At 64.3% G+C, this 453,478-nt stretch carries 422 protein-coding genes and 3 pseudogenes (2 of these 425 running past the window's edge); 201 read left to right on the forward strand and 224 right to left on the reverse strand.

From position 1 onward, the window contains the following. The 7 genes from HV753_RS03620 to HV753_RS03650 all read left to right on the forward strand — a co-directional run. On the forward strand, positions 1–146 hold the final stretch of the coding sequence (locus HV753_RS03620; RefSeq protein ID WP_175173041.1) for a dipeptide ABC transporter ATP-binding protein. Its footprint begins 1,522 nt before the window's first position; the window shows 146 of its 1,668 coding nt (coding positions 1,523–1,668); its start codon lies beyond the left edge, outside the window; it ends in the stop codon at positions 144–146. A 13-nt stretch (positions 147–159) separates the two neighbouring features. After that, positions 160–1,011 carry an alpha/beta hydrolase family protein gene (locus HV753_RS03625; protein ID WP_175173042.1) on the forward strand — a complete coding sequence of 284 codons (852 nt, stop codon included), beginning with the start codon at positions 160–162 and terminating at the stop codon, positions 1,009–1,011. A gap of 23 nt (positions 1,012–1,034) precedes the next feature. Beyond that, positions 1,035–2,588 carry an ABC transporter substrate-binding protein gene (locus HV753_RS03630; RefSeq protein ID WP_175173043.1) on the forward strand — a complete coding sequence of 518 codons (1,554 nt, stop codon included), beginning with the start codon at positions 1,035–1,037 and terminating at the stop codon, positions 2,586–2,588. A 26-nt stretch (positions 2,589–2,614) separates the two neighbouring features. Next, entirely contained in the window at positions 2,615–4,051 is a 1,437-nt protein-coding gene (locus HV753_RS03635) for an amidase (protein WP_175173044.1), read from the forward strand. Positions 4,052–4,288: 237 nt separating this feature from the next. Next, entirely contained in the window at positions 4,289–5,416 is a 1,128-nt protein-coding gene (locus HV753_RS03640) for a metallophosphoesterase (RefSeq protein WP_175173045.1), read from the forward strand. Between the two features lie 30 nt (positions 5,417–5,446). After that, complete coding sequence (locus tag HV753_RS03645) at positions 5,447–6,913, forward strand: hypothetical protein (RefSeq protein WP_175173046.1); 1,467 nt, start codon at positions 5,447–5,449, stop codon at positions 6,911–6,913. 102 nt (positions 6,914–7,015) lie between these two features. Further along, entirely contained in the window at positions 7,016–7,870 is an 855-nt protein-coding gene (locus HV753_RS03650) for a ProQ/FinO family protein (protein WP_246288138.1), read from the forward strand. Between the two features lie 86 nt (positions 7,871–7,956). Here the strand turns inward: HV753_RS03650 and HV753_RS03655 are convergent, their stop codons facing one another. Beyond that, positions 7,957–8,553 (reverse strand): DUF4202 domain-containing protein, encoded by a 597-nt coding sequence (locus tag HV753_RS03655; RefSeq protein ID WP_175173047.1) that lies wholly within the window; start codon positions 8,551–8,553, stop codon positions 7,957–7,959. Positions 8,554–8,706: 153 nt separating this feature from the next. Here HV753_RS03655 and HV753_RS03660 point away from each other — a divergent pair, with 153 nt between their 5' ends. Next, positions 8,707–9,672 (forward strand): alpha/beta hydrolase fold domain-containing protein, encoded by a 966-nt coding sequence (locus tag HV753_RS03660; RefSeq protein ID WP_175173048.1) that lies wholly within the window; start codon positions 8,707–8,709, stop codon positions 9,670–9,672. Positions 9,673–9,738: 66 nt separating this feature from the next. Here the strand turns inward: HV753_RS03660 and HV753_RS03665 are convergent, their stop codons facing one another. After that, a complete protein-coding gene (locus HV753_RS03665) occupies positions 9,739–10,935 on the reverse strand; it encodes an oxidoreductase (RefSeq protein WP_175173049.1) in 1,197 nt (398 codons plus the stop codon). Beyond that, positions 10,932–11,333 carry a RidA family protein gene (locus HV753_RS03670; RefSeq protein ID WP_175173050.1) on the reverse strand — a complete coding sequence of 134 codons (402 nt, stop codon included), beginning with the start codon at positions 11,331–11,333 and terminating at the stop codon, positions 10,932–10,934. The genes HV753_RS03665 and HV753_RS03670 overlap by 4 nt, the downstream gene beginning before the upstream one ends. A 150-nt stretch (positions 11,334–11,483) precedes the next feature. Between HV753_RS03670 and HV753_RS03675 the strand changes: the two genes are divergently transcribed. Next, positions 11,484–12,383: a LysR substrate-binding domain-containing protein gene (locus HV753_RS03675; protein ID WP_175173051.1), complete on the forward strand. Its 900-nt coding sequence runs from the start codon at positions 11,484–11,486 to the stop codon at positions 12,381–12,383. A 20-nt stretch (positions 12,384–12,403) separates the two neighbouring features. Here HV753_RS03675 and HV753_RS03680 read toward each other — a convergent pair whose 3' ends face one another. Both HV753_RS03680 and HV753_RS03685 read right to left on the reverse strand, forming a co-directional pair. Further along, the gene (locus HV753_RS03680) at positions 12,404–12,985 is read right to left on the reverse strand and encodes a nucleotidyltransferase family protein (protein ID WP_175173052.1); all 582 of its coding nucleotides are present in this window, start codon (positions 12,983–12,985) and stop codon (positions 12,404–12,406) included. A gap of 121 nt (positions 12,986–13,106) precedes the next feature. After that, entirely contained in the window at positions 13,107–13,757 is a 651-nt protein-coding gene (locus tag HV753_RS03685) for a TetR/AcrR family transcriptional regulator (protein WP_175173053.1), read from the reverse strand. 280 nt (positions 13,758–14,037) lie between these two features. Between HV753_RS03685 and HV753_RS03690 the strand changes: the two genes are divergently transcribed. The 16 genes from HV753_RS03690 to HV753_RS03765 all read left to right on the forward strand — a co-directional run bounded on the left by HV753_RS03690 (position 14,038) and on the right by HV753_RS03765 (position 31,633). Beyond that, a complete protein-coding gene (locus HV753_RS03690) occupies positions 14,038–14,769 on the forward strand; it encodes a FadR/GntR family transcriptional regulator (protein ID WP_175173054.1) in 732 nt (243 codons plus the stop codon). A 218-nt stretch (positions 14,770–14,987) separates the two neighbouring features. Beyond that, positions 14,988–16,493 (forward strand): ABC transporter substrate-binding protein, encoded by a 1,506-nt coding sequence (locus HV753_RS03695; protein WP_175173055.1) that lies wholly within the window; start codon positions 14,988–14,990, stop codon positions 16,491–16,493. A gap of 102 nt (positions 16,494–16,595) precedes the next feature. Next, complete coding sequence (locus tag HV753_RS03700; RefSeq protein ID WP_175173056.1) at positions 16,596–17,513, forward strand: ABC transporter permease; 918 nt, start codon at positions 16,596–16,598, stop codon at positions 17,511–17,513. Continuing rightward, positions 17,510–18,379: an ABC transporter permease gene (locus HV753_RS03705; RefSeq protein WP_175173057.1), complete on the forward strand. Its 870-nt coding sequence runs from the start codon at positions 17,510–17,512 to the stop codon at positions 18,377–18,379. Before HV753_RS03700 ends, HV753_RS03705 begins: the two co-directional genes overlap by 4 nt. Positions 18,380–18,385: 6 nt before the next feature. Further along, the gene (locus HV753_RS03710) at positions 18,386–19,384 is read left to right on the forward strand and encodes an ABC transporter ATP-binding protein (protein ID WP_175173058.1); all 999 of its coding nucleotides are present in this window, start codon (positions 18,386–18,388) and stop codon (positions 19,382–19,384) included. After that, the gene (locus HV753_RS03715) at positions 19,381–20,193 is read left to right on the forward strand and encodes an ATP-binding cassette domain-containing protein (RefSeq protein ID WP_175173059.1); all 813 of its coding nucleotides are present in this window, start codon (positions 19,381–19,383) and stop codon (positions 20,191–20,193) included. The genes HV753_RS03710 and HV753_RS03715 overlap by 4 nt, the downstream gene beginning before the upstream one ends. Continuing rightward, the gene (locus tag HV753_RS03720; protein WP_175173060.1) at positions 20,190–21,326 is read left to right on the forward strand and encodes a lactonase family protein; all 1,137 of its coding nucleotides are present in this window, start codon (positions 20,190–20,192) and stop codon (positions 21,324–21,326) included. Before HV753_RS03715 ends, HV753_RS03720 begins: the two co-directional genes overlap by 4 nt. Before the next feature lie 70 nt (positions 21,327–21,396). After that, entirely contained in the window at positions 21,397–22,392 is a 996-nt protein-coding gene (locus HV753_RS03725) for a TRAP transporter substrate-binding protein (protein WP_175173061.1), read from the forward strand. Then, on the forward strand, positions 22,392–22,871 hold the full coding sequence (locus HV753_RS03730) for a TRAP transporter small permease (protein ID WP_175173062.1): 480 nt from the start codon (positions 22,392–22,394) through the stop codon (positions 22,869–22,871). Before HV753_RS03725 ends, HV753_RS03730 begins: the two co-directional genes overlap by 1 nt. Positions 22,872–22,881: 10 nt before the next feature. After that, positions 22,882–24,165 carry a TRAP transporter large permease gene (locus HV753_RS03735; protein ID WP_054426825.1) on the forward strand — a complete coding sequence of 428 codons (1,284 nt, stop codon included), beginning with the start codon at positions 22,882–22,884 and terminating at the stop codon, positions 24,163–24,165. Continuing rightward, positions 24,162–25,091 (forward strand): HpcH/HpaI aldolase/citrate lyase family protein, encoded by a 930-nt coding sequence (locus HV753_RS03740; RefSeq protein WP_175173063.1) that lies wholly within the window; start codon positions 24,162–24,164, stop codon positions 25,089–25,091. Before HV753_RS03735 ends, HV753_RS03740 begins: the two co-directional genes overlap by 4 nt. Then, positions 25,088–26,800 carry a thiamine pyrophosphate-binding protein gene (locus HV753_RS03745; protein ID WP_175173064.1) on the forward strand — a complete coding sequence of 571 codons (1,713 nt, stop codon included), beginning with the start codon at positions 25,088–25,090 and terminating at the stop codon, positions 26,798–26,800. Before HV753_RS03740 ends, HV753_RS03745 begins: the two co-directional genes overlap by 4 nt. 17 nt (positions 26,801–26,817) lie before the next feature. Beyond that, complete coding sequence (locus HV753_RS03750) at positions 26,818–28,068, forward strand: Zn-dependent hydrolase (protein ID WP_175173065.1); 1,251 nt, start codon at positions 26,818–26,820, stop codon at positions 28,066–28,068. Beyond that, positions 28,065–29,564 (forward strand): aldehyde dehydrogenase, encoded by a 1,500-nt coding sequence (locus HV753_RS03755; protein ID WP_175173066.1) that lies wholly within the window; start codon positions 28,065–28,067, stop codon positions 29,562–29,564. The genes HV753_RS03750 and HV753_RS03755 overlap by 4 nt, the downstream gene beginning before the upstream one ends. A 199-nt stretch (positions 29,565–29,763) precedes the next feature. Next, entirely contained in the window at positions 29,764–30,852 is a 1,089-nt protein-coding gene (locus HV753_RS03760; protein ID WP_246288139.1) for a Bug family tripartite tricarboxylate transporter substrate binding protein, read from the forward strand. A gap of 16 nt (positions 30,853–30,868) precedes the next feature. Next, complete coding sequence (locus tag HV753_RS03765; RefSeq protein ID WP_175173665.1) at positions 30,869–31,633, forward strand: class II aldolase/adducin family protein; 765 nt, start codon at positions 30,869–30,871, stop codon at positions 31,631–31,633. A 6-nt stretch (positions 31,634–31,639) separates the two neighbouring features. Here HV753_RS03765 and HV753_RS03770 read toward each other — a convergent pair whose 3' ends face one another. Beyond that, positions 31,640–33,331 carry a thiamine pyrophosphate-dependent enzyme gene (locus HV753_RS03770; RefSeq protein ID WP_175173067.1) on the reverse strand — a complete coding sequence of 564 codons (1,692 nt, stop codon included), beginning with the start codon at positions 33,329–33,331 and terminating at the stop codon, positions 31,640–31,642. A gap of 137 nt (positions 33,332–33,468) precedes the next feature. Between HV753_RS03770 and HV753_RS03775 the strand changes: the two genes are divergently transcribed. Further along, positions 33,469–34,413, forward strand: coding sequence for a LysR family transcriptional regulator (locus HV753_RS03775; protein ID WP_175173068.1), 945 nt, complete (start codon positions 33,469–33,471; stop codon positions 34,411–34,413). Between the two features lie 13 nt (positions 34,414–34,426). Here the strand turns inward: HV753_RS03775 and HV753_RS03780 are convergent, their stop codons facing one another. The 7 genes from HV753_RS03780 to HV753_RS03810 all read right to left on the reverse strand — a co-directional run bounded on the left by HV753_RS03780 (position 34,427) and on the right by HV753_RS03810 (position 44,161). Continuing rightward, the gene (locus tag HV753_RS03780) at positions 34,427–34,795 is read right to left on the reverse strand and encodes a type II toxin-antitoxin system RelE/ParE family toxin (RefSeq protein ID WP_246288140.1); all 369 of its coding nucleotides are present in this window, start codon (positions 34,793–34,795) and stop codon (positions 34,427–34,429) included. After that, positions 34,792–35,082: a type II toxin-antitoxin system ParD family antitoxin gene (locus tag HV753_RS03785; protein WP_175173069.1), complete on the reverse strand. Its 291-nt coding sequence runs from the start codon at positions 35,080–35,082 to the stop codon at positions 34,792–34,794. Before HV753_RS03785 ends, HV753_RS03780 begins: the two co-directional genes overlap by 4 nt. A gap of 105 nt (positions 35,083–35,187) precedes the next feature. Next, positions 35,188–36,336, reverse strand: a complete 1,149-nt coding sequence (locus HV753_RS03790) for a zinc-binding metallopeptidase family protein (RefSeq protein WP_175173070.1) — start codon at positions 36,334–36,336, stop codon at positions 35,188–35,190. Next, complete coding sequence (locus HV753_RS03795) at positions 36,333–37,295, reverse strand: transglutaminase family protein (RefSeq protein ID WP_175173071.1); 963 nt, start codon at positions 37,293–37,295, stop codon at positions 36,333–36,335. The genes HV753_RS03790 and HV753_RS03795 overlap by 4 nt, the downstream gene beginning before the upstream one ends. Positions 37,296–37,313: 18 nt before the next feature. Continuing rightward, entirely contained in the window at positions 37,314–39,893 is a 2,580-nt protein-coding gene (locus HV753_RS03800) for a circularly permuted type 2 ATP-grasp protein (RefSeq protein ID WP_175173072.1), read from the reverse strand. 49 nt (positions 39,894–39,942) lie between these two features. Continuing rightward, entirely contained in the window at positions 39,943–43,293 is a 3,351-nt protein-coding gene (locus HV753_RS03805; protein WP_175173073.1) for a transglutaminase family protein, read from the reverse strand. Positions 43,294–43,363: 70 nt separating this feature from the next. Beyond that, positions 43,364–44,161 carry a transglutaminase family protein gene (locus tag HV753_RS03810; protein ID WP_175173074.1) on the reverse strand — a complete coding sequence of 266 codons (798 nt, stop codon included), beginning with the start codon at positions 44,159–44,161 and terminating at the stop codon, positions 43,364–43,366. A gap of 479 nt (positions 44,162–44,640) precedes the next feature. On the opposite strand from HV753_RS03810, the gene HV753_RS03815 reads away from it, so the two are divergent. Genes HV753_RS03815 through HV753_RS03835 form a run of 5 tightly spaced genes read left to right on the forward strand, consistent with a single transcriptional unit; the run spans position 44,641 to position 49,532 of the window. After that, complete coding sequence (locus tag HV753_RS03815; protein WP_175173075.1) at positions 44,641–45,294, forward strand: hydrolase; 654 nt, start codon at positions 44,641–44,643, stop codon at positions 45,292–45,294. 13 nt (positions 45,295–45,307) lie between these two features. Continuing rightward, complete coding sequence (locus HV753_RS03820; protein ID WP_175173076.1) at positions 45,308–45,607, forward strand: XapX domain-containing protein; 300 nt, start codon at positions 45,308–45,310, stop codon at positions 45,605–45,607. Next, positions 45,600–47,507: an amidohydrolase gene (locus tag HV753_RS03825; RefSeq protein WP_175173077.1), complete on the forward strand. Its 1,908-nt coding sequence runs from the start codon at positions 45,600–45,602 to the stop codon at positions 47,505–47,507. Before HV753_RS03820 ends, HV753_RS03825 begins: the two co-directional genes overlap by 8 nt. After that, positions 47,504–47,914 carry a DoxX family protein gene (locus HV753_RS03830; protein WP_175173078.1) on the forward strand — a complete coding sequence of 137 codons (411 nt, stop codon included), beginning with the start codon at positions 47,504–47,506 and terminating at the stop codon, positions 47,912–47,914. The genes HV753_RS03825 and HV753_RS03830 overlap by 4 nt, the downstream gene beginning before the upstream one ends. Further along, a complete protein-coding gene (locus HV753_RS03835) occupies positions 47,901–49,532 on the forward strand; it encodes an MFS transporter (RefSeq protein WP_175173079.1) in 1,632 nt (543 codons plus the stop codon). The genes HV753_RS03830 and HV753_RS03835 overlap by 14 nt, the downstream gene beginning before the upstream one ends. Positions 49,533–49,552: 20 nt before the next feature. Here the strand turns inward: HV753_RS03835 and HV753_RS03840 are convergent, their stop codons facing one another. Continuing rightward, positions 49,553–50,665, reverse strand: a complete 1,113-nt coding sequence (locus tag HV753_RS03840) for a cyclic nucleotide-binding domain-containing protein (RefSeq protein ID WP_175173080.1) — start codon at positions 50,663–50,665, stop codon at positions 49,553–49,555. Positions 50,666–50,966: 301 nt separating this feature from the next. Here HV753_RS03840 and HV753_RS03845 point away from each other — a divergent pair, with 301 nt between their 5' ends. Both HV753_RS03845 and HV753_RS03850 read left to right on the forward strand, forming a co-directional pair. Next, a complete protein-coding gene (locus HV753_RS03845) occupies positions 50,967–51,866 on the forward strand; it encodes a helix-turn-helix domain-containing protein (RefSeq protein ID WP_175173081.1) in 900 nt (299 codons plus the stop codon). Positions 51,867–51,873: 7 nt separating this feature from the next. Beyond that, entirely contained in the window at positions 51,874–52,704 is an 831-nt protein-coding gene (locus HV753_RS03850) for a helix-turn-helix domain-containing protein (protein WP_175173082.1), read from the forward strand. A gap of 56 nt (positions 52,705–52,760) precedes the next feature. On the opposite strand, the gene HV753_RS03855 is transcribed toward HV753_RS03850, so the two are convergent. The 4 genes from HV753_RS03855 to garD form a co-directional block, all read right to left on the reverse strand. Continuing rightward, positions 52,761–53,105 carry a hypothetical protein gene (locus HV753_RS03855; protein WP_175173083.1) on the reverse strand — a complete coding sequence of 115 codons (345 nt, stop codon included), beginning with the start codon at positions 53,103–53,105 and terminating at the stop codon, positions 52,761–52,763. Positions 53,106–53,183: 78 nt separating this feature from the next. Next, complete coding sequence (locus HV753_RS03860; RefSeq protein ID WP_175173084.1) at positions 53,184–54,179, reverse strand: Bug family tripartite tricarboxylate transporter substrate binding protein; 996 nt, start codon at positions 54,177–54,179, stop codon at positions 53,184–53,186. Positions 54,180–54,252: 73 nt separating this feature from the next. Beyond that, positions 54,253–55,302 carry an SMP-30/gluconolactonase/LRE family protein gene (locus tag HV753_RS03865; protein WP_175173085.1) on the reverse strand — a complete coding sequence of 350 codons (1,050 nt, stop codon included), beginning with the start codon at positions 55,300–55,302 and terminating at the stop codon, positions 54,253–54,255. Between the two features lie 61 nt (positions 55,303–55,363). After that, on the reverse strand, positions 55,364–56,938 hold the full coding sequence (gene garD, locus HV753_RS03870; RefSeq protein ID WP_175173086.1) for a galactarate dehydratase: 1,575 nt from the start codon (positions 56,936–56,938) through the stop codon (positions 55,364–55,366). Positions 56,939–57,196: 258 nt separating this feature from the next. Here garD and kdgD (HV753_RS03875) point away from each other — a divergent pair, with 258 nt between their 5' ends. The 3 genes from kdgD (HV753_RS03875) (at position 57,197) to HV753_RS03885 (ending at position 60,549) form a co-directional block, all read left to right on the forward strand. Next, the gene (kdgD, locus tag HV753_RS03875; RefSeq protein ID WP_175173087.1) at positions 57,197–58,111 is read left to right on the forward strand and encodes a 5-dehydro-4-deoxyglucarate dehydratase; all 915 of its coding nucleotides are present in this window, start codon (positions 57,197–57,199) and stop codon (positions 58,109–58,111) included. Between the two features lie 72 nt (positions 58,112–58,183). Further along, complete coding sequence (locus HV753_RS03880; protein ID WP_175173088.1) at positions 58,184–59,767, forward strand: aldehyde dehydrogenase (NADP(+)); 1,584 nt, start codon at positions 58,184–58,186, stop codon at positions 59,765–59,767. A 158-nt stretch (positions 59,768–59,925) separates the two neighbouring features. Continuing rightward, complete coding sequence (locus HV753_RS03885; protein ID WP_246288141.1) at positions 59,926–60,549, forward strand: nucleotidyltransferase family protein; 624 nt, start codon at positions 59,926–59,928, stop codon at positions 60,547–60,549. Between the two features lies 1 nt (position 60,550). On the opposite strand, the gene HV753_RS03890 is transcribed toward HV753_RS03885, so the two are convergent. Together HV753_RS03890 and HV753_RS03895 are read right to left on the reverse strand one after the other, a co-directional pair. Continuing rightward, a complete protein-coding gene (locus HV753_RS03890; RefSeq protein WP_175173089.1) occupies positions 60,551–60,943 on the reverse strand; it encodes a GFA family protein in 393 nt (130 codons plus the stop codon). A 99-nt stretch (positions 60,944–61,042) separates the two neighbouring features. Then, positions 61,043–62,029 carry a Bug family tripartite tricarboxylate transporter substrate binding protein gene (locus HV753_RS03895; protein ID WP_175173090.1) on the reverse strand — a complete coding sequence of 329 codons (987 nt, stop codon included), beginning with the start codon at positions 62,027–62,029 and terminating at the stop codon, positions 61,043–61,045. Positions 62,030–62,319: 290 nt separating this feature from the next. Here HV753_RS03895 and kdgD (HV753_RS03900) point away from each other — a divergent pair, with 290 nt between their 5' ends. The 7 genes from kdgD (HV753_RS03900) to HV753_RS03930 all read left to right on the forward strand — a co-directional run bounded on the left by kdgD (HV753_RS03900) (position 62,320) and on the right by HV753_RS03930 (position 70,107). After that, positions 62,320–63,234, forward strand: coding sequence for a 5-dehydro-4-deoxyglucarate dehydratase (gene kdgD, locus HV753_RS03900; protein ID WP_175173091.1), 915 nt, complete (start codon positions 62,320–62,322; stop codon positions 63,232–63,234). A gap of 311 nt (positions 63,235–63,545) precedes the next feature. Beyond that, positions 63,546–64,259, forward strand: a complete 714-nt coding sequence (locus HV753_RS03905) for a FadR/GntR family transcriptional regulator (RefSeq protein ID WP_175173092.1) — start codon at positions 63,546–63,548, stop codon at positions 64,257–64,259. 438 nt (positions 64,260–64,697) lie between these two features. After that, a complete protein-coding gene (locus HV753_RS03910) occupies positions 64,698–65,714 on the forward strand; it encodes an amino acid ABC transporter substrate-binding protein (RefSeq protein ID WP_175173093.1) in 1,017 nt (338 codons plus the stop codon). A gap of 105 nt (positions 65,715–65,819) precedes the next feature. Then, positions 65,820–67,028, forward strand: coding sequence for an aminotransferase class I/II-fold pyridoxal phosphate-dependent enzyme (locus HV753_RS03915; RefSeq protein ID WP_175173094.1), 1,209 nt, complete (start codon positions 65,820–65,822; stop codon positions 67,026–67,028). Between the two features lie 3 nt (positions 67,029–67,031). Continuing rightward, positions 67,032–68,222 (forward strand): amino acid ABC transporter permease, encoded by a 1,191-nt coding sequence (locus HV753_RS03920; protein WP_175173095.1) that lies wholly within the window; start codon positions 67,032–67,034, stop codon positions 68,220–68,222. Position 68,223: 1 nt separating this feature from the next. After that, on the forward strand, positions 68,224–69,324 hold the full coding sequence (locus HV753_RS03925; RefSeq protein WP_175173096.1) for an amino acid ABC transporter permease: 1,101 nt from the start codon (positions 68,224–68,226) through the stop codon (positions 69,322–69,324). Positions 69,325–69,366: 42 nt separating this feature from the next. Continuing rightward, the gene (locus HV753_RS03930; protein ID WP_175173097.1) at positions 69,367–70,107 is read left to right on the forward strand and encodes an amino acid ABC transporter ATP-binding protein; all 741 of its coding nucleotides are present in this window, start codon (positions 69,367–69,369) and stop codon (positions 70,105–70,107) included. A 5-nt stretch (positions 70,108–70,112) separates the two neighbouring features. Here HV753_RS03930 and HV753_RS03935 read toward each other — a convergent pair whose 3' ends face one another. Together HV753_RS03935 and HV753_RS03940 are read right to left on the reverse strand one after the other, a co-directional pair. Further along, positions 70,113–71,210, reverse strand: a complete 1,098-nt coding sequence (locus tag HV753_RS03935; protein WP_175173098.1) for a porin — start codon at positions 71,208–71,210, stop codon at positions 70,113–70,115. Beyond that, the gene (locus tag HV753_RS03940; RefSeq protein WP_175173099.1) at positions 71,207–72,382 is read right to left on the reverse strand and encodes an acetyltransferase domain-containing protein; all 1,176 of its coding nucleotides are present in this window, start codon (positions 72,380–72,382) and stop codon (positions 71,207–71,209) included. The genes HV753_RS03935 and HV753_RS03940 overlap by 4 nt, the downstream gene beginning before the upstream one ends. Before the next feature lie 217 nt (positions 72,383–72,599). Between HV753_RS03940 and HV753_RS03945 the strand changes: the two genes are divergently transcribed. After that, positions 72,600–74,927 (forward strand): TonB-dependent receptor, encoded by a 2,328-nt coding sequence (locus HV753_RS03945; RefSeq protein ID WP_246288142.1) that lies wholly within the window; start codon positions 72,600–72,602, stop codon positions 74,925–74,927. A gap of 10 nt (positions 74,928–74,937) precedes the next feature. Here HV753_RS03945 and HV753_RS03950 read toward each other — a convergent pair whose 3' ends face one another. Both HV753_RS03950 and HV753_RS03955 read right to left on the reverse strand, forming a co-directional pair. Continuing rightward, positions 74,938–76,242, reverse strand: coding sequence for a sensor histidine kinase (locus HV753_RS03950; protein WP_175173100.1), 1,305 nt, complete (start codon positions 76,240–76,242; stop codon positions 74,938–74,940). Next, entirely contained in the window at positions 76,235–76,918 is a 684-nt protein-coding gene (locus HV753_RS03955; protein WP_175173101.1) for a response regulator transcription factor, read from the reverse strand. Before HV753_RS03955 ends, HV753_RS03950 begins: the two co-directional genes overlap by 8 nt. A gap of 209 nt (positions 76,919–77,127) precedes the next feature. Between HV753_RS03955 and HV753_RS03960 the strand changes: the two genes are divergently transcribed. The 5 genes from HV753_RS03960 to HV753_RS03980 are packed head-to-tail and all read left to right on the forward strand — an operon-like array spanning position 77,128 to position 81,619. Next, the gene (locus HV753_RS03960; RefSeq protein ID WP_175173102.1) at positions 77,128–78,279 is read left to right on the forward strand and encodes an ABC transporter substrate-binding protein; all 1,152 of its coding nucleotides are present in this window, start codon (positions 77,128–77,130) and stop codon (positions 78,277–78,279) included. Between the two features lie 6 nt (positions 78,280–78,285). Continuing rightward, positions 78,286–79,368, forward strand: coding sequence for a FecCD family ABC transporter permease (locus HV753_RS03965; protein ID WP_175173103.1), 1,083 nt, complete (start codon positions 78,286–78,288; stop codon positions 79,366–79,368). A gap of 32 nt (positions 79,369–79,400) precedes the next feature. After that, positions 79,401–79,859, forward strand: coding sequence for an azurin (azu, locus tag HV753_RS03970; protein ID WP_175173104.1), 459 nt, complete (start codon positions 79,401–79,403; stop codon positions 79,857–79,859). A gap of 2 nt (positions 79,860–79,861) precedes the next feature. Continuing rightward, on the forward strand, positions 79,862–80,644 hold the full coding sequence (locus HV753_RS03975; RefSeq protein WP_175173105.1) for an ABC transporter ATP-binding protein: 783 nt from the start codon (positions 79,862–79,864) through the stop codon (positions 80,642–80,644). 42 nt (positions 80,645–80,686) lie between these two features. Next, positions 80,687–81,619, forward strand: a complete 933-nt coding sequence (locus tag HV753_RS03980; protein WP_175173106.1) for a hypothetical protein — start codon at positions 80,687–80,689, stop codon at positions 81,617–81,619. A gap of 15 nt (positions 81,620–81,634) precedes the next feature. On the opposite strand, the gene ilvA is transcribed toward HV753_RS03980, so the two are convergent. Further along, positions 81,635–83,203, reverse strand: coding sequence for a threonine ammonia-lyase, biosynthetic (gene ilvA / locus HV753_RS03985; RefSeq protein WP_175173107.1), 1,569 nt, complete (start codon positions 83,201–83,203; stop codon positions 81,635–81,637). 518 nt (positions 83,204–83,721) lie between these two features. Here ilvA and HV753_RS03990 point away from each other — a divergent pair. Continuing rightward, positions 83,722–85,950 carry an NADP-dependent isocitrate dehydrogenase gene (locus HV753_RS03990; protein ID WP_175173108.1) on the forward strand — a complete coding sequence of 743 codons (2,229 nt, stop codon included), beginning with the start codon at positions 83,722–83,724 and terminating at the stop codon, positions 85,948–85,950. Between the two features lie 87 nt (positions 85,951–86,037). On the opposite strand, the gene HV753_RS03995 is transcribed toward HV753_RS03990, so the two are convergent. The 4 genes from HV753_RS03995 to HV753_RS04010 form a co-directional block, all read right to left on the reverse strand. Then, positions 86,038–86,682: a VTT domain-containing protein gene (locus HV753_RS03995; RefSeq protein WP_175173109.1), complete on the reverse strand. Its 645-nt coding sequence runs from the start codon at positions 86,680–86,682 to the stop codon at positions 86,038–86,040. A gap of 53 nt (positions 86,683–86,735) precedes the next feature. After that, positions 86,736–88,310 (reverse strand): ArnT family glycosyltransferase, encoded by a 1,575-nt coding sequence (locus HV753_RS04000; protein WP_175173669.1) that lies wholly within the window; start codon positions 88,308–88,310, stop codon positions 86,736–86,738. Between the two features lie 220 nt (positions 88,311–88,530). Beyond that, positions 88,531–89,331 (reverse strand): ABC transporter permease, encoded by an 801-nt coding sequence (locus HV753_RS04005; protein WP_175173110.1) that lies wholly within the window; start codon positions 89,329–89,331, stop codon positions 88,531–88,533. After that, positions 89,322–89,936: an ABC transporter ATP-binding protein gene (locus HV753_RS04010; RefSeq protein ID WP_175173111.1), complete on the reverse strand. Its 615-nt coding sequence runs from the start codon at positions 89,934–89,936 to the stop codon at positions 89,322–89,324. Before HV753_RS04010 ends, HV753_RS04005 begins: the two co-directional genes overlap by 10 nt. Before the next feature lie 241 nt (positions 89,937–90,177). Between HV753_RS04010 and HV753_RS04015 the strand changes: the two genes are divergently transcribed. The 3 genes from HV753_RS04015 to HV753_RS04025 are packed head-to-tail and all read left to right on the forward strand — an operon-like array spanning position 90,178 to position 95,945. Next, positions 90,178–91,290 (forward strand): efflux RND transporter periplasmic adaptor subunit, encoded by a 1,113-nt coding sequence (locus HV753_RS04015; protein WP_175173112.1) that lies wholly within the window; start codon positions 90,178–90,180, stop codon positions 91,288–91,290. A gap of 7 nt (positions 91,291–91,297) precedes the next feature. Next, positions 91,298–94,384: an efflux RND transporter permease subunit gene (locus HV753_RS04020; RefSeq protein ID WP_175173113.1), complete on the forward strand. Its 3,087-nt coding sequence runs from the start codon at positions 91,298–91,300 to the stop codon at positions 94,382–94,384. Between the two features lies 1 nt (position 94,385). Next, entirely contained in the window at positions 94,386–95,945 is a 1,560-nt protein-coding gene (locus HV753_RS04025) for an efflux transporter outer membrane subunit (RefSeq protein WP_175173114.1), read from the forward strand. Here HV753_RS04025 and HV753_RS04030 read toward each other — a convergent pair. The 4 genes from HV753_RS04030 to HV753_RS04045 all read right to left on the reverse strand — a co-directional run bounded on the left by HV753_RS04030 (position 95,878) and on the right by HV753_RS04045 (position 99,347). Beyond that, positions 95,878–96,795 carry a LysR substrate-binding domain-containing protein gene (locus HV753_RS04030; protein WP_175173115.1) on the reverse strand — a complete coding sequence of 306 codons (918 nt, stop codon included), beginning with the start codon at positions 96,793–96,795 and terminating at the stop codon, positions 95,878–95,880. The genes HV753_RS04025 and HV753_RS04030 overlap by 68 nt on opposite strands. Before the next feature lie 179 nt (positions 96,796–96,974). Beyond that, complete coding sequence (locus tag HV753_RS04035) at positions 96,975–97,727, reverse strand: amino acid ABC transporter ATP-binding protein (protein ID WP_175173670.1); 753 nt, start codon at positions 97,725–97,727, stop codon at positions 96,975–96,977. Between the two features lie 40 nt (positions 97,728–97,767). Continuing rightward, the gene (locus tag HV753_RS04040) at positions 97,768–98,421 is read right to left on the reverse strand and encodes an amino acid ABC transporter permease (protein ID WP_175173116.1); all 654 of its coding nucleotides are present in this window, start codon (positions 98,419–98,421) and stop codon (positions 97,768–97,770) included. A gap of 131 nt (positions 98,422–98,552) precedes the next feature. After that, a complete protein-coding gene (locus tag HV753_RS04045) occupies positions 98,553–99,347 on the reverse strand; it encodes an amino acid ABC transporter substrate-binding protein (RefSeq protein WP_175173117.1) in 795 nt (264 codons plus the stop codon). 188 nt (positions 99,348–99,535) lie between these two features. Here HV753_RS04045 and HV753_RS04050 point away from each other — a divergent pair, with 188 nt between their 5' ends. From HV753_RS04050 to HV753_RS04060, 3 genes are all read left to right on the forward strand, one after another. Then, complete coding sequence (locus HV753_RS04050) at positions 99,536–99,838, forward strand: ArsR/SmtB family transcription factor (RefSeq protein ID WP_175173118.1); 303 nt, start codon at positions 99,536–99,538, stop codon at positions 99,836–99,838. A gap of 63 nt (positions 99,839–99,901) precedes the next feature. Further along, a complete protein-coding gene (locus HV753_RS04055; RefSeq protein WP_175173119.1) occupies positions 99,902–100,891 on the forward strand; it encodes a zinc-dependent alcohol dehydrogenase family protein in 990 nt (329 codons plus the stop codon). A 140-nt stretch (positions 100,892–101,031) separates the two neighbouring features. Beyond that, entirely contained in the window at positions 101,032–101,862 is an 831-nt protein-coding gene (locus HV753_RS04060; RefSeq protein ID WP_175173120.1) for a TlpA disulfide reductase family protein, read from the forward strand. Here the strand turns inward: HV753_RS04060 and HV753_RS04065 are convergent. Genes HV753_RS04065 through HV753_RS04080 form a run of 4 tightly spaced genes read right to left on the reverse strand, consistent with a single transcriptional unit; the run spans position 101,855 to position 106,299 of the window. Beyond that, entirely contained in the window at positions 101,855–102,193 is a 339-nt protein-coding gene (locus tag HV753_RS04065; protein WP_175173121.1) for a PhlB family protein, read from the reverse strand. The genes HV753_RS04060 and HV753_RS04065 overlap by 8 nt on opposite strands. Further along, a complete protein-coding gene (locus HV753_RS04070; RefSeq protein WP_175173122.1) occupies positions 102,190–103,338 on the reverse strand; it encodes a thiolase family protein in 1,149 nt (382 codons plus the stop codon). Before HV753_RS04070 ends, HV753_RS04065 begins: the two co-directional genes overlap by 4 nt. Then, positions 103,335–104,648 (reverse strand): MFS transporter, encoded by a 1,314-nt coding sequence (locus tag HV753_RS04075; protein ID WP_175173123.1) that lies wholly within the window; start codon positions 104,646–104,648, stop codon positions 103,335–103,337. The genes HV753_RS04070 and HV753_RS04075 overlap by 4 nt, the downstream gene beginning before the upstream one ends. 37 nt (positions 104,649–104,685) lie before the next feature. Continuing rightward, the gene (locus HV753_RS04080) at positions 104,686–106,299 is read right to left on the reverse strand and encodes an ATP-dependent acyl-CoA ligase (RefSeq protein WP_281370969.1); all 1,614 of its coding nucleotides are present in this window, start codon (positions 106,297–106,299) and stop codon (positions 104,686–104,688) included. A 136-nt stretch (positions 106,300–106,435) separates the two neighbouring features. Between HV753_RS04080 and HV753_RS04085 the strand changes: the two genes are divergently transcribed. The 3 genes from HV753_RS04085 to HV753_RS04095 all read left to right on the forward strand — a co-directional run bounded on the left by HV753_RS04085 (position 106,436) and on the right by HV753_RS04095 (position 110,502). Next, positions 106,436–107,320 (forward strand): LysR family transcriptional regulator, encoded by an 885-nt coding sequence (locus HV753_RS04085; protein ID WP_175173671.1) that lies wholly within the window; start codon positions 106,436–106,438, stop codon positions 107,318–107,320. Positions 107,321–107,422: 102 nt separating this feature from the next. Next, complete coding sequence (locus tag HV753_RS04090) at positions 107,423–108,307, forward strand: MBL fold metallo-hydrolase (RefSeq protein WP_175173125.1); 885 nt, start codon at positions 107,423–107,425, stop codon at positions 108,305–108,307. Positions 108,308–108,417: 110 nt separating this feature from the next. Next, positions 108,418–110,502, forward strand: coding sequence for a TerD family protein (locus HV753_RS04095; protein WP_175173126.1), 2,085 nt, complete (start codon positions 108,418–108,420; stop codon positions 110,500–110,502). A gap of 9 nt (positions 110,503–110,511) precedes the next feature. On the opposite strand, the gene argC is transcribed toward HV753_RS04095, so the two are convergent. Next, entirely contained in the window at positions 110,512–111,444 is a 933-nt protein-coding gene (gene argC / locus HV753_RS04100) for an N-acetyl-gamma-glutamyl-phosphate reductase (RefSeq protein ID WP_175173127.1), read from the reverse strand. A gap of 128 nt (positions 111,445–111,572) precedes the next feature. Here argC and HV753_RS04105 point away from each other — a divergent pair, with 128 nt between their 5' ends. Next, the gene (locus tag HV753_RS04105) at positions 111,573–112,484 is read left to right on the forward strand and encodes a LysR family transcriptional regulator (RefSeq protein ID WP_175173128.1); all 912 of its coding nucleotides are present in this window, start codon (positions 111,573–111,575) and stop codon (positions 112,482–112,484) included. Positions 112,485–112,488: 4 nt separating this feature from the next. Here HV753_RS04105 and HV753_RS04110 read toward each other — a convergent pair whose 3' ends face one another. Then, the gene (locus HV753_RS04110) at positions 112,489–114,279 is read right to left on the reverse strand and encodes a chloride channel protein (protein ID WP_175173129.1); all 1,791 of its coding nucleotides are present in this window, start codon (positions 114,277–114,279) and stop codon (positions 112,489–112,491) included. A gap of 95 nt (positions 114,280–114,374) precedes the next feature. Here HV753_RS04110 and HV753_RS04115 point away from each other — a divergent pair, with 95 nt between their 5' ends. From HV753_RS04115 to HV753_RS04135, 5 genes are all read left to right on the forward strand, one after another. After that, a complete protein-coding gene (locus HV753_RS04115) occupies positions 114,375–114,821 on the forward strand; it encodes a MarR family winged helix-turn-helix transcriptional regulator (protein WP_175173130.1) in 447 nt (148 codons plus the stop codon). 91 nt (positions 114,822–114,912) lie between these two features. Then, the gene (locus HV753_RS04120) at positions 114,913–116,076 is read left to right on the forward strand and encodes an HPP family protein (protein WP_175173131.1); all 1,164 of its coding nucleotides are present in this window, start codon (positions 114,913–114,915) and stop codon (positions 116,074–116,076) included. 57 nt (positions 116,077–116,133) lie between these two features. Further along, positions 116,134–117,570, forward strand: coding sequence for a sensor histidine kinase (locus HV753_RS04125; RefSeq protein ID WP_175173132.1), 1,437 nt, complete (start codon positions 116,134–116,136; stop codon positions 117,568–117,570). Then, positions 117,567–118,211 carry a response regulator transcription factor gene (locus tag HV753_RS04130; RefSeq protein WP_175173133.1) on the forward strand — a complete coding sequence of 215 codons (645 nt, stop codon included), beginning with the start codon at positions 117,567–117,569 and terminating at the stop codon, positions 118,209–118,211. The genes HV753_RS04125 and HV753_RS04130 overlap by 4 nt, the downstream gene beginning before the upstream one ends. Before the next feature lie 99 nt (positions 118,212–118,310). After that, on the forward strand, positions 118,311–118,799 hold the full coding sequence (locus HV753_RS04135) for a GlcG/HbpS family heme-binding protein (RefSeq protein ID WP_175173134.1): 489 nt from the start codon (positions 118,311–118,313) through the stop codon (positions 118,797–118,799). Here HV753_RS04135 and HV753_RS04140 read toward each other — a convergent pair. The 3 genes from HV753_RS04140 to HV753_RS04150 form a co-directional block, all read right to left on the reverse strand. Continuing rightward, entirely contained in the window at positions 118,792–119,967 is a 1,176-nt protein-coding gene (locus tag HV753_RS04140) for a YeeE/YedE family protein (protein WP_246288143.1), read from the reverse strand. The genes HV753_RS04135 and HV753_RS04140 overlap by 8 nt on opposite strands. Beyond that, positions 119,968–120,894 carry a sulfurtransferase gene (locus tag HV753_RS04145; RefSeq protein ID WP_175173135.1) on the reverse strand — a complete coding sequence of 309 codons (927 nt, stop codon included), beginning with the start codon at positions 120,892–120,894 and terminating at the stop codon, positions 119,968–119,970. 169 nt (positions 120,895–121,063) lie between these two features. After that, positions 121,064–121,813: a hypothetical protein gene (locus tag HV753_RS04150; protein WP_175173136.1), complete on the reverse strand. Its 750-nt coding sequence runs from the start codon at positions 121,811–121,813 to the stop codon at positions 121,064–121,066. A 174-nt stretch (positions 121,814–121,987) separates the two neighbouring features. On the opposite strand from HV753_RS04150, the gene HV753_RS04155 reads away from it, so the two are divergent. Next, a complete protein-coding gene (locus tag HV753_RS04155; RefSeq protein ID WP_175173137.1) occupies positions 121,988–123,394 on the forward strand; it encodes a 3-deoxy-D-arabino-heptulosonate 7-phosphate synthase in 1,407 nt (468 codons plus the stop codon). Between the two features lie 23 nt (positions 123,395–123,417). Here the strand turns inward: HV753_RS04155 and HV753_RS04160 are convergent, their stop codons facing one another. The 17 genes from HV753_RS04160 to pcp all read right to left on the reverse strand — a co-directional run bounded on the left by HV753_RS04160 (position 123,418) and on the right by pcp (position 140,532). After that, on the reverse strand, positions 123,418–124,305 hold the full coding sequence (locus tag HV753_RS04160; protein ID WP_175173138.1) for an aldo/keto reductase family oxidoreductase: 888 nt from the start codon (positions 124,303–124,305) through the stop codon (positions 123,418–123,420). Positions 124,306–124,376: 71 nt separating this feature from the next. Then, complete coding sequence (locus HV753_RS04165; protein ID WP_175173139.1) at positions 124,377–126,584, reverse strand: rhodanese-like domain-containing protein; 2,208 nt, start codon at positions 126,582–126,584, stop codon at positions 124,377–124,379. A 111-nt stretch (positions 126,585–126,695) separates the two neighbouring features. After that, positions 126,696–127,625, reverse strand: coding sequence for a CysB family HTH-type transcriptional regulator (locus tag HV753_RS04170; protein ID WP_175173140.1), 930 nt, complete (start codon positions 127,623–127,625; stop codon positions 126,696–126,698). A 9-nt stretch (positions 127,626–127,634) separates the two neighbouring features. Beyond that, positions 127,635–127,985 carry a VOC family protein gene (locus HV753_RS04175; RefSeq protein WP_175173141.1) on the reverse strand — a complete coding sequence of 117 codons (351 nt, stop codon included), beginning with the start codon at positions 127,983–127,985 and terminating at the stop codon, positions 127,635–127,637. A gap of 122 nt (positions 127,986–128,107) precedes the next feature. Continuing rightward, a complete protein-coding gene (gene metC / locus HV753_RS04180) occupies positions 128,108–129,322 on the reverse strand; it encodes a cystathionine beta-lyase (protein ID WP_175173142.1) in 1,215 nt (404 codons plus the stop codon). Further along, positions 129,319–129,945, reverse strand: coding sequence for a cysteine dioxygenase family protein (locus HV753_RS04185; RefSeq protein ID WP_175173143.1), 627 nt, complete (start codon positions 129,943–129,945; stop codon positions 129,319–129,321). Before HV753_RS04185 ends, metC begins: the two co-directional genes overlap by 4 nt. 19 nt (positions 129,946–129,964) lie before the next feature. Continuing rightward, positions 129,965–130,795 carry an amino acid ABC transporter ATP-binding protein gene (locus HV753_RS04190; protein WP_175173144.1) on the reverse strand — a complete coding sequence of 277 codons (831 nt, stop codon included), beginning with the start codon at positions 130,793–130,795 and terminating at the stop codon, positions 129,965–129,967. Continuing rightward, positions 130,782–131,600 carry an amino acid ABC transporter permease gene (locus tag HV753_RS04195; RefSeq protein ID WP_175173145.1) on the reverse strand — a complete coding sequence of 273 codons (819 nt, stop codon included), beginning with the start codon at positions 131,598–131,600 and terminating at the stop codon, positions 130,782–130,784. Before HV753_RS04195 ends, HV753_RS04190 begins: the two co-directional genes overlap by 14 nt. Further along, the gene (locus HV753_RS04200; RefSeq protein ID WP_175173146.1) at positions 131,590–132,327 is read right to left on the reverse strand and encodes an amino acid ABC transporter permease; all 738 of its coding nucleotides are present in this window, start codon (positions 132,325–132,327) and stop codon (positions 131,590–131,592) included. Before HV753_RS04200 ends, HV753_RS04195 begins: the two co-directional genes overlap by 11 nt. Continuing rightward, positions 132,324–133,571, reverse strand: coding sequence for an aminotransferase class I/II-fold pyridoxal phosphate-dependent enzyme (locus tag HV753_RS04205; protein ID WP_175173147.1), 1,248 nt, complete (start codon positions 133,569–133,571; stop codon positions 132,324–132,326). Before HV753_RS04205 ends, HV753_RS04200 begins: the two co-directional genes overlap by 4 nt. After that, positions 133,568–134,992: an FAD-binding oxidoreductase gene (locus HV753_RS04210; protein WP_175173148.1), complete on the reverse strand. Its 1,425-nt coding sequence runs from the start codon at positions 134,990–134,992 to the stop codon at positions 133,568–133,570. Before HV753_RS04210 ends, HV753_RS04205 begins: the two co-directional genes overlap by 4 nt. Next, a complete protein-coding gene (locus HV753_RS04215; protein WP_175173673.1) occupies positions 134,989–135,876 on the reverse strand; it encodes a transporter substrate-binding domain-containing protein in 888 nt (295 codons plus the stop codon). The genes HV753_RS04210 and HV753_RS04215 overlap by 4 nt, the downstream gene beginning before the upstream one ends. 46 nt (positions 135,877–135,922) lie before the next feature. Next, entirely contained in the window at positions 135,923–136,759 is an 837-nt protein-coding gene (locus HV753_RS04220; RefSeq protein WP_175173149.1) for a transporter substrate-binding domain-containing protein, read from the reverse strand. Positions 136,760–136,911: 152 nt separating this feature from the next. Then, entirely contained in the window at positions 136,912–137,946 is a 1,035-nt protein-coding gene (locus HV753_RS04225) for a Bug family tripartite tricarboxylate transporter substrate binding protein (protein WP_175173150.1), read from the reverse strand. Beyond that, positions 137,943–138,872, reverse strand: a complete 930-nt coding sequence (locus HV753_RS04230) for a TauD/TfdA dioxygenase family protein (protein ID WP_175173151.1) — start codon at positions 138,870–138,872, stop codon at positions 137,943–137,945. Before HV753_RS04230 ends, HV753_RS04225 begins: the two co-directional genes overlap by 4 nt. A 97-nt stretch (positions 138,873–138,969) precedes the next feature. Next, entirely contained in the window at positions 138,970–139,869 is a 900-nt protein-coding gene (locus HV753_RS04235; RefSeq protein ID WP_175173152.1) for an alpha/beta fold hydrolase, read from the reverse strand. Between the two features lie 15 nt (positions 139,870–139,884). Next, the gene (pcp, locus tag HV753_RS04240; protein WP_175173153.1) at positions 139,885–140,532 is read right to left on the reverse strand and encodes a pyroglutamyl-peptidase I; all 648 of its coding nucleotides are present in this window, start codon (positions 140,530–140,532) and stop codon (positions 139,885–139,887) included. A gap of 91 nt (positions 140,533–140,623) precedes the next feature. Here pcp and HV753_RS04245 point away from each other — a divergent pair, with 91 nt between their 5' ends. Beyond that, entirely contained in the window at positions 140,624–141,550 is a 927-nt protein-coding gene (locus HV753_RS04245) for a LysR family transcriptional regulator (protein ID WP_175173154.1), read from the forward strand. 9 nt (positions 141,551–141,559) lie between these two features. Here the strand turns inward: HV753_RS04245 and HV753_RS04250 are convergent, their stop codons facing one another. Together HV753_RS04250 and HV753_RS04255 are read right to left on the reverse strand one after the other, a co-directional pair. Continuing rightward, positions 141,560–142,219 (reverse strand): hypothetical protein, encoded by a 660-nt coding sequence (locus HV753_RS04250; protein WP_175173155.1) that lies wholly within the window; start codon positions 142,217–142,219, stop codon positions 141,560–141,562. A 4-nt stretch (positions 142,220–142,223) separates the two neighbouring features. Further along, the gene (locus tag HV753_RS04255; protein WP_175173156.1) at positions 142,224–143,057 is read right to left on the reverse strand and encodes a hypothetical protein; all 834 of its coding nucleotides are present in this window, start codon (positions 143,055–143,057) and stop codon (positions 142,224–142,226) included. A gap of 236 nt (positions 143,058–143,293) precedes the next feature. Here HV753_RS04255 and HV753_RS04260 point away from each other — a divergent pair, with 236 nt between their 5' ends. The 4 genes from HV753_RS04260 to HV753_RS04275 all read left to right on the forward strand — a co-directional run bounded on the left by HV753_RS04260 (position 143,294) and on the right by HV753_RS04275 (position 148,481). Continuing rightward, a complete protein-coding gene (locus HV753_RS04260; RefSeq protein WP_175173157.1) occupies positions 143,294–143,809 on the forward strand; it encodes an RNA polymerase sigma factor in 516 nt (171 codons plus the stop codon). Between the two features lie 3 nt (positions 143,810–143,812). Beyond that, positions 143,813–144,727 (forward strand): FecR family protein, encoded by a 915-nt coding sequence (locus tag HV753_RS04265; protein ID WP_175173158.1) that lies wholly within the window; start codon positions 143,813–143,815, stop codon positions 144,725–144,727. Between the two features lie 142 nt (positions 144,728–144,869). Then, positions 144,870–147,338, forward strand: a complete 2,469-nt coding sequence (locus HV753_RS04270; protein WP_175173159.1) for a TonB-dependent siderophore receptor — start codon at positions 144,870–144,872, stop codon at positions 147,336–147,338. Between the two features lie 9 nt (positions 147,339–147,347). Continuing rightward, the gene (locus HV753_RS04275) at positions 147,348–148,481 is read left to right on the forward strand and encodes a PepSY-associated TM helix domain-containing protein (protein WP_175173160.1); all 1,134 of its coding nucleotides are present in this window, start codon (positions 147,348–147,350) and stop codon (positions 148,479–148,481) included. On the opposite strand, the gene HV753_RS04280 is transcribed toward HV753_RS04275, so the two are convergent. Continuing rightward, positions 148,432–149,652 carry an alpha-hydroxy acid oxidase gene (locus HV753_RS04280; protein WP_175173161.1) on the reverse strand — a complete coding sequence of 407 codons (1,221 nt, stop codon included), beginning with the start codon at positions 149,650–149,652 and terminating at the stop codon, positions 148,432–148,434. The two genes, HV753_RS04275 and HV753_RS04280, sit on opposite strands and share 50 nt — an antisense overlap. Positions 149,653–149,770: 118 nt before the next feature. On the opposite strand from HV753_RS04280, the gene HV753_RS04285 reads away from it, so the two are divergent. The 3 genes from HV753_RS04285 (at position 149,771) to HV753_RS04295 (ending at position 152,927) form a co-directional block, all read left to right on the forward strand. After that, entirely contained in the window at positions 149,771–150,670 is a 900-nt protein-coding gene (locus tag HV753_RS04285; protein ID WP_175173162.1) for a LysR family transcriptional regulator, read from the forward strand. A gap of 119 nt (positions 150,671–150,789) precedes the next feature. Further along, positions 150,790–151,842 (forward strand): hydroxyacid dehydrogenase, encoded by a 1,053-nt coding sequence (locus tag HV753_RS04290; RefSeq protein ID WP_175173163.1) that lies wholly within the window; start codon positions 150,790–150,792, stop codon positions 151,840–151,842. An 86-nt stretch (positions 151,843–151,928) separates the two neighbouring features. Next, on the forward strand, positions 151,929–152,927 hold the full coding sequence (locus HV753_RS04295; protein ID WP_175173164.1) for a tripartite tricarboxylate transporter substrate binding protein: 999 nt from the start codon (positions 151,929–151,931) through the stop codon (positions 152,925–152,927). Positions 152,928–152,951: 24 nt separating this feature from the next. Here HV753_RS04295 and HV753_RS04300 read toward each other — a convergent pair whose 3' ends face one another. After that, positions 152,952–153,785, reverse strand: a complete 834-nt coding sequence (locus tag HV753_RS04300) for a DUF4189 domain-containing protein (protein ID WP_175173165.1) — start codon at positions 153,783–153,785, stop codon at positions 152,952–152,954. Positions 153,786–154,076: 291 nt separating this feature from the next. Here HV753_RS04300 and HV753_RS04305 point away from each other — a divergent pair, with 291 nt between their 5' ends. Continuing rightward, positions 154,077–154,646: a hypothetical protein gene (locus tag HV753_RS04305; RefSeq protein WP_175173166.1), complete on the forward strand. Its 570-nt coding sequence runs from the start codon at positions 154,077–154,079 to the stop codon at positions 154,644–154,646. 9 nt (positions 154,647–154,655) lie between these two features. Here the strand turns inward: HV753_RS04305 and HV753_RS04310 are convergent, their stop codons facing one another. Then, positions 154,656–155,060 (reverse strand): RidA family protein, encoded by a 405-nt coding sequence (locus HV753_RS04310; protein WP_175173167.1) that lies wholly within the window; start codon positions 155,058–155,060, stop codon positions 154,656–154,658. A 143-nt stretch (positions 155,061–155,203) separates the two neighbouring features. Here HV753_RS04310 and HV753_RS04315 point away from each other — a divergent pair, with 143 nt between their 5' ends. Both HV753_RS04315 and HV753_RS04320 read left to right on the forward strand, forming a co-directional pair. After that, on the forward strand, positions 155,204–156,118 hold the full coding sequence (locus HV753_RS04315; protein ID WP_175173168.1) for a LysR family transcriptional regulator: 915 nt from the start codon (positions 155,204–155,206) through the stop codon (positions 156,116–156,118). A 205-nt stretch (positions 156,119–156,323) separates the two neighbouring features. After that, positions 156,324–157,886: an FAD-dependent monooxygenase gene (locus HV753_RS04320; protein ID WP_175173169.1), complete on the forward strand. Its 1,563-nt coding sequence runs from the start codon at positions 156,324–156,326 to the stop codon at positions 157,884–157,886. Positions 157,887–157,935: 49 nt separating this feature from the next. Here HV753_RS04320 and HV753_RS04325 read toward each other — a convergent pair whose 3' ends face one another. Next, on the reverse strand, positions 157,936–158,745 hold the full coding sequence (locus tag HV753_RS04325; protein WP_175173170.1) for a helix-turn-helix transcriptional regulator: 810 nt from the start codon (positions 158,743–158,745) through the stop codon (positions 157,936–157,938). A 158-nt stretch (positions 158,746–158,903) separates the two neighbouring features. Here HV753_RS04325 and HV753_RS04330 point away from each other — a divergent pair, with 158 nt between their 5' ends. The 10 genes from HV753_RS04330 to HV753_RS04375 all read left to right on the forward strand — a co-directional run bounded on the left by HV753_RS04330 (position 158,904) and on the right by HV753_RS04375 (position 169,106). Next, the gene (locus HV753_RS04330; protein ID WP_175173171.1) at positions 158,904–160,607 is read left to right on the forward strand and encodes an FAD-dependent oxidoreductase; all 1,704 of its coding nucleotides are present in this window, start codon (positions 158,904–158,906) and stop codon (positions 160,605–160,607) included. Beyond that, the gene (locus HV753_RS04335; RefSeq protein WP_175173172.1) at positions 160,582–160,788 is read left to right on the forward strand and encodes a DUF2783 domain-containing protein; all 207 of its coding nucleotides are present in this window, start codon (positions 160,582–160,584) and stop codon (positions 160,786–160,788) included. The genes HV753_RS04330 and HV753_RS04335 overlap by 26 nt, the downstream gene beginning before the upstream one ends. Before the next feature lie 17 nt (positions 160,789–160,805). After that, positions 160,806–161,411 (forward strand): VOC family protein, encoded by a 606-nt coding sequence (locus HV753_RS04340; protein ID WP_175173173.1) that lies wholly within the window; start codon positions 160,806–160,808, stop codon positions 161,409–161,411. A 37-nt stretch (positions 161,412–161,448) separates the two neighbouring features. Next, positions 161,449–162,408, forward strand: coding sequence for an MBL fold metallo-hydrolase (locus HV753_RS04345; RefSeq protein ID WP_175173174.1), 960 nt, complete (start codon positions 161,449–161,451; stop codon positions 162,406–162,408). Between the two features lie 61 nt (positions 162,409–162,469). Next, on the forward strand, positions 162,470–163,504 hold the full coding sequence (locus HV753_RS04350) for a fumarylacetoacetate hydrolase family protein (protein ID WP_175173175.1): 1,035 nt from the start codon (positions 162,470–162,472) through the stop codon (positions 163,502–163,504). Between the two features lie 14 nt (positions 163,505–163,518). After that, entirely contained in the window at positions 163,519–164,187 is a 669-nt protein-coding gene (maiA, locus tag HV753_RS04355) for a maleylacetoacetate isomerase (RefSeq protein ID WP_175173176.1), read from the forward strand. Positions 164,188–164,245: 58 nt separating this feature from the next. After that, complete coding sequence (locus tag HV753_RS04360; RefSeq protein WP_175173177.1) at positions 164,246–165,601, forward strand: MFS transporter; 1,356 nt, start codon at positions 164,246–164,248, stop codon at positions 165,599–165,601. A gap of 36 nt (positions 165,602–165,637) precedes the next feature. Next, the gene (locus HV753_RS04365; RefSeq protein WP_175173178.1) at positions 165,638–167,179 is read left to right on the forward strand and encodes a fumarate hydratase; all 1,542 of its coding nucleotides are present in this window, start codon (positions 165,638–165,640) and stop codon (positions 167,177–167,179) included. 162 nt (positions 167,180–167,341) lie between these two features. Further along, positions 167,342–167,956 carry an HD domain-containing protein gene (locus HV753_RS04370; RefSeq protein ID WP_175173179.1) on the forward strand — a complete coding sequence of 205 codons (615 nt, stop codon included), beginning with the start codon at positions 167,342–167,344 and terminating at the stop codon, positions 167,954–167,956. 145 nt (positions 167,957–168,101) lie between these two features. Next, a complete protein-coding gene (locus tag HV753_RS04375) occupies positions 168,102–169,106 on the forward strand; it encodes a tripartite tricarboxylate transporter substrate binding protein (RefSeq protein ID WP_175173180.1) in 1,005 nt (334 codons plus the stop codon). A gap of 124 nt (positions 169,107–169,230) precedes the next feature. Here the strand turns inward: HV753_RS04375 and HV753_RS04380 are convergent, their stop codons facing one another. From HV753_RS04380 to HV753_RS04390, 3 genes are all read right to left on the reverse strand, one after another. Beyond that, entirely contained in the window at positions 169,231–169,467 is a 237-nt protein-coding gene (locus HV753_RS04380) for a hypothetical protein (protein ID WP_175173181.1), read from the reverse strand. A gap of 113 nt (positions 169,468–169,580) precedes the next feature. Then, positions 169,581–170,228 (reverse strand): isochorismatase family protein, encoded by a 648-nt coding sequence (locus HV753_RS04385; RefSeq protein WP_175173182.1) that lies wholly within the window; start codon positions 170,226–170,228, stop codon positions 169,581–169,583. Between the two features lie 80 nt (positions 170,229–170,308). Next, positions 170,309–171,184 (reverse strand): pirin family protein, encoded by an 876-nt coding sequence (locus tag HV753_RS04390; RefSeq protein ID WP_175173183.1) that lies wholly within the window; start codon positions 171,182–171,184, stop codon positions 170,309–170,311. Between the two features lie 121 nt (positions 171,185–171,305). Here HV753_RS04390 and HV753_RS04395 point away from each other — a divergent pair, with 121 nt between their 5' ends. After that, positions 171,306–172,208, forward strand: a complete 903-nt coding sequence (locus HV753_RS04395) for a LysR substrate-binding domain-containing protein (RefSeq protein WP_175173674.1) — start codon at positions 171,306–171,308, stop codon at positions 172,206–172,208. 221 nt (positions 172,209–172,429) lie between these two features. After that, a complete protein-coding gene (locus HV753_RS04400) occupies positions 172,430–173,452 on the forward strand; it encodes a LysR family transcriptional regulator (RefSeq protein WP_175173184.1) in 1,023 nt (340 codons plus the stop codon). 29 nt (positions 173,453–173,481) lie between these two features. Here HV753_RS04400 and HV753_RS04405 read toward each other — a convergent pair whose 3' ends face one another. Together HV753_RS04405 and HV753_RS04410 are read right to left on the reverse strand one after the other, a co-directional pair. Continuing rightward, positions 173,482–174,408: a LysR family transcriptional regulator gene (locus tag HV753_RS04405; RefSeq protein WP_246288145.1), complete on the reverse strand. Its 927-nt coding sequence runs from the start codon at positions 174,406–174,408 to the stop codon at positions 173,482–173,484. Positions 174,409–174,453: 45 nt separating this feature from the next. Then, positions 174,454–175,023 (reverse strand): hypothetical protein, encoded by a 570-nt coding sequence (locus HV753_RS04410; protein ID WP_175173185.1) that lies wholly within the window; start codon positions 175,021–175,023, stop codon positions 174,454–174,456. On the opposite strand from HV753_RS04410, the gene HV753_RS04415 reads away from it, so the two are divergent. After that, the gene (locus HV753_RS04415) at positions 175,022–176,365 is read left to right on the forward strand and encodes an MFS transporter (RefSeq protein WP_175173186.1); all 1,344 of its coding nucleotides are present in this window, start codon (positions 175,022–175,024) and stop codon (positions 176,363–176,365) included. The two genes, HV753_RS04410 and HV753_RS04415, sit on opposite strands and share 2 nt — an antisense overlap. 2 nt (positions 176,366–176,367) lie before the next feature. On the opposite strand, the gene HV753_RS04420 is transcribed toward HV753_RS04415, so the two are convergent. Next, complete coding sequence (locus tag HV753_RS04420) at positions 176,368–177,168, reverse strand: SDR family NAD(P)-dependent oxidoreductase (RefSeq protein ID WP_175173187.1); 801 nt, start codon at positions 177,166–177,168, stop codon at positions 176,368–176,370. A 144-nt stretch (positions 177,169–177,312) separates the two neighbouring features. On the opposite strand from HV753_RS04420, the gene HV753_RS04425 reads away from it, so the two are divergent. The 4 genes from HV753_RS04425 (at position 177,313) to HV753_RS04440 (ending at position 181,217) form a co-directional block, all read left to right on the forward strand. Further along, on the forward strand, positions 177,313–178,251 hold the full coding sequence (locus tag HV753_RS04425; RefSeq protein WP_175173188.1) for a GlxA family transcriptional regulator: 939 nt from the start codon (positions 177,313–177,315) through the stop codon (positions 178,249–178,251). Between the two features lie 225 nt (positions 178,252–178,476). Beyond that, positions 178,477–179,382 carry a hypothetical protein gene (locus HV753_RS04430; protein WP_175173189.1) on the forward strand — a complete coding sequence of 302 codons (906 nt, stop codon included), beginning with the start codon at positions 178,477–178,479 and terminating at the stop codon, positions 179,380–179,382. 40 nt (positions 179,383–179,422) lie between these two features. Beyond that, positions 179,423–179,926, forward strand: a complete 504-nt coding sequence (locus HV753_RS04435; protein WP_175173190.1) for a hypothetical protein — start codon at positions 179,423–179,425, stop codon at positions 179,924–179,926. A 109-nt stretch (positions 179,927–180,035) separates the two neighbouring features. Continuing rightward, on the forward strand, positions 180,036–181,217 hold the full coding sequence (locus tag HV753_RS04440; protein ID WP_175173191.1) for a hypothetical protein: 1,182 nt from the start codon (positions 180,036–180,038) through the stop codon (positions 181,215–181,217). A gap of 15 nt (positions 181,218–181,232) precedes the next feature. On the opposite strand, the gene HV753_RS04445 is transcribed toward HV753_RS04440, so the two are convergent. From HV753_RS04445 to HV753_RS04455, 3 genes are read right to left on the reverse strand one after another with little or no spacing between them, the layout of a single operon-like run. Next, positions 181,233–181,913: a class I SAM-dependent methyltransferase gene (locus HV753_RS04445; protein WP_175173192.1), complete on the reverse strand. Its 681-nt coding sequence runs from the start codon at positions 181,911–181,913 to the stop codon at positions 181,233–181,235. A 33-nt stretch (positions 181,914–181,946) separates the two neighbouring features. Continuing rightward, positions 181,947–183,125 carry an FUSC family protein gene (locus HV753_RS04450; RefSeq protein WP_175173193.1) on the reverse strand — a complete coding sequence of 393 codons (1,179 nt, stop codon included), beginning with the start codon at positions 183,123–183,125 and terminating at the stop codon, positions 181,947–181,949. 53 nt (positions 183,126–183,178) lie between these two features. Then, positions 183,179–184,087, reverse strand: coding sequence for a LysR family transcriptional regulator (locus HV753_RS04455; protein ID WP_175173194.1), 909 nt, complete (start codon positions 184,085–184,087; stop codon positions 183,179–183,181). Between the two features lie 101 nt (positions 184,088–184,188). Between HV753_RS04455 and HV753_RS04460 the strand changes: the two genes are divergently transcribed. The 3 genes from HV753_RS04460 (at position 184,189) to glyA (ending at position 187,195) form a co-directional block, all read left to right on the forward strand. Next, positions 184,189–185,178, forward strand: a complete 990-nt coding sequence (locus HV753_RS04460; RefSeq protein ID WP_175173195.1) for an SLAC1 anion channel family protein — start codon at positions 184,189–184,191, stop codon at positions 185,176–185,178. An 11-nt stretch (positions 185,179–185,189) separates the two neighbouring features. Beyond that, positions 185,190–185,720 (forward strand): G/U mismatch-specific DNA glycosylase, encoded by a 531-nt coding sequence (gene mug, locus HV753_RS04465; protein ID WP_246288146.1) that lies wholly within the window; start codon positions 185,190–185,192, stop codon positions 185,718–185,720. A 179-nt stretch (positions 185,721–185,899) separates the two neighbouring features. Then, entirely contained in the window at positions 185,900–187,195 is a 1,296-nt protein-coding gene (gene glyA / locus HV753_RS04470; RefSeq protein ID WP_175173196.1) for a serine hydroxymethyltransferase, read from the forward strand. 12 nt (positions 187,196–187,207) lie between these two features. Here glyA and HV753_RS04475 read toward each other — a convergent pair whose 3' ends face one another. Next, a complete protein-coding gene (locus tag HV753_RS04475) occupies positions 187,208–188,098 on the reverse strand; it encodes a LysR family transcriptional regulator (protein ID WP_175173197.1) in 891 nt (296 codons plus the stop codon). Positions 188,099–188,205: 107 nt separating this feature from the next. Here HV753_RS04475 and HV753_RS04480 point away from each other — a divergent pair, with 107 nt between their 5' ends. Then, a complete protein-coding gene (locus HV753_RS04480) occupies positions 188,206–189,330 on the forward strand; it encodes a muconate/chloromuconate family cycloisomerase (protein WP_175173198.1) in 1,125 nt (374 codons plus the stop codon). An 84-nt stretch (positions 189,331–189,414) separates the two neighbouring features. Further along, positions 189,415–190,401, forward strand: coding sequence for a tripartite tricarboxylate transporter substrate binding protein (locus HV753_RS04485; protein WP_175173199.1), 987 nt, complete (start codon positions 189,415–189,417; stop codon positions 190,399–190,401). A gap of 31 nt (positions 190,402–190,432) precedes the next feature. On the opposite strand, the gene HV753_RS04490 is transcribed toward HV753_RS04485, so the two are convergent. Then, positions 190,433–191,158 carry a GntR family transcriptional regulator gene (locus tag HV753_RS04490; protein ID WP_175173677.1) on the reverse strand — a complete coding sequence of 242 codons (726 nt, stop codon included), beginning with the start codon at positions 191,156–191,158 and terminating at the stop codon, positions 190,433–190,435. 278 nt (positions 191,159–191,436) lie between these two features. On the opposite strand from HV753_RS04490, the gene HV753_RS04495 reads away from it, so the two are divergent. After that, positions 191,437–192,339, forward strand: coding sequence for a dihydrodipicolinate synthase family protein (locus tag HV753_RS04495; RefSeq protein ID WP_175173200.1), 903 nt, complete (start codon positions 191,437–191,439; stop codon positions 192,337–192,339). A gap of 23 nt (positions 192,340–192,362) precedes the next feature. Beyond that, the gene (locus HV753_RS04500) at positions 192,363–193,319 is read left to right on the forward strand and encodes a Bug family tripartite tricarboxylate transporter substrate binding protein (RefSeq protein ID WP_175173201.1); all 957 of its coding nucleotides are present in this window, start codon (positions 192,363–192,365) and stop codon (positions 193,317–193,319) included. Between the two features lie 42 nt (positions 193,320–193,361). Here HV753_RS04500 and HV753_RS04505 read toward each other — a convergent pair whose 3' ends face one another. The 3 genes from HV753_RS04505 to araD form a co-directional block, all read right to left on the reverse strand. Next, positions 193,362–194,351, reverse strand: coding sequence for a Bug family tripartite tricarboxylate transporter substrate binding protein (locus tag HV753_RS04505; protein ID WP_175173202.1), 990 nt, complete (start codon positions 194,349–194,351; stop codon positions 193,362–193,364). A gap of 59 nt (positions 194,352–194,410) precedes the next feature. Further along, positions 194,411–195,121 (reverse strand): ribonuclease activity regulator RraA, encoded by a 711-nt coding sequence (locus tag HV753_RS04510; protein WP_175173678.1) that lies wholly within the window; start codon positions 195,119–195,121, stop codon positions 194,411–194,413. A gap of 74 nt (positions 195,122–195,195) precedes the next feature. Further along, positions 195,196–196,926 carry an L-arabinonate dehydratase gene (gene araD, locus HV753_RS04515; RefSeq protein WP_175173203.1) on the reverse strand — a complete coding sequence of 577 codons (1,731 nt, stop codon included), beginning with the start codon at positions 196,924–196,926 and terminating at the stop codon, positions 195,196–195,198. 124 nt (positions 196,927–197,050) lie between these two features. Between araD and HV753_RS04520 the strand changes: the two genes are divergently transcribed. Next, complete coding sequence (locus tag HV753_RS04520; protein WP_175173204.1) at positions 197,051–197,740, forward strand: GntR family transcriptional regulator; 690 nt, start codon at positions 197,051–197,053, stop codon at positions 197,738–197,740. Positions 197,741–197,783: 43 nt separating this feature from the next. Here HV753_RS04520 and HV753_RS04525 read toward each other — a convergent pair whose 3' ends face one another. Next, positions 197,784–199,106: a hypothetical protein gene (locus HV753_RS04525; RefSeq protein WP_175173205.1), complete on the reverse strand. Its 1,323-nt coding sequence runs from the start codon at positions 199,104–199,106 to the stop codon at positions 197,784–197,786. A gap of 148 nt (positions 199,107–199,254) precedes the next feature. Between HV753_RS04525 and HV753_RS04530 the strand changes: the two genes are divergently transcribed. Then, on the forward strand, positions 199,255–199,824 hold the full coding sequence (locus tag HV753_RS04530; RefSeq protein ID WP_175173206.1) for a surface-adhesin E family protein: 570 nt from the start codon (positions 199,255–199,257) through the stop codon (positions 199,822–199,824). Positions 199,825–199,834: 10 nt separating this feature from the next. On the opposite strand, the gene HV753_RS04535 is transcribed toward HV753_RS04530, so the two are convergent. The 5 genes from HV753_RS04535 to HV753_RS04555 are packed head-to-tail and all read right to left on the reverse strand — an operon-like array spanning position 199,835 to position 204,385. Then, positions 199,835–200,686, reverse strand: coding sequence for an ABC transporter permease (locus tag HV753_RS04535; RefSeq protein WP_217481432.1), 852 nt, complete (start codon positions 200,684–200,686; stop codon positions 199,835–199,837). After that, the gene (locus HV753_RS04540; protein WP_175173207.1) at positions 200,683–201,873 is read right to left on the reverse strand and encodes an ABC transporter substrate-binding protein; all 1,191 of its coding nucleotides are present in this window, start codon (positions 201,871–201,873) and stop codon (positions 200,683–200,685) included. The genes HV753_RS04535 and HV753_RS04540 overlap by 4 nt, the downstream gene beginning before the upstream one ends. Positions 201,874–201,906: 33 nt before the next feature. Further along, entirely contained in the window at positions 201,907–202,704 is a 798-nt protein-coding gene (locus HV753_RS04545) for an ABC transporter ATP-binding protein (protein WP_175173208.1), read from the reverse strand. After that, positions 202,701–203,831: an acyl-CoA dehydrogenase family protein gene (locus HV753_RS04550; RefSeq protein WP_175173209.1), complete on the reverse strand. Its 1,131-nt coding sequence runs from the start codon at positions 203,829–203,831 to the stop codon at positions 202,701–202,703. Before HV753_RS04550 ends, HV753_RS04545 begins: the two co-directional genes overlap by 4 nt. After that, on the reverse strand, positions 203,831–204,385 hold the full coding sequence (locus tag HV753_RS04555) for a carboxymuconolactone decarboxylase family protein (RefSeq protein WP_175173210.1): 555 nt from the start codon (positions 204,383–204,385) through the stop codon (positions 203,831–203,833). Before HV753_RS04555 ends, HV753_RS04550 begins: the two co-directional genes overlap by 1 nt. 214 nt (positions 204,386–204,599) lie before the next feature. On the opposite strand from HV753_RS04555, the gene HV753_RS04560 reads away from it, so the two are divergent. Further along, positions 204,600–205,523, forward strand: a complete 924-nt coding sequence (locus HV753_RS04560; protein WP_246288147.1) for an AraC family transcriptional regulator — start codon at positions 204,600–204,602, stop codon at positions 205,521–205,523. A gap of 16 nt (positions 205,524–205,539) precedes the next feature. Here HV753_RS04560 and HV753_RS04565 read toward each other — a convergent pair whose 3' ends face one another. Genes HV753_RS04565 through HV753_RS04575 form a run of 3 tightly spaced genes read right to left on the reverse strand, consistent with a single transcriptional unit; the run spans position 205,540 to position 208,833 of the window. Next, positions 205,540–206,358 carry an alpha/beta hydrolase gene (locus tag HV753_RS04565; protein WP_246288148.1) on the reverse strand — a complete coding sequence of 273 codons (819 nt, stop codon included), beginning with the start codon at positions 206,356–206,358 and terminating at the stop codon, positions 205,540–205,542. Positions 206,359–206,362: 4 nt separating this feature from the next. Next, on the reverse strand, positions 206,363–207,658 hold the full coding sequence (locus tag HV753_RS04570) for an O-acetylhomoserine aminocarboxypropyltransferase/cysteine synthase family protein (RefSeq protein ID WP_175173212.1): 1,296 nt from the start codon (positions 207,656–207,658) through the stop codon (positions 206,363–206,365). 35 nt (positions 207,659–207,693) lie between these two features. Next, positions 207,694–208,833: an aminotransferase class V-fold PLP-dependent enzyme gene (locus tag HV753_RS04575; protein ID WP_175173213.1), complete on the reverse strand. Its 1,140-nt coding sequence runs from the start codon at positions 208,831–208,833 to the stop codon at positions 207,694–207,696. Between the two features lie 169 nt (positions 208,834–209,002). Between HV753_RS04575 and HV753_RS04580 the strand changes: the two genes are divergently transcribed. Next, a complete protein-coding gene (locus HV753_RS04580) occupies positions 209,003–210,025 on the forward strand; it encodes an amino acid ABC transporter substrate-binding protein (RefSeq protein WP_175173214.1) in 1,023 nt (340 codons plus the stop codon). Positions 210,026–210,084: 59 nt separating this feature from the next. Next, entirely contained in the window at positions 210,085–212,259 is a 2,175-nt protein-coding gene (locus HV753_RS04585; protein WP_246288149.1) for an ABC transporter permease subunit, read from the forward strand. A gap of 110 nt (positions 212,260–212,369) precedes the next feature. Here HV753_RS04585 and HV753_RS04590 read toward each other — a convergent pair whose 3' ends face one another. After that, positions 212,370–213,857 (reverse strand): DUF1254 domain-containing protein, encoded by a 1,488-nt coding sequence (locus tag HV753_RS04590; protein WP_175173215.1) that lies wholly within the window; start codon positions 213,855–213,857, stop codon positions 212,370–212,372. 75 nt (positions 213,858–213,932) lie between these two features. Beyond that, positions 213,933–215,396, reverse strand: coding sequence for a DUF1254 domain-containing protein (locus tag HV753_RS04595; RefSeq protein WP_246288150.1), 1,464 nt, complete (start codon positions 215,394–215,396; stop codon positions 213,933–213,935). A 127-nt stretch (positions 215,397–215,523) separates the two neighbouring features. Here HV753_RS04595 and HV753_RS04600 point away from each other — a divergent pair, with 127 nt between their 5' ends. Both HV753_RS04600 and HV753_RS04605 read left to right on the forward strand, forming a co-directional pair. Then, positions 215,524–216,450 (forward strand): helix-turn-helix domain-containing protein, encoded by a 927-nt coding sequence (locus tag HV753_RS04600; protein WP_175173217.1) that lies wholly within the window; start codon positions 215,524–215,526, stop codon positions 216,448–216,450. A gap of 143 nt (positions 216,451–216,593) precedes the next feature. Further along, a complete protein-coding gene (locus tag HV753_RS04605) occupies positions 216,594–217,094 on the forward strand; it encodes a hypothetical protein (RefSeq protein WP_175173218.1) in 501 nt (166 codons plus the stop codon). A gap of 108 nt (positions 217,095–217,202) precedes the next feature. On the opposite strand, the gene HV753_RS04610 is transcribed toward HV753_RS04605, so the two are convergent. From HV753_RS04610 to HV753_RS04640, 7 genes are all read right to left on the reverse strand, one after another. Continuing rightward, the gene (locus HV753_RS04610; protein ID WP_175173219.1) at positions 217,203–217,613 is read right to left on the reverse strand and encodes a Zn-ribbon domain-containing OB-fold protein; all 411 of its coding nucleotides are present in this window, start codon (positions 217,611–217,613) and stop codon (positions 217,203–217,205) included. 2 nt (positions 217,614–217,615) lie between these two features. Then, the gene (locus HV753_RS04615; protein WP_175173220.1) at positions 217,616–218,773 is read right to left on the reverse strand and encodes an acetyl-CoA acetyltransferase; all 1,158 of its coding nucleotides are present in this window, start codon (positions 218,771–218,773) and stop codon (positions 217,616–217,618) included. A gap of 37 nt (positions 218,774–218,810) precedes the next feature. Beyond that, positions 218,811–219,950 carry an acyl-CoA dehydrogenase family protein gene (locus HV753_RS04620; protein WP_175173221.1) on the reverse strand — a complete coding sequence of 380 codons (1,140 nt, stop codon included), beginning with the start codon at positions 219,948–219,950 and terminating at the stop codon, positions 218,811–218,813. A gap of 30 nt (positions 219,951–219,980) precedes the next feature. Further along, positions 219,981–221,510 carry an AMP-binding protein gene (locus HV753_RS04625; protein WP_175173222.1) on the reverse strand — a complete coding sequence of 510 codons (1,530 nt, stop codon included), beginning with the start codon at positions 221,508–221,510 and terminating at the stop codon, positions 219,981–219,983. A gap of 18 nt (positions 221,511–221,528) precedes the next feature. Further along, positions 221,529–222,389: a MaoC family dehydratase gene (locus HV753_RS04630; protein WP_175173223.1), complete on the reverse strand. Its 861-nt coding sequence runs from the start codon at positions 222,387–222,389 to the stop codon at positions 221,529–221,531. A gap of 55 nt (positions 222,390–222,444) precedes the next feature. Beyond that, the gene (locus HV753_RS04635) at positions 222,445–223,428 is read right to left on the reverse strand and encodes a Bug family tripartite tricarboxylate transporter substrate binding protein (RefSeq protein ID WP_175173224.1); all 984 of its coding nucleotides are present in this window, start codon (positions 223,426–223,428) and stop codon (positions 222,445–222,447) included. Between the two features lie 82 nt (positions 223,429–223,510). Then, on the reverse strand, positions 223,511–224,476 hold the full coding sequence (locus tag HV753_RS04640; RefSeq protein WP_175173225.1) for a tripartite tricarboxylate transporter substrate binding protein: 966 nt from the start codon (positions 224,474–224,476) through the stop codon (positions 223,511–223,513). 227 nt (positions 224,477–224,703) lie between these two features. Here HV753_RS04640 and fabG point away from each other — a divergent pair, with 227 nt between their 5' ends. The 8 genes from fabG to HV753_RS04680 all read left to right on the forward strand — a co-directional run bounded on the left by fabG (position 224,704) and on the right by HV753_RS04680 (position 233,710). Continuing rightward, the gene (gene fabG / locus HV753_RS04645; protein WP_175173226.1) at positions 224,704–225,456 is read left to right on the forward strand and encodes a 3-oxoacyl-ACP reductase FabG; all 753 of its coding nucleotides are present in this window, start codon (positions 224,704–224,706) and stop codon (positions 225,454–225,456) included. Between the two features lie 39 nt (positions 225,457–225,495). Further along, on the forward strand, positions 225,496–225,993 hold the full coding sequence (locus HV753_RS04650; RefSeq protein ID WP_175173227.1) for a MaoC/PaaZ C-terminal domain-containing protein: 498 nt from the start codon (positions 225,496–225,498) through the stop codon (positions 225,991–225,993). After that, complete coding sequence (locus HV753_RS04655; RefSeq protein ID WP_175173228.1) at positions 225,990–228,119, forward strand: acetate--CoA ligase family protein; 2,130 nt, start codon at positions 225,990–225,992, stop codon at positions 228,117–228,119. The genes HV753_RS04650 and HV753_RS04655 overlap by 4 nt, the downstream gene beginning before the upstream one ends. A gap of 42 nt (positions 228,120–228,161) precedes the next feature. Next, positions 228,162–229,316: an acyl-CoA dehydrogenase family protein gene (locus HV753_RS04660; RefSeq protein ID WP_175173229.1), complete on the forward strand. Its 1,155-nt coding sequence runs from the start codon at positions 228,162–228,164 to the stop codon at positions 229,314–229,316. A gap of 49 nt (positions 229,317–229,365) precedes the next feature. Further along, positions 229,366–230,103, forward strand: a complete 738-nt coding sequence (locus tag HV753_RS04665) for an IclR family transcriptional regulator (protein ID WP_175173230.1) — start codon at positions 229,366–229,368, stop codon at positions 230,101–230,103. 27 nt (positions 230,104–230,130) lie between these two features. Next, on the forward strand, positions 230,131–231,261 hold the full coding sequence (locus tag HV753_RS04670) for a CaiB/BaiF CoA transferase family protein (RefSeq protein WP_175173231.1): 1,131 nt from the start codon (positions 230,131–230,133) through the stop codon (positions 231,259–231,261). A 61-nt stretch (positions 231,262–231,322) separates the two neighbouring features. Next, positions 231,323–232,147: an enoyl-CoA hydratase/isomerase family protein gene (locus HV753_RS04675; RefSeq protein ID WP_175173232.1), complete on the forward strand. Its 825-nt coding sequence runs from the start codon at positions 231,323–231,325 to the stop codon at positions 232,145–232,147. Between the two features lie 6 nt (positions 232,148–232,153). After that, positions 232,154–233,710 carry a class I adenylate-forming enzyme family protein gene (locus HV753_RS04680; RefSeq protein ID WP_175173233.1) on the forward strand — a complete coding sequence of 519 codons (1,557 nt, stop codon included), beginning with the start codon at positions 232,154–232,156 and terminating at the stop codon, positions 233,708–233,710. 33 nt (positions 233,711–233,743) lie between these two features. On the opposite strand, the gene HV753_RS04685 is transcribed toward HV753_RS04680, so the two are convergent. Next, a complete protein-coding gene (locus tag HV753_RS04685) occupies positions 233,744–234,742 on the reverse strand; it encodes a hypothetical protein (RefSeq protein WP_175173234.1) in 999 nt (332 codons plus the stop codon). 61 nt (positions 234,743–234,803) lie between these two features. After that, complete coding sequence (locus HV753_RS04690; protein ID WP_175173235.1) at positions 234,804–235,094, reverse strand: hypothetical protein; 291 nt, start codon at positions 235,092–235,094, stop codon at positions 234,804–234,806. 139 nt (positions 235,095–235,233) lie between these two features. Between HV753_RS04690 and HV753_RS04695 the strand changes: the two genes are divergently transcribed. Next, positions 235,234–236,235: an alpha/beta hydrolase gene (locus HV753_RS04695; protein WP_246288151.1), complete on the forward strand. Its 1,002-nt coding sequence runs from the start codon at positions 235,234–235,236 to the stop codon at positions 236,233–236,235. 31 nt (positions 236,236–236,266) lie between these two features. Here HV753_RS04695 and HV753_RS04700 read toward each other — a convergent pair whose 3' ends face one another. The 21 genes from HV753_RS04700 to HV753_RS04795 form a co-directional block, all read right to left on the reverse strand. Then, a complete protein-coding gene (locus tag HV753_RS04700) occupies positions 236,267–236,650 on the reverse strand; it encodes a c-type cytochrome (protein WP_175173236.1) in 384 nt (127 codons plus the stop codon). A 210-nt stretch (positions 236,651–236,860) separates the two neighbouring features. Continuing rightward, a complete protein-coding gene (locus HV753_RS31205) occupies positions 236,861–237,112 on the reverse strand; it encodes a hypothetical protein (protein ID WP_246288152.1) in 252 nt (83 codons plus the stop codon). Between the two features lie 153 nt (positions 237,113–237,265). Then, positions 237,266–237,667 carry a DUF1801 domain-containing protein gene (locus tag HV753_RS04705; protein WP_175173237.1) on the reverse strand — a complete coding sequence of 134 codons (402 nt, stop codon included), beginning with the start codon at positions 237,665–237,667 and terminating at the stop codon, positions 237,266–237,268. A gap of 64 nt (positions 237,668–237,731) precedes the next feature. Then, positions 237,732–238,715, reverse strand: coding sequence for a LysR family transcriptional regulator (locus HV753_RS04710; protein ID WP_246288153.1), 984 nt, complete (start codon positions 238,713–238,715; stop codon positions 237,732–237,734). Between the two features lie 77 nt (positions 238,716–238,792). Beyond that, positions 238,793–239,812 (reverse strand): histone deacetylase family protein, encoded by a 1,020-nt coding sequence (locus HV753_RS04715; RefSeq protein ID WP_175173238.1) that lies wholly within the window; start codon positions 239,810–239,812, stop codon positions 238,793–238,795. After that, positions 239,809–241,143, reverse strand: a complete 1,335-nt coding sequence (locus HV753_RS04720) for an MFS transporter (protein WP_175173239.1) — start codon at positions 241,141–241,143, stop codon at positions 239,809–239,811. The genes HV753_RS04715 and HV753_RS04720 overlap by 4 nt, the downstream gene beginning before the upstream one ends. A gap of 142 nt (positions 241,144–241,285) precedes the next feature. Continuing rightward, positions 241,286–241,717, reverse strand: a complete 432-nt coding sequence (gene ubiT, locus HV753_RS04725; RefSeq protein WP_175173240.1) for a ubiquinone anaerobic biosynthesis accessory factor UbiT — start codon at positions 241,715–241,717, stop codon at positions 241,286–241,288. Then, positions 241,714–242,613 (reverse strand): U32 family peptidase, encoded by a 900-nt coding sequence (locus HV753_RS04730; RefSeq protein WP_175173241.1) that lies wholly within the window; start codon positions 242,611–242,613, stop codon positions 241,714–241,716. Before HV753_RS04730 ends, ubiT begins: the two co-directional genes overlap by 4 nt. Beyond that, positions 242,604–243,620 (reverse strand): ubiquinone anaerobic biosynthesis protein UbiU, encoded by a 1,017-nt coding sequence (gene ubiU / locus HV753_RS04735; RefSeq protein ID WP_175173242.1) that lies wholly within the window; start codon positions 243,618–243,620, stop codon positions 242,604–242,606. Before ubiU ends, HV753_RS04730 begins: the two co-directional genes overlap by 10 nt. Positions 243,621–243,703: 83 nt before the next feature. After that, positions 243,704–244,366: a response regulator gene (locus tag HV753_RS04740; RefSeq protein WP_175173243.1), complete on the reverse strand. Its 663-nt coding sequence runs from the start codon at positions 244,364–244,366 to the stop codon at positions 243,704–243,706. Positions 244,367–244,378: 12 nt separating this feature from the next. Beyond that, a complete protein-coding gene (locus HV753_RS04745; protein ID WP_175173244.1) occupies positions 244,379–246,316 on the reverse strand; it encodes a type IV pili methyl-accepting chemotaxis transducer N-terminal domain-containing protein in 1,938 nt (645 codons plus the stop codon). 46 nt (positions 246,317–246,362) lie between these two features. Then, the gene (gene mobB, locus HV753_RS04750) at positions 246,363–246,860 is read right to left on the reverse strand and encodes a molybdopterin-guanine dinucleotide biosynthesis protein B (protein ID WP_175173245.1); all 498 of its coding nucleotides are present in this window, start codon (positions 246,858–246,860) and stop codon (positions 246,363–246,365) included. After that, positions 246,857–247,516 (reverse strand): carbonic anhydrase, encoded by a 660-nt coding sequence (locus HV753_RS04755; RefSeq protein WP_175173246.1) that lies wholly within the window; start codon positions 247,514–247,516, stop codon positions 246,857–246,859. The genes mobB and HV753_RS04755 overlap by 4 nt, the downstream gene beginning before the upstream one ends. A gap of 1 nt (position 247,517) precedes the next feature. Further along, positions 247,518–248,516 carry a GTP 3',8-cyclase MoaA gene (moaA, locus tag HV753_RS04760; RefSeq protein WP_175173247.1) on the reverse strand — a complete coding sequence of 333 codons (999 nt, stop codon included), beginning with the start codon at positions 248,514–248,516 and terminating at the stop codon, positions 247,518–247,520. Then, positions 248,513–249,274: a peptidylprolyl isomerase gene (locus tag HV753_RS04765; RefSeq protein WP_175173248.1), complete on the reverse strand. Its 762-nt coding sequence runs from the start codon at positions 249,272–249,274 to the stop codon at positions 248,513–248,515. Before HV753_RS04765 ends, moaA begins: the two co-directional genes overlap by 4 nt. Before the next feature lie 22 nt (positions 249,275–249,296). Then, a complete protein-coding gene (narI, locus tag HV753_RS04770) occupies positions 249,297–249,980 on the reverse strand; it encodes a respiratory nitrate reductase subunit gamma (RefSeq protein WP_175173249.1) in 684 nt (227 codons plus the stop codon). 18 nt (positions 249,981–249,998) lie between these two features. Further along, positions 249,999–250,646: a nitrate reductase molybdenum cofactor assembly chaperone gene (gene narJ, locus HV753_RS04775; protein ID WP_175173250.1), complete on the reverse strand. Its 648-nt coding sequence runs from the start codon at positions 250,644–250,646 to the stop codon at positions 249,999–250,001. A gap of 15 nt (positions 250,647–250,661) precedes the next feature. Next, a complete protein-coding gene (gene narH, locus HV753_RS04780) occupies positions 250,662–252,230 on the reverse strand; it encodes a nitrate reductase subunit beta (RefSeq protein ID WP_175173251.1) in 1,569 nt (522 codons plus the stop codon). Then, on the reverse strand, positions 252,227–255,988 hold the full coding sequence (locus tag HV753_RS04785; protein ID WP_175173252.1) for a nitrate reductase subunit alpha: 3,762 nt from the start codon (positions 255,986–255,988) through the stop codon (positions 252,227–252,229). The genes narH and HV753_RS04785 overlap by 4 nt, the downstream gene beginning before the upstream one ends. Before the next feature lie 692 nt (positions 255,989–256,680). Then, a complete protein-coding gene (locus tag HV753_RS04790; protein ID WP_175173253.1) occupies positions 256,681–258,063 on the reverse strand; it encodes a NarK family nitrate/nitrite MFS transporter in 1,383 nt (460 codons plus the stop codon). Positions 258,064–258,105: 42 nt separating this feature from the next. Further along, complete coding sequence (locus HV753_RS04795; protein WP_175173684.1) at positions 258,106–259,344, reverse strand: MFS transporter; 1,239 nt, start codon at positions 259,342–259,344, stop codon at positions 258,106–258,108. A 248-nt stretch (positions 259,345–259,592) separates the two neighbouring features. Here HV753_RS04795 and HV753_RS04800 point away from each other — a divergent pair, with 248 nt between their 5' ends. Continuing rightward, a complete protein-coding gene (locus HV753_RS04800; RefSeq protein ID WP_175173254.1) occupies positions 259,593–260,837 on the forward strand; it encodes an NnrS family protein in 1,245 nt (414 codons plus the stop codon). Between the two features lie 18 nt (positions 260,838–260,855). Here the strand turns inward: HV753_RS04800 and HV753_RS04805 are convergent, their stop codons facing one another. Both HV753_RS04805 and HV753_RS04810 read right to left on the reverse strand, forming a co-directional pair. Further along, positions 260,856–261,809 (reverse strand): molecular chaperone DnaJ, encoded by a 954-nt coding sequence (locus HV753_RS04805; protein ID WP_175173255.1) that lies wholly within the window; start codon positions 261,807–261,809, stop codon positions 260,856–260,858. A 58-nt stretch (positions 261,810–261,867) separates the two neighbouring features. Beyond that, positions 261,868–263,043, reverse strand: a complete 1,176-nt coding sequence (locus HV753_RS04810; RefSeq protein WP_175173256.1) for a GGDEF domain-containing protein — start codon at positions 263,041–263,043, stop codon at positions 261,868–261,870. A gap of 174 nt (positions 263,044–263,217) precedes the next feature. On the opposite strand from HV753_RS04810, the gene HV753_RS04815 reads away from it, so the two are divergent. From HV753_RS04815 to HV753_RS04825, 3 genes are read left to right on the forward strand one after another with little or no spacing between them, the layout of a single operon-like run. Then, complete coding sequence (locus HV753_RS04815; RefSeq protein WP_175173257.1) at positions 263,218–264,387, forward strand: efflux RND transporter periplasmic adaptor subunit; 1,170 nt, start codon at positions 263,218–263,220, stop codon at positions 264,385–264,387. A 7-nt stretch (positions 264,388–264,394) separates the two neighbouring features. Beyond that, positions 264,395–267,478 carry a multidrug efflux RND transporter permease subunit gene (locus HV753_RS04820; RefSeq protein ID WP_175173258.1) on the forward strand — a complete coding sequence of 1,028 codons (3,084 nt, stop codon included), beginning with the start codon at positions 264,395–264,397 and terminating at the stop codon, positions 267,476–267,478. Next, positions 267,475–270,558: an efflux RND transporter permease subunit gene (locus HV753_RS04825; RefSeq protein WP_175173259.1), complete on the forward strand. Its 3,084-nt coding sequence runs from the start codon at positions 267,475–267,477 to the stop codon at positions 270,556–270,558. Before HV753_RS04820 ends, HV753_RS04825 begins: the two co-directional genes overlap by 4 nt. 15 nt (positions 270,559–270,573) lie before the next feature. On the opposite strand, the gene HV753_RS04830 is transcribed toward HV753_RS04825, so the two are convergent. Beyond that, entirely contained in the window at positions 270,574–271,482 is a 909-nt protein-coding gene (locus HV753_RS04830) for a LysR family transcriptional regulator (protein WP_175173260.1), read from the reverse strand. 111 nt (positions 271,483–271,593) lie between these two features. Here HV753_RS04830 and HV753_RS04835 point away from each other — a divergent pair, with 111 nt between their 5' ends. Beyond that, positions 271,594–273,006: a M20 family metallopeptidase gene (locus HV753_RS04835; protein ID WP_175173261.1), complete on the forward strand. Its 1,413-nt coding sequence runs from the start codon at positions 271,594–271,596 to the stop codon at positions 273,004–273,006. Positions 273,007–273,051: 45 nt separating this feature from the next. After that, positions 273,052–274,032, forward strand: coding sequence for a Bug family tripartite tricarboxylate transporter substrate binding protein (locus HV753_RS04840; RefSeq protein ID WP_175173262.1), 981 nt, complete (start codon positions 273,052–273,054; stop codon positions 274,030–274,032). A gap of 40 nt (positions 274,033–274,072) precedes the next feature. Here the strand turns inward: HV753_RS04840 and HV753_RS04845 are convergent, their stop codons facing one another. The 3 genes from HV753_RS04845 to HV753_RS04855 form a co-directional block, all read right to left on the reverse strand. Next, positions 274,073–276,472 (reverse strand): TonB-dependent siderophore receptor, encoded by a 2,400-nt coding sequence (locus HV753_RS04845; RefSeq protein ID WP_246288155.1) that lies wholly within the window; start codon positions 276,470–276,472, stop codon positions 274,073–274,075. A gap of 135 nt (positions 276,473–276,607) precedes the next feature. Continuing rightward, a complete protein-coding gene (locus tag HV753_RS04850) occupies positions 276,608–277,561 on the reverse strand; it encodes a FecR domain-containing protein (RefSeq protein WP_175173264.1) in 954 nt (317 codons plus the stop codon). A 3-nt stretch (positions 277,562–277,564) separates the two neighbouring features. Next, on the reverse strand, positions 277,565–278,092 hold the full coding sequence (locus HV753_RS04855; protein WP_175173265.1) for a sigma-70 family RNA polymerase sigma factor: 528 nt from the start codon (positions 278,090–278,092) through the stop codon (positions 277,565–277,567). 236 nt (positions 278,093–278,328) lie between these two features. On the opposite strand from HV753_RS04855, the gene HV753_RS04860 reads away from it, so the two are divergent. The 5 genes from HV753_RS04860 (at position 278,329) to HV753_RS04880 (ending at position 283,425) form a co-directional block, all read left to right on the forward strand. Next, positions 278,329–279,939, forward strand: coding sequence for a PepSY-associated TM helix domain-containing protein (locus HV753_RS04860; protein ID WP_175173685.1), 1,611 nt, complete (start codon positions 278,329–278,331; stop codon positions 279,937–279,939). After that, the gene (locus HV753_RS04865) at positions 279,936–280,286 is read left to right on the forward strand and encodes a DUF3325 domain-containing protein (RefSeq protein WP_175173266.1); all 351 of its coding nucleotides are present in this window, start codon (positions 279,936–279,938) and stop codon (positions 280,284–280,286) included. The genes HV753_RS04860 and HV753_RS04865 overlap by 4 nt, the downstream gene beginning before the upstream one ends. A gap of 146 nt (positions 280,287–280,432) precedes the next feature. Further along, positions 280,433–282,427, forward strand: a complete 1,995-nt coding sequence (locus HV753_RS04870; protein WP_175173267.1) for a ribonucleoside triphosphate reductase — start codon at positions 280,433–280,435, stop codon at positions 282,425–282,427. Between the two features lie 52 nt (positions 282,428–282,479). Continuing rightward, complete coding sequence (nrdD, locus tag HV753_RS04875; protein WP_175173268.1) at positions 282,480–282,665, forward strand: anaerobic ribonucleoside-triphosphate reductase; 186 nt, start codon at positions 282,480–282,482, stop codon at positions 282,663–282,665. Then, positions 282,631–283,425, forward strand: a complete 795-nt coding sequence (locus tag HV753_RS04880) for an anaerobic ribonucleoside-triphosphate reductase activating protein (protein WP_175173269.1) — start codon at positions 282,631–282,633, stop codon at positions 283,423–283,425. Before nrdD ends, HV753_RS04880 begins: the two co-directional genes overlap by 35 nt. On the opposite strand, the gene HV753_RS04885 is transcribed toward HV753_RS04880, so the two are convergent. Further along, a complete protein-coding gene (locus HV753_RS04885; RefSeq protein ID WP_175173270.1) occupies positions 283,422–284,855 on the reverse strand; it encodes an aminotransferase-like domain-containing protein in 1,434 nt (477 codons plus the stop codon). The two genes, HV753_RS04880 and HV753_RS04885, sit on opposite strands and share 4 nt — an antisense overlap. A 131-nt stretch (positions 284,856–284,986) precedes the next feature. Here HV753_RS04885 and HV753_RS04890 point away from each other — a divergent pair, with 131 nt between their 5' ends. The 3 genes from HV753_RS04890 (at position 284,987) to HV753_RS04900 (ending at position 288,240) form a co-directional block, all read left to right on the forward strand. Further along, positions 284,987–286,276 (forward strand): hydroxymethylglutaryl-CoA reductase, degradative, encoded by a 1,290-nt coding sequence (locus HV753_RS04890; protein ID WP_175173686.1) that lies wholly within the window; start codon positions 284,987–284,989, stop codon positions 286,274–286,276. An 87-nt stretch (positions 286,277–286,363) separates the two neighbouring features. Further along, a complete protein-coding gene (locus HV753_RS04895) occupies positions 286,364–286,855 on the forward strand; it encodes a hypothetical protein (RefSeq protein ID WP_175173271.1) in 492 nt (163 codons plus the stop codon). Next, a complete protein-coding gene (locus HV753_RS04900) occupies positions 286,852–288,240 on the forward strand; it encodes a tripartite tricarboxylate transporter permease (RefSeq protein ID WP_175173272.1) in 1,389 nt (462 codons plus the stop codon). The genes HV753_RS04895 and HV753_RS04900 overlap by 4 nt, the downstream gene beginning before the upstream one ends. 17 nt (positions 288,241–288,257) lie before the next feature. Here the strand turns inward: HV753_RS04900 and HV753_RS04905 are convergent, their stop codons facing one another. The 5 genes from HV753_RS04905 to HV753_RS04925 form a co-directional block, all read right to left on the reverse strand. Next, positions 288,258–289,157 (reverse strand): SMP-30/gluconolactonase/LRE family protein, encoded by a 900-nt coding sequence (locus HV753_RS04905; RefSeq protein ID WP_175173273.1) that lies wholly within the window; start codon positions 289,155–289,157, stop codon positions 288,258–288,260. An 11-nt stretch (positions 289,158–289,168) separates the two neighbouring features. Continuing rightward, positions 289,169–290,167, reverse strand: coding sequence for a Bug family tripartite tricarboxylate transporter substrate binding protein (locus HV753_RS04910; RefSeq protein ID WP_175173274.1), 999 nt, complete (start codon positions 290,165–290,167; stop codon positions 289,169–289,171). Between the two features lie 35 nt (positions 290,168–290,202). Then, the gene (locus HV753_RS04915) at positions 290,203–291,195 is read right to left on the reverse strand and encodes a Bug family tripartite tricarboxylate transporter substrate binding protein (protein ID WP_175173275.1); all 993 of its coding nucleotides are present in this window, start codon (positions 291,193–291,195) and stop codon (positions 290,203–290,205) included. Next, positions 291,192–292,397 (reverse strand): CaiB/BaiF CoA transferase family protein, encoded by a 1,206-nt coding sequence (locus tag HV753_RS04920; protein WP_175173276.1) that lies wholly within the window; start codon positions 292,395–292,397, stop codon positions 291,192–291,194. Before HV753_RS04920 ends, HV753_RS04915 begins: the two co-directional genes overlap by 4 nt. A 122-nt stretch (positions 292,398–292,519) precedes the next feature. Next, positions 292,520–293,458: a hydroxymethylglutaryl-CoA lyase gene (locus tag HV753_RS04925; RefSeq protein ID WP_175173277.1), complete on the reverse strand. Its 939-nt coding sequence runs from the start codon at positions 293,456–293,458 to the stop codon at positions 292,520–292,522. A gap of 196 nt (positions 293,459–293,654) precedes the next feature. On the opposite strand from HV753_RS04925, the gene HV753_RS04930 reads away from it, so the two are divergent. Continuing rightward, entirely contained in the window at positions 293,655–294,383 is a 729-nt protein-coding gene (locus tag HV753_RS04930; RefSeq protein WP_175173278.1) for an IclR family transcriptional regulator, read from the forward strand. Positions 294,384–294,484: 101 nt separating this feature from the next. Further along, a complete protein-coding gene (locus HV753_RS04935) occupies positions 294,485–295,642 on the forward strand; it encodes an NAD(P)H-dependent flavin oxidoreductase (RefSeq protein WP_175173279.1) in 1,158 nt (385 codons plus the stop codon). 9 nt (positions 295,643–295,651) lie between these two features. Here the strand turns inward: HV753_RS04935 and HV753_RS04940 are convergent, their stop codons facing one another. After that, a complete protein-coding gene (locus HV753_RS04940) occupies positions 295,652–297,124 on the reverse strand; it encodes a sensor histidine kinase (RefSeq protein ID WP_175173280.1) in 1,473 nt (490 codons plus the stop codon). After that, positions 297,121–297,849, reverse strand: coding sequence for a response regulator transcription factor (locus HV753_RS04945; RefSeq protein ID WP_175173281.1), 729 nt, complete (start codon positions 297,847–297,849; stop codon positions 297,121–297,123). The genes HV753_RS04940 and HV753_RS04945 overlap by 4 nt, the downstream gene beginning before the upstream one ends. Before the next feature lie 145 nt (positions 297,850–297,994). On the opposite strand from HV753_RS04945, the gene HV753_RS04950 reads away from it, so the two are divergent. From HV753_RS04950 to HV753_RS31360, 3 genes and pseudogenes are all read left to right on the forward strand, one after another. Next, positions 297,995–298,627, forward strand: coding sequence for a cytochrome b/b6 domain-containing protein (locus HV753_RS04950; protein WP_175173282.1), 633 nt, complete (start codon positions 297,995–297,997; stop codon positions 298,625–298,627). 10 nt (positions 298,628–298,637) lie between these two features. After that, positions 298,638–299,429 (forward strand): molybdopterin-dependent oxidoreductase, encoded by a 792-nt coding sequence (locus tag HV753_RS04955; protein ID WP_175173283.1) that lies wholly within the window; start codon positions 298,638–298,640, stop codon positions 299,427–299,429. Positions 299,430–299,470: 41 nt separating this feature from the next. After that, positions 299,471–299,530, forward strand: a pseudogene (locus HV753_RS31360) (pentapeptide MXKDX repeat protein); the annotation flags it as partial. Positions 299,531–299,641: 111 nt separating this feature from the next. Here the strand turns inward: HV753_RS31360 and HV753_RS31365 are convergent. Continuing rightward, positions 299,642–299,689, reverse strand: a pseudogene (locus HV753_RS31365) (hypothetical protein); the annotation flags it as partial. Between HV753_RS31365 and HV753_RS31370 the strand changes: the two are divergent. The 5 genes and pseudogenes from HV753_RS31370 to HV753_RS04980 form a co-directional block, all read left to right on the forward strand. Then, a pseudogene (locus HV753_RS31370) lies at positions 299,672–299,812 on the forward strand (pentapeptide MXKDX repeat protein); the annotation flags it as partial. The pseudogenes HV753_RS31365 and HV753_RS31370 overlap by 18 nt on opposite strands. A gap of 76 nt (positions 299,813–299,888) precedes the next feature. Next, positions 299,889–300,383 (forward strand): peptide-methionine (R)-S-oxide reductase MsrB, encoded by a 495-nt coding sequence (msrB, locus tag HV753_RS04965; protein WP_175173285.1) that lies wholly within the window; start codon positions 299,889–299,891, stop codon positions 300,381–300,383. A 27-nt stretch (positions 300,384–300,410) separates the two neighbouring features. After that, complete coding sequence (gene msrA / locus HV753_RS04970) at positions 300,411–301,103, forward strand: peptide-methionine (S)-S-oxide reductase MsrA (protein WP_175173286.1); 693 nt, start codon at positions 300,411–300,413, stop codon at positions 301,101–301,103. Positions 301,104–301,268: 165 nt separating this feature from the next. Then, positions 301,269–302,516 carry a GGDEF domain-containing protein gene (locus HV753_RS04975; RefSeq protein ID WP_175173287.1) on the forward strand — a complete coding sequence of 416 codons (1,248 nt, stop codon included), beginning with the start codon at positions 301,269–301,271 and terminating at the stop codon, positions 302,514–302,516. Positions 302,517–302,558: 42 nt separating this feature from the next. Beyond that, on the forward strand, positions 302,559–303,302 hold the full coding sequence (locus tag HV753_RS04980; protein ID WP_175173288.1) for an SDR family NAD(P)-dependent oxidoreductase: 744 nt from the start codon (positions 302,559–302,561) through the stop codon (positions 303,300–303,302). Positions 303,303–303,367: 65 nt separating this feature from the next. Here HV753_RS04980 and HV753_RS04985 read toward each other — a convergent pair whose 3' ends face one another. The 4 genes from HV753_RS04985 to HV753_RS05000 all read right to left on the reverse strand — a co-directional run bounded on the left by HV753_RS04985 (position 303,368) and on the right by HV753_RS05000 (position 306,609). After that, positions 303,368–303,496 (reverse strand): RpiB/LacA/LacB family sugar-phosphate isomerase, encoded by a 129-nt coding sequence (locus HV753_RS04985; protein ID WP_343056457.1) that lies wholly within the window; start codon positions 303,494–303,496, stop codon positions 303,368–303,370. A 115-nt stretch (positions 303,497–303,611) separates the two neighbouring features. Then, positions 303,612–304,451 carry a PDDEXK family nuclease gene (locus HV753_RS04990; protein ID WP_217481433.1) on the reverse strand — a complete coding sequence of 280 codons (840 nt, stop codon included), beginning with the start codon at positions 304,449–304,451 and terminating at the stop codon, positions 303,612–303,614. Positions 304,452–304,858: 407 nt separating this feature from the next. Beyond that, positions 304,859–305,866 (reverse strand): asparaginase, encoded by a 1,008-nt coding sequence (locus HV753_RS04995; protein WP_217481444.1) that lies wholly within the window; start codon positions 305,864–305,866, stop codon positions 304,859–304,861. 191 nt (positions 305,867–306,057) lie between these two features. Further along, positions 306,058–306,609: a Dps family protein gene (locus HV753_RS05000; protein ID WP_175173289.1), complete on the reverse strand. Its 552-nt coding sequence runs from the start codon at positions 306,607–306,609 to the stop codon at positions 306,058–306,060. 232 nt (positions 306,610–306,841) lie between these two features. Between HV753_RS05000 and HV753_RS05005 the strand changes: the two genes are divergently transcribed. Next, positions 306,842–308,017 carry an MFS transporter gene (locus HV753_RS05005; RefSeq protein ID WP_175173290.1) on the forward strand — a complete coding sequence of 392 codons (1,176 nt, stop codon included), beginning with the start codon at positions 306,842–306,844 and terminating at the stop codon, positions 308,015–308,017. Positions 308,018–308,610: 593 nt separating this feature from the next. Here HV753_RS05005 and HV753_RS05010 read toward each other — a convergent pair. Beyond that, positions 308,611–308,823, reverse strand: a complete 213-nt coding sequence (locus HV753_RS05010) for a YbdD/YjiX family protein (RefSeq protein WP_175173291.1) — start codon at positions 308,821–308,823, stop codon at positions 308,611–308,613. A gap of 18 nt (positions 308,824–308,841) precedes the next feature. Then, on the reverse strand, positions 308,842–310,923 hold the full coding sequence (locus HV753_RS05015; protein ID WP_175173292.1) for a carbon starvation CstA family protein: 2,082 nt from the start codon (positions 310,921–310,923) through the stop codon (positions 308,842–308,844). Positions 310,924–311,238: 315 nt separating this feature from the next. Between HV753_RS05015 and HV753_RS05020 the strand changes: the two genes are divergently transcribed. The 7 genes from HV753_RS05020 (at position 311,239) to pdxR (ending at position 318,589) form a co-directional block, all read left to right on the forward strand. After that, entirely contained in the window at positions 311,239–312,660 is a 1,422-nt protein-coding gene (locus tag HV753_RS05020; RefSeq protein WP_175173293.1) for a cache domain-containing protein, read from the forward strand. Beyond that, positions 312,657–313,313 (forward strand): response regulator, encoded by a 657-nt coding sequence (locus tag HV753_RS05025; RefSeq protein ID WP_175173294.1) that lies wholly within the window; start codon positions 312,657–312,659, stop codon positions 313,311–313,313. Before HV753_RS05020 ends, HV753_RS05025 begins: the two co-directional genes overlap by 4 nt. 111 nt (positions 313,314–313,424) lie before the next feature. Continuing rightward, complete coding sequence (folE, locus tag HV753_RS05030; RefSeq protein ID WP_217481434.1) at positions 313,425–313,970, forward strand: GTP cyclohydrolase I FolE; 546 nt, start codon at positions 313,425–313,427, stop codon at positions 313,968–313,970. A 214-nt stretch (positions 313,971–314,184) separates the two neighbouring features. After that, entirely contained in the window at positions 314,185–315,213 is a 1,029-nt protein-coding gene (tauA, locus tag HV753_RS05035) for a taurine ABC transporter substrate-binding protein (RefSeq protein WP_175173295.1), read from the forward strand. 30 nt (positions 315,214–315,243) lie between these two features. Further along, entirely contained in the window at positions 315,244–316,086 is an 843-nt protein-coding gene (locus HV753_RS05040; RefSeq protein ID WP_175173296.1) for a taurine ABC transporter ATP-binding protein, read from the forward strand. Next, on the forward strand, positions 316,079–316,906 hold the full coding sequence (locus tag HV753_RS05045) for an ABC transporter permease subunit (RefSeq protein WP_175173297.1): 828 nt from the start codon (positions 316,079–316,081) through the stop codon (positions 316,904–316,906). The genes HV753_RS05040 and HV753_RS05045 overlap by 8 nt, the downstream gene beginning before the upstream one ends. A 144-nt stretch (positions 316,907–317,050) precedes the next feature. Beyond that, the gene (gene pdxR, locus HV753_RS05050; protein ID WP_175173298.1) at positions 317,051–318,589 is read left to right on the forward strand and encodes a MocR-like pyridoxine biosynthesis transcription factor PdxR; all 1,539 of its coding nucleotides are present in this window, start codon (positions 317,051–317,053) and stop codon (positions 318,587–318,589) included. Between the two features lie 40 nt (positions 318,590–318,629). Here pdxR and HV753_RS05055 read toward each other — a convergent pair whose 3' ends face one another. The 11 genes from HV753_RS05055 to xsc form a co-directional block, all read right to left on the reverse strand. Next, positions 318,630–320,045: an NAD(P)/FAD-dependent oxidoreductase gene (locus tag HV753_RS05055; protein ID WP_175173299.1), complete on the reverse strand. Its 1,416-nt coding sequence runs from the start codon at positions 320,043–320,045 to the stop codon at positions 318,630–318,632. 87 nt (positions 320,046–320,132) lie between these two features. Beyond that, positions 320,133–320,525 (reverse strand): nuclear transport factor 2 family protein, encoded by a 393-nt coding sequence (locus HV753_RS05060; protein WP_175173300.1) that lies wholly within the window; start codon positions 320,523–320,525, stop codon positions 320,133–320,135. 110 nt (positions 320,526–320,635) lie between these two features. Then, positions 320,636–321,619 (reverse strand): CobW family GTP-binding protein, encoded by a 984-nt coding sequence (locus HV753_RS05065; protein WP_175173301.1) that lies wholly within the window; start codon positions 321,617–321,619, stop codon positions 320,636–320,638. Position 321,620: 1 nt separating this feature from the next. Next, positions 321,621–323,276, reverse strand: coding sequence for an amidohydrolase (locus HV753_RS05070; RefSeq protein WP_175173302.1), 1,656 nt, complete (start codon positions 323,274–323,276; stop codon positions 321,621–321,623). A 25-nt stretch (positions 323,277–323,301) separates the two neighbouring features. Next, on the reverse strand, positions 323,302–324,327 hold the full coding sequence (locus tag HV753_RS05075; RefSeq protein ID WP_175173303.1) for an ABC transporter ATP-binding protein: 1,026 nt from the start codon (positions 324,325–324,327) through the stop codon (positions 323,302–323,304). Next, complete coding sequence (locus HV753_RS05080; protein ID WP_175173304.1) at positions 324,324–325,322, reverse strand: ABC transporter ATP-binding protein; 999 nt, start codon at positions 325,320–325,322, stop codon at positions 324,324–324,326. Before HV753_RS05080 ends, HV753_RS05075 begins: the two co-directional genes overlap by 4 nt. After that, on the reverse strand, positions 325,319–326,221 hold the full coding sequence (locus HV753_RS05085; protein WP_175173305.1) for an ABC transporter permease: 903 nt from the start codon (positions 326,219–326,221) through the stop codon (positions 325,319–325,321). Before HV753_RS05085 ends, HV753_RS05080 begins: the two co-directional genes overlap by 4 nt. Further along, the gene (locus HV753_RS05090; RefSeq protein WP_175173306.1) at positions 326,218–327,186 is read right to left on the reverse strand and encodes an ABC transporter permease; all 969 of its coding nucleotides are present in this window, start codon (positions 327,184–327,186) and stop codon (positions 326,218–326,220) included. The genes HV753_RS05085 and HV753_RS05090 overlap by 4 nt, the downstream gene beginning before the upstream one ends. A 12-nt stretch (positions 327,187–327,198) precedes the next feature. Then, positions 327,199–328,776, reverse strand: coding sequence for an ABC transporter substrate-binding protein (locus HV753_RS05095; RefSeq protein WP_175173307.1), 1,578 nt, complete (start codon positions 328,774–328,776; stop codon positions 327,199–327,201). A 131-nt stretch (positions 328,777–328,907) separates the two neighbouring features. Beyond that, a complete protein-coding gene (locus HV753_RS05100) occupies positions 328,908–329,846 on the reverse strand; it encodes a bifunctional enoyl-CoA hydratase/phosphate acetyltransferase (RefSeq protein WP_175173308.1) in 939 nt (312 codons plus the stop codon). A 72-nt stretch (positions 329,847–329,918) separates the two neighbouring features. After that, positions 329,919–331,730, reverse strand: a complete 1,812-nt coding sequence (xsc, locus tag HV753_RS05105; protein WP_175173309.1) for a sulfoacetaldehyde acetyltransferase — start codon at positions 331,728–331,730, stop codon at positions 329,919–329,921. Positions 331,731–331,891: 161 nt separating this feature from the next. Between xsc and HV753_RS05110 the strand changes: the two genes are divergently transcribed. The 6 genes from HV753_RS05110 to HV753_RS05135 all read left to right on the forward strand — a co-directional run bounded on the left by HV753_RS05110 (position 331,892) and on the right by HV753_RS05135 (position 337,209). Next, positions 331,892–332,647, forward strand: coding sequence for an IclR family transcriptional regulator (locus HV753_RS05110; RefSeq protein ID WP_175173310.1), 756 nt, complete (start codon positions 331,892–331,894; stop codon positions 332,645–332,647). Positions 332,648–332,759: 112 nt separating this feature from the next. After that, positions 332,760–334,148, forward strand: coding sequence for an ATP-dependent RNA helicase DbpA (gene dbpA, locus HV753_RS05115; protein WP_175173311.1), 1,389 nt, complete (start codon positions 332,760–332,762; stop codon positions 334,146–334,148). A 203-nt stretch (positions 334,149–334,351) separates the two neighbouring features. Beyond that, entirely contained in the window at positions 334,352–334,759 is a 408-nt protein-coding gene (locus HV753_RS05120) for a DoxX family protein (protein WP_175173312.1), read from the forward strand. Between the two features lie 248 nt (positions 334,760–335,007). Continuing rightward, a complete protein-coding gene (locus tag HV753_RS05125) occupies positions 335,008–335,172 on the forward strand; it encodes a hypothetical protein (RefSeq protein WP_175173313.1) in 165 nt (54 codons plus the stop codon). A 30-nt stretch (positions 335,173–335,202) separates the two neighbouring features. Continuing rightward, positions 335,203–336,588: an adenylate cyclase gene (locus tag HV753_RS05130; protein WP_175173314.1), complete on the forward strand. Its 1,386-nt coding sequence runs from the start codon at positions 335,203–335,205 to the stop codon at positions 336,586–336,588. An 84-nt stretch (positions 336,589–336,672) separates the two neighbouring features. Continuing rightward, positions 336,673–337,209: a peroxiredoxin gene (locus HV753_RS05135; protein WP_175173315.1), complete on the forward strand. Its 537-nt coding sequence runs from the start codon at positions 336,673–336,675 to the stop codon at positions 337,207–337,209. A 51-nt stretch (positions 337,210–337,260) separates the two neighbouring features. On the opposite strand, the gene HV753_RS05140 is transcribed toward HV753_RS05135, so the two are convergent. Further along, positions 337,261–338,709, reverse strand: a complete 1,449-nt coding sequence (locus HV753_RS05140; protein ID WP_175173316.1) for a CoA transferase — start codon at positions 338,707–338,709, stop codon at positions 337,261–337,263. A gap of 270 nt (positions 338,710–338,979) precedes the next feature. On the opposite strand from HV753_RS05140, the gene phrB reads away from it, so the two are divergent. Continuing rightward, the gene (phrB, locus tag HV753_RS05145; protein WP_175173317.1) at positions 338,980–340,401 is read left to right on the forward strand and encodes a deoxyribodipyrimidine photo-lyase; all 1,422 of its coding nucleotides are present in this window, start codon (positions 338,980–338,982) and stop codon (positions 340,399–340,401) included. Positions 340,402–340,577: 176 nt separating this feature from the next. Further along, positions 340,578–342,263, forward strand: coding sequence for a methyl-accepting chemotaxis protein (locus HV753_RS05150; protein ID WP_175173318.1), 1,686 nt, complete (start codon positions 340,578–340,580; stop codon positions 342,261–342,263). A gap of 15 nt (positions 342,264–342,278) precedes the next feature. Here HV753_RS05150 and HV753_RS05155 read toward each other — a convergent pair whose 3' ends face one another. Next, complete coding sequence (locus HV753_RS05155) at positions 342,279–342,611, reverse strand: tetratricopeptide repeat protein (RefSeq protein ID WP_175173319.1); 333 nt, start codon at positions 342,609–342,611, stop codon at positions 342,279–342,281. Between the two features lie 205 nt (positions 342,612–342,816). Between HV753_RS05155 and HV753_RS05160 the strand changes: the two genes are divergently transcribed. From HV753_RS05160 to HV753_RS05170, 3 genes are all read left to right on the forward strand, one after another. Then, on the forward strand, positions 342,817–344,355 hold the full coding sequence (locus HV753_RS05160; RefSeq protein ID WP_175173320.1) for a DUF1800 domain-containing protein: 1,539 nt from the start codon (positions 342,817–342,819) through the stop codon (positions 344,353–344,355). An 8-nt stretch (positions 344,356–344,363) separates the two neighbouring features. Further along, a complete protein-coding gene (locus HV753_RS05165) occupies positions 344,364–345,560 on the forward strand; it encodes a DUF1501 domain-containing protein (protein WP_175173321.1) in 1,197 nt (398 codons plus the stop codon). 94 nt (positions 345,561–345,654) lie between these two features. Beyond that, complete coding sequence (locus tag HV753_RS05170) at positions 345,655–346,146, forward strand: glutathione peroxidase (protein WP_175173322.1); 492 nt, start codon at positions 345,655–345,657, stop codon at positions 346,144–346,146. A gap of 9 nt (positions 346,147–346,155) precedes the next feature. Here HV753_RS05170 and HV753_RS05175 read toward each other — a convergent pair whose 3' ends face one another. Then, positions 346,156–346,623 (reverse strand): Lrp/AsnC family transcriptional regulator, encoded by a 468-nt coding sequence (locus tag HV753_RS05175; RefSeq protein ID WP_054425764.1) that lies wholly within the window; start codon positions 346,621–346,623, stop codon positions 346,156–346,158. A 122-nt stretch (positions 346,624–346,745) separates the two neighbouring features. Here HV753_RS05175 and HV753_RS05180 point away from each other — a divergent pair, with 122 nt between their 5' ends. The 6 genes from HV753_RS05180 to HV753_RS05205 all read left to right on the forward strand — a co-directional run bounded on the left by HV753_RS05180 (position 346,746) and on the right by HV753_RS05205 (position 350,874). After that, positions 346,746–347,651: a DMT family transporter gene (locus HV753_RS05180; protein WP_175173323.1), complete on the forward strand. Its 906-nt coding sequence runs from the start codon at positions 346,746–346,748 to the stop codon at positions 347,649–347,651. A 129-nt stretch (positions 347,652–347,780) separates the two neighbouring features. After that, positions 347,781–348,470 carry a glutathione binding-like protein gene (locus tag HV753_RS05185; protein ID WP_175173324.1) on the forward strand — a complete coding sequence of 230 codons (690 nt, stop codon included), beginning with the start codon at positions 347,781–347,783 and terminating at the stop codon, positions 348,468–348,470. 18 nt (positions 348,471–348,488) lie between these two features. After that, positions 348,489–348,953 carry a GNAT family N-acetyltransferase gene (locus HV753_RS05190; RefSeq protein ID WP_175173325.1) on the forward strand — a complete coding sequence of 155 codons (465 nt, stop codon included), beginning with the start codon at positions 348,489–348,491 and terminating at the stop codon, positions 348,951–348,953. 30 nt (positions 348,954–348,983) lie between these two features. After that, positions 348,984–349,259, forward strand: a complete 276-nt coding sequence (gene lplB / locus HV753_RS05195; protein WP_175173326.1) for a lipoate-protein ligase small subunit — start codon at positions 348,984–348,986, stop codon at positions 349,257–349,259. Beyond that, positions 349,256–350,032: a lipoate--protein ligase family protein gene (locus tag HV753_RS05200; RefSeq protein ID WP_175173327.1), complete on the forward strand. Its 777-nt coding sequence runs from the start codon at positions 349,256–349,258 to the stop codon at positions 350,030–350,032. The genes lplB and HV753_RS05200 overlap by 4 nt, the downstream gene beginning before the upstream one ends. 32 nt (positions 350,033–350,064) lie before the next feature. Next, positions 350,065–350,874: an RsiV family protein gene (locus HV753_RS05205; protein ID WP_175173328.1), complete on the forward strand. Its 810-nt coding sequence runs from the start codon at positions 350,065–350,067 to the stop codon at positions 350,872–350,874. 298 nt (positions 350,875–351,172) lie between these two features. Here the strand turns inward: HV753_RS05205 and HV753_RS05210 are convergent, their stop codons facing one another. From HV753_RS05210 to gabT, 18 genes are all read right to left on the reverse strand, one after another. Continuing rightward, on the reverse strand, positions 351,173–352,285 hold the full coding sequence (locus HV753_RS05210; RefSeq protein ID WP_175173329.1) for a porin: 1,113 nt from the start codon (positions 352,283–352,285) through the stop codon (positions 351,173–351,175). Between the two features lie 316 nt (positions 352,286–352,601). Continuing rightward, on the reverse strand, positions 352,602–353,081 hold the full coding sequence (locus HV753_RS05215) for a thioesterase family protein (RefSeq protein WP_175173330.1): 480 nt from the start codon (positions 353,079–353,081) through the stop codon (positions 352,602–352,604). 104 nt (positions 353,082–353,185) lie between these two features. Beyond that, positions 353,186–354,475: a Glu/Leu/Phe/Val family dehydrogenase gene (locus HV753_RS05220; protein WP_175173331.1), complete on the reverse strand. Its 1,290-nt coding sequence runs from the start codon at positions 354,473–354,475 to the stop codon at positions 353,186–353,188. A 254-nt stretch (positions 354,476–354,729) separates the two neighbouring features. Next, positions 354,730–355,677 carry a formimidoylglutamase gene (gene hutG / locus HV753_RS05225; protein WP_175173332.1) on the reverse strand — a complete coding sequence of 316 codons (948 nt, stop codon included), beginning with the start codon at positions 355,675–355,677 and terminating at the stop codon, positions 354,730–354,732. Beyond that, positions 355,674–356,462 (reverse strand): amino acid ABC transporter ATP-binding protein, encoded by a 789-nt coding sequence (locus HV753_RS05230; RefSeq protein WP_281370964.1) that lies wholly within the window; start codon positions 356,460–356,462, stop codon positions 355,674–355,676. Before HV753_RS05230 ends, hutG begins: the two co-directional genes overlap by 4 nt. Beyond that, positions 356,459–357,127, reverse strand: coding sequence for an amino acid ABC transporter permease (locus HV753_RS05235; protein WP_175173333.1), 669 nt, complete (start codon positions 357,125–357,127; stop codon positions 356,459–356,461). Before HV753_RS05235 ends, HV753_RS05230 begins: the two co-directional genes overlap by 4 nt. Then, complete coding sequence (locus HV753_RS05240) at positions 357,124–357,867, reverse strand: transporter substrate-binding domain-containing protein (protein WP_175173334.1); 744 nt, start codon at positions 357,865–357,867, stop codon at positions 357,124–357,126. The genes HV753_RS05235 and HV753_RS05240 overlap by 4 nt, the downstream gene beginning before the upstream one ends. A gap of 145 nt (positions 357,868–358,012) precedes the next feature. Beyond that, complete coding sequence (locus HV753_RS05245; RefSeq protein WP_175173335.1) at positions 358,013–358,753, reverse strand: IclR family transcriptional regulator; 741 nt, start codon at positions 358,751–358,753, stop codon at positions 358,013–358,015. Positions 358,754–358,951: 198 nt separating this feature from the next. Continuing rightward, entirely contained in the window at positions 358,952–360,304 is a 1,353-nt protein-coding gene (locus tag HV753_RS05250; protein ID WP_175173336.1) for an amidase, read from the reverse strand. A gap of 50 nt (positions 360,305–360,354) precedes the next feature. Then, positions 360,355–361,086: an ABC transporter ATP-binding protein gene (locus HV753_RS05255; protein ID WP_175173337.1), complete on the reverse strand. Its 732-nt coding sequence runs from the start codon at positions 361,084–361,086 to the stop codon at positions 360,355–360,357. Continuing rightward, positions 361,083–361,844, reverse strand: coding sequence for an ABC transporter ATP-binding protein (locus HV753_RS05260; RefSeq protein WP_175173338.1), 762 nt, complete (start codon positions 361,842–361,844; stop codon positions 361,083–361,085). The genes HV753_RS05255 and HV753_RS05260 overlap by 4 nt, the downstream gene beginning before the upstream one ends. Then, a complete protein-coding gene (locus HV753_RS05265) occupies positions 361,841–362,743 on the reverse strand; it encodes a branched-chain amino acid ABC transporter permease (protein ID WP_217481435.1) in 903 nt (300 codons plus the stop codon). Before HV753_RS05265 ends, HV753_RS05260 begins: the two co-directional genes overlap by 4 nt. A 1-nt stretch (position 362,744) precedes the next feature. Then, the gene (locus tag HV753_RS05270; RefSeq protein ID WP_175173339.1) at positions 362,745–363,620 is read right to left on the reverse strand and encodes a branched-chain amino acid ABC transporter permease; all 876 of its coding nucleotides are present in this window, start codon (positions 363,618–363,620) and stop codon (positions 362,745–362,747) included. 24 nt (positions 363,621–363,644) lie between these two features. After that, positions 363,645–364,886, reverse strand: a complete 1,242-nt coding sequence (locus HV753_RS05275) for an ABC transporter substrate-binding protein (RefSeq protein ID WP_246288157.1) — start codon at positions 364,884–364,886, stop codon at positions 363,645–363,647. 119 nt (positions 364,887–365,005) lie between these two features. Then, positions 365,006–366,205: a CaiB/BaiF CoA transferase family protein gene (locus tag HV753_RS05280; protein ID WP_175173341.1), complete on the reverse strand. Its 1,200-nt coding sequence runs from the start codon at positions 366,203–366,205 to the stop codon at positions 365,006–365,008. Positions 366,206–366,233: 28 nt separating this feature from the next. Then, the gene (locus HV753_RS05285; protein WP_175173342.1) at positions 366,234–367,007 is read right to left on the reverse strand and encodes an enoyl-CoA hydratase/isomerase family protein; all 774 of its coding nucleotides are present in this window, start codon (positions 367,005–367,007) and stop codon (positions 366,234–366,236) included. Continuing rightward, the gene (locus tag HV753_RS05290; RefSeq protein WP_175173343.1) at positions 367,004–367,984 is read right to left on the reverse strand and encodes an aminopeptidase; all 981 of its coding nucleotides are present in this window, start codon (positions 367,982–367,984) and stop codon (positions 367,004–367,006) included. The genes HV753_RS05285 and HV753_RS05290 overlap by 4 nt, the downstream gene beginning before the upstream one ends. A 10-nt stretch (positions 367,985–367,994) precedes the next feature. Further along, complete coding sequence (gabT, locus tag HV753_RS05295) at positions 367,995–369,353, reverse strand: 4-aminobutyrate--2-oxoglutarate transaminase (RefSeq protein ID WP_175173344.1); 1,359 nt, start codon at positions 369,351–369,353, stop codon at positions 367,995–367,997. A gap of 165 nt (positions 369,354–369,518) precedes the next feature. Between gabT and HV753_RS05300 the strand changes: the two genes are divergently transcribed. Then, the gene (locus tag HV753_RS05300; RefSeq protein ID WP_175173345.1) at positions 369,519–370,217 is read left to right on the forward strand and encodes a GntR family transcriptional regulator; all 699 of its coding nucleotides are present in this window, start codon (positions 369,519–369,521) and stop codon (positions 370,215–370,217) included. Between the two features lie 51 nt (positions 370,218–370,268). Here HV753_RS05300 and HV753_RS05305 read toward each other — a convergent pair whose 3' ends face one another. From HV753_RS05305 to mltG, 5 genes are all read right to left on the reverse strand, one after another. Beyond that, positions 370,269–371,159 (reverse strand): ankyrin repeat domain-containing protein, encoded by an 891-nt coding sequence (locus tag HV753_RS05305; protein ID WP_175173346.1) that lies wholly within the window; start codon positions 371,157–371,159, stop codon positions 370,269–370,271. A 38-nt stretch (positions 371,160–371,197) separates the two neighbouring features. Continuing rightward, on the reverse strand, positions 371,198–371,968 hold the full coding sequence (locus HV753_RS05310; protein ID WP_175173347.1) for a TatD family hydrolase: 771 nt from the start codon (positions 371,966–371,968) through the stop codon (positions 371,198–371,200). Positions 371,969–372,037: 69 nt separating this feature from the next. Next, positions 372,038–373,087: a DNA polymerase III subunit delta' gene (gene holB / locus HV753_RS05315; RefSeq protein WP_175173348.1), complete on the reverse strand. Its 1,050-nt coding sequence runs from the start codon at positions 373,085–373,087 to the stop codon at positions 372,038–372,040. Next, positions 373,084–373,707, reverse strand: coding sequence for a dTMP kinase (tmk, locus tag HV753_RS05320; protein ID WP_175173349.1), 624 nt, complete (start codon positions 373,705–373,707; stop codon positions 373,084–373,086). The genes holB and tmk overlap by 4 nt, the downstream gene beginning before the upstream one ends. Further along, positions 373,704–374,852, reverse strand: coding sequence for an endolytic transglycosylase MltG (mltG, locus tag HV753_RS05325; RefSeq protein ID WP_175173350.1), 1,149 nt, complete (start codon positions 374,850–374,852; stop codon positions 373,704–373,706). The genes tmk and mltG overlap by 4 nt, the downstream gene beginning before the upstream one ends. A 153-nt stretch (positions 374,853–375,005) precedes the next feature. On the opposite strand from mltG, the gene ygfZ reads away from it, so the two are divergent. Further along, complete coding sequence (gene ygfZ / locus HV753_RS05330; RefSeq protein WP_175173351.1) at positions 375,006–376,004, forward strand: CAF17-like 4Fe-4S cluster assembly/insertion protein YgfZ; 999 nt, start codon at positions 375,006–375,008, stop codon at positions 376,002–376,004. A 33-nt stretch (positions 376,005–376,037) separates the two neighbouring features. Here ygfZ and HV753_RS05335 read toward each other — a convergent pair whose 3' ends face one another. The 7 genes from HV753_RS05335 to HV753_RS05365 form a co-directional block, all read right to left on the reverse strand. Further along, entirely contained in the window at positions 376,038–376,727 is a 690-nt protein-coding gene (locus tag HV753_RS05335; RefSeq protein WP_175173352.1) for a VIT1/CCC1 transporter family protein, read from the reverse strand. A gap of 75 nt (positions 376,728–376,802) precedes the next feature. Further along, positions 376,803–377,240: a PaaI family thioesterase gene (locus tag HV753_RS05340; protein ID WP_175173353.1), complete on the reverse strand. Its 438-nt coding sequence runs from the start codon at positions 377,238–377,240 to the stop codon at positions 376,803–376,805. A gap of 1 nt (position 377,241) precedes the next feature. After that, a complete protein-coding gene (gene mmsB / locus HV753_RS05345; protein ID WP_175173354.1) occupies positions 377,242–378,132 on the reverse strand; it encodes a 3-hydroxyisobutyrate dehydrogenase in 891 nt (296 codons plus the stop codon). 108 nt (positions 378,133–378,240) lie between these two features. After that, on the reverse strand, positions 378,241–379,416 hold the full coding sequence (locus tag HV753_RS05350; protein ID WP_175173355.1) for an enoyl-CoA hydratase/isomerase family protein: 1,176 nt from the start codon (positions 379,414–379,416) through the stop codon (positions 378,241–378,243). Continuing rightward, positions 379,413–380,567, reverse strand: a complete 1,155-nt coding sequence (locus tag HV753_RS05355; protein ID WP_175173356.1) for an acyl-CoA dehydrogenase family protein — start codon at positions 380,565–380,567, stop codon at positions 379,413–379,415. The genes HV753_RS05350 and HV753_RS05355 overlap by 4 nt, the downstream gene beginning before the upstream one ends. Before the next feature lie 211 nt (positions 380,568–380,778). Next, positions 380,779–381,126, reverse strand: coding sequence for an RnfH family protein (locus tag HV753_RS05360; protein ID WP_175173357.1), 348 nt, complete (start codon positions 381,124–381,126; stop codon positions 380,779–380,781). After that, a complete protein-coding gene (locus HV753_RS05365; RefSeq protein ID WP_169273489.1) occupies positions 381,116–381,550 on the reverse strand; it encodes a type II toxin-antitoxin system RatA family toxin in 435 nt (144 codons plus the stop codon). The genes HV753_RS05360 and HV753_RS05365 overlap by 11 nt, the downstream gene beginning before the upstream one ends. Before the next feature lie 116 nt (positions 381,551–381,666). Here HV753_RS05365 and smpB point away from each other — a divergent pair, with 116 nt between their 5' ends. After that, positions 381,667–382,140, forward strand: coding sequence for an SsrA-binding protein SmpB (smpB, locus tag HV753_RS05370; RefSeq protein WP_175173358.1), 474 nt, complete (start codon positions 381,667–381,669; stop codon positions 382,138–382,140). Position 382,141: 1 nt separating this feature from the next. Here smpB and HV753_RS05375 read toward each other — a convergent pair whose 3' ends face one another. The 3 genes from HV753_RS05375 to HV753_RS05385 form a co-directional block, all read right to left on the reverse strand. Beyond that, entirely contained in the window at positions 382,142–383,344 is a 1,203-nt protein-coding gene (locus HV753_RS05375; protein ID WP_175173359.1) for a GGDEF domain-containing protein, read from the reverse strand. A 25-nt stretch (positions 383,345–383,369) separates the two neighbouring features. After that, the gene (locus tag HV753_RS05380) at positions 383,370–384,296 is read right to left on the reverse strand and encodes an SPFH domain-containing protein (RefSeq protein WP_175173360.1); all 927 of its coding nucleotides are present in this window, start codon (positions 384,294–384,296) and stop codon (positions 383,370–383,372) included. A gap of 90 nt (positions 384,297–384,386) precedes the next feature. After that, positions 384,387–384,824 carry an NfeD family protein gene (locus HV753_RS05385; RefSeq protein WP_175173361.1) on the reverse strand — a complete coding sequence of 146 codons (438 nt, stop codon included), beginning with the start codon at positions 384,822–384,824 and terminating at the stop codon, positions 384,387–384,389. Positions 384,825–384,994: 170 nt separating this feature from the next. Here HV753_RS05385 and HV753_RS05390 point away from each other — a divergent pair, with 170 nt between their 5' ends. Continuing rightward, positions 384,995–385,732: a glutamine amidotransferase gene (locus HV753_RS05390; RefSeq protein ID WP_175173362.1), complete on the forward strand. Its 738-nt coding sequence runs from the start codon at positions 384,995–384,997 to the stop codon at positions 385,730–385,732. A gap of 99 nt (positions 385,733–385,831) precedes the next feature. After that, positions 385,832–386,680, forward strand: a complete 849-nt coding sequence (locus HV753_RS05395) for a bifunctional transcriptional activator/DNA repair enzyme AdaA (protein WP_175173363.1) — start codon at positions 385,832–385,834, stop codon at positions 386,678–386,680. A gap of 72 nt (positions 386,681–386,752) precedes the next feature. Here the strand turns inward: HV753_RS05395 and ppsA are convergent, their stop codons facing one another. Further along, positions 386,753–389,119, reverse strand: a complete 2,367-nt coding sequence (gene ppsA, locus HV753_RS05400) for a phosphoenolpyruvate synthase (protein ID WP_175173364.1) — start codon at positions 389,117–389,119, stop codon at positions 386,753–386,755. A gap of 179 nt (positions 389,120–389,298) precedes the next feature. Between ppsA and ppsR the strand changes: the two genes are divergently transcribed. Continuing rightward, entirely contained in the window at positions 389,299–390,126 is an 828-nt protein-coding gene (gene ppsR, locus HV753_RS05405; protein WP_175173365.1) for a posphoenolpyruvate synthetase regulatory kinase/phosphorylase PpsR, read from the forward strand. Between the two features lie 55 nt (positions 390,127–390,181). Here ppsR and HV753_RS05410 read toward each other — a convergent pair whose 3' ends face one another. The 19 genes from HV753_RS05410 to rpsB all read right to left on the reverse strand — a co-directional run bounded on the left by HV753_RS05410 (position 390,182) and on the right by rpsB (position 407,400). Next, complete coding sequence (locus HV753_RS05410) at positions 390,182–390,652, reverse strand: DUF2846 domain-containing protein (RefSeq protein WP_175173366.1); 471 nt, start codon at positions 390,650–390,652, stop codon at positions 390,182–390,184. Beyond that, positions 390,649–391,080, reverse strand: coding sequence for a hypothetical protein (locus HV753_RS05415; RefSeq protein ID WP_246288158.1), 432 nt, complete (start codon positions 391,078–391,080; stop codon positions 390,649–390,651). Before HV753_RS05415 ends, HV753_RS05410 begins: the two co-directional genes overlap by 4 nt. A gap of 68 nt (positions 391,081–391,148) precedes the next feature. After that, the gene (locus tag HV753_RS05420) at positions 391,149–391,604 is read right to left on the reverse strand and encodes a DUF2846 domain-containing protein (RefSeq protein WP_175173368.1); all 456 of its coding nucleotides are present in this window, start codon (positions 391,602–391,604) and stop codon (positions 391,149–391,151) included. A 110-nt stretch (positions 391,605–391,714) separates the two neighbouring features. Next, positions 391,715–392,500 (reverse strand): TrmH family RNA methyltransferase, encoded by a 786-nt coding sequence (locus HV753_RS05425; protein ID WP_175173369.1) that lies wholly within the window; start codon positions 392,498–392,500, stop codon positions 391,715–391,717. After that, positions 392,497–393,105: a ribonuclease HII gene (gene rnhB, locus HV753_RS05430; RefSeq protein WP_425485876.1), complete on the reverse strand. Its 609-nt coding sequence runs from the start codon at positions 393,103–393,105 to the stop codon at positions 392,497–392,499. The genes HV753_RS05425 and rnhB overlap by 4 nt, the downstream gene beginning before the upstream one ends. After that, entirely contained in the window at positions 393,092–394,288 is a 1,197-nt protein-coding gene (gene lpxB / locus HV753_RS05435) for a lipid-A-disaccharide synthase (RefSeq protein ID WP_175173370.1), read from the reverse strand. Before lpxB ends, rnhB begins: the two co-directional genes overlap by 14 nt. Beyond that, positions 394,285–395,079 (reverse strand): acyl-ACP--UDP-N-acetylglucosamine O-acyltransferase, encoded by a 795-nt coding sequence (gene lpxA / locus HV753_RS05440; protein ID WP_175173371.1) that lies wholly within the window; start codon positions 395,077–395,079, stop codon positions 394,285–394,287. Before lpxA ends, lpxB begins: the two co-directional genes overlap by 4 nt. Beyond that, positions 395,080–395,535, reverse strand: coding sequence for a 3-hydroxyacyl-ACP dehydratase FabZ (gene fabZ, locus HV753_RS05445; RefSeq protein ID WP_008167730.1), 456 nt, complete (start codon positions 395,533–395,535; stop codon positions 395,080–395,082). Between the two features lie 67 nt (positions 395,536–395,602). After that, positions 395,603–396,700 carry a UDP-3-O-(3-hydroxymyristoyl)glucosamine N-acyltransferase gene (lpxD, locus tag HV753_RS05450; RefSeq protein WP_175173372.1) on the reverse strand — a complete coding sequence of 366 codons (1,098 nt, stop codon included), beginning with the start codon at positions 396,698–396,700 and terminating at the stop codon, positions 395,603–395,605. A 17-nt stretch (positions 396,701–396,717) separates the two neighbouring features. Continuing rightward, positions 396,718–397,278 carry an OmpH/Skp family outer membrane protein gene (locus HV753_RS05455; protein WP_175173373.1) on the reverse strand — a complete coding sequence of 187 codons (561 nt, stop codon included), beginning with the start codon at positions 397,276–397,278 and terminating at the stop codon, positions 396,718–396,720. A gap of 109 nt (positions 397,279–397,387) precedes the next feature. Beyond that, positions 397,388–399,721: an outer membrane protein assembly factor BamA gene (gene bamA, locus HV753_RS05460; RefSeq protein ID WP_175173374.1), complete on the reverse strand. Its 2,334-nt coding sequence runs from the start codon at positions 399,719–399,721 to the stop codon at positions 397,388–397,390. 53 nt (positions 399,722–399,774) lie between these two features. Continuing rightward, positions 399,775–401,106, reverse strand: a complete 1,332-nt coding sequence (gene rseP, locus HV753_RS05465; RefSeq protein ID WP_175173375.1) for an RIP metalloprotease RseP — start codon at positions 401,104–401,106, stop codon at positions 399,775–399,777. Positions 401,107–401,155: 49 nt separating this feature from the next. After that, positions 401,156–402,355, reverse strand: a complete 1,200-nt coding sequence (locus tag HV753_RS05470; protein WP_175173376.1) for a 1-deoxy-D-xylulose-5-phosphate reductoisomerase — start codon at positions 402,353–402,355, stop codon at positions 401,156–401,158. Continuing rightward, positions 402,352–403,209, reverse strand: a complete 858-nt coding sequence (locus tag HV753_RS05475) for a phosphatidate cytidylyltransferase (protein ID WP_175173377.1) — start codon at positions 403,207–403,209, stop codon at positions 402,352–402,354. Before HV753_RS05475 ends, HV753_RS05470 begins: the two co-directional genes overlap by 4 nt. A 51-nt stretch (positions 403,210–403,260) precedes the next feature. Beyond that, positions 403,261–404,025 carry a polyprenyl diphosphate synthase gene (gene uppS, locus HV753_RS05480; protein ID WP_175173378.1) on the reverse strand — a complete coding sequence of 255 codons (765 nt, stop codon included), beginning with the start codon at positions 404,023–404,025 and terminating at the stop codon, positions 403,261–403,263. Positions 404,026–404,201: 176 nt separating this feature from the next. Further along, entirely contained in the window at positions 404,202–404,762 is a 561-nt protein-coding gene (gene frr / locus HV753_RS05485) for a ribosome recycling factor (protein ID WP_175173379.1), read from the reverse strand. A 15-nt stretch (positions 404,763–404,777) separates the two neighbouring features. Further along, positions 404,778–405,494 carry a UMP kinase gene (pyrH, locus tag HV753_RS05490; protein WP_006223440.1) on the reverse strand — a complete coding sequence of 239 codons (717 nt, stop codon included), beginning with the start codon at positions 405,492–405,494 and terminating at the stop codon, positions 404,778–404,780. 98 nt (positions 405,495–405,592) lie between these two features. Next, a complete protein-coding gene (gene tsf / locus HV753_RS05495; protein WP_175173380.1) occupies positions 405,593–406,471 on the reverse strand; it encodes a translation elongation factor Ts in 879 nt (292 codons plus the stop codon). 179 nt (positions 406,472–406,650) lie between these two features. After that, positions 406,651–407,400, reverse strand: coding sequence for a 30S ribosomal protein S2 (gene rpsB, locus HV753_RS05500; protein ID WP_175173381.1), 750 nt, complete (start codon positions 407,398–407,400; stop codon positions 406,651–406,653). A gap of 821 nt (positions 407,401–408,221) precedes the next feature. Here rpsB and map point away from each other — a divergent pair. The 5 genes from map (at position 408,222) to HV753_RS05525 (ending at position 413,522) form a co-directional block, all read left to right on the forward strand. Then, positions 408,222–409,043 (forward strand): type I methionyl aminopeptidase, encoded by an 822-nt coding sequence (gene map / locus HV753_RS05505; RefSeq protein ID WP_175173382.1) that lies wholly within the window; start codon positions 408,222–408,224, stop codon positions 409,041–409,043. A gap of 19 nt (positions 409,044–409,062) precedes the next feature. Beyond that, complete coding sequence (locus HV753_RS05510; protein ID WP_175173383.1) at positions 409,063–411,669, forward strand: [protein-PII] uridylyltransferase; 2,607 nt, start codon at positions 409,063–409,065, stop codon at positions 411,667–411,669. 80 nt (positions 411,670–411,749) lie between these two features. Continuing rightward, the gene (locus HV753_RS05515; protein WP_006223445.1) at positions 411,750–412,463 is read left to right on the forward strand and encodes a MarC family protein; all 714 of its coding nucleotides are present in this window, start codon (positions 411,750–411,752) and stop codon (positions 412,461–412,463) included. Positions 412,464–412,511: 48 nt separating this feature from the next. After that, the gene (locus HV753_RS05520) at positions 412,512–412,997 is read left to right on the forward strand and encodes a disulfide bond formation protein B (RefSeq protein ID WP_175173384.1); all 486 of its coding nucleotides are present in this window, start codon (positions 412,512–412,514) and stop codon (positions 412,995–412,997) included. Positions 412,998–413,000: 3 nt separating this feature from the next. Next, positions 413,001–413,522: a M48 metallopeptidase family protein gene (locus HV753_RS05525; RefSeq protein WP_175173385.1), complete on the forward strand. Its 522-nt coding sequence runs from the start codon at positions 413,001–413,003 to the stop codon at positions 413,520–413,522. 81 nt (positions 413,523–413,603) lie between these two features. On the opposite strand, the gene purF is transcribed toward HV753_RS05525, so the two are convergent. From purF to folC, 4 genes are all read right to left on the reverse strand, one after another. Next, positions 413,604–415,124, reverse strand: coding sequence for an amidophosphoribosyltransferase (gene purF / locus HV753_RS05530; RefSeq protein WP_175173386.1), 1,521 nt, complete (start codon positions 415,122–415,124; stop codon positions 413,604–413,606). A 30-nt stretch (positions 415,125–415,154) separates the two neighbouring features. After that, positions 415,155–415,643, reverse strand: coding sequence for a CvpA family protein (locus tag HV753_RS05535; RefSeq protein WP_046807457.1), 489 nt, complete (start codon positions 415,641–415,643; stop codon positions 415,155–415,157). Further along, entirely contained in the window at positions 415,643–416,458 is an 816-nt protein-coding gene (locus HV753_RS05540; RefSeq protein WP_175173387.1) for an SPOR domain-containing protein, read from the reverse strand. The genes HV753_RS05535 and HV753_RS05540 overlap by 1 nt, the downstream gene beginning before the upstream one ends. A 63-nt stretch (positions 416,459–416,521) precedes the next feature. Further along, positions 416,522–417,832 carry a bifunctional tetrahydrofolate synthase/dihydrofolate synthase gene (gene folC / locus HV753_RS05545; RefSeq protein WP_175173388.1) on the reverse strand — a complete coding sequence of 437 codons (1,311 nt, stop codon included), beginning with the start codon at positions 417,830–417,832 and terminating at the stop codon, positions 416,522–416,524. A gap of 164 nt (positions 417,833–417,996) precedes the next feature. On the opposite strand from folC, the gene HV753_RS05550 reads away from it, so the two are divergent. The 4 genes from HV753_RS05550 to HV753_RS05565 all read left to right on the forward strand — a co-directional run bounded on the left by HV753_RS05550 (position 417,997) and on the right by HV753_RS05565 (position 421,845). Next, entirely contained in the window at positions 417,997–418,413 is a 417-nt protein-coding gene (locus HV753_RS05550) for a cupin domain-containing protein (protein ID WP_175173389.1), read from the forward strand. Positions 418,414–418,475: 62 nt separating this feature from the next. After that, positions 418,476–419,447 carry a Bug family tripartite tricarboxylate transporter substrate binding protein gene (locus HV753_RS05555; protein ID WP_175173390.1) on the forward strand — a complete coding sequence of 324 codons (972 nt, stop codon included), beginning with the start codon at positions 418,476–418,478 and terminating at the stop codon, positions 419,445–419,447. Then, positions 419,444–420,679, forward strand: coding sequence for a CaiB/BaiF CoA transferase family protein (locus HV753_RS05560; RefSeq protein ID WP_175173391.1), 1,236 nt, complete (start codon positions 419,444–419,446; stop codon positions 420,677–420,679). The genes HV753_RS05555 and HV753_RS05560 overlap by 4 nt, the downstream gene beginning before the upstream one ends. Then, entirely contained in the window at positions 420,679–421,845 is a 1,167-nt protein-coding gene (locus HV753_RS05565; protein ID WP_175173392.1) for an acyl-CoA dehydrogenase family protein, read from the forward strand. Before HV753_RS05560 ends, HV753_RS05565 begins: the two co-directional genes overlap by 1 nt. Before the next feature lie 39 nt (positions 421,846–421,884). Here HV753_RS05565 and HV753_RS05570 read toward each other — a convergent pair whose 3' ends face one another. After that, positions 421,885–422,622 (reverse strand): IclR family transcriptional regulator, encoded by a 738-nt coding sequence (locus HV753_RS05570; RefSeq protein ID WP_175173393.1) that lies wholly within the window; start codon positions 422,620–422,622, stop codon positions 421,885–421,887. A 142-nt stretch (positions 422,623–422,764) separates the two neighbouring features. Between HV753_RS05570 and HV753_RS05575 the strand changes: the two genes are divergently transcribed. The 7 genes from HV753_RS05575 to HV753_RS05605 all read left to right on the forward strand — a co-directional run bounded on the left by HV753_RS05575 (position 422,765) and on the right by HV753_RS05605 (position 427,968). Next, entirely contained in the window at positions 422,765–423,142 is a 378-nt protein-coding gene (locus tag HV753_RS05575) for a flagellar protein FlaG (RefSeq protein ID WP_175173394.1), read from the forward strand. A 144-nt stretch (positions 423,143–423,286) separates the two neighbouring features. Further along, positions 423,287–424,669, forward strand: coding sequence for a flagellar filament capping protein FliD (gene fliD, locus HV753_RS05580; RefSeq protein ID WP_175173395.1), 1,383 nt, complete (start codon positions 423,287–423,289; stop codon positions 424,667–424,669). Between the two features lie 18 nt (positions 424,670–424,687). Beyond that, positions 424,688–425,116: a flagellar export chaperone FliS gene (fliS, locus tag HV753_RS05585; RefSeq protein WP_175173396.1), complete on the forward strand. Its 429-nt coding sequence runs from the start codon at positions 424,688–424,690 to the stop codon at positions 425,114–425,116. Positions 425,117–425,165: 49 nt separating this feature from the next. Beyond that, positions 425,166–425,519 carry a flagellar protein FliT gene (locus HV753_RS05590; RefSeq protein WP_175173397.1) on the forward strand — a complete coding sequence of 118 codons (354 nt, stop codon included), beginning with the start codon at positions 425,166–425,168 and terminating at the stop codon, positions 425,517–425,519. After that, a complete protein-coding gene (gene fliK / locus HV753_RS05595; RefSeq protein ID WP_175173398.1) occupies positions 425,516–426,823 on the forward strand; it encodes a flagellar hook-length control protein FliK in 1,308 nt (435 codons plus the stop codon). Before HV753_RS05590 ends, fliK begins: the two co-directional genes overlap by 4 nt. Further along, complete coding sequence (locus HV753_RS05600) at positions 426,823–427,140, forward strand: EscU/YscU/HrcU family type III secretion system export apparatus switch protein (RefSeq protein WP_175173399.1); 318 nt, start codon at positions 426,823–426,825, stop codon at positions 427,138–427,140. The genes fliK and HV753_RS05600 overlap by 1 nt, the downstream gene beginning before the upstream one ends. Before the next feature lie 27 nt (positions 427,141–427,167). Next, entirely contained in the window at positions 427,168–427,968 is an 801-nt protein-coding gene (locus HV753_RS05605) for a flagellar brake protein (RefSeq protein WP_175173693.1), read from the forward strand. Between the two features lie 49 nt (positions 427,969–428,017). Here the strand turns inward: HV753_RS05605 and fliE are convergent, their stop codons facing one another. Both fliE and HV753_RS05615 read right to left on the reverse strand, forming a co-directional pair. After that, positions 428,018–428,350 carry a flagellar hook-basal body complex protein FliE gene (gene fliE, locus HV753_RS05610; RefSeq protein WP_175173400.1) on the reverse strand — a complete coding sequence of 111 codons (333 nt, stop codon included), beginning with the start codon at positions 428,348–428,350 and terminating at the stop codon, positions 428,018–428,020. Between the two features lie 67 nt (positions 428,351–428,417). After that, positions 428,418–428,615: a hypothetical protein gene (locus tag HV753_RS05615; RefSeq protein WP_175173401.1), complete on the reverse strand. Its 198-nt coding sequence runs from the start codon at positions 428,613–428,615 to the stop codon at positions 428,418–428,420. A 66-nt stretch (positions 428,616–428,681) separates the two neighbouring features. On the opposite strand from HV753_RS05615, the gene fliF reads away from it, so the two are divergent. From fliF to fliR, 13 genes are all read left to right on the forward strand, one after another. Beyond that, a complete protein-coding gene (fliF, locus tag HV753_RS05620) occupies positions 428,682–430,349 on the forward strand; it encodes a flagellar basal-body MS-ring/collar protein FliF (protein ID WP_175173402.1) in 1,668 nt (555 codons plus the stop codon). Next, the gene (fliG, locus tag HV753_RS05625; protein ID WP_088588349.1) at positions 430,339–431,349 is read left to right on the forward strand and encodes a flagellar motor switch protein FliG; all 1,011 of its coding nucleotides are present in this window, start codon (positions 430,339–430,341) and stop codon (positions 431,347–431,349) included. Before fliF ends, fliG begins: the two co-directional genes overlap by 11 nt. Beyond that, the gene (gene fliH / locus HV753_RS05630; RefSeq protein WP_175173403.1) at positions 431,342–432,085 is read left to right on the forward strand and encodes a flagellar assembly protein FliH; all 744 of its coding nucleotides are present in this window, start codon (positions 431,342–431,344) and stop codon (positions 432,083–432,085) included. Before fliG ends, fliH begins: the two co-directional genes overlap by 8 nt. Positions 432,086–432,108: 23 nt before the next feature. Next, entirely contained in the window at positions 432,109–433,599 is a 1,491-nt protein-coding gene (gene fliI, locus HV753_RS05635; protein WP_175173694.1) for a flagellar protein export ATPase FliI, read from the forward strand. After that, on the forward strand, positions 433,592–434,041 hold the full coding sequence (fliJ, locus tag HV753_RS05640; protein WP_175173404.1) for a flagellar export protein FliJ: 450 nt from the start codon (positions 433,592–433,594) through the stop codon (positions 434,039–434,041). Before fliI ends, fliJ begins: the two co-directional genes overlap by 8 nt. A 24-nt stretch (positions 434,042–434,065) precedes the next feature. Further along, the gene (locus HV753_RS05645; protein WP_175173405.1) at positions 434,066–435,430 is read left to right on the forward strand and encodes a flagellar hook-length control protein FliK; all 1,365 of its coding nucleotides are present in this window, start codon (positions 434,066–434,068) and stop codon (positions 435,428–435,430) included. Between the two features lie 170 nt (positions 435,431–435,600). Further along, complete coding sequence (gene fliL / locus HV753_RS05650; protein ID WP_175173406.1) at positions 435,601–436,221, forward strand: flagellar basal body-associated protein FliL; 621 nt, start codon at positions 435,601–435,603, stop codon at positions 436,219–436,221. A 2-nt stretch (positions 436,222–436,223) separates the two neighbouring features. After that, complete coding sequence (gene fliM, locus HV753_RS05655; protein ID WP_175173407.1) at positions 436,224–437,231, forward strand: flagellar motor switch protein FliM; 1,008 nt, start codon at positions 436,224–436,226, stop codon at positions 437,229–437,231. Next, a complete protein-coding gene (gene fliN / locus HV753_RS05660; protein WP_175173408.1) occupies positions 437,224–437,772 on the forward strand; it encodes a flagellar motor switch protein FliN in 549 nt (182 codons plus the stop codon). The genes fliM and fliN overlap by 8 nt, the downstream gene beginning before the upstream one ends. A gap of 14 nt (positions 437,773–437,786) precedes the next feature. After that, positions 437,787–438,110 carry a flagellar biosynthetic protein FliO gene (gene fliO, locus HV753_RS05665; RefSeq protein ID WP_175173409.1) on the forward strand — a complete coding sequence of 108 codons (324 nt, stop codon included), beginning with the start codon at positions 437,787–437,789 and terminating at the stop codon, positions 438,108–438,110. Between the two features lie 28 nt (positions 438,111–438,138). Further along, a complete protein-coding gene (gene fliP, locus HV753_RS05670) occupies positions 438,139–438,930 on the forward strand; it encodes a flagellar type III secretion system pore protein FliP (protein WP_175173410.1) in 792 nt (263 codons plus the stop codon). A 19-nt stretch (positions 438,931–438,949) separates the two neighbouring features. Beyond that, positions 438,950–439,219 (forward strand): flagellar biosynthesis protein FliQ, encoded by a 270-nt coding sequence (fliQ, locus tag HV753_RS05675; RefSeq protein WP_006219058.1) that lies wholly within the window; start codon positions 438,950–438,952, stop codon positions 439,217–439,219. A 34-nt stretch (positions 439,220–439,253) separates the two neighbouring features. Then, on the forward strand, positions 439,254–440,042 hold the full coding sequence (fliR, locus tag HV753_RS05680; RefSeq protein WP_175173411.1) for a flagellar biosynthetic protein FliR: 789 nt from the start codon (positions 439,254–439,256) through the stop codon (positions 440,040–440,042). Between the two features lie 84 nt (positions 440,043–440,126). Here the strand turns inward: fliR and HV753_RS05685 are convergent, their stop codons facing one another. The 9 genes from HV753_RS05685 to HV753_RS05725 all read right to left on the reverse strand — a co-directional run. Beyond that, positions 440,127–441,722, reverse strand: coding sequence for a methyl-accepting chemotaxis protein (locus HV753_RS05685; RefSeq protein ID WP_175173412.1), 1,596 nt, complete (start codon positions 441,720–441,722; stop codon positions 440,127–440,129). 253 nt (positions 441,723–441,975) lie between these two features. Beyond that, positions 441,976–443,706 (reverse strand): methyl-accepting chemotaxis protein, encoded by a 1,731-nt coding sequence (locus HV753_RS05690; protein ID WP_175173413.1) that lies wholly within the window; start codon positions 443,704–443,706, stop codon positions 441,976–441,978. A 139-nt stretch (positions 443,707–443,845) separates the two neighbouring features. Continuing rightward, positions 443,846–444,313, reverse strand: coding sequence for a hypothetical protein (locus HV753_RS05695; protein ID WP_175173414.1), 468 nt, complete (start codon positions 444,311–444,313; stop codon positions 443,846–443,848). 29 nt (positions 444,314–444,342) lie between these two features. Further along, a complete protein-coding gene (locus tag HV753_RS05700) occupies positions 444,343–446,172 on the reverse strand; it encodes a methyl-accepting chemotaxis protein (RefSeq protein WP_175173415.1) in 1,830 nt (609 codons plus the stop codon). 108 nt (positions 446,173–446,280) lie between these two features. After that, complete coding sequence (locus HV753_RS05705) at positions 446,281–448,221, reverse strand: methyl-accepting chemotaxis protein (protein WP_175173416.1); 1,941 nt, start codon at positions 448,219–448,221, stop codon at positions 446,281–446,283. 139 nt (positions 448,222–448,360) lie between these two features. Then, entirely contained in the window at positions 448,361–449,605 is a 1,245-nt protein-coding gene (flgL, locus tag HV753_RS05710; RefSeq protein WP_175173417.1) for a flagellar hook-associated protein FlgL, read from the reverse strand. A gap of 47 nt (positions 449,606–449,652) precedes the next feature. Next, positions 449,653–451,326 (reverse strand): flagellar hook-associated protein FlgK, encoded by a 1,674-nt coding sequence (gene flgK / locus HV753_RS05715; RefSeq protein WP_175173418.1) that lies wholly within the window; start codon positions 451,324–451,326, stop codon positions 449,653–449,655. Positions 451,327–451,399: 73 nt separating this feature from the next. Beyond that, positions 451,400–452,377 carry a flagellar assembly peptidoglycan hydrolase FlgJ gene (flgJ, locus tag HV753_RS05720; RefSeq protein WP_175173419.1) on the reverse strand — a complete coding sequence of 326 codons (978 nt, stop codon included), beginning with the start codon at positions 452,375–452,377 and terminating at the stop codon, positions 451,400–451,402. A gap of 2 nt (positions 452,378–452,379) precedes the next feature. Next, a protein-coding gene (locus HV753_RS05725; RefSeq protein ID WP_175173420.1) for a flagellar basal body P-ring protein FlgI crosses the window boundary here: on the reverse strand, positions 452,380–453,478 show its 3' portion. The gene runs 38 nt beyond the window's last position; only the last 1,099 of its 1,137 coding nucleotides appear in the window; its start codon lies beyond the right edge, outside the window — the gene reads right to left on this strand; it ends in the stop codon at positions 452,380–452,382.

Genomic DNA, 453,478 nt, shown 5'->3' on the forward strand with positions numbered 1-453,478 from the left:
TTTTCGACCGTCCCCAAGAACCCTATACCCGCCAGTTGCTGGGCGCCATCCCCATGCTGGAAGCAACTGCCACCGGCGGCGTGCGCCTGAAATGGCGCAACGACGCCCAGGCCGACCAGGCGCTGGCCGCCGAATCCTTTTCCTAAGAGAGCCCCATCCATGTCCACGACTCCCCCGCGCCAGGGCCACGGCGTCAAGCTCAGCTTCTACGACTTCGGCGCCACGCCATTCTTCGCCAGCCAGTTCGACCAGCGCTTCAGCTATTGCCTGTATGTGCCGCCAGACTATGACGAGGCGGCCGCCAAGGCATACGACCTGGCCGTCATCGTGCACGGCACCGGCCGCACGGCCACGCAATACCGGGACCGCTTCGCCGACTTCGCTCAACGCAATGACTGCATCGTGCTGGCCCCCTTGTTCCCGGTCGGCATCATCGAACCGGGCGATCTGGCCAACTACAAGCGCATCCAGTTCCACGACATCCGCTACGACCACGTGCTGCTGTCCATGGTGGACGAAGTCATCGCCAAGTACCGCATCAACGGCAAGCGCTTCCTGCTGTACGGGTTCTCGGGCGGCGGCCAGTTCTGCCAGCGTTTCTTCATGCTGCACCCGGAACGCCTGCAAGCGGTATCCATTGGCGCGCCCGGCGTGGTGACGCTGCTGAACCAGGACTACGACTGGTGGGTCGGCGTGCGCGACGTGCCCGCCCGCTTCGGCAAGGCCATCGATATCGACGCCATGCGTCAGGTCGCGGTGCAGACCTTGGTGGGCACGGAAGACACCGCCACCTGGGAAATCACCATCCCGCGTGACAGCAAACTCTGGATGCCCGGCGCCGAATTGCAGGGCGACAACCGCATCCAGCGAATCGAGGCGCTGGCCCAGAGCTTCGAGGCCCATGGCATCAAGGTGCGCCGCGACACCGTGGCGGGGGTCGCCCACGAACCGTTCAAGGTCATCGAACCCGTGGAGGCCTTCTTCGAGGATTATCTGAAGTCCAAGCGCTAAGCCATTAAAAACAAGGGGAAAACATGAAACTCAAAGCCGTCTTTCAAGCCCTGCTGTTAAGCGGCATGCTGTCTGCCACAGCCCACGCCGCCGGCGACGCGCAAATGCTGCGCGTGGCGCTGCACGCTGACATTGCCAGCATCAATCCGGGGGTCAACCGTGACGCCAACGCCGACATGGTGCTGGCCCACGTCGTGGAAGGTCTGGTTGCCTATGGCGAAGACCTGAAGATCAAACCCGTGTTGGCGGAAAGCTGGCAGGTCAGCGACGACGGCAAGGTGTACGAGTTCAAGCTGCGGCCCAAGGTGCATTTCCATAACGGCGCGCTGCTGACCGCCGACAACGTGGTCTGGAACTTCAAGCGCTACCTGGACCCGAAGACCAACTTCCAGTGCGTCAACCGCTACAACGGCAAGATCGGCCCGGCCTTGCAGGACGTGCAGGCGGTTGACGCGCACACCGTGCGCTTCACGTTCGCCGCGCCCGCGCCCAATTTCCCCATGACCATGGCCACGATTCAGTGCACCCCCTGGATCCTGCACCCGGATTCCGTCAAGGCGGACGGCAGTTTCGCGGCGCCCATCGGCACTGGCCCCTATGCCTTTGGCAGCATGATGCAGGGCCGCCAACTGGATTTGAAACGCTTTGCGGATTACGACGCCCTGCCCGGCGCCCGCGATGGCTACGCGGGCAACAAGACGGCCACCATCCCCGTGCTGCGGTTCATGACGGTGCCGGATGCCAGCACTCGCAGCAACGGGCTGCTGTCCGGCGACCTGGACGTGGTTGACGGCATCGAGCCCGCCACCATGGAGACACTGCGCAAGCAAGGTATCCCCGTCCAGGTTCAACAGACGCCTGGCTGGCTGGTGATGCAGGTGCAGACCACCGCGCCGGCGCTGCAAGACGTGCGGATGCGCCAGGCCATCGCCCAGGCGCTCAGCCTGCCGGATTTGGCCGAAGCGTCGGGCGAAGGCCTGTACACCGCCAATCCGTCGGTGCTGGTGCCGCAAAGCCCCTATTACGACGAACGCAGCAAGACCTGGCCGACCTACGACCCTGCCGCCGCCCGCACCTTGCTGGCGCAGGCCGGCTACAAGGGGCAGCCGATCACGCTGCTGGTGGCCAACCGCCAAGAGCGCGTCCAGGCCGCCACGATCGTGCAAGCCATGTTGGCGGCATCCGGCATCAATGTGGAACTGAAGGTACGCGATTGGGCCTCGCAGCTGGACTTGTACGGGCGCGGCCAGTACGAACTGGCGATCTTCGGCTATTCCGCGCGCCTGGATCCGCTCTTGATGTACGAATCGCTGATTGGCGACAAGAAGGTCGAACCCACCCGCCAATGGGACGACCCCAAGGCCTCCGCCCTGCTCAAGCAAGTCGCAGTGGAACCCGATCTGGCCAAGCGCCGCGATCTCTTCAATCAGCTGCACGAACTGATGGCGCGCGACATCCCCATCATCGGCCTGTTCAACCTGCCCGTCGTGACCGCGCTGCGGCCGGTCGTGCAAGGCTACCAAGGCTGGCCGGCCGGCACGCACCGCTTCTGGGGCGTGACCAAGACCCAACCCTGACCTCCGACACGGCATTGCATCCCACCATGTCCTATTCTGATTCCGACTACCTCCAGTCCGACGCCACGGCGCTTGCCGCTGCCATCCGTGACGGCCAGCTCAGCCCGGCCGAAGCGGTGGCCCACGCCTTTGCCGCCATCGACCGCGTCAACCCGCAACTGAACGCCGTCATCCTGACGCTGCGAGACCAGGCCGACGAACAGCTGCGCCACTTGCCCGCCGACGCCCCGCTGCGCGGGGTGCCGGTGCTGCTGAAGGACGACTGCCCCACTTACGCCGGCGTGCCGATGTCCTACGGCTGCCGTGCCGCCCGTGGCCATGTGTCCACGCAAGACCACGAAATCGTGCGCCGCTACAAGGCGGCCGGCATGGTGATCGTGGGCGTGACGAATCTGCCGGAATTCTCCGGCAACATCGCCACGTCGCCCACGCTGCACGGCCCCACGCTGAACCCGTGGGACGCCAATCGAACCATCGGCGGGTCATCCGGAGGCGCGGCCGCCGCCGTGGCCGCCCGCATGGTGCCGGTGGCCTACGGCAACGACGGCGCAGGATCAATCCGCATCCCGGCGTCTTGCGGCGGCCTGTTTGGCCTGCGGGCCTCGCGCGGGCGCACGCCTTGCGGGCCCGTATCCAGTGAAAACTGGGGCGGGCTGGTCAGCCACCATGCCTTGACGCGCTCGGTTCGGGATTCGGCCTTGCTGCTGGACTTGACCGACTCCCCCGAACCCGGCGCGCTCTATGCCGCGCCTGCCAAATCGGGTCCGTATGTCCAGGCGGCGTCCCGCCAGCCCCGGGCATTGCGCATCGGCGTCATCAGCCAGCCCGGCATGGGCTTGCGCCTGGACGATGACGTGGCCGCCGCCTTGGACAGCGCGGCGGCGCTCTGCCGCCAACTGGGGCATCGCGCCGAGCCCATCGCCTTCAACTTCGACGAAACCGCCCTGGCAGATGCCTACGTGCGCATCATCGCCGCCTATACGGCGCTGGAAGTGGACGCCCTGGCCGCCGACACCGGTCGCCCGCCCGATGCCGACGGCTTTGAACCCGTCAACCTGGGCCTGGCGGAGTTTGGCCGCAGCCTGTCCGCCCCGGCCCTGCTGGCCGCGCGCAACACGGCCAACAGTGTTGCCCGCAGCCTGGGCCGGCTGTTCGCGGATGTCGACGTCATCCTGACGCCCGTCATGCCCACACAGCCGCCGCCGATGACGGCGCTGGACGTGCGCGGACCAGACTGGCGCGCCTTCGCGGACGAATTCATGCGCGGCACCGTGTTCACCCGGCCGGCCAATGCCGCCGGCATCCCCGCAATGAGCGTGCCGCTGTTCCAGACTGCAACCGGCCTGCCCATCGGCATCCAGTTCATGGCGCCTTATGGCGACGAAACCACCCTGTTTGAACTGGCAGGCCAACTGGAGCGCGCCCGCCCCTGGGCAGACCGCCTGCCCCCAGTGCACGCCTGAGCAGCCCTGCTTCATACGCAACCGCTTTACCAGCCCGCCGCCGACATGCGCGGCGCCGTCAAACAATTGCGCCGCGAGGACCAGGCGGGGTTGGCGGACGCCTTCGAGCGTCACTGCAAGTGGTAGCCGCACCGTTGGTCCAGCGAATCCCCTACGACTGGCGGGCCTACCCGGCGCGGACGGGATCACCTCGTCATAATGTCGCTGGTCCAAACCGCTTTCCGTAGGAATTCCCGCGTGTTTCATGTCTTCACGGGACTGATCAGTCTCTATGTCATCTGGCGCTTCGTCTGGCGCCTGCCCATCGCCAAGAGCGGCCGCATTCTGCTTGCCATCGCCTTCCTGCTGATCGCCGAACACCATCTGGTGACGCGCAATTTCTTTGGCAGCATGGCCTCGCCCGAAATCCCTGCCACCTTGTTGATGGTCTTGGGCTGGCTGTTCGGCAGCTTGCTGCTGCTGGCCATGCTGCTGCTGGTGCGTGACGTGGCGGGCCTATTGGCCTATGCAGGCTCGCGTTCCCGCGGGCGCCGCCTATGGGCCGCGCAGCAATGGGGCGTTGGCGCAGCCGCGGCTGCGATGGCGCTATCGGCCGTGGGCGTCTGGCAGGCGGTGCGCGTGCCAGACGTCAAAACGATCGACATCGCGCTGCCCAACCTGCCGCCCGCGCTGGACGGCTTTCGTCTGGTGCAACTGACCGACCTGCACGCCAGCCGGCTGCTGGAAGGGCCGTGGATCGATGCTGTGGTCAAGAAGGCCAACGCGCTGAATCCCGACCTGATGCTGATCACGGGCGATCTGGTCGACGGCACGACCGACGCCCGCGCAGCCGACGTGCAACCGCTGCAAGCCCTGACGTCCCGCCACGGCGTCTACGCGATCCCGGGCAACCACGAGTACTACGCCGAATACCAGCGCTGGCTTACCGAGTTCGACAAGCTGGGCCTGCGCCTGTTGCTGAACGAACACGTCACCCTGACGCACAACGGGCAGCCGCTGGTCCTGGCGGGCATCACGGACATCATGGCGGCCCGTTACGGCCAACCCCAACCCGACGTGGCGAAGGCGCTGGAAGGCGTATCCCCGGCCGATACCGTGATCCTCATGAGCCATCGCCCCGGCGGCGCGGCGATCAACGCGCAGGCAGGCGCTGACCTGCAACTGTCCGGCCATACGCATGGCGGCCAAATCCTGGGCCCCCACCTGCTCACGCAACTGGCCAATGAAGGCTACGTATCCGGCCAATATCAGGTGGGCGACATGCAGTTGTATGTCAGCAACGGTACGGGGCTGTGGCCGGGCTTCCCGATTCGTCTGGGACGCCCTTCGGAAATCACGCAGATCGTCCTGCGCGCGGCGCGCTAACCTCAACGGCTTCCTCTTCCCTCCGCCCCCATGACGTATCTCTTGTGGTCCCTGCCCGCCCTGATCGTGATCGGCGCCATCGCCAGCGGGCGCGTCAACACCACAATCGCCGCCGTGCTGGGCCTGCTTGCCGCGATTCCCGTCGCGCTGTACGCCGCGCCTGCGGCATTCGCCGGGGCCCAACTGGCCGTGGCCTTGGAACGCGGCCTGTGGATCGGCTGGATCATCACGCCCTACATCCTGGGTGGACTGCTGTTCTGGCAAATGGCCTCGCAAGGGCATGCCCAGGACGCATCGCGCCCCGACCATGCCGAACTCACTGACCCGGTCGCGCGGCGCAGGCGCCTGTTCTTCGCCTGTTTCCTGATCGGCCCCTTTGCCGAGTCCGCCACCGGCTTTGGCGTGGGCATGCTGGGCACCGTGCTGCTGATCCGCCCACTGGGCCTGAAGCCGCGCGACATCATGGTGTTCGCGCTGCTTAGCCAGACGCTGATTCCATGGGGCGCCATGGGCAGCGGCACCTTGCTGGCCTCTGCCTACGCCCGTGTGCCCGCCGCGCAACTGGCGCTCTACAGCATGGTGGCGGTGGCGCTGTTGATGGGGGTCTGGATGGTGCTGTTCTGGCGCACCGCGCGTCGGGCCGGCCTGCAAGCCAGCGCATCGGAACACCGGCGCGAGGCCGCCTGGATGGCCGCCAGCCTGGGCCTGCTCTCGGCCGCGACCGCGTGGCTAGGGCCTGAAACAGCGTTGCTGGCCGCCTATGGTCCATTGATCGTGCTGCGGTTCTTGCTGGATCGGCGTCCTGACCGTCCGCAAATGGCGGCGGCCGCGCAGCGCGCGCTGCCTTATATCCTGGTGATCGCCTGTCTGGTGGCCACACGCCTGTTGCCGGTCTTGAACCGCGCGTTGGGCGGGCTGGCCGACATCCGCCCGTTCGCGGACCTGCCCGCCTGGATGCCCTTCCTGCATGCCGGCAGCTGGCTGATCGCGGGGGCGTTGGCCATGGCCGCCTGGCATCGCCAACCGGGCGCGCTGGCTACCCAGGCACGCGCATCGTGGAAAACCGGCCGCCATGCCGTCATGTCCGTCTTCCTGTTCGCCATGATGGCCGAAGTACTGGCGGGCGCTGGCATTTCGCAGGCTTATGCGGATGGCCTATTTGCCACACTGCAAGACTGGACTATTCTGATCACCCCCGTGCTGGCCGGCGCATTCGGCATTCTGGCCAACAGCGGCAACGCGCCAAACAGCCTGTTCATGCCGTCCCAGCTATCATTGGCGGTTCAAGCAGGCCTGAATGTGCCGGCAGCGGCTGCGCTGTTACACGTCTCTGGCACGGCAATGGGCATTTTTTCCCCTGTCAGAATGTCGATTGCGGCGGGTTTGGCGCATGGACAAGGGCAAGAACGTAGCGTGTATGTTCTACTACTGCCGTTTGCCTTGGCCGCGTTCGGTATTCTTTTGTCTCTGGCACTGCTTGTCGTGCTGTCAGGATAACCGCCGGCCCGGGGTGATTAGCACCAAAAACGAGTATGCAACGATGCCCGATGGCGACGTAGCGCTTACGCTCACGGCCTCAACCTTTTTTTTGTGTAGCACATGGGACTAGAACAGTTAGCCGCGATCCGGGCATTGATTATCAAGCAGGCGCCCGAAGAGCCTACCCCCAAGAAAGACGCTCGTCCGCAAGGCGGCGGCAAAGGCCCCCGTTCGGCTAACGCCGGCAAGGGTCCGCGCCCCCAAGGCGGCGATAAGGGTGCTCGCCCGCACGGTGGTGAGAAAGGCGCCCGCCCGCAAGGCGGCGACAAAGGACAGCGGCCGCAACGCGCCGAACGGCGCGACACGCCCGTTGATCCCGTCGTGGTCGCGATCTCGCGCCTGCAACGCCAGTTTCCCAAGGCCTTCCCCAAGAACCCCGCCCCCAAGCTTCCGCTGAAGCTCGGCGCGCTGGCGGACCTGGTGCAGCATGCGCAGGCCCTACAGCTGGACGAGGCGCAGATCAAGGAAGCCGTCAAGACCTGGTGTGATGGCCGCCGCTACTGGGCCTGCATGGTGGAAGACGCCCCGCGCGTGGACCTGAACGGCGAACCCGCCGGCGTCGTGACCGCCAACGAAGCCAAGCATGCCAAGCGCATGGCTTCGCGCAGCGCGTCCAAAAATGCCGCCGCCCGCTCCAAGGCCAAGAAGGCTGAAGCCGCCGCCGCCGCGGGCACGGCCGAAGCGGCTGCTGCCGAAGCCGGTACGCCCGCAGCCGGTACGCCCGAAGCCGGTACGCCCGTCGTTGACCAAGCCGCCGTTGTCGACACACAAGCCGTGGCGCAAGCGCCGGCTTCCGTCGACGCGCCGGCGGTTGTCGACACGCCGGCTGTGCAAGCTCCGGTCGTGGACGCTGCGGCCACCGAGACGCCCGCCGCAGCTGCGCCTGCCGACGGCTCGGACGACACCAACAAGTAATTCCGCCTGATGGCGGCAACAAGCCCGGCATGCGACGAATCCGTCGCATGCCGGGCTTGTGCTTGCGCGCTTGAATCTGCCTGGGATCAGTCCGTGGGCGCCAAGCCGGCCAGCGCCTTTTTCACGTGCGCCATGCCCGCCGCGGAGTACGGCAGCGTCAGCGCCCAGGTGTGACCGGCCGCGTCCATCTTCAGCAGCGACTTCCGCAAGATCTCGACGATCTTGGCGTCATGCGCCGGATGGAACGCCTCGTATTGATACTGGAGAAACACCAGGCACAAGGCGTTCTCCATGGTCTGCACTTCCGCATCCTGCTTGATGCCCTGCTTCATGACGATCGCGACCACACGATCAATCTCGTCATCGGAATAGCCCGCGTCGCGCAGAATGCCTTCGGCGATGCCGGCATGATGCCGCGCCAGCGCCTTGCGCCACGTCAGATAGCCGATACGGCCTTCGGGATAGCTGTTGCGCGGAATTTCCCAGCGCCCGATGTGTTGGCAGCGCGCAGCCAGAATCAAGGGCTCGGACGCATCCGGGGCCAGCTTCATCACCCATTCATGCAGTTTCTGCGCCAGGAACAGCTCCTGGGGACAGGTCTCGCCCTGCCAGACAAACAGATGGGGGTCCGTGCCGTTGTACTGATCAAAGCGCAGCAGCGTTTGGGATAGACGGTCATTCATGTGTTGGCAGTTCCAGGAAAGATCGCCCAGGGACGACAAAGCGGCGGACACCGAAGGAAGCGAGTTGATTTTAGCGGCGTGGCGCCAACCACGTCATACTGACGGGCTACGAACACTAGACTAGTGCCTTGGAACCCCCGCATTGGAATCACAATGAGCGACGCCCATCCCGTCCCTACCCTGGCGCCCGACGTCCTGGCCGCGCAAGCGCTTGCCAAGCAGCACGGCGTGGGCACGCCCAATGTCTTGACGACATCTGCCGCCCAGAACCGCGAGCAAAGCCGCGCCTACCAACAATGGCTGAGCGAACCCGCGCCACCCGTTGGCCGTGTGGTCGAACATCGGCTGGACCATCTGCCCGTACCCGCCACGCTGCGCCTGTACTACCCGGAAGGCGCCCAGGAGGGCCCGCTGCCGTTGTACCTGCACCTGCATGGCGGCGGGTTCGCATATGGCGATCTGGACACCCTGGACCGCTGGAAGCGCGAAATCGCGACGGAAGCCGGCATGGTGACGGCTGGCCTGTCCTACGCGCTGGCGCCAGAGGCCCGCTACCCGGTGGCGCTGGAACAGGTGCTGGGCACGCTGCGGTGGCTGCGTGAGCAAGCGCCCCAACTGGGCCTGGACGCCACCCGCCTGGCCGTGGGCGGCGAATCCGCCGGCGGCAACCTGGCCTTGGCCGCATTGCAGCGCCTGCGCGATGAGAACGACGCCTTCGTCAAAGCCGGCGTGGTGATCTACGGCATGCTATCGGCCCGCCGCGACACGGGGTCGCAAGCCTCGTTTGGCGATGGCCGGTTTGGCTTGTCGACGGAAAAACTGGACTGGTGCTGGCAGCAGTATGCAGGTGATGGCGTGTCACTGACCGATCCGGGCGTGGCCCCGCTGCATGGTGAAATAGATGGCTTGCCACCGCTGATCCTGCTGGCCGCGGCTCTGGATCCTTTGCTGGACGACACGCTGGACCTGGCCAACAACCTGTTCGCCAGCGGCGCCACGCCGACGTTCATTGTGTATTCCGGCGTGCCGCACAGCTTCATCGGCATGACGCGCCTTCTGCCGCAAGCGCGAGAGGCGCGCACGGATCTGGTTCAAGCCCTTAAGCGCAACCTGGCTTGAGCCCTGGTATGTCTATGACTGCCGGTTGCTGGATATAGCGGATAGGTCCGCCGACCGCGCTCCACCTCACGTCGTCCTTAGCGCGGAACGCGCCACGGCATCGCCTTCGGCCAGGCGATGCCGTGCCTCACGATGACGAACCGCGTTGGCAAGGTCGGCGATTGGCGCCAGCAATCCCCGATCGAATGCCTCGTGCCCTTTGCCGGCTCGCAACCTTGCGGGCCAGTCGGCATGCGTGAGCGCGCCACGGCCCAGCGACACAAAGTCCGCCTCTTCCCTTGCCAACATCCCCTCGGCCTGCGCCGGATCATGCAGCGACCCGTTCGCCAGCACCGGCACCGACACGTGCCGCCGCGCCAACGCGGCCAGGCTGCGACCGCGCTCACCGAACGCCGGACGCCAGGCCTCGAACTCAGTCACGTGCAGGTAGTCAATGGGCAGCGCGCCAAGCGTGCCGTAGATCTGCGCCGCATCCGCCTCGGCGCCCTCCCACTTGTGCGTGAAATCGTTGACTTTGCCTTGCGAACTGCGCACGCCCACGACAAAGCCCTCGGTCGTCGCCCGTCGGACAGCTTCGATGACATCCACCGTCAAACGCAAACGGTTCTCCAGGCTGCCGCCGTAGCGATCCTTGCGTAAATTGGTATGGGTCGTCAGAAACTGATCCAGCAAATACCCGTTGGCGCCGTGTATCTCCACGCCGTCAAACCCGGCCTCCTGCGCCCGGCGCGCGGCGTGCGCAAAACCCTCGACCGCCTGGAGGATGTCCTCGTCTGACATCGCTTCGGGCATTCGGTATGCCCCTTCCCCCCGGTAGAACGCCATCTGCTGGCCCTTCGGCAACACGGCCGAAGGACCCTGCGTCGTGTTGCGATAGGGATTGCCCTGCGACAGCGCACCCGCATGCATGAGCTGCGCGACGATGCGGCCGCCGTGCGCATGCACACGGTCCACCACTCCCCGCCACGCATCGCGCTGCGCCTCGTCGGCCAGACCTGGCTGGAAAAGATAGCCCTGCGCGTGCGCCTTGTCCGTATAGATGCCTTCGGTGATCACCAGGCCGAAGCCGCCCGCCGCGAAGGCGCCGTAGTAGTCGGCCATCTGCTCCGTGGCGTGGCCCTCCGCCGTGGCGCTGACCCGGGTCATGGGCGCAACGACAAGACGGTTGGACAGGCTCAGCCCCTTCTTCAGCGGTAGTGGCGCGAATAACCCCGCCGGCACAGCTTGCGTATCGCCCGCCGGATGATTGATCAGCGCGCTCATGATTGCGAGCCCTCCGGTTGGCGCACGGCCGCGATGGCCTCGATCTCGATCATGGCGGCCGGATCATAAAGCGCCTTGATCTCCGCGATCGTGTCGGCCGGATACGGGGCCGAGAAGAAGCGCCGACGCAGTGCCACCACCTCGTCGAAATGCCCCATGTCCGTGACGAAAATGGTGACCTTGATCACGTCCTGCAAGCTGGAACCGCCGGCTTCCAACGCACGGCGCAGGTTCGCAAACGCCTGCTCGCCTTGCGCCAGAAAACCACCCGAGACGATCTTTCCGTCATCGGCAGCGCCGGCCTGGCCAGAGATGAAAAGCAGATTCCCGAACTGAATGCCCTGCGAGAGCAAAAAGGGCGCGTAGTTGTCGGGCTGGGTGATGACTTGTTTTAGCATGATGAGATTTCCTTCATTTATAGTTAGTCAATGAATCGAATCATGAATGAACGATCCGTGCCTTAAATGTAGGAAATCTTGATGCTGGCGACAAAGGTTCAATTGTCAGCTATAAGAAGAGATAAACTCATCTATAAGTAGAAATTCCACATGCAACGCCGATTTCTTCCGCTCTCTGCCCTTCGCGCATTCGAAGCCGCCGCGCGTCTGGGAAGCTTCAAGGCCGCCGCCCAGGAACTCGCGGTCACGCCCACCGCCGTCAGCCACCAGATCCGTGCGCTAGAGGCGCAAACGGGGCTTGTGCTGTTTGATCGCCAGGTACGCAAGGTGTCGTTGACGAACACGGGGGCGCAGCTCTATCCCGTGCTGCGTGACGGCTTCGATGCCTTCGAGGCAACGCTGGCCCGCTTGATGCAACAGCCCACCCGAATCCAGGTAAGCATCTCGGCGACGAATGCATTCACCGTGAAGTGGCTGGTGCCGCGCATGGCTGATTTTCGGCAGCGGCATCCGGACATCGATCTACAGTTGCAGGCCAGTGACGACCTCGTTGACCTGCGATCAAGCGCGGTCGACATTGCCATTCGCTATGGCCGCGGGCCGTATCCCGGCCTGGTGACCAAACCCCTATTCACCGACCGCTTCGCGCCCGTGGCAAACCCACGCCTGGGCGTCACGTCGCCGAAAGATCTGGCTCGCGTGCCCTTGATCCGTTTTGAATGGAAGCGGCCTCAGCCCGCGAACCCCACCTGGGAACGTTGGTTCGCCGTCGCACAGCGGGCCCTGCCGCCACAAGCCAGTCAGCTAGGCTTTTCCGACGAAGGACACGCCATACAAGCCGCCGTCGCCGGCCATGGCATCGCGCTGGTCAGCTTGGCCTTGATCGCCGACGAACTGAAAGCCGGCCATCTCGTGCAGCCATTCGGGCCAGAGATCGACGGGCATACCTATCACATCGCCACGCACGCTGGCAGGCCGCCGTCGGCACCGGTTCAAGCGGTTGCGGATTGGCTGCTCGAACAGGCCATGCTTGCAGAAAGTGTGAACTGACACCGACCTGCCCTGCATGCCTAAGGTGTGCAGATGAAAAGGCGCGGCCATCGTGCGCCGAATTGCTTGGACCGCACACGATTCATGTAGGTTGAAGCGCTTGCTCGAAGCGGGTTGTGCCGCACCCGCAACTCGAACAGGTCATTCAACCCGTAGGGTGCAATGACCCTGACTGACTCGTCACCTTCCAGATAGACCCCCACGCAGGTTGCAAACTCCGGCCATGTGGCCAGCCCTGCTTCCAATGACGTCAGCGGCGACACCGCCTGCCCCGAGGCGTCGACCAGCCATTCATGCACTGTTGCCTGGTTCGTCACTTCCCAGGCGAACTGGGGTAGCAGCTGGGCCAGACGCCCCTGTAGCTCCGCTTCCTGGTTTGGAGGCGCCTCAGCATCAAAATACACAACATCCACGTCGTCCACCTGCGAGGGCTCTTGAAACCCATGCAGGTCATCCCATACCAAGGATCGGACCATCCCGGCGCCGACGCACCACGAAGCCAAACCCAGCGAGCGAACGGCCCGCAGCACGGCCATCAATTGGCCCGAGGTCTGGACCAGGCCGCAAAGCCGCTGTTCATAGCTGGAGTGAATGTCTGCCATGTTCTCTTGATCAATTACCCATCCGCGGCATCGCGCAACCGAACTCCGCTCGCAATCCACGACGTCAGACTGACGGCGTGGAAAGTGAAAAGCCTGTACGCGCCTTCAATAGCCGAGTTGATCAGCGCGCTTTCGAGGACGGTTCTGCCGCCGCGCCCAGCATGCGCAAACAGTCTTCCGCCACGCTGCGGGCGAAGTCCGAACAGTCCTTCAATTGCGCTGCAATGGCGTCGTCCGTCACGCCATGCACGCCGGAATAGATCAACAGCGCCGTGATCCGGGGCTGAGGCAACGCCCATAGCCCCGCGGCCTTGCCTCCTTCCAGAATGCCCAGCAACTGGTCAAGAATGGCGTTCTTGTCGCGGTTCTGACGGTCGTGATGGTGATGATTGCTGTAGACGATGTCGTGCGTGCGGTAGGTATCGGCATAGGTCTGGATGCTGGCGTGTACCCAGGCCTGAAGCTTGCCCACCCAGTCGTCTTGCGGGCAGGCGTCGACGGCAAGCTCCAGTGCCTCCAGATACTGGCGGGTGTAGCGCTCGGCCAATGCCGCCAACATGTCGGTCTTGGCCGCGAAGTAGTGATAGAACGTGCCTTTGGCCACCTGCGCCTCTTCGACGATGGCGCTGATCGTGGTCGCATCGACGCCATTGGCCAAGAACAGCTTTTCGGCGGCGGCCATCAATTCCTCAAGCCGGACCTCGGCAGGCTTGGTCCTGGGCGGACGCGGCTCCGTGGCGGGCGCTGGGGCGTTGGCGCGAGTCGATCTCATGGAAGCATTCCGGGCATCTGGCAAAGGCGCCCAGTTTAAGGGAAGCCGCGCCGCGCCGTTTCCGGACGCGATGGCTAGTGGTTTTCCCTGAAAATCACGGAAATGCGGGCCTGCCCGATTCCCAAGCGCAATTCACTCCGGTACATTTCGTCCAGTGGCCTGACCACTGGACCATCAGGCACCTAAACCGCAACCGGTCTTGCTTTCGACCTGCCGCAAGACACGCGCGCCCAACAGCCATTACGCTCTACCCCCCGGAACATTTCCTTCAAACGCAACGATGACTTCCCTTCAGGCCGTAGCCTCGACCCGCCTCTATCGCATGATTGCCGACCAGATCGCCACGCGCATCAAGGCGGGCGACTTCCCTGCGGGTGGCAGATTGCCCGCTGAGCGTGAGTTGGCCGAGCAGTTGCAAGTCAGCCGCGCGTCGGTGCGCGAAGCCCTGATCGCGCTGGAAATCGAAGGCTATGTGGATGTGCGCGTGGGCACCGGCGTGTTCGTCTGCCCGCCACGCGAAGACGGCCAATATCAGGACGCCCCGCAGGCGCCCGCCGTGGATAGCGTGGAAGCCACCGATATCGGCCCCTTCGATTTGCTGGAAACCCGGCTGCTGATCGAACCGGAATGCGCCGCGCTGGCTGCCCAGAAGGCATCGCCCGCGCAAATCGCAGCCATCCGGGTGGCGCACGAAGGCATGTCGCTGACCGAATCGCCCAGCGTGCATGACCGCGCCTTCCATAGCGCCATCGGCGCGGCCTGCGGTAACGCGGCGCTGGCCGCCGCGATCTCGCATATTTGGCACCTGAGCACGCTCAGCCCGGTGTTCCATCGGCTGGAAGAACACTTCGTGACCACCAAGGTGTGGAGCGAAGCCCAGAAAGAACACGAACGCATCCTCGCGGCCATTGTCGACCGCGATCCCATCCGCGCGCGCCACGCCATGCACGACCATCTGGTCGGCATCCTGGCGCGTCTGCGGGAAGACTTCGGCAACGTCGGGATTCGATGATTTGATGAACCGCTAACCCCCCGGCCTGACACGCCAGGCCCCTTCCCTTACCGAAGTGCAATGCACCGCCGGCGCAAAACGCGCCGCCTGCGGCAAGGGGATCGGCTTGTCCGCCGAAACGCAAGACCGCCGTCGCAGCAAGCAGAAGCCGTACCCCGCAAGACCAGCAGGCCCTGTCGTCCGTCGTACAAAAACTTAAAACATATCAAGGTGAAAACATGCAGCTAACCCGTACCGTGAAGCTATTGAGCGCGGCGCTATTGGCGCTTGGCGCCCATGCCGCCCAGGCCAACAAGGCTGACAACTCCCTCAACATCGCCTTCGACGCGGCGCCCGCCACGCTGGACGCCTATAAGGAATCGGATCGCCCCGGCCTGGCGCTCGCGCGCATGGTCTTTTCTGGTCTGCTGCAAAAGAATCAGGACACGGGCGAATTCGGCCCGGCCATCGCCACGGGATACAAGTTCGTCGACGACACCACCATCGAACTGCCCATTCGCCGCGACGTGAAATTCCACGACGGCTCGCTGCTGACGATCGACGACGTGCTCTACACGTTGAACCTGGTGTCTTCCGAAGGCTATAAGGCCCGCTTCCAGAACCAGGTGGCATGGATTGCCAAGGTTGAAAAGGTCGGCGACGACACCGTGCGCATCAAGATGAAGACGCCGTATCCGCTGGCGCTGGAAATGCTGTCGGAGAACCTGCCGATCTATCCCCAGAAATACTACGAGGCCAACCAGTCCGACATGGGCGCCAAGCCCATCGGCACCGGCCCTTACCGCCTGACCGACAGCCAGCCGGGCAGCCGCTACGTGTACGAGCGCTTCGACGACTATTTCGGCCCCAAGCCCGCCGTGAAGAAGCTGGTGGTTCGCGTGCTGCCCGATGCCAATACCCAATACGCCGAATTGTTGTCCGGCGGCCTGGACTGGATCTGGCGCGTACCGCCGGACGTGGCCAAGCGCATGGAAAAGACGCCTTCCGTCACGGTCAAGAGCAGCAGCATCATGCGCATCAGCTATATCTCGCTGAACCCGCGCGCGGACGACGGCAAGTCACCGCTGGCCAAGCAGGAAGTGCGCCAGGCCATCAACTACGCCATCGACCGCGAGGCCATCCGCCGCGCCCTGGTGGGCGGCGCATCCAAGGTCATCAACGCGGCGTGCAACCCGGCACAGTTCGGCTGCGCGGCCGACGTCCAGACCTACAAGTTCGACCCTGCCCGCGCCAAGCAACTGCTGGCGCAAGCCGGTTACCCCAATGGCGTCACGCTGGACCTGGTGATCTCGGCGCCGCCGCGCGCCATTCTGGATGCGGCCGCCGCCCAGATGGCGCAGGCCGGCATCAAGCTGAACCTGGTGGAACAGCAGTACGGCACCGCAATGACCAACTGGCGCGACGGCAAGATCGCCATGCTGTCGTCCAACTGGGGGTCGTACGGCATCGCCGATGCCGCGCTGTCCACCAGCAACTTCTTCCGTGGCGGGCCCGACGACCAGGCCCGCAATCCGGAAGTCATCAAGTATCTGGAAGCGGCTGACACGTCGGTCGACCGGGATCTGCGCATCAAGAACTACACGGCCGCGCAAAAGATCATTGCCGACCAGGCGTACTGGGTGCCGTTGTGGAACCACTCGCTGAACGCCGTGCAGGCTAAAGACCTGAATTTCTCGGTGGACGGCGACGAGTTCCCGCGCTTCTACAAGGCCACCTGGAACTGACCCGGCTTGGCCGGCCGCGCCGGCGCATGGCCTGTCCTGCACGGATGCTTCGGCATCCGGGCCGGGCGGCCCGCGCCGGTGCCACGCGACAAAGGTTGACCCATGATTGCATTCCTCTTCCGCCGTTTGCTGGTTGCCGCCTTGCTGGTGGTGTTTGTGTCGCTGATCAGCTTTTCGCTGGTATTCGCGTCCGGCAACCCGGCGGCACGGCTGGCTGGTGAAGGCAGCGCGGCTGATGCCGTGCGGCTGTCGCAGCAGCACGGTTTCGACGATCCGATCCTGGTGCAGTACGGACGCTGGCTGACCGGCGTGGTGCGCGGCGATTTCGGCGACAGCCTGTACTTCAGCCGGCCGGTGGCCGAATTGCTGGGCCAGCACTTCCCCGCCACCGCCAAGCTGGGGCTGGCCGCGATGGCGTTCGCGCTGTTGCTGGCGATTCCGCTGGGCGTGCTGGCCGGATTGCGCAAGGGCTCGTTGATTGACCGCGCCACGATGCTGCTGTCGGCCTGCGCGCAGGCCATGCCGCCGTTCTGCCTGGCGTTCCTGTTGATCATCGTGTTCAGCGTGCGCAACCAATGGCTGCCGGCCTCGGGCTTCGACAGCTGGAAGCACTACATCATGCCCGTCGTCGCCCTGGGGCTCTTCGCCATGCCCGCGATGCTGCGTCTGATGAAGTCCGAAATGGAAACGGTACTGGCCACCGACTACATCCGCACTGCCCGCGCCATGGGCCTGGGCGGCGCCAGCGTGGTGCTGAAGTACGCGCTGCGCAACGCGTTGCGGCCGCTGGTATCGCTGGCGGCGGCGCAGATGGGCACGCTGCTGGCGGGCTCGGTGGTGATCGAGACCGTCTTCGCCATCAACGGCGCCGGCCTGCTGGCCTGGACGTCGATCCTGCGCGGCGACTTTCCCACGATGCAGGCGCTGATCCTGATCTTTGCGCTGATCTACATCGTCCTGACCCTGGTTGCCGACCTGATCAACGGTTGGCTGGACCCCCGCGTGCGAGCCGCCTCATGAGCACCGTTCTGTCTTCTCCGATTCCTGCCCCGGCGCGTGGCGACCGGCTGGCCCGTTTGGGACGCCGTTTTGGTCTGGCCATGCTGGCGCTGTTGGTGCTGGCAGGCCTGATCGGCCCCTACCTGATCCCGCATGACCCATACACGCAAGACCTGCTGGCGCGGCTGCAAGAGCCTATCTGGGGCGAAGGCGGCGACTGGAACCATGTGCTGGGCACCGATCAGCTGGGCCGCGACGTGCTGGCCCGCGCCCTGTACGGCGTGCGGGTCTCGGCGCTGATCGGCCTGTCCGTCGCGTTGATGGGTGGCCTGATCGGCACCACGCTGGGCGTCGTGGCCGGTTACTTCGGCGGCGCCGTGGACCGTGCCGTGTCCTTTCTGATCACCGCGCGCCTGGCGCTGCCCATCATCCTGGTGGCGCTCGCCGTCGTGTCGGTGGTGGGCGCGTCCTTGACCGTGGTGGTGCTGGTGCTGGGCCTGCTGCTGTGGGAGCGCTACGCGCTGGTGGCGCGCACCATGGCTGCCAGCCTGCGCAACGCCGAATTCGTCACGGCTTCGCGCCTGCAAGGCTGCACGCATCTACAGATCATCTGGCGCGACATCCTGCCCAATCTGGTCGGCAACCTGCTCATCATCGGGACCGTGGACGCCGCCATGGCGATCACGCTGGAGGCCTCGCTGTCGTTCCTGGGCCTGGGCGTCCCGGCCCCGATGCCGTCGCTGGGCCTGATGATCGCCGAGGGCAAGGAAAACATGCTGTTCCAGCCGTCCCTGGTGGTGATTCCCAGTGTGGTGCTGTTCGTGCTGGTCTTGTGCGTGAACCGCGCTGGCGAGACGTTGCGCGCCATTCAAATGAAAAAGGGCTGACGCGCCATGACCACGACCAGCCATCCTCTTCTGCGGGTCCAGGACCTGCACATCGACATCCACACCCCCACGCACACGAAGCACGTCGTGCGCGCGGTGGACTTCAGCCTGGAACGCGGCAAGACGCTATGCATCGTGGGCGAATCGGGTTGCGGAAAATCGCTGACGGCCCTGGCCCTGCTGGACTTGCTGCCCGCCGCCGCCCGCCGCCGTGTGGCGCGCTTGGAATTCGCCGGCCAGGACCTGGCGGCGCTGACGCCACGGCAGTTGGCGCAGTTGCGCGGCGCCCGCATCGCGATGATCTTCCAGGATCCCATGACGTCGCTGAATCCGGTGTTCCCGATCGGCACGCAGCTGATCGACGTCTTGCGTCGGCATAAGCGCGTCAGCCACCGCGAAGCCGCCGAGCGTGCCGAGTATCTGCTGCGCCGGGTCGGCATCACCAACCCGCAAGAACGCATGCGCCAGTATCCGTTTGAATTGTCGGGCGGTCTGCGCCAGCGCGTGATGATCGCGATGGCCCTGATGTGCGGCCCGGAATTGCTGATCGCCGATGAACCCACCACCGCCCTGGACGTGACCGTGCAGGCCGAGCTGCTGGACCTGCTGCGCGACATCCAGGCTGAGTTCGGCCTGGGGATGGTGTTCATCTCGCACGATATGGGCTTGGTGGCCCGCATCGCCGACCACGTCATCGTCATGTACGCAGGCGATATCGTCGAGGGCGGTAGCGTGCAAGCGGTGCTGGAACATCCCAGCCATCCCTACACCACCATGCTGTTGAATTGCATTCCGCAACCCGGCCGCACCGCGCCACGCGCCGAACTGCCCACCATCGCGGGCGCCGTGCCTTCGCTGGACACCGCCATCCGAGGCTGCGCGTTCCGCGAACGCTGCCCCGTGGCCGAGCCGCGCTGCGCGCAGCCGTTCCCCGCGCGAGAACAAGGCGGGCACCGCTGCCTCTGTGTCAAACCCGGCGCCTTGCGCCAAGGAGCCACGGCATGAGCGCACCCATTGCCTCCCCCGCCAGCATCAGCCTGAACGCGCTGTCTTTCCAATACGGCCGCGCCAGCCTGTTCTCCCGCCGTGCCGCGCCGCGCATCCTGCATGACATCGATCTGCACGTTCCCGCCGGCAAGACCATCGGCCTGGTTGGAGAATCCGGCAGCGGCAAGTCCACCATCGCCAAACTGATGCTGGGGCTGCTGGCGCCCACCCAGGGCCAAGCGTTGCTGGATGGTCAGCCGCTGGCCGCCATGCCGGCGCGCGCCCGGGCCCGCCGCATCCAGATGGTGTTTCAGGACCCGTATTCCTCGCTGAATCCGCGCCGCACCATCCACGAGATCCTGACTGCGCCGTTGCGCGTTCATGGCATCGGCAATGCGCCTGCGCAAGCTGCGTCGGTGCGCCGGATGATGGACGCCGTGGGCCTGGTGCCTGCCTTTGCCGCCCGTTACCCGCGCGAACTGTCCGGCGGCCAACGCCAGCGCGTGGCGATCGCGCGGGCGCTGATGCTGGAGCCCCAGTTGCTGATCTGCGACGAACCCACTTCCGCGCTGGACGTCTCGGTACAGGCGCAAATCCTGAACCTGTTGATGGAGCTACAGCGCGAACGCGGCCTGGGCTATCTGTTCATCAGCCACAACCTGGCCGTGGTGCAGCACATTGCCGACGAGATCGTGGTGCTGCAGGGCGGCCGCGTGGTCGAACGCGGCACGGCGGACCAGGTGTATTTCTCGCCCGTCCATCCCTATACCCGGCAACTGATCGGCGCAACGCTCGCCGTGCCGCAAGCCCAGGAACTGGCCGCATGAATTCCCTACGTGATCCGCATTTCCTTCTGGTCGGCAACGACGAGAAAGTCACCTGGGACGACGGGCGCATACGCTTTCTGGCGCCGGGGCACGACACGCTCAGCATCTTTGATGCTGCCGCCGATCCCGCGGCACCCGTGCTGGTCGCCACGCTGCCCCTGAACAATTCCCTGTTCGGCCCGCCCGTGAACCTGACGGTGACGCCCGACCAGCGGCTTGCGCTGATCGCTGATTCCATGGCCTGGCCGGAACGCGCGGACGGCGCAGGCTGGCAGCCGGCCGCCGGGCACGATCTGCATGTGGTCGACCTGCGCGCCACGCCTCCCGTCGTCGTCCAGACACTGCAAATCGGCCTGCAACCCTCGGGGCTGTCGATCAACCGCGCCGGCACGCTGGCGCTGGTCGCCAACAAGGCCGGCTGCTCGGTATCGGTGTTGAAGATTGCCGATGGCCGGGTTCAGGCTTGCAGCGAGGTGGACGTGGGCACGCCGGTCGTGGCCGTGTCGTTCGCGGCCGACGGCCGCCGCGCCTTCGTCGTCAAGACCGACACGCATCGCCTGGGTGTGCTGCACATCGACGACAGCGGCTCGACGCCCCGCGTCACGCATGATCCCGCCGAAGACCTGACCACCGGCCTCGTGCCCTTCAACCTGGTCGTGTCGCCCGACGGCGCGCTGGCGCTGGTGGTGGACATGGGCAGCCCCACCGCGTCGGACGGCCATGCGGATTCCATCAGCGTGATCGACCTGCAAAGCACGCCGCCGCGCGTCATCGACCGTCTGATGGTTGAAGACGGCCCCGAAGGCATCGCCATCAGCCCCGACGGCCGCCACGCCGCAGTGGCGATCGTGCAGGGCTCGAACAATCCGTCTTCCGAATGGTTTCACCACCCCCATGGGCAGATCGTGCTGCTGCGCATCGACGGTCTGCGCGTCACCCGCGCCGGTGCCATCGATGTCGGTGCGCTGCCCGAGGGCGTGGCGTTCAGCCCGTGCAGCCGCTACCTGTACGTGGGCAATTTCCTGGACGCGACCCTGCAAGTGCTGGCCGTCGGAGACAACGGCCTGAGCGATACCGGCACCCGGATCGCCCTACCCGGCCACCCCGCATCCATGCGGGGGCAATCCTACTGAGCGGGGCCGCACCCCGCCGCCGATCCCCCCCTGATCCCTCCATCCACCCCCATCTGCTTCTGGAGCCCCAATGACGCTTTTCTCTAAACACTTCCGCGCCCTGCTGGGCGGCGCCCTGATCACTGCGGCCGGTTTCGCGCCGCTGTCGGCCCATGCCCTGGACATCAAACTGGGCCACGTACTGGCCCCCAGCCACAGCTGGAACAAGGCCGCCGAAGGCTTTGCCGCCGAGGTCAAGGAAAAGACCTCGGGCCGCGTCAACTTCATCCTGTTCCCCAGCGGCCAGCTGGGCAATGAGAAGACCATGCTGGAAGGCTTGCAGATCGGCAGCCAGGGCGCGGCCATCATCGGCTCGGGGTCATTGCAGCCGATCGAACCGAAGTTCGGCGTGGTCGAACTGCCCTACACCTGGTCCACGTCGCAACAAGCCTATAAGGCCTTTGACGGCGAACTCGGCGACGCCCTGGCCAAGCTGGCCGACAAGAAAAACCTGACCATCATTTCGTGGTGGGAAAACGGCTTTCGCCACGTCACCAACAATCGCGGTCCCGTCGCCAAACCGACCGACCTGGCCGGCTTGAAGACCCGCGTCACGCCCGACAAGATGCGCCTGGACACCTTCACCGCGCTCGGCGCCAACCCGGCCCCGCTGGCGTTCGGCGAACTGTATTCGGCGTTGCAGCAGAAGGTGTTCGACGCGCAGGAAAACCCGCTGTCCATCATCTACACCTCGTCCTTCTTTGAAGTGCAGAAGTACCTGTCCCTGACCGGTCACGTCTGGGGACCGGCCAACCTGATCATCTCCAAACCGGTCTGGAACCGCATTTCGGCCGATGACAAGAAGATCGTGCAAGCCGCAGCCGACACGTGGCGCGACGCCCAGCGCAAGATGATCACCGAAGGCGACCAGCAGTTCGTCGCCCAGTTGAAGGAAAAAGGCATGCAGGTCAACGAGGTCGACAAAGCCGCCTTTGCCGCCGCCGTCCAACCCGTGTGGAAGACCTATTCCGTCACCTACGGCCCTGAATTGATGGCCCTGGTTCAGAAGTACCGCGAGGCCCAGTAATGCTCAACCGACTGTCCGCCATTCTGTCGGGCATCAGCAAGGCCTTTGCCGCCCTGGCGGTGGCCTTGCTGGCGATCCTGATCTCTTACGTGGTGTTCTCGCGCTTTGTCATGCACACCACCCCGCATTGGGCCGAGGAATTGCCCCGCCTGGTGCTGGTGTGGTCCGCCTTCATTGGCGGGGTTGCGTGCAGCTTCGAGCGTTCGCACCTGATGGCCGGCCTGCTGCCATTCATCGTGCGCAATCCGCGTGTGCTCAACGTGTTCGAGCGCGTGAATCAGGCGCTGGTGATCGTGGGCCTGATCGCACTGGGCTACGCCGGCTGGCAATTGGCCGACCTGACGATGGACCAGACGCTGCCCGCGCTGGACGTGTCCGCCGGCACGGTCTACCTGGCGCTGCCCTTCGCCTGCGCGATCACCGTGGTCGTGCATCTGGCGCAGCTGTTCGCGCCCGCCACCGCCACCGCCACCGAATAGGATTAACAAGATGTCTTCGGGTGCTCTCTTTCTGATGGGCGTATTCACGATCACGGTGCTGATCGACATGCCCATCGCGTTCGGCCTGGTGCTGTCCTGCCTGGCCTATCTGGCGGTCTACGACTCCGCGCCCATGATGGTCGCGGCGCAGCAATACGTCGTGGGGCTGGACAGCTTCACACTGCTGGCCATTCCGCTTTTCATCCTGGCCGCCCAACTGATGAACGGCGCCGGGCTGACCCAACGCATCGTGCGGCTTTGCGCCGCCATCGTGGGCGACATCAAGGGCGGCCTGGCTGTCGTGGCCGTGCTGGCCTGCCTGATGTTCGGCGCCCTGTCGGGATCAGGCGTGGCCGACGTGGTGGCGATCGGCAGCCTGTTGCTGCCCGCCATGGCCCGCAGCGGGTACGACAAGGGCTTCTCGTGCGCGCTCGTCGGCAGCGCCGGCGCCACGTCCACCATCATTCCGCCCAGCATCGTGCTGATCGTCTACGGCACCATCACCGACACCTCGGTGGGCAAGCTGTTCGTGGCCGGCATCATCCCGGGCATTCTGCTGGGACTGTCGCTGATCGGCGTGGCCATCTGGCAGTCGCGCAAGCACAATTGGGCGGGCGGCCAACCGTTCTCCTGGGGTGAACTGCGCGCCGCCGCCATCGACGCCCTGCCCGCGCTGATGGTGCCGGTGCTGATCATCGGCGGCATCCGCTTCGGCATCTTCACGGCGACCGAGGCCGCCTCCAGCGCCATCGTCTACGCCTTGCTGATCGGCTTCTTCTGGTATCGCACGCTAAGCCTGAAATCCCTTTGGGACAACCTGAAGTCCACCGGGGAAAGCAGCGCGTCCATTCTGTTGATCATCGGCGCATCGGGCCTGTTTGCCTGGGTGCTGGTGGCTGAACAGGTGCCGCAGGCCTTGTCCACGTTGCTGGTGGAATGGACGGACAGCAAGACCGCCGTGCTGCTGGTGCTGACCGTGGTGCTGTTGCTGCTGGGCACCTTCATGGAAGCGATTCCCGTCATCATCATCGTGGCGCCCGTCGTGATGCCGGTGCTGGCACACTACAACATCGACCCGGTGCATTTTGGCATCTTGCTGTCCATCAACATGGCCATCGGCGCCAATACGCCGCCCGTCGGCGTGGACTTGATGGCCGCCTGCAAGATCGGCGGCATCAACATGATGCAGACCTTGCGTCCGCTGTCCTGGATGATGCTGGCCATGACCGCCGTCATGCTGCTGCTGACCTTTGTTCCTGAACTGGTGCTGTTCCTGCCGAGGCACGTGCAATGACTCAGACAACTTACAAACGCCGCCCCGCCGCCCTGCGGCGCAGCTGGATGTTCGTGCCGGGCCTGGACCCGGCGGCGCAGGCTGCGGGCCTGGACAGCGGCACCGACGCGCTGGTCGCCGACCTGGAAGAGTTCACCGCGCCCGCCGAACGGCCGGCCGCGCGGCCACGCATCGCCGCGCTGTTCGCCGAATGCCGGGCGCGCGGCGTGGTGGCCGCCGTACGCATCAACAAGCTGGAAGACGATGGTCTGGCGGACCTGCGCGGCGTGATGGCCGGCGCCCCCGACGCGGTGTTCCTGCCCCATGCCGAGAGCGCTGCGCAAATCGTCGCGCTGGACGAGGCCATCAGCGCCTTGGAAACCGAACTGGGCCTGCCGCCGGGCAACACCGAGATCGTACCCACCCTGGAATCGGCGCTGGGCCTGGTGCGCGCCCATGACATTCTGACGGCCAGCCCGCGTGTGTCCGCCTGCCTGCTGGCGGCCGAAGACCTGACGGCCAGCCTGGGCGCCGAGCGCGGCAAGGACGGCATCGAACTGCATGCCGTGCGTGCCCGCTTCCTGGTGGACTGCATCGCGGCCGGCTGCGTGCCGATCGACTGCCCGTTCAACTACCGCGACCTGCCCGCCCTGGAAGCCGACCTGCGCTGGGCACGCCGCCTTGGCCTGAAATCCAAATGCGCGACCGTGGCTGAACAGATGCCCTTGATTCACACCGTGTTCACCCCGGGCGCGGCCGAAGTCGATGCCGCCCACGACTGCGTGGCCCGCTTCCTGGCCCAGCGCGCTGGCCGCCACGACGCCGAACGCATTGATCCCCCTACCTACAACACCGCGCGCCGCCTGTTGGCGCGCCATGACCAATTCCAACGATGGGCCGCCGAGCGCCGCGCGCCGGCCGTCCCGCACCAAGGAGACTCCGCATGACGTCAGCCGCTTTACCCGAACGCAATGGCGGTCAGATCCTGATGCAGCAATTGCGCATCCATGGCGCGCGCCGCGTGTTCATGATCCCCGGCGAAAGCTATCTGCCCTGCATCGATGCGCTGAACGAGCACACCGACGCCATCGAGCCGATCGTCTGCCGCCAGGAAAGCGGCGCGGCCTACATGGCCGAGGCCTATGGCAAGCTGACCGGCGAACCCGGAATCTGCTTCGTGACGCGAGGCCCAGGCGCCACGAATGCCAGCATCGGAGTGCACACCGCCTACCAGGACTCCACGCCGATGATCCTGTTCGTGGGCCAGGTGGGCAACGACTTCATGGAACGCGAGGCCTTCCAGGAAATCGACTACCGCCGCATGTTTGGCCAGATGGCCAAGTGGGTGGCGCAGATCGACCGCACGGATCGCATCCCCGAATACATTTCCCGCGCCTTTGCCGTCGCCACCAGCGGACGGCCCGGGCCCGTGGTGCTGGCCTTGCCCGAAGACACGCTGTGGGGCACCGCCCGCGTGGCGGACCTGCCGCGCTATCCGCGCATGCATAGTCACCCCGGCGCCGCCGATCTGGCGCGCATGACCCAGTTGCTGGACGCCGCCGAGCGCCCGTTCCTGTTGCTGGGCGGCAATGGCTGGCACCAGACCGCCATTGATCAGATCGCGGGCTTTGCCGAACGTTTTGAACTGCCGGTGGGGACCGCCTGGCGGCGCCTGGAGTGTTTTGACCAGCGCCATGCCAACGCCGCCGGCCACGTCGGCTGGGCCATGACGCCCGCCCTGCGCCAGCGCCTGCGCGACGCTGACCTGGTGCTGGCCGTGGGCACGCGCCTGGGCGAAGCCACCACCGAGGGCTACACCGTCATTGAAAGCCCGATGCCGCGTCAGAAGCTGATCCACGTCTACCCTGACGCCGCGGAACTGGGCCGCGTGTTTTCACCGACGCAGGCGATCGTTGCCGACGTGGCCAGTTTCGCCGCCAGCGTGGCATCGCTGACGCCGGGACATGCCGCCCCGCGCGCCGATGCCGTGCGCGCCGCGCACCAGGAACTGGTTGACAGTCTGGCCCCGCTGCCCTCGCCCGGCCCCATGAGCCTGGACGCCGCGGCCGCCTATGTCGACGCGCACATTCCGGCCGACGCCTGCATCACCGTGGGCGCCGGCAACTACGCGCTGTATCCACACCGCTACCGTCGCTACGCAGGCCCGGGCACCAGCCTGACCCCGACCGTCGGATCGATGGGTTACGGCCTGCCCGCCGCCATTTCCGCCAAGCTGGAAGACCGCCAGCGCACCGTGGTCTGCTACGCGGGCGATGGCTGCTTCCAGATGAACATGCAAGAACTTGGCGTAGCCCTTCAATACCGGTTGGGCGTCGTGGTGCTGGTGTTCAACAACGGCATCTGGGGCACCATCCGCGCCCACCAGGAACGCGAGTTTCCGGCGCGCACCATCGCCCTCGGTTTCGAGAACCCCGATTTCACGCAGATCATCCGTGGCTATGGCGGTTACGGCGAAGCGGTCGAAAACACCGCGGACTTCGGCCCGGCCTTTGAACGCGCGCTGGCCTATGCCGACGAACACAGCATGCCCGCGCTGCTGGAAATCCGCTATGACGCCAACGGCATCGCGCCCGGCGAAACGCTGATGGGCATCCGCGAAGCCGCCCAGGCCCGCATCGCCCGGGCTGGCCTTTGATCAACAGGACTGAACCGATGACAACGACGATTTCAATCAATGGGCAGCGGCTATGGCAGTCGCTGATGGATCTGGCGCAGATTGGCGCCACGCCCAAAGGCGGCAACTGCCGCCTGGCACTGACCGCGCTGGACGGCCAGGGCCGCGATCTGGTCACGGGCTGGATGCGTGACGCGGGCATGACGCTGCGCGTGGATCAGGTGGGCAATATCTTCGCCCGCCGCAACGGCCGCAACAACGATCTGCCCCCCATCATGACGGGCAGCCACATCGACACCCAGCCCACCGGCGGCAAGTTCGATGGATGCTACGGCGTGCTGGCCGGGCTGGAAGTCATGCGCAGCTTGAACGATCACGGCGTTGTCACCGAGGCGCCGCTGGAAGTGGCCATCTGGACCAACGAGGAAGGCTCGCGCTTTCTGCCCGTCATGATGGGGTCCGGCGTGTTCGCCGGAAAATTCCCGCTTGAAGTGGCGCTGAACGCCCGCGATCACGACGGCAAATCGGTAGCCGATGAACTGGCCGCCATCGGCTACGCCGGGCCCGATCCTGTCGGCGGACGCCCGGTGGGCGCGTACTTCGAGGCGCACATCGAACAAGGCCCGATCCTGGAACACGAAGACAAAGTGGTCGGCGTGGTGACGGGATCATTGGGCGTGCGCTGGTACGACGTGGTGGTGACCGGCATGGAAATGCACGCCGGCCCCACGCCGATGCCCATCCGCAAGGATGCGCTGTATGCCGCCACCTTCCTGCTGCAAGCGGTCGTGGGCATCGCCAACGACCATCAGCCCCACGGCCGGGGCACGGTGGGCGAGATCCATGCGCATCCCGGTTCACGCAATGTCATCCCCGGCCAGGTGCGCTTCACGGTGGACCTGCGCCATGAAGACGAAGCCACGTTGACGCAGATGGATGCGCGCTGGCTGGCCACCTGCACGGAAGTCGCCGCGCGTCACGGGGTGACAGTGGACGTGAAGCAGGTGCAGTACTTCCCGCCGACCCCGTTCGACCTGGACCTGGTTGGCAAGGTACGCGACGGCGCCGCCCGTCGCGGACTGGCCGCCATGGACATCGTGACCGGCGCCGGCCACGACGCGGTCTACATGGCCAGCGTCACGCCCACCGCCATGATCTTCGTACCGTGCAAGGACGGCGTGAGCCACAACGAAATCGAAGACGCCAAGCCCACGGACCTGGAAGCCGGCTGCAATGTGCTGCTGGACGCCATGGTCGCGCGCGCCAACCAACTGGGGACATCTGCATGAGCCAACACGATTCCGCCTATTGGCACGCGCGTGCCACCGCCCAGGAATTCAACGGCCGGGCCTACATCGACGGCGCCTATTGCGATGCCGCCGACGGCGCAACCTTCACCGCATTCAGCCCCGTGGACGGCCGCGAACTGGCCAATGTGGCCGCCTGCGGCCAGGCTGACGTGGACCGCGCCGTGCAAGCGGCACGCCGCGCCTTCGAGGCCGGCGTCTGGAGCCAGCTGGCGCCGCGTCAGCGCAAGGAACGCCTGCTGCGCCTGGCCGCCCTGATCAACCAGCACACCGAGGAACTGGCGCTGCTGGAAACGCTGGACATGGGCAAGCCCATTCGCGATGCGCTGGCCTTCGACGTGCCGGAAACCGCCCGCTGCTACGCCTGGTACGCCGAAGCCATCGACAAGATTTACGACGAGATCGCGCCGACCGGACCCGATGCGCTGGCCACCATCACCCGAGAAGCGCTGGGCGTGGTGGCGGCCGTGGTGCCGTGGAACTACCCGCTGATGATGGCGGCGTGGAAGGTCGCGCCCGCGTTGGCGGCAGGCAACAGCGTCATTCTGAAGCCGGCCGAACAGGCCTCGCTGTCCTCGATCCGGCTGGCGGCGCTGGCCGAGGAAGCCGGCATCCCGGCAGGCGTCTTCAATGTCGTGCCCGGCCTGGGCGCGGTCGCCGGGCAGGCGCTGGGCCTGCATCCCGATGTGGACTGCGTGGCCTTCACGGGATCCACCGCCACCGGCAAGCGCTTCATGACGTATTCCGGACAATCCAACCTGAAGCGCGTGTGGCTGGAATGCGGCGGCAAGTCGCCCCATATCGTGTTCGACGACTGCCCCGATCTGGACCGTGCCGCGCAGGCCGCCGCGCTGGCCATTTTCTCGAACCAGGGCGAAGTCTGCATCGCGGGTTCCCGGCTGTATGTGCAGGACGGCATCTACGACGCCTTCATGGAAAAGGTCGCCGCCTTCGCCGTCAGTCTGCAACCCGGCGACCCGCTGGACCCCGCCACTGCCATGGGCGCCATGGTCGACGAACGCCAGATGCAGGGCGTGCTGGCCCGTATCGCCGCGGGCCAGTCGGAAGGCGCCAGCCTGCGCGTGGGCGGCAAGCAAGCGCGCCACGCGACAGGCGGCTATTACATCGAACCGACCATCTTCGATTGCGCCAGCCAGGACAATTCCCTGGTCCGTGAAGAGATCTTCGGCCCGGTGCTGGCCGCCCAACGCTTTGGCGACGAAGACGAAGCCGTCCGCCTGGCCAACGATTCGGTCTATGGCCTGGGCGCCGGCTTGTGGACGTCGAACCTGTCGCGCGCGCATCGCTTGTCGCGCCGCTTGCGCGCCGGTCTGGTCTGGATCAACTGCTATGCCGACGGCGACATCACGGTGCCCTTCGGCGGCGTCAAGCAATCCGGTTTTGGCCGCGACAAGTCCCTGCACGCGCTGGACAAGTATTCCGACCTGAAGACCACCTGGATCAGCCTGACCGTATAAGGCCCGTGGCCGCGGGCCGCCTTAGCGTGGCGGCTGCCTTGCCCATGCCGTTTCGCGCTATCTGCTTGGCCGCCCAGGCCATTGAACCCGTCCGCCCCTTATGCCACCTTGATCGGCATCGGAGCAGGAAGAGGAGCCGGCCCCGATGCGGGCCGGCGCCAGCGCACGCCCGCCATCAGAACCATGACTGGAGACAACGATGCGCGACGCGATACGGCGAGGCAGGGCTCAACCTGTCCGGATGACGGCAGCAAAGGCAGCAACAACAGACACGACAGTCACCCCCACCTTTCCCCGCAGGCATGCCCTGACGGCCGGCTTGACGCTGGCCTTGGCTGCACCGCTATGGGCCTTGGGCGGCGCGGCCCACGCCCAAGACGGACCCTACCCGTCCAAACCCGTCACCATCCTGGTTGGCTTTCCACCCGGCACGGCCACCGACACCGTGGCCCGGATGCTGGCCGAACGGCTGGCCCAGCGCATGGGCCAGCAATTCATCGTTGAAAACAAGCCCGGCGCAGGCGGTTCGATTGCCGCCGGCCTGGGCGCGCGCGCCAAGCCGGATGGCTACACGCTGATGATCGGCGCATCCGCCCCGCAGGCGATCAACCCGCATGTCTATCCCAACCTGAACTACGACGCCCGCAAGGACTTTGCGCCCATCGGCTTGATCACCTGGCTGCCCTACCTGTTCGTCGTCAGCGCCGACAATCCCGCCCACGATCTGAAGGAGTTCCTGGCGGCGGCCAAGGCCAGGCCCAATCAGCTGACCTACGCCACCACCGGCATCGGCACGACCAGCCATCTGGTGACGGCAGTGCTGTTGTCCAAGGCTGGCGCCAGCATGGTCCATGTGCCTTACAAGGGCAGCAGCCAGGCGCAGACCGATATCGTCGGCGGCCGCACCACCGCCACGTTCGACACAATGGTGTCGTCGCTGGCCATGGTGAAATCCGGGCGGCTCAAGGCGCTGGCCGTCAGCACGCCTGAGCGCGTCGCCATGCTTCCCGATGTGAAAACCGTGGCTGAACAAGGCTATCCCGGTTTCGACATGGGCGCATGGCTGGGTCTGATCGCGCCTGCCGGCATCCCGCCTGCCATCCAGGACCGCCTGTCCCGCGAGATGAACGCCGTGCTGGCGGATACCACCGTGCGCGACAAACTGGGAGACCTGGGCGCCCAGGTCCGCACCACGCCGACGCCCGCCGCCTTCGGCGCCATGATGAAGACGGAATACGACTCGTGGGGCGCCATCGTCCGCGATTTCAATGTCAAAGCCACCGACTGAACAGGACACCACGACGATGCACGCCAACCCCGACATGAGTTCCGACTTGAGCCCGCAGGAATGGGACACCCGCGTCCAACTGGCCGCTTGCTACCGGCTGGTGGCGCACTTCGGCATGAGCGACCTGATCTACAACCACATCACCGCGCGCATCCCCGGCACGGAAGATCACTTGCTGATCAATCCCTACGGCATGATGTATGACGAGATCACCGCATCCAGCCTGGTCAAGATCGATCTGGCGGGCAATATCATCGGGCCATCCTCGTCTGGCCTTGGCATCAACGCCGCCGGCTACGTGATCCACAGCGCCGTGCACGGGGCGCGCACCGACGTAGGGTGCGTGATCCACACGCACACGCGCGCCGGCATGGCCGTGTCGGCCTTGCAGTGCGGTCTGCTGCCGCTGACGCAGACCGCCATGCGATTTGCCAAGATCCCGTATCACGACTACGAAAGCGTCGCCATCGACCTGAGCGAACGCGAACGCCTGGTGGCGGATCTGGGCGCCTCCGAGGCGATGATCCTGCGCAACCACGGCCTGCTGGCCGTCGGGCTGACCGTCGCGCAGGCATTCAACACGTTGTATTGGCTGGAGATGGCGTGCAAGGCACAGGTGGATGCACTAAGCGCCAACCGCGAACTCTGCCTGCCGCCCGCGGAAGTCATCGAAAGAACCTGGCATCTGTATCAGCCCACCACACGCCGCCCCTTCGGTGAACTCGAATGGCCCGCCATGCTGCGCTTGATGGACCGCAAGGACGCCAGCTACCGGCAATGACGGCGGCTATTCGCCGCGCGGCAGCAGGTCCACGCCTGCCGCGTGGCTCACGCCCGCAGGAAGAATCGCCGCCAGACTGGTCTTTACCTCAAGCAGATACGGCCGGTCGGCGGCCAGGCCGCGCGCAATGGCGGCATCCAGCTGAGCCGCTTGCGTCACGTATTCGGCTTGCACGCCGAAGGCCCGCGCCATCATCGTGAAGTCCGGGCTGGACAGACTCGTGCCGACATACCGGCCCGGATACGTGCGCGCCTGATGCAGCCGGATCGATCCATAGCAATTGTTGTTCGACACGATGAACAACACCGGCAGCCCGCGTTCGGCGGCGGCCGCCATTTCGTTGCCCGTCATCAGGAACCCGCCGTCGCCCACCAGGCACACCACCTTGCGATCCGGATGGCGCAACTGGGTGGCGATGGCTGCCGGCGTGCCGTAGCCCATCGCCCCCGATTGCGATGCCATCAGCCTTTGCGGATACACGAACGGGAAGTGCCGGTATACGGGCGCGGCAAAGGTGCCGGCGTCCAGGCACAGCGCGACATCGTTGGGCGCCTGCGCCGCCAGCGCGCGCACCACCGACACAAAGGGCACGCCGTCATCGCCGACGGGCTCGGGCCACGCCGCCGTGCGCTGTTGAATGGCGCGCAGCGAGGCAGCCCAATCGTCCCGCGCCAGCCCCTGCCCCGTCGCGGGCAGGTTGGCCAGCGCGTGCGCCGTCGCCGCCGGGTCGGCCACCAGACCGACGTCCGCGGCGAAATGCTGGTTCACGATGTGCGGGTCCGCAAGGCAATGCACCAAGGCCTGCGACGGCTTGGGATGGCAGGGAAAGGTGTAGCCCTGCGTCGTGATGTCGCCCAGGCGCGTGCCCAGGGCCAGGATCAGATCACTGGAATTGAACGCCGCCACCTGCGCGGCTGGCGTCGCCAAGTCCAGATCGCCCGCATAGAGGGCATGCGTATTGGGGAAGATATCGTGCTGCCGGAACGACACGGCAACGGGAATCGTGTGGCGTTCAGCCAGCCGCCGCAATGCCTCGCGCCCGCCCGGCCGGTTGAACGCGCCACCCGCAATGATCAACGGGCGATGCGCCTGTGCCAGCAGCCCCTGAATGCGGTCCAGCGTGGCGGGCGCAGGCTGGGCCGGGCTGTCGGGCACGGCAACCCAATCGGGTTGCGCCACGGATGCCTGTTGCACGTCCTCGGGCACGACCAGCACCACCGGGCCCGGCGTGCCGGACGTTGCCACGCGGATCGCCTTGAAGGCGGCCGTGGCCAGTTCCTCGGCCGTGCCAACCTCCGCCACCCACTTGGCCATGGAACCAAACATCTTCTGATAATCGATTTCTTGGAATGCTTCCTTGCGTACGTCCTGCTTGGGCACCTGCCCGATCAGCAGGATCATCGGCACGCCGTCCTGCTGCGCCGCGTGCACGCCAATGGACGCATTGGTGGCTCCGGGGCCGCGCGACACCATCACCACGCCTGGGCGCCCCGTCAGTCTGGCGTCCGCGCCCGCCATGAACGCCGCGCCACTTTCGTGCCGGCACGTCACCACATCGATCTGCGGAAAGTCATGCAGCGCGTCCAGCACGCCCAGATAGCTTTCCCCCGGCACCACGAAAACGCGGTCAATGCCATTGGCGGCAAACACCTTCAGCAAGGCATGGGCGGATGTGTTCGGATCAGCGGATACGGTCATGGAAGCCATGGAATTGAGGATTGAGTCGCGGAAATTCTAGATTGGCAAGCCTGGGCCAACTAGGCATACTCTGGCAATCAGATATACAAGAAACGCACACTAGAGACAGCGGCGCACACGCCCGCCACAGACCCGGGATGGACTTACGCAAGATCGAAAACCTGATCCACGTGGCCGATCAGGGCAGCTTTTCAAAAGCCGCGTCCGTGCTGGGTATCGCCCAATCGGCGCTGGGCCGCCAGGTCAGGAAGCTGGAAGACGAATGCGGCTGCGCCCTGCTCTATCGCAATGGGCGCGGCGTGTCCTTGACGCCCGACGGCGAAAAGCTGCTGGACCGCCTGCGTCCGCTGCTGCGGCAGATGGACCATGTGGTCACCGAATTCCACAACGACCAGAAGTCTCCGTCGGGCCAGGTCACGCTGGGCCTGACCCCCACGCTGAGCCACATGGTCGGCACGCGGCTGGTGGCCGAAGTCTGGAAGCGTCATCCGCGCATTCAACTCAACATCATCACCGGCTACAGCGGCTACGTGCTGGAATGGCTGACCAACGCCCGCGTGGACATCGCGGTGCTGCATGACGCCCGGCGTTCGCAACATATCGCGGTGGATCCGCTGGCCGAACTGGATCTGGCCCTGGTGTCGCCGCCGCAAAGCCTGTCGCCCGCCGCCCGCGCCATGCCGACAATCGCCTTCGCGCAACTGCGCGACCTTGCGCTGGTGCTGCCCACCCGCAACCACGGCCTGCGCCGCACGCTGGAGCACGCCGCCACGCAGGCGGACATGCCGCTGAACGTCACGTTTGAAATCGATGCGCTGGAGCTGATGAAGGAAATCGTGGTCGAGGGCCTGGCGCACACCGTGCTCGGCCTGCCCGCCGTCATCAAGGAAGTGGCCGCCGGCCAATTGATCGCACGCCGCATCGTCGACCCCGGCCTGTCGACCCGCCTGATGCTTGCCACGGCCTCAAGCCGGCCACTGACCCAGGCGGTGAAGATCGTGCAGGGAATATTGCGTGAAGTGCTGGGGGAAATGACGGCCACCGAGCCGTATCGGGCGGGGATGCGGATGGTGGGTGATTAGTACCGCATTCATGCTATTTCCAGGGTTCTCGGGTATCCATGTGCCGTGCCAGTTCCATCGCATCATGCAGTACGCGCCCCACCAAGACGACAGCGCCCGCTATCCGATAGATAACGAAGTGGCGCGGTTGGCGCACGATGCCAGATTTCAGGCGCGCTCGTTCCCGGCTAAAGCGTAGATGCCAGCTACGAACACCATCCCCAAGTTCCGGACGTTCAATGCTGCCGGCTCGATCCGGCTGCATCGAGATGTCACGCAACGCGGCCACCAGCAATGCTTCGTAGCGCTCACCAGCCGCTTCTCCAAATTGCGCATGTGTCCAGGCCAGAATGTCGACAATATCAGCCTGTGCCGTAGCCGAGAGCCTGTAACGTGTGATCACGGCCCTTTCTTTGCCCGATCAGCCGCTTGCGCGCCAAGCGTTCCGATAAAGTCCTGGAGCTGGTCTTCGGAAACCTCGGTATAGCCGCCACGCTCAAGATCGGCCCATCCCTGATTGGCCGAGGCTCGTAGCGCATCAAGCTTGGCAGCGTCTAACCGTTCGCGCTGCTCAATCAAGCGCAGCCCCTCGCGCAGCACTTCGCTGGCGTTCTGATAGCGCCCCGATTGCACCAGCGTCTCGACAAAATCATGCTGATGTTCACTGAGAACCACATTGCGCGTAGGCATGGATTCGGCTCCTGAAATGGCTTGGCAACGGATCTAATCGCCATTGGCATATTATGCCAACACTTCGGCGGGCCGCCACTAGGTCGCATTTTAATCCGACCCCATTTATGAGGAACGACTCGCCCCCGCCACCACCCGATGCACGAACTGCAACTTGCCGACCACCTCGGCCGGCAGCACGAACGGGTAGAAATCCCGCTGCCCCATGCTGCGCGATAGTTCATTCAAGACGCCGGTCAGCGCAACCCAGGCGTTGACCAGATCCAGAAACGCCTGGCCGTCCGGATCCTGGGGGTCGTACAGCGATTCCACCGTGAAGGGTTCATAGGACTGCTCTACCGCCATTCGCGTCACGCCAAAGCTGATGGCGGTGTCCAGCGTATCCATCATGTGCAGATAATGCGCCCAGGTCTCGGCCCAGTCTTCCCAGGGATGGCAGGATGCGTAGGTGCTGATGTAGTGCAGATCCCAGTCCGCGGGCGGGCCTTCTTCGTAGTTGCGCTGCAATGCTTGCGCATAGTCGATCTGCTCGTCGCCAAACACCTGGCGAAAGGGTTCCAGCCAAGGGCTGCCGGCAATCAGCTGATCCCAGTAGTAGTGGCCGACCTCGTGCCGGAAATGGCCCACCAAGGTGCGGTAGGGTTCACGCATGTCCTCGCGCACCTTCACCCGGTAGGCATCGTCGGCCTCAAGGATGTTGATGGTGATCAGACCCTGCGCATGCCCGGTCAGAAGCGGCGCACCATCGGCGACGGGCGCCAGCAGGTCGAATGCCAGCCCGCCGTCATCAGGCGCCACGGAAGGCCGCAATGGCAGCCCCAGCGTCATCAACTGGGCGATCATCTGGCGCTTGGCCGCCTCCACCTTGAACCACAGCGGGCCATTCTCCGGCACCGACAAGTCGGGAATCGTGCGGTTCAGGTTGCAGGCAATGCACAGCGTGTCTGGGGCATGCGCGGGCAACAGCCAATTGCACAACGCCGGCATGGCGTAGTTGGCGCAGCGCTTGTACGTCTTGCCGCGCGCCCTGCCGGCTTCGCGCCATGTGTCCGGCGCCGCGCCCTCGTCCAGCGCCAGCACGTGGCCGCGCTTGGGATCGAACCCCAACTGCCGATGGCAGTTCAGGCATTCCGTGTTGGAAAAAAAGATGGGTTGCCCGCATACGCACTGAAAGGCCTTCGCGCGAGCATGTCGCACGCGCTGGCGCCTGGGAGCACGTAGTTGCCGGTGAATCGCGTCGACGAAATAGCTCATGCGTCGCTTCCTGTGGGAAATTCGTCAATGGGCGCCACGGTGACACGCACTTCAAGTTCATGACCACCGCCTCGGATCACGCCCCGCAGCGGCGTGACGTCTCCGTAATCCCGGCCATAGGCCAGAATGACGTGCGCGGTGCCGGGCACCACGTCATTGGTGGGATCCAGGTCGATCCAACCGCCGTTCACGGGCACGCCCGCGCAATGCACCGACACCCATGCATGCGAGGCGTCGGCGCCAATCAGCCGCGCGCGTCCGGGCGGGGGCTGCGACATCAGATATCCGCTGACGTAGCGCGCCGGCAGGCCGATGGCCCGCAGGCAGCCAATCATGACGTGGGCGAAATCCTGGCACACCCCCACCCTGTCCCGGAAAGCCTCCAGAATCGGCGTGGACACCTGCGTGTGCGCGGGCCGATAGCTGAAGTCCTGGTGAATGCGGTGCATCAGGTCCAATGCCGCCTCGGCAACGGGGCGTTCGGGCGTAAACGACAGCAAGGCGTATTCCCGCAACTCCGCGTGCATCGGCACATAGGGCGACGGAAAGGTGAACTCGACTTCCGGCGCGAACGGCAAGGCCGCGTCATAACGCAGGCGGCGCACTGCCTCCTCCCAGGGCAAGCCGGCCCCGGGATCCAATGCGTCAAATCGGGGATGAACGATCACCGTGCTGATCGCCCGCACAGTCAGTGACTCATGCGGCGCCACCAACGCGAACGTGCAGCGTGTATTGCCGAATCCGTCCACGGCCTCGGCCAGATCGGACGGCGCGGGCGTCACGTTCAACGCATAGGCTTCGACCACCTGGCAGGCATCGTTCAACGGCCGCAAATAGCCCAGGTGATGCGCCAGTTCCACCGGCGCGTCGTAGCGATAGGCGGTCTCGTGGTCCACACCCAGCGTCACGCCAGATGCGCAGGCCTGGGGCGGTTCGGAATCGGAGGGCAGCAAGGTCATGGCAGGTGGTGAGGTGGATTACGCCGACAGCGTCTGGTCGTAACCGGCCGCATGGCTGAAATAGCGGCGGCTGATCTCGTTGGAAAGCGCGCTGGCGGCGGTGTCCAGTTGTTCAGTCAGCGCCATGACGCCCGCATACAGGCCTTGAGTCTGTTGGCACAACGTCGTCAGCGCCACGCCTGTCTGGTCGGCAGGCAACAAGCCCAGCAGATCCGTCGCGGGTCCGGCCACCGTGTCGGGCAGCCGCGCCACTTCCTTGCGCAGCACGTTCAGCACACACGCGATGGACCGTGGGTTGGCGGGCTCCTGCACCAGCAGATTCAGCAGGGCCGGCACTTCCTGGCGGCCCGGATAATAGGCGCGGTACGTGATCTTGCTGTCGAACAGGTCCAGCAGGATGTTGAAACCGCTGTCACCCAACACGGCGTTGCGGCGGAATAGCTCGCCCAGCAACCCGCTCATGGTGGACAAGCGTTCAATCTGCCGGCCGATGGTCAGCAGCCGCCAGCCGTCGTCGCGCGTCATGCGGTCGGTTTGCGAGCCCGTGATGGCCGACAACTGCATGCCCAAACGCTTCAGCCCGCGCAACACGTCCGGCGCGGTGATCGGCGCATCGGCCTCCCGGTCTTTCCCCCGCGAGGCCTTGCGGATGAACAGTTCGTTCGCGGTCATGACCAGGCGCCAGTGCTCTGGCGACAGGCGGTCGCGGATCTGGCTGGCGGCAAAGGCCAGCGCGCCCAGGTTGCGCGACACCCCGCCCTGCGCATCATCACCCGCCAGTTCTGCCACCAGCGTGGATTCAAACATGCGCACCGACAGGGTCGGCGCGGATGGCACCAAGCCGCCACGCCGGCATAGCGCGGCGACGGCGGCGAAAAGCTCGCCGGCGTTGTCTTCGTCGCTATTGAGCCAGGTCAGCGCCACATTGGCCAACCGCACGTCGTTTTCGGCGCGTTCGGTATAGCGCCCCATCCAGAACAGGTTTTCGGCAGCCCGGCTGGACACCGGCCGACGCGCGGGCACGATGTCTTCGGGCCGCAGTTGCTCGGGCAGCATCGAAAACGTGTCGACCGCGCCCCGCGTCGTGACCCAGGTGTCCATGCTGCTGCCACCGCGCTGCATCGACACGATCTGCTGTTCGCGGCTGGCAATGCGGGTCAGCCCGCCAGGCAGGACGTTCCAGCCGCCCTCGCCGTCGGCGATGACGAACACGCGCAGCATGGCCGCGCGCGGCACGATGTGGCCGTCGCTCCAGCTGGGCGCCTGCGATAGCGGCAGGTATTCCTGAATGGTGTAGGCGTCGGGATTCTCGGCAATGCGCGCCTGCAACACATCGCGCTCGGAAGGCGCCACCGCGCCCCCGATCACGGGCTCGAAGCCGCCGCGCAGATTGCCCGAATAGGTGGACTTGACCACCGCCAGCGGCAGGTTGGCCAGTGCATGTTCGCGCGCCGCCGCTTCGCCGCACCACCACGACGGCAGTGACGGCAGCAACAGGTCCGCGTCCAGCAGGCGGCGGCTGATGGCCGGCAAGAAGCCGTTGATGGCCGGAGACTCCAGAAAGCTCGTGCCCAGCGAATTGGCGACCAGCACGTTGCCCGCGCGCATCACCTGCAACAGGCCGGGCACGCCCAGCGTGGAATCCGAGCGCAGCTCCAATGGATCGCAGAAATCGTCGTCCAGCCGGCGCAGCACGGCATGCACCCGTTCCAGCCCATGCAGCGTCTTCAGATACAGCAGCTTGTCGCGCACGACCAGATCGCCGCCTTCCACCAGCGTGATGCCCAGGTAGCGTGCCAGATACGTCTGTTCAAAATAGGTTTCGTTGTATGGGCCGGGCGTCAGCAGCACGATGCGGGGCGGCGTGTGCGCCGACAGACCGCCGGGGCTGAGCTTGTACAGCATGTCCATCAGCCGGCGATAGCTGGTGGCCAGATGCTGCACCCGCAGTTCCTTGAACGCCTCGGGGAACATGCCCGAGATCGTCAGCCGGTTTTCCAGCAGATAGCCCAGGCCGGATGGCGCCTGGGTGCGCTGCGACACCACCCACCAGCCGCCGTCGCTGGCGCGCGCCAGATCGAACGCGGCAATGTGCAGATAGGTGTCGCCCGGCGGCACGTAGCCGCGCAGCGGGCGCAGGTAGCCGGGATGCCCCAGCACCAGCGCGGGCGGAATCAGCCTGTCGGCCAACAGCGTCTGCGGCCCATAGACATCGCCCAGCAGCCGGTTCAGCAAGGTTGCGCGTTGGCACAGGCCCTGTTCGATCGCCGCCCAGTCCGTATCGTTGATGACGAAAGGCAGCAAATCCAGCGACCACGGGCGTGCCGACCCGCTTGCCTCGGCGTAGATGTTGTAGGTGATGCCGTTTTCGCGGATCTGTCGGGCCACCACATCCACGCGCCGATCCAGGTCGGCAAAGCCGCCCGTGCCTAGAAGCTCGAAGAAACGGGGCCAGGGTTCGCGCAAGCGCGTCGCGCCCGAGGCATCCGCCGTGGCGCGCAGCTCGTCATAGTGCCCGGGACGTGCGGGCAACGCCGCATGAACCGCCAGGGATGCGACATCCTGCGACGGGTCCGTCTGAAAAAGAAATTGCGGCATAGCGGCTTTATCGGCGGCGGGTGCGCCGGGGTTCAACATGCGGTAGGGCTCAATCGTGCCTTAAATCCAACGAGAACGGAAATTCCCGGCCAACGACGGCCGGTGCGACGTCCATGCGCCCGGGCGTATGGCCGATCTTCTCGAAACGGGCCAAGCGCCGGCTCTCGGCCTCGTAGGAATTGACGGGGAACGATTCCGGGTTCAGCCCGCCCGGATGCGCGACGTGGTATTTGCAGCCTCCCAGTGAACGTTGATTCCAGGTATCGACGATATCCACCGTCAGCGGCACATGCACGGGGATGGTGGGATGCAGCGCCGACGGTGGCGCCCACGCCTTGTAACGGACGCCGGCCACGTATTCGCCCACGCGGCCCGTCGGCTGCAAGGGCAGCGCGCGGCCATTGACCGTGACCACATAGCGATTGTCATTCAGGCCCGATACCCGGATTTCCACCCGTTCCAGCGACGAATCCACATAACGCACCGTCCCTGCGGACGAGCCCTCTTCTCCCATGACGTGCCACGGTTCCAGCGCGCCGCGCAGTTCCAGGTGGATGCCACGCGCCGCCACCTCGCCAAATAGCGGAAAGCGGAATTCAAAATGGGGGTCGAACCAGGCCGGATCGAACTCGTAGCCGGCCTCGTTCAGATCAGTCAGCACGTCCTCGAAGTCCATCTTCACGAAGGTCGGCAGCAGGAAGCGGTCATGCAGTTCTGTGCCCCAGCGCGTCAAGCGCGCGGTGTAAGGCGTCTTCCAGAAATGCGCGATCAGCCCCCGCAACAGTAATTGCTGCGCCAGGCTCATGCGCGCATGCGGCGGCATTTCAAAAGCGCGCAGTTCCAGCAACCCCAGCCGGCCCGTGGCGCTGTCGGGGGAATAAAGCTTGTCGATGCAGAACTCCGACCGGTGCGTATTGCCGGTGACATCCACCAGAATGTTGCGCAAGGCCCGGTCGATCATCCACGGCGGCACGTCGCCCCCCTGCTCCGCGCAGCGCCGATGGATCTCCTGAAATGCCAGCTCAAGCTCGTAGACCTGGTCATTGCGGGCTTCGTCGATGCGCGGCGCCTGGCTGGTCGGCCCAATGAACAGGCCCGAAAACAGGTAGGACAGCGATGGATGATTCACCCAGTACGCCAACAGGCTGGCCAGCACGTCCGGCCGGCGCAGGAATGGGCTGTCGGCCGGCGTGGCGCCCCCCAACACGAAGTGGTTACCGCCCCCTGTGCCGGTGTGGCGGCCGTCGGCCATGAATTTCTCGGTCGACAGCCGGGTCTCGAAGGCCGCTTCGTAGAGGAATTCGGTATGGTCCACCAATTCCGCCCAGTTGCTGGCGGGGTGGATGTTGACCTCGATGACCCCGGGGTCGGGCGTCACTTGCAGGACCTTCAATCGCGGGTCGCGCGGCGGCGGATAGCCTTCCATGACGACCCTGACCTTCAAGTCCCGCGCCGTGGCCTCCACTTGGGCGACAAGCGCCAGATAGTCCTCCAGGCGGGGCAAGGGCGGCATGAATACATACAGCACCCCATTGCGGGTCTCCACGCACATGGCGGTGCGCGTCAACCACGCAGCGGACTCGAACTTGGCGGGTGGGCGGCCGTCCGGCCTGCCAGCATCGGATCCAGTGCTTCCGGCTCCCCCGCCGTGGGGTGCCTGGCCTGGTACCTGACTAGTCGTGGGACGGGCATGTTGCGTCAGCAACTGCGCAGGTCCGGGCAGCGAACGCCGCGCGTCATAGGGATCACGATCCACCACCACGGGCGCGTCGGCCTCGTCCACCCAAGGCAGCGAATCCAGCGGCAAGCGGTAGCCCATCGGGGAATCGCCGGGAAACAGGTACATGCGTTCATCGCGCAGGAACCAGGGGCCGGAGACCCAGGGGCCGCCCTCGCCCGGTTGAATCGGCAAGGCGTAGCCCACGACGCTGTCCAGCTTTTGCTCGAATACGCGGCGCAGGCGTGCGCGCTCCATCTCGTCGTCCAGGCGGGCATCGAACGGATCCACGTTGGCGGGCAGGCGGCGTTCGCGCCACAGGTAATAGAACACGTCCTCGTAGCCCGGCACGACGTACTTTTCGCTGACGCCCAGCCGTTCGCAAAGCCGCGCCATGAAGCGCCGGGCATCCGCCACGGTATAGGTGCTGCGTTGGCGTTCGTCGGCGAACAGCGTCGGATCCTCCCAGCACGGCTGGCCGTCGGTGCGCCAATAGATCGACAACGCCCAGCGCGGCAACTGCTCGCCCGGGTACCACTTGCCCTGTCCGAAATGCAGAAAGCCGTTGCCGCCATAGCGTGTGCGCAGCCGGCCCAGCAGCTCTAGCGCGAAACCCCGCTTGGTCGGTCCCAGGGCCGCTGTATTCCATTCCGCGCCTTCGCGATCCGACACGGACACAAAGGTGGGTTCGCCGCCCATCGTCAGGCGCACATCCATGTGATCCAGGCGGTCGTCGATCTTGTCGCCCAGATCGCGAATGGCGTGCCATTGCTCGTCGGTGTAGGGCTTGGTGACGCGCGGGGACTCGAACACCCTCGTCACCTGCATCGTGTGCGTGAATTCGACCTCGGCCTCATCGACCGCGCCCGTCACCGGCGCGGCGCTGCCGGGTTCCGGCGTGGCGGCCAACGGAATGTGGCCTTCGCCCGCCAGCAGGCCCGAGGTCGGGTCCAGCCCGATCCACCCCGCCCCCGGCAAATAGACTTCGCACCAGGCATGCAGGTCGGTAAAGTCCGCCTGCGCGCCGCTGGGGCCATCCAGGGCGCGCACATCGGGCTTCAACTGAATCAGATAGCCCGACACGAAGCGGGCCGCCAGCCCCAGATGACGCAGCGCCTGCACCAGCAGCCAGCCGGAATCGCGGCACGATCCGGCGTTGCGCGTCAGGGTCTCTTCGGGCGTCTGCACGCCCGGCTCCATGCGGATCAGGTAGTTGATTTCTTGATGAATCTGCTGATTCAAGCCCACCAGAAAGTCCACGGTGCGCTGCGGACGGACGTCGACCCGCGACAGGAATTCGGTGAAGCGCGGCGTGGCCTTTCCGCACACCAGATACGGCGCCAGTTCGCGCGCCAAGCCATCGCCGTAAGTGAACGGAAACGTTTCGGCGTCCGGCTCCAGGAAGAAGTCGAACGGGTTGTAGACCGCCATCTCGGCAACCAGGTCCACCGTGATCTTGAACTCGCGCGTCTTGCCCGGAAAATTCAGGCGGGCCAGGTAATTGGAAAAAGGGTCCTGCTGCCAGTTGATGAAGTGCTCCGCGGGTTCGACGGTGAGCGAGTACGACAGGATCGGCGTGCGGCTATGCGGCGCGGGCCGCAGGCGCAGCACCTGAGCCGATAGGCCGACCAGACGGTCATACTTGTATTGCGTAACGTGCTTGAGTGCTACGTGGATCGTCACTGCCTTCTCCGGGTCAACTGGGGCTGCCGCACGGGCCGCCAAAGCACTGCTAGGAAATCACGCGGATATTTCAGTGGCTGGTCTGCACCTGCACCGACACATTCATGGACAACGCAGCCGCGGCCCCGTGCAACCAACGCACCGGCGACGCCGATTCATAATCGCGCGCCACGGCCAGCCGGCAATGCCCGTCGGACGCAAAGCAAGCATGGCTGACGTCGATGCTGACCCAACCATGCCGGGCCAGCCAAACATCCGCCCATCCGTGGTTGGTCGCGTCATCGCCTGCCAGATGCCAATAGCCGCTGACATAGCGGGCAGGCATGCCGAAGGCGCGCACGCAAGCCAGCAAGAGATGCGTATGGCCCTGGCTGCCGCCACGCCCCGCCGCCAAGACCTGCGCGGCCGTCATGGGCGCGTCGTTCAGCCCCGGCGTATACGCCACCCGCTCACGGATTGCCGCGCTAAGCCGCAGCACGTCTTCAGGGGTATGCATGCCGCGCGGCACCACGTGGCGGCAGAATTCACGGATGCTGTCGTCGCACTGGGTCAACGCCGTGGGCACGCCATAGATGTAGACCGGCAGGCGCTCGTCTTCGTCGCCCACATGGCCCTGGGCCAGCGGGTGGATATCCACCTGCCCCACGGCATGGATTTCGATTTCGCTATGGATACGGTGCAAGGTCAGCGTATGGGTGACATTGCCATAGGCGTCCACCTGCGGCTGGATTTCGCCGGGGGTCTGGATCTGCCATCGCAGCGCATGCTGGTGATCGTCGCGGCGGGGCGTCAGGCGCAGCGTCTGGATGCTGTAGTTCATCGGGGCGGCATAGCGGTAGCGGGTCACGTGCTTGATGAGATGCTTCATGAAGTTCTCCAAGGGTCACGCTGGCAACGTCGGGGCCGTCCGCCCCCCAGGCCCGGCAGGCACGACGATTGATAGTAGCAATAGCGCGTTGAAATATTGAAGCAACTTGCATGCCAAGTCATGACACTTGGACGTCGCGAGGCATTGTGGGACCTTGCTCGGGACGCCTGCACCATCGCCCCCCCGGGACGGGCCTGGCGCGCGGGCGCCGGATGCCCGTTTGCCTGCAACAAGCACCACGATGGTGCATCGACCGCCCGATTTCGGCCGCCCCGCGTCATTCGGGGCCAGCGTCCCTGGGCGCATTTTTGACAGCCCATTGCAAAATTGTTCCACCGAAGACAGCGCCGGCATCCGCAGACCTGGGCAGGCCAATGCAGTCACAATCTTCAAATGGGCGGACAATCGTTCAATACGCCCGGCGGGCGAGGTGGCACATTGCAGACGTTTTCCAACGCAGGCATCCGAAGGAGCCCTCCATGCCCGTCACCGCTACCCCTACCCCCGGCGCGAAGCTGCTTTCGCCCAAGGACCATACGCTCATCATGATCGACTTCCAGTCGCAGATGGCGTTTGCCACGCATTCCATCGACGCCATCACGCTGCGCAACAACGCCGCCCTGGTCGCGCACGCCGCGGCCGGTTTTGGCGCGTCCACCATCCTGACGACCGTTGCCGAAAAGAGCTTCTCGGGTCCGATGTTTGACGAAGTCGTCGCCCCGTTCCCGGGTCAGAAGCTGCTGGACCGCACGTCCATGAACACCTGGGAAGACGCGGCCGTGATCAAGCAGGTCAACGAAATCGGCAAGAAGCGCATCGTGCTGGCCGGCTTGTGGACCAGCGTGTGCATCGTCGGGCCCGCCCTGTCGGCGCTCGACCAGGGCTTTGAGGTCTACGTCATCACCGACGCCTGCGGCGATGTGTCCGCCGAAGCCCACAACCGCGCCATCGAGCGCATCGTGCAAGCAGGCGGCCAGCCGATCACCGCCCTGCAATACCTGCTGGAAATGCAACGCGACTGGGCGCGCACCGACACCTATGAAATGACCACGGGCATCGCCAAGCAGTTCGGCGGCGCCTACGGACTGGGCATCATCTACGCCAAGTCCATGTTCAATTCCCACGAAGGCTGAGCGGAGCCCGCCGATGAAGGTCTACCTGGTTTCGCTGGGACTCGGCCTGCTGGTCGGGATCATCTATGCGCTGTTCAATGTGCGGTCACCGGCGCCTCCGGTCATCGCCCTGGTAGGCCTGCTGGGCATCCTGGCGGGGGAACAGATTCCCCCGCTGATCAAACGCCTGATGGCGGATGAAGCCACGCGCACGTCCTGGCTCCAACAGCAGGTCAAACCCCACATGTTTGGCCAGCTTCCCAGTTGCCCCAAGCCCCCTGCCGATCCGGCCCAATCAACCCCAGACGCATGTGGAGACAAGCGCAATGGCTGACACTCCGACCTCTACGCGCGCCCCCGCGCCCGACCTGATCCTGCATCAGGGCCGCTTCACCACCCTGGATCCGGCCCGCCCCACGGCGGATGCCGTCGCCATCAAGGATGGCCGCTTCACCCGCGTGGGCGCAGCGGCCGACGTGCTGCCGCTGGCCGGCCCCGCCACCCGGGTGATCGGCCTGAATGGCCGCAGCGCGCTGCCCGGCCTGATCGACAACCACCTGCACATCATCCGCGGCGGGCTGAACTACAACCTGGAACTACGCTGGGATGGCGTCACCAGCCTGGCCGACGCCATGGGGATGCTGCGCCGCCAAGTCGCCATCACGCCTGCGCCGCAATGGGTGCGCGTGGTGGGCGGATTCACCGAGCATCAGTTCGCCGAAAAGCGCTTGCCCACCATCGAAGAACTGAATGCCGTGGCGCCCGACACGCCCGTCTTCATCCTGCACCTGTATGACCGCGCCCTGCTGAACGCGGCGGCCTTGCGCGCCGTGGGCTATGACAAGACCACGCCGGCCCCGCCGGGCGGCGAAATCGTGCGCGATGCCGCAGGCAATCCGACCGGGCTGCTGCTGGCCAAACCCAATGCGTCGATCCTGTACGCCACGCTGGCCAAGGGCCCGAAGCTGCCCTTTGACTACCAGCTCAATTCCACCCGCCACTTCATGCGTGAATTGAACCGGCTGGGCATCACCGGCGCCATCGACGCGGGCGGGGGCTTCCAGAACTACCCCGAGGATTACCAGGTCATCCAGCAACTGGCAGATGCCGGGCAACTGACGATCCGGCTGGCCTACAACCTGTTCACGCAGAAACCCAAACAGGAAAAGGAAGATTTCCTGAACTGGACCGCCACCTCGCAATACAAGCAAGGCACGGACTACTTCCGCCACAATGGCGCCGGTGAAATGCTGGTGTTCTCGGCGGCCGACTTTGAAGACTTCCGCCAGCCACGGCCCGACATGGCGCCCGAAATGGAAGGCGAACTGGAAGAAGTCGTGCGCATCCTGGCGCAGAACCGCTGGCCCTGGCGCCTGCATGCCACCTATGACGAAACCATCTCCCGCGCGCTGGACGTGTTTGAACGGGTCAACCGCGATGTGCCGCTGGCCGGTTTGAACTGGTTCTTCGACCATGCCGAGACCATCTCGGAACGCTCCATCGACCGCATTGCCGCGCTGGACGGCGGCGTGGCAGTGCAGCACCGCATGGCCTACCAGGGCGAGTACTTCGTCGAACGCTACGGCGCGGGCGCGGCCGAAGCCACGCCGCCCGTCAAGCGCATGCTGGAGAAAGGCGTCAACGTATCGGCCGGCACCGATGCCACCCGCGTGGCCTCCTACAACCCTTGGGTGTCGCTGTCCTGGCTGATCACGGGCAAGACCGTGGGCGGCCTGCGGCTGACCCCGCAACGCAACTGCCTGGACCGCGACGCGGCACTGCGCATGTGGACCGAGAACGTCACCTGGTTCTCGAACGAACAAGGCAAGAAAGGCCGCATCGCCGAGGGCCAGCTGGCCGATCTGGTCGTGCCTGACCGCGACTTTTTCAGCTGCCCCGAATCTGACATCGCCGACACCTCCAGCCTGCTCACGGTCGTGGGCGGCAAGGTCGTATGGGGCGCCGGCGAATTTGCCGCGCATGATGAGGCGGCCCCGCCGCCCGCCATGCCGGACTGGTCGCCGACACGCTTGTTCGGCGGCTACGGCGCCTGGGGCGACAACGAAGGCAAACCCTTGCAAGCCACGCTGCGCGAAGCGGCGGCCGCCTGCGCCTGCGCCAGCAGCTGCGGCGTCCACGGCCACCAACATGCCGGGGCATGGGCCAGCACGCTGCCCGTCTCGGACCTGAAGAGCTTCTGGGGCGCGCTGGGCTGCGCCTGCTGGGCGGTATGACGATGCGCGGTTGGATCACGTCACCCGCCGTGCGTGGGTTGGCCCTGCTGGCGCTTTGCGGCGCTTATCTGCAAGGCGGGCTGGTCAAGCTGATGGACTTCGACGCCGCCCAGGCCGAAATGGCACATTTCGGCCTGCATCCGGCCCATCTGGCGGCCGCTGCCGTTATTCTTCTGGAACTGGGCGCCTGCGCATTGATTCTGACCGGCCGGTTGCGCTGGCTGGGTGCGCTGGCGCTGGCCGTCTTCACCGCCGCCGCGGCGTTGATGGCCAACCGGTACTGGGAAGCGCCCGCCGACGCGCGTTTCATGCTGATGAACGCCTTTTACGAGCACATCGGACTGGCCGGGGCATGGGTCCTGGTTGCCTGGCATGACCTGACGGAGCGCACACATGGCCGGAGTTGACCGCAATTCCCCCCCGCCCGCCGCCGTGGGCGGGATGGCTCCGCTCAAGCACACGCTGTTCGCAGTGCTGTGGGGCGCCACCATCCTGGGCAACATCGGCAGCTTCATGCGGGACGTGGCCAGCGCCTGGCTGGTCACGGACCTGTCGTCCAACCCCGCGGCGGTAGCCATGATGCAGACCGCCGCCACGCTGCCCGTCTTTCTGCTGGCGATCCCCGCCGGCGTGCTCTCCGACATCCTGGACCGGCGGCGCTTCCTGATCGTCATCCAGGTGCTGCTGGCTTGCGTCAGCTTCACGCTGCTGGTGATGGCCAAGACCAACACGTTGACGGTTGAAACGCTGATTGCGCTGACCTTCCTGGGTGGCGTGGGCACGGCATTGATGGGGCCGACATGGCAGGCCATCGTGCCCGAACTCGTCCCCAAGGCCGAACTGAAGACCGCCGTCGGCCTGAATTCGCTGGGCATCAATATCGCCCGGGCACTGGGCCCGGCGATAGGCGGCCTGCTGCTGGCCGCCTTCGGCGCGGCGGCCGCCTATGGCGCGGACGTGCTCAGCTACGTGTTCGTCATCGCGGCGCTGGTCTGGTGGAAGCGCCCGAAGCGCGTGGACGACGGCCTGTCCGAGCAATTCTTCGGCGCCTTCCGTGCGGGCTTGCGCTTTGCCCGCGCCAGCCGAGAACTGCACGTCGTGCTGCTGCGGGCCGCCGTGTTCTTCATCTTTGCCAGCTCCGTCTGGGCCTTGCTGCCGCTGGTGGCGCGCAAGATGCTGGGCGGCGGCGCGGGCTTCTACGGCATCTTGCTGGGCGCCGTGGGCCTGGGCGCGATCCTGGGCGCGGTGCTGTTGCCCATGCTGCGTCAACGCCTGAACACCGATCGCCTGGTGCTGGCTGCCGCCGCCGTCGCCGCCGTGGTGATGGCCGCGCTGTCCTTAGCCCCGCCGCAATGGGCGGCAGTCTTGCTGCTTTTGCTGCTGGGCGTGGGCTGGATCGTCGCCCTGACCACCTTCAACGGCGTCGCGCAATCGATCCTGCCCAATTGGGTGCGCGGCCGAGGGCTGGCGATCTACCTGATGGTCTTCAACGGCGCGATGGCCGCCGGCAGCTTGGGCTGGGGCCTGCTGGCGCAGGAAATCGGCGTGCCGGCAACCTTGCTGGCCGGCGCGGCGGGCTTGCTGGTGGCGGGGCTGGCGCTGCACCGCATGCGCCTGCCGCAGGGCGAGGCCAACCTGGATCCCTCCAATCACTGGCCCGAACCGCTGCTGGACGCGCCCGTCGAACATGATCGTGGCCCGGTCATGGTGCAGATCGAATACCGCATTCGCGTGCAGGATCGTCCGGCCTTCCTGCAAGCGCTGAAGGCGGTGGCCGAAGAGCGCCGCCGTGACGGGGCCTACGCTTGGGGCATCGCCGAACATACGAGCGACCCGGAGCGCGTGCAGGAATGGTTCCTGGTGGAATCCTGGGCGGAGCACTTGCGCCAGCATCAACGTGTATCGCAAGCCGATGCCGACTTGCAAGGCGAAGCGCAGCGTTTCCATATCGGGCCAGACAAACCCGTGGTCCACCACTTCCTGGCGCTGGATACCCGTCAGGCCAAATCCGGCCCGGCGGCGTAGCCCGGAAACCAGGGACGCCGTCAGTGCGCCGAGGCGTCCAGGAAGCGATGCACCACCCGCACCGCGGCCGCGCCTTCGGCGATGCTGGCCAACACGTGCTTGGCCGAACCGGCTCGCACCGCGCCCACCGCGAACACGCCGGGCTGCGAACTTTCGTACGGCCGCGCCTGCATCGATCCCGCCGCGGCGCGGCCGGTATGGATATAGCCCTGCTCGTCCGTGTCCAGACAGCCTTCCAGCCACTCGGTGTTGGCCTCGGCCTGCGTCTGCCCCGGCGCACTGTCATGCGTGCCCGTCGCCACGATCAAGCTGCGCGTCTCGATCACTTGACCGTCATCCAGCCATACGCGGTAGGGGTAGCAGGTACTGTCAAAGCCGCACGCGGTGCGTACCGGCACCACATGCGAGCCAAAGCGCTGGCTTTGGTCCTCGGCGCGACGCAGCAGCCTTCCATCGCAAAGGCCCGTGACGGTACCCGGAAAACCGGGCAATGCGTCCGCGCCAGGCGCCTCGGCGCCGCGCATGGAGCCGCCCACCAGCAGGGTATGCAATCCTTCGGACGCCGCATAGGCCGCCGCCGACAGACCCGCAGGACCGCCGCCGATCACCGCCAGGTCCAGCACCGGATCGCGCTTGCCCGCGCTGCTGGCCGACCGAAGGATCGCCCCGCCATACGGCCGCTGCCGCAAGTAACCGATGCGTCGCAACATGAAGGCGCGCAGCACGATCCCGGCCAACGGTGGTTCCGCCAACAGCAGCCGCGCAAGCGCCGCCCGGCTGATCCGCAACAACCGGCTGGCGGAGTCCGCCCGCAGCGTGACCGCATTGGGCCGGTCGGTGAACAAATCCAGGCTGCCCGTGAACTCACCGTCACGATGCAACAGCAAGCTGTGCATGGCGCCATTGGCTTCGCGTTCCAGCACTTCAAGATAGCCTTCCAGCACGATGTAGAACGCAGCCTCGCGATCGCCGTCGTTCAGCAAGACGCTGCCTGCGGACACCGATATCTCGTCTCCATACGGAGCGGCCTGCCCGACCAGATTGGGCGACAACATCGGAAAGGCCTGGGCATGCAAAGACGCCAGGTCAGCCGGCTGGCCGGCGCTTGTCGCGTCTGAGGACTGATGATTCATGAATTCACGCACGGCACATCCGTGAAGGGCGGCTACAGCGGGCAAGATAGCCCCGCCCGATCAGGCAAGTCTTGCTCACTTGCGTCCTGATTTGTATGAAAGAGTAATGATCGCACTATTAAAAGCGCGCTAGCGTAAACATTCGGCAAGGCCCCGCCATCACGCTTTTGTGCAAATCCGAACACTTGCATCCAATCCTTTGAACGATCGCTTGCCTAGCATGACGTGCGAACGCAACCTTCACGGTTTATTCTCTTCGGAACCATGAACCTTTCCTTCCTTCCCGCCCAGGCGCCGGACCATGGCGCAATGCCCTGACACCCGCCCCAGCCTGGGGCACGTCTACCCCGGCGCGTCGATCCAGGCGATCAGGACCAGCGCTGGCTGCAAAGCCGGGCTGGAGATCCTGCGCGTGGGCTATGCACTACCCGATTTCGGCGTGGCGCGGTCCCAGGACGAGAGCGAAGACTTCCTGGTGCGCGTGTCGCTGGATCCTCGCCCGCGCGCGCAGCACGACGGCGGCTCGTCTGACCCCCTGTCGCTGGCGCCGGACGCCCTGACCATCCGGCGTGCCAGCGATCCGTATCGTCTCGAGCTTCGCACCCCATTCGACCTCCTGTACTTCCGCGTACCGCCGGAATCGCTGGAACAGCTGTCGGAAGATCTGGGCGGCCCACGCATCCAGGGCCTGTCCTGCCCGCCGGGCCATTCCGATCCTGTGTTGGCTCGGCTAGGCCACGCGCTGCTGCCCGCGCTTGAGAACCCGAGCCTCGCCGATCCCCTGTTCGTGGACCATATCGCACTGGCGGTGCAGGTCCATGTGGCGCAGGCCTATGGCGGCGCCGCGCCAGACACGCCACAGGCCCGCAGCGGTCTGGCGGCCTGGCAGGAGAAACTGGCGAAAGAGATGCTGACCGCCGACCTGCTGGCCAATGTATCGATCTCTGACGTGGCCCAGGGCTGCGGCCTGTCGCGCAGCTATTTCATCAAGGCGTTCCGCCAGACGGCCGGCACCACGCCCCATCGCTGGCTGCTGGAACACCGCGTGGACAAGGCCAAGATCCTGCTGCTGAAGTCCGATCAATCCGTGGCCGACATCGCCCGCGATTGCGGGTTTTCGGACCAGGCCCACCTGACCCGCCTGTTTGCCAGCACCATCGGCGTGCCGCCTGCTGCCTGGCGCCGGCAAAACCGCAATTAGGCCGCCCATGCCGCAACGCCTTCAGATCCAGGCATCGGACATCACCGTCACCCGCATGCGTAGCCAGCGCGACGACCTTCCGCCCGGGCCGCCCATCCCCGCGCAGGACGCCTTCAGCGTCATCGTCCAGTTGCAGGACTTCCGCTCGCACACTCTTTGGCGCGGCAACCGCGTGGCATACCAGGGAGGCCATGCGCAAGGGGCCTTGGCCATCACACACCTGGGCGACGAATGGCGATGCGACCATCGCTCGCCCTTCGACAATATTCGCTTCCACCTGCCGCGCGGTGTGCTGGATGCGTTTTCCACCGAAACCTCGCGCGCCCGCGTCTCGGGATTCGACTGCCGCAACGGCACCCAGGATCCGGTGATCTACAACCTGGCTTGCGCACTGGTGCCCGCGCTGACGCAACCGCAGCAGGCCAGCCGCTTGTTCGTGGACCAGATCAGCTTGGCCCTGCAAACCCACGTGATGCATAGGTACGGCCGCGTATCCGAACCCGCCATCGACGCCGGCAGCCATTTATCGCCTTGGCAGCTGCGCCGGGCCACGGAATTGCTGGCCGCCAATATCGGGGGCGACCTGTCCATTGCAGACATCGCCACCGAATGCGGCTTGTCACGCAGCTACTTCATCAAGGCATTCAAAGGCAGCACGGGCAAGACGCCCCACCGCTGGCTGACGGCCCACCGCATCGAACGCGCCTGCGCGCTGCTGACGCAAAGCCATCTGCCCATCGCGGCCGTGGCGCTCGCCTGCGGCTTCGCGGACCAAAGCCATCTGACCCGAGTCTTCACGCAGGTATTGGGGACGACGCCGGGCATGTGGCGCCGGTGATTGGCATCGGTGATTGGCATCTCCGCAAGCGCCTTGGCAGGCCGCTTGGATAGCCGCTAGCGCGGCAATCTGGGTCCCGGCGTCAATGGGCCGACAGGCTGGCCCGACTGCGACGGCATAGGTGGCAGCCTTGGCTGGGCAGGCCCGCTCCAGGCGGGTGGATTTCCACGGTCGGCGCCTGGCGCCGCCGGCGACACGTTGCGCCCCGTGCCGCAAGAGGCGCCCAGGCAATCCGCCGGCGCCCTGCCCGGATCAACCACCCGGGGGCAGGACGTGCCCAGGCAGTTGTCGGGCAAGGTCCGGGCCGACGCCGGTGGCTGTGGAACGGTGGGCACGCCGTCGCGCGCAAGCGCCGGACCGCAGGCCAATACCATCCACGCCGCCACGATCAGGATCTTCATCGCCACGCCTCCCGGAGCCGATACGCTTCCGAGTGTGCGCCCATCCCCCTCCCATCGCAAGGAGGGGGCCCGTCCCCGTCAATCCAGCCGGATATCGGCGCTTTGCACCACCTTGGCCCAGCGGGCGCGCTCGTTGTTGAAGAACTGCGTCAATTCCGCCGGATTGCGGGTAACGATCTCGGCGCCCTGCTCGTTCAACTGCGCCTTGACGTCCGGCTGATTGACGATCTGCGCCATGAGCATGGCCAACCGTTCCGCCACCGGATCCGTGGTGGTGACAGGCGCCATCACGCCTTGCCAGGTACCGGACTCGAATCCCTTGACCCCCTGTTCGGAAATGGTCGGAATATCCGGCACCAGTTGCATGCGCTCGCCCTTCGAGATCGCGATCGGCCGCAGCTTGCCTGCCTTGATGTGCGGCAAGGTGGCCAGCAGGCCGTTCATGATGACCTGCGTCTGCCCGCCGATCGTGTCCGTCACCGCCTGCGAGCCGCCCTTGTAAGGCACATACTCCCATTGGGCGCCCGTGGCTTGCTGCACCGCCACGGCGGCCAGATGCGGCGCGCTGCCGATGGCCGTCACGGCAAAGTTCAGGCGTTGTGTCTTGGACAGCGCCACCAGTTCCTGGACCGTCTTGGCCGGCACGTCGGGGTGCACCGCCAGCACGTGTGGCGAATACGCCAACATGCTGACGGCCCGCAAATCCTTGGACGGATCGAATGACAGCTTGGTGTACACCGACGGGCTGATCGCCAGCGCGCCAACGTCGCACAGCAGCACGGTATGGCCTTCCGCCGCCGACTGCACGACAAGACCTGCGCCCAAGTTGCCGTTTGCGCCCGGCTTGTTTTCCACCACCACGGTCTGCTTCAAGGCGTCAGCCAGGCGCGGCGCCAGGATGCGCGCGATGATGTCCGACGAGCCCCCGGGCGGATACGGCACGATGATGCGCACCGGCCGCGTCGGCCAGTTGGCCGCTGCCGCCGCATTGGCCTGTTGCGCCCAGGCGGGCACGATCGGCGACAGGCAAAGCGCCGCGGCGCCGCCCAGGAACTGCCTCTTGCTTACGTTCATGCTGTCTCCACACGGTTTGATGTGTTTTGGGTAAAACCGGCGCAGGCGGCTGTGCCGCCGCCGCGCGTCGAATTCAGGCCGCGCCCCGTGTCTCGACGTACAGGGCGTACAGGGAATGGCTGCTGGCCATGAACAGGCGATTGCGCTTGGCGCCGCCAAAGCACAGATTGGCGCAGCGCTCAGGCAGCCGGATATGGCCGATGGGTTTGCCGCTGGGGTTGAACACCATCACGCCATCCAGCTCTTCGGACTTGGCGTTTGCGGCGCCATTGCTGCCCCAGCCGCACCACAGATTGCCGTCTTCGTCGCACTTGATGCCGTCGATGGCGCCCGGCCCCTGGGCATCAACCACGATCCGCTTGCCGGACAGCGCGCCGTCGGCCCCAACGTCGTAAGCCCAGATCACGCGATTGGGCTGATGGCGCGACTCCACCACGTACAGCAGCTTCTCGTCGGGGGAAAAGCACAGCCCGTTCGGGCCGGCCAAATCATCCAGCGCGCGGGTCACGCGGCCGTCGGACGGGTCGATGCGGTAGACGCCATGCGGCAGCTCGGGCTTGGCCTTGTCGCCTTCCCAATGGCCACCGATGCCAAACGGCGGATCCGTGAACCAGATGGCGCCGTTGCGCTGGCAAATGATGTCATTGGGGGAATTGAAGGGCTTGCCGTCGAAGCGGTCGGCCAGCACCGTGATGGAGCCGTCGTATTCCGTGCGGGTCACGCGGCGCGTCAGATGTTCGCAGGCCAGCAACCGGCCCTGGCGATCGCGGGCCAGGCCGTTGCTGAAATTGGCCGGCTGGCGAAACACGCTGATCGCGCCCGTGGTTTCATCCCAACGCAGGATACGGTCATTGGGAATGTCGGACACCAGCAGATAACGTCCGTCTCCTACCCAGACCGGCCCTTCCAGCCAACGGAAACCACTGGCCAATTGCTCCACGCTGCTGCTGTAGATGCGATATTTGGAGAACTCCGGATCCAGGATGCGCACCGATGGGTCTGGATAGCGCTGCTGCGGGGTGAAGCTGAACGATTGCGCTTGCGCCAGCGCGACGGGTCCCAGCGCCAATGCGGCGCCCAGCAGCCGGCGGCGGCCAGGCTGGGCCAAGGGGGCATGCTCCATCGGTGTCTCCTTTATCGGTGTAATGCGATGGCAATGCGGTCAGGCGGAAGGGGCGCGGGCCTCAGGTCACGGGGCCAGGATTGAACAGCGCCAGGGCGTTGTGCAGCTTGAGTTTTTCCGCACAGGTCTGCTGGCGGCCGCTGGCCACATCCAGCATCAGCCGGAACAGTTCCCAGCCCACTTCTTCGATCGTGGCTTGGCCGGTGGCGATGCGCCCGGCGTTCACGTCCATCAAGTCATGCCAGCGGCGTGCCAGGCTGTCCCGCGTGGCCACCTTGATCACCGGCACCTGCGCCAACCCGTAGGGCGTGCCGCGTCCGGTGGTGAAGATGTGCAGGTTCATGCCCGCGGCCAGTTGCAAGGTGCCGCAGATGAAATCACTGGCCGGCGTAGCCGCGAAAATCAGACCCTTTTGCGTCAGGCGGTTGCCCGGCGACAACACGCCATGGATCGGTGAAGAACCGGATTTCACGATCGATCCCATCGCCTTCTCGACGATGTTCGACAGCCCCCCTTTCTTGTTGCCGGGGCTGGTGTTGGCACTACGGTCGGCCATCCCGCGTTGCAGGTATTCGTCATACCAGGCCATCTCGCGCACCAGCGCATCCGCCACCTCGGGCGTGGCCGCGCGCGCCGTCAGTTGGTCAATGCCATCGCGCACCTCAGTGTTTTCGGAAAACATCACCGTGCCGCCCGCCCGCACCAGCAGGTCCGTCGCGAACCCCACGGCAGGGTTGGCCGTCACGCCGGAGAAGGCATCGCTGCCGCCGCACTGCACCCCAACCGTCAGGTCGGACACCGGGCAGGTTTCGCGTTGGCGGGCATTCAGCTTTTGCAGATGGCGCTCGGCGGTGCGCATGATCAGGTCGATCATGGACTGAAAGCCCACGTTCTCTTCGTCTTGCAACACGATGGTGTCCACGCCCTCGCCATCCGCGCCCATGCCCTCGCCCGCCCGAATCGGAATGGCGCCCGGCGCCAGCAGGCGTTGCGGCTGCAACTTTTCACAGCCCAGGCTGACCACCATCGAGGTGCCGCCAAAGTTGGGGTTGCGCGCGATGTTGTGCAGCGTTCTGATGGGGATCGCGGCCCCTGGCGCGTCAATCGCCACGCCACAGCCGTAGGTGTGTTCAATGCCCACCACGTCGTCCACATTCGGGTAGCGCGGCAGCATTTCCTGGCGAATCCGCGCCACGGCATGTTCGACCACGCCCTGCACGCATTGCACCGTGGTGCTGATGGCAAGAATGTTGCGCGTCCCTACCGTACCGTCGGCGTTGCGATAGCCCTGGAAGGTGTAGCCATCCAGGGGCGGCAGTGGCGTAATGCGCGTCCCTACCGGCAGGTCTTGCAAGGTGCGGGCCGCGGGCATCGTCGTAACGCGCTCATTGATCCACGAGCCGCGCGGCAAGGCTTTCGCCGCAAAACCGACGACGACGTTGTAGCGCACGACGGCATCGCCCTCGGCCAGATCCGCCAACGCGACCTTGTGCCCTTGCGGCACCGCATCCACCAGTTGCAACCCATCGGGCAGCACGGTGCCAGCGGGCAATCCGCCTTCATTGGCGACGATCGCCACATTGTCCTGCGGGTGAATCTTGATAAGCACGGGCGCTTGGTCTGCCGCAACCTGCATGAAGAATCCTTTTGCATGGAAGGATGCGCATTGCTCGCGCATCCGATACGTTATCGTACAACTGAAAGAATATCTCTAAAACTTCCCAAAAATAAATTCCGGGTTTCCCCTTGTCTACAAGTTACTTCATAGGTAACAGACCCTTGAAATGCGTAAATTCATGTTGTACGATGACTTACCTTTCCAACCCAGTACCCACCAGTACCCCGCGTATGCCTTTGCCAAAGGCACGCAACGGCCACACCGGATGATCGCGCCATGACCACCCCGCAGGAACTCAAGGAAATTGTCTCGGAAGGATTGCTGTCCTTCCCCGTGACGGACTTTGATCAGAACGGCGATTTCAACGCCAAGACCTACGCCGCCCGCCTGGAATGGTTGGCCCCGTATGGCGCCACCGCGCTGTTCGCCGCGGGCGGCACCGGCGAGTTCTTCTCGCTGGCGCCCCAGGAGTATTCCGACGTCGTGCGCACCGCCGTCCAGACCTGCGCCGGCAAGGTGCCCATCCTGGCCGGCGCCGGCGGCCCCACCCGCACCGCCATCGCCTACGCCCAGGAAGCCGAGCGCCAAGGCGCCAAGGGCATTCTGCTGCTGCCCCATTACCTGACCGAAGCCTCGCAGGACGGCATCGCCGCCCACGTCGAACAGGTCTGCAAATCCGTCAAGATCGGCGTCATCGTCTACAACCGTGCCCAATCCCGCCTGTCCGCAGACAGCCTGGCCCGTCTGGCTGAACGCTGCCCCAACCTCGTCGGCTTCAAGGACGGCGTGGGCGACATCGAAGCCATGGTCAGCATCCGCCGCAAGATGGGCGACCGCTTCTCGTACCTGGGCGGCCTGCCCACCGCCGAAGTCTATGCCGCCGCCTACCGCGCGCTGGGCGTGCCGGTGTATTCGTCCGCCGTCTTCAACTTCGTGCCCAAGACGGCCATGCAGTTCTACCGCGCCATCGCCGCAGGCGACTCCGACACCACCAACCGCCTGCTGGATGACTTCTTCCTGCCCTACCTGGAAATCCGCAACCGCAAGGCAGGCTACGCCGTCAGCATCGTCAAGGCCGGCGCCAGGCTCGTCGGCCACGACGCCGGCCCCGTCCGCGCGCCGCTCACCGACCTGACCGGCGAAGAGTGCGACATGCTCAACGCCCTGATCAAGAAGCTCGGCCCGCAATAAACCGCGCGCCCCACTCGCATTCCTGCCCCCGACTCCACGATTCGGGGGCGCATTTTTTTTCGGAGATCCCCCATGACTTTGACCGGCCAACTGCTGATCGGCGCCACTGCCGCTCTTGGCTCCGGCGCTGCGCAGCACGCCATCAACCCCGCCACCGGCGAACGCCTGGAACCGGCCTTCCCCGCCGGCTCGTCGCATGACGTCGCACGCGCCGCTGAATTGGCCCGCGCCGCCTTCGACCCCTATCGCGCCGCTCCGCTGGAAACCCGCGCACAGTTCCTGGAGAGCATCGCCGAAGGCATCCTGGCACTGGGCGACGCACTGATTGAACGCACCCATCTGGAAACCGGCTTGCCGCTGGCCCGCCTGCAAGGCGAACGCGGCCGCACCGTCGGCCAGCTGCGCTTGTTCGCCCGCGTGGTCCGCGACGGCTACTTCCTGGACGCCACGATTGATCCCGCCCAACCCGAGCGCCAGCCCCTGCCCCGAGCCGACTTGCGTCTGGCCAACGTGCCGCTGGGCCCCGTCGCGGTGTTCGGCGCCAGCAACTTCCCGCTGGCCTTCTCGGTCGCGGGTGGTGACACCGCGTCCGCATTGGCCGCAGGCTGCCCCGTCATCGTCAAGGCGCACAACGCCCATCCCGGCGCATCCGAAATGGTCGGCCGCGTGATCCAGGCCGCCGTCGCCAAGCATGGCTTGCCGGAAGGCACGTTCTCGCTGCTATTCGGCGCGGGCAGTGAAATCGGCACGGCGCTGGCTACGCATCCTGCCATTACCGCCGTCGGCTTCACGGGCTCGCGTCGCGGCGGCTTGGCGCTGGTGGCCGCTGCCAACGCGCGTCCGGTGCCCATCCCGGTCTACGCCGAAATGTCCAGCATCAACCCCGTGTTCCTGATGCCTGCGGCGCTTGAGGCGCGCGCCGAAGCCATCGCGAAGGGCTTCGTGGATTCACTGGCCATGGGCGTCGGCCAGTTCTGCACCAATCCCGGCCTGGTCATCGGCATCGAAGGCCCCGCGCTGGAACGCTTCCGTCAGGCGGCCGCCCAGGCCGTGCAAGCCAAGGGCGCCGCCACCATGCTGACCCCGGGCATCTTCGCGGCCTATCAGGAAGGCGCCAGCGCATTGGCCAAACACGCCAGCGTCGCCACGCTAGGCCAAGGAGAGCCCTCGAAACCGGCCGCCAACGCGGCAGGCGCGGTGGTCTTCGGCACGCAGGCCGACCGCTTCCTGGCCTCGCACGAACTGGAGGCTGAAGTCTTCGGCCCCGCATCGCTCGTCGTCGCATGCAAGGATCTCGCCCAAATGCGGGCGGTGGCGGAACACCTGGAAGGCCAACTGACCGCCACCCTCTTTGTTGACGATGCCGACGTGGCAGCGGCGCAAGCGTTGTTGCCCGTGCTGGAACGCAAGGCGGGTCGCATCCTGGCGAACGGCTACCCCACCGGCGTGGAAGTCAGCCACGCCATGGTGCACGGCGGCCCGTTCCCCGCCACGTCGAACGCAGCATCAACGTCGGTTGGCGCCACCGCCATTCGCCGGTTCCTGCGCCCGGTCTGCTATCAGGATCTGCCGGATGCCCTGCTGCCTGACGGCGTGAAGCGCGGCAACCCGCTGGATCTGACCCGGATGGTTGATGGGGTGATGACGGCCGCCTGATGCCAGGGGCGTCGCCCATGAAAAACGCCGCGCCACGGCACCCCATTGTTCAGGGTGCCGTGGCGCGGCGTTCGTTCGTTCGTCCAGGTATGCTGAGGCTCCACGCATCATCGGCATGAATATGCTCCTCCTTTTTCCGCACCGCCAAGGCTCGCCGCATGTCCGATGACGCCATGACGCCGCCTCGCCCCAGCCCCGTCGTCATCGTCTTGGCCGCGGGGGCCGGCCGCCGCTTCCGTGAAGCCGGTGGCACGGGCAGCAAGCTTCACGCCCAGATCATGGGCCGTCCGGTGCTGGAATGGACGCTGGCCGCCGTGCGCGCCAGCGGCTTGCCGTGGACGCTGGTCGAGCGCCCCGAGTCCGACCCCGACGCCTATGGGATGGGCGACTCCATTGCGCGCGGCGTGGCCAGCCAGCCCGACGCGCCGGGCTGGCTGATTCTGCCAGGCGACTTGCCGTTGATTGAACCTGCCAGCCTGCTGAAGATCGCCGAGACGCTGCGCGATACTGCCCAGACGCAAGCCTGGGCCGTCGTGCGCCCGCAGGTGACCGAGGCGGACGGAACCGTCCAGTCCGGCCACCCTGTAGGGTTTGGGCCGGCATGGCGCGACGCGCTGCTGGACTTGCGCGGAGAGACAGGCGCCATGCCCCTGGTGCGAAAAGCGGCGCAGTCAGGGACGATGCATCCCGTGCCAACCCAAGACCCTGGATGCATCCAGGACATCGACCACCCCGAAGACCTGATTCAAGCAGAACAGGCGCTGCGACGCAGACTAGGCTGACCTAGCCCTCAAAGCGGCTTGCGGAATCACGATCCTGCTCGTATCGCCTGGAAATCGGAAACGCCGGCAGCCAGGATTCCCGGCGGACAACCCAACTTTCATAGGTTGGCGTCAATTGATCCGGCGCATCCAACGACCCCAGATTCAGTTCGACTTCGTCCTCGGTACGTCCGAATACCGTCGAACCGCAATGGGGGCAAAAATGCCGCCCGGCATAGTCGCGCGATTCACCGTCGATCGTCACGGCGGCGCGAGGGAATATCGCAGAAGCATGAAAAAGCGCGCCATGATGCTTGCGGCAATCCATGCAATGACACACGCCAACCCGGTATGGGCGCCCCAGCGCCACAAACCGCAGGCTGCCGCAAAGACACCCCCCTGAATAGCTTTCCATGCCACGGCTCCTCTGCAAACAAACGTTCAGTATGTTTATAGCGAAGCCAGACGCCGCCCGCCAAGCACCCATTGCCTGCGCTTGGCGCGCGGACGCCGCTTACTGCACCCGCAAGTTCCCGTCTGCGATGATCTTTGCCCATTTTGCCTGCTCGCCCGTCTGGAACACGGTGAACTCCGCCGGCGTGTTTGGCGTGTAGGCCAGGCCCAGGCCTTTCATCTTGCCGCTGACATCAGGCTTGGCGATGATGGCTGCGATCGCTTTGTTCAGACGATCGACCACCGCCGGCGGCGTGTTGGCCGGCGCATAGATGGCTTGCCATCTGCTGACGTCAAAGCCTGCCACCCCCGCCTCCTGCATCGTCGGCACGTCCGGCATCACCTCCGTGCGTTTGGCCGACGTGACCGCCAGTGCGCGGACCTTGCCGCTTTGCACGTAGGGCAGCGCGACCAGCGCGGTTTCAAATGAGCTGGGAATCTGGCCGCCGATCAGATCCTGAATCGCGGGCGCACTTCCCCGGTACGGCACATGCGTCAGATGGGCGCCGGTCAATTGCTTGAACACTTCGCCAGACAAGTGCTGCGACGTGCCCTGCCCGGCCGAGCCAAAGGCGATGGTGTCCGGATTGGCCTTGCCTGCCGTCACCACGTCCTGCACGGTCTTGTACGGCTGGCTCGCCCCGACCAACAGCACATTCGAGATGCTGCCCAACAGGATGACCGGCGCAAAATCCTTGGCCGCGTTGTAGTTGATGCCCGGCAACAGCGACGGGTTGATCGCATGCGTGGCGATCGTGCCCAGCAGCAGCGTGTAGCCGTCCGGCTTGGCGCGCGCCACGGCGTCGGCGCCCAGCACCCCGCCCGCGCCGCCCTTGTTTTCCACCAATACGGTCTGGCTCAGGCTGGCGCCCAGTTCCTGCGCAATCAGGCGGCCCAGGATGTCCGAGGTGCCGCCGGCAGCAAACGGAACCACCAGCGTGATGGGTTTTGCTTTTGGCCAGTCGTCGGCGGCATGAGCGCCAGCAGCGCCCAAGGTGGTCAGCGCCAGAACGGCGAAGGTACGGCGTAGCAGGGGGAATGCCTTCAATCTTGTCTCCTCAATCAAAGCGGGTTGTTTTTAATCTTGTACGTTATCGTATGACCTGATGGAAAAAGAGAATACTTCCTCATCCATTCCCGTTCAATCTAGGGTAATTCCGAATTTATCGGGGCACTCTGAATATTGTTGTATGACGACAATCCAAGCTCCTCAGACTGATTGCGCTATTCAACTTGTATGTTGTACGATGACATACATCTACTGATCACCGCCAAGGCCGGATCCTCTTCCAGCCCTGCTTTTCTTCTTTACCCATTCCTCTTTAATGGATGACAGGCATGACGACTCCCCAGGAACTCAAGGAAATTGTCTCGGAAGGATTGCTGTCCTTCCCCGTGACGGACTTTGATCAGAACGGCGATTTCAACGCCAAGACCTACGCCGCCCGCCTGGAATGGTTGGCCCCGTATGGCGCCACCGCGCTGTTCGCCGCGGGCGGCACCGGCGAGTTCTTCTCGCTGGCGCCCCAGGAGTATTCCGACGTCGTGCGCACCGCCGTCCAGACCTGCGCCGGCAAGGTGCCCATCCTGGCCGGCGCCGGCGGCCCCACCCGCACCGCCATCGCCTACGCCCAGGAAGCCGAGCGCCAAGGCGCCAAGGGCATTCTGCTGCTGCCCCATTACCTGACCGAAGCCTCGCAGGACGGCATCGCCGCCCACGTCGAACAGGTCTGCAAATCCGTCAAGATCGGCGTCATCGTCTACAACCGTGCCCAATCCCGCCTGTCCGCAGACAGCCTGGCCCGTCTGGCTGAACGCTGCCCCAACCTCGTCGGCTTCAAGGACGGCGTGGGCGACATCGAAGCCATGGTCAGCATCCGCCGCAAGATGGGCGACCGCTTCTCGTACCTGGGCGGCCTGCCCACCGCCGAAGTCTATGCCGCCGCCTATCGCGCGCTGGGCGTGCCGGTGTATTCGTCCGCCGTCTTCTACTTCGTACCCAAGACGGCCATGCAGTTCTACCGCGCCATTGCCGCAGGCGACTCCGACACCACCAACCGCCTGCTGGATGACTTCTTCCTGCCCTACCTGGAAATCCGCAACCGCAAGGCCGGCTACGCCGTCAGCATCGTCAAGGCCGGCGCCCGGCTCGTGGGCCACGACGCCGGCCCTGTCCGCGCGCCGCTCACCGACCTGACCGGCGAAGAGTGCGACATGCTCAACGCCCTGATCAAGAAGCTCGGCCCGCAATAAGCCATCGCAGCCGAAGACAAGACGTCCTCCTTCCGGAGGGCGTTTTTCATGGCGCACATACAGGCACATAGGCACACAGGCACACAGGCATACAAGTACACAAGCATTGGAACCCGCTCCCATGCAAGCCGGGGCTTGGCGGAATCCGCGCTATATGTTGTCATACGGCCATCCCTACCGCAGTCTGCGGGCCAGAACGCCAGACCGCCGCCACCAGGCCGGACACCCGGATGCGGCACTTGAAAAGCGTACACTTGCGGCTCTGGCCGCCGGCTGACGGCCTGCTTTCCGCCTTACCCATAAGAGAGACAATGCAAACTCCTGCCCGGCCCCGCCCGCGCTCGCGCCTGACCGATGTTGTGATCGAGGAACTGAACAAGCGCCTGGACTCCCGTCTATATCGCGCGGGCGACAAGCTGCCCTCGGAACATCAGCTATGCGATGAGTTCGACGTCAGCCGCACCGTCATCCGCGAAGCCGTCGCGTCGATGCGCCTGAGCGGCCGCCTCGTCAGCAAACCCGGCATCGGCGTGTTCGTGACGGAAGACCGTGAAAAGCCCATCGATTTCGTCGTGGAGCCCGCCACGGATCCCCGCTGGGCGCTGCACATCATGGAGTTGCGCGCCGGGCTTGAGGTGGAAGCCTGTGGGCTGGCGGCTGAGCGCCGCACTGCCACTGACCTGAGCGGCATTGTCGAAGCCTTCGACGCCTTCAACCGCGCCACGCGCGACATGGAAGCCGCCGTCAAAGCCGACTACGAATTCCACCTGGCGATTGCCAAGGCCTCCAACAACCCGCACTTTCCTGCGCTGCTGAAGGCCGCCGTCCGCGACGTCATGCTGGATCTGAACATCAAGCATGGCGGCAAGACGCCGGAAGAGCTTGAAACCTACGAGACTCGCAACGTGCGCGAGCACGAGGCCATCCTGACCGCCATCATGCGCCGCGACCCCGGCGCCGCGCGCGCCGCGATGGCACGCCACCTGGGCGACAGCATTGCGCGCTACCGCAAGCTGCTGTCGTAATCACCCGCGCAATAGCGCACGGCAAGCCGGCGGACCTCTCCGCCACCCAAGGGAATTACGGGATTCCCCTTACTTGCCTACTTGTATGACGGCTGCCATCATACGTCTTATGACATAGCGTCACGGCTTGCCACCCCATTTCCGGCACAGGCGTTGCGCTACCCGTATGACCCACGCCGTACAAGTGCCGCCGATGATCCCGATCCTTTCCCTACGCACGACGTTCCACCGCTACGCCACGCGCATTCATCGGCATATCACCTGACCGGTTCTCCGGTTGCTAGCGCGACGCTGCGCGCGCCTCCCCTTTCCCTACCCCACCCGCTCACGCGGCACTGCCTGCTCCGGTCCTAGGCCGGCGTGCGCCGGTGCACGCCAGAACGGTTCTGGCTTCCCTGCTTATCCCAAGCACTTTCCGACCTCCCAGGAGAATTCTCCATGCGTAAGTTTCTGAGCACCGCCGTCGCGGCGACTTTGCTGTGCGTCGCGTCTGGCGCCCAAGCCGGCGTGACGTTCGATGCCGTCAAGAAAAAGGGCTTTTTGCAGTGCGGCTTTGCCGGCATTCCCGGTTTCTCGGTGCTGGACAGCAAGGGGGAATGGACCGGCCTGGACGTGGATATGTGCCGCGCGGTAGCGGCCGCCATGTTCGGCGACGCCGCCAAGGTCAAGGGCAACGTGCTGACGGCGCAGGCCAAGTTCACCGCCCTGCAATCCGGCGAAGTCGACATGCTGTCGCGCAACACCACGCAGACGCTGACCCGCGACACGACACTTGGCCTGATCGGCGTGGGCGTGAATTTCTATGACGCGCAAGGCTTGATCGTCAAGAAGTCGATGAACGTGAAGAGCGTGAAGGAACTGGACGGCGCCACCATCTGCGTGCAGCCGGGCACCACCACCGAACTGAATCTGGCTGACTACTTCCGTAGCCGTGGCCTGACCTTCAAACCGGTGCTGGTCGAAAACTACGACGAGAACTTCCGCCTGCTGGAATCGGGTCGTTGCGATGCCTACACGAACGACAAATCCAACACCGCCGCCAACATGCGCACCCGCCTGGCCAAGCCCGACGACTGGGAAATCCTGGACGAAAACCTGTCCAAGGAACCCTTGGGCCCCATGGTCCGCCAAGGCGACGAGCAATGGTTCAACGTGGTGCGCTGGTCCCTCAACGCCATGCTGGAAGCCGAGGAATACGGCATCACGTCCAAGAACGTGGACGAGATGCTGAAAAGCACCAATCCCAACGTGCAGCGCATCCTGGGCGTGACCCCGGGCATGGGCAAGAACCTGGGCCTGGACGACAAGTGGGCCTACAACATCATCAAGCAGGTCGGCAACTACGGCGAAAGCTATGACCGCGCCATGGGCAAGGACAGCCCGCTGAAGCTGGAACGCGGCCTGAACAAGCAATGGACCCAAGGCGGCCTGATGTACGGCTGGCCGGTGCGCTGAGTCGCTTTTTTGTGCGCGGTGCCACGCCTTGCGGGGCGCCGCTTTTCTCTTTACCTGCACGCCCGGCCACGCTTCGGCCGGCGTTTGCCTCTTTACCTTGCAACCATGAACAGCATCGTCAACGCCCGCCTGAAACAGATCAAACCCTCGCCCAGCATGGCCGCCAAGATCGTCGTTGACGAACTGCGCCGCCAAGGCCGCGAAATCGCGGACTTCACGCTCGGCGAACCCGACATGGCCACGCCCGCCCACATCGCGCGCGCCGGCCAGCAAGCCATTGCCGGCGGCGACATCCGCTACACGAGCCCCAACGGCACGGTGGGCCTGCGCCGCGCCATCGCCAACAGCCTGGAATTGAGCCTGGGCGTCTCTTACGGCATGGATCAGATCACCGTGGGCGCGGGCGCCAAGCAGATCATCGGCGCCGCGCTGACGGCCAGTGTGGAACCGGGCGACGAAGTGATCGTGTGCGCACCCTACTGGGTGTCGTATCCCGACATGGTGCTGTTGAATGACGGCAAGCCCGTGGTCGTGACCGGCCCCGAGTCGCAAGGCTTCAAGCTGGACGCCGCCACCCTGGAAGCCGCCATCACGCCGCGCACGCGCTGGTTGATCCTGAACTCCCCCAGCAACCCCAGCGGCGCCGTGTACAGCGCGGCCGAACTGCGCGCCCTGACCGATGTGCTGCTGCGCCATCCGCACGTCTGGATCCTCAGCGACGAGATCTACGCGCCCTTCTGCTACAGCGGCCAGGCGCATGCCTCGCCCGTGCAGGTGGAACCCCAATTGATCCCGCGCACGCTGGTCGTCAACGGCATGTCCAAGTCCTACGCGATGACCGGTTGGCGCGTTGGCTACGGCGCGGGTCCGGCCGACCTGATCCGCGCGATGAGCACGGTCATGTCGCAAAGCACCTCGTGCGCCAGCGCGATCTCGCAGGTGGCGGCACAGGCCGCCCTGGAAGGCGACCAGTCCAGCGTCACGCAGATGGTCGACATCTTCAAGGCCCGCCGCGACCTGATGGTGCGCCGCCTGAACGACATTCCCGGCATCTCATGCGCCATGCCGGACGGCGCCTTCTATGTGTATGCCAATGTGCAGGGTCTGATTGGCCGCACCGGCCCCGCTGGGGAATTGAAGACCGATTTGGACGTCAGCCTGTTCTTCCTGCGCGAGGCAGGCGTGGCGGTGATCGACGGCGGCTCGTATGGCTTGTCGCCCTATGTGCGCTTCTCGTTCGCCACGTCCACCGAAGTCATCGAACAAGGCATGAACCGGCTGGAAGCCGCCGTCAACACCCTGATGGCGAACTAAGCCGTGGCCACGCACACAGAGCAACTCCCGGCGCGGCGGCCGCCGCGCCGCGTCTCTTGGAACGACCCGGCCGTGCGTGCGGTCGTCTACCAGGTGCTGGCCCTGACGCTCGTGGGCGCTGGCATCGGGTTCCTGGTTCACAACACACTGCACAACCTGTCGATGCGCAACATCGCGACGGGGTTCGGCTTCCTGAACCGTGAGGCCGGCTTTGCCATCGGCGAATCAGTGATTGCCTACGGCCCGGCGGATACCTATGGCCGCGCCATCTTCGTGGGCGTGCTCAACACACTGCGAGTCGGCCTGATTGCCCTGGTCGCCGCCACGCTGTTGGGCGTACTGATCGGTGTCGGCCGGCTGTCGAAGAACTGGCTGGTGACGAAGATCACCTCGGTGTACGTCGAAGTCATGCGCAACGTGCCGCTGCTGCTGCAACTATTCTTCTGGTATGCGCTGATCACGGAGAACATGCCGGGTCCGCGCCAGGCGCACAACCCGCTGCCCGGCGTCTTCCTCTCCAACCGGGGCCTGAAAGTGCCAGGGCTGGAAGGCGCATCGCTGGATTGGATATTGGGCGGCCTGGCGTTGGCCATCGCGGCCGTCCTGTTCCTGGGCCATTGGGGCACGAAGCGCCAGGAAGCCACGGGGCGCGTGTTTCCGCTGGGACGCGCGGCGGTTGGCCTGCTTGTTGCCCTGCCCGCAATGGGCTGGTTGGCAAGCGGCGCGTCGCTGACGCTGGACATGCCGGAACTGAAAGGCTTCAACTTTGTCGGCGGCCTGACACTCACCCCTGAATTCGTGGCGCTGTTCCTTGGGCTGACCGTCTACACCTCCGCATTCATCGCGGAAGTCGTGCGATCCGGCATCCAGGCCGTGAACAACGGCCAGTGGGAAGCCGCCGGCTCGCTGGGCCTGCCACGCGCGAAAGTCCTGCGCCTGGTGGTGTTGCCGCAAGCCTTGCGCGTGATCATTCCCCCGATGACCAGCCAATACCTGAACCTGTTGAAAAACAGTTCACTGGCCGTCGCCATTGGTTATCCGGACATCGTGTCGGTGGTGAACACCACCTTGAACCAGACCGGCCAGGCCATCGAGGGCATCCTCATCATCATGGGCGCATACCTGACGGTCAGCCTGTCTATCTCGATATTCATGAATTGGTACAACACGCGCATCGCGCTGGTGGAGCGTTGATATGGGCAGCGCCACGTCTCTTTCCACTGAAGCCCTGCCCCCGCCCAGCACCCATGCCGGCGCCTGGCCCTGGCTCAGATCGCGTCTGTTCTCTTCGCCGCTGAATCTCCTGATCACGGTGCTGCTTGCCTGGTTTCTGCTGATGGCGATTCCCGCCGTGGTGGAATGGGCCTTCATCAAGGCCAACTACACGGCAGCCAACGCCCAGGAATGCCGGGCCTCGGGTGGCGCCTGCTGGGCATTCATCGTCGAAAAGCATCGGCTGATCCTGTTCGGCACCTATCCGTTCGACGAGCAGTGGCGGCCATTGATCGCAACCCTGCTTCTGGTGGCGGTGATTGCGTGCAGCGGCATGCGGCGCTTCTGGAACGGCAAGCTGGCACTCATCTGGACCGCTGGCCTGACGGCCGTGGCGCTTCTGATGTGGGGTGGCGTGTTCGGCTTGAGCTACGTGGAGAACGCACGCTGGGGCGGCCTGCCGCTGACGTTGATTCTGGCCACCTTCGGCATCGCCTTCGCCTTTCCCATCGGCGTGCTGCTGGCGCTGGGCCGGCGTTCAAAGATGCCTGCCATCAAGGCCTTGTGCGTCGTGTACATCGAACTGATCCGGGGCGTGCCCTTGATCAGCCTGTTGTTCATGTCGTCGGTGATGTTGCCCTTGTTCCTGCCGGAAGGCTTCACCATCGACAAGCTGCTGCGTGCGCAGATCGCCATCATCATGTTCGCCGCGGCCTACATCGCGGAGACCGTGCGCGGTGGTTTGCAAGCCATCCCGAAGGGGCAGTACGAAGGCGCGGATTCGCTGGGCCTGAACTACTGGCAACAGATGCGCAAGATCATTTTGCCGCAGGCGCTGAAGATCGTGATTCCGCCCCTGGTCGGCATTTTCATCAGCCTGTTCAAGGACACGTCGCTGGTGGTGATCATCGGCATCTTCGATCTGACGCTGGCAGCCAAGGCCGCCCTGTCCGATGCGGCATGGCGCGGATTCGGGGTGGAAGCGTATCTCTTCATCTCGCTGATCTACTTCGCCTTCTGCTATTCCATGTCCAAATACAGCCAGGCGCTTGAAAAGCGATTGGCCACCGGGCACGCGCGCTGATCGCGCCGCGTCAGCCCCCGCAAAACCTTACGGAGACCAAGCATGTCGGATTCCATTATTCGATTGCAGGGCGTGAACAAGTGGTATGGCCAGTTCCACGTGTTGCGCAACATCAACCTGGACGTGGCGCCAGGCGAACGCATCGTGGTGTGCGGCCCGTCCGGGTCGGGCAAGTCCACGATGATTCGTTGCATCAACCGCCTGGAAGAACACCAGCAGGGTCAGATCATCGTGGACGGCACCGAGCTGACCAACGACCTGAAGCACATCGAGACCATCCGCCGCGAAGTCGGCATGGTGTTCCAGCACTTCAACCTGTTCCCGCACCTGACCGTGCTGGAAAACCTGACCCTGGGCCCCATGTGGGTACTGAAACAGCCGCGCGCCCAGGCCGAAGCCACCGCCATGAAATACCTGGAGCGTGTGCGCATCCCGGATCAGGCCAGGAAGTTTCCCGGCCAGCTGTCGGGCGGCCAGCAGCAGCGGGTGGCGATCGCCCGGTCGCTATGCATGAACCCCAAGGTCATGCTGTTCGACGAACCCACGTCCGCGCTGGACCCGGAAATGGTCAAGGAAGTGCTGGACGTGATGGTGACGCTGGCCCAGGAAAGCGGCATGACGATGATCTGCGTGACCCACGAAATGGGTTTCGCGCGCAAGGTCGCCAACCGCGTGATCTTCATGGATCGGGGCGAGATCATCGAGCAAAATAATCCGGACGCATTCTTCGATCACCCACAGAACGAACGGACCCAACTGTTCCTGAGTCAGATCCTGCACTGATCCGGTCAGTACCGGTGGCGCATGCCCACCGCGTACTGCGACTGATGCCACGACGGGTCCGTCCAGGCGCCTCGCATGTAGCCGTACACGGCATACAGGTTTGTGCGCTTGGACAGGTCGTATCCATAGCCCGCCGAATAGATCTGCTGCGTGTGCGTCGCGCCTTGCTGCGTCAACACGCCGCCACCGGGCAGACTGCCCTGCCAGGACGCCATGACGGTACTGGCGCCCGACCGCCAGGCAGCGCCCGCCATCACGCCATGCACGGTGCTGCCAGGGAAGTACGCGCGCTGGCCCGGAGAAGGCACGGACGGAATGGTTGAGCCGTTGCGCATGATGGACCATCCCGCGTAGAGCGTGAATGCGTCCAGCGTGGCACGGGCCGCCAGCGTGTAGGCGCCGGGCTGGCGCGCGGCGCCCGCCCGGGACATCGCCGCCGCCTGCGCCGTGCCGTCCGCCCAGCGCGCCCCCTCATACGTCACCGCGACCGCGTAACCCGGCTGCTCATAGACCAACGCCGCGCTGTAGAGCTTATTGGTGGATGCCGTCTGAAAGCCGCCGCCCCCGTCGTAATCCAAGCTGATATCCGCCCCGGCACGCAAGCCCCGTGCGGAAGGCGTCCAGTACGCGACCGTATTGTCGGCGCGGTTCGCGTTATACGGCAACAGCGCGGTCTGCGCGCCCGTGATCAGGTAAGACGCCAGGAATGCGTCATAGTCAGCCAAGGTCGCCGACGACACCGACGTCTGGCGGCCCAGCCGGATATCTCCGAACGCGCCTGATACGCCCACCCACGCGGCACGCCCAAACAGGCGGCCGCCCTGCGCGGACTTGCCGTTATTGGCGAGGATGCCGCTTTCCAGCTGGAAGTTGGCGCGCATGCCGCTTCCCAGGGCCTCGCTGCCGCGCAAGCCCCAACGCGATCCTGACTGCACGCCCGACTGCATGTTCAGCGCTGTGCCGCGCTCTTGGGTAGAGAAACCCGCCAGGCTCAAGTCGACAACGCCATACAAGGCAACGGCGCTGTCCGCCTCGGTCGCCCATGGCGCCAGCCACGCGGCCAGCCCCAGGCACAACCGCCCCACCCGCGTTGCCTGCCTCACAGGTACTTGAGCCAGAAGAGGTCGCGGCGCTCCGCCTTCAGACGGCCAAACCGGCGCACGGGCCAATACAAGGCCGCCGCCAGCAACAGCGCAATCAGCCAGATGCCGGCCATCCCGTCCACACCAAAGTACTTGCCCTGGTTCAATCCCCTAATCGCTACACCCGCCAGATACAGCGCCTTCAGCACGTACAGGTGCAACAGGTAGAAGAACATCGGCGCAGCGCCAAACACGCACAGCACACGGACCCACGCCGCAGACTGCACCCGTTCAATCAGCACCAGCAGGCAGAGTCCCAGCCCCAATGTCAGCAACAGGAACATCAGCGACGGCGGGTACTTGGTGATGTTCAGAAAGCTCATCGTCGTGTGCAGCGCGTCATCCTGCACCGCCCAAGGTTGCGCCTGGCCATAGCCGTTCAGCACGCGCAGCGCCACAAAGCCCATGATCGCCGCCACCCCGACCGCCCACAGACGTCGTTGGCGCAGGGCCGCGTCCACGCCCTGTCGGAACCACGGCCCCGCCGCATAGCCCAGCGCGATCACGCCGATCCACGGCAGCAAGGGATAAGACGTGCGCAGGCGCAAGGTATCGCCAAGCTCGATCCAGCCGCGATCGTGCAACACCGCCCAAGGCACGTACATCGCCTCGCCCACCGCAAAGTGCACGCCGTCCAGCGCGTTGTGGCCGGCCACCAGCAAGGCGCCCACGGCGATCAGCGCCGCGCGCGGCAGCCACAGCAAGGCGGCCAACGCCAGCATGCTCAGGCCGATCACCCAGATCACCTGTAGATACACGACCGACGGCGGAAACTGGAACGTCCACGCAAAGTTCACCACCACCACTTCCAGCAGCACCAGAAACAAGCCGCGCTTGGCAAGAAACACCGCTGCCGCACCACGGCTGCCGGTACGGGCGCCGTATAGCCATGCGGACAACCCCGTCAGGAACACGAACACGGGCGCGCACAAATGCGCCAGCAAACGCGAAAAGAACAGCGCCGGATCCGTCGCCGAAACGTCCATGGGATCGCTGACCTGATGGTGCAGGAAGAAGGTCTCGCGTACGTGGTCCAGCAACATGATGACGATGACAAGACCGCGCAGCGCATCGATGGAACGCAGCCGCGCGCCGCCGGCGCCGAGAGGGGCAATGGGCAAGGGAGAGGACATGAAGGATCAGTGAGGCTGCCTGGCGACGCAGGGCACCGCGTCAACGAGATAGGGAGATGGAAATGACGCGGAATAGTAATGTAATAACATTACGTATTCAAGCAATATTCAGCTGATGTTCAGCACCAGAATTGGCCTTGGATCGGCTTAACAAAATCTTGAGACGCGCCTTTCTAGAATTCGTAACGATTCTCATTGAGGCACTCAATATTTCGTCATGGCGCACCCGACATTCAACGCCCAGGGCCGTTTCGCCCTGAAGACCCTCAGCATGGCGCTCAGCGCCGTGGCCAGCAGCCAGGTGCACGCGCAGGCGCGGCCCGCCGACAGCGCCCCCGTGCTGGCCCCGGTCACGGTGCAGGCTGACGCCCCGCCCTACAAGGCAGAGCGCGTGCAGTCCGGCAAATTCACCGAGCCGTTGCTCAATACGCCGCAGAGCATCACGGTCGTGCCGCGCGCCGTTCTGGAAGAGCAACAGGCCCAGAGCCTGCAAGATGTGCTGCGCAACGTGCCCGGCATCACGTTCAGCTCGGGCGAAGGCAATCTGGGCTGGGGCGACATGTTCACGATTCGCGGCTTTTCAGCTGAGCAGAGCATCACGGTGGACGGTATTCGTGATGCCGGCCTGTCCAGCCGCACCGACATCTTCAATCTGGAGGAGGCGGAAGTCTTCAAGGGCACAGGCTCCATCGAGTCCGGCGTGTCGGCCGTGGGCGGCAGCGTCAATCTGGCCAGCAAAGAGGCTCGCCTGGGTTCCTTCTACAAATTGTCTGGCGGACTGGGCACGGACCAGTACCGGCGCATCACCGCCGACTTGAATCAGGAGCTGACCGATAGTTCGGCCCTGCGCATCAACCTGATGCGCCACCACAATGGGGTGGCCGAGCGCGACGTGACGGAATTCGACCGGCGAGGGATGGCCGCGTCGCTGGCCATGGGTCTGGGCACGCCCACCCGCGTGACCTTGAACTATCTGCATCAGGAAGACGACAACATCCCTGACGGCGGCGTGCCCATCCAGCGCGGCACCGGCGGCAAGCGCATGCCGAACGTGGCGCGCAATGCCTGGTACGGCGATCCCGACCTCTACACCGAACAAACCCGCACGGACCAAGCCACCCTGAAAGTCGAGCACGACTTCACGCGGGCGGCGCGACTGTCCAATATCAGCCGCTGGCAGCAAACGGATCGCATCGGCGTGCTGGCCCCCGCGCGCTTCAATGCCACGTCAGGCACGTCCTACGGCTATGTCGGCGTCGGCCCCTTGGTCAACAGCGCCGACGGCATCCCGTCATACAGCGGCTATGAGCGGATCACCGATCCGTCGCCCTACGCAAAACTGCGCGGCAATGATTTCGGCACGTCCAAGCGCTACACCATCCTGGCCAACCAGACCAATCTGAACCTGGACTTCCACACCGGCAGCCTCAAGCATGCCGTCGTGACGGGCGTGGAGTTCTACAAGGAAACCTACGGCGACCACGAACGTTCCATCATGGCGCCCTCGACCAACCCGGTCATCGACCTGCGCAACACCGGTGGCGTGGACATGGGCGGCGTCGAAACCGTGAAGGGCAATTCAGGCAACAAGGCCGAGATCTTCAACACGGGCCTTTACCTGGGCGACACCATGACCTTCAATCCGCAATGGATGCTGCAAGGCGCGCTGCGCTATGACCGCTACCGTGTGTCGCAGGTAACGGGCGCAAGCACGCAGCACGTGACGGACGGCGCCTGGAGCGGCCGCGTCGGATTGACGTACAAACCGGTGGACTACGGCAGCCTCTACGTGTCCTACAGCCAGGCTGCCCAACCCTCGGCGTTGGGCGCATCCACCAACAACAACATCTATGGCGCAACCGGTTCCGACACCTACAAGCCGGCCGTGTCCAAGACCTGGGAACTGGGCTCCAAGTGGGATCTGGCGGGCGGCGACCTGTCTCTGACCGGTGCCCTCTTCCGCACCGAACTGTCTGACTCCTGGGAATACGGAGACGACGCCACCGACGTGGTGCGCGCCCTGCCCGCCAAGCGCGTGGATGGCATTGAACTGGGCCTGTCGGGCAACATCACCCCGCGCTGGTCCGCGTTTGCCGGCGTCAGCGCCATGAAGAGCCGCATCACCAAGGGCGCCAACGAAGGGGAAGAAGCCAAGAACGTCCCCAAGCTGACGCTCAATCTGTGGACCACCTATGCGGCCACCGAAGACCTGTCGCTGAGCTATGGCGTGCAATATGTGGGCAAGCGGCGCTACACCGACAACAAATACGTGGGCGGCAAGAACAACAACAGCGCCACGGTATCCGGGCCGTCCGGCACCCACCCGATCTGGGTGCGTGACGATGAAAAGGCGCCATCCTATTGGCTGCACTCGGCCGCGGTGCGATACCGCGTCGACAAGAACGTGACGCTAGGCATGAATGTCCAGAACCTGTTCAACACGTTCTACTACAGCCGCGTGGGGGCCTCATTGGACGGCTTCCAGCTATACGGCGTGCCGGGCGCAGGCCGTACGGTGACCTTCACCGCGGACCTGTCGTTCTAGAACGGTCGTGCTACGCCGTGGCAGCCGCAGCCAGATCCACCCGGAACACGCTGCCCTGCCCCGGCGCCGACTGCAATGACACGCGCCACCCCTGGTGCGCGCAAATACGCTGCACCAACGACAAGCCCAGACCCAGGTTGCCGGCATCGGCCTGCTCGCCCCGCACAAAGGGGCTGAAGATGGCTTCCTGCCGTTCGACGGGAATGCCCGGGCCGTTGTCCGCCACCTGCATGAAGTCCGCCCCGGCCGTGATGACGACTTGCGCCTCTGGACCGGCGTACTGAAGCGAGTTGCGGATCAGATTGGATAGCACGGCGCGCAGCAAGGGCGCGGGAAACAGCAAGGCCGGCGTCTCCGACGGCGCAACCTCCAGGCTCAGCCGCATGTCGCGCCGCTGGGCCACGGCCGTCCAGGCCGTCAATTGGCCGCGCGCCGTGGTCAGCGCGCTTTCACGCGCGAACAGGTCGGCCGCGTCGCTGCCGCGCGCCAGCATCAGATAGGTGTCCAGCCGTTCGCCCATATCGGCGGCGGCAGCTTCAATGCGCGCCAGCCGCGCCAGACTGTCAGCAGTCAGCGTGGGATGTTCTGCCTGCTCCTCGCGCAGCAGTTCGCAGGAACTGGAGATCACCATCAAAGGCGTGCGCAGCTCGTGTCCGACGTCCGCCGTGAAAAGCTGTTCGCGCCGCAGCGCCTGCTCCAGCTGGTTGTAGGTGGCATCGAACGCCGCCGCCAATTGCCCGATTTCATCCGGCGGATAATCTTCGGCCAGCCGCGTTTGCGGCGGCTGTGCGCCTCGCGCATTGACTTGCGCCGCCAGCCGGGACAACGGCCGCAACAGCCGCCGCGTGGCCAGAATGCCCAGAATGAACGCCAACGCCAGGCTGCCCGCCAGCCCGCTGACGGCGGTCCAGTGCGATGCCACCTGGCTTTGCTCGTAGTCCGTGTAGTCGCGCAGCAGCATGTAGCGCTGGCCATTCAGGTCGTCGACCATCACATGCCAGACACGCCCGTCGCGTTCCAGCTTGTGGAACCCGGGCGCCAGCCGCCTCAACCAGTCGGGGAAAGCGTCGCTGCCAGGATCGCCATGGAAAAATCGATTGGGACGCCCAGGGTCAATGCCCGCCAGGAAGTCACCCCGCACACGCTCCACCGCCATGCCCATGTCGATGCGTTGCAGATGGGCCTCCAGCTTGCCCACGCTCCAGACCGACAACCACGACAGCAGGCCGGCCACCAACAACGCCATCGCCACATAGGTCAGCAGCAGATGACGCGCCAGTCCGCGCCGGGCTGTCCGCCCACCGCGCCTAGGCATCCGCCGCCACCCGCAGTTGATAGCCAATGCCATGCACCGTATGCAGCAGCGGCGTGCCATAGGGCTTGTCGACCACCTGCCGGATCTGATGGATGTGCGTACGCAGGCTGTCGCTGTCGGGCGGCGAATCGCGCCACAAGGCTTCTTCCAGCCGGGCACGATGCACCACCGCCGGGCTGGCGCGCATCAGCAAGGTCAGCAATTGCAGCGGCGATGGGGGCAAGCGCAACGGCTGCCCCGCCCGCGCCAGCTCCAGCGTGCCGGTATCCAGCGTCAGGTCTCCCACGCGCAGTACTCGAGCCACGCCCGCGCCGCTGGCGCGATGCAGCAGCGCCTTGACCCGTGCTGCGAGCTCGGCCAGCGCAAAAGGCTTGACCAGGTAATCGTCGGCGCCCGCATCGAAACCGGTCAGCCGGTTATCCAGGGTGTCGCGCGCCGTCACCATGATCACCGGCGTGCCGCACCCCGCCTCGGTGCGCAGCCGGCGGCAAAGCTCGTAGCCGTCCAGGCGGGGCAGCATCAAGTCCAGCACGATCAGATCAAAATCGCCCGACGCGGCCATCGCATAGCCACGCTGTCCATCTTCCGCGCAGTCCACGATATAGCCGCGGCGGGTCAGGTGATGCGTGATGTTGGCCAGGATGTCAGGATCGTCTTCGATGACTAGAACGCGCATGGAACCCAGTAGGGAATGGAAATCAGTCTCATATTGTATGTGCCCCGCCGCCATGCTGCCTCCGGTCACGCCCCTGCTTGCGGCGCGGCCGCCACAGCGGCGATACGTCTTAACGCTTTCTTGAGACGGCTTGGCGGACACTGCCTGTCGATAAGAATGGTTCGCGTTAACCGCAAGCCCGCGGACAACGGCGCAACCCAGGATTTCCGATGCGAGCGATCCCCCTACTCCGTGCGGCTGCCGCTGCCACCGCCCTGCTTTGCGCGTTGCCCAGCGCCCAAGCCCGTCAAGTCACCGATCTGGCCGGGCGGGTCGTCACCGTGCCTGACCACCCCAAACGCATCCTGCTGGGTGAAGGCCGCTTCGTCTTCGCGATGGCACTGCTGGACCAGAAGGCCCCGATCGCCCGCGTGGTCGGCTGGCAGGGCGAACTGAAGCAGCAAGACCCTTATTCATGGGCTCAACTGGTCAAGCGCTATCCCCAGGCAGCCAACGTGCCGCTGATCGGCAAGACCTCGGAAGCCAGCGTCAGCCCTGAAAAAATCGTGTCGCTACAGCCGGACGTCGCGGTGTTCAGCCTGAGCGGCCACGGCCCTGGGCGCAACAATCCCATGATCTCTGCCCTGCAAGACGCCGGCATTCCCATCGTGTTCATCGACTTTCGCCAGCATCCGGTACAGAACACCGTGCCCAGCATGCGGATACTGGGCCAGGCGCTGGACCGCGAGAAACAGGCCGAGGCCTATATCTCGTTCTATGAAGACCACCTGGCCCGCGTGCGCCAGATTGTCCAACCGGTGCCGCAGGCGCAGCGCCCGCGCGTATTCGTCGAAATGCTGGCGGGCGTGTGGCCGGCGTGCTGCCACACCACCGGCAATGGCAGCTTCGGCGATCTGCTGGAGACGGCGGGCGGCGTCAATGTGGCCGCGCCCGTGCTGCCTGGCGCCATCGGGGACGTCAGCCTGGAATTCCTGCTGGATGCCAAGCCCGACGTCTACATCGCCACCGGCAGCCGCTCCGAACCCGGCCGCCCCGGCCTGCTGGCCGGCCCCGGCGCCGCACCCGACGTGTCGGCAGACAGCCTGTCCACCCTGATCGCGCGCGACGGCATACGCGATCTGGACGCCGTCAGGCAGCACCGCGCCTACGGCATCTGGCACGCCTTCTATAACTCGCCCTACAACGTGGCCGCCATCGAAGCCATGGCCCAATGGTTCTACCCGGAACGGGCCGCCGCGCTCGATCCTCAAGGCACCCTGGACACGCTATACCGCCAGTTCCTGGACGTGGACAGCGCCGGCACGTACTGGACTGCGCCTGCTGACCGCGCATCTGCTGGCCACGCCGCCGCCAAACCATGATCCGCCATGCTTAGCTTCAACACGGCGGCCGCGCCCGCCATCACTGCCGGCCCGGACGAGGCCATCGCTATCTATCGGCGCACCGTCCGCAAACGCCTGCTGCTTGCCCTGGCGCTGACGCTGGCCATCGTGGCCAGCCTGCTGGCCGATATCGCCAGCGGCCCGGCCTCGCTGTCATTGAACGACTTGCTGCAAACCCTGCTGCATCCGGATGCGGCCAGCACCGGCACGCGCGTCATCGTGTGGCAGTTCCGGCTGCCTTACGCCTTGATGGCTTTGCTGGTTGGCGTCGCGCTAGGGCTGGGCGGCGCTGAAATGCAGACGATGCTGGATAACCCGCTGGCCAGTCCGTACACGCTGGGCGTCTCGGCCGCCGCCGCTTTTGGCGCGTCGCTGGCGATCACGCTGGACTGGCACCTGCCCGCGCTGCCCCCTGGAATGGTGGTGTCGATCTCGGCCTTTGCCTGCACGCTGATATCCGTGCTGATCCTGGAGCGCGTGGCGCGCTGGCGCGGCGGCTCGACGCTGGGCGTGGTGCTGTTCGGCATCGCGCTGGTGTATTCCTTTCAGGCGCTGGTGATGCTGCTGCAATTCGTGGCCAGCGAAGAAGCCCTGCAAGGCATCGTGTTCTGGACCATGGGCAGCCTGGCGCGCGCCAACTGGATCACCGTGGCAGTCATGGCCGCCGCGGTTGCGCTGGTGATGCCCTTTTCAATGCGTGACGCCTGGAAGCTCACCGCCGTGCGGCTGGGCGAAGAGCGCGCCGCCAGCTTCGGCATCGATGTCCGCCGCTTGCGGCTGGTCAGCCTGCTGCGTGTCAGCGCGCTGGCCGCGCTGGCCGTGTCATTCGTGGGCACCATCGGTTTCGTGGGACTGGTCGCCCCGCATATCGCCCGGCTGCTGCTGGGCGAAGACCATCGCTATTACCTGCCGGGCAGCGCCTTGGCGGGCGCCTTGATCCTGTCGCTGGCCTCGGTGGCATCCAAGACCGTGTTGCCGGGCGCGTTGATCCCCGTCGGCATCGTGACCTCGCTGGTCGGCATTCCCTTTTTCCTCACCATCGTCGTGCGCGCGCTCAAGCGCGCCTGACGCTCACACATTCAAGAATGGAGGCTTTCCCAATGCAATCCCGCCTGACCCTGACGCTGGCCGCCTTGTTGATGGCCGGCGCCGCCCATGCCGCGCCCAACGCCAATTGCGCCATCGACGTCGAAGGCCGTCCCGGCAAACAGTTCGGTCCCGACCATATCGTCGTGCCGTCCACGTGCAAGGAATTCTCGGTGCGCCTGATCCACACGGGCAAGAACAGCAAGGAAAAGGCAGGCCACAATTGGGTGTTGACCAAGACCGAGGACATTGATGCCGTGATGGTCGACGGCATCAAGGCGGGCGCGGAACACGAGTTCCTGGCCCCGGGCGACGCGCGCATCCTGGCCAAGACGCCCATGCTGGGCGGCGGCGAGACGGCCATCGTGACGTTCCCGGTCAGCCGCCTGCGCGCCGGCCAGTCCTACACCTTCTACTGCTCGTTCCCCGCGCACGCGCAACACATGCGCGGCACGCTGGCGCTGCAACCCTGACGATGACGCAGCTGCTCATCCGCGGGCTTGTCGCCGGCTACGGCGGCAAACCCGTGCTGCAAGACCTGACAGCCGGGCCGCTCGCCGAAGGCACCGTCACCGCCTTGCTCGGCCCCAACGGTAGCGGCAAATCCACGCTGCTGAAGACGCTGGCGGGCCTGAACCCGGTGATGCGCGGCGCGCTGTCACTGGACGGAGAAGACCTCGCGCGCGCCACACCCGCACGCCGCGCCGAACGCGCCATGTACATGCCCCAGGCGCTGCCCAAGGGCGTGCACATGACCGTCTTCGAGTCCGTGCTGGTGGCAGCGCGTTCGGGCCGCCAAGGCGGTGCCGGCAAGGATCTGATGCGTGACGCCCTGGGTGTCATCGCCGATCTGGGCATCGCAACGCTGGCCAGCCGCTATCTGGACGAATTGTCGGGCGGCCAAAAGCAGCTGGCCTCACTGGCACAAGCCTTGGTGCGGCGCCCTCGCCTGCTCCTGCTTGACGAACCGCTGTCGGCACTGGATTTGAACTACCAGTTCCACGTCATGGACGTGCTGCGCCGCCAAACATCCCAGCACCGGTTGATCACGCTGGTGGTGCTGCATGACTTGAACATCGCGCTGCGCCATGCGGACCATGCGTTGCTGCTGCACGGCGGCGCGATCGAGGCCGAAGGCCTGCCCGCCCAGGTCGTCACACCCGCCTCGCTGCGTCGCGTCTACCGCGTCCGCGCGCGCGTGGAACGCTGCCCGCAGGGACAAGCACAGGTCCACGTGGACGGACTGGCCGGGATGTGAAAGCGGTATATATTCCCGGTAGCCATCCCAGGGAGTCAACCGATGACGCGAGGCCGCATCATGGCGATTTTTCTCAGCATGCTTGCCGCCCCTGCGGGCGCGGCCGTGATCTACGACAATCACGGCCTGCGGGTCGACGTGGCGACCGAGAGCCGCAACGATTGGAACACCGGCCAGCGCCAGAACACCCGCCAGACGACCATCACGTTCCAAGGCAATAAGCTCTGCGGCCCAGATGTCGGCAAGCTGCTGTACCCCAGCGGCAAGGAAACCTCCGCCCGAGCCTTCTTCTGCGCGGGCAATGCCAAGGCGCTGGAAACCGACGCCGTGCTGGCCTACTTCAACAGCTCCAGTGCCAACGCCGTGCTGGCCCACTTGCAGGTTGTCGACGGTGCGCTGCGCGTGAACCGGCTGGCGCTGTCCGCCAACCCTGACCGCGACCGGGTCAACGGCACCCGCTTTGAAGCGGCGCGCGTGCCTGGCTGGACACGGGTGGAAACCGCCTGGAACGAAACGGTCCTGATCCGCCACGCGCCGCTCAAGGCGCTAAACCTGGGCGCCGGCAAGCTGTTGGACGTGGACGCAGACGTGGCGTATCTCGCCATTCCGCCAGGGCGCGATGTCGTCGTGGTGCAACCTGCAACGCAGATCAAGGACGCCCACGGCTATCTGCAATACGTACCCGAAGTCACCAAGTTCGTGGATGCACCGCTGGCGTTTCGCGCGGTGCGCATGAGCGATGGCCGCGAACTGGCCCGCCTGGATGTCAAAGACACCTGCCTGGCGCTGCCAGCCATCGAATTCAATCAGCCCGACCCGCTCTATCCGTCTTCGTCCCGCCCCGACGTGGCATTCGACGACGTGCCCGCCTGGCGTGCCCGCACGCTGCAACTGTCGCAGACAGCGGGCCGCGCCACGCTGCGTTTGCAGCCGGGCGTGGCCTTGCCGGCCAAGGCCAATTGCAAGCCCGGCTGATCGCCTGCGCCGCGTTCAGATCAGGAACTGGCGGTACGCCTCATTACCCGTTTCCTCGAAGTGGGCATAGCCCAATTGCAAGAGAAAGGCGTCGAGTGCCGCGCTGTCGGCCAGCGGCGCCTGGATGCCCACCAGCGCCGAACTGAAGTCCGCACCCTGATTACGGTAATGGAACAGGCTGATGTTCCAGTTGGGCGCCATCTCGGACAGGAACTTCATCAGTGCGCCGGGGCGTTCCGGAAACTCGAAGCGGAACAAGCGTTCGCCGCCCGCCAAGGGCGACCGTCCGCCCACCATGTAGCGGATGTGCTGCTTGGAGGTCTCGTTGTGCGTCAGGTCGCTGGCGGAAAATCCTTGCTCTTCCAGGGCCGCCATGATGTCGGCCGCTTCCCCACGACGCGCAATCTGCATGCTGACGAAGATATGCGCGGTGCGCGCGTCGGCGATGCGATAGTTGAATTCGGTCACGCTGCGCTGCCCAATGACGCGGCAAAAGCGGCGAAAGCTCCCGCGTTCCTCCGGCACGGTCACGGCAAAGACCGCCTCGCGCGCCTCGCCGACCTCGGCGCGATCCGCCACGAAACGCAGACGGTCGAAGTTCATGTTGGCGCCCGACGTGATCGCCACCATCGACAAGCCTTGCGCGCCTTCACGTTCCACGTATTGCTTCAGCCCTGCCACGGCCAGCGCGCCGGCCGGCTCCAACACGCTGCGCGTGTCCAGGAACACGTCCTTGATCGCGGCGCAGACCGCATCGGTGTCCACCAGGATCACTTCGTCCAGGAACTCGCGGCATAGGCGGAACGTTTCCTCGCCCACCAACTTGACTGCCGTGCCATCAGAGAACAGCCCCACTTCAGGCAAATTGACCCGCGCGCCAGCGCGCAACGATTGCGCCATCGCACACGAATCCTCGGTCTGCACGCCAATCACCTTCACCGACGGGTCCACCGATTTCACGTAAGCCGACACACCGGCCGCCAGGCTTCCGCCGCCGATCGGCACGAACACCGCGTGCAGGGGCCCGACATGCTGGCGCAGGATCTCCATGCCCACGGTGCCCTGGCCCGCGATCACGTAAGGGTCGTCGAACGCGGGGATGAAGGTCAGGTCCTGTTGCTGCGCCAGCGTCTGGGCGTGCGCATAGGCATCACTGTAGGAATCTCCCGCCTGCACCACGGTGACGGTGGGGCCGCCGTGCGCGCGCACCGCGTCCACTTTGACCTGCGGCGCCGTCTGCGGCACGACGATGATCGCCCGCACCCCCAGTTTGGCGGCCGCAATGGCCACGCCCTGCGCGTGGTTGCCCGCCGACGCGGTGATGACCCCACGATCCAGGGCCGCTTGCGGCGTGTTGCGCATCTTGTTGTAGGCGCCACGCACCTTGAAGGAAAAGACCGGCTGATTGTCTTCGCGCTTCAGATACACCGTATTGCCCAGCCGCGCCGACAGGCCACGGGCGGGGTCCAGCTCCGTTTCCCGGGCGATGTCGTAGATGCGGGCGGTCAGGATCTGCCGCAGGTATTCCATCGGTATGGCGTTGCCGTGTTGGAATCCGGTCGTATCGGTGGGGCTGGCTTGCATGGGGTTCTCTGCTTGGGAAGACTTGGCCCGGCAGAGGCGGAAACAAAAAACCCGCCTCGTGGGGCGGGTGGCTGTGACTGACTGCGGTCGCGCGCTAACCCACCATTCCAGGAATGATGGTAATAATCAGCGAAATGCGGACGGCGCAGGAATTCATGGACCAGAGCTTGCGCTTGGCGTGGAAATTTGTCAAATCGGGGGTGGAACGCGCCATCCATGCCATATCCGGTCCATATTGCTGCGATATCCCCCTGATAACACAGCCATTTGCAGCTATTTCCGTGCACGTCTCGCTTGTCGCGGTATTACAATAATAGGTTCGTGGCAGTCGCACCTCCCAGAATGGCTCGGAATACCCAGCCATCAAATAAAGGGTGGGCGCCCGCCAGGTTGAGCAGATCCGCGGTCCTCACGCGCCTCTGCCCATACGAACCCACTCTCGACAACATCTACCGGCGTACGCCGCATAGCATGTTCGGGTTTGCGCCTAGCGCCACCGCCGAACAGATTCAAGGATCATGTCTCTTACTCCGAAGATTATCTATACCCTCACCGACGAAGCTCCGGCGCTTGCAACCCGTTCACTGCTTCCCATCGTCCAGGCTTTCGCCAAGCCCGCAGGCATCACGGTCGAGACCCGCGACATCTCTCTGGCCGGCCGCATCATCGCCCTCTTCCCGGATTACCTCGAAGACAGCCAGAAGCTCTCGGACTCCCTGGCCGAACTGGGCGCACTCGCCGTCAAGCCCGAAGCCAACATCATCAAGCTGCCGAACATCAGCGCCTCGATGCCCCAACTGAAGGCGGCCATCAAGGAACTGCAAGACCAGGGCTACAAGCTGCCCGACTATCCGGACGCCCCCGCCAACGACACGGAACGCGACGTCAAGGCGCGCTACGACAAGGTCAAAGGCAGCGCCGTGAACCCGGTCCTGCGTGAAGGCAACTCCGACCGCCGCGCGCCGCTGTCGGTCAAGAACTACGCCCGCAAGCACCCGCACAAGATGGGCGCCTGGTCCGCCGACTCGAAGTCGCACGTGGCACACATGTCCGAAGGCGATTTCTACGGCACCGAAAAGTCGGCCCTGATCGCCGAGGCCGGCGACGTCAAGATCGAACTGACCGCTGCTGACGGCACGAAGACCGTGCTGAAGGAAAAGACCCCGGTCAAGGCTGGCGAGATCATCGACGCCGCGGTCCTGTCCACGGCCAAGCTGAAGTCCTTCCTGCAAGCCCAGATCGACGACGCGCGCGCCACCGGCGTGCTGTTCTCGGTGCACCTGAAGGCCACGATGATGAAGGTCTCCGACCCCGTCATCTTCGGCCACGTCGTGTCCGTGTTCTACAAGGACGTGCTGGCCCGCCACGCCGATGTGCTCAAGCAAGCCGGTTTCGATGCCAACAACGGCATCGGCGACCTGTACGCCAAGATCCAATCGCTGCCGGCTGACCAGCAAGCCGCGATCACGGCCGACATCGATGCCGCCTACAAGACCCTGCCGCAACTGGCGATGGTGAATTCCGACAAGGGCATCACCAACCTGCACGTGCCCAGCGACGTCATCGTCGACGCCTCCATGCCCGCGATGATCCGCGACTCGGGCAAGATGTGGAACGCCGAAGGCCAGTTGCAAGACACCAAGGCCGTCATTCCCGACCGTAGCTACGCTGGCGTCTATCAAGCCGTCATCGACGACTGCAAGCGCAATGGCGCCTTCAATCCGGTCACGATGGGCAGCGTGCCCAACGTCGGCTTGATGGCACAAGCCGCCGAAGAATACGGCTCCCACAACAAGACGTTCGTGGTGCCGGCCGCCGGCACCGTGCGCGTGACCGATGCCTCGGGCAAGGTCCTGCTGGAACAAGCCGTCGAAGCCGGCGACCTCTGGCGCATGTGCCAGACCAAGGACGCCGCGATCCAGGATTGGGTCAAGCTGGCCGTTGCCCGTGCCCGCGCCAGCAAGACGCCGGCCGTCTTCTGGCTGGACGAAAAGCGCGCCCACGACGCCCAGGTCATCGCCAAGGTCAAGCAGTACCTGAACGACCACGACACCGCCGGCCTGGACCTGCGCATTCTGGACCCGGTTGAGGCCACCAAGTTCTCGGTCAAGCGCATCCGCGCAGGCCTGGACACGATCTCGGTCACCGGCAACGTGCTGCGCGACTATCTGACCGACCTGTTCCCCATCATGGAACTGGGCACCAGCGCCAAGATGCTGTCGATCGTGCCGCTGGTTGCCGGTGGCGGCCTGTTTGAAACGGGCGCCGGCGGTTCGGCGCCGAAGCACGTGCAGCAGTTCCTGGAAGAAGGCTTCCTGCGCTGGGATTCGCTGGGCGAGTTCATGGCGCTGGCCGAATCGCTGGACCATCTGGGCCGCGCGTACAAGAACCCGACTGCCCAGATCCTGGCCAAGACGCTGGATCAGGCAACCGCCAAGTTCCTGGACGAAAACAAGTCGCCGGATCGCAAGGTCGGTGGCCTGGACAACCGTGGCAGCCACTTCTACCTGGCCATGTATTGGGCCCAGGCCGTGGCCGCGCAAACCGAAGACCGCGCACTGGCAGCCCAGTTCGCGGGCGCGGCAGGCGCATTTGCCGAAAGCGAAGCCAAGATCGTGGCTGAGCTGAAGGCGGCCCAAGGCAAGCCGGTCGACATCGGCGGCTACTACCAGCCGAACGAAGACAAGGCCAGCCAGGCCATGCGCCCCAGCGCAACGCTAAACCAGGTGCTGGCCTCGATCGGCTAAGCACGACGGCTTGGCGGCCAGCGGCCGCCATGACGAAAAAAAACCGACGCTCATTCAAGGGCGTCGGTTTTTTTTTCATGATGACGACTATGGGCGGGATTCGCTGCGCCGCAGTTGGCGCACCTGCAAGCATTGCACCACCACCGGTATCAACGACAGGCCGATGATGATCACCGACACCCAGTGCAGGTTCGCGCGCACCCACGCGATTGACCCCAGCCAGTAACCCGCCAGCAGCATCGACGCACACCACAGCACGGCGCCGACGATGTTGTAGGCATAGAACGTGCGGCGCGGCATTTGCGACAGCCCGGCGACGAACGGCGCCACGGTTCGCACGATAGGCACGAAGCGGGCCACGGTGATGGTCATCGCGCCATAGCGGGAAAAGTAATCGCGTGCGCGCGCCATGTGAGCGGGTTTGATCCAGCGGCTGCGGGCCAGGCGTTGCCCCCAGGACGAGGACGCGATCATGAAGTTGACGGCGTCGCCGGCGATGGCCGCCGCCGTGATCACAGCCAGCGACACCCAGGGTTCAATCCCCGCCAAGCCTAAAAATGCGCCTGCCGCGAACAACAGCGAATCGCCGGGCAGGAACGGCATCACGACCAATCCGGTCTCCACGAAAATAACACCAGCGATGATGAAGGTGCCCAGGACCCAGTTCTGCGCCAAGAGCGCCATCAGGCCATGTTCACTCGTCAACCAGGAAAACAGTTCAGTCATGCTCATCAATGAATATCAAGGATTGGTATGCCGCAAAGCCGCGGACGGATAAGGCGTGATCACTGCGCCGCCGGTGCGCTCTTGCACATTCGTTGACGGAACGCCGCATCAATGTCGATACGCCAGACCGTCCATTTATCGTTCGAGATTCGCGCGGGCACGCCGTGCAGGACGGGATAGCGCTGGGCATCGTCATCCCTGCCCCAGATCCAGAACCGTGCTCCGTTCGCCGCCCCGCACATGCGCGCGCCCATTTCCGCGTCGCCAATCAGTACCCGCTTGCCCATCGCCGGATCGAATATCGCCGCGTCGTAAAGCTCCTTGCGCCAGTTGTCGCGCTTCGGAATCTCGGGGTTCGTCCAGTCGTCGACAATCCAGGCCGGTTCGTTCGCCTTCGTGTAGAAGCCCAGATCGAACGGCAGCGTGTGCAATGCGATCTGCGTGTCTTGCGCGCGCATCTCGGCGCGCAATTCGTTCATCGTCGGGCCGGCGCTGCCGCGCGGGTTGGAGGCGGCCACAATGATCGCAACCAGGCAGATGACCATCGCCACCACCACCGCGACACCCGCGCCGCGTCGCTTGCCCGCGGCCCAGGCTGGGGCGATGCGTTCACTGATCAGCAGCGCCAACGGCGGAAATACCGGCAGCACATAGCCGATCAGCTTGGACTGCGGAATGGAGAAGAACACCAGCACCACGGCGATCCAGATCGCCATCAGGCGCCGCAAGCCCTGCGGGTCGGCCTCGCGCCAGAACGCGGGTTTGAAGAGCGCCGCGCCCCAGATCGACCACGGCAGCGCCAAGCCGATCACGATCGGCAGATAGAACCAAAACGGTTGCGCGTTGTTGAAACCGCTTTGCGCGAAGCGTTCAAAATGCTGATAGACGAAGAAGTAATGGTAGAAGCCCGGAAACTTCACCTGCATCAACCAAAACCAGGGCACCGCCACCACGGCGAAGGCGAGCAAGGCGGGAATCCAGAGCAAGGCGCGCATGCCGCGCCAGTCGCGGCGCAACAGCAGCCAGGCCAGCACGATCGCGCCGGGCAGCGCCAGGCCGATCAAGCCCTTGGCCAGCACCGCCAGCGCCGCCAGCACACCGGTTGCGATCGACATGGCGCGAAAAGGCCGCCCTTCGGCGCGGCGCAAGGCCGTGTCGGCCGCGGCCAGCACGCACAGCGTGATCATGCTGGCCACCAGCATGTCCATGTTGGCGAATTGGGCCGCGCCAAAGAACAGCGGCATCAACCCCAGGATGACGACCGCCCAGCGCGCCTGCGCCACATTGCGATACCGCGACACGAATACGTAAAGCCCGGCGCCCGCGCTCCAGGCGCCCAGCAGCGAGGGCACGCGCGCGCTGAATTCGTGCACGCCAAACAATGCATAACTGATTTGCGCCAGCCAGTAATACAGCGGCGGCTTATGGAAATACGGCATGCCGTCCAGCAGCGGCACCATCGGCGAATGGCTGCGCAGCATCTCCCAGGCCACGCCGGCGTAGCGCCCCTCGTCGGGCAAGGTCAGCCAGCGCGCCCAGGCCAGCGCGGCCAGCCACAGGGCCAGGCATAACAGCACCAGCCAACCGGGAAAGGCCTTTTGCAGGCTGACCGGGCGGACGGCGGCGGGCGTCATGACCGCGCTCACGCCCGGCGCTCCGCTTGGGCGCGTGCGGCAGCGCGGCCGATATGACGGGACAGAAGGGTCGGACAAGACTCGAATGGCATCGGATTTCGGGAAATGGGCGTGCACAAGAACGGGAAGCTGGCGCCATTATCGAAAGCCGCCCGTCGATTTCTCATGAAATTTCGGGCCCAACTTCGCTTTTTCAGCCGTCCGCAGGCTGAAAGCGCCCTTATTTCGACGCCGCCAGCCGGTCCAGGCGCAAGCGCCCTCGCTCGTCCGTCAGCCGCCGCATGGCGCCGTACGCTGCGCCCATCGCTGCCATGCCGCTGGCGCCGCACAGCAAGAACATCAGCAGGATCTGATACTTGGCGGCATCGATCGGGTCCATACCTGCGATGATCTGGCCGGTCATGATGCCCGGCAGCGTGATGATGCCCGCCGCCGACATCTGATTGATGCTGGGCACGATGCCGCGCCGCACCGATTCGCGCAGCAAGGAAGAAAACGCCTGATGCGGCGTGGCTCCCAGCGACAGGCGGGCTTCGATCGCCAGTTTTTCCCGGCGCACGCCCGACAGCACCCCGTCCAGCGCCAGGCTGGCGGCGTTCAATACGCTGCCCAGCACGATACCGACCAGGGCGATGACATAGCGCGGGTCGTACCAGGGGTCGGGGCGCAATGCGGTGTTCAGGATGAACATCGCCGTGATCAAGGTGGTGGCCGCCACCGCCAACGTGCCGACCCACCCATTGCCGTGCCCAGCCAACCTTGCCTTGGGCCTGGCAGCCACCTCGCGCGCGGCCAACGCCATCATCACGGCTACGACCAGAGCGGTGAGCCAGGGCGCGGCATGCGCGAACACCACCCGCAGGATATGGCCCACCAGCAGCAGCTGCACAACGGTGCGCACCGCCGCCCACAAGACCTGCCGCTGCAGGTTCAGCCGCAGCGCAAAAGAAATCGCCGCGCACAGCAGCACCAGGCAAGACGCGATCACCAGATCCAGCGCCTGCAACTTGATTACGTCCATAAGGGCTCCAGTCTGCCCGCTTCCATCCGCCAGCGGCGCCGCGCCAGACGCTGCGCCTGCTCGGGGCTATGCGTCACCATCAGGATCGCCGCGCCGCCGTCCAGATAGCGCTGCAGCGCCGCCTCGACACGCCCGGCCGCCGCCTGGTCCAGCGCTGCCGTTGGCTCGTCCAGCAGCAGCACGCGCGGCGCCTGCGCCAGTGCGCGCACCAAACCCAAGCGCTGGCGTTCGCCCGTGGAAAGCTCGTGCACCAAGCCATCCAATTTTTCCGCAGGCAGCCCTAGCGTCTGCATCAAGCTCTGGGCTTGCGCGCGGTCCGTGAAGTGCGGCGCGACATGGTCGTCCCACCAGCCCGCTTCGGCCTGGCAGTACACCACCTTGCGCCGCCATTCAAACCCGCGCATCGCGGAGCGGCGGACGCCATCCAGTTCGACTTCGCCGTGGCCGGGGTCCAGGTCTGCCACCTGGCGCAGCAAGAGCGACTTGCCCGAACCGGAGGGCCCGCTGATGGCCGCGCATTCGCCTGCCGCGAGATCCAGGCTGACCGGGGACAAGCGCTGGCTATAGACACCGCGCAGCCGCAGCACGGGGGCAGCTTCAACCATGCGCGCGGCCCTCGCGTGCGCCTTCTGAATGGGCTGGGGACAAACCGGACCTCCTTTTCGACAGGACTGACGCACGATAACCCGCAAAGCACGTCGGCGGCCTCCCGCCATCTAGAGAATAGAAAAACTATTCTCTAAACAAAGAACTAATCGTTTCCGAATTGAAACTTCAATGCATACCATTCCTGATCTTTCCGGATGCGTGTTTAGCGCAACTACATCGATCACCTGAATGGACCCTATGTCTCAGCATTCCGAATCCCCTCGGGCCCGCAGGGCGGCCAATCGCAGGCTCGCATTGGCCACCCTGCTTGGGCTTGCCGCGATCGGCGGCCTGTATCTCTATGACGCCCAGCGCAAGGCCGCCATCGCGGCGCAAACGGCCGCGGTTGCCGACCCGGCGCCCGTGCCCGTCGTCGTCGCGCTCGCCCGCAGCCAAACGGTGCCGCAGCGCTTGCAGGCGATCGGCACCGTGGTTGCGGACCAGCAAGTTCTCGTCGCGTCCGAAATCTCCGGCCGCATAACGGCAATCCACTTCGCAAGCGGCCAGCATGTGACGGCAGGGATGCCGCTGGTGCAATTGAACGACGGGCCCATTCAACGCGAATTGGAGCGTCACCGCGCCTCGGCCATGCTGGCCCGAGCCAATCTGGCGCGCGCCAAGCGTCTGCACGGCCAAACCATGTCCAGCGCCGAATACGAGCAGCATGTGGCCGCCTACGCCCAATCGCGCGCCCAGGTCGCCCAAAGCGAGGAGGACGCCGCGCATCGCCTGGTGCGCGCGCCCTTCACCGGAACCCTGGGGCTGCGTCAAGTCAATCTGGGCCAGTACGTCGAGGCGGGAACGCCATTGGCCACGCTGACCGATACGCGCGTGCTGCACGTGGATTTCACCTTGCCGGACCGGCACCGGTCCGCCCTGCTGCTGGGCCTGGACGTCTCCATCGCCAGCAGCGCCGGCGCGCCGCTGGCCGGCAAGCTCACCGCCATTGATCCGCAAGGAAACGCCGGCGATCGCACCGTACAGCTGCGCGCCACGCTCGGCGCCGATGCGGCGGGAACGTTGTGGCCGGGCGCCTACGCGCCTGTCACCGTGACGCTGCCCTCCGCACCCGTCACGATCACCGTGCCCGCCGCCGCGGTGCAAAGCAGCTTGTCCGGCGACACGGTCTTTGCCGTGCAAGGAAGCGGCAAAGATGCCCGCGCCCGCTTGATCTCCGTGCAGACCGGCGCGCGCCAGGATGGCGTTGTCGCGCTGTCGGCCACCGCACTGCGCGACGGAGACCTGGTCGTCATCGCCGGCCAGTTGAACATCCAGGACGGCTCCCCCGTCCTGGCGCGCCACGCCGACTGAGTCCGCCATGCCATTCACTGACTTCTTTATCCGCCGCCCGGTCCTGACAACCGCTTTCGCCCTGCTGATCGCATTGGTCGGCCTGCGCGCGCTCTTCGACCTGCCGCTGCGGCAGTACCCGCGCATCGAAAGCGCCGTCATTACCGTCACCACGGAATACCCGGGCGCATCCGCCGACCTGATGCAGGGCTTTGTCACCACCACGCTTGCGCAGGCCGTCGCAACCACGCAGGGCGTGCAATACCTGACCTCGTCGTCCGACCAGGGCCGCAGCACCATCAACGCGTACCTGCGCCTGAACGCCAACTCCGACACTGCGCTGACCGAAGTCCTGGCAAAGGTCAACGAAGTGCGGTATCTGCTGCCCGACGACGCCTATGATCCGGTGGTGCAACGCCAGTCTCCCGGCGCGATCGGCGTGGTCTATGCGGGATTCACTGCGCCCGAGGGCCAACCGTTGACAGGCATCACCGACTACCTGATGCGCGTCGCCCGTCCCATGCTGACCACAGTCGACGGCGTAGCCGCGGTGAACGTGCTGGGCGCTCAGGCGCTGTCGATGCGTATCTGGCTGGACCCGCTACGCATGGGCGCCCATGGCATCACGGCGGCCGATGTCGAATCCGCGCTGCGGAGCAACAACTACCAGGCGGCGCCGGGCCAGTTGCGCGACGCCCTGGTGGTCAGCAACGTGCGGGCGGACACCAGCCTGAACAGCGTCGAGGGCTTCCGTGAACTCGTCGTCAAGCGAGGCGCCAGCCTGGTGCGGCTGCAAGACATCGCAACCGTGGAAATCGGCGCCCAGAACCGCAACCAGATCGCCGGCATGAACGGCGAACCGGCCGTATACCTGGAAGTCATGGCGACGCCCGGCGGCAACCCGCTGACGATATCCCGTGAAGCCCGCCGCATTCTGAACAGCCTGGACCTGCCGGCCGGCGCCAAGATGGCGATCCCCTACGACGTCACGGTCTTCATCGACGCCGCGATCGGCAATGTTCTGGGAAAGTTCGGCATCGCGAGCCTGGAGGTCGTACTGGTGATCTTCATTTTCCTGGGCTCGTTGCGCGCTGTGGCCGTACCGGTCTTGAGCATCCCGCTGTCCTTGCTAGGCGCGGCGGCGATCATGCTGGCGCTGGGCTACAGTCTGAACCTGCTGACGTTGCTGGCAATGGTGCTTGCCATCGGCCTGGTCGTGGACGACGCGATCGTGGTGGTGGAAAACGTGCACCGGCGCATGGAAGAAGGCGAGTCCCCGCGCGACGCCGCCATCCATGGCGCGCGCGAAATCGTCGGTCCGGTGCTGACTATGGCCGCGACGCTGGTCGCCGTGTACGCGCCGCTGGGGCTGATCGGCGGTCTGACAGGTGCGTTGTTCAGCGAGTTCGCCTTCACGCTGGCCGCAGCCGTCTGCGTGTCCGCCGTCGTCGCCCTGACCGTGTCGCCCATGGTGGCCTCCAAGCTGTTGCGCCGGCAAGCGCCCAGCCGCTATGCCGTTGCCGTGGAGCACGCCACCGCAAAACTCATCGGCGCGTATGACCGCTTGCTGGGCCGCGTCCTGCGCGACACCCGGCTCACCCTGCTGGTCGGCGCCGGCGTGCTGGCCAGCCTGCCTATTCTGTTCAACGGCCTGCAATCGGAACTGGTGCCCGCCGAAGACCAGGGCGAAATCATTGTCGACATGAAGGCCCCCCAAGCCAGCAGCCTGGAGTTCCTGGAAGGCGAGGCCAAACGCGTGGAGGCCGCGCTGCTTGCGTTGCCGGAAGCCGCCAACGTGTACATGGTGTCCGGCATGGGCGGCGCGCTGAACAAGGGCTGGGCGGGCGCGATGCTGACGCCTTGGGCCGACCGCAAGCGCGATGCCGCCGCCATCATGGCCGACCTGCAAGCCGCCTTGCCTGGCATAGAGGGCATTGCGGGATCCGCCTTTCTGCCCGCGCCCTTGCCCGGGTCCGTCGGCGGGTTCCCGGTGCAATTCGTGGTGTCTTCCCCCGCCGGTCACCAAGCCGTCTACGAGGCCATTGAGAAGGTCAAGGACGCTGCGCGCCGCAGCGGAAAGTTCGCCTTCGTGGACTCCGACCTGATCTTCAGCAATCCCGCCACGCTGGTGCGGATAGACCGACCCAAGGCCCACGACCTGGGCCTGAGCATGAAAGAGATCGGCGACACGCTGGGCCGCCTGGTCGGCGAATCCTACGTCAACCGCTTCGGCGCCCAGGGCCGCTCGTACGACGTGATTCCGCAGGCGCCGCGCCACTTGCGCCTGACAGCCGAATCCTTGGACCTGTTCCACGTACGCACGGCCAGCGGCGGGCACGTGCCGCTATCGACGGTCGTCTCACTGGAAAATGGCGTCGAAGCCAATGCGCTGACGCAATTCAACCAGCTCAACAGCGCCACGCTGGTCGCCGTCCCCGCGCCCGGCGTGCCCTTGGGGCAAGCCGTCGGCTTCCTGCAAGGCGAGGCCGCCAGCCTGCCCGCCGGGTTCCAGACCAGCTTCTTGGGCGAATCGCGCCAGTATCTGGAGGAGCAAGGCGGTTTTGCCCTGACTTTCGCCTTTGCACTGGTATTCATTTTCCTGGTCCTGGCCGCGCAATTCGAAAGCGCGCGCGACCCGCTGCTGATCCTGACCACGGTTCCACTCGCCGCGTGCGGCGCATTGGCAGCCATGTTCTTCGGCTTGGGAACATTGAACATCTACACGCAGATCGGACTGGTCACGCTGATTGGCTTGATCACCAAACACGGCATCCTGATTGTGGAGTTCGCCAATGTCGAGCAACGGACCAAAGGGCGGGACCGCGTGCAGGCTGTGCGTGCCGCGGCGGCGACCCGCATCCGCCCCATCCTGATGACCACGGCAGCCATGGTGGGCGGCCTGATGCCGCTGCTGTTCGCGAACGGAGCCGGCGCCGGCAGCCAGCGGGCGATCGCCACGGTCCTTGTGGTCGGACTGCTGGTGGGCACGCTGTTCACGTTGTTCGTGCTACCGGCCGTTTACGCCCGGTTCGGCCGAGACCTATCCGGCACGTCCGCCGCGGCCCGCCCGGACCGCGCCGCTGCCCCCACTCCCGCTTTGCCCGGAAACCCCTGACATGCCTTCCCTCTTCCTTTCCCCGCCACTCCGCCTGACCCTTGGGCTGGCGGCGCTGGCGCTGGCCGGCTGCTCCCTCCCGCCCGCTTACATGCCCGACACCGGCGCGGTTCCATCGCACTACAAACAGTCGCAGGCTGACCTGGATGGCCCCTGGCAACCGGCATCGCCAGCCGACGACGTCCTGCGCGGCGCATGGTGGAACGTCTTTCAAGACCCCGCACTGAACGCGCTGCAAGCCGCGGCGCAAGATGCCAATCCGACGTTGCAAGCCGCCTACGCGAGATTGCAGCAGTCGCGCGCCCAGCATCGCCTGGCACGTGCCTCGCTGTTTCCAAGGCTGGACGTCGGGTTCGGCCCAACGCGGCAGCGGGAGTCCCCCGCGTCGCAAGGCGCGCCCGATGACGGGAACGCCGCGCATTCGACGCTGTGGCGAACCGAGGGCGCGGTGGCCTACGAAGTCGACCTGTTCGGCCGCGTGGCATCGACCATTAGCGCGGCTGCCGCCGACATGGACCAGATAGGCGCGCTGTACCGCCTGATCTTGCTGGCCCTGCAGGCCGACCTCGCCGATGCCTATTTCCTGATCCGCGAGCTGGACGCGGACCTGTGCGTCTACCAACGCACGCTTGCGCTGCGGGAACGCAGTTATCAGTTGAGCCGCATCCGCCATGAAGGCGGCGACGCAGACGAGCGGGATGTCGCCCGCGCCCGGCAAGAGTGGGAAAGCGCCCGCGCCGACGCCTTGGGCGCAGAGCGGCAGCGAGCGAATGCCGAACACGCGCTGGCCGTCCTGATCGGCAAAGCGCCCGCCGACTTCAGTTTGCCGCGCTCTCCCCTGACCCGCATCGCCGTTTCCGTGCCGGCCGGCTTGCCGTCTGCCCTGCTGGAACGCCGGCCGGACATCGCCGCCGCTGAACGCGCCATGGCGGCAGCCTACGCCCGCGTCGGCGCGGCCCGGGCGGCATTCTTCCCCAGGCTGGAATTGACAGGAGCGGCCGGATTCGAGTCCGCCGACCTGAGCCAATTGTTCCAATGGTCCAGCCGGACCTTCCTGCTGGGTCCATTCCTGGGCACCGCCCTGACGCTGCCCGTTCTTGATGGCGGCAAGCGCCAGGCCGGCATCGACGTGGCGCAGGCGGTCCTGGAAGAAGAGACGGCCCGCTACCGCGAGACGCTCCTCAATGCGTTCAGGGAAGTCGAAGACAACCTCGCCTCCCTGCGCCTGCTTGCCCCCCAGCAGGCGGCGCAAGACAACGCCCGACAGGCGGCCGAACGGTCTGCCGAGTTGTCCCGTCTGCAATATGAAACCGGCACCCATACGCAATTGGACGTCATCGAAGCGGACCGGACGCTGTTGCAGCAAGAACTGGCCACCGCCAGGCTGAACGGAGAGCGGGCGCGTGCCACGGTGCGGTTGATCCGCGCCTTGGGCGGCGGCTGGGACACGCCGCTGCCCGGCGCACCGGCCGATTCCGCCGCCCGCGCGATGGTCAGTGCGCCGCCAGCATCGAACGCTCTGGCGCCGGCTCCGCCGCTTCGGCCTTCACCCAATCGATGAACGCCTGCACTTCCGGCCGGGCTACAGCATCCTGCCGGCTGACGATGTAGTACGCAAAACGCGCGGGCCACGGGCGGTCCAGCGCCAGCGCCAGCCGGCCCGATTCGATGTCTTCGCGCGCATGCGTGTCTTGCACCAGGGCAATGCCCTGGCCGGTGCCGGCGGCGCGCAGCAGTAGCAGGTCGTCTTCAAAGCTTGGGCCTCGTTGCGCATCGGCACCGGCGTCCACGCCATGCGCCTGCAGCCACAGCGCCCAATCGGCGCGGTCGGAATCCTGCAACAACGGGTATTTCAGGCAATCCTCGGCGGACCGGATGGCCGGGCCTTGCGCCAGCAGGGCTGGACTGGCCACCGGCAACAGCACGGGCGTCATCAGCCTGAACGTCGACAAGCCCGGGTAATGCCCCAGGCCATGACGCAACGCGACGTCGATGCGGTCGCGCTTGAAGTCCACCAGCTTGGACGACGCTTCCACCCGGACCTCGATATCGGGATACAGCGCCGAAAACCTGCCGATGCGCGGCACCAGCCAGGACGATGCGAACGACGGCACCGTGCTGACGGTCAGCGTGCGCTGGGCCCCGTGGGATTCCAGCAGCGACAGCGATTTTTCGATCTGGTCGAAGGCGCGCAGCAACCCTGGATAGGCGCTGGCGCCGGCCAGCGTGAGCCGCACGCCATGACGCTCGCGCACGAACAGCGCCAAACCCAACCGGTCTTCCAGCAGGCGGATCTGCTGGCTGACGGCGCCCGGCGTCACGCCCAAGGCCTCGGCGGCGGCTTTGAGGCTGCCCAGGCGCGCGGTCTCGGTAAAGGCTCGCAAGGCAAGCAATGGCAGCACCGCACCCATGACGAATTCCTTTAGAAAAACTAACTTCTTATTTCGGCAAGAATATCATAGACAGCGAATAAAAACGCCAGTTCTATGGAAGCTTCCTGATCTCCAGAAAGATAGTCAGACTAAAATCAAAACAGCCCGCTCGAAGGCGGGCTGCTTCCGGCGACGCCAGGCCGCAAGCGGCCATACCATCAAAGCATATGCGCCAGGAATTCCCGGCTGCGCGCATGCTGCGGCGCCCGGAAAAACTCCGCGGACGGCGCCTCTTCCACGATGCGGCCTTCATCCATGAAAATGACGCGGTGCGCCACTTCACGGGCAAAGCCCATTTCGTGCGTGACGACCAGCATGGTCATGCGCTCGTCGGCCAACTGCTTCATCGTGCGCAACACTTCGCCGGTCAGTTCAGGATCCAGCGCGGAAGTGGGCTCGTCGAACAGCATGATGTCGGGTTCCATCGCCAGCGCGCGGGCAATCGCCACGCGCTGCTTCTGGCCGCCCGACAGGCGTGTGGGATAGTTGTCCCGCTTATTCAGCAGGCCGACCTTGCGCAGCAGTTCTTCCGCTTTGGGAATGATCTGCGCCTTCGTCATGCCCTTCACGGTGATCGGCGCTTCGATGATGTTTTGCAGCACCGTCATGTGCGGAAACAGGTTGAACGACTGGAACACCATGCCCATCTTGCGGCAAATGCGGCGCACATCGGCGTCGCTGGCGTACTGGCTGCGGCCGCCGTCAACCGCGCGGGCCATGACCTCGCCTTCGACCTCGATACTGCCTTCGTCGATGGTTTCCAGGTGGTTCAGGCAACGCAGGAACGTGCTTTTGCCCGACCCCGACGGGCCGATCACCGCCACGACTTCACCTTGGCCCAGCGTCAACGACACCTGATCCAGCACGCGGTTCGAGCCGAACGACTTGTTGATGTTGCGGGCCTGGATCATGACCGGGCGCGCGCCCTGGGCGTCAGCGCCGGACGACGGATTACTGATCATATTTGGCATAGCGCTTTTCCATGTGCTGGAAGAACCACGTCAACACCAGCGTCATGAGGAGATAAAAGGCGGCGGCGACCAGGAAAGGCGTCGTCGTGAAATCACGCTGCACGATGCCGCGCGCCGTCCGCAGGATGTCGTTCAGTGCCAGCACGTAGATCAGCGACGTATCCTTCACCAGCGTGATGGTCTCGTTGCTCATGGGCGGCAGCACGCGCTGCACCATCTGCGGCAGGACAATGCGGCGCAGCGTTTGCAGATAGGTCATGCCCAGCACCTTGCTGCCTTCGTACTGGCCACGGTCCACCGATTGGATGCCCGCCCGGAAGATTTCGGCGAAATACGCCGCGTAGTTCAGCGCGAACGCCACCACGGCCGCCGGAAAGTCTGGCAGGCGAATACCGATCACAGGCACGAACGGCAACGCGAAATAGATGAACAGCATCTGGAGCATCAGCGGCGTGCCGCGCATCAGCCAGATGTATCCGTTGACCAGCTTGCTCAGCAGCGGCCATTTTGAAATTCGCGCCAGCGCCAGCACCAGCCCCAGGGGCACGGCCAGGGCCAAGGTGATGAAAAACAGCGTCAAGGTCACTTTCGCGCCTTCCGCCATAGGCCCCAACAGGGAGAGTACGTAGTCCATTCAGTGGGTCGCGCCGCTTGCGGCAAGAGGATTCATGAGCAAGCCCGCCTGGCGCCAATGCGCGGCAGCGGGCTGCGGGGACAGCAAGAGGCAAGCGCTCGGGCCGGCTGGCCGCAAGCGCCACGCCTTGCTTACTTGATGATGTTGGCGCCGAACCACTGGGTCGCGATGCGGCCGGCGGTGCCGTCCTGCTTCATCGAATCCAGCGTCTTGTCCAGCTTGCCCAGCAATTCGGTGTCGTCTTTCCGCACGCCGACGCCGTAGTCTTCCGTGCCGAAGTTCTCTTCCAGCACGCGGTATTCGCCCGCGCGCTTGCTGATCAGGTAACGGCCCACGACTTCGTCCACGACGATGGCGTCCAGGCGGCCGGCAGCCAGATCCATCAGGGCCGTCACGTTGTCACCGAACTTCTTGACTTCCTTGATCTGCGCGGCGACCGGATCCTTGGCGATGGCGTCGGTGGCGCTGCTGCCGTCCTGCGCGCCGACGGTCTTGCCGGCCAGGTCGGCCTTGACCTTCACCGGCGACGCATTGCCGACGATGATGATCTGGTGGTTGGCCATGTACGGCGCGGTGAAACTGATGTTCTTCTTGCGCTCTTCGGTGATGGTCAGGCCATTCCAGAGGACGTCAACGCGCTTGCCGTTGAGTTCGGCTTCCTTGGCGCTCCAGTCGATTGGCTTGAATTCCACTTCGATGCCAAGGCGCTTGCTGGCTTCCTTGGCCATGTCGATGTCAAAACCGACGATCTGATTGCTCGCATCACGAAAACCCATGGGCGGGAAATTGTCGTCCAGGCCCACCACGACCTTCTTGGCGGTGGCCGGCGTTTGGGCGCCAGCGGTCGACTTGGCGTCGTCGCTGGGGCCGCAGGCGGTCAGCATCGTGGTTGCGGACACGAGAAGAACAGCAGTCAGTTTTTTCATAGTTATGGGTGCGCCGGGCGCAAGAATGAAGAAGCCGGAATGGCGGGACAATCAGCCGCGAGCCGCCATTTTAGCGTCACTGCGCAACGGGGTCGCAGAACGCCGCCCTGGCGCCGCTGCGCGACAACCGGCGTGCGCGCCGTTCGCCTCCGCATTGAGATATCGGTAAATTCCGATATAATCTGCGCATGGATCTGCTCGAAATATTCAAAGCCCTCTCAAACCGTACACGCCTTGAAATCTTGAAAGGTTTGAAGAACCCTGCGAAGAACTTCCCTCCCCAAGACGAAGGTGACGTTCTGACGGTGGGCGTCTGCGTCAGCAGTATCCAGGAAGGCGTCGGACTGTCGCAGTCAACGGTGTCTGACTATCTTGCCACGCTGCAACGGGCGGGCTTGGTTGAAGTCCGGCGCATCGGTCAGTGGACCTACTACAAGCGGAACGAAGCGGCCATCAAGGCGCTTGCGGAGGTCATCGGCAAAGAGCTGTGATTTTTTTTACCCTTTTACATCGGTATTTCCCGATATCTCTTTTTAACGAAACAAGGATGTTCAATGAAAGCGATCGTACTGAAGTCATTTGGCGGCCCGGACTCGTTTGAACTTTGCGACGTGCCCAAACCGGTGCCCCGCGCGGGGCAGGTTCTGGTCCGGGTCCATGCAACCTCCATCAATCCGTTGGATTACCAGGTTCGACGTGGCGACTATCGCGACTTGGTGCCGCTGCCGGCTATCACCGGACACGATGTCTCGGGCGTTGTCGAAGCGGTCGGGCCGGGCGTGACCGCCTTTTCTCCCGGAGACGAAGTCTGGTACACCCCGCAGATCTTTGACGGGCCTGGCAGTTATGCCCAATACCACGTGGCGGCCGAGAGCATCGTCGGGAAGAAGCCGCCCTTGCTGAGCCATCTTGAAGCGGCAAGCCTGACCTTGGTGGGCGGAACGGCGTGGGAAGCGCTGATCGTGCGTGCGGCGCTACGAGTGGGGGAAAGCATACTGATCCATGGCGGCGCGGGCGGAGTGGGTCATGTCGCGATCCAGCTTGCCAAGGCAGTGGGCGCCAAGGTGTTCACGACCGTGCGCGAGGCAAACATTGAGTTCGCACGAAGTGTGGGCGCCGATGTGGTCATCGACTACGAGAAAGAGGATTACGTCGACGCCATCCTGCGGGAAACGGGTGGGCGCGGCGTCGATGTCGTGTTCGATACCATCGGCGGCAACACCTTGTCGCGCAGCCCCGACGCGCTGGCGCAACTTGGCCGCGTTGTCACGATCGTGGATATTGCCGAGCCACAAAACGTCATCCAGGCCTGGGGCAAGAACGCCAGTTTTCACTTTGTTTTCACAAGACAAAACCGCGGCAAGCTGGACGAACTGAGCACGTTGGTCATGCGCGGCCAGTTGCGGCCGCACGTGGGCGCGGTCTACTCGCTATCTGACATGGGGCTCGCCCATGCCCGGCTGGAGCGGCCCAATCACGGCGTTCAAGGAAAAATCGCGATTGCGGTGGAGCCGTCGGCGCATCTCGCCGGCACGCGCCTTTAACCCTTGAAAACACGGCAAAGGCACGCCACGCGCCGCTTAAGACAAGCATGCTAGGCTTGCCCGTTCACTTCGGAAGCCAGCATGCCATTCCCTGTCAAAGACCGTGGCGCAGCCCTTGCCCTTGTGGCGAAGGCCCGCGCATGACGCCCGCCATCCGTATCGGCCCCTTGGTCATCCCCTCTGAATTGGCGGTACTGATCGCCGCCATCGCCGTAGGCCTCCTGGCCGCGCGGCTGCTGAACCGGCAACGAGACACCGCAAACGAAGTCAGCGCCCTCTTGTGGCAGGCACTGATTGCCGGTTTGCTGGTGGCCCGGCTGGCTTTCGTCTGGCAATACCGCGACCACTATCTGCCCGACCCCATCAAGATGCTGGACGTGCGCGACGCGGGTTGGAACGGCGTGGCCGGCTTGGCGGCCGCGTGGCTCTATGCCGTCATCGCGATGTTCCGGCGCAGCTTGCCGCGCGCCGCGATGCTGGGCGGCTTGGTGCTGGCAAGCGCGGTCTGGTTTGGTGGTGGCCGCTGGCTGGCGCCCACGCCGCAAGCGCAACCGGCGCTGGCCGCCTTGCCGGTGCAGCAGATCGACGGAGCGCCCGCCGCGCTGTCCGCCTTTCAAGGCAAACCCACCGTCATCAATCTGTGGGCCAGCTGGTGCCCGCCCTGCCGGCGTGAAATGCCAGCATTTGCCACCGCGCAGGCAGCCAACCCGGACGTCAACTTCGTGTTCCTGAACCAGGCCGAAGCGCCCCCTGTCGTGGCGAAGTTCCTGGAACAGCACGCCCCGTCCCTGCACAACGTGCTGTTGGACGCGGCGGGCGAAGCGTCGCGCCAATTCAGCAATCGTGGCCTGCCCGCCACGCTGTTCCTGGATGCCCAGGGCCGGCTGGTGGATCTGCGCGTGGGTGAACTGTCGACCGCATCGCTGGCTCAGCGCCTGGAATCCCTCCAGGCGGCGGACAAGGTCAACTAGACCGCGCGGAATCCGGCAACGTCCATGCCCACGGCAATGGCCGGCCCTGCGACTGGCGCTCGAACAGGCGCAGGCGCTGACCGATATGCGTGGGCATGTCTTCCAGACGCAGCACCAGGACTGGCCCGTCAGGCAGCGCGCGGGCCGTGCCGATGATGGCGGGTGCCGCGTCGTCTGCCTTGGCAGGCATGACGGTCCATGCCTGAAGTTCGGCGTAGTCCACCGCGACCGGCTGCGCCTGCGCTTGATCTTGCCCGCAAATGGGACACCATAGCCGCGCGGGATACACGCGATGGCCGCATTCGCGGCATTGAATGACATTCAGGCTCATGCGTTCTCCCGGGTCAGCACGGCGGCGTTGGCGCACATGCCATAGCGCAGTTGCACCATGCCGTAACCCGTGACCACGCCGTGGCGCAGGCCGCGCAGTTGGCGCCCGCCCGCTTGCCCCAGCAACTGCCGGCACACCTCGACCAAGCCATGCATGCCGCCCGCCGTGCCAGCCTGTCCGGCCGACAGTTGCCCACCCGCCGTGTTGACGGGCAAATCCCGAGTCGCCAATCGGCGCGCGATAAATCCCGGCAGGTCGCCCGCGCTGGCCAGGCCCAGATCGCACAGCTGCGCCAATGCCATGGCCGGGTAGTCGTCGTACACGCTGATCACGTCCATGTCCTCGGGCCCCAGACCTGCGCGCTGCCACAACGCGGGGGCAAACGCGGCAATACCGGTTTCCAGCCCATCGCCATCCTGCTGATCGTTGTTGTAGCGCGCATCGCTAGCCACCAGCCGCACGCTCACGCCTTGCGGCCGCGCACGCAACACCAGCGCGCTGGCGCCGCTGACGACCGGCACGCAATCCAGGCGGCCCAACGGCGGCGCCACCAGTGGCGCGTCCAGATATTGCGCCAGTGTCAAGGGCTGGCGGTAGGCCGCATTGGGATTGTCGGCAGCCCATTGGCGTTGCGCCACGCACAGCGCGCCATAGTCTTCGCGGCGCAGCCCGGTGCGGGCCATCTGGCGCTGCGTCAGCATCGCAAACAAGGGGTTGGGCCCTTCACAGCCCAGTGGACTCAGATAGTCTTGCGCGCTGCGGTTGTAGCCGCGCACCAGCCCGGCGAAATCCGCGCCGGTGAAATGGTCCCCCGACACCAGCACGATCGTTTCGGCCTGCCCCGCTTCCAGCGCCAGCCACGCTTGGCGCAGTAAATTGATGGCACTGGCGCCGCCCATTTCATCCTGCATGCACCAGTTCAATCGCAGGCCCAGCCGCCAGCCCAGATCAATGGCGCGATCCGGGCGCAGCGTGAATGACGCCACGCCCAGGCCGTCCACCTGCGCGGGCGTCAGGCCAGCATCACGCAACGCACCGCCGATCGCCTGAGCCATCAGCCCGGCCGTGCTGCAACCCGGATCAGGATGCCGCAGCGCGGGCGTTTCACCCACGCTGACGATGCCAGGCCTGAGAGCCTGCGTCATTGCGTGTCCTGCTTGGGCGGTTCGCGCGTCAGCAGCAAGGTAATGACGGTGACGGCCGCCATGCCCACCAGGAACCACGCGACCGGCGTGGCCGATTCATACTTGCGCAACAGGGCCATGGCGATCAACGGCGACAGGCCGCCCGCGAACACCGACGCCAGTTCGTGCCCCAGCGCCAATCCGGTGTATCGGACTTCCGCCGGGAACAGTTCCGCAAAATACGCGGGCTGCGTGCCGATCATGGCGGCATGGCACACCGTGTTGCCCAGGAAGAAGGCCAGGAAGATCCATAGCGGATCCTTGGTCTGCACCATCCAGAAAAACGGAAACGCCACCACCACCAAGCCCGCCGAACCAATCAGGTACACGGCGCGTCGTCCGATGCGGTCGGACAGATGCCCAAACCACACCAACGTGCCCAATTCAATGAACATGGACGCCAGCACGCCGCCCAGCATGACGTCATTCGGAATGCCCAGGAACTTGCCATAAGCCAACGCAAACGCCAGGAAGATGTATGAACCGCCGTTCTCGGCCACCCGCAAACCCATGGCCGTCAACACCTGGCGTGGATAGCGGCGGAAGACTTCCACCGCGGGCATGCCGCGCTTGGCCGTCTTCTTGGCCTGCACGAACTCGTCGCTTTCAGGGATGTGCTTGCGGATATACAGGCCCACGCCAAAGATCAGCACGCTAAGCAGGAACGGCAGGCGCCAGCCCCAACTCATGAAGGCTTCCTGCGGCAGCTGTTGCGCCAGCATGAAGATGGCCGACGACAGCACAAAGCCACCCGCCACGCCCAACTGGCTGAACGACGAGAAATAACCGCGACGCTTGCCGTCCACGGCTTCGCTGATCAGCAGCACGCCGCCGCCCCATTCACCGCCGGCCGCCGCCCCTTGCAGCACTCGCAACACCACCATCGCCACGGGTGCCCAAAAGCCGATCTGCTCGTACGTTGGCAACAGGCCAATCAGGAACGTGGCCACGCCCATCAGGCCCAGCGTCCATTCCAGCGCCAGCTTGCGGCCGTAGCGGTCACCGATATGGCCGAAGATCACGCCGCCCAGAGGACGCGCCAGGAAGCCCACGGCAAAACCCGCGAAGGCGCCCATCGTGCCCAGCAACGGATCGGTGCCCTTGGGAAAGAACAGTTCACCGAACACCAGGGCTGCCGCCGTGCCGTAGATGAAGAAGTCATACCATTCCATCGCGTTGCCCGCGACGGACGCCATGACCACGCGCCGGGTTCGCTTTCTTTTCGCCTCGTCGCCGGCGGACAACGCCGCCCCCTTGTATGCCATCGTCATTGCCGCCCCTTGGATTATTGATTGGATCAATGGCGCCTTAACGCGCCACGCGATAGCCGGCGGCGTCCCGGTCCCAGGTGTCGCCGGTGATACCTTCTTCCCGCAAGCGGAACTTGCGAACCTTGCCGTTTTCGGTGCGCGGCAAATCGTCCAGCACGCGCAGGTAGCGCGGCACCGCGAAGTACGGCATGCGAGGCTGGCAGAAATCCAGCAAGGCCGTGTGCGTCAGGGATTGCCCCGGTTTGTAGACCAGCGCTGCCATCACTTCGTCTTCGGCCAAGTCAGAGCGCACCGCGTAGACCGCCACGACGGCCACGGCGGGATGCGCCAGCAGCACTTGCTCGACCTCGTAGGACGAGATGTTCTCGCCCCGGCGGCGGATGGCGTCCTTCATGCGGTCAAGAAAGCGGAAGTAGCCATCGGCGTCGCGCACCACGCGGTCGCCCGTGTGGAACCACAGATTGCGCCAGGCCTCGACCGTCTTGTCGGGCATGCCGAAATAGCCGGTGGCGACCGCGAACGGCGGCGTCGCGCGCAACAGCAATTCACCGGGTTCGCCATCGGGCACGGGCGCGTCGTGTTCGTCCGCCACCATGGCGTCGAACTCCGGCGCCACGCGGCCCATCGCGCCGGCCCGTTGTTCCGCCAAGGTGCCGCCCAGCGCGAAATTGGTTTCAGTGGATCCGTAGCCTTCCAGCAGCGCGATGCCGGTGCGCTCGGTGAAGGCGGCGTGAAAGCGTTCGGGCACGCCCGGCGCCAGGGCGATGCGCGCGCGGTGCCGGCGTTCCGCCGCCGTGGGTTCATGCGCCAGCAGCATCGGCACCATGGCCCCCAACAGGTAGGTCACGGTGGCGCCGGTGGCTTCCAGCCGGTCGAAGTAGCGGCTGGCCGAAAAGCGCTCGTCGCAAATAATGGAGGCGCCGGTGACCAGCGCCTGGAAACAGGCGTTCAGCGCGTTTGTGTGGAACAGCGGCAGGCTGGTGTAGAGCACGTCGGCATCCGAGATCTCCAGATTGCGCGCCGCGATCCTGCCCCACCAATAGAACTGCGCATGCGGGCAGCACACGCCCTTGGACAAGCCCGACGTGCCAGACGTGTACAGGATGGCCAGCATGTCGCCTGGATGGATGTCGGCGGCGGCCGGCAGCGGCGCATCGGGTTGCCGGGGTAGCGGGATGGCGGGCGCGGGAAGACCATCAACGGCTGACGTCTCGTCCAGCAGCCAGATGGCGCGCAGGGCCAATGTGGAGGCGGGTTCCATGGCGGGCATGGACGCCAACGCCGACAGCGCCGGACAGGACGCCGCATCCGCCACCAGCAGGACGCATCCGCTGTTGGCCAGAATGTGCCGCAGCTGCATGCCGCGCGACGCGGTGTTGATGGGCACCACCACCGCGCCCAGCCACCCGCAGCCCAGCACCACGGACAGGAATTCGTGCCGGTTTCCCGCCATCAGGCCCACGCGGTCCCCGCGCGCCACGCCGGCGGCCGCCAAGCGTGCGGCCCAACCAGCGGCGTGTGCGGGCGCATCGCCAAAGCGCAAGGCGCCGCCCGGCGCCTGCACCCACAAGCGGTCGCCCAGACGGGCGCCCTGCTCCACCAACAATGACGGCAATGTCAACGCATGCATGGCGATGCTTCCCCGGTTGATCGGCCACTGCCTCGGTTGGCGCGGCTCTATGGAATTAGTCTAGGAATCAACTATTTATGTGTCAAATTTATGGGTATTATTTATCTTATAAATCAGACTCATACCAAGGGCATGCGTGGACTTTGATTTGAATCTCATGCGGGTTTTCCTGACCGTGCTGCATGAGCGCAGCGTGACCCGCGCGGCACAGCGGTTGAACCTCACACAGCCTGCGGTCAGCTATGCGCTGGCCCGGCTGCGCGAACGTTTCGACGACCCGCTGTTCGTGCGTACCGCCACGGGCATGCAGCCCACCCCGATCGCCTTTGCCTTGGCCGGCCCCATCGAACGCGGCATGAATAGCTTTGCCGAGGCCGTCAGCCTGCGGCAGCGGTTCGACCCCGCCACCAGCACGCGCTGCTTCCGGCTGTCCATGTCGGATATCGGCGAAATGGTCTTCCTGCCCTTGCTGATGGAGCGCGTGCATGCGCTGGCCCCGCGCTTGCAGATCGAAGTCGTGGAAATCGCCCTGGAACGCTTACCCCAGGCCCTGAAGGACGGCGAAGTGGACCTGGCCATCGGCAATCTGGCGGGCCTGGGACGCCACACCTGTCACGCCGACCTGTTCAGCGAACGCTATGCGTGCATGGGCCGGCGCGGGCACCCCGTGCTGTCGGCGGGCCTGACGCGCGGCCAGTTCAAGCGGCTGGACCATATCCTTGTGGCCTCGCGCGCCAGCGCCCACCGCCTGCTGGATGACGTGCTGGGCGAAGCGGGCCTGCACCGCCAACCTTATCTGACCCTGCCGCATTTTTCCGCCGCCGCCGAAATCGTGCGCCGTACCGACCTGACGGTGACACTGCCCTATCGGGCGGCCATCTGGTTCAATCGCGACAACGCCTTTGAGATCCGCCCCCTGCCCATTGCGCTGCCGCCCTTGTGCGTCACGGTGCACTGGCATGCGCGCTTTGAGAGCGACCCCGGCACGATGTGGCTGCGGCGCTTGGTCGAAGAAACCCTGGCCGACCGCAGCCCCGCCTGATTCGATCGATTCATGCAACAGACTCTGGAGAATCCGGGGATAGATCAGCGCATTTTCTGCAACTAGACTGGCTCCATTCTCACTTTCGTCCAGGAGCCTGCCATGTCCCTACACCCCTCTCTGCGCCGCCTGCTGCAAACCGCCGCGCTTGCCATGCTGATCGCCCCGGTCCATGCCGCCGGCACCGACCTGAAGCTGACCGCCTTCAATCCCGGCAACGATGCCATCTTCCCGGTGTCGTCGGTGTTGGTCAGCGGCCAGCACGACGCCATTCTGATCGACGCGCAATTCGGAAAATCGCAAGCCCAGAAGGTCGTGGACATCGTGCGCGCCAGCGGCAAGAAGCTGACCACCATTTACATCAGCCACGGCGACCCGGACTTCTACTTCGGCCTGGATACCGTGTTGGCGGCCTTCCCCGACGCCCGTGTCGTGGCAAGCGGCCCGACCGTGCAGCACATCAAGGAAACCGTGGACGGCAAGATGGCGTTCTGGGGGCCGAAATTGGGCGCCGATGCTCCGGCCAAGGCGGTCATTCCCGAAGTGATGCAAGGCAACACGCTGATGCTCGAAGGCCAGAAACTGGAGATCACCGGACTGGACGGCCCGCAGCCGGATCGCAGCTTCGTGTGGATCCCGTCGATCAAGGCCGTGGCCGGCGGCGTTGTCGTGTTCGGCAACCTGCATGTGTGGATGGCCGACACGCAAACGCCGAAGTCGCATCAGGACTGGCTGGCCACGCTGTCGCGCATTGATGCGCTGAAGCCCGCGATCGTCATCCCCGGGCACTATGCACCGGGTGCTCCGCAGAACCTGGAATCCGTGCACTACACGCAAGGCTACATTCGCGCCTTCGACACGCAAGCCGGCAAGGCCGCCGACAGCGCCGCCCTGATCGCCGCCATGAAGGCGCAGTACCCGCAAGCAGGTGGCGCCGCGTCGCTGGAACTTAGCGCCAAAGTCGCCAAGGGCGAAATGAAATGGTGATAAGCTGCGTCGGTGGCTATGGGAGTCCTTCCTTCTACCCCTAGAATCCTAGGGTTCCCGCTTTCCGCATCGCGCCTGCCATCGGCAGGCGTTTTCATTTCGGCCAGCACATGAACCCCATCTATCTGCGGCGCCGCTGCCGCCTGCTTCTGGACAAGATCCCACCGCCCGCCGACGTGCCGGACGGGTCCGTCACCGCCGTCGAACTGGCCGCGATCCAGGCGCAAGCTGAAGAGCTGGGGTATGTGATGTCCGATGCCGTGGTGGCCAGGCTGGCCGGATGGCCACTGCCCGCGGTGACGCAAGCCGGGCGCCACCTGTTGAAGACCCTGCGCGAGATGACGGGCGCGCACCGCCCGCATCGTCCGCTGTATCCCGATTTCCCTCGGCAGGTGCAGGGCCTGGACGACGCGCAGCGCTATCTGGACGCCGTTCACCATTACATGACCTTGCGCCGCATGCCGGGCGACGGTTCGCAACGTCCGCCGTTGTTCCATGGCCGCAGCCCACGGATCATCGAGCTGGGCAATACCGCCGAATGCGAAGCCATCTTCACCCAATTGGCGGCATCGGCGACGTCATTGTCGGAGATCGACCGCAGCGATCTTGCGTGGTACGTGAAACAGTACCGCGCGGATATCTTCCGGCTGATTCCCGCCACGATTTCTTTCAAGGAAAACCTGGCGTACCTGGGCGCGAACCTGATGCTGCACGTGCCAGGACCCGCCACTGACGCCTTCTTGCAGGAACGCCTGGACACCGCCACCGACGTGCTGCGGTTGGCCGTGGCGCTGGCCGGCGGCGATGCCTCGCTGGCCGTGCCGACGCGCTTTACGTCGTTGCCCCGGGCCCGCCGCAAGTTGCTGCTGAGCCTGATCGAACGCCACCCCAACGCCGCGCAAGACATGCAGCGCTGGAAGGAACGCTGGAAGCGCTTGGGCGAAACCCTGCACCCGGGCGAATTTTCCAGCCGCTACCCGCGCACCGCGGACGCCTTTGCGCTGCTGCGCAGCGGCAAGCCCGCCCCCACGTTCAATAGCGCGATCGAAGCCCTGCTGGAAGCCGGCCGCACCACCGACGCGGCCCAACGCCTGGCAAGCCGGCCGGGCGAGTTTGCCCGCCGCCTGGACCACTTGCTGCGCAGCGCGGCCGACCCCGCCCCCATCCTGGCGGAGTTTGCCCGCGTGGCGGACAGGGTATCCACGCCGGTGCTGCTACAGGTGCATACGCATGCCCTCCATCGGGATGCTCCCTCGGCGTTGCGCTCGTTCTACCCCAAGGGCGATGTGGCCAAGGTGTTTGCGATGCAAGATACCCGCGCGCCGCTACCCGCAGGCTGCGCCGATGCCGTCGCCACGCTTTGCCAGACCGCACTGCTGCAACGATTCTCCGCGCTGCCCCCGCTGGGCGACTGCTATGTCGACCCCGCGCTGCGCGATCACATGGCGCCCTTTGCGCAACGCGCGGCTTCGCGCAGCCTGCGCACGCTGTCGCGCGGCAGCAGCCTGCCCCTGCCGGACACTGCGTTCGTGCGGATGTTCCTGTGGTGGAAGAACGGCAATGGCCGCGCCGACGTGGATTTGTCGGCCGCGATGTTCGGCGCCGACTTCACCTTCATCGACGCCCTGACCTACTACCGGCTGCAAAGCTATGGCGCCTATCACAGCGGCGACATCGTGGACGCACCGCAGGGCGCCGCCGAATTCATCGATCTGGACCTGGCGCGTCTACGCGAACGCGGCGTGCGCTTTGTGGTGATGGTCTTGAATAGCTTCACCGAGCAGCCCTATTGCGACCTGCCCGAGTGCTTTGCCGGCTGGATGGCTCGCCAGGACGCAAATTCCGGCGAACCCTTCGAGCCGCGCACGGTGATGGACCGCGTGGACCTGGCGTCCAATACCCAGATCTGCCTGCCGCTGGCGCTGGACCTGCAAGATCGGCGCATGCGCTGGATGGACGTGGCATTGCGGGCACAACCGCGCTTGAACAATGTGGCCAGCAATCTGACGGGCGTGTCGCTGATGCTGCGATCGTTGATGACGCGCGCGCAGACCGACCTGCACACGCTCTTCACCCTGCACGCCCAAGCCCGCGGCCGGATCGTGGACGACGCGAAAGCGGCACGGACGGTGTTCAGCGTGGATCAGGGCATCACGCCGTTCGACACCGACCGCATCCGCGCCGAATTCCTTTAAGGCGGATCGTCAGCCCATCGCCGCCAGCATCAGGTCCAGGTTCTGCACGGCGGCGCCCGAGGCGCCCTTGCCCAGGTTGTCGAACACGGCGGTCAAGAGCACTTGACCCTGCTGTTCGTTGCCATACACCGCCAGGCGAAGATCATTGGTGCCATTGAGCACCTGCGGATCCAGATGCGTGTGGGCCGCTGCTTCCTCGCGATCAACCACCTGCACATGCGTCGTGCCGGCGTAGTGTTGTTGCAGGCAGGCGTGCAACTGCTGACTGGTCACGCCCGCAGGCAACAAGCGCAGTTGCAACGGGATGCTCAACACGATGCCCTGACGGAACGCGCCATAGGCCGGCACGAAGACAGGCCGGTGCGTCAGCCCCGCATGGCGTTCGATTTCCGGGGTGTGCTTGTGGGCCAGACCCAAGCCATACAGTTGGAACGCCGGTCCTTGCACCCCGCCGCCCCCTTCATAGGCATCGACGCTGGCGCGGCCGCCGCCCGAATAGCCGGACACGGCATGCACCACCGCAGGATAGTCGGCAGGCACCAGCCCCGCCTGGATCAAGGGGCGCAGCAACGCGATGGCGCCCGTGGGGTAGCAGCCGGGGTTGCTCACACGCTTGGCGTTGGCGATCAGGTCCGCCTGCCCGGCGCTCATTTCCGGAAAGCCATAGACCCATCCTTCAGTGGTGCGATGGGCCGAACTGGCATCGATGACCCGCACGGCCGGATTCACCACCGACGCCGCCGCCTGCCGCGCCGGTTCGTCCGGCAGACAGAGAATGGCCACATCACTGGCGTTGATCGCCTCGGCGCGGCGTTGCGGATCCTTGCGCTCGGCCTCGGGCAACGTCAGCAGGCGCAGATCGGTGCGGCCGTGCAGGCGTTCGTGGATTTGCAGGCCGGTGGTGCCTTGGTCGCCGTCGATAAAGACAAGAGGATGGGTCATGACGTGCTCCGTCGCGATAGGGATATAGGGGCTGTCGATTCAACAGGCCTCTATCATCGATCTGCACTGTACATAAGAAAAGTCGAATATCATGATCGTTAACTTCATCTTTTCTGAACGTCATAAGCATGCGCGAAATCAGTCTGGACCGTCTGCGCACCCTGGTGGCCATCGCCGACCTGGGTTCCTTCGCGGACGCCGCCCGCGCCCTGCATCTGGCGCCGCCCACCGTCAGCCTGCACGTCGCCGATCTTGAAGCGCGCGTGGGCGCCCCCCTGCTGACGCGCAAGCGCGGCCAGGTCCGGCCCACCGCCATCGGCGACACGCTGCTGGAACGCGCGCGCCGTCTGTTGGCGGAAGCCGATCAGGCGCTTGATGATGTGCAACGGCAGGTACAAGGCCTGTCCGGCCGCGTGCGGCTGGGCGCCTCCACGGGCGCCATCGCCCATCTGCTGCCGCAGGCGTTGGAAACGCTGGGCCTCCACCATCCGGGCATCGACGTGCAGGTGGCGGTGCTGACATCTCAGGAAACCTTGCAGCGCTTGACTGACGGCACCCTGGACGTGGGCTTGGTGGCCTTGCCGCAGCCTCCCATCGACGGCCTGGTGCTCAAGCCGTGGCGGCGCGATCCGGTCATGGCGTTCCTGCCTGCCGGCTGGCCCGCGCCAGCGCGCGTCACGCCCGCCTGGTTGGCCGATCGGCCGCTGATCCTGAACGACGCCACGACGCGGCTATCGCGTCAGACCGGCGAATGGTTTGCCACCGCTGGCCTGAACCCGCGCGCCCGTATCCAGCTGAACTACAACGACGCCATCAAGAGCCTGGTGGCCGCCGGCTATGGCGCCACCTTGCTGCCGCACGAAACCACGGCGCCGCAGCCCGATCCGCGCGTCGTCATGCGCCCGCTGCGTCCGGCGCTGTGGCGACCGCTGGGCATCGCGCATCGTGCGGAAAAGGTGGAGCGTGCCACGCAGCACGTACTGGACGTGCTGTGGGAATTACGTGCGGCCAACGGCGGGCGCGAGGCCAGCAGCGGCTAGCCCGTCAGGACGCGCGACGGAAATACGCCGTGCGCTGGCTTTCATCGCGCAATCGCCTCGCCCGGGAACGGAACAGATCCTTGCGGCCCACGATGCCCAGCAGGCGGCCACTGGCCCGATCCACGACCGGCACTCGCCCCACACCAGACAACGCCATGCGGTCGGCGATGCGGCTGGCCAATTCGTCGGGATAGCCGATGATCTGCTCGCGTCCGGCCAACGCCTGGACCAGCGTGCGCGTGTCATCTTGCGGATCCAGCGCCCAGGCCAGCGAATCCGCGCGCGTCACCTCGCCCACCACAACGCCTTGCGCGTCCACCACCGGATAGCTGGTGTGCACCGGCTGCAAGGTCGTGAAATGCGCAATGGCCTGGGCCACCGTCGTCGTGTCCGGCAACGTCTGCACCGGATGCGTCATCACGTCGCTGACCCGCAGCAGCTCGAACGGGTCCACATGGTATTCGCGGCTGATGTGATGGCCACGGCGGGCGATCTTCTCGGTCAGGATCGACCGCTTCAGCAGCAGCACCGTCACGCCATAGGCGAAGACGCTGGCGGCCATCACCGGCAGAAGCGCCCCGACGTTGCCCGTGAGTTCCACCGCGAACAGCGTGGCGGTCAACGGGGCGCGCATGGTGCCGCCCATCATGGCGGCCATGCCGACCAGCGCCCAGAAGCCCGGATCCGCCTGCGGCAGCCACGGCGTCGCCAGGGCGCCCAGCGCGCCGCCGAAGATCAGCAAGGGCGCCAGCACGCCGCCCGACGTGCCCGAACCCAATGAGATCGACCAGATCGCCACCTTGACCACCAACAGCAGCAACACCGCCTGGAATGCGAGGTCGCCTGCCAGCAGGTGCCGGATGTTGTCATAGCCCACGCCCAGCGCCGCCGGGTCGATCAGGCCGCCAATGCCGATGGCCAGACCACCCATCGCTGGCCACCACATCCAGTGCACCGGCAGCTTTTCAAACAGGTCCTCGGCCGCATAGACCAGCGACGTCAACACGCCCGAACCCAAGCCTGCCAGCACGCCAACCGCCGCGCACGCCAGCAGGTGCCCCGGCGTGAACGGCAAGGTGCCCGCATAAGCGAAGATCGGCCCGGCATCCAGGATGAAGGCGCGCGCGGCGGCGGCCACCAGCGCCGCCATCGCCACGGGCAGGAAGCTGCGAGGCTTCCACTCAAACAGCAGCAACTCCACGGCCAGCAGCACAGCGGCCAAGGGCGTCGAGAAGATGGCCGTCATGCCTGCGGCGGCGCCCGCCACCAATAGCGTCTTGCGCTCGCCGTCGTCCAGGTGAATGGTCTGCGCCAGCAAGGACCCGATCGCGCCGCCCGTCATGATGATGGGGCCTTCCGCGCCAAACGGCCCGCCCGTGCCGATGGAAATGGCGGAAGACACGGGCTTGAGCACGGCCACCTTCGGCTGGATGCGGCTCTTGCCGATCAAAATAGCCTCCATGGCCTCCGGAATGCCGTGGCCGCGGATCTTCTCCGATCCATATCGCGCCATCAGGCCGATGATCAGGCATCCCACCACGGGAATCGCAACGGACGCCAACCCCAGCTGGCCGTCGGTGATCGGCATGTCGGCAAACGAGAATTGGCCGTGATAGGCCAGGTTGGTACACAAGGCGATCAATCGCAGCAACCCCCAAGCGGCGGCGACGCTGGCCAGGCCCACGGGAATGGCCAGCGCCATCAGCAGAACGACACGCCGGTCAGTGGTGAAGTCGCCCAGGCGGATCGCCGCGCGCGCGGAAGCGGCCGGTTCAGAGGCAGGAGATAAAGACATGGAATATGGGAAGTCGAAGAGGGGCCAGGGAAAACACGCGGCGCTTTGCGCCAGGTCATTTATATCGTATCACGACATATATTAGAATCGGCAATGTGAAATTGAATCCGTCCCCCACTCCGCTCTCGCCCGCTGACTACGAACTGTTGGCCGACTTCCGCTATGCGTTGCGCACCTTCGCTGCATTCAGCGAAAGCGCTGCCGCGGAGCTTGCCCTGACGCCCCAGCAGCATCAGACCCTGCTGGCGATCAAGGGCACGCGCAAAAGCCCGTCCAACCGGCGTGGCCTGTATGTCGGCGAAATCGCCGACCGCCTGCTGATCCGCCCGCATACGGCGGCTGAACTGGTCGGCAGGCTGGCCAGGCTGGATCTGGTCAGCCGCGAGGCGGATCCCGAGGATGGGCGCCGTGTTGAAGTCGTGCTGACGCAGAAGGCCGAACGCTTGCTGGAGGATCTGTCGGCCTCCCACCTGGAAGAACTGCGCGCCATGCGTCCCCTGCTGAGCCGCCTGCTGACACGTATCGGCGACGACCCCGCCTGACCTCCTCGGGCATAAGCTCATCACTTCTGGTCAGCTTGCACGTGATAAATTGTCGTCCCGCGACATATTTCAAGCTCGCGAGGAGATCATTTTGAGCGTGGCAATCAAGCGCTGGCTGGGGTCATTCGCGCCAGCGCCCGTGGGCGTCAATGGACGCGAGAAACTCTACGGCGTGCTGGGCGCGCTGGTGGGGCTGTTCTGCACGGAATGGGTCGGCCGCCATGCGCTGGGCAGCGCAAACCCCTGGTTCATCGCACCGATGGGCGCGTCCGCCGTGCTGCTGTTCGCCGCCCCCGCCAGCCCGCTGGCTCAGCCGTGGTCGATCATGGCGGGGAATCTGGTGTCGGCCCTGATCGGCGTCTTCTGCGCCCAACTCATCCCCATTCCCGGCGTGGCCGCCGCTGCCGCCGTGGCGCTGGCCATCGGCGCCATGTTCAGCCTGCGCTGCCTGCATCCGCCCAGTGGCGCGGTGGCGCTGACGGCCGTGCTGGGCGGCCCGTCCGTCGCCAGCCTGGGCTACGGCTTCGCATTGTGGCCCGTGGGGCTGAATTCACTGATCCTGCTGTGCATCGCCGTCGTTTTCAACGGCGCGCTCAAGCGCAACTATCCGCGCCGCCACGCCGATGCCGCGCCCGGCCATCGCACGCGCGACGCGGCCCCCAGCACCCGCCTGGGCTTCAGCCGCGCCGATCTGGACGACGCCCTGCAACAGCGCGGCGAGCTGCTGGACATCAGCAAGGAAGACCTGGAAGAAATCGTGCTGGCGGCCGAACTGCGCGCCAGCCTGCGCCGCTTCGGCGACGTGTCCTGCGCCGACATCATGTCGCGCGATGTCGTCACCGTGCACGAGCAAGATCCGTTGGACTACGCGATTCGCCTGCTGGACAAGCACCGCCTGCAATCATTGCCCGTGCTGGATTCCGCCGGCCGATACGCGGGCATGCTGGACCAAAGCGATGTGCTGGCGCGCAAGAACCGTTTGACGCAGGCAACCGTGGACGGCGTTCCCGTGGCCGACCTGCTGGTGGCCGACTGCATGCGCAGCGAAGTGCCCTTCGCCACCCCCGAACTGCCCGTGATCGAACTGGCCCGCCCCATGTCCGACCGCCTGCACTGCGTGCCGGTGCTGGATGCCTCGCGCACCTTGCACGGTCTGGTCACGCAGTCCGACCTGGTGGCCGCGCTGCATCAGATGGCGGTGTCGGCCAGCTCCCAGGCGGGCGATACCACGGATACCCGGCAGCGCGCCGCCTGATCCCTCCGTAGCCCTACGGATTCCTGTCCGCGCTGGCCGCAAGGCATAATTTCAGACGTGAATCCCCTATCGCGCACGCGCGCCCTCTTCTGCTGGCTGGTCTTGTTCTGCTTGGGCGCCGCCTGGATCGCCCGCCAGGAATACGTGGACCAGTACGACCGCTTCTTCCAAAGCACCAGCATCGCCCAGCGCATGCTGAGCCAAAAGACGGTGCAGCATGAAGCCGTGCTGGCAACGCTGGCGGCGCTGTCGCACCCCCCCACCCCCGAACGCCTGTATCCCAGCCTGCAACCCGCCATGCCGCAATTGCTGGGGCTGGGCTATTTGGCCGATGGCGCCTGGGCGGGCAGCCTGCCGCCGCCGCCCGGCCTGCCTGGCGCCATTGAACGCGCCCGTCAGTTGAACCGCCCGGTGACGTTGCCCGTGGACGCCGCGCGGTACTGGCTGATCGCGCCGTCAAGCTGGAGCCTGCTGTTGGACGCGCGCCACCTCGTGCCCGCCACGGACTTTCCGCCCGGGTTGGCGAACCTGAGCCTGACCATTGCCCAGACGCCGCTGCGCTTGCTGGACAAGCAGGCCGCGGACGCCGTGGGGCTGACGATCACGCTGCAAAAACCGCTGGGCGCGGCCAGCCAGCCGTTCCAGATGCAAAGCACCCGTACATTGACGCCCGCCCTCTGGCCGTGGACGGCGTGGCTGGCCTGGGCCGTGGGCAGCGCGTTGCTGGTGGCGGGCGCCTTTGCCTGGCAGCGTTCACGCGCCGATGCGCGGCGTCAACAAGAGCAAGCACGCCTGGCCGCCATGGCGCGGCTAAGCACATTGGGAGAAATGGCGGCGGGCATCGCGCATGAGCTGAACCAGCCGTTGACCGCCATCCTGGCCCAGACACGCGCGGCCGAGCGCCTGCTGGACGACGAGGAAGAACGCCCCGCCGTGCGTCACGCGCTGCTGGCCAGCGCCGAACAGGCCAAGCGCGCCGCCGACATCATCACGCGCATGCGCGCGCTGGTTCAACCGAGTTCGCCCGCGCGGCGCGAAGCGCTGGACCCGGATGCGCTGGTGGCATCGCTGCGCTTTCTGCGCGACCCCGAACTTGCGCAGCAAGGCATCCGCTTGACCTGGCACAACGCCAGCCCTGGCGTGCGCCCGCTTGGCGACCGCGTCGCGCTGGAGCAGATCCTGCACAACCTGGTGCAGAACGCGGCGGACGCCCTCGCCGCCACCGACGGCCCGCGCCACATCCAGCTGGAAGGCCGAGCCGACGGCGCCAACTATCTATTCACCGTCAGCGACAACGGCTCCGGCATTTCCGCCGACGCCTTGCCTCGGCTGTTCACGCCCTTCTACACCACGCGCGCCCAAGGCATGGGTTTGGGGCTGGCGCTGTGCGACACGCTGGCCGGTTCCATGGACGGCCGCATCGCCGCGCGCAACCTCAGCCCCGCTGGCGCCTGCTTCACCGTCAGCCTGCCGCGCTCGGGAGCCCCCGCATGACTGCACAGGACGCACGCACGCACGAACTATCCCCGCTGGTCTATCTGGTGGACGACGACGACGCCGTGCGCGACGGCCTGTCGCTGTTGCTGCGCAGCGTGGGCCTGCGCAGCGCCGGGTTCGGTGATCCGCTGGCCTTCCTGGCGCAACTGGCGCCCAGCGCCATCGGCTGCGTGGTGCTGGACATCCGCATGCCCGGCATCAGCGGCCTGGATGTGCTGAGCCGGCTGGCTGACCAATCCGATCTGCCGGTGGTCATGCTGACCGGACACGCCAACGTGGACTTGTGCCGTCGTGCCTTCAAGGGCGGCGCCATGGAATTCCTGCAAAAACCCGTGGACGACGACGTGTTCCTGGATGCGGTGCAGACCGCCGTACGCACCCACATCGCCAGCCGCGAACGGCTGGCCGTGACCCAGGCCGCCACCGAGCGCCTGGCGCGGCTGTCAGGGCGCGAACAAGAGGTGCTGGAACGTATCGTGCAAGGCATGAGCAACAAGGAAATCGCGCGCGAGTTCGACCTGTCGCCGCGTACCGTCGAAACCTATCGCGCCAATGTCTTCGCCAAGCTCGAAGCCGATTCGCTGGCGCAACTGATCCGCCAATACGCGACGCTGCTGGATCCCCTGCCGCCTCCGTAACGCTACGGAGGCGCGCGCGTATTCGGGCGTATACCGCCCGCGCCGTGATTTCGCGACACTGACTGCTCCTACCGAATGTTCTCCAAAAGGACGCAGACCATGAACCGTTTCACGCTTGCCACCTTGATGTCCACCCTGGCTTTTGCCGGCGCCGCCAACGCCGCCGTGCTGAGCGAAAGCAATCTGTCGATGGCCGATGCGCAGAAGCTCGCCACCGCCACCGTCGCCGCCTGCCAGGCCAAGGGCTACAACGTGAGCGCCTCGGTCGTGGACCGCGCCGGCCTGCTCAAAGCCTTCGCCCGCGCCGACAACGCCGGCCCGCACACCATCGAAGCCAGCCGCGCCAAGGCCTTCACCGCCGTCTCCGCCAAGACCCCGACGCTGGCCATGATGGAGAATTCGCAAAAGAACGCGGGCGCCGCCAATCTGACCGATATCCCGGGCTTCCTGCTGCTGGGCGGTGGCGTGCCGGTCAAGGCCGGCAACAGCGTCATTGGCGCGATCGGCGTGGCGGGCGCTCCGGGGGGCAACCTGGACGCCCAGTGCGCCGACGCCGTGCTGGAAGAAAACGCGGCAATGTTCAAGTAATACGCGGCTGGGCGGGCGCCCGCATGACTCGCAAGCCCGCCCAGATTCCCGCGAAGCAGGCCGCGCCGAACACCCAGCCTGATAGCGCACCCGCCATCACGCCGGACAACAGCGTACCCACGGTGCATCCCAGCGCCGTCATTCCTCCCCAACCCATCAAAACGCCACCCGCGACGTTGCGGACGATGTCCTTCGCCGACGGCAGTCTGGGCTTGAACGCGCCAGCCGCCAAGGCCGCCGCCCACGCCCCGCCCACCAGCGCCAGCACGAACGCCCCGTTGTTCGACAACAGCGCGCGCTTGATGACGGTGGCGCATCCCGCGAAGGTGTCCAGCCCTTCAAGACGCGCCGGCAGCCAGCCCGTGCCTGCCGCCATCGTGCGCGCCACGCTGCCCAGTTCAGCCGTCACGCCCAATGGCGCGATGCGCAGATACGCGATGACTCCGATGCCCCCCACCAGCAAACCGCCCACGGCCGGCGGCCAGCGCTCTCGCAACACTGCCTGCCAAGGCGACATCGGCTGCCCGGCCGCCGTCGCCTGCGGGCCGCCCCGGCGCATCACCGCCCACGCCAGCGCGATCAGCACCGCGCCTTGCAGCAGCACCGTTGCGCCATAGCCCAGCCGCTGCGGCAGCCACACCACCGGCGCTTCCTGGATCAACGCCAGATACAGCGCATTCCACGTCGCGAAGCCCAGTACAAAGCCCACGGCCGCCCCCGCCAGCGCGAACGGCGAGGCCAGCGCGCCTTCACCCAGCCGGTAGAAATGCGCGCTGATGCACGAACCCGACACCCGCATCCCGACGCCGAACACGAAGGCTCCCGCGACCAATGCCAAGCTGACCGGGCCAATGTGCGCGCCAGGCGGCAGACGCCCTGGCGATGGCACCGGAAGGAAGGCGCCGAACACCGCGTGGTAGCCCAGCGTTCCAACCCCCAGCGCAATCAGCACCGCGAACATGCCCGCCGTCTGCCTGTGATCAATGAAGTCGCGGGCGATGCAGTAGAAGCAAAAGCGCGAGCGTTGCAGCACGATGCCGAACGCCGCGCCCAGCAAGACCGACAACGACAGGTTGCGTCCGCCCTCGGGCAATGGCGCCAGCAGCCAAGCCGCAACGAAAACGGCCGCCAACACCGCGGCGGCCGACACATAGCGCAGCGCGCCCACTCAGGTCTTGCCCCACACGGTGCCGGACGGGTTGCTGATCGGCGACCCGACGCTGTTGCCGTATTCCGTCCACGAGCCGTCGTAGTTGCGCACGTCATAGCCCAGCAGCTTGCGCAGCGCGAACCAGGAATGGCTGGAACGTTCACCGATGCGGCAATACGTGATGATGGGTTGCGTGCCATCCACGCCGGCCGCTTGATAGATTGCCTTCAGCTCCTGCTCCGACTTGAACGTGCCGTCCTCGGCCACCAGCTTGCTCCACGTCACGTTCACCGCCCCGGGGACGTGCCCCGCGCGCACCGCCAGTTCCGGCACGCCATTCGGCGCGAAGATCTTGCCGTTGTATTCATCGGCGGAACGAATGTCCACCAGCACGCCCTGCTTGTCCTTGCGCGCCACGGCCAGCACGTCCTGCAAATGCGCGCGCAATGCCGGATTGGCCTGCTTGATCTGCGCGTTGCCTGCCGGCTGGATCTTGGCGCCGTTGGACAAGGGTCGCCCTTCGGCTTCCCACTTCTTGCGGCCGCCATCCAGGATCTTCACGTTGTCGATGCCGTAGATATCGAATATCCATGCGCCCCAAGCGGCAAACCAGTTGTTGTTGTCGCCGTAAAGAATGGTTGTCGTATCGGCATTGATGCCAGAGCGCGCCACCAGCGCCTGGAATTGCTTGGGCGGCGCGATGTCGCGGTTCACGGTATCGACCAGATCCGTGTGCCAGCTGACGTTGGCCGCGCCCGGGATATGGCCGCGTTCGTACAGCCCGGGATTCACGCTGACCTCCACCACCCGGACCTTGGGATCGTTCAGATTCTTTTCCAGCCAATCGGTCGTGACCAGATACTTGGCATGTTGCGCCGTCGCCGGAAAGGCGATGCAAGTCGCCAATGCGGCAAAAGCGCTGACCAGCAGCGTGCGTGGGGACATCGGATTCTCCTGGATTCGGCTACTTGGATGAGCCTTTGGAATCCGGACGATATCGGCTTACTTGCTGCGCACGAACGACATTGTTTTCATATTCTGATTACCTATTCAGCCTATTGTCAGTCTCGTCGCAGCTGCTGAGCTAGTGCATCTGCGCAAGGCGGAACGGCGTTTACTTGTTCAGCACTTCGCTGGCAAGCTTTCCGGTTTCCACGCAACTGAGCAGATCCGCCCTGATTATCTTGCGCAGGCTCTCTTGATCCGCTTCACTCTGCGCAGTGAACGCCTGGCCGCTCTTTGGCCGGGGCGTGGCCATCACATCGGCATAGGCTTTCATCACCTCCCCGACGTTTGGCATCGCCGGCTGCAATGCTGCCAAACCGGCCTGGACATTACCTAGAATCCGATTCCCGGCGTTCATCACATCGGCTAACAGCACATCTTTATCGCGCGGCAACACACTGGCCGCGGATATCACACAGCCAATATTGACCGCCGCCGCACCGTAAATGCGATCTTGCGCGGTCAGGGAATACTGCTCCATGAACAAGCTGGATCCCACAGCCAGACCCGCGCCTGTGGCCGTCGTCGCGACATTGCCGATGATTGCACCGACTGCCCCCACAATGGCGCCCCCCGCAACGCCGGTCCGCAAATCCATAGCTCCCGTACGAGCGCTGGACGCCTTGTTCCAGTACACCTGTTGCTGCTCTAGAAATTTGTCCAACACAAACCCGACGTTTAAGGCCGTGTTAACCGGCGGCTTCATGTTGAACGCCGCCTCGACCGCGCTCTGGTTCTTCTTGCCCAGGTCCAATACCGGGTAGGCGTTGGGAGGCGACCATGCGCATCCAGAGACGCCTGCCAACATCGCCAGCCCGCTGATCAGAATCGTCAACCGCCCCGCCCGCATGTGATGCATGTTTGAGCCTCATCGTTGATGGTGGTCTCGTGCGTCGTATTCGCACCAGATGCGAACGGATTATTCAGACAGTAACATTTAGTGTCAATTGGGGCTTGCATGAGGCAAGCGGCCGAAACACCGTCGCAGTTCCCCGTGCGACACTGCACGGCATTCCCAGCCCCGGTCTTGCCGATGCCCCTGCCGCCTTCTTCTCTGTTGCTGGACGAGATCTTGCGTGCCGCGCCCCGCCGCTATCGCGTGCCGTCGGCTCCTGTCGGCGCGGAACAGGTGAAGCATGCCGGGGCCGCCACCACGCTTGCCGTCACGATCGAGGTGGCGCGTCAAGCGCTGGCCGATGGCCTGGCGCCCGACATGGCAACGAAGCAGGCGTTCATTCACGCGCTGGGCCGGTTGATCCAAGAAGCGGTGCGACAGGACGAAGGAGACCCGGCATTCCAGGCCATCGTGCTGCGGCATCGGGTGGCGCAAGTGCGTGAGTACGCAGCGCTGTCCGCCATCGCCGATCAGGACCGCCGCCAGATCAACGCCACCGTCAACGCGATCGCGCACCCTGAGAAACTCAAGCGCCTGCCGCCAGGGCCGCCACGCGACGTCTTGGCGCAGTTGCAGACCGCGGCAGCCACCGCATCCTGGACTGCGCTATCCGACGCCGGGCAACGGCTACGCGCCATGCCGGAATCCGCCTCCGACCCCACGATTGAGCGCGCCTTGGCACGCCTTCTGAACGAGCCGGCACTGGAACGTCTGCAACGTCTGGACGCCTTGGCGCCAGACGCACACGTGCAGCGGTATCAATCCCTCTGGGACCGGCACGGCCCGCGTTCAGGCAGCCCCGGCGCCGCAGCCCAGGGCTCAGCCGCGCAGCGGCGTGGCGCCGCCGTCGAAGCATCCGCCACGCAGGCGCTGGACGCCCTTGCCCAGCGGCTCAACGACGCAGAAGGAAGCCTGTCGCCCTATCGCGTCGTGACCTCGATGCGCGTGCCGTCATCGATCCCCGCCAGCGCCGAACGCGCCAAGACCGAGTGGGACGCGGTCCTGCTGAGGAAAGCGCCTGCGGACAACGACACGCCTGTCTGGGATGTTTGCCTGCTGGTCGAAGCCAAGGCCTCCGTGGACGCTGCCACCACCGACCTGCCGCGACTGCAACGCGGCTTGCGCCTGCTTGCGCACGCCGACGACAACACGGCCTATCCGTTCAAGACCGAGCAAGGCATCGTCCACCTGCGTGGGGCCTCGTTGCAAGCGCTGCCTTGGGATATCCCAGGCTTGGCACAGGTGGTGCTTTACTGCTGCGATGCCCCTGCGGAAACGACGCCCCGGCTGCTTAGCGCGGCCAGCCGGATGCACTTGCTATCCGCCCCGGCCAGTGTGGACTTCGCCATCAAGCTGGCAGGCCCGCAACCGCCTGATCCCGAGGCCCTTGAACCGGTGTGGCGGCTGTTGCTGGAGTCGCCCCAATGGACGCCCATTCTGCACCAGTACCCGATGCTGCGCGACATCCGCGACATGATGGTGCATGTCGACGACTTGCGCGCCGCGATCGCGGTCGATACACGGTGGAGCGCCGCCAGCGGCTAACGACCACGGCCGGCGCCCCGCCCTCAGCCTGCGTTTTCCCCAATACCGTCCAGTGCGCGAATTTCCGCGTCCGGCAGCACCAGCTTCGCCGCGGCCAGATTCTCTCGTAGGTGCGCGACCGACGACGTGCCGGGAATGACCAGGATGTTGGGCGCGCGTTGCAACAACCACGCAATCGCAACCTGCATCGGCGTGGCGCCAACGCGCTGCGCGACGTCCGTCAGCGTGGCGGATTGCAGCGGGCTGAAGCCGCCCAGCGGAAAGTACGGGACGTAGGCAATGCCGTCCTGCGCCAGTGAGTCAATCAGGGCGTCGTCATGGCGATGCGCCAGGTTGTACTGATTCTGCACGCACACGATATCGCACAGGCCACGGCCTTCCTTGACCTGCGCGGCCGTCACATTGCTCAGGCCAATGTGACGCACCAGCCCACGCCGCTGCAATGCCGCCAACGCAGACAGGGGCTCGGCAATCGAGCCTTCTTCCGGCCCGTGCACGCCGTACATGATGCGCATGTTCACCACATCCAGCACGTCCAGCCCCAGATTGCGCAGATTGTCCTCGACGGCGCTCTCCAATTCGGCGGCGCTGTCGGCACGGATCCAGGAAGCGTCCTCGCCCCGCCGCGCGCCGATCTTGGTGACCAGCACCAGATCGTCCGGATACGGCGACAGCGCCTCGCGGATGATCTGATTGGTAACGTGCGGGCCGTAGAAATCGCTGGTGTCGATGTGGTTCACGCCGTTGGCCACGGCCTCACGCAGCACCGCCAACGCCGCGTCACGGTCGCGCGGCGGCCCAAAGACGCCCGGGCCGGCCAATTGCATCGCGCCATAGCCCAAGCGCTTGACGCGCTTGGATCCCAGGGCATGGGTGTCGGTATTGTTGTCTTCGTTCGGTAGCGGCGGCATGGTGTATCTCCGGAGGGGAACGAACAGCTTAGCCCTTTCCGCCTCCGTGGATAATCAGGCAAGTCGACGCCCTACGCCGCTGCGATCAGCCGGATGTCTGCGTTGCCATCCCGTTCCAGCTGCGCCACCAGCCCCAGCTCCCAATCCAGATACTCCCGGAACCCCTGGTCGCGAGCCGACAAGTCATCAAACAGGTACGGGCTGATGCTGTGGTCATCGTCACCCGTCAGCACGCCGGCCGCCCCTGTGGCCAGCTCCAGGCCCTGGGCTTTCCAGGCGCGCGTGCCACCCACCAGATACCGCACTGGGCGCGAGCCGCGCCAGGCGAATTCGGCGGCCACCGTGCTTGCCAGCACGCCATCGGAGGAAGTCACGACCAAGGTGCGCGGATCGTCCGGCGGCAAGAACTCCGCCAGCCGGTCGGGCGCGGAAAAACGGGCGCCCGGCACGTGGCCACGCTCATAAGCCACGCGCGACTCCACATCGAACACCAACACCTCGTCGGCATCCAACGCGGCGCGCAATGCTTGCGCACGCACACCCGTGGCATCCGGCCGATGGCGCAGCACTCGCCGTGGCTCGGGGCCGCTTTGCACGGGGGCCAACGCGGGCGGTTGATATAGATAGACTTCCACCGCGCCCAATTGCGCCAGCCACGCACCCGTGGTCAACGCCCGCACGCCGTCCCAGTCCGCCAGCACGACGCGCGCGCGCCGCGTTGCCAGGTATTCGTCGGTGGCCTGCACCAACTGGCCGCCCGGCGCCCAGCGCCAACCTTCCAGATGCCCGGTCTCGTATTCCTCGCGGGTCCGCACGTCGAACTTATAGAGCGTTCGCGTGGCCTCTTCTGCCTCGAATGCGTGCAGCGTCGCCGCGTCGATATAGCCGATGCCGGCGCGCTGCGCCACATCGCGGGCTTGTTCGCGGGCGGCAGCCAGCGTCGATTCACCCGGTTCGGGCAAGGCGGCATGACGGCCGTAGGCCAGTTGCCGGCCGGACAGCAGCCATTCCATCGTGCCGTTGCGCAAGGACACGACGGGGTTCGGGATGCCGGCGTCGATCAAGGTTTGAGCGCCCACGATGCTGCGCGTACGGCCGGCGCAGTTCACCACCACCACGGTCTTCGGATCAGGCGCCAATTCGCGGATGCGATAGACCAGTTCCGCCCCCGGCAGGCTATGCGAGAACGGCAAGGTGAAATGGTGGAATTCTTCCGGCGTGCGGCTATCGACCACGACAATATCGTCGCCGCGCGTCACGCGCTGGTGCAGTTCCTCGACGTCGATCCAGGGCGTGTGCTTCTCGTGCTCGATGACTTCACCAAACGCCTTGCTGGGCACGTTGGTGCCCGAGAACAGTTCCAGGCCTGCACGCTCCCAGCCGTCCGTGCCGCCGGCCAGCACCGACACGTCCGTCCAGCCCAGGCGGGTCAGCTTGGCAGCCGCCAGATGCACTTGGGTCTCGTCATCGTCCACCAGCACAATGCGGGTGTCGCGGCGCGGCACCAGCCGGTCGGCCAACAATTCCAACCGCCACAACGGCGCGGGCACGGCGGACAACAGATGGCGGCGGGCATAGCGGCCAGCTTCACGTACGTCCAGCACGGCGATTTCGGCGTCGCCACGCAACTCTTCCTGCAATTCCTGCGTCGATACGCGGGCATGGTAAATGGCGGCCGGCGGCGAGAACGTGCGGTAGGTGCCGCCCGCAGTGCTTTCAAACACCACGCGGCCGTGCAGCCGGTCCAGCGCCAGACCATAGAAGTGCAGATGCGCGCCGGGTTGATCCCCCACCAGTTCGATGGTGTGCACATCGCCCGGCCCCAAGACGATCGAACGGCCAGGGCCGACATCCACGCGCCGCAGATGAGTCAAGGTATCGCGCAGCGGGTCCTGGCTGGTCGCACGCGCATAGACTTCGTTGCGTTCATTGCCGTTCACCCCGGCGATGATGGCCCAGGTCGTATGGTCATGCGGCGGTTGAGCCTTGCCCGGTTCGCCCAACGACAGATACAGCGCATAACCGCCGTCGATGTCTTCCGCCAGACGATAAATGGCGGTGGGGCGGCCCGGAACCACCGCAAAGGCCTCGGTGGCAAACAGATCGCGGCGTTGCCCCAACGCTTCCAGCAGCGTCGCCACCTTCGCCAATTGCTCGGACGTGGCGTGGGCTGCGTCAGGCGCCAGTTGCCGAACCTGATCGATGAAGGCGCGCACGGCCCGCGCGCGTTCGGTGTGCTTGTTGAGGGCCGGCGCGGCGGCTTGCGTGGAGATGCTCATGGGATGACTCGGACGTCCTGAATGAAGAGAGGTTCAGGCTACGTGCGCACCCCGTCCGGGACAACGTAGAAATGTGTCTATGGATATGCGGTGGGCGGTTTCACGCGGTAATCAGGCCGCGCCCTTCAGCTCGCGGTCCACGACCTCTCGCGTCAGCGTCGGGACGAACATCTCAATGAAATGAAAAGCGTAGCCGCGCAGCCATGCACCACGGCGTATGGCCAGCCGCGTCAGGTTGATCTCGAACAGGTGGCGCGCGTCGATGGCGCACAAGCGCGTGTCGCGCTCGGCATCCCAGGCCACCGCGGCCACGATGCCCACGCCCAGCTCCAGCTCTACATAGGTCTTGATCACATCCGCGTCCATGGCGGTCATGACGATGTTGGGGGTGATGCCCGCGCGCGCAAAGGCTTCATCGATATGCGCCCGCCCGGTATAGCCACGCCCGTAGGTGATGATGGGATAGCGTGACAGCTGCGACAGGCTGACGCCGTCCTGCTGATGTTCCAGCGGATGGCCACGCGGCACGATGATGCTGTGGCTCCAGCGGTAGCAAGGCAGGTTCACGAGTCCCGGATAGTCCGCCACGGCCTCCGTCGCCACGCCGATATCGGCCTCGCCTTCCAGCAGCATTTCCGACACCTGCTTGGGCGACCCTTGATGCAGGTGCAGCACCACGTTGGGATAGCGCTGGCGGAATTCCTTGACGACGGGCGGCAAGGCATAGCGGGCTTGCGAGTGCGTGGCCGCAATCGACAACACCCCCTGGCGGCTGTCGGCGTACTCCGCGCCTGCATGCCGGATGTTGTCCGCGCATTGCAGGATCTGTTCCACCAGCGGCAGGATCAACTCGCCCGGCGGGGTCAGGCCGATCAGCCGCTTGCCCGAACGCACGAAGATATCCACCCCCACCTCTTCCTCAAGCTCCCGGATCTGGCGGCTGACGCCGGGTTGGGACGTATGCAGGCTTTCGGACACGTCAGTCAGGTTGAAGTCCTGGCGCACGGCCTCGCGCACCGATCGGAGTTGCTGGAAGTTCATCGCGCGCCTTCAGCCCAGAAAGGCCAGTTGATTGCCGGATGGATCCTTCACATACATGACGCGCGGCAAGGCGTCGGGCAGCGAACAGACCGGGTAATGCCCCGCCTGGCGCAAGCGCGCCAGAAGCTCGTCGTACGCAAGGGTCTTGAGTGTGAGGTAGTCGGGCTTGACGTCGCGGCTGATCTCCACCACGGGAGACAGCGACAAGGTCGCGCCACCCAGCGCGAAATGCAGGCGCTGTCCGTCCGCGCCTGCCACTTCTTCCAGGCCGATCACCCGGTGGTAAAAATCCCGGACGGCTTCCGCCCGGCGCGTCAAGAACGGAAGCTGTACCGAATCGATCGAAAGAAATGAAGTCATGCCCTGCCGCCAGCCATGGAACAAGGCAAATTCTAGTACCCGGGGGTACAACCGGACAAAGAGGATGTAATTGCTTCTACATAGCCAGAAACCCTAAAGCGCACGGCTTATTTGCATATTCCTCAGGCGCTGCGGCGCAAGGCATCGCGGGTGGCATCGAAGGCGCGATCCAGGTCGCTGATCAGGTCCAGCGGGCTTTCCAGGCCGATGTGCAAACGCACGACGGACGGTTTGCCGGCGCCCTGCTGCCAGTAGCTGTGTTCGGCCAGGCGTTCTGGCGCGGCCTCGAGCGCCAGGCTTTCATAGCCGCCCCAGGACGCACCGATCGAGAAGTAGCGCAGCGCGTCGATGAAGCGCGATGCGGCCACCGGATCCGGATTGCCGAATGCGAACGACACCAGCCCGCTCGCCCCGCTGAAGTCGCGTCGCCACAAGGCATGGCCGGGATCTTGCGCCAGCGCAGGATAATGGACCCGTCCCACGTCTGCATGCCGCGCCAGGTATTCGGCAACGGCCAGCGCATTGTGCTGATGCCGCTCCAACCGCACGTCCAGGGTGCGCAGGCCGCGCAAGGTCAGATAGGCATCATCCGCGCCCACCGACAGGCCCAGCGCGTCATAGGCCACGCCGATCTTTCCCGCCAACTCCGCGCTGTCCACCGTGACCACGCCCATCATCACGTCCGAGTGCCCGGCCAGGTACTTGGTTGCCGCCTGAATCGAGATATTCGCGCCCAACGCAAGCGGCTGGTAGTACAGGCCACCGCTCCAGGTATTGTCGGCCGCGACCAGCACCCCATGGCGTCGCGCCGTGGCTGCCAACGCAGGCAGGTCCAGCACCTCGAACAACAATGAACTGGGAGACTCCAGGTACAACAGCCGCGTGTTGGGCCGGATCAGCGATTCCAGGGCGTCTTGCGAGGGCGAAAAATATTCCACCTCGATCCCGAAGCGCTGCAACAGTGACTTGTCGACCTTGCGCACGGGCGAATACACGCTGTCCGCCACCAAGGCGTGTTCCCCCGGCGCCAGCGTCGCCAACAGCACCAGCGCGATCGACGACAAGCCCGACGGCGCCAGCACCGTCCGGTAGCCGCCCTCCAACGACGCCACCGCCTCCTCCAGGGCCTGATGCGTATCCAGGCCATGGCGGCCATAAGTCGCAACACGGTCACCCGCCGCACGCAGCTTGTTCAGCGCCGCCTGGGTTGCCGTGTCGGCAAAGCGCACGGTGCTGGTGCGCACCACGGGCACGTTTACCGGTCCCGAGCCATTTTTCAATTCCGGCGACCCGGCGTGCACCAGCCGCGTCTGCACTTGCGCGTGGTCGAGGCTCATGCGCGCACCTCTTGTCCCGGCTTCATCTGGGTCGCGTTGTAGTTCAGGATCTGGCCTGTCGCCAGATCGATGCCGATGCGGCCGGACAGGGTTTCCAGCGCTTGGCCGTACAGGTGGAAATGCAGCGTCGGCGTATCACCGGTCACGTGGATGCTGTGAATGTCATCGGCCAGGAACGACACGGATTGCCCCGGCTGCACCACCACTTCGCGCACCTGCTCCAACGTGGCGTGGCCTTCCCGCGACCCGTCGTCGCTACGGCGATAGACGCGGTTCAGTTCCTGGCCCGACAGTGCCACGATGGCGGCCCATGTCGTATGGTTATGCGGCAACGTCGTCTTGCCCGGATTGATCGAATTCAGATATAGCGCAGGCACGCCCGGCGCATCATCCGGATTCAGGCGATAGCGCGTGGATGCGCCCACGCCCTGCCCGGCCGCGGGCGGCGGGAAGTCCGACACGGGGAACAGATCCCGGCGCTGCGCCAATTGCTCCAGACGGGCCGTCACCGCGGCCAACTGCTCCCGGGTCACGGAACGGGCGCCCAGCAGGCCCTGGATATCGGACAGGGCCGCCTGCACGTGCTGGCGGCGCTCAACGGTAATTGCGGATTCAGTGCTCATGCTTGAACTCCAAAAGGGATCACACCGCCAGACGCAGCGGATCAAAAGTCAGATAGCTTGCGATGGGGTCAGGCGCTGCGTGGCGGGCGGCCGGCGCACCCGACGACCGTTGCAGGAAGGCGCGCGTGCGCTCGCTTTGCGGCGACCCAAAAATTCTGGACGGGGGACCAGATTCGACGATGCGGCCGGCTTCGGTGAAATACACGGTGTCACTGACCTCTTCGGCAAAACGCATTTCGTGCGTCACCAGCATGCAAGTCAGCCCGTCCTGCACCAAGTCACGAATCACGGTCAGGACTTCACCCACCATCTCCGGGTCCAACGCGGACGTCACTTCGTCAAACAGGATCAGCTCGGGTTGCAACGTCAATGCGCGGGCGATGGCCACCCGTTGCTGCTGGCCGCCCGACAATTCGCCGGGATAGGCGCGTTCCTTGTGATCCATCCGCACCTTGGCCAGGAGTTCGCGTGCACGGGACTCGGCCTGCGCGCGCGGCTGGCCACCCACCTTGATGGGTGAAATCACCAGGTTTTCCAAGACGCTCAAATGCGGGAACAGGTTGTATTGCTGGAACACAAAACCCACCCGTTTGCGCAGTGCGATGAAGTCCGATTCGGTCTTCAGGCCATCGACGTGCACGCCGCCCACCCGGATCGCGCCACGCTGCGGGCGCAACAGACCGGTGATGCAACGCAGAATGGTCGATTTTCCCGAGCCGGATGGCCCGATGATGGACACCGCCTGCCCCTGCTTGACTTCCACGTCGATGCCCTTGAGCACCTCGGTGTCGCCAAACGCCAAATGCACGTCACGCAGGCTGACCAGCGGCGAAATATCAATGATGCTCATGGCGTCGTTCCAAATACCGCGTCCAACGCGCGATGGGATAGCAATAGGCGAAGAAAAGCGCCAATAGCGTGAAATAGACAAGAATGGTGAAATCGCTGCGGGCGACGGTGTTGCTGGCGACCGTGGCGGTATCAACCAGGTCATGCACCCCCACCAGCGACGCCAGCGACGTGCTCATGGTGATGCTGGCCATCAGGTTCATCCACGAGGGCAGCATCCTGCGCACGCACTGCGGCAGCACAATCATGCGGAATATCTGCGTCCGCCTGAACGCCAAGGACTGCGCGGCCTCCCATTGCGCACTGGGAATGGACTGGATCGCCCCGCGAAAGATCTCGGCCACATTGGCGCTGGCGGGCAGTCCCAACCCAATCACCACCTTGATCCAGTCCGGAAACGGCAGATACCAGCCTGCCACGTTCACCTCGAACGGGAACACGTAGGTCGTGAAGTACACCAACACCAGGATGGGTGCGTTGCGAAACAGCAGCACGTAGGCGCGCGTCAGGCGGCGCAGCAGCTGCGAAGGCGATAGGGAAAGTGCCCCCACCACCAAGCCAACCAGCGTGCCCAGCGCCATCGCCAGCAGGCTGATCTGGATATTCATGCCCAAGCCGCGCAGCAAGGCCGGCGACCAATGCCACAGCGCCTGCACGGCCGCGGGGGTCGTGCCCGTGGCAGCCCAGAAGGCGCCCAGCCCCACGAACGCCAGCAACAACCCAAACCAGGGGTCACGCAACAAGGCAGGCAGAAAGCGTCCTGAGACAGGCGTGCGCCCCGGATTCAGTGCAAGGTCATTGGCCATAGCCGGGCATCCTCAGTCTGTCTTCCAGCCAACGACCCGCCACACTGACCAGCCACGTCAACAGGCCGAAATACAGCAGAATCAAGAGCAGCAGTTCCAGCACATTGTCTCGATGCGACCAGATCATGATCGACTCGTAGGTCACGTCACCTACCGCGATGGCCGAGGCGATGGCGGTCATCTTCACCAGGTCCACCAGGTTGTTGACCAACGCTGGCAAGGCAAAGCGCACCGCCAGCGGCAATTGCACCTGCGTCAGGATCTGGCGCCGGGAAAACGCCAGCGAACGCGCCGCTTCCATCGTCACCTGCGGCACCGCCTCGATCCCCGCACGCAGAGCCTCCGCGTGGAACACGCCTTTGTGCAGCGCCACCACGATCACCACCCAGGCGAACGGCGTGATCGGATTGCCGCCACCCAGCTTCTGCGTGATCAGCATGTTCAGCACCAGAAACGCGCAATACAGCTGCACCAGCGTGGGGGTATTGCGGGTGACTTCCACAAAGGCCTGCAAGGGCCGGGCCAGCCACGGCCGGCCACTGGTCAGCGCTGCCGCGATCAATACGCCAAACAGCAGGCTGACCGGAATGGTCCACGCGCATAACTGCAACGTCACCAGCAGCCCATGGCCAAACGCCGACAATTCGCCCGGGTCCTGCACAAAGCTGTAGTTCAGGCCCAAGGGTTTGAAGAAGCTGACCCAGGCATGCAGTACCGAATCGATCATGCGGCGGCCTCCAGCCTCTGGGGCAAGGCCAACGCCGCTACCGCCCGGGCGATGCGTTCAAGCGCCGCGTCGATGTTCGCATCCGACGCGGCAAATGACAGGCGCAGGTACGGCGACAAGCCATACGCCGCGCCGCGCACCACGGCCACGCCCTCGGATTCCAGCAGCCAGTCCACCACATCGCCGTCGTCCTGGATACGGCGCCCGTCCGGCCGCACAGCGCCGATCAGCCCGCCCACGCCGATCCAGGCGAAGAACGATCCTTGCGGCGCATGCACCTGCAAGCCAGGCAATGCCCCCAACCCGTTCACGACCCGTTGCGCCCGGCGCTCATACGCCTTCCGCGCGGTGTCGACGAAGCCGTCCGCCACGCCTTGCAAGGCGGCCAGCGCCGCAGCCTGCCCCACCGAACTCGGGCCGGAAGATACCTGCGACTGCACCGCCTCCAACGCATGGATCAAGGCTTGCGGCCCGGTGCCCCAGCCAATCCGCCACCCCGTCATCGCATAGGCCTTGGACACGCCGTTCACCAACAGCGTGCGCTCGGCCAGATCCGGCGCGGCGCGCAACAGGTGCGCGGGCGGCTGGCCGAACCATATTTCCTCATACATCTCGTCCCACAACACCAGGACATGCGGCGCGGCGCGCAGCACCTGCGCCAACGCCCGCAGTTCATCAGCGGTATAGACCGCGCCCGTGGGATTGCTGGGGGAATTCAGGATCAGCCACTTGGTGCGCGGCGTGATCGCATCTTGCAGCGCCTGCGGCGTCAATTTGAAGCCGTCCTCGGCGCGCGTCTCCACGATCACCGGCTCGCCTCCATTGATGCGCACCGCATCCGGGAAAGTGGGCCAGTACGGGGCCGGGATGATGACCTCGTCGCCTTCATCCAGGGTGGCGTTCAGCGCCAGGTAGATCACCTGCTTGCCGCCATTGGAAATGATGACGTTGGAGGCGTCCACATCCAGGCCATGGCGCTGCCGATAGCCGTCCGCCACGGCGCGGCGTAGTGCCGCCGTCCCCGCGGTGGGCGTGTATTTGGTGAAGCCTTGTTCAAGCGCGGTGCTGGCGGCGTCCTTGATCGCCGCCGGCGTATCGAAGTCGGGTTCGCCAGAGGTCAACACGATGATCGAGCGCCCTTCGGTCGCCAGGCGTGCGGCGCGGGCGCCGGCGGCGGCAATGGGCGACAGCTTGGCCTCACGGGCGCGGCGGGACAACACGGCGGGAAACAGCGTTTCGGTCATGACAGTACCTTTCCGGGATTCATCAGATCCAAGGGGTCCAGCGCCTGCTTGATGCGGCGCATCAGGGTCAATTCAAGCCGGCTCTTGTAACGGGGCAGCGCGTCGCGCTTGACTTGGCCAATGCCATGCTCCGCGCTGATCGACCCGCCTTGTGCGTGGGCCTGCGCGTGCACGACGTCGTGGATGCGATCTTCCAGATCGAACAGATGCCCCACGGGCCGGGACGGATCGTGCGACACGTTGTAGTGCAGGTTGCCGTCGCCCAAATGGCCGAACGCCATCGGCCGCAGCCCCGCGTCCAGCGCGTGCAATGCGTCGGCGGTGCCGCGCAGGAAGGCGGGCACGCGGGAGATCGGCACTGAAATGTCATGCTTGACGTTGCCGCCGTCACGCGCTTGCGCCAGGCCAATGGCCTCGTCGCGCAGCCGCCAGAACGCCGCCGACTGTTGCAGGTTGTGCGCGATCACCGCGTCAGCCAGCAAGCCGGATTCCAATGCCTCCTGTCCCAGCCGCAGCAACGCCGCGCCCGCGCCGTCAGCGGATTCCGACGAGGCCTCCAGCAGCGCATACCAAGGCTGGTGCAGTCTCGGCAGCGGCTGCTGCTGTTCCGGCACATGATGAGCCACCAGGTCCAGGACGGGCTGGCTGATCAACTCAAAGCCCGTCAGTGCCGCGCCCAGGCGCTGGCGCGCAAGCGACAGGAACGACAGCGCCGCCTCGATCGAGGGAAAACCCACGAAGGCGCTGCCCTGGCCGCCCGGCAGCGGGTACAGCTTCAGTGTGGCGGCCGTGATGACGCCCAGCGTTCCTTCGCTGCCGATGTACAGGTCCCGCAGCGAATAACCGGTATTGTCCTTGCGCAAGCCCCGCAGGCCGTTCCAGATTTCGCCTTCGGCCGTCACCACCTCAAGCCCAAGCGTCAATTCACGGGTATTGCCATAACGCAGCACCTGCGTGCCGCCCGCGTTGGTCGACAGATTGCCGCCAATGGTGCAGCTGCCTTCAGATCCCAGGCTTAGCGGAAACAGCCGGTTGGCCTGGCGCGCGGCGTCCTGCACCGCAGCCAGCACACAGCCGGCCTGCACGGTGATGGTGTCGTTATCGGTGTCCAGCGCCAGCACGCGGTTCAACCGGCCCAATGACAACAGCACGGCCTGCCCGCCCGCATCGGGCGTGGCGCCTCCCATCAACCCGGTGTTTCCGCCCTGCGGAACGACAGGCACGCCCGCCGCGCGGCAAAGCCGCAGCACCGCCGCCACTTCCTCGGCGTCGGCTGGCCGCGCCACGGCCAGCGCCCGCCCGTGCAGGCGGCCGCGCTGGTCCGTCAGGTAAGGATCGGCGTCCGCGCCCGTCCAGATCCACTCCTGCCCCAGGCGGGCACGCAAGGCGGCCAACAGGGAGTCGGCAATGTCGGCCGTCATGGCTTGGCTTGCGCCTCGGGCGGCGCACTGTCGAACTTGCCGGCTTGCGCCTGCGCGGTCGCCTGCTTCAAGTAATCCGCCGGCACGCCAAAGCGGTCGGCTTGCTTGACCAGCAGGCCTGTCTTCAACCAATCCTGAATGACGCCGTCGACGAAGGCGCGCGTATCGGCCTCATTGCGGCGCGTCCAGATGACGGTGGGCGACGGGATCAACTGGTCGGAGGTGGCCAGTTCAAAGTCGCTCCATTCCCGCCCGTTCGGGCCATGCAGCGTTTCATACAACGCGGGCTGGATGTGCACCGACGCATCGCAGCTTCCGCCTTTAAGCGCCAGCAAGGATTCGGGAATGTTGCGCAGCCCCTTGACCACGGCGCCATACGTATCCTGCAAGGGCTTGGCGAAATTGCTGCCTTGCGACACGCAGGCCACCTTGCCTTTCAGGTCTTCCCAACGCTTGATGCCGCTTTTCTTGGACACCATCGCCGCGCCGCCCACCAGGTTGTAGGGCGTGGGCGCGTAGCTCAGGATTTCACTGCGCTCCTGGGTCCATTGAATATTGGCGATCAACAGGTCAACCTTGCCGGCCTGTAGGAACTGCACGCGCGTGGATGCCGTGACCGGCACCGTTTCCAACGTGACGCCCAAGCGCTTGGCAATATCGGCGCCCAGCTCCGTCTGAAAACCACCGACCTTGCCCGTGGCGGGGTCCAGGATGCCAAACGGCGGGCTGGCCCCATCCACACCGATCACGATCCTGCCGCGTTGCTTGACCTTGTCCAGCGTGGCGTCGGCGTGCGCGGCGCCAGACATCAGGCCCGCTAGCGCGGTCAAGACCAGGACGGCGGCCGCCTTCGTACGGCGTTGCGTCGTGCGCTGCGATTTCATGTTTGTTTGAGTCATCATCTTCATCCGTTCCTGTCGCGGCCTGCTCTTAGCTGCCTTGCTTGAATTTGGCATTGAGCTCTTGCAACAGCGGTTGCGGCGGTTCGATGCCCAAGCGCTTTTCAGTGGCGATCAGCCAGCCCGTGCGGTGCCAGTCCTGTATCACCTTGTCGACGGCGGCGATGGTGTCGGCCTCGCCCTTGCGAGTCCACACGACGGAATTGGCGGGCAGCACTTCCGTGGCGATGGGCGCGTGGTAGTCGGCCCATTCAGGATTGCTGCGCAGCAAGGGATGAATCAGCGTGGAATCGTGCACGGCCGCCACGCATTGGCCGCCACGCAATGCCAGCAGCGAATCCGATGAGCTCTTGTAGCCCTTGACCACCGCCCCGTAGTCGGCCGACAACGGTCTGGCGAAGCTGCTGCCCTGCGACACGCACACCGGCTTGCCGCGCAGGTCTTCCCATTGGGTGATGCCGCTGGTCTTCAAGGTGGCCGCCGCGCCGCCGACCCGGAAGAATGGCGTGGGGGCATAGCCCAGAATCTCGGCGCGTTCCGGATTCAGTTCCATGGACGCGATCAGCAGATCCACCTTGCCGGAAATCAGGAATTGCGTGCGCGTGGCCGTCTGCACCTGCACCAGTTCCGCCTTGACCCCCAAGCCGCGGGCCAACTCACGCGCCAATTCGGGGTTCCAGCCCACCAACTGCTGCGTGGCGGGATCCAGTGACCCGAATACGCCGCCGTTGGCCAGCACGCCGATGGTGACGGTGCCGCGTTCCTTGATCTTGTCCAGGGTGGCGTCGGCGTGGGCGTAGCCGGCGGCAAAGGCCAACGCCAGCGCGATTGCGGTGCGGGCCAGGCCCGATGTCTTGCGGATTGCCATGTTGTTGTCTTGTCGTGTGCATTGAACGGAGGTCCATGCTGCGGGCCGCGGGCCGGCAAGACAAAGAAGACTTTCAGATATCAATATGCGGGGCGTCATTCTCCCCAGGGGAAGACGCGCCCGCGCACATAACCATATGACGCGAAAGTGCGTTACTTCAGCTTCACTTCCGCCGATGCGATGACCCGCCGGTACGTCGCGATGTCGTCGCGCACCGTCTGGTCCACGGCCTCGGGCGACGTCGCGGCAATGGTGAAGCCCAGGTTCTCCAGCAACGCGGCGGTCTCGGGTTCCCGCAACACCGCCACCACGTCGCGATTGATGCGGTCGACAAGGGCGCGCGGTGTCGAGGCCGGCACCGAAAAGCCTTGCCAGCTTTCAACCACGTAGTCCGGCAAGCCAGCCTCTTGCATGGTGGGCACGTCCGGCAATGCCTTGGACCGGTACGGCGTGGTGACGGCCAGCGCCACCAGTTTGCCGTTGCGCACGTTCTCGGTGGCGGCCGCCAGGGTGATCAGCATGGCGTCCACATGGCCGCCCAGCACATCCAGCGTGGCGGGTCCGCCGCCCGGGTACGGGATCTGGTTGGTCTTGGCGCCGATGCGCTCGTTCAGCAATTCCACCGCCAAGTGCTGCAAGCTGCCCGTGCCGCCCGGCAAGGCCAGTGATATTTCGCCCGGCCGTTGTTTGACCAGCGCCACGAATTCCTGGAATGTCTTCACACCCAGTCCCGGCCGCACCACCAGCAATTGCGGGTTCACGACGGCCTTGGTCACCCCCTGCAAATCCTTCACCGGGTCATACGGCAATTTTCCCGGCTGCAAGGCATTGAGCGACAACGCATCGCCACCCAGCAACAAGGTGTAGCCATCGCCCCGCGCATGCGCGACCGCGGCATTGCCGATCGCGCTGCTGGCGCCGGGCTGGTTCTCGACCACCACGCTTTGATGCCACTTCTCGCCCAGCTTCTGAGCCACCGTGCGCGCCAGCTTGTCGGCGCTGCCGCCAGCGGATACCGGCACGATGATCTTGACCGGCCGGTTCGGATAGCGGTTGGCTTCCTCCCCCGGAACCGGCGCCGATCCGGCGAAATTGCTTAACAGCCCCGCCCCAAGCACCACGCCCGCCAGCAGCCCGAGCCCCACGCGCCACGCCGGCTTGCCGGGCGATTTTTGTTTGACGCTCATGCCACGGCTCCCGTGTCCACGCCCAGCGCGCCGAACGGTTTTCCGAGCACGGCGTTGGAATGCCTGCCATCCACGCCCACGGGCACGTCGCCCTCAAGGGTGATGCGGTACAGCACCCGTTCCACGTCCAGGTAGGCAAAGTCAGCCGGCCCCTGGTGCGCCGTGGCACGGTTGTCCCAGAACGCAATGCTGCCCGGCTCCCAACGGAAGCGCGCGGTGTATTCGGGCCGCGTGATCTCGTCGAAGAACAGATTCAGCAGATGACGGCTTTCCTCTTCGTTCACATCCTTGATGCGGCGGGTAAAGCCGGGATTCACGAACAGCGCGCGTTCCCCCGTCTCTGGCAGCACCCGCACCACAGGGTGTTCGGACACCAGCGGGCTGGCCTGCACCCGTTGCGCATAGACGCTCTGGTTATCAAAATCACCGTTGTAGCCGCCAAACTGATGACGTGCCCACAACGTGTCTGCCAACGCCCGCAACGCGGGCGACAAGTGTTCGTAGGCGGCCACCAGGTTGGTGAAAACGGTATCGCCCCCATAGGCAGGCACTTGATGGCCGGCTCGCAGAATGGAGCCCGCGGGCGGGTTGACCACACCGGTCACGTCCGTGTGCCAGCGTTCGCCGCGGCGGCCCGTCTTGGAAGTAGACGAAATGGTACGGATCTGCGGATAGCCCTCCGGTGGATTGGCGTCATAGGGATGCGCCGACGTCGGACGTCCGAAGGCCTGCGCAAACGCCAGATGCTGCGCGTGGTCAATGTGCTGGTTGCGGAAGAAAACGACCTTCCAGCGCAACAGCGCCGCCTTGATCTGGTCAATCTCATCGCCGCTCAATGGGCGGGTCAGATCCACCCCGTGGATCTCGGCGCCCGTGAAGACGGAAAGCGGCCGGATGTCCAGCCGCGTGCTTGCTAGCGTGCTCATGTATCGCCCCTGTCTGTTCAGTGAAAACAGAATAGGTTCGACGCATGCGCTCAACAAATACCGATACGCAATGTGAAAATAGCCCGCGCCACGGCCACTAGGCGTGCTGCTGGGTCAAAAACGCCAGCATGCGCCGCGCCAGTTCACGCGGCTGTTCTTCCGGCAAATAATGGCCGCAGTCCTCCAGCACGCCACCTTGCAGGTTGTGCACCAAGGGCGCCAGGGCCGAATGCAGGTCGGGCGCGCTGCCCTGGTCCCCTCCCAATGCCAGCACCGGCATCGTCAGCGGCGTATCGCGCAGCGGCAGGTTTTGTGCGGCGTCTTCCTGCGCCGCGCGGTAATAGCCCAACATGCCACGCAAGCCGCCCAGCGTTTGGTAGACACGTTCGTATTCATCGATATCCGCACGGCTGAAGACGCCTGGCTTGTTGGCCGTCTTGCGTGAGAAAAACCATTCGATCAAGATGCGTTCACGGCCCACCAACAAGGCTTCGGGCAGATCCGGCACGCTGTTGAACAGAAAGTGCCAGCTTTTCCAGTTGTCTGGCCCCAGTGCGATGGCAGGCTTCAGCGTGACGCCCGGGATATTGGCGTCCAGCAGCACCAGGCGTTCGACCGCGCTGGCATAACGCGCAGCATACGGATACGCGATCCAGGCGCCGATATCGTGGCCCGCCAGCGCGTAGCGCGTCAGGCCCATGGTGTGGAACAAGGCCCGCAACCGTTCGCCCGCCGTGCGCGTATCGTATCCGCCCAGCGGCTTGTCCGAATCCCCCTGCCCCGGCAGATCCACCGCGAACACGCGAAAATGCGGCGCCAGCAGCGGCATCACCCGCCGCCAGGCATACCAGCTCTGCGGAAAGCCGGCCAGCAGGATCAGCGCGGGCCCCGCGCCGCCTTCCACCACGTGATAGCCCAACCCATCCACCCGCACCCGGCGGTGCCGAAACGTCACGCCGTCCAATGCAAAGGCGTCCGCGCTTGCCAAAGTATCCATGCCCATTGCTCCAGTTCAGTGCAGCGCGCCGCCGCCTTCCTTGATATCGCGCGTCACGGCAAGCGATGTCGCCACCATGATCTTCACGCCTTGCACCAGCAGGTCCAGTGACAGGCTGGGTGCGCCAGGATGACGCGCCGCCATTTCCGGCAGATACGGCACATGCACGAAGCCGCCGCGCAGCGTCGGGCGTTCCGTGGCGATGAAGTGGGCCAACCCGTAAAAGATGGTGTTGCAGTTATAGGTGCCGGCGGTCAGCGATACCGATGCCGGCACGCCGCCCGTCCGCAGGTCGCGCACGATCGCTTTGATGGGCAAGGTCGAGAAATACGCCGCCGGGCCGCCTTCCACCACCGGAACATCAATCGGCTGCTTGCCCTCGTTGTCCGGAATGCGGGCGTCCACCACATTGATCGCCACCCGCTCCACCGACACATCGCTGCGCCCCCCTGCCTGCCCCAGGCAGATCACCAGGTCCGGCTGTACCTCCTCGATCGCCTGCCGCAATACGCCGACCACCTTGCCAATCACACAGGGCAATTGGCGTGCGATCACCCGGGCGCCAGCCACATCCTGGCCGTCCAAGCGGCGTGCGGCTTCCCATGAGGGGTTGATGGTTTCACCATCGAAGGGTTCGATTCCGGTGATGAGTACGGTCCGCACGGGCGTTTCCTTTTTGATATCCATGGCGGTCATGGTAGGGGCGCCCCAAGAATTGTTGAAATCGATAAACAGTATTCGTATTATTGATGGCATGAATCTATCTGCCGTTGACCTGAACCTGCTGGTCGCCTTCGAGGCCTTGTACGAAACGCGCAATGTGACGCTTGCCGGGCAACGCATCCACCGTGCCCAGCCATCGGTCAGCAGCGCGCTGGGCCGGCTGCGCCGGGTGTTCAATGACGAACTCTTCGTGCGCACCGCTGATGGCATGCTGCCCACCGAACATGCGGTGGCGCTCATGCCCGCCATCAGCAGTGCGCTGGACCAGATCCGCCACGCCTTGGAGCAAGGCGCGGGCTTCGATCCCGCCGCCGCCGAAGGCCGGCGTTTCACGCTGGCTGCCAGCGACTATGCCGACGTCGTGCTGGTGCCGCATATCGTTGCCCGGCTTCGGCGTGAAGCGCCCGCGGCCGATCTGCGCGTGACCCGGCTGGACCGCGCCACGCTCTATGAACAGTTGGACAACGGCAGCGTGGATATCGCCATCGGCGGACACCTGACGCCACCCAAGCGCATGCGGGTCACGCCCTTGTACGAAGAATCATTCGTCTGCATCACGGATCGGCAGCATCCCGGCCTGCGCGGCCGCAAGCTGGACCTGGACCGCTACGTGGCGCTGCCGCACGCGCTGTTCGTACCCAGCGATGACGGGTCGGCGCGCGGGGTGGTGGATGTCAGTCTGGCGAAGCTGGGGCGCAAGCGCCGCGTCGCCTGCACGTTTGCGCATATCGTCGCCCTGCCGCATGCCGTGGCGGGCACGGACCTGATCGCCACCCTGGCCCGCCGCGCGGCGCTGCGCCTGGCGGGGCAGAACCTGCGCCTGCGGCCGCTGCCCCCCGACATCGACCCCGGGCCTTTCCGCATCGACATGATCAGCAGCCGGCGGGCGCCTGCCGACACCGCCCTGGCATGGTTGCAGAATCTGGTCGCAAGCGCCGTCAAAGACTTGCCGGCTTGATCCGAACGCCTATTCGACGTTAGAGAAAAAAGCGCATTGCCCCGGGTACCCCGGACGCGCATCGCAGGCTTTCAGACAACCGGGCTTGCCGCCCGGAAAGCTGGCCGCCACCGACATGCCAAAGCCATAGGTTGGCGTCGTCACGTCGAAGCGGCTTTCGCAAATCGTTTTTGTGCCGTAAGTGAAGGTCATCCCCTCGCGGCGGCCATTGATCGCGAAGGCCACCTGAAAGCTGTTCATGCTGTTCCATCCCGCGCGGGGCAGCACGACGAAACGGTAATGCGTGGCGTCCTGGCGTTCGCCGAATATCTTCAGCTGCGCGGATGTCGTCCTTGTCGTGGGCGATGGATACGGCAAGGCCAGCAAGGCCCGGGGATCGCCCAGCACGCCCAGATCGAAGCCCAGGCCCTTCTGGTAGAACGGCACGTCCAAACTGGGGTAGCCGGAATACTCCACCCGCTTGGGCGGCCCGTTGTACACATCCGTATTGGGTGCGTAATCCGGCGCGCGGGCAAACGTGACGTCAAGCGTCAACGCTACCTCCGCCGGATTGGCGTCTTCGGTGCGGGCATGCTTTTCGTAGACATCGGCGCGGCCGGCACAACCGGCCAGCACCGCCACCAGCGCAAGCGTCAACGCGCGCAGGCCCGCAAAAACAGGAATCGGCATCACGTCATGGCTCCTGGCGTGTGGTGGTCTGTAACGGAACAGGCTTCAGGCCCAGCCCGATGAAATCCCACCCGTCTCGGCCTTCTTGCCAACGGAAATTCCGATTCACCCATTCCGCCTTCATGTTGTCGTAAAGGCGACGCTGGTCCAGGCGCTTGCCTTCGTCCAGGCCCTTGCGCGCCAGCGCGGAGCTTTCCTGGCTTGCCTGCGCGAAGGCCTTGATTTGCATCGCCCTGGTAAACGGCACGCTGGCGTAGGGACCCTCGTCCGCCTTGCTCAACCGTATCTCGTTGTCCAGCAACAAGGCGCCGTGACGATTGTCCGGCGCCACCGACACCAACCGCATGCCCGACCGCTGATATTCCTTGGGCAGCAGGTGCTCGAACCACAGCACCTGGCCTGTTGTCGTCACCAGCGCGCGTGCGCCTGCCGTGAACAACAGCACATCCTGACGCCCCGGCTGCACCACGCCGAAATCCGGATCATGCATATCAACCGTGGGACTCAACACCCGCGCAAGCGGCGTGTCATTCTGGACCGCGATCAAGATCGTCCCCACGCCCATGAAGTCGTTCGAGACCGCCAACAGCATGGGTTGACCGCCTTGCGTCGGCCCCAGCGCCTTGACGTGGATGAACTCGTAAGCGTTCAACGGCCGATAGGTCTTGCCCCGGTATTTGATCTGACGCAGCTTCGAGCCGGGATAGCCCTCAAGCTGGAAGTCACCCAGCGCTTCGCTGACCTTGCCGCCGACGGCGGCCGGTTTGGGTGCCGCGGATTCCGGGGCGGTCTGCGCATGCGCGGCAACGGGTGCAAGCAGCACAAGGACAGGCAGCATGAGGGCCTGCGCGCAGCGGCCACGCAATCGAGCCGTCAGCAGGCGGAAATCAACGGATCGATATCGATGGAGCACGGTTTCCTTGGCAAGACGCGACGATGCGCGGGCAGGACGCATTCTATATGGGGCCAGATACCGCTGCGCGATGGGCGCGACGACAAGTAGAAAGTCGCTATAATTGAGAACAATTGTCAATTGTATTTGTAATTCTGCGGGCCCCGCCCGTCGCGCATTTCATGAACGTGTCCGCTGGCGATATCGCTGTTCTGTACCGTGCCGAAGTCCGGCGCTTGCGCGCGTTCGTGCGTCGCATCGTCGGAAATCACGGCGCGGCCGAAGACGTCGTCCAGCAAGCGTTCGCGAACTTGCTGCGCCTGGGCAGCGGCAGCGCGCAAATCAATGCCGGCTACATCACGCAGGCCGTCCATAATCTGGCGTTGAATCATCTGCGCGACGCCAAACGCCGCGCCGGCGTGGAACTGACCGGGGTCGAGCTTGATCACATCGCCGACCCCCACCCCACTCCTGAGACCATCGCCATCTATCGGCAAGAATTGCGGCGGCTGCTGGAAGCGATAGCCTCGCTACCCGAACGTCGCCGGCAAGCGTTTGTCCTCAAGCGCATCGAAGGCCTGTCCTACGACGAGATCGCCGAACGCATGGGCACAAGCCGCAACACCGTGATCTCGCAAGTTGTAGCGGCCATGGCGCAACTGGATGCCCTGCTGGACCTGACCAGCACCACAGCTTGATCCATGGCCTCCCCCGCCCAAGACCCAATCTATCTCGCTGCCCTGGAATGGCTGGCCCGCCTGAACGATGACGGCGTTGTCGAACAGGACCGCCGTGCTTTTTCGCGTTGGCTGGATGAAGACCCCGCACATTCCGCCGCCTACGCTCGCGCGCAGGCGCTATGGAACCGCTTTGAACTGGTGCGCCCCGCCGCCAACCGCATGCATCGCCGCCGGGCGGTGCTGGGTGCACTGGCTGCGCTAGCCGCCGTGCCTGCCCTGTATGCCGTGTCGCGCCTGCACCTGCTGGCGGACTATCGCAGCGGGGTCAGCGAACGACGGCGCATCGAGCTTGCTGACGGCAGCATTGTCGAACTGGGCAGCGATTCCGCGCTCTCCGTACGCTTGGACGGCCGACAACGCCTGCTGACATTGCACCGTGGCCAGGCGTACTTCCAGGTTGCCGCAGATGCCGCGCGACCATTCTCGGTTCAAGCGGGCGATGGCGTCACCACCGCGCTGGGCACACAATTCGACATCAAGCTGCTGGATGACATCGTCACCGTGTCGGTAACCGAACACGCGGTGGCCGTCACGCCTCGGCCCGGCGCCGCGCCAGTCACGGTTTCCGCCGGCTGGCAGATGCAATACGGGGAATCCGGCGGCGCCAGGCCCATGCGCTTTGACCAGGCAGCAGCCTTGGCCTGGCGGCAGGATCGCCTGGTTTTCAATGACGTGCCGCTAGCCACCGTGTTGGCGGAACTACAGCGTTATCAACGCGGCCCGATCTTCCTGATGAATGCCAGCGTGGGCGCCTTGCCGGTCACGGCTGCGTTCCACGCCACGGAGCCGCAAGAGGCGTTGCGCAGCCTGGCCGAGACGTTCCCGATCCGGCTACGTGTGGTCGCAGGCTATGCGACGCTGGTCTACGCACGATAAGCCCGCCCGCCCCATGCAGTTACTTCTAGTAACTTAAATTCCGCCCAGTTCGATCATTGATTCCGCGCCCTCCGGTGTTTGACAAGAAGAGGACGCGCACACCGCCGTCGCAATATCGAACCACGAACAAGGGCAACCGCACATGCCGGCCGCACATCACCCCTCCCTCAGCCGCAACGCCGGCATCCACGCGCGCCCAGGCCGCCACCGCCTGAACCTGCTGGCGGCTTCAATGGTCGCAGCGGCCTGCACGGCAGCCTTGCCCGCCGCCCACGCGCAGACCGCGCCTGCCAACGCCGTGGCCGCTCGGCACGGCTTCGACATTCCCAGCCAGCCGCTGGCCAGCGCCCTGCTTTCCTATACCGCGACGACCGGCGTGCAACTGGTCATGAGTGGCGACATTGCACGCGGCAAGACGGCCCCCGCCCTACGCGGCAGCTACACCGGCGAAGAAGCGCTGAGTCGGCTGCTGGCCGGCTCGGGCCTGGGCTATCGCCACAGCGGCGGCACCCTTATCGTGTCGCCGCTTCCCTCGGGTGGCTCGGCCGAGACCGCCACGCTGGATCCCATCAAGGTGCAAGGCGCCGCGGACGCACCGCGTTACGTCGTCGACGGGTCCACTGCCGGCACCAAGACCGATGCCCGCTTGCTCGACACGCCGCAATCGATCTCGGTTGTCACCCGCCAGCAAATGGATGACCAGGCCGTGCAGAACGTGCGCCAGGCGCTGCGCTACACGCCGGGCCTGACCGCCGAATACCGCGGCGCAGGCGGTTCGCGATACGACACCGTGATCTACCGAGGCTTTGGCGGCGGCGTGAATTACGACTATTCGTATCAGGACGGCATGCGGTTGCTGGGCGCGAACTACGCGATCCCGCAGATCGACACCTACAACCTGGAACGCATTGAAGTACTGCGGGGACCCTCATCGGTGCTGTATGGCCAAGGCACGCCCGGTGGCCTGGTCAACCTGGTCAGCAAGAAGCCAACCGCCACGCCCCTGCACGAAATAGAGCTGCAAGCAGGCAGCCACGGCTTTGCGCAGGCGGCATTCGACTTTGGCGGGCCCGTGGATGAGGCAGGCAAGGTGCTCTACCGGCTGACTGGCGTGACGCACACCGGCAAGACGCAGATCGACTACCAGAAGGATGAGCGCGTGGCGATCGCGCCAGCGGTCACGTTCCGCCCCAGCGCCGACACCTCGTTGACGATCCTGGCCCAATACCAGCATGACCCCTATGGCGGCTATTTCGGTTTCCTGCCCGCAGTGGGAACCATTCAGGACCTGCCCGGCGGAGGTCGCATCGGACGCAGCTTTTTCGACGGATCACCGCAGTTCGACGAATTCAAGCGTACCCAGACGGCCGCAGGCTATCTGTTGGATCATCGGATCAACGACGTGTGGTCCGTGCAATCCAATTTCCGCTACATGCAAGTCAAGGTGGACTACAAGAGCGTCTACACCACGGGCCTGAACGCAGCCGATCCCGCCAATCCGCTGCTGACCCGCCGCGCGATCATCAATCGCGCCGACATGGACGCCGTCACCGCAGACAACCATGCCCAGGCGCGCTTCAACACCGGCGCCATCGCCCACACGGCGTTGTTCGGCATCGATTACCAGCGGCTAAGCTATCGCGACGACCAAGGCATGGGCGCCGCCCCGTCCCTGTCGATCAACCAGCCCGACTACTCCGCGGCCATCGCCACGCCGGCCATCACCGCGCGCAGCAAGCAGACGCTGGACCAGGTTGGACTGTATGCGCAAGACCAGTTGAAGATCGGGCAATGGACACTGCTGGGAGGCATCCGCCAGGACTGGGCGGGCAACGACAGGCGCAACCGCATCAGCGGCGCGTCCACCGACCAGTCCGACCACGCCTTCACCTGGCGCCTGGGCTCGGTCTATGAGTTCGAGAACGGCATCGCCCCCTATGTCAGCTACTCGCGATCGTTCCAGCCGGTGGCCGATGCGGACGTCAACGGCAATCTGTTCAAACCCACCAAGGGCGAACAGTACGAAGCCGGCGTGAAGTACCAGCCGCCCGGCCAGGACGCTTTCATCACGGCCGCCGTGTACCAGCTGACCCAAAGCAACGTGCTGACGACGGACCCCGCCAACACCAACTACAGCATCCAGACAGGCGAAGTGCGCTCGCGCGGGCTGGAGCTGGAGGGCAAGGCCAGCCTGACGCGCAACCTGGACCTGCTGGCGTCCTACACATACATGGACAACGTGAACACGCGCAGCACCACCGCGCAAGACAAGCACCCCACGTATGTGCCGCGCCACACGGCCAACGCATGGGCGAACTATACGTTCCACGCCGGTGCGCTGGCGGGGTTGAGCCTGGGCGGCGGCGTGCGCTATGTCGGCAGCAGCTACGCCAATGCCGACAACACGATGAAGGTCTCTCCCTTCACGGTGGTGGATGCCGCGGTGCGCTATGATCTGGGCCAGAGCATTCCCGCGCTGAAGGGGCTGACCGCCGCCTTGAACGCCAGCAACCTGTTCGATCACGAGTACGTATCCGCTTGCGCCACGGCCACGAAGTGCTTCTACGGCGCTGGCCGCACCGTGATTGGCAGTTTGACCTACCGCTGGTAGGCCCTCGGCATGAGCCTCCATTCCGCTCCGCGCCTACGCCTGTGGCAATGGATTCACACCTGGTCCAGCCTGGCATGCACGCTGTTCCTGTTGATGTTGTGCATCACAGGCCTGCCGTTGATCTTCCACGAGCAAATTGACGGCTGGTTCGATGTTCCCAGCGCGCCTGCGCCGCAGTTGGCGGCAGTGGCGCCGCGGGATGCGGACGCCATGGCCGCGCTGGTCCGCAACCAGTATCCGCAACGCGACATTCGCTTCATGGTCTGGCTGGACGAGCCACATCAGTACCGGTTCGGCCTTGCTCCCGGCGCACCGGGCCAGAAGCCCTTCGCCCTGGTGGACGCGCGTGGTCCCGTCCTGTCCGGCGAGGCTTGGAGCGAAAAGGACTGGCGCCACGGCGGCCCGATGGCCGTGCTGCTAAGGCTGCACACCGACATGCTGCTAGGCGTGCCCGGCAGCCTGATCCTGGCGGCCATGGGCACGCTGTTCTTGCTGTCGCTCGTGTCCGGCATCGCGCTGTATGGCCGCTTCATGCGCAAGACGCCCTTCGGGACCGTGCGCAAGGGTCGCTCACGGCTGCTGCGCCTGCTGGACCTGCACAATCTGGTGGGTATCGTGCTGCTGGTCTGGATGGCGGTCGTCGGGCTAAGCGGCGTGATCAACACACTGGATTCCTTTGTGTTCGCCGCCTGGCGCGAACACGCAGCCACCCGGCAATCGTCCGCCCCGCCGCTCGGCCCCCCTGAAGCGCGGCCTTTGCAAGCCGCCGTGGATCTGGCCCGGCGCATCCTGCCGGATCGCGACGTCAGTTTCCTGGCGATGCCAGGATCCCTGTTTTCATCCGAAGGCGCCTACACGGTCTTCATGCAAGGCCGCACTCCATTGACCAGGCACCTGCTGCAACCCGTCGTTGTGCGCGTCGCCGATGGCGCGCTGATCAGCGCCGAGCCGCCCCCCTGGTACATGTGGCTGTTGGAAGGGTCACGCCCGCTGCATTTCGGCAATTACGCCGGCCTGCCCCTTCAACTGATTTGGGCGGCGCTGGATCTGGCAACCATCGTGGCGCTGCTGACGGGGCTGTATCTGTATCTGCCTAAGCGGCGGCAGGCAAACGCCGCACGCAATCCGCACCCAGCGCCTTGAGGTCCACCACCCCCAACAACCCCATGTTGCGCCGCACCTCTTCCACGATCAGCCCGATGGCATGGGCCACGCCGCGTTGTCCCGCCACGGCTGCCGCATAGTTGAAGGGCCGTCCCACGAAGACACACCGCGCGCCCAGCGCCATCGCTTTCAGCACGTCCGACCCGCGCCGCACCCCGCTGTCCAGCATCACGTCCATGCCGCCCGCCGCCTCCAGCACCGCCGGCAAGGCTTGCAACGGCGAAACGCTGCCGTCCAACTGCCGGCCGCCGTGGTTCGAGACAATCACGCCATCCATGCCGTGCGCCCTCGCCTTGCGTGCATCGTCGGGATGCAGAATGCCCTTGATCACCATCCGCCCTTGCCAGCGCCGGCGGATGGCTGCCACGTGCGGCCAGCTGAGATGGCCGCGATCCGAAAAGTCGCGCAGCACGTTGGCCGACAGGATCGGCGCACCGCGAGTCGCATAGTTGTTTTCAAAATGCGGCATGCCATGCCGCCACAGCGTGCGTAGAAACGTGCCGAACAACCAGCGCGGATGCGTCAACCCCTGCCAGGCCAGGCCGGCGCTGGGGCGCAGCGGCGTGGAAAAGCCTGCCCGCACATTGTTTTCGCGGTTGGCGGCCACGGGCGTATCCACCGTCAGCACCAAAGTCGTCACACCGGCCGCCGCCACCCGATCGATCAGCGCGGCGATCTGCGCCTCATCGCCCGGCAGGTAGGCCTGGAACCACGTGCCGGGCGCGGCCTGCATCACTTCCTCCAGCCGGATCAGCGACGACCCGCTCATGATGCAAGGCACGTCCGCGTCCGCCGCCGCGCGCGCCAGCACGATATCGCCTCGGTAGCTGGACAGCGCCGAGATACCCATGGGCGCCACGCCAACCGGCGCGGCATATTCTCGGCCCAGCACCGTGGTCCGCATGCTGCGCTGGGACACGTCCACCAGCACCTTGGGCAGAAAGCCATATTGATCAAAGGCCCGCCGATTGCCACGCTCTGACAGGCCGTCTTCCACCGCGCCCGACACATAGGCGTAAATCGGCTTGGGCAGGCGCTTCTTCGCGGCCGCCTCGAAATCATGCAGGCTAAGCAGATGGCGCAGGGCGTCGGGCATGGTGGGGGGCTCCTCGCTGCGGTCGGCCACAAGCGGCCACCGCGCTGTTGTCATGGGGTGGCGGACGACTATAGGCGCAGCGTCGGTTTGAATAAAGTGACTTTATCGATATTGCTTATTACACTTTTATTCGCTCTCGATATCAGTCCCCGCCACCGGTTCCCCCATCGCCATGACGCTTAAGCAACTTGAAGCCTTCTATTGGGCCGCCACCTGCAAGAACTTCGCCATCGCCGCGAACCGGTTGAATATCTCGGTGTCGTCGCTGTCCAAACGCATTGGCGAACTGGAAGCGTCCATTGGCGCTGATCTGTTCAGCCGCAGTGCACGCAGCGCCACCTTGACCGCCTTGGGCGAGCAACTGGTGCCGCATGCCAAGGACTTGCTGCGCAACGCCGATCAGTTCATGCAGCAGGCCAGCAACAACCTCACCTATTCGGGACGCTGCCGCTTTGGCGCGGGCGAGCTCACGTCCGTGACGTGGATGCCGCGGCTGATCGATGAAATCCAGCGCGCGCACCCCAATCTGCTGGTGGAACCCTATGTGGGCGTGGGCGAGTTGGTGGAACGCGGGCTGGAGGAAGGCGATCTGGATTTCGCGGTGATCGCCGGGCCATCGTCCCGCGCGTCCATTGCGTCGCACCTGATCGGCAGCGCCGACTTCGAGTGGGTGGCGTCGCCTCGCGCCGTGCCCGACCCGGCCTCGTTGACCCCCGCCGATCTGCCAGGGCTGACCTTGATCACGCAACCGCAAAGCTCAGGCGTGATCCGCATGCTGGACGACTGGCTGACGGAACAGCGCGTGTCACCCGGCCGCACCCAATGTTGCAACAGCTGGGGCGCCATCGCCGGCATGCTGCGGCAAGGACTCGGCCTGGGTTTCCTGCCCACCGCCTGGGCGCGCATCCTGATCCAGCGTGGCGAATTGCAGCCCTTGCCTGGCCTGGCGCCATTGCGCCCGTTGCCCTACACCTTCCAGTGGCGGCGTGACGATACCCGTCCCATGCTGGCAAGCCTGCGCGTGCTGGCGCAAGACACGCTGGACTTCGACACCCCCGAAGGAATGGTGTGATCCCAGCACTGTTCACTTAAATTCATTCTTGGACGAGAAAATTATTCGCTTTATCTCCGATTTCGGCACAGGTAGAGTCGCCTCGAAAGCAGACCATACCTATACGGAGACCATGCGCAATGCCGGATTTCGGTTCCACTCAGCAAGACTTCCCCACACGCCTGTGCCGGTTGGACCTGTGGCTAAACCCGGTGTTCGACCAGATCATCGCTACCGAGCCGAACGTCGGTTTGTCGGTGCTGCCCGCAAGTGGCGACGATGCCCGCACGCTGGCGGGTCTGAAGACCGCGCACGCCTATCACGTGTCCGCCGCCAAGGACGAACTGCCGCGCCAATGGTTCGTCAGCGCTGAACTGATCGCGCAGTGTCCGGACCTGGTGTGCGTATCTTCTGGCGGCGCGGGCTACGACACGGTCGACGTGCCTGCCTGCACCGCCGCCGGCATCGCGGTGGTGAACCAAGCCGGCGGCAATGCCGCGTCGGTCGCCGAACACACTTATGCGCTGCTGTTGGCCGTGCAACGCCGCGTGGTCGAATCGCATCAGCGCCTGCGCCATGACACCGGATTCTCCCGTGAAGACCTGATGGGCCACGAAATCCATGGCACGGTCATCGGCCTGGTGGGCATCGGACAGATCGGCACGCGGGTCGCCCGCATCGCGCAGGGTTTTGGGATGCGCGTCATTGCGCATGACCCGCTGCTGGATGCCGACACCATCCGCAGCCGTGGCGCCGAACCCGTATCGCTGGCCGAGCTGTTGGCGCAATCCGACGTGGTGTCGCTGCATTGCCCGCTGGACGCCTCCACTCGCGGTCTGATTGATGCGCGCGCCTTCGCCGCGATGAAACCGGACGCCGTGTTCATCTCAACCGCACGCGGGGGCATCCACGACGAAGCCGCCTTGCATGACGCACTGTGTGGCGGACACCTGCGCGGCGCCGGCCTGGACGTCTGGCAGCAAGAACCGCCCGCGCGGGATACGCCGTTGCTGGGCTTGCCCAACGTCGTCGCCACCTTCCACACCGCAGGCGTCACGCACGAAGCCCGGCGCAACGTGGCGCAATCCTCCGCCCGGCAATTGCTGATGATGCTGCGCGGAGAGCGCCCGCCGCAACTGATCAACCCCGAGGTGTGGCCCGTCACGGCAGCCCGCATCGCCGCCTTGAAGTAGCGCAGTCCCCTATCGCGGCAGTCATGCCGCACCCCTTGAAAAACAGTGCGGCAGCAAGCCGCCGATCCATCCCCCGAGGAGACAACATGCACCAACCCAACAAGCGCCGCACGCTGCGCGTTCTGGCCGCGTCCGCCGCACTGCTGTCAGGCGCCGTCTTGCTGGCCGGCAATGCCCACGCCGCCGGTTACCCAGAGCGTCCCATCAACCTGATCGTGTCCTACGGGCCCGGTGGCGGCACGGATCTGGTGGCGCGCATGATGGCGCCCTTCCTGCAAAAGTACCTGGGCAACGATGCTCGCATCGTGGTGCTGAACCGCCCAGGCGCGGGCGGCGCCATCGGCTTCACGGAACTGGCGCGCGCCCAGCCAGACGGCTATACCATCGGCTTCATCAACACGCCCAACCTGCTGACCATTCCGATTGAACGCAAGTCCAACTTCACCTGGCAAAGCTACGACTTGCTGGGCAATCTGATCGACGATCCGGGCGCCTTCACGGTGCGCAGCGACAACGAATTGAAAACGCTGGCCGACCTGTCCGCCTATGCCAAGAAGCATCCCGGCAAGGTCACGGTGGGCACCACGGGCACGGGATCGGACGACCATCTGGCGATGCTGCGCTTTGAACGCGCATCGGGCACGAAGCTTAGCCACATCCCGTACAAGGGGGCTGGCGAGGTGCGCGGGGCGCTGGCGGGCGGGGAAATCACGATAGGCGCGATCAACGTCGGCGAGGCGCTGCAATACCAGAAAGGCGGCACGCCGCTGCGTTTCCTGGGGCAGATGGGCAAGACGCGCTCGGCCGCGCTGCCCGACATGCCCACGTTCAAGGAACAGGGCTACGACTTTGAATTGGCGTCTCTGCGCGGCCTGGCCGCGCCCAAGGGGCTGTCGGCTGAGGTACGCGGCAAGCTGGTCGATGCCGTGAAGCGCACCGTGGACGATCCCGAGTTCCAAGCCAAGGCGAAAGAGATGTTCGCCCCGCTGCGCTACCTGGCGCCGGGCGACTACGCCCGGGAATTGGCAGCCGGCGAGGCGGAATTCCAGGCGCTGTGGAAGGAAGCCCCCTGGCTGGACAAGTAGGCCCAGCCACTTGCCCGAACTGCCTTATTTGGATTTGACGTCTTCGCCGGCGTAGCCGTCGATGTAGGCGCGGCCCGAGCAACGCACCATGGCCACGCAAGCCGGGGCGCCGGTCTTCGTGGTGCAGGTGGCGCGCGCTTCTTCGCGTGCCTTCACCGGGTCGGGGTTCAACGCCGTGAAGCGCGTGCCCCGGCCCTCGCTACCCTTGACCCAGGCCAGGCCGACGCAGGTCTCCTGGTAGGTCAGGAGCTTGCGGCAGTCCTTGCAGTCTTCCCACGTCAGCAACTGCTTGAGCGCTTCCTCTTCCTTCGGATAGCCGTCCGCATAAATCAGCCCGCCGTCGGCGTTCTCGGCCACCGCGCCCCAATAGGCCCGGTTGTTCAGCTTGGCCGACAGGGCTTCCACGTCGGCGGGCTTGGCCCGCTTCGGGGCTGCCAGGTCCTCCGCGCTATAGCCCGGACCCGCGCACCACGGCATCGACACCAGCCGGCACTTGCCGTCCGGGCTTCCCGCGATGCAACGACGCATGGCTTTCTTGGCCGCCATTTCCGGCGCCACGCTATTGCCCGGGTACAGGTCCTGGCGCGAATTCTGCGCATAGGCCATGCAGCTATCCCAGAACGTGTTCAGTGACTTGCATTCCTTGCCGCCCGCCCTGTTGCATGCCGCTATCGACGCGGCCTCGGCCGCCTTCTTTGAGTTTTGCGGCACAACCCAATAGGTCTTGTCGTGCTTGGCGTCAGTCGCGACACCGCCATAAACGACGTCGGCATGGGCGATGGGAGAAGCCAGGCCAGCCACCAAAGCGAGAGCAGCGAATGCAGCGCGGATCAGGGGAAGAAATCGGGCAGGCATCATCGTCGGAATAAGAGGTCGAGTGGAGAGCGGGGACGATCTTAGCAAGAAGGCCCCCTGGTCCGTCCCCCTCCAAATCTCTCCCGCCGGCATATTACGTAACAAATTTCACATATGCCAAGGGCGATACTGCCCCCGTTTTCCGGTAAAAATGTCGGACTTTTCTTAAGCCCGCCGTCAGCCTCGGGCGCATGCGCCGCCAGGCAAGCATCGCGGCTGCACCCCAGAGCTGTCACGAAAAGAAACAAACGCGTTGAGCCACCTTGACCTGCCACGGAGCATCGACAGCACGCCATGAAGTCGCCCCAGCCCTCCCCGATTCGCCGCACGCCGCTTTGGCTATCGGCCAGCCTGATCGCCGCCGCAGCCAGCCTTTCTGGTTGCGCGCCGATGCCGACCGGCGGCAGCTCCACCTTGCCTTCGCTGACCAACGTATTCAAGTCGGGCCTGTCGTTTTCGCCCAGCGTGAACGTGGCCAAGAACATGGAAGGCCGCTCGATCAATGACGCCATCGCCGCGCTGGGTGAACCGTCCAGGACACGCACAGTCGGCAATGCGATGGAGCTGGAATGGTCCGACTATCAGACCGCCCCGTACACGGAATGGGTGCAAACCGGCTCCAGCCAACAGGTCGTGGGGATGATTCCCGCCACCAACACGACCGCCGCCACCCCCGTGTTCCAGACCAACACGACTGGCCAATATCAGAATCGCTCGCGCGTCTACGAATGCAGCGTGAAAATGCGGGTGGAGAACAGCGTCATCGTCAGCTCCAGCGTCGACGGCAATGTGTGTCCGGAGTTCATTGGCGCGCTGCGTGAATGGGCTGGCGAAAACGAGGCAAAGAACTACGTGGTGAAGTAAGCCGCCGAATCAATTTGGCAGGCCTTCTGGCAACTTCGCGATCACCTTGATCTCGAAGTCAAAACCATACAACCACGTCACGCCCACGGCGGTCAGCGTCGGATGCGGCGCTTCACCCCAATACTCGGGCACCACCTGCCAGACCCGTTCAAACGTCGATGCGGGATCGACCATGAAGACGGTCACGTCAACCACGTCGTCGAACGTGCAGCCCGCAGCCTTCAAGATGGCGTTCAGATTTTCAAACGCCCGCCGGACCTGCGTTTGCAGGTCCGGTTCTGGCGAACCATCCTCGCGGCTGCCCACCTGCCCCGACACGAACAGAAGACCATTGGAACGGATCGCCGGTGAATAGCGGTTGCGCTCGTAAAGCGCCTGGCGGGCCGGGGGAAAAACAATGTCGCGCGTGCTCATGAATCCACTCCATCAAGGGGCCGGAAGCGGCCCGTCATTAACGATGCATTCACTGTAAAGACCCCGCTGCCTGCGATAAACGAGCAACGCTGTCCATCACTGTTTGTAGAATCCAAACAATCCGCGTACCCATTGGAGGCCGCATGGACCGATTCGATGCGATGCAGGCGTTCGCCCGCGTGGTGGAAGCCGGCAGCTTCACCAAGGCGGCGGAAACGCTGCACATGAGCAAGACCAGTGTCACGCAACTGGTGCAGCAGTTGGAGGCGCGGCTGCGCGTCCGGCTGCTCAACCGCACCACGCGCCAGGTCAACGTCACCGCCGATGGCGCCGCCTACTACGAGCGCGTCATCAAGTTGCTGGCTGACATGGACGATGCCGAAACCAGCCTGTCCGCTGCGTCGGCCGCCCCTCGCGGCCGCTTGCGCGTGGACGTGCCCAGCCCGCTGGCCCGCATGATCCTGATCCCGGCGTTGCCCGCCTTCCACGCCCAATACCCCGAGATCCAGCTGGACATGGGCGTCAGCGATCGCCTGGTGGATGTCATTGGCGAGAACGTTGATTGCATCGTGCGCGGAGGCGAACTCACCGATCAGTCGTTGATGGCCCGCCGCGTGGGCGACCTGCAACTGGGCGTCTACGCGGCGCCCAGCTACCTGGAACGCGCCGGCCTGCCCGCCCATCCGCGCGATCTGGAAGATACGCATCACCGCATCGTGGGCTATCTGTGGTCGCGCATCGGCAAGGCCTTTCCCTATGCGATGCATCGCGGCGACGAAAGCGTCCATGTTCACGGGCGCTATGTGCTGGCCGTCGATGACGGCAACGCTTACCTGACGGCCGGGCTGGCCGGATTGGGCGCGCTATGGCTGCCGGACTACATGGCGCGGCCGCACACGGCGCGCGGCGAACTCGTGCCCCTGTTCGAGGATTGGCGCCTGGACCCCATGCCGCTCTATATCGCGTTCCCGCCCAACCGCCACGTCAGCGCCAAGCTCCGTCTATTCATCGATTGGGTGGCCGCGTTGATGGGGCAATACGCGCCCGTTGCGGCCTGATCGGCGCGGTGCTATAACCGCGCTGTCGGAAAAGGCAGACTTGGTTTGGTAAGCCCAAGTCCTTTCGGTAACGAAAGCTCTGGTCTTTGGCCTCAATGAGATCCCCACGACGAACATCGAACGCTGTCCAAGCGTCCTGTTGTTCGTCCGTGCGGTTTCAATTTGGGAAACGCTCCGGTCGAACATCGACACAAGAGCCTTTCTCATGCACATCCGACATTCCTCCTTTCATGACGTCATCATTGCCGGCGCTGGCCCGGTTGGCCTGCTGCTTGCCTGCGAGCTGCGCCTGGCCGGCCTGACCGTCCTGCTGCTTGAACGCGCCCAAGACCCGCAAGCGGCCCTGAAGCGCCTGCCGTTCGGCATGCGCGGCTTATCGACGCCCACCCTTGAAGCCTTGTACCGCCGCGATCTGCTGGACGATCTGATCGCGGCGCAGCGCGCGAGCGATGCCACGGGTGCCATGGCCGCGGCCGCGCATTGGATGCAGCAGCCACGTCGGCCCGCCGGCCATTTCGCCGGCATCCCGTTCCACCACGAGGACATTGACACGGCGCGATGGCCCTACCGCCTGCCCAGTCCGGCAGGCACCGGCATGGCCGTCACCATGGAAACACTGGAAACCGTCCTGGCCCGCCGGGCCCACGCGATGGGCTGCGACATCCGCCGTGGCGTCACCGTCGACGATTTCCTCGCATCCGACGACGACGTCGCCGTCCATGCGGGCGCGGACGTTTTTCGCGCTCGCTGGCTCGTCGGTTGCGATGGAGGCCGCAGTGCGATCCGCAAAGCGGGCGGCTTTGAATTCGTGGGCACCGAGCCTGAATTCACGGGTTATGCCGTCGACGTTCGGATGGCAGACCCTGAAGCGCTCCGCCCCGGCCGGCACTACACGCCAACCGGCATGTATACCTTTGCGCCGCCCGGCACGATCGCAATGGCCGACTTCGACGGGGGGGCCTGCCACCGGCTCCAGCCGATCACGCTGGCGCATGTGCAGGCGGTGTTGCGCCGTGTGTCAGGCACCAATGTCACCTTGACCGGGCTGCATCTTGCCAGCACCTGGACGGATCGCGCTTTTCAATCGATGACGTATCGCAAAGGACGGGTGCTGCTGGCCGGCGATGCCGCGCACATCCATTCGCCCTTGGGCGGCCAAGGGCTGAACCTTGGGCTCGCGGACGCGATGAACCTGGGGTGGAAGCTGGCGTCCAGCGTTCGGGGCGATGCGCCGGCCGGCCTGCTCGACAGCTATCAGGCAGAGCGGCATCCGGCGGGTGCGCGCATCCTGGATTGGTCGCGCGCGCAAGTCGCATTGATGCGCCCTGCCCCCAGCACGCGCGCACTCGCAGCCGTCATCAGCGACCTGATCGAAACGCGCGATGGCGCGACGTATTTCGCGGAGCACGTGTGGGGAGTTTCGCTGCGCTACGACCTGGGCGGCAGTCATCCGCTGACAGGCCGCAGCGTTCCTGATTTTCAACTGATCAACGGCACGACGGCCGGCAGCCTTCTGCGCAAGGGCAAGGGTCTGTTGCTGGACTTCGATGCCCGTGCGCCACTACAGGCCCTTGCCCGCCGTTGGCAGCAACGGGTCACTTATGTCGCGAGTGACGCCAAGGATCGGCTGGGCATGCGCGCGGTGCTGGTGCGTCCTGACGGCTTCGTCGCCTGGGCAGGCGAAGACGATCTGAATGAAGCTGACGCGGCGCAGGCCTTGACGCGATGGTTCGGCGAACCAGCGGACGATGGGCACGACGGATCATGAACAGAACCAGAAGCCCCGCAACCCCTTAGGGCGGTCTTCAAAAGACGGGTCAGCGGCGGGTGTCCGCCTGCGTACAGTCAAGCGCGCTGCTTGCCGCCGGGGTCTTGATCAGAAACTCCTTCAGGCTGGTCAAGTTGCTCTTCTTGAAAATGCGGTTCTTGTAGGTGACCACGGTGGTCGGCGACAGGCCCAGCGCACGCCCCACTTCCTTGGCCGTATGCCCCTGGCGCAACAGATCCGCAACCTGGATCTCACGCGGCGACAGTCCGCTGGACCAGGCGTCCGCACGCGGCAGCTCCATCTCCACGTGACACAACTGACGGTGCCGCCGCGCCAACGCGATCAGCAGCGGCGCGCGTCCGCGCATCAACTCGGTCACGTTCGGCGAATGCGTCCGCGAAAAATACAGATTCAGATAGCTGGTGCCCTCGCTCCGGGCCCCAATCACTGAGATTTTGCTGGCGAAACCCGGACGCTCAAACAGCAGACGCCGGTACTCGTCATCCAGGATGCGTTCCGGAGAGGCCGTCTGGATGATGAGGTCCGGGTGGTGATCGGGCCGGCTGCTCAGGTCGCACAACAGTCCGTAGTTGGGGTCGCGCCGATAGAACTCGTCGTCCACGTAGACGTTGGTGGTCCATTCGATCAGGGCCTGATTCTGCAAACTGGCCGCCGACGAATACTGCACCAAGCCGTCATGGCCGTAGAACACGTGCGACACGTGATCGGCAGCCACGGTCTCGCGCAACGCCAGCAGCAGCGCCGCGTGGAACATCGGGCCGCCCAGGTCCATGACGGCGGACTCCGCCCAGCGGTCCAGCCCCCCGCTGGCGGGGGACGGATTGTTTGTCTCTTCCATGGTTTTGTATTCCCCGCAGACGCTTGTTTTCCCGATTCTAGAGTCATCCTCCGACGCTGCGGTGTCCTCTCTCGTGAGGACATGACGGTCTCGTGACGGGCTTCTAGAGTAGTGCCTGCAATGAACCCGTATCGACTCATGGAGCATTAGGGAAAACGATGAATGAACTTCCCATCTACCCATACGTCAGGCCCAAGGAGATGGATGGCGTGCGCCGCAACCCGTATCCCGTCGCCATCGTGGGGGCCGGACTGACCGGCCTGACGCTGGCCCTGGATTTGGTGCGCCGCGGCATTCCGGTCGTCGTGCTGGACGACGACAACACCGTCGGTGTGCGTGGCCTGGCCTCGCGCGGGATGGTCTGGGCCCAGCGCACGCTGGACATCTTCGAGCGGCTCGGCGTGGCAAGCAAGGTCGTGGAGAAAGGCGTGCGCTGGAACGTGGGCCGGGTGCTGTGCCGCGACTTGGCGGTGGCCTCTTTCACGCTGCAAGACCAGCCTGACATGCGCCACAACGGCTTCGTGAACTTGCAGCAATACTATCTGGAGGCCTTCCTGGTCGACGCGCTGATGCGCGAACCGCTGGCCGACCTGCGCTGGTTGAACCGCGTGGCCGGCATCGAATCGCATGCCAACGGCCCCGCCACGCTGCACGTGGAGACGCCAGACGGCGCCTACCATTGCCGCGCGCAGTGGGTCGCGGCGTGCGACGGCGCCAACAGCGCCGTGCGCAACTTGCTGGATCTCAGCCCGCGGGTGTACGACCGCACCGAGGACCGCTGGATCATCATCGACGTCGTTCTGCGCCACGCCACATGGCCGGAAGAGCGCTGGACGTGGCTGGACGCCCGCAGCAACCACGGCCGCGCCGTCTGGCGCCACAAGATGGCCGACGACACCTGGCGACTGGACTTCCAGCTGCGCCCGGACGAAGACCCCATAGAGGCGGCCACCGAAACCGCCATGCGTCAGCGCGTCTGGGATTTGCTGGGTGAACCGGTGGAATTCGACATCGCGTGGCACGGCGTCTGGGGCTACCGCCATGAATGCCTGGACAGTCTGCGTCACGGACGTGTGCTGTTCGCCGGCGACTCGGCGCACCTGGTCGCGCCTTTCGGCGCGCGCGGTGGCAACGGCGGCATCCAGGATGCCGACAACCTGGGTTGGAAGCTGGCTCTGCTGTTGCAGGGCCGCGCCGGCGAGTCGCTGCTGGATACCTATAGCGTGGAGCGCAAGCAGGCAGCGATGGAAAACATCCGCCAGGCGCGGCGATCCTCACGGTTTGTCTATCCGGGCGCGGCGCAGTCCGCCGCGTTGTGGCGTGAGGCCATCATTGCACTGGCGCCGCATCACGACCTCGCGGCCCGCATGATCAACACGGGCCGTCTTTGCATGGCCGCCATTTACCCCGAGTCCTTGCTGGCGCGCGGCGCTCATGCGCACGTCGGACGCGCGCTCCCCAACCTGGTGCTACGTCAGACCGACGGGCTGACCTTGCACGAACTGCTCGGGCCATGGTTCACCGTCTTGGTCTTTGGGGACACGCTGCCGTCTGACGTCCAGGCCCAGGAACGCAGCGGCGCGCTCGTGAACTGGGTCGCTGTCGGCCCGCTATGCGACGAGCGCGGACGGGCTGCCCTGGCGCACCGGCTGGGGCTGACGATGAACGGCGAGGCCTGGCTGCTGCGCCCCGACCAGCACCTCATGGCCGCCGGCACGCCCGGACCCAGCGCAGCACAAGCTTGGATTGCCGCCGCGCTGGGCGAATCGGGCGGCGCCTGTCCTGAATCCTTCCCAGAGGCCGATGGCCTCCTCCCTGCCATCGGAGGCGCTGCTCATGCCGCTATCCCAGCAACAACTTGACGATCTGCTCGAACGCCTCATCACGCTGACGAATATGCCCGACCCGGGCGCCCAGCGCGACAACCTGGCCCGGCTGTCGCTGCTTCTCATCGAAGCCGTGGACGACTCAGCCCGGGTGCTGGCGGCCGTGGACGAAGTACTGGCGGTCCCTTCGGACGGCCCCACCCTGAACATTCCTTGAACTCCGGAGAAGGCGCCATGACGCTGAACCAACCCCACGCTTCCTTGGCAAGCCCCGCCTCGTCTCCCCCGGCGATCCGGGGCCTGCACCACTTCGCCTGGCGTTGTCGCGATGCCGAAGAAACGCGGCATTTCTATGAAGACATCCTGGGCCTGCCGCTAGTCCACGTGGTCAAGGAAGAACGGGTGCCTTCCACCGGCGAACACTGCCCCTTCGTGCACCTGTTCTTTGAATTCGCCGATCACTCGCACATCGCGTTCTTCGATCTGGGCGACAACGGCCAGAGCGTGCCCGACCCCTCCACGCCGCGCTGGGTCAACCACTTCGCCATGGAAATCGGCGGCGAGGCCGAGTTGGATTCGATGCGCCAGCGGCTGCTGGCCCACGGCGTCGAGGTCGTAGGGCCGACCGATCACCACTTCATCCGTTCCATCTATTTCTTTGACCCAAACGGCATCCGCCTGGAACTGACCGTACGCCTGCCCATGAATGACTACGTGGCCCGCAAGCGGCATAGCGCCCACGACGAACTGGCCGCCTGGACTCGCGACAAAGCCGCGGGCCTGACGCCCGGCGCCACCGGAACCACCAGCCAGGCACGCCACCAGGAACACGCGGGCTAAGCCCACCTCCCCCTTTCCCTTCCCGACTAGGAACACCATGAGCAAACCCTTCGCCTCCCAGGCCGACCTGGCAGAAAAGAAAACGTCCTTCGAGCGCCTGTCCGAGAACGCCTACGCCTATGTCGCCGACGGCGACCCCAACTCGGGCGTGATCATCGGCAGCGACAGCGTGATGGTCATTGATGCGACCGCCACGCCGGCCATGGCCCAGGGGTTGATCCGTGCCATTCGCGGCGTCACAGACAAGCCCATCCGCCACGTGGCCCTGACCCACTATCACGCGGTGCGAGTGCTGGGCGCATCCGCCTTCGCCGCCGAAGGCGCGGTGAACATTTTCGCCAGCCGGGGCACGCATGAACTCATCGTGGAGCGCGGCCAGGCTGACATGGACTCAGAGATCGGCCGCTTCCCACGCCTGTTCCAGTCCGTCGAGAGCATCCCTGGCCTGACCTGGCCCACCGTGGTGTTCGACCGCGAACTGACCGTATTCATGGGCGACCTGGAAGTTCGCATGCTGCACTTGGGCGCCGGCCACACCCGGGGCGACTCCATCGTCTGGATCCCATCGCAGGGCGTCTGTTTTTCGGGCGATCTGGTGGAGTTCAACGCAGGCGTCTACACGGGCGACGCCTATCTGGCCGATTGGCCCACCACGCTCGACACGCTGCAAGCGCTACAGCCCCGCCAGATGGTGCCCGGCCGTGGGCCGGCGCTGACCACGCCGGAGGCCTGCCGCGAAGCCATCGACTACACCCGGCGCTGGGTGCAGACGCTGTACCGCTGCGCGCAACGGGGCGTGGAGGAAGGCAAGGGTCTGAAGCAGGTCTACGAAGACACGCGCCGGCTGATGGATCCTGAATTCGGGCACGTCGTCATCTACGAACATGCCATTCCGTTCGATATCTCGCGAGCATTCGACGAAGCCCGTGGCATCGCCGACCCGCGCATCTGGACCGCCCAGCGTGACCGCGAGATGTGGGCCGAGCTCACTGCCTGATCCTGACTCCCCGGGGCGATCCTCGCCGCCGGGCGCCCTTCCCTGCACGGAACCCCTGAACATGAAACTTGCCACCCTGACCAACGGCACCCGCGACGGCCAACTGGTCGTCGTCAACCGCGCCCTGACACTCATGCGCGCCGTGCCACACATTGCCGCCACCCTGCAACAAGCCCTGGACGACTGGGCTCGCACCGCACCGCTGCTACAGGCCGAATACCAGACGTTGAACGCGGGTGCTGCCTCCAGCCGGCCTTTCGACCCCCGCCACTGCGCCGCCCCATTGCCGCGTGCCTATCAATGGCTGGACGCCTCGGCCTACTTGAACCACGTGGACCTGACACGACGCGCCCGTGGCGGAGAAATGCCCCCGTCGTTCCTGACGGATCCGCTGATGTATCAAGGCGGGTCGGACGATTTCATGGGGCCCTGCGACCCCATCACGGCCGCCAGCGAAGCGCTGGGCGTGGACCTGGAAGCCGAAATCGTGGTGGTCACCGACGATGTGCCCCTGGGTATCGACGCGGACGCCGCACTGGGCCACGTGGCGCTGCTGGGCCTGGTCAATGACGTGACGCTGCGCAATGTCGTCCTGCCGGAACTGACCAAGGGCTTTGGCTTCCTGCAAGGCAAGCCCGCGTCGGCGCTATCGCCCGTGCTGGTCACGCCCGACGAGCTTGCGCCCCATTGGCGCGGAGGCAAGCTGCACCGGACGATGCAGGTGTGGCTCAACGGCCAGCTGATCGGCCAGCCCCAAGCCGGTGAGGAAATGCAGTTCCACTTTGGCGAACTGATCGCGCACGCCGCCCGAACGCGCCGCCTGGGCGCGGGCACGTTGGTGGGCAGCGGCACGATCTCCAACGCCAGCGACGCGGCCGGCGTCTGCTGCCTGGTCGAAGCGCGAGTACGAGAGCAACTGCGCGACGGCGAAATGCGCACCCCCTTCCTCAAGCACGGCGACCGCGTGCGTATCGGCATGCGCGACGACTCGGGCCAGAGCCTGTTTGGCGACATCGACCAGCAGGTAAGCATCCCGGGTACCCGGCCCATGCCGTCCACCGCGCCCGAGTCCACGCCAGAAACCGCCACCGCCTGATCGGGAGAAGCCCCATGGCCGACACCTCTGACCACACCCTGCACAGCTATTGGCGCAGTTCGGCAGCCTACCGGGTGCGCATCGCCTTGGCCTTGAAAGGCCTGCCGTATCAACAAATAGCCTGGCACATGGTCAAGGGCGAGCATCAGCAACCGGCCTACCGGTCGATCGCGCCCTTCGGCCTGGTACCCATGCTGGAGATCGACGGCCAACGCCTACAGCAATCGCTGGCCATCATCGAATATCTGGACGAGCGTTTTCCCGGAACAGCCCTGCTACCCGTTGATCCGGCGGGCCGCGCGCAGGCTCGAGCGCTGGCGCAGTTGATTGCCTGCGAAATGCATCCGCTCAACAACCTGCGCACGCTCAAGCGCCTGCGTGCGCAGTTCGACGCGGACGATGGGCAGGTGCAGGACTGGTATCGCCACTGGTGCGAGGAAGGCTTCCGCGCCTTCGAGGCAGCACTTCCCGCCGCGCAGTCCGGCGGATACGCGCTGGGGAACAAACCTTCGCTGGTGGAGTGCTGCCTGGTGCCCCAGGTTTACAACGCCTTGCGCTACGGCGTGGACCTGGCGCCGTTCCACCGCGTCCGCGCCATTGTCGATGCCTGCGCCACGCTACCCGCCTTCGAGGCGGCCCGTCCCGAAAACCAACCTGATGCCCCCTTGGCCACCGCGGCCTAGGCGGGCTCTTACCCCACAACACAAGAAGCCAAACCCGCCGCCCCCCACGGAGACAGACATGCAGACAGACATCCCCGCCGACGGCGCTGCCGTCGCGCCCGCCAGTGCATCCCGCTCATCCCTACCCCTGGTCAGCGCCGAGGACCGCAAGGTATTGGCGGCCACGCTGGTCGGGTCGGCGATCGAATGGTACGACTACTTCATTTATGTCCAGGCCGCCGGCCTGGTGCTGGGCTCCCTATTCTTCGCGCCTTTCGCCAAAGAGAATCCCGAACTGTCGTTGATCCTGTCCTTCGCAACCGTCGGCGTCGCCTTCCTGTTCCGGCCCTTGGGGGCCATCGTCTGCGGCCACTTGGGCGACCGCTACGGACGCAAACGGGTACTTGCCGCCACCTTGATCCTGATGGGGGTGTCCACCGCCCTGATCGGCGTGTTGCCCACTTACGCGCAGATCGGAATCTGGGCTCCCGTCATGCTGGTGATGCTGCGCGTGCTACAGGGCTTCTCCGCAGGCGGCGAATGGGGCGGCGCAGCCCTGATGGCCGTCGAACACGCGCCCGCCAACCGCCGCTCACTGTTCGGCGCCTTTCCGCAAATCGGGGTGCCGCTGGGCATGATCGTCGCGACCGGTGCCTTGTGGTGCATCACCACGCTGGTTGGCATGGAGCAATTCCTGGCCTGGGGCTGGCGCATTTCCTTCCTGCTGTCCATCGCGCTCATCATCGTGGGCGTATTCATCCGCCGCGCGGTGGAGGAATCCCCGGTCTTCCTGCAAATGCAGTCGCGGCGCAGCCGTTCGTCGGCGCCCTTGGGCATCTTGTTGCGCAAGTACCGCCGTCAGGTCGTGCTGACGACGCTGATCTTCGTGGGCAACAGCACCGCGGGCTATCTGCTGGTCGGCTTTTTCATTAGCTACGGCAGCCGGACGCTGCACATGCCCGCCCAGCAGGTGTTGATGATCTGTACGCTGGCAGCGGCTTGCTGGCTGGCCACCACGCTGCTTGGCGGTTGGCTGGGAGACCGCATCGGCCGCGTTCGCACCTTCCAGGCCGGCTACATCCTGCTGGCGCTCTGGGCCATTCCGATGTGGCGCTTCATCGAGTCCGGCGACGTCGCCCAGTTCACGTTCGCCCTGATCGTGCTGTCCGTGCCTCTGGGCCTGACCTACGGCCCGCAGGCCGCGTTGTACGCCGAGATGTTCCCTGCCGACGTGCGGTACTCAGGCGTGTCCGCGGGTTACGCCCTGGGTTCCATCCTGGGCGGCGCCTTCGCCGCCATGATCGCGCAATCCATCATCTCGGCCACCGGCCAATCCTGGCTGGTGGGCGTCTACGTCATTGTCATGGCGACGGTGTCCTTCGTGGCCGTGACGCTGGTCAAGGACCGGCCCGGCACGACGTTGCATGCCGAATGAAGCGGCCCCTCCCTTCCCAACCCACCCTTGCCCGCCATGCGCTCCGACATCCGCCAAGACGATCTCATCGAATCCATCGCCAGCGCGCTCCAGTACATCAGCTGCTATCACCCCGCTGACTACATTGCGCACCTGGCCCGTGCCTACGAGCTCGAAGCCAGCGCGCCTGCCCGTGACGCGATGGCACAGATTCTGATCAGCTCGCGCATGGCCGCCATCGGTCGCCGGCCCGTCTGCCAGGACACAGGCATCGTGAACGTGTTCCTCAGAGTCGGCATGGACATACGCTGGGCCGGCTTCACCGGCAGCCTCGAGGACGCCGTCAACGCGGGCGTCCGGCGGGCATACCTGGACCCGGACAACCCGCTGCGGGCATCGATCGTGGCGGATCCGCTCTTCGGCCGAAGCAATACCCGCGACAACACGCCCGCCGTCATCAGCGTGCAGATCGTGCCGGGCGCCAACGTGGAAGTCACCGTGGCGGCCAAGGGAGGCGGCTCGGAAAACAAGGCGCGGCTGGCCATGCTGAATCCCGCCGACAATGTGATGGATTGGGTGCTGGAACAGATCCCCGCGATGGGCGCAGGCTGGTGCCCGCCAGGCATCCTGGGCATCGGCGTGGGCGGCACGGCCGAGAAAGCCGTGCTACTGGCCAAGGAGAGCCTGATGCAGCCCCTGAACATGCACGAACTACAGGCCCGGGCGCAAAGCGGAGACACCTTGACGCCCGAGGACGCATTGCGGCTGGAGCTCCATGACCGAGTCAACGCGCTGGGCGTCGGCGCACAAGGGCTGGGCGGCCTGACGACCGTGCTGGACGTGAAGATCAAGACCTACCCCACGCACGCGGCAGCCAAGCCCATCGCGTTGATTCCCAATTGCGCGGCGACACGCCATGCGCGCTTTGTGCTGGACGGCTCCGGCCCCGTGCACCTGGCCCCACCGCCGCTGGATCTTTGGCCGGACATTGCATTGACGCGCGGACAGGACGCAGGGCGGCGCGTGAATCTGGACACACTGACCCAGGAGGAAGTCGCCTCCTGGCGGGCGGGCGACACCTTGCTGCTGAATGGCCGCATGTTGACCGGGCGCGACGCCGCGCACCAGCGCATCCGGGAAATGCTGGCTCGGGGCGAGCCCTTGCCTGTCGACTTCCGCGGCCGCGTCATTTATTACGTGGGCCCCGTCGATGCGGTAAGAGACGAGGCAGTCGGCCCCGCAGGCCCCACGACGGCGACGCGCATGGACAGCTACACGGACATGATGCTGGACCGCACGGGCCTGTTCGCCATGATCGGCAAGGCCGAACGCGGGCCAGCAGCTGCCGCGACGATTCAACGTCACAAGACCGCCTATCTGATCGCGGTGGGTGGTGCGGCTTATCTCGTGTCCCGTGCCATCCGCCACGCCCGCGTCATCGCCTTCGAGGACCTGGGCATGGAAGCGATCCACGAGTTCCAGGTGGAGGACATGCCCGTGACGGTCGCCGTGGATGCCGCGGGCGGCAACTTGCACGTTTCCGGCCCCGAAAGATGGCGACGGCAGGCTTCCCACGTGGCGCGCATACTCAGAGCATGACTCCCGCCTCCCTGCCGCAATTGGGATCGCCGTACTGTCCCATTCTGGTTTCGCTTTAGCGGCGAGCATCCATAGACTCCAGTTCGATGTGGTCCGTTGCCTCGGCATAAATCATGCACCGCACGCCGTACACTATGACGTCAGATTCAGACCTGGACGATCATGCAATTGGCCACATTGGACAAGCAGCTGAGTTTTCTGAAAGAGATTGATCGGCTGAAAACGGTCGTACGACAATCTCCGCTGCTGGACGGCAGCCGGAAGGAGAACTCCGCCGAGCATTCCTGGCACTTGGCGATGTACGCCTTGATACTGGGCGAATACGCCGGCGGCGCCATCAACACCAATCGAGTCATACAGATGCTCTTGCTGCATGACGTCGTGGAAATAGACGCCGGCGATTTCCCGATCCACGGCGGGTTGTCAAACGACTTGCAGGCTGAACAGGAGCGCAGCGCCGCGACACGCCTGTTTGGCCTGTTGCCGGCCTCGCAAGGCGACGCATTCCTCAACCTGTGGCAAGAGTTTGAGCAGGCAGAGACCGACGACGCAAAGTTCGCGAAAGCGCTGGATCGCTTTCAGCCCCTGCTCATCAACGTCTTCACGAACGGCGGAACCTGGACAGAGAACGGCGTATCTCTTGAGCAGGTCCTTGCCCGCTATGGTCCCGTCATCAAAAACGGGGCGCCCCGACTATGGGCTGTGTGTGAGCGTTGGGTGACTGAACATTTTTCCGGACAGGCGCCAAAACGCCATCCCATCCCCTCCCCCGAATAAGGCATACTGCGCGACGCCAAAAGCGCCCCCGTAGAAGGGAGTCTTGGCCGATCCGACGAGAACATCTGTCGGCGGGCTACGGCCAGCGTTGCCATAAAACACCATCGCGCCATCAGCGGCGCGAAATAATGACAGAGGAGAGAGGATGACCATCAGGAAGAACCTTCACGCGACCTGCGCCAAGGCAGGTAAGGCGTTGCTGCCCGCCGCGCTGGCGCTTGCCGCGATGGCAGGTCATTTGCCAGCGGCGCACGCCGACGAATATCCGTCGCAACCCATCAAGTTGATCGTGCCCTTTGCCGCAGGGGGTGGAAACGATGGGATCGCGCGCTTGCTGGGACAGTTGCTGTCCGACGGACTGAAGCAGCCGGTGGTGGTGGAGAATCGCCCCGGCGCCGGCGGCAAGCTGGGCGTCGAACAGGGTTTGAGGGCGGCGCCTGATGGATACACCCTGACCTTGATTTCCAATAGTTATTCGGTCAATCCCAGTCTGTACAAGCTGCCATTTGATCCTGTCGGAGACATGACGCCCATCGGGATGATCGCGCGCGCGCCGTTCTTCGTGTCGGTGAACCCGTCCGTGCCGGTAGAGACCTTGGGCGAGCTGGTCGCCTTGGCCAGGCAGAAACCCGGCGTGCTGACCTATGCGTCGTCCGGCACGGGCGGGATTTCGCATTTGGCGATGGAAGCCTTTCTGAAGACGGCCGGCATTTCGATGATCCACGTGCCGTACAAAGGGTCGGCGCCAGCGTTGACCGATACGGTATCCGGCCAGGTCAACGCGATGATGACCACGGCGGGTTCCACCCTGCCTTATCGTGAAGACAAGCGCCTGAAGGTGCTGGCAGTGACCTTGCCTCAGCGCGTCTCGTCGGCCTCTGACATTCCAACGGTGCGCGAGGCCGGCGTGCCTTTTGACGTGACGGTGTGGTACGGCATCATCGCGCCCAAAGGCACGCCGCCTGAGATCCAGGCCAAGCTCAACACCGCGATCAATGCGGCGGTGGTATTGCCTGAAATGGCGGATCGGCTCAAGGCGACGGGCGAGGAAGCCGCGCCGGGCAGCCCGGCGGCGTTCCGTGACCAGATCGTGAAGGAGATATCGCTCTGGAGCGATGTCGTGCGCGAGGCCGGCGTCACCGTCAACTAATCAAGCGCCGGAGTCAGACTGCACATTCACGTTGAAAATTGCAGTCTGGCTCCCGACGCGGTGTGGCCGCGGCATCCCAACCGCTCGGCGAGAGCTAGCTTCCCGGCCCGTGCCGCATCGCTGCTCAACTGCACGTGACGATGCTGGCCATGCTGATCGCACTTGCCAAATACTGCATTGCGGCGATTCTTTCAGGCGTGTGATGCGCCGGCGAATCCTTCAGTTTCACCAGAGCGTGCCTCATGAGTTCCACGCTGGACAGCCCTGAAGCCGTGGACGGGCTTGAAGGGGAATTCCAATCCGCATACTCCGAATCAAAAGCCAGCGGGGAGTGGGTGTCAGCGATGTTCTTCAAGGTCATGAGCGGCTTCGTTGTCTTGGAAAAGAGATCGGACCCCGCGGTGACGCGGAAGTTCCAATCCGACTCTCCCAATCTCGCGTCCAGGGCCGGCGCCAGCCCGCCGGCCAGCCAGCTTAGCGCGTGCCTTCCTTCAGGCCGAGCAGGTCCCATTCCCAACGCAAGCCCTGGCCGAATCCACCGCCGAACGACGCGAACAGTTTGGTGACTTCGCCAGCCGTCTCTTCACGCGCCCAGTCGCGTTGGAGTTCGCTGACATAGGCGGTCGCCGACAACGGTCGCGCGCCGGACTGCATCATGCGCTGCACGCCCATCTCATGGCTTTCCACGGTGCCGCCGCCCGATGCGTCTGGAATGATGTAAACCTCGTGGCCGGCGGCCAGGGCGCTCTGGACAGCCAGATTCAGGCAAACCTCGGTCCACAGACCGGCCATCACCAGTTTTTTCTTGCCGGTCCCTTTGACCCACTCGCGCACCCGCGGATCATCCCACGAATCCAGGCTGGTGCGATCAATAGGCGTCTGGTCGGGAAACACGGCCTGGATTTCCTGGAACAGGGCTTGGCGTTCGGCAAACCCGGTGGTCAACAGCGTCGGCACATTGAAGAGCTTCGCTGCCTTGGCGATGAAGGTCGCATTGTTGACCACCTGTTCGTTCGGGTGCGAACGCAGCGCCAGCAGTTGCAGGTACTGGTGATCGATCATCAGCAACGCATGGTTGTCGGGGGTAAGCAGCGTGTCGTCGCGGGTCGTGGTGCTGTTCATGATAGTTTTCCTTTTGGGGAGTTTGATGCTGCGCCGTTGAACAGGGGTGACGCGAGCCCTTGAAAATTGGGCGCTATGGCCTAGGCGCTCGTTGCGGGGATATGTCCGAAACGCCCGCTCGCGAAATCGCGTTTGGCCTGCCGGAGCTCCTCCGCGGTGTTCATGACGAAAGGCCCGGACCCTACGATGGGCTCGTTGAGCGGCTCGCCGGTCAATACGAGCACGGCGGCATCGGTTGTGGCGTTGATCGCGATCGTGCCGCCGGACCGGTCAAAGAGCACCATCTGTTTTTCATGAAGCGGCGAAGACTTGTCGATGCTTAGCGTGCCGCGCAATACGACCGCCATGGCAGAGTGCCCTTCAGGCAGGCTCAGTTCCGAGCGGGTTCCGTGATCCAGGTTCAGATCCCACAGATTGATGGGCGACCACGTCTCGGCGGGCCCTTCGAGCATTTCGTATCGGCCCGCAATGACTCGCAGGGTCCCGGAGGCAGGAGAACCCAACGCCATTCGAGGAATCTGCTCCTTCGCAAGTGTCTGATACCGCGGTGGGGACATCTTGCGATCCGCGGGCAGATTGACCCATATCTGGACCGCTTCCAGGACGCCTCCGGAACGCGAAAACGCCGGCGAATGGAACTCTTCGTGCATGATCCCGGCGCCGGCCGTCATCCACTGCACATCCCCGGCGCGAATCAATCCGCCGTCTGAGGAGTCCCGATGCGCGACTTCGCCTTGATAGACCAGCGTCACGGTTTCAAACCCCCGGTGCGGATGCTGCTGGATGCCGCGCGGCAAAGGCGACGGCTTGAAATCCTGCGGGCCGCTGACGTCAAGGAGCAGAAAGGGACTGGTGTAGTCGCCCACGGCGTCGTAAGAGAAGACCGTCCGGGTGGGAAAGCCGTCTCCTACCCAGTGAGTGTTTCCTGCCGTGTGGATGCTGATGAGCTTGGGCATCATCGTTTCCTTCCAGGAGAGATATCGATCGGTATAAACAGAATAAAATTAGAACAAACTCTTGAGTAGATGGATAAAACGAAATCATTGTTCTAACAGGAGAACAATCTTGCTGCACGCTATGGACTTGAACGACCTCTTCTACTTCACGCAGATCGTGGAACATGGCGGTTTCTCGGCGGCTGCGCGCCATCTGGATATACCGAAGTCCAAGATCAGCCGCCGGCTTGCCATGCTCGAAGACCGCTTGGGCGCGCGCCTGATCCAGAGGTCAACGCGCCAGTTCGTCGTGACAGAGGTCGGGCAGGAGTACTACCGGCATTGCAGGGCAATGCTTGTCGAGGTGCAGGCCGCGGAAGAATCGGTTCAGCGCAGCCGCGCGGAACCGCAGGGCATCATCCGGCTGAGCTGTCCCATCGGCTTGTTGGATGCGCTCGTTGCGGACATGCTGACGGACTTCATGGTGCGTTATCCGCTGGTGCGGATCCATGCGGAAGGGGCCAATCGCCGAGTGGACGTCATAGGGGAAGGTTTCGATATCGCGCTGCGGGTGCGATTCCCGCCATTGGAGGACAGCGGGCTGATCCTGAAGACCCTGTCGGACAGTCCGCACCGCCTGGTGGCGAGTCCCGCGTTCCTGAAGCAGCACGGCCCGTTCACGCACCCGGCGGATCTGGCCAAGGTGCCCAGCTTGGGGCAAGGGCCCGAGGCGCGCTCGCACGAGTGGGAACTCTTCGGGCCAGACGGCACTTTAGCCCTGGTGCGCCACAACCCGAATCTGATCACCGACCAGATGCTGGCGCTGCGCATGGCCGCAGTCAAAGGGCTCGGAGTTGTTCAACTGCCCACATTGCTCATTGCCCAGGCCATGCGGGGCGGGCAGTTGGTCGAAGTGATACCCGGCTGGGCACCAAGAACCGCCATCGTGCATGCCGTCTATCCTTCCAGGCGGGGCCTGCTTCCTTCGGTTCAAGCGCTACTTGAATTCTTGGCCCACGCCTTTCAAGGCACTTCCGCGCGGTGACACGGCCCGCCAGACGAACGGCGCGACAGCTTCCGGTGTGTCATACCGCACATTCACGTTGGAAATTGCAGTCTGGCTCCCGACGCGGTTCCTCCACATGATCGAAATGCCCTCCCATCCCTATTCACGACCGTTCATGCTTCACGAACATCGGGTTCACAAGCCAGCTATTTTTCCAAAGCCCATTTAGTTTTACGCTTGCCTGCCGATAGTTTGAGTCAATGAAGATGCAAAGCAGTTCTCGAATCGTCATGCCCCGGGACGCAGCACGCGCCGCGGACCAGGGGCAAGACAGCCGTCAAATGGCGCGAATTCGGCAAGGTCACGTGACCATGGATATATTGGCCGCCATGCGGATTTACCTGCGCATCGTGGCGCGCGGCACGTTTTCCCGGGCGGCCATCGACCTGGACATGGGCCAACCCGCCATCAGCGAACGCATTGCAAAGCTGGAAGCGTATCTTGGCGTTCAGTTGCTCCGCCGCAATGCGCGTTCTTTGCTATGCACCGAGGCAGGCAAGGCCTTTCACGACTTGTCCCTGGAAACCATACAACTGGTCGACAAAGGCATCAGCTCCCTCAAGGAACTGGATTCGAATCTGACGGGAACCCTGCGCATCGCTGCCCCCGTCGCCTACGGCGAAATGTTCCTGTCTTCCGCGCTCATTCGCGTTCGCGCGTCGCTGCCCGAGCTTCAGATCGATTTACAGTTCGACGACGGCATGATGGATCCTTCGTCTGAAGACGTGGATCTCTTGATCCGCCCCGGCGTTTTGAAAAAAGAGCGGGCCGTGGCCTTCGAGCTGTGCGCCCTGAAGCACATTCTGGTCTGCTCGCCCGCCTACGCGGCCAGTGGGCAGTGCAGCCAGGTTTCCGACCTGGCCGGACACCCCTTTATCGGCATGAAGGAGATGCTCGGCGATTCACACTTGTCCCTGCTCTCAAAAAATGGCGAGGTGGAATGCGTCGAAATCCGCGCCATGGTCACGGCCAACCACTGGCATCCCGTGCTTGAATTGGTCAAAGCTGAACAAGGAATCGGCGTGTTGCCTCAAGCGTTTTGCGCCTCAGCGCTGAGTCAGGGGAAGCTGTTGCATATCCTTCCGCACCATCAAGTCGGCTGGCCCCTGCCCATCTACGCCCTGGTTCCCGAAAGGCGAACCTCTTCCTTGAAGATCAAGGCCCTGATCCAGATCCTGCGCCAATCAGCCAGTGCGTGCGTTACTTCCGCTGCCGGCGCCTGAGGCCCCGTCCCCCTGGCATCAATTGCACGTTACTTAGGCGCCGTTTCCCAAGGGGGCTGCTCGGCAAAGGCCTCAGCCAGGTGATCGACAAAGGCGCGGACCTTCGTCGGCACATAGGATGTGTCGGGATAAATCACCGCGACCGTGTACGGCAGCAAACCAGTGGAAAGCGGGATCTGAATCAACTGCCCGGTCTGCAAGGGCCGAGCCACGAGAAAAGCCGGCGCAGTAATGATGCCCAGGCCTTCCATCGCAAGGTCCCGCATCGCAAAGCCATTGTTCACGAATATCCTGGCGGGCGTGGCAACGTGTGATGGGTTCACGGCCTGCGGCCCCGTCTCGAACTTCAGAAGACGTTTCGGATGCGATGGCGCGTAGATGATGCTTTGATGTTGCGCCAATTCGCTGACGGTGGCCGGCAATCGATTATCTTCCGCATATCTGGGGCTACAGCAAATCAGACGCGCGCATTCGCACAGCCGCCGCGCCCTCAGGCGAGAATCCGAGAAATATCCGATACGCACCCCCACATCGTAGCCCCGAGTCGCCAGATCCTTGACGCGATCGTCGTAATCCAGCACCAGCTCAAGATTGGGATGCTTGCGGCTGAAGCTTGCCAGCAACGGCCCCATGTAGAGCATGCCAAACGTCATGGGCGCCGAAATGTGAAGCCGGCCATGAAGTGAGCCATTCAGGTTCCGTACCATGCTATCGGCGGTATCTTTCACCTGGCCGATCAGCGGGGCCATGCTCCGATAGAACTCTTGCCCCGCCTCCGTGACTTGCAACGTCCGCAACGAACGGCTGAACAATTGGGCCGATAAGGCGGTTTCCAGATCCGCGATCCGCTTGCTTACGGCGGATTTCGTCATTTTCAATCTCGCGGCCGCAGCGGTAAGGGAGCCCGCCTCAACCACGTGCAGAAAAGTATAAATATCGTCGTATCTCCAGTTCACCTATGCCCCGTTTCTTTTGTCCCTGACACGTGCATGTCGCGTCCATCAGGATGATTTCTCTTGCTGCCGGGTTTCAGTCCCTGGCATCGTCATGCGCCGGGGAAAATTCGCCAATCCCGCCGTGCCTCTCGGGCGGCAACCGAAAAAATACCCTAACGCGATATCTGCGGAAACGTGGAAATCTGGACAAATCGCAACAGCACTGCAACACTTTTCCGAGCAAGATCCGGCGCGTTTGGCCCGCTCGATGGAGCGGCCCGTTGCTTCCCTGGATGATTCGTCATACTTACTGAGTATCGAAATATCTATTGCAAAAATCCGAGTAACCGCATCAATCATGGGCGTTGTGCCAAAGCCGCGGCAAAACACCACGGCACGCCCCTGCTGCGGCGCGCATGCCCGGCTTGCGGGCGCCCCAACTGCGCCTCCCGCGGACGGCGCTACAATCCTCGCCGGATTTTGCGCATCCGCGGCAACCTCCTCCACTCCGCCACGGAGAAACACGGCAACGCATCGCCCGCAAGCGTTCGCGCCCGCCATGCCTTTCCCTGACTTTTCATAGCTGTAGTCCGGCAAGGCCGGATGTATTCCGCTTTTCGCGATCGAGGATTTCATGTCTCGGCAGTTGTTGGCTCTTGTTCTGGGGCCGCTTCTTGGCTTGTTCGTTGTCTGCATCGGCAACGCATTCATTTCTTCCCTTACCACCCTGCGCCTGGACGCGGCCGGCGAGTCGGCCACCGTCATCGGGATCATTTCGTCGTCGTATTTCATCGGCCTCACGCTAGGCGCGATATTCAACGACCGGCTGATCGTGCGCATCGGCCATATCCGCGCCTACAGCAGCTTTGCTTCGCTCATCGCGGTGACGGTCCTGTTGCAGGGTCTGATCTTCGGGCCTGAAGCCTGGTTCGTCCTGCGCTTGATCAGCGGCTGGGCCAGCGTCGGCGTGTTCCTGGTGGTGGAAAGCTGGTTGCTGCTGGCGGGCGACCCGAAAATGCGTGGGCGGCTGCTGGCGTTCTACATGATCGCGCTGTATGGCTCGGGCATGCTGGGCCAGATCCAGCTTGGCTCCATCACCCAGCTGGGTGAGATGGCGCCCTTCATGATCGCCGGGCTGCTGGCCTCGCTGTCGGTGATGCCGATGGTCATCATTCCGCGCATTTCGCCGCTGGTGGAACGGGTCGAACCGCTGATGCCTCAGCACCTGATCCGCATGACGCCAACCGGAGTCATGGGCTGCTTTGGTTCAGGGGTGGCCATCGCCGCGGTCTATACCCTGCTGCCGCTGTATTTGCAGCGCATCGGCTTGGACATGGCGCAGGTGGGCAAGATGATGGGCGCGGTCATTCTTGGCGCCATGGTGCTGCAATACCCGGTCGGCCGTTGGTCGGACTTGCGCGACCGGCAGGTTGTCTTGATCGCGCTGGCGGTGTTCTGCGCCGTGCTGAGCCTGCTTATCCTGTTACTGCCGACCGGATCGCCGCTGCTTATCGTCTTGCTGTTCCTGTTGGGCGGCGGCGTGTTCGCCATTTATCCCGTGGCGGTCAGCCACGCCGCTGACCGTGCGCCAGCTGATGCGCTAGTGCGCATGATTCAGGGCCTGCTGCTGATCAATTCCCTGGGTTCGGCCTTGAGCCCGCTGGCGATCTCGCAAGTGATGGCGAAGTTCGGAGAAGCGGGGCTGTTCTGGAGCTTTGCGCTGCTGAACCTCAGCCTGATGGCCTTCTTCATGTGGCGCCGCCGCGAACGCCCCGCCCCCTCCCCCGTCGCGCCGTTTGCGGCGGCCGCGCAGATGTCTCCTGCCGGCGTCGAACTCCGGGTCACCGAAGACTTGGTTCAAGGCGCCCTGGATCATGAAATGACGGAAGACTTGACCCACGTCGTCCCCGGCACGGACGCCGCCGAACCCGTGCTATCGGCCGCACAGGACGCCTCGCCCACCACGGGCGGACGCTGACGTCAGGCTGCCTGGTAGCGCTTTGCCGCCGTCCGCCCCGATAGGTTCGGAATCAGCGTCTGGCGCGCAGCTTCGTAGGCGTCCCAATCGGCCACGTCGGGCAGCGCCGGAATGGTGACCAGCTCGCCCCGGTCGAAGCCCGCCAGGGCCGCATCCACCATGTCTTCGGCCCGCATCACGATTTCACTGGGCACTTGTTGCAGGGACGTGCCGGCGGCCTCCCAGAAATCGGTCGCGGTGGCGCCCGGAGCCACGGCCTGGATACGGATGTTCTTGTCGGCCAGTTCGTGCTTGAGCGACTGGCTGAACGCCAGAACGAAAGCCTTGCTGCCGCCGTACACCCCGTTGAGCACCTCGGGATTGATCGCGACGATGGATGCGATATTGATCACCGCGCCGCCGCCCCGGGCCACCATGCCGGGTATGGCGGCGTAGGTCAGCCGAGTCAGTGCCGTCACGTTCAAATCAATCATCCCCGTCATCTTGTCAACGTCGGCCATCAACAGCGGCGCAACGGCGCCCAGTCCGGCGTTGTTCACCAACAGGGTGATGCTGGCGTCGGTTCGCAACACGTGTTCAACCCGCGCCAGATCGGATTTGTCGTTCAGATCAGCAGTGATCACCTCGATCGTGCGCCCCGTTTCGTCCGACAGACGGCTAGCCAGGGCGTCCATGCGCTGGCGGTTGCGCGCCACCAGGATCAGGTTGTAGCCACGATGGGCCAATCGATGCGCATATACCGCGCCGATACCGGAGGACGCACCGGTGATCAGCGCGGTGCCTGAGGATTGATGCAGGGACATATCTAGCTCCTTAAACCGTTGGTAGCGCCGGAAGTGGCGTCGATGCAAGGAGAATAAGGAATTCACGCTATGTCCTAAAGGTCATATATGCCACCTTTTAAGACAGCGCTATGATGGCAACAACATATCCAGGCGGAGAGCGCGATGCAACGCATCGGTTTTGTCGTATTCCCTGAATTTCAGGTGATGGGCTTTGCTGCCCTGACGGCATTTGAAATGGCCAATGTGATGGGCGGGCAGCCCTTCTACCGTATCCATCTGCTGTCTGAACACGGTGGCCCGGTGCAGGCGTCCGCCGGTTTTACCGTGGATACCACCGCCATAGGCAGGAAGTCGTTTGATACCGTGATCATCGGCGCCGGATTGCAGCCCGATCCGGCGTCGCCCGCCATACTGGATTTTGTGCGCCGTTCCGTCCGTACATCGCGGCGCGTCGCGGCGCCGTGCATCGGCGCCTTTACGCTGGCAGAGGCCGGAGTGCTGGACGGCCGACGGGCGACGACGCACTGGGCGTTCGCGCGCGAACTGCAAAGCCGCTTTCCCAAACTGAAGGTCGAAGAGGACCGTATTTTCATTATCGATGGCCCGGTATGGACCTCGGCAGGGATGAGCGCAGGCATCGATCTGGCGTTGGCCATGGTCGAAAAAGACCTCGGGCCAGAGATTGCGCGGGCAACCGCACGCAAGATGGTGGTGTATCACCGCCGTGCTGGCGGCCAGTCGCAATTTTCAGCCTTGTTGGAACTGGAACCCAAATCAGACCGCATCCAGAAGGCGTTGGACTTCGCCAAGCAGAATCTGCGCCAGGATCTGACGGTGGAAGACATGGCCAACGCCGCCAATCTAAGCCCTCGCCAATTCAGCCGCGCGTTCCGTTCCGAGACCGGCCAATCTCCTGCCAAGGCAGTTGAGAATTTGCGCGTTGAAGCAGCCCGGTTGCTGATGGAGCAAGGCCGTCTGTCCATGGACACGATCGCGGACGAAACGGGATTCGCCGACCGCGAGCGCATGCGCCGCGCCTTCCTGCGCCAATACGGCCAGCCGCCGCAGGCAATGCGGCGCACGGCCAGGATGACGGCTTGAGAACGCGATATGTAACAGGTTAGCAATACCTGCAATATCATGAAGCCTGAGGCGCAAATTGCCCCCTTATACTCGCCACCGCACCTTGAATCTTGCCGGCGTCCACACAAATCCAATGCGGCTTGAACCGCCTTTATTGCCGGGGGCACGGAAGATCGACCGTTCTATACAGAAACCAATAAGCAAAACGCTTTTATAGAAATTCGACAGGAAGTTGCCTAATCCATGAGAACCCTTCTGAAGGTCAGTCCGAGTTTGTGCCGCCCCTGCGTTCGCACCACCTTGGCCGGTCTGCTTGTCTCTACCTTTGCTCTGCTTTCCCACCCGGCGCCTGCGCTTGCCGCCGCTGAAAGCGCGCCCGCCATACCGGCATCCGTCGCGGCCACCATCACCCCGCCCGACGCCGCCACGGTGCTGTATTTCATTTATGACATCGATGGCAAAGGCAAGACGTCGTACGAGGTCCAAAACGGCAGCATCGCCACATACTGGTTCGGCCATGCCTTTGAATCAGAGGGCAAACACTATTACACCGGTTTCGCCTGGCAGACCGCGGCAAGATACGGCAAGGAAGGCGAAGACCAGGTGGGCCCCGGCACGCAGGTCAACATCACCGAATCCACCTTCGTCCTGAACGATCCCACGTCTGAACGGCCCTGGAAATTCCGAGGCATGGAACACTCCATCGGTGAATTCGGCGCGTATGAAACAGGCGAGGAAGTCGACACCCGCCGCAAGCCGCTTGAACACCGCACACCGGCCGGAAAGTTGTTGCTGGCGGTGCCGACTTCCAGCTTCGGCAACGGCATCACCAGCGACGGGTACGCCTTGCTGGTCTTCAATCCGGAACGCCTGAAGGAAGACACCGACGGCAATGTCTGGACCTATGTGGGCAGCGTTCTGACCGGCGAGGACAACAGCGCCGCCTGCGCGGACGGTGATGTCATGCCGTGCACGAACAGCGAAGGCGAATTGACGTTCACGGCGGACGGCAGCAATGACATGCCGCGCTTGACCGTCAAGCCCACCGGCACCACGATCTCGGGGCCGAACAAGACCCGCCAGCTGGGCGCCGCCGACATCACGCATTACTCGTACGATGCCGCAAAAAAACAGTACATCAGCCGGTAAGGGTTGGGATATCGCAGCCTGACAACGTGCCGACCCCGCCATGAACCTGATTTTGCTTGCGTCCATTGCCGTGCTTGCGGTGGCAAGCGTCGTTTATCGATGCTTGCGCCGCCAGCCGCACGATACAAACCGTTCCATTCTCCGGAATGTGCTGGCTGGGGTGGCGGTTTATGGCCTGGTCGGCCCGGCAATCGGCTTGCTTGGCGCCATCGCCATCCTTTACATTCCGGATTCCCTATACAGTTTTGACGGCGTGCGCGCCGCCTATCTTTTCGGCGCGACGCCCGCCGTGCTGTGCGGCCTGACGGCGGGCGCATTCAAACCCGCGCAAGCCGCCTGGCGCCCTTTCGCATGGGTCTGCGGGGCGGGCGCGCTATATGGGTTCTTCTTCATGCTGTCGATCCTGGGAATGGACCGAATCGGGTATGTCGTGGAAGCCTTCAAAGCGGGTGCGCTGCCCGGCTTCGCGGCGGCCGTGGTCTGCACGCTACTGTTCCATGGCAGACCTTGGAAGACGGCTTTCGGCACCCCGCAGGAACAATGACAAATCGCTGAAAACCCAGCGCGTATCGCAGCAACTTCGCAACGCGCTTAAAGGTGTTATTAAGCCCGCGTGACTACAATTTCCGGATCGCATTCCCGGTTCGTCTGTCATGCCGTACCTTCAAGTTTCATCGATTCATCCAGACCGGGGCGGCATACGCATTGCACCGCCCGAAGCACGGCAAGCAGCCTCTACGCTGCACGCGGTCCAGCGGTTCTTGTCAGGATTAGGGCTGCACGACGCGGCCAACTGTTCCGGGGTGACGGGCGCTACCCCAGGTGCGCAAGCGTGGATCAACACAGCCTTCGCAACAGCCTGCATGCCCGGCCATGACACAACCAGCGTGGCTCGCGCAACCGGGCTGCGCACCGACACCAACGACATTGATCTGGACCGGGAAATCGTCTTGGCGATGCTGGCCAGTCCGGTCGCCTTCACCTTCCCCAGCATTGCGGAACTGGAATCAGCGGTACGCATCCGCCGCTATATCGTCCAGGCGGCGCGCAAGACCGCGTTGGCGTTCGACACCGAACACGCCGAGCGACCGTCGGATTACTGGACCTATGACGAGGCACGCGGGTTTACCGTATTGCCGGGACGTTCGCTGATCGAAGGTCTGCGCAAGGCGACGCAACCCGAAGCCTCCGGCCAGTTGTATGCCTTCTCGTGCTACCGCGCGACGGAATACGTGACGGTCCTGGGCATTGCGCAGGAACTGCAACAGGCCAACCCGGAATTGGGCCACCGCTTGCAACGCCAATGGGAAACGCGCGCGGTCATGTCGGGCCGTTTCCACGAAGCCTTTCTGCATGAGTACGGATCACTCGCCGACCCCCTGCCCCAGCGTTTTTACGTGCCGGGCGACCGGCTGTGGTTCCGCAATCCAGATGCGGCCTCTTCCGACGTGGAGGGCTTCGAGGGGTCTTGGGTGTTCTATCTGGGTCAGGGCCAATTCAATAATTTCTGGGAACGCGGCGCTCCTTACACGCTAACGACCAAGTGCGTGGAGATCTACCATTGGCGTCACGGCCTGAGCACGGATGCGACCGGCAAACCCTATATGGACGAGCAGATCGTCAAAGACCGCGTGCGGCAGACCCTTGCGGACCCCAAGGCGACCGCCGATGTCCTGGCGCGCATGACACGCATTCGTGACCCGCAAGGCGTCTACGAACAAGGCGGCTGCATCGACGCGACCCGCGAACGGGTGCGGTGGGTACGCCCAGGGCATGCCGACATCGTGCTTCCGGAATATCCCGAGCCGCTGTCGTTGTGGTCCATCGCGGCCTGAACCCGGCGGATCTATTCAGGGGCTGGGGCAGTACGCGACCCAGCCCTTGAATGTGAAGCCCGCGTAGAACAATTCCACGGATTCAAAACCCGCCTCGTGCAGCAAGGCGGCGTCTTGTTCGGGACTCAGCACGGGAAGCCGGACGCCAATCGCTTCGCTTGCATTCCTGGCATTGGCCTCGGCGATCCCAGAGGCTGCCGCGAAATCCGCATAGCGATCCAGCCACCGCTTCTTGTCACGCTCCGACTGCGGAAAGCTGTGATGCGCGACAATCAGCGGCGCCCCCGGTTTCAGGCGGCGCCGTAGTTCGCGAAGCGTGTGCAGGCGCTCTTCCGCAGGCAGGAAATGCAGGGTCAACAGGCAGGTTGCCCCGTCATATGGACCGGCGGGCGCCGAATCCACATACCCTTCAAGCAGATCGACCCGTTGCACCAGCGGCCCCAGCGTGGCTTGCGCCAACGTCAGCATTGGCGCGGAAGGGTCCACGCCCGTGAAACGCCATCCAGGATGCGCGTCGGCAAATACCTTCAACTCCAAGCCGCCGCCGGCGCCCAGCACCAGGACATGGCCATCTTCAGGGACGGACTCTGCCAGCAACAGCGACGTCATCTGCTGTAGCGCGTGAAAGCCCGGCACCTGCTTGACGGGGCCGTCGGCGTACCGGGCAACCGCTTGGGGGTCTGAGAACGTAGTCATGAATGCGCCAAGGCTGAAACGAAACGGTTGATGCTATCGCATCCGCCCATAGGGCAACACGAAAAAGCCTTTCAGGCGGCGCGTCGCCAGCATCACCAGCGCCAGCACGACAATGCCCGAAAGAATGCCTGACAGCCGCAGCAGGGCCGGCATCGGATCATTCGCCCAGTGGTGGTCCTGAACGAACACCATGATGAACGCAATGGTGAACTGGCGGCCCACATAGCTGGCACCAGCCGCCCCCGTCTGCACATGGCATCCCATCCATACGCCCAGCGACAACACCAGCATGGACGGCATCGCCAGTCCTTGCGTCAGCGGCAGCAACGCCATTCCCGCCGCCCCCGCCAGCAAGCAGCCGATCACGCGCTGCACCATCTTGTCGATGATGGGCTGCCGCGTTCCATCCACCAGTTTTCCAGCCGGCAGAATCAGCACGGCAATCGCCGTCACCAGCGCTTGAGCAAAACCGGGCATGTCCAGAAAGTACGTGCAGGCGGCAAGAATGACGATGGCCAAAGCGGCCTGCATGCCCAGCACCATGCGGTTACGCCGCAGCGATTCCGCCGATGGCGTCTCGCTGGCCATTGGCGCAGGCTGGCCTTCGACAGCACCAAAAGCCGTTGCCGCCGGGTCGGGGGGTCGAATGCGTCGATACCACCGCGGCCCGAAATGGAACAGGCTGGCAACCACCAGGCAGGCCAGCGTGCCGACCAGGACTTCGCCCGCGCGCAACGCCGCGAACACCGCAGTCGCTTGCAGCGAATTCAGCACATGCGCTTCGTAAGTCACCATCAAGGCCGTGATGCCGCCCAGCATCCAGGCATAGGGCGCCTTGGAACCGTTGGCGTAATAAGCCGCCACCCCGCCGATCAGGCCCAGCGCCGGTACGAACAGCCAGGGCCGGTCTCCGATCAACGGCCCGGCCACGGCGCCAAGCACGGCGCCGATCACGGTGCCAATGACCCGGTGCGCGGCGCGCTCCACCGACCCCGCAAAACTGCTCTGCATCACGGCAAAGCCGCTGATGGCGGCCCACCAGGTATAGGAAAGATGCAAGGCGTTCGCCAGTGCGACGGCCAGCGCAACCGAAAGCACCGCTTCGGCGCCAAACACCGTACGGTCCCTGGTGGTTTTCCAGACGGCCATTTCGCGGGCCAGCGCGGAAATGGCTGCCCGGCAGGTGTGGATCAGCGTGCGGACCAGGTTCATGGGCGTCTCGGGTCCATCCTAGCGCCCGGCAAACCGCGCGGGCAAGCGTGACTTCAGTCCGCCAGCCTGGCCACTCGCGCCTTCAGGCGCGGCACGGCAAAGTCCAGGAAAGCGCGTAGCTTCAGCGGCAGGATACCCTGACCGGTATGCAGCAGGTTGATCGGCCACGGTGTCGGCTCATAAGGCGCAAGCACGATCTTGAGCGCGCCCGCGCGCAGTGCGTCGGCCATCTGATAGGACACCACCCGCGTGATGCCAACGCCCGCCACGGCGGCATCGACGGCAGCTTCGGCCGTGCTGACGGCCAGTCTCGACCGTACCGGTACCGCAATGTCAGATTTGCCCGATGCGAAGTTCCAGACCTGCCGCGACGCCATCTGTTCAAACGTGATGCAGGCATGTCCGCCCAATTCGCCGGGATGCTCGGGCGTGCCGTGTTCGGCAAGATAGGCGGGGCTTGCGCAGACCACTCGGCGCACCCAGCCGATGGGCGCCGCGATGAAGCTGCTGTCGGGCAAATCCGCAACCCGCAATGCGGCGTCGACATGTTCCTCGATCAATGGCACAACACGGTCGGTCAGCACCATGCGCACATCGATGTCTGGATAGGTCTTGAGGAAATCCGCGACGACCGGCAAGAGGTGCAGGCGGCCGAACACGATGGGCGCGGTCAGAACAAGCTCGCCTTTGGGCACCGCGTATTCACCGGAAGCCGCGCGCTCGGCTTCCCCCACGGCCTCCAGGATATGGCGGCAGGCGGCCACGTAGGCCTGCCCTGCTTCGGTCAGGGACAACTGCCGGGTGGAACGATGCAGCAGCCGCGTATTCAGGTGCGCTTCCAGGTCTGCAACCTTGCGGCTGACGGTAGCCAGGGGCATCTTCAGCTGACGCGATGCCGCCGAAAAACTGCCCGCCTGGACCACCGCCACCAGAATGGACATGGATTCAAGACGATCCGCCATATTCTCAATTTCTGGAAATATTATTCTCGATAATATCGGATTATCTATTTACCTGGAAATAGATAAGCTCTGTTTCTTCCAGAAGCCCGGAGCATCCCGCTGTGTCCACGCTGTCGAGTTCAAGCCCGCGATCCTTGCCAGGGAACGTCTCCATCAGAAACCTGCCCGTCAACCTGTTTGCGTCGGTGATGGGCATCGCGGGGCTCTCCATCGCGTGGCGCCAGGCCAGCCTGGAGTTCGGTGTCAGCCCCCTGATTGCAGAAGCCGTCGGCATTGCCGCGCTAGCCGTTTTTGCCGTGCTCGCCATGGGCTATCTGGCCAAGGCCGTTCTGCATCCCGATGCCGTGCTGATGGAATATCGCCACCCGGTTGCCGGCAACTTCTTCGGCACCATCACCATCGCCATTCTGCTGTTGTCCGCCGTCATCGCGCCGTTCAATCAAGCCTTGGCCGAAGGGGTCTGGACGGTGGGTGCTGCGCTGACCGTCGCGCTGAGTTTCGTGATCGCCAGCCGGCTGTTGAAAGGCAAGATCGACGCGGCGCACGCCGTCCCTGCCTGGTTCATTCCGGGCGTGGCCACGCTGGATATCGCAGTGACCGGCGGGACCATGCCGATGCCGTGGGCCCATGAAGTCAACCTGTTCGCCCTGGCGGTGGGAACCATGATCGCCCTGCTGTTCTTTACGATGATCATGTCCCGCATGATTCATCACGAGCCCCTGCCCGCCAGCATGGTCCCGTCACTGTTGATCCTGATGGCGCCCTTCGCGGTCGGCTTTCTTGCCTACACCAGCTTCACCCAGCGCGTGGACACCTTCGCCGGGCTGCTGTTTTACTTTGGCCTTTTCATTTTCCTGGCGCTGGCGCCGAAGGTGTTCCGCCGGGGCATTCCCTTTGCTTCGGGCTGGTGGGCGATCAGTTTTCCCATGGCGGCGCTGGCCAGCGCCGCACTGAAATACGCGGCGTTCGTCCAGGCATGGCCCATCCAGGCGGTCGCCATCCTGTTGCTGGCCTTGCTAAGCCTGGCGATCGTGGTGCTCTTCATCAAGACGCTGCACATTCTTTTCAATGGCCGGCTGCTGGCCGCCTGAAGCGATCCCTCATGCATATGCTGGCCCCCAGCCCACCCCCGCCGCCCGGCCTGCCCGACCTCTTGGCCGAAGGTTTGGCCGTGGTGTTTTGCGGGATCAATCCCGGTCTACGCGCCGCCGCAAGCGGCCATCATTTCGACGGGGCCAACAACCGCTTTTGGCGTGTGCTGCATCTTGCCGGTTTCACTCCCCAGCAAATCCGTCCCGCCAACGATCGGGATCTGTTGGCCCATCGCTGTGGATTGACGGCAGCGGTGGGCCGCGCGACGGCACGCGCCGACCAACTATCGCAGCAGGAACTGCTGAACGCCGGAGCGGCGCTGCGGCTGAAAATCGAACACTACCGCCCTGCGCATGTCGCCTTCCTGGGCAAAGCCGCCTACGCGGCCATTTCCAACCAGCGCCAAGTCTTGTGGGGACGCCAGGCCGAGCCATTCGGCGGCGCGCACGCATGGGTGCTGCCAAATCCCAGCGGACTCAACCGGTCATTCAGCGTGAATGAGTTGGTCGACGCCTATCGGCAGTTGTTCTTGGCGTTATAAAAAAGTGGTCTGCCGCTGACAAAAAATGTGGCATGAATAGCCATTCCACTTGGGCCCTAGACTTCCGTTTTTGGCCCTGGGTCTGCGCGGCATCGCCAGCGTAGCCATTCCAGACGGTCGCAGCGCGCGTGCCGGAGGCTGGGCCCGATCGCTCACCTTCTTGGACACAGGCATCACCCATGACGCACACCGCACAACCTGACCGCCCGCTGCCCGTCGTCAGCGCGCTTTCCCTGCCGCAGGCCGACCAGGCCATCTGGGCCGCCATTGACGCCGAGCGGCATCGGCAGATGCACTCCATTGAACTCATCGCGTCGGAGAACTTCGCCAGCCGCGCGGTGCTTGATACCCAGGGGTCCGTGCTCACGAACAAATACGCGGAAGGCTATTCCGGCCGGCGCTATTACGGCGGTTGCCTGAATGTGGACGTCGCCGAAGACATCGCGATCTCGCGGGCAAAGCAGCTGTTCGGCGCGGGACACGTCAACGTGCAGCCTCACTCGGGAAGCCAGGCGAACCAGGCGGTCTATCTGGCGCTGCTTACGCCGGGCGACAAGATCCTTGGCCTGGATCTCAAGGCGGGCGGCCACCTGACACACGGCGCCAAGGTCAACCTGTCGGGGCGATGGTTCCAGACCATAAGCTATGGGGTGGACCCCGCGACACAGCGGGTGGACATGGACCAGGTGGAACGCATTGCCCGGCAGGAGCGGCCCAAGCTCATCGTCGCGGGCGGCTCGGCCTATTCCAGAACGCTTGATTTTGCGCGCTTCCGCGCCATCGCCGACAACGTGGGCGCGATATTCATGGCAGACATGGCGCACTTCGCCGGCCTCGTCGCGGGCGGCGTCTATCCTTCCCCCATACCGCATGCCCATGTCACGACCACCACGACGCACAAGACACTGCGCGGGCCGCGCGGCGGCATGATCCTCTGCAATGACGGCGACATCGCGAAAAAAATCGATTCCGCCGTTTTTCCGGGTCTACAGGGCGGCCCGCTGATGCACATCATCGCCGCCAAGGCCGTGGCGCTGGGCGAGGCCCTGCAACCTTCGTTCCGGACTTACGTGCAGGCCGTGGTCGACAATGCCCAAACCCTGTGCGACCGGTTGGCGGAAGGCGGGCTGTCCATCGTTTCCGGCGGCACCGATTGCCACTTGGGCGTGGTCGATCTGCGGCGATGGGGGCTGGCGGGCAATGCGGCCGAACGCGCCCTGGAACAGGTGGGCATTACCTTGAACAAGAACACCGTGCCCTTTGACGATGCCAAGCCGACGGTGACCTCGGGGATCCGAGTGGGCAGCGCCGCCTGCACGTCCCGAGGCATGGGCCGCGACGAATTCAAGGCGATCGGCGACATGATCCTGACCGTGCTCGGCGAGGTTCGCTCGGGGGCCATCGACCCGCATACCGAGAACACCGTGCGTGCAGGCGTGGCCGATCTGGCCAAGCGCTTCCCGCTTCCCTACTAGCCTGGCCGCCACCTACAACGAGCGGCGTGCCAGTTGCCCCGCCAGCAGCAGCGCCCGTTCCAGGAACGCCGACCGGTCATCCTTCCGGTAGCTCACGATCACCGGCGACACGAAGGCGTCGCCCTCGATCCGCACGTGCACGACATCCTGCCGCTGCAAGCGCTGCACTGACGCTGGCACCACCGTCACGCCCAGACCCGCCGCCACCAGGCCAATCGCCGTTTGCAATTCGTTGGCTTCTTGCACGACTTGCAGCGCATGGCCTGCGGCCCGGAACAGGCCCAGCACGTGGTCAGCGAAGTTGGGCCGTGGCCTCGCCGGATACAGCACGAAGGGCTCTTGCGCCAAGCGCGCCACCGCCACGCTGCCCAGGGCGGCTAGCGGATGGTGCAACGGCACGGCGGCCATCAAGGGCTCCGTCATCAACACCCTGCGTTCGATCGCCGGATCGTCCAGCAGGATCCGGCCGATACCCAGATCAATACGCCCCGCCTTCAGCGCTTCCAGTTGCGGCAAGGTGGTCATTTCCGTCAAACCGACTTGCACCAGCGGGTCGGCGGCGCGCAATTGGCGGATCAGTTCAGGCACGAAACCGTAAAGGGTGGACGGCACGAAGCCGATGCCGAACCAACGTTGCTGCGTCTGGCCCAGACGGCGCGTGCCCTCCAACACCTCTTCCAGCCTGGCGGTCAGCAAGCGGGACTGCTCCAGCAGGAAACGTCCGGCCTCGGTCAACCGCAATGCCCGGGTCGTGCGTTCAAACAGCGGCACGCCCAGCTCTTCCTCAAACTGGCGGATCTGGCGGCTAAGCGGCGGCTGCGCAATATGCAAGCGAGCGGCGGCGCGGGTAAAACTGCCTTCTTCCGCCACGGCCTGGAAATAGCGCAGGTGTCTGAGTTGCATGGCTTATTTAGACTTCAAAGGTATCAATCGGAACCCATATAGTCTTGGACTCAGAGAGAAAGTGCAAGCCATACTGAGGGCATCGCGTAATCTCTGGCAATTAAAGTATGAATCCGGCAAGCATTCTCTCGGTCGACGTCATTCTGGTGGATCTGCCCACCATCCGCGCTCACCAACTGGCCATGGCGGTCATGCAGCGTCAGACGCTCGCGATCGTGCGCCTGACTTGCAGCGACGGCATTGAAGGCATTGGCGAAGCCACCACCATTGGTGGCCTGTCCTATGGCGAAGAAAGCCCCGAGGGCATCAAGCTGGCGATCGACACCTATCTGGCTCCGGCGCTGGCCGGCCTGGATGCGACGAATATCCACGCGGCGATGCAGCGCCTGGAAAAAGTGGCGCGCGGCAACCGCTTTGCCAAGTCCGCGCTGGAAACCGCGCTGCTGGACGCCCAAGGCAAACGCCTGAATGTGCCGATGTCGACCCTGCTGGGCGGCGCGGTGCGCACGCGCATGCCGGTGTTGTGGACGCTGGCCAGCGGCGACACCGCCCGCGACATCGAAGAAGCCGAATCGCTGCTGCAAAGCCGCCGCCACAATACGTTCAAGCTGAAAGTGGGCCGCCGCGCCGTGTCGGAAGACGTGGCGCACGTGTCGCGCATCAAGCAAGCGCTGGGTGACCGCGCCCGCGTGACGGTGGACGTGAACCAGGCGTGGAACGAAGCCGATGCCGCAGGCGCCATTGCGCGGCTGGAAGCGGCTGGCGTCGATTTGATCGAACAACCCATTGCGCGCGCCAATCTTGCCGGCATGGCGCGGCTGGCGGCGCGTTTCGTCGTGCCGATCATGGCGGACGAAGCCGTGAACGGCCCCGAGGACGCACTGGATATCGCACGCCAGGGCGCGGCCGACGTGCTGGCGCTGAAGATCGCCAAGTCGGGCGGCCTCTATGAGATGCTGCGCACCGCGGCCGTCGGCGATGCGGCCGGCATGTCGCTGTATGGCGGCACGATGCTGGAAGGCTCGGTGGGATCGATTGCGTCGGCGCATGGCTTTGCCTGCCTGCCGCGCCTGTCCTGGGGCACGGAACTGTTCGGGCCGCTGCTGCTGAAGGACGACATCGTCGCCAACCCGCCACGCTATGCGGATTTTGAACTGGAACTGCCCGACGGCCCCGGCCTGGGGCTGACGCTGGACGAAGACAAACTGAATTTCTATCGGCGGGACCGCTGACGCGCACCCCGCTTTTCCACGACACACGGCCGCGCCCGCCTGACAGGGCGCAACCACAATAATTCAAGTACGACGGAGACAACCATGCGCATGCGCCATGTATTCAACCCCCTTGCCCGTGCCGCTCTGGCCTTGTCGCTGCTGGGCAGCGCGTCCGCCGCGCTGGCGGACAGCTATCCCGACCGTCCGGTCAAATGGGTGGTGCCCTTCCCGCCCGGCGGCGCCATGGACAGCATCGCCCGCACCTTGGGCGAATCCATGGGCAAGCAGCTGAACACGTCCTTCATCGTGGAAAACCGCGCGGGCGCCGGCGGCAACATCGGCGCGGCCACCGTGGCCCGCGCCAAGCCGGACGGCTATACGATCCTGATCGTGGCCAACGGCATGGCCGTCAACCCCGCGCTGTATGCGGATCTGAACTACGACCCGATCAAGGATTTCGCCCCGATCTCGCTCCTGGCCGTGGTGCCGAACGTGCTGGTCACCAATCCGGCCCGCACGGGCGCCACCAACGTGCAGGACGTGATCACCAAAGCCCGTGCGCAGCCCAATCACTACACGTACGCCTCGGCGGGCGTGGGTACGTCGATCCACCTGGCGGGCGAACTCTTTGTCTCGATGACGGGTGTGGACATGCTGCACGTGCCCTACAAGGGCAGCGGCCCGGCGGTCGCCGACCTGCTGGGCGGCCAGGTGGACTACATGTTCGACAGCATCACGTCCGCCAAGCCGCACATCGCCACCGGCAAGCTACGCGCGCTGGCGGTCACCACCACCAAGCGTTCGGCGGCCCTGCCCGATGTGCCGACCATGCAGGAAGCCGGCGTGCCGGGCTATGAGTTGATGCCCTGGTTCGCGGCCTTCGCCCCCGCCGGCACGCCGCCGGAGGTAGTCGCCAAGTTGAACGAAGCCATGCGCAATGCACTGGCTGAACCCAAGGTGAAGGCAACCCTGGAATCGATCGGCGCGGAATCGATTGGCAGCAGCCCGGACGCTTTGCGCGACCATCTGGCCAAGGAAACCGAGCAATGGAAGACCTTGGTCAAGGAACGCAACATCAAGATCAACTGAGCCCCGGCGGGCGGCCTGGTCCGCCCGCGCCCTAGGCCGGCTGCGGCAAGGCCGAGGCATCCAGCAGGTGATCGACGATCGTCAGGATCTGCTCGGCCGCCATCGCGATATGCCGCTCCAGCGCGGCTTCAGCTTTTTCCGGCTGGCCTTGACGGCTAAGGGCGATCATTTCCTTGTGCTCATCATGAGCCTGCTGACGGATCGGCGCATTGACGATCTGAAAGCGGAAATAGCGCTCGGATTTTTCATGCAGCGCGCGGACCATGCCCAACGCTGCCGGCCGTTGCGCCGATCGGTACAGCAGTTCATGCAGCTGCCAGTTCAGCCGTCCCCACTGTTCAGGCGGGGCCGCATCCATCTGCGCCACCACCTGTTCGGCGCGATCCAGGTCGCCCTCGTCATGCTGGAGCACCGCCAGACGGAACAGCCAAGGTTCCAGCCGCATGCGGATATCGAAAAATTCCTGGACTTCCGTCCGCGACAGCATCGACACATAGGCTCCCCGGTGCGGGATCATGTCGATCAGCCCTTCTGCGCTGAGCTGGCGAATCGCCTCGCGCACCGGCAGTCGGCTCACGCCCAGCTCCTCGGCAAACAATTCCTGGCGCAGCGCCGAGCCGGGCGGGATCGCGCCGGAAAGTATGCGGTCACGCAATTCGTCCACCACCAGGTCGACGGCGGTCTTGCGAACCAGCCGGCCGGCGGATCCAGTCTGAGGTTGGGGCGGAGAAACGGAAAGCGGCGAATTCTGGGACACGTGAAACCTGCCTGGTTGGACCGCCCGGCGGACGCCGAGCGGCATGGGAATGCCGGTCAAAACCGTGGTGCCCAGGAAAACCCCGAGAGACAGCCGGTGCCGACAACCCGTTTAATGTGAGTATATTGGATCCATGATCCAGTTGGTACCGCTGTGCAGCGGTACCCGTGGTCCGAGGCAAGGTGCCTCGTTTTTTTGATCTCAATATTTTGGATCCAATATCCAATAACCAATATCCACCAAAAATAGCGGGTGGATTTCTCATCAGGAGCGGCAGCATGAGCATTCAATGGCAAGGCGTTTTCCCCGCCGTCACCACCAAACTGAACCCGGACTTCTCGCTGGATCTGGACGCATTGCGCCAAGGCCTGGAGCGCTTGATCGGCAATGGCGTGGGCGGGGTCGTCATGATGGGCATGGTGGGTGAAAACGCCCAGCTGTCGCCCGAGGAAAAACTGACCGTGCTGCGCACGGCGGTGGAAACCGTGCGCGGACGAGTACCCGTGATCTCCGGCGTGGCCGAGACCGGCACGGCGCGCGCGGCGGCGTTCGCGCAGGAAGCCGCGAAAATCGGCGTGAACGGCCTGATGGTGTTCCCGGGCCTGACCTACAAGTCGGATAATCGCGAGACGGTGGCCTTCTACCGCACGGTGGCGCAGGCCAGCCCCCTGCCGATCCTGCTTTACAACAACCCCCGCGGCTACGGGGTGGACCTGACGCCGGACCTGGTGGCCGAACTGCTGGAAGAACCCACTATTGTCGCCATCAAGGAAGAGTCCTATGACACGACCCGCGTGACCGATCTGATCACGCGCTTTGGCGACCGCCTGGCAGTGGTGTGCGGCGTGGACGACCTGGTGCTGGAAAGCGCCGCGCTGGGCGTGACCGCTTGGGTCTCGGGCATGGCGAACGCCGTTCCCAAGGCCTCCGTCGACCTGCTGCGACTGGCGGCCGAAGGCGATTTCGCCCGGGCCCGCAAGCTATATGCGGCGCTGACGCCGCTGTTCCACCTGGACACGGTGGTCAAGCTGGTGCAACACATCAAACTGGCCGAACACCTGATCACCGGCAGCGCTGAAACCGTGAAACCCCCGCGCCTGGATCTGGCGGGCGCAGAACGCGAACGCACCATCGCCATCACCAAACAGACGCTCGCGGACCTTGCCGCCCTGGGCTATTGATCACTGATTCCGGAGCCGCCACCATGCGCCCCATCCGCCTGTCCGCGCTGATCGCCAGCGCCCTGTTTGCCCTGTCCCCCGCCCATGCGGCGGACTATCCCGCCCGCTCGATGGAACTGGTGGTTGCCTACCAGCCCGGCGGCGGCAGCGACAACACCGCCCGCGCCATCGCGGAAGCGGTGCGCCCCCCGCTGCTGGCACAACCCACCGTTGTGATCAACAAGCCCGGCGCAAGCGGCTCCATCGGCTGGTCGTATGTGGCCAATGCGCAGCCGGACGGTTATCGGCTGGTCCTGATGACGCCGGAAATGCTGGTGGTTCCGCTGATGGGCATCGGCAAGACCACCGTCAACGACTTCCAGCCCATCGCGCGTTTCACGGATGACCCGTCTTCCGTGACGGTGCGCGCCGATGCGCCATGGAAGACGGTGGAAGAGTTTCTGGACTACGCGAAGAAGAATCCGGAGCGGGTCGCGGTCTCGAACGCCGGCATCGGCACCGTGCCGCACATGGCGGCGGCCGCCCTGGCTGAGCAGACAGGCGTGAAATTCGTGCATGTGCCTTATCAGGGATCGGCGCCCGCCATCATGGGCCTGCTGGCGGGTGACGTGCAGGCCACCACCGTTGCCTATGCCGAGCTGCAACAACACGTGGACACCGGAAAGCTACGCACGCTTGCCGTGATGGCTCCCCAGCGCCTGGAGAACCTGCCCGCCGTGCCCACGATGAAGGAGCGCGGCGCGGATCTGCAATTCAGCGTGTGGCGCGGCATCGGCCTGCCCAAGTCCGCGCCGGCGGACGCGGTGGAGAAATGGCGGGCTGCCGCCCGCCACGTGGCGCAGTCCAAGGAGTTCCAGACGCTGATGCGCAAGCAGAACCTGACGCCCTCCTATGCCGATCAACCGCAATTCGCGGCTGATGTGGCTCGCCAGGAACAGGCGTTCAATACGCTGGTACCCAAGCTGAACCTGAAACCCTGAATCCCACCGGGCGCGGCGGCTTTCCGCCGTGCCCGGCGATTTTCATTCCACCGTTGCGCCTGACTTCTTCACGACTTCGGCCCAACGGGGGATCTCGGTGGCCATCAGCGCGCGCAGTTCTTCGGGCGTGCTGCCCACCAATTCCATACCCATGGTCTTGCCCAGTTTTTCCTGAACATCGGGTTCTTTCAGGATGACCGCGATTTCCTGCGCCAGCTTATCCAGGATCGGCTTGGGCGTGCCCTTGGGCGCGTAGACGGCCTGCCAGGACGCCATCTGGAAACCAGGCACGCCGGCTTCCTGCATGGTCGGCACTTCCGGCGCCAGCGAGATGCGGTCCTTGGTGGTGACGGCCAGCAACTTCAGCTTGCCGGTTTGCAACAGCGGCAAGGCCGCCGTCATCTGATCGAACATGAAGGTCACCGCACCCGATGACACGTCCACCATCGCGGGCGGCGTGCCCTTGTACGGCACGTGCGTCAGCGGCACGCCGATCATGCTTGAGAAGAGTTCGCCGGCCAGGTGCGTCGATGTGCCCGCCCCCGATGACGCAAAGGTGCGTTTGTTCGGATCGCGCTTGAGCAACGCGATCAGGTCGGCCACCGAGTTCACGCCCAGGTTGGGGTCCACCAACAGCACGTTGGGCAGATAGGCGATCAGCGACACCGGTTCAAAGTCCTTTACCGGGTCGTACTTCAAATTCTTGTACAGGCTGGCGTTGATGGCATGCGTGCTGATGGTGCCGCCAAACAGCGTGTAGCCGTCGGGCGGCGCCTTGGCCACGTAGGTCGCGCCAATGCCGCCGGCCGCGCCGGGCTTGTTTTCCACGATGACGTTCTGGTGCAGGCGGTCGCCCAGCTTCTGGGCCAGCACGCGGCCCACCACGTCAGTCGAACCGCCCACGGTGAACGGCACCACATAGGAAATCGGCTTTTGGGCGGGCCAGTCGGCGGCGCTGGCCGGCATGGCCAATGTGCCCAGGATGGCGCCAGCCAGCAGCGCGCCCAACGCGCTGCGTCGTTGCGTATTCATGTTGTCTCCTACCTTGATTTATAGGTATGGGTCGCCGGCCGGTCGGCCGGCGGCAAGGCTCAACGGCCCTGTTCTTTGCGCCAGGCGGCGAATTTGTCCTTGGTGCCCGGGTCCGTGGGCGGATAGAGGCCCAGAATGGACGCGCCCTGCTGCACCTGACTGGTCACGAAGTCTTCAAAGGCGGTCATTTCCACCGCTTCGATCGAGATCTCATCCGCCAGGTGCGCGGGGATCACCACGACGCCTTCGCGGTCGCCCACGACGATGTCGCCAGGCCACACGGGCACGTCACCGCAACCGATGGGCGCATTGATGTCCAGCGCCTGATGCAGCGTCAGATTGGTCGGGGCGGACGGACGCTGGTGATACGCGGCAAAGCCCAGTTCGGCGATTTCGGGCGAATCGCGGAATCCGCCATCGGTCACCACGCCCGCCACGCCACGCTTCATCAAGCGCGTGATCAGAATGGACCCGGCGGACGCGGCGCGCGCATCTTTGCGGCTATCCATGACCAGCACGGCGCCTTCAGGGCAGGTTTCGACGGCCACGCGCTGCGGATGCGCACGGTCTTCAAACACCTTGATGGTGTTCAGGTCTTCGCGGGCGGGGATGTAGCGCAGCGTGAAGGCCGGACCCACCATGTTGGGCAGATTGGCGTTCAGCGGGCGCACGTCCTGGATGAACTGGTTGCGCAGGCCGCGCTTGAACAATGCCGTGCATAGCGTGGCGGTGCTGATCCCGGCCAGGCGGGCGCGGGTTTCAGGATTCATTTGAGACACGATGACTCCGGGGTCTTAAGACAAGCAATGAAGGATGGGCAGCGGGCTGACGCCCGCCGCCGCGCTTAGAAGATCTCGGGTTCGGGCACCGGTGCGCCGAACTCGGTTTCCAGGAAATCGAAATCGCAGCCGTCGTTGGCTTGCAGGATGTGCTTGGAATACATCCAGCCGTAGCCGCGTTCATAGCGCTTGGGCGGCGGCGTCCAGGCAGCGCGGCGCGCGGCCAGTTCTTCGTCGCTGATGTTCAGGTGGATGCTGCGGGCAGGCACGTCCACGGTGATCGTGTCGCCGGTCTTGACCAGCGCCAGCGGGCCGCCGATGTAGGCTTCGGGCGCCGCATGCAGAATGCAGGCGCCATAGCTGGTGCCGCTCATGCGGGCATCGGACAGGCGCAGCATGTCGCGCACCCCCTGCTTCACCAGCTTGGTCGGGATGGGCAGCATGCCCCACTCGGGCATGCCGGGGCCGCCTTGCGGGCCGGCATTGCGCAGGATCATGATGTGTTCGGCCGTGACGTCCAGGTTTTCGTCGTCGACCGCGGCTTTCATGCTGGGGTAATCGTCGAACACCAGCGCCGGGCCCGTGTGTTGCAGGAACTGCGGCGCGCAGGCGCTGGGCTTGATGACGCAGCCGTCCGGCGCGATATTGCCGCGCAGCACGGCCAGCGCGCCTTCGTCGTAGATGGCGGTGTCCAGCTTGCGGATCACATCGTCGTTATAGACCTCGGCGCCGGCAATGTTCTCGCCCAGCGTCTTGCCGGTGACGGTCATGGCGGTAGGGTCCAGATGGTCTTGCAGGCGCGACATCAGTGCGGGCAATCCGCCCGCGTAATAGAAGTCTTCCATCAGATAGGTGTCGCCGCTGGGCCGGATATTGGCAATGACCGGCACCTTGCGGCTGGCCGCGTCGAAATCATCCAGCCCGACCGCGCAGCCCGCGCGGCGCGACATCGCGACCAGGTGCACGATGGCATTGGTGGAACAGCCCATGGCCATGGCAACGTTGATGGCGTTCTTGAACGACGCCAGGGTCAGGATGCGCTTGGGAGTAAGGTCTTCCCACACCATGTCCACCACGCGCCGGCCGCATTCGGCGGACATGCGCATGTGGTTGACGTCAGCCGCCGGAATCGAGGACGCGCCCGGCAGGGTCATGCCGATGGCTTCGGCGATGGCCGTCATGGTGCTGGCCGTGCCCATCGTCATGCAGGTGCCGTAGCTGCGGGCGATACCGCCTTCCACTTCCGTCCATTGTTCTTGCGTGATCTTGCCGGCGCGGCGTTCGTCCCACAGCTTCCAGGCGTCAGAACCCGATCCCAGGATCTTGCCTTTCCAGTTGCCGCGCAACATGGGGCCGGCAGGCACGTAAACGCACGGCAGCCCGGCGCTGATGGCGCCCATGATGAGCCCCGGCGTCGTCTTGTCGCAGCCGCCCATCAACACGGCGCCGTCAACCGGGTGGCTGCGCAGCAGTTCTTCGGTTTCCATCGCCAGGAAGTTGCGATACAGCATGGTCGTCGGCTTGACGAAGGATTCCGACACCGAAATCGCAGGCAGCTCCACGGGAAATCCGCCGGCCTGGAATACACCGCGCTTCACGTCTTCGACGCGCTGCTTGAAGTGGCTATGACAGGGATTCAGGTCGGACCAGGTATTGATGATGGCGATGATGGGCCGGCCGACCCAATCATCGGGGGCATAGCCCATTTGCATCATGCGGGAACGGTGGCCAAACGAACGCAGGTCATCCTTGGCCATCCAGGCGGCGCTGCGCAGACTTTCGTAGGAACGTTTCATAGGGGATCGGAGGTAAGGCGTGGTGGGGATGGAAGCATTTAAACACTAATACATTAGTGCGTCAGCTAGGTGAAAACCCGCTACACTGCGGTCTTTGTCCACCGTACTCCCGACACGCCCCAGGATGCAAAGCCCAAAGCTCAGACTGGACCGTTCGCGCCACGCGGCGCCCCAGGTCTTCGAACATCTACGCGAACAGATCGTGTCGCTGGAACTCGCGCCCGGCACGGCGCTATCGCGCGTGACGCTGGCCGAAACCTATGGCCTGAGCCAAACGCCCATCCGCGACGCCCTCATGCGCCTGGCCGAAGAGGCGCTGGTGGAAATCTACCCGCAGCACACCACGGTCGTCAGCCGCATCGACATCCCGGCCGCCCGCCAGGCCCATTTCCTGCGCCAATCGCTGGAACTTGAAATCGTGCACCTGCTGGCGCAGCGGCCCGACCCTATCCTGCACAAGCGCCTGCAAGCCAGCATCGACTTGCAGCGGGCAAGCCACGCCAATGGCGAATATCAGCAGTTCATTGACGCCGACCAGGCTTTCCACCGCGACATGCATGCGGCCGCGGGCGTGACCAGTCTCTGGGAATTGGAACAACGCTACAGCGGCCACCTGGATCGTCTTCGCCGGCTGCATTTGCCCGAAGCCGGCAAGGCCGAACGCATCATGGACGATCACCAGCGATTGCTGAGCGCCATCGTGGCGCAGGCGCCCGAACGCGCGCAGCAGGTGCTGCGCGAACATCTGTCCGGCACGCTCAGCCAGGTCGCCGAGATCTGCAAGCGGTATCCCGAGTACGTGCTGGCGGAGTAAGGCGGCTGGCGCAAGCAAGGCACGCCGCCCCTGCGCGCGGACATCAATCCAGCGGATACCGCCGGATCACCGTTTTTCCGTCCCGTTCCGCCAGCGACAGCAGCGCCTCGCCTGACGCATCCATGCCCAGCAGGCCTGTCTCCACGTCCTGGGGAATCTGGAACGCGCGCCAGGTTTTGCCCTGGTTGCGGCTGGTGAAGTACGTCTTGGTGTATTCGTTGAATGAGAACAGGTGGTCAGCGTAGGTCTTGATCACCCAGGCCTTGTGGCCGAACCAGGCGTCGTCGATCCAGCTGCGCTTGCCTTGCACGGTGGGCGACACCCCACGCCGGTGCCATGCCCTTTCGGCCTTATCCAATTCATAGATGGCGTCGCCCGACGTTTCAAACACGGTTTGATCCCGCGTGTAACGTGCATCGGGCGCAGGCGCGGGAACCGGCGGCACGCGCTGCGTGATGCGGAAAGCGGGTGACGCGCCGTTCTGGAATTCCACCTCGAAACGCCGGGTCTCCAGCACTTCATTCTTTTCCGACGCATTCAGGCTGATCCGCGTGCGCCAGCTCCAGCCGACGGCGCGCTTGTCATCCAGGGGATACAGCGACCAGTCATAGGCCAATTGGTCGCTGGCGCGAGCGCCGCCCTCTTTGCCAGCCTTTTCATGAAAGGACCGCTCAAACGCTTCCGCGTCTGGCCAGACCTGTTCGTCCAGCAAGGTCGCCGACCAGTGCCTGGCGCGGTCTTCGCTGACCAGCAGCCGCTGGCCGGCGTCATGCCGTTCCAGCGCGATCACCCGGTCTTGGGTCAGGAACACGGTGTACTGTTGCGGCGCCCCCAGCACGACATCCGGGTCGTAAGACCAGGTTTGGCCCAAGTCGTCCGAGCGCAGCGTTTCCCAGGCGGCCAAGGGCTCATCCTGGCGTGGAGCGCGCGGCGTGCCCGTGACCAGGTACAAGGTGCGGCCCTGGGGCGACCCGATCAGGCTGACGCCGCTGTCGCCGCTGATCGAGCCCAGCAGTTCAAATACGCCCGTGCCCTGCCCGCCGTAGATCAGGTTGCGCGTGTCGGCCAATTGCCAGGGGTTCTGCTGACGTGTGCCCAGGGCCGGAACTTGCGCATCCAGCAGGGGCGCCTTCTCCAGGCTGGCCATTTCCTTTCCCGACACCAGACGCTGCCCGATCAGCAATTGGCGTTCGCCGAAGCGTTGCAGCGATACACGGGAAAACGACGCCAGCGGCAGGCCATTGAGTTCACCGATGACTTCGCTGCGCGCCAGTGGCTTGCCCAGCGGCACCAGTTGATAAATGCCATAGCCGATCACCCCCGCGATGACGATCGCGGCGCCGCTGGCAAGCAGTCTAAGGTTCATGGCTGCAAAGCATCCTGGTGCGTGAGCGCTCGGCCATTCGGCCGGTGACATTTGGGGGAATGGGCGAAACTATAGCGTGTTACGCAACGTTCCCTATACTGGCGTGACATACTGTCACGCCGCACCCGGCAGCACACGGAAACCCGACATGATCGCAAGGCACACAAGCTTCATCCTGGCCCTGGTTTTACTAGGGGCAGCTGGCTGGACGCCGCAGACGCTTGCCGCGCCGCCAGACGTTTGCCAAGCGCTTACCGTACGCGAAGGAGATCCGATTCCGCCCGATGCCTGCGCCGTCAATATCGTGCCACGCGACCTTGATGTGTCGAACATCGTTTTTGGCGGGGGCCCGTCGTGGACGCCACTGGACCCGCAGGCGATGCCCGGCGTGTTCTATGACAGCGCATCGATTGCGCCGGTGTCTGAGCGGCCCATGGTGATGGCGGTGACGGTGGCCTGGTTCTATGCGCAGCCCCGCGTGTCGGAAACCAATGGCCAGCCGTATGGCTCGGTCTCGCAACCGATCACGCTGAACTGCACCGCCAACACCTATACCGTTACCCAAACGCAGCACTACGCGGGCAACGATGCCACCGGTGCACTGGTGGAATCGATCCCGGTGGCGGGCATACACAATGCGCCCGTCGCGCGCGACCCCGTCCAGCGCAAGCTACGCGCCGTGGTGTGCCCGGCCCCGGGCAAGACCGTGCGCAAATAGCCCCGGCGTCCTACCCCCGCCAGTAGCGGTACAGCGCCCGGGCCGCCGCATCCAGCAGGAATCCCAGGACGCCGATCATCAGCACCATGGCCATTAATTCCGAATAGGCGAGCCGATCCCGCGTGTCCAGGATGAAGTAGCCCATCCCCGCCGACACACCCAGCATTTCGCAGGGCACCAAGACGATCCACAAAATGCCGATGGCCAACCGCACGCCGGTCAGGATATGGCCCAGCACACCGGGCAGGATCACGCTGCGCAAGGTCTCCCAGCGGGTGGCGGCCACGCTTTGGGCCAGTTGCAACCAGCGCGGATCCAGCTGTTGCACGCCCGCCGCCGTGTTCAATACGATGGGCCAGACGGCGGCGAAGGTCAGCAGGAAATAGACGGGATCGTCGCCGACACCGAACACCATCACGGCGATCGGCATCCAGGACAACGGCGAAATCATGCGCAGGAACTGCATGGCGGGAGAGACCGTGGCCTCCAATCGCCGCCAGCTACCAATTGCCAGCCCGAGCGGCACGCCAATCAACAACGCGAAGCCCAGCCCCACCGCAATGCGCCGCAGGCTGACCAGGATATGCAGGGGCAAGTCCGACGCCGTCAGCAGTTCCGCCAGGCTGATGAAGGTGGCGCCCGGCGAAAAGCGCCGCGCCATGCCTCCCGCGGGTGACAAGACGTCGGTACCCAGCCACCACAAGGCCAGCAATGCCGCCAGGCCACCCAGCCCCAACGCGCAGCGCGCGCCCAGGCCCAGGCCGGCCTCGCGTGCGCGGGTGGCCGGTTTGGCAGGCGGGTGGGTGGCAGCATCGGCCGCCGCGCTGCCCGCCGGCCCTGCAAGCGACTCGCGAACCGTCACGCCTGCACCATTTCGATCCGGGTATAGGCGTCCGGAAAGCCAAAGCGGTTCAAGCCGCCCACGGACTCAATGGCACGTTTGACATAGCGGTCGTCCACCAGCTCGCGCGCGGCGCGGGCGGGATCCAGGTCAGCCAGAAACCCCCGGTCGGCCTCGATCAACGTATCGCGCAGGCGGCGCACCAATTCCTCGGTGTAGCTGGGGAATGGATAGGGCTGGAAGTCAATGCGGCGTTCATCCCAGTCTGCGTGGCGGATGGCGCCGCTGCCCAGGTATTGCTCGCGATCGGATGCGGGCGGCGCCAGTACTTTGGTCAGCGCCGGCAAGCCGTGCGGCGTGTAGCGGTTGATGCCTTCCTTGGACAGCAGCTGGGCTGTCTCGGCGCGGTGGTCACGTATCCACAATTGCGCCTGCACAATGGCGTCGACCACCTTTTGCGACCACTCCGGGCGCTGCTCCAGATCGCGCTCGTGCATGAACACGACGCAGCAAGCATGGTTGCGCCAGACATCACCGGTAAACCGCAGCACCTTGCCAACGCCCAGGGTTTCGGCCAGCGCGTTGAAGGGCTCGGCCACGATGTAGCCGGCGATGCGGTTCTGCGCCAGCGCCGGCGGCATGTCGGCGGGCGCCATGACGATCAGGTTGACCTCGTTGGCGCCAACCGAGCCATCCTTGCGCGCGACGGGCGTCAGGCCGTTTTCGCGCAACAGATATTGCAGCATGACGTTGTGGATGGAATACCAGAACGGGATGGCCACGGTCTTGCCACCCAGTTCCTTGACGTTGTTGATGGCGGGCGCCACGGTCAGCCCCGACCCGCCCACGTGATTCCAGGCCACGACCTTGGCCGGCACCTTGCTGCCAAAGCGCGCCCACACCGTCATCGGCGACAACAGGTGCACCACGTTGACCTGGCCCGAGATAAAGGCCTCGATCACCTGCGCCCAACTACGCAACAGCGTGGGCTTTTCCGCTTTGACGCCTGCTTTGTCAAACAAGCCGTTGTTGTGCGCCACCAGTAGCGGCGCGGCGTCGGTAATCGGCAGATAGCCAATGCGCACCGGCGCATCCGGATCGCTCTGCGCGCGGGCGTTGAACGCCGACAACAAAGCGCTTGCGCCACCTGCCGTCAGCAGGGCCGAGAGTTTCAACCAGTCGCGACGCGACATGTGTTCCAGGCACATCAATAGGCTCCTAGCAAGGGGACAGTCGTCGGTTCACACCAGCGCGGCATCGCCGCGCACGGCCCGCAGCGCAGCGCGCAAGCGAGTCAGGATTTCAAGGCGCAGCGCGCTCATTTCGGGCAACAGGTCGGCGCGCGGATGCGGCAGGTCCACTTGCCACACCCCCAGAATGCGCCCGGGCACGCCACCCAGCAGGACAATGCGGTCGGCCAACACCAGCGCTTCATCGATGTCGTGCGTGATCAGGACGGCGGCCGTGTGAAAATCCGCCACCACCTTGCGCAGCAGCACCTGCATGTCGCTGCGCGTGACTTCGTCCAGCGCGCCAAAGGGTTCGTCCAGCAGCAGCACCGAGGGCTGTCGCGCCAGGCAGCGGGCCAAAGCGGTGCGCTGCGCCATGCCGCCAGACAACTGCGACGGCCGCAGGTGCCGCGCATGCGACAGGCCGACCTCGTCAATGGCTTGGTCCACCCGCGTCCGGCGCTGACTATCCGTCAGTGCGGGCTGATGCTTGAAGTCCAGGCCAAAGGCAACATTGCGTTCCAGCGACAGCCACGGCAGCAGGCTGGGATCTTGGAACGCCACGGCCACGCGCGGATGCACTCCCGTCAACGGTGCGCCTTCCATCAGCAACGATCCGGCGGTGGCCGGCTGCAAGCCCGCCAGGACGCGCAGCAGGCTGGACTTGCCCGCCCCGCTGGCGCCCAGCACGGCCACCACTTCGCCGCGCGCCAGATCCAGATCCACATCATGGAAGACGGGATCGGCCGCGCCGGCATAACGCAAGGCCAGGCCGCGTGCGTGCAGTACGGGCCGCGCGGCCGTCGTCATGCGGCAGCCTCGGCGGCCAGCCTGGCCTGGCGCTTGGCCAGTTCGGTCTTCAACTGCACCAAGCTGGGCGTCACGATCGGCAAGAAGGCCGCTTCGCGCCAGCGGCGGGCAAACCCGGCGCCTGCCGGCTTCAGATAGGCGGCGCCGCCACTGGCCTGCAATTCCAATTGCACGGCCTGGTTGGCCGCTTCGGCCAGCGCGATGCGTAGCTCGAACAAAGCCCAGGGCTCGGCCACGAAACGCTCACTGCGCACCCCGGCAATGAGGCTGGCGCCAAGCTTGTCCACCTGCACACGCAGCGCCTCCAGCGGCTGGCCCAGGATGCCGCGCGACGCCTGCCCCTGCCCCGACTGCGCGGCTGCTTGCAGAGCGCGGCGTGCCAACCCGATCGACAAACCGCATTGCAACCCTGCAAACGCCGGCCGGGCCTGCGGCAGATACTGCCGGGCATCGGGATGGATCAGCCATTCCGGGCCGATGCGCACACTTTGCACCTCCAGGGCAGCGGTGTTGCTGGATTGCAGGGCCAGCAAGGACAGGTCCGGGCTGCGAACCAAACCGGCGATGTCGTGCGGCAACGCCACGACGGCAGGCGTGCCGTCAGGCGCGGTCACTGCGGCGGCCACCAAGAAACCTTGCACCCGCAGGTTGGTCACCCAAGGCATGCGTCCATCCAGCACCCATTGGCCGCCCTCTTCCCGTGCGCCAATCTGCAAGGATTCAATGCCGCTCAGGAATTTCATGGCATTCGACAGCGCGGTGGCACCGGCCTGCTGACCGCTCAGCAGCGGCGCCATCCAGGCATCCGCCAGCGCCGTGTTCGGACTGCGCAACAGATATTCGATGAAGACACGCTGGCCCCAGGCCACGAAGGCGCTGGCCACCGACCGCTCCGCCACTTGCGACACAGCTTCGATGGCATCGCCAATGTCCGTGCCGGGCAAGCCGCCCAGCGCCTGCGGCACGCCAATGCGGAACACGCCGGCGTCAGCCAATTGGGGCAGCACCGTGGCCGCGTCAAGGCTGCCGTCGTCCAGGGCATCGGCATGCTGCTCCAGCCATGACGCCAACCCCGACGGCAAGGTCCAGCCCACACTGGCCGTGGCGCTTACCGATTGCGCCGTCATCACGCACCGCTCCAGGCGTAGTCACGCAATTGATCGTTCAGCGGCGTCTGCGCCAGGTTATTGCCAAAGTTGCAGATCGTGGCCAGCCCGACGCCTACGATCACTTCCAGCGCATTCCCATCGGTGTAGCCGGCGTCGCGCAGGGCCTGCAAGGCGTCGTCGCTGACGCGGCCGCGCGTCTGGATGACGGCCTCGGTAAAGGCCGCCAAGGCTTGCAGGCGTTCGTCGGGCACCACGCCCTGGGCGCGCAGCGCATCCACGACTTCCGGCGACAGCCGCGCCTTGTTGCGCGCCAGCGCCGTGTGGCCGGCCACGCAGAACGTGCAGCCGTGGCGCGTGCCCGCAACCAGTTGAACCACCTCGCGTTCCTGCAAGGTCAGGCCCGCACGCGCATTGATCTGCGACAGCGTTTGGTAGGCCTCCAGTGCAATCGGCGCATTGGCCAAGACCCCCAGCAGATTGGACAGGTATCCCGAGCTCTGCTCCGCCGCGGCCAAGGCGGCGCGCGTGGGTTCGGGAGCGCTTTGCGCGGTATGGACGGGCAAACGGGCCATGAAGATCTCCTGGGGTATCGTAGAAAACCGTATTGTGCGGGCGCCCGGCAACAAGCGACAATGCACGAAGATCGCAACTTGATGCTAGATCTTATCGACTTTCAGCTATGCGCTTATAACCAGACGTGATCTGCCATCATCCTCCCAAACTGCGACGGTCTTCTGATCAGATCAGTTTCGCGCCATTTTCTTACCCGGCCCTTGCACCTTGCCCTTGAATCCCGACCACACCGATCAAGCCGCCGTTGACGCGCTGCTGTTGTCCAGCCTGGAAGTCCAATCCAGCTTGTATCACCTGGGGCAATACTGCGGCAATTGGTCCGCCAGCACCAGCGGGCGGGCCCGCGCCAGCTTCCATCTGGTCCTGCACGGCCGGTGCCGGGTCGAGCTGGGCGACGGACTGGATACGCTCACACTCGCGGCGGGCGATGGGGTGTTCTTCTTGCGCGACATTCCGCACGCCTTGACACCGCTGGCCCCGGCCGCTCCCGGGGCCGCCTTGTGTACCGCGATGGAACCGTTGCTGCCGCGCCAGGCAGACAGCACCGGCCTGGCTTGCGGCTTTTTCCAGTTTCGCCCCGGACTGGCCGACCTGCTGGCCGACACCCTGCCCGACTACCTGGTGCTGCGCGCCGACGATGAGCGCTTTCGCACCGCGCGCGGCGTCTTTGAACTGATACTGGGGGAAACGGCCCGCGAACCCGGCGCGTCGCCCGTGGTGCTGGAACGGCTGACGGATCTGCTGATCTTCTTCATGCTGCGCCATCTGGCGATTCATGACCGGCAAGCCTACGGTTTGTTCGTCCTGGCGCGCGACCCGGCCATGGCAAGCTTGCTGCAAGCGATACTGGACAACCCTGCCGCCCCCTGGAGCATGCAGGACATGGCAGAGCGCCTGCACATGTCGAAGGCGACGTTCCACCGGCGCTTCACGCTGCAAAGCGGCACGACCCCGGCGCAGTTGCTGCAATTGCTGCGCATGCGCGTCGCACGCCGTCACTTGAGCCAGGGCATGGGCATTCAAGATGCGGCCGAGCGTGTCGGGTATCAATCGCAGGCCGCCTTCAGCCGCGTGTTCCAGCGCACGGAAGGCGTGGCGCCTTCCGCCTGGCGCAAGCGCCACCCCGCGCAGTCCTAGCGCGGGGCGACGGGCGTCAGCCCAAGCCCAACAGCAAATCAGCCAGCAGGCCGGGATGCGTGATGTGTGCTTCGTGCGGCGTGGCGATGTCCACCCACTTCCAGCCCTGCTGAGATTTCACCAGCTTGCGCGATGCTTCCAGCACGGCCAGTTCAGGTTGCGTGCAGTGGATATAGGTGCGCGGACGTCCATTGCCAATGGGGTTCTTCAGCGTCAACGGCGTGGTGTAGCTGGCCAGCGGATGCGCGGTCAGCCGGCGCTTGACCCATTCATAGTCCGCGCTGCCAGGCGTGAAACCCCAGGCAGCGGGAATCGGATCAGGAATCGGCACCGCCAAGCCGCCGGTGGCCTTGGAGGCCGCGGCGATGCGCCCGTCGGCATCCGCCTTCGGATACACCGAAAATGCATTCTGACCGCTGTTCAGCACGATGGCGTCGAAGTACACCAGATGCGCCAGGCGCTCGGGAATGCGGTCGGCCACGCCGGTGATGGGAATGCCGCCGAAGCTATGCCCCACCAGGATCACGTCCTGTAGTTCTTCGGTTTCGATGACCTGTACCAGATCTTCGACGAAGGTATCGATGGTGATGCTTTTGCTCAGCAGATGCGCACGGTCGCCCATGCCGGTGTAGCTGGGCGCGTACACGCGATGACCAGCCGCTTGCAGACGGTCGGCCACCGGACGCCAGCACCAGCCGCCATGCCAGGAGCCATGAGCCAGGACATACGTCTTGGACTTCTTGGCGGGCGTGGCGGCAAGCGCCCTGGCGCCCGCCGCCAGGGCGGGCAGCCCGGCGGCCAGTTTCAACAGGGTTCTGCGGGGAATCATCGTCATTGGATCAGACCTGCGCCAGCGCCTGTTCAAGATCGGCGATCAGGTCGTCGATGTGTTCAATGCCAATGGACAGACGCACGGTCTCTTCACGCACGCCGGCCTTTTGCAGTTCTTCCGGATTCAACTGGCGGTGCGTGGTGGAGGCAGGGTGCGTGGCCAGCGACTTCGAATCACCAATGTTGACCAAGCGCGTGAACAGTTGCAGCGCATCCTGGAAGCGCGCGCCCGCGTCGCGGCCGCCCTTCACGCCGAAGGTGAACAGACCGGGGACCTTGCCGCCCAGGTACTTCTTCGCCAGGGCATGATCGGGGTGATCCGGCAGGCCGGCGTAGTTCACCCACTCCACCTTCGGATGCTCGCGCAGGAAGTTGGCCACCTTGACGGCGTTCTCGACGATGCGGTCCACGCGCAGCGCCAGCGTTTCAATGCCTTGCAGGATCTGGAACGAATTGAACGGCGAGATCGCCGCGCCCGTGTTGCGCAGCGGCACCACGCGCGCGCGGCCGATGTAGGCGGCCGCGCCGAAGGCTTCGGTATAGACCACGCCGTGGTAGCTGATGTCGGGTTCGTTCAGGCGCTTGAAGCGCGTCTTGTGCTCGGCCCAGGGGAACTTGCCGGAGTCGATGATGGCGCCACCCAGGCTGGTGCCGTGGCCGCCCAGGTACTTCGTCAGCGACTGCACCACGATGTCGGCGCCGTGTTCGATCGGACGCAGCAGGTACGGCGACGGCACCGTGTTGTCGACGATCAACGGCAGGCCATGGCGATGCGCTACGTCGGCCAAGGCGGCGATGTCGGTGATATTGCCCAGCGGGTTGCCGACGGACTCCGCGAAGATGGCCTTGGTGCGGTCATCGATCAGCGCCTCGAAGGCGGCCAGATCGCTGGGGTTGGCGAAGCGCGTGGTAATGCCGTACTGCGGCAACGTGTGCGCGAACAAGTTGTAGGTACCGCCATACAGCGTGCTGGACGACACGATGTTGTCGCCCGCCTCGGCGATGGTCAGGATGGCGTAGGTGACGGCGGACTGGCCCGACGCCAGCGCCAGTGCGGCAATGCCGCCCTCCAGGGCCGCCACGCGCTGTTCCAGCACGTCGGTCGTGGGGTTCATGATGCGGGTGTAGATATTGCCCGGCACTTTCAGGTCAAACAGGTCGGCGCCGTGCTGCGTGTCGTCGAAGGCGTACGCCACGGTCTGATAAATGGGCACGGCCACGGCGCGGGTCGTCGGGTCGGGACGATAACCGCCATGCACGGCGATGGTTTCCAGGCGCCAATTGGGCTGCTTCGGTTCAGTCATGTGTCTCTCCAGAGATGCGTTATCGATGATTCAGATCAGACGGCAAGCGCGCGCGCGGCGCGCAGAATGCGTTCGACGTCTGCATGATTGTTATAGGCGCCGACGGATAAGCGCACGTAACCATACTCCACTATGCTGGCCACCACGCCCTCTTGGGTCAGGTGCGCCAAGGCGCCCGCGGGATCGGCCACACGCAGCGCCGTGGTCGTGCTGCGCAATTCGGTGTCCGGCGGCGACACCACGTGTGCGCCGAATGCGCGCAGCCCTTCGCTTAGCGCTTGCGACAGTTCCAGCACCCACGGTTCGATGCGGTCGGGTTGCGCGCCTTCGATCAGGTCCAACGCGCCCGCCCATCCGGCGATGCCGGGATAATTCAAGTTGCCCGTTTCCAGCCGCCGGGCATCGCCCGCATCGGACACGCCCACCTGCCATTGCAGGCCGGACTTGTCCAAGGTGGTCACGCCGGAGGGACCGACATACAGCGGGTCCAGCGCGTCCAGCAGTTTGGGCGACACATGCAACAACCCCACGCCCAGCGGCCCCAGCAAGCCCTTGTGCGCGCCGCTGGCAAAGGCGTCCACGCGCCATTCGTCCACACGGGCGCGCAGCAGGCCCGCGCCTTGAATGCCGTCGACCACCAGCCAGATGCCGCGTTCCGAGCAACGGCGGCCCAGTTCCTCGATGTCCGTGCGCAAGCCCGTGCCGTACTGCACCCACGACACCGCGATCAAGCGGGTGCGCGCGTCCACGTGTTGCCACAAATCGTCCACCGTGTAGCGATGCGACTGCGCTTGCGCCACGCGCACCTGCACGCCACGGCGGCGCAGGTTCAACCAGGGCAAGGCATTGGTGGGATGCTCCTGATCGTCCACGATCAGGTTGTCGCCATCTTGCCAATTCAGACCTTGGGCAACGGTGTTCAACCCTTCGGTGGTGTTCTTGGTGAAGGCCAGTCGGCGTGCGTCGCCGCCAATCAAGCGGGCCAGGCGCGCACGCAGCGCATCCGCATCACGCAACCATTGCGGCTTGTCGCTGCGGGCATGCGTGATGCCGTCAAAGAACGCGGCAACCGCCTCCGCCACCTTCGGCGACAGCGGGCTGGTGTAGGCGATATTGGCGTAGGCCTTGTCGCGTGTGATGGGAAACAACTGCCTGAATTCGTCCTGCCAGCTCATGCGCGACCTTCTTCGTTATTCCAACTTGGTATGACCGAATTCTAGGTATATGACGCGGATACGGATACGGCTTAGTTCTTATATTCATATGACCATATAGTCGCTCGGAATTCGGAATCCCCCCTCTAGAATTCATGCCTTTCTTGCATACGATAAATACGGGAATGGCATGCGACTGACTCATTGCATCAAGACGGCGGGCGTGGCCGCGGCACTGGCGATTGCCGGAGCAGCCCACGCAGGCACCGTCGACACCATCAAGAAACGCGGCGAACTCGTGTGCGGCGTCAGCCAAGGCTCCGCCGGTCTGTCGATCGCCGACAAACAAGGCCGTTGGACCGGGCTGGATGCGGACCTATGCCGCGCGCTGGCCGCCGCCGTGCTGGGTGATCCCGAGAAAACGCGCTTCGTGCCGCTCAGTTCCCAGCAGCGCTTCCCCGCGTTGCAGTCGGGCGAGATCGACGTGCTGAACCGCAACACGACCATCACGTCCGGCCGCGACGCGGGCCTGGGCATCGTGTCCGCCGGCATCGTCTTCTATGACGGCCAGGGCTTCCTGGTGCCGCGCAAGCTGGGCGTCAAAAGCGCCACCGAACTGGACGGCGCCCAAGTCTGCGTGCAGCCGGGCACTGTCAATGAACAGAACCTGGTCGACTACTTCAAGAAGAACAAACTGACCTACCGGCCCGTGGTGATCGAAAACCTGGTCGAGCTGGAACAGGCCTTCTACGCCGGCCGCTGCGACGTCTACCTGTCGGATGCCTCCACGCTGGCCGCCAGCCGCGCCGCGCGCGCCGGCAAGCCCGATGACTTCGTGATCCTGCCCGAACGCATCAACAAGTCGCCGTTGGGTCCCTTCGTGCGGCAGGACGACGCCAACTGGGCGGCCATTGTGCGCTGGACGGTCAACGCACTGGTCTCCGCTGAAGAACTCGGCATCACGGCAAAGAACGCCGACAGCCAGGCACAAAGCACTGATGCCCAGGTCCGCCGCCTGCTAGGCGTGGACCCGGGCATCGGCAAGAGCTTCGGTCTGGACGAAAGCTGGGCAAAGAACGCCATCAAGGCGGTGGGCAACTACGGTGAAGTATGGGACCGCAACCTGGGCCCGGCCACCCCGTTGAAGTTGGATCGCGGCCTGAACGCGCAATGGAACAAGGGCGGCCTGCTGTATTCCCCGCCGTTCCAGTGAGCTGATTCCCTGAACGCGGCAGGCGGGCCCATGGCCCGCCTTTTGTATTGGCACGATCCATGATGACAGCACTTTCCTACCCCTCCTCCCCCGTTGGCCCGCTGCGCCGCTGGCTGCCGTCCCTGGCCTGGATCCTGGCGCTGGGCGGCATGGCCGCTGTCTTGTTGCTGCACATCGAATCGGTGCAGACGGCGCGTGGCGTCCAGGGTGGATTCGGCTTCCTGTTCCAGGCTTCGGGCTTCCGCATTTCAGAAAGCCTGCTGAGCGTCACACCGGACGATCCGTACTGGATGTCCATCGCGGCAGGCCTCGTCAATACCTTGACCGTCGCCGCCGTGGCCATCCCGCTGGCGACCGCGCTGGGCATCGCGCTGGGCCTCATGCGCCTGTCGTCCCATTCGCTGGCCGCGCGCTGCGCGGCGATCATCATCGCGCCGCTGCGCAATACGCCGGTGCTGCTGCAACTATTCGTCTGGTACGGCCTGTTGCTGCGGCTGCCTGATGTGCGACAGGCGTGGTCGCCTTTGCCGTCCGTACTGTTGTCCAACCGCGGATTGGCCTTGCCCGCCGTGCATGGCTGGCTGCCCTATGCCGCCGTGGCACTGCTGGCGCTGGCGGCGTTGATGTTTCGTTGGCACACGAGCCGCCGCTTGGGAAAGACGCCGGTGTATGCCGCATTGGCCGGTACCGTCCTGACGTGGGCGCTGCTGCCTGCCCTGCAAATCGACCTGCCCGTCAAGCGCGGCCTGGGGCTACAAGGCGGCTGGCAACCCAGTATTGAGTTCGCGGCGCTGGTGATCGGCCTGGTCGTGTTCCACGCCGCCTATATCGCCGACATCGTGCGCGCTGCCGTGCGCGCGGTGCCGCTGGGACTGGTCGAAGCCGGGCAGGCAATGGGGCTCGCGCCGTGGCGCGTGTTGCGGCTGGTCATTGCGCCCTACGCGACGCGCGTGGCGCTTCCGCCCTATGCCAACCAGTGCCTGGCGCTGGTGAAGAACAGTACCCTGGCCATTGCCATCGGCTACCAGGAATTGATGGCCGTCATCAACACCGCCATCACGCAGACCGGACTGGCGCTGGAAGGCATCGCACTGGCGGCCGCCGTGTACCTGATGTTGGCGCTGTTGCTGGGCGGCGGGCTATCAGCCTGGAACGCACGCCATACGCGGCACGGCCCGGGCGACACTCATGGCGCGCGGCTAGGCGACCGCCCCCACTGGAACGCTGCCGGCAACGATGGCCGCCCCTGGCTCGGCTGGCTGGCGTCGGCCGTCCTGGCCTTGGCGCTGACAGCGGCCGCTTGGTTGCTGCTGGACTGGGCCATCTTGCGGGCCGCATGGCAAGGCAGCCCCGCCGCTTGCGCCGATGTCTCCGGCGCCTGCTGGGCTGCGGTGAACGAAAACTTGCCGTTGCTGTTCTTCGGCACCATGGCGCAACCCGATCGCACGCCCGCATTCTTCGCCTGCGTGGCGTTGCTGGCCGGCATCGCCTTGACGCTGAGCGCGCGCCGGCTGCCGGCCAAGACCCGCACCGTGCTGCTGCTGATCCTGCTGGCGGTCGTGGTCGGCGCCTTGACGGGTTGGCCCTGGGGCGGCAAGGCCATCGGCCCGCAACGCTGGGGCGGATTGCTGGTCACGTTGATCCTGGCCATCGCTGCCCTCGCCGCTGCCGTGCCGCTGGCATTCGGGTTGGCGCTGCTGCGGCGCTCGGACAGTCGCGCGGGGTCCTTGGCCGCCGCCAGCCTGATCGAGGCCGTGCGTGGCGTGCCACTGGTGACGCAGTTGCTGTTCGCGTCCTTTGTGCTGCCCATGCTGCTGGGCGGCGGCGTCTCCAAGTTCAGCATGGCGCTGGCCGCATTGACGCTGCACACCGCCTGCCTGCTGGCTGAAGTGCTGCGCGGCGCCTTGCAGGCCATACCGCCCGGCCAGATGATGGCGGCACGCGCCCTGGGCATGCGCCCTTTCACCGCCTACACGACCGTGATCTGGCCACAAGTGCGCCGCATCGCCGCGCCCGCCGCGCTGGGCGTCTTCGTGGGCGCGGTCAAGGACACGTCGCTGGTGAGCATCATCGGGGTATTCGACGTGCTTGGCGCGGCCAAGGCCGTGGTAGCCGGCACCGATTGGCGGCCCTATCACGTCGAGGTCTATCTGGCAGTGGCGCTGTTGTACTTTGCAGCGAGCCTGGCGCTGTCCAAGGTGGCCCGGCGGCTGGAAAGCGGCGTGCGCCGCTAAGAACGTCGTTTCGCGCTTTCGGGTTCCGCGCTTTAGGGTTCGTTAGGGTGTCAGACTGCAATGTCCAACTCCGGAAAAATGCAGTCTGACACCCAAGAAACCTGCCGCCGTCACTCAACCTTTACCACGTCATCCGGCTTCCAGGTCTGATCGTAAAAGGCATCTTCGGCGCCGTACAAGCGCAGAGCGACAAGGAAGTTCCGCGCAGGAATCGTTTGGATGAATGCGGCATCCACCACATCCTTAGGCTTTTCCGGTCCAAACCAGATATCGATGGAACCGTCGGGCTGCTTGGGAATGTCGTAATAGCCATTCGTGGAAGGCAACAACTGCTTGGTTTCGGGCATCGTGCCGTCGGTAATGTTGTATGCCGTCACCGCCCAGAACAGGCCGGCCGGCGGATTGGGAGGCAAATGCAATTTATAGGTATGACTGCCATCAAGGAAATTGCCGTCCCGGTCTCGTGCGGTGAAGGGATACTTCGAACCCGCGCCGGTGGTATGCATCACCATGGCGGGCGCTGAAGAGTAGGCAAACTGGAAGAAATTGGCGCGCTGGCTAACATCCAGGTAGCTGTCCTGCATCCATTCGGCCGTGCCGCCCGCCCAAGTATTTTCGTAGTACCGGTCCTTGTAGTAGAGGTTGCGCTTGTCTTCACGGCCCAATTGCCGGTTTGCCAGAATCATTCTGGGCGCGGTTTCAACGGCCTTTTTCAGCAGCTCGTCCTGACGCGCGGTCGGTTTGAACGGCTGACCTTTGACAATGCCGATGGAGGCCAGCACGCCACGCAACTCAGGATCAATGGCTTCGACGGGCTCGTAGTCCACAAACTCCTTGAGCTTGGTCCAATACGTGCTGTCCGTGGGGTACATCATATTAAGGGGCTTGCCGCTGGCATCCGGAAACGCCATCGGCTTGACGTCTTTCTCCGTCGCCCACAAGGGGTATACGCGCGTCGTCTCGGCGCTCTTCACCGCAGGCACGGGGTCGGGCTTTCCATCTCCTTTGGCCATGACGGTTCGGAAGAACAGAAAGACGTTGTAGGTGGGTGACTTGAAAGCGAAGTAGCTGCTTGGCACATGCCCCTGGTAGTCCGGCGGCAAGAGGACATACAGCCCCCCGCGCGCCCGGTCGGGCCCGACCGCGCCGACATCCGTGATGGTGCGCTGGAAGAAGTCAGTGAACATGCCGATGACGTTGGGCGGAGCCTTGACCACCAATGGCCCCGTCTTCTTCAAATCAAGGTAGCTCATGGAGTAGATGACATCGGCGTTGGGCGTGGGCACCATCGTGCGCGAATCCATGCGCTGCTTCCAGATCGGAAGGATGTTGTAGCCGGCTCCGAATGCCTTCTCCGAACCATCACGCATACCGATGACATTGAGCGCAGGCAGCATTGTCATGTATGCGTGGATCGCGCGCTGATAATACAGCTCGTCGCGCAGCGACTCCGCCTCTTTGGTGTCGAGCCAATTCCCGTTGTTGATCTGCTGGACCAAAGGAGAAGCTGGCGCGTTCTGTTGCGCAAGCGCTGAACTTGCGGCAAGCGCGCCAAGCAGCGCGAAAGCGGCAGAGGAAAGTCTGAACGTTGCAGGCATGGGCCCACTCCTTCGGATGGATGGAAGTCACGCGCGTCCGATGGACGCGATGCAAGGTTGTCCTGGCCCGCGGCCCTACTCAACTTTCTTGACCGCAGGCGGCTTCCACCCCCCGTCCAGGATGCCCTTTTCGCCCCAATAGGCTCGGATATACAGCGAGATCGGCTCCTTCGGAGAGGGCAGCCAGTTTGACTCCTTATCCTTGCCCGGTGAGGCTGGCCCCACGTAGATGGTCAGCGATCCATCTGGATTTCGCTTCAGATCCTTGTTCTTGGTCCCCAGCGAATAGCGCTTGAGATCATTGGCGCTGAAGAGGTGGTGCTGGTTGTATAACGTCAGCGACCAGAAGCCCTTTACCGGGGGGAGCTGTCCTGCCGGGAACGTGACTTCATACCGCTGGCCGCCGTCCAGCGTCGCCCCCGTTGAATCAAAGTCGGTATAGAAATATTGCGTCTCGGTCGGCCGGTTATCGAACATATTCGACTTTGCCGTGCCGGTTCGATTGAAGTAGTCAATTCCCGTCTGCGCATTGTTGGTGGACCGGTTCCATTGATTGCCGGCCGGACGGCCGTTATGGGTCCATTTGAAGAATGGCGTAATGACCTGCTCTTCCGTTTCCCTGGCCGCTTGGACCAGTGCATCCTTGATCGCGGGATCACGGGCTGCCGCCTCAAGGACCGAACGAAACTGAGCGTACATGGCTTCTTCGCCCGGCAAAGGCGGCACCATGTCGAGGACCTGCGGCAGCTGATCAAAGAAGTTCTCAGGCACAACCCAGCGGGTTTCACCTGAACTGGCGGAGTCTGCTTGAGGATTGGGAATGTCGGGTGCCGTCTTCCAGTCGATGGTTTTCATCTTGCCATTGAAGTCCTTCAACGGATAGAACACGACCTGGTTGATTTTTGCCTGGATGGCTTGCCGGTCCTTCTCAGTGTCATCCATGAAGATGCGCGGAATCGCATTGGCCAGTGCGGTTGGGCTGCGAATGACCGCCTGCACGCCGGCGGGCTTCTTGCCTTTCCAATTAGGGCCGACCAGAAGATAAAAACCGGGTTTGCTCTGATATGGCTTGCCAAGTTCACCAAACTGATTGGTGCGCTGGTCATAGAGCGCGTAGACCCAAAAGCGGTCGCCAAAGTCTGGCACTTGCGCAATGACGGGCTCTTCATCCAGCGAAAAGAATCCCAAGCCATACACCACGTCCTGATTTGGACATGCCACAAAGGTCTCTTCGGGCACGATGTAGTCATGGAGCATACCCACCTGCCCACGCGGAGCCGCTGGCAGGACTCCCCCCAGCAGGCCGGGACGGGGGGCTTTGGTGATGCGCTCCTTGCGGTTAAGCATATTCACCATCGGCCAGCCCCACACATATGCCATGCGACCAATGGTCTTGGCGTACTCGGGGTGCATGGTCACGCCGGCCGCAGGAAGCGTCAGCGCGCTCTTGGCGGCTTTTTCGGGCGCCGCGGTGAACGCCGGGCCGGCCGAAAACAGCAAGGCAAGCGATGAAGCAATGACAATTCCGTGTTTAACCATGTGGCACATCCTCGGGGTTATCCCTGTGCAGGGCTGGCGCGGGCAAATGCTGGAACGGAACCATTCTCGCTAGTGACGTGTCCCCGAGTCCATGCTAATTTTGGCAATAACTCGTCAGCATGTTGCGATGAACTCCATGAAGTTGCATCGTTTGAGATCCTTTGAAGAGTACGAAGCCGCCGTGGTCAACGTTGACCTCAACGTGCGCTTGCTTGGCCCAGCCGATGGCCCATGGCAGATTGGCCACGCAGATATTGACGGCATCGTCATCCAGCAAGGCATTGAAACCGTGGCGAACCTGTGCGAGGCATCGGGATCGCCCGCGCATTTGATGTTCTTGATCTCGAATGGCCCTCCGGAGCCGACCTGGTTGAACGGGGTCGCATTCAGACCGGGGCTATTGGGCATACTTGCACCAGGCCGAGGCTTTGTGTTTCGAGCGATCGGACCCAATCGATGGATGACCATCGCCATTCCGCTGTCGTCGGCGCTTTTTCGCGGAGATGACGAGACCGCCGCCGTCCTGCGCTCATGGACTCGATCCACGCAAATGCTGCAATTCGAGCCGATTCTTGTCGAGGCGTTGCATCAAGCGGCGTTGGTCGCGGCGGCCCCCGACACCCCTCCGCCGGCGGGACGCGCGCTGATGGAAAATGCTGTTGCGGCATTGATTCGCGCGCGGTCGGTGCGAAAGCCCATGCGCGGCCGACCCGGCATGTCTCGCCACGAGATGTGCGACGCAACGCTAGACATACTGCGCGTTGCGAACGGATCCAAGCCTGATCTGGTCGAATTTGACCGTTTATCCTTCAGCGCAAGATCGCTCAGGGGGTTCTTTCAGCAGTGCTTTGGCTGCGGACCCACCCACTATCTCCATTTACGTCAACTGCATGCGGTGTATGCGGCATTGAAAGGCGAAGCCATGCGAAAGGCCCCCATCGCCGAGATATTCGACCGCGAAAGCTATCCCTACTCCAACTATTCGCTAGCGCGCTACCGTGCCATCTTCGGCGAATCGCCTTCGGAGACCCGGATGGGATCCGAGGCACCTTAGAAGGCCTCCGCGGCGGCCGGTCTCGTGCGGGCATGCCAAAATGACCACTTTAGATCCAGCACATCGGGAACGCGCGCGAGCGTTACGTTACAGTGCTGATCAGCGTGGCTTTGCCAGCGAACGAATCCAGGAGAAGTACCGCAGTGAATGACACCCACATATCGGATACCGATATAACCGAAGACCGCAAGGAACAGGAACCCAGGCTTTGGCGTGACGACGGCTGGACCGCCCGGATCATCAAGAACGAGGACGACGACGGCTGGGCCGTGGAGATGACCCTGGACGGACAAGCCGAGCCGGCCCTGGTGGGCCCCTGGACCATGGGGCGCGACAAGAAGAACCCCAAGCCGCTCGACTCCCCCGCGTTCATCACCTTGGTCAAGACCGCCAACGAAGTCCTGCGCCGTCACGAACAGCAACTGCACGCGACGCTGCACAAGAGCGTGAAGATCGATGCCGCCGCTGGTCGCCTGACCGTCAAGCTGGACATCGTTCCAGATGAAGACGAGCCCTATGCCGTGCTAAGCGCCTACGATGAATCCGGCGAACAACTGGCCGAGGTCCACGTCGCACCGAACTACAAGCTGAGCGTGCAACGTGCGTCGGAGTGGGCAAGCGGCGGTTTCGGCAAGCAAGGCTGATCCGGGCGTTTCTCCGACCGGTTGCGCGTGTTTGAATCCCGCAACGTGATGATCGGCAAAGGATCTGGCCTCGGCGGGTTCACCGTATCCGACGAGGCCACGTGATCCTCAGGCCTCCAACGTGAACTGCGGCAAGGTGATGTCGGGGGATACCTGCTCGAAGCACACCCGCACCCGGCTGCCTACCCTGACCGCCTCGGGCGGGCTATCCACGATATTGGCCATCATGCGCACCCCTTCGTCCAGGTCGATCATGGCGACGACATAAGGCACCTTGTCGCTCAGGCCCGCGTTGCTCGGCCGCCGATTGATGGTATAGGTGTAGACGGTTCCCTGGCCGCCGCACTCGATCCACTCGATGCTGTCTGACAGGCACGCCGTGCAGAACTCGCGCGGGTAGAACTGGCGCGTCTTGCAGCAACCGCATTGCTGGATGACCAGGCGATGTGTCTTTGCCGCGTCCCAGTACGGCTGGGTGATCCGGGTCGGTTGCGGCAGCGGGCGTTGAACTTGGTCCATGGTCAGACTCCGAGAATCAGGGTGGTGTTGCAGGAAAAAACCAGGCCGGGCGCATGTACCAGCGCCAGCTCTGCCTTGGGCAGCTGGCGCTCCCCGCATTCCTTGCGCAACTGGTGCACCGCTTCAAGCAGCAACAGCATGCCGAACTGGCCCGGGTGGTTGTAGGACAGGCCGCCGCCCGAGGTATTGATGGGGAAATCGCCCCCGGGGGCCAGACGCCCCTGCGCCACGAAGGCGCCGCCCTCGCCGCGCTTGCAAAAGCCCAATTCCTCCAGCGACTGGATCACACCGATGGTGAAGTGGTCGTAGATCTGCACCACGTCGATGTCGGCGCGCGTGACGCCGGCCATCGCCAGCGCGGCATCCGCCGTCCGCGCCACATCGGTATCCAGCCAGTCAGCGGTGTTGAACGGGGTGTAGTGGTGCGAGAAGGATTCAGCAATGCCCATCACGTAGACCGGCGGCCGCTTGAGGGTACGGGCGCGCGCGGCGGACGTGATGATGACGGCGCCGCCAGCGTCCGTCACCAGGCAGCAGTCGCGCTGCCGCAAGGGATCGGCGATCATCCTGGAAGCCATGACTTCGTCGATCGAGGTGTCCTCGCGCCGGTAGGCCTTGGGATTGAGTTGCGCCCATTTGCGCGCCGCCACCGCCACCTCGGCCAGGTCCTTGTGGGTGGTGCCGTAGCGGTGCATGTGCAGTTTCGCCACCATCGCGTAATAGCCTATGGGGCTCAGTTGCCCATAGGGTGTGATGAACTGGCCGCGCGGCATGCGCATGTCCTCGGGCGTGCCGCCGACCTTGCGCGTGCCATCCGACAGCTGGGTGCTGCCGTAGGCCACCAGCGCCACCTCGCACATGCCGGCCTCGATCGCGGCCATGGCGTGACGGATGTGCATCACGCTGGACATGCCGCCGACGCTGGTCGAATCCACATAGCGCGGCCGTATGCCCAGGTATTCCGCCAGATGCAGGCCGGCGAATTTGTCGTCGACGTGGGCGAACACGCCATCCACGTCCTTGAGCGTCAGCCCGGCATCGCGCAAGGCCCGAGCGGCGGCCTGCGCTTGCAGGTCCAGTGAGGTCATGCCGGGGACTTTCCCCAGGTCGGATTCGGCGGCGCCGACAATGGCGACCGATTTCGAAAGGTGCTTGGTCATGTAGGGATCTGTTCCTGTCTAAGTCGAAGAAGAAGATTCAAAGCGTGCGGGCGATCAGTTCGCGCATGACTTCCGAGGCCCCGCCATAGATCCGGTTGGGCCGCACATCGGTGTAGGCGCGGGCAATCGGGTATTCGCGCATGTAGCCGTAGCCTCCATGGAACTGCACCAGATCATCGATGGCGATCGTGGCTTCGGACGCCCACAGCTTGGCCATGGCCGCGCCCCCGGCGTCGAGCTCGCCGTCCAGGTATTGCTGCACGCAGCCGTCGACGAAGGCGCGGGTGGCGGCAGCCAGGGTCTTGATATCGGCCAGCTTGAAGCGGATGTGCTGGTTGTCGATCAGGGCCTTGTCGAAGGCGCGTCGTTCCTTGGTGTAGTCGACCGTCCACTGCAAGGCACTTTCCAGCGCCATGGCGCAGCGCACCGCGATCATCAGGCGCTCGCGCACCAATTCCTTCATCAGGTAGCCGAAGCCCTGGCCCGGCTCGCCCAGCATGTCTTCGTCCGGCACGAACATGTCCTGAAAGAACAGCTCGGCCGTGTCCTGCGCCTTCTGTCCGACCTTGTCCAGCAGGCGTCCGCGCGTGAATCCGGTCGTCGCGGTATCGACCCAGAACAGGCTGATGCCGCGCGCGCCAGCGCCGGGATCGGTCTTGGCCACCACCAGCACGCGGTCGGCATGGAAGCCGTTGGTAATGAAAGTCTTCTGGCCGTTGATGACGTAGCCGCCCTGCGCCTTGGCCGCCGCGGTGCGTATGGCTTTGACGTCGCTGCCCGCCCCCGGCTCGGTCATCGCAATGGATGCCACGATGTCGCCCTGCGCCATGCCTGGCAGGTCACGCTGCTTCTGGCGCTCGGTGCCGAAGTTCAGCAGATAAGGGGCCACGATGTCGGAATGGGTCGTGAAGCCGGTGACGCCGGTGGCCAACGCGCGGGCGATCTCCTCCACCACGATGATGGTGTGCAGGAAATCCCCGCCTCCCCCGCCGTACTCCTCGGGCGTGCTGGGCAGCAGGATGCCGGCTGCGCCGGCCTTGCGCCAGAGGTCCCGCGGCACCAGGCCTTCCTGTTCCCACTGGTAGTGGTTGGGCGTGATCTCGTGCGCGATGAAGCGCGCCACGGTGTCGCGGAACAGTTCATGGTCCGCCGAGAAAAGCTTGCGCTGCCGGTTCATGCCGTCTCCTGATCTGTCATGAGGGACCGCCTACGCTTGCGGCCAGTAACGCTGCTTGACCAGCCGCTTGAGCAGCTTGCCGGTTTCGGTGCGCGGCATGTCGCTGGAAAAATCCACGCTCTTCGGGCACTTGACGGGCGAGATCCGGTCACGGCAATAAGCGATCAGCTGCAACGCCAGGTCGGGACTGGCGGCGGCGGGATCACGCAATTGCACGACCGCCTTGACCTCCTCGCCGAACTCATCGTTCGGCACGCCGACCACCGCCACATCGGCCACCGCAGGATGCGTGCTCAACAGGTTCTCGGCTTCCTGGGGATAGATGTTGACCCCGCCCGACACGATCATGTTGGACAGGCGGTCGGTCAGATACAGATAGCCGTCCTGGTCCAGATAGCCGATATCGCCATAGGTGGCCCAGCCGCGCGCGTTGTAGGCGCCGCGCGTCTTGTCCGGATCCTTGTGGTATTCAAAGGAGCCGCCCCCGGAGAAGTAGATGACGCCGGGCTGCCCCACGGGCAGTTCGTTCAGCCCATCTTCGCTCACGATGTGCGCCTGGCCGAATTCCGGCCTGCCGACCGAGCCGCGGTGCGCAAGCCATTCGTCTGAGCCCAGTGACGTGCGCCCCACCAGCTCCGTGCCGCTGTAGTACTCGTACAGGATCGGCCCCCACCACGCGATCATGGCTTCCTTGACGTCGACCGGGCACGGCGCGGCCGCATGCACCGCGTAGCGCAGCGTGGACAGGTCGTGGCGCGCACGTACTTCCTGCGGCAGCCGCAGCAGCCGGATGAACATGGTCGGCACCCATTGCGAATGCGTGACGCCGTAGGTGGAAATTGCCTCAAGCGCCCCGGCCGCATCGAATTTTTCCAGCATGACGCAGCTGCCGCCCGCGCGCAGCGCCGCCATGTTCCAGCGCACCGGGGCTGCGTGATAGAACGGCGCGGTGGACAGATAGACCGTGTCGCGATCGAATGCCTTCCACGCGCTACTGGGCGCGTCGCCAACGCGGAAGTAGCGGTTGGCCACCGATAGCGGACGCTTGATGCCCTTGGGCAGCCCGGTGGTGCCCGACGAATACAGGAAGTCCGTGCCCTCCGGGGTTTCCGGCAGCGCCACATCGTCGGCATGGCGGCCGGCCCAGGCCTCGTACTGGATCGCGGCGGCGTCCGCGCCATCCATGCAGACGCGCAACACGCCGCGCCGGTCCAGGCTGTCGGCATCCGTTTCGGCCTGCGTCTGGCCCGAATAGAACAGGACCCGGGCATCGCAGTTCTCGATGATGTAGCGCGCTTCCTCGCGCTTCAGGTGGCGGCTGATGGTGGTGTAGTACAGGCCGATGCGGTGCGCGGCCCACAACAGCTCGAAAAAGCGCGGATGATTTTCCAGGAACACCGCGATCACGTCGCCGGCCTGCAAGCCGGCATCCAGCAAGGCTGCCGCGCATTTGCGGCTGCGCAGTTCCAGCTCGCGCCAGGTCACCGTGGTTCCAGACGGAATCATGCGGTAGGCGATGCGATCGGGCATCTCCCGGGCATGGGCTTCAAGTGCAGACATGGTTCACCTCTCGTTTGCTCAATGCGCCAGGCTGGCGACGCCATTGCTCAGCACCACCGTGCCGCGCTCGTGGGCCAGGGCCCGAAACCGCAGGTTGTCGCCGTCGCGCCATATCTCCACGCGCAGCGTCTCGCCCGGGAAGAACGGCGCCGAAAAGCGCGCGGCGATCGCGCCCAGCCGCTGCGGCGCCGCAGGCGCGCAGGCCTGCAACAAGGCGCGGGCCGCCATGCCATAGGTGCATAGCCCATGCAGGATGGGCCGGTCGAAGCCGGCGGCGCGCGCCATTTGCGGCAGCGCGTGCACCGGATTGAGGTCGCCGTTCAGGCGGTACAGCAGGGCTTGCTGTGGCAGCGTGGTCAGCAACACGACCTGATCGGGCTCGCGCTCCGGCGTGGCCGGCAAAGCCTCTGGCGATTCGTCGCCCTGGCCAAAGCCGCCATCGGCGCGGCAGAACGACACATGCTCGACCGTCGCCAGCGGCTCGCCGCTGTCGGCATCCGAGATATCGCGCACGGTCACCACCAGCGCCCCCTTGCTGGCGCCCTTGTCCACCACCCGCGTCACCCGGGTCTGGCTGCGCACCGCGCCGGCTGCGGCCAGCGGGGCGTGGAAGGTCATGCGGTGCTCGCCGTGCAGGATCTTCACCCAGTCGATGCCGGTGGCCGGATCGGCCGCCCAGCCGTTGGGCGCACCGATGGTGGCCAGGAAGGTCGGCACCACGGCCGTCCCCTCTTCATGCACGTAGCGCAGCTCGCCTTCTTTGCCCGGATCGCTGCCGTAGCCCAGTCCCAGCGCGTAGATCATGCAGTCGCGCGCGGTATAGCGGTCGACGCGGTCCTCGAACTTCCAATTGCGCAGGTTTTGATAATCGATTGCCATGGATCATGCCTCCCTACGCATGCCGGCGGCGTCTTTGCCGCCGCCGGCATGCTGGTCATTCCGCCTTGATGCCGGCGGCCTTGATGATTTTTTCCCAGCGGTCCTTTTCCGACCGGATGAAAGTGTCGAACTCGGCCGGCGTGCCGCCAAGCGGAATGCCGCCCTGCTGCGCCAGTTGCTTCTTCACCTCTTCATCGGCCAGGACCGCGTTGAGCTCGGTGTTCAAGCGGGCGACCACTGCCGGCGGCGTGCGGGCCGCGACCAGCACGCCCAGCCACGCGCCGACATCCACGTCGGGATAGCCTTGCTCGGCCAGCGTCGGCACGTCGGGCAGGATCTGGCTGCGTTCGCGGGTGGTGACGGCCAGCGCGCGCAGCCTGCCGGCCTTGACCAGCGGTGCCACGGTGATCACGTTTTCGACCGTGAAATCCACCTGCCCCGCCACCAGATCATTGGTCGCCGGCGCCGCGCCCTTGTAGGGCACGGTGATCGCCGTGAAGTCCAGGCGGTTCTTCAGCAGCTCGCCGCCCAGGTGTCCGGAGGTCCCGATCATGGATACCGCCATGGACAGGTTGCCCTGCTTCTTGCGCGCATAGTCACGGAATTCGGCCAGCGTCTTGACTGGCGCGTTGGCGTTGACGACCAGCGCGTTTGGCATCGTGATGATGCGCGCCACCGGCGCGAAGTCGGACATCGCGTACGGCAGCTTGCTGTACAGCGTGTAATTGACTGCGTTCGGCCCGCTGCTGCCCATGACCATCGTGTAGCCGTCGGGTTCGGCGCGCAGCAAGCTCTGCATGCCCAGGATGCCGGCCGCGCCCGGCACGTTTTCCACCACCACTGGCTGCCCCAGCCGTTCGGACAGTTTCTTGCCCACGATCCGGCTGGTGATGTCCAGGATGCCGCCCGGCGAACTGGGCGCGATCAGGCGCAAAGGTTTGGTCGGATAGCCATCCGCCGCGCGCGACATCTGCGGCAGGGCCAATGAGGTCATCAGGCCGGCCAGCACTGCCAGCGCGACTCGCCTGCGTGTGTTCATGTATGTCTCCTGATAGTCTTGTGTCCCGCGGGCTTGTGGCGCCCGCTGTCTCGAATCCGATGACCGGACTCGTTGCCGCGCGTCAATCCACCTTCATGCCGGTGGCATCGACCACGCCCTGCCACTTCTTCACTTCGGTCTTCAGAAAGGCCCGAGCCTCTTCCGGGCCGCCCGTCAAGGGCCGGGCGTAGATCCGGTCCATGAACTCCTGCACGTCGGGCTGCTTGTTGATGTCGGCCACGGCGTCGGCCAGCTTCTTCAAGACCGGCGCCGGCACCTTGGCGGGCGCCGCCATGAAGTACACCGCTTCCACGTCATAGCCCTTGAGGCCGGCCTCTTCGATGGTGGGCAGGTCCGGCATCGCCTTCATGCGTTCGCGCCCGGTTACAGCCAGCGCCTTCAGCTTCTTGGACTGCACCAGCGGAATCGCGGTGGAAACGCTGCCGAACATCATGTCCACCGTGCCCGACATCAGGTCCACCTCTGCCGGGGTCACGCCCTTGTAGGGCACGTGGGTCATGTCGACCCCGGCCATGACCTTGAAGAGCTCGCCCGCCAGATGGATGGATGAGCCCATGCCGGCCGAAGCGAAGGTCAGCTTATTGCCCGGCGTCTTGGCCTTGCGGATCAGGTCGTCGACGCTCTGGATGCTGGAGCCGGGCGGCACCACCAGGATGTTGGGCGTGGAAGCCACCATGCCGATGGGCATCAGGTCGCGCTCCCAGTCGTAGGGGTTGCGCTTCATGGCGGCGTTGGCCGCCACGTAATTGGCCGCCATCGCGATCGTGTAGCCGTCTGCTGGCGCCTGGGTCAGCGCCTGGATCGCGATATTGCCGCCGGCGCCAGGGCGGTTTTCCACGATGAATGTCTGATTGAACCGTTCCCCGAGTTTTTTGGCGTACAGGCGGGCGAGCAGGTCGGTGGCGCCGCCAGGCGCGAAGCCCACGTAGAACCGCACCGGCTTGTCCGGATAAGCATCAGCCGCGCTGGCTGCTCCGACGGCAGCCACGCTCAGTACCGCGGCCAACAATCCCTTCAACATTGCCATGAGTCGATCTCCTTCCGTTTTTCTTAGAGATATGGGAATGCCGGGCCAACTTATTCCGACATGCCGAACAGTATAACGACGTGCCGATATTAATTGTCAATATTTCCGGTGGTGTGTATATTTCTTCGGAACCTCGGAATAAATTCAAACCTGTCTGACGCACCCCGGGATATCGGATTTCGGGTCCAAGGCGCCGGGCACCCATCAGCTACAGAAGGGGAATGGAGATGGACCTGCAACTCACCGGTAAAGTCGCTGTCATCACGGGCTCGGGCCGCGGCATCGGCTACGCCTCGGCGCTGGCCCTGGCGCAGGAAGGCGCCCGGATCGTGATTACCGACATCAACCCGGAATCGGTGGAACAGGCGGTCGGCAGCCTGAAACAGGCCGGCCATGACGCCATCGGCGCCGTGCTCGACGTCTGCGATCCCGATCAGGTCCAGACCATGGCCGAACTGGCGGCGCACGCATTCGGCGGCATCGACATCCTGGTCAACAACGCCGGCTTCACGCGCGACAAGTACCTGCTGAAGATGCCGGTGGAAGACTGGGACTCGGTGGTGGACACCATCCTGAAGGGCGCCTACTACTGCACCAAGGCCGCCCTGCCCTCGATGATGGAAAGGAAGTGGGGCCGCGTCATCAACATCGCCTCGCGCGCTCACTGGGGCAACCCCGGCCAGACCAACTATTCAGCCGCCAAGGCTGGCTTGATCGGCTTCACCCGCGCGCTGGCGCTGGAACAGGGCAAGTTCAACATCACCGCCAACGCCATCGCCCCGGGCCTGATCGAAACGCCGCTGGTGCGCGGCCTGTCCACCTACGAGACCTTGCGCGCCAACGCGCTCGCGCGCCAGCCGGTGCCGCGCCTGGGCGCGGTTGAGGACATCGCCAACGCCGTGACCTTCCTGGCCTCCGAGCGGTCTTCGTTCATCACGGGCGAACTGCTGCATGTGACCGGCGGCCGCTACGCTTCGTAAAACGCCCTCTTCGCGCCCCACTCCGGAATCCGATCAGCCATGCAAAGCGCAAGCCCAGCCAGCAAATTCCCGCTGTCCCCCCCGCCCCCGATGCCGCCGCTTGCGGTCGGCCACAGTTTCGAGTCCGCCGGCCGCACCATCACCGAAAGCGACATCGTCAACTTCGCCTGCCTGTCCGGCGACTTCAACCGCCTGCACGTCGATCACGAGTACGCCAGCGCCACGCCCTTCGGCCAGCGCATTGCCCATGGCCTGCTGGTGCTGTCCGTCCTGTCCGGACTGACCACCCAGTCCAGCGGCTACCGCCAGCTGGAACCCTATGTGCTGGCGCTGATCGACATCAATTGCCGCTTTCCCAAGCCCACCTTCATCGGCGACACCATCGTCGTGCGGGTGACGGTGACGGAAAAGACCGGGCAGTACCGACCCGGCAAGGACAAGGTGGTGTTCCGGCGCGAAGCCGTCAACCAGCGCGGAGAGGTCGTGGTCCAGGCCGACTTCGCGATGGTGCTGCGGTCCATGGAGGGCACGGCATGAAACCGTTCGCAGACCTGAGCCGCTTCATCAATCCGCGCAACGTGGCCGTGGTCGGCGCCTCCGCCCGCGAATCCAGTCAGGGGCGCCGCCTGTACGACAACCTGGTGCTGCATTCGTCAGTGCCGGGCGAGGTCTACGCGGTCAATCCGGCCTACCAGGAGATCGGCGGCCGGCCCTGCTGGCCTTCGATCAGCGCCCTGCCCGACGCCGAGATCGACGTGGCCCTGATCATGATCAATGCCTCGCTGGTGCTGGATGCGTTGCGCCAATGCGTGGCGCGCGGCATTCCCTTCGCGGTGGTCATGACATCAGGGTTTTCAGAGGCGGGCGAGGAAGGCCAGCGCCTGGAACGCGAGATCGCCGAGCTGTGCCAGGCCACCGGCCTGCATGTGTACGGTCCCAACTGTCCCGGCTTCGTCAATGTCCGCGACCGCCTGGGCATGACTTTTTCGCCCGCTTTCAAGGACGATCTGAACACGGGTTCCATCGGCCTGGCGACCCAGGGCGGCGGGCTGGGACGCAACCTGCTACAGGGCCTGTCTTTCGGCCAGGGCGTCGGGCTGTGGTTTTCCGCGGGCAACGAGGTGGACCTGGAGATTCCGGACTTCATCGCCCACATGGCCAATGACCCGAAGATCAGCGTGATCGCCCTGCTGATGGAAGGCGTCAAGCACGGCAGGCGCCTGACCGCGGCGCTGGAACTGGCGCGCGCGCGCAACAAGCCGGTGGTGGTGCTGAAGGTCGGCCGCTCGGAAGCCGGCGTGCGCGCAGCCCAGTCGCACACGGCGTCGGTGGCCGGCACGGCCGCCGTCAACAGCGCCGTGTTCCGCCAATTCGGCGCGATCGAAGTGGACGACCTGGACCAGTTGTTGGCGGTCTCGCGTCTGTTGACCCGCATCACGCCCAAGAGCGGCAACGGCCTGTGTATCTATACCTTCTCGGGCGGCACCGCCGCGCTGGCGGCCGACATCGCCGGCGCCGCCAGCCTGCCGATGGCGGTGTTCGCGCCGGAAACCAAGGCCGCCTTGCGCAAGCTGCTGCCGGACTTCGCCGCCATGGACAATCCGGTCGATACCACGGCCGACATCCTGCGCAACCCCGAGGCCTCGGCCGCATGCCTGCGCGCGATATGCGCCGACCCCGCGGTGGGCACGGTGCTGTTCCCTGTTCCCATGGATTACGGATCCATCACCGACGGCATAGCGCAAGCCATCGCCACGGTGGCGGCAGAAACCGACACCCTGATCGTGCCGGTCTGGATGAGCCGGCGCCTGGGCGGCGGCTTCCAGTTGCTGGAAACGGCCGGCCTGCTGCCCTTCCTGTCGCTATCGGACGCGATCGCCGCGCTGTCCAAGGCCATCCCCTGGAAGCGGCCGGCGCCGCAATCCGCCCCGGCCTCGCATCAGAGCGCAGGCGCGGCCAGCGGCGTCCGCATGCTCAGCGAAGCCGCGGCCAAGTCCTTGCTGCGCGAAGCTGGCCTGCCGATTCCTGAAGGGCGGGTAGTCGCCAGCGCCGAGCAGGCGGCGCAAGAGGCCGAGCGCCTGGGATTGCCCGTGGTGATGAAGGTGGTCAGCGCTCAGATCGCGCACAAGACCGAGGCCGGCGGGGTCAAGCTGGGCATCGCCAGCGCCGGCGCGGCGCGCGAGGCCTACGCGGCCATCCATGAATCCGTCGCGCGCCACAGCCCAGGCGCCGTCATCGACGGCATCCTGGTGGAGCGCATGCTGCCGCCGGGCGGCCGCGAAGTGCTGGTCGGCGTACACCGCGACGCAGCCTTCGGCTTGGTGCTGACCTTCGGCCTGGGCGGCATCTTCGTCGAGACCATCCGCGACGTGGCCCACCGCATGGTTCCGCTGTCCCGCGACGATGCCCGCGCCCTGCTGCGTGAAATCCGCCATGCCGACGTGCTGGACGGGGTGCGCGGCCAGGCGCCGGCCGACCTCGCAGCCCTGGAAGACCTGATCCTGCGGGTCTCGGACTTCGCCTGGAGCCACCGCGACGCCTTGCAGGAGATGGAGCTCAACCCGGTCTGGGTCGGCGCCGAAGGACAAGGCGCGGTGCCGCTGGACGCGCTGATCGGCTTGCGCCTTGGGGCCGATACCGGCCTTGGACTGCCTAAGCCATGAGCGCCGCCCCCTCTCTCCCGACCCTACCCGTCTAGGACTCGCATGGACTTCTCACTGGACTCCACCCAAATCGAATTGCGCGACTCGCTGCGCCGTTACCTGACGGCCGAAGTCGCGCCCATCGTCAACCGCTACGAAGCCGAAGCCCGCATCGTGCCGCAGGACATGGTCCGCGCGATGCGCGATTTCGGCCTGCTGGGCGGCATGCTTCAAGAAAAGGACGGCGGCTACGGCTTGCCCATGACGACCTACGGCGTGCTGATAGCCGAGCTGGCGCGCGTCTGGCCTTCGTTGCGCAGCATCGTCAGCACCAGCAATCTCGCGGCCTCGGTGCTGAGCGACGGCGGCTCGCCCTATCTCAAGGAAAAGTACCTGCCGCGCGTCCTGTCGGGCGACGCGATCGCCAGCTTCGCGCTCAGCGAACCGAACATCGGCTCCGACGCCGCCAACGTCGAAACCCGCGCCATCGAAACCGCGAGCGGCTGGCGGGTCAACGGCCGCAAGCTCTACATCAGCCTGGGCACGGTGTGCGAGCTAGGCGTGGTGTTCGTGCAGACCCAGCGGCAAAGCGGCGAGCGCGGCGTGTCCTGCCTGCTGTTCGAGCGCGCGATGCCGGGCTTCTCGTCCAGCCCCATCGACAAGATGGGCATGCTCAGCTGCCCGCTGGGCGAGCTGCTGTTCGAGGATGTCGAAATCCCTGCGGCCAACCTGGTCGGCACCGAAGGCAAGGGCTTCGCGCTGGCCAAGAAATACCTCAACATCGGCCGCTGCGTGGTGGCGTTCTCCGCGCAGGGCATCGCCGAGGCCGCCTATGAGGCGGCAGTAAAATACGCTGGCGACCGGGTCCAGTTCGGCCGACCCATAGGCGGCTTCCAGATGGTGCAGCATATGATCGCCGACATGATGACGCTGGTCGAAACCTCGCGCCTGCTGTGCTGGCGCGCGGCCGACGCGCTGGACCGTAGTGCCGCAGACAGCCAGATGCTATGTTCGATGGCCAAGCGCCACGCCACCGACGCCGTGCTGCGCGTGGCGGAACTGTCCATGCAGGTGCATGGCGGCGCGGGCTATACCACGCTGTTCCCCGTCGAGCGCCATTACCGCGATGCCCGCCACCTGAGCATCGCCGAAGGCACCAACCAGATCCAGGCCCTACTCATGGCGCAAAGCGTATTGGGCATTTCCGCGTTGAAATGACCGATTACCCAAACGCCAGGGCCGGCTCCCCACTGAACTCCAACATCCTATGCCGCAAATCCTCCCTACCGCACAGCGCGTGCTGCAAGTCTTCGAAGTCTATGCGCGGGAACGCCGTCCCCTGACAAATTCGGAAATGGCGCGCTTTCTCGAGCTGGCCGACAGCAACTGCTCCGATCTGCTGTATACGCTGCGCCAGGCTGGTTACCTGCTGCGCACGCCGAAGTCGCGCTACTTCCACCCGACCGGCAGGCTGCTTGACGTGGCCCAGGGGATCTCGGCTGCCGACCCGCTACAGTCCTTTGCGTCCGAAGCGCTGGAGATCCTGACGCGCCAGTCCGGCGAATCATCGATGTGCGGGCTGCTCGACGGCAACAAGGTGAAGATCTACGCCAGCCAGGAGAGCCCGCGCGCCTTGCGCTACGTGGTGCAACCCGGCACCACCTTCGACCTTCAGGTCGCGGCGTTGGGCAAGGCGCTGCTGGGCGAGATGGACCCCGCGGAGCGCAATGCGCTGATCGACACCCTGCCCTTCGAGCACGTCACGGCCAGCAGCATCACCGACCCCGGCACCCTGCGCGCGCAGATCGAATCGCAGCAGGCCAAGCACTATTTCAACAGCCGCGACGAAGGCAATGAAGGCGTATCGGCCGTCGGCATCGCAGGGCGCGTGGGCGGCCAACTGACAGCGCTGTCCATCGTCGGCCCGACCCATCGGATGGACGCCAACATGCAGAAGTACGTTCAGATCATCCTGGACGCCCGCGCCGAATTCTTCGATTCCTGAACACGCAATCATGGAGTGACGATAGACATGGCTGGTCCCCTGAACGGATTGACGGTGGTGGAAATGGCCGGCATAGGGCCCGGCCCCTTCTGCGCCATGATGCTGGCGGACATGGGCGCGGACGTGATCCGCATCGACCGGCTGACGCCGGGATTCCTGGGCGGCGGCGGCACCCTCATCGACCGGGGCCGCCGCACGATCGCGCTGGACATCAAGAAACCCGGCGCGACCGACATCGTGCTGCGGCTGGTGGACAAGGCGGACGCCTTGCTGGAAGGATTCCGACCCGGCGTCATGGAAAGGCTGGGCCTGGGGCCTGACGAGTGCCTGGCGCGCAACCCACGGCTGGTTTATGGCCGCATGACCGGCTGGGGCCAGGACGGCCCGCTGGCGCAAGCGGCGGGGCATGACCTGAACTACATCGCCATCACCGGCGCGCTGCACGCCATGGGGCATGCCGAGCTGCCACCCGCGCCGCCGCTGCATCTGGTCGGCGACATGGGCGGCGGCGCCATGATGCTGGCCTTCGGCGTCCTCTGCGGCCTGCTCGAAGCCGGCCGCACGGGAAAAGGCCAGGTGGTGGACGCAGCCATCTGCGACGGCGCGTCCCTGCTGGCCAGCGCCTACCACGGCAAGCTGCACGACGGCAGCTGGGTCAACCAGCGCCAGTCCAACATGCTGGACGGCGGCGCGCACTTCTACGGCTGCTATGCCTGCGCGGATGGCAAATATGTCTCCATCGGCGCGATCGAACCGCAGTTCTACCGCCTGCTGCTGGAGCGCTGCGGCATCGACGACCCGGACTTCCAGCCGCAATGGGAGCGCGCGCAATGGCCGCAACTGCGGGCCAAGCTCTCGGGCATCATCGCTGGCAAGACCCGCGACCAATGGTGCGCGCTGCTCGAAGGCTCGGACGCCTGCTTCGCGCCGGTGCTCGATTTCAACGAGGCGCCGCAGCATCCCCACCATCTGGCGCGCGGCAGCTTCATCGAGACCGGCGGCGTGGTGCACCCAGCCCCTGCGCCGCGCCTTTCGCGCACGCCAGGACAGGCCCGCCCGGTGCCCGCGCCGGGCGAACACACGGAAGAACTGCTGGCGGAACTGGGCCTGGCGCCATCCCACATCCAGGCCCTGCGCGAGCGCGGCGCCATCGCCTGACAGGCTGCGGCAACTTGCGGCCAGGCCCGCACGCGCGGCCTGGCCATCATGAAAGGCAGACATGGAGACCGATCCGATGCAAGTCATCTCTAGCGAATTCAAGACCCTGCTCTATACCGTGGAAGGCGGCGTCGCCACCATCACCCTGAACCGTCCTGCGCAGCGAAATGCGCTGGACCTGACCATGCGTGAAGAGCTGGCGCACCTGGTGGGCGAGATCCGCCGCGACCGCGGCGTGCGCGTCGTGATCCTGGCGGGTGCCGGTGGCGCCTTCTGTTCCGGCGGCGATATCTCCACCATGGACTCCGGCGGGTCCGCCGAGGAAGCGCGCGAACGCATGGCCAGCCTGCTCCTCACGATAGAAGGCCTGATCACGCTGGACCGACCGGTGATCGCGGCGGTCGACGGCCCGGCCTATGGCGCCGGGCTGGGCCTGGCCCTGACCGCCGATCTGATCCTGGCCTCGCCGCGTGCGCGCTTCTGCCTGTCCTTCCTGCGGCTGGGGGCCATCCCCGACTGCGCCACCCTGTACACCCTGCCGCGCATGGTCGGCCTACAGCGCGCCAAGGAACTTGCCTTCTCCACGCGCGAATTCCAGGCCGAGGAGGCCAAGGAGATGGGCATCGTGTTCGAGATCCAACCGCAGGAACTGATAGGCCAGCGCGCACGGCAGATCGCGCTGTCGATGGCCGAACTGCCCATGGCGGCGCTGGCGATCACCAAGCGCGGCTTGAACGCCTCGCTCAACAGCGACCTGAACACCATGCTGGACCTGGAGGCCGCGGGCCAGGGCGTGGCGCGCTCTTCCGAGTACCACCGCGAAGCCGCCGGCCGCTTTCTCGACAAGGTGGCGCAGCGCTTCCAATGGCCGGCGGCGAACGCCTGATAGGCCATGGCCCATCTGATCGACTGCTTCGAGCGCGGCCTGAGCCTATCCGCAAGTGCGCCCTGCTTCGCCGAACCCGACGGCCGGGTCCTGGACTACGGCACGGTGGCCGCCCTGTCGCACCGCATCGCCAACGGACTGCACGCGGCAGGCGTGGGTCCGGGCGACAAGGTCGGGCTGCTCAGCCCCAACCATCTCCTGACTTTCGTGGCGGTGCTGGGCATCGTCCGCTCCCGCGGCATCTGGCTACCCGTCAATGCGCGCAACAGCATCGAGGAAAACCTCTACGTGCTGGCGCGCGGCCATTGCGCCTTCCTGTTCCTGCACAGCAGCTTCGCCGGCGACCTGGACAAGATCCGAGCCGCCCTGCCGGACCTGAAGGGCCTCATCATCATCGACGGCCCGCTGCCGCAGGCACCCGGACTGGAGCAATGGGCTGCCGCCCAGAGCGCCGCGCCGGTCGAACCCGAGGCGTGCGCCGACGAAGTGGTGGCGATTCGCGGCACCGGCGGCACGACCGGCACGCCCAAGGGCGTGCTCGTCACGCATCGCATGTACACCGCCCTGCTTGCCAACTGGTTCGCCGCAATGCCCGTGCGCGAAACGCCGGTACACCTGGTCGTCGCGCCATTGACCCATGCGGCCGGCATGGTGGCCTTCGCCACGCTGGCCCATGGCGGCGTCAACATCGTATTGCCGTCACCGCGGCCGGAAGCGATTCTTGAAGCCCTGGAACGGCACCGCGTGACCCAGCTGTTCTGTCCGCCCACGGTGATCTACCGCCTGCTGGCACACCCCGACGCGCGCCGCTGGCGCTACGACGCGCTGCGCTACTTCGTCTATTCGGCCGCGCCGATGTCGGCAGCCAAACTGCAACTGGCATTGGACGTATTCGGGCCGGTCATGGTGCAGTGCTACGGCCAGGCGGAAGCCCCCTTCACCTGCACCACCATGACCGCCGAGGACCACGTCGCCGCTCTGCGGCCCGGCGCAACGCACCGGCTGGCCAGTTGCGGGCGCGCGGCCCCCTTCGCGCGGGTCGAGATCATGGACCCGCAAGGCCGGCTGCTCGGTCCCGACCAACGCGGCGAAATCGTCGTCCAGGGCGACCTGGTGATGCCCGGCTACTACAACAATCCCGAGGGCTCGGCCCAGGCCCTGCGCGACGGCTGGCTACATACCGGAGACATCGGATACCGCGACGCGGACGGCTATTTCTACATCGTCGACCGCATGAAGGACCTGATCATCTCGGGCGGCTTCAACATATCGCCTGGCGAAATCGAACAGGTATTGTGGGCGCACCCGCTGGTCAACGATTGCGCCGTGATCGGCGTGCCGGACGAAGACTGGGGCGAGGCGGTCAAGGCCATCATCGAACTCAAGCCCGGCGTCCAATGGAACGCGGAAGCAGCCATCGCATATTGCCGCTCGCGGCTGGATGGCATGAAAACGCCCAAGTCGGTGGAGTTCCGCGATGAACTCCCACGCAGCCAGGTGGGCAAGGTCCTGAAACAGCAACTACGCGAACCCTACTGGGCGGGCCGGGAACGGCGCGTATAGGCCCTCACGCTCTGCGAACAAGGCGCGCGGCGCTCAGTGAGTGAATGCGAGCTTTCTCGATGGGGTGTAGAGCGCCAGCTTTCCAACCACGCAGCCCAACACCAGAAGCGCGGCATACACCAGCAGCGTCATTGCGACCATCACGTTGGAGTCAACTATGCTCGTCGGTTGGCCCCAGCGCAGCGCCAGAACGGCCAAAAAGCCCATGCCGATTCCCAGCACCTGCGCCAGCCAGAAGGCCAGCGTGCCATGGGCCAGCGCACGCCCTTGGCGCGCGGCGCCGACCGGGCGCGGCAGAATTTTCAGGCAGACGTACGTGCACAGCACCAGGATGAGGGCGGGCAGGACCAGGTAGCCCAGCACGTGTTCCAGCCAGCCCATCTTGGGCGACTGCATTTGCAGGTAGCTGCCCACGCCGACACATACGCTCAATTGCCAGCCCAGCACCATCAGTCCCGAGCTCCAGGCTGCATGGCGCTGTTCATAAACCGGGCCACCGGCAGGCCCCGCAGGGCGCACCGTCCACGTGGCAATGCGCAAGGCGAGATACGCGCCAAGAATTTCCAGGACGATGGTCAGCGCACTGATGAACAGCGCCACGGCAATGAATTGGCCCGTCTGGCCCGCCTGGCCAGCCGGGCCGGCGTGCTCCAGGACGTACCGCACCAGCATTCTGTGCAGGTGAATCGTGCCGACCGACAAAGTCAAGGAGAAACTCAACAGCAGAACAATGAACGTGCCGAAGAGCTTGCGGGGTTCGTCCACGGCCTGCGTGTTGTTCTGACGTAGCCAGCGGTGCATGGCGCCCCACACCGTCAAGCCGACGAAGACGGTCCACGTTGCAATGGTGGTCAACAACGGCATCAGGAATTTCGGCTGGCTATAGACCTCGCGTAGTCGCGCAGATTGGGGGAACGCGAACAGCTGGTAACTTTGCGCCAGCGCCGCGTAAACCACACACAGGATCACGGCCGTCAATGCCAGACGCCAGGCAAGCGAGGACGAGGACGAGGAACGAGCGTGGTTGGTCATCTGCGTTGTGCCAAGCGTATCGAGATATACGGTTACCGGCGATCGCCCCTCGCGAGGGAGTTCAGGCGGTCAGGAAGCGCATGACTTCGGCCCAATCGTTGGTCGACAGGGCGACGTCTTCGAAGTCGCCTGCTTCCTCATCGTAGCGCGAGACACAGAAGCGCTGGCTCCTGCCTGATTCGCGGTCGGCATAATTGGCGTAGTCGATATACACCTTCAAGCTGCGCTCCTCGTTCTCGAACGATGGCGCTGCATCGATGCGCATCGAAGCGTCAAAGTAACCTTCGGGCAGGGTTGGCAGGGTTGTTATGTCGTAGTCGGGAAATTCGCGACGCAGTCGGTCAAGGTTCATAAGGGAAGCATATGGGGGCTGGAGGCCTGACATTTTACGTTGTTCAGTGGCAACCGCCCTAATGTCCCCCCGAAGCAGCGTTGCTACACTCCATTCGCAACGCTTCACTGCGAGACGCCCGGCATGACAAAGACATCAGATGACGGCGATGAATCTGGCTTCCTGGAGCCTGGCGTCGAGCAGACCCGTCACCTCCGGCGAAAACCTTCATCATATGCAACCACGTTTCCTACATGCCTTGCTGATTGCCTTCGTCGCCAGCGTCGGCTTCGCTGGCGATTCGGCGCACGCCCAGGCTAAATCGACTCCAAAGGTGCAGCCTGGCGAGGGGCGCCCCTACGAGATTGCCGACAGCGAGGTATGGGACGTGCCCGATCCGGTTTCGGGCCGCGGCTACCAAGTGTTCATTGCTTTGCCGCCGTCCTATGCGAAGCAGCCACAGCGGCGCTACCCCGTGCTTTATGTGACCGATGCCGACTACGCCTTCCCGATCATCCGGCAATTAGGGCGTCGCCTGAACGTTGAAGGGCCCAAGATCGAGGAGTTCATCCTTGTCGGTCTCTCTTATGGAAAGGGAGAGGACGGTGGGGTCAGCCGCCAGCGCGACTACACCCCGACCGCGAACGGCCCAAGCACCGCGCCAGCAAACGCGATCCATGGCCAGGCGCGCGCCTACCAAGAATATCTGCGCGATCAGGTATTGCCATTCATCGCCGCGCGCTACCGGGCAGAGCCGGCCAAGACCATCTTTCTTGGCCACTCCTACGGCGCCCTGCTTGGCGCGCAGATCCTTTTCACCGAACCGGGCTTGTTCAACGGCTATATCCTCGGCAGCCCGTCTCTCTGGTACGACAAACGACATGCTTTGAAGCTCGAAGCCCGCTACGCCCAGCAGAATAAGGACTTGACGGCGAATGTCTATCTTTATGTCGGCGCCTACGAGGCGCTGCGCAAAGGTGATCGCCGCTACAACCAGACGGTGGACATGGTGGCCGACAACCAGGCGCTGGAGACGGCGTTGCTGAGCAGAAAGTATCCGGGCTTGAAGTTGAAGTCAGCGGTCCTGAACGACGAGGACCATCTGACTGTGGCGCCGCGTGGCTTCACGCAAGGCTTGAAATATCTGCTGCCGGTGCGCTGATACGTCACCGACGGGCGTACAAGCGGCCAAGTCACCGGCTTTTTGAGATCACGCCACTCATGTATTTGTTCAAATCGCGAAAATCCTGAACCGTCCATGCGTGCGGCGCCATCTTTACGCCATTCTCTTTCAGCGTTCTTGGAATCAAGTCGCCATTCGGACGAAGAATTACCGATGAAACAATGACACCGGGATAATCGTTCAGCCGCTTTTTAAAGGCCGTGGTGGTCAGATCAGGAGTTGGAGGATTGCTTTTCCTGGCCAATGGCCCGGTCCCTTTGAGATCGGCTCCATGGCACACGGCACATCGCTGAGTAAAGAGGTTCTTCCCATTGACGCTTTGCGCGAACGACGGCAATGTTTGAATCAGCGCCAAAACGCCTAGCGAAGCGACGCACAGTGCTCTTACTTTCATTTGGTCTTTTTGTATGAATCAGATCATGATCGGGAGCGCGGCCGGCGGGCCGAGGATCATTGCTGGCCGACGCGCGGGGCGCATTATCGCAGACGGCATGGCCCAACTGGCTTGCGGCATCCCCGAAAAAAGTCGGCATTGCGCCGGCCTTTTTTCCTGGTCAGGGCTTGCTTGGCGGGAGTTTCCGCGGGTTTGTCTCCCGTAGGAGGATCAGTTGCTGTTGATCCATTCCTGTGTGTCTCGGATGAACCAGGGAAGATTCAACCTTTCCCCCTCACCGGACTGAATGGTCAAATTCTGATCCGAAGAACCCGGAGCGCCGTTTGTCCCCTGCTTCGTGGACGATGGCCGGCTCCGATAATCCATATCGGTTTGCCGGGGCGGACTTTCCGCGCAGGCAGTAATCGACGCGCATGCGATCGCAACAAGGATTGGTCGCAGTGCTGAACAAAGGGTCTTCATGATGCGTGGGTTCCCGCTGGCGGCACAGGCCGAAGTGCCGGGCAATCAAGGCCTCTACCCTGTACCTTACTCGCAATACCAGGCCACCGTCTGCCCTTCACGCCCTTCGGGTCCGCGCGTCCTCGATCGCCGCCTCGGCCGCGCCATCCTCAATCAAGCCTTGTTTTTCGCCGCCGCCGCGCGTATCAATGCCTGGAATGCCTGCTCGTCGATGTGGTCGCCCTGATGGATATCGATCGCCCGGCGGGTATTGCCGTCCAGACTGGCATTGAACAAACCGGCGGGGTCTTCCAGCGCTGCGCCTTTGGCGAAGGTCAGTTTCACGGCGCTTTTGTAAGTTTCTCCGGTACAGAGGATGCCGCCCTGTTCCCATACCGGCACGCCGCGCCATTTCCAGGTTTCCACCACCCCGGGGACGGCCTTTCTTATCAATGCGCGGACCCGCGCCAGCGTCTCGCCTCGCCAGTCGCCCAGCTCGCGGATTCGGGCGTCGATCTTGTCAGACGCCGATCTGGCGTCTTCGGCTGTCGCGGCACTGCTGGTTTTGGTCGCCATGGCGCTTGTCCTCGCAGGTCTCGTGGATAACGGTCAAGTCAGCAAAAATTCCACATCCGCCTCATCAGCCTGCGCGCGACGCCAACGGCGTACGGCTCAGAAAGCGGTCAAAGGCGGTCAGGTATGCCACTTCCACCGCCGTCAGCTTGCGTTGTTTGTGCCAGGTCAGGAACACGTCGATTTCGGCCACGGATTCGGCGGGCGGCAAGCGCCGCAGCTCACCGTTCACGACGTCCTGGCGGATCAGATGTTCAGGCAGGAAGCTCAAGCCGATGCCGGCCACCACCATGCGCCGCACTTCTTCGATGTTCGGCGACGTGCCCACAATGCGGCCGGTAAACCCCTGTTGGTCTCGGAAGATGGTCAACGGCGATAGCGTGTCGCCGATCTGGTCGCTGGCGAAGCAGACGAAGTTCTGGTCCATCAGGTCTTCAATGCTGACCCGCTGCTTTGAAAACAGGGGATGGTGACGGCCGCACACCACCGCATAGTGGTGGCGCAGGAACAGGCGGCGCTCCAACGCCTCGACCGGCTTGCGGCACAGGCAGATGCCCAGCGCCGGCACCCGCTTGGACAGCGCATCCAGGATGGCGGCGCTGGGTAGCACGTCCATGTGGAATTCGATCTTGGGATAGCGGCGGTGGAACTGCGCCAGGAAGTCATCGTAGGCAGGGCTCTGCACCTTGCTCATCACCAGCAGGCGCAGGGTGCCGGCGATTTCCGCCTTGTCCTGGGTCGCGGCATTTTCGATGCGCGCCATCGTGCCGTACATGTCGCGGGCGATGGCGTAGATCTCGTCGCCCAGGCCCGTCAGCCGGAATTCGCCGTTGCGCCGGTGCAGCAGCATGCCGCCCACCGCCTCTTCCAGCCGCTTGAGCGCCTGGCTGACCGCCGGCTGGCTCAGGTGCAGGGCTTGTGCCGCCCGCCCCACCCCACGCTCCTGCACCACGAACATGAAGGTACGAAGCAGGTTCCAGTCCATGCGTTCAGGCGCAAGCGGCAGCGACGTGGGCTGCGAAGTCGGTTGTCGAGCAGGCGGCTGAGGCATGGCGTGGCGGACGCGGTGAACGGAGTGGAAAGCAGAATGGGCTCCGAACCCCGCTGGCCGCGCCGATGCCGTGCAACTCAGACGCCGGTCAGCCCCGCGAAAAACCGCGATGCGTTGGATTCCAACCCTTCGATATAGTAGCCGCCTTCCTGCACGATCAGGGTGGGAAGCCGCAGGCCGCCCACCTCGCGGCCCAGCTTTTCAAAGCCGTCTTCCGTGACGCTGACCATGGCTTGCGGATCTTTTTCAAAGATGTCGAAGCCCAGTGACAGGACCAGCGCGTCCGGCTGGAATAGTTCGATCGCGCGGCGTGCCTGCACCAGCCGGTCAAAGAACACCGATTCCGGCGATCCGTGCGGCATTGGTAGATTGATGTTGTAGCCGTAACCTTCGCCCGCGCCGCGTTCCTCCTCGAAACCTGCCACCACGGGGTAGAAGTTCTCGGGGTCGCCATGGATGGAGACATACAGCACATCGCTGCGTTCGTAGAAGATCTCCTGGATACCCTGGCCGTGATGCATATCGGTATCCAGGATCGCCACGCGCGGAAACGCCGATGTCAGGCGCTGGGCGGCAATGGCGGCGTTGTTCAGGTAGCAGAACCCGCCCGCCGCATCGCGCCGCGCATGGTGGCCAGGCGGACGGCAGATCGCGTAGGCGTGGCGGTCGCCCGCCAGCAAGGCCTCGGCCCCGGCCACGGCACACTGGGCGGACCAATAGGCGGACTGCCAGGTTTGCGGACCCACGGGGCAGCTGCCGTCGGCCAGGTACCGGCCGGCCTTGGCCAGCACGCCGCGCAGGGCATTCGGTTCACGCACGAACACATTCGAGACCACTTCGCCGCCCCAATCTCCCGGCAGCTTCATCCAGTCCTCATGCGCGCTTTGCAGGAAGCGCAGGTAGTCCAGGGAATGCACGGCCGATATGGCCCCCGCGCCGTGGTCAGCTGGCGCCTGCACGTCAAATCCCAGCTTGCGCGCGGCCTGCACCAGGCCATCCAGCCGAGCGGGCACTTCCTGGGGCGTGCGCATCTTGCCGCGTGAAAAGTAGGTCTGCGGGTGGTGAAGCTTCTGGTCGTCGTGGAAAAAGGCCTTCATGCTTGCTGATCCTTCAGTTGAAATTGCTCGCTGTGCTGGCCGGCATTGCCCAGCAGCAGGACGGAAACCAGGGAAAGCAACGATATCGCCGAAAACAGCAACGCCAGCGGCCACCATTGGCCCTTGAAGTTCTCTGCCAGCACCGTTCCCAGCAAGGGCGTCAACCCGCCGAAAATGGCGCCCGACAACTGATAGGCCATGGAAATGCCGGTGTAGCGGATGGCGGTCGGGAAGCTGTCACTGACGTAGCCCGCGATCACCGCGTAATAGGCGCCCATGAAGAGTACCGCCACGCCGACGCCCAGGGTAATACTGGTAAGCGAGCCCTGGTCCACCAGATTGAACATGGCGTAGGGAGTGAACATCGACACAAACGCCATGGCGCCCAGGAAGCGCAGGTTGCCGACGCGGCTGGCGATGTAGGCGGCCAGGGGGGTGATCAGGAACTGCATGATCGACACCACCAGCAGGCAATCCAGGATCACCGCGCGGTTCAGGCCCACGTACTGCGTGGTGTAGGCGATCATGAACGTGTTGGTGAAATAGAAGCCGGCAATACCCAGCACATTGGCGCCCACCGCCAGCGCCAGCAGGCGGGGCGCGCCGCGCAGCACCTGCGCAAGCGGGGTCTGGACGGGCTTGGCCGAGGGCGCGCGCTTGGCCTGCGCCTGCTTTTCAGCCAGGAAGTCCGGAGATTCATTGACGCTTAGCCGGATCACGAAGCCCACGATCAGCAGCACCGCCGAAAACAGGAACGGCACGCGCCAGCCCCAACTCAGGAAAGCCTCGTCATCCAGGCCAGTGACCAGCTTGAACATCAGCATCGACAGGATCAGCCCGGCGGGGCTGCCCAGTTGGGCGAAGGACGCGAAGAAAGTGCGCTTGCTCTTGTCCGGCGAATGTTCGCCCGCCATCAGCACCGCCCCGCCCCATTCGCCGCCCACGGCAATCCCTTGCACGATGCGCAGCACGATCAACAGCACGGGCGCCCAGAAGCCGATGGAGGCATAGGTGGGCAACAGACCGATCAGCACCGTTACCGTGCCCATCATCACCAGCGTGATCACCAAGGATTTCTTGCGGCCGATCTTGTCGCCGATATGGCCGAAGATCGCTCCCCCCAAGGGGCGGGCGAAGAAGCCCACCGCAAAGGTGCCCAGGGCGGCCAGGGTTCCGTAGAAGCCGGTGGCCGACGGGAAGAAGAGCTTGCCAAATACCAGCGCGGCGGCGGTGGCGTAGATATAAAAGTCGTACCACTCGATCATGGTGCCGACGAAAGCGGCGGTGGACGCGCGCACCGGTTGGTGCCCCGTCGCAGTTTCTCCCCTCATGTTTATCTCTCTTTAGGTAGGTTGAGGTCTATCAGCCAGCTGTTATAGCCTCGGCCCCACCATAAGAAAAATTCTTATTTCTTATCCGCCAAATTACTTTCGCTAATGAGTAAAAACCCTTAATTCACGCCCAAAGACGCGATCATGCGGCTGTGCCGCTGATCCCTTGCAGCCATGCCGGCCGGGGCGCGGCGTCCAGCCAGTTCTTGACGATCAGGCCCAGTTCCGTATCGCCCGAGATCCGCAAGCGGCGCTGGAAAAACAAGGTATCCGCATCGGTTTCGGCGCGCATCAGGCTGAGCAGGTCGGCCAGTTTCGCGCCCAGTTCCAACTCACAGGAAGCACGGTTCCAAATGGGCCGGAACGCCCCCTCCCGCACCGCGAAACTGCTGCGCAGGCCCAGGTCTTCGATGGTGATGGCGAAGCTGCGGCCATCCAGTTCCGCAGGCGGCGTCAACCACTTGACGCGGCGTGCCAGTTCCAGCCCGGCCACGCAATGCAGCGACACCAGCGGCGACGGCAAACGGCGGCCAATCTTGGCCAACAGTGCGGGGATGTGAAGCGCAGCGCTCATGCCGCAGCCTCCAGCAATTCGATGCCCGAACGGCCATGGTAGTAGCCGTTGCAGCGACCGATGCCTGCGGGCGGCAAGACGGCCTTGGGCTTGTCGCCCCGGCGCGTGGCATCCAAGGCGGCGACCGCCTCCAGCGTACCCGTGGATTGCGGACTGACGCGCAAAACCTCGACGCCCATGCGGACGAGTTCGGGCGCCTGCGCCAGCAAGTCCAGGCACGCGGCAGACTGCACCTGAATGCCATTGATGCCCAGGAATTCACGCGACTCGCGGGTGCGCATGTCCAGCCCGTCCGGATGTTCGATGCAGCGGAATCCGCAATCGTCCTTCTTCAACCGGAAATGGCGGGCGGTAAAGCAGCGCGCCGAGAATGCCAGCGCCATGCGGCCCCACACCATCACTTCCGCTGCCATGTCCACCGGACGTTCTTCCAGCAAGCGCGCCAGCGTGCTCCCGTCCATTTCCAGCGGCGCCACAAAACGCACCGCGCCCAGGCTGGCGAGCCATTGCAGCGTGCCGCCGTGATAGGCGTTCACATGGGGGCCCGCCACGAAAGCGCGGCCTGCCAAGTGCCGCATTGCGCCAAGTTCTCCGGCCTCGATCATGAAATCGTCCTGATCGCACAACTTCTTCAATGCGTGGGCCTCGGCGCCCGTTTCGATCAAGGTGCGGCCCGACAGGACAACGGTTTTTCCCGCCGCGCGCAGGTCGCGGGCCAAATCCATCCAGTCGTCCGCCCGCAGCTCGTGGCGGCGGCTACAGACCGTTTCGCCAACGTAGAGGATATCGGCCGGACTATCGGCCAGATCAGCGTAGAAATCCAAGGTGCGCTGGCGCGGCCAGTAGTACAGCAAGGGTCCGACGGAGATCTGGAAGGTGTTCGGTGTTATTTCCATGGACGTTCAAATGCCCCTTGGGTGACTTGAGAGCCTTCCGCATGGCGCGCCAGCAACGCATTCCATTCGGGGCGCGGTGAAAAGCGCGTCGCATCCGCATGCACGCTGTCGAGCGCCGCGCGCAAGGTCGACACCACTTGCGTGACGTAGGCGGGACTGCGCTGGCGGCCTTCTATCTTGATGGCGGACACGCCCATTTCCGCCAAGCGCGGCAACAGGCCGATGGCGTTCAGGCTGGTGGGTTCCTCCAGCGCGTGGTCGGCCTGTCCGTCGACTTCAAAGCGGCCTTTGCACAAAGTGGGATAAGCCGCGGGTTCGCCAGGTTCATAGCGGTCGATCAAGATGCCGGACAGGCGAGCATCCATGCGGCCGTTTTCTTCCACCCAGCGCACGGCGTGCGCGGGCGAACAGACGCCCTTGTTGTTGGGCGAATCCCCGGTCGCATACGACGACAGCAGGCATCGCCCTTCCGCCATGACGCACAAGCTGCCAAAGCCGAACACTTCGACTTCCACGCTGACGTTGGCGCAGATGCGCGCCACTTCGGCCAGCGTCAACACGCGCGGCAGCACCACCCGGCGGATGCCGAACTGCGCTTTCATCAATTCGATGGCGTCCGCATGCGTGGCGGACCCTTGCACGGACAGGTGCAGACGCAGGTCGGGATAGCGATCGCTGGCGTAGGCCAGCAGGCCCGGGTCAGCCATGATCACCGCATCAGCGCCCAGCTGGTAGGCGGCATCCACGGCGTCGCGCCATTCCTGCGTTCTGCCCGCCTGCACAAACGTATTGATGGCGAACAGCACTTGGCGCTGCTTGCCATGCGCCAGTTCGACGCCTGCGCGGATGTCGCTTTCAGTGAAATTCAACCCGGCGAAATTACGGGCGTTGGTCGCGTTCTTGAGCCCGAGATAGACGGTGTCGGCGCCCGCCTCGATGGCGGCTTTCAAGGCAGCCAGACTGCCGGCCGGGGCCACGAGCTCTATGGGAGAGGTTCGAGTTTGCATGCAGGCCAGTCTAGGGGCCCGCCGCCAACGCGGCCTTGTCGAAGATCAAACCTGATGGCGGCCGCGCGCGTGATGGCGCAGCGTTATTCCTCGGCGTGCAGCCCGTGCTCCACGGCGTACACCGCGACCTGCACGCGGCTGGTCAGGTTCAGCTTCTTCAGCACGTTCTGCACGTGGATCTTGACGGTGCTTTCGCTGACGTCGAGTTCACGCGCAATGACCTTGTTGCTGGCGCCGCGCGCCAGGCACTGGACGATCTGCGTCTCACGCGCGGTCAGCCGATGGCGCTCTGCATTGCCGGGCGCCTGCGCGGCCAGCGTGGCCTGTCCGCGAAATTGGTCCACCAACTTGGCGGTCATGCTTTCAGCGATGACCGATTCGCCTGCCGCGGCGCGGCGAATGGCAGTGGTCAGCACCTCGGCGTCGATGTTCTTCACCAGATAGCCCCGCGCGCCGTCGCGCAGCGCCTGGCCCAGCTCGTCGGCCTCTTCCGAGACCGTCAGGATGATGACGGCACAGGACGGCAGGTCCTGGGTCAACAGTTGCAGCGTTTCCAGGCCCGACAGGCCAGGCAGGTTCAAGTCCAGCAACACGACGTCAGGCTTGAGCTCCTTGGCGCGCTTGATGCCTTCCACGCCGTCACCCGCCTCGGCGACCACTTCAAAATCGGGTTGGCGTTGCAGCAGCAGGCGCACGCCGGAACGGAACAGCGTGTGGTCATCGACAAGCAGGATACGGATAGGCATGGTCAGAACGTGTCAGGCTGCCTGGCGTTCGCTGCCAGGCAAGGTCAGTCCGACGCGCGTACCGGCGCCAGGCTGGGATTCAAGTTTTATCACGGCGTGCATCCGCGCGGCACGCTCCCGCATGATGTGCAGACCCACATGGGATTCGCCACGTTCGGCGACTTCAGCGGGGTCGTAGCCCTGGCCGTCATCATGGATCAGCAGCGTGAAGTCGCGGCCATTGCTCACCGACACCTGAACGTGGCTGGCCTCGGAATGCTTGCGTACATTGGACAGCGCTTCTTGCAGAATGAACAGCACTTGCAGTTGTTGTTCGGGCGGCAGCGGGCCGCCTTCATCCTGGTCGAAGCGCAGTTCAGTCTGCATGCCCGTCTGCCGCCGGAAACGGTCCACCGTGCTCTCAATGGCGGCTTGCAAGTCGCCCTGCCCCAGTTTGCTGCGGAAATTGGTCAGCAATTCACGCACGTCCTGGTAGCTTTCATCCACGCCCGTTCGCAGTAACGGCAGGATTTCGCTGATTTCGTCCTGATCGCCGCGCTTGACCGCCGCGTCCAGCATCTGCAATTGCAGGTTCAGGAAATTCAGGCCTTGCGCCAGGCTGTCGTGCAGCCCTTGGGCGACCAGCCCGCGTTCCTGCACCACTGCCAGCTGTCGCGCCTGCGCGCTCAGGCGCCGGTTGTCCAACGCAACGCCCAGATGCTGGCCCAGCGTTTCCAGCAACTGGGAATCGGAAGGCGCCATGCGGCGCTGCTGGCGGAAATGCAACGAATACGAGCCCAAGACTTCGTCGCGGGTCACGATGCGGAACACCGCCACGCTGGCAAAGCCTTCGCGCTGGCAGTTCAGATCCAGTTCGGGCGGGGACTGGCGGAAGTCCTGAATGACGATCACGCCCGCCTGCCGCGTGGCCACGCCGCAATAGCAGTCATCCACCTTCATGCAGTGCTCGGATTCCACCAAGTCGTCCGACAGGCCCACCGACACCACCAGATTCAGCTTTTCGTTGGTGGGGTCCAGTGCGCGGATGCTGCCGCCTTCGGCGTCGAATTGCAGCATGACGCGACGCAAGAAGCCGTCGCACATGGCCTCGATTTCGTTCGGCTGGTTCAGGAACGCAGCCATGTCGTACAGCGCGCCGATATCGCGGTTCTGCGCGGCCAACTGCGCCGTCTTGTGCTCCACCCGCTGTTCCAGGCTGGTGTACAGGTCCTGGAGTTCGTCGGCCATGCGGTTGTAGCCGCGGGCCAGCACGCCGAATTCGTCCTGGCTGTCCACCGGCAGCCGCGTGCTGAATTCGCGGTCGGCCATGCGTTGCAAGCCGTCGCGCAAGCGCAGCACGGGCGCAATGATCCATAGATACAGCAGATAGATCATCGCCAACGTGCCGGCGCTGGCAATCGCGGCCAGAATGCCTTGGGACAGGCGCAGCAACGTGGTCTTGCCGGCATTGTCCTGTTCGATCATCCGCACCAGCGTGTCCGCGCGCGACACGAATTCCGGCAGCGTTTCCAGATAAGGTGCCGCGTCTGGCTGCGCAAGAGAGCGCAACGCCGCGGGTTTCATGACGTCTTGCCAATAACCGGCCACGTCGTGCCATTGGGCGCGGATGGCGGCGTCGTTGGGAATGAACAAGGGACGAGCGGGGTTGCCCCGCGCCAACCGCGAAATGGTTTCGTCCAGCACCGCGATCTGTTCATTGGTGCGCACCGCGCGGCCCGCTTGCGGGCGCATCAATTCAACCGCCACGCGGTTGGCCCGCATGCGCAGGCTGCCCGTGTCGTTGATGGCGGCGCCCGCGCCCTCCAACTGCCAGGACAACCACAGCGTCCAACTGATCATGGTCAGCACCACGACCAGCGCCGCCAGCGAACTGGCGATGATGCGCGTGGACAGGCGATGCCGGGGAGACGGCAGGCCGTCGGGCGTGGCGGTGGAAGAGGAAGACGTCATGACGGTCGGTGCGGGCGGCGCGGTACGGCTGACAGTGTAGTCGCCTTCAGCGCAAGCCCAGAACGCCGCACAGGAAGCCCGCCACTTGCGCAGGGTCGTTCAGCGGCAGACAGGGCAATGCGGTATCCAGGGGCGCGTCCGTCACGATGGCCAGGAAACTGCCGTCTTCGGCATGCAGGGGCGGCTTGCCCAGCGCGGGGCGGTAGACCTCGATGCGCGGAATCGCCGCCTGCTTGAAACCTTCGACCAGTACCAGATCGGCGGGTGACAAGCGCGCCAATTGTTCTTCCAGCGACGGCTCGGGCGCATCGCGCAGTTCGTGCACGATGGCGTAGCGGTAAGGCGACGCCACCATCACCTCCTGGGCGCCCGCCGACCGAAAACGCGCACTGTCCTTGCCTGGCGGCTCCATCTGAAAGTCGTGATGGCTATGTTTGATGACGCTGACGCGCAGGCCGCGCGCCGCCAACAAAGGCAGCATCGCCTCGATCAAGGTGGTCTTGCCGCTGCCGGATCGGCCGGCGATGCCAAAAACGGGGGTCATGCGTGCTCCGTAAACAAGGGACAGACGACGGGCAAAAACGCATCTGCCCGCGGCGAGTATGCCAGCAAAGCACCCGCCACCAGGTCGAAATACCAACCATGCAGCGTCAGATCGCCTGCCTGCACGGCGCGGCGCACAAACGGCAGCTCTTCCAGATTGCGCAGTGAAATCAGGATGGATGCCTGTTCGCAGGCGCGACGGTGTTCGCCTTCCGTGGCGTGCGGCATCTGCCGCAGTACCCGCTGGCGGGCCGGCTCGGCAATATCCATCCAGCGTTCCAGATAGTCGGTTTCGCCGTCGCTGCGCGTGCGCCGCTCCATCAGCGCCCGGATACCCCCGCAATGCGCGTGACCCAGTACGATGACGCGACTGACTTGCAACTGTTCCACCGCAAACTGTATCGCCGCCAGCACGCCCTGCAAGCCCCGGTCGGCACTCGCGGGGGGCACCAGATTGGCCACGTTGCGCACGGCGAAGATATCGCCCGGATCGCAGCCCAGCAGCATGGCGGGGTCCACCCGGGAATCGCAGCAACCGATCAGCAAGGTACTGGGATGCTGGCCATCACGTAAATTTCGGTAGAGCGCGGGGGCCTGTTCGTAATACTGCTGCTGAAAGCGCTGAAAGCCATCAATAAAGCGTTCAATGTCACGCATTTCAGCCCCCGGTCTGCGCCATGAAGCGGACAATGCGTTCGGGCCGGCTGACGAAATCGTGGCGTTCCGGCTTGGCCGCAATGCCCGCCAGGATCGCCCGCGTCAATTCGGCATCGCTGGCCCCGTCGCGCAAGAGCCTGCCCAGCGGGACCTGATCTTCCTGCCCCAGGCACAGGTATAGCGTGCCGTCCACGCCCAGCCGCACCCGATTGCAGGTGGCGCAGAAATGGCGCGACATGGGGGTGATGACGCCCAGCACTGGCGTTCCCTGCCCGGTCGTCCAGTACCTTGCGGGCCCGGAGCCGGATCCCGCCAACGCGGACACCAGCCCGGCATCGGCGGCCAACCGTGCACCCAGGGCATTCAAATCCGTATGCGCAAAGCCACGGCCACACTCACCCATCGGCATGGGTTCAATCAGGCGCAGCACAAAGCCCTGCTCCACCGCGTAGTCCAGCAAGCGCCGCACGTCGGCTTCAGGGGTGGCGGCATGCACCACGCTGTTCAGCTTGATTGGCGAAAAACCTGCCTGCCTGGCAGCATCCAGGCCCGCCAGCACCGCATCCAGGCAATCGCGGCCGGTGATCTGGCTGAAGGCGGCCGCGTCCAATGTGTCCAGGCTGATGTTCAGCCGCGTCACGCCGGCGGCATGCAAGTCTTCCGCGTGCCGGACCAGTTGCGTGCCATTGGTGGACACGGACAGGTCGGTCAACCCCGGCATGGCGGCGATATCGCGGGCAAGACCCGCCACGCCCCGGCGCAGCAATGGTTCGCCGCCCGTCAGCCGGACCTTGCTGACGCCCAATTCGACGAACAGGCGGACAAGCCGAGTCATTTCGTCATGGCGCAGCCAGTTGGCCGGCGTTTCAAAGCCTTTGAAATCCTTGGGCAGGCAATAGCTGCAACGCAGGTCGCAGCGGTCGGTGACAGAGACGCGCAGATAGTCGATCCGGCGTCCAAATCCGTCTGTAAGCGGTCCCGCAGCCGGCTCTTCCATCATGCGGCGCTCCCGCCAAACACCCGGTCGGGCTCGCTGCCTTCCAGGTCGATACCCTGAACGTCGGCGCGCTCGACCAGCAGCTTGGCGTACTGCCGCCACGCGGTGTCGCGGCTCATGGACGACAGGGCCGCTGCGATCTGCTGCGCAACGTGCTCATACGGCAGCAACCGCCCTTCGATGTGCCGTGTCACGCGCACGATATGCAGGCCGTGGCGGGTTTGCAGCAGTTGCGGCAGCAGCCCGCCCGAGGGCAAGGCAAAGACCGCACGCTCGAACTCCGGAACGGTGTCGCCCCGGCCCAGCTGGCCCAGGCTGCCGCCCACGGCCGCCGACGGACAGTTGGACTGCTCGCGCGCGACCTCTGCAAAATGCGAGGGATCGGCCAGCAGTTCTTGCAACACCACATTGGCATGCGCGCGCAGCATGTCCAGGTTCACGCTGGGCGTGACCTGGAACAGGATGTGGTCGGCTTCCACCAGTTCACCCACCATGAAGCGCTGCGGATGCATCTGGTAGAAGCGCCGGCACGCGGCGTCGTCAGCATCGGGCGCGGGGGCCTGCGAGGCCAGCAAGGCGCTGATGGCGCCCTCCTCGTCCGCCGCATCCACCCCCATCCGCACGGCTTCGTCCAACAGCACGCGACGCAATACCAGCGCCGTGATCGCGTGCCGCATGGGGTTGTCGGCCTCTGCATGCAGCGGCAGTTCGCGTTCCAGATCCGCGTCGTTGAGTTCGACGCCATTTACGATGACAGGCATGTTTGGCTCCTGGTACGGGGATTCAGCGCGGGCGGACCAGCTGCCAGGCGCGGCCCAGATAGCCCAGCGAGGCAAAACCGCTCCAGACGTGGACGAGGCGGGTGAACGGGAAGATCACGAACAGCGTCAGGCCCATGAACAAGTGCGCCTTGAACAAGACCGGCACGTCGGCGACATGGCTGGCGGCATCGCCTTGGAACGTGACGATGTGCTGTGCCCAGGTCATCAGGCGGACCATCATTTCGCCGTCCATGTGCCCCGCCGACAGCACGATGGTCGACAGGCCCAGCAGCAAGGTGACCAGGATCCACAGCAACAGCAGCTTATCGCCGGGGCGCGTCGTGCGAGCGATGCGCGGATCGGTCAGGCGGCGGTGGATCAGGATCAGCAGGCCAATCAGGCAGATGCCTCCCATGACGCCGCCCGCAACCATCGCCACGGTCTGTTTGAGCGTGTGCGACACGCCCAGCGTGTCCCAGACAATCACCGGCGTCAGCAGCCCGGCCAGATGCCCGAAGAACAGGCCCAGGATGCCGACGTGGAACAGGATGTTGCCCAGCCGCAGCTGGCCGCGGTGCAGCAGCTGCGAGCTGTCCGTCTTCCACGTGTACTGTTCGCGCTCAAAGCGCGCCAGGCTGCCCAGCAGGAAGACCGTCAGCGCAATATAGGGATAGATGCCGAAAAAAAACTGATTCAGGGAATTCATGATGCGTCTTCCTGAGCATTAAGAGATGGCCGGCGCCCGGGGATAGAAGCGCACGGTCTGCGCGCCATCGCCCGAGAACGGCCGCAACAGCGGTTCCACGCCGTCCTGGCTGACTCCGAAGGTCTCCATGGCTTCGTCCATGTCGCGCACGGGCGCTTCCGTCTGCTCGCGCGGGATCACCCTGGATTGCGCGCGCAGCACGGCGAAGATGCTGGCGTAAGGGCTGGCGCCCTTGGCCAGCCGCGCGCCGATGGCGGCCAGCACGTGGATGGCCTCGTCCAGCAGCTCCTGCGCCTGGGCCGGGTCGATCACGCCCAGGAACTCCAGGAACAGCGGCACGTGGTCGGGCAGTTCGGACACGACGGGTTCAAAACCCTGGGCGCGGTAGGTATCCAGCAAGTCGACCATGGCCTGGCCGCGATCCCGGCTTTCGCCGTGAACGTGTTCAAACAAGTGCAGCGAATGCGAGCGGTTGCGGTCGAACGTGGCCACATAGTTCTCTTGCACGGCGATCAAGTCGTTGGTCGCCAGGTAGGCGATCAGCGGTTGCAGGGTTTCCTCGGCGTCGGGGTAGTCGCTCAGCGCGGACTCGACCTCGCCCAGCGCGGCAAGCAGCTCGGGTTCGGGGTAGCTAAGCAAAGCGGAAAGCAAGCGGTACGGACTCATGGTGTTTCTCCTTTCCTAGCGGGCCGCGACGGCCTTCTTGCGGGATTTCGGCATCTCGATGAAGATCTCGCTGCCTTGGGGCTTGCGGCCGAACAACGTGCCTTCGGACACGCCGCCCGAGCAGCCATTGCCGAACGTGAATCCGCAGCTGCCTTTCTCGTTGAAGCTGTCTTCGACCACTTCCTTATGGCTGCTGGGCACGACGAAGCGGTCTTCGTAGTCGGCAATCGCCATGATCTTGTACATGTCTTGCACGGTGGCCTCGGACAGCCCCACTTGCTCCAGCAACTCGGTATCGCGTTCGCCATGCACGGTTTCGGAACGCTTGTAGGCACGCATGGCCAGCATGCGTTCAAGCGCTTGCAGCACGGGCGCTTCCTTGCCCGCCGTCAGCAGATTGGCCAGGTAGCGCACCGGGATGCGCAGGCTGGACACGTCCGGGATCATGGCGCTCTTGCCCACCGTGCGTTGCGGCATCTGTCCGGCCTCGGCGGCCGTCTGGATGGGCGACAGCGGCGGGATGTACCAAACCATCGGCAGGGTGCGGTATTCCGGATGCAGCGGGAAGGCAACACGCCATTGCACCGCCATCTTGTAGACGGGCGACTGCCGGGCGGCTTCCAGCCACGATTCCGGGATGCCTTGCTCGCGCGCGGCGGCAATCACTTCCGGCGAATGCGGATCCAGGAACAGATCCAGCTGCGATTCGTACAAGTCCTGTTCGTTGGCGGTGGAGGCGGCGCGTTCGATCTGGTCGGCGTCGTACAGCATGACGCCCAGGTAGCGGATGCGGCCCACGCAGGTTTCCGAGCAAACGGTCGGCTGGCCCGCTTCGATGCGCGGATAGCAGAACGTGCACTTCTCGGCCTTGCCGCTGCTCCAGTTGTAGTAGATCTTCTTGTAGGGGCATCCCGAGATGCACATGCGCCAACCCCGGCACTTGTCCTGGTCCACCAGGACGATGCCGTCGTCTTCGCGCTTGTAGATCGAGCCGGACGGGCAGCTGGCGACACAGGCCGGGTTCAGGCAGTGTTCGCACAGACGCGGCAAGTACATCATGAAGGTGTTCTCGAACGTCGAGTACATCTCTTTCTGCACGCCCTCGAACAGCGCGTCGCGGCTGCGCGCGCTGAATTCTCCGCCCAGGTCGTCTTCCCAGTTTGGTCCCCACTGGATCTTATCCATCTTCTTGCCGGTCAGCACCGAGATGGGACGCGCGGTGGGCGGCGTTTGCAGCAGGGGCGCGTTCTGCAAGTGCTCGTAGTCGAACGTGAAGGGCTCGTAGTAGTCGTCGATGGCTGGCAGGTTCGGGTTGGCGAACAGGTTGGCCAGGATGCGCAGCTTGCCGCCCTGGCGCGGTTCCAGCTTGCCGGCAGCCGTGCGTTTCCAGCCGCCCTTCCACTTGTCCTGGTTCTCCCATTCCTTGGGATAACCGATGCCGGGCTTGGTTTCGACGTTGTTGAACCAGGCATACTCGACACCGTCGCGGCTGGTCCAGACGTTCTTGCAGGTGACCGAGCAAGTGTGGCAGCCAATGCACTTGTCCAGGTTCAGCACCATGCCGATTTGGGCGCGTATCCTCATGATTGCTTCTCTTTTTGTTGCGTTGCTTCCATGGCGGGCTCTTCAACGAGCGGGCCTTCCAGCCAGTCCACTTTCTTCATCTTGCGCAACACGACGAACTCGTCGCGGTTGGCGCCGACCGTGCCGTAGTAGTTGAAACCGTAGGCTTGCTGCGCATAGCCGCCGATCATGTGCGTGGGTTTCAACACCGTGCGCGTGACCGAGTTGTGGATGCCGCCGCGCTTGCCGCTGGTTTCAGCGCCCGGCACGTTCACGATCTTTTCCTGAGCGTGGTACATCAGGCACATGCCCACCGGCACACGCTGGCTGACCACCACCCGCGCGGTCAAGGTGCCGTTGACGTTGAAGACTTCAACCCAGTCGTTGTCCACCAGCCCGGCCTGCTTGGCCTCGGTTTCCGACACCCACACGTGGGGGCCGCCGCGGCTTAGCGTCAGCATGCGCAGGTTGTCCGAATACGTGCTGTGAATGCCCCACTTCTGGTGCGGCGTCAGCCAGTTCAGGACCAGTTCCTTTTCACCATTCGGATAGCGGCCCAACATGGGCGCCACGGTCTTGGTGTCGATGGCCGGCTTGTAGACGCAGGAGCCTTCGCCGAAATCGAGCATCCAGCGGTGATCTTGGTAGAACTGCTGGCGGCCCGTCAGGGTGCGCCATGGAATCAGTTCGTGCACGTTGGTATAGCCGGCGTTGTAGCTGACTTCCTCGCTTTCCAGGCCCGACCAGGTGGGCGCCGAAATGATCTTGCGCGGCTGCGCCTGCACGTCGCGGAAGCGGATCTTGTCGTGTTCGCGGCCGACGGCCAGATGGGTGTGGTCGCGTCCCGTGATCTTGCCCAACGCCTCCCACGCCTTCACCGACACGTGGCCGTTGGTTTCAGGGGCGAAGGTCAGGATCATCTCGGCAGCGTCGATGGCCGTATCCAGGCGCGGACGGCCCTGGCTGACGCCAGCGTCGGCCACGCTTTCATTGATGCCGGCCAGTTCGCGCACTTCGTGCTCGGTATTCCAGTTGATGCCCTTGCCGCCGTTGCCCAACTTGTCCAGCAAGGGGCCAACCGACGTGAACTTGCGGTAGATGTCGTTGTAGTCGCGTTCCACCACCGTCATCGACGGCGCGGTCTTGCCCGGCACCAGATCGCATTCGCCCAGCTTCCAGTCCTTGGGCTCGAAAGCCTGGCCCAGTTCCCCCGGGGTGTCATGCATCAACGGGGTCAGCACGATGTCGCGGCGCTTGCCCAGGTAAGGGCCGCCGATGTCGCTGAACTTCTTGGCCAGCAACTTGTAGATCTCCCAGTCGGTCTTGCTTTCCCACAAGGGTTGCACCGCTTCGCTCAAGGGGTGGATGAAGGGGTGCATGTCGGACGTGTTCAGATCGTCCTTTTCGTACCAGGTGGCCGTCGGCAGCACGATGTCGCCGTACAGGCAGGTCGTGCTCATGCGGAAGTCCAGCACCGTCAGCAGGTCCAGCTTGCCTTCGGCCGCGTCGTCCTGGTAGGTGACCTCAGTGGGCTTGATGGCGTCGGCTTCGTCGCCGAAGACCGCGCTTTGCGCGCCCAGCAGGTACTTCAGGAAATACTCGTGGCCCTTGCCGCTGGAGCCCAGGATGTTGGAGCGCCAGACGAACATGTTGCGCGGGAAGTTGGCCGGATCATCCGGGTCTTCACAAGACATGCGCAACGCGCCGGACTTCAGCTGGTCAACCACATGCGCGACGGGGTCTTTGCCTTCGGCCTCGGCCTGGGCCACCACGTCCAACGGGTTGGTGCGCAGTTGCGGCGCCGACGGCAGCCAGCCCATGCGCTCGGCGCGGGCATTCAGGTCGATCATGCTGAGTTCGCCGTACTTGGCGCGATCAGCGGTGGGGCCAAGAATTTCCTGCACATTCAGCTTTTCATGGCGCCACTGGCTGGTGTGTGCGTAGAAAAAGGATGTGCCGTTCATCTGGCGCGGCGGGCGTACCCAGTCCGAACCAAACGCCAGCGGCGCCCAGCCGAACTGCGGGCGAAGCTTTTCCTGGCCGACATAGTGCGCCCAGCCGCCGCCACTCTTGCCCACGCAGCCGCACATCATCAACATGTTGATGATGCCGCGGTAGATCATGTCCATGTGATACCAGTGGTTCAGGCCAGCGCCAACGATCACCATGGACTTGCCTTCGGTATCGTGGGCATTCTGCGCGAATTCGCGCGCGACCTGGATCACTTGCGCGCGGGGCACGCCGGTGTGCTTTTCCTGCCAGGCCGGCGTGTAGGGAACGTCATCATCGTAGGACGTGGCAACGTTGCCGCCACCCAGGCCGCGGTCCAGCCCGTAGTTCGCCATCTGCAAGTCGTACACCGTGGCGACCAAGGCTTCAGAGCCATCGGCCAGACGGATGCGGCGGGTCGGCACATTGCGCACCATCACGTCGCCATGTTCGCCGCCAAAATACGGGAACCCCACTGCGACGACGTCTTCGGACTGACCCAGCAGGCTGAGCGTGGGCTCGATGTCGCGGCCATTGCCGCCATTCCTGGATTCCAGGTTCCAGCGGCCCACCTTTTCGCCGCCGTTGACCGCGCCTTCGCCCCAGCGAAAGCCGATGCTGCCGTTGGGCGCCACCAGGTCTCCGGTATGGCTGTCGAACACCAGCGTTTTCCAGTCGGGGTTGTTCTGTTCGCCCAAGGCGCCGTCCAGGTGCGAGGCGCGCAGGAAGTGGTCAGGCGCATGGAAGCCGTCGCGCTCTTTCAGCAGCACCAGCATCGGCATGTCGGTATAGCGCCGCACGTAGTCCTGGAAGTACGGCGACGGGTTTGCCGACAGGTGGAATTCCTTCAGGATCACATGGCCCATGGCCATTGCCAGCGCGGCATCGGTACCCTGCTTGGGCGCCAGCCAGATATCGCCGAACTTGACCATTTCGCCGAAGTCGCTGGACACCGCCACCGTCTTGGTGCCCTTGTAGCGGACTTCGGTGTAGAAGTGCGCGTCGGGCGTGCGGGTCTGGGGCACGTTCGATCCCCACACCATCAGATAGGTCGAGTTGTACCAATCAGCCGATTCCGGCACGTCGGTCTGTTCACCCCAAATCTGCGGGCTGGCCGGTGGCAAGTCGCAATACCAGTCGTAGAAGCTGAGACACACGCCGCCCAGCAGGCTCAGGTATCGGGCGCCCGCTGCATAGCTGACCATGGACATGGCCGGAATGGGCGAAAAGCCGATCACGCGGTCAGGACCGTACTTCTTGATGGTGAGCGCGTTGGCGGCCGCGATGATCTCGGTGGCCGTGTCCCAATCCGCGCGGACGAAGCCGCCCAGGCCGCGAATGGACTTGTAGCGCTTGGCGCGCACCGGGTCCTGGCTGATCCACTCCCATGCGGCGATGGGGTCCATGGTCTTGCGCGCTTCGCGCCACATCTCCATCAAGCGGCCCCGGATCATCGGGTACTTCACCCGCTGCGCCGAATACACATACCAGCTGTAGGACGCCCCCCGCGGACAGCCGCGGGGCTCGTGGTTGGGCAGATCGGGGCGCGTGCGCGGATAGTCTGTCTGCTGCGTTTCCCAGGTGATCAGGCCATTCTTGACATAGACCTTCCACGAGCAGGAACCCGTGCAGTTCACGCCGTGGGTCGAACGCACGACCTTGTCGTGCTGCCAGCGGGAGCGATAGGCGTTTTCCCACTTGCGGTCTTCGTTGACCGTCTCACCGTGGCCGTCCGCGAAGGTGGATTTCACCCGCGACATGAACTTCAGCCGGTCCAGAAAATGACTCATTGTGTTTCTCCAAGAACGCCGGTCTGGCCGGCGCGTACTGCGATCAATGCCGTTGAAACCACTGTAGGCTTGGACCTGTCCCCCGACCATTCGCCAGTGGCATAGGCCGGGCGCGGCAGAATGACTAGTCACTGGGGGATGATGGGTTTCGCGCGCTTGAAACCGTGCCATTTGCGTGAACCCGCGCGCGCTACACCCATCCTACGAATCGTCCTCATCGCGAGCGGCGTGCGTTGGCCCGGAAACATGGGACGAATTCGATCCGCGTCGGCCCCGGGAACAGAGGATGAATTCGATGCACGCCGGCCCCAGAAACAGGGGACGAATTCGATGCGCCGGCCTCGGAAACAGGGGACGAATTCGACCCGCACCGGCCCCAGAAACAGGGGATGAATTCGATGCGCGCCGGCCCCGGTAACAGGGGACGAATTCGATGCGCGCCGGCCTCGGTAACAGGGGACGAATTCGATGCGCACCGGCCCCGGTAACAGGGGACGAATTCGATGCGCGCCGGCCCCGGTAACAGGGGACGAATTCGATGCGCGTCGGCCCCGGGGACAAGGGATGAATGCGATGCCCGTCGGCCCAGGAATATGCGACGCATGCCGCTCGGACCTCGTAGGATGGGTGTAGCGCGCACCGATCTGAAAAAACACACAGACATCCAACGCGCGCAACCCATCACGCAACCCTCAGCAAGGCACCGGCGCATTCCGACGCGCGTAGTACCACCAGGTAATCACCATGCAAGTCGCGTAAAACCCGATGAAGCAATACAACGCCGCCTGCACGCCCCCCGTCATCTCCAGCGACGTGCCAAAGCTACGGGGAATGAAGAAGCCCCCATAGGCGCCAATGGCCCCGGAAAAGCCCAGCACCGCAGCCGATTCCTTGGCCGCTTCCGACATGGCCCGTTTCTGGTTTTCGGCGCCCTTGCCCGCCGCTTGCGTGCGTTCACGCAGGAAGATCACCGGAATCATGCGGAAGGTGGATCCGTTGCCCAGGCCGGTCAGCGCGAACAGCACGATGAACATGGACAGAAAGCCGTAGAAGTCGCCGCCCTGCCCGGCCACGGGCAGGAACAGCACCACGCCCAGCACTGCGGCGATCATGCCGGCGAAGGTAAACAGCGTGACGCGCGCGCCGCCCAGTTTGTCGGACACCCAACCGCCTACTGGCCGCGTCAACGACCCCACCAGCGGTCCAAGAAAGGCGTACGCCATGGGATCGACCTGCGGGAACAGCGTCTTGGTCAGCATGGCGAAGCCCGCCGAAAAGCCGATGAAGGAACCAAAGGTGCCCACATACAGCCAGCACATCAGCCAGTTGTGCTTGCGCTTGAAGATCACGGCTTGGTCGGCGAAGGAAGCCCTGGCGTCAGCGATGTCGTTCATGCCGAACCACGCGGCGATGGCCGCGATGGCGATGGGGATCACCCAGATGAAACCTGCGTTCTGCAACCACAGGTTCTGCTGCGCGTCGTTGACGGTGATTTCCTGCGGCGCTCCGCCTGCCACGCCGAAGATGCCGACCGAGATCACGACAGGCACCACGAACTGCACCAGCGATACGCCAAGATTGCCGATGCCCGCGTTCAGCCCCGTGGCCAGGCCCTTCTTTTCCTTGGGGAAAAAGAAGCTGATGTTGGCCATGCTGGAACTGAAGTTGCCCCCGCCCAGGCCGCACAGCAGCGCCAGGATCAGCAAGGTCGGAAACGATGTGGTCGGATCCCGCAGGGCGAAACCCATGCCCAGCGCCGGAATCAGCAGCGAGGCCGTGGAAATGGCGGTCCATTTACGACCGCCAAAAACCGGCACCAGAAAGGAATAGAAAATGCGCAGCGTCGCGCCCGACAACGCCGGCAGCGCGGTCAGCCAGAACAGCTGGTTCTTGGAAAGCATGAAGCCGGCGCGATCCAGGTTGACCACCACCACGCTCCAGAGCATCCAGATGCTGAACGCCAGCATCAGCGCGGGAATGGAAATCCAAAGATTGCGGTTGGCGACACGGGCGCCGGTCTGCTTCCAGAAGCCGGGGTTATCCGGCTCCCAACGCGATAGGACTTGAGTGGACATGATGAAGGCTCTTTGCTTGGTTGGATGGGGTCGGACGCCGGTTCAGACGGCTTGCTTGCGGGTGGTGGCCGCGGCGCTGGCCGCGCTTTCCGGCCGGAAACTGAAGTGCATGAAAATCAGGGATACGCAGACCGTGCCGTACAGCAACATGAACGCGCTGGAGCGCACGCCGGTCAGGTCCAGCAGCACGCCAAACAGGATGGGCAGTACAAACCCGCCCAAGCCGCCCGCCAGGCCGACGATGCCGGACACGGCGCCGATGTTTTCGCCGAATTCGTCCGAGATGAACTTGAATACCGAGGCCTTGCCGATCGCCATGGCGATACCGACCACGAACAACAGGATGGTGAAGGACACCGGTCCCAGCGCGATGCCGAAGCTGCGCGGGCCATTGGCCGTCATGATGGTGAATTCCGTTTGCGGATAGCTCAGCAGGAAGAAGGCGACCCAGCACACCCACATCACCCACCACGTGGTCTTGTAGGCGCCGTGGCGATCCGAGATCCAGCCGCCGAGCGCGCGCAGCACCCCGCCCGGCAACGAGAAGCAGGCGGCCAGCAAGGCAGCCAACCTCATATCGAAGCCGTATTCGCCGATGTAGTACTTGGTCATCCACAACGCCAGCGCCACATAGCCGCCGAACACCACCGAGTAGTACTGGCAGTAGCGCCAGACGCGGGGATCCTTCAGCATGGCGAACTGCGCCGACAAGGTGGCCCCGCGCGTGACGCGGTGCGCCGGGTCGGACGCCGAAAACATCCAGAACAGCACAGCCGTGACCAGCAGCGCCACCGCGTACACCTGGGGCACGATGACCCAGGCGCCGCCCGCCGCGGCGATCAGCGCGGGCGCCACGAACTTGGTGATGGCCGATCCTGAATTGCCGGCGCCGAACACCCCCATCGCCAGGCCCTGCTTGTTGCGCGGGAACCAGCGCGCCACATACGGCGTGCCGACCGAGAACGAACCGCCCGTCAGGCCGACAAACAGCGCCAGCACCAGGAACTGCCAGTATTGCGTCGCGTAGGACAGCAGCCAGATCGGCACCACCGCCAGCAACATCAGAATGAAGAACACGGGACGGCCGCCGTAGCGGTCGGTCCAGATGCCCAGCGGCACCCGCACGAGCGAACCGGTCAGCACCGGCATGGCGGCCAACAGGCCGAACTCGGTCTCGGACAGGCCCAGTTGCGCTTTGATGGGGATGCCCAGCACCGCGAAGATCATCCAGACCGCGAAACAGATGGTGAAGGCGAACGTGCTGGAAATCAGGACCCGCATCGGCCTGCCGGACGGGGAAGTTGCTGCTGTCATGGTTACTCTCGCTTGGCTCACGGATACATGTGGCTAGCCTAGGGACAGCGTGCCCGGGCCGCCATTCGCCGGCTGACCATCCGCCCCCTGCCAATGTGCCTAGTCACCCGCGAGTTCCCGGGCGGGTTTGCGCGGGATCAAACAAACACGCTGGCGGCGTGGCCTGGACGGTATTAATATGCATTTCAAATACACCTTTAAAATCGTAGACCGACATGCCCCCGCTTCTGACCATCGACGAACCCGCCCCGGCGCCCGCGCGTCCCCGTCCGCAATGGCGGGCATTCACTGAAATGGGGTTCCGTCCGCTGTACCTGGCGGGCTGTTTCTGGGCGCTGGCGTCCGTGTGGCTGTGGGTCCATGCGCCAGCGCGCATCACCGGCGTGCTGGGCGGCATGTTCTGGCATGCGCACGAAATGCTGTGGGGCTTCGTGGCCACCATCGCCGTCGGTTTTCTGCTGACGGCGGGCGCCAATTGGACCGGCAAGAATCCGTTGCGCGGCAATGCGCTGGCCGGTCTTTGCCTGTTGTGGATCGTGGCGCGCGCGGGCTATCTGATGCCGGGCCGCCCCGCCTTCCTGATCGCTGCCGCCGCGGATCTGGCGTTCTTCCTGTGGGGCGCCGCCGCCTTGGGCCGCGCGGTCTGGGTGACGCGCAACGGACGCAACGCAGGCGTGCCCTTCCTGCTGCTGGGCCTGGCGGCGGCCAACGCGATGTATTTGTGGGCCGTCGTGCAAGGCGACTACCTTGCTCTGATGCGCTATTTCAACGCAGGCCTGCTATGCATGGCCGTGCTGACGCTGTTGATCGCCCGCCGCGTCCTGCCCTTTTTCGCCAAGCGCGCGGTGGCCGGCCTGGATATCCCGCCCCACACCCGCAGCGGGCATTGGCAACTGGGCCTGGGTCTGGCCGCCATTGCCTGCCTGGTGGCGGACGCGCCGCGCGCCGCTGCGCTGGCGCTGGCGGCAACGGGGCTGATCGCGCTGGTGCAATGGATATCGTGGAAGCCCTGGGCCGTGCGCCGGGTGCCGTTGCTATGGATTCTGTACGCCGGCTATCTGGGGCTGGGAATCGGCCTGCTGGTAGGCGCGGCCCAGCTTGCGGGGTATGTCTTGCGTCCTGCGTGGCCCGCCCACGTGATCGGCGTGGCCGGCTTTTCGGTGCTGATCCTGGGCATGGTCACGCGCACGGCGCTGGGCCATCTGGGCCGGCCGCTGCAAACCGACCGCAGCATGGTCGTCAGCTACGCGCTGATGATCCTGGCCGCGCTGTTGCGTCTGGCCGCCCTGCTGCCCACCGCCGCCACGATCGGCTTCCTGCATGCATCGGTCACCGCTTGGGTATTGGCGCTGGCGCTCTACCTGTGGCGCTTCTTCCCGATGATGATCCGTCCAAGGGCGGACGCCGCCAAACCGGCGGCGCCGGTCATGCGCGTCGTGCCAGTCGCCCGACGCACGTAGCAAAAGCCGACCTTGCCCTCAGCCTTCGCGGCGCTCGATGGCCGCGATTTCGCGTTTCATCGCCTTGAGCCAGGCCTTCAACAAGGCCTGATCCGCAAACTGCATGACTTCGTGCTCCAGTTCCTGGATGTATTCCTGGATGTCGACGATATCGGCATCCAGATCTTCCAGCACGGTTTCCGGATCAAACGAAGCAAACGGATCCAGGTCGTAGCGCAGCTTGAAGCCGTCTTCCGCATATGCCGCCTGATGCAGGACGTCATCCAATTGGGCTTGCAGCATGGCGTTCACTTGCGGCAGGCGCTCGTCGGCGATATCGCCAGCCGCGTCCACGCTGGCCTGAAGATCCGGATTCTGCGCGGCCTGACCCGCCCGCACCGCTTCCGCATCCTGCATCGCCTGCCACGCCACGGCGTTCGGCGTGGCGCTGCGGGTGGCAAGACGCGCCAGCGACAGCAATTCCTCGGCTTCGTTGTCCTCGTACTGATCCTGAATGCGCTGAAGCAATTCCGTCGGCGAAAACGCGGTCAGGTCGGCGTCCGGGTCCAGACCCAGGGCGTCGGCCAGTTCCGCCTTTGCGTCGTCGGTCTCGTCGGCCACGTCCGTGTCATAGTCGGACCCGCCGTGCTTTTTATACAGCGTCCTCAGCCGTCCGGCATCGCAGCCCGCGGGCAGTTCACCCTTGGCGTCCAGTTGCAGCAGCTCTTCCGAAAATTCCACCACCAGCTCGGACACGAATTCGCGTTCCGACTTGGACAGCCCCATGTTCTTGTGCGCGTGATCGAAGCACAGCACCAGCTTCATGCGAAGTTCATGCAGCTTCTTCTCCAGCGGCGACAGGCCATCGGCATACTTGCGCTGGTAATCCGCCTCAATCGCTTGCCATTGCTGCAAACGGGCGCGCTCGGTCTCCAATCTTGCTTGAAGACGCTCGCACAATTGCCGCGGACTTTCGAGGGGATGCTCACCCATGGACCTGCTCCTTGCTGACCTGGTATTGAAAACAGCCGCCACTATAACGATTCGCCGGTCAGGCCGCGGCGGAACTTGCGAGGGGCCGCGCCAATTCAACGCGATTGCCGCCCAGCGCCTTGGCGCGATAGAGCGCATGATCGGCGGCGGCCAGCCCCACTGTCAGGACAGGCGCATCACCGTCAAACTGCGCCAGGCCGACGCTGACCGTGGCGGGTATCCCGACGCCGCCCGTCGGGTCGACGATCGTTTCCGCAAAGCGCCTGACAATGGCTTCCGCCAGCAAATGGGCGCGGCGCGCGTCATCGCCCAACAGCAGGCAGGCGAATTCCTCTCCGCCGATGCGGGCAAGCACCGCCCCTGGGCCAACCACGCTCTGGGCCACGCCCGCAAACGATGTCAGCACCTTATCGCCGGTTTCGTGGCCATGAAGGTCGTTGATCGACTTGAAGTGATCAAGATCGAACGCAAGAATGGCAACCGGTCGGTCGCCGGATCCGCCGCCAACCAGCCGCCCGCCCTGCTCAAAGAACCACTTGCGGTTGCCCAGGCGGGTCAGATAGTCCGTTTGCGATTCCCGCAAGAGCTGGCCATGAGCCTCTTCGCGGATAAGTTTCAGCAGCGTCATCGGCAAGATGACCGAATACAGGACGCCTTCATACATCGTGATATTGCTGGCGGCCAATAGCACGCCTTGCCCGAATTCGGCCACCAGCCAGGGCAGGAGGCCCGCCCGGCCCGCATACAGCACCGTGTGGATTCCCGTCACCATGATGATGATGCGTCGCGGTTGCAGCGCTTGCATCGCACGGCATCGCAGCATCTCCAGCGCCGTCATGCCGCTGATCAGTGCAATCGGGACCGCGCTGGCGTAAGCCCACACGACATCCTGCCACCGCGCTCCCGCGACCGCCCACACCAGCGCCATCACCACCAGCAAGCCCACGGATCCGGCGCGGTATTGCCTGCCGCGCAGCGAGGCAACGCCATTGAGCACCAGGAGATAGCCCGACAGGATGACCAGATTGCTGAGGGCGGAGCCAAACGCCCCTGGAAAGTCCCGACGGAACAGGACCAGGACGCACCCCATGGCCAGCGTCGCGAATCCGACGGCCAGCAGGCGCAGCGTGTTGCTGCGTTGCGGGTGGGCCCGAAGCTCCCATGAAATCATCCCGGCGCTGGCCAGCAGCGTCCCGATGATTAGGAGATAAAGGGTTTGAAGATCAACGTGCATGCCGGACGCTAAGGCGTTTTTGCGCCGGGACTTCACGGCGTCGAGCGGATTTTACGTTGAATTCAGGACAGCAATATGGCGAAAACCCCTCTTGAAAGCCACAGTTAATAACGGTAATCATTATTATTAATATAGAATCACGGCTGTCCGCAACACCTGAGCTTGGCAGCCCTGATGTCCCTGCCCCCCTTTGCGGCCTTTTCCCCCCAACGCAAGCGCCTGCTTCTGATCACCGCCGCCCTGTCACTGGCCGTGCTGATCGGAATTGCGTACTGGCTGCTGGGTAATAAAGGCCCTTCTGCCCCTCGCCCGCCTGAATACGGGCAGATTCCCGTGGCCGTCAGCGTTGCCGCCGCGCGCGTGGGGCCGTTGCAGCGCGATCTACATGCATTGGGCACCATCACACCGCTGTCGCAGGTCACTTTGCGCAGCCAGGTGGACGGAGAACTGATCCGGATCCATTACACCGAAGGCCAGGCCGTCACGCGGGGCCAGTTGCTGGCCGAGATTGACGCCCGGCCCTATCTGACCGCGCTGGCCGCCGCCGAGGGTGAATTGGCGCGGACCCAAGCGTTGCTGGACAACGCCCAGGCCGACCTGCAACGCTACCGCCGGCTTGCACGCCAGGAATCCGTGGCCGGCCAGCAGTTGGACACCGCCGAGTCGCAGGTGCGCGCCTACACCGCGCAGCGCCAGTTGAACCGGGCCCAGGTCGCTGATGCCCAGCGCCTGCTGGGGCACACCCGCATCGTCGCCCCGCAAGATGGCCGCATCGGCTTGCGCCGCATCGACGCTGGCAACCATGTGCGCGCCGACGACACCACCGGCCTGACGACGCTGGTGCAGACGATGCCGATTTCAGCGATCTTCAGCATTTCCGAAACCCGGCTGGACATCCTGCGCCAGGCCCAAGCCAGGACGGCGGTGCTGCGCGTGCAGGCCTGGGACGCGGACGACCGCCGCATCCTGGCCGAAGGCACCCTGGAAGCGCTGGACAACCGAATTCAGGCCGCCAGCGGTACCGTCCGGTTGCGCGCCCGCTTCGACAACGCCGACGAATCGCTATTTCCCAATCAGTTCGTGAACATCCGGCTGGCCGTGGTGCAGCAGGACAATGTGGTCACCATTCCCACGGCCGCGGTGCAGTATGGCTCCGAAGGCGCTTTTGTATTTGTCATTGGTGACGACACGCGCGCGACTCGGCGAGTCCTTCAACTGGGTTCCGCCAACGCTGGCCACGTGGTCGTGGAAGCGGGCCTGAGCGTTTCCGAGCGCGTCGTGGTCGAAGGCGTGGACCGCCTGCATGACGGACGCGACGTCCAGATCGTCGAGCCCCTTACCTGAATCGCGCATGAGCCTGTCACGCCCCTTCATTCTGCGCCCGGTCGCAACGTCCTTCCTGATGATCGCCCTGCTGCTGTCGGGCATCCTGGCCTGGCGCATGCTGCCCGTGGCGGCCTTGCCGCAGGTGGACTACCCGATCATTCAAGTCACCACTCAGTATCCAGGGGCCAGTCCCACCGTCACCGCGCGTGCGGTCACCGCGCCGCTGGAACGGCGATTCGGGCAGATCCCCGGCTTGAAGCAGATGTCCTCCACCAGCGGCAGCGGCATCTCGGTAATCACCCTCCAATTCGCGCTGGACGTCTCGCTGGGGGTGGCCGAACAGGAAGTGCAGGCCGCCATCAGTGCCAGCGGTTCGCTGCTGCCTTCGGACCTGCCGACGCCGCCCATCTATCGCAAGGTCAACCCGGCCGACGTGCCGATCCTGACGCTTGCCGTCACCTCGGATTCCCTGCCGCTGCCCAAGGTTTACGACCTGGTGGACACGCGCATGACGCAACGGCTGTCGCAGTTGTCCGGCGTGGGCATGGTCAGCCTGGCGGGCGGCCAGCGGCCCGCCGTGCGGGTGCAGGTCAACCCGATGGCGCTGGCCGCACGCGGCCTGCAACTCTCCGACGTGCAGGAAGCCATCAGCAAGGCCAATTCCAACCAGCCCAAAGGCAGTTTCGACGGCCCGGTGCGATCGGTCATCATGGACGCCAACGACCAGTTGCAAAGCGCCGAGGAATATCGCGAGCTGATCGTCGCCTGGAAGAACGGCGCCCCGGTGCGGCTGGGTCAGGTCGCAACGATCGAGGACGGCGCCGAAGACCGCTACCTGGCCGCCTGGGTCGACAAGCAGCCCGCGGTGCTGGTCAATATCCAGCGTCAGCCGGGCGCGAACGTCATCGCCGTAGCCGATCAGGTCAAGACCTTGCTGCCCCAGTTGACCGCCAGCCTGCCCGCTGCGGCGCAGGTGCGCATCCTGACCGATCGCACCGAGAGCATCCGCGCGTCGGTGCGCGGCGTGCAGTGGGAACTGGTGTTTGCGGTGGGCCTGGTCGTGCTGGTGACGTTCCTGTTCCTGCGCAACCTGCCTGCCACGCTGATTCCCAGCCTGGCGGTGCCGCTGTCCCTGATCGGCACCTTCGGCTTCATGCACCTGGCGGGCTTTTCCACCAACAACCTGACGTTGATGGCCCTGACCATTGGCGCAGGCTTCGTGGTGGACGACGCCATCGTCATGCTGGAGAACATCGCGCGCTACCGGGAACAGGGGCATAGCCCCATGTCGGCCGCCCTGAAAGGCGCCGGGCAGATCGGGTTCACGCTGGTATCGCTGACGCTTTCGCTGATCGCCGTGCTGATCCCGCTGCTGTTCATGGAAGACGTCGTGGGCCGCCTGTTCCGCGAATTCGCCATCACGCTGGCGGTGGCAATCCTGATTTCACTGGCGGTGTCGCTGACGCTGACACCGATGATGTGTGCGCGCCTGCTGCCCGCGCACGCGGAATCCCGTCCCGGCCTGCTGGACCGCGTTCAGGCGCGCTACGCAGGCTGGCTGGACATCACTCTGCGCCATCAGCGCCTGACCCTGATGGCCATGCTGGCCACGGTGGTGCTGACGGGTCTGTTGTACCTGGCCGTGCCCAAGGGCTTCTTTCCGGTGCAGGACGGCGGCGTGCTGCAAGGCGTGACCCAGTCGTCGCAAAACACGTCGTTCGAGGCCATGTCGCGCCGCCAGCAGGCGGTGGCGCAAAGCCTGCTGGCCGACCCGGATGTGCAAAGCCTGTCGTCCTTCATCGGCATCGACGGCATGAACACCACGCTGAATACCGGCCGCCTGTTGATCAACCTGAAGCCCTGGGCCGAACGCAGCGCCCCGCTGACCGACATCATGGCGCGGCTGGACGCCCGCGCCCGCGAGGTGCACGGCATCTCGCTGTTCCTGCAACCGGTGCAGGAGTTGAATATCGAAGACCGCGTGAGCCGTGGCCAGTACCAATTCACCCTGACCTCGCCGGACAGCGCCTTGCTGACCCAGTGGAGCCACGCGCTGACGCAGCGCCTTGCCCAGTCGCCCGCGCTTGCCGACATATCGTCCGACCTGCAAGGCGATGGCCGCCAGGCCTACCTGCAAGTGTCTCGCGACACCGCCGCGCGCTTGGGCGTCACCATGGACGACGTGGTGCAGACCTTGTACAACGCCTTCGGCCAGCGGCAGGTCGCCACCCTGTTCACCCAATCCAACCAGTACCGCGTGGTGCTGGAAGTGGACCGTCAATTGGCCTTGAGCCCCGACGCGCTGGAACGCATTCACCTACAGACCGAAGATGGCCAGGCGATTCCGCTGTCGGCGCTGGCCACCGTCAGCGAACGCGCCGTGCCGCTGGCCGTGAACCACCTGTCGCAGTTCCCGGCGGTGAATCTGTCGTTCAATCTGCCACCGGGCGGTTCGCTGGGTGAGGCCATTGCCGCCATCGACGCCGCCCAACGGGAAATCAGCATGCCGCCCAGCGTCGAATTGCGCTTGCAAGGCGCGGCGTCGGCATTCCAGGCGTCGCTGTCCAATACGTTGTGGCTGATGCTGGCCGCGGTGGTCACGATGTACCTGGTGCTGGGCATGCTGTATGAAAGCGCCATCCATCCCATCACCATCCTGTCCACGCTGCCGTCTGCCACGGTGGGCGCGCTGCTGGCGCTGCTGATCACCGGCCGGCCGCTGGACCTGATCGCCGTGATCGGCATCATTCTGCTGATCGGGCTGGTGAAGAAGAACGGCATCATGATGGTGGACTTCGCGCTGGAAGCCGAGCGTTCGCGCGGCCTGCCGCCGGAAGCCGCCATCCGCGAAGCCGCGCTGCTGCGCTTGCGCCCCATCCTGATGACGACGCTGGCCGCCTTGTTCGGCGCGCTGCCGCTGATGTTGGCGACCGGCTCCGGCGCCGAACTGCGTCAGCCGCTGGGCTGGGTCATGGTGGGCGGCTTGCTGGTCAGCCAAGTGCTGACGCTGTTTACCACGCCGGCCGTCTACCTGTTCTTCCACCGCCTGGGCCAGCGGCGCGGCGTATCCGCCGCCAAGCCCGCAAGGACTGACGGACCCGCGGCATGATCCGGGCACTGCTGCATCGCCCGATCGCCTGCATCTTCCTGGCGCTGGCCCTGACCCTGCTGGGTGCGGTGGCGTGGCGGTTGCTGCCCGTGGCGCCTTTGCCGCAGGTGGATTTCCCCACCATTGAAGTCCGCGCCGACCTGCCGGGCGCCAGCCCCGAAAGCATGGCCAGCACCGTGGCCGCGCCGCTGGAGCGCGCGCTGGGCAGCATCGCGGGCGTCAGTGCCATGACCTCGTCCAGCAACCAGGGCGCCACCCGCGTCCAGCTGCAATTCGACCTGGACCGCGACATCAACGAAGCCGCCCGCGACGTGCAGGCGGCCATCAACGCCGCGCGCGCCGAACTGCCCGCAGGCATGCCCGGCAACCCCAGCTACCGCAAGATCAATCCCTCGCAGGCGCCGATCATGGCGTTGGCGCTCAGTTCCCCCACCCGCCCCGCAGGCCAGCTTTATGACCTGGGCGCCACCGTGCTGGCGCAGAAGATCTCGCAGATCAATGGCGTGGGCGAAGTGACGATGGGCGGCAGTTCGCTGCCCGCCGTGCGCGTGCAGGTGAACCCCAACGCGCTCGCCCACTATGGCGTGGCGCTGGACGACGTGCGCCAGGCCATTTCCGATTCGGCGCCAATGCGCCCGCAGGGCCAGCTGGATTCGGCCAGCCAGCGCTGGGAAGTCGGCACGCCCTCGCAACCGCGCACCGCCGACGAATACAACCGCCTGATCGTGCGCCACGAGGACGGCGCCGTCATCCGGCTGGCGCAGGTGGCCAAAGTCACCGATTCCGTGGAAAACCGCTACAGCAGCGGCTTTCACAACCGCAATCCCGCCGTGGTGCTGACCATCAGCCGCCAGCCCGGTTCCAACATCATCGAAACCATCAAGGCCATCAACGAGGCCCTGCCCGGCCTGCGCGCCCTGATGCCGGCCGACGTGGACCTGACCGTGGCGCTGGACCGATCACCCGGCATCAACGCCACGCTGCGCGAAGCCCACATCACCCTGGGGCTGGCCACGGCGCTGGTCATCCTGGTGGTGTGGCTGTTCCTGGGCAACGCCCGCGCGGCCGCCATTCCCAGCGTGGCGATCCCGGTGTGCCTGATCGCGACCTTCGCCGTCATGTACGTGTGGGGCTTTTCCCTGAACAACCTGTCGCTGATGGCGCTGATCGTGGCGGCCGGATTGGTGGTGGACGATGCCATCGTCGTGCTGGAGAACATCTCTCGGCACATCGAACGGGGCCTGTCGCCCAGAAAGGCGGCGCTGCGCGGCGTGCGCGAAGTGGGCTTCACGCTGGTCGCCATGACCGTCGCGCTAAGCGTGGTGTTCGTATCCATCCTGTTCATGGGTGGACTCGTGGAACGGCTGTTTCGCGAATTCTCGATCACGCTGGTCGCCGCGACGGTGATCTCGCTGGTGGTGTCGGTTGCCATCATCCCCGCCCTGTGCGCCCGCTGGCTCAAGCCCGGCGCGGCGCATCAGGCCGCGCCTGCCGCCCGCCCCTCGCGCATGCAGGCGGCCTTTGCCCGGGTGCATGCGTGGTACGGCGTGTCGCTGGCTCGCGTGCTGGGCCATGCGCGCCTGACGCTGTTGTTGTTGGCGGGCGTCGTCGGCCTGAACGTCTATCTGTATGTGGACGCTCCCAAGGGCTTCCTGCCGGTGCAGGATACCGGGCAGCTGGTCGGTTTCGTGCGGGGCGATGACGGATTCTCGTTCCAGGTCATGCAGCCCAAGATCGACCAGTACCGTCAACTGGTGCTGAAACACCCGGCCGTGCAGGACGTCATCGGCTACAACGGCGGCGGACTGGGCATCAGCAATTCCTTGTTCCTGATCCGGCTGAAGCCCGTGTCCGAGCGCCGCGAATCCTCTACCGAAGTCATCAACTGGCTGCGCACGAATTCGCCGCCGGTGCCCGGCGGCATGTTCTTCCTGAACGTGGATCAGGACTTGCGCATGCCCGGCGGCTTTGGAAATTCTGGCGACCATGAACTGGCCATCATGGCCAGCGACGTCCCCGCGCTGCGGCAATGGTCGCGCAAGATCTCCAAGGCCATGCAAGAGATCCCCCAGCTGCGTGACGTGGACGCCGAAGGCGACGGCGCCACGCAGCAGGTCGTCATCAACATCGACCGCAGCGCCGCGCAACGCCTGGGCGTGGACATGAACACGATCAGCAGCGTGCTCAGCAATTCCTTCAGCCAGCGTCAGGTGGCCACCCTGTACGACGCCATGAACCAGTACCGAGTGGTGCTGGAATTGGATCCCCGCTACACGGAAGATCCCGAAGTGCTGGAACAGGTGCAAGTGGTGGCGGCCGATGGCACCCGAGTGCCCCTGACGGCGTTCGCCACCTACGAGAACGGCCTGGTCAATGACCGCGTGTTCCACGACGGCCTGTTCGCCGCGGTAGGCGTGGGGTTTTCTCTGGCCGAAGGCGTGTCGCTGGAACAGGGGTTGGCCGCCATCGACGCCACGATGGCGAAGCTGATGGTGCCCTCGTCGATCCAGACGCGCCTGGGCGGCGACGCCCGCAACTTCCAGCAAAGCCTGCAAGACCAGCCCTGGCTGATCCTGGCCGTGCTGGTCGCCATCTATCTGGTGTTGGGCATCCTGTATGAAAGCCCTCTGCACCCGCTGACCATCCTGTCCACACTGCCTTCCGCCGGCGTGGGCGCCCTGCTGGCGCTGCGGCTGGCCAATATCGAATTCACGTTGATCGCGTTGCTGGGGCTGTTCCTGCTGGTCGGCATCGTCATGAAGAACGCCATCCTGATGATCGACTTCGCGCTCAGCCTGGAACGGCGCGAAGGCCTGACGCCCGAACAGGCCATTCACCGGGCGGCGATGCTGCGGCTGCGTCCCATCGTGATGACCAACCTGGCCGGGCTGCTGGGCGCCCTGCCCCTGGTACTGGGCATGGGCGAAGGCTCCGAACTGCGCCGCCCGCTGGGCATCGCCATCGTGGGCGGCCTGATGATCAGCCAGTTCCTGACGCTGTACACCACGCCGATCGTTTATCTGGCGCTGGAACGGCTGCGGCTGAAATGGCGCGGCGCACGGCAACGCGCCACGACCTGACCTCGACGCGGCGGGCTACTCCGGCGCGCTGGGAGCGACGGTCAGGCGCTGCGCCATGAACGCCAGGAATTCGCGCGCCAGCAAGGGCAGCGTCCTTCCCTGCAAGGTCACCACCTGGATGCTCCGCTGCCGCATCTCGGGGTTGGTGAATGGCACGCCCACCAGACGGTCGCCGTCCGCCTGGCCCATCAGCGTCAGGTATCCCGACAACGCCACGATCTGGCTGCCCGGCAGCATCGGCAAGAACGCCGCGGAATGGTTGGATACGTAGGCGGGTTCAATATGCAGCCCGGCGTTGGCGCATGCGGCATCGAACAATTGCCGCACCGTCGTGCCCTGATCGCCCAACGACAGCGGGTAATCCGACAAGTCCCGCATGTTCACGCTGCGGCGGCTCGCCAGCGGATGATGGCGGCACATCACCGCATACACCGGCGCCCGGGTCAACAGTTCCGTCTTCAAGCGCGCGTCCTGCGCCGTGGAGTAGCGCAACGCGATCTGCGACAGACCTTCCAGGATCTGGCGGTTGACCTCTTCGGGCCGCTCCACATGCAGGTGAAACCGCGCCTCGGGCCGCATGCGCTTGAACTCGGCCATGCTGAGCGGCAGGAAACGGTGCGCGAAGCCTTCGGTGCAAGCCAGCCGGATCGTGACGTCGCCCACGTGGCCGCGCTGGCGGATCTCGGTGGTGACTCGTTCGGCCTCCAGCGCGGCGGCATTGGCGTAGGCGGCCAGTTGCCGCCCGGCTTCGCTGAGCGCCATGCCGCGCGCCTGACGCTCGAACAGCACGATGCCCAGGTCGTCTTCCAGCTTGGCGATCTGACGGCTGATGGCCGACGCCGCCACGTGCTGGGCGGCGGCGGCACCGGCGATGGAGCCGCAGCGGGCGACTTCCAGAAAATACCTTAAGGCCAGTGAAATCATGGTGGGTCCGTAAGACATGCCAAAAAGGCATGGAAAGAATGCTAATTATCTAATTGTGGCATGTTGTGAAGCGTAATAACTTTGTGCTTCCTTGAGCACCCGAGAGCCGTTGTGATTCGCGAACAAGCCATCCTTCATGCCGTTCAAGCCTTTGATTCCGGCGCCCTGCTGGCCACACTGGCACGCCGCGTCGCCTACGCCACGGAAAGCGAGGCGCCCGAACAAGGCCCGGTCCAGCACGCCTATCTGAACGAAGCGTTGATTCCGTTGCTGACGGCACTGGGGTTTTCTTGCGAGGTCCACGCCAATCCCGCCGGGGTTGACCTGCCCATCCTGGTGGCTCGCCGCATCGAGCAGCCGGGCCTGCCGACGGTGCTGATGTACGGCCACGGCGATGTGGTGCGCGGCAACGCCGCCAAGTGGGAGGCGGGACGTGATCCGTGGCGCTTGCAGGTTGAAGGCGACCGCTGGTACGGCCGAGGCACCGCCGACAACAAGGGTCAGCATTCCATCAACCTGGAAGCCCTGCACCAAGTGATCGCGGCGCGTGACGGCCAACTGGGCTTCAACGCGATTTGGCTGATCGAGACCGGCGAAGAGGCGGGTTCGCCCGGCTTGTCCGCCTTCTGTGATGCGCAGCGCGACGCCTTGGCCGCCGACGTGTTCATCGCCAGCGATGGCCCACGCCTGAACGCCGAGCGTCCGACCTTGTTCATGGGATCGCGTGGCGCCGTGAACTTCGAGTTGAAGCTGCGCGCGCGCGAACGCGGATACCACTCCGGCAACTGGGGCGGCCTGCTGGCCAACCCGGCCATCGTGTTGATGCACGCCATTGGCACGCTGGTGGACGCGCGCGGCCGGATCACCGTGCCCGGCCTGCGCCCGCCCCCCATCCCCGCTGCGGTCGCCGACGCATTGGCTGACCTGGAAGTGGGCGGCGGCGCGGACGACCCGGAAATCAATGCGTGGTGGGGCGAACCCGGCCTGTCCGCGCCGGAAAAAGTGTTCGGCTGGAACAGCCTGGACGTGTTGACGTTCGGCGCAGGCGATCCCGCCAAGCCCGTGAATGCCATTCCACCGGAAGCCGTGGCCTGGTGCCAGTTGCGCTTTGTGGTGGGCACCGACTGGCGCGCGCTGGAAACCCATGTCCGCCAGCACTTGCGCGACGCGGGCTTCGAAGACGTGCAGGTGCGGCTGGGCATGCAGGGCGGCGCCACGCGCCTGTCGCCCGACAATGCCTGGGTACGCTGGGCCGCGGCGTCGGTGGAGCGCACCACCGGCAAGCGGCCCGCATTGTTGCCCAACCTGGGCGGTTCGCTGCCCAACGAGATTTTTGCTGACCTGTTGGGGCTGCCTACGCTGTGGGTGCCTCATTCCTATCCGGCCTGCGCCCAGCATGCCCCCAACGAACACTTGCTGGGCAGCGTGGCGCGCGAAGGGCTGGCCATCATGGCCGGCCTGTTCTGGGATCTGGGCGACCAAGGCGAGGCGCTGCGCCAGGCCACCGCCAGGACGTCCGCCTGATCCTCTTTCCCGCTACTACCCTCCTGACTGACCGAGAGCTTTGCCATGACCGCTAGATTTTGTACCGCCGTGCTGGCGTTCAACCTTGCCGTGGCCGCCTTTGCTGGCGGCGCCCAGGCCGCCTATCCCGAGCAGCCCATCAAGATCGTCGTGCCGTTCACGCCGGGCGGTGCGACGGATGCCGTGGCCCGGCTGCTGGCCAACAAGCTGTCCGGCAGCCTGGGGCAGTCCGTGATCGTGGAGAACCGCCCCGGCGCGTCCACCGTGATCGGCGCCGACGCGGTGGCGCGCGCGCAACCGGACGGCTACACGCTATTGCTGTCCGGCAGCACCACCTACACCGTCCTGCCCGCGCTGAAGACGTCGCTGCCTTACGACCCCATGCATAGCTTTGAACACATCGCCATTGTCGCCATGGCGCCGGTGGTGCTGCTGGCACAAAACGGCCTGGCAGCCCATACGGTGAAGGAAGCAGCCACCCTGGCCAAACAGCAAAGCGACAAGGGCGGCCTGATGTACGGCACCTTCGGTCCTGGCTCGGCCCCCCATCTGGCCGGTGAAATGTTCGCCGAAGCCGTTGGCGCCAAGATGATGCCCGTGCCCTACAAGGGCAGCGCCCAGTTGATCACCGCGATGATCGGCGGCGAAGTGGCGCTGGGCGTGGACACGGTATCGTCCGCCGCACCGCAGGTGCGCGCGGGCAAGGTCCGTGCGCTGGCGGTGACGGGCGAACATCGGGTGCCGCAATTGCCCGACGTGCCCACCTTCACCGAGGCCGGCATTCCGCAAGTGTCCCTCGTGGGCTGGTACGCCTTGGCCGCGCCCGCCCGCACGCCCGCGCCAGTCGTCGACACCCTGAACCGCGCAGTTGCCAAGATCATGGAAGATCCGCAGGTCCGCCAGGCAGTGTCCGATCTGGCGCTGGAGCCGGTGTACCTGCCAGGCAAGGCGTTCCAGGACCAGATCGTCAAGGAACTGCGCACGTTCGGCGATGTGGCCAAGCGCGCCAACATCACGTTGGAATGAGAGAACGGCCGGGCTGACATCACGCCCGGCCCAATGCCCATCAATACTTGTAGTTCACGCCCAGCATGGCGCTGAACGGCGCACCGTAGTAGTTGCTGTAGACGTTCGTGCTGGCGTAGTACTTCTTATCCAGCACGTTGTTCAGGTTCAGCGTCGCCGACCATTGGCGGTTGAACTGATAGCGCGCCATCAGGTCCAGCAGCGCATAGCTGCTTTGCGACGATTCATACTGCTGGCCGCCCGGGCCACGGCTGGAATAGCTGCTGCCGCTTTCCCAACGCACGCCGCCCCCCACCGTGAGCGCGCTCAAGGCTCCGGGCAGTCGATACGTGGTGTACAGCTTGGCGATATGGCGCGGCAACCCGACCTGCGTGATGAAGCCCTGCGGCAAACGGCGGTCCACGTAGGCGTAGGACAACTGCATCTGCCAACCCTTCGTCAATTCCCCGCTGATCTCGGCTTCCACGCCGCGCATCACGGCGCCGTCGGCCGCCACATAGGCGTTGTCACCATTGGGCGCCAGAAGATCGCCATCCAGCATCGCGTAGTTGTCCTGACGGGTGCGGAACAACGCCAGCGAGCCGTTCAACCTGCCATCCAGGAACGCCGACTTCAGGCCGATCTCGTAGGTGTTGCCCTTGATGGGCGCCAGCACGCTGCCGGATACGCTTTGCGCCTGCTGCGGCTGGAAGATGCTGGTATAGCTGGCGTAGGCGGACACGTCGCGGGTCAAGTCATAGACCACCCCAGCGTAGGGGGTGTAGACGCCCTGCTCACGCATATTGTCAGGATAGGACGATCCATCGTTGTACGTGTAGGACGCCTGCTGATCCCACCACGTCACGCGAGAGCCCAAGACCAGCGACAAGGCTTCGGTCGGACGCAAGCGCAGCGCACCATAGATCGAGGCTTGTTTCTCGGTGTAGTAGCGCTTGCCGGTGGACTGCCAGTCGGGTTCGGGCATATCGCCATCCCACAAGCGGATGTCGGGAATCTTGGGGTCATAGCCCGGCGCCACCCACAAGGGATACATGTCGTAGTCCCCCCTGGTGCGCGATGCATTCACCCCCACCACCAGGTCGTGCTTGCGCCCAAAGGCATCAAAGGCGCCTGTCAGGCTCGCGTCCACGGCGTTCTGGGTCTTCGGAATGGGCCATTTGGCGATCCAGACCGACGCACCCTGGCCCGTTTCCAGGTTGGCCCAGCCGTTGCTGCTGAACCAGCCGTAGGTGCGGTCGTTATCGTCCCCGGTGCGCGACACCGTCAACGACCCCTTCCATGACGGCGCGAATTCGTGATCCAGCGTGGCGAAGACGTTGTATCGCGTGCGCTCCTGGCGGCTCCAATCCGTTGCAGAGTTGAAGCGCTGCGGAAAGTCGGTCTTTGAGCCGTCGGCATACACGCCCGGGAAGCCGAAGTACGAGCACGCCGTGCATTTCTTGCGCTGGTATTCCGCGCCCAAGGTCAGCATGGTGCGTTCGGCCAAATCCGCTTCGACCACGCCGTAGAGCAGCTGCGAGTCTTGCTTCACGCGGTCGATGAACGAGCCGCCTTCCTGCCATGCCCCCACCAACCTGCCCCGCAACTTGCCGGACTCGTCCAGCGGCGTGCCCAGGTCGAACTCGGTGCGCTTGTAGTCCCAGGAACCCACGGCGACGCCCACGCCCGCCTCAAAGTCACGGGTGGGCCGTTTGCGCACCAGATTGATCGATGCCGCCGGGTTGCCCGCGCCGCTGAGCAGGCCGGTCGATCCGCGCACGACCTCAATCCGGTCATACAGCGCGGTGTCCAGGCCAAGCGCATTGAAATCCTTGTGCGTCGGCACGCCGTCAACCTGCATGTTGGTGACTTCCATGCCGCGCGCGTAGAGCCCCTTCTCGTTGTCGTCCGCCGAGCCCTTTTTCTTGAATGTCAGGCCCGGCGTGTTGGCGATGACGTCTTCCAGCGTATTGAGCCCCTGGTCCGAGATGCGCTGGCGCGTCATGACCGACACCGATTGCGGTGTTTCGCGCAACGTCATCGGTAATTTCGTAGCCGTGGTGGACAGGCCGACCGTGTAGGAATCGGTGCCTTCGCTGGGCGCGGGTTCTTGCGAGCCCAGCACCTCGACCGGCGCCATGGTCTGCGCACCCATGATGCGTAACCCGTAGTTGTTGCCGCCCTGGCTGACCGCTTCCAGTCCGGTGCCCGACAGCATGGCCGCCAGCCCCGCCGCCACGCTGTAGTCGCCTTGCAGGCCCGGGCTTTGCTTGCCCTGCGTCAGTTGGGCGTCAAACGACAGCACCACGCCGGCTTGTGCGGCAAAGCGGCCCAATGCAAGACCCAGCGGGCCGGGCGGCACCTGGAAGCCGCGCGCGGCATCGGCGGCTGGCGCGGATTGCGCCAACACCGCGGGCGCGGCAGAAAACGCCATCAGCGCAACAAGGACAGCACGCGCCATGGGCGCCAAGGCGCCCGGAGGGCAGTGGGATAGCGGGGAGAAAGGCATAAGCTCAGGTTTTCCGTGAATCAAATCCGATGTATTCCCTGCTAAGTCGGACGAGATCGGAAAAAGGACAATGCCAGAAGAAAAAAATCAGCCGCCGCGCGCGATGACCCGTGTGTAGTAGCGGGTGAAACGCGATATCCGCACCGGCAGCGCGCGCTCCACGGCGGCCAAGGCGCGGTCGGTGTCATCGATGGGGAAGGCTCCGGATACCCGCAGCCCTGCGACGGCCTGGTCACAGGTCAGACGGCCGGGCCGGTAACGGTCCAGCTGCGCAATGAAATCGCCCAGGCGGGCGTTGTCCACGATGATCAGGCCACGGGTCCAGGCATCGGATTCGCTGGAGATCGCCCCGGCATGGCGGGCTCCCGCAGCCGCCAGCACCCCTTGTTCACCCGCGTTCAGCACCAACGGCACGCCACCCTCGGCGGGTTCCAGAACCACCGCGTGGCGCAGCACCGCGACCTGCGTCGCGGCATCCTGGCGGTTGACGGTGAAGCGCGTGCCCAGCGGACGGATCGTGCCGTGCAGCGTGGTCACGCGCAAGGGAGGCAGGCCCGACGCCGCGAGTTCGGTATCAATCAGGATCTGGCCCGCATGGACGATGATGCGACGGCCGCTGGCATTCACCGTCACGTCCACCGCGCTGTCGCTGTCCAGCCATAGCTGCGTGCCGTCGGCCAGCACCAGTTCACGGCGCTCGCCCACGCCCATGCGGTAGTCCGCCAACAGCCGGTCGACAGGCATGACGCGCCACGCCAACATGCCGCCCGCGCCAAACAGCGCCACCGCGCCCAGGCCATTGCGCAACGCCGCGCGGCGGCTGGCGAAGTGATGGTCTGCGCGGCTCAGGGTATCGGCAGCCAGCCGCGCAGGCGCCGCCCCCAGCGTTCCGCGCAAACGCTCAACCTGATGCCAGATGCGGGCGTTTTCGGGGTCGGCGGCCAGCCAGCGGCCGTGCGCCGCCACATCGGCCACGCTGACGTCGTCCGCGCACAAGCGTGCATACCATTGCGCCGCAGCGGCGATGGTCTTGTTCGCCATCGCCTACTGCCGTTCCAGTGCGTAGACCAGGCAGTGCTCGGTCGCGCGCGCCATGTATTTCTTGACGGAGCTGACCGTCACGCCCATCGCGGCCGCGATGTCCGCATAGCTTGCACCTTCAAGTTGAGACATCAGGAACGCGCGCCGCACCTTGTCACCCAAGCCGTGCAGCATGGCGTCGATCTCGCGTATCGTTTCCAACAGAATGGCTTGCGTTTCGGGCGAAATGGCGCAGGCCTCGGGTTGCTGGGCCAGCGTTTCCAGCCAGGCGCGTTCCAGGACCTGGCGGCGGATGTGATCCACCAACGTGCGCTGCGCGACCGTCGCCAGAAAGCTGCGGGGCTGGCGCACGCCCTGCAACTGCGCCATGGACGCGGGCGACGCAAGCAGGCGCACGAATGTGTCCTGAGCCAGATCGGCGGCCTCGGCAGGAACGCCCAGGCGCCGCAACAGCCAGCCGCGCAGCCAGCCGTGATGGTCGCGATAGAGCAAGCCGAGCTCTCGGTGCTCCAGGGATTCCGTGGACGACATGGACGTAGTGCGACCGCATTCTCATTTTCAGGAATGGGAATTGTAATCATTATTAATGATGACGAGCAATCATCTATCGGCCGCGCGGCATCGCCGAGCGCCGCCATGCCCGATGGAGCACTCTGGCCCCAATTCGCTTAGAATTGGAACCATTCTCAATAAAAATTCAAACCGTTTGGCTCGCAACGGTTATCGACAAGAAAGAGGCTCGCTTGAAATCCGGTTTCCGCCTATCCATGGCCTGGTTGCACACCTGGGTCGGCCTGTGGTTTTCCTGGCTGCTGTTCACGGTGTTCCTGACAGGGTCGTTGGCCGTCTTCTCCGAGCCCATCACCCACTGGATGACGCCCGAGCATCATGCAGCCGAAGCCTTGGCCGCGCAGCAGGAAAGCGCGCCGGTGGACCGTGCGCGTCGCCTGGACCTGGCGATCGACTACATGTCGCGCCACCATGCCGGCGCTGAGATGTGGGAGATCTGGCCCGTCAACCGCTCGCATGAGAACAGCCTGTCGGTGTACTGGTTCGATCAGAACGGCCAATATGCCGATGCCGATCTGGACCCCGCCACGGGCGCCGAAATGGATGACCATCACGATGAGGAAGGCCGCGCCACGATGGGCGGCACCCACTTCGTGAACTTCCACTACATGCTGCACGAAAGCCGCTATGGCCTGTGGATCGTGGCATTCGCCACCATGGCCATGTTGGTCGCGCTGATTTCAGGCGTGGTCACGCACAAGCGGATCTTCAAGGACTTCTTCACGTTCCGCGCCAAGAAGGGCCAACGCTCCTGGCTGGATGCGCACAACGCCGTGGCGGTACTGACCCTGCCCTTCCAGTTCATGATCGCGTATACGGGCATCGTGATCTCAAGCGCCGAGCTGATGCCCGCGCCAGTCGCGGCCCACTACGGCGCCGGCATGGAGGGCACCCGCCTGTATCTGGCCGAAATGCAAGGCGAGGTAAAGCCCGCCCGCACCGGCGCCCCGCTTGCCATGCCCAAGCTTGAGCCGCTTGTGGCCCAGGCGGAATCCCTGATTGGCCAGACCGCGCGCGCCATTGTCATCAACAACCCCGAAGACAGCACAATGCGAATCGCCGTCTACGGTTGGAACGAAGACCGCGACACCTTCCACAACATCAGCGCCACGACCGGCATGGCCGAGTTCTCGGCCGCCACCGGCGAACTGCTGCGCACGCGCCTGGCGGGCGGCGTCAACGGCGGCACTCCTGCGCTGACCCGCCAAGTGATGAGCGATCTGCACATGGCGCGCTTCGGCGGGCTGGGCATCCACTGGCTGTACTTTATCTGCGGCCTGGCGGGCGCGGCCATGATGGGCACGGGCGCCGTGCTGTTCATGGTGAAGCGGCGTGCCAAGCTGGGCAATGAATTCGGCACGGCCACGGCGCGCATGTACCGCCTGTTCGAAGGCCTGAACGTGGCGGCCCTGGCCGGCCTTGCCGTGGCGTGCATCGGCTTCTTCTGGGCCAACCGCCTCTTGCCCGTTGCCCTGGAGAACCGCGCGTTGTGGGAACTGCGCAGCTTCTTCGGCATCTGGGCGCTGATGTTGGCGCTGGCCTGGCTATGCAGCCCGCGCCGCGCGTGGATCACGCAATTGGGCCTCTTGGCCACGCTGTGTCTGCTGCTGCCGTTGCTGTCCTACGCGACGCTGGGCGACCATCTGTTTGCGCAGATTGGACGCGGCGACTGGGAAAGTGCCGGTGTTGAACTGACGTCCGTCGCCTTTGGCGTACTATCCGCGTGGGCGGCGATTCGTTTGTGGAAGAAGCCTCTGTCCGCGCCCGCCCAGCGCAAACCCCGCGCGAACCAAGAGGCTGCGGCATGAGCATGAACGACGTATTCGCCATCGTGATGGCATTGCTGCTGACCTATTCGGGCATGGCCTGCCTGAGCCTGGCCATGCCGCGCCATTACGACCAAGTATGGGGCCGCGACCCTTCGGCAGGCCATACCCGCGTGCTGCGCGGCGCCGGCGTGCTGCTGCTGGCGCTGGCCCTCCTGCCCTGCGTCGGACTGTGGGGCAACACGGTAGGCGTGGTGGCGTGGCTCGGTTGGTTGTCCGCTGGCGCGCTGTTGTGGGTCGGCATGCTGTCGTGGGCGCCCCGCCCGGCCGCTGGCACCGCCGCCCTGGCGGTCGCGATTTCATTGGCGGGCGTCACCATCGGGTTCTGAGCCCCGGGCGGGCCTTGCGTTTTCCTCAGGCCCTTTTCCCGCGTTTGACCCGCATCAAGTCAGGCCGATATCGCGCGCACACTTTGCGGCGACAACACCATATGTAGTGATAGAGTTTTCACACTCCACTACATATGGTGTTAAAAATGCCCATCCAACACATCCTCAAGCGCGACGGCCGCATCGCGGCCTTTGATCGCGACAAGATCGCGCACGCCATCGCGGCGGCCGGAACCAGCACCGGGGAGTTGGACCTGACGGGCGCGCAGTCTCTGACGACCATCGTCATCCGCGCGCTGGCTGACCAGCCCTGCCCCGGCGTCGAGACGATCCAGAACCGCGTCGAAGAGGCCTTGGTCAAAGCTGGCCACTGGCGCACCGCCCGCGCCTACATCGTGCATCGCGAACAGCACGCCCGACTGCGCTCGCTGCGTCACACCCTGGTGGACGTGGAAAGCGCCATGGAGGAATACCTGGACCAGCGCGACTGGCGCGTGAACGCCAACGCCAATCAAGGCTACAGCCTGGGCGGCCTGATCCTGAACGTGGCGGGAAAAGTCACCGCCAACTACTGGCTGTCGAACGTCTTCACGCCTGAGGCCGGCCATGCGCATCGCGAAGGCGACATCCACATCCATGACCTGGACATGCTCAGCGGCTATTGCGCCGGCTGGTCACTGCGCCAACTGCTGACCGAAGGCTTCAACGGCATCCCGGGCAAGGTCGAATCCACTCCGCCCAAGCACATGTCGGCCGCCATCGGCCAGATCGTCAATTTCCTGGGCACCCTGCAAAACGAATGGGCCGGCGCGCAGGCATTCAGTTCCTTTGACACCTACATGGCGCCCTTCATCCGCCGCGACGCGATGACCTATGCCGAGGTCAAGCAAGCCATGCAGGAACTGATTTTCAACCTGAACGTGCCCAGCCGCTGGGGCACGCAGACCCCCTTCACCAACCTGACCTTTGACTGGACCTGCCCCGCCGACCTGAAGGAACAGGTGCCCTATGTGGGCGGCGTGGAAATGCCGTTTTCGTATGGCGACCTGCAAGCGGAAATGGACATGATCAACCGCGCCTACATCGAAGTGATGATGGCCGGCGACGCCAAGGGGCGCGTGTTCACCTTCCCGATTCCCACCTACAACATCACGCCCGACTTCGACTGGAACCATCCCAATACCGACCGCCTGTTCGAGATGACGGCGCGCTACGGGCTGCCCTACTTCCAGAACTTCCTGAATTCCGACCTGGAACCCCATATGGTGCGGTCCATGTGCTGCCGCTTGCAGCTGGACCTGCGCGAACTGCTCAAGCGCGGCAATGGCCTGTTCGGGTCCGCCGAGCAGACTGGTTCCGTGGGCGTCGTCACCGTGAACTGCGCGCGACTGGGGCACACCTGCCAGGGCGACGAAGCAAAACTGATGGCGCGGCTGGATACGCTCCTGGGCCTGGGCCGCGACGTGCTGGAAACCAAGCGCAAGGTGGTGCAGCGCTACATCGACCAAGGGCTCTATCCGTACACCCGCCGCTACCTGGGCACGCTGCGCAATCACTTCAGCACGCTGGGCGTCAACGGTATCAACGAGATGATCCGCAATTTCTCGAACGATGCCGACGACGTCACCACCGCGGCGGGCCATGCGCTGGCCGTGCGCCTGCTGGACCGCGTGCGCGACCGCATGACCGAGTTCCAGGAACAGACCGGCCACCTCTACAACCTGGAGGCCACGCCGGCGGAAGGCACGACGTACCGCTTTGCACGCGAAGACAAGAAGCGCTATCCGGGCATCCTGCAAGCGGGCACCGAGGCCCAGCCCTACTACACCAACTCCAGCCAGCTGCCGGTGGGCCACACCGACGATCCGTTCCACGCGCTGCAACTGCAAGAGACGCTGCAAAGCAAATACACCGGCGGCACCGTGCTGCACCTGTACATGAACGAAGCCGTGTCGTCCGCCGAGGCCTGCAAGCAACTGGTGCGCCGGGCCCTGTCGAACTTCCGCTTGCCTTACATCACGGTCACGCCCACGTTCTCGATCTGCCCCCATCACGGTTATCTGGCCGGACACCACGAGTTCTGCCCCAAATGCGACGCCGAATTACTGGCCAAGCAATCCGCGTGCTGCGCCCCGGCCTAGCGCGCGACATCCCGCCGGGCGCAAGCCCGGCATTCACCCCAAGGAGTCTTCCATGCAAACCCTGACCGCTCCCCCCGCCGTCGCTGCCGCCCCCGTTCTGCAACGGGACGACAGCCAGCGTGTGCGCTGCGAAGTCTGGACCCGAGTGATGGGCTACCACCGTCCCGTTTCTTCCTTCAACACCGGCAAACAAGGCGAATTCAATGAACGCCGCTTCTTCGTCGAGCAACGCGCCTGAAGGCGAGCCTCAACACGCTGAAACCGGTACGCGCAGGCTGGCCGCAAGGCCGGCCTACGCGACACCGCCCCAACCTGTCACCCAGCCATTGCCGCGACATTCGCCCGCGATCGGCGGGCTGGTCCCATTTTCCACGGTGGATTGGCCAGGGCAACTGGCGGCCGTGATCTTCATCTCGGGCTGCCCCTGGCGCTGCCACTATTGCCACAACACCGAACTGCAAACCCGCGCGGCCCGATACGACTGGCACGACACCCGCCGCTTCCTGCAAACGCGCACCGGCCTACTGGACGCCGTGGTGTTTTCGGGCGGTGAACCCTTGAGCGAGCCCCGGCTGCCGTCACTGATCCGGGACGCGCGACGCATGGGATACCGGGTGGGCCTGCACACGGCTGGCATCTATCCGCTACGCCTGGCCGACGTGCTGCGCTATCTGGACTGGGTGGGGTTGGACATCAAGGCCGACGCGCAAGGCTACGACGACATCACCGGACGGCGCGATTCGCAGCGTCCCGCGATGGCTTGCCTGACGCAGCTGCTGTCGGCCGGAACGGATTTTGAATGCCGCATCACCTGGCATCCCGATTGGCTGGACGAAACGCGCTTGCTGGCCCTGGCCAGCGAACTTGCGCGCCGAGGCGTGCGGCGCTTTGCCGTGCAGGCCGCGCGCAGTTCGCCAGGCGCACCGCCCGGCCACGCGCCAAGCGCGCAGGCGCAAGCCCTGATGGCGCAATGGTTCGTGGAGTTCACCTTCCGCTAGGCCGAACGCTTGGGGTGTCGCGCCAGTGCCGCCTCAAGCGTCGCGTGAAAGCGCGGCGACCCAATCGCGCCAACGTTGCAACGCGACCAGGGAGATATCGCGGTGGGGTCCACGCTGAACACGCGGCCCGGCGCCATGATGACCTTCTCGGGCATCAAGTCGGCAGCCAGCGTCAGCGAATCCGTCACGCCCGGAAACGCCGACCACAAATAAAGCGAACTCGTGGGCCGCGCAAAAACCTCGGCGCCCAGCGAATCCAGCACCTGCAAGGCGTTGCCCGTGGCGGCTTCCAGGCGTTGCCGCAACCTGACCAGATGCCGCTCGTAGTGCCCATCGCGCAACATCACGTCCACCATGCGCTCGCAATATTCCGAACTACTGACGTGCACCAGGGCTTTCAGATCGGCCAGATCGCTGGCCAATGCAGCGTTGCACGCGATGAAACCGACCCGCAGCGCGGCTGAAAACGACTTCGAGAAACTGCCGATATAGATCGTGCGTTCCAATTGGTCCAGCGCCGACAGCCGCACCGCCGATGTGGGCTTGAAATCGGCCAGCGAGTCGTTTTCGACGACCATCAGGTTGTAGCGCTCGCACAGTTGCAAGACCTTATAGGCCTTGGCCAGCGAGATATCGGAACCGGTGGGGTTGTGCGCCAACGATTGCGTGAAGAACAGCCGGGGCTTTTCGCGCTGGAGCAAGGCTTCCAACGCCACCACGTCCGGCCCATCGGACAGGCGCGGCACGCCCAGCATACGCACGCCCGCCAGCTTCAGCTTGCCAAACAAGGGGTAGTAGCCCGGGTTGTCCACCAGCACCGTCGCGCCAGGCGGCACGAAGTAGCGGATCACCAGGTCCATGGCTTCGTTCGCGCCATGCGTCAACACCATCTGCCGTGGCGCGACGCTTACCCCCACATCGCCCAGCTTGCGCACCAGGCTTTCACGCAGCGGCGCGTAGCCAAACCGGCTGCCGTAGCGGAACAAGGCGCCCAGCCCGGTGCGCACCACCTTTTGGTGATAGCGGTCCATGCGCATGTCGGCCAGCCATTCCACTGGCGGAAAGCCGTCCCCCACCTGCACCGCGTCGGGTTGGGTCTTGAGCTGTTCACGCATCAGCCACACGATATCCATGGCCCGGCTTAGCTGTCCGCTTTCCTCGTCCGCCGCCTTGCGGGCGAACTCGCCGTCCAGCACGAAGAAGCCGGCGCCCCGGCGGGGTTCCACCAGCCCCTGCGCCACCAGCATTTCAAAGGCCACGACCACCGTGTTCTTGGCATAGCGATGCAATTGCGACAGCTCCCGCAGGGACGGCAGCTTGTCGCCCGGGCGGTACACCCCGTCGGCGATCTGTTGGCCAATCAGCTTGGCCAGGCTTTCCGCGATGGGCGCGGCGCGCGGCCGCCTATTCGGTTTGCTTGCGTCTTCCATGCGTCGTTTTCTGCCCGATGACAGGCCAAAATTGGTGCAGTGCGATGGTACTGTTCGTTCAAACTGTACCTCTCAATAGCGGTACAGTTTACCTAGAATCAGGCCACTTAATTCTTATACGGAGACCTGCCATCGTGGCCGATTCACGCTTACCCAATTTCCGCGCGCTTAGCCCCGCGCAACGCCTGGCCGCGATTGCGGACGCCGCAGCGCTGACCCCTGAAGAACAGCAATTGCTGGCCCGGCCGGGCGCCCTGGGTCTGGACCGTGCCGACGGCATGATCGAAAACGTCATCGGCGCTTTCGAGCTGCCGCTGGGCGTGGCCGGCAACTTCCAGATCAATGGCCGCGATGTGCTGGTGCCGATGGCGGTGGAAGAGCCGTCCGTGGTGGCGGCGGCCTCCTACATGGCGAAGCTGGCGCGCGCGGGCGGCGGCTTCGAGACGTCCAGCACCCGTCCGCTGATGCGCGCCCAGGTCCAGGTGCTGGGCTTGACCGACCCGCAAGGCGCGCGGCTGGCGCTGCTGCGCGAACGCGAACGCATCGTGACGCTGGCCAACAGCCGCGACAAGGTACTGATCGGCCTGGGCGGCGGCTGCCAGGACATCGAAGTCCACGTATTCGCCGACACGCCGCGCGGCCCCATGATCGTGCTGCACCTGATCGTGGACGTCCGCGATGCGATGGGCGCCAACACCGTCAACACCATGGCCGAGGCCGTGGCGCCGCTGGTGGAAGCCATCACCGGCGGTTCGGTGCGCCTGCGCATCCTGTCCAACCTGGCCGACCTGCGGCTGGCCCGCGCCCGCGTGCGCCTGACGCCTGAAGTCCTGGATACCAAGGACCGCAGCGGCGCCGAGATCATCGAAGGCGTGCTGGACGCCTACACGTTTGCCGCAGTGGATCCCTACCGCGCCGCAACACACAACAAAGGCATCATGAACGGCATCGATCCGGTGATCGTCGCCACCGGCAACGACTGGCGCGCGGTGGAAGCCGGTGCGCACGCCTACGCCGCCCGCTCGGGCCGCTACACGTCGCTGACGCAATGGGAAAAAGATACGTCGGGCGCGCTGGTCGGCACGATTGAAATGCCGATGCCCGTGGGCCTGGTCGGCGGCGCGACGAAGACGCATCCGCTGGCTCGCCTGGCACTGAAGATCATGGACGTGCGCTCGGCCCAAGAGCTAGGTGAAGTGGCGGTTGCCGTGGGTCTGGCGCAGAATCTGGGCGCGTTGCGCGCGCTGGCCACTGAAGGCATCCAACGCGGCCACATGGCCCTGCACGCGCGCAACATCGCGCTGGTGGCAGGCGCAGTGGGCGCCGAAATCGACACCGTCGCCAAACGCATGGCAGCGGAGCAAGACGTCCGCACCGACCGCGCGCTGGCCTTGCTGGAGGAACTGCGGCAATCGCGATAAGCCCGGCCGGCCCAGGCCATGCAGGAAACGACATAAGAACAGAGGCGGCGCGGCCAGTCCGCGCCGCCCGATCCAAAGGAGAGAGACATGGACCCCAAACCCCCAGCGTCGTCCTGGCGCTTGGCTGAAGTCTGGAACGACACCGTGGACCTGCGTCAGTTGGCGTGGGCCATCGGCATCGGCATCACGATCAGCGTGGCCGGCTTCTATGCCGCCAGTCGCTGGCTGCGCGGCATGGTCGCGTCGCCGGAACTGGCGCACGCCTACGCCATGCTGGCGGGACTGGCCGGCTGCGTCCTCGCGGGCGTGATCTGCGCGCGCCTGTTCCCGCCCAAGCGTGAAGTCATCGAGCACACGTCCACCCACGATCCCGCCTGGCGTGCCGAGGTGCTGGCGGAATTGGCCGAGCAGCCCGGCGGCCTGGGCACATTGGCCGACCTGCCCGACGCCGTGGTGCGCGAACTGAAGGAACTGGACTTGTATGACCTATTCACCGAGCCGCCCGTGCCATCGCCGCAGTCCGCTGCGCAAGCCACGCCCGCCGGGCGTCAAGGCGTATCCAAGGAGGCCCTGGCATGAGCGATCCCATCCTGCTTGAACAAATCATGGTGGCAGCCGCCATGGGGCTGCTGGGCGCGGTGGTGTTCGCCGCCATCGGCCTGGTGTCGGGCACCGACGAGACCACCACGCTGGCGCCGCTGACCTTGCTGGTGGTGCTGCTGGGCGTCCCGCCCGCTGGCGTATTCACCTTCTTCCTGGCCGGCGCAGTGGCCAAGCACATGACGCACGCGGTGCCCACCGCCCTGCTGGGCATCCCCGGCGACACCTTGGCCACGCCGCTGCTGCAAGACGCGAACATGCTGCGCAAGCTGGGCGTGCCGCACATTGCGCTGCGCAAAATGGTGTCTGGCGCCATCGTGGCCGCCTTTGTGGCGGTGCCGCTGGCCGTGCTGTTCGCGGTCCTGCTGGCGCCGTTCGGCGCGGCCATCACCAAATCCGCGCCGTGGATCTTCCTGGCCGCGGCAGTGCTGATCGCCTATTTCTCGGCCGGACGCTGGGCGGCGGTAGCGCTGCTGGTGCCCTTCGTGGTGGTGATCATCGCGCTGCAAAGCCTGACGGCCAAGTACGGCGTCAAGCTCAGCATCAGCTATTTCCTGGGCATCGCCATCGGCCCGTTGATCGCAGACCTGTTCACGGTGATTTCCCCCATGGGACGCACGAAGATGATGCGGGAAAAAGTGCGCACCTTCTCGCTGGCCCCGGACGTCAAAGGCTGGTCGGGCTACTTCCCGAACCCGCTGAAAGTCATGGACCGCACGCAGACCCGCTGGACGCTGGCCACCGCCGCCATCTCCAGCGCGACCTTCGTCTTCAGCCCGGTGGCCATGACCGTGGTGCTGGGCGAACTGGTCGGCTCACGCATCAAGCACGCCTACCATCGGCTGACGACGGTGCTGTCGGCGCGCAACGGCGTCACCGAAGCCACCTACATCGCGGAAGCGCTGATTCCGCTGATTGCGTTCGGCCTGCCGCTCAGCCCCGTGGCTGCCGGCCCGGCCGCGCCGCTGTTCAATGCCCCGCCGCGCTTCACGGTGGACGCGGCCACCGGCCAGACGCACAACCTGCACAACCTGCTGAACCACTGGGAATTCCTGGGCTACGGCATGTTGGCCGTGCTGCTGGCGGCGGTGGTGTCGTACCCGTTCGCGATGAACTACGCGCGCCGCGCCGCGCTGTTCGTGTCGCGCAAGGTCAGCCACGAAGCCATCATCGCCACGTTCGTCGGCCTGATCATCGTGATCAGCATCTGGGAAGGCCAATTCCTGGGCCTGCTGGTGATTCTGACGATGGGTCTCTTTGGCGGGCTGCTGTCGCGCCTGTTCGGCTTCAACACCGGCGTCCAGTTCATGGGTTATTACACCGCCGTGCTGTCGGTGCCGGCCATCATCAAGCTGATGGCCTAGTACGCCCGCCGGGCGGTTCAATCCGGCAGCTCGGCCTCTAGAATCGCCCCGGTCGCGGATTCGGTCATCACCACCGAACCGCCGCCGGGGCGCACCGCCACATTGGTCACCGTGCTTGCGCCCAGCGGGCTTTTCAGAAAGTGCGTGACCTCGCCGCGCGCGTTCAACACGAAGACGCCCCCCAGACTGGCATGGGCCACCAGCAGACGGCCGTCCGGCGTCGTCGCCAGGCCATCCGGCCCGCTCGTGCCGAAGAACGTCCGGAACGCCCCCATCTTGGTGATCGATCCATCCGGCATCACCGGTGCGCGCCACACCTGATTGGCCCGCGTCACCGCCACGAACAACACCTTGGCTTCCGCATCCAAGGCAATGCCGTTGGGGCTGGGCGCATTGGCCAGCAGCAGGTCCAGCCGGCCGCTGTCGGCATCAAAGCGATAAACGCGCCCCTGCGGATCATGCAGCCCCGTTTGCCCCTGGTCGGTGAAATACAGCTGGCCAGCACGATCGAAGATCAGATCGTTCACGCCCTTGAAGGATTCGCTGTTGCGATGCCCCAGCACCGTTTCCACCCGGCCGCTGCCAATATCGCAACGCAGGATCCCGCGCTGGTAATCGGCCACCCACAAGCTGCCGTCCCGATGCAAGGCCAAGCCGTTGGGCCAACCGCCGGTGTTGGCAATCACATGCCAATCATGCATGCCGTCGACCCGAAAAATACGGCCATGCGGAATGTCCGTCACGTACAGCGCGCCCGCTGCGTCGAACACCGGCCCTTCCAGAAAGCAGTCAACGATATGCCCCGCCTTGTTGGCGTCGGCCCAGGCGCTGCGCTGCCTGAGCCGCAGGCTTTCCGGCAGCGTGGCAATGACGCGCGCGGGCACCACGACGGGCGGTTTGAAGTCCAGATTCCACATGGTCGCCGCCCCTATTCCGGCTTGATGCCGACACGTTTGCCCACGTCCGCCCACAGCGCCACCTGCTGCTGGACGTGGCCGCCAAATTCGCCCACCGTCATGGACCGGTGCTGCGCCCCTTGCCGCGCCATGTTCTCGCGCATGGCGGGGTCGCTCATCACTTGCGACACCAGGCGATTCATCTTGTCGACGATGGCGGGCGGCGTGCCCTTGGGCGCAGCCAGCCCGAACCAGTTCAACACCTGATACGTCGGCAGGCCTGCCTGGGCAAACGTCGGCACGTTGGGCAAGGTTGCCAGGCGAGCATCGCCGCTGACGGCAAGCGCACGCACGCGGCCGCCCTGCACCGGCGGAATGGCGGTGGGCGCCGCCGTCACCAGCACGTCGATCTGGCCGGCCATCACGTCCGCCAGCGCTGCGCCCGCGCCGCGATACGGAATATGCGTCAGCGAAATCCCCGCTTCGCTCTTGAACATCTCGGCCGCCAGATGCGTGGAACTGGCCTGGCCGCCAGAGCCATAGTTGAGCTTGCCAGGATGGGCGCGCGCATAGGTGATCAGTTGCTCCATGGTGGTGAAGGGCGACCTCTCCGGCACCAGCAGCACCAGCGGCGTTTCGATGATTTCGGCAACGTGGATCAGGTCGCTCTGATAGTCCCACGGCAGTTTCGAGAACAGCAGCGGCAGCATCGTATAGGTCGTGTCCGTCACCAGGAAGGTGCTGCCATCCGGCGCCGAACGCACGACTTCCTGCGTGGCGATCGTGCCGGACGCCCCCGTCTTGTTGTCGACGATGAATGTCTTGCCCGTCGCCTCCGACAGCTTCTGCGCGACCTGGCGCGCGGCGTAGTCGGTCGTTCCCCCTGGCGAATACGGCACCACCAGCCGCACGGGTTTGTCGGGCCAGGTGGCGGCGTCGCTGGCGGCGTGCGCCGGCAGGCAAGCGATGCCGATCGCGGCGGCGATCAGCAGTTGGGGCAAGGCGGCTGCGCGCCTGAAAAGCGGTGTCATGGTGTGGTCTCCTTTGGTTCTTCCTGCTGGCCGCCTCAAGCGGCAGTCTGGATGTTGGCCTCGCGGATCAGGCGGGCCCACTTCTTCTGTTCTTGCAGGATGTACTGCTGCGCGGCGTCGGGCGTGCCGCCCATCGCGGTGCTGCCTTCGGCGGTGAACAGTGCGATCGTGGCCGGATCGGCCAGCACTTTTTCCACCACGCCATTGACCGCCTGAATCACGTCCTGGGGCGTGCCCGCAGGCGCGACCAGTGCCTTCCAGTCCAGCGCCTCGAAGCCATCAAACCCGGATTCGGCCACGGTGGGCACATCGGGAAGAATGGGCAGACGCGCCCGGGCGGTGACGGCCAAGGGGCGCAGCACCTTGCCCTTGAGCATCTCCTGCGCGGCCTGCGGCGTGGCGAACATGTAGTCCGTGTTTTCGCCCAGCAAGTCATTCAAGGCCGGGGCGGCCCCTCGATACGGCACGTTCAGCACTTCAAACTTGGCCTGGTAGGCCAGCAGTTCCCCCGCAAGGTGGCCCACTGTGCCGGACCCGGCAAGCGCCTGCTTGATGGACCCTGGCGCGGCGCGCGCGTCTTTCACCAGATCAGCCAGCGTGTTCCACCGGGCGTTGGCCTTCACCACCAGCACCACGGGCAGCGACGCGATCAGCGCGACCGCCGCGAAATCCTTGGCGGCGTCGAAGGGCATCTTCGGCATCAAGGCCGGGTTGATGGCCAGGTTGGACGTCTGCCCCAAGCCCAGCATGAAGCCATCGGGCTTGGTCTTCGCCACATAGTCCAGGCCAATATTGCCGCCTGCGCCGGGACGGTTCTCGACCACGACCGACCAACCCGCCTCGCCCGTGATCTTGGCCGCGATGGCGCGGGCCACGGAATCCGTCCCGCCGCCCGGCGTGTACGGGACGATCAGGCGGATGGCCCGGCCATTGGGATAGCCAGCGGCGCTTTGCGCCCGCAACGGCAATGGCAGCGCCGCCGCGCAGAGGGCTGCGCCCAGGAATGAGCGTCGAGAGAGAGCGATCATGAGGGTTTGTCTCCTTGTGTAATGTGCCTTGCTTTCAAGGCCGCGATTTCATCGTCGCGATAGCCGGCGGCGCGCAAGAGCTCGTCGGTGTGTTCGCCCACGGCTGGTGGCTGTAGGCGGATGGGCGGTTGAACGCCGTCCAATGTCAACGGGGCCAACGGCACCCGCGTTTCCCGGCCATCCGGCAGCGTCACCGGCGCGAGTCCCCCCGTCGCCTTCAAATGCGGATCGTCGAAAAGTTGTTCAGGGCGGGTGATGGGCGCGAACGGCAGGCCTTCTTGTTCAAACCGCGCGGCCAGCTCGGCTGCGGGGTAGCTGGCCAGATGCGATCGCAACTGCGGCATCAGCCAATCACGGGCCAACACGCGATCGTTGTTTGTCTTCAGGCGCGGGTCCGCCAACCAGTCCGCCAAACCGAAGGCGCGGCAGAAGATGTCCCATTGCTTGTCACTGACGACAGCCAGGAACACCTGTTCGCCGTCCTTGACGGTAAACACGTCGTACACCGCCCAGGCCGAAATTCGGCTGGGCATGGGGGCTGGCGCATGGCCCGTCATGGCGTGCTGCATCATGTGCTGGCCCACCAGGAAGACGTTGTTTTCAAACAGCGACGCCTGCACTTGCGTGCCCACGCCGGTATGTTCGCGCTGCGCCAATGCCGCCATCGCGCCCAGGGCCCCGAACATGCCACCCATGATGTCATTGACGCTGGCGCCCGCACGCAGCGGATCACCGGGACGGCCCGTCATATAGGCCAGGCCGCCCATCATCTGCACGACCTCGTCCAGCGCCGTGCGGTTCTCATACGGACCCGGCAGAAACCCCTTGTGGCTGACATAGATCAGCCGGGGGTTGCGTGCCTTCAACGCGGCGTAACCCAGGCCCAGCTTGTCCATCACGCCGGACTTGAAGTTTTCGCTGACCACATCGGCCGAATCGATCAGGCGCAAGGCGGCCTCGATCCCTTCGGGCTGTTTCAGGTCCAGCGCAATGCTCTTCTTATTGCGGTTGAACATGGGGAAGAAACCCGCGCCAGACCCCAGCAGCCTGCGCGTGGAATCGCCCCCTATCGGTTCGACCTTGATGACTTCCGCGCCCAGATCCGCCAGCAACATGCCGCAGGTGGGGCCCATCACCATGTGGGTGAATTCGATGACGCGGATGCCTTCGTAGGGAAGGCGGGACGGGGAACGGCTGGGCATGTAAGACACCTTCGGAATGAGTGGATCGACGCTGCGAGGCAGAATTCAGGCAAAGGGCCCTCCGCAGCGGGGGCCTGAAGGCGCCCTGCCGCATTGGCATCGCTATCGGTAAAGCGTGGTGGCTAGCGGGACGGCGTAAAGCCCTTGGGCAGCCCTGCGTCCGGCGTCATGCCGTACAGCGGCTCGCCCGGCAGGCCAGCGGCAAGCGGCGTCCGCGCCGCAATGATTTTTTCCAGCGAAATCCCGGTGGCGACGCCCATGGCCTCGAACATGAACACCAGGTCTTCCGTGACGACATTGCCTGACGCGCCCGGCGCATACGGACAGCCGCCCAACCCGCCCAGCGAACTGTCGAAGGTGCGCACGCCTTCGTCCCAGGCAGCCAGGCAGTTGGCCAGGCCCAGCCCCCGCGTGTTGTGCATGTGAGCGGCGCCAGCCTTGGCCCCAAGTTCGCTGCGCAGGCGCCGGAACAGGCGGCGCACCTGGGCGGGGTTGGCGTAGCCCACCGTGTCCGACAAGCCGGACTCGTCCGCGCCCGCCTCCGCGCACATCAGCGCCAGCCGGATCACCTCGTCTTCAGGCACCAGCCCCTGCAAGGTGCAGCCGAAGGCCGTCGAAATGCCGGCTTCGATCTTGACGCCGGGCGCCATGTCATCGCGCAACTGCACAATGGCGCGCACTTCTTCCACCATCTCTTCCGGCGTCTTGCGCACATTGGCCAGCGAATGGGCGCGGCTGGCGGAAACCGGCAGGGTCAGCTTGTGGGCGCCCGCACGCAGCGCGGCCTCGGCGCCGCGCAGATTGGGCACCAGCGCCATGACCGTCACACCGGGATGCCGGACGGCATGGGCGACCACATCGGCCGCGTCCGCCATCTGCGGCAGCAGGCGTGCGGGCACAAACGATGCCACTTCAATTTCACGCACGCCGGCCGCGACCAGCGCATCAATCCACTTGAACTTGTCGGCGGTCGGCATCGTGGCCTTGACCGATTGCAGCCCATCACGTGGCCCGACTTCGCTGATCAGGACATCCGCTGGGATCGGGGTGTCTTGCGTCATGATTACGTCTCCGCTATATTCTATCTAATAGAATGATGTTCTTTAGAATAGAATTTAATGCGAACCAGAAATCGCTGTCAAGCGCGTTTTGGAACGTTCCCCCGGGCGCCCGCCGGGCCTGTGCCTACAATGAGCACCAATCGTTCTAAAAGATGGAATATGCCGACTGATTTCCACCGCGCCGTCCGGGCTGGCCATGCCGCGTAAAGCCATCACCGAATCCGTCGCCGACGCCGATGCCGCCGAAGGCGGCGTCGCGGCGGTCGACCGGGCAATGAGCCTGATGTCGGTGTTCACCCCTGCCGACCAGACCCTGTCGCTGGGCGAGTTGGCCGAACGCACGCGCCTCTACAAAAGCACCGTGCTGCGCCTGCTGGCCTCGCTTGAGCATGCGCAGTGGATACGCCGCCTGGATGACGGCCGCTACGCGCTGGGCCCGGAAGTGGCCCGTCTGCACAGCATCTATTCGGCGTCGTTTTCGCTGGAACATGTGGTCTTGCCCGCGCTGCGGGAACTGGTGGCCGCAACTGGCGAAAGCGCGGCCTATCACGTGCGCCAGGGCGATGCCCGACTTTGCCTGTATCGCGTCGATTCCCCGCACCCGGTGCGCGACCACATCCGGGCCGGTGACCTGCTGCCGCTGGAACGCGGCAGCGGCGGACGTGTGCTGACGGCCTATGACGACATCCTGGGCCGGGCGCCCGGCCCGGACCAGGCGCTGTACGCGCGCATCCGCCAAGACGGCTATTTCGCCGCGATGGGCGACCGGCTGAGCGAAGTGGCGGGCATTTCCGCCCCGGTCTTCCTGCTGTCGGGCGGCATCGCGGCCGCGGTGACACTGACGGCGCCCGCGCACCGTTACAACCCCGACCACCTTGCGCCCGTGCTACAGGCCGCGCGCCGGCTGACGGGCCACGTCGGCTGAGCGCCATCGCACCGCCATTGCCCGGCCGCTTGATCCCGCGCAAGGCAGCCCGTCACCCCTTGCTCTAGCCTCTGTCCACTTGACCAGAGGAAAGACTCAACATGACGTGGTTCAAATCACTCAAACTCGCCGGACGCGAATTGCTGCCCATCGTTCAGGGCGGCATGGGCGTCGGCGTGTCCGCCCACCGTCTGGCCGGCGCCGTCGCCAGCCAGAACGCGGTAGGCACCATTGCCAGCATCGATTTGCGCCATCACCATCCGGATCTGCTGGAAAAAACCGAGAAGTGCCATGACCGCGAGGTCATCGACAACGCCAACCTGGAAGCGCTGGACCGCGAAGTACGCGCCGCGCTGGACACCGCGCAAGGGCGCGGCCTGGTCGCCGTGAACGTGATGAAGGCCGTACGCGGCCACCCTGCCCTGGTGCGCCAGGCCTGCGAAAGCGGCGCGCAAGCCATCGTGATGGGCGCTGGCCTGCCCATGGATCTGCCTGAAATGACGGCGGATTTTCCCAAGGTGGCCCTGGTCCCAATTCTGTCTGAAGCGCGCGGCGTGGCCGTCGTGCTGAAAAAGTGGATGAAGAAAGGCAAGCTGGCCGACGCCGTGGTCATCGAACACCCCGGCCATGCCGGCGGGCACCTGGGCGCGGCCCGCCTGGACGACATTCACGATGAACGCTTCGATTTCAAGCGCGTGCTGGCGGAATGCCACGCCCTTTTTGACGAGCTGCAACTGGGCCAGGACGCCCCGCGCCTGATCGTCGCCGGAGGGGTTGGCAGCCATGACCAAGTGCGTCATTGGCTGGCCAACGGCGCGGATGGCGTCCAGGTGGGCACCGCGTTCGCCGTCACCCATGAAGGCGACGCGCACGAGAACTTCAAGCGCGTGTTGATGGACGCGGACCCGGCCGAACTGGCTGAATTCACCAGCGTCGCCGGGTTGCCCGCGCGCGCCGTGGCCACGCCTTGGCTGACCCGCTACCTGCGCCAGGAAAAGACGCTGCAAGCCAGCACGCGCTGCGATCCGCGACGTTGCAGCCAACGCATGGACTGCCTGACGCAATGCGGTTTGCGCGACGGCCTGTCGCGCTTCGGTCAGTTCTGCATTGATTTGAAGCTGGCCGCCGCCCTGCGCGGCGAGGTCAGCCGCGGCCTGTTCTTCCGCGGCGCCTCCAAGCTGCCGTTCGGCGGCGCCATGCGTTCGGTGCGCGAACTGATGGACTACTTGCTGCACGGGCAGATGCCCGCCGCAGCCTGACGCACCGCGTCAGCGCGCCGCCGACAATTCAAACTGGAACACCGCGCCGTGCTCGGCGCGTTCCACCAGCCGGATCTCGCTCTGGTGCAATTGCAGGATGCGCTGCACGATCACCAACCCCAGGCCGCCGCCGTCGCGCGGCCCACGGTTCAGGGCGGATGCGCGAGTAAACAGGCCGGCGCGCAGTTCTGGGGGAATCCCTTTGCCTGAATCGCTGACCTGTACCTGCACCCGGCTCTGCGCCACGCCCAGTTGCAGTTCGATCCGGCCGCCCGGCGGGCTATGCCGGATGGCGTTATCCAGCAGATTGGTCAGCACGCGCTCGATCAGCCCCAAATCCGCCCGCACCAGCGGTAGCGCCTGGGGAATGTCGGTGGTCAGTTGCTGCTGGCGCGCTTCAGCGGCCAACTCGAATTTCTGAAGCACGTCCTGCACCAATTCCGGCAGCGAAAACGTTTCGGGTTCCAGCCGCACCAGGCCAGACTCCAGCCGTGCCAGTTCAAACAATTCCTGCGCCAGACGGCCCACCTTGCGGCTTTGCGCCAGCGCAATATCCAGATAGCGGCGGCGTTCGCTGGCATCCAGCGTTTCGTCCTTCAACCGCAACGTTTCCAGGTAGCCATGCAGCGAGGTCAGTGGCGTGCGCAGATCGTGCGAGATATTGGCGACCAAATCCCGCCGCTGCTGATCTTGCCGCGTCAATTCGCGCCATTGCTCGGAAATCCGCCGGCCCATCTGCACAAAACTGCGCCGCAGCACCGAGATCTCGTCTCCGTTGCGATCCGATGCGTCGCCGGGACGCTCCAGCGCGGCCAACGCCTGGCCGTCATCGCCGTCAAACGCGCTTACCGCGCGCGTCAGGCCGCGCAGCGGTCGCGTGATCAGGGCAAACGCCGTCAAGCCAGCCACCAGGCCCAACAGCGCCACCAGCGCAATCGACCAGAGCGTCGTGCGCAAGACGGAACTCCGCGACACGGACATCGCCAACGCATCGTGCGCCTGCCCTTGCAGCACCACGTAGACGTAGCCCTTGTCCTGCCCGGCCACGCGCACCGGCGCCGCGCTGAACACCTTTTGCGCTTCGATGTTGCGCGGGTCGTCGCCCACGATGGGCAGCATCCCGCCCGCCAACAGGCGCTTGACCGGTTCCAGGTCCACGCGATCCCGCTTGATCTGGCCAGCCGGCGCGGCATCACCCACGATGCGTCCATCGTTGGACAGCAGGTAGACCTCCACGGCAGGGTTCACCGCCATCAGCATGTCGAACAACGAACGCACCGCGTCCGGCTTCCAGCCATTGGTGTCCATCAGTTCCGTCGTGCCGGCGATATGCTGCGCCAGCCCGCTGGACAGACGCTGCACGACCTCTTGCTCATAGCGCGAATTGGCGGCGATCTGCAACCACGCCGATGCGCCGCAGCAAGCCAGCAACAGCAGCGCAAACACCCCGGACAAGCGTTGGGACAAGGTAAAGCGGTTCATGATGCGGCTCCCGCGCCGCCCGGCCCCGCCGCGAACTTGTAGCCCCTGCCCCAGACGGTCAGGATGCGCTGCGGGTTGGACGGGTCGGCTTCGATCTTGGTGCGCAAGCGGTTGATATGCGTATTCACGGTGTGTTCATAGCCTTCGTGCTGATACCCCCAGACGTGGTTCAGCAGATCCATCCGCGAAAAAACCTTGTCGGGATGTCGCGCAAAAAAATGCAGAAGATCGAACTCGCGCGGCGTCAGGTCCAACCGGCGTTCGTCGATATCCACCGTGCGGGCAACGGGGTCGATGGAAATCCCGTGCACCGCCAAGCTGCCCGCGTCGATCCGCGCATTGCGTTCCACGGCGTCACTGCGGCGCAGCAGCGCCCGCACGCGCGCCACCAGTTCCAGCATGGAAAACGGCTTGGCCAGGTAATCGTCCGCGCCCAGTTCCAGGCCCAGGATGCGGTGCACTTCGCTGGACCTCGCGCTGGTGATGATGATGGGGGTGTAGCGCGCCATGGCGCGCGCCCGTTTGCAGATCTCCAGGCCGTCGATGCCGGGCAGCATCAAATCCAGGACCAGTGCGTCCCAGCTGCCCTCTTCCAGCCGCCGCATGCCTTCGTTGCCATCGGCGGCGTGTTCGACCGCATAGCCTTCGTCGCGCAGGTGCAAGCGCAGCAATTCGGCGATATGGGCGTCGTCTTCAACAATCAGCACGCGGCGGGGCGTATCCATAGGGGGGCTCGGGCCAGTTCAGTACCGCCATTGTCGCCAATCCGGGGCGGCGGAGTTATCACAATTATTTTAAGTTTGCGTGAGGACTTCGATATCGGCCCCGGGGAAGAATGGCTCCAACGACAAAACGCCCCGGAGACCCGCCATGTTGGCAAGCCCCGCAAGTCACGATACACCGGCCGCCCCCCGCCCGGCCGGCGTTATCCATCCAGGCTGGCTGCGGGTCATGCACTGGATCAACGCGCTGGCCGTGGTGATCATGGTGATGAGTGGCTGGCGCGTCTATAACGCCTCGCCGTTCTTCGATTTCACCTTCCCGAAAGACATCACGCTGGGCGGCTGGCTGGGCGGCGCCTTGCAATGGCACTTTGCCGGCATGTGGCTGCTGTTCGCCAATGGCCTGCTGTACCTGGCCCTGAACGTGGCCACCGGCCGCCTCTGGCGCAAATTCTTCCCCGTCGGCCCCCGCGGCATCGCCGCCGACCTGGGCGCCGCCCTGCGCGGCAAGCTGTCCCACGACGACCTGCGCCATTACAACCAGGTGCAGAAACTGGCCTACCTGTTCGTCATGGTCGACATCGTGGTGCTGGTGCTGTCCGGGCTGGTGTTGTGGAAGTCCGTGCAATTCGACCTGCTGCGCGAACTGCTGGGCGGCTACGAATTCGCGCGGCGCATCCATTTCTTCGCCATGGCGCTGCTGGTGGCGTTCGTGGTGGTCCATCTGGTGATGGTAGCGCTGGTTCCCCGCAGCCTGATCGCCATGATCCGCGGCAAATAAGGAGCCTTCCGTGAGCCAGAAAAGACGTTTGTCGCTGTTGGGCCTGGACGGCCCGGCCATCCTGCAAGAAGCCAAGAACCTGTTGGCCAAGCGCGTGGAACATCCCACACGCCGGACGTTCCTGCGCAACAGTCTGACGCTGGGCGGATTGGCAATGCTGTCCGGTTGCTCCTTGTCCGACGATGAAAACGTCGAAAAGGCGCTGACCACCGTGTCCCGGTTCAACGACCGCGTGCAAGGTTGGCTCTTCGACCCCAACAAGCTGGCGCCGACCTACCCGGAATCGATGATCACGCGGCCCTTCCCGTTCAACGCCTATTACGGCATCGACGAGGTCCGCCACGTCGAAGAAGAGTCGTTCCGCCTGGAAGTCACCGGCATGGTGGCCGACAAGCGCCAATGGCGGCTGGAGGAACTGCGCGCCATGGCCCAGATCGACCAGGTCACGCGGCACATCTGCGTGGAAGGCTGGAGCGCCATTGGCAAATGGGGCGGCGTGCCGTTCTCGACTTTCCTGAAGCGCGTGGGCGCCGACCTGACCGCGAAATACGTGGGCTTCAAGTGCTCGGACGACTACTACACCAGCATCGACATGCCCACGGCGCTGCACCCACAGACCATCTTGGCGTTGACCTATGACGGCAAGACCTTGCCACCCGAATACGGCTTTCCCATGAAGCTGCGTATGCCCACCAAGCTTGGCTACAAGAACCCCAAGCACATCAGGGCGATTTTCGTCACCAACACCTACCCAGGCGGTTACTGGGAGGACCAGGGCTACAACTGGTTCGGCGGAAGCTAGGTGAAAAAACTGTCTTACCCCTCTCATCAAAGGAACGCATCATGAAGAAACTCACCACCGCCGCTTTTTCCCTGTGCCTGGCTTTTGGCGCCGTGGCTGCCCATGCCGCCGACACCATGAGCAAGGATGGAATGGCCAAGGATTCGATGTCCAAGGACAGCATGTCGAAGGATGGAATGTCCAAGGGCGGCATGGCCAAGGACGGCATGGCGAAAGACGGCATGGCCAAGGATGGCATGTCCAAGGATGGCATGTCGCATGACGGCATGAAGAAGGATTCCATGTCGAAAGACGGCATGTCCAAGGACGGCATGTCGAAAGACAACATGTCCAAGGATGGAATGTCCAAGGGCGGCATGTCCAAGGACAGCATGTCGAAGTAAGCCTCGCACGAATCGCCGGCAGGCGGTACCCGCGGCGCGGGTCCGCCGCCCCTTGGTCCCTTGACGGAGCCACGCCATGAGATTGAATCGCAGACATTTCCTGAGCCTGGGCGGCGTTGCCACCCTGGCCGCCGGCCTGGCCCCGTTGCTGGCCGCGCGCAGCGCGCCGCCGGCCGCCTCGTTCCCCTACGCCTTGACCGATGCGCAGTGGCGCGCGCGCCTGACACCCACGCAATTCGACGTACTGCGCCGCGAAGGCACCGAACGCCCCTACACCAGCCCGCTGAACGACGAACACCGCAAGGGCACGTTCTCATGCGCGGGCTGCGACCAGAAATTGTTCTCCTCAGACACCAAATTCGACAGCGGCACCGGCTGGCCCAGTTTCTGGCAACCCCTGACCGCCGCCGTCGGCGAAACCCGCGACAGCAGCTTCGGCATGGTCCGCACCGCGGTCCACTGCGCCAATTGCGGCGGCCACCTGGGCCATGTCTTCGATGACGGCCCCCGCCCGACCGGACTGCGCTATTGCATGAACGGCGTCGCGATGACGTTCGCGCCCCAGGCCTGACCCCTTCCCTATCAGGACCCCGACATCATGAACTACCCGTTCCGCAACCTCTGCGCCAGCCTAGCCGCCGCCTGCGGCCTGTTGGGCGCGGGCGGTGCCCAAGCCGCTGAATCCGCCTTCATCATTCCGCCACCTGCCGTCGACCAGGCCAAAGACGCGGCCCAGCAAGAAAAGGCCGTCATCGCCGGCGGCTGCTTCTGGGGCGTGCAAGCCGTGTTCCAGCACGTGAAAGGCGTGTCGAGCGCCGTCTCCGGCTATGCCGGCGGCAAGGAAAACACCGCCAACTACGACACCGTCAGCAGCGGACGCACCGGCCACGCTGAAGCCGTCGAAATCACCTATGACCCGAAGCAGGTCAGCTACGGCCAGCTGTTGCAGATCTACTTCTCGGTGGCGCACGACCCGACCCAGCTGAACCGCCAAGGCCCGGACAGCGGCACTCAATACCGCTCAACCGTCTTCCCCGCCAACGACGGCCAGCGCAAGGTAGCCGAAGCCTATATCGCGCAGTTGAACCAGGCGCGGGTCTATCCCAAGGCCATGGCCACCACCGTGGAGCCGCTGCAAGCCTTCTACCCGGCCGAGGGTTACCACCAGGACTATCTGGTGCGCCATCCGTACAGCATGTACATCATGGTGAACGACATCCCCAAGGTGGAAAACCTGGCGAAGACCTTCCCGGATCGGTATCGCGATAAGCCTGTTTTGGTTAATCCGTAGTTTCGGCGCAATGCCAAACCGCCCCGGCCGTCATGGTCTGGGCGGTTTTTTTTTGGGTAAGGTGTCAAACTGCCATATCGTCTTGAAATTGCAGTCTGACACCTTATTCCCACGACCTGGCAGCACCCGCGTAGGCCTTCCGCCTGATCTCTTGACATCCCGACTATGGTCGCATCCACTCTCGTCGCCATGCTGTGTGCACACCTGCTGTGCTTCTCTGGCATGTTTTTACTCATTAGTCGTCGCCTGCCTGGCAACAGGATGGGGATGGATTTTTTTGCCGTGGGCAATCTCTTGCTGGCGCTGGCCTATATCCTGCAACTGGTTGAAGGGGGCCCGGCATGGAGCGTGATGAGCGTCATCAACCACACCCTCACGCTGGCCGCCCCAATCGCCTACTGGCTCGGCGCCATGCGATTTTTTGGGCATCAGGTTCGGTTGTGGCGCACATTGGTTCTATTTTCCGTGGCCTATGGCATTGCGCAATGGCTGGTGCAGTGGAGCGCTGGGCCTGCCGCACGTTACGCAATGCTGGCGGCGATGGCGACCCTGCTTTTCTTTGCCATGACAATAACCGTGATCTATGGCGTGCGCACGTTTGCAAAAGATCTGTATGGAGAGATGGTCTTCTTTGCGTTTCTGATTGGCGGGATCTGTATTCTCAACGCGCTGAAGTTCTTGAAAATCGTGGATGATGGCTTGGATGCGCTGCACATGGACAGCCGCTTTCAAATGATCTTCTACATCTACATGTCAACCCTGGCCACCATCGTGCCACCCTCCATCGTCTGGCTCGTGCTCCGACGGCTGACGGATAGCCTGCGCGACATGGCGGCGCGTGATCCCATGACAGACCTGCTCAATCGCAGAGGTCTTCTGGATGCCCTGAAACGGTATTTCAATAGCCGGAACGCCGCGCCTGCTTACCTGCTGCTGTTGGATGTCGACCATTTCAAGAAAATCAACGATACCCATGGGCACCAGGCCGGCGATGAAGTCATATGCCAAGTTGCAGATTTACTGCGCTCCACAGTGCGTCGCGGCGACCTGACGGGTCGTATTGGTGGAGAAGAGTTTGTGGCCATCATCCTGGAAACCGATGGTGAGGGCGTCATGCTCCTGGCAGAGCGCCTGCGTGCCAACGTTGAAAGCCAAGCGATCAACGTTGCCGATTCGGATAATTCGCTGCGCTGCACGGTCACCATAGGCATTTCACCGCCTTTCCATGGCGCGCATGGCCTGGAGAGCGCACTTCGGCAAGCCGATTCCGCTCTCTACAAAGGAAAATCGGCTGGACGCAATCGGATCGAATTCGCCGATTTCTCTGACGACATATCGGCTGAGTATCCTGAATCAGGAGTGCCAACTGCGGTCGACGCCGCCTCGGCATGCCGCATGACTCACTCTGCGTAAGCCCAGCGTAACCCCAACCCACCAACTTCATCTGACTGCGCTATGCCTCAACCACAACGTGTTGCTCTTGTCACTGGGTCTACTTCAGGTATTGGAGAGGCGATAGCGCGCCGACTGTCTCGGGATGGCTATGCTGTCGTTTTGCATTCGCGCAATTCCGTGGATGTCGGAATCTCCATGGCGCGCGAGCTGGGTTTGGCCACTTATGTGCAAGCAGATCTCGCTGAAGATGCAGACCGGATACGACTGGTGAAAGAAGCTGTCGCGCAGTGGGGCCGTCTGGACGTCGTCGTGAACAATGCGGGAATCAGCCGTGTGATTCCCCATGCCGACATGGCAGCTGCTACGCCCGACTTATGGCGCGAGCTGCATGAGATCAATGTCATTGCCCCGTTTCGTATCGTTGCAGAAGCTGAGGCCGCACTGCGCGCATCGGCTGCTACCGGAGTGCCTGCTTGCGTGATTAATGTGAGTTCGCACGCAGGCGTTCGTCCGAAAGGGGCTTCTATCCCATATGCCGCCACGAAGGCGGCGCTAAATCATGTCACGCGCTTGCTCGCGATCTCACTGGCGCCAGACATTCGCGTGAATGCCGTCGCTCCTGGGCTTGTCGATACGCCATTGACCGCAAGCTGGACGCAGGCTCGGCAATTATGGCGCGAGCGTGCGCCGATGCGGCGGGCCGCAAGCCCCGAAGATATTGCGCAAGCAGTTTCAATGCTTATTCAATCCAACTATCTGACGGGCGAAATCCTGCTTTCTGATGGCGGGTTGAATCTCACATAACTCGTGAGCCTGACCTTGCTGCGAACCGCAGCGCCCAAAGATCGCCAGGCCCATTCGGATGCGCCCTAGCGCCCGCCCACCTTGCTCAACATGTCGATTCGTCTCTGATGGCGTGCACCCTCAAAGGACGAGTTCAGGAAAGCGCTGACACATTCACGCGCCACATCAAAGCCGATGATTCTGCTTCCAGAAATAAGGTATCAGACTGCCATTCCAACATAATATTGCAGTCTGGCACCTTACCGATATACCTGCCCGCTGCTGGTACAGCTTCAATCTAGTGAGCGGCGTCGTGCGGATGGTCTTTATTTATTCAGCAGAGTCGCCATGCGCATCCTTGAGAAGCTCCAGGATAAACTCTTCGTGTTTTTCTAGCTCTGCCTTGGTCAACCGGAGTTTGTAGCGCCGCTCTCTTGAATTGTATTCAAGGACATCCAAGCCCGCCGCTTCGATCTTCGATTCAATACCCTCATCGCGGGGTAGCCGAAGCTCCAATCTTAGCCAGTCCTTCTTCGGTTTAAGGACGGCGAAATTATCAGAACTTCCGTTTTGGTCAGCAAGACCAATATAAAATTTATTATATTTTAGAGAAAGCAGAGGATCGAATGTTCTGATCAATTTAAGAATTTCATCTGCCAAACCAACGGTGGCTTTAGTTGCGCGCTTTTCCCAATAGGCACGATCAGTGCTCTCTGCAACTTCCTCGTCTTCGTCAACTAGCCCCAACGTCCGCTCATCTAGAACGGTCGTGAATATTAGCGAAACATTATTTTTGACTTGAAGTGCGCTTACCTTGATCGCGATCAAGGGGATGAACCCATTGAAGAGGTTTACGACATTCAAAAATCTGCTTGTTATATCTTCCGCCACTATTACGGCAGTGTGTTCGTATTGCGGATATCGCTTTCGTTCAATGTCCCAATATTCAATAGTGCGAATTATGTGGGATTCGTCCGTTTTTCCCAGTTGAATTTCGATCTCGTATCGGCGGTTGGATTCTGCATCTTGGCAGAGAATATCAAGTCGACCCGCTCCGCTATGGGCGCGTTCCTTGTCTTTCAATACGAGGTCGCCGAGACCCAGGATAGAGGGATCCTCGGCGATTCGATCCTGAAGCCAACGTTCATTGAACTCGGGGTGCCGTTTCAAGGATATTGATTCTGGCCTAATGTATGCCAATTCTGTTTTTTCGCTCATCGTCTTTGTTGGTTTTTTTAATCACACCGCACAGCTCGACGCTGCATGCGTCGTATAACGGCACCTACAGGCAATAGCTTAAGCGCGTATAGGTATGGCCCCACCACCCTTAAGAGCGAAGTTATTAAGGTGTCAGACTGCAATACCGCCAAATTGCAGTCTGACACCTTATTCATCATAGCCTGCGGAGCCAGGGAAATTGCCCTGGACACCGCCGAGCCAGCCACACATTTGCAAGCATGGTATGCCTCTCGCGGCTATCGACCGATCGAGTCTGCACAGTGGGCGCATACCAATTATCGAAGCATCATCATGAGCAAGCCGCTAGGCTTGTCCAGCTAAGCCCAGGGCACAGGTTATTAGCGGTCAAATGCGGCTTGCAGCGCTTCCTTGCTGCTCTGCCCCTGATGCAGCATGAGCATCAGCAGAAGCCGGGCTTTCTGGGGATTGAGGTCCCCTGCCATGACCGCGCCCGCATCAAAGGTGGTTTTCCCGCCGCCCGGGAAACCGTAGACCGGCATCGTGCGTCCGTTGGGCACGCGGGTCGCAATGACCACCGGCACATTCTTGCCCAGCGCGTATTTGACGGCCTCGAACATTGAGACGTTCATATTGCCCATGCCCACCGCCTGAACCACGATGCCCTTCGCTCCTTGATCCACCGCGTAGCGCAGCAGGTCGCCATCGGCGCCACCGAACATCGGCAGGATTTCCACACGCGGCATCTCGCCGCTACCGATGTCGATATGTTGGCGGCGCAGGGGCGTCCGCGAGAATTGCACGCGATCCGACCAGACTTCCCCCAGAAAACCGAAATCACCCGACTTGAAGGTCTCGACATCGGCAGTATGGGTCTTGGTTGCGGTACGCGCTGCGTTGATCTGGTTGTTCATCGCCACCATCACGCCTTTTCCCTTGGCCTCTGGCGTCGTGGCGATCCGAATCGCGTTGAGCAGGTTGCGGGGTCCGTCGAAGTCTGGCGAAGACGCATTGCGCTGGGCACCGATCAGGATCACCGGTTTGTCGGACTTCACGGTCAAATCAAGCCAATACGCAGTCTCTTCCATGGTGTCGGTGCCATGCGCGATCACCACGCCCGCCACCTCTGGCCGGGCCAAGGCGTCATCAACTGCCTTCGTCAGCCGCGTCCACCATTTGGGCTCGACGTAGTTTGCCGACATGGCAGAGAAGTTATTGACTTCGATGCGCGCGTATTTGGCGGCGTCGGGCACCGTCTGCATGAGATCGTCGCCAGAGATGGCGGGAACCACCCCTTTGGTGACCGGATCCACCTTCATCGCAATCGTGCCGCCCGTGGCAATGAATTGCACAACAGGCAGGTCTGCGGCCATCGCGCCGGCCGACATTGCACACAAGGTAAACAGCGAGAAAATTCGTAGTCGCAGATTCATGGGACGATTCCGGAGGGGTGAACGAAAGGCCATTCTAGTCAGACTGCCGCCGGATGCGCTGCGCCGGGCTTGTTTTTTTGGCCGCGGCGCCATGCAAAACCGCCCGGGCCATCACGGCCAGGGCGGCTATTTTCCACGCGCCGGAATCAATGCCCCGTCGAGTCGCCTTGCCGGCTGGCTTCAAACAGGAACCAGGTGCGCCGCTCGGTTTCGTCGATCCAGTTCTCAATCAGGCTGGAACTGGCGATGTCACGGTGTTCGTCGGTGATGTTGTGGGCTTCGCGCAGCGACGCCGCCAGCACCTTGTTGTCTTCGCGCAGCTCGGCCAGCATGTCCAGCGGCTGAACATAATCGGCGTCGTTGTCCGAAATCCGCTGCATGCGTGAGATGTGCCCGATCGAACGCAGCGTGGTGCCGCCAATTTTGCGGATGCGTTCCGCAAGAGGATCCGTCATGGCGAAAAGCTGGTCGCCCTGCTCGTCCAGCAGCAGGTGGTAATCGCGGAAGTGCGGCCCGCTGACGTGCCAATGGAAATTCTTGGTTTTCAGGTACAGCGCGAATACATCGGCCAGTATCTGGTTGAGCGCGGCGGAGATGTCGCGGGTGGCGGCGGCCGCCAGATCGGTCGGCGTTGCCAGCGGAAGTTTGCGCCGCTCTTTCAGCGTCTTGGTGGTCTTCTCATTCAGTTTCTTGGCCATGAATTGCCGCTCCTTGGAATGATAGAAAGTACGCAGTCGCGGCATGGACCAGGCCATGCGCGATACCCAAGGGTAATCCCGCAAGCAGGCATTTGCCAATGCCTCCTGTCAATGGATGGCCCATTGAACGCAAGGCGAGCCATCCGCTATACATCCTTCAGTGCAAACCTCGGCCCCCGCAGGGAAGGAGTATGCTACGCGCCTTCGTCTCAGCCAGATTCACACCATCGCTATGCGCGGCAATCCCGACGCCAGACAAGGCGCCATCGCGTTGCACGGGTTCTACTTCCTGTATTACGGTCTTCAGGGCGTCAGCATCCCTTTCCTGCCCTTATGGTTCGCCAGCCGTGGCCTGGACCCCGCCGTCATCGGGCTGATCGTTGCCACCTCTTTCCTGCCCAAGATCCTGTCGACACCGGTCGTGGCCCATCTGGCCGACCAAAGCGGCCGCGCACATGCGTTGATCGCATCGGCGCTGGCAGCGTCCCTGGTGTTGTTCATCTGTTATCCGTTTTCGCAGACGCCGGCTTGGCTGCTGGCCATCACCTTGCTGCTGAACGCCGTCTTTCCCGCCGTGCTGCCGCTGATGGACCGCATGGCCATTGCCAGCGGCCGGGCGCAAGGCAATTCCTATACCGTCATGCGGGCGTGCGGATCATTGGGTTTCGCGGTCGTCACGGTTGTCGGGGGCTATCTGATCAAGACCTTCGACGCCGACTGGGTGATGTGGTTGTCGATCTTGCTGATCATCGCGTGCCTGGCCTGCGTGCGCCTGCTGCCGCAAGCCGCCCGTCCCGCCGCCGATGCGGCGCCCGTGGAGGCCGTGCGGCTGCCCATGCTGGCGGTGCTGCGCGACCGGCCGTTGCTGATGTGCATCGCGGCGGCCTCGCTGGTCCAGGCCAGCAACGGCTTTCTGTATTCCTATTCGACGCTCTACTGGACGGCCAGCGGCCTGTCCACCGCGCTGATCTCATTGCTGTGGGTGGTGGGTGTCAGCAGCGAAGTGCTGTTTTTCTTCCTGGCACCCAAGGTGCTGGCCCGAACCGGCGCGCAATGGCTGATCCTGGTGTCGGCGGTCATGACGGCGATCCGCTGGGCGGGCCTGTCCGCCACCACCGACCCGGCGTTGATCGCCGCGCTGCAACTGCTACAGTGCTTCACCCTGGCCGGCAACAACGCTGCAATCATGTGGTACATCACGCGCCATGTGCCCGCCGCATGCAAAACATCCGCCATCGCGCTGTATGCCCTGCTGTCGGGAGGGGTGTTCATGTTCGGCAGCATCCAGCTGGGCGGCGCGCTGTATCGCAGCTATGCGCCTGGCGGTTTCCTGGTGATGGCGTTGTGCGCGCTAAGCGCGATTCCGCTGGTGATCTATTCGGAAAAATCGCGCAGGCGCACATCGTAGGATGGGTGGAGCGCGAGAGACTGGCGCCAAGCACTGCGGAACCTGGCACGCGCAACCCATCAAGCAGCGGTTGCGATGTGGGTGACATCTGTTAGGAAATCATCGCTGCTTGATGGGTGTAGCGCGAGAGACTGGCGCCAAGCACTGCGGACCCTGGCACGCGCAACCCATCAAGCAGCGGTTGCGGTGTGGGTGACATCTGTTAGGAAATCACCGCAGCTTGATGGGTTGCGCGCGTTGAAGCGCGTGGTTCTTGCTTGAGCAATCTCGCGCTTCACCCATCCTACGGGGGAAGAGCGACCCACATGTGAAGAAAGGCCCGCATGTGAAGAGAAGCCCGCAGGTGAAGAAAGACCCGCATGTGAAGAGAAGCCCACATGTGAAGAGAAGCCCGCAGGTGAAGAGAAACCCGCAGGTGAAGAGAAACCCGCAGGTGAAGAGAAACCCGCAGGTGGAGAGAAACCCCACATGTGAAGATCAACCTTCGCGGGAAGATCAACCTTCGCGGGAAGAAAATCCCACTTGGGAGGACCACCCCATGTGGGCTGAACACGCCGCGCACGAAGAAAAAGCCCCCGAAGGGGCTTTTCTTATCAGCAGCAGCCGATCCGTTTCTTGCCGCCGTAGCGCGCGTCCTGGCGCTCGCGGAAGAAGGCCTCGTAACTCATCGGCTCCTGGTCAGGGTGGGTACGCCGCATGTGTTCCACATACGTTTCGTAGTCCGGCACGCCCACCATCAGCCGGAGCGTCTGCCCCAGATAACGGCCGGCGGCGCCGGCGGCTGAACTCATGTTGCCAAACAGCATGTGGCGCCTCCTTGGCGATCAGTCCGCGCCCGCCGGGACCGGCAGTGCTTCGTACGGGGTCTCGCGCGAGGTCGGCTTGTTCTCGGCGCGCGCGCGCTGTACTGACTTGATGCCGAACACCAGGATGCTGACCACCACGAACATGAAGATCGCGCACAGGCCGGCGTTGATGTAGTCGTTCAGCACCACGCGCGACATTTCGGCGAGCGACTTGGCCGGCGCCAGCACCTTGCCTTCGGCGATGGCCGCGTTGTACTTGGCGGCATGCGCCAGGAAACTGACACGCGGATCCGCATCGAACAGCTTCTGCCAGCCAGCCGTCAGCGTGCACGCCAGCAGCCATATCGTCGGCAGGATCGTGACCCAGGCGTAGCGGTCGCGTTTCATCTTGAACAGCACAACGGTGCCAAGCGTCAGCGCAATTGCGGCCAGCATCTGGTTGGCGATGCCGAACAAGGGCCACAACGTGTTGATGCCGCCCAGCGGATCGACCACCCCTTGATACAGGAAGTAGCCCCAGGCCGCCACGCACAAGGCGGTGGCAATCAGGTTGGCCGGCAACGAGTCCGTGCGCTTGAGCGACGGGGCGAAGGTGCCCAGCAGATCTTGCAGCATGAAGCGGCCAGCCCGCGTGCCCGCATCCACCGCGGTCAAGATGAACAGCGCTTCAAACAGAATGGCGAAGTGATACCAGAACGCCATCATGCCCGGGCCGCCAATAGCCTGGTGCAGGATGTGCGCCATGCCGACGGCCAGCGTCGGAGCGCCGCCCGCGCGCGAAATGATCGTGCTTTCGCCAACGTCCTTGGCCGTCTGGATCAGGTCCTGCGGCGTCACCACGAAACCCCAGCTGGACACCACTTGGGCCACCTGGTCCGGCGTGGTGCCGATGACCGCCGCCGGGCTGTTCATGGCGTAATAGATGCCCGGCTCGATCACGCAAGCCGCCACCAGCGCCATGATGGCCACGAACGATTCCATCAGCATGCCGCCGTAACCGATATAGCGGGCCTGGGTTTCGTTTTCGATCAGCTTGGGCGTGGTGCCCGACGAAATCAGGGCATGGAAACCCGACACCGCGCCGCAGGCGATGGTGATGAACAGGAACGGGAACAGGTTGCCCGACCAGACCGGGCCGGTGCCGTCCACGAATTGCGTCAGCGCCGGCATCTTCAGTTCAGGCGCCACGACCACGATGCCGATCGCCAGGCCCAGGATCGTGCCGATCTTCAGGAAGGTCGACAGATAGTCACGCGGGGCCAGCAGCAGCCACACCGGCAGCACGGCCGCGATGAAACCGTAAACGATCAGAATCCAGGTCAGCCCCTTGCCGTCGAAGTCGAACATCGGGCCCAGGACCGGATGCGCGGCCACGTCCTGGCCAAAGGTGATGGCGGCCATCAGGCCGACAAAACCGATGATGGAGACTTCACCAATCTTGCCCGGGCGGATGTAGCGCAGGTACACGCCCATGAACAACGCGATGGGAATGGTGGCGGCAACCGTGAACGTGCCCCACGGCGAATGCGTCAACGCCTTCACCACAATCAGCGCCAGCACGGCCAGGATGATCACCATGATCATGAATGCGCCAAACAGCGCGATCACGCCAGGGATCTTGCCCAGCTCGGACTTCACCAGATCGCCCAACGAACGGCCGTCGCGGCGCGTCGAGATGAAGAGAATGGTGAAGTCCTGCACGGCTCCGGCGAACACCACGCCCGCCAGAATCCACAACATGCCCGGCAGATACCCCATCTGCGCTGCCAGCACCGGACCCACCAAGGGGCCGGCGCCCGCGATGGCGGCAAAGTGATGGCCGAACAGCACGTGCTTGTTGGTGGGCACGTAGTCCAGGCCGTCGTTGTGCTTCCACGCCGGCGTCATGCGCGAGGCATCCAGCTGGAAAACGTTCTTGGCGATGAAGCGGCTGTAGTAGCGGTATGCGATCAAATAGACGCAAACGGCGGCAATCACCACCCATAGCGCGTTGATGGTCTCCCCTCTGGCCAGCGCCACGGTGCCCAGCGCGAACGCGCCCAGTACCGCAACCGCCAGCCAAACCAGGTGCTGACCCAGTCCCTTACTGCTGGTATGCATAAGTGCTCCTCTTGCCTCCCGCCATGCTTGTGGCGTGAAACGCTTTTTTCGTCTCGCGGAAGGCAGACTCATTGTTGTGGGGTGGCGGGCGCGCAAGCGTCCGCGCTGCGTCCTGGGGACGCGGGCGCTAGTATTTCGTTTTGCCCCCCTGGCAACAAGCGCGAAACTACGCAAGCCGCTTACGTGTTACTACTCAATGCGCCGCAACAAAAATCGGCGAAAACCGTAAAATCCGGCGCAAAGACCGATGCTTCCCCGGGGGAAGCGGTCGTGACGCATCGCACCAATCTTTACCTACGCTGACTCCCCATAAATATGAAGCTGCGCCTGAAAATCCTGCTGCTTGCCGCGGTCCCCTTGCTGGTGGCCGTTGCCGCCATCACGGTGGCGGTCTACGTGCAGGGCCTGCAACTGGCGCAGCGCGAAAAGCAGGTCGTGGAAAGCGCCTGGCTAGCCAGCAAGGAAAGCGAACTGCGCCATTACGTCAGCCTGGCCTACAGCGCCGTCGCTCCGCTGCAAGCGGCGGGCGACGACGACGCTTCGCGCCAGCAGGCGCTGGAACTGCTGGCGCAGATGGAGTTCGGCCACGACGGCTATTTCTTCGTGTACGACCTGCATGGCAAGAACCTGATGCACCCGCGTCAGCCCGAACTGGTCGGTCAAGACCTCTGGAACCTGCGCGACACCCGCGGTCAAGCCGTCATCCAGAACCTGCTGACGGCAGCCCGGCGCGGCGGCCAGCAAGGCGAAGTGGTGCATTACCTATGGGAAAAGCCGTCCACCCACCAGACCGTGGAAAAACTCGGCTATGTGGTGGTGCTGGATCGTTGGGGCTGGATGCTGGGCACCGGCATCTATCTGGACGACGTGGAACAGGCGCTGGTTCGCATCGACGCCGCCGCGCAGGCCAACATCCGCAGCATGTTCGCCTGGGTGGCGGGCATTGCGGCGGTCTCCATCCTGGGCGTGGCCGCCTGCGGCCTGGCGCTTAATATCAGTGACCACCGCCAGTCCGACGCCAAGCTGCGGCTGATGGCGCAGCAAGTGGTGCGGTCCCAGGAAGACGAACGCGCCCGGCTGTCGCGCGAATTGCACGACGGCATCAGCCAGGTGCTGGTGTCCAGCAAGCTATCACTGGAAGCTGCGCGTGAACGCCTGCGGCAGTCGCTGCCGACGGACGCGCAGACACTTGCCCATATCGACAAACCGCTGGGCGGCGCGCTGGACCGCCTGAACAGCGCCGTGGGCGAGGTTCGGCGCATTTCGCACAACCTGCGCCCCACCCTGCTGGACGACCTGGGCCTGCCGGCCGCGCTGGAGCACCTGGGACGGGAGTTCGCCATTCCCAGCGCGGATGGCGCACAACCGCTGGCCGTAAGGCTGCGCACCACCGGCCGGCCCGTCAAACTGCCCGACACGTACGCCACGGCGCTGTTCCGCGTCACCCAGGAAGCCCTGACCAACGTGCTGCGCCACGCGGGCGCCACGCGCGTCGACATGACGCTGGCCTACAGCGCGCATGACCTGCGCCTGACCATTTCGGACGACGGCTGCGGCTTTGACTTCGCCGAGGTCCAGCAGGACCCGCGGCGCGGCATCGGCCTGCGTAACATGCGCGAACGCATGAACGCGCTATCCGGTAATCTCAGTTTCCATTCCAATGCCCAAGGCACGACCTTGCAAGCTTGGCTGCCCCTGCCCGCCACCGCCGCCCCTTCCGCAATAATCCCAGCATGACCGACACCCCCGACGCCATCCGCCTATTGTTGATCGACGACCATCCGCTGGTGCGTGACGGCCTGCGCCTGCGCCTGGAAACCGTGCCGCGCCTGCGCGTGGTGGGCGAAGCGGGCAACGCGCAGGCGGCGCTGGCCTTCCTGGCTGCTTGCCTGACCGAAGATCCCCAAGGCGACACGCTGCCCCACCTGGCGTTGATGGACCTGAACATGCCCGGCGTGGGCGGCCTGGAGCTGACGGCACAGCTGCATGAACGCTATCCGCAGATCGCCGTGCTAGTGCTTTCCATGCATGACAACCCCGAATACATGGTGCAGGCGGTGAAAGCCGGCGCCCGGGGCTATCTGCTGAAGGACGAACCGGCGGAAGAAATCGTCACCGCCATCGGCGCCGTCATGGCGGGCCGCAGCTACTTCAGCGCCGCAGCCGCCCTGCGGCTGTCACAGGCCAGCGCCCCTGCCACCCTGTTGACCCAGCGCGAACGCGACGTGCTGCGCCACATCGCCGACGGTCAAGCCAACAAACAGATCGCTCAGGCCCTGGGCCTGTCCGTGCGCACTGTGGAAACCCACCGCTTGAACATCAAGCGCAAGCTGGGAATCGACGGGCAGGCCGAACTGATCAAGTACGCCGTCGAGAACCGGGGGGTTTGACCCCCCCGCCTGACCCGCCGCCCGCGCTGCGGTAGACTTGCCTCCATTCCCGCGTCCCCGACGCGACACGCCACAACGCCACGACGAGCGCGCTGCCCCCAGGAGTCCCCCATGTCATTGGAAAAAAACTACACCGCCATTCTCGAAGCACTAGGGGAAGATCCGTCCCGCGAAGGGTTGGCCGATACGCCCGCCCGCGCGGCCAAGGCCATGCGTCACCTGTGCCGCGGTTACGACCAAAACCTGGATGAAATCGTCAACGGCGCGCTGTTCACGTCGGATACGCGCGAAATCGTGCTGGTCAAGAACATCGAGCTCTACTCGCTGTGCGAACACCACATGCTGCCGTTCATCGGCAAGGCGCACGTGGCTTACCTGCCGGCCGGCCGCGTCCTGGGCCTGTCCAAGGTGGCCCGCATTGTCGAGATGTACGCCCGCCGCCTGCAAATCCAGGAAAACCTCAGCCGCCAGATCGCCGAAGCCGTCCAGACCGTCACCGGCGCGGCCGGCGTGGGCGTCGTCATCGAGGCCCAGCACATGTGCATGATGATGCGCGGCGTGGAAAAGCAGAATTCGTCCATGGTCACGTCCGTCATGCTGGGCGAATTCCACGACAACCCGTCCACCCGGGCCGAATTCCTCAGCCTCATCCGATAGCAGGACCGCGCCCCCTTCTTTTGGTGCATATCGCGGGCCCGCCCGCTGCGACGACGATGCCAGACATGGCAGCGCCGACGCGGCGGGCGGGCTTGATCGCTTTTGGCTCCTACTGATCCAGGCATCTGGCCCTAGCGTTCTGATCCCATCCGGGCAAACTGGCACTCAGCAAGCCGGCCGCGCCGGGCGCGGCCGATCCCTCCCGGAGACCTCCATGAACGCGATATTCCGCCACATCCGCCGCCGCACCCTTGCCGGCCTGGCCGCCGCGCTGTTGGCCGCACCCGCCTATGCCCAAACCAAACTGGTCGTAGGCTATCAATTGATCGTTGGTCCGTTCCTGTCCGCCATCGCGGACGGCAGCTTCGACTCCGCCCTGAAAGAAGCCGGCTACCAGGTGGACTGGCGCCAGTTCACCTCCGGCGGCGACATTTCCACCGCGCTGGCCTCCGGCAATGTGCCGGTCGGCGTCCTGGGTTCCACCGGCATCACCTCGGCCGCCACGCGCGGGGTGGACATGCAATTGTTCTGGGTCCTGGACAACATCGGAAAATCCGAAGCGCTGGTCGCACGCAACGGCTCCGGCATCAACAGCACCGCCGACCTGAAGGGCAAGCGGATCGCCACGCCGTTCGTATCCACCTCCCACTTCCACCTGCTGGTCGGGTTGGAACAAGTTTGGAAGATCTCTCCCCGGGACGTGCGCATCCTGAACATGCAGCCGCCGCAGATCGTGGCCGCCTGGCAGCGCGGCGACATCGACGCCGCCTATGTCTGGCCGCCCGCGCTGACCGAAATCGCCAAGAGCGGAAAGATCATCGCCGACTCCCAGCAGATCGGCGCAGCCAGCGTGCCTACCTTCGATGGCATCGTGGTGGACCGCGCCTGGGCCGCCAAGAACCCGAAGTTCATGGCCGCCTTCACCGGCGTGCTGGCCAAATCCTACACTGACTACCGCGCCAACGGTGCCAAATGGACCGCCGAATCCCCGCAGGTCAAGGGCATTGTTCGACTGATTGGCGGCAAGCCCGACGACGTGGTTGAAGCGCTGAGCCTGCTGGTATTCCCGACTGCGCAGGAACAGGCCTCGAACGAGTGGCTGGGCGGCGGCAAAGAGGCAGGCGCGGCGCGAGCCTTCGCGGCCAGCGCGACCTTCCTGAAAGACCAGAAGCAGATCGACAAGGCACTGGCCGACTACAGCCCGCACGTCACGGACCAGTACGCGAAGGCAGCCGCAAAGTAAGCGGTCCGCCGCGCCACAAGGGGAGCCCGCATGACCACGCCGTCCACCTCCACCTCCGCCGCGCAGCGGCTCTGCGCGGAACAAGTCAGCGTCACCTATCCCGGGCTGCACGACAGCGGCCCGGTGATTGCGCTGCAAAACGTCAACCTGACCATCCAGCCCGGCGAATTCGTGGTGGCGCTGGGCGCCTCCGGCTGCGGCAAGACCACCTTGCTCAGCCTGCTGGCCGGATTCCTTTCACCCACTGAAGGCGAGATCACACTGGGCGGCCGGCCCATCGTCGGCCCGGGCGCCGACCGTGGCGTCGTGTTTCAGAAGCACGCCCTGCTGCCTTGGCTGAACGTGCTGGAGAACACGGAATTCGGGCTGAAGCTGCAAGGCGTGGACAAGGAGACTCGCCGCGCCCGAGCCCGCCGCAATCTGGAACTGGTGGGCTTGCAGGACTTCCATCGCCACATGATCTACCAACTGTCGGGCGGCATGCAGCAGCGCGTGGGCATTGCACGCGCACTGACCTGCGACCCCGCCATGCTGCTGATGGACGAACCGATGGCCGCCCTGGACGCGCTCACGCGCGAAACCATCCAGGAACTGCTGCTGGATATCTGGCGGCAGACCAGCAAGATGTTCTTCTTCATCACCCATAGCGTGGAAGAGGCGCTCTTCCTGGGATCGCGGCTGATCGTCATGTCGCCTCGCCCAGGCCGCATCACGCACACCTTCACGCCGGACTTCAACCGGCGCTACCTGGAGACTCGCGATGGACGTGGCATCAAATCCAGTCCCGACTTCATCGCCATGCGCGAAGAAGTCCTTGGCATCATCTACGGTGACGAACGCGCCGCCGCCTCGCCCCAGGCCGCCCATGTCTAGGAACCGGTCGGGGCACAAGCCCGCGACCCCCGGAATGGTCTACGGTGCGCCCGGCGCGGGCTACAGCGGACACATCAGCCTGATCACCAGCCTGGCGCTGATCGCCTTGTGGTTCCTGGTGACCAGCGCGGGCTGGGTGCGTCCGCTGTTCCTGCCGTCGCCCATCGCCGTGTACGACAAGTTCGTCTCGGCCATGACGGACGGCGTTGCCAATTCCACCCTGGCCGAACATGCCCTGGCCAGCCTGATGCGCGTCTTCGGCGCATTCTTCCTGGCCTGCGTCACCGCCATCCCCGTGGGCATCCTGATGGGCGTGAACCGCTATGCACGCGGCATTTTCGACCCGCCCATCGAGTTCTACCGCCCGCTGCCGCCGTTGGCGTATCTGCCACTGATCATCATCTGGTTCGGCATTGGCGAATTTCCGAAGGTCTTGCTGATCTACCTGGCCATCTTCGCGCCAATGGCGATCGCCGCGCGCGCCGGCGTACGCTCGGTGTCCATCGAACAGATTCATGCTGCCTACGCCATGGGCGGCACGCGAATGCAAATCGTGTGGCATGTGATCCTGAAGGCTGCCATGCCCGAGATCTTCACCGGCATGCGCATCGGCATCGGCGTGGGATGGACGACACTCGTCGCCGCCGAGATGGTGGCGGCCGACCGGGGCCTGGGATTCATGGTGCTGAATGCCGCGCAGTTCCTGGCCAGCGACACCGTCATCATGGGCATTATCGTGATCGGCGTGTTCGCGTTCGCCTTCGACCTGCTGGTGCGCTATCTGGAGAAGTTCGCCATTCCCTGGAAGGGACGCATCTAGGACGGCTTCGCCCTGCCAAACCCCGGCAGGGCAATCCCCCATTTCTTCCCCCAGGCGGCTCCTCTATTCTGAAGGACAGATCCGGAACCCGACCCTGCCCGCGCCTCGCGCCGGGGTCCCGCATCGCCTTCAGAAGGAGTCGTCATGTCCAGCCAGGCCTCGATGCTCAAGCCTGTGTTGTGGGAACGCCTGTTTGAAAGAGAAAGCGCGCCCAACCTCAGCCTGCAAGGCCGCGTGCGCCAGATGCTGGTATCGGCCATTCTCAGCGGCCATCTGCCGCCCGGCACGCCCGTCCCCTCCAGCCGGCAACTGGCCGACCAGTTGCGCATTGCCCGCAACACGGTGGTGTTCGCGTACCAGCAACTGGTCAGCGAAGGCTATCTGGTGTCACGCGAACGCAGCGGCCACTTCGTCTGCGATTCCGTCATGCAAGGGCATTCCGGTACGGCGTCCGATTCCGCCGCACCCATGCCGATGGGCAATTCCCCCGATCCGCAACGGGTGCGCTGGGAAGAACGGCTGCGGTTCCGGCCGTCGCAGCAACGCAATATCACCAAGCCGCAAGACTGGCAGAAGCAGCCCTACCCCTTCGTGTACGGTCAGTTTGACCCGGACCTGTTTCCCACCGCCGAATGGCGCGAATGCTGCATCAAGGCACTGTCGGTGCTGGACATACGCAGCTGGGCGCCCGATCTCATCACCCATGACGACCCGACGCTGATCGAACAGATCCGCACGCAGGTGCTGCCGCGCCGGGGCGTGTGGGCCGATGCCGAGGAAATCGTCATCACCGTGGGTGCGCAGCACGCGCTGTACCTGCTTGCGGACCTGCTGGTCAACGAGGACACCGTGGTCGGCATGGAAGACCCGGGCTACCCGGACGCCCGCAACATCTTCGCCAGCCATACGCGCAACCTGCTGCCGCTGCCCGTCGACGAACGCGGCCTGTGCACCGGCACGCAGCTATTGGGCTGCGACTACGTCTTCGTCACGCCCGGCCATCAATGCCCCACCACCGTCACGCTGGCACTGGAACGCCGCGAAAGCCTGCTGGCGCTGGCGCGTCAGGCCGACAGCTTGATCATCGAAGATGATTTTGAAAGCGAAAGCCGTTGGGGCGAAGGCGCCATTCCCGCGCTGAAAAGCCTGGACCGCGACGGCCGCGTCATCTATGTCGGCAGCCTGGCCAAGTCCTTCGCGCCGGGCCTGCGCATCGGCTATATCGTCGCGCCGCGCGAACTTGCCAGCGAACTGCGCGCACTGCGCCGGCTGATGCTGCGCCACCCGTCCGCTTATATCCAGCGGGCCTTCTCTTTGTTCATTTCCCTGGGCCATCACCATTCGCTGCTGCGCAAGCAGTCGCAGGCCTACCAGAAGCGCGGCGCCGAGCTGGCCCAGGCCCTGGCACGCCATCTGCCCGATTTCAAGGCAATTCCCATCACGGGTTCGTCATCCTGCTGGTTGGCCGGGCCGCCCTGGCTGGACGCGGCCGAACTGTCCGAGGCTGCGCTGGCCGAGGGCGTGGTGGTGGAACCCGGCAACGTGTTCTTCATGAACGGCGCCGACGCGCCACGCAATTACCTGCGCGTGGGCTTTACGTCCATCCGGCCAGAGCATATTGGCCCAGGGATTGAAAAGCTGGCACAGGTGGTGCACCGCTACCGCTTGCGTACGGCAGCATAGGCGGCGCATAGGCGCGGCGCCTGCTTTTCGGCCACACGCGCTACAGATGCTCGTCCCGCAGGTGATACCAGCGGTACAGCAAGCCCTGCCCGATGCGCCGGAACGGCGCGAACAGGTGGCCTGGCAACGGCGAGTCATAGATGGGCAGGTCCCACGCCAGCCCATCCTTGCCCATCATCCGCTGAGCCAGCCGTCTGCCCGCATGCGCGGAAAATGCCACGCCGTTTCCGCCGTAGCCGAAAGCGTAATACACGGGCTGCGTCGGGTCCGGCTGCGTGATGCGCGGCATCATGTCGTGGCTGACGTCCACCCAGCCCCACCACGAATACGCCACCTCCACCCCGCGCAACGACGGGAATTTGCGCGCCAGGCCTTCGCGCAGCAACGCCAGATGTCGGGGGTTCTGCGCATCGGCGCCGCGCAAAGCGCTGCGGCTGCCGATCTGCATGCGGCCATCCGGCAGCAAGCGATAGTAGAAGCGCAAGGTCCGCGTATCGGTGATGAACACGGTGCTTTTCAACCCCGCCGATTCGCGTTCGGCCGGTGAGAGCACTCGCGTCACCAGCGAATTCGACAGCACCGGCATGATGCGGTTGTCCAGCAGCGGGTTCACGCCTTGGGCGGTGTAGCCTCCGGTGGCGAACGCCACGCGGCGTGCTCGCACCACGCCGCCCGGCGTCTGCAACAGGACCACGCCGTTTTCCACGCGCCAGCCCAGCACCGGGCTGGACGGATGCACACGGACCCCCAGCGCCCGTGCCTGGCGCAAGTAGCCATACGCCAACTTCAGCGGATGCACGCCCACGCCATCGGGCTCATGCATGGCGCCAACCGCTTCGTGGTCGTCCACATAGCGCTCGCGCAATTCGGACTTGCTGAGCATCCTGGCGTCGTATCCGAACACCTCGCGCATCACGCGCGCCTCATTTTCCAGAAATCCCATCTTCTTCTGGCGGTGAGCGGTGTACAGATGGCCGCCCGGTTGCGCGTCGCAATCCACCTGCGCAACCAGACTTTTCCAATACTCAAAGCCTTCGCGGATTTCCGCGTCCAGGCGTTTGGCCGTGTCCAGGCCCCAGCGTTCGATCCACTGCGACCGGTACAACCGCCCCGATGCATTCTGCCCCTGGCCACCATTGCGGCTGGTGCAGCCCCAAACGACGCGGTTGGCTTCCAGCACGACTGCGCGCACGCCAAAATCCCGCGCCAGGGTCAACGCGGTCGACAGGCCGGTAAAGCCCGACCCCACGATCACCACATCTGCGTCGACGTCGCCCTGAATGGGCCCATCGTCCTGCGGCGGTTCGCCGGCGCTGGCGACCCAGTAGGTGGGCGCGTAGTCTTGCCCTCGGCCGGGCGCCGAGACCAATGGGTCATAGGTCGGGTTATAGGCGCTGACGCCCGGGGTAGCCGCGCGCGGCGGCAGCGAGGTGTCGAAGGGCATTTGCGTATCCATGCTTCGAATCCGTTTCCTGGGTGTGTCCTGGGTGTGTTCGGGGGGTGCCCCGGGTATCCCTTTCGTGGCCCCTGGCCGGGTGGCGTCTCAGGCCCGAGCGGGCAAGGCCGGCCGCTGTTTGCGGAAGGCATTCTTCACATGGATCTTTCCATCCTGGAACGTGAAGACATCGACCATGTCGGCCTCTACCCGCGAGCCGTCGGCGGCGGTGCCGGTGAACGTGCATTCAGACACGCCACGATCGCCCGCCACCCAATGCCGGCCGTTGTTCCATTGCGCGTCGGGAAAATTCTTCCACGCCGCCGTGAAGGCCATGCGTACCGCTTCCGTGCCCGTATGCCGGCTGCCGCAGGCTTGTGGGCCGCCCACGGTCTCGAACACGCAGTCCTCGCTCATGAAGCTCATCAAGGCATCGATATCGTGGCGGTTCCAGGCGGCCGCGAATTCGGCCAGCATCTCCACGGTGACGGTCTTTTGCATTGCCAACCCTCCTATAGACGCCGGCGCGGCGTGCGCCCGCGTTCAGGATCCAAGGTAAGTGAGCGGCCAGGCAGGGTCTAGAACCAGAAACGGGAAATCGCTTGCACCAGTCAGGCCGTGGCGGGCGCAAGCATCTTGGATACTTGCGCTGGATCAATGGCGCCGCGCAAACCGATGAACACCAAGCCCGGTGTCTCTAACTGGCGCGGAGCCACGGCCTGCGTGTCGTATCGCACGCGGCGCCCGGCCCATTGCACCAGCACCACGCCATGCCGATCCGTGCGGACCCAGCCCTTGGCTCTTAGCAACTGCCTAGGCATCTGCCTGAGCTGCCCGGCCAGTTGATCCGCGTTCAGTAGCGCCGGGGCCTGCCAGAGCCAGCTTTGAAAAGGATGGTCGGGTTCCTTGCCGGGTGCGGCGTGATGATGCGCGACATGGCCGCATGCCCCGTGGGTGCAATCATCCGTGCATTCCTGGGCCGCAGCCTCTGGCAAGGTCTCGCCAGACAGATAGCGCAAATCCAGGCGCCCTTCCCGCGTGTCCACCATGGCCGCGCCCTGCGTGACCTGCCGCAGCCAGTACCGCACCGACAACAACGCTTCGGGCGTCACCAGGTCGGTCTTGTTCAGCACCAGCAGATCGGCCGCCCGCAACTGCCGTTCAATCGTGTCGCTTAGCAGAGGATCGGCCGCCAAGGTCCGCACTTGGGCCGCATCCGCCAGTACCACTATGCCTTCCAGTTGCAGCATCGGATCACACATGCCGACCTGCGCAATCCTGGACGGATCCGATACGCCGCTGGCTTCGATCACGATCCATTCCGGCAATGGATCCAGCGCCAGCACACGCGCCAATGCGTCGTCCAGCCCGCCAGCCATCGAACAGCAGACGCAGCCATTGGCCAACCGGATCACCTCGTCCGCGCGCTGCGAAATCAGGCCGGCATCGATATCGATGGGTCCGAAGTCGTTGACCAGCACCGCAGCCCGCCGGCGGCTGGTGCTTAGCACGTGATTGAGCAAGGTCGTCTTGCCCGCGCCCAGGAAGCCGCCCACCACCGTCAGCGGAATGCGCGCCGCGCCAGCGTCCGCCATATCAAACGCCTTCCAGGGCCAGCGGCCTGCCGCCGACGACGGTGCCCAGCACCGCCACATCTTTCAGCTGGGCGGGGGGCACGGCGGTGGGGTCGTCTTCCAGCACGCAGAAGTCCGCGTACTTGCCAACTTCGATGGAACCGACCAGATGATCCATGTGCAGGGTGTAGGCCGCGCCCAGCGTGACGGCATGCAGCGCCGCGTCCACACTGATCCGCTCGGACTCGCCCAGGATGCGGCCCGAAGCGGTCTGCCGATTGACCGCGCACCAGGCGGTGAACAACGGCCCAAGCGGTGTGATCGGCGCATCGGAGTGGATCGAAAACGGTACGCCTGCCCGCGCAGCCGACGCGCAGGCGTCCATGCGGTTGGCGCGATCCGGCCCCATGGTGAGCGCGTGATGGGCATCGCCCCAGTAGTAGATATGATTGGCGAACAGGTTGGCGCACATGCCCAGACTGGCCATCCGGCGGAACTGCGCCGCATCGGCCATCTGGCAATGCTGCAAGGTGTGGCGGTGATCGCGGCGCGGAGTCCGGCGCAAGGCCAGGTCCACGGCTTCGATCGCCCGCTGCGTGGCTTCATCCCCATTGGTATGGATGTGCAACTGCACGCCCGCATCGTGATAGGCCTGGACAGTTTGGTCCAGTTCCGCCGGTGCGATCACCCAGATGCCGTTGGGTGCACCGTTGTAGTAACCCGGCCAGCGCACTCGGGCGGTGAAGCCCTGTATCGATCCATCCACCACCAACTTGACCATGCCCAGGTGCAACTTGTCATGGTTCAGCCGCTTGGCGGCCGCCAGTTTTTCCAGGCAACGCGCCGGATCCCCTGCATACGTCAGCGCCGACGCCGCAGGTACGATGCGCACCGGATAGTCGGCTTCCGCGGTAATGCGCGCCAAGGTGGCCACGCCCTCGTCCCCCAGTTCGTTGACCAAATCCGTCGCGGTGGTGACGCCCGCCCACTGCGCCACCTTGCCGAACATGCGCAACCCGTCTTCTGACAGCCCCACCGTGCGGAACGGACTGCCGATCAGGCGCATCACCGGGAACATGGCCGCGAATTCGCAGAGCTCGCCGCTGGGCCGGCCATCGTCCATCCGCGTCACGCCTTCGATATCCGTATCGCGATCGATGCCAGCGCGAGCCAGCATCGGCGTGTTCACATTCATCAAGTGCATGCTGGCGTGCATGATGACGACCGGCCGCGTCGCGGACACCTTGTCCAAATCCTGGACTCGCATGCGCTGCCCATCGAAGAAGATCGGGTCAAAGCCCCAGCCAATCAGCGTTTCGCCAGCCGGCAAGGCGCGCTCGGCTTCGCGCAACCGGTCAGCCACGGCGTCAAAGCTCTTCAATCCATCCCACAGGCGTCCATCAGGGCCGCGACGGTCGTAGTAGCCCACGTACACGAACTTCCACATGCCGCCTTCCGGCAGATGGCAGTGACCTTCCACCAAGCCAGGCATCAACACCTTGCCCGCGTAGCGCTCGTCCAGTTCCGCCGGCCCCCAGCCAGTCAGGTCTTCCCTGCTGCCCACTCCCAGGATGCGTCCGTCGCGAACCGCCACATGGGTCGCGCGCGGCTGCGCGGGATTCATGGTCAGGATGCTGCGGGCGGCGTAGATCGTCGTCTTGCCTTGAGGCGAGGTCATCGAAGATTCCTTCTGAAGGTTGGGTTCAGCCCGGAAGCGGCGTCACCAGAACGCCGTCGCGGACTTCCACAAAATGGCAGGCCACGCGGTGGCCGGGCACGACTTCACGCAATTCGGGTTCGCGCGCGGAACAGGCAGGCTGCGCGGCCGGACATCGCCCTGCGAAACGGCAACCCGGCGGCGGATTGACGGGGCTGGGCGGATCGCCCATCAGCCGCACGCGGCGCGCGGCCGATTCACGCCCACCCTTGACGGTAGGCACGGCCGACATCAGCGCGACGCTATAGGGATGCAGCGGGCGGGTGAAGAAGGCGCGGCGTGACCCTTGTTCAATGATCTTGCCCAGGTACATCACGGCAATGTCGTCACAGATGTGCTCAACCACGGCCATGTCGTGCGAAATAAACAGGAACGACTGCCCCTGTTCGCGCTGGATCTTGCGCAGCAGGTTCAGAATCTGCGCTCGGATGGCAATGTCCAGCGCCGACACGGGTTCGTCGCAGACGATCAGGTCAGGGGCGCTGGCCAATGCACGCGCCACGTTCAGCCGTTGCCGCTGCCCGCCGGAAAACTGGTGCGGGAACAACTGGCGCTGTTCGGGCCGCAACCCCACCAGTTCAAACATTTTTGCCACCCGCGCCTCGCGCCCGCCCGGCGGATCAATCCGCATCAGATCCAGGGGCGCCCGCACGATGTCCTCTGCGCGCTGGCGCGGGTTCAGCGACGAATACGGATCCTGGAACACCAACTGCAACCGGCGGCGCATCTGCCGCAACGACGATCCGCCCAAAGCGGTCAGGTCGGTGCCGTCGAAGTGGATGGAGCCCCCCGTCGGGTCCGCCAGGCGCAGCACGGACAAGGCCGTGGTGGTTTTGCCCGAACCCGATTCGCCCACGATCGCCAAGGTGCGGCCGCGCGCCAGATCGAACGACACGCCGTCAACGGCCTTGACGACGATGGGCTTGCCATCGCGCCCTCGGCCGCCCACCGGAAAGTGCACGGCCAGGTCTCGCACCGAAAGCAAAGCAGGAACGTGCGGCTGCGCCGTCATGAAGCCTCCTGATAGAGCCAACAGGCCACGTCCTGGCCCTCGGCCACGCGCACCAGCGGCGGGAATTCGCTGCGGCAGCGCGCAACGGCCTGGCCGCAACGTTCCAGAAAAGGACAACCCACCCCTCGGTCCCACACCGACGGCACCACGCCGGGAATCTCAGGCAAATCGGGGCGAATATCGTTGGGTTCGCGGTCCAGCTCAGGCAGACAGGCGATCAGCCCCTGCGTGTACGGATGCCGGGGATGCGCCAGAATCTGCCGCACGCCGCCCTGCTCCACGACCCGTCCGCCATACATGACGACCACGCGGTCGGCCATTTCCGATACCGCGCCCATATCATGGGTGATCAACAGCACTGCCGTCCCGCGTCGCGCCTGCTGTTCGCGCAACAGATCGAAAATCTGCGCTTGCACGGTGACGTCCAGCGCTGTGGTCGGCTCGTCAGCGATCAGCACATCCGGATCACAGGCCAAGGCGATGGCGATCATCACCCGCTGACGCATGCCGCCGGACATCTGGTGCGGGTAGTCGTCCACGCGGCGTTCGGGCACCGGAATGCCCACCGACTTCAGCATCTCGATGGCGCGCGCCCGGGCCAGCGCCTTGCTCAGCCCCTGGTGCAAGCGCAGCGGTTCGGCGATCTGATCGCCAACCGTGTACACGGGATTCAGCGCGGTCATGGGTTCCTGGAAGATCATCGAGATCTTGTTGCCACGCACCTGCCGCATGGCCTCATCATCGTGCTGCGCCAAGTCCGTGCCGGACAAGCGCACTGTGCCCGCACCGATCCGGCCCAAGGCCGGGATCAGCCGCATGATCGCCAGCGCCGTCATGCTCTTGCCGCAGCCGGATTCGCCGACCAGGCACAGGGTCTCGCCCGGACGTAGGTCGAAGCTGACCTCGCTTAACACCTCGGCCACACGCCCCCGCGTGCGGAACTCCAGGCTTAGCGCCTGCACTTCCAGGACCGGTGCCTGCATGCGCGCGTTCATGACCGCCCCCGTGACGTGGGATTGAGCGCGTCGTTCAGGCCGTCACCGATCATGCTGACGGCCAGCACGGTCAGGAAGATGGCAGCGCCCGGCAGTGTCACCGCCCACCATGCCGTCAGGATGTAGGGGCGGTTGCTGCCGATCATCAGCCCCCAGCTCATGATGTTGGGATCACCCAGCCCCAGGAACGACAGGCCCGCTTCAAACAGGATGGCAGTGCCGATGGCCAGGGTGGCCGACACGATCAGCGGGGCCAGCGCGTTGGGCAAGATCACGCGCCAGATGATGCGGGCGTCGCCTGCGCCGATCACGCGCTCGGCCAGCACGTATTCCCGCCGCTTCAAGCGCAGGAACTCGCCTCGCGCCAACCGCGCCGTACCGGTCCAGCTGACGACCCCGATCGCCACCGCGATGGTGGCAAGCGACGGCGTGAACAGCGTCACCAGCACCATGGCGAAGAGCAAGGTGGGCAGCACCTGGAAGAATTCCGTGATGCGCATCAGCGTCTCGTCGACCCAGCCGCCGTAATAGCCGGCCAGTGCGCCAACCGTCAGGCCGATGGCCATCGACAACACCGCAGCCACCACGCCAACCAGCAAGGTCGCGCGGCCGCCATAGATCATGCCGGTCAGCACATCGCGGCCCAGATAATCGGTGCCCAGCAGCATGTCGCCACCCGGTGGTTCCATCGGCGCGCTGGCGATTTCAAACGGATCCGCCTGCATCAGCATCGGGCCGAAGATCGTCATCGCCAGAATCGCCGTCAACAGCAACACGCCCAGCATCGCCGAAGGATTGCGGGCGAACACCCGCAGTGCCTCGTAGGACTGCCGTGCTGGCGCGCGGGAGGTCGTGCCGGCCGCCGCGGCAAGGGGAATGGCGGAAGGTGCTTGACTCATGATGTCTTGATCCTGGGGTCGATCAGGCGGTAGGCCAGATCGGTAAGCTGATTCATCACCACCACCAGCAACGATGCGAACAGCAGGATGCCAAGCAAGGTCGGATAGTCGCGCCGAAGCACGGAATCGAACGCCAACCTTCCCAGCCCCGGCCAGTTGAATACCGTCTCCACCAGGATCGCGCCCGCCAGCACATTGCCAAACTGCAAACCCAACATGGTCACGACAGGCAGCACACCGTTGCGCAGGGCGTGCTTGTACAGGACCAGGCGTTCGGGCAAGCCCTTGGCCCGTGCGGTGCGGATGTAGTCGGCGGAAAGCGCTTCCATCACGCTGGCGCGCGCCAGACGGCTGTATTGCGCCAGGTATACGAACGCCAGCGTGAAGGCCGGCAGCACCAGATGGTGCAGCACGTCCATCACCCCTGCCCATCCGTCTTGCGGCCCGCCCGCCGAACGCATGTCGGACACGGGAAAGATCGGCAGCACAGACGCAAACAGGATGATCAGGATGATGCCCGTCCAGAACACCGGCGCCGAATAGCCCACGACGGACAGCAAAGTGATGCCTTGCGACAGCGGCCCGTTGGGCTTGCGCGCGGCCAAGGTGCCCAGCAATGTGCCCACGATGAACGCGCTGAACACAGAGGTCACCACCAGCAGCAAGGTGGCCGGCACGCGCTCCCAGATCAACTGCGCCACCGGCACATTGAAGAAGTAGGAATAGCCCAGGTCACCGCGCAGCACCTGCGATAAGTACAGGCCCAGCTGCACCAGGAAAGGCTTGTCCAGCCCGTACTGCGTGCGCAACTGCGCCCGCAGGTCTTCGCTGATGCCCCCCATGGAACCCGCGATGGTCTCGACGGGATCGCCGGGAGAAATATGGATCAACAGGAAATTCAGCGTCACGACGGCCAGCAGCAACAGCACGGCGTAAGCAAGACGGCGCAAGAGATAACGCAGCATGGCGGCTCCGCGTTATTGCAGGTAGACGTCGTCCAACGGCGACAACATGCCCCAAATCCCCTCAGGCATGCCATGGACCTTCTTGGACATCAGCGTGTGATACGGAATGACCGTCAGGAAATCGATGGGCACGTCCTCGGTCACCAGGCGCTGGAATTCGGCGTAGAGCGCGCGGCGCTTGTCAGCGTCGGTTTCTGTCCCAGCCTGCTCAAGCAGCGCATCGACCTTCGGGTTGGAATAGGACTGCGTGTTGGTCCAGATGATGTCGCGGATGTTGCTGGACAGATAGGTGCGATGCACGCCGATGACGGGATCGCCCCAGTTGAAGACGATGTCGGTGGTCATGTCGAAATCATGACTGGCGATGCGCTTGGCCCAGGTTGGGAAATCAGGCGATGCCCGGACCTGCACGGCGATGCCCACCTTCTTCAGCTGGCTGCGCAGGTACTCGGCCACGTTCTTGCCCTGCACATCGGAACCCGGCATGTAGTCCACGGTCAACGTCAGGCGCTCGCCCTTGGCATCCTTCTTGAAGCCCGCCTCTTCCAGCAACTGCTCTGACTTCTTGAGATCAAGCGGGTACTTTTTCACATCCGGCGCGGCGTAAGGACTGGTGCCGACGATCGGCCCGTCGGCGGGTGTGGCAAACCCGGCGTTCAACGCTTTCGTGATGAAGTTCTTATCGATCGCATAGGCGACAGCCTGCCTCACGCGCACGTCGTTCAACGGTTTGCGCGCCGTGTTGAACGCCAGCCAGCTCAGCGCGCCAATCCCTTCGTAGCCACGATTGGTCATGACGATGGCGGGATTGTCTTTCGCGCGCCGCAAGATGGTCGGCTCGGTCATGAAGGGCAACGCGGCAATGTCGCCCCGTTCCAGTCCGATCAGCAGATTGGTCGCGTCCGGATTGATCTTCACCACGATCCGGTCCAGATAGGGTTTGCCGGGCAGGAAGAACTTGTCGAATCGCTCCAGCACGATCTCCTGCCCCGGCTTGAACTCCTTGAACTTGAACGGACCAGACCCCACCACATCCGTTGAATTCCGGGGATGGGTCTTGAGGTCCTGTCCATCGTCGTAGATATGCTTGGGCAACACCGGCATCAGGGCCGGGGACAACGCCAGCAAGATCGCCGGATGCGGCTGGCTCATGCGCAGCACGGCCGTGTAGGGGTCGGGGGTCTCGACGGACTCCACGGGCGCGAACATGGTCTGGAACGGATGGTTCTTCTTGACCGCCATCACCGAAAAGGCCACGTCGGCGGACGTGACGGGCTTGCCGTCATGGAACAAGGCGTCTTTGCGCAAGTGCAGCGTCAAGGATTTTCCGTCGGGCGCCAGCTCCCATGATTCAGCCAGGTAGGGTTGCGGCTTCCAGTCGGCGTCGTAGCGCAGCAGGCTGGCGAACAATTGGGTGCTGGGCAGCGCGGTCGCGGTGCCCGACTGCACCGCGCCATTCAGGTGCCGTGGCACCTGCGTGGACCCCACCACCAACGTGCCTCCGGGTTTCGGCGTCTCCGCTGCCACGGCGGCGCCCGTCATCGCCATTGCCGCCAGAATCGTTGCCAAGCCTTGTCGTGCGCTGCGCATGGTTTTTCCCTTGATGGTTTGCTACACGAGCCATTCATTGGATGGCTTTCGCATTAGCGTAGCCATCCAATGGACCAAGCCTTAGTACCAAACGGTCAGAGTCTTTGGTGCCAGCCATGCGGCAGGCAGGATCAAGGAAGTGCTGAGGAGGTTGCCAGCAGTGCGCGCGCATGCAGAACCGCCACCGCGCAACTGTTGACCCGTGCGTCCATAGAATCAGACCGACTCGTCAACAGCACGGGCACACGGGTGCCCAGCACCAGGCCCGCGGTGCCCGCGCCAGCCAGCCAGGTCAGTTCCTTGTAGAGCATGTTGCCGGCTTCGATGTCCGGCACCAGCAGGATGTCGGCGTCTCCGGCCACGCGGGACACGATGCCCTTCTGGTCCGCCGCTTCCCGCGAGATGGCGTTGTCGAACGCCAGGGGGCCGTCGATATCGCCGCCACGGATCTGCTGGCGGTCGGCCATTTTCGATAGCGCTGCCGCATCCAGCGTGGCGGGCATCGACGGGTTGACGGATTCAGTGGCGCACAGCACGGCAAGCTTCGGGCGATCCACGCCCAACGCCCGCGCCAGATCGATGGCGTTCTGGGCAATGTCCGCTTTTTCTTGCAGGGTCGGCGCAATATTGACGGCCGCATCCGTCAGGATGAACAGCTTGGGATAGGCCGCCACCGCCATGACGAAGGCATGGCTGATCCGCCTGTCCGTGCGCAATCCGGATTCACGGGCGACCACCGCGGACATGAAATGATCTGTATGCAGACTGCCCTTCATCAGCATGCGGGCCGCGCCATCGCGTGCCAATGCCGCAGCGGCCCGCGCCGCCAGTTTTTCGTCATCCGGCGTATCCACGATTTCAAGATCGCTTGTGCGCACACCCATCTCGGCCAGCAACGCCGTGATCCGGCGCGCGGGGCCCACCAGCACGGGTTCGATATATCCGGCGTCCCGCGCCTGGATCGCCGCCCCCAGGCTGGTCGGACACAAGGGATAGGCCACCGCAGTACGCAGCCGTCCGCCGGATAGCGCGGCAACGCGCAGCGGCTCGAACAATCGGTCGATTGCCATGTCTAGATGCTCCTGCCGCGCGTGTCCGCAAGGCCAAAGGGGAAGCGTCCGGCGGTGCGCCGGACGCATCGATCAGCGCTTGACGGGATCGATCGGCAGGGGCACCTCGCCCGAATGGAACGGCTGGTTCACATATTGCTTGTACTTGTCCAGCAGGCGCAGCGGCTGTTTGAGCGCGTCGCGCCGGAACGGGTCGCCCAGTTCTTGGCTGACCATCATTTCCAGCACCGTGGTCTTGCCTTCCGACTGCGCCTTGCAGGCGGACTGCAACGCCGCGCCCACCTGATCGGCATGCTCCACCCGGATGCCTTCCGCACCCATCGCCTGCGCCAACTCGGCGAAGTTGGGGTTGATCAGGTTGCTGCCCACGAAGCGGCGTCCGTAAAAATCGACCTGATTCTTCTTTTCCGCGCCCCACTGTCCATTGTGGAAGACCACCGCCGTCACCGGAATCTTCTCGCGCACGCAGGTCAGCAATTCCTGGAAGCTCATGCACCAGGCGCCGTCGCCCACATAGGCCACGGCCGGACGATCAGGGCGGCCCAGCTTGGCGCCGATCAGCGCGGGCAGCGCGTAACCGCAGTTGCCGAAGCTCATCGCGGCCAGCATCGAGTTCGGCTCGTCAAAGCGCAGATAGCTGTTGGAGACCGAGCAGATGTTGCCGATGTCCGTGGACACCATCACGTGCTTGGGCATCGCAAGCTCCAGCTCGCGCAGCATGCGGCGTGGATGCATGCGGCCGCCGCCGTGCTCGATGATGTCCAGGCTCCAGTCGTCGCGTTCGTGCGACCATCCGTCCAATTCCTTTTCCCATTCGGCTTTCTGCGACGCGATCTGGTCGCCGCGAGCCGTCTTGGTGCGCGTGCAGGCCACGTCGCGCCCTTTCAGTTTTTCGGTCAACGCGGCGGCGGCAGGCCGGGCGTCGCCGCAAATGCCCACCGACACCGGGCGCACCAGGCCCAACATGCGATGGTCGGCGTCGACCTGGATGATGCGCGCGCCTTGCGGCCAATAGTCCAAGCCATGCTGCGGCAAGGTACCGAAGGGGCCCAGGCGCGTGCCGAGTGCCAGCACGACATCAGCCTGGGACAGCAGTTTCATGCCCGCCTTGGCGCCCTGGTAGCCCAGCGGCCCGCACCACAGCGGATGGCTGGCAGGAAACGCATCGTTGTGCAGATAACTGGTCACGACCGGAGCGCCCAGCAGTTCGGCCAGCGCCACGCATTCGGCCTGGCCTTCCGAAAACAGCACGCCGCCGCCTGCCACGATGACGGGGAACTTGGCGTCCGCCAGCAGACGGGCCGCGGCTTCCAGGTCCTCTTCCGAGCCGGGGCCACGGCGGATGCGACGCGGCTCGGGGATCGCCACGTCGATCTCGCCATAGAAATAGTCGCGCGGAATATTCAGTTGCGCGGGGCCGCGTTCGGCCAACGCATTGTCGAAGGCCTTGGCGGTGAATTCGGCCATGCGATCCGGACGATTCACGTGCGCCTGATACTTGGTAATGCGCGAAAAAATGGGCAGCTGTTCGGTTTCCTGGAAACCGCCCAAGCCCATGCCGGCCGTGCCGGTCTCAGGCGTGATCGCCACCACCGGGCTGTGCGCCCAATAGGCGGCGGCCACGCCGGTCACGAAGTTGGTGATGCCGGGACCATTTTGCGCAATGCAGACGCCGTGGCGGCCGGTCACGCGGGAATAGCCGTCGGCCATATGCGCGGCGCCCTGCTCGTGCACCGTGGGCACGAAGCGGATGCCAGCGGCGGGGAACAAGTCCAGTGCGTCCATGAAGGCCGAACCGACGATGCCGAAAACGTCTTTGACGCCCTGTGCGACCAACGTTTCAACAAACGCTTCGCTGGGGGTCATGTGTTGCTTGCTGCTCATGGTCTCTCTCCTGGCAGGCCGGCGCTTGTTTGGTTGCATCGTGGCCGGGGTGATTCGATACTGCCGCAGAAAACGCGCCATTCCCACCCCACGGCGTTTCATTTTCTGCAAAATCCGTGCGACGATAGGCCGTTGGCCACCGAATCTTCAAATATTGAAAGATGAAAGACGAATCCTCCGCCGCCTTGCGTGCGCTGACGCTGCTGGAACAGGTCGCCCGCTCCGAAACCCCCGTGTCGCTGGCGACGCTGACCGACGCCACCGGCCTGCCCAAGCCGTCCGTGCTGCGCATCCTGACGCGCCTGGTCGAGGCCGGCATGCTGCTGCGTGAACCCGCCGGGAAAAGCTACGTCAGCGGGCCGCGTCTGAGCGCGCTGGCCCGCGACACGCTGCTGAACTCCCCCTTGCGCGGTGGACGCCATCGCATCCTGGACAGTCTGGTCGACGAGATCGGCGAAACCTGCAACTGCACCATGCTGGACGGCGACGAAGTCATCTATCTGGATCGCGTGGAAACCGCCTGGCCGCTACGTGTGAATCTGCAAACAGGATCGCGCGTGCCGCTGCACTGCTCCGCCAGCGGCAAACTGTTCCTGGCTCACATGCGGCGCGAGCCGCGCGCACGCCTGCTGGCCGCCGCCCCCTTGCCGCGCTATACGCCCAACACCCTGTGCGACGTGGCCTCGCTTGAACATGAACTCCGCGCCATCAAGAAGGAAGGCGCCAGTTTCGATCGCGAGGAATTTCTGCTGGGCATCGTCTGCATGGCCGTGCCCATCCTGCATGGGCCGCGCGTGATCGCCGCCGTGGCGCTGCACGCGCCGGTCGCGCGCCTGTCCATCGACGGCGCGCGGGCCTGGCTGCCGCGCATGCAGGAGGCCGCCCGCGCCCTGGCAGGCACGTACCCTCAGGCGTAAAGCGTCCCTTTTTAATCTTCGCGTCCCGCCTCGCCAGGCAACGGCTAAGGCATGCCAGGGCTTACACTGTCGGTCGACTCAGTTTTTCGCGGTTTTTGCGATCCCCTCTATTGTGACCAACACGCCCTTCACCTCCCTGCCCCTCTTGCCCGCCCTGCTCGACAACCTGCAAAGCCTGGGGTTCGAGCAAATGACGCCCATCCAGGCGCAAAGCCTGCCGCTTATCCTGGAAGGCCGCGACATCATCGCGCAAGCCAAAACGGGCAGCGGCAAGACCGCGGCGTTCGGCCTGGGCGTATTGCAAAAGCTGGACATCAGCCGACTGGCGCCGCAAGCGTTGCTGGTCTGTCCCACGCGCGAATTGGCCGATCAGGTGGCGCAGGAACTGCGCCGGCTGGCTCGCCTGATCCCCAACGTCAAGATCCTGACCTTGTGCGGTGGCGCGGCAGCGCGGCCCCAAGCCGAATCGCTGGCGCGCGGCGCCCACCTGGTCGTGGGCACGCCCGGCCGCATTCAAGACCACCTGGAACGCGGCAGCCTGGATTTGTCGGGCTTGACCACGCTGGTGCTGGACGAAGCCGACCGCATGGTCGACATGGGCTTCTACGACGACATCGTCGCCATCGCCTCGCATTGCCCCGCCAAGCGCCAAACCCTGCTGTTTTCGGCGACCTACCCGGACAACATCCGCAAGCTGAGCGCCCGCTTCCTGCGCAACCCCGCCGAAGTCAAGGTGGAAGCGCAGCACGATGCCAGCCGCATCGAACAGATCTTCTACGAGATCGACGGCAAGGACCGCCTGGACGCCGTGGCCCGCCTGCTGGCGCATTTCCGCCCCGTCTCCACGCTGGCGTTCTGCAATACCAAGATCCGCAGCCATGACCTGGTTGAACGGCTGCAAGCCGACGGCATCAGCGCCCAGGCGCTGAACGGCGATCTGGAACAGCGCGAGCGCGACGAAATCCTGATCCAGTTCGCCAACCAGAGCTGCGCCGTCCTGGTGGCCACCGACGTCGCCGCGCGCGGGCTGGACATCCAGAACCTGGGCGCCGTGATCAACGTCGACGTGACCAAGGACACCGAAGTCCACGTCCACCGCATCGGCCGCAGCGGCCGGGGCGACCAGAAGGGCCTGGCGCTCAGCCTGTGTTCGCCCGACGAAATGCGCTGGGCCAACCTGGTCGAGCAATACCAGGGCACCCCGCTGAAATGGGGCGACATCAAGTCCTTGAAGCCCAAGGCTGACCGACCCTTGCGCGCGCCAATGGTGACGCTGTGCATCCAGGGCGGCAAGAAAGACAAGCTGCGTCCGGGCGATCTGCTGGGCGCGCTGACCGGTGACGGCGGGCTGACCTTTGAGCAGGTCGGCAAGATCAACATCACCGAATTCAATTCCTACGTGGCGCTGGACCGCCAGATCGCCAAGCAGGTGTTCTCGCGCGTGTCCAACAGCAACATCAAGGGCCGCCGGTTCCGCATGCGGTTCCTCGAAGAGTTTTGATTGCTGCCCAGTCAGGGATTTTTCTGGCTGTTCGCTAGAAAGACCGCGATGATAGCTTGATGATTTTGCTTGGGTTTTGCCATAATGGCCCCGCCTGGCTCAGCTTGCCCCGTCAATCGCGGCAAGCCGAACGCGGAACCAAAGGTAAACAGCGCGCTCCAACGAGCCGCTGTCCCCCTTAACCATCACAAGAGAAACTCACCATGATCAAGTCCGACGATACCGGCAAGCTGATCCTGCGCCTGACCCTCGGCATTCTGATTTTGCTCCATGGCCTGTCCAAACTGATGGGCGGCGGCGTCACCGGCATCAGCGGCATGTTGTCGTCGCATGGCCTGCCGGGCTTTTTGGCTTATGGCGTCTATGTGGGCGAGATCATCGCCCCCGTGCTGCTCATCATTGGCGTCTACACCCGACTGGGTGGTTTGATCATTGCCATCAACATGGTGGTTGCGATCCTGCTGGCCCACACCGGCCAGTTGGGCTCCATCACCAATACCGGCGGCTGGGCGCTGGAACTGCAAGGCATGTTCCTCTTCACCGCGTTGGCCATCGCCTTCATGGGCGCCGGCCGTTTCAGCCTGGCAGGCAATGGCGGCCGCTGGAACTGACGCACCGCATGACACTGCGCCGTAACCTGGCGTGACGTGCGAAGACGGGGTCGCTCAGGCGGCCCCGTTGCTTTTCCAGCAGAGATTGATACGAACGACATGCCCGGTCACGCAGGCGCAAACATCCGTCACCTGAAAGCTGTTTCGGAACGATTACAGAGGCGAACTCCTGTCAGAGGGTGTGGCCTAATCCTTACCAGCGCACTAAGGGCGTAACGCACGCCTGGCGCAGGTTGGGAGTCACTGAAATGAAGAAGCGTCTGCTGTTGGTGTTGGCCGTGGCCAGTTCGTTGACTGGATGTGTGGTGGTGCCGGCTCGGCCGGGCTACTACCGCCCCGCCCCCGTCTACTACACGCCGCACTACTATTACCCTGCGTACCCCGCTCCGCATTATTACTACCGCGGATATTGATCCTCGCCCCCGAGACGATCAGGAACTGCCATGACAATCTCTGTCCGGATTTCCCGTTTGCGGCCCCTGGCCACCGTTGCCCTGCTGGCCGCCTGCGCCAGCGCCGGCGCGCAGACTTATGCGCCGCCGCCTGCACCCAGCGCTCCAGCCTACGACAGCGGCGATCCCGCCAACGCCAATCTGGCGCTGGTGGATCGCAGCCCGGACCCCCCACCAGCCCTGCCCGTTTATGTGCAACCGCCCGCACCGGCCGACGGCTATATGTGGGTGCCCGGCTATTGGAGCCGCAATCGCTACGGCTTCTTCTGGGTGCCCGGCGCCTGGGTGCTTGCGCCCTATTCCGGCGCGCTCTGGACGCCTGGGTACTGGGGCTTCGTCAATGGGCTCTATGTGTGGAATGCCGGCTACTGGGGCCCTCATGTGGGCTTCTATGGCGGTATCAACTACGGGTTTGGCTATGTCGGCATCGGCTATGTGGGGGGCTACTGGAACCGCGACCGCTTCTACTACAACCGATCCGTGACCAACGTGAATGTCACCCGCGTCACCAACGTCTACAACCATACCGTCGTGGTCAATAACATCGACAACCGGCGCGTCAGCTATCACGGCGGCCCCGACGGCATCCGCCGCAACGCCGACCCCCGCGAATTGGCCGCTCGCAATGACCGGCATGCGCCGCCCACGGACATGCAGCGGGGCTTCGTGCGCGACGCGGGCAACAACCGCGCCCAGTTCTACGACCACAACAAGGGCCGTCCGCCCCAGGCCTTTGTGGATCATCCCGACAACAACCGCCGTCCGTCCGAGGATCAGCGCCCCGGTGGCAATGCGCGGCCCCCCGAAGGCGGTGCTGGAACGGGTCCCAACATGAGCAATGGCAACGGTCGGGATCCGGGGCGTGACCATCGTCCAGGGCCAGGCGCCAACTCGGGCAATGCCGCGCCGGGCGCAAACGTCGCGGGTAGCCCGCCCCCTAGAACGAATACTGGCCAGACGGTCACGGGAACGGCGCGTCCGCCACAATCACCTGCGCCTCAGCAAGCGCGGGATCACGGGCAACAACAGGCGCAGCAGCAGCAGCAGCAGCAGCAGCAGCAGCAGCGGCAACAGCAGGCGCAGCAACAACAGGCCCGTGATCAGCAGCTGCGTCAGCAGCAAGAACGCGATCAGCAGGCCCAGCATGCGCGCCAGCAACAAAACCGGGAACAGCAGCAGGCCCGTCAGCAGCAGGCCCGTGACTCGCAACAGCAGCAGGCACGCGAGCAGCAACATCAACAACGCCAGCAAGCGCAGCAGCAGGCCCGCCAACAAGCCGCGCCCCGGCCTGAAGGGCATCCGCAGCAACAAGGAGGCGGCCGGGATCGTGAAGCACAACGCGGCGAAGGCCGAGGCGGCGGTCCCAACCGCGACTGAACTGGACCCTTGCCCATGGCGGGACTACAGTAGGCACCTTGGCGCGGCGTTGCCCGTGCGACTCAACGGAAATTGGAGTTCCCCATGAAACGCCTTGTCTCCAGCTTGATGCTTTGCGGCCTGATGGCCGGTACGGCGGCCCAGGCCGCCTTGAACGTGGGGGCTCCCGCGCCGGACTTCAGCACGCAGGCGTCGCTTGGCGGAAATGTCTTCACATTCAAACTGACCGAAGCCCTGAAGCAAGGCCCGGTCGTGCTGTATTTCTTTCCCGCTGCGTTCTCCAAGGGCTGCACGATCGAAGCGCACAACTTCGCCGAAGCCACGGACGAATACAAGTCGCTAGGCGCCACCGTGATCGGCGTTTCGACAGACGACATCGACACACTGAACAAATTCTCTGTCAGTGAATGCCGCAGCAAGTTCGCGGTGGCGGCCGATGGCGACGGCAAGATCATGAAGGCCTATGACGCCGTGCACGACAAGCGCCCCGACTACGCGCAACGTGTGTCGTATGTGATCTCGCCGCAGGGCAAAATCCTGTATGAATTCACGGACATGAACCCCGACTCGCACGTGGCCAACACCATGCGCGCGCTGCGCGACTGGAAGGCCAAGCAATAAGAGGGGTAAGGGTCAGCCAGACCCGGCCCGGGCAGCGCCCGGGTCCAGGAGCTAATTGAATGGCCAGACCGGGGGATGCGTGCCCGGAGGGCTGGACGGACGAGTCCAACGCGCTGCCGTTTCAGAGAACCGGGCGGCATGGCGCAGGGCCAACAATTCGCCAAAGCCCGATGGTTCGGTCTCCAGCAATCCGTCAAAGCCCGGCATCGGACAGGCAAGTCCGCCCTCCACCCGGCCCAAACTGCGTAGCCAATGCGCGGTCTGCGCCAACGACACGCGAACATGCCAGCTGCCGCCTTCGGTCGCTTGCCGCGCAAGCGCCACCTGGGCGCCAAACGCCATCAGGTAGCCCGATGCGTGGTCCAGAATCTGCATGGGCAACGGCTTGGGCGCGTCCTGGCCAGCCGCCTGCGCTTCGGCATGATTGAACCCCGTGGCGGTCTGCACCAACGAATCAAAGCCCCGGCGGTTGGCCCAAGGGCCAGTGTTGCCATAGGCGGACAGCGACACATAGACAATGCCGGGGCGGATGCGTGCGGCGTCCTGGGGACCAAAGCCCAGCGCGGCCAGCCCGCCGGGCCGATATCCCTGCACGAACACATGTGCGCTACGCAATAGATTACCCAGCGCAATGCGGCCGTCCGCCGTATCCAGGTCGGCCAGCACGGAAAGCTTGCCACGGCTGGTGTCGATGATGTTGTCGATATTGGGTAGCTGCGGCGAATTCACCAGCATCACATCGGCGCCATAGGCCGCCAACGCGCGGCCGCAGACGGGTCCCGCGATGATGCGCGTCAAGTCCAGCACGCGGATGTCCTTCAGGGGACGGGCATCGTGCCCATACTTGGGCAGTGGCCGCGGATCGGCTTCGCCGATGCGTTCAATCGTCATCAAAGGTTGAGCGGCAATCGCCTGGCCTTGCGCATGGCGATCCCATTCGTCAAAGCTGCGCATGGCGGCCACCACCATGCCGGCGTCGGCAGCCACCTGTTCAAAGTCCAGGGCCTTCCAGCGGCTCAACGCACGCTCCACCGTTTCACGGGTGGTGCCCTCACCGGTGGGACACCCCAGCAACGCCAGGGCGCCGTCCCGATGATGCGCGAAATTGGCGTGGATGCGGACCCAGCCCCCGTCGCCACAGCGATAGACCCCGCTGATCGGATCCCAGGGGTTCGGCGTCACGCCGTTGATTTTGAAGTGGCTGCGGCATTCCTGGGCGGCGTGCAGCATGTCGACACTGACTTCCTGTCGCGCACCGCCACGCAGGTGCCAGAGTTCGGCCGCGGCCAGGGCGGCGGCGGCCATGCTGGCCTGCGCTGCCGCGCCGACCGCAAAGGAAGAAGGCAGCACGGGGTCTGCCCCCGTCAGCATCACGTGATCCAGCGCCTCGTCGGGCAGATCCAGTGAACGCCAGAGTCTTTGCAGGACGTCGCGGGATGTCTTGCCGGCGGGTGTGCGTCCCCTCAGAAAGGACGGGCGTAGGTCCATCAGATTTCCCATAGCGTTCACTCTGCTCTAGTCGTTGATTTCATTACATGGCGAGGGCAGACGCGCGTCAATACGTACGCAGCCACAGCGTGTTTCATGGTTTGACCGTGGCAAGCGCCCCAAAGCGTGGACTTGGCCCCGGCCCCGCGCGCGCCGGCCAAAACCGCCAGTCACATCTACTCGTAGTTTTTACATCGTCTTCCAAGCATTGGCCGCACGTTAGAATGCCTGCCTCAAGGGCGGCCCCGCACGTCCGCCGATTTTTGTCCTGGACCGCCTTAGATGAATACGCTGCTTTGGCTACGCACCGATCTGCGCCTGCACGACAACCCCGCGCTGGCAGCGGCCGCCGAAAATGGCACGGTCACGGCGCTGTTCGTGGCATCGCCCGGGCAGTGGCGTTTGCATGGCGAAGCGCCAGCCAAAGTAGATTTCTGGCTGCGCAATCTGCACGAACTGGCGCAAGACCTGGACAAGCTGGGCATACCCCTGAAACTGCTGACGGTCCCAGACTGGACCCACGCACCCAGCGCCATCGCCCGTTTTTGCCAAACGCATGGCATGCAGCAAGTCCACGCCAATACCGAATGGGCCATCAATGAACGCCGCCGAGACGCGGCCGTGGCGGGCGCGTTGCAGACGATCGGCGTGGATTGGACCCTGCACCATGGCGCATCGCTACTGCGTCCAGGCACGGTACTGACGGGCAAAGGCGAGTGCTATCGCGTATACACCCCCTACGCGCGCACCTGCCGTGAACGGCTGCGCACGGCGCCAATCCGCCCGGTGCCCGCGCCCCGCGCTCAAACGGCGCCTGCCTGGGCCGCCGATACCCTGCCCGCCGCGTTCGACGGCTTCCCGCCCCCCAGCGATGCCGTGCGCGCGCTGTGGCCCGCTGGCGAGGCCGCCGCCAGCGAGCGGCTGGCGGCGTTCACCGATGGCGTCATCGATGCCTACAAGGATGAGCGCGACTTCCCGTCATTGCCCGGCACCAGTTGCCTGTCGCCCTATCTGGCGGCCGGCGTGCTGTCCCCGGGGCAAGCCCTGCGGGCGGCCCTGGCGGCCAATCACGGAGAGCTGGACAGCGGCAAGGCCGGCGCCGCCACGTGGATCAACGAGTTGCTGTGGCGCGAGTTCTACCAGCATCTGCTGGCCGCCTATCCCTCGCTGTCCATGCATCAGCCCATGAAACCCGAAACCGCCGCCGTGCCTTGGCGCGACGCCCCGACGGACCTGCATGCCTGGCAACAGGGTCAGACCGGCATCCCCATCGTCGATGCCGCCATGCGCCAATTGCTGGCGCTGGGCTGGATGCACAACCGGCTGCGCATGGTCACGGCCATGTTCCTGTCGAAAAACCTGCTGATCGATTGGCGGCTGGGCGAAGCCTGGTTCATGGCGCAATTGGTGGATGGCGATCTGGCGGCCAACAACGGCGGTTGGCAATGGAGCGCCTCCACCGGCGCGGATGCGGTTCCCTACTTCCGCGTGTTCAACCCTTTGTCCCAATCACGCCGATTCGATCCGCGCGGCGTGTTCCTGAGGGAATGGCTGCCGGAATTGGCGCACTTGGACGATCAGGCCATCCACGACCCCAGCCCCATGGAGCGTGCCGCCGCCGGCTACCCGCTGGCCATCGTCGATCTGGCGCAAAGCCGCCTGCGCGCGCTGGAAGCATTCGGCAATCTGCCCGCCGCGCACTAGCCACTGCGCACCCGGCGGCCAAAACCATTGATCACATCACGGCCAAGCGCGTCCGCGAACGTTTACCTTTTGCATAACATTTCAATATCTTGATGTAGATCAACCCCGAGCCAGCGCTGCTCCCCGATGATCCCCGGCTGCACCACGCCCCACGCCCATCACAGGACGACAGACGCATGCGCAACAATCAGCCGGTTTACGACAAGGAATACACGCTGCACGACGAGCAGTACCTGATCTCCCGCACCGACGCCCGTGGCCGCATCATTTACGCCAATCCCGCGTTCGTGGAGGTCAGCGGTTTCTCTCGCGAGGAACTGGTCGGCGCCGCCCACAATATCGTGCGCCATCCGGATATGCCCGAAGCGGCCTTTGACGACTTGTGGCGCACGATCCAGCGCGGCGAATCCTGGACGGGCGTGGTGAAGAACCGCCGCAAGGACGGCGGCTACTACTGGGTGCTGGCCAACGTCACCCCCATCATCGAGCGCGGTGAAACGGTCTGTTATGCCTCTGTGCGCGTCAAGCCGACGCAAGCGCAGATCGATACCGCCGACAAGCTTTACGCGCGTCTGCGCAACGGCACCGCGCGCGGCATCCGGCTAGTCCGAGGCCACGCGCGGCCCACCGGCATCGCCGGGGTGCTCGCCCGGCTGAAATTGTGGCGCCTGACCGGTGTGCGTTCGCGCATGCTGGCCTGGGCGATGCTGGCCTCCTCATTGTTCCTGGGTGCGGCCGGCGTCGCGCTGTACGGCATGCTCGATCGCATGCAGCCCCAGGAACTAGCCATCGCTGCGGCCGTGCTGGCAGGCGGCGTGATCTTGATTTTCGCGTCGGGCTGGGGTTTTGCACGCAGCATCACGGGGTTGCTGGCCACCGCCACCGATTTCACGCGGCAGATCGCTGCGGGCAACCTCAGCACGCCGCTGCCCTCGGCCAGTCTGCGCGACGAAATCGGCGCCCTGAAGTTCTCGTTGGAAGTGATGCGCAAAAGCCTGGTCAGCATCACTCGCGACGTGCATGACGGCATTGAAAGCGCATTGCATTCCGCCTCGGAAATCGCCGATGGCAATGAAGAACTGGCCGCGCACACGCAACGCCAGGCGGCGTCGCTGGAAGAAGCCGCAGCCAGCATGGAACAACTGGCCGCCACCGTAAAGCAGAACGCATCGAATGCCAACGGCGCCGACCAGATGGCCAGCCAAGCCTCGGACATGGCCCGGCGCGGCGGTCAGGTCGTGAACGACGCGGTGGCCGCCATGCACGGCATCGTCGAAAGCTCGTCACGGATTACCGAAGTGGTCGGCATCATCGATGGCATCGCGTTCCAGACCAACATCCTGGCCTTGAACGCCGCGGTCGAAGCCGCGCGTGCCGGCGAGTCCGGGAAGGGATTCGCCGTGGTGGCGTCCGAGGTCCGCAGCCTGGCGCAGAAAAGCGCCACCGCCGCCCGTGAAATCAAAGCATTGATCGAGGCGTCGAATGATCGCGTCAATGATGGCGTGCGGCATGTGGAACGCGCCGGCGAAGCCATGCTGGACATCGTGGATTCGGTACAGCAGGTCACGCGCATCATGAATGAGATCGCGGCCACGTCGACCGAGCAGCATACCGGCATCGACAACGTCAGCCGCACCATTTCGGAGACGGACACCGCAGCCCAACGCAATGCGGTACGAGTCGAGCAAGCCGCATTGGCGGTGGACAATCTGCGCACCCGTGGCGCGCAACTCCGTCACGCCATCGAGGTGTTCCGCGTGGCCGGCGGCCAGACCGTGCTGCCCAAACGCGCTGTCGCCCCCGCCCCTGCGGGTTTGATCACAACGGCCCGCGCCCAGCCATTGCTGGAACGCCAGGCGTGACTGCGCAAGGCCGGCTCAGGCGCCGGCCGCGGCCTGCTTGTCCAGCCGCTTGATGAACACCTGCAATTCCTTTTCAACCTGCTTGTCCCCGCGCGCCTGGGCGGCCTGCAAACCCGACGCCCACGCCGCCCGCGCGCCATCCGTATCGCCCAGCCCCAGGCACGCCTTGCCCAGCCATTTCCACGCGACCGAGTACGCGGGGTCGAACGCCAACGCCGCGCGCAGGTGCGGTTCAGCTTCACGAAAGCAATCTTGCTCGGCATAGGCCTTGCCCAGCGAAAACCGCAATAGCATGTTGTCGGTGCCCTTGGCCAGCATGGCCTCCAGGCGTTCAATCATTCCTTGCATCGGGGGGCTCCTGCTAACGCTTGAATATCGATCTGACATGATAGGACGGCTGCCGTGGGGCGACGTGAATGGCCCCTCGCGGGCATGGGTTTAGCAATACGGGGAAAACGATCCGTTTCCTTGCGTTTCAAGAATCAACCACCAAGGAATGCCTGGGTGAATATTCTGTCTGATGTTGAGCGCTCTTCGTGAAGGACACCTCGTTATGGCATGGAAGACCTCCTGGCTTCATCGCTTTGCCCCGTTGCTGCTACTTCCGCTGGCGATTAACGCCATCGCGCAGCAAGCACCGCAATCGCTGGCCCGGGATGCCGCCCTGGTCAATCGGGTGACCTGGGGCGCGACCCCAGCCGAACTAGAGCGCGCCAGGAACATGGGGATCGACCATTACCTGCGCGAGCAATTGCGGCCGGCGCGTCAGGACAATCTTCCGGCCGAGATTCAGCGGCGCATTGATGCGTTGTCGATTTCCCAACAGTCAGACGACGCCGCGCGGGCCATTCAGATAACCCTGCGGCAACAGTCCAGAAAACTGCCCGAGGACGAGAAATTCGCAGCCAATCGCAAAGCACACCAGATGTCACTCGCGCGTGCCGCCGAAGTCAACGAGCGCGCCGTGCTGCGGGCGCTCTACACCCCCCATCAGTTGCAGGATCAGATGACTTGGTTCTGGATGAACCACTTCAATGTGGACTTCCAGAAAGGTGATGTTGGAATTTTTCTTTCTCAGTATGAAGACAACGCCATCCGCCCGCATGCCCTAGGCAAGTTCCGAGACCTGCTAGCTGCCACCATGCGGTCTCCGTCCATGCTGATTTATCTGGACAATACGCAGAATATGGCGGGCAAGATCAATGAGAATTACGCACGCGAATTGATGGAACTGCATACGCTGGGCGCCGGCGGTGGCTACTCCCAGAATGATGTGCAAGAGTTGGCTCGCATTCTTACCGGCCTAGGTATCAGCAACAGTCTGGAGCCGCCTAAAATCAAGCGTGAATTGCTCGCCCAGGTGGTCCAGCAGGGCTACTTCCTGTTCAATCCGGCCCGCCACGATTACGGCAGCAAGGTATTCCTCGGCCATGCCATCGCGGGCGCGGGCATGCAAGAAGTGGAACAGGCTGCCGACCTGCTGGCCCGCAATCCCGCAACCGCGAAATTCATCAGCAAAAAGCTTGCTGCGTACTTTGCCGGTGAAGCGCCCCCCGCCTCTTTGGTCGACAAAATGAGCCGAACCTTTTTGGAAAAAGACGGCGATATCTCGGCCACGCTCCAGACGCTGTTCGGGTCACCGGAATTCGCTGCATCACTAAAGACGGGAGTCTTCAAGGATCCGGTCCACTACTTCTACTCGTCAATGCGAATGACCTACAACGGCTTGCCGCCAATCATCAATGCCAAGGTAGGCGTCAACTTGCTCAAGCGGCTTGGACAACCCTTGAATCAGCATCTAACACCCGACGGTTATCCGCTGTCCCAATCCGATTGGTCCGGTTCTGGGCAAATGACGGTGCGCTTTGAAATAGCCAATGCCATAGCCAGTTCACCGCAATCCTTCTATCGAAACAGCCCCGATGACCGCCCGGCGAACGTGCCCCGTCCGCCGAACCTGCTAGCAGCCAACGATGGCAACGGTCTCTTCTCTATGATGTCCACTCGCACACGCGACGCGATCGAACAGGCCAAATCAATACCCATCGCCAACACCTATCTGCTGGCCTCGCCAGAGTTCATGCGCCGCTAGGAGCTTCCATGGATAGACGCCGACTTCTTCAATTAATGGCTGCCGCTCCGTTGGTGCTGGGAGGTAGCCGAGTCTATGCAGCGCCAGCCGCTGCCGGGAACCGCCTGCTGGTGGTCTTCATGCGCGGTGCGTACGACGCGGCCAGCTTGCTGGTGCCCGCGAGCAGCGACTTCTACTACGACTCCCGGCCCACCATCTCAATCGCCCCGCCCGGCGGCGGGCCAGGTTCGGCATTGCCGCTCACAGAAGGATGGGCGTTGCATCCGGCCTTGGCCGAAAGCCTGCTGCCATTTTATGAAAAGCGCCAATTGGCCTTTTTGCCGTTCGCAGGTACTGAAGATCTCAGCCGCAGCCATTTTGAAACACAGAACAGCATTGAGCGAGGCATGGGCTCCGGCCAAGGCAACAATTACCGAACGGGGTTTCTCAATCGGCTAGCCACCGCGTTGAACGCCAAGCAATCCCAACCAGCGGCTTTCACCTCGGAAGTCCCGCAGATATTCCGTGGCGAGGCGCGCGTCCCAAACATTGACCTGCTGGGAGCCGGAAACAAATCACGATTGAGCGATGAAGATGCCCGCGTCATCGCCTCTCTATATGAAGGCACGAACCTGCACGCCGCCGTCACAGAAGGCCAGCGTGTCATGAGCGCCGCGCGCCAAGAAATCGAAACTGAAATGCAGGCCGCCAATGGCAATGCGGTCTCCACCGACAAACTCGAACTTGAAATCCGCCGCATCGCCCGCTTCATGACCGACAGCTACAACCTCGGTTTCGTCGACGTCGGCGGCTGGGACACCCACGTGGGCCAAGGGGCCGCAACCGGCGCACTGGCCAACCGTCTTGGCCAGCTTGGCCGCGCACTCGCCGCTTACGCTGATGAGATGGGCCCCGCCTGGCGGCAAACCACCGTTGTCGTCATCAGCGAATTCGGCCGCACCTTCCGTGAAAACGGCAACAAGGGTACCGACCACGGCCACGGCACGGTGTATTGGGTCATGGGAGGCAATGTGCAAGGTGGACGCATCGCCGGCAAGCAAGTCGCCGTCAAGCACGAGACCCTGTTCCAGGATCGGGACTATCCCGTGCTCAACGAATATCGATCGGTCTTCGCCGGCCTGTTCGCGCGCCTGTACGGGCTGGACAAGGCCCGCCTGGCCCAGGTATTTCCGGGCGTGACGCCGGTGGATCTGAAGCTGGTCTGAGCCCCGCCCGGGCGCAAGCGCAAGCGCTACACTCCCGGTGAGCAGTCCCGCGCATTGACGCCCCCGCGTCCAGCCGCCTGTCACAGGAGCCCGCATGAGCACGATCTATGATTTCTCCGCCCGCGACATCAACGGGGAAGAACAATCCCTGGACCATTACCGTGGCCGCGTGCTGCTGGTGGTTAACGTCGCGTCCAAGTGCGGCTTCACGCCGCAATACGCGGGCCTGGAAGAACTCTATCGCTCGCTGCGCGACGACGGGCTGACCGTGCTGGGCTTTCCGTGCGACCAATTCGGCCACCAGGAACCTGGCGACGAAGCCGAGATCCGCAGCTTCTGCTCCACGCAATACGACATCACGTTCCCGCTCTACGCCAAGATTGACGTCAACGGTGCCGACGCGCACCCGCTATACCGCTGGCTGAAAGGCGAAAAACCCGGCGTCTTCGGCACCGAGGGCATCAAGTGGAATTTCACCAAGTTCCTGGTTGGCCGCGACGGTCAGGTCATCAAGCGCTATGCGCCCACCGACACGCCGGCGGGCCTGAAGGACGACGTCGTCCGCGCGCTGTCCGCGCCCGTCTAAGCCCTCCGCCTACCGCAACGGCGGCAGGCGACGGCGCACCGTGTGCGCCTTGACGATGGCGGTGTTGGTCTCGGCGAATTCGGTCACGCGCTCCAGGATGCCGTCCAGGTGCGAGATCGACCGCAGCACCACGCGGGCGATGAAGCAATCGTCGCCCGTCACCTTGTCGCATTCCACGAATTCCGGGATCTCCTGGATCAATCCCTCCACGTGCCGCAACTGCCCCGGCAAGGGGCGGATGCGCACGATGGCCTCCAGCGTGTAGCCCAGCGCCACCGGATCCACATCCAGCGTATAGGCGCGGATCACGCCCGACTCTTCCAAGCGCCGCAGGCGATCCGCCACGCTGGGCGCCGACATGCCCACCTGCCGGGCCAGATCGGCCGTCGTGGTGCGCGCGTTGGCTGACAGGGTCTCAACCAGGCGCCGATCGATGCCATCCAGAACCGGATTTTCATTTTTTAGGTCGTTTTGCATAAATTCCACCTAAAAGAAGGTACTGCGTTAAAACCGCCACAAGAACATCATATAGCGACCTTTATCTGCCTGGGATAATTTCTCCAACGAACATTGCGGACTTAGCCGCCCGGAGACCCCACATGAATCCCGCATCAGAACGCCTCGGCCTGGCGCAAATGGCCGCCGCCATGACCTTATCCGGGACGTTGGGCGTCTTTGTCATCGAGTCTGGTCAAAGCGCCTGGAACGTCGTTTTCTTCCGCTGCGTCTTCGGCGCCCTGTCGCTATTGCTGTATTGCTGGGCGCGCGGCCTGCTCAAGCCCGGCCTGTTCACCGCCAGGACACTGGCCCTGGCGCTGGTTGCCGGCGCTGCGCTGGTCATGAACTGGGTGCTGCTGTTTTCCGCGTACCGGCTCGCGTCCATCTCGCTGGCTACGGCTGTCTACAACGTGCAGCCGTTTTTCCTGATCGGCTTGGGCGTGCTTTTCCTGGGCGAACGTCCCTCGCGCGGCAAGCTGGCCTGGTCCGTGGTGGCCTTTGCCGGACTGCTGCTGGTGCTGCGCCTGTCGGACTCCGGCAGCGTGGGGGGCGACACCTATCTATCGGGCCTGCTGTTGGGACTGGGCGCGGCCGCCCTGTATGGCATTACCGCCATCATCGTCAAACGGTTGACGGGCATCCCGCCCCAAGTGCTGGCGCTGGTGCAAGTCGCCCTGGGGGCCATCATGCTGCTACCCATGGCGGATTTCAACGCGCTGCCCGCCGCGCCGCTGCAATGGGGTTATCTGGTGGCGCTGGGCCTGATCCACACCTGCCTGATGTACATCCTGATGTATTCAGCCATCCAGAAGCTTCCCACCACGTCCACCGCGGCGCTCAGCTTCATCTACCCCGCCGTGGCCATCATGCTGGATTTCGTGGTCTACGGCCACCGGATGGATGCCTCGCAGATCGTGGGCGTGGCCATGATCTTCCTGGCCGCGGCGGGTGTCAGCCTGAACTGGACCTGGCGCCTGCCGGGCCGGCCGCGCCCCGGCGCGGTCTGAGTCAGGCATCAACGGGGAAACCCGTACCTCGGCCCCGGTTATTCAGGTCGCCGGCAAGCCGTCCCCGCTATCATGGCTTTTCCATCCGCCGGCCGCAGCCGGCGGCGCCATGATTCCCAGGACGCTCCCATGATCGATCTCTATTATTGGACCACCCCCAACGGCCACAAGATCACGCTGTTCCTTGAAGAAACCGGCCTGCCCTACCAGATCCACCCGGTGAACATCAGCCGCGGCGATCAGTTCAAACCCGAATTCCTGGCCATCGCGCCGAACAACCGCATCCCCGCCATCGTCGATCAGAAGCCCGCTGACGGCGGCGCACCGATCTCGCTGTTCGAGTCGGGCGCCATCCTGCTGTACTTGGCCGAGAAGAGCGGCCGCTTCCTGCCCGCCGACGTGCGCGGCCGTGCCGAAGTGTCCCAATGGCTGTTCTGGCAGATGGGCGGCCTGGGTCCCATGGCAGGCCAGAATCACCACTTCTCGGGCTACGCGCAAGAACGCATCACCTACGCCATTGATCGCTACGTCAAGGAAACCAACCGCCTGTACGGCGTATTGAACAAACGTCTGGCTGACCGCGAGTTCGTCGCGGGCGACTATTCCATCGCGGACATGGCAGCCTATCCCTGGATCGTGCCGCACGCCAAGCAAGGCCAGGACTTGAACGACTTTCCGCATTTGCAGCGCTGGTTCAATGCCATTGCCGCGCGCCCCGCCACCCAGCGCGCCTATGCCTTGGCCGACACCATCAACACCACCCCGTCCATCAGCGATGAAGAGTCTCGCCGCATCCTGTTCGGCCAGACCGCCCGCTGAAAGCTCAGGAGACTGCCCATGACAGTGCCAACCCTGTTGTTCCGCCGCGCCCGCACCGAAGACCTGCCACATATCGTCGCGATGCTGGCCGACGACGAATTGGGCGCAACGCGCGAAGACGCTTCCGTTCCGCCGAATCCCCGCTACGTCGCCGCCTTTGCCGCCATCAACCAGGATTCCAATCAATTCCTGGCGGTGGTTGAGCAGGATTCACACCTGGTTGGCTGTTTGCAGTTATCGTTCATACCCGGCCTGTCGCGGCAGGGCCAATGGCGTGGACAGATCGAGAGCGTGCGCATCGCCTCGTCGTCGCGCGGCCACGGCCTGGGACGCGCCATGTTCGAGTGGGCGATCGAGCAATGCCGCATTCAGGGATGCGGCCTGGTCCAGCTGACCACCGACCGTGCACGCCCGGATGCGCGCAGGTTCTATGAAAGCCTGGGCTTCACGGCCAGCCACGATGGCATGAAGCTCAGCCTGTAGTTTTAGTGCATGATTTTGCAAGGAGCGCCCATGCATGGCGAATACAAAGTCCCCGGCGGCAAACTGGTCGTCGCGGATCTGGAAGTGCGCGATGGCCGTCTGGCCAATGTGCGCATCAGCGGTGACTTTTTTCTTGAACCGCCCGAAGCGCTTGAGGCCATCAATGCCGGCTTGAACGGCATGCCTGCGGACGCCGGTGAACTGGAGCTGGCCGTGGCCGTCCAATCCGCCCTGCCCGCCGATGCCGAGTTGTTCGGGTTTTCCGCCGAGGCCGTGGCCATCGTCTTGCGGAGGGCGCTTGCATGACGCGCACTGACTGGAACGACTACGACTGGCAATTGATTCATGACGCTCCCCAGGCTCCGGCGCTGCACATGGCGCTGGACGCCGTCATCACCGATGAAGTCGGCGCGGGCCAGCGTCCGCCCACCTTGCGCATCTGGGAGTGGTCCGCCCCCGCCGTCGTGATCGGCCGTTTCCAATCCCTGAAGAATGAAGTCGATCCGGAAGGCGCCAAGCGTCACGGCATCGAAGTCGTGCGCCGTGTCAGCGGCGGCGGCGCGATGTTCATCGAACCTGGCAACTCCATCACGTATTCGCTCAGCGCGCCGCAAGCGCTGGTGCACGGGATGAGTTTTCAGGAGTCCTACGCCTTTCTGGACGCCTGGGTGCTCGCCGCGCTGCAAGGCCTGGGCATCAAGGCCTGGTACCAACCCTTGAACGACATCGCCTCCGACATCGGCAAGATTGGCGGCGCCGCGCAAGCCCGCCGTGCCGGTGCCGTGCTCCACCACGTCACCATGTCCTATGACATCGACGCCGATAAAATGGTGGAAGTCCTGCGCATCGGCCGCGAGAAACTTTCCGATAAAGGCACCACCAGCGCCAAGAAGCGTGTCGACCCGCTGCGCACGCAGACCGGACTGGCGCGCGAGGTCATCATCGACCGCATGGTGGAAACTTTTGCTGGCCTGCACCGTCTGACCCCCGGGCAGATCGGCAGCGACACGCTGGCACGCGCCCAGCAACAGGCAGACGAAAAGTTCTCCACCCCTGAATGGACGGGCGTGGTGCCCTGACGGTAAAGCCTTGATTTTTTGGAGGTAGTTCAATGCGTCGCACATTCACGCCGCAAGGCGCGATAAGCGGTCTGGTTCTGGGCGCAGCCCTGTTGGCGCTTGCCGGCTGCGGCAGTGCGCCGCCAGCGAACATCACGCTGGCCACCCCCACTTCCTCCACGCCGGAGAAAGTGGGAGACCTGTCCACCGAACGCATCAAGTGGGCGTCGAACAAGCCCGGCTGCGAAGGCGATTGCCCGCGCATTGAAATCGACAGCGTGGCGTTTCCCGGCATCCCGAAATTGACGGCGCTGGTGGACCACGTGCTGGCCTACATGACCGGCACCGACGCCAATCGGCGCGGCCCCTACAACACGCTGTCGGAATACACCCAGTATTTCTGGTCCACGGCACGCCCGCGCGACGCTACCTATTTCAAGGCCAGCGTGAAGGACACCGTGGGCGATATCGTGTCGATCGAACTGCACACCGAGCAGATGCTGACCGGCGCCGCCCATGGCATCCCGGCCACCCAGTATCTGAACTGGGAGCGTAGCCGCGATCGCGTCATGAGCCTGGACGAAGCGCTGATTCCCGGCCGCCGCGCGGACTACGTCGCGGCGCTGCAACGAGCGCACGCCAAGTGGCTGACGGGCAATCCTGACGCCAAGCGGGATCCCACGACGTACAACAAGATGTGGCCGTTCCAGGAAAGCGACAATTTCGCGCTGACCCGCGATGGCATCGTCGTGAAGTACGACGCCTATTCCATTGCCCCCTACTCGCATGGCGAGCCCGAGCTGGCAATTCCCTATGCCGATCTGCGCGGCATCCTGAAGCCGGAATTGCTGCCGAAGTCCTAGACCCGCGCACGGGGGCCGCTGAAGCCAACGCAAGGCAAGGCCGACGCCCCTGACGCTGCTGAATACGCGAACGCCGGCAATAGACATCTGTCTGTTGCCGGCGTTCGCACGCGCCGCAGCGCGCAAGGTCTTTTCAAGACCGGGGTTCGGGTGAGCGGACTGAGAGTGGAGCTAGGGAGGTGGCCGCTTTTTTCGCGTCTATGGCCGGGTAAGACGCCCAATCCGCTCAATGCAACCGCGGCCTGAAGGAACCGGCGGCGCGTGACCTGCACGCCCGCCGCCGGCTCACGTCAGGCGCTTAGAAGCGGTGACGCACACCCACGATACCCACGGAGCTCTTCAGCCCGTCGACAAACGCGAAGTCGGTGGAGTACGAACCCAGCGCGTACAGATTGGTGCGCTTGGACAGGTTGTACGTGTAGCCGATGCTGTAGACGTTCATCGTCGAATCGTTGCCAGCCGTCAGCGGGTTGCCGTTCGGGTCAGCACGCTGCCACGAAGCCAGGATGCTGCTGGCGCCCAGCGGCACGGTCAGGCCGACCAGGTAGGAATTGGCCTTGAAGCCCGACACGGCGACGTTCGTGCCAAAGCTGGTGGCTGCGGGGCTGCCGCTGCCGAACGAGTTGATGCTTTGGCCGGTGAACCAGCCATCACGGGTCTGGCCAAAGCCCAATGCCAACTTCAGCACTTCAAAGTCGTACGCGCCGGCAACCGTCCAGGACTTGGGCGTTGCGTCGTTGTTCAACTGGCTAGCCGGGTTCAACTGGTCGTAGGTCAGGGCGACGTTCACCGGGCCATTGACGTAGCGCAGGCCGGTCGTGATGGCGCGAGTGTTGTCGGCGGTCTTGAAGCCGGTTTGCGCAGCGGTGGTGTCTGCTGCGTTGAACGAGTAGCCGACGCCAAACTGGAAGCCGCTGAACGACGGGGTCGAGTACTGAACCATGTTGTCGTAGCGAACCGTGTTGGCGGCGCTGAACGCCACGCCAACGTTGGCTTGGCCGTAGCTGCCGGCGAACGGATCGATCGCGGCCAGGTACTTCGACGCGATGTTGGTCTGGCGACCGAATTCCAGCAGGCCCCACGAATCAGCCTTCAGGCCGACGGTGGCTTGGCGGCCGAACAGACGGCTGCTTTGGCCCGATTGACCATTGGCCGAATTGAAGCCGCTTTCCAGCGTGAACACAGCGCTCAGGCCATCGCCCAGGTCTTCGGCGCCGCGCAGGCCCCAACGCGAACCGCTCGACACGCCATTGACCATGCCGAACTTCGATTCTTTGTAATCGTTATTGCCCTTGATTTGCTGGAAGCCGATACCAGTGTCGATCAGGCCGTACAGCGTCACCGACGTTTCGGCATGGGCCAGGCCGGACATGGCCGCGAAGAGCGCGGAGACGAGCAGAGTCTTTTTCATTGCGTAATCCCTTTGATTGAACATACATGCGCAGGTGGCTTGACTTGCATGGCAAGTGGCGTGCGGCGCATGGCAGTAACGAATTCTAGGGACGCAATGTGTCAGTTTTCTAGACGCAAGGAAAACCCGTCCAAGATCTCGAAAAAAAAGGCTGCTTGTAGCCTGAGCTCCACACCCGGGCAAGTGTAAGGCGCGGTCGCAAACCTGTCATGGGGGTGTGTTAACAAGCAACATTCGCCTTCTTTCCCACAAGGCAACCAGCGCAAACGCCCCGGTAAACTCCCCAGGGCAAGCTGCCTGCACCGGTGCGGAAAGCTCAGCGCGTTCCTTGCAGCGGCAGCAGCCGTCGATAACCCTTGGGCAGTGGTTGCGTTGCGTGCTCGCTGACCGTGCTTGCCAGCCGCGCCGCCAACGCATCGGGAAACGGCGTGGCCCGCCGCGTATTCAGATCCACATGCAAAGACAGCTGCTCCATCGTGGCCGCCAGATAGCCATCGCGGGTTTGCACCAGCTCCATCAGGCACAGCAGCCGCTTGCTATCCGACTCCAACAAGCGGACCTGCAACATCAGCGGATCCCCTGCCAGGACTTCACGCAAATAAGCCACATGCACGTTCATCGTATAGATGCCGCAGCGCGTGGCCTCGGTGTAGTCCAGCCCCACGCCGACCTGGCTCAGCAGTTCAAATCCAACGCGGTCAAAAATCCCCACGTAGTGGGCGGCGTTCAAGTGGCCGTATGCATCGATCCAAGCGGGGTCCACGGCAAGCGTCGTGGATGGCAAGCCTTGCGTCATGGGTTTCTCCTGAAATGGAAATCGCCCCTTGCGGGGCGATTTCTGTTTTTGTCTTCCTCTGCCTCCTCGGCGAGTCGTTCAAGAACGCATCGCCGATTCAGTCATCACGGATACAGGCCGCGCACTTGGCGCGCTTGAAGAATCCGGGTGCAAGCCACGATGAACGCAGCGGTACGCAGCGTGACCTTGTGTTCCTTGGCCACTTGCGACACGGCGCCGTAGGCTTCGCGCATGATGCGTTCCAGGCGCTGGTTGATCTCTTCTTCGCTCCAGAAGAAGCTGGAGAAATCCTGCACCCATTCAAAATAGGACACCGTTACGCCGCCGGCGTTGGCCAGCACGTCCGGCACCACGTAGATGCCATGTTCAGCCAGGATGTCATCCGCTTCCGGCGTGGTCGGGCCGTTGGCGCCTTCCACCACGACCTTCGCGCGCACCTTGGCGGCGTTGGCTGCCGTGATCTGGCTTTCCAGAGCGGCGGGGATCAGGAATTCGGTTTCCAGCGTCCAGAATTCATCCTTGTCGAATGCTTGACCGCCCGAGAAGCCGCCCACGCCGCCGTGTTGCGACACATGCGACAGCAGCTTGTGGACGTCCAGGCCTTCCGGATTGTGCACCGTGCCGGTGTGATCCTGCGCGGCGATGACCTTGGCGCCGGCTTCATGGAACAGACGGGCGGCGGTGCCGCCCACGTTGCCGAAGCCCTGCACGACCACGCGGGACTTGGAGACGTCGATATTCAAGTCGCGGGCGGCTTCGCACGCCACGACAAACACGCCGCGGCCGGTGGCTTCGACGCGGCCCAGGCTGCCGCCCAGTGCGATCGGCTTGCCGGTCACCACGCCGGTGGCGGTAGCGCCTTCGTTCATGGAATACGTGTCCATCATCCAGGCCATCGTCTGGGCGTTGGTGCCCACGTCAGGCGCCGGGATGTCCTTGGACGGGCCAACGATGACGCCGATTTCGCTGGTGTAGCGGCGCGTCATGCGCTCAAGTTCGGATTGGGACAGCGTGCGCGGGTCAACGCGGATGCCGCCCTTGGCGCCGCCGTACGGCAGGTTCACCGCAGCGTTCTTGACCGACATCCAGGCGGCCAGCGCCATCACTTCGGACAGCGTCACGTCTTGGTGGAAACGCACGCCGCCCTTGCCCGGGCCGCGCGACACGTTGTGCTGCACGCGATAGCCCTCGAAGTGGGCGATCGTGCCATTGTCCAGTTCGATCGGCACATCGACGATCAGCGAGCGCTTCGGGCGCTTCAGGGTCTCGACCCACCGACCCAGGGAGCCGAGGTACGGGGTGACCCGGTCGACTTGTTGCAGGTAATTACCCCAGGGGCCGAGGTCATCGGCATTCAGATAAGACGGCAAGGCATGGGTGGGAGTGTGAGACATGAGCATGATCTCCTGACAAAGTTGCGCCATTTTATCCACGAAAATAATAGCGTCCCCATTTAAATATAAAATATTTTAAATAGGGACATATTAAAGTGGCGGATACCCGACGGGTCACAAGCCCGGTCTTGAAGCTGCCCCTATCCTAAGCCGCGAATCCACAAGCGTCCACCCTGCCCAGCACCGGACGCGGCAATGAAAAAAGGGGCAGCCCTTCCATAGAAAGCCGCCCCCTTCAATGGCCACGTCCGCCGTCAGGCCGATAGCAGTTGCCACGCCAAGCGCGCCGCCGCACGGGCGCCGTGCCCGTCCACATCGAAGCGTGGGTTGTACTCCGCCATGTCCGCCAGGCGCAGCTTGCCGCTGGCCTTGACCCGCAGCACGATTTCCTCGACCACGGACATCGGCACGCCGTAAGGCGCTGGCGCGGACACGCCGGGCATGACCGCAGCAGGCAGCACATCCAGGTCGATCGTCAGATAGACGTGGCGCACCCGGGCCAGCAAGGCGTCCACGTTGGCCAAGCGGGCCTCCAGATGGCGCTCCTGCATGTCGTGATCCTCGACCCAGACCGCGCCCACCTCGGCCGCCCGCGCATACAACGCCGGCGTATTGGCCAGCCGCGACACGCCCAGGCAGGCGTATTGCAATGCCTGACCGCGTGCCTCGCAATAGCGGGCAATCTGGTCGAACGGCGTGCCCGAGCTGCCCGGGCGCCCGGTACGCAGGTCAAAATGCGCATCCAGGTTCAGCACCAGCACAGGATCGGTATCGCCGTGCGCCTCCAGCCAGCGGGCCAGGCCCTGGAAGCTGCCCCAGGCGATCTCGTGGCCACCGCCCAGCACCAGCGGCCTGGCGCCCTGCTCCAGCAGTTCCGCCACGCGCAGCCCCAGGCGCTCCTGGGCGTCTTCCAACTGATCGCCCACGCACACCACGTCACCCGCATCCAACAGACGCACCATGCCGTGCGCGGGCAAGCCCGCCATGAACTTGCGTATGCCGGCGGGGCCTTCCGCCGCACCAATGCGCCCCTGGTTGCGCGCCACGCCGGCATCGCAGGCAAAGCCCAGCAACACCGGTTCGCCCTTCTCGACCAGCCCGGCGGCGGACTCGACAATATGCGCCAGGCGGCGCGTATCCCCTTGTTCGGCGCTGTCGTCCCGCGCCTTCCACAGGCTCTTATCCAGTTGCGTGGTGCTCATGCCGCTGCTCCCTGCCCCGCGTTCAGCACGGCTTGCAGGAATTCCCGGGTGCGCGGTTCGCGCGGCTGGCTGAAGATCACCTCTGGCGGGCCTGACTCCAGGATCACGCCGCCGTCCATCACCGCCACCACGTCCGCCACGTCCCGGGCAAAGCCCATCTCGTGCGTCACGACCATCATCGTCATGCCTTCACGCGCCAGCAGCTTCATGACTTGCAGCACTTCGCCCACCAACTCCGGATCCAGCGCTGAGGTCGGTTCATCAAACAGCATGACCTTGGGCTGCATGGCCAGCGCACGGGCGATGGCCACGCGCTGCTTCTGCCCGCCCGACAGACTGGCCGGCATCGCCGCCGCCTTCTGGGACAGACCCACTTTCCTCAGCAGGTCTTCGGCCAGCGCATTGGCCTTGTCGCGGCCCATCCCGCGCAAGGTGCGCGGGCCGACCGTAACGTTGTCCAGCACGGACAGGTGGGGAAACAGATTGAAGCCCTGGAACACCATGCCCACCTGCATGCGCAACTGATTCAGTTGCGCCTCCGGCAGCAGCTTGCCCTCGTCCAACAAGGTTTGGCCACAGATGTCCACGGTGCCGGCTTGCGCCACTTCCAATCCGTTGCAGCAGCGCAGCAAGGTGCTTTTGCCCGACCCGCTGGGCCCGATCACGACCACCACCTGCGAAGGCTGCACGTCGAAATCGATGCCGCGCAGCACCGCGTGATCGCCGTAGGCTTTGTGCAGGCCGCGGATGCGGATCATTTCCTGAGAATTACCGAACTGGTTCATTGCACCATCCCCCCGGCGCGCAGGCGGTGTTCCACCTTGCGCAACACCACCATGGCGGCCGTGGTCAGGACCAAGTAGATCAAAGCCACCACCAGATACGTTTCCAGCGAGCGATACGACACGCTGATGATCTTCTGCCCTTCATGCATCAGATCGTGAATGGTCAACAACGACACCAGCGCCGAGTTCTTGATCAGCGCGATGAATTCGTTGCCCAGCGGCGGAATCATGCGCACCACGGCCTGCGGCAGGATGATGATGCGCATCGCTTGGCCGGAAGACATGCCCAGCGAACGCGCGGCTTCCGTCTGGCCGCGATCCACGGACTGGATCGCGCCCCGCACGATTTCCGACACGTAGGCGCCGGAGTACATGCCCAGGCCCAACACCCCGCAGGCGAACGCCGGCAGAGTCACGCCAAACTGAGGCAGGCCGAAGAACCAGATGAACAACTGCACCAGCAAGGGCGTGCCGCGGAAGAACAGCAGATACGTGCTGCACAGGTTATAGATGATGCGGCGCTGCGGGTTCAGCCGGCCGACGCCGACCAGCAGGCCGATGATGCAACCCAGCAGCAAGGCGCCGGCAGTCACCTCGACGGTGACCAGCGCGCCTCGCAGCAGCGAGTCGAAGTCCGCAAAGACGGGGGCAAAATCCAAGTTCATTTCGCGGGAGCCTCAAACCACTTGTTCACGATGGCCTGATAGCTGCCGTCGGCCTTGAGCTTCTGCAATGCGGCATTCATCTCACGAGTGAGTTCAGGCTTGCTCTTGGGCACGGCAATCCCGTATTCCTCGGTGGTCACCTGGTCGTTCAACACCGTCAGGCCCGGGGTGCTTTGCGCGAACAGCTTCGCGGCGGGCTTGCCAGTCACCGCGGCGTCAGCGCGACCGATCTGCACCAGATTGAACATCTCCTGGTTCTTTTCCACTTCCACGCGCTGCACGGCGGGGAAGTGATCCTTCAGATAGTTGACCGACTTCGTGCCGACCTGCACCGACACCTTGCGGCCGTCCAGGTCCTTCAGCGTCTTGATGGGGCTGTCCGTTTTCGTCAGCACCACCAGGCCGCCGGCGTAGTACGGGTCGGTGAAGTCCACGACCTTGCTGCGCTCGGGCGTGATGTAGATGGCAGACACGGCGATGTCGGCCCGGCCGGCTTGCAATGCAGGAATCAGGCCCTTGAAGTCGATGTCGATCCACTCGACTTTCTTGCCCATGGCGCCGGCCAGCGCCTCGACCAATTCAATATCAAAGCCGGTGCGCTTGCCATCTTTGACAAACTCCATCGGCGGGAACGTGGCGTCAGTGACGGCGCGAATGGTTTCCTGGGCGTGCGCGGGGCCCGCGCTCCAGGCCAGGCCCAGCGTCAGGGCGGCGGTCAGCAATGTGCGGCGAGTGGTCATGGTCAGTCCTATGGGAATGAGGTGCGGCGATGAGTACGGCGGAGAAATGCGGCGGAAGATGCGGTACAGCGTGGAATTCAAAGAGGCGGCAACGAAGCAGCAAGAAAAACGGCAGAAAAGCGGCGCAAGGCGAACAAACCGCCGGTCAATGCACCTTCAAACGTTCAGAAATGCGCCGGGCAGCGGCGACAGTCAGATCGATGAACGCCTGGGGGCGTTGGGCGGCACGGGTGGACGGCGCCATCAGCGTGATGGAGGCGACAGCCTGATTGGGGCGCTGGAAGATCGGCACGCTGACGCCCCAGACACCGGCGTCAACCTCGCTGTCGGTCACGGCATAGCCTAGCGCTCGGATCGTTTCCAGTTCACCGGCCAAACGGGCCGCATCCACGCCAGCTTCGGCGGCCAGATAGGCCAACGCGGTCTGCAAGCGGGCCAGCGGCATGAAGGCCAGCAACGATTTCGCCGACGCGCCACGCGCCAGCGGCAGGCCACGCCCCTTCGTGAAGGAACAGCGCAACGGATGCTGGCTTTCCACCATGTCCAGACAGACGGCCTGGTCCTTGACGGCCACCAGCAGGCCGATGGTTTCCCCGGATGCCGCCGCCAGCGCGGCCATGTCCGGTTGCGCTTCATGGATCAGGAAAGACGACTGGTCAAAGCCCCAGGCCAGTTGGACGCACAACGGTCCTGGCCCGTATTCACCTTCATGCTCGGCCACGAATCCCCAGCGTTTCAGCAACGCCACCTGACGGTACAGCGTGCTTTGCGCCAAGCCGGTCTTCTCGGCCAGGGCGGCGATGGTCAGGGGGCCATCGTGCCGGGCCAAGGTGGCCAACACGTAGAGGACGCGATCCGCGCCCGCCCCTACTGAGGGATCCGACATCAAGATATTGCTCCAAGCGAACAGCGCTCAGATTATCAATTTCCGGCTATATCCTATGTTTAGATTCCCGAATACTGAGAAATAACAGGGAAAACCCCGAACAGCAGGATAAAAAAAAGGCGCCAAAAGGCGCCAAACCGTCCGAAACGGCCGACGAGCCGCCTCGGAATCTGTACTCGCTACGGCCAAGGACCGGGCTCAGGCTTGATGGGCGGTCGACCCCAGGATGCGCTCGGCGCAACGGGCCCAATACAGCAGCCGGGCATCTTCCTTGACGAATCCCACCATCTGGAAACCCAACGGCAGGCCATTGGGCCCGCGCGCCACCGGCAACGTGATGGACGGGTTATGCAATAAGGACCAGATACGGATGAACGCCGAACTACCGGTGCTGCTGGCCAGCGGGGCTTCACCCAGCGTGGATGGCATGACCACGGCATCCACGTCACGCGCGGCGTCGTAGAAGGCTCGGCGGCAGGCATCCGCGGCGTCAAGCGCCCCGGCGTAGTCTGCGGCCGACAATCCTTCGCCCATGTTCAGATAGTCGATCAACCCCGGATCACACAGGTGTGCATGGTCGCGCTTGAGCGCGGCATATTCGCGGGCCAGGTCATAGGCCATGATCACGTCCTGCGCCTCGCCCATCGTGTCGAACGCCGCCGGCATGGTCAGCTCGGTCACCGTCACGCCCGCCGCGGACAAGGCGCGCAGGTTCGCGACAAAGCTCTCTTGCATGCACGGCTCGGTGTCGGCCCAATCCTTCGGACGCCATACGCCCACCCGGAAGTCAGTGCGCACTGGCAGGCTCGAACCAAAGCGCGGGTCTCCCGTGAACGCACGCATGAATAGCGCCGCGTCATCCACGCTGCGGGCAATCGGGCCAATCACGTCCAGCACCCGCGAATAGCGCCGGATGCCAACATACGGAATGGCATCCAGCGTGGGCTTGAACCCCACCGCGCCGCAAAAGGCGGATGGCCGCAGGATAGATCCCGCCGTCTGCGTACCGATGGACAGCGGCGTCATGAAGTCCGCGACGGCGGCGGCAGAACCCGCGGACGAGGCAGCGGGCGTGTGGTTCAGGTCGTGCGGGTTGCGAGCGGGACCGGGCAACATGATGGCGTGCCGCGATACGGTGTTCTTGCCCAGTACGTTAAAGCCCAGGTCATGCGCCTGCGTCACGACCGGCGCGTCGGCCTCGGGCTGGCGCCCGGGAAAGATCTCCGGATCGCCCAGTTCCGTGGGCATGTCGGCGGTGTCGATGGTGTCCTTGATGCCCAGCGGCACCCCGTCCAGCAATCTTCGGCGACCGTGGCGGTCCCACTCTCGCGCCCGCGCCAGCGCCCCATCGGCATCAAGCCGCACCCAGGCCTTGACGCCGGCGTTGCGTTCGTCGATGCGGTCCAGGCAGGCCCGAGTCCAGGCCTCGCAAGTCAGGCGGCCCTGCTCCAGCGCCGCCAGCCCCTCGGTGGCCGTCAGCGCGGCAATAGCGGTAGGCGCAGGCCGGCGCGTAACGGACGCCGGGCGATCAATCGTGTCGGAAGAAGGCAAGGTACGGCTCCTGAATGTCGATGAAGGGGGCTGGCGAAGACGGTGCGGTCTCAGGCCGGCGGGTGAGCGCCGGACGGATGACCGCCCCGCCCGATGTACAGATCGCTCATGTTCTGATTGGCCAGCAATGCCTGTCCGGAGTCCGTCAGCACGATCCGGCCCGAGTCCAGGATGTAGCCCCGGTCGCTGAACGCCAGCGCCTGGCGCGCACGCTGCTCCACCATCAGCACGGCCACGCCGATCTGCGGCAACCGGCGCACCTCCGCGAATACCTGCTCGGTCAGGGCTGGCGACAACGCGGCCGAGGGCTCGTCCAGCACCATCAAGCGTGGCGAAGACATCAGCGCCCGGGCAAACGCCAGTTGCTGGCGTTCGCCGCCGGACAGGTTCTCAGCATGCGTCTTGCGGCGTCCGGCCAGGGCCGGAAACAGGTCGAACATGTCGCGGATACGTTGCTCGCGCCCCTGCACGTGCTCGACCACCTGAAGATTCTCCAGCACGGTCAATGCGCCGAACACATTGCGCACCTGAGGCACGTACGAGATGCCTAGACGCACACGCTCCTCGACGGGCAGTGCCAGCAGATCCCGGCCATCAAACGTCATCGTCCCCGCCATCCGCGGCAACAGCCCCATCACCGCCTTGACCAGCGTTGACTTGCCCGCGCCATTGGTGCCGGCGATGGTGACGATCTCGTTGTCCTCCACCGTCATATCGATCCCGCTGACGATGTCCACGTCGGCATAGCCGCCGGACAAGTCCTGCATGACGAGCAGACTCATATCACCCCTCCCATGTAGGCTTCGCGTACGCGCTCGTTGGCCAGCACGCCATCGGGTGCGCCTTCCGCAATCACCCGCCCCCGATCCATCACATACATGCGCGGCACGATGCGCGCCAGCTCATCCAGGTTGTGTTCGATGATCGCCACCGTCAGGCCGCGTTGGTTCAATTCCACGATACGCGCCGACAGCTCTTCGATCAGCACCGGATTGACGCCCGCGAACGGCTCATCGAGCAAGATGCAACGCGGTTCCAGCATCAGCAGCCTGCCCAGTTCCAGCAGCTTCTTCTGTCCGCCCGAAAGCTTGCCGGCCGGCTCGTCCGCCACCCGCGACAGGTTCAGGAACGCCAGCAATTCATGCACACGTTCGGCATTGCGGGCTTCTTCGCGAGCCACCTCGCGGCGCGCGAAGACCAACGCGGATAGTTTTTCACCGCGCTGATCCGGCGCCGCCGCCATCATGTTGTCAAAGACGGTCAGCTGGCTGAATTCGCGCGGCACCTGGAACGTGCGCGCCAGGCCGCGTCGCACCCGTTGATGCACGGCCACGCCGGTAATGTCTTCGTCCGCGAAGCGCACGCAGCCCGAGGTAGGCGGGATGTATCCCGTGACCACGGAGAACAGCGTGCTCTTGCCCGCGCCGTTGGTGCCGATCACCCCGACCAGCTCGCCCTTGCGAACTTCCACCGAGACGTCGTCCAGCGCCTTGAAGCCGCCGAAGCTGGCGCTCAGCCCTTTGATGGAAAGCAGCGTCATGCCTTTCTCCTGCGAGTCGAGGTGTTGCCGAACAGGCCCTGCGGCCGATACAGCACCACGCAGATGAGTGCGATGCCGATGATGCCGATGCGTACGCTGGCCATCTGCACCTCTGAAATTCCCCCCACGAAATCCCGCACGAAGCGCGAACCTTCCAGGAATCCGACCAGCAACACCGTCCCCGCCACCACGCCGCTCAGACGACCGACTCCGCCCAAGATGATGGCGATCCAGATGTAGAACGTAATCAGCGGCACGAACTGCTCGGGGCTGATGAAGGTCAGGTAGTGCGCCTGGAACGCGCCGGCCAGGCCCGCCAGCCCTGCCCCCAGCATCAGAGAGCGCGTCTTGAACTTGGCCGGATCCTTGCCCAGGGCGCGCACGGCGACCTCGTTGTCCCGCACCGCCTCGATCACGCGGCCGAAGGGGCTGCGGATGACCAGGTGAATCAGCAGCAACGCGCCCGCATTGACCGCCAGCAACAACAGCATGATCCACAGGTCCACGGTTTGCGGCGACGCCCAGCCTGCGAACAGGCGCGGGATGCCAGGCAAGCCATGCATGCCGCGCGTCAACCATTCCTCCGTCTGCAAGACCATGCGCACGGATTCCGAGAATCCCAGGGTCACGATGGCCAGGTAGTCACTTCCCAACCGTAGCGCGATCATGCCCAGTGGATAGGCCGACAGTGCGGCAAACGCGGCCGCCGCCGCCATGGAAACCGGCATCGGCACGCCCTTGAGCGACAGGAGGGCCGACGTGTACGCGCCGATCGCGAAGAAACCGACGTGGCCAAAGTTGATCAGTCCGGTGAATCCATAGTGCAGCGACAGGCCGAACGCCAGCAGCATATAGATCAGGACCCCGATGGCGATTGCAATCAGATAGGCTTCCATCATGTCACCTCGCCGCCATCGGCCGGCCGAAAATACCCTGGGGTCGCAGCAGCAACACGCACAGCAGCACCGCGAACGCGAAAACAATCTTGTAGGCTGGCCCCACCACCAGGCTGGCGACCTCCTGGGCAATACTGAAAATCATGATCCCGGCAATGGCGCCCACGGGGTTGCCGATGCCGCCCAGGATCACGGCGGCGAACATGGGCATCAGCAATTCCCAGCCCAGCTCCGGAATCACCACCGCCTTGATGCCCAGCAGCACGCCGCCCAGGCCGCAATAGGCGCCGGCGATGCTCCATAACGTGATCATGACGCGCCGTCCGCGAATGCCGCTGGCCGCGGCCAGTTCAGGGTTGTCGGCCACGGCGCGCATGCGACGTCCCGTCGGCGTCATGTGCATCAGGGCGAAGACCAGGGCCAGCGCGCCCACCGCGATGCCCACGATGTAGAGATCGATGGGCAGGATGCGCACGCCCCCGAAGTTCCACGCCCGCGTCAGGGGAAGATCAAAGGTGTACTGATCCTGCCCGGCAAAGAAGGTGATCGTGCTGCGCAAGGCGAACGCGACGCCGATCGAGGCGATCAAGCGCGACACATTCGAGCGGGATTCCAGCGGGCGGAAGACCCAGGCGTAGAAGAAAAGGCTGACGGCAGTGGTCGCCGCCACGGCAACCAGGCCTCCCACCAGCACGGACCCTCCAACCAGCGCCTGGGTGAATACGGCCGCGTAGGCCCCCAGCGTCATGTAATCGCCACTGGCGGCGTTGGGAAAGCGGGCAATGCCAAACACCAGCGTAATCGCCAATGCCGGCAACGCCAGCAGCATCCCGATCACAACGCCGTTGATACCGGCGTTGATGACGGTGATTGCATCCATCTTATGTTCCCCTTGGTATGGTCGTCAGACTTTGCCGGCGATGACTTCGTTGAGCACCAGCTTGCCGTCGCGTATGTCGAAGACGCCAAAATCGGGCACGGTCTCGCCCTGCTTGCCGAAGTCCAATCGCGACGACGCGCCGTCGTAGTCCACTGGCTTGCCTGCGCGCAGCAGCGCCTGCCCTTGGGCGAAATCGCTGACTTTCTCGCCGCCGCCCTCCGCCGTCACCGCGCGGATCTTGCCGTTGATCGCTGCCACATCCGCCTTGGCACCCGCCGCCTCGATGGCGAGCGCCAGTGTGATCACCATGTCATAGGACTGGGACGCAAAAATGTCCGGCTCGCGCTTCGTGCGCTTGCGGAATTCGGCGGCGAAGCGCTTGTACGCCTGATGCTCGTGCGCCGCCACGTTGGAGATCGAGATAATGCCCTCGGTCGCTTCCTTGCCCAGCGCCTTGACCAGATCCTCATTGGCCGTCCAGCCCGGCATGATGAATTTGCAGTCCTGGCCGGTCTGGAACCATTCTTTAAGAATGATGGTGGCGTCTGGACGGTAGGCGCTCAGCGAAATGACATCCGGCTTGGACGCCAGCACCTTGTTCAGCTCGGTGCGGTACGTGGTCTGGTTCGGCTCGTAGACGGTGAACGCACTGACGTCGCCGCCCTTCTCCCGCCACGCATCCCGGAAGTAGTTGGCCTGTCCGACAAAGGTGGAATTGTTGAACGCCATCACGGCCGGCCGCTTGAAGCCACGTTGACGCGCCACTTCCGCGAATGCGCGGCCGAACACGGCGTTGGACGCCTGGAACATCCACGCCAGCCCCTGCTTGTTCTCGGTCAGCATCTCGGGCGCACCGCAGGTGTTCATGGTGATGAGGCCCGCCGCGTTGGTGATCGGCATGGCAGCCAACCCCACCGACGACGGCCAGATGCCCACCACCGCCTCGACCTTGTTGATTTCGATCAGCTTTTTCACAGCCAACACGGCCGCATCGGGCTTGGTTTGGTCGTCTTCGGCGTACAGCTGTATCTGCCGGCCTGCCGCGCCGCCTGCGGCGTTGACTTCCGCAATGGCGATCTTGATGGCCTCCAGCATGGCGGGGCCATAGGGCCCGCCGACGCCGGTGATGGAGTTAAGCGCGCCTAGGCGAAATGGCGAGGCTGCCGGGGCTTGAGCCCAGGCCAGGCCGGGCATCGCGCCGGATGCGGCAAGCGCGGCGCCGGCCGCGAGAAAATCGCGTCGGGAAAGATGGATGGGCTGCGTCATGAAGGTTCCTTGCGGCGTGAACATCGTTGTTCAACTTCGAATAGCCGCCGGCGCATGCTGTGCCGGCGTCCCCTGTGGCTCGGATGCAACTTCGGTACTGCCTGCTGCGGGTGTCTGGACTACGCGATCACTCCTCGGGCACGCATGCCCGCGATCCTGTCCTCGGGCACGCCGAAACGCCGCAGTACCTCGTCGGTATGCTGGCCCATCAGCGGCGCCGCCGTGCGCAACGCGCCCGGTGTCCGCGAGAACTTGGTGGGAATGCCGATGGTTTTCATCGCGCCCAGCACGGGGTGATCCAGTTCCTGCACCATGCCGCGCGCCAGGTAGTGCGGATCCTGCATCGCCTGACCGAAATCATTGATGGGTCCGCAAGGCACCGAGGCGCGTTCACAGCGTGCAATCCATTCCGTCGCGTCGGCACGCGCGAACTCGGCCTCGAGAATTGGCTCAAGCTCTGCGATGTGCGTCAGCCGGTCGGAATTGGTCACGAAACGCGGGTCGGTGACCAGTTCAGGGCGCTCCAGCACGTCGATGCACAGGCGCTCCCAGGTGCGCTGGTTGGCGGCCCCGATCATGATGAACCCCATGCGCGTGCCAAACGCCTGGTATGGCGCGGACACTCGGTGCCGGCTACCCGTGCCTTCGGGCACGGTGCCGTCCGCGAAGTAGGCAGCGGCCTCCCACACAAACCACGGCAAGCCGCATTCAGCCAAGGCAATGTCGATGTGCTGGCCTTCGCCCGTCTTCATCTGGTGGATGCAGGCGGCCAGGATGGCATAGACGGCGGTCAGTCCCGCCCCCACGTCATAGATGGCGATGCCGGACTTCAGCGGCCTGCCGCCCGGTTCGCCCGTCATGCTCATGATGCCGCTCATGCCTTGCGCCACCAGATCGAAGCCGCCCTTGCCCGCATACGGCCCGGATTGCCCATAGCCGGAAATCGAGCAATACACCAAGCGCGGATTGATTCGTGAAAGCGTCTCGTAGTCCACGCCCAGCGACCGGGTCACGCCGACCCGGTAGTTCTCGACCACCACGTCGGCCCAGCGCGCCAGCTCGTACAGCACCTCGCGCGCCTCGGGATCCTTCAAGTTGAGCGCGATGCCCTGCTTGTTGCGGTTGATCTGCGCAAAACAGGTGGACTCCCCCTTCACATAGGGGCCCATCTCGCGGGAATCGTCGCCCGCGCCCGTCTTCTCGACCTTGATGACCTCGGCGCCCAGGTCGGCCAGCACCATCGTGCAATACGGGCCAGCCATGATCTGGGACAGATCCAGGATCTTGATGCCGGCCAGGGGGGATGCTGCTTCAGTCATGTCAGATCCGTTTCAAGTCGATGGCCGTTCAGCGGCCGATGAATTCAGGAACCCGCTTCTGCACAAACGCCTCGCGTCCGCGCCGATAGTCTTCTGTGCCGAAGCAGGCATAGGCTTCGCTGCGCTCTGCATCGGTCAACGGATGCCCCGTCCGCAGTTGCTGGGTGAAACGCTTGTGCCAGCGGTTCACCAGCGGCGCGGCGGCGGCGATGCGCCCGGCCGTGGCGTAGGCTTGTTCAATCACCTGTTCGTCATCCACCACCCGGCTCAGCAGGCCTTTGGACATGGCTTCCTCGGCGCCAAAAACATGGCCTTCCAACAGGATTTCCAGCACCCGCGAGGCGCCAATCACCGCTATCAGGTCCGCCATTTCCTGGTGGTCCACGGTCAGACCAATACGATTGACGGGGATGCCATAGCGGCTGCTGCGCCCGGCAATCCGGATGTCGCATAGCGCAGCCAGTTCCAGGCCGCCCCCCACGCACACCCCTTCGATGCAAGCCAATGTCGGGTGGCGCAGATGTTTCAGCCTGTCCGTCATCGACAGCGTGAAGCGGGCGTAATCCGCCGCCTGCGCCGCGCCGTCGCGGTCGTCGCCAAACCCTCCGATGTCGCTGCCTGCGCAAAAGGCGCCGCCCGCGCCGCGCAGCACCACGCAGCGCACGGCGTCATCGGCGTCCAGCTCATCCATGGCTCGGCCGAACTCCCGGTACATATCCAGCGTGAACGCATTGCGCTTGGCCGGACGGTTCATCAGCACCGTCGCCACGCCGTTCGGTTCACGGCTCAGGTCGATGCTCATGCCGCATCCCCCAGCCGCAGTTCGGTGCCTTGCAACACCACGTGGCCGTCCAGGGTCAAGGTGGCATCCGTGACGATGGTGTCGTAGTGTGCCGCCGCCTTGACCGTGCCGCCGATATAGGCGCTGGTGCCCAGTGCCAATTGGATCGACCCGTAGACGGATTCGTCTGACAACATGGTGCCGTCCAGCTGGCAGCGCGGGTTCATGCCCACACCCAGTTCGCCCAGGTTGTAGACCAGCGGGTCGTTGAAACTGGCCAGCAGATCGCGGAACTGCCGAGCCACTTCGCCCCCTTCTATCGACACCGCCATGCCCTTTTCGATATGGATGCGCACCGGCTCGTCACGAATCAGCGATACGCCGGGAATACTGGCGTTCACCACGATCACGCCTTCCGCCGTTCCTTCCACGGGCGCCAAACTGGATTCCAGGCAATACCCGGCCGAAATGTCGGTCGTGTTCGCAAACCCATGCAGCGCCCTGCCCCGACGGCCGGCGATGCTCATCGTGACATCGGTGCCCAGCTCAGTGGTCACCCGAGCCGTGTCTGCGCGTGTCAGGGCATCCGCCAAGCCTTCGATCTGCGGGCGCAAGGCATCGAAGTCGGCTTCCCAGCCCTCGGCCAGAAAGAAGTCCGCCTGATGCGATTCCGGCAGGACGATCACCCCGACGCCTGCGCGGGTCGCTTGTTGGCGAGCATCCGTGTGCGCGGCATTCGCGCGGGTCAGCGCAATCACCAGGTCCGCCGCCTGCATGGCTTGGGCGACCACGGGTGAAAGCTGTCGGCCGTGCCGCGCTGAGCCAGCGATTTGCAGCAAGTTCAAGCCAGCGCCAGCCTCATCGACGGCAATGGCCAACGCTTCGACATTGTGGTGGGTGTACAGGTCGTACAGCACCAGCACTTCCATGCCAGGCCGGGCAGCCCCCAGTTGGCTGACGACTTTGCGGGCATTCTTCAGTTTCAACAGCGTATGCATGGAATGCTCCTTATGCCGCGTGCAGCGCACGGGTATCGGCCGCTTGCTGGGTATCCGCTACCGCGCGCTCCAGAATGTCCAGCCCGCGGGCGAGCTCGTCTTCCGAAATGCACAGGGGCGCCAGAAACCGGATCACGTTGCCGTGAAAGCCCGCTTTCACCAGAATCAGTCCGCCCTGGTAGGCCGCCTGCACGATGTGCGCAGCCAGATCGCCAGCCGGCTCGCGCCCCGTCTTGTCCTGGACCACCTCGAACGCCACCATGGCGCCCAGGCCGCGCACATCGCCCACGATGCCAAAGCGCGTGGCCCAGTCGGCAAAGCGTGCGCGTACCCGTGCGCCCACATCACGGGCGCGGGCCGGATAGTCTTCGCGCCGCATGACCGCAATCGTCGCCAGTGCCGCGGCGCACGCCAATGGATTGCCGCCATAGGTGCCACCCAGGCCGCCGACCTTGGGCGCGTCCATGAGATCGGCGCGGCCCACCAGCGCTGCGATGGGCAAGCCGCCGCCCATGGATTTGGCCAGGGTGTATAGATCGGCTTCGATCCCCGCATGCGTGGTGGCGAACCATTCCCCGGTGCGGCAAAAGCCCGACTGGATCTCGTCGGCGATCAGCACGATGCCGTGTTGCGTGCAGTAGGCCCGCAACGCTTGCAGGAAAGCCGGCGGCGCGTCATGAAAGCCGCCTTCGCCCTGGATCGGTTCGATGATCACGGCTGCCAACTGCTCCGGCGTGATCTCGGTTTCCACCAGCCGGCGAAATGCGTCGAACGCCTCCTGAGCGCATGCCGCCTCGCTCAAGTCCGAGCGGTATCGCACGGGGAACGGTGCACGGTATACCTCCGGGGCAAACGGGCCGAAACCACTCTTGTAGGCAGGCGCCTTGGCCGTCAGGGACAGCGCCATGTAGGTCCGGCCGTGAAACGCGCCTTCAAACGCCACCACCGCCTGCCGGCCCGTGGCACGCCGCGCCACCTTGATGGCGTTTTCCACCGCTTCCGCGCCCGTGGTCTGCAACATGACTTTCTTGGGCCAGTTGCCCGGCACCAGGTCGATCAGCGCTTCGGCCAATTCGATGTAGCCCGGGTACATGACGATATTGAAGCAGGTGTGCAGATAGCGCTCGGCCTGGGCCTGAACTGCCGCGACCACCTCGGGATGGGCGTGCCCCACATTCAGGGTGCCGATGCCTCCGGCGAAATCAATGAAGGCGTTGCCGTCCAGGTCCGTCAGCGTCGCGCCAGCGGCACGTTCCGCAAAGACCGGCGGGCCGTTGGCCACACCCAAGGCCACGGCGTCATTGCGCCGCTTCAGGTAGGCCTGGCACTGCTGGCCCGGAAGTTGAGATGACTGCACGGCGTCTTTCATTGCCCTGGGCTCCTTGGATGCGTGGGTAAGCCGACGAAGTGAAGCCACTATATTCTTGTGCGTTTTATTGTGTCAACGACAATTTACAATTTAGCATCCTAGATTGTGCACAATCTTGAGTTCAAAATAATGCTATGCTTGGCCCCACTTAATCCAGGTGCCTACATGCCCACGAAACGCGCCAATCCCCCCTCTGACGCCGCCACGACAGAACAGCGCAAGGCGGCCTCGACCCACGAAGTCATTCTTGACCTGCGGGAACGCATCGCTTCGCAGGCGTTGCTGCCAGGCACCCGCGTGCCTGAAGAGGATCTGGCCCGTGCCTACGACATTCCGCGCGCCAAGGCACGTGAAGTGCTGGCCACGCTGGAAGACCGCGCGCTGGTGGAACGAGTCCCCAATAAAGGGGCTGTCGTGGCCCTGGTGGATATGGAAACCACGTATCGGCTCTATCAGGTGCGCGAAGCGCTGGATGGCTTGGCCGTGCGGCTGGCCATCGCCAATGCCACGCCTGCCGATTGGGAAGCCATGCAGGCGTTGTTGGGCGAGCCCTTCGAGCAAAGCCTGAAGAACGGCGACATCGAGGCTCACGTGGCCACGATCGAACAATTCCGCAATCACATCAAAGAGTTGGCGCGCAACCCCGTGCTCAGCGACATGATCGAACGCATCTACGATCGCACCCGTGTGTCGATGCGCCGCGTGGCATTGCTGCCGGGCCGTTCAGAAATGGGGATCAAGCAATACCGCGCCCTGCTGGACGCAATGGTTCGCGGCAACGCCGACGAAGCCGAGCGCTGCGTGCGCGAATTGAATGCCAGCGCCCGCGAATATATCGAGCGCTATAAAAACTACGTGATCTAAGCGGCATGCCAGGCCGGCCAGCCTTGGCTGACCGGCCTTCCGCGCCTGACCTCAGGGCGAGGCCGGCGTGTCGTAGTTGTTCAGCTTGACGCCCGACACCCCACCCACGCTGGGTGCTGCCGCAGGTGCGGCGGCGCTGCCCGAGGCCGGGGCCGGAGCGGCTGGCACCTGGGGCGATGCCGTCGGCGGAGCCGCTTCCGGCAGCGCGGTCGCATCGGCCTCTGCCGGCACCGGACTTGCCGCGCGGCGCGCGCGCTTGGCGTCATCGGCCTGAGCAACCTTGTCCGTCAGTTCGGCTGCCAACGACGCCGACTTGCCGTTGCGCGCCCAGTCAGCCGCGCTTTGGCCCTTCAGGTCGCGGGTGGTCACGTCGGCACCCGACTTCAGCAGCAAATCGACCATCTGCTTGTTGCCGCCCAATGCCGCCATCATCAACGGCGTCTCGCCGCCTGGCGCCGGCGCGTTGACGATGGCCTTCTGGGACAGCAGCAGGCGTGCCATCTCCATCTGCCCTTTCGAGGCCGCGTAATGCAATGGCGTCCATCCCAGGCGGTTGACCTGGGCGCCGCGCGCGATCAGCTTCTTGGCCCGTTCGGTCTGGCCGGCAATCGCCAGATACATCAACGGCGTTTCACCCGCGGGGTTTTCAGCATTGACGTCGGTACGCTTGTCCGCCGCGATGACATCGAACACTTTCCAGGCGCCATCCACCACGGCCCGCATCAGCGCGGGCTGGCCGTTCTTGTAGCGCACGTTGGGATCCGACCCTTGAGCCAGCAGCGCCTTGATGTCGTCGGGATAGTCGTTAGCCACATAGACCCACCAATCGCCGGGACTGGCTGCGTGCGCCATCGGCGCCGCAAGCCCGACGGCCAGCGCCAGCAGCGCCCCCCGGCAACGCGACAACAGGACGTGACGGACGGTCGGAGCATGGGCGGTCATGGCATTCCTAGAAATTACTTTAAATAAAGTAGATTAAATTACTTCTTTATCTTATTGAAAAGACGGAAGAAATTATCCGTAGATGCCTGTGCCACTTCAGCCACGGTGATCCCCTTCAGGTCGGCGATCTTCTCGGCCACGTGAATCACCTTGGACGGATCATTGAGTTTGCCGCGATACGGCACGGGCGCCAGATAGGGTGAATCCGTTTCTATCAACAGGCGGTCCAGCGGCACCTTGGTGGCAACCTCGTGCACCACCTGCGCATTCTTGAACGTGACGATGCCTGAGAGCGAGATATAGAAATTCTGATCCAGCGCGGCTTGCGCCACTTCCCAGTTCTCGGTGAAACAGTGCATCACGCCGCCGACTTCAGCGGCCTTCTCTTCCCGCAGCATGCGCACGGTGTCCTCGGCGGACGAGCGCGTATGAACGATCAGCGGCAAACCCGTATCGCGAGCCGCCTGGATATGGCGGCGGAAGCGTTCGCGCTGCCAATCCAACGGTTCCGACAGGCGGTAGTAGTCCAGGCCGGTCTCGCCAATCGCCACCACCTTGGGATGCTCGGACAGGCGGGCCAGTTCTTCCGGCGTGGGGTCCGGCGTATCTTCGTAATCGGGATGCACGCCCACCGATGCCCACAGATTCGGCTGCGGCTCAACCAAGGACATCAGGCCGGGCCATTCGGGCATATTGACGCTGACAACCAGCGCATGGGTCACCTGGTTGGCGGCCATCCGGTCAAGAATGCCCGGCAAGTCAGCCGCCAGTTCAGGAAAATTCAAATGACAGTGGGAATCGACGTACATGTTTTGACTACACAAAGGGACTGCGGCGCCCCGCCGGCTTGCCGGGCGAAGCGCCGCTGAATCAGGGACTTACGCCTGGCAGGATAGCACCACGCGCTGCAAGGTGGCGTGCGCGAAAAGCTTGGCGTTCAGGGGATGCGTGGCCAGGGCGCGCTGCCGCGTCAGCCAGCGCGCGGCTTCCGCCACACGGGCCGCGTCCATGCGGGCGGCAACCTGCGCCACCCCCGCGGCCAAGGCCGGAAAGTAACGCACCGGCGCACCCGCGCTGGCCAGCATCAGGTCGGTGTACACCCGTTGCAACGCATCGATCCACTCACTGGCTGGCACTTTTTCCAGCGATTCGGCCAAGGTGCCGACATCGGGCGCCTGCCCTTGGGCAAGCGGGCCGATCAACTGCGACAGCCACGGCGGGCAGGCAGCTTCGCCAGCCTGAGCCAGGCGCAGCGCAGCCAGCGGCGCACCGCCGGCCGCCGCCAGCCATTCCCGCGCGGGTTCGACGTTCTGGTCGCGCAGCCATTGCAGCGAGGTTTCCGGGTCGGGCGCCGGCAGCGGCAAGCGGCGGCAGCGCGACACCAGGGTCGGCAGCAAACGATCTGGCGCATCGGCCACCAACAGGAAAACCGTATGCGGCGGCGGCTCTTCCAGCACCTTCAGCAAGGCGTTGGACGACACCACGTTCAGGGCATGCGCCGGGTAGAGCAACGCCACACGCCATCCGCCCCGGTGGGTCGCCGTGTTGAACCAGGATTCCAGCGAACGGATCTGGTCAATGCGGATTTCCTTGGACGGCGCGCGCTTGGCGGTGCCGGTGGCGGGCTCGGCATCTTCCGCGGGCTCGGCGGCGTCGGCGCCCTCTTCGACCGCTACCGCCTCGGGCCGGATGCGGCGCAAGTCGGGATGGTTACCGCTGGCAAACCACGCACAGGCAGCGCAATGGCCGCAGGCCAGGCCGTTCTCGGGGGTCTCACACAACAGGCTGGCGGCTGCCGCGATCGCAAAATCCAATTTGCCAATGCCGGCCAGGCCGTGCACCAGCCAGGCATGGGCAAAACGGTCACGATTGCCCAGCCAGGCCCGCGCCGTTTCCATCTGCCACGGCAGGAATTGGGGCGCGCTCATGCCTGCGCGGCCAGCAATTCGCGCAGCCCGGCTTCCAGTTCAATGCGGATCTGGGCAATCGACTGCGTGGAGTCCACGATATGGATGCGGCTGGGTTCGGCCTTGGCGCGGGCGTGATAGGCCTCTCGGGTGCGCTCAAAGAACGCCGCGCCCTCGCGCTCGAAACGGTCGGGTTCGCGGGCGTCGGCCAGACGGGCGCGCGCCACCTCCAGCGGCACATCGAAAAGCCAGGTGCGGTCGGGCTGGCCCGCCCGCATCCACGCTTCCAGCACGGCCACGCGCTCGGCGCCCAGGCCACGGCCGCCGCCCTGATAGGCGTAGGTCGCATCGGTATAGCGGTCGCACACCACCCAGGCGCCACGCTCCAATGCGGGTTCGATCACTTGCCGGGCATGCTCGCAGCGGGCCGCGAACATCAGCAAGGTTTCCGTGTCCAGCCCCATCGTGTCGGTCAGTACCAGCGCGCGCAGCTTCTCGCCCAGCGGCGTGCCGCCAGGTTCGCGCGTGGACACCACTTCCACGCCTTGAGCGCGTAAGAAATCCGCGATCCAGACGGTGTGCGTGCTCTTGCCCGCGCCGTCCACGCCCTCCAGCGTAATGAAGCGTCCGCGTGAAGTCATTGATCTTGTCCTTGTGGTGTATCTGAATCGATATCGGGGCTGGAGCCGGCGGCCGCGCCGGAATCGGCGGGCGCGGCCGCAGGTGCAGCAGCGGGAGCCCCAGCCGGCGCCGGCACGGCGGTCGGGCGCGTGTTTTGTCCTTGGCCCAGAATGTACCGGGAAACATTGCGGTTATGCCCCGACAGGTTCTCCGCGAACTCGCTGGTGCCATTGCCCCGCGAGACGAAGAACAGGTACTTGTGCTGCTCGGGCTGCACCGCGGCCAGCAGCGCCGCCCGGCCCGCGGCCGCGATCGGCGTGGGCGGCAGCCCGGGCCGCGTATAGGTATTCCAGGGCGTATCGGTCTGTAGATCGCGTTTGCGGATCCGGCCCTGATAGTTCTCGCCCATGCCGTAGATGACGGTCGGATCGGTCTGAAGCAGCATGCCGATCTTCAGGCGGTTGGTGAACACGCCGGACACGCGGCGGCGGTCTGGACCGTGGCCGGTTTCCTTTTCGATGATCGACGCCAACACCAGCGCTTCGTACGGCGTGGCCACCGGCAGGTCTGATTGGCGCTTGGCCCAGGTTTCCTCCAGGATGCGTTGGCCTTCCTGATACGCACGGCGCAGCAGATCGTAGTCCGAGCTGCCGGGCGTGAATATGTAGGTGTCCGGGAAGAACAATCCTTCGGGATGCTTGATGTCCGACCCCAGCCGCTCCATCAGCGCTTCATCGCTGACCTCGCCCAAGGTCTGTTTGACGTCCGGATTCTCGCGCAGCGCCTGGCGGATCTGGCGGAACGTCCAGCCTTCCAGGAACGTGATCTGACGTTGGGTCATGTCGCCCCGCGCCAGCCGCGCCAACAGCAACCAGGGGGTGTCGCCATTGATGGCCTGGTAGCCCCCGGCCTTCATCAGCTTGTCCTGTTCGGTCAAGCGCGCCATCCAGACAAAGCCGGGCTCCCACATCGGCACACCCACGGCATTGAGCGCGCGCGCGACCGACCGCGGGCTGCTGCCCGGGTCCACTACAAAATCGATCCTGTCGGCCGGTAAATGCAAGGGCCGGTGCATCCAGCTCCATGCGGCGCCCACGGCTGCCGCGGCGGCAATCACGATAAGCAGGAATGACCACAAGACGTAAAAACGGAGTCGCTTCTTCATAAGTCCCAGAAGTTTAATGGATCAGGAGGACCTGTCGCGGCAAAAGAGGGGCCAGAGTCCGCAGTGCGGCCCTGCGCCCGTCGGGGACATGGCCCTCGGGCCAGGGGAAGGCGGCTATCATCTGCTCTTTGATGACGCGATAACACCGCCTCCATGCACGCTTTCTATTCTTCGATCCCCGCCCGCGCCGAAGGTTGCGCGCAATGTGCGCCGCTAGAGGATTTTGTGGTCTTCAGCGCCTCCGGCGCCGATGCCCTGACCTTCCTGCACGGCCAGTTGACGCAAGACGTCACCGGCTTGCCCGCCGACGCCGCCCGCCTGGCAGGCTATTGCACGGCCAAAGGCCGCCTGCTGGCCACCTTGGTGATGTGGCGCGCAGCCCCCGGGGCGGATGACGCCCCGCAACTCTATGGCATGGTGCGCCAGGACTTGTCGCAGGCGCTGATCAAGCGCTTGTCGATGTTCGTGCTGCGCGCCAAGGTCAAGCTGGCCGCCACCCCGCTGCACGTCGCGGGCGTGCAGGCGTCGCCCGAAAATGCCGCCGCGCTGGAAGCCGTGACCGGCGCCCTGCCGCGTGCCGCCTGGCAACGCGCCGACCTGCCCTCCGGCACCTGGATCGCCGCGCCGTCGGCAGACGCCAGCTTGCGCTGGTGGTGGATCGCATCCGACGAACAACTGGATCAAGCCGGCCCCTTGGCCGCCGTGCTGGGCCTGGCGCCTGCCGCCCACTGGCAAGTGGCCGACCTGGCCGCTGGCATTCCCTGGATCGCCACCGCCACGCAAGACGTCTTCATCCCGCAGACCGTCAACCTGGAACTCATCCAGGGGGTGAGCTTCACCAAGGGCTGTTATCCGGGTCAGGAAGTCGTGGCGCGCAGCCACTATCGCGGCACCGTGAAACGCCGCATGGCCTACGGCACCATCGCCGACGCCACGCTGCAAGGGGCGACGCTGGCCGGCGTGGATGTGTTCGACGCCACCCAACCCGGCGAACCGATCGGCCGCGTGGTGGATGCCGCCAGCCAAGCCGGCGTGGCGTCCGTGCTGTTTGAAACCACGCTGGCAGCCTTGCCGGAAGGCGATCTGCGCCTGGGCGCGGTGGACGGCCCCCGCATTGCCCCGGTGCCGCTGCCCTACTCGATCACGCCTTAACGCCTGCGCGGCGGGACAGCGGCAACAAAGCCGCTAGACCACCGTGCCAAACAGCGCACCCACGGCGGCAGTCGCCGCCATCGCCAAGGCGCCCAGGACGGTCACCCGCAATGCGGCGGGCGCCTTGGGTGCGCCCCCGGCCCTTGCGGCCAGCGCACCAAGCGCCGCCAGACAGACCACCGACGCGCCAATCACCCAGACGATCAATTGCGGCATGGGTGCCACCACCGCCACCATCAGCGGCAGTGCGGCACCGCCCGCGAATGACGCTGCGGATGCCACGGCCGCTTGCACGGGTTGCGCCCGGTTATGGAGGGAAATACCCAATTCATCGCGCGCATGGGCGTCCAGCGCGTCATGGCGGGTCAATTGGCGGGCGACCTGCACCGCAAGCTCCCGGGTCAGGCCGCGCCCCACGTAGATATCGACCAGCTCAGCCAGCTCTTCTTCCGAATTGCCTTTCAACGACCGCTGCTCAAGACGCAGGTCTGCGGCCTCGGTATCCGCCTGGGACCGTACCGACACGTATTCACCCGCCGCCATCGACAAGGCCCCTGCCACCAGGCCGGCCAGGCCCGATGTCAAGATGGCGCCGTGCGTCGCCTGCGCCGCCGCCACACCGGTGATCAAGCTGGCAGTAGAGACGATCCCATCGTTGGCGCCCAGCACGGCGGCGCGCAGCCAGTTGCTGCGAAAGATCCGATGATGTTCTTTTGAAGGCATTACCCGGCACCCCTGCGACACGCGACAAACGCTACATGCGCCCGGCCCGAAGGCTGGGCGCATGTAGCGCCGGATTCATCGCGGCGTCACGCGCACCGCGGTCAGCAAGCCTATCACGCACAACGTGGCTTGCTCACCTTCGTAGGCGTGTACCTCGACCTGGCAGATCGACAGGCGCTTGCCCGGCTTCACCACGCGCCCACTGGCGACAAAGCGATCGCCCTTGGCCGGCGCCAGGAAGTTCATCTTGAACTCCGAGGTCAACACGTCCTCGCCCGGGCCAAACAAGGTGTAGGCGGCATAGCCGCCCGCGCTATCGGCGATCGTCGTGGAAATGCCCGCGTGCAGAAAACCGTTCTGCTGGCATAGGTCGGCGCGGTAGGGCAGCACGATGTCCACCCTGCCCGGCTCCACCACATCCAGCCCCGCGCCCAGCAGCCGCATGATGCTTTGCTGGTCGAAACTGGCCTTGACCCGAGCGGCCGGGTCGGACGGCAAGTGATGCCCGGTCATGTCAGTCCTGCTCGCGCTTGACCAGGTTGACGATGCTGGAGAAGTCCAGCTTGCCCGATCCGCCCGAGCTATGCAGCGAATACAGGTTGCGCGCCAGCTCGCCCAACGGGATGGAGGCGCGCGCCGACAAGGCCGCCTCGGCCGCCAGGCCCAGGTCCTTGAGCATCAGGTCCACGCCGAAGCCGCCCGCGTAACCCTTGGACGCCGGCGCATGCTCCATGACGCCCGGCCAGGGGTTGTAGAGTTCGGTCGCCCAGTTGCGCCCCGAGCTCTTGGCGATGATGTCCGACAGCACCTTCGGGTCCAGTCCATTGGCCACGCCCAGCGCCAGTGCCTCGGACGTGCCCGCCATCAAGATGCCCAACAGCATGTTGTTGCAGATCTTGGCGACTTGCCCGGCGCCAGCCGGACCCGCGTGAAAGATGTTCTTGCCCATCTTCTCCAGGACGGGCCGGGCACGGTCCAGAGCGGCGGGCAGACCGCCCACGATGAAGGTCAGCGTGCCGGCGGCGGCGCCGCCGGTGCCACCAGACACCGGGGCGTCGATCATGGCGATGCCGCGCACTTCGGCCGCCTGCGCCACCTTGCGGGCCGAATCCGGCGCGATCGTGCTGCATTCGATGACCAGCGCGCTGGACGGAATCTTGCCCAGCAGGTCTTCACCCAGGTACAGGCCTTCCACGTGCTTGCTGGCCGGCAGCATCGAGATCACGACCTCGGCGCCCTTGACGGCCTCGGACGCCGATGCCGCCGCGCTGGCCCCGGCGTCGGTCAATAGCTTGACGGCGGCCGGCACCAGGTCGAACACCGTCAGGCTGTGGCCAGCCTTGACCAGATTCAATGCCATGGGTGCGCCCATGTTGCCCAAACCGATAAACGCGATACTGCTCATGATGTCTTGTCTCCTGTTGCTATTGCTGTAGGTATGGATTCATCGTGACCTGCATGACGGAAATCTAGGGGTGGCCGGGCCGCCGCATGGCGCACACCGGCCGGCGCCTCAACGCCCTTCCTGACCCAGGTCGGCCAACGGATGCGGCTCGCCTTCAGGCCAGGGTTCTTCAAAGAACTTCTGCACCCAGGCGTCGGTTGCCATGTCCATGACCGCCGGATTCCAGTGCGGCGTCTTGTCCTTGTCGACCAGCAATGCGCGGATGCCTTCGGCGAAATCGCCGTGCGCCGTGCAGGCCAGCGCTGCGATGTACTCGGCGCGGAACACGTCGTCCAGGGAGCGCAGGCGCGTGCGTTGCTGCAAGGCGAAAGCCAGACGCACCGAACCCGGCGAACCCGCCAGCATCGTCGTTGCCGCGCGCGCCAGCCAGGGGTCCGCGTGGTCCTTCAACAAGGCAAGCTCTTCGTAAATCTCGTCCAAGCGGTTGCCGTTGCACAGGTTGTTGATCAGGAACGAGTGCTGGCGCAGATGCCCTCCCTCCAGCGGCGTCTGCGGTTCCAGGGCGGTCAATGCGCGTCGCAGCAGGCCGTCGTTCAGCGAACGCGGGGCCATGGACGACTCCGCCGCCCCCGCGGCCTGACCCGCCCAGGGCTGTTCTTCCAGAGAGGCCAGCAACTTGGGCCAATCCGCATGGTTCAAACGAAAATCCGCCAAGCCTGCGAAAAAGGCGTCGGCGGTATTCATCTGAGCGCCCGTCAAGGCCAGGAACAGCCCGATGCGGCCCGGCATGCGATTAAGCAGCCAGCTGCCGCCCACGTCCGGGAACAGGCCGATCGACACTTCCGGCATCGCCAGCCGCGAACTCTCGCTGACCACCCGGTGGCTGGCGCCCATCATCAGGCCGATCCCGCCGCCCATGACGATCCCGTGGCCCCAGCACAGCACGGGCTTGGGATACGTGTGGATGCGGTAGTCCAACCGGTATTCGTGCTCGAAGAAGCGGCGCGCATAGGCGTTGCTCCAACCGCTCTTGCCCTTGTTTTCGCCCATGCTGCGGTACAGGCCGTGCAGGTCGCCGCCGGCGCAGAAGGCTTTCTCGCCCGCGCCTTGCAACACCACCAGGGCCACGCCCGGATCGCGCGCCCATTCATCCAGGCGTGCCGCCAGCAAGTCCACCATTTCCAACGACAAGCCGTTCAGGGTCTGCGGCGCATTCAGCGTCGCAATCCCGAACCGCATGCCGTTCGCAGCACTTCTTTCCTCGAACAACACCGGTGCAGTCATCTTATGTCGGCTCCTTTTTCCAACAATTGGCGGGCAATGATCACGCGCATGATCTCGTTGGTGCCCTCCAGAATCTGATGAACGCGAGTATCGCGCACCAGACGCTCCAAGGGATAGTCCCGCAAGTATCCATAGCCGCCATGAATCTGTTGCGCATCCAGGCAAATCTGAAAGCCCATGTCCGTCGCGAAGCGTTTGGCCATGGCGCAGTACGTCGCCGCGTCCGGTGCACCGGCGTCCAGCTTGCAGGCCGCCAGCCGCACCATCTGGCGGGATGCGACCAGATGCGTGGCCATGTCGGCCAATTTGAATTGCAGGGCCTGGAATTCGGCCAGCCGGCGATTGAACTGCCGGCGTTCGTCCATGTAACGGCGGGCGGCGTCCAACGCGCCTTGGGCAGCACCGACCGAGCACGTGCCGATATTGATGCGGCCGCCGTCCAGCCCTTTCATGGCGATCTTGAAGCCCTCGCCTTCCTGGCCCAGCAGATTGCCGGCCGGCACATGGACGTTCTCAAAGGTGATGGGGCGCGTGGACTGGCTGTTCCAGCCCATCTTTTCTTCCTTGCGGCCGTAGCTGATGCCTTCGCTATCGGCCGGCACGGCAAACGCGCTGATGCCGCCCGCGCCCTCGCCCCCGGTGCGTGCCATCACCACCAGCAGATCGGTATCGCCGCCACCCGAGATAAAGGCCTTGGCGCCGTTCAGGATGTAGTCGTCACCCTGGCGCTGGGCCCGCGTGGACAGGGATGCCGCGTCGGAACCGGCGCCCGGCTCGGTCAGGCAATACGACGCCAGCTTCTGGCCGCTGGCCAGCAAGGGCCCCCAGGCTTCGCGCAACGCGGGCTGCCCCCATTTTCCGACCATCCAGGTAGCCATGTTGTGGATCGTCAGGAAGGCCGTGGTTGACGGGTCCACCGCGGCCATTTCCTCGAACACCAGCGTGGCGTCCAGGCGCGGCAGGCCCAGGCCGCCGATGTCCTCGCTGGCGTAGATGGCGCAAAAGCCCATTTCACCGGCCCGGGCGAAGGCCTCGCGCGGGAAGATCCCTTCGGCGTCCCAGTGTGCAGCGTGGGGCGCCAGTTCGCCCTCGGCGTAGTCACGGGCGGCCTGCGCAAACGCGCGCTGCTCGTCGGTCAGTTCCAAGTCCACAGCCTGTCTCCTGTTGTCATTGGTATTGTCTGTTGGCGTTGCTGCCGTCTCGTGAACGTCAGCCTGCCAATTTTGACATGACGTTAACGTAAACGTAAGCACGAAACCGTGTTTATGTTACGCCGGATGCCTCGGCGCGATTTGTCTTATTGATGACAATGTGGGGGTGCCGGGTCCCCCCACGGCTACCCTGCGCCCGCCCTGACCTGCCCTACAACAGTCCGGCGGGACGCACCCTGCCATTCCTGGCCGTCTTTGTCCGGCGATGTTCCGCGCGGCGGCGACGCGATTCCTTGGGGTCGAAGCTCAGTCCACGGTAGATTTCCACGCGGTCGCCATCGGTCAGCCGCGCTTGCGGCTCGGTCGGCCGGCCGAATATGCCCACGCCGCGCTCCCATGGCTGGACAACGGGAAAAGCCTTGGCAAACCCACACGCAGCCAACGCATCGGCCACTGTCGCGCCTTCAGGCAGGTGAAGCTCACGCATCCACATATGCCCTGGCAAGGCGTAGCAGACGCTGACGCTCAGTTGCGCCGCGCCCGATGGCTCATTCGCCATATTTGGCCTGCGCCCGCTTGGTGAAGGAATCGATGAAACTGGTGGCGATGCGGTTGAACACCGGCCCCACCACCATTTCCAGCGCGCGGTTGGAAAATGCGTACTCCATGGTGAACAAGACCTTGCACGCATCTTCGGCCAAGGGCTGGAACTCCCAGTGCCCGACCAGGCTGGAGAACGGGCCATCCACCAATTCCAGGTCGATCCGGTCGGGATAGACGTGGGTATTGCGCGTGGAGAAGCGTTGCTTCATCCCCGCGAAACTGATCAGGATAGAGGCCTGCATGCCGTGTTCGTCGCGGGTCTGCACCTCGGCGCCGCCACACCACGGCATGAACTCGGGGTACTTTTCCACGTCGGCGACCAGATCGAACATCTGGGCGGCGCTGTAAGGCACGAGGACGGATCGTTGTACTTTGTGCATCGACTATCGCAAATGGCTAGAATGGCAAGATTTTACCGGCACCGCACGACCTGGGCCGAGAAACGGGAAGTCAGTCCCCGAAAAGACCCACAAAGCCCCCAGGCAAAAAAGGCGTTATGAGCATTATCGACAATCGCAAGGCCACGCACGACTATTTCATCGAAGACCGCTACGAAGCCGGCATTGTCCTGCAAGGCTGGGAAGTCAAGGCGATCCGCGATGGCCGCGTGCAACTCAAGGAAAGCTACGTCATCGTACGCGATGGCGAACTGTACCTGTTGGGCATGCACGTCAGCCCGCTGCCAACGGCTTCCACCCACATTCACCCCGATGCCATGCGCACGCGCAAGCTGCTGCTCAAGGCCGAGGAAATCAGCAAGCTCATCGGCAAGGTCGAGCAACGCGGGTACACGCTGGTGCCGCTGAACCTGCATTACAAGAACGGGCGCATCAAGCTGGACTTCGCGCTGGGCCGCGGCAAGAAACTGTTCGACAAGCGCGACACCGCGCGCGAAAAAGACTGGCAACGCGAGAAAGACCGCATCATGAAGCACGACACGCGGGCCCCCCGCAAGGACAAAGACGATTGACTCAGGCGGCGGTCGGCAGCGCCACCGCATCAGCCGCCGTGGCATCGGCCTCCGCGCCACATCCCACGATACGGTTGCGCCCCGCTGCCTTGGCCGCATAGAGCTTGCGGTCAGCCCGTTCAAAGAAGGCTTGCAGGTTTTCACCGGGTATCCACTCGACGATACCCGCACTGAAGGTGTATGAAATGATGCTGCCGCCATGCGTGCACGGCGTGCGCCGCACGGAGTCCAGCAGGCGGGCCGCCAGTTCCATCACCGCATCGCCCCGCATGTCGGCGAACAAAACGCCGAACTCCTCGCCACCGACCCGGCCGACATCATCTCCCGTGCGCAACGTCGCCGTGGCCAGCAGTCCGAAATGACGCAGCACGGCGTCGCCGGCCGCATGGCCGTGGTTGTCATTGATGCGCTTGAAATAGTCGACATCCAACAGCAGCAGCGTCAGCGGACGGCGCATGCGCAGCGCCTGCGCGCAATCGCGTTCGGCCTGTAGCCACCACGCCTTGCGCGACATAAGCCCCGTCAGGAAGTCGGTATTCGCCTCATGCTCGCGCTCTGCGAGCATGCGGTCGTGGATGATCATGATGGTGCCCAGCGTCAAACAGGGCATGGTCAGCGCACCCAGCGTCAGGAACATGATGTTCCAACTCGTGGGCGCCATGACCGACAGCGGCTCCACCAGGCCGACCAGATAAACACCCGCGCGCGCCGCGCAGATCGCGGCAGAAATCAGCGCCACCGCCCACATGAAACGGTAGCTGTAGCGCGATCGGCGGGCCGGCATGTTGCGCTGGACGGTCGTGGCCACCGCCAGCATGAAACCCATCTGCAACAAGGACATCGCCACGATCCGTGGCTGGACCTGCCAATCCAGATAGGTGTAGCCCGCCACCACCAGCAGCGCCGCCACACAGGCCAGCGACACCAGGCGTCCCGGCACGCTCAGGCCCAGCAAGCGCCGCAGCCCCGAGTAATACGCGCTCAACGCCAGTGCAATCGCCGCGTTCGGCACCATGATCGACAGCCACAGCGGCGCCGACGTGCTCTGTAGTCCAAATGTGAAAAACGCCAACAGCGTAAGCACGTTGGCGCGTATGGTCTCGCTGATTCCCGCCATGCCGCTGCGTGCCAGAGACCCCAGCACACACAGGGAAAGCACCCCCGCCAGGCCTGCTATCAAAAGCAAATTAACGGGAGCGATCATGGCCGGGGCGCCGGGAGGCGCGGTGTCAGGTGTTGCGCGTGGACTTCACAATGGTCATGGCGGAAGCGATCATGCCGCCCACGTCGGCCAAATTGGCCGGCAGGATCAGCGTATTGCCTTCCTTGGCCACATTGCCGAATGCCTCGACATAGCGCTCGGCCACCTTCAGGTTCACAGCTTCCATGCCACCCGGCTGGCGGACGGCATCGGCCACCTGCGTGATGGCCTTGGCAGTGGCTTCGGCAATGGCCAGCACGGCGGCTGCCTCACCCTGCGCCTGGTTGATCTGCGCCTGCTTTTCGCCTTCCGAACGCGCGATGGCGGCTTCACGCTCACCGGTGGCGATGTTGATCTGTTCCTGGCGGCGACCTTCCGAGGCCGCGATCAGGGCGCGTTTTTCACGTTCTGCGGTGATTTGCGCCTGCATCGAACGCAAAATCTCGTTGGGCGGCGTCAAGTCCTTGATCTCGTAGCGCAGCACCTTCACGCCCCAGTTCAACGCAGCCTCGTCCAGCGACGACACGATATTGCTGTTGATCGAATCACGCTCTTCAAAGGTACGGTCCAGTTCCATCTTGCCGATCACGGAACGCAAGGTCGTCTGCGACAACTGCGTGATCGCCGAAATGTAGTTCGACGAACCGTAGGACGCGCGCATCGGGTCCGTCACCTGGAAGTACAGCACGCCGTCGACCTGCAACTGCGTGTTGTCGCGCGTGATGCAAACCTGGCTGGGCACGTCCAGCGGGATTTCCTTCAGCGAATGCTTGTACGCCACGCGCTCGATGAACGGGATGACAAAACCCGCGCCCGGCGACAGGACACGGTCGAACTTGCCCAGGCGCTCAACCACCCAGGCGTGCTGCTGGGGCACGATGGCGATCGACTTGATGACGATCAGGATCGCCAGCGCGACGACGACTAGCAGGACGATAGTGGAGGTATCGATCATGATGTAAAGCTTCTCCTGGAGTAAGTGCGAGGACGCCCTTCCATGCCGGTAGGGACGCCCGCTGCGGGCTGCGCCTGGCGCAAGCCGTTTCTACACTGCCGAACCCGGCGTGCCCCGAGGGGTCAGCACCAGGGTCGAGCCACGCAGTTCGGTAATGATGTGTTCTCCGGCGCGCGGCGCCTGCCCCTTGGTCAGTTCGGCCTGCCAGTGGGCGCCGCGATACCAGACGCGCGCGGTGCCTTGGTCGGACCAGGCCTCGACCGACACGGTCTGGCCGATGTCCAGGTTGACGTCGGCGTTGCGAGCCGAGTTGACCTCACGTTTTTTCAGGACGCGCGTCTTGCGCAGGATCAGCAGGCCCAGCAGCAGCACCAGGCCGCAAGCCACCAACTGCCATTCCAAGCCTGTGCCCAGCCAGGCGGCAACGCCAGCGGCCGCCAAACCCAAAGCCACCAGCAGCAAATAGAAGGTACCCGTCGCCAATTCCCCGATAAGGGCCAGCGCGGCCAGTCCCAGCCAGATCCACATAATCTTAAGGTCGCCTGAAAGGATGAGTCGTCAGCGAATTGTACGTATTTCCGGGACAGAGCGGGTATGGCCATTTTTCTCGCGAATGTTTGCACTGGATTATGATGTGCGCTGGATGCCGACCTCCCATCCGGATCGTCGGCGTCCGTCCATTCCTCGCACAAGCTTCCATGACCGCTGCAATTTCTTCTGCCTTACCCGTCCTGATCCTGCACACAGGAGACCCGGACGACACGCTTAAAAGCCAGTTCGGCGGCTACGCCGAACAACTGGCACAAGCAGCCGGCTTGGCCGCCGACGCCGTAGAAGTCGTCGCCGTGCACGAGGGCCAGCGCCCGCAAGCCCCTGGCCATTACCGCGCCGCGCTGATCACCGGGTCGCCGGCCATGGTCACGGACAAGGAACCCTGGAGCGAGGACACCGCCGCCTGGCTGCGCGATGCCGCCGCCGCCGGCCTGCCCATGTTCGGCGTGTGCTACGGCCACCAGTTGCTGGCGTACGCGCTGGGCGGCAAGGTGGGCTACAACCCCGCCGGACGCGAAGTGGGCACGCAAACCGTGGAGCTGCTGCCGCCCTCCTCTGGCGACAAGCTGCTGGCGGGCCTGCCGCCCACCTTCCCTGCCCAGATGCTGCACGCCCAGACCGTGCTGCAACCACCGCCCGGATCAGCCGTGCTGGCGCGCTCGGACCTGGACGAACACCAGATGATCCGCATCGGCCGCAACGTGTTTTCGACCCAGTTCCACCCCGAATTCGGCCCGGACTTCGTGCGCGCCCACCTGGAGCGCTACGGCCGCCGCTACGCCGCGGAAAACCTGGACATCCCCGATCTGACGGCCAACGTCCGCGCCACGCCCGTGGCAGGCGGATTGCTGCGCCGTTTCCTGGAGGCCTACGCGCCTGTCTGACCGGCATTCCCGCGCGGGCAACATCCGGAGTGCGGCGCCGGGCAGGCTTTGAGACCATGGACGAAAGCGCATACAAGCGCGCCCACATCAGGAGTCCCCATGAGCCCCGCCGCCGTCGCCCCTTTGAGCAAACAGCACGCTGCTGCCGTCGAGCGCGCCTGCCGCGCCCTGGAGGCAGAGCAACCGCCCGACCTGTCCACGCTGGCCGAACAGGCCGGCATGAGCCGTTTTCACTTCCACCGCGTCTTCAAGGCCGCCACGGGCATCACGCCCAAGGCCTATGCCAATGCCCTGCGCGCCAGCCGCGCGCGCCAACAGCTCAAGCAAAGCGCCAGCGTCACCGACGCCATGTATGACGCCGGTTTCAATTCAAGCGGCCGGTTCTACGAAGCCGCGCCTGCCATCCTGGGCATGACGCCCACCGCATTCCGCAAGGATGGCGAAGGCGTGGAGATCCGTTTTGCGGTGGCCCAGTGTTCACTGGGCGCGCTGCTGGTTGCGGCCAGCGACACCGGCATCTGTGAAATCGCCCTGGATGCCGACCCGGAACAACTGGTCCAAAACCTGCAAGACCGCTTCAAGGCCGCCCGGCTGATCGGCGCGGATGCACAGTTTGAAGCGTGGGTGGCTGCCGTGGTGGGCTTTGTCGAAGACCCGTCGCGCGGCCTGGACCTGCCGCTGGACGTGCGGGGCACTGCCTTCCAGCGCCGTGTCTGGGAAGCGCTGCGCGAGATTCCCGCGGGCACCACCGCCACCTATGCGGACATCGCCACACGCATCGGCTCGCCGCGCGCCGTGCGCGCGGTTGCACGGGCCTGCGCCACCAACCATATCGCGCTGGCCATTCCGTGCCATCGCGTGGTGCGCACCGATGGCACGCTGGCCGGCTACCGCTGGGGCATAGACCGCAAGCGCGAATTGATCGCCCGCGAAGCGCAAGCCGCATAAGCGATCAAAACAACAAGCCAAAAAAAGCCCGGCATCCTTTCAGATGCCGGGCTTCTTTATTCAACCAGCCGATTACGACTTGGCCAGACGCTGCCAGGTGTCCACAACGGTGTCCGGGTTGAGCGACATCGACAAGATGCCCTCATCCTTCAGCCATTGCGCAAAGTCCGGATGGTCGCTGGGGCCTTGGCCGCAGATACCCACGTACTTGTTGGCGGCCAGGCAAGCCTTGATCGCGCGGCGCAGCATGAACTTCACGGCTTCGTCGCGTTCGTCGAAGTCGGCAGCCAGCAGCTCCATGCCCGAATCACGGTCCAGACCCAGCGTCAATTGGGTCATGTCGTTGGAGCCGATCGAGAAGCCATCGAAGAATTGCAGGAACTCATCGGCCAGGATGGCGTTGGACGGCACTTCGCACATCATGATCAGCTTCAGGCCGTTTTCACCGCGTGCCAGGCCGTGCTTGGCCAGCAGGTTCACGACCTTTTCCGCCTGACCCACGGTGCGCACGAACGGCACCATGATTTCGACGTTGGTCAGACCCATGTCATCGCGCACCTTCTTCAAGGCTTCGCATTCCATGCGGAAGCACTCGGCGAAGTCCTCGGCGATGTAACGCGAGGCGCCACGGAAGCCCAGCATCGGGTTCTCTTCCTCGGGCTCATAGCGCGAACCACCGACCAGCTTGCGGTATTCGTTGGACTTGAAGTCCGACATGCGCACGATCACGGGCTTCGGGTAGAAAGCCGCGGCAATCGTTGCCACGCCTTCGGCCATTTTCTCAACGAAGAACGCACGCGGGCTGGCGTGGCCACGGGCTGCGGATTCCACGGCCTTCTTCAGTTCACCGTCCACGTTCGGGTAGTCCAGGACTGCCTTCGGGTGGATGCCGATGTTGTTGTTGATGATGAATTCCAGACGCGCCAGGCCCACGCCGCTGTTGGGGATCTGGGCGAAGTCGAACGCCAGTTGCGGGTTGCCCACGTTCATCATGATCTTCAGATCGATGGCAGGCATGTCGCCACGGCGAACTTCTTCCACTTCGGTTTCGATCAGGCCGTCATAGATGCGGCCTTCGTCGCCTTCCGCGCAAGACACAGTCACGGCCTGGCCTTCCTTCAGCAGGTCGGTCGCATTGCCGCAACCCACGACAGCCGGAATGCCCAGTTCACGCGCGATGATCGCCGCGTGGCAGGTACGGCCGCCACGGTTCGTCACGATGGCCGCGGCACGCTTCATCACGGGTTCCCAGTTGGGATCCGTCATGTCCGTGACCAGCACGTCGCCCGGCTGGACCTTGTCCATGTCGGAGATGTCGCCCACGACGCGGACGGGGCCGGCGCCGATCTTCTGGCCGATCGCGCGGCCGGTGATCAGGACCTGGCCGGTTGCCTTCAGGCGGTAGCGTTGCTGGACGTCATTGACGCCCTGCTGCGACTTCACCGTTTCCGGGCGTGCTTGCAGGATGTAGATCTTGCCATCGACGCCGTCGCGGCCCCACTCGATGTCCATCGGGCGCTTGTAGTGCTTTTCGATGATGACGGCGTAGCGGGCCAATTCATTGACTTCGTCGTCGGTCAGCGAGTAGCGGTTGCGCTCGGACACCGGCACGTCGACGGTGCGCACGGCACGGCCTTCCGGACGCTCGGGGTCGAACTCCATCTTGATGAGCTTGGAGCCAATGCGACGGCCGACGATCGGAAAGTGGCCTTGAGCCAGCGTCGGCTTGAAGACGTAGAACTCGTCGGGATTGACCGCGCCTTGCACGACGGTTTCGCCCAAGCCGTAGGACGACGTGATGAACACGACGTCTTCAAAGCCCGATTCGGTGTCGATGGTGAACATGACGCCAGCGCTGCCCTTGTCGGAGCGCACCATGCGTTGGATGCCGGCCGACAAGGCCACATCGGCGTGGGCGTAGCCCTTGTGCACGCGATAGGAGATGGCGCGGTCGTTGTACAACGACGCGAACACGTGGCGGATCTTGTCCAGCACGTCATCGATGCCGACGACGTTCAGGAAGGTTTCCTGCTGGCCGGCGAACGAGGCGTCAGGCAAGTCTTCGGCCGTGGCGGAGGAGCGCACGGCGAACGAGCCCTTGCCATCAGCGTCGAGCTTGGCGAAGGCTTCACGGATCTGGGCTTCGAATTCAGCCGAGAACGGCGCTTCGACAAGCCATTGACGGATCTGCGCGCCGGCGTTGGCCAGCTCGCGCACGTCTTCCGGATTCAGGGTGGTCAGGCGTTCAGCGATGCGCTTGTCCAGGCCCGAGGCTTTCAGGAAATCACGGAAAGCGTCGGCGGTCGTGGCAAAGCCGCCCGGAACGCGGACACCCGCGCCAGACAGCTGGCTGATCATTTCGCCTAGTGATGCGTTCTTGCCTCCTACCGAGTCCACATCCGTCATGCGGAGCTGCTCGAACAAAACAACATACGACATTGAAGTCACCTTTTACAATGGAATGAAAGCGAGTTTGGACAAAGCATGGATTGGCGAAAAAACCGCACTTCCAGACACTGACCAAACTGGCCTTGGACCGCCCTTGGGGTGACTTATAGGGGCCTGATTGTACTCGGTGGAGTACCTTCGGCTATCTGACTGGTTGGAATTTTTTACACATGACATCTACCCCGATCGTACGCACGGTATACATCGTTTCCGACAGTACCGGCATCACTGCTGAGACGTTCAGCCAGTCGGTGCTTTCCCAGTTCGAAGAGGTCGATTTCAAGCCGATCCGCCTGCCTTTTGTCGACACGCTGGAGAAAGCCGCCGAGGTCGCCATGCGCATCGACCGCAGCGCCCTGGAAGCCGGCGTGCCCCCCATTGTGTTCAGTACCCTGGTCAACCCCGAGATCCTGGCCCGTGTTCGCCAGGCGAACGGAATCTTCATGGACCTGTTCGGCACCTTCGTCAGCCACATCGAACAGGCGCTGGGCCTGAAGTCCAGCCATTCCATTGGCCGCTCGCACATGCAGGCCAATTCGGAAAAATACCGCAATCGGATCGACGCCATCAACTTCAGCCTGGCGCACGACGACGGTCAGTTCGTGAACCAGCTGGATCAGGCGGATGTCATCCTGGTGGGCGTGTCCCGCTGCGGCAAGACGCCCACCAGTCTGTACCTGGCCATGCAGTACGCCATCAAGGCGGCCAACTTCCCGCTGACCCCCGACGATTTCGAGCGCGGCACCCTGCCCTCGACCATCGCCCCGCACCGTGGCAAGCTGTTTGGCCTGTCCATCCAGCCGGAACGTCTGTCTGAAGTGCGCAACGAACGCCGGCCGAACAGCCGCTACGCGCAGCTGGAGCAGTGCCGCTACGAAGTGGCCGAAGCCGAACGCATGATGCGTCGCGAGGGCATTTCCTGGCTATCCAGCACCACCAAGTCGATCGAGGAGATCGCAACGACGGTGTTGCAGGAAGTGGGGCTGGACCGGCGCTAAAGCGACAAGGGCACGCCAGTGGCGTGCCCTTCAGACGACTGAAACGCCCCGGCGGTTACAGACCGGGAACCCGTTCCGGCGATGCCGCGCCCCAGTAGCGCAAACCGCGCATTTCGTGCTCCGCCAGCTCCGCCGGGTCGACCAGCTGCATCGTCAATTTGCCGACGGCTCCGGTACTACCCAGCGACTCTGCCATGATGCGCACGTAGCGGGTCTGACCGGGTTCCAGCATGAAGCTGACACCGTCGCCCGTCCAATACAGATTGGTCACCACATAGCTGCCCGCCGGGCGGTCGACATAAAAGAAACTGGCAGGCTTGTTACGGCCGACCACGTCGTTGTTGACGCGCAGCTTTTGTTGCGTCGATGCCAGATTGGACGGTTGAGGCTGGTAGAAATAAATGCGCCCGTTACCCTGCGCAATCGGCGGAATCCGGCTCTCAAGGGCTTCAAATTTGCCCCCGGCGCAACCCGCCAGCACCGTGGCAACAACGGCCACGGCCAACACTTTCAACCAGGATTTCATTGACGCATCTCCACCGGCAACGTGACGGGACGGCTCAGGGCCATGAAGGCGCTCTCTCCGGGTAGATAAAAACCGATGACCTTGCCAGACGTCGCAACGACGTAGGCTTCTCCCTGACGGCGGGTCTGGATCGTGAACAGACTGCCTTGCAAGCGATAGACGTCGCCCTGCGGCAAGGCGCCGACGCGGCGCCACTGCGAACCCGCTGGCAGCGTGACGCTACTTTCGTTCGGCAACGCCGCCATCACGGCCCGGGACAACTGGATGATGTAGGCGGGATCAGCGGCAGCCACGGGGACCATGCCCACTTTTTGCGTGCTGACCGACATGCACGCACCCAACGCAAAGGCGCAGACAGACGTCAGCAGCAACGCCCCGCCCGCTCGCGCGAAACGACCCTCAAGCTTATGAAGCGGCGATGACGCCATAGACACCTCGGGGAAATAAAGCGTGAAGTATATGAGCGCGACTGAATTTTACAAAATGTGCAAAACCATCAATACCGCAGCTTTTCCCGGTCGCGCCATCCTGCGCCCCAATACTTCAAGTCCGCCATGGACTGCTGCGCCGCTTCCCCGGACGCCTCGATGCGCAACACTTGCTTGCCGCCTTCGATGTCCACGCGCACATATCGGGTTTGGCCTGCCGCAAGCGGCACACTCAACGCCTGATCTTGCGCGGCCATCGCCAGGGAAACCGTACCCTTCGGCCGATCGACAAAGAAGAACCGTCCGGGCTTGGAACGGCCGACCTTGTGGCCATCCACAAGAATGGCTGGCTGGACGGCGGCCTCGCCTGCCACCGAGGCAATCTGGTAGAAGTAGATCCGGCCGTTATTCTGTTCCAGGGGCGGAATTCGCGACGCCACTTCCGCATAGCGGGGGCCTGCGCACCCCGACAACAACAGTGCCGCGGCTGTCGCCGCAAGCATCAACCTGGCCCAAGTTTTCATGGATCGCCCCTGACGGATAGGCCCCGGGCGCCCACGGCGCCTAGCTGAATGGCCTATGCAATGCGGCAGTATAAAGGGGTCTGTCCACTAAAACAGAGGCCATCCCCGCATCACCGGGTGGCGTGCAGAGCCTGACGACGCTGCTCGAACAGGCAGATCGCTGCGGCCGCGCCGACATTCAGCGATTCGACCGCCGCCATATCATGGGGAATACGCACCTTGAGGCTGGCCGCTTCCAACAGATCGGGCGCCACGCCCTGGCCTTCATGCCCAAATACCCAGGCGCATTTGCCGGGCAAGCGGCCGTCATAAAGGTCTTGCGCACCATCCAATGCCGTGGCCACCAGCGGTACCCTCAACCTGGACAACAGACCGCCAAGATCGACGTGTTCGTGGATCGCCAACGAAAAATGCGCACCCTGCCCGCTGCGCACCACCTTGGGTGACCAGGCGGCAGCCGTGCCGGTCGCCAGGAACACGCGCTTCACGCCCGCCGCCGCGCAAGTACGCAGCAGCGTGCCGACGTTGCCCGGATCCTGGATGCGGTCGAACAGCACGCAGTTCTCATCCACCACGGCAGGCAATTCAAGCGCCGGAGGCGTCACCAGGAACGCAACGCCCTGCCCGCTTTCCACGCTAGCCAGCGATTGCATCAATCGTGCGTCCAGCGCCAGGCAGCGCGCATCCGGCACATTCGCCGCCAGCGCGGCGATATCGGGTTGGGACAGACGCTCTATGTCGAAGATCGCCTGATCAGGCGATCCATGGTGCTGCAACCACGCTTGGCACAGGTGCACGCCGTCAAGCAATACCGGAGCACCACGCTTGCCTGCCGTGCTCGCCAGCTTGGCCAGTGCCTTGACCGCGGGATTATCGCGGGAACTGATGTGTTTCATGGCGCCAGGCCGAAGGCCTTGATGGGGGCAAAACTGCGCCGATGCTCAACGCACGGGCCATGTTCGCGCAGCAACTGCAAATGCAGCGCGGTGCCATATCCCTTGTGCTGATCGAACGCATATTGCGGATACAGTGCGTGCAAACGCATCAGGTCGGCGTCGCGCGCGGTCTTGGCCAGAATGGACGCGGCGGAAATCGCCGGCACCAGCGCGTCGCCCTTGATGACGGTCTGCACGGTGCAGGCCAGCTTGGGCGCCTGATTGCCATCCACCAACGCCAATTGCGCGGGGGTGGACAAGCCTTCGACGGCCCGCTGCATCGCCAACAGGGTGGCGCGCAGGATATTCATGGAGTCAATCTCACCCACGCTGGCACTGGCAACACACCACGCCAACGCGCGTTCCTGGATCAGCAATGCCAGGGCTTCACGCCGGGCGGCCTTCAGCACTTTGGAATCCGCCAGCCCGTCGATAGGCCGAGCGGGATCCAGAATGACCGCTGCCGCATAGACGGCGCCCGCCAACGGCCCCCGGCCCGCCTCGTCGACGCCAGCCATCAGCAGGGCCGGCTGTTCGGGCGCCGCGAACAGGTCAGGCTGCTCCACCAGCCACCTCCAGGATCGCCTGCGCGGCCAGGGCCGGCGTGTCGCGCAGCAATTCTTCGTGCATGGCGGTGAAGCGCGCCTCCACGCGCGCAATCAGCGCGTCGTCGGTCAGCGAAGCCCACATGGCCTCCGCCAGCTTTTCGGGCGTGGCGTCATCTTGCAGCAGCTCGGGCACGGCAAAGTCGCGCAGCAACACGTTTGGCAGCCCCACCCAAGGCAGGTAGGGCCGTTGCTGCCCGGACTTCCAGCTCATGATCCGGCGCATCCAGGGCGACAACACGTACGAAATCACCATGGGCCGCTTGTAAAGCGCGGTCTCAAGCGTGGCGGTGCCACTGGCCACCAGCACCGCATTGGCGGCTTCCATGACCGACCAGGCAACCGGCGCCTTGCGGTCACCGCCCGCGCCATGCAGGTCGTCAGCCGTGATGCAACGCAGCCCGGGCACCGGGTACTGAGCCAGGATGGCCTGAAATTCGGCTCGCCGCTGGTCATTGACCATGGGCACGACGCATTGCAAGGCCGGATCTTTTTGCAGCAGTCGTTGAGCCGCCTGCAAAAAGCGAGGGGCCAACAGGCGGATCTCAGACGAACGGCTACCCGGCAGAATGGCCAGCACGCGAGCATCCTGGTCAATGCCCAGCCGATCCCGCGCAGCGGCGCGATCCGGTTGCATCGGTATGGCGCCCGCCAACGGGTGGCCCACATACGTCACGGGAATGCCTTCCTTGCGGTAGATCTCTTCCTCGAACGGGAACAGCACCAGCATGTGCGACACGGATTCACGGATCTTGTGGATGCGCTCGTAGCGCCACGCCCAGATCGACGGCCCCACGAAATGCACCGTCGGCGTGCCTGCCAGGCGCAACTGGTGTTCCAGCCTGAGATTGAAATCGGGCGCATCGATGCCGACGAACACGGCGGGCGGCTCCGCCAGCCAGCGACGCTTGACGTCGCGATACGTGCCCAGCAGGCTGGGCAGCCGCTTCAGGGCATCCACATAGCCAAACACGGTCAGCGCATGCATGGGATGCCAGGCGTCGAAGTCGCGAGCCTGCATCTGAGGCCCGCCAATGCCTTCACAACGGACGCCCGCGTCGCGCGCTTGCAGACCGGCAATGATACGACCGGCCAGCAAGTCGCCCGAAGGCTCGCCGGCCACCATGCCGATCCGCGTGCTCATGGACGAATGATGCCGCGTGACGCGACGTCAAGAAAATCAAGCAGCGTTTGGAGGTGCTCGGCCGCCTCGGGGATTTCCTGCTGCCGCGTGCGCAATTCCGCGCGCGCGGCGTCCAGCGGCAAGCCGCGGCGATAGATAATCTTGTATGCCTCGCGCAGCGCCGACACCATCACCGGCGTGAAGCCGCGACGCTTCAGGCCTTCGGTGTTGATGCCCACCGGACGGCACGGGTTGCCGGCCGCCAGCACGAACGGCGGCGAGTCCTGCATCAGCGAACTATTGCCGCCCGTCATGCTATGCGCACCCACGCGCGAGAATTGGTGCACGCCCGTCAGGCCACCGATGATGGCCCAGTCGCCCACGTGAACATGGCCGCCCAGTTGCACTGAGTTGGCCAGGATCGTGTTGTTGCCGATGTGGCAGTCATGAGCAACGTGCACATAAGCCATGATCCAGTTGTCATTGCCCAGCGTCGTTTCGCCGCCATCCTGCGTCGTACCCGTGTTCAGGGTGACGAACTCGCGCACCGTGTTGCGGTCGCCGATCGTCAAGCGCGTTTTTTCGCCCGCATACTTCTTGTCTTGCGGCATGCCGCCGATCGAGCAATAGCGGTAAAAGCGATTGTCGCGCCCGATGGTCGTCACGCCATCGACCATGCAATACGGGCCGACTTCGGTTCCCGCACCAATGGTCACATCGGGTCCCACCACCGCGAACGGTCCAATCACGGCACTCGGGTCGATCTTTGCCGCCGGATCAACGACAGCGGTAGGATGGATATTTCCTGCCATTTACTCTTCCAGGCTGCGAATCGCGCACATCAGCTTGGCAGACGCCACTTCTTGTCCGTCTACCGTCGCCCGCGCTTGGTACTTACAGATGCTGCGGCTCAGGCGTTCGGCTTCGACTTCAATGCGCAGTTGGTCTCCCGGCACCACAGGGCGGCGGAAACGCGCGCCATCGATGCCGACCAGGTAGTACGCCGTCTTGGACCCTTCGCACTTCAGTCCGCCATTTTCGTCCGTGAACGAAAAGAGCGCCGAAGCTTGGGCCATGGCTTCCACGATGAGCACGCCCGGCATCACCGGATGGTGAGGAAAGTGGCCGTTGAAGAACGGCTCGTTGATCGAGACGTTCTTGATGGCGACAATAGACTTGCCGGGCACCATCTCAACGACGCGATCGATCAGCAGCATCGGGTAACGATGCGGCAGCCTCTCCATGATCCCCTTGATGTCGAGTTCCATTTTTCTATGCTTTCCTGCGAAATGAAATAATTTTGGCGTGTGCGCGCCAGGGCGGCAATCGCGCGCCCTAGTCTTTTTCCAGCGTCCGCACGCGGCGGCGCAGTTGCGCCAACTGTTGTATCACGGCGGCGTTGCGCTGCCATTCGCCATGTTCCGCATACGGGAACACCCCGGTATAGCGGCCAGGCTTCGAAATGCTGGACGTCACCGCAGTGCCGCCCGATATGTGTACATCGTCGGCCAGGGTCAGGTGGCCCGACAGCATCGCCGCGCCACCAATGGTGCAGCGTTCGCCGATCGTGGTGGAGCCGGCGATTCCGACGCATGCCGCCACGGCGGTATGTGCCCCGATTCGCACGTTGTGCGCCACCATGATCTGGTTGTCCAGCTTTACGCCATCGGCCACCACGGTGTCGTCCAAGGCGCCCCGATCGATCGTGGTATTGGCCCCAATTTCGACGTCAGCGCCGACAGAGACACCACCCAACTGGGGAATCTTGCCCCAGGCGCCCTTGCCCAGGGACGGATCCGGCGCAAAGCCAAATCCGTCAGCGCCCAGCACGGCACCACTATGAATGATCGCCCGAGCCCCGACTTTCACGCCCTCGTACAGCGTGACGTGTGCGTGCAAGCGGCTTCCGGGTCCAACGGATGAACCTGCGCCAATGACGCAGCCCGGTCCCAGCACGGTATCGCGGCCGATGCGTGCACCGGCCTCCACCACACAGTTGGGACCGATGCGCACGCCTTCTTCGATGATCGCGTCAGGCGCAACCACGGCCGAAGGATGCGTAGCAGCGGGTTCCGCAGGCCGGCGCGCGGCATCGAACCATTGCGCCACTCGCGCATACAGCAGATAGGGATGTTTGCAGACGACCAGCGCGAATGGCGGCCGGGCAGCCCCCTCGGCTTCCAGAGCCTCGGCAACGTCGGCCGAGACGATGACCGCCCCTGCCTGCGTCGACCCAAGCTGACTCTGATAACGGGGGTTCGCCAGGAATGCAATTTCCTGGCTACCTGCCGAAGACAGGGTGCCGATGCCGCAGACCCGCAAGGGGTCTGCGCCGGGCAATGCGCTGATACGCCAGTCCATACCCTGGGTGTCGGCGGCGCTCAACAGTGCTTCAAGGGTTGGCGCGCGGGCAAGATCCAGTAAAACCGGCATAACTCGACGGGTACTGCTTACTTGCCCAGGCTCTGAATCACCTTGTCGGTGATGTCGATGCGCGGGTTGACCGTCACGGCGTCCTGAATGATCAGGTCGTAGTTTTCTTGCTCGGCGATGCGCTTGATCGTCTCGTTAGCCTTCGTCACGATGCCCGAGAACTCTTCATTGCGGCGGCGATTGAAGTCTTCCTGGAATTCACGACGCTTGCGTTGCAGGTCGGTATCCAGGTTCGACAGTTCGCGCTGGCGCTTGACGCGATCCGATTCCGACAGAACGGGGGCGTCCTTGTCGAATTTCTCGGCTTGCGAACGCAGGCTGTTATTCAGGCGTTGAAGTTCGTCGTCGCGCTTCTTGAATTCGGCTTCGATCTTGCTTTGCGCCGTCTTGGCCGGGCCCGACTCACGCAGAATCCGCTCGGTGTTGACGAAGCCGATCTTGGTGTTTTGAGCTTGTGCGGGAATCGCAGCAGCCGAACCGAGAATGAGCGCACCCACCAGGGCAATGGAGCCGCCCAGCTTGCCACGACGCTTGGCGCCCGGCGTATTCGATGATTTAAGTGCGAAATCAGACATCATGAAAATCTCACCTTCCAGTAAGGCAAAGCCAAAGTATGTATTGTGCCACTAAACAGCAAGGGAGCTGGCCAAGCAGGCCCCTCCCTTGTTTTCAAGCGTAACGGCCTGCTTAGAAACCGGTTCCGATCTGGAACTGGAAGCTTTGCTTGTCGTCACCCGTCTTGGAGTTAAGCGGACGAGCATAGGACAACTGCAACGGCCCCATCGGCGACTGCCACGACAGACCCACACCGGCCGAGAAACGCCAGCCGCAAGGATCTTCGACTTCAGTGTTATTGCGCCCGCGAGTGCAGCTCAAACCGCTGCCCGCCGCGACCTGACCCGCGTCGCTGAAGACAAACCAGCGCAACGTACGGTCCTTCGAGGCCCCCGGGAACGGCAGATACAGCTGCGCGTTGGCGACGATGCGGCGCGTACCGCCCAGATAGTCGCCCGTGAGCGTATCGCGCGGGCCCAGCGACGAGCCTTCGTAACCACGAACAGTGCCGATACCACCGGCGTAGACGTTCTTGATAACCGGGTAGTTCTTGCTACCGTAGCTGCGGCCCCAATCCACCATGCCGTTCAAGGCCAGGGTGTAGGAACCGCCCAGCGGCACGAAATACTGCTGTTGGCCTGTCAACATCGTGTATTGCAGGTCAACCGTGGAAACGTCGGCCTTCAAGCGCGTGTACGAACCCTTGGTGGGCGCCAATGCGCTATCCCGCGTATCGTTGGACCAGCCCGTGCTGAAGATCACCGAGTTCGTGGAATCGCCGTATTGCTGAACGAAATCCTTGTAGGCCTGCGGCGAATTCGTGAACAGATCAATCTGGTTGTGCTCGAAGTTGGCACCCAGGAAGATCCGGTCGTATTCCGAGATCGGAATACCGAAGTTCATGCCCAGGCCGATAGCCTTGACGCGATAATCGCCGTCGTTGTTATTCCAAGGCTCGGTCACACGGTAGTACGCGGACGTGGTGCGGCTGATGCCGTCCTTGGTCCAGTACGGATCGGTGTGCGACAGCACGATTGCCCGGTTGGTCTTGCTGGTATTCAATTGCAGCGTCAGGTTGGTGCCGCTGCCGAAAACGTTGTCTTCACTGATGCCTGCCGACAGAATCGCCTTTTCGGACGAGCCGTAGCCCACGCCCAGGTTGATCATGCCGGTGGGCTTTTCCTTCACGTCGACGTTCACGTCGACCTGGTCGGGAGAACCCGGAACCGGATCGGTCTTGACGTTGACGTCGCTGAAATAGCCCAGGCGGTCGACACGGTCGCGCGAGGTCTTGATGTCCTTCGCGTCGTACCAGGCCGCTTCTTGCTGGCGCATTTCGCGGCGCACGACTTCGTCGCGCGTGCGGGTATTGCCGCCGATCTGAATGCGACGCACATAGACACGGCGGCTCGGATCGACATAGAACGTCAGATCGGCTTCGTGCTTGGCGCGGTCCAGCTGCGGATTCGGGTTCACGTTGGCGAAAGCGTAGCCCAATTCACCCAGGTAATCGGTGATGGCCTTGGCCGAACCGTTGGCCTTGGCCGCCGAGAAGGTTTCTTCCGGCTTGACTTGCACCAGCGCGTTGATTTCCTTGTCCAGGCCCAGCAGATTGCCGGCCAGCTTCACGCTGCGCACCTTGTAGGGTTCGCCTTCGTGAACGGTGATCGTGATGCGGATGTCCTTGCGATCAGGCGAAATCGTGACCTGCGGCGGCTCGACCGAGAATTCCAGGTAACCCTGGTCCAGGTAGAACGAGCGCAACCGTTCCAGATCGCCTTCAAGCTTTTCACGCGAGTACTTGTCGGTATCGGTGTACCAGGTCAACCAGCCCGGCGTCGTCAGCTTGAACTCGTCAAGCAGATCGCTTTCAGAGAACGCCTTGTTACCAACGAAACGGATTTCCTGGATGCGGGCGACCGACCCTTCAAACACGTCAAAGCTCACGCCGACGCGATTGCGCGGCAGCGGAGTCACGGTTGAAGTCACTTCAACACCGTACTTGCCCTTGGACAGGTACTGCTGCTTCAGCTCATATTCCGCGCGTTCAAGCATCGAACGGTCGAAGATTCGGCCCTCGGCGAACCCCACCTGGCCGAGCGAGGTGGTGATGGCCTTGGAATCGAATTCGCGCATGCCGTTGAAATTGACGGAGGCGATCGTCGGACGTTCCTGCACGACCACGACGACAACGTTGTTGTCCGTCTGGATCTGCACGTCGGTGAAAAAGCCTGTGCCGTACAAGCGGCGAATGGCTTCAGTCGCTTCTTCTTCGGTGAACTTCTCGCCAACCTTGACGGGAAGATAGCCAAACACCGTGCCGGCGTCTGTCCGTTGAATACCCTCTACGCGGATATCCCGCACGACAAAAGGGTCGAAGGCTTGGGCCATGGCCGGCAGCAACAATGCGGCGATCAGACCCGGCAGTACACCCTTTTTGTGATGAAACATCCGGCGAAAAGACATCCTTGAGTATCCTCGGTCGTGCAAATAGCGGGGGATTTTATGCTAAAGCGCGTTTAAGTGAATAAACGCGTGAAATCGTTGAACAGCGCAAGCCCCATGAGGCCTGCCAATAAACCTATGCCGGCGCGCTGCCCGATATCGATCCACCTTGCTGGCGGCGGGCTACCCCGCACAATTTCGACGAGATAGTACAGCAGATGGCCACCATCCAGCATAGGAATGGGCAGCAAATTTAGTACGCCAAGGCTGATACTGATCAAGGCGATATAGGCGATATACGCAACAATGCCGATTCTGGCGGTCTGGCCGGCGTAATCCGCGATCGTGACGGGGCCGCTGACATTGCGCCACGACACATCGCCCGTCACCATGCGGCCCATCATGCGCAGCGAGAACCAGGCGGTATCCCACGTGCGGACGGCACCGCGCCAGACGCTATCAAATACGCCGTAGCGCACGGTGACCATCGGGATGTCGCCACCCAGCTGGACGCCCAGGCGCCCGATTTCCTGACCGTTGACCGTTTCTGCCCTGGGCGTGACGTTCAACGAGATATTGGCGCCGTCGCGCAGCAGCGTCAGCGCCAACGTCTTGCCTGCGCTTTCCTGAATCTGCTTGACCAGCGCGCCGGTATCCGGCGTAGGCTGACCATTCACCGCCACGATCAGATCACCCTGACGCAAGCCGGCTGCCTGCCCTTCCCCGCCATCATTGACGGCGCGCACGGCAGGCTTGGGCTGAGCCAGGCGGATGCCAGCCGCGGCCAGCGGATCCCCGCCAGACGGGTCCATCGCATTGGCTGGCAGGTTCAGTTCGCGCTGCTGAGTGGCGCCACTGGGCGTGCTGACTTCGATTTGGGCGCGGCCGCCGGTGGCCATCACGTCCATCAGGCGCCAACGGGCGTCAGACCACGAAGCGACCTCCTGGCCATCGATGGCCAGGATACGGTCGCCCGGGAGCAGGCCGGCGCGGGCAGCGGGCGTGTCCACGGCGGGCTGCGCAATGATCGCCTGCGGTTCGTCGGTGCCGGCCATGTTCAGGCCGGCATACAGGAACACCGCAAGAATCAGATTGAAGATGGGGCCGGCAGCGACGATGGCGATACGCTTGCCAACGGACTTGTTATTGAACGAACTGGCAGCCTCAGCGGCGGAGGCGCCAGGAGGCGGATCGTCCTGCATCTTGACGTAGCCGCCCAGCGGCAAGGCGGAAACCGCCCATTCCGTGCCATTGCGATCGGTGCGCCGAAGGATGACCTTGCCGAACCCCACCGAAAAACGCAGCACTTTCACGCCGCACAGGCGGGCCACCCAATAATGTCCGAGTTCATGAAAGATGATCAGGGAGCCAAGCGCAACCGCAAAGGCCAAGAGGGTGAAAAGCATTGGAATTGGGGTCGGAATCTAGGAAATCAGAAGCAAGCGCGGCCAGCCATCAGGCCAGTCCCAGGTTACCCGCGAAGATGCGGGCCTCGGAATCCAGCGCCAGCACATCGTCAAGACTGCTGAGCGTAACAGATGCCTGCCGCGCCTGCCACTCCAGGGAGGCCTCGATGACTCTCGGAATCCAGGTATAGGCCAGCCGCCCGCCCAAAAACGCCTCGACCGCGACCTCATTGGCCGCATTGAGCGCAACGCAGGCGGCCTGCCCCGAGCGCAACGCCGCGAAAGACAGTGCCAGACAGGGAAATCGGGCCAGATCCGGCTTTTCGAAATCCAGGCGCCCCAGACGAGTCAGGTCCAGCGGACCCACGCCACTTTCCAGCCGCTCAGGGAAACCCAGCCCGTAGGCGATCGGGGTGCGCATGTCGGGCTGGCCCAGTTGCGCCAGGATCGAGCCATCGTCGTACTCCACCATCGAATGGACGACACTTTGGGGGTGCACCACGACCTCGATACGGTCGGCGGGCATGGCAAAGAGCCAATGCGCCTCGATGACTTCCAGGCCCTTGTTCAGCATGGTGGCGGAATCCACCGAAATCTTGCGACCCATGCTCCAGTTGGGATGCGCGCAGGCCTGAGCCGGCGTCACCTCGTGCAAGTCTTCCAGATCGCGATTACGGAACGGCCCACCCGAGGCCGTGAGCAGCAAGCGGCGCACGCCCGGCGCGGCAGCATCAGGCGCCCCGGCCCTGCCCCCGTGCGGCATGCACTGGAAGATGGCATTGTGTTCGCTATCAATAGGAAGCAATTCGGCGCCGTTATCGCGAATAGCCTGCATGAAGAGCGAACCTGCCGCGACCAACGCCTCTTTATTTGCCAGCAGCACGCGCTTGCCGGAGCGTGCCGCGGCAAGCGCCGCCGGCAACCCGGCCGCGCCGACGATCGCGGCCATGACCGAGTCGCACCCAGGATCTGCCGCGGTATCGGCCAGCGCCTGCGCGCCCACGCGAATCTCGGGTATTGGCTGCGTACCGGCCCAGGCGGCTTCAAACCGCTTGCGGGCGGCCTCGTCGGGAACCACCACGACTGAGGCGCGGCTGGCCTGCGCCTGCTCAGCCAGGCGTTCCATCCGGCTGTATGCGGACAGCGCATACACCGCCAACCTATCGGGATGGCGGGCAATCACATCCAGCGTGCTTTCACCGATCGACCCCGTCGATCCCAGCACGACGACGCGCTGAAAAGCCCTCAAAACAACACTCCAGACAAAAGTAGCGCAAACGGCGCCACGGGAAGAATCGCGTCGATCCGGTCATAGACACCGCCATGGCCAGGCAGCAGCGTGCTGGAATCCTTGCGGCCCGCGCGGCGCTTGAGCAGCGACTCGAACAGGTCACCCACAATGGACACGACACCCAGCAGCGCCGCGATTGGCAGCGCCAGCCAGAAACTCCAGCGCTCGACCAGCGCATGGCCAAACGAGCCCACCCACAAGCTGGAAAGACCGATCCAGACGACGGCCCCCAACACACCAGCAATGGCGCCTTCGATGGTTTTGCCCGGACTGACACGCGGAGCCAGTTTACGCTTGCCGAACGCGCGCCCGGCAAAATAAGCCGCAATATCCGCGACCCAGACCAGCGCCAACAGCGACACCACAAAACCCGCGCCGCGCGCGACAAACATCTGCGCCAACACGGCCCAGGCGGCAAACGCGGCCGGCACCGAGAATATCGACCAGCCCAGACTGGCGGGCGGCGCGTCGGATCGGCCACGCACCACAGCCGCCACGCCACCAAACAGCCATACCGCGGCCACGGCGGGAACCACGTAGCGCAACACCCAGACCGGATCACGCCAGCCCGTGCGGTCGCCCGCCAGCCAGCCTGACGCCAGCGCCAGCATGCCGCCGAACAGCAGCACGGCAACACCAATGGAAATCAGGGGGGATGGAGGTTGCGGCAGCGTCAGACGCAGCCACTCCCAATTGGCGCACGCGGCAGCCAGGGCAAGCAACGCGACAAACCACCAGGGGTTGGCGCTGATCATCGCGGCGGCCAGAATGGCCAACAGAATGACGGCGGTAACGATACGCTGACCCAACATATGACGGTCTCCTCGGGTGCTGCTCTGGAAAGACGCTTGTCGCCGTCCGGTTTACTGCGCGCCGTCTTCGCTGACTTGCGCGCTGGTGCGGCCGAAACGGCGTTCGCGGGTGCGATACCAGTCAAAAGCCGCTTGCAGCTCCGCCGCGCCGAAATCCGGCCAATAGCGATCCGTGAAGTAGAACTCCGCGTAGGCCATCTGCCAGATCAGGAAATTGGAAATGCGCTGTTCACCGCCCGTGCGGATGAACAGATCGGGTTCGGGCGCCCAGGACATGGAGAGATGTCGGGCCAGGCGCTCTTCGTTCACCATCTCAGGCTGGCTGGCCAGCGCCGGCTCGGCGGCCAGCATCGCGCGGGTGGCCTGCAAGATGTCCCAGCGGCCACCGTAGTTGGCGGCAACGGTCAGATGCAGGCGGTCATTGTGCGCGGTGCGCTCTTGCGCGGCGAAAATGAGTTCCTGCAAGCGGGGCTCGAAAGCGCTCAGGTCGCCGATCACGTGCAGCCGTACGCCCTGCTCGTCCAGCTTGCCGATCTCGCGCTCCAGCGCCTGCACGAACAGGCGCATCAACAGCGAGACTTCCTCGGCGGGCCGGCGCCAGTTCTCGGAACTGAACGCGAACAGCGTCAAATAACGCACGCCGGCACGGCCACAGGCCTCGACAACACGGCGCACCGCCTGCACACCCTTGGCGTGCCCAGCCGTGCGGGGCAGCAGCCGACGAGTCGCCCACCGGCCATTGCCATCCATGATGATGGCAACATGCTCGGGAATGTCGCGAGTATCGGGAACCGCCTGGGTCGAACTGGTTGCCATGGGCTGGAGCTACGCGCGGAGGGCCGGCGAAAATCAGAAATACGGGAGAAAAACCTGCGCCGTCGTTCCATTGCTGCATAAGGGTGCTGCGGGGCAATGGAAAGGACGGCGCATAGGCAGGAAATCCTGACGCCGGAGCAGAACGGCCATGCCGTCCGCTCCAGGGCGATCTGGAATTATACGGTCATGATTTCCGCTTCTTTCTGGACGACCATCTTGTCGATGTCGGCCACGGCACGATCGGTCAACTTCTGGACGTCGTCCTGCGAACGACGTTCGTCGTCCTCGGAGATTTCCTTGTCCTTGACCAACTTCTTCAATGCTTCGTTCGCTTCGCGGCGCAGGTTGCGCACGGCGATCTTGGCATCTTCGCCTTCGCTACGGACCACTTTGGTCAGGTCGCGGCGGCGCTCTTCCGTCAGGGCCGGCATCGGCACACGGATGGTGTCGCCCATCGAAATGGGGTTCAGACCCAGGTCCGATTCACGGATGGCCTTTTCGATCGGGCCTGCCATCTGCTTTTCGTAGGGCTGCACGCTAAGGGTGCGAGCGTCCACGAGGTTCACGTTGGCGACTTGCCCAACCGGCACCGGGGAACCGTAATAGTCGACCTGAACGTGATCCAGGATGCCAGTATGGGCGCGACCCGTGCGGATCTTGCCCAGGTTGATCTTGAGCGTATCAAGCGACTTGGCCATTCTGGCATCGGCGGACTTGCGGATTTCTGCGGCGCTCATGGAATTTCCTTTTCTTTAAACGTGTACCAATGTGCCTTCGTCTTCGCCGCTGACGACTCGCTTGAGCGCGCCGGACTTATTGATCGAAAACACTTTGATCGGCAGTTTCTGGTCACGGCACAGCGCGAACGCGGTGGCGTCCATGACTTCCAGACGGCGGACAATCGCTTCATCGAAGCTAATGCGCGCGTATCGCGTAGCAGTGGGATCCTTGTTGGGGTCCGCACTGTAGATGCCGTCCACTTTGGTGGCTTTCAACACGATCTCCGCGCCGATTTCGGCGCCACGCAAGGCAGCGGCGGTATCGGTGGTGAAGAAGGGGTTGCCGGTACCCGCGGCGAAAATGACTACCTTGCCCTCTTCGAGGTAACGCAAGGCCTTCGGGCGGATGTAGGGCTCGACGACCTGATCGATGTTCAGGGCGGATTGTACGCGGGTGTCGATGCCCTTGTGCTTGAGCGCATCTTGCAGCGCAAGCGCGTTCATGATGGTGGCCATCATGCCCATGTAGTCGGCGGTGGCGCGGTCCATGCCCTGCGCACCCGGGGCGACGCCACGGAAAATGTTACCTCCGCCAATGACGATGGCCAATTCGACGCCTGTGGCGGCGACTTCGGCAATCTCATCGGTCATACGGACGATGGTGGCGCGATTGATGCCAAATGCATCATCGCCCATCAGCGCCTCGCCGGAAAGTTTGAGAAGAACCCGTTTGTATGCTCTGCTGCTCATAGGTGATATCCCGAGGAACAATCCGACGAAAGTGTAAGACAAGAAATAGGCCGGACTAGAATTTAATCTAGCACCGGCCTTTAAGCACTACCGTGAGGTCAGGCGACGCCAGCGGCGGCGGCTGCAACCTCAGCGGCGAAGTCGCTGGTCTTCTTCTCGATACCTTCGCCGACAACAAACAGCACGAACTTGGTGATCGAAGCGCCCTTTTCCTTCAGGTGCTGCTCAACCGTGTGCTTGTCGTTCTTGACGAACGGCTGCGACAACAGGGTCACTTCCTTCAGGAACTTCGCAACCGAACCTTCGACCATCTTGGCGACGATTTCAGCCGGCTTGCCCGATTCAGCAGCCTTCTGCTCGGCAACCGAGCGCTCGGCGGCGATGTCGGCCGGGTTCACGCCGTCAGCGTTCAAGGCCTTGGGCTTGGTGGCGGCGATGTGCATCGCCAGATCCTTGCCCACTTCCTCGGCGCCCGAGTATTCCACCAGCACGCCGATGCGGCCGCCGTGCACGTAGCTGGCCAGCGCGTTCGGGGTCTCGATGCGCTCGAAGCGGCGGATCGAGATGTTTTCGCCGATCTTGCCGATCAGGGCGGTGCGGGTCGTTTCAACGGTGCCTTCGCCGTACGGCAGCGCCGACAGAGCGGCCACGTCGGCCGGGTTCTGCGTGGCGACCAGTTCGGCCAGCTTGTTCACGAAGCCAACGAAGTCGTCGTTCTTGGCGACAAAGTCGGTTTCGCAGTTGATTTCGATCACGGCGCCTTGCTTGGCGTCGGCGGAGATGAACAGACCGATCAGGCCCTCGGCGGTGACGCGGGCAGCGGCCTTGCTGGCCTTGTTGCCCAGCTTGACGCGCAGGATTTCCTCGGCACGAGCCAGGTCGCCGTCGGCTTCCGTCAGGGCCTTCTTGCACTCCATCATGGGCGCGTCGGTCTTCTCGCGCAGTTCCTTGACCAGGGCAGCGGTAATTTCAGCCATGTTTGCTCCAATTTTTGCTAAGACACGCCCCGGCTCGCCGGGGCAGTGATTTGATTCGATGGGACGCCCGCGTTTCGCGGGTTCGGAAGATGGGAGCCCACCTTCGCAGTGCCGGCGAGGCGGGAGCGGACCTGTTCAGGGCCGCTCCCAGACACTAACCGCCGGACATGACAGCAGGCTTAGGCCTGGTTGTCCTGCACTTCGACGAACTCTTCCTGACCTTCACCCGACTCTTCGACCAGACCGTTCATGTTCTGTTCGCGGCCTTCCAGCACGGCGTCGGCGATGCCCTTGGCGTACAGCGCGATGGCCTTGGCCGAGTCATCGTTACCCGGGATGACGTAGTCGATACCGTCGGGCGAGTGGTTGGTGTCAACCACGGCCACGACCGGGATGCCCAGCGTCTTGGCTTCGGCGATGGCGATCTTGTGGTAGCCGACGTCGATGACGAACATGGCGTCAGGCAGACCGTTCATGTCCTTGATGCCGCCGATCGACTTGTTCAGCTTGTCCAGTTCGCGTTGGAACAGCAGACCTTCCTTCTTGATCATGCGCTCGGCGCCGCCTTCGGCGACAACGACTTCCATGTCCTTCAGGCGCTTGACCGAGGTCTTGACCGTCTTGAAGTTGGTCAGCATGCCGCCGAGCCAGCGGGCGTCGACGAAGGGCATGCCGCAACGGGAGGCTTCGGAGGCAACCAGATCACGCGCAGCGCGCTTGGTGCCAACAAACAGGATGTTGCCGCCGCGAGCAGCCAGCTGCTTCACGAACTTGGTGGCTTCCTGGTACTTATCAACCGTCTTTTCCAGGTTGATGATGTGAATCTTGTTGCGGTGACCGAAGATGTACTGAGCCATCTTGGGGTTCCAGTAACGGGTTTGGTGACCGAAGTGGACACCCGCTTCCAGCATTTCGCGCATCAAAGACATGTAATTCTCCAAGGGTTGATTTCTTGCGCCGCACCTGCATCAGCATCTGGCTGACACCCTGGGTGGTGTTGCGCGCGATTTCCCGCGACATGCGGGATGGACTACATTTTAACCGGGCCGACCGATCACTGCTGCAATTACTGCCGCTGCAACTATTGCTGCTGCGATAAACCCAGACGGCCGCCACGACGAAAACCTTGCACTGCATACTTGCACCGCACTTAACCCAGACCCACCAGGAATTTCCTGGAAGTTTCTGGCGGAAGTGGCTTCCGGGCTTCTTTCGGGTTTCTCACGACCCCCAAAAGTTACCTGCCAAGCGCACCCGGACCTGTTTTGTTGGCAGCGAAATCCAGCTCTTCGCGTCTGGCCTTTCAGCCTGGCGCGCATCAGATCGCCGGGGCATTTCTTAAGAAAACACACGTGCTTTCAAGAACTTAAACCGACATCCATACCGAACCTGCATCGCCGCTCTAAAACATGACCAAGCTTACAAGCACGCCGTGCCCCAGCGCAGGATCAGTCCATGCCGCCCACTTGCCCGTTGCTGCCAGCACCCGCTCTCACCATCCCAGAACCTGACAACCTGCCCGATTTCGCTCCACAACCTTCGCTTGCGGTGAAACTTGAGGGCCAATCGCCGATCTCATGGCATGGATCGCGTGGGTACCATCAACATCAGAAAAGGGGCAGCCAAGCCCAATCTTTCCGCCGGGATCGGCTCTTGCCGTAACCCGATTGCTCCCCAAAATTTTGGGGAAGCCTATAATTCTACTATTCTTTCAAGCAGACATTCAAGCGAGAGATCGCCAAGTTACTCCATGGGCACAATTACCAACCCGGCCGACCTGGCCAAAATGCGCGCCGCCTGCCAGGACGCCGCCAAAGTTCTCGATTTCATCACCCCCCACGTGAAGCCGGGTGTAACAACCGGAGAGCTGGACCGCCTCTGCCTGGAATACCTGACTGACGAACTGAAAGTGAAGTCCGCCACCGTGGGCTATGCCCCGCCGGGCTATCCCCCCTTCACCGGCGCCATCTGTACGTCCGTGAACCACCAGGTTTGCCACGGCATTCCCGGCGACAAGGTGCTGAAAAACGGCGATTCGCTCAATATCGACGTCACCATCATCAAGGATGGCTGGTTCGGCGACACCAGCCGCATGTACGCGGTGGGCGAGCAATCCATTCTGTCGCGCCGCCTGACCGACATCACCTTTGAATGCATGTGGAAAGGCATCCAGCAGGTGAAAAACGGCGCCACGCTGGGCGATGTGGGCCATGCCATCCAGAAACACGCGGAATCCAACGGCTTTTCGGTCGTCCGCGAGTTCTGCGGCCACGGCATCGGCCAACGCTTCCATGAAGATCCGCAGGTGCTGCACTACGGCAAGCCCGGCACGGGCGTGAAATTGGTGACGGGCATGCTCTTCACCATTGAACCCATGATCAACGCCGGCCGGCGCGAGATCCGCCAGTTGTCCGACGGCTGGACGGTTGTGACCCGCGATCACAGCCTGTCGGCGCAATGGGAGCATGCTGTATGTGTAACCGAAACCGGTTACGAGGTGCTGACCCTCTCTCCGGGCATGCCGCAACCCCCGGCCTTCATCACCGAGCCCATCATCATCCCCGCCGTCTAAGGCCCAGTCGCCCGCCACCATGACCGCCGAAGTACTGAGCGCCCTGCGCGAACGCATCCAGCAATCCCGGCGGGCCGCGGTGGCCCAGTTCCGGGAACACGAACGCCCGGACACCCTGCTGTCCGAGCTACGCCGCATCGTGGATGCCGCGCTGCGCGACTTGGTAAAGCACTATCCCTTGCCTGCCGGCGCCACGCTGGCAGCCGTGGGCGGCTATGGCCGGGGTGAGCTCTACCCGCATTCCGACGTCGACCTGCTGATCCTGCTGCCGCACGCGCCCCAGCGCGAAGACGAATCCGCCATCGAGCAACTGGTGGCCTCTTTGTGGGACCTGGGCCTGGAGCCCGGCCACAGCGTACGGACCATTGAAGACTGCGAGCGCGAGGCGGACGCCGACATCACGGTGGAAACCTCGCTGCTGGAATCGCGCTGGCTGGCGGGCAGCCGCACGTTGATGAAGAAGTTCGACGCGGCCACCAAGTCGCGCCTGGACCCGCGCGCCTTTTTCCGCGCCAAGCGCGTGGAAATGCAGCAACGCCACGCCCGCTACCACGACACCCCCTACGCGCTGGAACCGAACTGCAAAGAATCACCGGGCGGTCTGCGTGACCTGCAAGTCATCATGTGGATGGCTCGCGCCGCGGGGTTTGGCCACAATTGGCGATCCGTGGCCCAAGCCGGCCTGCTGACCTCTTCAGAGGCGCGCGATCTGCGTCGCGCCGAACAAGCCTTCAAGCGCCTGCGCATCGAACTGCACCTGCTGTCGAACCGCCGCGAAGACCGCGTGCTATTTGACCTACAGCCCGCCCTGGCCGAGGTTTATGGCATCCACGCCACCGCCACGCGACGTGGCAGCGAACTGCTGATGCAGCGCTACTACTGGGCGGCACGGCTGGTCACGCAACTGAACGGCATCCTGGTGCAGAACATCGAAGAGCGCCTGTTTCCGCGCCCTGACAGCGATGCGCGCGATATCGATGATGATTTCCGCAATCTGCGCGATCGCCTGGACATCATCCGTGACGACGGCTTCGAGCGTAATCCCACGCTGCTGCTGCGCGCCTTCCTGCTCATGCAGCAGCATCCCGAACTGACCGGCATGTCGGCACGCACGCTGCGGGCCATCTGGCATTCGCGCCATCGGATCGACGCGCAGTTCCGCCGCAATCCCGTCAACCGCAAGCTGTTCCTGCAAATCCTGCAACAACCGCGCGGCATCGTGCATGAGCTACGGCGCATGACCATGCTGAACATCTTGCCGCGCTACCTGCCGGTATTCCGTCGCATCGTCGGCCAGATGCAGCATGACCTGTTCCATGCCTACACGGTGGACCAGCACACGCTGGCGGTGGTGCGCAACCTGCGCCGCTTCACCATGCCCGAGCACGCCCAGGAATATCCGATGGCCAGCCAGCTGATTGCCGGCCTGGACCGGCACTGGCTGCTGTATGTGGCGGCGCTGTTCCATGACATCGCCAAGGGCCGCGGTGGCGATCACTCGGAACTCGGCGCCCGCGAAGTGCGCAAATTCGCGCACGACCACGGCATGGACGACGAAGACACCCAACTGGTGGAATTCCTGGTACGTCAGCACCTGTTGATGTCAGCCGTGGCGCAAAAGCGCGACCTGTCCGATCCGGCCGTGGTGCAGGAATTTGCCGCCACCGTCAAAGACGAACGCCGCCTGACCGCGCTGTACCTGCTGACGGTGGCCGACATCCGCGGCACCAGCCCAAAGGTCTGGAACGCCTGGAAAGGCAAGCTGCTGGAAGACCTGTACAAACTGACGCTGGCGGCCCTGGGTGGCGCCCATGCCGACGCCCACACCGTGCTGACCGAGCGCAAGGAAGAAGCCGCGCGCCTGACCCGCCGGGCCGGACTGCGGGACGACGCCCGGGAAGCTTTCTGGAATCAATTGGACGTGGCGTACTTCCTGCGCCATGACGCCTCCGATATTGCCTGGCACACCCGCCACCTGTACCACCAGGTCGCCCCCGCACAGGCCGTCGTCAAGGCACGCCCCACCGAACAGGGGGAAGGGCTGCAAATCATGGTCTATACGCGCGACGCGCCGGACCTGTTCGTCGCGATCTGCGGTTTTTTCGACGCCAAGAGTCTGTCCATTCAGGATGCGCGCATCCATACCACGCGCCACGGCTGGGCCCTGGACAGCTTCATCGTGCTGCTGCCCGAAGGAGCCAGCGATCTGCGCGCCCAGGCCGCGCTGGTTGAACACGAACTGGCGGAACGCCTGAAAGACCCGCAGGCCGCCGCCTTGGCGCAGCCCAACCGGGGCGGCCATTACGGCCGCAACCGGCAGTCGCGGGTATCGCGAGTGTTCCCCGTCATGCCCCAGGCCGAATTGCAACCCGACGAGCGCAGCACATCCTGGCGCCTGTCCGTCACGGCCACCGATCGGCCGGGCCTGCTGCACGCCCTGGCGCGCGTGTTCGCCCAGCACGAAGTCAACCTGCTCATGGCCAAGATCATGACGTTGGGCGACCGCGTGGAAGACGTGTTCATCGTGGATGGCTCGGCACTGGCTCGCCCCCGCAGCCAAATGCAGTTTGAACGCGACGTTCTGGACGCACTGGCCGGCGAGGAAGCGCAGCAGCGCGTCGCCTGATCCGCAACCGCCCCCAAGCATCGCCAGAGCACCCCGGAGCGCATACAATCCGGGTTTTCGGCTAGGCGACACCCGCTCCCATGCAGCTCAACGACTATTTGCGCGTTTTTGGCGGCAGTTTTTTCTTTGCGCTGGCCACGCTCCTGCCCTTCCTGAACCCGCCGGCCATTGCGCCAATCTTCCTGTCATTGACCGAAGGCGCGTCGTCGTCGACCCGCATGGTGTTGGCCAAGCGCGTGGCGATCAACGTCTGTCTGATGCTGATCGTGGCGATGGTGGCGGGCAACGTGCTGCTGAGCTTCTTTGGCATTTCCTTGTCCATCGTGCGGGTCGGCGGCGGCATGCTGGTGATCGCCAGCGCCTGGCGGCTGGTGAATTCCCCGGATGCCGACACCGAGCGCGTGGCGCGCATGGCCGAATCCTTTACACCCGAAATGGCCAAGGCCCGCGCCTTCTATCCGCTGACCTTCCCGATCAGCTGCGGCCCGGGCTCGATCGCGGCCGCCATCACCGTCGGCGTCTCGTTGCGGGACCAGAACCATGTGCTGAGCCTGGTGCGGCTGGGCGGCTCGATTCCGGGCATCATCGCGGTGTCCTTGACGCTGTACATTTGCCTGCGCTTCGCCGCCCAGATGCTGCATCGACTAGGCGACAATGGCACCGCCGTATTCATGCGGCTGTCGGCGTTCATCATGCTTTGCCTTGGCGTGCAGATCTTCTGGGAAGGTGCTCGCGACCTGATGCTTGGCGTATTGACGCAAGTCATGCAACCAATTCCGATTCCTAAAGCCTAAGCCTTGCCGCGCAATGAACCGGCTCCGATCAACCTGACATCCAGAACAATGACCACTCGCTCCGAACGCCTGCTTCGCCTGATCGCCCTATTCTGCTTTGGCGCTGTTGGCGTGGCCCTCGTCTCCCAGCACGTTTTCGACATGCCGCCCTGCGCCTGGTGCGTCATGCAACGCCTGATTTATCTGGTGATCGGCATCATCGCCCTGGTCGGGGGGTTTGGCGGCGGACGCGCGCTGACGCGGATCAGCGGCGCACTGGCGGCCCTGCTGTCCTTGGCCGGCGTTGCCGCCGCCTGGTACCAATACAGCGTGGCCGCCAACATGCTGTCGTGCGACCAGACCTTCGCCGACCGCTTCATGACCGGCATCGGCGTGGAAAGCGCGATCCCCTGGTTGTTTGGCATTTTCGCGACCTGCATGGACGCCAAGGTGCCCGTGCTGGGCATCGAATACGCCCTGTGGAGCCTGGCGCTCTTCGTGATTCTGTTCTTCATGGCCCTGCCCGTCGCCTTCCGGCGCGGCCGCCCCCAATAAGCGGTGTCCACCCTGAAGTACCTGACCGGCTATCCGGAACCACTGCTGCATCAGGCCCAGACCCTGTTGGACCAAGGCAAGCTCGGGGCTGCGCTGCTGTCGCGCTACCCCGACGGCCCCCACGGCGTCCGTACCGACCGTGCGCTGTACCAGTACGTGACGGATCTGAAAAACACCTATCTGCGCAACGGCGACCTGATCAACAAGGTCGCCTTTGACAGCAAGATCCACGTGATCCAGCACGCGCTGGGCCAGCATACGTACATCTCGCGCGTGCAAGGCGGCAAACTGAAGGCCAAGCACGAGATCCGCGTGGCCACGCTGTTCAAGACCGTGCCCGCGGAATTTCTGAAGATGATCACGGTGCACGAGCTGGCGCACCTGAAAGAGAAGGACCACAACAAGGCGTTCTATAACCTGTGCCTGCGGATGGAGCCGCACTACCATCAGTACGAGTTCGATCTGCGCCTGTATCTGACGCATCTGGACGCGACACGCGACGCCTTGTGGGACACCAAGGCGTAGGCAGCGCCGCTGCCTGCCGCAAAAGAAAAATGCCGTCCCACAAGGGACGGCATTTTTGATGGCGCAGAGCGAAACGAGCGATCAGGCTTCGTTGGCAGCGTAGCCCATGTTGAACTTCAGGCCGCTGGCGCCTTCGTCCTGGCCCGGCTCCGCACGCGACTGGCCCAGGCGGGCCAGGTATTCGGCGGTGATGTCGCCGGTGACATAGTCACCATCAAAGCACGACGCTTCGAAACGCGACATCCTGGGGTTCAGGTCGCGCACCGATTGCTGCATGTCGGCCAGATCCTGGTAGATCAACGAATCGGCGCCGATCGCACGGGCGATTTCCTCATCGTTGCGGCCGGTGGCAATGAGTTCCTGCTGCGTGGGCATGTCGATGCCGTACACGTTGGGGAAACGAACCGGAGGCGCGGCCGAGGCGAAGTACACCTTGTTGGCGCCAGCGGCACGCGCCATGTCGACGATCTCGCGGCTGGTGGTGCCACGCACGATGGAGTCGTCAACCAGCAGCACGTTCTTGCCCTTGAACTCCATGCCGATGGCATTGAGCTTCTGGCGCACCGATTTACGGCGCACGGCCTGGCCCGGCATGATGAAGGTACGGCCCACGTAACGGTTCTTGATGAGCCCTTCGCGGTAATCAAGATTCAGGCGCGCAGCCAGCTGCATGGCGGCGGGACGCGACGAATCCGGAATCGGCATCACGACGTCAATGTCGCCCAAACGCATGTTGCGGGCAACCTTGTCGGCCAGGTATTCACCCATGCGCAGGCGAGCGTCGTAGACCGACACGCCATCGATCAGCGAATCCGGGCGCGCAAAGTACACGTATTCAAAAATGCAGGGCACCAATTGCGGGTTTTCAGCGCACTGGCGGCTGACGAAGCGGCCGTCCAGGTCGACGAACACGGCTTCGCCAGGTTCGACGTCACGCACGAAGATGAATCCGCTGCCTTCCAGCGCCACGGATTCCGAGGCCACCATCCATTCGGTGCCCTCATCCGTGTCCATGCGACCGATGCACAGCGGACGAATGCCGTTGGGATCGCGGAACGCCAGCAGGCCGTAGCCGGAGATCTGCGCCACGACGGCATAAGCGCCGCGCACGCGCTTGTGCAGGGCCGACACGGCGCGGAAGATTGCGTCGTCATCAAGCGAGACCCCGTTGGCCGACGACTGAAGCTCATGCGCCAGCACGTTCAGCAGTACTTCGGAATCAGAGTTGGTGTTGATGTGGCGGCGGTCGACGCGATAGAGCGATTCACGCAGTTCGCGCCAGTTGGTCAGGTTGCCGTTGTGGGCGAACATGATGCCGAACGGGGCGTTGACGTAGAACGGCTGGGCCTCTTCCTCGCTGGCGCTGGAGCCCGCGGTGGGATAGCGGACCTGGCCAACGCCAGACGTACCCGGCAACGAACGCATGTTGCGCGTACGGAAGACGTCGCGCACCAGGCCGTGAGCCTTGTACATATTGAATTGGTTGCCTTGCGACGTCGCGATGCCCGCGGCGTCCTGCCCGCGATGCTGCAACAGCAGCAAGCTGTCATAGAGCAGCTGGTTGACCGGCCCGCGCCCGATGACCCCTACGATTCCACACATGGTGAGATTTCCTGGTTGATTTGAAGCTAATCAATACGGCAGCCACGTCGCCAAAGACGGCGGCAGCCACGTTTTGATATGTTTGATGGCCTCGATGGCCGAATGCGAAAACATGGCGTCCTTCCACCACGGCTCTTGGGGCAGCGGCGTATAGCCCGCTGCGGCGACCAGCGCCAGCACGATCAACAGACCACGGGCCAGTCCGAACATTCCCCCCAAACCGTGATCGGCGGGGCTGAGTCCGGTACTGCGGATCAAGGCGGCTAGCGTCATGTTGACCAAACCCACACCGAGCAGCACGAGGATGAACACCACGGCGTAGGAAACTCCCATGCGCAGCAGCGTCGTTTCAATATAGGGTTCCAGCCACGTATAAACCGTGGGACCCCACCATATCGCGGCCACGAAAGCCAGCAGATAGGCGACCAGCGACAGCACCTCTTTGAGCAAGCCGCGCACCAGGCCCAGCACACCCGAGACCGCCAGGATGGCCAGCACGACGAAGTCGAAGCCGGTCACTATTGGGCGGCAATGAAACCATTGTCATAGCCCAAGGTGCGCAAACGCGCCTGGGCCGCCTGCGCCGCCTCGCGCGAAGGGAATGGCCCCACGCGCAAACGGTACTGCTGTTTGCCTCCGATGGAGGCTTGTTCCACAAATGCGTTGGTGACTCCGGCCTGATGCAGTTTGCCGCGACGTGACTGGGCGTCTTCCGATGTCGTGTAGGCAGCGATCTGAAGCACGAAGTTCCCCTTGGCGGCCGGCGCGGCGGGCTTGGCCGCAGGCGCGGGTGCCGATCGGCCTTCCAGCAGCGCCAACGCGCGCGCGCCGTCATCGGAACGTGCGTCGGGCTTGGGCGGCGTGGCCGGTTTCGGCTCGGGCTTGGGCTCGGGCTTGGGTTTGACCTCGGGCTTGGGCGGCGTGGCCGGCGGCGTCACTTGCGTGGCGGGCGGCTGCGCGGGCGGCGCAACGGCCACGGGCGGCACCGAGGTGACCGGCGGCGGCGTCGGAACGCCAGCAGGGTCCGTGGGTGCTGCGCCCGGCGTCGTCGCTTCCGGCGTGACCGGCGCGGAAGCTTGCGGATCGCTTACCTGCGGCTGGAACGGCGTATTGCGTTCCGGCACGCGGATGGGAATGTTGTCGGCAACCGGTACGGGCTGCGAATCAAGCACCATGGGAAGAATGATGACAGCCGCCAACACCAGGGCGACGGCACCTGCCAGCCTGCGCCGCGCGCGGCCGCGCAGCTCCGCAGCCTGCACCTCGCTAGGCACTGCCGCCCGTTTGGAGGACTGCGCCTGATCGGCAGGATCTTTGCGATTGAAAAAACCCATGGAAGAGAATTCCTTGCGGCGCCTTGCGGCAATATGGCGGCGGGCCGCCACAACCCGATTTGCCTACGCCTTGCGACCCAGAGCCTGCAAAACCGAGGCCACGGTGAGAAACGACCCAAACACCACGATTCTATCATTCTCGACCGCCCGTTCGCGCGCCGCGGCGAAGGCTTGCGCGGGATCCGCGTAGGCGGCAATGCTGGGGCTTTCGGCCCCGGCCGGCGATGGCGGCAAGGCAGCGGCAACCTGATCGGCCAGCGCCTGGCCGGACGTGCCACGCGGCCCAGGCAGCCCGGCGCAGTACCAGTGGTCGATGCGCGTGCCCAGCTTGGCCACCACACCCGCCAGGTCCTTGTCGTTCAACATGCCGAACACCGCGTGGGTATAAGGATGGAACCCCATGTTGTCCAGGTTCTGCGCCAGCACGGCGGCGGCATGCGGATTGTGCGCCACATCCAGGATCACGGCGGGCTGGCCCGGCAAGATCTGGAAACGGCCCGGCAGCGAGGCTTGCAGCAGCCCCAGGCGCACGGCCTGCTGCTGGACCGGCAAACGGTCACGCACGGATTCCAGCGCGGCCAGGGCGGCCGATGCATTCAGCAACTGATTGGCGCCGCGCAGCGCCGGATAGGCCAGCGCACTACGGCGCTGTTCACGGCCGCCGAAAGCCCATTGCTGGCGATCGCCGGAATAGTTGAAGTCGCGTCCGAACAGCCAAAGATCGGCGCCGATCTGCTCGACGTAGTCCAGCAGCGATTGCGGCGGCACCGGATCGCTGCAAATGGCAGGCCGACCGGCACGATAGATATGAGCCTTTTCAAAACCGATTTTTTCGCGGGTATCGCCCAACCAGTCGGTGTGATCAAGGTCGACGCTGGTGACGATGGCGCAATCGGCGTCCACGATGTTGACGGCGTCCAGACGGCCGCCCAGGCCAACTTCCAGCACGACGGCATCCAGACGCGACTGCGAGAACAGGCGCAGGATGGCCAGCGTGGTGAATTCAAAGTACGTCAGTGAGACCTCGCCACGGGCGGCCTCGACCGCCTGGAACTGGGCGATCAGGGCGTCATCCGAGGCGATCTGGCCATTGACGCGGGCACGTTCGTTGAAATTGATCAGATGCGGGGACGTATACAGCCCGACCTTGTACCCCGCCGCCAACAGGATCGCTTCCAACATGGCACAGGTGGAGCCCTTGCCATTGGTGCCGCCAACAACGAATTTGATGCCAGACAATTCCAGCCCCATGCGCGCGGCGACTTCGCGGACGCGGTCCAGGCCCATGTCGATCGCGGTGGCGTGAATGGATTCCAGGTACTGGAGCCAATCGGACAAGGAAGCGGAAGCGTCAGGTACGCGAACAGAGGACATGGCGGGGGCACGAAGTGAGATCAGCCTTGGATTTTAGCAGTCCGTGCACGGTGTTTTCCCTAATCCCCTAGGGCGCGGCATAGTATCCCGGGCGAAAAAGCGCTTGCCGATGTTTTTCTCATACGTGAAAATAAATTTATGTATGAAAATTTAAACGGATGAACATGACGCAGCAACACACCCCAAGCTGGATGGTCCGCGAGGCCGACGTTCCGGGCTACCACCCCGCCAACCACACCGGCACGCTGAACCGCCGGCTGATCAGCCCGGAAACAGTGGGCGCGCGTGGCGTGGAAGTGCTGCTGGGCGTGATCGATAAGGGCAAGGGTGCACTGCCCCACGCCCACCCCGGCATTGAGCAGGTCTGTTATCTGATCTCGGGCACTGCGCGCGCCCAGGTCCAGGACGAATGGGCCGACATGGGCCCGGGCGATTGCTGCTACTTCCCGCCCGACATTCCCCACGTATTCACGGTGACCAGCGACGAACCCGCGCGCCTGCTGGTGATCTACACGCCCCCGTACGAAGAATCCCCCGATCGCGTCATCCGCGATTTCCCGGCCTCACCCGCTGCCGCCTGACGGCGCAGCAACAGGCAGCGGACGCAGAGCCGCGCCTGCCCTACAAAAACTGGAGACAACCCATGCGAAACCTAAGCCTGCTGGGCGCCGCGCTGATCAGCGGCGCGGCCTTGATGGCGGCCCCGGCCGCACACGCCGCCGACTATCCCAATAAGCCGATCACGCTGATCGTGCCCTTCCCCGCCGGTTCCGGCACCGACGCGGTTGGCCGGATCTTCGGGTCCGAGCTGTCCGCCATCCTGGGCCAGCAGATCGTCGTCGAAAACAAGCCCGGCGCCAACGCCACCATCGCGGCCAGCTACGTCGCGCGGGCCAAACCGGATGGATACACCCTGTTCGTCACGACCAATACGTCCCATTCGGCCGCACCGTGGCTGATGAAGAACGTGCCCTACGATCCCGTCAAGGATTTCACCCCGATCGCACGGGGTGGCAATCTGCCCTTCATCCTGGTGGTGAACCCGAAGCGCCCCTGGAAGAACGTCGGCGAACTGGTGGCCGACGCCCGCAAGAACCCGGGCCGCATTACCTATGCCAGCGGCAATAGCACCGGCATCGTCGCGGGCGCCACGTTGGCCGACCGTGCCAAGATCGACATCCTGCACGTGCCCTACAAAGGAACACCGCAAGGTTTGACGGACGTGGTGGGCGGACAGGTGGACTTCATGTTCACGGATCTGGCCTCTGGCCTGCCGTTCGTGCAGTCGGGCCAATTGCGCGCGCTGGCCGTGTCCACCGCCGAACGCAGCTCCATCGTGCCCGACCTGCCATCCATGGCCGAAGCGGGTGTGCAGGACTTCGACCTGAACTCCTGGAACGGCTACTTCGGCCCCGCCGGGCTGCCGCCCGAAGTCGTGGCCAAATTGAACGCCGCGATCAACCAGGTGGTGGCCAAGCCCGAAGTGAAGAAGCGCCTGGCAGGCCTGGGCTTTGACGCCTTTTCCAGCACGCCCGAGGCGTTCGCCCAATTCGTCAGCGAACAACGCGACCTGTGGGGCAAGCTGATCCGTGATGCAGGCATCGAGCAACAATGACGCAGCAGACCGCTTCTGAAGCCATGCCCACGGCGGGCCCGTTGACCGGCGTGCGCATCCTGGACCTGAGTTCGGTCGTGATGGGCCCCTACGCCACCCAGATTCTGGCGGATCTGGGTGCCGACGTGATCAAGGTGGAATCGCCAGCCGGTGACAACATGCGGGCCGTTGGCCCCATGCGCAACCCCGGCATGGGCCACCTGTACCTGCACCTGAACCGCAACAAGCGGTCCATCGTGCTGGATCTGAAAACACCCGAGGGCCTGGACGCCTGCCTGCAACTGGCCGAAAGCTGCGACGCCCTGCTCTACAACATCCGGCCGCAGGCGATGGCCCGCTTGGGCCTGTCGTACGAAACGGTGGCCGCGCGCAATCCACGCATCGTCTATCTGGGCGCCTACGGTTTTGGCGAAGCCGGCCCGTATGCAGGCCGGCCGGCCTACGATGATCTGATCCAGGGCCAGACCGGCATCGCTGCCCTCTCGGCCCAGCAAAGCGGCGACGTGCCGCGCTACGCGCCATTGACGCTGGCGGATCGGGCAGTTGGGCTGCATGTGGGCATTGCCCTGGTGTCGGCGGTGCTGCACGCGAAGGCCTCCGGGCACGGCCAGCAGGTTGAGATCCCCATGTTTGAAGGCATGGCGCATCTGGTGCTGGGCGACCACCTGGGTGGCGCCACTTTCGAGCCCCCGCTGGGCCCAACCGGCTATGCGCGCCTGCTGGCGCCGCACCGTCGGCCTTACGCGACGGCCGATGGCTTTATCTGCCTGCTGATCTACAACGACAAACACTGGCGCAATTTCTTCGGCCTGATCGGCCGGCCGGAATTGGAACGGGACCCTCGCTTCTGCACGCATGGGGCGCGAGCCGCGCACATCAGCGAGGTCTACGCCTTTGTCGCGGAGGTGATCAGCACGCGCACCAGCCAGGAATGGCTGGACGATCTGGCGCGTGCGGACATCCCCGCTTCGCAGTTGTACACGGTGGACGGCCTGCTGCAAGACGAGCACCTGGCGGCCACCGGCTTCATCCGCGAAATGGACCACCCCTCCGAGGGCCGGATACGCACCACCGCCCCGCTGGGCCAATACCAAGGCACGCCGACATCCCTGCGCCGGCCCGCCCCCAAGCTGGGGCAGCACAGCCGCGAGGTGCTGGCTGAAGCCGGCTATGACGCCGCCCGGATCGACGCTCTGGTCGCCCGTGGCATTACCCAAGATGGAAACGACTGATGGACTTTGCCTTCACCCCCGAGCAATTGGCGCTGCGCGACGCCGTTTCGCGCATCTGCGACCGCTACCCCGACGAATACTGGCTGGAACGCGACCGCGAAGGCGGCTTCCCCGAGCCGCTGCATGCTGACCTGGCACGCGACGGCTGGCTGGGCATCGCCATGCCGCAGGAATACGGCGGCGCTGGCCTGGGGATGACCGAGGCCGCGCTGATGATGCAGACCATCGCCGCCTCCGGCGCGGGCTTCACCGGCGCGTCGGCCGTTCATATGAATATCTTCGGCCTGAACCCCGTCGTGGTGTTCGGCAGCGACGAACAGCGCGCACGCTGGCTGGAACCGCTGATCGCCGGCCGCGAGAAGGCCTGCTTTGCCGTGACCGAACCCGACGCCGGACTCGACACCACCAAGCTGTCCACGCGCGCCGTGCGCCAAGGCGACGAGTACGTGGTGCATGGCCGCAAGATCTGGATTTCAACGGCGCAGGTGGCCAACAAGATGCTGCTGCTGGCGCGAACCACCCCGCTGTCCGAGGTGGACAAGCCCACGCAAGGGCTGTCGCTGTTCTACACGGATCTGGACCGCGAGAAGATCGAGGTGCGGGAAATCGAGAAAATGGGCCGCAAGGCCGTGGACTCGAACATGCTGTTCATCGATGGCTTGCGCATTCCAGTCGCCGACCGCATCGGCGAGGAAGGCCGCGGCTTTGAATACATCCTGCATGGCTTGAACCCGGAACGCATTTTGATCGCCGCGGAAGCGGTGGGCATTGGCCGCGCCGCGTTGGACCGGGCCGTGAAGTACGCAGGCGAACGCACGGTGTTTGGTCGCCCCATCGGGCAGAACCAAGGCATCCAACATCCATTGGCCCAGGCCTGGATGCAGCTGGAAGCGGCGGACTTGATGGTATTCAAAGCGGCCAGCCTGTACGACGCCGGCCTGCCTTGCGGCCCCTACGCCAATACCGCCAAGTACTTGGCGGCAGAAGCCGGCTACAACGCCTGCCAGACTGCCGTGATGACGCTGGGCGGCATGGGTTACGCGAAGGAATACCATGTTGAACGGTTGCTGCGCGAGAGCTTCATCCCCCGCATCGCGCCGGTCAGCCCGCAGTTGATCATGTGCTTCATCGCGGAAAAGGTGCTGGGCCTGCCGAAGTCGTACTGACGCCAGCGGCAGTGCGGCGGCGGCGGGCGCCGCCGCCCTTCAGGCCTGCTGTTCCAGCGCGGTGCATGCCGCGCGCAGGATGCGCGCATAGGCTTCCTGCTGCGGCTCGATCCTGTAGATCGGGCCGCCCACCGAAATCGCATAGCGCTCGCCCGACAAGGTGACGGGCCACGCAATGGCGCCCACATCGGCGATGGATTCCCCGCTATTCATGAACCAGCCCCGCTGCCGGGACAGCTGGATATCGTCTTGCAATGCCTGGGGCGTCACGAGCGTGCGCTCGTTGTAGCGGGTCATCGCCATGCCCGACAGCATCGCGTCGCGGGCGGAATCGTCCATCAGCGACATCAAGGCCTTTCCCAGCGAATTGGCATGAACGTCTTTGAATTCGCCGGCAACGGGTGCGTATCGGATGGTATGTGGTGAATCCAGCACGTCCAGATAGACCACCCGCGCATCTTGGGTCAGCTTCGCGAAAACAACGGTTTCGCGAGTTGCGTCCCTTAATTCAACCAGGCTTGGATAAACCCGATCCAGAACGGGGTCGGCTCGCGCGATGCGCTGAGCCATGGCCAACAGGCGGCCCGTCGGGTAGTAGCCCTGGCGCCGGCCCGTTTCGTAGAGGTAACCCAGGCCCGTCAGGGTGCGGATCAGGGCCAGGCAGCTGGAAACCGGAACATCCAGCAAGCGTGCCAATTCCGACAAGGGAAGCGCGCGTTTTTCGCGGGCAAAGGTTTCGATGATTTCGATGACTCGCAGCGCCGTCTTGACACTCATTGCCCGATCCGAACTATTTAGCACGTGAAACATCTGCCGGGCCGGGGGCTAAAGTTCCCTGCGGGCATGCCGTTATGGTAGCTGAGAATTCCCTGAAAACAGCGCGTTCCTCCGAGACGCCCACATCGCCGTTGGAGTGATCATGGCCGTAACCCCCTTAGCACCCGCTACGTTCGCGCCCGCCGCGCTTGCGCCGGCGCACGCCGTGGCCGAACCGGCCGTGAGCGTCACGCCCGCTGCGGCGGCGACAAACAGCGGAGCCTCCGACAGCGCCACGTCGGACCAATCAGACTCACAGAAGCTGCCTTTGGACAAGGCGCTGGACGAAATCAACGACCAGATGAAGGCCTGGTCCACACAGCTCCAGTTTGAGATAGACCCCAACGTGCATCAGGTTGTGGTGTCGGTCGTGGACGCGGAAACGGGTGACGTGATTCGCACCATCCCGAGCGAAACCGTCCTGAAAATCGCCAAAATGATTGTGAACATGCAAGGCAATGGCATCAAAACAACAGCCTGATTCGGACTTTAAAACGGCGTTTATCGCCTGTTTTGGCGCCAATCCGTGAGAGAAGCACCGAATTAGGCCCGCCTTATGCCCTTACCCGGCCAATCGCCGGCACCGTATTTTTGACAGAATCGCTTCGCAAGAAAGGAATTTCACATGGCCACCATCACCAACCTCGGTTCGACTTCCGGTTTGCCCCTGGAGAAGATCCTGACGGATCTTCAAGCAGCTGAGGACAAGCGGCTGAGCCTTTATTCGGTTCGCCAAGCCAGCTATGAAGCTCGCGTCAGCGCATTCGGCCAGGTGCAAAGCGCCGTCGAGGCCGTGCAAAAGGCTGCCGAATTGCTGGGCAAGTCGTCGACGATGGATGCCGTCAAGGCCACCGTGTCGGGCGACGGCCTGTACGCGACCGTCGGTGCCGATGGCGCCACGAAGGGTGAGTACGCGATCACCGTGAAAAACCTGGCCGCTGCCCAGACGTTGCAGTCCGGCGTGGTTGCCGACCGCAAGACGTCCAACGGCGCATCCGGTTCGTTCGAGATCGAACTGGCCAATGGCGACAAGCACACCGTCAACCTGGACGACACGTCGCTCAATGGCATCGCAAAAGCCATCAATGCGGATGACAAGGCGGGCGTGCGCGCCACCATCATCACGAACGGCGATGGCGAAAGCTATCTGATGCTGAGCGCCAGGGACACGGGCGAAAAGGCGGCGGTGAAAAGCATCACCGTCACCGGCACGCCCGAGCTCAAGAACATTCTGAACTACAACACCGATCCCGCCGACACCAGCCCCAAGCTCACGCAGCAAACCGCGGCCGCTGATGCTGAAATCGAGATCAACGGGATTACGGTCAAGAGTGGCAGCAACGCCATTTCGACCGCGATTGACGGCGTGACGCTGAACCTGACGGCCAAGACGGAAGTCGGCAAGAGCATCACCCTGAAGCTGAACAGCGACACGTCCGTGGCAAGCAAGGCCGTGCAGGACTTCGTCGCCGCCTACAACGCACTGCAAAGCACGATCACCAAGCTGACGGCTTTCGACATCACCGCCGAAACCAATCAGGCGCTGACCGGCGACGGCACGACGCGCGGCATCCAGTCGTCGATGTCGAACGCCTTGCAGGTCTTCATGGGCCAAGGCACCGTGACGTCGATCGCGGATCTGGGCATTTCGAGCGATCCCAAGACTGGCCAGCTGAAGCTGGACCAGACCAAGCTGGACAAGGCACTGGCCGAGAACCCCGCTGACGTCAAACGCCTGATGACGTCGACGGATGGCCTGGCCGCTCAATTCGCCACCGCCACCGGCAACGTGCTGGGCGACAACGGTTCGATCAAGGCCAGCAAGGACGGCCTGACCAAATCGATCGCCGACGTGAAAGAACAGCTGGACCGCGCCACCACATCCAGCAACGCCCAGATGGCGTTGATGCGCACGCAGTTCGTCGCGCTGGACAAGTTCGTGGCGCAGCAGACTGTCACGGCCAACTACCTGACTCAACAGTTCGCGGCCCTGGCTAAATCCAAGTAATTTATAGAAGATGCATTAATGACTTACGCCGCCCGCCGCCCCACTGGCTCTCATTCTGTCCGATCCTACGCCGATATCGGCCTGGAGACGCAGATCTTGGGCGCCAGCCCGGAACGGCTGATCTCCTTGCTGTACCTCGGTGCCCGGGCAGCGATCGGGCAAGCCCGCATCCATATGCAGGAAGCCAGGGTGACGGAGCGCGGCGCGGCCATCTCGAAGGCGATCAAGATCGTCGACGAAGGCCTGAAGACCGGACTGAACATGGAGGCAGGCGGGGAAATCGCCGCGAATCTCGCCCGCCTCTATGACTACATCGTCCGCACGCTTTTGATGGCGAATCTCAAGGCAGACCCCGAGCAGCTTGAAATCGCTGACCGCCTGTTGGCGGATCTGGCTGAGGCTTGGCAAACTTCCATCGACCGCCCCATCGGCGGCACACAGCCTTGATGGCATGGCGCAAACGAACCCAGCCCGCCAGCAAACGCCCGAGATTTCCATGACGTCCCTTACCCAGCCCACCACTCCGATCCTGGAACGCTACCAGGAAATCGCCATCATCACGGGCGAAATGCTTGCGGCCGCCCAGGCGGGCGACTGGGATAGCGCGATGGTTCATGGGCAGCAATATTGCGAACAAGTCGAACGGCTGCGCGTGACCGAACGCACCATCCCCCTGGATGACGCCGCGCGCGCCATGAAGTACGACTTGCTCGTGCGCATCCTGGAAAACGACGCACTGACGCGGGATCTGGCCTTGCCGCAGCTGGCTCGGCTGGGGGAGCTGCTGGGACGCATGAAGCGCCAGCAAACCCTGCTGTCCGCCTACGGCAACCGGGCGCCTGAAGAATGAGCGTAGGTCCCGCCGCACTCGGCAACGTCCTGGTGCAGCGGTTGGACGCCGTGCTTGGCACGACGATGTCCGCCGCCAACGCCAACCAAGTCTCTGGCGCACGGCCAGACGCGGTCAGTCAGCCCGGTGGCCTGGAAAAGCCCGGGTCATCCGACGGCTCCACCCGCGATCCCCGGCAAGGCATACAGACTGGCGGCGCCCGAGGCGACCGCCAGAATACCGTTGTCGACGCCAAGACGGCCGCGGCCCTTGCATTGGCCGCGCGCGGACTCGTCACCAGCAGCGACACGACGGCATCCGCTCCGACCACGCTAGGCACGACGGCCCGGACGATTCTTGCGCTGCTGGCCCAGTACCCCGAGGCCGCCCCTGCCGTGCAGGGACGCGCACCGATATGGAATGCCAATGCAGGCCAAGGCCAGGCTGCGGGCCAGACATCGGGCCAGCCCCCGACCGCCGCCCCGCCCGCGCCAGGTGCGGGACAAGCTCCCGCGCAGCCGCCCGCAACGCCGACCGCCACCTTGCCCGCCACGCCGGCCGCGCTTACCGCCGGCGCGGACGCCGCGGCAGCCGCCAAGCTTGCCCGGCCAGCTGGCCAAGCCGATGCCGCCACCCACGCATCGCTGGCCGCGAGCGGCCCATCCGCCCGCTTGCTGGGCCAGGCGCTGCGTCAAGCCTTGCAAACCAGTGGCCTGTTCTATGAATCACATCTGACCGACATGGTGTTCGGCCGGACCAATCCCTCGTCGCTGCAAAATGAACCGCAAGCCAAGCTGAGCAAGGACGCCGCGTCGCAGAACGCAACTGCCACGCGCGGCCGGGGCGATGCGCCCACGACGGGACGGGCCGGGGCAAGCGCCGACGCGCCCGCAGGCAGTGGCTCCCCGGCCACGTCGGCACCGGGCACCCCGGTGGCAGGCATCCATCAGGACTTGACCGTGCTGGTGCGCCAGCAATTGGAAGTGCTGGCCAATCAGTCACTGACCTGGCAAGGCGAAGCCTGGCCCGGCACGCCGATGGAATGGGAAGTGGAACGCGACCCCTACGGTGGCGATCCCGAGTCGGCGACGTCCACCTGGGCCACGCGCCTGAAGCTGGACCTACCGCGACTTGGCCTGGTGGACGCCCGGCTGAACCTGGCCGGCGACCAGATCGTCCTGCAACTGGTCGCGCCGCTTGCCGCCGCCGAAATCAATGATTCGTCCGACCAGTTGCGCTCGCGCCTGCTGGCTGCGGGCCTGACCCTGAGCAATCTGGCGGTCAGCGTGACGGACCCGCGCCCCGCCCTCCCGACCGACTACTGATGAGCATCATCCCCTATACCGAGGACAATGGCCCCAACGCCAACCGCAACGCGGCGGTCGCCATTTCCTATGACGACAAGGATGGCGCCCCGCGCGTCGTCGCCAAAGGCTACGGCCAGTTGGCCGACACCATCGTCCGCGCTGCCGAAGAGAACGGTTTGTACGTGCACGAGTCCCGTGAATTGGTGGGTTTGCTCATGCAAGTGGACCTGGACGCACATATTCCACCCCAACTGTACGTAGCGGTGGCAGAATTGCTGGCCTGGCTCTACCGCCTGGAATCGCGCGAGCTTCCCGATGCCGCCCCCCCCGCCTGATCTCACTCTCTAAGGACCACCATCGTGTTGGATGCCAGCGACCCGGAATTCCTGCTTACCCGGCCGGAAGACATGCGCTCAGCCTTGTTTGAACTGACGCACCCCGACAGCCACATCCTCGTGCGCGATGCCGCGGATCGTGAAATGGCCGTGCTTGTCCTTGGCGCTGACAAACACACCCGCCAATTCTTCTGGCGGCCGCGCGACTACGCCGGCGCCGACTTTGAACAGTCGGACAGCATGGGCCTCTTAAGCGGCACCACCTTTCATTTCCACGCCACCGCCTACGGCGGCGTGCAGATCCGTTTTCGCGTGCAGCGCCCCGAAGTGATCCATTTCGACGATGGCAGCGCGGCACTGATGTCGCCCTTCCCTGATCGTCTGGCCCGGATCCAGCGGCGCAAGATGTTCCGCGCCTCGCTGGCCGGCAGCGCCAATCAGTGCCAGGCCAGTTGGCAGCCCGCACCGAAAGAGAAGCCCTACAGCTTCACGGTGCGTGATCTTTCGGTGGACGGCGTGGGCCTGCGGGTCGGACTGGCAGTGCCTGTCCTGCCGGAACGCGGGACCATAATGGAGGATGTGCAGCTGGACTTCGGCGAATTGGGCAAACTCAGCGCCAATCTGGAAGTCCGCAACGTCTACCCGATCTCGGGCCAACCGATGATCCAGCCCGGCACTCCGGAAGACGAAGTGCCCAGGCACGTGTCACTGACCGGCGAACCGCCAATGAGCCACGTCGGGGCTGTCTTTTTGAATCTGGATGCGCGCCAGGAAAACTGGCTGCAAAAAGTGGTGTGGCGCCTGGAGAAAGGCGCGCAACGCGACTGATGCCGCTCAGGGCCTTTCCATCGGAAAGGCCCTGTTTCCTTGCCTGGCCTCAAACGGCCATCGAGGAGATTTCCTTGTAGGCGGCAACCAGCTTGTTGCGCACCTGCACCGCCGTCTGAAAGCCAAGACTCGCTTTCTGCATGTCGATGATCACGTCGTTGAGCGAAATGTCGGGCGCTCCCATCTCAAAGGCCTTGGCCTGTGCGGACGACGCATTCTGAGCCGCCGTCACGCGGCGAATGGAGCGCTGCAATTCGGCGGCGAAACCGTCGGGCCGACCGACCATTTCCCCGGCGGCGAGATTGCCGGTTTCCGCCTTGCTCACGACGGTGCGCATCTGCTGGAGCATGCTTTCGATGCCGGACAAGCCTGATACAGCCATTACCTGATTCCTTGCTGGTGGGGCATGACGCCAATGTTGCACAGAGCGTAACGCTGATCGCGCGCTTTCATAGCCGATAAAAACCGCCAAAAACCCCGACATTTCGCGGAATGCCGCCCGTCGAGTGCAACGGCATGCCCGCCGTCGCCGCTTTGACGTCGACATAGAGGATAAGTAACGCCAAAAACCGGCTGTTTTCGGCGATTGGGATTGTCTTGCCAACGGCAATAATCCAGGCTCTCCCCAGACCAGAAGCACGTTGCATGTGTAATCTGCCCCACCCAGACATGAAGTCCTTTTCCCTGCTCCGCGTAGCCAGCGGGAGCCATCGATGAATCAGCAGGCCACTCTGAGCTCGTCGCTGCTGGCGAAGTTCCCCGTTCTGGAAAAGATCCGCGCGCTGCCCAAGCCGATCCTGCTTGGTGCGGCTGCCGCCGTCGTCGCGCTGATCGTCGCTGCCGTGATGTGGGGCAGCGAACCCAAGTACAAGGTGCTGTTCTCCAACATCGATGACCGCGACGGCGGGGCCATTGTGACGGCGCTGGGCACCATGAACGTGCCCTATCGTTACAACGAGACAGGCACTGCCCTGCTGGTTCCGGCCGACCGCGTGTACGACGCTCGGCTGCAACTGGCCTCGCAGGGCCTGCCGCGCGGCGGTTCCGTCGGTTTCGAGCTGATGGACAACGCCCGCTTCGGCGCCAGCCAATTCGCGGAACAGATCAACTACCAGCGCGGCCTGGAAGGCGAGCTGGCGCGTTCCATCGAAGCGATGCACACCGTGCAGCACGCTCGCGTTCACCTGGCCATGCCGCGCCAGTCGCTGTTCGTGCGCGAACGCCAGGCGCCCACCGCATCGGTGCTGTTGAATGTCTACCCTGGCCGCAGCCTGAGCGACGCCCAAGTGTCCGCCATTTCGTGGCTGGTGGCCTCCAGCGTGCCTGAGCTGACCGCCGAAAGCGTGTCGATCGTTGACCAGAACGGTCGCCTGCTGTCCGCGCCCCTGGGCGAAGGCCGCGGCATGGACGCTGACCAGATGCGCTTCGTGCGCGAAACGGAACAACGCACGGTCGAACGCATCTTGACCATCTTGAATCCGCTGGTCGGCCCGGGCAATGTCCACGCCCAGGCCAGCGCCGACGTGGACTTCGCCCGCCGCGAAGAAACTTCCGAGGTCTATCGCCCGAACCAGGAACCCGGCCAATCCGCCGTCCGCAGCCAACAAACCAGCGATTCCACCCAGCGTGGCGTCAACCCCGCCCAAGGCGTTCCTGGCGCGCTGTCGAATCAGGCCCCGCCCAACGCACAAGCTCCCCTCACGAATCCGCCGGCGCCGCAGCCGCCGCGTCCGGGCCAGCCGCAGCAGCCGGCCAATGCCCAGCAGCAACAGCAAACCGGCACGCAGACCGCCAACGTCAATCTGAACGAACGCCGCGACGCCACCACCAACTATGAAGTGGACCGCACCATCAGCCACATCAAACAGCCGGTGGGCAACCTGAAGCGCCTGTCGGTGGCCGTGGTCGTGAACTACGTCCGCGACAAGGACGGCGAGCCGCAAGCCCTGCCGCCCGAGGAATTGAACAAGCTCACGAATCTGGTTCGCGAAGCCATGGGCTATTCCGAAACGCGCGGAGACTCGCTGAATCTGGTGAACAGCCAGTTCAACGACGGCCCGCCGCCGGTGCCGATGTGGCGTGACCCCGAGATGATCGCCCTGTTCAAGACCATCCTGGCTTGGCTGGTGGGCCTGGTGGTTGCCTTGTGGCTGTATCGCAAGGTCCGCCGTTCGGTCACCGAGTACCTGTATCCGCCGGTTGATCCGGAAATGGCTGAGGCCGAGCGTATCGAAGCGGCCCGCGAGGCCCAGGACGCGGCCCGCAGCAAGGAAGTCAACCGTTACGAAGACAACCTGGAACGCGCCCGCACGATGGCCAACAAGGATCCGCGCGCCGTCGCGATGGTCTTGCGCACCTGGATGAGCAAAGATGAAAAATGATTCCACTCCGATGGACGGCATGACGCGCAGCGCCGTCCTGATGATGTCGCTGGGCGAGGACGCGGCAGCCGAGGTCTTCAAGTATCTCAGCGCCCGTGAAGTGCAGCAGGTTGGCGCAGCGATGGCCAGCCTGAAACAAGTCACCCGCAATGACGTTGCCGTGGTGCTGGAAGAATTCCGTCAGGAAGCCGACCAATTCATGGCCGTCACGCTGGGCTCGGACGACTACATCCGCAGCGTGCTGACCAAGGCATTGGGCAGCGACCGCGCGGCCGGCCTGATCGAGGACATCCTGGAAGCGGGCGATGGCGGCAGCGGCATCGACGCGCTGAACTGGCTGGACCCCAACACCGTGGCCGAGCTGATCGGCGACGAGCATCCGCAGATCATCGCGACGATCCTGGTTCACCTGGAGCGCGACCGCGCAGCGGGTGTGCTGGCCTTGCTGACGGATCGCCTGCGCAACGACGTCATGCTGCGTATCGCCACCTTCGGCGGCGTGCAGCCGGCGGCCTTGTCCGAACTGACCGAAGTGCTGAATTCCGTGCTGGCCGGCCAGGGCGCCAAGCGCAGCAAGATGGGCGGTGTGCGCACTGCGGCCGAGATCCTGAACATGATGAATTCCTCGGACGAGGAAACCGTCGTGGCCAGCCTGCGCGAGCGCGACAACGACCTGGCGCAGAAGATCATCGACGAGATGTTCGTCTTCGACAACCTGCTGGACGTCGAGGATCGCGCCATTCAGCTCATCCTCAAGGAAATCGACAACGACACGCTCATGGTTGCGCTCAAGGGCGCCCAGGAAGAGCTGCGCGCCAAGTTCCTGCGCAACATGTCCAGCCGTGCCGCCGAAATGCTGCGCGAGGACTTGGAAGCCCAGGGGCCGATCCGCATGTCGAAGGTCGAAGCCGAACAGAAGAAGATTCTGCAAATCGCCCGCCGTCTGGCCGAGAGCGGACAGATCGTGCTGGGCAATTCCGGAGACGACGCTTATGTCTGAAACGGACAACGGCGCGACGACGCTCATCTCGCGCAGCGCCGCCTGGCGGCGCTGGCAGATGCTGTCGTTCGACGAGCCGGCGCCCGTCGACATCGAGCCGGAACCCGAACCCGATCCCGGACCCGACCCCGCCGTGGTGATGGCGCAGTTGCGCGCACAAGCGGTCGCGGAAGGCCGCGAGGAAGGATACGCGCACGGCCAGGCGGCCGGCATGGAAGCCGGCCAGCAAACGGGCCACGATGCAGGTTTCGCTGTTGGCCGCGAAGCCGGCTATGCCGAAGGTCTTGCCCAAGCGCGCGAACAAGGCGCCGCGGAAGCGCAACGCCTGCACGCGCTGGTCGAGGCCTGCGCCACGTCGCTGGGTTCGCTGGAAGAGAAAATGGGCCAGAGCTTGTTGACGCTGGCCCTGGACATTGCGCAGCAGGTCGTCCGGACCACCTTGTCCGAGCAACCCGAGACCGTTGCGGCTGCGGTGCGCGACGTGTTGCACATCAATCCCACGACGGGCGGCCAGATGCGGTTGTGGGCCAACCCCGACGACATCGAACTGATTCGCCTGCACCTGGCGGACGAATTGAAAGAAGGCCACTGGCGCGTGCTGGCCGATGAATCCATCGCGCGTGGCGGTTGCCGCGCCGAAACGCCTTTTGGCGACATTGACGCCACCTTGCAGACCCGCTGGCGCCGTGTCGCGGCCTCGCTGGGCCGCAACGTGTCCTGGGAAGAACCCGCGTGAACGGCCACCCGGCTCCGGCTCCCGTGCAGCCCGGCCAAACGGTCGCGCCGGCAGTGCCTACGCCAGCCCCCGCCCCGGCCGTTCCGGTGCTGGACCGCTGGAAGACCCAGCTGGAGATCGGATCCATCCGCGCCGCGTCGACGGATCCGTGGCTGGTCAGCGGCAAGATCACCCGCGCGACCGGCCTGGTGCTGCATGCCACCGGGCTGCGCCTGCCGGTGGGCGCTGCCGCCCGCATCGAGATCGCGCGCGGCCACGACCATTGGGCCGATGCCGAAGTCGTGGGCTTTGACGGCCATACGCTGTACCTGATGCCGCAGGCCGACATTTCCGGCCTGCCGCCCGGCGCGCGCGTCGTGCCAGGCGAACCGCCCGTGCAGCGCCAGATTCCGTTGCCGCGCAAAGCCGAATTGAACGGCAACGCCAAGCCTCAGCTTGGCCGCCACCTGCCCGTGGGCAACGCCCTGCTGGGCCGCGTGCTGGACGGCGCCGGCCGTCCGCTGGATGGTCTGGGCCCGCTGACGGGCGCCGAACTGGCGCCCTTGTCCGCCCTGCCCATCAATCCCCTGTCACGCGCACCGATCGACACCGTGCTGGACACGGGCGTACGCGCCATCAACGGCCTGCTCACCGTCGGCCGCGGCCAGCGCATGGGTTTGTTCGCCGGGTCCGGCGTGGGTAAATCGGTGCTGTTGGGCATGATGGCCCGCTACACCAAGGCCGACGTGATTGTCGTGGGCCTGATTGGCGAGCGGGGCCGCGAAGTCAAGGAATTCATCGAGCACAACCTGGGCCCCGAAGGCCTGGCGCGCTCGGTCGTCGTGGCCGCGCCGGCCGACGTGTCGGCGCTGCTACGCCTGCAAGGCGCCGCCTACGCCACCCGTCTGGCCGAGCACTTCCGCGACCAGGGCCTGGACGTGCTGCTGATCATGGACTCGCTGACCCGCTATGCGATGGCACAACGGGAAGTCGCGCTGGCCATCGGTGAGCCGCCCGCCACCAAGGGCTACCCGCCGTCGGTGTTCGCCAAGCTGCCGATGCTGGTCGAGCGCGCCGGAATGGGTGCGCCTGGCCCGTCGGGCAAAGCCGGGTCCATCACGGCTTTCTACACCGTGCTGGCCGAAGGGGATGACCAGCAGGACCCGATCGCGGATTCCGCGCGCGCCATCCTGGACGGCCACGTGGTGCTGTCGCGCCATCTGGCTGAAGCCGGACACTACCCCGCCATCGACATCGAAGCGTCGATTTCGCGCGCGATGACCTCATTGATCACGCCGCAGCAGTTCGCCGTCGTGCGCCGCTTCAAACAGAACCTGTCGCGCTATCAACGCAACCGCGACCTGATCGCCGTCGGCGCCTACGCCGCCGGCAACGATCCGCAGCTGGATGAAGCCATCGCCCGCTATCCCCGTCTGGAGGCGTTCTTGCAGCAGGATATCGGCGAGAACATCGGCTATGACGATGCCGTCAACCAGTTGCGCGCCAGTTTCGAGTTAAGGGACACCTATGCCTAGCCAATTGCCCTTGGACATGCTGATCAACCTGGCCAAGGAAAGCACGGATGAAGCCGCACGCCTGCTTGGCCGGCTCAGTTCCGAACGCAGCAATGCCGAGCGCCAATTGGGCATGCTGAACGATTACCGCCAGGATTACCTGGAGCGCTTGCAACAGGCGATGACGACGGGGATGTCGGCCAGCGACTGCCACAACTACCAGCGCTTCATCGGCACCCTGGACGATGCGATCAGCCAACAGCAGGGCGTGCTGCGCCAAGCCGACGAAAACCTGGCCAAGGGTCGCCAGTACTGGCAGCAAGAAAAACGCAAGCTCAATTCCTACGATGCCCTGGCGCAACGCGAAATGCGCGCGCAAGCCGTCGTGGAATCCCGCCGCGAACAGCGCGCCAACGATGAATACTCCGCTCGCCTGGTTCAACGCCAGGCCGGCCTGCATTAAGCAATACCTCACAGGAAGCCCAAGATGACCGCTCCCCTGCCCTTGCCCACGATCGCTCCCGTCGCGCCGACTTCGATCGCCGACGCGCTTGGCGCCAACAAGTCCGCATCCGCGAACAAGAAAGGCCCGAGTTTTTCCGACGTGTTGGCCCAGCAGCGCCCGAAGCCGTCCGCCGATTCGCGCCCCGCGAACAACGGCGCCAAGACGCCCGGCAAGAACACCAACACCAACGACGCCGCCAGCAAGGCTGAAAACGCCGCCGCTGGCGCGATTGACGACGCGGTGAAGACCGCCGCCGCCGCGGAAGCGGGCGCGCTGGCCGTCGCCGCCCAGCAACCGGCCGCGCCGTTGCTGCCGCAGCAGACGCTTGAGATCGCCGCCCAGGCCGCTGAACAGGCTCAGTTGGCCCGCGGCAATGCCGAAGCCGCCGCTGCCGCGCTGGGCACCGGCGCCGCCGTGCTCACGGCAACGCTGAACGCCGCCAACGCCAACGCCGCCGCCACGCCGCAAACCCCGATCGCCGCTTCGGCCCAGCAGGCAGAAGCCGCCGCCGCGCTTGCCGCCCGCGATGCGCAGGCTGCGTTGCCCGTCGTGACCACCGCTGTCAAGCCGGGCAGCGTCGTCGCCGCCGTGGTCGATGCCGCACCGGCTGCCAAGCCTGTCGTCACAGCCGACGCGCCGCGCCTCGCGCCTGAAATATCGCTGCCTCGCGTTCCCCGTGACGTTCGCGCCGAGGCCGAGCACACCACCACGCTGCCTGCCCGCACGGAAGAAGAACTGACGGCCGCGCTGACCAGCACGGCGCAGCAGTTCCAGGCGCCACAACACGGTGCGTCGGCCCAGGACAATCTGGCCCAGGCACTTGCCGCCGCCAGCCAACGCCAACCCGCGCCCGTCGTGAATCAGGCCGCCGTGGCGCAACCGGCCGTGCCGGTCGTGATGCAGATCGCCACGCCCGTGGGCGGCACGCATTGGGGCACCGAACTTGGCCAACAAGTGGTGATGATGAGCACCAATGCCCGCCAAGGCATGCAGACCGCCGAACTGCGCCTGGATCCGCCGGATCTGGGTCCGCTGCGCGTCAGCCTGAACCTGTCCGACGGCGTGGCCAGCGCCTCGTTCGTGTCGGCCCACGCCTCCGTGCGCCAGGCGATTGAAACCGCGATTCCGCAATTGCAGCAGGCGCTGGCGCAAGCCGGCATCTCGCTGGGTCAGACCAGCGTGGGCGAACAGAGCGCGCAGCAGGAATTCGCGCAACAGAACGGCGGCAACGGCTCGCAACGTCAGTCGGGCGGCGGATCGGTGCTTGCCGACGCCGCGGGCGACAACACCACGTCGGTCGTGGTCACGCCGCGCAATGCCAACGCATTGGTCGACACCTTCGCGTAACAAACAGGCGGCCCGCAACCAGCAATGGATGCGGGCAGTGCAGCAATAGCTTGAGATACGCGGCTTTCGCCCTGTTTTTCGCCTCCAAGCGGAGGCGTGAATTGGGGCAGAATGCTTTCATCCACTAAGTATCCGTTTTCACCAGCGGCCCAATACGCATCGAAACCGAGATGGCGACTTCAAAATCCATAACCGCGCCGTCGGGCGCGAAGAACTCCGGCGGCATCGGCCGCATCCTTCGCCCGATCCTGGCCATACTGGTCCTGCTTATCGTCGCCGCTGCCAGCGCCGGCGCAACCTGGTTCATCACCCAGCGCTTGCAGCCGCAACAAGGCGGCGCTGCGGTGCAACTGGGCGTGGGCCAAGTCCCCGGAGGCCAAGCTGGCCAGCCGGGTCAACCGGGCGTGGCGGGCCAAGGCCCGCAAGCCACCCCGACGACGTTCACCGCGCCGCCGGCCGGCCCGATCGCCGTTCCCGCGCCGATCTTCGTGCCGATCGAAGCGTTCACCGTGACGTTGCAAAATGCCGACACCGAACGCATCATGCACGTGGGCCTGACCCTGCGCGTCAGCGACGAGCAGACCCGCACACGCCTTGAAAAGTACATGCCCGAAGTGCGCAGCCGCATCCTGATGGTGCTGTCGTCGCAATCGCCGACGGCCGTGCAGACCCAACAAGGCAAGACCGACATGGCCACCGCGATCAAGCAGGCGGTCAACCGCCCCTTCTCGCCCCTGCCGGACGGCCAGTATGTCACCGACGTACTGTTCACGGCGTTCGTGGTGCAATAAGCATGGCCTACGAGGCATTCCTTTCGCAGGACGAAGTCGATGCGCTGCTTGCCGGCGTCACCGGCGAGAGCGATAGCAAGACACAAGCGGCCAGTACCGTTGACGGCGCGCGCGCCTACGACCTGAGCTCGCCCGAGCGCGTCGTGCGCCGCCGCATGCAGACGCTGGAGCTCATCAACGAGCGTTTTGCGCGCCATATGCGCAACGTGTTGTTGAACTTCATGCGCCGCAGCGCCGACATCACGGTCGGCTCGATCAAGATCCAGAAGTACGCGGACTTTGAACGTAACTTGCCCGTGCCCAGCAATCTGAACATGATTCAGATGAAGCCCTTGCGCGGCACGGCGCTCTTCACGTATGACCCGAACCTGGTGTTCCTGGTCATCGACAGCCTGTTTGGCGGCGATGGCCGCTATCACACGCGCGTCGAAGGTCGCGACTTCACCACGACCGAACAGCGCATCATCCGGCGCCTGCTGAATCTGACGCTGGAAAGCTACGGCAAGTCCTGGGACCCCGTCTACCCGATCGAATTCGAGTATGTGCGCTCGGAGATGCACACCAAGTTCGCCAGCATCACGGGCAACAATGAAGTGGTGGTCGTCACCTCGTTCCATATCGAATTCGGCGCGACCGGCGGCGACCTGAACATTTGCCTGCCCTACTCCATGATCGAGCCGGTGCGTGATCTGCTGACGCGGCCGCTGCAAGAAACGACGATGGAAGAAGTGGACCAGCGCTGGTCGCAACAGCTGTCGCGCCAGGTTCGCAGCGCTGACATCGACGTGGTCGCCGAATTCGCGCGCATCCCGTCGACGATCCGCGAGCTGATGAATTTGAAGGTGGGTGACGTCCTTCCCGTGGACGTGCCCGAGACCATCATTGCCAATGTGGATGGCGTGCCGCTGATGGAATGCGGCTACGGCGTCTTCAACGGCCAGTACGCACTTCGCGTGCAGAACATGTTTACCTACGATACCGATTCACACGAGGCCCCCGACCATGACTGACAAGAACGAGCCCGGCACCGGCTCGTCCCCGGCCGACGACTGGGCCGACGCGCTCGCCGAACAATCCCGCGCCAATCCGCCTACGCAGGCCGATGGCCTGAAGCCGCAGGACGACTGGGCAGCCGCGATGGCTGAACAAAGCGCCGCCACGCCCGCAGCCGCTGCCGAAGCGCCCGCACCCGCCGCGCCGGCCCCTGCCCCCGCAAAGCCCGCCGCCCAACCGGCGGCGCAGTCGGTGTTCAAGCCGCTGGCCGGCACGACCACCGGCGCCGGCACCGATATCGACCTGATCATGGACGTACCCGTCCAGTTGACGGTCGAACTGGGACGCACCCGCCTGACCATCAAGAACCTGCTCCAGCTGGGCCAGGGTTCAGTGGTTGAGCTGGACGGCCTGGCCGGTGAGCCGATGGACATCTTCGTCAACGGCTACCTGATCGCCCAGGGCGAAGTCGTCGTCGTCGAAGACAAGTACGGCATCCGCCTGACCGACATCATTACCCCGTCCGAGCGGATCAACCGCTTGAACAACCGCCGCTGACGGTCGCTGGCGCCATGACCGAATCCGCTCTGCCGCGCGTCATCATCGGCCTTGTGCTGGTGGTGGCCGCCATCCTGGTTTCCGCCTGGCTCGCGCGGCGAGCCGGATTGGTCCAGCGCGGCGGCGGCAACCTGCTTAAACAGGTTGCCAGCCTGCCGGTCGGCGCACGCCAGAGCATTGTCGTCGTCGAAATCGACAACACCTGGCTGGTGGTGGGCGTAGGCCCGAACCAGCTCACCACCCTGCATACCCTGCCCGCCGGCCAGTTGCCGGAGGGTTCGCCCTTGCCTGCCGCCGCCTTTGCGGCCAAGCTGGGCCAGGCGCTCAAGCGCCGCTAGCGCCGCACGCGCGATCCAAGCGATACCCATGAGTTTGCTCACCCGCACGACCACCACCCGCGCTCGCCAGAACGTGTTGCCCTTGCTGGCAGCCGCGGCCGTGCTGGGCTTGGCCTTCTTTCCCGCCGGAGTCGTGGCCCAGGCCACGCTGCCCGCACTGACCACCACCCCCGGCCCCAACGGCTCCGAGACGTACTCGCTCAGCATGCAGACGCTGCTGCTGATGACCTCGCTGTCGTTCCTGCCAGCCGCGTTGCTGATGATGACCGGCTTCACGCGCATCATCATCGTGCTGGGCCTGTTGCGCAGCGCGATGGGCACGGCGATGTCGCCGCCCAATCATGTGCTGATCGGGCTGGCGCTGTTCCTGACCTTCTATACGATGTCCCCGGTGTTCGACAAGATCTACGCCGATGCCTACAAGCCGCTGTCGGAAGGATCGATTCAGTTCGAGACCGCCGTCGAGCGCGCCGCCGCCCCGCTGCGCACATTCATGCTGCACCAGACCCGCGAGAACGATCTGTCGCTGTTCGCCAACCTGGCCAAGCTGCCGGCGCTGGAAGACCCCACGCAAGTGCCGCTGCGGATCCTGGTTCCCGCCTTCATCACCAGCGAACTGAAGACCGCGTTCCAGATCGGCTTCACCATCTTCATCCCCTTCCTGATCATCGATCTGGTGGTGGCCAGCGTGCTGATGGCTCTGGGCATGATGATGGTGCCGCCCGTCACCGTGGCGTTGCCATTCAAGCTGATGCTGTTCGTGCTGGCCGACGGCTGGAACCTGCTCATGGGCTCGCTGGCCCAGAGCTTCTACCAATAGCGCCGGGAGGACAAACGCCGTGACAGCTGAAACCGTCATGACCATGGCCTACCAGGCGATGAAGATCGTCCTGGCGATGGCCGGCCCGCTGCTGCTGGTGGTGCTGGTCGTTGGTCTGGTCATCAGTATTTTCCAGGCCGCCACGCAGATCAACGAAATGACGCTGTCGTTCATTCCGAAGCTGCTGGCGATGTGCGGCGTGCTGGTGCTGCTGGGGCCGTGGCTGATCGGCGTCATGGTCGACTACATCCGGCAATTGATCGGCCAGATCCCCATGCTGGTGTCCTGAGCGGCCCCCGCCGCCCGACCCCGCGCCCTCTCCCATGATCGCCTTCACGCTCGAACAGCTAAACGGCTGGATCGGCCAGTTCCTCTGGCCGTTCGTGCGTATCCTGGCGCTGGTGGGCACAGCCCCCCTGTTCTCGGAATCCATTATTCCGGTCAAGGTCAAGGTTGGCCTGGCGTTCGTGCTGGCCGTGGCGATCAGCCCCGCGCTGGATCCCATGCCGCCGATTGCGCCGGGGTCGTTCGCCGGCCTGTGGATGGTGATGCAGCAAGTGCTGATCGGCATCGCCATGGGTTTCACGATGCGCCTGGTCTTTGCCGCCGTGCAGACGGCGGGAGAATTCGTCGGCCTGCAAATGGGCCTGTCGTTCGCGTCGTTCTTCGACCCGGCCTCGGGCGCCAATACTGCGGTGCTGTCGCGGCTGTTCAACATGATCGCGATGCTGACCTTCCTGGCGCTGGACGGCCATCTGCTGGTCCTGGCGGCCTTGGTCCGCTCCTTCGACACGCTGCCTGTCGCCATGATCCAGCTGCATCAGAACGGCTGGGGTGTTGTCGTGGAATGGGGCAAGACCGTGTTCGTTTCCGGCCTGCTGCTGGCCCTGCCGCTGATCTGCGCGTTGCTGACCATCAACCTGGCCATGGGCATCCTGAACCGCGCCGCGCAGCAGCTGTCCATCTTCTCGGTGGGCTTTCCGGTCACGCTCATCGTCGGCGTCACGGTGCTGACCGTCGTGCTGCCCCATGCCGGCCCCTTTCTGGAATCGCTGTTTGAAGCGGGCCTGGGCGCCATGAGCCGGGTGGTCGATGCCTTGGCGGGCCGTTAGCGCCCCTACCGCCTTTCTTGGACGAAAAAAAACGGCCGCTTGCTTTCAGCGGCCGTTTTGCATGGTCCGGACTGGCCGGGCCGATCAGGGTTGGCCCGTCAGCCGGAACACCCGGATCGTCTCGCGCAAGGCGCCTGACTGGTTGCCCAACTGCAATACGGCGCCGCCCAGTTCTTGCACCAGCGCCGTGTTCTGTACCGTCATCACATCCATTTGCGACACCGCGGAATCCACCTGTTCGATGCCGCTGGACTGCTCCTGCGAGGCCTGCGAGATCTCGCCAATGATGTCGGTGACGCGATGGACGGCGGCAACAATCTCTTCCATCGTCGCACCTGCCTGCTCGGCCTGCGCCGACCCTTCCGACACGCGGTCCACCGAGTCTTCGATCAAACCTTTGATTTCCTTGGCGGCCTGCGCGCTCTTTTGCGCCAGGCTGCGCACCTCGCCCGCCACCACGGCAAAGCCCTTGCCGGATTCACCAGCGCGAGCCGCTTCCACGGCGGCGTTCAACGCCAGGATGTTGGTCTGGAACGCGATGCCTTCGATGATGCTTACGATTTCCGCAATCTTGCGCGAGCTATCGGAAATGCCATGCATGGTGTTCACCACCTGGCCCACGGCCACGCCACCCCGCCGCGCCACGTCCATGCTGCTGGCGGCCAACTGGTTGGCTTGCCGCGCGTTGTCGGCGTTTTGCCGCACGGTTGAGGTCAGCTGTTCCATGCTGGCGGCCGTCTGCTGCAACGAGGCCGCCTGGCCTTCCGTGCGGCCCGCCAATTCCTGGTTGCCGCGTGCAATGTGCACGGCCGCGTGCGTGGTGCCCTCGATGCCGCGATAGACGTCCTGCGCGATGCCGATCAGGCTCTTGCGCATGACCTCCAACGAGAACTTCAGGCTGCCCACTTCGTCGTCGGAGTCCGCCACGATCTGCGTGGTCAGGTTGCCCGCGGCAACCTGACGCGCCATGTTGGCCGCATCCACCATCGGATCCAGCAAGGATCGGGACAGGCTCCATCCCATGCCGAAAATGGCAATCACGGCCAGTGCGACGACGCCGCAACCCAGGCTCGCGCCCAGCACATCCAGGCTGGCCCAGTTGGCATGCAGGCCATAGGCGCCCGCGGCCGTGACGACGCCGGCGGACAATAGCGCGTGGCGCAGCATGCGGCTGCGCACACTGCGCTTGAAGGGGAACGCCAGCATATCCAGGCCACGCCGCCAGCCGGCGCGTACCGGACGCCCGCGATGGATGCGCACACCGCGCGCAGACCCTTCACGAATGCGCGCGTAAAGGTCCTCGGCCATCTCGACCTGCTCATCCGAGGGGCGCACGCGCACCGACGAATACGCCACGACTTCGCCGTTTTCGACAATGGGCGTGGCATTGGCCAGCACCCAGTAATAGCCGCCGTCCTTGCGCCGGTTCTTGACCAGTCCCAACCACGATTCGCCCGCTTCCAGGGTTTCCCACAGATCCGCATAGGCTTCCGGCGGCATGTCGGGATGGCGCACGATGTTGTGCGGCTTGCCAATCAATTCTTCGCGGGTAAAGCCGCTGACTTCGATGAATGCGGGGTTCGCGTAGACGATGCGGCCCTTGGTATCGGTGCGCGAGATCAGATACTGATCTTCGCGCAGCTTGGTTTCCACATCATGGATGGGTAAGTTCACGCGCACAGCTAGTCTCCCAATTGCATCGAAGCGTCTGCAAGCGCCGCTACGCTTTCAAACACTGTTCACCGCCCTTTTCGGGCGTTATTGTCATTAACGGTCTTATTGTCGAAAACTTAACGTGCGTAGGAATGCCACGCCGCGACCCATTGCCGTCGAACCCAAGAAAATACGGCCGCGCACAGGCGCGGCCGTCGTCATGCTTCCCGCCACCGCCAAGCCCGCCGCGCGCAAGGTGCGGCCGGCCTGACGCGCGGCGTCACCCTTGCGTCAAGGTCGGGGCGGCATAACCGCCCAGCTGATGCGCGGGCACCTCAATCACTTCGCCGACATTGATCTTGAATACGGCAACCGCTTCGGCCAGGCGGTGCGCCTGATCTTGCAGGGAACCGGCGGCGGCGGCCGCTTCTTCCACCAAGGCGGCGTTCTGCTGCGTCACCTCATCCATCTGCGACACGGCGCGGTTGACTTGATCGATACCGCTGGACTGCTCTTCGGACGCTGCCGAGATCTCGCCCATGATGTCCGTCACCCGCTTCACCGACGACACGATTTCCTGCATCGTCGCGCCGGCGCGTTCCACCTGCTGCGAACCGGCACCCACCTTGGACACCGAGTCCTCGATCAGGCCCTTGATTTCCTTGGCCGCTTGCGCGCTGCGCTGCGCCAGCGAGCGCACTTCGCCCGCCACCACCGCAAAGCCCTTGCCCTGCTCGCCCGCACGCGCCGCTTCCACGGCGGCGTTCAGCGCCAGGATGTTCGTCTGGAAGGCAATACCGTCGATCACAGACACGATTTCCGAGATCTTGCGCGAGCTGGCAGAAATACCCTGCATCGTGCTGACCACTTCCGACACCGCCGAACCACCGCGTTCGGCCACGTCCGAGGCGCTGGCTGCCAGCTGATTGGCTTGGCGCGCGTTGTCGGCGTTCTGCTTCACCGTGGAGGCCAATTGCTCCATCGAAGCAGCCGTTTCCTCCAACGAAGCAGCCTGCTCTTCCGTGCGGCTGGACAGGTCCGTATTGCCCGCTGCAATTTCGCGCGAACCCACCGTGATCTCGTCCACGCCACGGCGCACCGTGGCGACCGTGCGCGTCAGGCTTTCCTGCATGCGCTTGACCGCTGCCATCAACTGACCGATCTCGTTGTGCGAACGGACTTCGACGCGGCTGGTCAGGTCGCCGGCGGCAATCTTGTCGAAATGCTGGCCGGCCTCCACCAACGGACGCACGACCAGGCGTCCAAACAGAATGCGGCAGAACACCATCAGCAACAACGCAAGGCCGACGGCGACGCCCACGGCCACCATGGCGCGATTGAAGTTCGCCTCGGCTTGATCGATCGTGGCTTGCTGTTGATCACCGATGTATTTGCCAAATTCGCCAAGCGCCTGAATGAAGGCCGCGCTGCGAGGGGTACCGTACTCGTTGTTCACCATGTAGAACGTCGAATAGTCTTCGCTGCGCAGCGCCTCCACCATCGTGTCCACGCCATCGTCGATGTACGAGCGATAGCGGCGCACCAGGTTCATGGACAATTGCCGACCCGTATCGTCCTGGAGCATGTTCTTCTGGAAGTCCGCGAAGCTGCTACGCACACCCGTCAGCAGATCGGTCGCCGATTTGAGGGCGGCGGCCGCGTCGCGAGCCGAGTTCTCGCCACTGCCCCAACCCGATTCCTGAAGGTGACGCGCGGCCACCATCAAGCTCACGCGGGCACGCAACATGTCGCTGTTGATCACTTCAACCTGTTTGGCGCGCTCGGTCAGGGCGTTGACTTCGCGGATGGACTCGTAGTTGTGTTGCAGGAAAAACGCGGCCAGGCCGCCTACCGCCGCGATCAAGATCGCGAAGAACGCCATCACCCACAGCAGCATCGTGCCAACGCGGGCGTCACGCAACCGCAGCTTGCGCTTTACCTTGGGCGCGCGGGCGACCTTTTTCTTGCTGCCTTTGCCGGCCTTCGCGCCGGATTCGAGACTCGCTTCCATATTTTTTCCCCATCCCTCAGGAACTGCTCTGACCAAATGAAAAACCACCCTGCCGACACGCCCTGTTACATGGGGGTGTGCACTGAGGGCGACGTACATTGCGGCTTGCGCCGCAATGCTCTCTGCCGAACGACAGGGCTTACTTGCCCTGAGGCGCCAACCCGGTCGGTTCACCCGGCCCAGGTATGTAGATGGTTTGCACCTCAGGTTCCGTTGCCGGCGGCACCCAGTCCTGACGCATGTCAGGCAGAGGCGCGGGGCCCAGCAACTTTTGGCGTTCCCAAGGTTCCAGCAGAATATTGGTGCTGTCGACCAGCCGCATCAAGCGGCCATCGGGGCCGAATTGCAGCAAGGCTTCCTTGCGGCTGTACAGACCGTCGGTGACAAACGTGATCTTGAAGGACCAAAGGGCCAGGAATGTGCCGTCGGTCTGCTTGTAGAACTTGTCGGGCGGCGCGGTCAGCGCACGCGAGGCTTCTTCCAGCGTCGTCTGGCCCGGCGTCAAGGTCGACAACTTGCCGGGATCGAAGTTATGACCCGTTGCCGCGCAGCCTGCCAGCAGCACCGCGATGGCGGCTGTCGCCAGAAGATGTATATAGCCTCGCATACCCTACCCATTCACCGGCAACGCCGGTATCAGAAAGATTCCCAATCGTCGTCGGACGGCGTCTGACGGCGATTCGCCGCCGGCGCCGGCTTGGCGTCGTTGGCGACCGTTGCCGCGCGAGGCGCCGGGCGACGCAGCGGACGAGCAGCCGTGGCACCCTCGGCGCTTGCTGCCGGCTTGGCGCGTGCGGCATGCGTCAGACGCACGGCAGGCGCCTTGACGGCAGGCGCTTCAGGCGCCGCGGCAACCCGTGCGACGGGACGTTGCTGCGCCAATTGGCGCGCAGGCACTTCAATCACTTCACCCGCATTGATCTTGAACACCGCCACGGCCTGAACCAGACGTTCGGCCTGCTCTTGCAGGGAACCGGCGGCAGCGGCCGCTTCTTCCACCAAGGCGGCGTTCTGCTGCGTCACTTCATCCATCTGCGACACGGCGCGATTGACTTGATCGATGCCGCTGGACTGCTCTTCGGACGCCGCCGAGATCTCGCCCATGATGTCCGTCACGCGCTTCACCGATGCCACGATTTCCTGCATCGTCGCGCCGGCGCGTTCCACCTGCTGCGAACCCGCGCCCACCTTCGTGACCGAGTCCTCGATCAGGCCCTTGATTTCCTTGGCCGCTTGCGCGCTGCGCTGCGCCAGCGAGCGTACTTCGCCCGCCACCACCGCAAAGCCCTTGCCTTGCTCGCCCGCACGCGCCGCTTCCACGGCCGCGTTCAGCGCCAGGATGTTCGTCTGGAAGGCGATGCCGTCGATCACGGATACGATTTCCGAGATCTTGCGCGAGCTGGCAGAAATGCCTTGCATCGTGCTGACCACTTCCGACACCGCCGAACCACCGCGTTCGGCCACGTCCGACGCGCTGGCTGCCAACTGATTGGCTTGGCGCGCGTTGTCGGCGTTCTGCTTCACCGTGGAGGCCAGTTGCTCCATCGATGCCGCCGTTTCCTCCAACGAGGCGGCCTGCTGTTCGGTGCGGCTGGACAAGTCCGTGTTGCCCGCGGAAATCTCACGCGAGCCCACATTGATTTCGTCCACGCCTCGGCGCACGGACGCGACCGTGCGCGTCAGGCTTTCCTGCATGCGCTTGACTGCCGCCATCAACTGGCCAATCTCGTTGGACGAATTGACGTCCACACGCACCGTCAGATCCCCGCCCGCGATCTTGTCAAAGCTGTCGCTGACCGTACGCAAGGGACGCAAGACCACGCGGTTCATGAACAGGAATGCGCCCAGCGACACCGCCAGGATCAGCACTGCCAGCGCGATATACACATAGGCCATCGTCGAAGTCTGGCTGCGCGCGGCCAGCACCTGCTGTTCGCTGAAGGCATTGATGTCATTGGCGAATTCCGTCAACTGCTTGGAAAACGCGCCACTGGCAGCGCCCGCCTTGGTATTCTTCAACGACAGGTAAGCTGCCGCATCCCCCTTGTCCAGCGCGCCCATCATGGATTGCAGCGCTTCGGCGAACGTGTTGAATGACGTCAGCAGATCGCCCTCGGCGGCCTTGCCAAGCGCCGTTGCCTTGGGTATCACCTTGAACGCTTCCATCTTCTTCTTGGCGTCGGCGACCAACTGCTGCACCGTACGCGAGTTTTCCGCCGCCCCGTTCGCATCCCCCGCCGCGCGCTGCGCGGCGGTGATGTCGGCGCGGATGGTCGCGCGCAACATCTGCGTGTAAGCGTCCTTGATCAGATTGCTCTGCTGAACGCTCAGGGAATCCAGGGCATTGATGGTGTCGGCGCTGGAACGCATGCTGTTCCAGCCCAGGGCGATGGCAACCAGTGCGGCCAGGGCAACTGCCAACTGAGCGAGCATCAAGCCCGTGCGCACCTTCAGATTGCTGAACATTTTCGGATAGTTCCGGTAGTCGTCCCGGCGGCGCTCGTTGGCCGCTGGAACGTAAAAGGGGGTAATACGTGTGCTATTGCCTATTCAATACACTGATCGCGTGGGCCGTCAAAAGGACTCCCAATCGTCATCCGCTGGCGGGGGCCGGCGGCTGGCAGCGGACGCGGCCGGCGCCGCATCCGTGGCGCTATCCGCGCGGGTCGCCGGACGGCGCAAGGGACGCGCGACAGTCGCCGCGGCCGGAGCGGGTTTGGGGCGAGCCACCTGCGTCTTGCGAGGCGCGGGTTTCGGAGCCGGCGTATCGCCGTCCTCCGTCGTCGCCTGCGGCATTGGCGCGGCCTGGGCCGGTTGATGTTCCTGCGCGGGCTTGGCCAACCGGGCGGCAGCCGTGGCTCGCGGCGTCGCCGGTGGGGTCGCCGGGATATTGGCCTGCGGCGCCGGCACGCGCGCCGCTGTGCGTTGCTGCGCCAGTTGGCGAGCCGGCACTTCGATGACTTCACCCGCATTGATCTTGAAGACGGCGACGGCTTCGGCCAGACGCTGCGCCTGTTCTTGCAGGGAACCCGCGGCAGCGGCCGCCTCTTCCACCAACGCTGCGTTCTGCTGCGTCACCTCATCCATCTGCGACACGGCGCGGTTGACTTGATCGATACCGCTGGACTGCTCTTCGGACGCCGCCGAGATCTCGCCCATGATGTCCGTCACGCGCTTCACCGATGCCACGATTTCCTGCATCGTCGCGCCGGCGCGTTCCACCTGCTGCGAACCGGCACCCACCTTGGACACCGAGTCCTCGATCAGGCCCTTGATTTCCTTGGCCGCTTGCGCGCTGCGCTGCGCCAGCGAACGCACTTCGCCCGCCACCACCGCAAAGCCCTTGCCCTGCTCGCCCGCACGCGCCGCTTCCACGGCCGCGTTCAGCGCCAGGATGTTCGTCTGGAACGCGATGCCGTCGATCACGGACACGATTTCCGAGATCTTGCGCGAGCTGGCAGAAATGCCCTGCATCGTGCTGACCACTTCCGACACCGCCGAACCACCGCGTTCGGCCACGTCCGACGCACTGGCTGCCAGCTGATTGGCTTGGCGCGCGTTGTCGGCGTTCTGCTTCACCGTGGAGGCCAGTTGCTCCATCGATGCGGCCGTTTCCTCCAACGAGGCGGCCTGCTGCTCCGTGCGGCTGGACAGGTCCGTGTTGCCCGCGGAAATCTCACGCGAACCCACATTGATTTCGTCCACGCCACGGCGCACCGTGGCGACCGTGCGCGTCAGGCTTTCCTGCATGCGCTTGATGGCGCCAAACAGTTGGCCGATTTCGTTGGTGCTCCGCACATCGATCCGACCCGTGAAATCACCGCCCGAGATCTTGTCGAAGTGGTCCCCCGCCTGATGCAGCGGACGCAAGACAGTACGGTTGATGAAAATCCAGCAGCCCAACGCCAGCACCAGCCCAATCGCCAGCATTGCAATGGTCACCATGCGCGAGATACGGTGATCCGTCTCCGCTTGAACCACCAATTCGTCAGTCCGTTGATCCAAGAACTGCAACACGCCATTCACCGCTTCACGGAAGGCCGTGTTGGCGGCGCTGCCGGCGTCGTTCAGGTCCAGGTATTCCTGGATTGCCATGTTCGACAGCGCAGCGGCCTGGCGCTTGTATACGTCGTCGAACTGCTTGTAGGCGGCTTCCAACTTCTCAACCAGCGCTTCAGACCCCGGCATGCGTTGCGCCTTGCGGAATTCGTCCAGCGACTTGCTGCCCTCTTGCATCAGGGCTTCGGCGCGCTTGGTCTGCGTATTCGCCTGCTCGGTCTTGCCTTGCTGCATATCCATCAGCGACGTCGCCAACAGCAGCCGGCCGCGCAGATAGGCGGCATAGGCACGATTCAATTGGGTGCCTTGATTGGAATAGGCGTCGTTAACCTGCTCGAGCTTCGCGTTGCTGGAGTTCAACCCCAACCAAGCCACGCCATTGGATATGAACATGGCGCCCGTGAAGAGCAACAGCACCAGAACGATACAGGTGCGAACTTTCAAATTGACAAACATGGAATATCCGAGCGTTAAGCAACGTGAAACAGCATTACCTACCCTGCACGCAACCACGGACGCCCCGGCCTTGGGCCAGAAGCGTCCGCAAGGGCGCAAATGGCCGCACTCAATCAGTGCGGCCGGGGATCCCGCCGCATTACTTGCGGCTGAACAGACTGGACCCCTGAATAGTCATGAACGCCGCCGACGCGGCTTGCAACGCCACCTGGCGCAGCGCAAGCTGGCTGGCGCCGGCGTAGTAATCCAGATCTTCCAGGTCGGACAAGGACTTGGAGTACGTCAGGCCCTTCTTGGTGCCCGTCGCGTCCAGCGCGTCCAACTCGTTCATGCGGGCGCCTACCGATGCGGTCACGGTCAGAACGTTGTCATAGCTGTTCGACAACTTCTTGTTCGCGGTCGCCAGGGCATTGGTCACACGAGCCGTCGCCGCCGGATCACCATTGCTCGGTGCGTCTAGGGCCGCGATCAGGTTGTCCAGCGTCGAGAACACATCCATGTCGGTGGACTGAACGCTTTCAACCTTGATGGTGTCGCCCGCCTTGGGTTCACCCGTGACCACCATCGACACACCGCCAAAATCAATCGCGGTGCCCGTGGCGTATGCCTTCGCGGGTTGGGACGGATCCGGCACCGTGACCGGGTTGCCGCCATTGGCGTCGGTCGTCGTGACACGGAAGCCCATCGCGCCCGTGGCATCCGCCTCGAAGGTCACGGTGAAATTCTTGTCCAGGTTCCCGCTGCCCGGCGTGACCGACACGGCGCTGAATTGCGCGGTGCCGGTGTTCGATGCGGGCGCCGAGGCCACATAGGCCTGCGAACCGGGGTTAGCGCGGCCGAAGACATCCACACCCAGATCGCTGGTCGACAACTGACGGCTTTGATCAACCTGGATGGTGCGTTCGCCAACCGATCCGCTGTATTGAATCTTGCCGCTGGCGTCCTTGGTGTAGGGCATCACGCTGCCATCATTGCCCGAGAACAGGTACTGGCCGCTGCCATCGGTCGTGTTGGCCAGGCCCAACAGGGCCTCGCGAGTGCTCTTGAGTGCCGTCGACAGGGTCTGACGATCACTGTCGGACAACACGCCGCCCGCCTGGATCACGCGGGTACGCGCTTCCTGCAAGGCATTCTTGACGGAATCCAGCGTGTTGCTCTCTTGGCCAAGGTTGGTATTGGCCGTCTGGCGGTTCATCGCATACGTCGAGTTGATGCTTTGCGTCTGCGCCACGCCGATCGCCAACGCCGCCGACAGCGGATCATCCGCAGGGGTCAGGTACTTGCGCCCGCTGCCCACCTGTTCGACCAGGCGGTTCATGTCGGATTCCTGAGAGAGCACGCCGCTCAGGCCGTTCGTGTACATCATCGTGGTGCTCAGGCGCATGGTGCAACTCCGAAATTCTTCTTAGTAATCACAATTCGACGGTCTGATTAGCCACGCAGACCCAACAGCGTGTCAAAGACGGTGCTGGCCACATCGATGATGCGGGCGCTGGCCTGGTACTGCTCTTGATACAACGACAGGCTTACGTATTCTTCATTCAGGTTGACGCCCGACACCGACTGCTGCGCGGCGGCGGTCTGCTTGATCAGATTGGCCTGCGCGGTAGCGGCCGATTTGGCCTGAGCCGTCTGCACGCCAACGGTGTTCACGACCTGCGCAAACATGTCCGTGGTACTCATCGTGCCGTGACCCAGCACTTTCGCGGTTTGCAGTTGCGCCAGCTTCAGTGCGTTCTTGCCGTTGGCGTCGCCGCCTTCGGCATCCGCGGCGGCAATGCGCTCTGGATCGGTGATCAGCACATTGATGTCGCGGGCGGCATCGCGCGTGGGCGACAACGTCCACTTGTCGCCGGCTTGGGGCGGCGCGTTGATCGTCAACGTCACGCCCATCTCGTTGTCCATGTTCAACGTCGCGTTGGGCGGCGTGCCGGTCGCCGGGCCGTTGTAGACCTGGGAGCCTTCCGGCATGCGCACGACTTGATAGTTCGTGCCGTCAAACGAGATTTCGTAGTCTTTCGCGTTGATGTTGGACAGGTTCGTGAACTGGCCCGAGATCTGCGCGTTGCTCTTGTTCTGGGTATTCGGCACGCCTTGCGGCGAAGCGATACTGAAGAAGTCCGTGCCCGGATTGCCGTTCTGGTCCAGACCTTGCTTGTGCTGTTCGTTGAACGACATCGCCAGGCCAACCGCCATCTGGCCCAATTGGGCCTGCATGACGTCCAGCGATGCCGAACGGAACTGCAACAAACCGCCCAGCTTGCCGCCGGTGACATCGCTGTCGGCGAGTTCGACCGACACCGTCTTGCCGGCGCCTGCCGGCAGCGTGTAGGCCAAGACCGTCCGGCTGGCATCCTTGGACGACGGCACGGCTTGCAGCGGGTAGATGGTGGAACCAGACAGCAACGCCTGGCCGCCCTTGGCCAGCGACACATTGATCTTGTCGCCTTGCTCGTAGGTGGTGATGCCGACCAGCTGGTTCAGTTCTGCCACCGCCAGATCGCGCTGGTCGAGCAGGTCATTCGGGGGGCCGTTGCCGGCCTTGCCGGTCGCCACCGAAATCTGCGTGTTCAGGTCGTCGATGCGGGCCAGGTAGCTATTGACCTGTTCCACCGTGGCCGTGATCTGCGTGTTCAGGCCTTCGCGCTGATTCTGCATTTCGGTGTAGGCCGAGCGGATCTGGGTGGTCAGGCTGTTCGCCTTGCCCAGCAAATCCTGGCGGGCGGCCGGGTCAGCAGGCTTGCTGGCCACGGCATTCATGCTGGTGAAGAAATTGGTCAGGCCCGGAGCGATGCCGACCGTGCGGTCAGCAAACAGATTGTTGACCTGGGACACCTGGTCCAGCTGCGCTTGCAGTTGGGCACCGCTGCCCTGCGCGCCGACGAGCTGCTTGTACAAGAAGCTGTCGTAGCTGCGCACGACGGTGTCAACCTGCACACCACGGCCGATGTAGCCGTTGGTGGTGGCTTGCGCGCCCGCGGTGGACGTCATGACGCGCTGGCGGTTGTAACCCACCGTGGTGGCATTGTTGATGTTGTGGCTGGTGGTGGCCAAACCCGCCTGGGCGGCGTTCAGCCCGCCCAATGCCGTTTTATACAAATTCATGCTGACAATGCCCCGTGTGTAACCGCAGCTGTTATCTCTGGATACTCCATTAACGGCAGGAGATCGTCCAAATTTAGAGTCCTTCCAACATCTGGCGGGAATTTTCCACCTTGGATGCCGCCCCACGCAGCTGACCCATGATGCCGATCAGTTTCTGCGCATAGCGCGGGTCGGTCGCGTAGCCTGCATCCTGGATCTTGCGCGCCGCATCGATCTCGTTGCGCGCCTGGGTCACGGCCTCGTAGCGCGGGCTGTTGCCGATCAGGCGGGCATAGTCCGCGAACGATTCCTCATAGGAGGCATAGGCGCGGAAGGGTTGCGTCACCTTTTTCGCCACGCCGTCTTCGTATTCGGTGGTCAACACATTGACGACCTTGCCCTTCCAGCTGGAGCCCGCCTTGATGCCGAACAGGTTGTAGCTGGTGCTGCCGTCCGCGTGCTTGATCTCGCGCTGACCCCAGCCCGACTCCAGGGCCGCCTGGCCCATGATCAGGCGCGCGGGTACGCCGCTTTGCTGCGAAGCCAGATTGGCCGCGCGCGACATCTTCGACACAAACTCCACGACATGCTCGGGCGCCCCTTCGGCGGCAGCCAGCGCGCGGTCACTGGCGCGGTTGTTGCGCATGACGTTGAGCAACGCCGAGACTTCGCGCGATCCGCCCGTGCGGAAGTCCAGATCGCCGCCCTGCCCGATCGCGCGAACCGCGTCGTCGGACACATCGGCCGGCTTGCCCTGCTGCATCTGCGCCAGGATGGACTGCGACAGTCCGATCCCGGGCGTGGCCAGGTGCAAGGCCAACTGTTCGTCCGCCATGGATTGCAGCATCTGCGTCTGCTGCGAGTCGAACAGCCCTTCCTTGGGCGTCGCCTCGCGCATGCGCTTGACCATCATTTGCAGGAACAGGGCCTCGAACTGCTTGGCAACCTGCTTCTGTTGCTCGGTGCCTTCCGGGTCCTTCTTGACGTCCCGCTTCAGGTCCGACAGGCGACCCATGTCGAACACCGAATCCTGCCGGGCCGCACCACGAGCCGCGTCGTTAGTGACTGCCATGATCAGATGATTTCCAGTTCGGCGCGCAAGGCGCCTGCGGTCTTCATGGCCTGAAGAATGGCCAGCAGGTCCTGCGGCGTGGCACCCAGTGCGTTCAGGCCCTTGACCACATCAGCCAGGTTGGCGCTGGTGCTGACGCGCTGCAAAGAACCGTTGTCCTGGCGCACTTCGATCTGGGTATTGGGCACCACCACCGTCTGGCCTTCCGTGAAAGGCGTATCCGGCTGCGACACCTGGTTTTGACGGTTGATGATGACCGACAGGTTGCCGTGCGCCACGGCGGCCTCTTCGATCATGACCGTGCGATTCATGACGACCGAACCGGTGCGGGCATTGATGATGACCTTGGCCACCGTGGGAGCACGGGCCACTTGCAGGTCTTCGACCAGCGACAGGAAGCGCGCCTGGGACGCCTGCTCCATCGGCGTGCGCACCTGCACGACACGGCCGTCCAGCGCCGTGGCCGTGCCTTGGCCGAACTTCTTGTTCAGTGCCGTCGCCACGTTCTGCGCCGTGCCGAAGTCGGTATTGTTCAGCTCGACGTGTATGTAGCCATCACGCGAAAACGTGGTGGGCACGCCGCGTTCGACAATGGCGCCCGCGCTGATGCGGCCGCCGTTCAATTGGTTGATCTGCACGCTGGAGCCACCGGCCGAAGCGCCCGCGCCGCCCACCAGGATATTGCCCTGGGCGATGGCGTAAACCTGGCTGTCGGCGCCCTTCATGGGCGTCATCAGCAAGGTGCCGCCGCGCAGGCTCTTTGCGTTGCCCATGGACGAGACCACCACGTCCAGCGTCTGGCCAGGCCGGGCGAACGCCGGCAAGGTGGTCGTGACCATGACGGCCGCCACGTTCTTCAACTGCATGTTGCTGCCGGCAGGCACGGTAATGCCCAGCTGCGACAACATATTGGTCAGGCTCTGCTGCGTGAACGGCGTCTGGCGTACCTGGTCACCGCTGCCGTCCAGGCCCACGACCAGGCCGTAACCGATCAGCTGGTTGCCACGCACGCCCTGGATCGAAGCCAGGTCCTTCAGCCGTTCGGCCTGAGCGGCGCCGGCGCCGGCCACCAATCCGACCGCCACGCAGACGCGAGCGAAC

It is taken from the genome of Achromobacter pestifer, from assembly GCF_902859625.1.
Taxonomy (GTDB): Bacteria; Pseudomonadota; Gammaproteobacteria; order Burkholderiales; family Burkholderiaceae_B; genus Achromobacter; species Achromobacter pestifer.

What these genes read in the sequence shown, in the direction of transcription:
- HV753_RS03625 (WP_175173042.1), top strand. Translation starts at nt 160, where the DNA reads ATGTCCACGACTCCCCCGCGCCAGGGCCACGGCGTCAAGCTCAGCTTC.
- HV753_RS03630 (WP_175173043.1), top strand. Translation starts at nt 1,035, where the DNA reads ATGAAACTCAAAGCCGTCTTTCAAGCCCTGCTGTTAAGCGGCATGCTG.
- HV753_RS03635 (WP_175173044.1), top strand. Translation starts at nt 2,615, where the DNA reads ATGTCCTATTCTGATTCCGACTACCTCCAGTCCGACGCCACGGCGCTT.
- HV753_RS03645 (WP_175173046.1), top strand. Translation starts at nt 5,447, where the DNA reads ATGACGTATCTCTTGTGGTCCCTGCCCGCCCTGATCGTGATCGGCGCC.
- HV753_RS03650 (WP_246288138.1), top strand. Translation starts at nt 7,016, where the DNA reads ATGGGACTAGAACAGTTAGCCGCGATCCGGGCATTGATTATCAAGCAG.
- HV753_RS03655 (WP_175173047.1), bottom strand. Translation starts at nt 8,553, where the DNA reads ATGAATGACCGTCTATCCCAAACGCTGCTGCGCTTTGATCAGTACAAC.
- HV753_RS03660 (WP_175173048.1), top strand. Translation starts at nt 8,707, where the DNA reads ATGAGCGACGCCCATCCCGTCCCTACCCTGGCGCCCGACGTCCTGGCC.
- HV753_RS03665 (WP_175173049.1), bottom strand. Translation starts at nt 10,935, where the DNA reads ATGAGCGCGCTGATCAATCATCCGGCGGGCGATACGCAAGCTGTGCCG.
- HV753_RS03670 (WP_175173050.1), bottom strand. Translation starts at nt 11,333, where the DNA reads ATGCTAAAACAAGTCATCACCCAGCCCGACAACTACGCGCCCTTTTTG.
- HV753_RS03675 (WP_175173051.1), top strand. Translation starts at nt 11,484, where the DNA reads ATGCAACGCCGATTTCTTCCGCTCTCTGCCCTTCGCGCATTCGAAGCC.
- HV753_RS03680 (WP_175173052.1), bottom strand. Translation starts at nt 12,985, where the DNA reads ATGGCAGACATTCACTCCAGCTATGAACAGCGGCTTTGCGGCCTGGTC.
- HV753_RS03685 (WP_175173053.1), bottom strand. Translation starts at nt 13,757, where the DNA reads ATGAGATCGACTCGCGCCAACGCCCCAGCGCCCGCCACGGAGCCGCGT.
- HV753_RS03690 (WP_175173054.1), top strand. Translation starts at nt 14,038, where the DNA reads ATGACTTCCCTTCAGGCCGTAGCCTCGACCCGCCTCTATCGCATGATT.
- HV753_RS03695 (WP_175173055.1), top strand. Translation starts at nt 14,988, where the DNA reads ATGCAGCTAACCCGTACCGTGAAGCTATTGAGCGCGGCGCTATTGGCG.
- HV753_RS03700 (WP_175173056.1), top strand. Translation starts at nt 16,596, where the DNA reads ATGATTGCATTCCTCTTCCGCCGTTTGCTGGTTGCCGCCTTGCTGGTG.
- HV753_RS03705 (WP_175173057.1), top strand. Translation starts at nt 17,510, where the DNA reads ATGAGCACCGTTCTGTCTTCTCCGATTCCTGCCCCGGCGCGTGGCGAC.
- HV753_RS03710 (WP_175173058.1), top strand. Translation starts at nt 18,386, where the DNA reads ATGACCACGACCAGCCATCCTCTTCTGCGGGTCCAGGACCTGCACATC.
- HV753_RS03715 (WP_175173059.1), top strand. Translation starts at nt 19,381, where the DNA reads ATGAGCGCACCCATTGCCTCCCCCGCCAGCATCAGCCTGAACGCGCTG.
- HV753_RS03720 (WP_175173060.1), top strand. Translation starts at nt 20,190, where the DNA reads ATGAATTCCCTACGTGATCCGCATTTCCTTCTGGTCGGCAACGACGAG.
- HV753_RS03725 (WP_175173061.1), top strand. Translation starts at nt 21,397, where the DNA reads ATGACGCTTTTCTCTAAACACTTCCGCGCCCTGCTGGGCGGCGCCCTG.
- HV753_RS03730 (WP_175173062.1), top strand. Translation starts at nt 22,392, where the DNA reads ATGCTCAACCGACTGTCCGCCATTCTGTCGGGCATCAGCAAGGCCTTT.
- HV753_RS03735 (WP_054426825.1), top strand. Translation starts at nt 22,882, where the DNA reads ATGTCTTCGGGTGCTCTCTTTCTGATGGGCGTATTCACGATCACGGTG.
- HV753_RS03740 (WP_175173063.1), top strand. Translation starts at nt 24,162, where the DNA reads ATGACTCAGACAACTTACAAACGCCGCCCCGCCGCCCTGCGGCGCAGC.
- HV753_RS03745 (WP_175173064.1), top strand. Translation starts at nt 25,088, where the DNA reads ATGACGTCAGCCGCTTTACCCGAACGCAATGGCGGTCAGATCCTGATG.
- HV753_RS03750 (WP_175173065.1), top strand. Translation starts at nt 26,818, where the DNA reads ATGACAACGACGATTTCAATCAATGGGCAGCGGCTATGGCAGTCGCTG.
- HV753_RS03755 (WP_175173066.1), top strand. Translation starts at nt 28,065, where the DNA reads ATGAGCCAACACGATTCCGCCTATTGGCACGCGCGTGCCACCGCCCAG.
- HV753_RS03760 (WP_246288139.1), top strand. Translation starts at nt 29,764, where the DNA reads ATGCGCGACGCGATACGGCGAGGCAGGGCTCAACCTGTCCGGATGACG.
- HV753_RS03765 (WP_175173665.1), top strand. Translation starts at nt 30,869, where the DNA reads ATGCACGCCAACCCCGACATGAGTTCCGACTTGAGCCCGCAGGAATGG.
- HV753_RS03770 (WP_175173067.1), bottom strand. Translation starts at nt 33,331, where the DNA reads ATGACCGTATCCGCTGATCCGAACACATCCGCCCATGCCTTGCTGAAG.
- HV753_RS03775 (WP_175173068.1), top strand. Translation starts at nt 33,469, where the DNA reads ATGGACTTACGCAAGATCGAAAACCTGATCCACGTGGCCGATCAGGGC.
- HV753_RS03785 (WP_175173069.1), bottom strand. Translation starts at nt 35,082, where the DNA reads ATGCCTACGCGCAATGTGGTTCTCAGTGAACATCAGCATGATTTTGTC.
- HV753_RS03790 (WP_175173070.1), bottom strand. Translation starts at nt 36,336, where the DNA reads ATGAGCTATTTCGTCGACGCGATTCACCGGCAACTACGTGCTCCCAGG.
- HV753_RS03795 (WP_175173071.1), bottom strand. Translation starts at nt 37,295, where the DNA reads ATGACCTTGCTGCCCTCCGATTCCGAACCGCCCCAGGCCTGCGCATCT.
- HV753_RS03800 (WP_175173072.1), bottom strand. Translation starts at nt 39,893, where the DNA reads ATGCCGCAATTTCTTTTTCAGACGGACCCGTCGCAGGATGTCGCATCC.
- HV753_RS03810 (WP_175173074.1), bottom strand. Translation starts at nt 44,161, where the DNA reads ATGAAGCATCTCATCAAGCACGTGACCCGCTACCGCTATGCCGCCCCG.
- HV753_RS03815 (WP_175173075.1), top strand. Translation starts at nt 44,641, where the DNA reads ATGCCCGTCACCGCTACCCCTACCCCCGGCGCGAAGCTGCTTTCGCCC.
- HV753_RS03820 (WP_175173076.1), top strand. Translation starts at nt 45,308, where the DNA reads ATGAAGGTCTACCTGGTTTCGCTGGGACTCGGCCTGCTGGTCGGGATC.
- HV753_RS03825 (WP_175173077.1), top strand. Translation starts at nt 45,600, where the DNA reads ATGGCTGACACTCCGACCTCTACGCGCGCCCCCGCGCCCGACCTGATC.
- HV753_RS03830 (WP_175173078.1), top strand. Translation starts at nt 47,504, where the DNA reads ATGACGATGCGCGGTTGGATCACGTCACCCGCCGTGCGTGGGTTGGCC.
- HV753_RS03835 (WP_175173079.1), top strand. Translation starts at nt 47,901, where the DNA reads ATGGCCGGAGTTGACCGCAATTCCCCCCCGCCCGCCGCCGTGGGCGGG.
- HV753_RS03840 (WP_175173080.1), bottom strand. Translation starts at nt 50,665, where the DNA reads ATGAATCATCAGTCCTCAGACGCGACAAGCGCCGGCCAGCCGGCTGAC.
- HV753_RS03845 (WP_175173081.1), top strand. Translation starts at nt 50,967, where the DNA reads ATGGCGCAATGCCCTGACACCCGCCCCAGCCTGGGGCACGTCTACCCC.
- HV753_RS03850 (WP_175173082.1), top strand. Translation starts at nt 51,874, where the DNA reads ATGCCGCAACGCCTTCAGATCCAGGCATCGGACATCACCGTCACCCGC.
- HV753_RS03855 (WP_175173083.1), bottom strand. Translation starts at nt 53,105, where the DNA reads ATGAAGATCCTGATCGTGGCGGCGTGGATGGTATTGGCCTGCGGTCCG.
- HV753_RS03860 (WP_175173084.1), bottom strand. Translation starts at nt 54,179, where the DNA reads ATGAACGTAAGCAAGAGGCAGTTCCTGGGCGGCGCCGCGGCGCTTTGC.
- HV753_RS03865 (WP_175173085.1), bottom strand. Translation starts at nt 55,302, where the DNA reads ATGGAGCATGCCCCCTTGGCCCAGCCTGGCCGCCGCCGGCTGCTGGGC.
- garD (WP_175173086.1), bottom strand. Translation starts at nt 56,938, where the DNA reads ATGCAGGTTGCGGCAGACCAAGCGCCCGTGCTTATCAAGATTCACCCG.
- kdgD (WP_175173087.1), top strand. Translation starts at nt 57,197, where the DNA reads ATGACCACCCCGCAGGAACTCAAGGAAATTGTCTCGGAAGGATTGCTG.
- HV753_RS03880 (WP_175173088.1), top strand. Translation starts at nt 58,184, where the DNA reads ATGACTTTGACCGGCCAACTGCTGATCGGCGCCACTGCCGCTCTTGGC.
- HV753_RS03885 (WP_246288141.1), top strand. Translation starts at nt 59,926, where the DNA reads ATGTCCGATGACGCCATGACGCCGCCTCGCCCCAGCCCCGTCGTCATC.
- HV753_RS03890 (WP_175173089.1), bottom strand. Translation starts at nt 60,943, where the DNA reads ATGGAAAGCTATTCAGGGGGGTGTCTTTGCGGCAGCCTGCGGTTTGTG.
- kdgD (WP_175173091.1), top strand. Translation starts at nt 62,320, where the DNA reads ATGACGACTCCCCAGGAACTCAAGGAAATTGTCTCGGAAGGATTGCTG.
- HV753_RS03905 (WP_175173092.1), top strand. Translation starts at nt 63,546, where the DNA reads ATGCAAACTCCTGCCCGGCCCCGCCCGCGCTCGCGCCTGACCGATGTT.
- HV753_RS03910 (WP_175173093.1), top strand. Translation starts at nt 64,698, where the DNA reads ATGCGTAAGTTTCTGAGCACCGCCGTCGCGGCGACTTTGCTGTGCGTC.
- HV753_RS03915 (WP_175173094.1), top strand. Translation starts at nt 65,820, where the DNA reads ATGAACAGCATCGTCAACGCCCGCCTGAAACAGATCAAACCCTCGCCC.
- HV753_RS03925 (WP_175173096.1), top strand. Translation starts at nt 68,224, where the DNA reads ATGGGCAGCGCCACGTCTCTTTCCACTGAAGCCCTGCCCCCGCCCAGC.
- HV753_RS03930 (WP_175173097.1), top strand. Translation starts at nt 69,367, where the DNA reads ATGTCGGATTCCATTATTCGATTGCAGGGCGTGAACAAGTGGTATGGC.
- HV753_RS03940 (WP_175173099.1), bottom strand. Translation starts at nt 72,382, where the DNA reads ATGTCCTCTCCCTTGCCCATTGCCCCTCTCGGCGCCGGCGGCGCGCGG.
- HV753_RS03945 (WP_246288142.1), top strand. Translation starts at nt 72,600, where the DNA reads ATGGCGCACCCGACATTCAACGCCCAGGGCCGTTTCGCCCTGAAGACC.
- HV753_RS03950 (WP_175173100.1), bottom strand. Translation starts at nt 76,242, where the DNA reads ATGCCTAGGCGCGGTGGGCGGACAGCCCGGCGCGGACTGGCGCGTCAT.
- HV753_RS03955 (WP_175173101.1), bottom strand. Translation starts at nt 76,918, where the DNA reads ATGCGCGTTCTAGTCATCGAAGACGATCCTGACATCCTGGCCAACATC.
- HV753_RS03960 (WP_175173102.1), top strand. Translation starts at nt 77,128, where the DNA reads ATGCGAGCGATCCCCCTACTCCGTGCGGCTGCCGCTGCCACCGCCCTG.
- HV753_RS03965 (WP_175173103.1), top strand. Translation starts at nt 78,286, where the DNA reads ATGCTTAGCTTCAACACGGCGGCCGCGCCCGCCATCACTGCCGGCCCG.
- azu (WP_175173104.1), top strand. Translation starts at nt 79,401, where the DNA reads ATGCAATCCCGCCTGACCCTGACGCTGGCCGCCTTGTTGATGGCCGGC.
- HV753_RS03975 (WP_175173105.1), top strand. Translation starts at nt 79,862, where the DNA reads ATGACGCAGCTGCTCATCCGCGGGCTTGTCGCCGGCTACGGCGGCAAA.
- HV753_RS03980 (WP_175173106.1), top strand. Translation starts at nt 80,687, where the DNA reads ATGACGCGAGGCCGCATCATGGCGATTTTTCTCAGCATGCTTGCCGCC.
- ilvA (WP_175173107.1), bottom strand. Translation starts at nt 83,203, where the DNA reads ATGCAAGCCAGCCCCACCGATACGACCGGATTCCAACACGGCAACGCC.
- HV753_RS03990 (WP_175173108.1), top strand. Translation starts at nt 83,722, where the DNA reads ATGTCTCTTACTCCGAAGATTATCTATACCCTCACCGACGAAGCTCCG.
- HV753_RS03995 (WP_175173109.1), bottom strand. Translation starts at nt 86,682, where the DNA reads ATGAGCATGACTGAACTGTTTTCCTGGTTGACGAGTGAACATGGCCTG.
- HV753_RS04000 (WP_175173669.1), bottom strand. Translation starts at nt 88,310, where the DNA reads ATGACGCCCGCCGCCGTCCGCCCGGTCAGCCTGCAAAAGGCCTTTCCC.
- HV753_RS04005 (WP_175173110.1), bottom strand. Translation starts at nt 89,331, where the DNA reads ATGGACGTAATCAAGTTGCAGGCGCTGGATCTGGTGATCGCGTCTTGC.
- HV753_RS04010 (WP_175173111.1), bottom strand. Translation starts at nt 89,936, where the DNA reads ATGGTTGAAGCTGCCCCCGTGCTGCGGCTGCGCGGTGTCTATAGCCAG.
- HV753_RS04015 (WP_175173112.1), top strand. Translation starts at nt 90,178, where the DNA reads ATGTCTCAGCATTCCGAATCCCCTCGGGCCCGCAGGGCGGCCAATCGC.
- HV753_RS04020 (WP_175173113.1), top strand. Translation starts at nt 91,298, where the DNA reads ATGCCATTCACTGACTTCTTTATCCGCCGCCCGGTCCTGACAACCGCT.
- HV753_RS04025 (WP_175173114.1), top strand. Translation starts at nt 94,386, where the DNA reads ATGCCTTCCCTCTTCCTTTCCCCGCCACTCCGCCTGACCCTTGGGCTG.
- HV753_RS04030 (WP_175173115.1), bottom strand. Translation starts at nt 96,795, where the DNA reads ATGGGTGCGGTGCTGCCATTGCTTGCCTTGCGAGCCTTTACCGAGACC.
- HV753_RS04035 (WP_175173670.1), bottom strand. Translation starts at nt 97,727, where the DNA reads ATGATCCAGGCCCGCAACATCAACAAGTCGTTCGGCTCGAACCGCGTG.
- HV753_RS04040 (WP_175173116.1), bottom strand. Translation starts at nt 98,421, where the DNA reads ATGGACTACGTACTCTCCCTGTTGGGGCCTATGGCGGAAGGCGCGAAA.
- HV753_RS04045 (WP_175173117.1), bottom strand. Translation starts at nt 99,347, where the DNA reads ATGAAAAAACTGACTGCTGTTCTTCTCGTGTCCGCAACCACGATGCTG.
- HV753_RS04050 (WP_175173118.1), top strand. Translation starts at nt 99,536, where the DNA reads ATGGATCTGCTCGAAATATTCAAAGCCCTCTCAAACCGTACACGCCTT.
- HV753_RS04055 (WP_175173119.1), top strand. Translation starts at nt 99,902, where the DNA reads ATGAAAGCGATCGTACTGAAGTCATTTGGCGGCCCGGACTCGTTTGAA.
- HV753_RS04060 (WP_175173120.1), top strand. Translation starts at nt 101,032, where the DNA reads ATGACGCCCGCCATCCGTATCGGCCCCTTGGTCATCCCCTCTGAATTG.
- HV753_RS04065 (WP_175173121.1), bottom strand. Translation starts at nt 102,193, where the DNA reads ATGAGCCTGAATGTCATTCAATGCCGCGAATGCGGCCATCGCGTGTAT.
- HV753_RS04070 (WP_175173122.1), bottom strand. Translation starts at nt 103,338, where the DNA reads ATGACGCAGGCTCTCAGGCCTGGCATCGTCAGCGTGGGTGAAACGCCC.
- HV753_RS04075 (WP_175173123.1), bottom strand. Translation starts at nt 104,648, where the DNA reads ATGACGATGGCATACAAGGGGGCGGCGTTGTCCGCCGGCGACGAGGCG.
- HV753_RS04085 (WP_175173671.1), top strand. Translation starts at nt 106,436, where the DNA reads ATGCGGGTTTTCCTGACCGTGCTGCATGAGCGCAGCGTGACCCGCGCG.
- HV753_RS04090 (WP_175173125.1), top strand. Translation starts at nt 107,423, where the DNA reads ATGTCCCTACACCCCTCTCTGCGCCGCCTGCTGCAAACCGCCGCGCTT.
- HV753_RS04095 (WP_175173126.1), top strand. Translation starts at nt 108,418, where the DNA reads ATGAACCCCATCTATCTGCGGCGCCGCTGCCGCCTGCTTCTGGACAAG.
- argC (WP_175173127.1), bottom strand. Translation starts at nt 111,444, where the DNA reads ATGACCCATCCTCTTGTCTTTATCGACGGCGACCAAGGCACCACCGGC.
- HV753_RS04105 (WP_175173128.1), top strand. Translation starts at nt 111,573, where the DNA reads ATGCGCGAAATCAGTCTGGACCGTCTGCGCACCCTGGTGGCCATCGCC.
- HV753_RS04110 (WP_175173129.1), bottom strand. Translation starts at nt 114,279, where the DNA reads ATGTCTTTATCTCCTGCCTCTGAACCGGCCGCTTCCGCGCGCGCGGCG.
- HV753_RS04130 (WP_175173133.1), top strand. Translation starts at nt 117,567, where the DNA reads ATGACTGCACAGGACGCACGCACGCACGAACTATCCCCGCTGGTCTAT.
- HV753_RS04135 (WP_175173134.1), top strand. Translation starts at nt 118,311, where the DNA reads ATGAACCGTTTCACGCTTGCCACCTTGATGTCCACCCTGGCTTTTGCC.
- HV753_RS04145 (WP_175173135.1), bottom strand. Translation starts at nt 120,894, where the DNA reads ATGTCCCCACGCACGCTGCTGGTCAGCGCTTTTGCCGCATTGGCGACT.
- HV753_RS04150 (WP_175173136.1), bottom strand. Translation starts at nt 121,813, where the DNA reads ATGCATCACATGCGGGCGGGGCGGTTGACGATTCTGATCAGCGGGCTG.
- HV753_RS04155 (WP_175173137.1), top strand. Translation starts at nt 121,988, where the DNA reads ATGCCCCTGCCGCCTTCTTCTCTGTTGCTGGACGAGATCTTGCGTGCC.
- HV753_RS04160 (WP_175173138.1), bottom strand. Translation starts at nt 124,305, where the DNA reads ATGCCGCCGCTACCGAACGAAGACAACAATACCGACACCCATGCCCTG.
- HV753_RS04165 (WP_175173139.1), bottom strand. Translation starts at nt 126,584, where the DNA reads ATGAGCATCTCCACGCAAGCCGCCGCGCCGGCCCTCAACAAGCACACC.
- HV753_RS04170 (WP_175173140.1), bottom strand. Translation starts at nt 127,625, where the DNA reads ATGAACTTCCAGCAACTCCGATCGGTGCGCGAGGCCGTGCGCCAGGAC.
- HV753_RS04175 (WP_175173141.1), bottom strand. Translation starts at nt 127,985, where the DNA reads ATGACTTCATTTCTTTCGATCGATTCGGTACAGCTTCCGTTCTTGACG.
- metC (WP_175173142.1), bottom strand. Translation starts at nt 129,322, where the DNA reads ATGAGCCTCGACCACGCGCAAGTGCAGACGCGGCTGGTGCACGCCGGG.
- HV753_RS04185 (WP_175173143.1), bottom strand. Translation starts at nt 129,945, where the DNA reads ATGAGCACTGAATCCGCAATTACCGTTGAGCGCCGCCAGCACGTGCAG.
- HV753_RS04190 (WP_175173144.1), bottom strand. Translation starts at nt 130,795, where the DNA reads ATGAGCATCATTGATATTTCGCCGCTGGTCAGCCTGCGTGACGTGCAT.
- HV753_RS04195 (WP_175173145.1), bottom strand. Translation starts at nt 131,600, where the DNA reads ATGGCCAATGACCTTGCACTGAATCCGGGGCGCACGCCTGTCTCAGGA.
- HV753_RS04200 (WP_175173146.1), bottom strand. Translation starts at nt 132,327, where the DNA reads ATGATCGATTCGGTACTGCATGCCTGGGTCAGCTTCTTCAAACCCTTG.
- HV753_RS04205 (WP_175173147.1), bottom strand. Translation starts at nt 133,571, where the DNA reads ATGACCGAAACGCTGTTTCCCGCCGTGTTGTCCCGCCGCGCCCGTGAG.
- HV753_RS04210 (WP_175173148.1), bottom strand. Translation starts at nt 134,992, where the DNA reads ATGACGGCCGACATTGCCGACTCCCTGTTGGCCGCCTTGCGTGCCCGC.
- HV753_RS04215 (WP_175173673.1), bottom strand. Translation starts at nt 135,876, where the DNA reads ATGAAATCGCAGCGCACGACGCAACGCCGTACGAAGGCGGCCGCCGTC.
- HV753_RS04220 (WP_175173149.1), bottom strand. Translation starts at nt 136,759, where the DNA reads ATGGCAATCCGCAAGACATCGGGCCTGGCCCGCACCGCAATCGCGCTG.
- HV753_RS04225 (WP_175173150.1), bottom strand. Translation starts at nt 137,946, where the DNA reads ATGAGCGTCAAACAAAAATCGCCCGGCAAGCCGGCGTGGCGCGTGGGG.
- HV753_RS04230 (WP_175173151.1), bottom strand. Translation starts at nt 138,872, where the DNA reads ATGAGCACGCTAGCAAGCACGCGGCTGGACATCCGGCCGCTTTCCGTC.
- HV753_RS04235 (WP_175173152.1), bottom strand. Translation starts at nt 139,869, where the DNA reads ATGGATACTTTGGCAAGCGCGGACGCCTTTGCATTGGACGGCGTGACG.
- HV753_RS04245 (WP_175173154.1), top strand. Translation starts at nt 140,624, where the DNA reads ATGAATCTATCTGCCGTTGACCTGAACCTGCTGGTCGCCTTCGAGGCC.
- HV753_RS04250 (WP_175173155.1), bottom strand. Translation starts at nt 142,219, where the DNA reads ATGCCGATTCCTGTTTTTGCGGGCCTGCGCGCGTTGACGCTTGCGCTG.
- HV753_RS04255 (WP_175173156.1), bottom strand. Translation starts at nt 143,057, where the DNA reads ATGCTGCCTGTCCTTGTGCTGCTTGCACCCGTTGCCGCGCATGCGCAG.
- HV753_RS04260 (WP_175173157.1), top strand. Translation starts at nt 143,294, where the DNA reads ATGAACGTGTCCGCTGGCGATATCGCTGTTCTGTACCGTGCCGAAGTC.
- HV753_RS04265 (WP_175173158.1), top strand. Translation starts at nt 143,813, where the DNA reads ATGGCCTCCCCCGCCCAAGACCCAATCTATCTCGCTGCCCTGGAATGG.
- HV753_RS04270 (WP_175173159.1), top strand. Translation starts at nt 144,870, where the DNA reads ATGCCGGCCGCACATCACCCCTCCCTCAGCCGCAACGCCGGCATCCAC.
- HV753_RS04275 (WP_175173160.1), top strand. Translation starts at nt 147,348, where the DNA reads ATGAGCCTCCATTCCGCTCCGCGCCTACGCCTGTGGCAATGGATTCAC.
- HV753_RS04280 (WP_175173161.1), bottom strand. Translation starts at nt 149,652, where the DNA reads ATGACAACAGCGCGGTGGCCGCTTGTGGCCGACCGCAGCGAGGAGCCC.
- HV753_RS04285 (WP_175173162.1), top strand. Translation starts at nt 149,771, where the DNA reads ATGACGCTTAAGCAACTTGAAGCCTTCTATTGGGCCGCCACCTGCAAG.
- HV753_RS04290 (WP_175173163.1), top strand. Translation starts at nt 150,790, where the DNA reads ATGCCGGATTTCGGTTCCACTCAGCAAGACTTCCCCACACGCCTGTGC.
- HV753_RS04295 (WP_175173164.1), top strand. Translation starts at nt 151,929, where the DNA reads ATGCACCAACCCAACAAGCGCCGCACGCTGCGCGTTCTGGCCGCGTCC.
- HV753_RS04300 (WP_175173165.1), bottom strand. Translation starts at nt 153,785, where the DNA reads ATGATGCCTGCCCGATTTCTTCCCCTGATCCGCGCTGCATTCGCTGCT.
- HV753_RS04305 (WP_175173166.1), top strand. Translation starts at nt 154,077, where the DNA reads ATGAAGTCGCCCCAGCCCTCCCCGATTCGCCGCACGCCGCTTTGGCTA.
- HV753_RS04310 (WP_175173167.1), bottom strand. Translation starts at nt 155,060, where the DNA reads ATGAGCACGCGCGACATTGTTTTTCCCCCGGCCCGCCAGGCGCTTTAC.
- HV753_RS04315 (WP_175173168.1), top strand. Translation starts at nt 155,204, where the DNA reads ATGGACCGATTCGATGCGATGCAGGCGTTCGCCCGCGTGGTGGAAGCC.
- HV753_RS04320 (WP_175173169.1), top strand. Translation starts at nt 156,324, where the DNA reads ATGCACATCCGACATTCCTCCTTTCATGACGTCATCATTGCCGGCGCT.
- HV753_RS04325 (WP_175173170.1), bottom strand. Translation starts at nt 158,745, where the DNA reads ATGGAAGAGACAAACAATCCGTCCCCCGCCAGCGGGGGGCTGGACCGC.
- HV753_RS04330 (WP_175173171.1), top strand. Translation starts at nt 158,904, where the DNA reads ATGAATGAACTTCCCATCTACCCATACGTCAGGCCCAAGGAGATGGAT.
- HV753_RS04335 (WP_175173172.1), top strand. Translation starts at nt 160,582, where the DNA reads ATGCCGCTATCCCAGCAACAACTTGACGATCTGCTCGAACGCCTCATC.
- HV753_RS04340 (WP_175173173.1), top strand. Translation starts at nt 160,806, where the DNA reads ATGACGCTGAACCAACCCCACGCTTCCTTGGCAAGCCCCGCCTCGTCT.
- HV753_RS04345 (WP_175173174.1), top strand. Translation starts at nt 161,449, where the DNA reads ATGAGCAAACCCTTCGCCTCCCAGGCCGACCTGGCAGAAAAGAAAACG.
- HV753_RS04350 (WP_175173175.1), top strand. Translation starts at nt 162,470, where the DNA reads ATGAAACTTGCCACCCTGACCAACGGCACCCGCGACGGCCAACTGGTC.
- maiA (WP_175173176.1), top strand. Translation starts at nt 163,519, where the DNA reads ATGGCCGACACCTCTGACCACACCCTGCACAGCTATTGGCGCAGTTCG.
- HV753_RS04360 (WP_175173177.1), top strand. Translation starts at nt 164,246, where the DNA reads ATGCAGACAGACATCCCCGCCGACGGCGCTGCCGTCGCGCCCGCCAGT.
- HV753_RS04365 (WP_175173178.1), top strand. Translation starts at nt 165,638, where the DNA reads ATGCGCTCCGACATCCGCCAAGACGATCTCATCGAATCCATCGCCAGC.
- HV753_RS04370 (WP_175173179.1), top strand. Translation starts at nt 167,342, where the DNA reads ATGCAATTGGCCACATTGGACAAGCAGCTGAGTTTTCTGAAAGAGATT.
- HV753_RS04375 (WP_175173180.1), top strand. Translation starts at nt 168,102, where the DNA reads ATGACCATCAGGAAGAACCTTCACGCGACCTGCGCCAAGGCAGGTAAG.
- HV753_RS04380 (WP_175173181.1), bottom strand. Translation starts at nt 169,467, where the DNA reads ATGACCTTGAAGAACATCGCTGACACCCACTCCCCGCTGGCTTTTGAT.
- HV753_RS04385 (WP_175173182.1), bottom strand. Translation starts at nt 170,228, where the DNA reads ATGAACAGCACCACGACCCGCGACGACACGCTGCTTACCCCCGACAAC.
- HV753_RS04390 (WP_175173183.1), bottom strand. Translation starts at nt 171,184, where the DNA reads ATGCCCAAGCTCATCAGCATCCACACGGCAGGAAACACTCACTGGGTA.
- HV753_RS04395 (WP_175173674.1), top strand. Translation starts at nt 171,306, where the DNA reads ATGGACTTGAACGACCTCTTCTACTTCACGCAGATCGTGGAACATGGC.
- HV753_RS04400 (WP_175173184.1), top strand. Translation starts at nt 172,430, where the DNA reads ATGAAGATGCAAAGCAGTTCTCGAATCGTCATGCCCCGGGACGCAGCA.
- HV753_RS04415 (WP_175173186.1), top strand. Translation starts at nt 175,022, where the DNA reads ATGTCTCGGCAGTTGTTGGCTCTTGTTCTGGGGCCGCTTCTTGGCTTG.
- HV753_RS04410 (WP_175173185.1), bottom strand. Translation starts at nt 175,023, where the DNA reads ATGAAATCCTCGATCGCGAAAAGCGGAATACATCCGGCCTTGCCGGAC.
- HV753_RS04420 (WP_175173187.1), bottom strand. Translation starts at nt 177,168, where the DNA reads ATGTCCCTGCATCAATCCTCAGGCACCGCGCTGATCACCGGTGCGTCC.
- HV753_RS04425 (WP_175173188.1), top strand. Translation starts at nt 177,313, where the DNA reads ATGCAACGCATCGGTTTTGTCGTATTCCCTGAATTTCAGGTGATGGGC.
- HV753_RS04430 (WP_175173189.1), top strand. Translation starts at nt 178,477, where the DNA reads ATGAGAACCCTTCTGAAGGTCAGTCCGAGTTTGTGCCGCCCCTGCGTT.
- HV753_RS04435 (WP_175173190.1), top strand. Translation starts at nt 179,423, where the DNA reads ATGAACCTGATTTTGCTTGCGTCCATTGCCGTGCTTGCGGTGGCAAGC.
- HV753_RS04440 (WP_175173191.1), top strand. Translation starts at nt 180,036, where the DNA reads ATGCCGTACCTTCAAGTTTCATCGATTCATCCAGACCGGGGCGGCATA.
- HV753_RS04445 (WP_175173192.1), bottom strand. Translation starts at nt 181,913, where the DNA reads ATGACTACGTTCTCAGACCCCCAAGCGGTTGCCCGGTACGCCGACGGC.
- HV753_RS04450 (WP_175173193.1), bottom strand. Translation starts at nt 183,125, where the DNA reads ATGAACCTGGTCCGCACGCTGATCCACACCTGCCGGGCAGCCATTTCC.
- HV753_RS04455 (WP_175173194.1), bottom strand. Translation starts at nt 184,087, where the DNA reads ATGGCGGATCGTCTTGAATCCATGTCCATTCTGGTGGCGGTGGTCCAG.
- mug (WP_246288146.1), top strand. Translation starts at nt 185,190, where the DNA reads ATGCATATGCTGGCCCCCAGCCCACCCCCGCCGCCCGGCCTGCCCGAC.
- glyA (WP_175173196.1), top strand. Translation starts at nt 185,900, where the DNA reads ATGACGCACACCGCACAACCTGACCGCCCGCTGCCCGTCGTCAGCGCG.
- HV753_RS04475 (WP_175173197.1), bottom strand. Translation starts at nt 188,098, where the DNA reads ATGCAACTCAGACACCTGCGCTATTTCCAGGCCGTGGCGGAAGAAGGC.
- HV753_RS04480 (WP_175173198.1), top strand. Translation starts at nt 188,206, where the DNA reads ATGAATCCGGCAAGCATTCTCTCGGTCGACGTCATTCTGGTGGATCTG.
- HV753_RS04485 (WP_175173199.1), top strand. Translation starts at nt 189,415, where the DNA reads ATGCGCATGCGCCATGTATTCAACCCCCTTGCCCGTGCCGCTCTGGCC.
- HV753_RS04495 (WP_175173200.1), top strand. Translation starts at nt 191,437, where the DNA reads ATGAGCATTCAATGGCAAGGCGTTTTCCCCGCCGTCACCACCAAACTG.
- HV753_RS04500 (WP_175173201.1), top strand. Translation starts at nt 192,363, where the DNA reads ATGCGCCCCATCCGCCTGTCCGCGCTGATCGCCAGCGCCCTGTTTGCC.
- HV753_RS04505 (WP_175173202.1), bottom strand. Translation starts at nt 194,351, where the DNA reads ATGAATACGCAACGACGCAGCGCGTTGGGCGCGCTGCTGGCTGGCGCC.
- HV753_RS04510 (WP_175173678.1), bottom strand. Translation starts at nt 195,121, where the DNA reads ATGAATCCTGAAACCCGCGCCCGCCTGGCCGGGATCAGCACCGCCACG.
- araD (WP_175173203.1), bottom strand. Translation starts at nt 196,926, where the DNA reads ATGAAACGTTCCTACGAAAGTCTGCGCAGCGCCGCCTGGATGGCCAAG.
- HV753_RS04520 (WP_175173204.1), top strand. Translation starts at nt 197,051, where the DNA reads ATGCAAAGCCCAAAGCTCAGACTGGACCGTTCGCGCCACGCGGCGCCC.
- HV753_RS04525 (WP_175173205.1), bottom strand. Translation starts at nt 199,106, where the DNA reads ATGAACCTTAGACTGCTTGCCAGCGGCGCCGCGATCGTCATCGCGGGG.
- HV753_RS04530 (WP_175173206.1), top strand. Translation starts at nt 199,255, where the DNA reads ATGATCGCAAGGCACACAAGCTTCATCCTGGCCCTGGTTTTACTAGGG.
- HV753_RS04540 (WP_175173207.1), bottom strand. Translation starts at nt 201,873, where the DNA reads ATGTGCCTGGAACACATGTCGCGTCGCGACTGGTTGAAACTCTCGGCC.
- HV753_RS04545 (WP_175173208.1), bottom strand. Translation starts at nt 202,704, where the DNA reads ATGACGACGGCCGCGCGGCCCGTACTGCACGCACGCGGCCTGGCCTTG.
- HV753_RS04550 (WP_175173209.1), bottom strand. Translation starts at nt 203,831, where the DNA reads ATGACGGCGCAATCGGTAAGCGCCACGGCCAGTGTGGGCTGGACCTTG.
- HV753_RS04555 (WP_175173210.1), bottom strand. Translation starts at nt 204,385, where the DNA reads ATGGCCCGTTTGCCCGTCCATACCGCGCAAAGCGCTCCCGAACCCACG.
- HV753_RS04565 (WP_246288148.1), bottom strand. Translation starts at nt 206,358, where the DNA reads ATGACGATGATTCCCCGCAGAACCCTGTTGAAACTGGCCGCCGGGCTG.
- HV753_RS04570 (WP_175173212.1), bottom strand. Translation starts at nt 207,658, where the DNA reads ATGACTGAACCGAAGCAGCCCAATTGGCGCCTGGAAACCATCGCCGTG.
- HV753_RS04575 (WP_175173213.1), bottom strand. Translation starts at nt 208,833, where the DNA reads ATGAGCTGGCAGGACGAATTCAGGCAGTTGTTTCCCATCACACGCGAC.
- HV753_RS04580 (WP_175173214.1), top strand. Translation starts at nt 209,003, where the DNA reads ATGCGACTGACTCATTGCATCAAGACGGCGGGCGTGGCCGCGGCACTG.
- HV753_RS04585 (WP_246288149.1), top strand. Translation starts at nt 210,085, where the DNA reads ATGATGACAGCACTTTCCTACCCCTCCTCCCCCGTTGGCCCGCTGCGC.
- HV753_RS04590 (WP_175173215.1), bottom strand. Translation starts at nt 213,857, where the DNA reads ATGCCTGCAACGTTCAGACTTTCCTCTGCCGCTTTCGCGCTGCTTGGC.
- HV753_RS04595 (WP_246288150.1), bottom strand. Translation starts at nt 215,396, where the DNA reads ATGGTTAAACACGGAATTGTCATTGCTTCATCGCTTGCCTTGCTGTTT.
- HV753_RS04600 (WP_175173217.1), top strand. Translation starts at nt 215,524, where the DNA reads ATGAACTCCATGAAGTTGCATCGTTTGAGATCCTTTGAAGAGTACGAA.
- HV753_RS04610 (WP_175173219.1), bottom strand. Translation starts at nt 217,613, where the DNA reads ATGGACCAAGTTCAACGCCCGCTGCCGCAACCGACCCGGATCACCCAG.
- HV753_RS04615 (WP_175173220.1), bottom strand. Translation starts at nt 218,773, where the DNA reads ATGACCAAGCACCTTTCGAAATCGGTCGCCATTGTCGGCGCCGCCGAA.
- HV753_RS04620 (WP_175173221.1), bottom strand. Translation starts at nt 219,950, where the DNA reads ATGAACCGGCAGCGCAAGCTTTTCTCGGCGGACCATGAACTGTTCCGC.
- HV753_RS04625 (WP_175173222.1), bottom strand. Translation starts at nt 221,510, where the DNA reads ATGTCTGCACTTGAAGCCCATGCCCGGGAGATGCCCGATCGCATCGCC.
- HV753_RS04630 (WP_175173223.1), bottom strand. Translation starts at nt 222,389, where the DNA reads ATGGCAATCGATTATCAAAACCTGCGCAATTGGAAGTTCGAGGACCGC.
- HV753_RS04635 (WP_175173224.1), bottom strand. Translation starts at nt 223,428, where the DNA reads ATGAACACACGCAGGCGAGTCGCGCTGGCAGTGCTGGCCGGCCTGATG.
- HV753_RS04640 (WP_175173225.1), bottom strand. Translation starts at nt 224,476, where the DNA reads ATGGCAATGTTGAAGGGATTGTTGGCCGCGGTACTGAGCGTGGCTGCC.
- fabG (WP_175173226.1), top strand. Translation starts at nt 224,704, where the DNA reads ATGGACCTGCAACTCACCGGTAAAGTCGCTGTCATCACGGGCTCGGGC.
- HV753_RS04650 (WP_175173227.1), top strand. Translation starts at nt 225,496, where the DNA reads ATGCAAAGCGCAAGCCCAGCCAGCAAATTCCCGCTGTCCCCCCCGCCC.
- HV753_RS04655 (WP_175173228.1), top strand. Translation starts at nt 225,990, where the DNA reads ATGAAACCGTTCGCAGACCTGAGCCGCTTCATCAATCCGCGCAACGTG.
- HV753_RS04660 (WP_175173229.1), top strand. Translation starts at nt 228,162, where the DNA reads ATGGACTTCTCACTGGACTCCACCCAAATCGAATTGCGCGACTCGCTG.
- HV753_RS04665 (WP_175173230.1), top strand. Translation starts at nt 229,366, where the DNA reads ATGCCGCAAATCCTCCCTACCGCACAGCGCGTGCTGCAAGTCTTCGAA.
- HV753_RS04670 (WP_175173231.1), top strand. Translation starts at nt 230,131, where the DNA reads ATGGCTGGTCCCCTGAACGGATTGACGGTGGTGGAAATGGCCGGCATA.
- HV753_RS04675 (WP_175173232.1), top strand. Translation starts at nt 231,323, where the DNA reads ATGGAGACCGATCCGATGCAAGTCATCTCTAGCGAATTCAAGACCCTG.
- HV753_RS04680 (WP_175173233.1), top strand. Translation starts at nt 232,154, where the DNA reads ATGGCCCATCTGATCGACTGCTTCGAGCGCGGCCTGAGCCTATCCGCA.
- HV753_RS04685 (WP_175173234.1), bottom strand. Translation starts at nt 234,742, where the DNA reads ATGACCAACCACGCTCGTTCCTCGTCCTCGTCCTCGCTTGCCTGGCGT.
- HV753_RS04690 (WP_175173235.1), bottom strand. Translation starts at nt 235,094, where the DNA reads ATGAACCTTGACCGACTGCGTCGCGAATTTCCCGACTACGACATAACA.
- HV753_RS04695 (WP_246288151.1), top strand. Translation starts at nt 235,234, where the DNA reads ATGACGGCGATGAATCTGGCTTCCTGGAGCCTGGCGTCGAGCAGACCC.
- HV753_RS04700 (WP_175173236.1), bottom strand. Translation starts at nt 236,650, where the DNA reads ATGAAAGTAAGAGCACTGTGCGTCGCTTCGCTAGGCGTTTTGGCGCTG.
- HV753_RS31205 (WP_246288152.1), bottom strand. Translation starts at nt 237,112, where the DNA reads ATGAAGACCCTTTGTTCAGCACTGCGACCAATCCTTGTTGCGATCGCA.
- HV753_RS04705 (WP_175173237.1), bottom strand. Translation starts at nt 237,667, where the DNA reads ATGGCGACCAAAACCAGCAGTGCCGCGACAGCCGAAGACGCCAGATCG.
- HV753_RS04710 (WP_246288153.1), bottom strand. Translation starts at nt 238,715, where the DNA reads ATGCCTCAGCCGCCTGCTCGACAACCGACTTCGCAGCCCACGTCGCTG.
- HV753_RS04715 (WP_175173238.1), bottom strand. Translation starts at nt 239,812, where the DNA reads ATGAAGGCCTTTTTCCACGACGACCAGAAGCTTCACCACCCGCAGACC.
- HV753_RS04720 (WP_175173239.1), bottom strand. Translation starts at nt 241,143, where the DNA reads ATGAGGGGAGAAACTGCGACGGGGCACCAACCGGTGCGCGCGTCCACC.
- ubiT (WP_175173240.1), bottom strand. Translation starts at nt 241,717, where the DNA reads ATGAGCGCTGCGCTTCACATCCCCGCACTGTTGGCCAAGATTGGCCGC.
- HV753_RS04730 (WP_175173241.1), bottom strand. Translation starts at nt 242,613, where the DNA reads ATGGAAATAACACCGAACACCTTCCAGATCTCCGTCGGACCCTTGCTG.
- ubiU (WP_175173242.1), bottom strand. Translation starts at nt 243,620, where the DNA reads ATGCAAACTCGAACCTCTCCCATAGAGCTCGTGGCCCCGGCCGGCAGT.
- HV753_RS04740 (WP_175173243.1), bottom strand. Translation starts at nt 244,366, where the DNA reads ATGCCTATCCGTATCCTGCTTGTCGATGACCACACGCTGTTCCGTTCC.
- HV753_RS04745 (WP_175173244.1), bottom strand. Translation starts at nt 246,316, where the DNA reads ATGACGTCTTCCTCTTCCACCGCCACGCCCGACGGCCTGCCGTCTCCC.
- mobB (WP_175173245.1), bottom strand. Translation starts at nt 246,860, where the DNA reads ATGACCCCCGTTTTTGGCATCGCCGGCCGATCCGGCAGCGGCAAGACC.
- HV753_RS04755 (WP_175173246.1), bottom strand. Translation starts at nt 247,516, where the DNA reads ATGCGTGACATTGAACGCTTTATTGATGGCTTTCAGCGCTTTCAGCAG.
- moaA (WP_175173247.1), bottom strand. Translation starts at nt 248,516, where the DNA reads ATGATGGAAGAGCCGGCTGCGGGACCGCTTACAGACGGATTTGGACGC.
- HV753_RS04765 (WP_175173248.1), bottom strand. Translation starts at nt 249,274, where the DNA reads ATGCCTGTCATCGTAAATGGCGTCGAACTCAACGACGCGGATCTGGAA.
- narI (WP_175173249.1), bottom strand. Translation starts at nt 249,980, where the DNA reads ATGAATTCCCTGAATCAGTTTTTTTTCGGCATCTATCCCTATATTGCG.
- narJ (WP_175173250.1), bottom strand. Translation starts at nt 250,646, where the DNA reads ATGAGTCCGTACCGCTTGCTTTCCGCTTTGCTTAGCTACCCCGAACCC.
- narH (WP_175173251.1), bottom strand. Translation starts at nt 252,230, where the DNA reads ATGAGGATACGCGCCCAAATCGGCATGGTGCTGAACCTGGACAAGTGC.
- HV753_RS04785 (WP_175173252.1), bottom strand. Translation starts at nt 255,988, where the DNA reads ATGAGTCATTTTCTGGACCGGCTGAAGTTCATGTCGCGGGTGAAATCC.
- HV753_RS04790 (WP_175173253.1), bottom strand. Translation starts at nt 258,063, where the DNA reads ATGTCCACTCAAGTCCTATCGCGTTGGGAGCCGGATAACCCCGGCTTC.
- HV753_RS04795 (WP_175173684.1), bottom strand. Translation starts at nt 259,344, where the DNA reads ATGCGGGTCCTGATTTCCAGCACGTTCGCCTTCACCATCTGTTTCGCG.
- HV753_RS04800 (WP_175173254.1), top strand. Translation starts at nt 259,593, where the DNA reads ATGCCCCCGCTTCTGACCATCGACGAACCCGCCCCGGCGCCCGCGCGT.
- HV753_RS04805 (WP_175173255.1), bottom strand. Translation starts at nt 261,809, where the DNA reads ATGGGTGAGCATCCCCTCGAAAGTCCGCGGCAATTGTGCGAGCGTCTT.
- HV753_RS04810 (WP_175173256.1), bottom strand. Translation starts at nt 263,043, where the DNA reads ATGCACGTTGATCTTCAAACCCTTTATCTCCTAATCATCGGGACGCTG.
- HV753_RS04815 (WP_175173257.1), top strand. Translation starts at nt 263,218, where the DNA reads ATGTCCCTGCCCCCCTTTGCGGCCTTTTCCCCCCAACGCAAGCGCCTG.
- HV753_RS04820 (WP_175173258.1), top strand. Translation starts at nt 264,395, where the DNA reads ATGAGCCTGTCACGCCCCTTCATTCTGCGCCCGGTCGCAACGTCCTTC.
- HV753_RS04825 (WP_175173259.1), top strand. Translation starts at nt 267,475, where the DNA reads ATGATCCGGGCACTGCTGCATCGCCCGATCGCCTGCATCTTCCTGGCG.
- HV753_RS04830 (WP_175173260.1), bottom strand. Translation starts at nt 271,482, where the DNA reads ATGATTTCACTGGCCTTAAGGTATTTTCTGGAAGTCGCCCGCTGCGGC.
- HV753_RS04840 (WP_175173262.1), top strand. Translation starts at nt 273,052, where the DNA reads ATGACCGCTAGATTTTGTACCGCCGTGCTGGCGTTCAACCTTGCCGTG.
- HV753_RS04845 (WP_246288155.1), bottom strand. Translation starts at nt 276,472, where the DNA reads ATGGCGCGTGCTGTCCTTGTTGCGCTGATGGCGTTTTCTGCCGCGCCC.
- HV753_RS04850 (WP_175173264.1), bottom strand. Translation starts at nt 277,561, where the DNA reads ATGGCGAACAAGACCATCGCCGCTGCGGCGCAATGGTATGCACGCTTG.
- HV753_RS04855 (WP_175173265.1), bottom strand. Translation starts at nt 278,092, where the DNA reads ATGTCGTCCACGGAATCCCTGGAGCACCGAGAGCTCGGCTTGCTCTAT.
- HV753_RS04860 (WP_175173685.1), top strand. Translation starts at nt 278,329, where the DNA reads ATGGCCTGGTTGCACACCTGGGTCGGCCTGTGGTTTTCCTGGCTGCTG.
- HV753_RS04865 (WP_175173266.1), top strand. Translation starts at nt 279,936, where the DNA reads ATGAGCATGAACGACGTATTCGCCATCGTGATGGCATTGCTGCTGACC.
- HV753_RS04870 (WP_175173267.1), top strand. Translation starts at nt 280,433, where the DNA reads ATGCCCATCCAACACATCCTCAAGCGCGACGGCCGCATCGCGGCCTTT.
- nrdD (WP_175173268.1), top strand. Translation starts at nt 282,480, where the DNA reads ATGCAAACCCTGACCGCTCCCCCCGCCGTCGCTGCCGCCCCCGTTCTG.
- HV753_RS04880 (WP_175173269.1), top strand. Translation starts at nt 282,631, where the DNA reads ATGAACGCCGCTTCTTCGTCGAGCAACGCGCCTGAAGGCGAGCCTCAA.
- HV753_RS04885 (WP_175173270.1), bottom strand. Translation starts at nt 284,855, where the DNA reads ATGGAAGACGCAAGCAAACCGAATAGGCGGCCGCGCGCCGCGCCCATC.
- HV753_RS04895 (WP_175173271.1), top strand. Translation starts at nt 286,364, where the DNA reads ATGGACCCCAAACCCCCAGCGTCGTCCTGGCGCTTGGCTGAAGTCTGG.
- HV753_RS04900 (WP_175173272.1), top strand. Translation starts at nt 286,852, where the DNA reads ATGAGCGATCCCATCCTGCTTGAACAAATCATGGTGGCAGCCGCCATG.
- HV753_RS04905 (WP_175173273.1), bottom strand. Translation starts at nt 289,157, where the DNA reads ATGTGGAATCTGGACTTCAAACCGCCCGTCGTGGTGCCCGCGCGCGTC.
- HV753_RS04910 (WP_175173274.1), bottom strand. Translation starts at nt 290,167, where the DNA reads ATGACACCGCTTTTCAGGCGCGCAGCCGCCTTGCCCCAACTGCTGATC.
- HV753_RS04915 (WP_175173275.1), bottom strand. Translation starts at nt 291,195, where the DNA reads ATGATCGCTCTCTCTCGACGCTCATTCCTGGGCGCAGCCCTCTGCGCG.
- HV753_RS04920 (WP_175173276.1), bottom strand. Translation starts at nt 292,397, where the DNA reads ATGCCCAGCCGTTCCCCGTCCCGCCTTCCCTACGAAGGCATCCGCGTC.
- HV753_RS04925 (WP_175173277.1), bottom strand. Translation starts at nt 293,458, where the DNA reads ATGACGCAAGACACCCCGATCCCAGCGGATGTCCTGATCAGCGAAGTC.
- HV753_RS04930 (WP_175173278.1), top strand. Translation starts at nt 293,655, where the DNA reads ATGCCGCGTAAAGCCATCACCGAATCCGTCGCCGACGCCGATGCCGCC.
- HV753_RS04935 (WP_175173279.1), top strand. Translation starts at nt 294,485, where the DNA reads ATGACGTGGTTCAAATCACTCAAACTCGCCGGACGCGAATTGCTGCCC.
- HV753_RS04940 (WP_175173280.1), bottom strand. Translation starts at nt 297,124, where the DNA reads ATGAACCGCTTTACCTTGTCCCAACGCTTGTCCGGGGTGTTTGCGCTG.
- HV753_RS04945 (WP_175173281.1), bottom strand. Translation starts at nt 297,849, where the DNA reads ATGGATACGCCCCGCCGCGTGCTGATTGTTGAAGACGACGCCCATATC.
- HV753_RS04950 (WP_175173282.1), top strand. Translation starts at nt 297,995, where the DNA reads ATGTTGGCAAGCCCCGCAAGTCACGATACACCGGCCGCCCCCCGCCCG.
- msrB (WP_175173285.1), top strand. Translation starts at nt 299,889, where the DNA reads ATGAGATTGAATCGCAGACATTTCCTGAGCCTGGGCGGCGTTGCCACC.
- msrA (WP_175173286.1), top strand. Translation starts at nt 300,411, where the DNA reads ATGAACTACCCGTTCCGCAACCTCTGCGCCAGCCTAGCCGCCGCCTGC.
- HV753_RS04975 (WP_175173287.1), top strand. Translation starts at nt 301,269, where the DNA reads ATGGTCGCATCCACTCTCGTCGCCATGCTGTGTGCACACCTGCTGTGC.
- HV753_RS04980 (WP_175173288.1), top strand. Translation starts at nt 302,559, where the DNA reads ATGCCTCAACCACAACGTGTTGCTCTTGTCACTGGGTCTACTTCAGGT.
- HV753_RS04995 (WP_217481444.1), bottom strand. Translation starts at nt 305,866, where the DNA reads ATGTCGGCCGGCGCGATGGCCGCAGACCTGCCTGTTGTGCAATTCATT.
- HV753_RS05000 (WP_175173289.1), bottom strand. Translation starts at nt 306,609, where the DNA reads ATGGCCAAGAAACTGAATGAGAAGACCACCAAGACGCTGAAAGAGCGG.
- HV753_RS05005 (WP_175173290.1), top strand. Translation starts at nt 306,842, where the DNA reads ATGCGCGGCAATCCCGACGCCAGACAAGGCGCCATCGCGTTGCACGGG.
- HV753_RS05010 (WP_175173291.1), bottom strand. Translation starts at nt 308,823, where the DNA reads ATGCTGTTTGGCAACATGAGTTCAGCCGCCGGCGCCGCCGGCCGTTAT.
- HV753_RS05015 (WP_175173292.1), bottom strand. Translation starts at nt 310,923, where the DNA reads ATGCATACCAGCAGTAAGGGACTGGGTCAGCACCTGGTTTGGCTGGCG.
- HV753_RS05020 (WP_175173293.1), top strand. Translation starts at nt 311,239, where the DNA reads ATGAAGCTGCGCCTGAAAATCCTGCTGCTTGCCGCGGTCCCCTTGCTG.
- HV753_RS05025 (WP_175173294.1), top strand. Translation starts at nt 312,657, where the DNA reads ATGACCGACACCCCCGACGCCATCCGCCTATTGTTGATCGACGACCAT.
- folE (WP_217481434.1), top strand. Translation starts at nt 313,425, where the DNA reads ATGTCATTGGAAAAAAACTACACCGCCATTCTCGAAGCACTAGGGGAA.
- tauA (WP_175173295.1), top strand. Translation starts at nt 314,185, where the DNA reads ATGAACGCGATATTCCGCCACATCCGCCGCCGCACCCTTGCCGGCCTG.
- HV753_RS05040 (WP_175173296.1), top strand. Translation starts at nt 315,244, where the DNA reads ATGACCACGCCGTCCACCTCCACCTCCGCCGCGCAGCGGCTCTGCGCG.
- HV753_RS05045 (WP_175173297.1), top strand. Translation starts at nt 316,079, where the DNA reads ATGTCTAGGAACCGGTCGGGGCACAAGCCCGCGACCCCCGGAATGGTC.
- pdxR (WP_175173298.1), top strand. Translation starts at nt 317,051, where the DNA reads ATGTCCAGCCAGGCCTCGATGCTCAAGCCTGTGTTGTGGGAACGCCTG.
- HV753_RS05055 (WP_175173299.1), bottom strand. Translation starts at nt 320,045, where the DNA reads ATGGATACGCAAATGCCCTTCGACACCTCGCTGCCGCCGCGCGCGGCT.
- HV753_RS05060 (WP_175173300.1), bottom strand. Translation starts at nt 320,525, where the DNA reads ATGCAAAAGACCGTCACCGTGGAGATGCTGGCCGAATTCGCGGCCGCC.
- HV753_RS05065 (WP_175173301.1), bottom strand. Translation starts at nt 321,619, where the DNA reads ATGGCGGACGCTGGCGCGGCGCGCATTCCGCTGACGGTGGTGGGCGGC.
- HV753_RS05070 (WP_175173302.1), bottom strand. Translation starts at nt 323,276, where the DNA reads ATGACCTCGCCTCAAGGCAAGACGACGATCTACGCCGCCCGCAGCATC.
- HV753_RS05075 (WP_175173303.1), bottom strand. Translation starts at nt 324,327, where the DNA reads ATGACGGCGCAGCCGCACGTTCCTGCTTTGCTTTCGGTGCGAGACCTG.
- HV753_RS05080 (WP_175173304.1), bottom strand. Translation starts at nt 325,322, where the DNA reads ATGAACGCGCGCATGCAGGCACCGGTCCTGGAAGTGCAGGCGCTAAGC.
- HV753_RS05085 (WP_175173305.1), bottom strand. Translation starts at nt 326,221, where the DNA reads ATGAGTCAAGCACCTTCCGCCATTCCCCTTGCCGCGGCGGCCGGCACG.
- HV753_RS05090 (WP_175173306.1), bottom strand. Translation starts at nt 327,186, where the DNA reads ATGCTGCGTTATCTCTTGCGCCGTCTTGCTTACGCCGTGCTGTTGCTG.
- HV753_RS05095 (WP_175173307.1), bottom strand. Translation starts at nt 328,776, where the DNA reads ATGCGCAGCGCACGACAAGGCTTGGCAACGATTCTGGCGGCAATGGCG.
- HV753_RS05100 (WP_175173308.1), bottom strand. Translation starts at nt 329,846, where the DNA reads ATGGCAATCGACCGATTGTTCGAGCCGCTGCGCGTTGCCGCGCTATCC.
- xsc (WP_175173309.1), bottom strand. Translation starts at nt 331,730, where the DNA reads ATGAGCAGCAAGCAACACATGACCCCCAGCGAAGCGTTTGTTGAAACG.
- HV753_RS05110 (WP_175173310.1), top strand. Translation starts at nt 331,892, where the DNA reads ATGAAAGACGAATCCTCCGCCGCCTTGCGTGCGCTGACGCTGCTGGAA.
- HV753_RS05120 (WP_175173312.1), top strand. Translation starts at nt 334,352, where the DNA reads ATGATCAAGTCCGACGATACCGGCAAGCTGATCCTGCGCCTGACCCTC.
- HV753_RS05125 (WP_175173313.1), top strand. Translation starts at nt 335,008, where the DNA reads ATGAAGAAGCGTCTGCTGTTGGTGTTGGCCGTGGCCAGTTCGTTGACT.
- HV753_RS05130 (WP_175173314.1), top strand. Translation starts at nt 335,203, where the DNA reads ATGACAATCTCTGTCCGGATTTCCCGTTTGCGGCCCCTGGCCACCGTT.
- HV753_RS05135 (WP_175173315.1), top strand. Translation starts at nt 336,673, where the DNA reads ATGAAACGCCTTGTCTCCAGCTTGATGCTTTGCGGCCTGATGGCCGGT.
- HV753_RS05140 (WP_175173316.1), bottom strand. Translation starts at nt 338,709, where the DNA reads ATGGGAAATCTGATGGACCTACGCCCGTCCTTTCTGAGGGGACGCACA.
- phrB (WP_175173317.1), top strand. Translation starts at nt 338,980, where the DNA reads ATGAATACGCTGCTTTGGCTACGCACCGATCTGCGCCTGCACGACAAC.
- HV753_RS05150 (WP_175173318.1), top strand. Translation starts at nt 340,578, where the DNA reads ATGCGCAACAATCAGCCGGTTTACGACAAGGAATACACGCTGCACGAC.
- HV753_RS05155 (WP_175173319.1), bottom strand. Translation starts at nt 342,611, where the DNA reads ATGCAAGGAATGATTGAACGCCTGGAGGCCATGCTGGCCAAGGGCACC.
- HV753_RS05160 (WP_175173320.1), top strand. Translation starts at nt 342,817, where the DNA reads ATGGCATGGAAGACCTCCTGGCTTCATCGCTTTGCCCCGTTGCTGCTA.
- HV753_RS05165 (WP_175173321.1), top strand. Translation starts at nt 344,364, where the DNA reads ATGGATAGACGCCGACTTCTTCAATTAATGGCTGCCGCTCCGTTGGTG.
- HV753_RS05170 (WP_175173322.1), top strand. Translation starts at nt 345,655, where the DNA reads ATGAGCACGATCTATGATTTCTCCGCCCGCGACATCAACGGGGAAGAA.
- HV753_RS05175 (WP_054425764.1), bottom strand. Translation starts at nt 346,623, where the DNA reads ATGCAAAACGACCTAAAAAATGAAAATCCGGTTCTGGATGGCATCGAT.
- HV753_RS05180 (WP_175173323.1), top strand. Translation starts at nt 346,746, where the DNA reads ATGAATCCCGCATCAGAACGCCTCGGCCTGGCGCAAATGGCCGCCGCC.
- HV753_RS05185 (WP_175173324.1), top strand. Translation starts at nt 347,781, where the DNA reads ATGATCGATCTCTATTATTGGACCACCCCCAACGGCCACAAGATCACG.
- HV753_RS05190 (WP_175173325.1), top strand. Translation starts at nt 348,489, where the DNA reads ATGACAGTGCCAACCCTGTTGTTCCGCCGCGCCCGCACCGAAGACCTG.
- lplB (WP_175173326.1), top strand. Translation starts at nt 348,984, where the DNA reads ATGCATGGCGAATACAAAGTCCCCGGCGGCAAACTGGTCGTCGCGGAT.
- HV753_RS05200 (WP_175173327.1), top strand. Translation starts at nt 349,256, where the DNA reads ATGACGCGCACTGACTGGAACGACTACGACTGGCAATTGATTCATGAC.
- HV753_RS05205 (WP_175173328.1), top strand. Translation starts at nt 350,065, where the DNA reads ATGCGTCGCACATTCACGCCGCAAGGCGCGATAAGCGGTCTGGTTCTG.
- HV753_RS05210 (WP_175173329.1), bottom strand. Translation starts at nt 352,285, where the DNA reads ATGAAAAAGACTCTGCTCGTCTCCGCGCTCTTCGCGGCCATGTCCGGC.
- HV753_RS05215 (WP_175173330.1), bottom strand. Translation starts at nt 353,081, where the DNA reads ATGACGCAAGGCTTGCCATCCACGACGCTTGCCGTGGACCCCGCTTGG.
- HV753_RS05220 (WP_175173331.1), bottom strand. Translation starts at nt 354,475, where the DNA reads ATGTCTCACACTCCCACCCATGCCTTGCCGTCTTATCTGAATGCCGAT.
- hutG (WP_175173332.1), bottom strand. Translation starts at nt 355,677, where the DNA reads ATGAGCACCACGCAACTGGATAAGAGCCTGTGGAAGGCGCGGGACGAC.
- HV753_RS05230 (WP_281370964.1), bottom strand. Translation starts at nt 356,462, where the DNA reads ATGAACCAGTTCGGTAATTCTCAGGAAATGATCCGCATCCGCGGCCTG.
- HV753_RS05235 (WP_175173333.1), bottom strand. Translation starts at nt 357,127, where the DNA reads ATGAACTTGGATTTTGCCCCCGTCTTTGCGGACTTCGACTCGCTGCTG.
- HV753_RS05240 (WP_175173334.1), bottom strand. Translation starts at nt 357,867, where the DNA reads ATGACCACTCGCCGCACATTGCTGACCGCCGCCCTGACGCTGGGCCTG.
- HV753_RS05245 (WP_175173335.1), bottom strand. Translation starts at nt 358,753, where the DNA reads ATGTCGGATCCCTCAGTAGGGGCGGGCGCGGATCGCGTCCTCTACGTG.
- HV753_RS05255 (WP_175173337.1), bottom strand. Translation starts at nt 361,086, where the DNA reads ATGAGTCTGCTCGTCATGCAGGACTTGTCCGGCGGCTATGCCGACGTG.
- HV753_RS05260 (WP_175173338.1), bottom strand. Translation starts at nt 361,844, where the DNA reads ATGACGCTGCTTTCCATCAAAGGGCTGAGCGCCAGCTTCGGCGGCTTC.
- HV753_RS05265 (WP_217481435.1), bottom strand. Translation starts at nt 362,743, where the DNA reads ATGATGGAAGCCTATCTGATTGCAATCGCCATCGGGGTCCTGATCTAT.
- HV753_RS05270 (WP_175173339.1), bottom strand. Translation starts at nt 363,620, where the DNA reads ATGGATGCAATCACCGTCATCAACGCCGGTATCAACGGCGTTGTGATC.
- HV753_RS05275 (WP_246288157.1), bottom strand. Translation starts at nt 364,886, where the DNA reads ATGACGCAGCCCATCCATCTTTCCCGACGCGATTTTCTCGCGGCCGGC.
- HV753_RS05280 (WP_175173341.1), bottom strand. Translation starts at nt 366,205, where the DNA reads ATGACTGAAGCAGCATCCCCCCTGGCCGGCATCAAGATCCTGGATCTG.
- HV753_RS05285 (WP_175173342.1), bottom strand. Translation starts at nt 367,007, where the DNA reads ATGAGCATCGACCTGAGCCGTGAACCGAACGGCGTGGCGACGGTGCTG.
- HV753_RS05290 (WP_175173343.1), bottom strand. Translation starts at nt 367,984, where the DNA reads ATGCATACGCTGTTGAAACTGAAGAATGCCCGCAAAGTCGTCAGCCAA.
- gabT (WP_175173344.1), bottom strand. Translation starts at nt 369,353, where the DNA reads ATGAAAGACGCCGTGCAGTCATCTCAACTTCCGGGCCAGCAGTGCCAG.
- HV753_RS05300 (WP_175173345.1), top strand. Translation starts at nt 369,519, where the DNA reads ATGCCCACGAAACGCGCCAATCCCCCCTCTGACGCCGCCACGACAGAA.
- HV753_RS05305 (WP_175173346.1), bottom strand. Translation starts at nt 371,159, where the DNA reads ATGACCGCCCATGCTCCGACCGTCCGTCACGTCCTGTTGTCGCGTTGC.
- HV753_RS05310 (WP_175173347.1), bottom strand. Translation starts at nt 371,968, where the DNA reads ATGTACGTCGATTCCCACTGTCATTTGAATTTTCCTGAACTGGCGGCT.
- holB (WP_175173348.1), bottom strand. Translation starts at nt 373,087, where the DNA reads ATGAGCGCGCCCCAATTCCTGCCGTGGCAGATGGAAACGGCGCGGGCC.
- tmk (WP_175173349.1), bottom strand. Translation starts at nt 373,707, where the DNA reads ATGACTTCACGCGGACGCTTCATTACGCTGGAGGGCGTGGACGGCGCG.
- mltG (WP_175173350.1), bottom strand. Translation starts at nt 374,852, where the DNA reads ATGAAGAAGCGACTCCGTTTTTACGTCTTGTGGTCATTCCTGCTTATC.
- ygfZ (WP_175173351.1), top strand. Translation starts at nt 375,006, where the DNA reads ATGCACGCTTTCTATTCTTCGATCCCCGCCCGCGCCGAAGGTTGCGCG.
- HV753_RS05335 (WP_175173352.1), bottom strand. Translation starts at nt 376,727, where the DNA reads ATGCCTTCAAAAGAACATCATCGGATCTTTCGCAGCAACTGGCTGCGC.
- HV753_RS05340 (WP_175173353.1), bottom strand. Translation starts at nt 377,240, where the DNA reads ATGACCGGGCATCACTTGCCGTCCGACCCGGCCGCTCGGGTCAAGGCC.
- mmsB (WP_175173354.1), bottom strand. Translation starts at nt 378,132, where the DNA reads ATGAGCAGTATCGCGTTTATCGGTTTGGGCAACATGGGCGCACCCATG.
- HV753_RS05350 (WP_175173355.1), bottom strand. Translation starts at nt 379,416, where the DNA reads ATGACTGCACCGGTGTTGTTCGAGGAAAGAAGTGCTGCGAACGGCATG.
- HV753_RS05360 (WP_175173357.1), bottom strand. Translation starts at nt 381,126, where the DNA reads ATGGCGAATGAGCCATCGGGCGCGGCGCAACTGAGCGTCAGCGTCTGC.
- HV753_RS05365 (WP_169273489.1), bottom strand. Translation starts at nt 381,550, where the DNA reads ATGCACAAAGTACAACGATCCGTCCTCGTGCCTTACAGCGCCGCCCAG.
- smpB (WP_175173358.1), top strand. Translation starts at nt 381,667, where the DNA reads ATGAGCATTATCGACAATCGCAAGGCCACGCACGACTATTTCATCGAA.
- HV753_RS05375 (WP_175173359.1), bottom strand. Translation starts at nt 383,344, where the DNA reads ATGATCGCTCCCGTTAATTTGCTTTTGATAGCAGGCCTGGCGGGGGTG.
- HV753_RS05380 (WP_175173360.1), bottom strand. Translation starts at nt 384,296, where the DNA reads ATGATCGATACCTCCACTATCGTCCTGCTAGTCGTCGTCGCGCTGGCG.
- HV753_RS05385 (WP_175173361.1), bottom strand. Translation starts at nt 384,824, where the DNA reads ATGTGGATCTGGCTGGGACTGGCCGCGCTGGCCCTTATCGGGGAATTG.
- HV753_RS05390 (WP_175173362.1), top strand. Translation starts at nt 384,995, where the DNA reads ATGACCGCTGCAATTTCTTCTGCCTTACCCGTCCTGATCCTGCACACA.
- HV753_RS05395 (WP_175173363.1), top strand. Translation starts at nt 385,832, where the DNA reads ATGAGCCCCGCCGCCGTCGCCCCTTTGAGCAAACAGCACGCTGCTGCC.
- ppsA (WP_175173364.1), bottom strand. Translation starts at nt 389,119, where the DNA reads ATGTCGTATGTTGTTTTGTTCGAGCAGCTCCGCATGACGGATGTGGAC.
- ppsR (WP_175173365.1), top strand. Translation starts at nt 389,299, where the DNA reads ATGACATCTACCCCGATCGTACGCACGGTATACATCGTTTCCGACAGT.
- HV753_RS05410 (WP_175173366.1), bottom strand. Translation starts at nt 390,652, where the DNA reads ATGAAATCCTGGTTGAAAGTGTTGGCCGTGGCCGTTGTTGCCACGGTG.
- HV753_RS05415 (WP_246288158.1), bottom strand. Translation starts at nt 391,080, where the DNA reads ATGGCGTCATCGCCGCTTCATAAGCTTGAGGGTCGTTTCGCGCGAGCG.
- HV753_RS05420 (WP_175173368.1), bottom strand. Translation starts at nt 391,604, where the DNA reads ATGAAAACTTGGGCCAGGTTGATGCTTGCGGCGACAGCCGCGGCACTG.
- HV753_RS05425 (WP_175173369.1), bottom strand. Translation starts at nt 392,500, where the DNA reads ATGAAACACATCAGTTCCCGCGATAATCCCGCGGTCAAGGCACTGGCC.
- lpxB (WP_175173370.1), bottom strand. Translation starts at nt 394,288, where the DNA reads ATGAGCACGCGGATCGGCATGGTGGCCGGCGAGCCTTCGGGCGACTTG.
- lpxA (WP_175173371.1), bottom strand. Translation starts at nt 395,079, where the DNA reads ATGGCAGGAAATATCCATCCTACCGCTGTCGTTGATCCGGCGGCAAAG.
- fabZ (WP_008167730.1), bottom strand. Translation starts at nt 395,535, where the DNA reads ATGGAACTCGACATCAAGGGGATCATGGAGAGGCTGCCGCATCGTTAC.
- lpxD (WP_175173372.1), bottom strand. Translation starts at nt 396,700, where the DNA reads ATGCCGGTTTTACTGGATCTTGCCCGCGCGCCAACCCTTGAAGCACTG.
- HV753_RS05455 (WP_175173373.1), bottom strand. Translation starts at nt 397,278, where the DNA reads ATGATGTCTGATTTCGCACTTAAATCATCGAATACGCCGGGCGCCAAG.
- bamA (WP_175173374.1), bottom strand. Translation starts at nt 399,721, where the DNA reads ATGTCTTTTCGCCGGATGTTTCATCACAAAAAGGGTGTACTGCCGGGT.
- rseP (WP_175173375.1), bottom strand. Translation starts at nt 401,106, where the DNA reads ATGCTTTTCACCCTCTTGGCCTTTGCGGTTGCGCTTGGCTCCCTGATC.
- HV753_RS05475 (WP_175173377.1), bottom strand. Translation starts at nt 403,209, where the DNA reads ATGTTGGGTCAGCGTATCGTTACCGCCGTCATTCTGTTGGCCATTCTG.
- uppS (WP_175173378.1), bottom strand. Translation starts at nt 404,025, where the DNA reads ATGGCAACCAGTTCGACCCAGGCGGTTCCCGATACTCGCGACATTCCC.
- frr (WP_175173379.1), bottom strand. Translation starts at nt 404,762, where the DNA reads ATGAGCGCCGCAGAAATCCGCAAGTCCGCCGATGCCAGAATGGCCAAG.
- pyrH (WP_006223440.1), bottom strand. Translation starts at nt 405,494, where the DNA reads ATGAGCAGCAGAGCATACAAACGGGTTCTTCTCAAACTTTCCGGCGAG.
- tsf (WP_175173380.1), bottom strand. Translation starts at nt 406,471, where the DNA reads ATGGCTGAAATTACCGCTGCCCTGGTCAAGGAACTGCGCGAGAAGACC.
- rpsB (WP_175173381.1), bottom strand. Translation starts at nt 407,400, where the DNA reads ATGTCTTTGATGCGCGAAATGCTGGAAGCGGGTGTCCACTTCGGTCAC.
- map (WP_175173382.1), top strand. Translation starts at nt 408,222, where the DNA reads ATGGGCACAATTACCAACCCGGCCGACCTGGCCAAAATGCGCGCCGCC.
- HV753_RS05510 (WP_175173383.1), top strand. Translation starts at nt 409,063, where the DNA reads ATGACCGCCGAAGTACTGAGCGCCCTGCGCGAACGCATCCAGCAATCC.
- HV753_RS05515 (WP_006223445.1), top strand. Translation starts at nt 411,750, where the DNA reads ATGCAGCTCAACGACTATTTGCGCGTTTTTGGCGGCAGTTTTTTCTTT.
- HV753_RS05520 (WP_175173384.1), top strand. Translation starts at nt 412,512, where the DNA reads ATGACCACTCGCTCCGAACGCCTGCTTCGCCTGATCGCCCTATTCTGC.
- purF (WP_175173386.1), bottom strand. Translation starts at nt 415,124, where the DNA reads ATGTGTGGAATCGTAGGGGTCATCGGGCGCGGGCCGGTCAACCAGCTG.
- HV753_RS05540 (WP_175173387.1), bottom strand. Translation starts at nt 416,458, where the DNA reads ATGGGTTTTTTCAATCGCAAAGATCCTGCCGATCAGGCGCAGTCCTCC.
- folC (WP_175173388.1), bottom strand. Translation starts at nt 417,832, where the DNA reads ATGTCCTCTGTTCGCGTACCTGACGCTTCCGCTTCCTTGTCCGATTGG.
- HV753_RS05550 (WP_175173389.1), top strand. Translation starts at nt 417,997, where the DNA reads ATGACGCAGCAACACACCCCAAGCTGGATGGTCCGCGAGGCCGACGTT.
- HV753_RS05555 (WP_175173390.1), top strand. Translation starts at nt 418,476, where the DNA reads ATGCGAAACCTAAGCCTGCTGGGCGCCGCGCTGATCAGCGGCGCGGCC.
- HV753_RS05560 (WP_175173391.1), top strand. Translation starts at nt 419,444, where the DNA reads ATGACGCAGCAGACCGCTTCTGAAGCCATGCCCACGGCGGGCCCGTTG.
- HV753_RS05565 (WP_175173392.1), top strand. Translation starts at nt 420,679, where the DNA reads ATGGACTTTGCCTTCACCCCCGAGCAATTGGCGCTGCGCGACGCCGTT.
- HV753_RS05570 (WP_175173393.1), bottom strand. Translation starts at nt 422,622, where the DNA reads ATGAGTGTCAAGACGGCGCTGCGAGTCATCGAAATCATCGAAACCTTT.
- HV753_RS05575 (WP_175173394.1), top strand. Translation starts at nt 422,765, where the DNA reads ATGGCCGTAACCCCCTTAGCACCCGCTACGTTCGCGCCCGCCGCGCTT.
- fliD (WP_175173395.1), top strand. Translation starts at nt 423,287, where the DNA reads ATGGCCACCATCACCAACCTCGGTTCGACTTCCGGTTTGCCCCTGGAG.
- fliS (WP_175173396.1), top strand. Translation starts at nt 424,688, where the DNA reads ATGACTTACGCCGCCCGCCGCCCCACTGGCTCTCATTCTGTCCGATCC.
- HV753_RS05590 (WP_175173397.1), top strand. Translation starts at nt 425,166, where the DNA reads ATGACGTCCCTTACCCAGCCCACCACTCCGATCCTGGAACGCTACCAG.
- fliK (WP_175173398.1), top strand. Translation starts at nt 425,516, where the DNA reads ATGAGCGTAGGTCCCGCCGCACTCGGCAACGTCCTGGTGCAGCGGTTG.
- HV753_RS05600 (WP_175173399.1), top strand. Translation starts at nt 426,823, where the DNA reads ATGAGCATCATCCCCTATACCGAGGACAATGGCCCCAACGCCAACCGC.
- fliE (WP_175173400.1), bottom strand. Translation starts at nt 428,350, where the DNA reads ATGGCTGTATCAGGCTTGTCCGGCATCGAAAGCATGCTCCAGCAGATG.
- HV753_RS05615 (WP_175173401.1), bottom strand. Translation starts at nt 428,615, where the DNA reads ATGCAACGTGCTTCTGGTCTGGGGAGAGCCTGGATTATTGCCGTTGGC.
- fliF (WP_175173402.1), top strand. Translation starts at nt 428,682, where the DNA reads ATGAATCAGCAGGCCACTCTGAGCTCGTCGCTGCTGGCGAAGTTCCCC.
- fliG (WP_088588349.1), top strand. Translation starts at nt 430,339, where the DNA reads ATGAAAAATGATTCCACTCCGATGGACGGCATGACGCGCAGCGCCGTC.
- fliH (WP_175173403.1), top strand. Translation starts at nt 431,342, where the DNA reads ATGTCTGAAACGGACAACGGCGCGACGACGCTCATCTCGCGCAGCGCC.
- fliJ (WP_175173404.1), top strand. Translation starts at nt 433,592, where the DNA reads ATGCCTAGCCAATTGCCCTTGGACATGCTGATCAACCTGGCCAAGGAA.
- HV753_RS05645 (WP_175173405.1), top strand. Translation starts at nt 434,066, where the DNA reads ATGACCGCTCCCCTGCCCTTGCCCACGATCGCTCCCGTCGCGCCGACT.
- fliL (WP_175173406.1), top strand. Translation starts at nt 435,601, where the DNA reads ATGGCGACTTCAAAATCCATAACCGCGCCGTCGGGCGCGAAGAACTCC.
- fliM (WP_175173407.1), top strand. Translation starts at nt 436,224, where the DNA reads ATGGCCTACGAGGCATTCCTTTCGCAGGACGAAGTCGATGCGCTGCTT.
- fliN (WP_175173408.1), top strand. Translation starts at nt 437,224, where the DNA reads ATGACTGACAAGAACGAGCCCGGCACCGGCTCGTCCCCGGCCGACGAC.
- fliO (WP_175173409.1), top strand. Translation starts at nt 437,787, where the DNA reads ATGACCGAATCCGCTCTGCCGCGCGTCATCATCGGCCTTGTGCTGGTG.
- fliP (WP_175173410.1), top strand. Translation starts at nt 438,139, where the DNA reads ATGAGTTTGCTCACCCGCACGACCACCACCCGCGCTCGCCAGAACGTG.
- fliR (WP_175173411.1), top strand. Translation starts at nt 439,254, where the DNA reads ATGATCGCCTTCACGCTCGAACAGCTAAACGGCTGGATCGGCCAGTTC.
- HV753_RS05690 (WP_175173413.1), bottom strand. Translation starts at nt 443,706, where the DNA reads ATGGAAGCGAGTCTCGAATCCGGCGCGAAGGCCGGCAAAGGCAGCAAG.
- HV753_RS05695 (WP_175173414.1), bottom strand. Translation starts at nt 444,313, where the DNA reads ATGCGAGGCTATATACATCTTCTGGCGACAGCCGCCATCGCGGTGCTG.
- HV753_RS05700 (WP_175173415.1), bottom strand. Translation starts at nt 446,172, where the DNA reads ATGTTCAGCAATCTGAAGGTGCGCACGGGCTTGATGCTCGCTCAGTTG.
- HV753_RS05705 (WP_175173416.1), bottom strand. Translation starts at nt 448,221, where the DNA reads ATGTTTGTCAATTTGAAAGTTCGCACCTGTATCGTTCTGGTGCTGTTG.
- flgL (WP_175173417.1), bottom strand. Translation starts at nt 449,605, where the DNA reads ATGCGCCTGAGCACCACGATGATGTACACGAACGGCCTGAGCGGCGTG.
- flgK (WP_175173418.1), bottom strand. Translation starts at nt 451,326, where the DNA reads ATGAATTTGTATAAAACGGCATTGGGCGGGCTGAACGCCGCCCAGGCG.
- flgJ (WP_175173419.1), bottom strand. Translation starts at nt 452,377, where the DNA reads ATGGCAGTCACTAACGACGCGGCTCGTGGTGCGGCCCGGCAGGATTCG.